General features: G+C 74.6%; 321 protein-coding genes, 4 pseudogenes and 1 riboswitch (1 of these 326 running past the window's edge). Of the genes and pseudogenes, 176 read left to right on the forward strand and 149 right to left on the reverse strand.

Annotated elements, in window-relative coordinates:
• Nucleotides 1-610, reverse strand: the start of a protein-coding gene (locus ACN20G_RS33785) for a GNAT family N-acetyltransferase (RefSeq protein WP_424217062.1). The gene continues 782 nt to the left of window position 1, outside the view; only the first 610 of its 1,392 coding nucleotides appear in the window; its start codon is at nt 608-610; its stop codon lies beyond the left edge, outside the window.
• Between the two features lie 236 nt (nt 611-846).
• Here ACN20G_RS33785 and ACN20G_RS33790 point away from each other — a divergent pair, with 236 nt between their 5' ends.
• Nucleotides 847-1,395: an anthrone oxygenase family protein gene (locus ACN20G_RS33790; protein WP_424217063.1), complete on the forward strand. Its 549-nt coding sequence runs from the start codon at nt 847-849 to the stop codon at nt 1,393-1,395.
• On the opposite strand, the gene ACN20G_RS33795 is transcribed toward ACN20G_RS33790, so the two are convergent.
• Both ACN20G_RS33795 and trpM read right to left on the reverse strand, forming a co-directional pair.
• Nucleotides 1,349-2,731, reverse strand: coding sequence for an MFS transporter (locus ACN20G_RS33795; RefSeq protein ID WP_424217064.1), 1,383 nt, complete (start codon nt 2,729-2,731; stop codon nt 1,349-1,351). The two genes, ACN20G_RS33790 and ACN20G_RS33795, sit on opposite strands and share 47 nt — an antisense overlap.
• A gap of 106 nt (nt 2,732-2,837) precedes the next feature.
• Nucleotides 2,838-2,999, reverse strand: coding sequence for a tryptophan biosynthesis modulator TrpM (gene trpM / locus ACN20G_RS33800; protein ID WP_424217065.1), 162 nt, complete (start codon nt 2,997-2,999; stop codon nt 2,838-2,840).
• A 113-nt stretch (nt 3,000-3,112) separates the two neighbouring features.
• On the opposite strand from trpM, the gene ACN20G_RS33805 reads away from it, so the two are divergent.
• Both ACN20G_RS33805 and ACN20G_RS33810 read left to right on the forward strand, forming a co-directional pair.
• Nucleotides 3,113-3,655 (forward strand): putative immunity protein, encoded by a 543-nt coding sequence (locus tag ACN20G_RS33805; protein WP_424217066.1) that lies wholly within the window; start codon nt 3,113-3,115, stop codon nt 3,653-3,655.
• 51 nt (nt 3,656-3,706) lie between these two features.
• Entirely contained in the window at nt 3,707-5,428 is a 1,722-nt protein-coding gene (locus ACN20G_RS33810) for a hydroxysqualene dehydroxylase (RefSeq protein ID WP_424217067.1), read from the forward strand.
• Here the strand turns inward: ACN20G_RS33810 and ACN20G_RS33815 are convergent.
• The 3 genes from ACN20G_RS33815 to ACN20G_RS33825 all read right to left on the reverse strand — a co-directional run bounded on the left by ACN20G_RS33815 (nt 5,415) and on the right by ACN20G_RS33825 (nt 9,192).
• On the reverse strand, nt 5,415-6,059 hold the full coding sequence (locus tag ACN20G_RS33815) for a hypothetical protein (RefSeq protein ID WP_424217068.1): 645 nt from the start codon (nt 6,057-6,059) through the stop codon (nt 5,415-5,417). The two genes, ACN20G_RS33810 and ACN20G_RS33815, sit on opposite strands and share 14 nt — an antisense overlap.
• Nucleotides 6,060-6,841: 782 nt before the next feature.
• Complete coding sequence (locus ACN20G_RS33820; RefSeq protein ID WP_424217069.1) at nt 6,842-7,966, reverse strand: polyprenyl synthetase family protein; 1,125 nt, start codon at nt 7,964-7,966, stop codon at nt 6,842-6,844.
• A gap of 65 nt (nt 7,967-8,031) precedes the next feature.
• Nucleotides 8,032-9,192, reverse strand: a complete 1,161-nt coding sequence (locus ACN20G_RS33825) for an agmatine deiminase family protein (RefSeq protein ID WP_424217070.1) — start codon at nt 9,190-9,192, stop codon at nt 8,032-8,034.
• A 451-nt stretch (nt 9,193-9,643) separates the two neighbouring features.
• On the opposite strand from ACN20G_RS33825, the gene ACN20G_RS33830 reads away from it, so the two are divergent.
• From ACN20G_RS33830 to ACN20G_RS33875, 10 genes are all read left to right on the forward strand, one after another.
• Nucleotides 9,644-11,260 carry a protein kinase domain-containing protein gene (locus ACN20G_RS33830; RefSeq protein WP_424217071.1) on the forward strand — a complete coding sequence of 539 codons (1,617 nt, stop codon included), beginning with the start codon at nt 9,644-9,646 and terminating at the stop codon, nt 11,258-11,260.
• Nucleotides 11,261-11,334: 74 nt separating this feature from the next.
• Nucleotides 11,335-11,916, forward strand: coding sequence for a TetR/AcrR family transcriptional regulator (locus tag ACN20G_RS33835; RefSeq protein ID WP_424217072.1), 582 nt, complete (start codon nt 11,335-11,337; stop codon nt 11,914-11,916).
• Between the two features lie 250 nt (nt 11,917-12,166).
• The gene (locus ACN20G_RS33840; RefSeq protein ID WP_424217073.1) at nt 12,167-13,180 is read left to right on the forward strand and encodes an agmatine deiminase family protein; all 1,014 of its coding nucleotides are present in this window, start codon (nt 12,167-12,169) and stop codon (nt 13,178-13,180) included.
• 114 nt (nt 13,181-13,294) lie between these two features.
• Nucleotides 13,295-14,941 carry an ABC transporter substrate-binding protein gene (locus ACN20G_RS33845; protein WP_424217074.1) on the forward strand — a complete coding sequence of 549 codons (1,647 nt, stop codon included), beginning with the start codon at nt 13,295-13,297 and terminating at the stop codon, nt 14,939-14,941.
• Entirely contained in the window at nt 14,938-15,906 is a 969-nt protein-coding gene (locus ACN20G_RS33850) for an ABC transporter permease (protein ID WP_424217075.1), read from the forward strand. Before ACN20G_RS33845 ends, ACN20G_RS33850 begins: the two co-directional genes overlap by 4 nt.
• Entirely contained in the window at nt 15,903-16,847 is a 945-nt protein-coding gene (locus ACN20G_RS33855) for an ABC transporter permease (protein WP_424217076.1), read from the forward strand. The genes ACN20G_RS33850 and ACN20G_RS33855 overlap by 4 nt, the downstream gene beginning before the upstream one ends.
• Nucleotides 16,844-17,854 carry an ABC transporter ATP-binding protein gene (locus tag ACN20G_RS33860; protein WP_424217077.1) on the forward strand — a complete coding sequence of 337 codons (1,011 nt, stop codon included), beginning with the start codon at nt 16,844-16,846 and terminating at the stop codon, nt 17,852-17,854. The genes ACN20G_RS33855 and ACN20G_RS33860 overlap by 4 nt, the downstream gene beginning before the upstream one ends.
• Nucleotides 17,855-17,888: 34 nt before the next feature.
• Complete coding sequence (locus tag ACN20G_RS33865) at nt 17,889-18,716, forward strand: ABC transporter ATP-binding protein (RefSeq protein ID WP_424217440.1); 828 nt, start codon at nt 17,889-17,891, stop codon at nt 18,714-18,716.
• A 110-nt stretch (nt 18,717-18,826) separates the two neighbouring features.
• A complete protein-coding gene (locus ACN20G_RS33870) occupies nt 18,827-19,996 on the forward strand; it encodes an agmatine deiminase family protein (protein ID WP_424217078.1) in 1,170 nt (389 codons plus the stop codon).
• Nucleotides 19,997-20,274: 278 nt separating this feature from the next.
• Nucleotides 20,275-21,501: a serine hydrolase domain-containing protein gene (locus ACN20G_RS33875; RefSeq protein ID WP_424217079.1), complete on the forward strand. Its 1,227-nt coding sequence runs from the start codon at nt 20,275-20,277 to the stop codon at nt 21,499-21,501.
• Between the two features lie 90 nt (nt 21,502-21,591).
• On the opposite strand, the gene ACN20G_RS33880 is transcribed toward ACN20G_RS33875, so the two are convergent.
• On the reverse strand, nt 21,592-22,332 hold the full coding sequence (locus tag ACN20G_RS33880; RefSeq protein ID WP_424217080.1) for a formylglycine-generating enzyme family protein: 741 nt from the start codon (nt 22,330-22,332) through the stop codon (nt 21,592-21,594).
• 281 nt (nt 22,333-22,613) lie between these two features.
• Here ACN20G_RS33880 and ACN20G_RS33885 point away from each other — a divergent pair, with 281 nt between their 5' ends.
• Nucleotides 22,614-23,759: an epoxide hydrolase family protein gene (locus ACN20G_RS33885; RefSeq protein WP_424217081.1), complete on the forward strand. Its 1,146-nt coding sequence runs from the start codon at nt 22,614-22,616 to the stop codon at nt 23,757-23,759.
• A gap of 25 nt (nt 23,760-23,784) precedes the next feature.
• Here ACN20G_RS33885 and ACN20G_RS33890 read toward each other — a convergent pair whose 3' ends face one another.
• The gene (locus ACN20G_RS33890; RefSeq protein WP_424217082.1) at nt 23,785-24,591 is read right to left on the reverse strand and encodes a L,D-transpeptidase; all 807 of its coding nucleotides are present in this window, start codon (nt 24,589-24,591) and stop codon (nt 23,785-23,787) included.
• 905 nt (nt 24,592-25,496) lie between these two features.
• Here ACN20G_RS33890 and ACN20G_RS33895 point away from each other — a divergent pair.
• The 3 genes from ACN20G_RS33895 to ACN20G_RS33905 all read left to right on the forward strand — a co-directional run bounded on the left by ACN20G_RS33895 (nt 25,497) and on the right by ACN20G_RS33905 (nt 29,590).
• Nucleotides 25,497-26,912, forward strand: a complete 1,416-nt coding sequence (locus ACN20G_RS33895; protein WP_424217083.1) for a family 2B encapsulin nanocompartment shell protein — start codon at nt 25,497-25,499, stop codon at nt 26,910-26,912.
• 302 nt (nt 26,913-27,214) lie between these two features.
• The gene (locus ACN20G_RS33900) at nt 27,215-28,678 is read left to right on the forward strand and encodes a family 2 encapsulin nanocompartment cargo protein terpene cyclase (protein WP_424217084.1); all 1,464 of its coding nucleotides are present in this window, start codon (nt 27,215-27,217) and stop codon (nt 28,676-28,678) included.
• Nucleotides 28,679-28,684: 6 nt separating this feature from the next.
• The gene (locus ACN20G_RS33905; RefSeq protein WP_424217085.1) at nt 28,685-29,590 is read left to right on the forward strand and encodes a geranyl diphosphate 2-C-methyltransferase; all 906 of its coding nucleotides are present in this window, start codon (nt 28,685-28,687) and stop codon (nt 29,588-29,590) included.
• Here ACN20G_RS33905 and ACN20G_RS33910 read toward each other — a convergent pair.
• Nucleotides 29,539-30,828, reverse strand: coding sequence for an MFS transporter (locus tag ACN20G_RS33910; protein WP_424217086.1), 1,290 nt, complete (start codon nt 30,826-30,828; stop codon nt 29,539-29,541). The genes ACN20G_RS33905 and ACN20G_RS33910 overlap by 52 nt on opposite strands.
• A gap of 77 nt (nt 30,829-30,905) precedes the next feature.
• On the opposite strand from ACN20G_RS33910, the gene ACN20G_RS33915 reads away from it, so the two are divergent.
• Nucleotides 30,906-31,946, forward strand: a complete 1,041-nt coding sequence (locus tag ACN20G_RS33915; RefSeq protein WP_424217087.1) for an ArsR/SmtB family transcription factor — start codon at nt 30,906-30,908, stop codon at nt 31,944-31,946.
• A gap of 3 nt (nt 31,947-31,949) precedes the next feature.
• On the opposite strand, the gene ACN20G_RS33920 is transcribed toward ACN20G_RS33915, so the two are convergent.
• From ACN20G_RS33920 to ACN20G_RS33940, 5 genes are all read right to left on the reverse strand, one after another.
• Entirely contained in the window at nt 31,950-33,059 is a 1,110-nt protein-coding gene (locus tag ACN20G_RS33920; protein ID WP_424217088.1) for an aryl-sulfate sulfotransferase, read from the reverse strand.
• 37 nt (nt 33,060-33,096) lie between these two features.
• Entirely contained in the window at nt 33,097-34,101 is a 1,005-nt protein-coding gene (locus tag ACN20G_RS33925; protein WP_424217089.1) for an ABC transporter substrate-binding protein, read from the reverse strand.
• Nucleotides 34,102-34,214: 113 nt separating this feature from the next.
• The gene (locus ACN20G_RS33930) at nt 34,215-34,940 is read right to left on the reverse strand and encodes an ABC transporter ATP-binding protein (protein ID WP_424217090.1); all 726 of its coding nucleotides are present in this window, start codon (nt 34,938-34,940) and stop codon (nt 34,215-34,217) included.
• Nucleotides 34,937-35,716, reverse strand: coding sequence for an ABC transporter permease (locus ACN20G_RS33935; RefSeq protein ID WP_424217091.1), 780 nt, complete (start codon nt 35,714-35,716; stop codon nt 34,937-34,939). The genes ACN20G_RS33930 and ACN20G_RS33935 overlap by 4 nt, the downstream gene beginning before the upstream one ends.
• Nucleotides 35,717-35,961: 245 nt before the next feature.
• On the reverse strand, nt 35,962-36,141 hold the full coding sequence (locus ACN20G_RS33940; protein WP_424217092.1) for a hypothetical protein: 180 nt from the start codon (nt 36,139-36,141) through the stop codon (nt 35,962-35,964).
• Nucleotides 36,142-36,298: 157 nt separating this feature from the next.
• Here ACN20G_RS33940 and ACN20G_RS33945 point away from each other — a divergent pair, with 157 nt between their 5' ends.
• Nucleotides 36,299-37,465 carry a histidine kinase gene (locus ACN20G_RS33945; RefSeq protein WP_424217093.1) on the forward strand — a complete coding sequence of 389 codons (1,167 nt, stop codon included), beginning with the start codon at nt 36,299-36,301 and terminating at the stop codon, nt 37,463-37,465.
• Nucleotides 37,453-38,115 (forward strand): response regulator, encoded by a 663-nt coding sequence (locus ACN20G_RS33950; protein WP_424217094.1) that lies wholly within the window; start codon nt 37,453-37,455, stop codon nt 38,113-38,115. Before ACN20G_RS33945 ends, ACN20G_RS33950 begins: the two co-directional genes overlap by 13 nt.
• Here the strand turns inward: ACN20G_RS33950 and ACN20G_RS33955 are convergent.
• Complete coding sequence (locus ACN20G_RS33955; protein ID WP_424217095.1) at nt 38,079-38,546, reverse strand: alpha/beta fold hydrolase; 468 nt, start codon at nt 38,544-38,546, stop codon at nt 38,079-38,081. The genes ACN20G_RS33950 and ACN20G_RS33955 overlap by 37 nt on opposite strands.
• Nucleotides 38,547-38,732: 186 nt before the next feature.
• On the opposite strand from ACN20G_RS33955, the gene ACN20G_RS33960 reads away from it, so the two are divergent.
• Nucleotides 38,733-39,335, forward strand: a complete 603-nt coding sequence (locus ACN20G_RS33960; protein WP_424217096.1) for a lytic polysaccharide monooxygenase auxiliary activity family 9 protein — start codon at nt 38,733-38,735, stop codon at nt 39,333-39,335.
• Nucleotides 39,336-39,416: 81 nt separating this feature from the next.
• On the opposite strand, the gene ACN20G_RS33965 is transcribed toward ACN20G_RS33960, so the two are convergent.
• Nucleotides 39,417-40,967 (reverse strand): DUF4041 domain-containing protein, encoded by a 1,551-nt coding sequence (locus tag ACN20G_RS33965; RefSeq protein ID WP_424217097.1) that lies wholly within the window; start codon nt 40,965-40,967, stop codon nt 39,417-39,419.
• A 1,010-nt stretch (nt 40,968-41,977) separates the two neighbouring features.
• Nucleotides 41,978-42,406, reverse strand: coding sequence for a nuclear transport factor 2 family protein (locus tag ACN20G_RS33970; RefSeq protein WP_424217098.1), 429 nt, complete (start codon nt 42,404-42,406; stop codon nt 41,978-41,980).
• Nucleotides 42,407-42,523: 117 nt separating this feature from the next.
• Between ACN20G_RS33970 and ACN20G_RS33975 the strand changes: the two genes are divergently transcribed.
• From ACN20G_RS33975 to ACN20G_RS33990, 4 genes are read left to right on the forward strand one after another with little or no spacing between them, the layout of a single operon-like run.
• Nucleotides 42,524-43,093 carry a PadR family transcriptional regulator gene (locus tag ACN20G_RS33975; RefSeq protein ID WP_424217099.1) on the forward strand — a complete coding sequence of 190 codons (570 nt, stop codon included), beginning with the start codon at nt 42,524-42,526 and terminating at the stop codon, nt 43,091-43,093.
• Nucleotides 43,080-43,925 (forward strand): SGNH/GDSL hydrolase family protein, encoded by an 846-nt coding sequence (locus ACN20G_RS33980; protein WP_424217100.1) that lies wholly within the window; start codon nt 43,080-43,082, stop codon nt 43,923-43,925. Before ACN20G_RS33975 ends, ACN20G_RS33980 begins: the two co-directional genes overlap by 14 nt.
• 47 nt (nt 43,926-43,972) lie before the next feature.
• A complete protein-coding gene (locus ACN20G_RS33985; protein ID WP_424217101.1) occupies nt 43,973-44,680 on the forward strand; it encodes a response regulator transcription factor in 708 nt (235 codons plus the stop codon).
• On the forward strand, nt 44,670-46,250 hold the full coding sequence (locus tag ACN20G_RS33990; protein ID WP_424217102.1) for a sensor histidine kinase: 1,581 nt from the start codon (nt 44,670-44,672) through the stop codon (nt 46,248-46,250). The genes ACN20G_RS33985 and ACN20G_RS33990 overlap by 11 nt, the downstream gene beginning before the upstream one ends.
• Before the next feature lie 17 nt (nt 46,251-46,267).
• Here ACN20G_RS33990 and ACN20G_RS33995 read toward each other — a convergent pair whose 3' ends face one another.
• The 7 genes from ACN20G_RS33995 to ACN20G_RS34025 form a co-directional block, all read right to left on the reverse strand.
• On the reverse strand, nt 46,268-46,972 hold the full coding sequence (locus ACN20G_RS33995; RefSeq protein ID WP_424217103.1) for a ferredoxin reductase: 705 nt from the start codon (nt 46,970-46,972) through the stop codon (nt 46,268-46,270).
• A gap of 82 nt (nt 46,973-47,054) precedes the next feature.
• On the reverse strand, nt 47,055-47,666 hold the full coding sequence (locus ACN20G_RS34000) for a sulfite oxidase-like oxidoreductase (protein ID WP_424217104.1): 612 nt from the start codon (nt 47,664-47,666) through the stop codon (nt 47,055-47,057).
• Nucleotides 47,663-48,424: a purine-nucleoside phosphorylase gene (locus ACN20G_RS34005; RefSeq protein WP_424217105.1), complete on the reverse strand. Its 762-nt coding sequence runs from the start codon at nt 48,422-48,424 to the stop codon at nt 47,663-47,665. The genes ACN20G_RS34000 and ACN20G_RS34005 overlap by 4 nt, the downstream gene beginning before the upstream one ends.
• Entirely contained in the window at nt 48,421-49,278 is an 858-nt protein-coding gene (locus ACN20G_RS34010) for an ABC transporter permease (protein WP_424217106.1), read from the reverse strand. Before ACN20G_RS34010 ends, ACN20G_RS34005 begins: the two co-directional genes overlap by 4 nt.
• Nucleotides 49,278-50,384, reverse strand: coding sequence for an ABC transporter permease (locus ACN20G_RS34015; protein ID WP_424217107.1), 1,107 nt, complete (start codon nt 50,382-50,384; stop codon nt 49,278-49,280). Before ACN20G_RS34015 ends, ACN20G_RS34010 begins: the two co-directional genes overlap by 1 nt.
• Nucleotide 50,385: 1 nt before the next feature.
• Nucleotides 50,386-51,996: an ABC transporter ATP-binding protein gene (locus ACN20G_RS34020; RefSeq protein ID WP_424217108.1), complete on the reverse strand. Its 1,611-nt coding sequence runs from the start codon at nt 51,994-51,996 to the stop codon at nt 50,386-50,388.
• Complete coding sequence (locus tag ACN20G_RS34025) at nt 51,977-53,035, reverse strand: BMP family ABC transporter substrate-binding protein (RefSeq protein ID WP_424217109.1); 1,059 nt, start codon at nt 53,033-53,035, stop codon at nt 51,977-51,979. The genes ACN20G_RS34020 and ACN20G_RS34025 overlap by 20 nt, the downstream gene beginning before the upstream one ends.
• 363 nt (nt 53,036-53,398) lie before the next feature.
• Between ACN20G_RS34025 and mtnA the strand changes: the two genes are divergently transcribed.
• Nucleotides 53,399-54,439, forward strand: a complete 1,041-nt coding sequence (gene mtnA / locus ACN20G_RS34030; RefSeq protein ID WP_424217110.1) for an S-methyl-5-thioribose-1-phosphate isomerase — start codon at nt 53,399-53,401, stop codon at nt 54,437-54,439.
• 106 nt (nt 54,440-54,545) lie between these two features.
• Here mtnA and mtnB read toward each other — a convergent pair whose 3' ends face one another.
• From mtnB to ACN20G_RS34050, 4 genes are all read right to left on the reverse strand, one after another.
• On the reverse strand, nt 54,546-55,175 hold the full coding sequence (mtnB, locus tag ACN20G_RS34035; RefSeq protein WP_424217111.1) for a methylthioribulose 1-phosphate dehydratase: 630 nt from the start codon (nt 55,173-55,175) through the stop codon (nt 54,546-54,548).
• The gene (gene mtnC / locus ACN20G_RS34040; protein WP_424217112.1) at nt 55,172-55,897 is read right to left on the reverse strand and encodes an acireductone synthase; all 726 of its coding nucleotides are present in this window, start codon (nt 55,895-55,897) and stop codon (nt 55,172-55,174) included. Before mtnC ends, mtnB begins: the two co-directional genes overlap by 4 nt.
• The gene (locus ACN20G_RS34045) at nt 55,894-56,478 is read right to left on the reverse strand and encodes a 1,2-dihydroxy-3-keto-5-methylthiopentene dioxygenase (protein WP_424217113.1); all 585 of its coding nucleotides are present in this window, start codon (nt 56,476-56,478) and stop codon (nt 55,894-55,896) included. Before ACN20G_RS34045 ends, mtnC begins: the two co-directional genes overlap by 4 nt.
• A gap of 346 nt (nt 56,479-56,824) precedes the next feature.
• Complete coding sequence (locus ACN20G_RS34050) at nt 56,825-60,730, reverse strand: DNA-binding protein (protein WP_424217114.1); 3,906 nt, start codon at nt 60,728-60,730, stop codon at nt 56,825-56,827.
• A 351-nt stretch (nt 60,731-61,081) separates the two neighbouring features.
• On the opposite strand from ACN20G_RS34050, the gene ACN20G_RS34055 reads away from it, so the two are divergent.
• From ACN20G_RS34055 to ACN20G_RS34065, 3 genes are all read left to right on the forward strand, one after another.
• Nucleotides 61,082-64,492 (forward strand): S8 family peptidase, encoded by a 3,411-nt coding sequence (locus tag ACN20G_RS34055; RefSeq protein ID WP_424217115.1) that lies wholly within the window; start codon nt 61,082-61,084, stop codon nt 64,490-64,492.
• Between the two features lie 228 nt (nt 64,493-64,720).
• A complete protein-coding gene (locus ACN20G_RS34060) occupies nt 64,721-65,257 on the forward strand; it encodes a hypothetical protein (protein WP_424217116.1) in 537 nt (178 codons plus the stop codon).
• A 5-nt stretch (nt 65,258-65,262) separates the two neighbouring features.
• Nucleotides 65,263-65,910: a hypothetical protein gene (locus ACN20G_RS34065; protein WP_424217117.1), complete on the forward strand. Its 648-nt coding sequence runs from the start codon at nt 65,263-65,265 to the stop codon at nt 65,908-65,910.
• 791 nt (nt 65,911-66,701) lie between these two features.
• Here ACN20G_RS34065 and ACN20G_RS34070 read toward each other — a convergent pair.
• Together ACN20G_RS34070 and ACN20G_RS34075 are read right to left on the reverse strand one after the other, a co-directional pair.
• A complete protein-coding gene (locus tag ACN20G_RS34070) occupies nt 66,702-66,872 on the reverse strand; it encodes a hypothetical protein (protein ID WP_424217118.1) in 171 nt (56 codons plus the stop codon).
• A 53-nt stretch (nt 66,873-66,925) separates the two neighbouring features.
• A complete protein-coding gene (locus ACN20G_RS34075; protein ID WP_424217119.1) occupies nt 66,926-67,348 on the reverse strand; it encodes a hypothetical protein in 423 nt (140 codons plus the stop codon).
• Nucleotides 67,349-67,888: 540 nt separating this feature from the next.
• Here ACN20G_RS34075 and ACN20G_RS34080 point away from each other — a divergent pair.
• Nucleotides 67,889-69,415, forward strand: coding sequence for a carboxylesterase/lipase family protein (locus tag ACN20G_RS34080; protein ID WP_424217120.1), 1,527 nt, complete (start codon nt 67,889-67,891; stop codon nt 69,413-69,415).
• A 141-nt stretch (nt 69,416-69,556) separates the two neighbouring features.
• On the opposite strand, the gene ACN20G_RS34085 is transcribed toward ACN20G_RS34080, so the two are convergent.
• The gene (locus tag ACN20G_RS34085) at nt 69,557-69,877 is read right to left on the reverse strand and encodes a hypothetical protein (RefSeq protein WP_424217121.1); all 321 of its coding nucleotides are present in this window, start codon (nt 69,875-69,877) and stop codon (nt 69,557-69,559) included.
• A gap of 52 nt (nt 69,878-69,929) precedes the next feature.
• Between ACN20G_RS34085 and ACN20G_RS34090 the strand changes: the two genes are divergently transcribed.
• From ACN20G_RS34090 to ACN20G_RS34170, 17 genes are all read left to right on the forward strand, one after another.
• Nucleotides 69,930-70,871 carry a hypothetical protein gene (locus ACN20G_RS34090; RefSeq protein WP_424217122.1) on the forward strand — a complete coding sequence of 314 codons (942 nt, stop codon included), beginning with the start codon at nt 69,930-69,932 and terminating at the stop codon, nt 70,869-70,871.
• A gap of 116 nt (nt 70,872-70,987) precedes the next feature.
• On the forward strand, nt 70,988-71,845 hold the full coding sequence (locus ACN20G_RS34095) for a DUF4328 domain-containing protein (protein ID WP_424217123.1): 858 nt from the start codon (nt 70,988-70,990) through the stop codon (nt 71,843-71,845).
• Nucleotides 71,846-72,018: 173 nt separating this feature from the next.
• Nucleotides 72,019-72,915 carry an ABC transporter ATP-binding protein gene (locus ACN20G_RS34100; protein WP_424217124.1) on the forward strand — a complete coding sequence of 299 codons (897 nt, stop codon included), beginning with the start codon at nt 72,019-72,021 and terminating at the stop codon, nt 72,913-72,915.
• Nucleotides 72,912-73,934, forward strand: a complete 1,023-nt coding sequence (locus ACN20G_RS34105; RefSeq protein ID WP_424217125.1) for a hypothetical protein — start codon at nt 72,912-72,914, stop codon at nt 73,932-73,934. The genes ACN20G_RS34100 and ACN20G_RS34105 overlap by 4 nt, the downstream gene beginning before the upstream one ends.
• A 257-nt stretch (nt 73,935-74,191) precedes the next feature.
• Nucleotides 74,192-75,229, forward strand: a complete 1,038-nt coding sequence (locus tag ACN20G_RS34110; protein WP_424217126.1) for a Rieske 2Fe-2S domain-containing protein — start codon at nt 74,192-74,194, stop codon at nt 75,227-75,229.
• A gap of 335 nt (nt 75,230-75,564) precedes the next feature.
• Entirely contained in the window at nt 75,565-76,641 is a 1,077-nt protein-coding gene (locus ACN20G_RS34115) for a polyprenyl synthetase family protein (RefSeq protein ID WP_424217127.1), read from the forward strand.
• Nucleotides 76,638-77,549: a terpene synthase family protein gene (locus ACN20G_RS34120; protein ID WP_424217128.1), complete on the forward strand. Its 912-nt coding sequence runs from the start codon at nt 76,638-76,640 to the stop codon at nt 77,547-77,549. The genes ACN20G_RS34115 and ACN20G_RS34120 overlap by 4 nt, the downstream gene beginning before the upstream one ends.
• Before the next feature lie 64 nt (nt 77,550-77,613).
• Nucleotides 77,614-79,053 carry an SDR family NAD(P)-dependent oxidoreductase gene (locus tag ACN20G_RS34125; protein ID WP_424217129.1) on the forward strand — a complete coding sequence of 480 codons (1,440 nt, stop codon included), beginning with the start codon at nt 77,614-77,616 and terminating at the stop codon, nt 79,051-79,053.
• The gene (locus ACN20G_RS34130; RefSeq protein WP_424217130.1) at nt 79,050-80,570 is read left to right on the forward strand and encodes a hypothetical protein; all 1,521 of its coding nucleotides are present in this window, start codon (nt 79,050-79,052) and stop codon (nt 80,568-80,570) included. Before ACN20G_RS34125 ends, ACN20G_RS34130 begins: the two co-directional genes overlap by 4 nt.
• Nucleotides 80,571-81,271: 701 nt before the next feature.
• The gene (locus tag ACN20G_RS34135; RefSeq protein ID WP_424217131.1) at nt 81,272-81,463 is read left to right on the forward strand and encodes a thiazolylpeptide-type bacteriocin; all 192 of its coding nucleotides are present in this window, start codon (nt 81,272-81,274) and stop codon (nt 81,461-81,463) included.
• A 108-nt stretch (nt 81,464-81,571) separates the two neighbouring features.
• Entirely contained in the window at nt 81,572-81,760 is a 189-nt protein-coding gene (locus ACN20G_RS34140) for a thiazolylpeptide-type bacteriocin (protein WP_424217132.1), read from the forward strand.
• Between the two features lie 113 nt (nt 81,761-81,873).
• Entirely contained in the window at nt 81,874-85,449 is a 3,576-nt protein-coding gene (locus tag ACN20G_RS34145; protein ID WP_424217133.1) for a lantibiotic dehydratase, read from the forward strand.
• An 83-nt stretch (nt 85,450-85,532) separates the two neighbouring features.
• Complete coding sequence (locus tag ACN20G_RS34150; RefSeq protein WP_424217134.1) at nt 85,533-86,756, forward strand: lantibiotic dehydratase C-terminal domain-containing protein; 1,224 nt, start codon at nt 85,533-85,535, stop codon at nt 86,754-86,756.
• Nucleotides 86,757-88,672: 1,916 nt separating this feature from the next.
• Nucleotides 88,673-91,117: a hypothetical protein gene (locus tag ACN20G_RS34155; RefSeq protein WP_424217135.1), complete on the forward strand. Its 2,445-nt coding sequence runs from the start codon at nt 88,673-88,675 to the stop codon at nt 91,115-91,117.
• A complete protein-coding gene (locus ACN20G_RS34160; RefSeq protein WP_424217136.1) occupies nt 91,114-93,078 on the forward strand; it encodes a TOMM precursor leader peptide-binding protein in 1,965 nt (654 codons plus the stop codon). Before ACN20G_RS34155 ends, ACN20G_RS34160 begins: the two co-directional genes overlap by 4 nt.
• 46 nt (nt 93,079-93,124) lie before the next feature.
• Entirely contained in the window at nt 93,125-94,879 is a 1,755-nt protein-coding gene (locus ACN20G_RS34165; protein ID WP_424217137.1) for a thiopeptide-type bacteriocin biosynthesis protein, read from the forward strand.
• 56 nt (nt 94,880-94,935) lie between these two features.
• Nucleotides 94,936-95,676 carry a TetR/AcrR family transcriptional regulator gene (locus ACN20G_RS34170; RefSeq protein ID WP_424217138.1) on the forward strand — a complete coding sequence of 247 codons (741 nt, stop codon included), beginning with the start codon at nt 94,936-94,938 and terminating at the stop codon, nt 95,674-95,676.
• A gap of 166 nt (nt 95,677-95,842) precedes the next feature.
• Here ACN20G_RS34170 and ACN20G_RS34175 read toward each other — a convergent pair whose 3' ends face one another.
• Nucleotides 95,843-99,223, reverse strand: a complete 3,381-nt coding sequence (locus ACN20G_RS34175) for a bifunctional cytochrome P450/NADPH--P450 reductase (RefSeq protein ID WP_424217139.1) — start codon at nt 99,221-99,223, stop codon at nt 95,843-95,845.
• A 382-nt stretch (nt 99,224-99,605) separates the two neighbouring features.
• Between ACN20G_RS34175 and ACN20G_RS34180 the strand changes: the two genes are divergently transcribed.
• Nucleotides 99,606-100,595, forward strand: a complete 990-nt coding sequence (locus ACN20G_RS34180) for a DUF4436 family protein (protein ID WP_424217140.1) — start codon at nt 99,606-99,608, stop codon at nt 100,593-100,595.
• A 214-nt stretch (nt 100,596-100,809) separates the two neighbouring features.
• A complete protein-coding gene (locus ACN20G_RS34185) occupies nt 100,810-101,844 on the forward strand; it encodes a hypothetical protein (protein ID WP_424217141.1) in 1,035 nt (344 codons plus the stop codon).
• Between the two features lie 30 nt (nt 101,845-101,874).
• Here ACN20G_RS34185 and ACN20G_RS34190 read toward each other — a convergent pair whose 3' ends face one another.
• Nucleotides 101,875-102,105, reverse strand: a complete 231-nt coding sequence (locus ACN20G_RS34190) for a hexameric tyrosine-coordinated heme protein (protein ID WP_424217441.1) — start codon at nt 102,103-102,105, stop codon at nt 101,875-101,877.
• Between the two features lie 362 nt (nt 102,106-102,467).
• On the opposite strand from ACN20G_RS34190, the gene ACN20G_RS34195 reads away from it, so the two are divergent.
• Nucleotides 102,468-103,928 (forward strand): MFS transporter, encoded by a 1,461-nt coding sequence (locus ACN20G_RS34195; protein ID WP_424217442.1) that lies wholly within the window; start codon nt 102,468-102,470, stop codon nt 103,926-103,928.
• Between the two features lie 18 nt (nt 103,929-103,946).
• Here the strand turns inward: ACN20G_RS34195 and ACN20G_RS34200 are convergent, their stop codons facing one another.
• On the reverse strand, nt 103,947-104,951 hold the full coding sequence (locus ACN20G_RS34200) for an NADP-dependent oxidoreductase (protein ID WP_424217142.1): 1,005 nt from the start codon (nt 104,949-104,951) through the stop codon (nt 103,947-103,949).
• A 158-nt stretch (nt 104,952-105,109) separates the two neighbouring features.
• Here ACN20G_RS34200 and ACN20G_RS34205 point away from each other — a divergent pair, with 158 nt between their 5' ends.
• Nucleotides 105,110-105,982, forward strand: coding sequence for a LysR family transcriptional regulator (locus tag ACN20G_RS34205; RefSeq protein ID WP_424217143.1), 873 nt, complete (start codon nt 105,110-105,112; stop codon nt 105,980-105,982).
• A gap of 68 nt (nt 105,983-106,050) precedes the next feature.
• Here ACN20G_RS34205 and ACN20G_RS34210 read toward each other — a convergent pair whose 3' ends face one another.
• Entirely contained in the window at nt 106,051-107,274 is a 1,224-nt protein-coding gene (locus tag ACN20G_RS34210; protein WP_424217144.1) for a cytochrome P450, read from the reverse strand.
• A 204-nt stretch (nt 107,275-107,478) separates the two neighbouring features.
• On the opposite strand from ACN20G_RS34210, the gene ACN20G_RS34215 reads away from it, so the two are divergent.
• Together ACN20G_RS34215 and ACN20G_RS34220 are read left to right on the forward strand one after the other, a co-directional pair.
• Nucleotides 107,479-108,021: a MarR family winged helix-turn-helix transcriptional regulator gene (locus ACN20G_RS34215; RefSeq protein ID WP_424217145.1), complete on the forward strand. Its 543-nt coding sequence runs from the start codon at nt 107,479-107,481 to the stop codon at nt 108,019-108,021.
• 128 nt (nt 108,022-108,149) lie between these two features.
• Nucleotides 108,150-108,719, forward strand: coding sequence for a hydrolase (locus ACN20G_RS34220; RefSeq protein ID WP_424217146.1), 570 nt, complete (start codon nt 108,150-108,152; stop codon nt 108,717-108,719).
• Between the two features lie 18 nt (nt 108,720-108,737).
• On the opposite strand, the gene ACN20G_RS34225 is transcribed toward ACN20G_RS34220, so the two are convergent.
• The gene (locus ACN20G_RS34225; protein ID WP_424217147.1) at nt 108,738-110,099 is read right to left on the reverse strand and encodes a low temperature requirement protein A; all 1,362 of its coding nucleotides are present in this window, start codon (nt 110,097-110,099) and stop codon (nt 108,738-108,740) included.
• A 525-nt stretch (nt 110,100-110,624) separates the two neighbouring features.
• Here ACN20G_RS34225 and ACN20G_RS34230 point away from each other — a divergent pair.
• Nucleotides 110,625-111,308: a TetR/AcrR family transcriptional regulator gene (locus ACN20G_RS34230; protein ID WP_424217148.1), complete on the forward strand. Its 684-nt coding sequence runs from the start codon at nt 110,625-110,627 to the stop codon at nt 111,306-111,308.
• Nucleotides 111,309-111,445: 137 nt separating this feature from the next.
• Nucleotides 111,446-111,745, forward strand: a pseudogene (locus ACN20G_RS34235) (gamma-glutamylcyclotransferase family protein); the annotation flags it as partial.
• Nucleotides 111,746-111,789: 44 nt separating this feature from the next.
• On the opposite strand, the gene ACN20G_RS34240 reads toward ACN20G_RS34235, so the two are convergent.
• Together ACN20G_RS34240 and ACN20G_RS34245 are read right to left on the reverse strand one after the other, a co-directional pair.
• Nucleotides 111,790-113,262 (reverse strand): cytosine permease, encoded by a 1,473-nt coding sequence (locus ACN20G_RS34240; protein WP_424217149.1) that lies wholly within the window; start codon nt 113,260-113,262, stop codon nt 111,790-111,792.
• Nucleotides 113,263-113,436: 174 nt separating this feature from the next.
• Nucleotides 113,437-114,888 carry an amidase gene (locus ACN20G_RS34245; protein WP_424217150.1) on the reverse strand — a complete coding sequence of 484 codons (1,452 nt, stop codon included), beginning with the start codon at nt 114,886-114,888 and terminating at the stop codon, nt 113,437-113,439.
• 128 nt (nt 114,889-115,016) lie between these two features.
• Here ACN20G_RS34245 and ACN20G_RS34250 point away from each other — a divergent pair, with 128 nt between their 5' ends.
• Nucleotides 115,017-115,661 carry a TetR/AcrR family transcriptional regulator gene (locus ACN20G_RS34250; protein ID WP_424217151.1) on the forward strand — a complete coding sequence of 215 codons (645 nt, stop codon included), beginning with the start codon at nt 115,017-115,019 and terminating at the stop codon, nt 115,659-115,661.
• Between the two features lie 10 nt (nt 115,662-115,671).
• On the opposite strand, the gene ACN20G_RS34255 is transcribed toward ACN20G_RS34250, so the two are convergent.
• The 5 genes from ACN20G_RS34255 to ACN20G_RS34275 form a co-directional block, all read right to left on the reverse strand.
• Entirely contained in the window at nt 115,672-116,001 is a 330-nt protein-coding gene (locus ACN20G_RS34255) for a rhodanese-like domain-containing protein (protein WP_424217152.1), read from the reverse strand.
• On the reverse strand, nt 115,998-116,330 hold the full coding sequence (locus tag ACN20G_RS34260; protein ID WP_424217153.1) for a DUF3817 domain-containing protein: 333 nt from the start codon (nt 116,328-116,330) through the stop codon (nt 115,998-116,000). The genes ACN20G_RS34255 and ACN20G_RS34260 overlap by 4 nt, the downstream gene beginning before the upstream one ends.
• On the reverse strand, nt 116,327-116,797 hold the full coding sequence (locus ACN20G_RS34265; RefSeq protein WP_424217154.1) for a hypothetical protein: 471 nt from the start codon (nt 116,795-116,797) through the stop codon (nt 116,327-116,329). Before ACN20G_RS34265 ends, ACN20G_RS34260 begins: the two co-directional genes overlap by 4 nt.
• 176 nt (nt 116,798-116,973) lie before the next feature.
• Entirely contained in the window at nt 116,974-117,405 is a 432-nt protein-coding gene (locus ACN20G_RS34270; RefSeq protein ID WP_424217155.1) for a MarR family winged helix-turn-helix transcriptional regulator, read from the reverse strand.
• Nucleotides 117,406-118,030: 625 nt separating this feature from the next.
• Nucleotides 118,031-118,867 (reverse strand): DeoR/GlpR family DNA-binding transcription regulator, encoded by an 837-nt coding sequence (locus ACN20G_RS34275; protein WP_424217156.1) that lies wholly within the window; start codon nt 118,865-118,867, stop codon nt 118,031-118,033.
• 388 nt (nt 118,868-119,255) lie between these two features.
• Between ACN20G_RS34275 and ACN20G_RS34280 the strand changes: the two genes are divergently transcribed.
• The 6 genes from ACN20G_RS34280 (at nt 119,256) to ACN20G_RS34305 (ending at nt 126,949) form a co-directional block, all read left to right on the forward strand.
• On the forward strand, nt 119,256-120,650 hold the full coding sequence (locus ACN20G_RS34280) for an MFS transporter (protein ID WP_424217157.1): 1,395 nt from the start codon (nt 119,256-119,258) through the stop codon (nt 120,648-120,650).
• A 3-nt stretch (nt 120,651-120,653) separates the two neighbouring features.
• Nucleotides 120,654-122,168 carry an FGGY family carbohydrate kinase gene (locus ACN20G_RS34285; protein WP_424217158.1) on the forward strand — a complete coding sequence of 505 codons (1,515 nt, stop codon included), beginning with the start codon at nt 120,654-120,656 and terminating at the stop codon, nt 122,166-122,168.
• Between the two features lie 16 nt (nt 122,169-122,184).
• Nucleotides 122,185-123,732 carry an FGGY-family carbohydrate kinase gene (locus ACN20G_RS34290; RefSeq protein ID WP_424217443.1) on the forward strand — a complete coding sequence of 516 codons (1,548 nt, stop codon included), beginning with the start codon at nt 122,185-122,187 and terminating at the stop codon, nt 123,730-123,732.
• Nucleotides 123,729-124,385 (forward strand): histidine phosphatase family protein, encoded by a 657-nt coding sequence (locus ACN20G_RS34295; protein WP_424217159.1) that lies wholly within the window; start codon nt 123,729-123,731, stop codon nt 124,383-124,385. The genes ACN20G_RS34290 and ACN20G_RS34295 overlap by 4 nt, the downstream gene beginning before the upstream one ends.
• 22 nt (nt 124,386-124,407) lie before the next feature.
• Complete coding sequence (locus tag ACN20G_RS34300) at nt 124,408-125,451, forward strand: 2-hydroxyacid dehydrogenase (protein ID WP_424217160.1); 1,044 nt, start codon at nt 124,408-124,410, stop codon at nt 125,449-125,451.
• 127 nt (nt 125,452-125,578) lie between these two features.
• On the forward strand, nt 125,579-126,949 hold the full coding sequence (locus tag ACN20G_RS34305) for a ribulose-bisphosphate carboxylase (RefSeq protein ID WP_424217161.1): 1,371 nt from the start codon (nt 125,579-125,581) through the stop codon (nt 126,947-126,949).
• Nucleotides 126,950-127,085: 136 nt separating this feature from the next.
• Here ACN20G_RS34305 and ACN20G_RS34310 read toward each other — a convergent pair whose 3' ends face one another.
• Entirely contained in the window at nt 127,086-128,285 is a 1,200-nt protein-coding gene (locus tag ACN20G_RS34310) for an MFS transporter (RefSeq protein ID WP_424217162.1), read from the reverse strand.
• A 130-nt stretch (nt 128,286-128,415) separates the two neighbouring features.
• Here ACN20G_RS34310 and ACN20G_RS34315 point away from each other — a divergent pair, with 130 nt between their 5' ends.
• The 9 genes from ACN20G_RS34315 to soxR all read left to right on the forward strand — a co-directional run bounded on the left by ACN20G_RS34315 (nt 128,416) and on the right by soxR (nt 142,018).
• Complete coding sequence (locus tag ACN20G_RS34315) at nt 128,416-129,003, forward strand: CGNR zinc finger domain-containing protein (protein ID WP_424217163.1); 588 nt, start codon at nt 128,416-128,418, stop codon at nt 129,001-129,003.
• A 1,895-nt stretch (nt 129,004-130,898) separates the two neighbouring features.
• Complete coding sequence (locus tag ACN20G_RS34320; protein ID WP_424217164.1) at nt 130,899-132,653, forward strand: putative Ig domain-containing protein; 1,755 nt, start codon at nt 130,899-130,901, stop codon at nt 132,651-132,653.
• A 617-nt stretch (nt 132,654-133,270) separates the two neighbouring features.
• The gene (locus ACN20G_RS34325) at nt 133,271-135,274 is read left to right on the forward strand and encodes an alkyl/aryl-sulfatase (RefSeq protein ID WP_424217165.1); all 2,004 of its coding nucleotides are present in this window, start codon (nt 133,271-133,273) and stop codon (nt 135,272-135,274) included.
• 946 nt (nt 135,275-136,220) lie between these two features.
• A complete protein-coding gene (locus tag ACN20G_RS34330) occupies nt 136,221-137,177 on the forward strand; it encodes a PepSY domain-containing protein (RefSeq protein WP_424217166.1) in 957 nt (318 codons plus the stop codon).
• Nucleotides 137,174-137,614 (forward strand): nuclear transport factor 2 family protein, encoded by a 441-nt coding sequence (locus ACN20G_RS34335; protein ID WP_424217167.1) that lies wholly within the window; start codon nt 137,174-137,176, stop codon nt 137,612-137,614. Before ACN20G_RS34330 ends, ACN20G_RS34335 begins: the two co-directional genes overlap by 4 nt.
• Before the next feature lie 147 nt (nt 137,615-137,761).
• Nucleotides 137,762-138,490 carry a response regulator transcription factor gene (locus ACN20G_RS34340; RefSeq protein ID WP_424217168.1) on the forward strand — a complete coding sequence of 243 codons (729 nt, stop codon included), beginning with the start codon at nt 137,762-137,764 and terminating at the stop codon, nt 138,488-138,490.
• The gene (locus ACN20G_RS34345) at nt 138,480-139,892 is read left to right on the forward strand and encodes a sensor histidine kinase (protein WP_424217169.1); all 1,413 of its coding nucleotides are present in this window, start codon (nt 138,480-138,482) and stop codon (nt 139,890-139,892) included. The genes ACN20G_RS34340 and ACN20G_RS34345 overlap by 11 nt, the downstream gene beginning before the upstream one ends.
• A gap of 49 nt (nt 139,893-139,941) precedes the next feature.
• The gene (locus tag ACN20G_RS34350) at nt 139,942-141,495 is read left to right on the forward strand and encodes an MFS transporter (RefSeq protein ID WP_424217170.1); all 1,554 of its coding nucleotides are present in this window, start codon (nt 139,942-139,944) and stop codon (nt 141,493-141,495) included.
• A gap of 40 nt (nt 141,496-141,535) precedes the next feature.
• Complete coding sequence (soxR, locus tag ACN20G_RS34355) at nt 141,536-142,018, forward strand: redox-sensitive transcriptional activator SoxR (RefSeq protein WP_424217171.1); 483 nt, start codon at nt 141,536-141,538, stop codon at nt 142,016-142,018.
• A 105-nt stretch (nt 142,019-142,123) separates the two neighbouring features.
• On the opposite strand, the gene ACN20G_RS34360 is transcribed toward soxR, so the two are convergent.
• Nucleotides 142,124-142,330, reverse strand: a complete 207-nt coding sequence (locus tag ACN20G_RS34360) for a cold-shock protein (RefSeq protein ID WP_424217172.1) — start codon at nt 142,328-142,330, stop codon at nt 142,124-142,126.
• Nucleotides 142,331-143,569: 1,239 nt separating this feature from the next.
• Between ACN20G_RS34360 and ACN20G_RS34365 the strand changes: the two genes are divergently transcribed.
• Nucleotides 143,570-144,055, forward strand: coding sequence for a GNAT family N-acetyltransferase (locus ACN20G_RS34365; RefSeq protein WP_424217173.1), 486 nt, complete (start codon nt 143,570-143,572; stop codon nt 144,053-144,055).
• On the opposite strand, the gene ACN20G_RS34370 is transcribed toward ACN20G_RS34365, so the two are convergent.
• Both ACN20G_RS34370 and ACN20G_RS34375 read right to left on the reverse strand, forming a co-directional pair.
• Nucleotides 144,045-144,884, reverse strand: a complete 840-nt coding sequence (locus ACN20G_RS34370; RefSeq protein WP_424217174.1) for an alkaline phosphatase family protein — start codon at nt 144,882-144,884, stop codon at nt 144,045-144,047. The two genes, ACN20G_RS34365 and ACN20G_RS34370, sit on opposite strands and share 11 nt — an antisense overlap.
• Nucleotides 144,885-145,037: 153 nt before the next feature.
• A complete protein-coding gene (locus ACN20G_RS34375; protein WP_424217175.1) occupies nt 145,038-146,687 on the reverse strand; it encodes a hypothetical protein in 1,650 nt (549 codons plus the stop codon).
• A 309-nt stretch (nt 146,688-146,996) separates the two neighbouring features.
• Here ACN20G_RS34375 and purB point away from each other — a divergent pair, with 309 nt between their 5' ends.
• From purB to ACN20G_RS34390, 3 genes are all read left to right on the forward strand, one after another.
• Entirely contained in the window at nt 146,997-148,283 is a 1,287-nt protein-coding gene (gene purB / locus ACN20G_RS34380) for an adenylosuccinate lyase (protein ID WP_424217176.1), read from the forward strand.
• 73 nt (nt 148,284-148,356) lie between these two features.
• Nucleotides 148,357-149,145: a GNAT family N-acetyltransferase gene (locus ACN20G_RS34385; RefSeq protein ID WP_424217444.1), complete on the forward strand. Its 789-nt coding sequence runs from the start codon at nt 148,357-148,359 to the stop codon at nt 149,143-149,145.
• A 31-nt stretch (nt 149,146-149,176) separates the two neighbouring features.
• A complete protein-coding gene (locus tag ACN20G_RS34390) occupies nt 149,177-149,362 on the forward strand; it encodes a hypothetical protein (RefSeq protein WP_424217177.1) in 186 nt (61 codons plus the stop codon).
• Nucleotides 149,363-149,389: 27 nt separating this feature from the next.
• Here the strand turns inward: ACN20G_RS34390 and ACN20G_RS34395 are convergent, their stop codons facing one another.
• Nucleotides 149,390-150,448, reverse strand: a complete 1,059-nt coding sequence (locus ACN20G_RS34395) for an oxygenase MpaB family protein (protein ID WP_424217178.1) — start codon at nt 150,446-150,448, stop codon at nt 149,390-149,392.
• Nucleotides 150,449-150,540: 92 nt separating this feature from the next.
• Here ACN20G_RS34395 and ACN20G_RS34400 point away from each other — a divergent pair, with 92 nt between their 5' ends.
• On the forward strand, nt 150,541-151,197 hold the full coding sequence (locus ACN20G_RS34400; RefSeq protein ID WP_424217179.1) for a helix-turn-helix domain-containing protein: 657 nt from the start codon (nt 150,541-150,543) through the stop codon (nt 151,195-151,197).
• Between the two features lie 275 nt (nt 151,198-151,472).
• On the opposite strand, the gene ACN20G_RS34405 is transcribed toward ACN20G_RS34400, so the two are convergent.
• Nucleotides 151,473-152,681: a hypothetical protein gene (locus ACN20G_RS34405; protein ID WP_424217180.1), complete on the reverse strand. Its 1,209-nt coding sequence runs from the start codon at nt 152,679-152,681 to the stop codon at nt 151,473-151,475.
• A gap of 235 nt (nt 152,682-152,916) precedes the next feature.
• Between ACN20G_RS34405 and ACN20G_RS34410 the strand changes: the two genes are divergently transcribed.
• Nucleotides 152,917-154,185, forward strand: a complete 1,269-nt coding sequence (locus ACN20G_RS34410; protein WP_424217181.1) for a hypothetical protein — start codon at nt 152,917-152,919, stop codon at nt 154,183-154,185.
• Nucleotides 154,186-154,374: 189 nt separating this feature from the next.
• Here ACN20G_RS34410 and ACN20G_RS34415 read toward each other — a convergent pair whose 3' ends face one another.
• The 5 genes from ACN20G_RS34415 to ACN20G_RS34435 all read right to left on the reverse strand — a co-directional run bounded on the left by ACN20G_RS34415 (nt 154,375) and on the right by ACN20G_RS34435 (nt 159,723).
• Complete coding sequence (locus ACN20G_RS34415) at nt 154,375-155,445, reverse strand: aminoglycoside phosphotransferase (protein ID WP_424217182.1); 1,071 nt, start codon at nt 155,443-155,445, stop codon at nt 154,375-154,377.
• Nucleotides 155,446-155,455: 10 nt separating this feature from the next.
• On the reverse strand, nt 155,456-156,484 hold the full coding sequence (locus ACN20G_RS34420; protein WP_424217183.1) for an iron-siderophore ABC transporter substrate-binding protein: 1,029 nt from the start codon (nt 156,482-156,484) through the stop codon (nt 155,456-155,458).
• 64 nt (nt 156,485-156,548) lie between these two features.
• Entirely contained in the window at nt 156,549-157,367 is an 819-nt protein-coding gene (locus ACN20G_RS34425; protein ID WP_424217445.1) for an ABC transporter ATP-binding protein, read from the reverse strand.
• A gap of 83 nt (nt 157,368-157,450) precedes the next feature.
• Nucleotides 157,451-158,518 (reverse strand): FecCD family ABC transporter permease, encoded by a 1,068-nt coding sequence (locus ACN20G_RS34430; protein WP_424217184.1) that lies wholly within the window; start codon nt 158,516-158,518, stop codon nt 157,451-157,453.
• Between the two features lie 83 nt (nt 158,519-158,601).
• Nucleotides 158,602-159,723 (reverse strand): FecCD family ABC transporter permease, encoded by a 1,122-nt coding sequence (locus ACN20G_RS34435; RefSeq protein ID WP_424217185.1) that lies wholly within the window; start codon nt 159,721-159,723, stop codon nt 158,602-158,604.
• Nucleotides 159,724-160,016: 293 nt separating this feature from the next.
• On the opposite strand from ACN20G_RS34435, the gene ACN20G_RS34440 reads away from it, so the two are divergent.
• The 5 genes from ACN20G_RS34440 to ACN20G_RS34460 all read left to right on the forward strand — a co-directional run bounded on the left by ACN20G_RS34440 (nt 160,017) and on the right by ACN20G_RS34460 (nt 165,155).
• Nucleotides 160,017-160,877, forward strand: coding sequence for an SDR family oxidoreductase (locus tag ACN20G_RS34440; protein ID WP_424217186.1), 861 nt, complete (start codon nt 160,017-160,019; stop codon nt 160,875-160,877).
• Nucleotides 160,878-161,661: 784 nt separating this feature from the next.
• On the forward strand, nt 161,662-162,366 hold the full coding sequence (locus tag ACN20G_RS34445; RefSeq protein ID WP_424217187.1) for a B3/B4 domain-containing protein: 705 nt from the start codon (nt 161,662-161,664) through the stop codon (nt 162,364-162,366).
• Between the two features lie 117 nt (nt 162,367-162,483).
• A complete protein-coding gene (locus ACN20G_RS34450) occupies nt 162,484-163,404 on the forward strand; it encodes a dihydrodipicolinate synthase family protein (RefSeq protein WP_424217188.1) in 921 nt (306 codons plus the stop codon).
• Entirely contained in the window at nt 163,401-164,132 is a 732-nt protein-coding gene (locus tag ACN20G_RS34455; RefSeq protein WP_424217189.1) for a class I SAM-dependent methyltransferase, read from the forward strand. Before ACN20G_RS34450 ends, ACN20G_RS34455 begins: the two co-directional genes overlap by 4 nt.
• A gap of 66 nt (nt 164,133-164,198) precedes the next feature.
• Entirely contained in the window at nt 164,199-165,155 is a 957-nt protein-coding gene (locus tag ACN20G_RS34460; RefSeq protein WP_424217190.1) for an SDR family oxidoreductase, read from the forward strand.
• On the opposite strand, the gene ACN20G_RS34465 is transcribed toward ACN20G_RS34460, so the two are convergent.
• On the reverse strand, nt 165,146-166,198 hold the full coding sequence (locus ACN20G_RS34465; protein WP_424217191.1) for a helix-turn-helix transcriptional regulator: 1,053 nt from the start codon (nt 166,196-166,198) through the stop codon (nt 165,146-165,148). The genes ACN20G_RS34460 and ACN20G_RS34465 overlap by 10 nt on opposite strands.
• Before the next feature lie 95 nt (nt 166,199-166,293).
• Between ACN20G_RS34465 and ACN20G_RS34470 the strand changes: the two genes are divergently transcribed.
• A complete protein-coding gene (locus tag ACN20G_RS34470) occupies nt 166,294-166,785 on the forward strand; it encodes a DUF2975 domain-containing protein (RefSeq protein ID WP_424217192.1) in 492 nt (163 codons plus the stop codon).
• 140 nt (nt 166,786-166,925) lie between these two features.
• Nucleotides 166,926-169,748: an AAA family ATPase gene (locus ACN20G_RS34475; RefSeq protein WP_424217193.1), complete on the forward strand. Its 2,823-nt coding sequence runs from the start codon at nt 166,926-166,928 to the stop codon at nt 169,746-169,748.
• A gap of 33 nt (nt 169,749-169,781) precedes the next feature.
• On the opposite strand, the gene ACN20G_RS34480 is transcribed toward ACN20G_RS34475, so the two are convergent.
• Both ACN20G_RS34480 and ACN20G_RS34485 read right to left on the reverse strand, forming a co-directional pair.
• Nucleotides 169,782-170,987: an anhydro-N-acetylmuramic acid kinase gene (locus tag ACN20G_RS34480; RefSeq protein ID WP_424217194.1), complete on the reverse strand. Its 1,206-nt coding sequence runs from the start codon at nt 170,985-170,987 to the stop codon at nt 169,782-169,784.
• Between the two features lie 5 nt (nt 170,988-170,992).
• Nucleotides 170,993-172,309, reverse strand: a complete 1,317-nt coding sequence (locus tag ACN20G_RS34485) for an MFS transporter (protein ID WP_424217195.1) — start codon at nt 172,307-172,309, stop codon at nt 170,993-170,995.
• Between the two features lie 129 nt (nt 172,310-172,438).
• Between ACN20G_RS34485 and ACN20G_RS34490 the strand changes: the two genes are divergently transcribed.
• Together ACN20G_RS34490 and rph are read left to right on the forward strand one after the other, a co-directional pair.
• A complete protein-coding gene (locus ACN20G_RS34490; RefSeq protein ID WP_424217196.1) occupies nt 172,439-173,725 on the forward strand; it encodes an MFS transporter in 1,287 nt (428 codons plus the stop codon).
• A gap of 209 nt (nt 173,726-173,934) precedes the next feature.
• Nucleotides 173,935-176,559, forward strand: a complete 2,625-nt coding sequence (gene rph / locus ACN20G_RS34495) for a rifamycin-inactivating phosphotransferase (RefSeq protein ID WP_424217197.1) — start codon at nt 173,935-173,937, stop codon at nt 176,557-176,559.
• 20 nt (nt 176,560-176,579) lie between these two features.
• Here the strand turns inward: rph and ACN20G_RS34500 are convergent, their stop codons facing one another.
• From ACN20G_RS34500 to ACN20G_RS34515, 4 genes are all read right to left on the reverse strand, one after another.
• Entirely contained in the window at nt 176,580-177,179 is a 600-nt protein-coding gene (locus ACN20G_RS34500) for a TIGR03086 family metal-binding protein (RefSeq protein ID WP_424217198.1), read from the reverse strand.
• Nucleotides 177,180-177,323: 144 nt separating this feature from the next.
• A complete protein-coding gene (locus ACN20G_RS34505) occupies nt 177,324-177,830 on the reverse strand; it encodes a GNAT family N-acetyltransferase (protein WP_424217199.1) in 507 nt (168 codons plus the stop codon).
• A 59-nt stretch (nt 177,831-177,889) separates the two neighbouring features.
• On the reverse strand, nt 177,890-178,828 hold the full coding sequence (locus ACN20G_RS34510) for an aminoglycoside phosphotransferase family protein (RefSeq protein ID WP_424217200.1): 939 nt from the start codon (nt 178,826-178,828) through the stop codon (nt 177,890-177,892).
• Nucleotides 178,829-178,879: 51 nt separating this feature from the next.
• Nucleotides 178,880-179,749: an LLM class flavin-dependent oxidoreductase gene (locus tag ACN20G_RS34515; RefSeq protein ID WP_424217201.1), complete on the reverse strand. Its 870-nt coding sequence runs from the start codon at nt 179,747-179,749 to the stop codon at nt 178,880-178,882.
• 499 nt (nt 179,750-180,248) lie between these two features.
• Here ACN20G_RS34515 and ACN20G_RS34520 point away from each other — a divergent pair, with 499 nt between their 5' ends.
• Entirely contained in the window at nt 180,249-181,148 is a 900-nt protein-coding gene (locus tag ACN20G_RS34520; RefSeq protein WP_424217202.1) for a beta-glucanase, read from the forward strand.
• Nucleotides 181,149-181,371: 223 nt separating this feature from the next.
• Here ACN20G_RS34520 and ACN20G_RS34525 read toward each other — a convergent pair whose 3' ends face one another.
• Together ACN20G_RS34525 and ACN20G_RS34530 are read right to left on the reverse strand one after the other, a co-directional pair.
• Entirely contained in the window at nt 181,372-181,701 is a 330-nt protein-coding gene (locus ACN20G_RS34525) for a phosphoglycerate mutase family protein (RefSeq protein WP_424217203.1), read from the reverse strand.
• 42 nt (nt 181,702-181,743) lie between these two features.
• Nucleotides 181,744-182,634: a hypothetical protein gene (locus ACN20G_RS34530; protein ID WP_424217204.1), complete on the reverse strand. Its 891-nt coding sequence runs from the start codon at nt 182,632-182,634 to the stop codon at nt 181,744-181,746.
• Between the two features lie 241 nt (nt 182,635-182,875).
• Here ACN20G_RS34530 and alc point away from each other — a divergent pair, with 241 nt between their 5' ends.
• Nucleotides 182,876-184,027, forward strand: a complete 1,152-nt coding sequence (gene alc, locus ACN20G_RS34535; protein ID WP_424217205.1) for an allantoicase — start codon at nt 182,876-182,878, stop codon at nt 184,025-184,027.
• 25 nt (nt 184,028-184,052) lie between these two features.
• Here alc and ACN20G_RS34540 read toward each other — a convergent pair whose 3' ends face one another.
• Nucleotides 184,053-184,709: a hypothetical protein gene (locus ACN20G_RS34540; protein WP_424217206.1), complete on the reverse strand. Its 657-nt coding sequence runs from the start codon at nt 184,707-184,709 to the stop codon at nt 184,053-184,055.
• Nucleotides 184,710-184,770: 61 nt separating this feature from the next.
• Nucleotides 184,771-185,517, reverse strand: coding sequence for a GntR family transcriptional regulator (locus ACN20G_RS34545; protein ID WP_424217207.1), 747 nt, complete (start codon nt 185,515-185,517; stop codon nt 184,771-184,773).
• A gap of 298 nt (nt 185,518-185,815) precedes the next feature.
• Between ACN20G_RS34545 and ACN20G_RS34550 the strand changes: the two genes are divergently transcribed.
• Both ACN20G_RS34550 and ACN20G_RS34555 read left to right on the forward strand, forming a co-directional pair.
• Complete coding sequence (locus ACN20G_RS34550) at nt 185,816-186,712, forward strand: hypothetical protein (RefSeq protein ID WP_424217208.1); 897 nt, start codon at nt 185,816-185,818, stop codon at nt 186,710-186,712.
• A gap of 84 nt (nt 186,713-186,796) precedes the next feature.
• On the forward strand, nt 186,797-188,053 hold the full coding sequence (locus ACN20G_RS34555) for a PTS transporter subunit EIIC (RefSeq protein WP_424217209.1): 1,257 nt from the start codon (nt 186,797-186,799) through the stop codon (nt 188,051-188,053).
• Nucleotides 188,054-188,162: 109 nt separating this feature from the next.
• Here ACN20G_RS34555 and ACN20G_RS34560 read toward each other — a convergent pair whose 3' ends face one another.
• From ACN20G_RS34560 to ACN20G_RS34580, 5 genes are all read right to left on the reverse strand, one after another.
• A complete protein-coding gene (locus ACN20G_RS34560) occupies nt 188,163-188,825 on the reverse strand; it encodes a pyridoxamine 5'-phosphate oxidase family protein (RefSeq protein WP_424217210.1) in 663 nt (220 codons plus the stop codon).
• 85 nt (nt 188,826-188,910) lie between these two features.
• Nucleotides 188,911-190,560 (reverse strand): bifunctional aspartate transaminase/aspartate 4-decarboxylase, encoded by a 1,650-nt coding sequence (locus ACN20G_RS34565; RefSeq protein ID WP_424217211.1) that lies wholly within the window; start codon nt 190,558-190,560, stop codon nt 188,911-188,913.
• 34 nt (nt 190,561-190,594) lie between these two features.
• The gene (gene aspT, locus ACN20G_RS34570) at nt 190,595-192,298 is read right to left on the reverse strand and encodes an aspartate-alanine antiporter (protein ID WP_424217212.1); all 1,704 of its coding nucleotides are present in this window, start codon (nt 192,296-192,298) and stop codon (nt 190,595-190,597) included.
• A gap of 25 nt (nt 192,299-192,323) precedes the next feature.
• The gene (gene aspT / locus ACN20G_RS34575) at nt 192,324-194,006 is read right to left on the reverse strand and encodes an aspartate-alanine antiporter (RefSeq protein WP_424217213.1); all 1,683 of its coding nucleotides are present in this window, start codon (nt 194,004-194,006) and stop codon (nt 192,324-192,326) included.
• A gap of 172 nt (nt 194,007-194,178) precedes the next feature.
• Entirely contained in the window at nt 194,179-194,730 is a 552-nt protein-coding gene (locus ACN20G_RS34580; protein ID WP_424217214.1) for an EF-hand domain-containing protein, read from the reverse strand.
• 211 nt (nt 194,731-194,941) lie between these two features.
• Here ACN20G_RS34580 and ACN20G_RS34585 point away from each other — a divergent pair, with 211 nt between their 5' ends.
• Together ACN20G_RS34585 and ACN20G_RS34590 are read left to right on the forward strand one after the other, a co-directional pair.
• Nucleotides 194,942-195,613 (forward strand): restriction endonuclease, encoded by a 672-nt coding sequence (locus ACN20G_RS34585; RefSeq protein ID WP_424217215.1) that lies wholly within the window; start codon nt 194,942-194,944, stop codon nt 195,611-195,613.
• A 51-nt stretch (nt 195,614-195,664) separates the two neighbouring features.
• Nucleotides 195,665-196,687 carry a YihY/virulence factor BrkB family protein gene (locus tag ACN20G_RS34590; RefSeq protein WP_424217216.1) on the forward strand — a complete coding sequence of 341 codons (1,023 nt, stop codon included), beginning with the start codon at nt 195,665-195,667 and terminating at the stop codon, nt 196,685-196,687.
• 53 nt (nt 196,688-196,740) lie between these two features.
• Here ACN20G_RS34590 and ACN20G_RS34595 read toward each other — a convergent pair whose 3' ends face one another.
• From ACN20G_RS34595 to ACN20G_RS34615, 5 genes are all read right to left on the reverse strand, one after another.
• Entirely contained in the window at nt 196,741-197,145 is a 405-nt protein-coding gene (locus tag ACN20G_RS34595) for an STAS domain-containing protein (protein ID WP_424217217.1), read from the reverse strand.
• Complete coding sequence (locus ACN20G_RS34600; RefSeq protein ID WP_424217218.1) at nt 197,142-198,230, reverse strand: cobalamin B12-binding domain-containing protein; 1,089 nt, start codon at nt 198,228-198,230, stop codon at nt 197,142-197,144. Before ACN20G_RS34600 ends, ACN20G_RS34595 begins: the two co-directional genes overlap by 4 nt.
• Nucleotides 198,227-199,804, reverse strand: a complete 1,578-nt coding sequence (locus ACN20G_RS34605) for a PP2C family protein-serine/threonine phosphatase (RefSeq protein WP_424217446.1) — start codon at nt 199,802-199,804, stop codon at nt 198,227-198,229. Before ACN20G_RS34605 ends, ACN20G_RS34600 begins: the two co-directional genes overlap by 4 nt.
• Before the next feature lie 197 nt (nt 199,805-200,001).
• Nucleotides 200,002-200,904 (reverse strand): TIGR03619 family F420-dependent LLM class oxidoreductase, encoded by a 903-nt coding sequence (locus tag ACN20G_RS34610; RefSeq protein WP_424217219.1) that lies wholly within the window; start codon nt 200,902-200,904, stop codon nt 200,002-200,004.
• Between the two features lie 71 nt (nt 200,905-200,975).
• Nucleotides 200,976-201,371, reverse strand: coding sequence for a RidA family protein (locus tag ACN20G_RS34615; protein WP_424217220.1), 396 nt, complete (start codon nt 201,369-201,371; stop codon nt 200,976-200,978).
• A gap of 163 nt (nt 201,372-201,534) precedes the next feature.
• On the opposite strand from ACN20G_RS34615, the gene ACN20G_RS34620 reads away from it, so the two are divergent.
• A complete protein-coding gene (locus ACN20G_RS34620; RefSeq protein ID WP_424217221.1) occupies nt 201,535-202,506 on the forward strand; it encodes a helix-turn-helix transcriptional regulator in 972 nt (323 codons plus the stop codon).
• 101 nt (nt 202,507-202,607) lie between these two features.
• Entirely contained in the window at nt 202,608-202,955 is a 348-nt protein-coding gene (locus ACN20G_RS34625; protein WP_424217222.1) for a VOC family protein, read from the forward strand.
• Nucleotides 202,956-203,020: 65 nt separating this feature from the next.
• Here ACN20G_RS34625 and ACN20G_RS34630 read toward each other — a convergent pair whose 3' ends face one another.
• Both ACN20G_RS34630 and ACN20G_RS34635 read right to left on the reverse strand, forming a co-directional pair.
• Entirely contained in the window at nt 203,021-204,508 is a 1,488-nt protein-coding gene (locus tag ACN20G_RS34630) for a solute carrier family 23 protein (protein WP_424217223.1), read from the reverse strand.
• Nucleotides 204,509-204,874: 366 nt separating this feature from the next.
• Entirely contained in the window at nt 204,875-205,576 is a 702-nt protein-coding gene (locus ACN20G_RS34635) for a helix-turn-helix domain-containing protein (RefSeq protein ID WP_424217224.1), read from the reverse strand.
• 459 nt (nt 205,577-206,035) lie between these two features.
• Here ACN20G_RS34635 and ACN20G_RS34640 point away from each other — a divergent pair, with 459 nt between their 5' ends.
• Complete coding sequence (locus ACN20G_RS34640; RefSeq protein WP_424217225.1) at nt 206,036-207,559, forward strand: uracil-xanthine permease family protein; 1,524 nt, start codon at nt 206,036-206,038, stop codon at nt 207,557-207,559.
• Nucleotides 207,560-207,605: 46 nt separating this feature from the next.
• On the opposite strand, the gene ACN20G_RS34645 is transcribed toward ACN20G_RS34640, so the two are convergent.
• The 3 genes from ACN20G_RS34645 to ACN20G_RS34655 all read right to left on the reverse strand — a co-directional run bounded on the left by ACN20G_RS34645 (nt 207,606) and on the right by ACN20G_RS34655 (nt 211,545).
• A complete protein-coding gene (locus ACN20G_RS34645) occupies nt 207,606-209,516 on the reverse strand; it encodes a galactose oxidase-like domain-containing protein (RefSeq protein ID WP_424217226.1) in 1,911 nt (636 codons plus the stop codon).
• Between the two features lie 64 nt (nt 209,517-209,580).
• Complete coding sequence (locus tag ACN20G_RS34650) at nt 209,581-210,345, reverse strand: hypothetical protein (RefSeq protein WP_424217227.1); 765 nt, start codon at nt 210,343-210,345, stop codon at nt 209,581-209,583.
• 201 nt (nt 210,346-210,546) lie between these two features.
• On the reverse strand, nt 210,547-211,545 hold the full coding sequence (locus ACN20G_RS34655; protein WP_424217228.1) for a hypothetical protein: 999 nt from the start codon (nt 211,543-211,545) through the stop codon (nt 210,547-210,549).
• Between the two features lie 227 nt (nt 211,546-211,772).
• On the opposite strand from ACN20G_RS34655, the gene ACN20G_RS34660 reads away from it, so the two are divergent.
• Complete coding sequence (locus ACN20G_RS34660) at nt 211,773-212,978, forward strand: hypothetical protein (RefSeq protein ID WP_424217229.1); 1,206 nt, start codon at nt 211,773-211,775, stop codon at nt 212,976-212,978.
• A 26-nt stretch (nt 212,979-213,004) separates the two neighbouring features.
• On the opposite strand, the gene ACN20G_RS34665 is transcribed toward ACN20G_RS34660, so the two are convergent.
• Nucleotides 213,005-213,523, reverse strand: a complete 519-nt coding sequence (locus tag ACN20G_RS34665; RefSeq protein ID WP_424217230.1) for an adenylate kinase — start codon at nt 213,521-213,523, stop codon at nt 213,005-213,007.
• 151 nt (nt 213,524-213,674) lie between these two features.
• Here ACN20G_RS34665 and ACN20G_RS34670 point away from each other — a divergent pair, with 151 nt between their 5' ends.
• On the forward strand, nt 213,675-213,923 hold the full coding sequence (locus tag ACN20G_RS34670; RefSeq protein WP_424217231.1) for a DUF6158 family protein: 249 nt from the start codon (nt 213,675-213,677) through the stop codon (nt 213,921-213,923).
• An 88-nt stretch (nt 213,924-214,011) separates the two neighbouring features.
• On the opposite strand, the gene ACN20G_RS34675 is transcribed toward ACN20G_RS34670, so the two are convergent.
• The gene (locus ACN20G_RS34675) at nt 214,012-214,668 is read right to left on the reverse strand and encodes a TetR/AcrR family transcriptional regulator (protein ID WP_424217232.1); all 657 of its coding nucleotides are present in this window, start codon (nt 214,666-214,668) and stop codon (nt 214,012-214,014) included.
• Nucleotides 214,669-214,803: 135 nt separating this feature from the next.
• Between ACN20G_RS34675 and ACN20G_RS34680 the strand changes: the two genes are divergently transcribed.
• Nucleotides 214,804-216,342: an MFS transporter gene (locus ACN20G_RS34680; RefSeq protein ID WP_424217233.1), complete on the forward strand. Its 1,539-nt coding sequence runs from the start codon at nt 214,804-214,806 to the stop codon at nt 216,340-216,342.
• Here the strand turns inward: ACN20G_RS34680 and ACN20G_RS34685 are convergent.
• The gene (locus tag ACN20G_RS34685) at nt 216,329-217,123 is read right to left on the reverse strand and encodes a thioesterase family protein (protein ID WP_424217234.1); all 795 of its coding nucleotides are present in this window, start codon (nt 217,121-217,123) and stop codon (nt 216,329-216,331) included. The two genes, ACN20G_RS34680 and ACN20G_RS34685, sit on opposite strands and share 14 nt — an antisense overlap.
• Before the next feature lie 107 nt (nt 217,124-217,230).
• Between ACN20G_RS34685 and ACN20G_RS34690 the strand changes: the two genes are divergently transcribed.
• Nucleotides 217,231-218,565, forward strand: coding sequence for a ClC family H(+)/Cl(-) exchange transporter (locus ACN20G_RS34690; RefSeq protein WP_424217235.1), 1,335 nt, complete (start codon nt 217,231-217,233; stop codon nt 218,563-218,565).
• On the opposite strand, the gene ACN20G_RS34695 is transcribed toward ACN20G_RS34690, so the two are convergent.
• Complete coding sequence (locus ACN20G_RS34695; RefSeq protein ID WP_424217236.1) at nt 218,562-218,840, reverse strand: sensor histidine kinase; 279 nt, start codon at nt 218,838-218,840, stop codon at nt 218,562-218,564. The genes ACN20G_RS34690 and ACN20G_RS34695 overlap by 4 nt on opposite strands.
• Nucleotides 218,841-218,981: 141 nt before the next feature.
• Between ACN20G_RS34695 and ACN20G_RS34700 the strand changes: the two genes are divergently transcribed.
• The 3 genes from ACN20G_RS34700 to ACN20G_RS34710 all read left to right on the forward strand — a co-directional run bounded on the left by ACN20G_RS34700 (nt 218,982) and on the right by ACN20G_RS34710 (nt 221,744).
• On the forward strand, nt 218,982-220,133 hold the full coding sequence (locus ACN20G_RS34700; RefSeq protein WP_424217237.1) for an FUSC family protein: 1,152 nt from the start codon (nt 218,982-218,984) through the stop codon (nt 220,131-220,133).
• 130 nt (nt 220,134-220,263) lie between these two features.
• Complete coding sequence (locus tag ACN20G_RS34705; RefSeq protein ID WP_424217238.1) at nt 220,264-221,268, forward strand: hypothetical protein; 1,005 nt, start codon at nt 220,264-220,266, stop codon at nt 221,266-221,268.
• An 8-nt stretch (nt 221,269-221,276) separates the two neighbouring features.
• Nucleotides 221,277-221,744, forward strand: a complete 468-nt coding sequence (locus ACN20G_RS34710; protein WP_424217239.1) for an SRPBCC family protein — start codon at nt 221,277-221,279, stop codon at nt 221,742-221,744.
• A 4-nt stretch (nt 221,745-221,748) separates the two neighbouring features.
• On the opposite strand, the gene ACN20G_RS34715 is transcribed toward ACN20G_RS34710, so the two are convergent.
• Complete coding sequence (locus ACN20G_RS34715) at nt 221,749-222,330, reverse strand: hypothetical protein (protein WP_424217240.1); 582 nt, start codon at nt 222,328-222,330, stop codon at nt 221,749-221,751.
• A gap of 140 nt (nt 222,331-222,470) precedes the next feature.
• Entirely contained in the window at nt 222,471-223,286 is an 816-nt protein-coding gene (locus tag ACN20G_RS34720) for a thioredoxin domain-containing protein (protein WP_424217241.1), read from the reverse strand.
• Nucleotides 223,287-223,562: 276 nt separating this feature from the next.
• On the opposite strand from ACN20G_RS34720, the gene ACN20G_RS34725 reads away from it, so the two are divergent.
• Nucleotides 223,563-224,447, forward strand: coding sequence for a CPBP family intramembrane glutamic endopeptidase (locus ACN20G_RS34725; RefSeq protein WP_424217242.1), 885 nt, complete (start codon nt 223,563-223,565; stop codon nt 224,445-224,447).
• A gap of 1 nt (nt 224,448) precedes the next feature.
• Here ACN20G_RS34725 and ACN20G_RS34730 read toward each other — a convergent pair whose 3' ends face one another.
• Nucleotides 224,449-225,096 carry a TetR/AcrR family transcriptional regulator gene (locus tag ACN20G_RS34730; RefSeq protein WP_424217447.1) on the reverse strand — a complete coding sequence of 216 codons (648 nt, stop codon included), beginning with the start codon at nt 225,094-225,096 and terminating at the stop codon, nt 224,449-224,451.
• 155 nt (nt 225,097-225,251) lie between these two features.
• Here ACN20G_RS34730 and ACN20G_RS34735 point away from each other — a divergent pair, with 155 nt between their 5' ends.
• Complete coding sequence (locus ACN20G_RS34735; protein ID WP_424217243.1) at nt 225,252-226,736, forward strand: MFS transporter; 1,485 nt, start codon at nt 225,252-225,254, stop codon at nt 226,734-226,736.
• Between the two features lie 13 nt (nt 226,737-226,749).
• On the opposite strand, the gene ACN20G_RS34740 is transcribed toward ACN20G_RS34735, so the two are convergent.
• Nucleotides 226,750-227,937, reverse strand: a complete 1,188-nt coding sequence (locus tag ACN20G_RS34740; protein WP_424217244.1) for a PucR family transcriptional regulator — start codon at nt 227,935-227,937, stop codon at nt 226,750-226,752.
• A 125-nt stretch (nt 227,938-228,062) separates the two neighbouring features.
• On the opposite strand from ACN20G_RS34740, the gene ACN20G_RS34745 reads away from it, so the two are divergent.
• Together ACN20G_RS34745 and ACN20G_RS34750 are read left to right on the forward strand one after the other, a co-directional pair.
• Entirely contained in the window at nt 228,063-229,004 is a 942-nt protein-coding gene (locus ACN20G_RS34745) for an esterase/lipase family protein (RefSeq protein ID WP_424217245.1), read from the forward strand.
• A gap of 82 nt (nt 229,005-229,086) precedes the next feature.
• Complete coding sequence (locus ACN20G_RS34750; protein WP_424217246.1) at nt 229,087-229,899, forward strand: MBL fold metallo-hydrolase; 813 nt, start codon at nt 229,087-229,089, stop codon at nt 229,897-229,899.
• Between the two features lie 28 nt (nt 229,900-229,927).
• Here ACN20G_RS34750 and ACN20G_RS34755 read toward each other — a convergent pair whose 3' ends face one another.
• On the reverse strand, nt 229,928-230,725 hold the full coding sequence (locus tag ACN20G_RS34755) for a YoaK family protein (protein WP_424217247.1): 798 nt from the start codon (nt 230,723-230,725) through the stop codon (nt 229,928-229,930).
• Between the two features lie 436 nt (nt 230,726-231,161).
• Here ACN20G_RS34755 and ACN20G_RS34760 point away from each other — a divergent pair, with 436 nt between their 5' ends.
• Complete coding sequence (locus tag ACN20G_RS34760) at nt 231,162-233,000, forward strand: serine/threonine-protein kinase (RefSeq protein ID WP_424217248.1); 1,839 nt, start codon at nt 231,162-231,164, stop codon at nt 232,998-233,000.
• Nucleotides 233,001-233,022: 22 nt separating this feature from the next.
• On the opposite strand, the gene ACN20G_RS34765 is transcribed toward ACN20G_RS34760, so the two are convergent.
• A complete protein-coding gene (locus ACN20G_RS34765; RefSeq protein ID WP_424217249.1) occupies nt 233,023-234,129 on the reverse strand; it encodes a DUF5937 family protein in 1,107 nt (368 codons plus the stop codon).
• A 174-nt stretch (nt 234,130-234,303) separates the two neighbouring features.
• Between ACN20G_RS34765 and ACN20G_RS34770 the strand changes: the two genes are divergently transcribed.
• Entirely contained in the window at nt 234,304-234,939 is a 636-nt protein-coding gene (locus ACN20G_RS34770) for a LysE family translocator (RefSeq protein WP_424217250.1), read from the forward strand.
• A 39-nt stretch (nt 234,940-234,978) separates the two neighbouring features.
• Here the strand turns inward: ACN20G_RS34770 and ACN20G_RS34775 are convergent, their stop codons facing one another.
• From ACN20G_RS34775 to ACN20G_RS34785, 3 genes are all read right to left on the reverse strand, one after another.
• A complete protein-coding gene (locus ACN20G_RS34775) occupies nt 234,979-236,400 on the reverse strand; it encodes a glutamine synthetase (RefSeq protein WP_424217251.1) in 1,422 nt (473 codons plus the stop codon).
• Nucleotides 236,401-236,545: 145 nt separating this feature from the next.
• Entirely contained in the window at nt 236,546-238,030 is a 1,485-nt protein-coding gene (locus ACN20G_RS34780) for a glycoside hydrolase family 6 protein (RefSeq protein WP_424217252.1), read from the reverse strand.
• Nucleotides 238,031-238,178: 148 nt separating this feature from the next.
• Nucleotides 238,179-239,111 carry an AraC family transcriptional regulator gene (locus tag ACN20G_RS34785; RefSeq protein WP_424217253.1) on the reverse strand — a complete coding sequence of 311 codons (933 nt, stop codon included), beginning with the start codon at nt 239,109-239,111 and terminating at the stop codon, nt 238,179-238,181.
• Between the two features lie 92 nt (nt 239,112-239,203).
• On the opposite strand from ACN20G_RS34785, the gene ACN20G_RS34790 reads away from it, so the two are divergent.
• The gene (locus ACN20G_RS34790; RefSeq protein WP_424217254.1) at nt 239,204-240,160 is read left to right on the forward strand and encodes an NADP-dependent oxidoreductase; all 957 of its coding nucleotides are present in this window, start codon (nt 239,204-239,206) and stop codon (nt 240,158-240,160) included.
• Here ACN20G_RS34790 and ACN20G_RS34795 read toward each other — a convergent pair.
• Entirely contained in the window at nt 240,147-241,001 is an 855-nt protein-coding gene (locus ACN20G_RS34795; RefSeq protein ID WP_424217255.1) for a helix-turn-helix transcriptional regulator, read from the reverse strand. The genes ACN20G_RS34790 and ACN20G_RS34795 overlap by 14 nt on opposite strands.
• A gap of 171 nt (nt 241,002-241,172) precedes the next feature.
• Here ACN20G_RS34795 and ACN20G_RS34800 point away from each other — a divergent pair, with 171 nt between their 5' ends.
• From ACN20G_RS34800 to ACN20G_RS34820, 5 genes are all read left to right on the forward strand, one after another.
• Entirely contained in the window at nt 241,173-241,952 is a 780-nt protein-coding gene (locus tag ACN20G_RS34800; RefSeq protein WP_424217256.1) for an NAD(P)H-dependent oxidoreductase, read from the forward strand.
• A gap of 108 nt (nt 241,953-242,060) precedes the next feature.
• Complete coding sequence (locus ACN20G_RS34805; RefSeq protein WP_424217257.1) at nt 242,061-242,483, forward strand: hypothetical protein; 423 nt, start codon at nt 242,061-242,063, stop codon at nt 242,481-242,483.
• Between the two features lie 35 nt (nt 242,484-242,518).
• Nucleotides 242,519-243,172 carry a DUF7691 family protein gene (locus ACN20G_RS34810; RefSeq protein ID WP_424217258.1) on the forward strand — a complete coding sequence of 218 codons (654 nt, stop codon included), beginning with the start codon at nt 242,519-242,521 and terminating at the stop codon, nt 243,170-243,172.
• Nucleotides 243,173-243,382: 210 nt separating this feature from the next.
• Nucleotides 243,383-243,712 (forward strand): WhiB family transcriptional regulator, encoded by a 330-nt coding sequence (locus ACN20G_RS34815; RefSeq protein WP_424217259.1) that lies wholly within the window; start codon nt 243,383-243,385, stop codon nt 243,710-243,712.
• A 246-nt stretch (nt 243,713-243,958) separates the two neighbouring features.
• Nucleotides 243,959-244,411, forward strand: a complete 453-nt coding sequence (locus tag ACN20G_RS34820; protein WP_424217260.1) for a hypothetical protein — start codon at nt 243,959-243,961, stop codon at nt 244,409-244,411.
• A 25-nt stretch (nt 244,412-244,436) separates the two neighbouring features.
• On the opposite strand, the gene ACN20G_RS34825 is transcribed toward ACN20G_RS34820, so the two are convergent.
• Nucleotides 244,437-245,042 carry a TetR/AcrR family transcriptional regulator gene (locus ACN20G_RS34825; protein WP_424217261.1) on the reverse strand — a complete coding sequence of 202 codons (606 nt, stop codon included), beginning with the start codon at nt 245,040-245,042 and terminating at the stop codon, nt 244,437-244,439.
• A gap of 132 nt (nt 245,043-245,174) precedes the next feature.
• On the opposite strand from ACN20G_RS34825, the gene ACN20G_RS34830 reads away from it, so the two are divergent.
• Nucleotides 245,175-245,807, forward strand: a complete 633-nt coding sequence (locus ACN20G_RS34830) for an NAD(P)H-dependent oxidoreductase (protein ID WP_424217262.1) — start codon at nt 245,175-245,177, stop codon at nt 245,805-245,807.
• A gap of 21 nt (nt 245,808-245,828) precedes the next feature.
• Here the strand turns inward: ACN20G_RS34830 and ligA are convergent, their stop codons facing one another.
• On the reverse strand, nt 245,829-247,904 hold the full coding sequence (gene ligA, locus ACN20G_RS34835) for an NAD-dependent DNA ligase LigA (RefSeq protein WP_424217263.1): 2,076 nt from the start codon (nt 247,902-247,904) through the stop codon (nt 245,829-245,831).
• Entirely contained in the window at nt 247,901-248,404 is a 504-nt protein-coding gene (locus tag ACN20G_RS34840; RefSeq protein ID WP_424217264.1) for an anthrone oxygenase family protein, read from the reverse strand. The genes ligA and ACN20G_RS34840 overlap by 4 nt, the downstream gene beginning before the upstream one ends.
• Nucleotides 248,405-248,516: 112 nt before the next feature.
• Between ACN20G_RS34840 and ACN20G_RS34845 the strand changes: the two genes are divergently transcribed.
• The gene (locus ACN20G_RS34845; protein ID WP_424217265.1) at nt 248,517-249,551 is read left to right on the forward strand and encodes a hypothetical protein; all 1,035 of its coding nucleotides are present in this window, start codon (nt 248,517-248,519) and stop codon (nt 249,549-249,551) included.
• Between the two features lie 160 nt (nt 249,552-249,711).
• Entirely contained in the window at nt 249,712-251,616 is a 1,905-nt protein-coding gene (locus ACN20G_RS34850) for a glycoside hydrolase family 5 protein (protein ID WP_424217266.1), read from the forward strand.
• Between the two features lie 78 nt (nt 251,617-251,694).
• Here the strand turns inward: ACN20G_RS34850 and ACN20G_RS34855 are convergent, their stop codons facing one another.
• The 11 genes from ACN20G_RS34855 to ACN20G_RS34905 form a co-directional block, all read right to left on the reverse strand.
• Nucleotides 251,695-253,092 carry an SH3 domain-containing protein gene (locus ACN20G_RS34855; RefSeq protein WP_424217267.1) on the reverse strand — a complete coding sequence of 466 codons (1,398 nt, stop codon included), beginning with the start codon at nt 253,090-253,092 and terminating at the stop codon, nt 251,695-251,697.
• Between the two features lie 124 nt (nt 253,093-253,216).
• Entirely contained in the window at nt 253,217-254,695 is a 1,479-nt protein-coding gene (locus ACN20G_RS34860; protein WP_424217268.1) for an NAD(P)/FAD-dependent oxidoreductase, read from the reverse strand.
• A 133-nt stretch (nt 254,696-254,828) separates the two neighbouring features.
• Nucleotides 254,829-255,185, reverse strand: coding sequence for a peptidoglycan-binding domain-containing protein (locus tag ACN20G_RS34865; RefSeq protein ID WP_424217269.1), 357 nt, complete (start codon nt 255,183-255,185; stop codon nt 254,829-254,831).
• Nucleotides 255,186-255,530: 345 nt separating this feature from the next.
• Nucleotides 255,531-256,715, reverse strand: coding sequence for an MAB_1171c family putative transporter (locus ACN20G_RS34870; RefSeq protein WP_424217270.1), 1,185 nt, complete (start codon nt 256,713-256,715; stop codon nt 255,531-255,533).
• Nucleotides 256,712-257,281: a toxin-antitoxin system, toxin component gene (locus ACN20G_RS34875; protein WP_424217271.1), complete on the reverse strand. Its 570-nt coding sequence runs from the start codon at nt 257,279-257,281 to the stop codon at nt 256,712-256,714. The genes ACN20G_RS34870 and ACN20G_RS34875 overlap by 4 nt, the downstream gene beginning before the upstream one ends.
• 232 nt (nt 257,282-257,513) lie before the next feature.
• Nucleotides 257,514-258,911 (reverse strand): FAD-dependent oxidoreductase, encoded by a 1,398-nt coding sequence (locus tag ACN20G_RS34880; protein ID WP_424217272.1) that lies wholly within the window; start codon nt 258,909-258,911, stop codon nt 257,514-257,516.
• Nucleotides 258,912-259,119: 208 nt separating this feature from the next.
• The gene (locus ACN20G_RS34885) at nt 259,120-259,743 is read right to left on the reverse strand and encodes a hypothetical protein (protein ID WP_424217273.1); all 624 of its coding nucleotides are present in this window, start codon (nt 259,741-259,743) and stop codon (nt 259,120-259,122) included.
• 361 nt (nt 259,744-260,104) lie between these two features.
• Complete coding sequence (locus tag ACN20G_RS34890; RefSeq protein WP_424217274.1) at nt 260,105-261,904, reverse strand: ricin-type beta-trefoil lectin domain protein; 1,800 nt, start codon at nt 261,902-261,904, stop codon at nt 260,105-260,107.
• Between the two features lie 106 nt (nt 261,905-262,010).
• Nucleotides 262,011-262,511: a hypothetical protein gene (locus ACN20G_RS34895; RefSeq protein ID WP_424217275.1), complete on the reverse strand. Its 501-nt coding sequence runs from the start codon at nt 262,509-262,511 to the stop codon at nt 262,011-262,013.
• A gap of 73 nt (nt 262,512-262,584) precedes the next feature.
• The gene (locus ACN20G_RS34900; protein ID WP_424217448.1) at nt 262,585-264,279 is read right to left on the reverse strand and encodes an ALF repeat-containing protein; all 1,695 of its coding nucleotides are present in this window, start codon (nt 264,277-264,279) and stop codon (nt 262,585-262,587) included.
• Nucleotides 264,177-265,925, reverse strand: coding sequence for a hypothetical protein (locus ACN20G_RS34905; protein WP_424217276.1), 1,749 nt, complete (start codon nt 265,923-265,925; stop codon nt 264,177-264,179). Before ACN20G_RS34905 ends, ACN20G_RS34900 begins: the two co-directional genes overlap by 103 nt.
• A 316-nt stretch (nt 265,926-266,241) precedes the next feature.
• Between ACN20G_RS34905 and ACN20G_RS34910 the strand changes: the two genes are divergently transcribed.
• From ACN20G_RS34910 to ACN20G_RS34925, 4 genes are all read left to right on the forward strand, one after another.
• On the forward strand, nt 266,242-267,003 hold the full coding sequence (locus ACN20G_RS34910; protein ID WP_424217277.1) for a hypothetical protein: 762 nt from the start codon (nt 266,242-266,244) through the stop codon (nt 267,001-267,003).
• A gap of 134 nt (nt 267,004-267,137) precedes the next feature.
• Nucleotides 267,138-268,742, forward strand: coding sequence for a purple acid phosphatase family protein (locus ACN20G_RS34915; protein ID WP_424217278.1), 1,605 nt, complete (start codon nt 267,138-267,140; stop codon nt 268,740-268,742).
• Between the two features lie 197 nt (nt 268,743-268,939).
• Complete coding sequence (locus ACN20G_RS34920; RefSeq protein ID WP_424217279.1) at nt 268,940-269,125, forward strand: hypothetical protein; 186 nt, start codon at nt 268,940-268,942, stop codon at nt 269,123-269,125.
• A 132-nt stretch (nt 269,126-269,257) separates the two neighbouring features.
• Nucleotides 269,258-270,019 (forward strand): metallophosphoesterase family protein, encoded by a 762-nt coding sequence (locus ACN20G_RS34925; protein ID WP_424217280.1) that lies wholly within the window; start codon nt 269,258-269,260, stop codon nt 270,017-270,019.
• A 16-nt stretch (nt 270,020-270,035) separates the two neighbouring features.
• Here ACN20G_RS34925 and ACN20G_RS34930 read toward each other — a convergent pair whose 3' ends face one another.
• Nucleotides 270,036-270,410: a winged helix-turn-helix transcriptional regulator gene (locus ACN20G_RS34930; protein WP_424217281.1), complete on the reverse strand. Its 375-nt coding sequence runs from the start codon at nt 270,408-270,410 to the stop codon at nt 270,036-270,038.
• 133 nt (nt 270,411-270,543) lie between these two features.
• Between ACN20G_RS34930 and ACN20G_RS34935 the strand changes: the two genes are divergently transcribed.
• The 4 genes from ACN20G_RS34935 to ACN20G_RS34950 all read left to right on the forward strand — a co-directional run bounded on the left by ACN20G_RS34935 (nt 270,544) and on the right by ACN20G_RS34950 (nt 275,204).
• The gene (locus tag ACN20G_RS34935; protein WP_424217282.1) at nt 270,544-271,569 is read left to right on the forward strand and encodes an NAD(P)-dependent oxidoreductase; all 1,026 of its coding nucleotides are present in this window, start codon (nt 270,544-270,546) and stop codon (nt 271,567-271,569) included.
• 63 nt (nt 271,570-271,632) lie between these two features.
• Nucleotides 271,633-272,685, forward strand: a complete 1,053-nt coding sequence (gene galT / locus ACN20G_RS34940; protein ID WP_424217283.1) for a galactose-1-phosphate uridylyltransferase — start codon at nt 271,633-271,635, stop codon at nt 272,683-272,685.
• Nucleotides 272,682-273,914 carry a galactokinase gene (gene galK, locus ACN20G_RS34945; RefSeq protein WP_424217284.1) on the forward strand — a complete coding sequence of 411 codons (1,233 nt, stop codon included), beginning with the start codon at nt 272,682-272,684 and terminating at the stop codon, nt 273,912-273,914. The genes galT and galK overlap by 4 nt, the downstream gene beginning before the upstream one ends.
• 120 nt (nt 273,915-274,034) lie before the next feature.
• The gene (locus ACN20G_RS34950) at nt 274,035-275,204 is read left to right on the forward strand and encodes a hypothetical protein (protein WP_424217285.1); all 1,170 of its coding nucleotides are present in this window, start codon (nt 274,035-274,037) and stop codon (nt 275,202-275,204) included.
• An 86-nt stretch (nt 275,205-275,290) separates the two neighbouring features.
• On the opposite strand, the gene ACN20G_RS34955 is transcribed toward ACN20G_RS34950, so the two are convergent.
• Nucleotides 275,291-275,839, reverse strand: coding sequence for a MarR family winged helix-turn-helix transcriptional regulator (locus tag ACN20G_RS34955; protein WP_424217286.1), 549 nt, complete (start codon nt 275,837-275,839; stop codon nt 275,291-275,293).
• An 81-nt stretch (nt 275,840-275,920) separates the two neighbouring features.
• Between ACN20G_RS34955 and ACN20G_RS34960 the strand changes: the two genes are divergently transcribed.
• Complete coding sequence (locus tag ACN20G_RS34960; protein WP_424217287.1) at nt 275,921-277,405, forward strand: MFS transporter; 1,485 nt, start codon at nt 275,921-275,923, stop codon at nt 277,403-277,405.
• On the opposite strand, the pseudogene ACN20G_RS34965 reads toward ACN20G_RS34960, so the two are convergent.
• Both ACN20G_RS34965 and ACN20G_RS34970 read right to left on the reverse strand, forming a co-directional pair.
• Nucleotides 277,402-278,156 (reverse strand): annotated as a pseudogene (locus ACN20G_RS34965) (IS200/IS605 family accessory protein TnpB-related protein); the annotation flags it as partial. The gene ACN20G_RS34960 and the pseudogene ACN20G_RS34965 sit on opposite strands and share 4 nt — an antisense overlap.
• 242 nt (nt 278,157-278,398) lie before the next feature.
• A pseudogene (locus tag ACN20G_RS34970) lies at nt 278,399-278,959 on the reverse strand (IS607 family transposase); the annotation flags it as partial.
• Nucleotides 278,960-278,999: 40 nt separating this feature from the next.
• On the opposite strand from ACN20G_RS34970, the gene ACN20G_RS34975 reads away from it, so the two are divergent.
• Together ACN20G_RS34975 and ACN20G_RS34980 are read left to right on the forward strand one after the other, a co-directional pair.
• Complete coding sequence (locus ACN20G_RS34975) at nt 279,000-279,173, forward strand: hypothetical protein (protein WP_424217288.1); 174 nt, start codon at nt 279,000-279,002, stop codon at nt 279,171-279,173.
• 161 nt (nt 279,174-279,334) lie between these two features.
• The gene (locus ACN20G_RS34980) at nt 279,335-279,658 is read left to right on the forward strand and encodes a DUF6247 family protein (RefSeq protein ID WP_424217289.1); all 324 of its coding nucleotides are present in this window, start codon (nt 279,335-279,337) and stop codon (nt 279,656-279,658) included.
• Between the two features lie 145 nt (nt 279,659-279,803).
• Here the strand turns inward: ACN20G_RS34980 and ACN20G_RS34985 are convergent, their stop codons facing one another.
• The 6 genes from ACN20G_RS34985 to ppk2 all read right to left on the reverse strand — a co-directional run bounded on the left by ACN20G_RS34985 (nt 279,804) and on the right by ppk2 (nt 284,402).
• On the reverse strand, nt 279,804-280,385 hold the full coding sequence (locus ACN20G_RS34985; protein ID WP_424217290.1) for a C40 family peptidase: 582 nt from the start codon (nt 280,383-280,385) through the stop codon (nt 279,804-279,806).
• A 304-nt stretch (nt 280,386-280,689) separates the two neighbouring features.
• On the reverse strand, nt 280,690-281,007 hold the full coding sequence (locus ACN20G_RS34990; protein WP_424217291.1) for a hypothetical protein: 318 nt from the start codon (nt 281,005-281,007) through the stop codon (nt 280,690-280,692).
• 266 nt (nt 281,008-281,273) lie between these two features.
• Nucleotides 281,274-281,660, reverse strand: coding sequence for a DoxX family protein (locus ACN20G_RS34995; RefSeq protein WP_424217292.1), 387 nt, complete (start codon nt 281,658-281,660; stop codon nt 281,274-281,276).
• A 90-nt stretch (nt 281,661-281,750) separates the two neighbouring features.
• Entirely contained in the window at nt 281,751-282,308 is a 558-nt protein-coding gene (locus ACN20G_RS35000; RefSeq protein WP_424217293.1) for a hypothetical protein, read from the reverse strand.
• Between the two features lie 145 nt (nt 282,309-282,453).
• Entirely contained in the window at nt 282,454-282,822 is a 369-nt protein-coding gene (locus ACN20G_RS35005) for a hypothetical protein (protein WP_424217294.1), read from the reverse strand.
• Between the two features lie 608 nt (nt 282,823-283,430).
• Nucleotides 283,431-284,402, reverse strand: a complete 972-nt coding sequence (ppk2, locus tag ACN20G_RS35010) for a polyphosphate kinase 2 (RefSeq protein WP_424217295.1) — start codon at nt 284,400-284,402, stop codon at nt 283,431-283,433.
• 451 nt (nt 284,403-284,853) lie between these two features.
• Between ppk2 and ACN20G_RS35015 the strand changes: the two genes are divergently transcribed.
• The 3 genes from ACN20G_RS35015 (at nt 284,854) to ACN20G_RS35025 (ending at nt 286,642) form a co-directional block, all read left to right on the forward strand.
• Nucleotides 284,854-285,456, forward strand: coding sequence for a matrixin family metalloprotease (locus ACN20G_RS35015; RefSeq protein ID WP_424217296.1), 603 nt, complete (start codon nt 284,854-284,856; stop codon nt 285,454-285,456).
• Nucleotides 285,453-285,914: a hypothetical protein gene (locus tag ACN20G_RS35020; protein WP_424217297.1), complete on the forward strand. Its 462-nt coding sequence runs from the start codon at nt 285,453-285,455 to the stop codon at nt 285,912-285,914. The genes ACN20G_RS35015 and ACN20G_RS35020 overlap by 4 nt, the downstream gene beginning before the upstream one ends.
• 212 nt (nt 285,915-286,126) lie before the next feature.
• A complete protein-coding gene (locus ACN20G_RS35025) occupies nt 286,127-286,642 on the forward strand; it encodes a hypothetical protein (protein WP_424217298.1) in 516 nt (171 codons plus the stop codon).
• A 23-nt stretch (nt 286,643-286,665) separates the two neighbouring features.
• Here the strand turns inward: ACN20G_RS35025 and ACN20G_RS35030 are convergent, their stop codons facing one another.
• Nucleotides 286,666-287,193 (reverse strand): GNAT family N-acetyltransferase, encoded by a 528-nt coding sequence (locus tag ACN20G_RS35030; protein ID WP_424217299.1) that lies wholly within the window; start codon nt 287,191-287,193, stop codon nt 286,666-286,668.
• A 229-nt stretch (nt 287,194-287,422) separates the two neighbouring features.
• Here ACN20G_RS35030 and ACN20G_RS35035 point away from each other — a divergent pair, with 229 nt between their 5' ends.
• Entirely contained in the window at nt 287,423-288,850 is a 1,428-nt protein-coding gene (locus tag ACN20G_RS35035) for a VanZ family protein (protein ID WP_424217300.1), read from the forward strand.
• Nucleotides 288,851-288,856: 6 nt separating this feature from the next.
• On the opposite strand, the gene ACN20G_RS35040 is transcribed toward ACN20G_RS35035, so the two are convergent.
• Nucleotides 288,857-289,027 (reverse strand): hypothetical protein, encoded by a 171-nt coding sequence (locus ACN20G_RS35040; RefSeq protein WP_424217301.1) that lies wholly within the window; start codon nt 289,025-289,027, stop codon nt 288,857-288,859.
• 172 nt (nt 289,028-289,199) lie between these two features.
• Between ACN20G_RS35040 and ACN20G_RS35045 the strand changes: the two genes are divergently transcribed.
• Nucleotides 289,200-289,625, forward strand: a complete 426-nt coding sequence (locus ACN20G_RS35045; RefSeq protein WP_424217302.1) for a hypothetical protein — start codon at nt 289,200-289,202, stop codon at nt 289,623-289,625.
• A 21-nt stretch (nt 289,626-289,646) separates the two neighbouring features.
• Complete coding sequence (locus ACN20G_RS35050) at nt 289,647-290,471, forward strand: phosphotransferase (protein WP_424217303.1); 825 nt, start codon at nt 289,647-289,649, stop codon at nt 290,469-290,471.
• Nucleotides 290,472-290,541: 70 nt separating this feature from the next.
• Here ACN20G_RS35050 and ACN20G_RS35055 read toward each other — a convergent pair whose 3' ends face one another.
• Both ACN20G_RS35055 and ACN20G_RS35060 read right to left on the reverse strand, forming a co-directional pair.
• A complete protein-coding gene (locus tag ACN20G_RS35055; RefSeq protein ID WP_424217304.1) occupies nt 290,542-291,042 on the reverse strand; it encodes a hypothetical protein in 501 nt (166 codons plus the stop codon).
• A gap of 17 nt (nt 291,043-291,059) precedes the next feature.
• Nucleotides 291,060-292,487, reverse strand: coding sequence for a threonine/serine ThrE exporter family protein (locus ACN20G_RS35060; protein ID WP_424217305.1), 1,428 nt, complete (start codon nt 292,485-292,487; stop codon nt 291,060-291,062).
• A 161-nt stretch (nt 292,488-292,648) separates the two neighbouring features.
• Here ACN20G_RS35060 and ACN20G_RS35065 point away from each other — a divergent pair, with 161 nt between their 5' ends.
• The 3 genes from ACN20G_RS35065 (at nt 292,649) to ACN20G_RS35075 (ending at nt 295,190) form a co-directional block, all read left to right on the forward strand.
• Complete coding sequence (locus ACN20G_RS35065) at nt 292,649-293,161, forward strand: hypothetical protein (protein WP_424217449.1); 513 nt, start codon at nt 292,649-292,651, stop codon at nt 293,159-293,161.
• A gap of 140 nt (nt 293,162-293,301) precedes the next feature.
• On the forward strand, nt 293,302-294,480 hold the full coding sequence (locus tag ACN20G_RS35070; RefSeq protein ID WP_424217306.1) for a threonine synthase: 1,179 nt from the start codon (nt 293,302-293,304) through the stop codon (nt 294,478-294,480).
• Complete coding sequence (locus ACN20G_RS35075; RefSeq protein ID WP_424217307.1) at nt 294,477-295,190, forward strand: helix-turn-helix transcriptional regulator; 714 nt, start codon at nt 294,477-294,479, stop codon at nt 295,188-295,190. The genes ACN20G_RS35070 and ACN20G_RS35075 overlap by 4 nt, the downstream gene beginning before the upstream one ends.
• A gap of 103 nt (nt 295,191-295,293) precedes the next feature.
• Here ACN20G_RS35075 and ACN20G_RS35080 read toward each other — a convergent pair whose 3' ends face one another.
• Nucleotides 295,294-295,875, reverse strand: coding sequence for a DUF421 domain-containing protein (locus ACN20G_RS35080; RefSeq protein WP_424217308.1), 582 nt, complete (start codon nt 295,873-295,875; stop codon nt 295,294-295,296).
• A 133-nt stretch (nt 295,876-296,008) separates the two neighbouring features.
• The gene (locus ACN20G_RS35085) at nt 296,009-296,659 is read right to left on the reverse strand and encodes a TetR/AcrR family transcriptional regulator (RefSeq protein WP_424217309.1); all 651 of its coding nucleotides are present in this window, start codon (nt 296,657-296,659) and stop codon (nt 296,009-296,011) included.
• 167 nt (nt 296,660-296,826) lie between these two features.
• On the opposite strand from ACN20G_RS35085, the gene ACN20G_RS35090 reads away from it, so the two are divergent.
• Nucleotides 296,827-297,528, forward strand: a complete 702-nt coding sequence (locus ACN20G_RS35090; protein WP_424217310.1) for a hypothetical protein — start codon at nt 296,827-296,829, stop codon at nt 297,526-297,528.
• Nucleotides 297,529-297,588: 60 nt separating this feature from the next.
• On the opposite strand, the gene ACN20G_RS35095 is transcribed toward ACN20G_RS35090, so the two are convergent.
• From ACN20G_RS35095 to thiM, 7 genes are all read right to left on the reverse strand, one after another.
• On the reverse strand, nt 297,589-298,497 hold the full coding sequence (locus ACN20G_RS35095) for an alpha/beta fold hydrolase (protein ID WP_424217311.1): 909 nt from the start codon (nt 298,495-298,497) through the stop codon (nt 297,589-297,591).
• A 63-nt stretch (nt 298,498-298,560) separates the two neighbouring features.
• A complete protein-coding gene (locus ACN20G_RS35100; protein WP_424217312.1) occupies nt 298,561-299,007 on the reverse strand; it encodes a nuclear transport factor 2 family protein in 447 nt (148 codons plus the stop codon).
• A gap of 195 nt (nt 299,008-299,202) precedes the next feature.
• On the reverse strand, nt 299,203-300,663 hold the full coding sequence (locus ACN20G_RS35105; RefSeq protein WP_424217313.1) for a purine-cytosine permease family protein: 1,461 nt from the start codon (nt 300,661-300,663) through the stop codon (nt 299,203-299,205).
• Entirely contained in the window at nt 300,660-301,352 is a 693-nt protein-coding gene (gene tenA / locus ACN20G_RS35110) for a thiaminase II (protein ID WP_424217314.1), read from the reverse strand. Before tenA ends, ACN20G_RS35105 begins: the two co-directional genes overlap by 4 nt.
• 5 nt (nt 301,353-301,357) lie before the next feature.
• The gene (gene thiD / locus ACN20G_RS35115; RefSeq protein WP_424217450.1) at nt 301,358-302,179 is read right to left on the reverse strand and encodes a bifunctional hydroxymethylpyrimidine kinase/phosphomethylpyrimidine kinase; all 822 of its coding nucleotides are present in this window, start codon (nt 302,177-302,179) and stop codon (nt 301,358-301,360) included.
• 2 nt (nt 302,180-302,181) lie between these two features.
• On the reverse strand, nt 302,182-302,820 hold the full coding sequence (gene thiE, locus ACN20G_RS35120; RefSeq protein ID WP_424217315.1) for a thiamine phosphate synthase: 639 nt from the start codon (nt 302,818-302,820) through the stop codon (nt 302,182-302,184).
• A 242-nt stretch (nt 302,821-303,062) separates the two neighbouring features.
• Nucleotides 303,063-303,839, reverse strand: coding sequence for a hydroxyethylthiazole kinase (gene thiM / locus ACN20G_RS35125; protein ID WP_424217316.1), 777 nt, complete (start codon nt 303,837-303,839; stop codon nt 303,063-303,065).
• A 47-nt stretch (nt 303,840-303,886) separates the two neighbouring features.
• Nucleotides 303,887-304,012: riboswitch (TPP riboswitch) on the reverse strand.
• Nucleotides 304,013-304,215: 203 nt separating this feature from the next.
• On the opposite strand from thiM, the gene ACN20G_RS35130 reads away from it, so the two are divergent.
• Complete coding sequence (locus ACN20G_RS35130; protein ID WP_424217317.1) at nt 304,216-304,581, forward strand: nuclear transport factor 2 family protein; 366 nt, start codon at nt 304,216-304,218, stop codon at nt 304,579-304,581.
• Nucleotides 304,582-304,617: 36 nt separating this feature from the next.
• Here ACN20G_RS35130 and ACN20G_RS35135 read toward each other — a convergent pair.
• A pseudogene (locus tag ACN20G_RS35135) lies at nt 304,618-305,642 on the reverse strand (amidohydrolase family protein); the annotation flags it as partial.
• Here ACN20G_RS35135 and ACN20G_RS35140 point away from each other — a divergent pair.
• Nucleotides 305,634-306,050 (forward strand): MarR family winged helix-turn-helix transcriptional regulator, encoded by a 417-nt coding sequence (locus ACN20G_RS35140; RefSeq protein WP_424217451.1) that lies wholly within the window; start codon nt 305,634-305,636, stop codon nt 306,048-306,050. The pseudogene ACN20G_RS35135 and the gene ACN20G_RS35140 sit on opposite strands and share 9 nt — an antisense overlap.
• A gap of 96 nt (nt 306,051-306,146) precedes the next feature.
• On the opposite strand, the gene ACN20G_RS35145 is transcribed toward ACN20G_RS35140, so the two are convergent.
• Nucleotides 306,147-306,968 (reverse strand): helix-turn-helix domain-containing protein, encoded by an 822-nt coding sequence (locus ACN20G_RS35145; protein ID WP_424217318.1) that lies wholly within the window; start codon nt 306,966-306,968, stop codon nt 306,147-306,149.
• Between the two features lie 231 nt (nt 306,969-307,199).
• Here ACN20G_RS35145 and ACN20G_RS35150 point away from each other — a divergent pair, with 231 nt between their 5' ends.
• From ACN20G_RS35150 to ACN20G_RS35200, 11 genes are read left to right on the forward strand one after another with little or no spacing between them, the layout of a single operon-like run.
• Nucleotides 307,200-308,228 (forward strand): hypothetical protein, encoded by a 1,029-nt coding sequence (locus ACN20G_RS35150; RefSeq protein WP_424217319.1) that lies wholly within the window; start codon nt 307,200-307,202, stop codon nt 308,226-308,228.
• Complete coding sequence (locus tag ACN20G_RS35155; protein WP_424217320.1) at nt 308,225-308,482, forward strand: acyl carrier protein; 258 nt, start codon at nt 308,225-308,227, stop codon at nt 308,480-308,482. Before ACN20G_RS35150 ends, ACN20G_RS35155 begins: the two co-directional genes overlap by 4 nt.
• Nucleotides 308,479-310,242, forward strand: a complete 1,764-nt coding sequence (locus tag ACN20G_RS35160) for an AMP-binding protein (protein WP_424217321.1) — start codon at nt 308,479-308,481, stop codon at nt 310,240-310,242. The genes ACN20G_RS35155 and ACN20G_RS35160 overlap by 4 nt, the downstream gene beginning before the upstream one ends.
• Entirely contained in the window at nt 310,239-311,249 is a 1,011-nt protein-coding gene (locus ACN20G_RS35165) for a hypothetical protein (protein ID WP_424217322.1), read from the forward strand. The genes ACN20G_RS35160 and ACN20G_RS35165 overlap by 4 nt, the downstream gene beginning before the upstream one ends.
• Nucleotides 311,246-311,986: a PaaI family thioesterase gene (locus ACN20G_RS35170; protein ID WP_424217323.1), complete on the forward strand. Its 741-nt coding sequence runs from the start codon at nt 311,246-311,248 to the stop codon at nt 311,984-311,986. Before ACN20G_RS35165 ends, ACN20G_RS35170 begins: the two co-directional genes overlap by 4 nt.
• Nucleotides 311,983-313,560, forward strand: coding sequence for an AMP-binding protein (locus ACN20G_RS35175; protein ID WP_424217324.1), 1,578 nt, complete (start codon nt 311,983-311,985; stop codon nt 313,558-313,560). The genes ACN20G_RS35170 and ACN20G_RS35175 overlap by 4 nt, the downstream gene beginning before the upstream one ends.
• An 11-nt stretch (nt 313,561-313,571) precedes the next feature.
• Entirely contained in the window at nt 313,572-314,798 is a 1,227-nt protein-coding gene (locus tag ACN20G_RS35180) for an aminotransferase class III-fold pyridoxal phosphate-dependent enzyme (RefSeq protein ID WP_424217325.1), read from the forward strand.
• 26 nt (nt 314,799-314,824) lie between these two features.
• A complete protein-coding gene (locus tag ACN20G_RS35185) occupies nt 314,825-315,094 on the forward strand; it encodes an acyl carrier protein (protein ID WP_424217326.1) in 270 nt (89 codons plus the stop codon).
• Entirely contained in the window at nt 315,091-315,765 is a 675-nt protein-coding gene (locus tag ACN20G_RS35190; RefSeq protein ID WP_424217327.1) for an RraA family protein, read from the forward strand. Before ACN20G_RS35185 ends, ACN20G_RS35190 begins: the two co-directional genes overlap by 4 nt.
• Nucleotides 315,766-315,768: 3 nt before the next feature.
• Nucleotides 315,769-316,866, forward strand: coding sequence for a cytochrome P450 (locus tag ACN20G_RS35195; protein ID WP_424217328.1), 1,098 nt, complete (start codon nt 315,769-315,771; stop codon nt 316,864-316,866).
• Nucleotides 316,867-316,894: 28 nt separating this feature from the next.
• A complete protein-coding gene (locus tag ACN20G_RS35200; RefSeq protein ID WP_424217329.1) occupies nt 316,895-317,473 on the forward strand; it encodes an O-methyltransferase in 579 nt (192 codons plus the stop codon).
• Between the two features lie 5 nt (nt 317,474-317,478).
• Here ACN20G_RS35200 and ACN20G_RS35205 read toward each other — a convergent pair whose 3' ends face one another.
• Entirely contained in the window at nt 317,479-318,312 is an 834-nt protein-coding gene (locus ACN20G_RS35205; protein ID WP_424217330.1) for a class I SAM-dependent methyltransferase, read from the reverse strand.
• 48 nt (nt 318,313-318,360) lie between these two features.
• Here ACN20G_RS35205 and ACN20G_RS35210 point away from each other — a divergent pair, with 48 nt between their 5' ends.
• From ACN20G_RS35210 to ACN20G_RS35225, 4 genes are all read left to right on the forward strand, one after another.
• Nucleotides 318,361-318,957, forward strand: a complete 597-nt coding sequence (locus tag ACN20G_RS35210) for a helix-turn-helix domain-containing protein (protein WP_424217331.1) — start codon at nt 318,361-318,363, stop codon at nt 318,955-318,957.
• A gap of 194 nt (nt 318,958-319,151) precedes the next feature.
• Nucleotides 319,152-320,648, forward strand: coding sequence for a pyridoxal phosphate-dependent decarboxylase family protein (locus ACN20G_RS35215; RefSeq protein WP_424217332.1), 1,497 nt, complete (start codon nt 319,152-319,154; stop codon nt 320,646-320,648).
• The gene (locus ACN20G_RS35220; protein ID WP_424217333.1) at nt 320,645-321,871 is read left to right on the forward strand and encodes a sulfotransferase family protein; all 1,227 of its coding nucleotides are present in this window, start codon (nt 320,645-320,647) and stop codon (nt 321,869-321,871) included. Before ACN20G_RS35215 ends, ACN20G_RS35220 begins: the two co-directional genes overlap by 4 nt.
• On the forward strand, nt 321,868-323,118 hold the full coding sequence (locus ACN20G_RS35225; protein ID WP_424217334.1) for a cytochrome P450: 1,251 nt from the start codon (nt 321,868-321,870) through the stop codon (nt 323,116-323,118). The genes ACN20G_RS35220 and ACN20G_RS35225 overlap by 4 nt, the downstream gene beginning before the upstream one ends.
• A gap of 15 nt (nt 323,119-323,133) precedes the next feature.
• On the opposite strand, the gene ACN20G_RS35230 is transcribed toward ACN20G_RS35225, so the two are convergent.
• Together ACN20G_RS35230 and ACN20G_RS35235 are read right to left on the reverse strand one after the other, a co-directional pair.
• Nucleotides 323,134-324,024 (reverse strand): hypothetical protein, encoded by an 891-nt coding sequence (locus ACN20G_RS35230; RefSeq protein ID WP_424217335.1) that lies wholly within the window; start codon nt 324,022-324,024, stop codon nt 323,134-323,136.
• A 295-nt stretch (nt 324,025-324,319) separates the two neighbouring features.
• The gene (locus ACN20G_RS35235; protein WP_424217336.1) at nt 324,320-324,880 is read right to left on the reverse strand and encodes a TetR/AcrR family transcriptional regulator; all 561 of its coding nucleotides are present in this window, start codon (nt 324,878-324,880) and stop codon (nt 324,320-324,322) included.
• Nucleotides 324,881-324,983: 103 nt separating this feature from the next.
• On the opposite strand from ACN20G_RS35235, the gene ACN20G_RS35240 reads away from it, so the two are divergent.
• A complete protein-coding gene (locus tag ACN20G_RS35240; protein ID WP_424217337.1) occupies nt 324,984-325,940 on the forward strand; it encodes an NmrA family NAD(P)-binding protein in 957 nt (318 codons plus the stop codon).
• Here the strand turns inward: ACN20G_RS35240 and ACN20G_RS35245 are convergent.
• The gene (locus ACN20G_RS35245; RefSeq protein ID WP_424217338.1) at nt 325,924-326,373 is read right to left on the reverse strand and encodes a spore-associated protein; all 450 of its coding nucleotides are present in this window, start codon (nt 326,371-326,373) and stop codon (nt 325,924-325,926) included. The two genes, ACN20G_RS35240 and ACN20G_RS35245, sit on opposite strands and share 17 nt — an antisense overlap.
• A 157-nt stretch (nt 326,374-326,530) precedes the next feature.
• Between ACN20G_RS35245 and ACN20G_RS35250 the strand changes: the two genes are divergently transcribed.
• Nucleotides 326,531-327,001 (forward strand): hypothetical protein, encoded by a 471-nt coding sequence (locus ACN20G_RS35250; protein ID WP_424217339.1) that lies wholly within the window; start codon nt 326,531-326,533, stop codon nt 326,999-327,001.
• 40 nt (nt 327,002-327,041) lie between these two features.
• Here ACN20G_RS35250 and ACN20G_RS35255 read toward each other — a convergent pair whose 3' ends face one another.
• The 3 genes from ACN20G_RS35255 to ACN20G_RS35265 are packed head-to-tail and all read right to left on the reverse strand — an operon-like array spanning nt 327,042 to nt 329,033.
• Nucleotides 327,042-327,212 (reverse strand): MbtH family protein, encoded by a 171-nt coding sequence (locus tag ACN20G_RS35255; RefSeq protein WP_424217340.1) that lies wholly within the window; start codon nt 327,210-327,212, stop codon nt 327,042-327,044.
• A 26-nt stretch (nt 327,213-327,238) separates the two neighbouring features.
• Nucleotides 327,239-328,075 carry an ABC transporter permease gene (locus tag ACN20G_RS35260; RefSeq protein ID WP_424217341.1) on the reverse strand — a complete coding sequence of 279 codons (837 nt, stop codon included), beginning with the start codon at nt 328,073-328,075 and terminating at the stop codon, nt 327,239-327,241.
• 46 nt (nt 328,076-328,121) lie between these two features.
• Entirely contained in the window at nt 328,122-329,033 is a 912-nt protein-coding gene (locus ACN20G_RS35265; protein ID WP_424217342.1) for an ABC transporter ATP-binding protein, read from the reverse strand.
• 323 nt (nt 329,034-329,356) lie between these two features.
• On the opposite strand from ACN20G_RS35265, the gene ACN20G_RS35270 reads away from it, so the two are divergent.
• The 3 genes from ACN20G_RS35270 to ACN20G_RS35280 all read left to right on the forward strand — a co-directional run bounded on the left by ACN20G_RS35270 (nt 329,357) and on the right by ACN20G_RS35280 (nt 339,491).
• Nucleotides 329,357-331,552 (forward strand): M20/M25/M40 family metallo-hydrolase, encoded by a 2,196-nt coding sequence (locus tag ACN20G_RS35270; RefSeq protein WP_424217343.1) that lies wholly within the window; start codon nt 329,357-329,359, stop codon nt 331,550-331,552.
• Between the two features lie 35 nt (nt 331,553-331,587).
• Entirely contained in the window at nt 331,588-332,085 is a 498-nt protein-coding gene (locus ACN20G_RS35275) for an N-acetyltransferase family protein (RefSeq protein WP_424217344.1), read from the forward strand.
• Between the two features lie 155 nt (nt 332,086-332,240).
• Nucleotides 332,241-339,491, forward strand: coding sequence for an amino acid adenylation domain-containing protein (locus ACN20G_RS35280; RefSeq protein WP_424217345.1), 7,251 nt, complete (start codon nt 332,241-332,243; stop codon nt 339,489-339,491).
• A gap of 83 nt (nt 339,492-339,574) precedes the next feature.
• Here ACN20G_RS35280 and ACN20G_RS35285 read toward each other — a convergent pair whose 3' ends face one another.
• Nucleotides 339,575-340,357 carry a thioesterase II family protein gene (locus ACN20G_RS35285; protein ID WP_424217346.1) on the reverse strand — a complete coding sequence of 261 codons (783 nt, stop codon included), beginning with the start codon at nt 340,355-340,357 and terminating at the stop codon, nt 339,575-339,577.
• 229 nt (nt 340,358-340,586) lie between these two features.
• Here ACN20G_RS35285 and asnB point away from each other — a divergent pair, with 229 nt between their 5' ends.
• From asnB to ACN20G_RS35335, 10 genes are all read left to right on the forward strand, one after another.
• Entirely contained in the window at nt 340,587-342,458 is a 1,872-nt protein-coding gene (gene asnB, locus ACN20G_RS35290) for an asparagine synthase (glutamine-hydrolyzing) (protein WP_424217347.1), read from the forward strand.
• Nucleotides 342,455-343,219, forward strand: coding sequence for an aspartate/glutamate racemase family protein (locus tag ACN20G_RS35295; RefSeq protein ID WP_424217452.1), 765 nt, complete (start codon nt 342,455-342,457; stop codon nt 343,217-343,219). The genes asnB and ACN20G_RS35295 overlap by 4 nt, the downstream gene beginning before the upstream one ends.
• On the forward strand, nt 343,216-344,946 hold the full coding sequence (locus ACN20G_RS35300) for a non-ribosomal peptide synthetase (RefSeq protein WP_424217348.1): 1,731 nt from the start codon (nt 343,216-343,218) through the stop codon (nt 344,944-344,946). The genes ACN20G_RS35295 and ACN20G_RS35300 overlap by 4 nt, the downstream gene beginning before the upstream one ends.
• Entirely contained in the window at nt 344,943-351,488 is a 6,546-nt protein-coding gene (locus ACN20G_RS35305; protein WP_424217349.1) for an amino acid adenylation domain-containing protein, read from the forward strand. The genes ACN20G_RS35300 and ACN20G_RS35305 overlap by 4 nt, the downstream gene beginning before the upstream one ends.
• Nucleotide 351,489: 1 nt before the next feature.
• The gene (locus ACN20G_RS35310) at nt 351,490-352,227 is read left to right on the forward strand and encodes an aspartyl/asparaginyl beta-hydroxylase domain-containing protein (protein WP_424217350.1); all 738 of its coding nucleotides are present in this window, start codon (nt 351,490-351,492) and stop codon (nt 352,225-352,227) included.
• Nucleotides 352,228-352,303: 76 nt separating this feature from the next.
• A complete protein-coding gene (locus tag ACN20G_RS35315; protein ID WP_424217351.1) occupies nt 352,304-356,824 on the forward strand; it encodes an SDR family NAD(P)-dependent oxidoreductase in 4,521 nt (1,506 codons plus the stop codon).
• A complete protein-coding gene (locus ACN20G_RS35320; protein WP_424217352.1) occupies nt 356,821-365,409 on the forward strand; it encodes an amino acid adenylation domain-containing protein in 8,589 nt (2,862 codons plus the stop codon). The genes ACN20G_RS35315 and ACN20G_RS35320 overlap by 4 nt, the downstream gene beginning before the upstream one ends.
• Before the next feature lie 90 nt (nt 365,410-365,499).
• Complete coding sequence (locus ACN20G_RS35325) at nt 365,500-371,085, forward strand: SDR family NAD(P)-dependent oxidoreductase (RefSeq protein ID WP_424217353.1); 5,586 nt, start codon at nt 365,500-365,502, stop codon at nt 371,083-371,085.
• Nucleotides 371,082-374,204, forward strand: coding sequence for a non-ribosomal peptide synthetase (locus ACN20G_RS35330; protein ID WP_424217354.1), 3,123 nt, complete (start codon nt 371,082-371,084; stop codon nt 374,202-374,204). The genes ACN20G_RS35325 and ACN20G_RS35330 overlap by 4 nt, the downstream gene beginning before the upstream one ends.
• A gap of 16 nt (nt 374,205-374,220) precedes the next feature.
• Complete coding sequence (locus ACN20G_RS35335; RefSeq protein WP_424217355.1) at nt 374,221-376,020, forward strand: non-ribosomal peptide synthetase; 1,800 nt, start codon at nt 374,221-374,223, stop codon at nt 376,018-376,020.
• Nucleotides 376,021-376,051: 31 nt separating this feature from the next.
• Here ACN20G_RS35335 and ACN20G_RS35340 read toward each other — a convergent pair whose 3' ends face one another.
• The 3 genes from ACN20G_RS35340 to ACN20G_RS35350 all read right to left on the reverse strand — a co-directional run bounded on the left by ACN20G_RS35340 (nt 376,052) and on the right by ACN20G_RS35350 (nt 381,144).
• Nucleotides 376,052-378,055, reverse strand: coding sequence for a hypothetical protein (locus tag ACN20G_RS35340; protein WP_424217356.1), 2,004 nt, complete (start codon nt 378,053-378,055; stop codon nt 376,052-376,054).
• Between the two features lie 474 nt (nt 378,056-378,529).
• Entirely contained in the window at nt 378,530-380,428 is a 1,899-nt protein-coding gene (locus ACN20G_RS35345; protein ID WP_424217357.1) for a trypsin-like serine protease, read from the reverse strand.
• 245 nt (nt 380,429-380,673) lie between these two features.
• A complete protein-coding gene (locus tag ACN20G_RS35350; protein WP_424217358.1) occupies nt 380,674-381,144 on the reverse strand; it encodes a hypothetical protein in 471 nt (156 codons plus the stop codon).
• Nucleotides 381,145-381,887: 743 nt separating this feature from the next.
• Here ACN20G_RS35350 and ACN20G_RS35355 point away from each other — a divergent pair.
• The 5 genes from ACN20G_RS35355 (at nt 381,888) to ACN20G_RS35375 (ending at nt 390,455) form a co-directional block, all read left to right on the forward strand.
• On the forward strand, nt 381,888-385,277 hold the full coding sequence (locus tag ACN20G_RS35355; protein WP_424217359.1) for an ALF repeat-containing protein: 3,390 nt from the start codon (nt 381,888-381,890) through the stop codon (nt 385,275-385,277).
• Between the two features lie 375 nt (nt 385,278-385,652).
• Nucleotides 385,653-387,497: a DNA/RNA non-specific endonuclease gene (locus ACN20G_RS35360; RefSeq protein WP_424217360.1), complete on the forward strand. Its 1,845-nt coding sequence runs from the start codon at nt 385,653-385,655 to the stop codon at nt 387,495-387,497.
• A 30-nt stretch (nt 387,498-387,527) separates the two neighbouring features.
• Complete coding sequence (locus tag ACN20G_RS35365; protein WP_424217361.1) at nt 387,528-388,571, forward strand: hypothetical protein; 1,044 nt, start codon at nt 387,528-387,530, stop codon at nt 388,569-388,571.
• 535 nt (nt 388,572-389,106) lie between these two features.
• Nucleotides 389,107-389,667: a non-ribosomal peptide synthetase gene (locus ACN20G_RS35370; RefSeq protein WP_424217362.1), complete on the forward strand. Its 561-nt coding sequence runs from the start codon at nt 389,107-389,109 to the stop codon at nt 389,665-389,667.
• A gap of 404 nt (nt 389,668-390,071) precedes the next feature.
• A complete protein-coding gene (locus tag ACN20G_RS35375; RefSeq protein WP_424217363.1) occupies nt 390,072-390,455 on the forward strand; it encodes a hypothetical protein in 384 nt (127 codons plus the stop codon).
• A gap of 986 nt (nt 390,456-391,441) precedes the next feature.
• On the opposite strand, the gene ACN20G_RS35380 is transcribed toward ACN20G_RS35375, so the two are convergent.
• Nucleotides 391,442-391,768, reverse strand: a complete 327-nt coding sequence (locus ACN20G_RS35380; RefSeq protein WP_424217364.1) for a hypothetical protein — start codon at nt 391,766-391,768, stop codon at nt 391,442-391,444.
• Between the two features lie 902 nt (nt 391,769-392,670).
• Between ACN20G_RS35380 and ACN20G_RS35385 the strand changes: the two genes are divergently transcribed.
• Nucleotides 392,671-393,876 carry a tetratricopeptide repeat protein gene (locus ACN20G_RS35385; protein WP_424217365.1) on the forward strand — a complete coding sequence of 402 codons (1,206 nt, stop codon included), beginning with the start codon at nt 392,671-392,673 and terminating at the stop codon, nt 393,874-393,876.
• 2,839 nt (nt 393,877-396,715) lie between these two features.
• Here ACN20G_RS35385 and ACN20G_RS35390 read toward each other — a convergent pair.
• The 4 genes from ACN20G_RS35390 to ACN20G_RS35405 all read right to left on the reverse strand — a co-directional run bounded on the left by ACN20G_RS35390 (nt 396,716) and on the right by ACN20G_RS35405 (nt 400,869).
• Nucleotides 396,716-396,916 (reverse strand): hypothetical protein, encoded by a 201-nt coding sequence (locus ACN20G_RS35390; protein WP_424217366.1) that lies wholly within the window; start codon nt 396,914-396,916, stop codon nt 396,716-396,718.
• Between the two features lie 535 nt (nt 396,917-397,451).
• A complete protein-coding gene (locus ACN20G_RS35395; protein WP_424217367.1) occupies nt 397,452-397,973 on the reverse strand; it encodes a hypothetical protein in 522 nt (173 codons plus the stop codon).
• Nucleotides 397,970-398,383 carry a hypothetical protein gene (locus ACN20G_RS35400; RefSeq protein ID WP_424217368.1) on the reverse strand — a complete coding sequence of 138 codons (414 nt, stop codon included), beginning with the start codon at nt 398,381-398,383 and terminating at the stop codon, nt 397,970-397,972. Before ACN20G_RS35400 ends, ACN20G_RS35395 begins: the two co-directional genes overlap by 4 nt.
• Entirely contained in the window at nt 398,380-400,869 is a 2,490-nt protein-coding gene (locus tag ACN20G_RS35405) for a Helicase associated domain protein (RefSeq protein WP_424217369.1), read from the reverse strand. Before ACN20G_RS35405 ends, ACN20G_RS35400 begins: the two co-directional genes overlap by 4 nt.
• Nucleotides 400,870-401,263: the final 394 nt, after the last annotated feature.

Here is a 401,263-nt window from a genome sequence, read left to right on the forward strand (position 1 = left end):
GCCACCACAGCGCGTCGACGGCGGCGGGGGACAGGGGGCGGCCGTCGGGGCCCGTGGGGGTGGGGACGGGGCGGCGCAGGTGTCGGGTGCCGTCGGGGGTGGCGTGTGTCTCGCGGAAGCCGAGGCGGGCGAAGTAGGGCGCGTGCCAGGGTGGTGCGTCGCCGGGGGTGGTGAGGGTGAGGGCCGGGAGTCCGCGCTCGGCGGCCCATCGGGAGGCGCGGGCGAGGAGGACGGCGCCGAGGCCGCGGCGGGTGTGGTCCGGGTGCACGGCGACGTGGTCGACGACGGCCTCGCCGTCGCGTTCGGACGCGAGGAGGTAGGCCAGCGGTCGGTCGGTGTGGGTGTGGGTGTCGGCGTCGGCCGCGTGCTCGGCGTCGGCTGCGAGCTTGGCTTCGGTCCTCGCTTCGGCCGGCGCCTCGGCCTCGGCGGTGGTGGGTTCCTGCTCCGCCCAGGCCCAGGCGCAGGTCCGTGCCCGGTCCGCGTGGTCGGCGGGGGTGGTTCGGGGGTGTGGTCTTGTCGTGCCGGCGGCGTCGGCACGGTCGATCTCGGCGAGGGCGGGGGCGTCCGTCGCCGTGAGTTCTCTGACGCGCGCCGTGGGCACGTGCGCCATCCGCCACTCCTTCCGTTCGGTGCTCGGGCCTCTGGCCGTCCCCGGGGCGGGGCGGTCCCGGGGTCACCGTACGGACGCGGGGGCGGTGGGTGCGCGGTGTTTTCGGTTCGCGCTCTTGTCGGACGCTCGCGTATGCCCTTGAGTGCTTCATCGATGTTCACGTCCGACCCCCGGCGGCTTTGCTGGGAGCACGGCCGCACCCGCAGCCGCAGCCTTCGACCGTCGAGAGGCCCCCCGTGACCACGTCAGCGCCGACCGCCCCGAGACCCGACCGGTGGACGACCCCGCTCCTCGCGGTGGCCGCCCTCACCGCCGGGCTGATGGCGGGCATCTTCCTGATCTTCGACATCGCGATCACACCGGGCCTCGCCGAGCTCGCCGATCCCGCCCACGCGCAGGCCATGGCGGCCTTCAACCGGTTGATCGACGGCAGCGCCCTCTTCGTGCTCGTGTTCCTGCTGCCCCTGCCGTCGGCGGCGGTGGCCGCGTTCACGGCGTGGCGGGCCGGGCGGGCCGCGACCGTGTGGTGGGCGGTCGCGGCCGGGGTGTCCTACCTCGTCGTCCTCGTGCTGACCTTCGCGGTGAACATTCCCCTCAACGACGAACTGGCCGCCCTGGGGACTCCCGCGCCCGGTGCGGACCTGTCGGTGCTGGAGCGGTTCGACTCGGTGTGGCGCCCGGCCAACACGGCCCGCACGGTGTTCTCCTTCCTCGCCGCGGCCGGGGCGCTGGTCGCCGTCACCCGGCCCGGACCGGCGTCGCGGGGCGGGTCGGCAGGGCGCTGACGGTCACGGCCAGGGCCGGCGCGGCCAGGACCAGGGCGGTGACGGGGAGGGCGGCGGGGCCGAGGGCGTGGAGGGCGAGGCCGCCGAGTGCCCCGCCGCCGGCGATGGCGGTGTTGCAGACGGTGACGAAGAGGGTCTGTCCCGCCGCTCCGGCCGCGTTGCCGACGGCGGTCTGCAACAGGGTGGCCAGGCCGCCCCAGCCCAGGCCCCACAGCAGCGTGGTCACGAGCGCCGGGCCGGCGCCGTGCAGGGGAGCGGAGGCCAGGGCGGTGGAGAGGGTGAGCAGGGCGACGGAGGTGACGGTCAGGCGCCGGGGGTGCCGGTCGACGAGGGCGCCGGTGGCGACGACGGAGAGCAGGGACGCGACGCCGAGCACGGCGAGCGCCGGGCCGCGCACGTCGGCTGCGTCCCGCACCCGCAGGAACGGGGCGATGTAGGTGTAGAGGACGTTGTGGGCGAGGACACAGGCGGCGGTCACGGTGAGGACGGCGAGGACACCGGGGCGGCGCAGGGCCGGCAGGACGGGTTCGTGCCGGCCGGGGGCGGCACCGGGTGATTCGGGCACGGACAGGCGGATCCAGCCGATCAGGGCCAGGGCTACGAGGGTGACGAGCCCGAACGTGGTCCGCCACCCCACGAGATCGCCCAGCAGGGTTCCCAGGGGCACGCCGAGGGACATGGCCAGCGGGATGCCGGTGAGGACGACAGCGGTGGCGCGGCCCCGCAGCGGGGCGGGGGCCAGGCGGCGGGCCTGGATCACGAGCTCGGACCAGACGACGGCGGCCGCGACGCCGGCGAGGACGCGGACGGTCAGGGTGAGGGGATAGGAGGAGGACAGGGCGGTGACCGTGTTGGCGACGGCGAAGGCGCCGATCGCGGACAGGAGCAGCCGGCGCCGGGGCCACCGGGCCGTCGCGCGGGCCAGGGGGAGGGCCGCGAGGCCGGTGGCGAGCGCGTACACGGTGAGGGCCTGCCCCATGGCCGGTTCGCCGACGGCGAGGGCGCGCGCCATCTCGGGCAGCATGCCGGCGGGCAGGGCCTCGGTCAGCAGGGTCAGGAACGCGGCGAGGGCGAGGGCCGCCAGGGGAGACCAGGGCAGGCCGGCACCGGTGCGGACGCCGGCGCCCGCACCGGGGCCGGAGCCCGTGCCCGCATCGGGTCGGGTACCCGTGCCCGCATCGGGTCCGGTGCGGACGTCGGTGCTCGTGCCAGTGCCAGTGCCGGTGCCGGTGCCGTTGCCGTTGCTCGTGCCCGAGCCGGAGCCCGTGCCGGAGGTGCTGCCGGTGTCGGGTTCGGGGTCGGGTGTGTGGGGGTGGGCGGGTGTCGTGGGGGACATCGGGGGCTTTCCGCGGGGCGCGGACCGTGATCGGTTCGCGGGGGACGGGCGGGGGTGCGACGGGGGCACGCGTCGTCCCGGCCCCGGGCCCGGGGTGTCGGATCCGTCAGTCGGCGGCGCGTGTCGGGCGGCGGCGCCATCGGGTGCCGTCGACCTGGCCGCGCACCCGGCCGATCACGTACCGCACCCGCCGTCCGTGCGTCCGCCGGGCGGGCGCGCGGCAGCCGCGGGGGCGGCAGCCGGGAGCGAGGCGGGAGGCGAGGGTCATGACGACCACTGTAGACGAATCACGGCACTGGTCCACATCTGGTCTCGTCGGCGTCGCGAGCCTGCGTGCGCCCGCGTGGGCCGGTGGTGCCGGCCGGCCGGCAGGATGCACGGATGGCGAACGGATCCGGTGATTTCGAACTGACGGTGGACGAGTTGCGCGTGGTCGCGCGGTACGCGGTCGACAGCGCGCTGGAGGTGCTGCCCGTGTTCGAGGCCGCGGTCCCCGGGGATCCGCGGCCTCGGGCGGCCGTGGTGGCGGCCGAGGAGTTCGTGGCCGGCGCCCCGCGCGGGCGCCTGCAACGGGTCACCGCCCTCGACGCGCACCGGGCGGCCAAGGAGGCGCGGGAGTTGGGGCGGGAGGCCGCCGGGCTCGCGGCGCGGGCGGCCGGGGACGCGGCGGCGGCCGCGTACCTGCACCCGATCGCGAAGGCCACGCAGGTCGGCCACATCCTGCGGGCCGGGGCGTGCGCGGCGCGGGTGGCGGAGCTCACGGACCCGGGGGATCCGGAGGCCGCCGCCCGCTCTCTGGAGGGGGCCCGGCGTCGGGCCGGGCCGGTGCTCGTGTCCGTGCTGCGGCGGTATCCGCCCGCGCCGGCGGGCCGGTCGCGGGTCGCCGTGTTGATGGCGGAGTTGGACGCGGCCCTGCGGCGCTGATCCGGGTGGGATGATCTTGTCCGGCACGGTCGTGAGTGAGTGGTGTGGTGCGTGACGAGGACGGGGCGCGTGGTGCGGGTGCGGGGTGGGCGGCGGGTGGTGGTCGTGGGGGCCGGGCCGGCGGGGTTGACGGCGGCGATGGAACTGGCCGAGCGCGGTTTCGAGGTGACCGTGATCGAGGCCCGGGCGGTGGGCGGCAAGGCCCGCAGCATTCCGGTACCGGGCACCGGGCGGGACGGCCGCCGGGACCTGCCGGGGGAGCACGGATTCCGGTTCTTCCCCGGCTTCTACCGCAACGTCACCGAGACCATGGCCCGGATCCCCGCGCCGGGCGGCGGCTCGGTGGCCGAGCGGCTGGTGCCGACCACGGAGGTGCTGTTCGCGCGGGACGGGGGCCGGGACGGGCTCGTGGTCGACATCGCCGGCGGCCCCGGGGTGCGGAACGTGGAGGGGACCCTGCGCGCGCTGGGCCGCGTGCTGGCCCGTACCCCGGGGCTGTCGCCCGAGGCGAGCGCCCACTTCGCCAACCGTCTGCTGGTGTGCGCGACGAGCGGGCCGGAGCGTTGGGCGGGTGAGTTCGAGGACACCTCGTGGTGGGAGTTCGCGGCCGGCGCGGGCGCCTCCGAGGACTACCGGCGCATGTGCGTGATCGGGCCCACCCGCACCCTGGTCGCGGCGAAGGCGGAGGTCGCGAGCGTGGCCTCCATCGGCCGCACCCAGGTCGAGTTCTGGCACGGCCTGTTGGGCGGCGGCGGTCACGCGGAGGCCGATCGGGTGCTGGACGCGCCGACCACCGAGGCGTGGATCGGCCCGTGGGCCGCGCACCTGGTCGGCCTCGGCGTGCGGTTCCTCGTCGGGCACCGGGTGACGCGGCTGAGCACGGCGGGCGGCGCCGTGCGGGCGGCCGTGGTGCGCACCCCGTCGGGGGCCGTGCGCGAGGTGGAGGCCGACTGGTTCGTGTGCGCGGTGCCCGCCGAGGCGGCGGTGCGGACCCTGGGGCCGGAGGTGTGCGAACTGGACGAGGGCCTGACCGGGATCGACCGGCTGGAGACGGACTGGATGACGGGCGTCCAGTTCTTCCTGCGGGAGCGCCTGGACTTGGCCCACGGGCACGTGATCCACGTGGACTCGCCGTGGGCGCTCACCTCCGTCGCGCAGGCCGGGTTCTGGTCCGGTCCCGCGTTCGCGGACCGCTACGGCGACGGCACCGTCCACGACTGCCTGTCCGTGGACGTGTCCGCGTGGGACGTGCCCGGCCCGCTGACCGGGAAACCGGCCCGGGAGTGCACGCGGGAGGAGGCGGTGCGCGAGGTGTGGCACCAACTCGCGGACTCGCTGCGCCGCGACGGCCGGCCGCTGCTCTCCCGGGACCTCGTCCACTCGTGCTTCACCGATCCCGCGATCCGCTGGCCCACCGAACCGGGCGGTCTCGCCCACAACACGGAGCCGCTGCTGATCAGCACGGCGGGTTCGCGACGGTGGCGCCCGAAACCGGCGGGGAAGGTGCCGAACCTGTTCCAGGCCGGGGACCACGTGGACGTGGACCTGAACCTGGCCACGATGGAGGCCGCCGACCAGAGCGGCAAGGCCGCCGTCAACGCGCTCCTCGCGACGGCGGGTTCCCGGGCCCCGGAGTGCGTGGTGCGCGGGTGGGAGCGGCCGGAGGAGACGGCGGCGCTGCGGCGACTGGACGACGAGCGGTACGCGGCCGGCCTGCCGAACCTCTTCGACCGCCCGGCCCCCTGGCACCGGCCGGACCTCAGCCCCCGCTGAGCGGGGAACGCCGGCGGTGGTCGTGGTGGTCGGGGTCGTCGGGGTCGTCGTGCGCGAGGTGTCCGAGCAGGTGGTCCGCGGTGGCGTGGACGGTGTCCCGGGGCGCACCGACCGCGAGCAGGGCCTCGACCACCCGCGCGCGGACGGCCGGCGGAGCCGGGTCCGGGTCCTCGACGAGCGGCAGGAGCAGCAGCAGGCGGGCCGCCGGGTCGCGTACGCCGTCGCCGGGGCCGGGCGGTCCGTCGGCGATCCGCGTCAACCCGGCCCAGGTCGGGCCGGGGCGGCGCACGGGCTCTTCCGGCAGGTACCGCGGCGGCGGGTCGGCGTCGCCGGTCGGTTGCGCGCGGACCCGTACTACGCCGCACTCGCCGTCGGCGTTGTAGTGGATCACGACGTGGGTCGGGCCGTCCGTGACGGGCACGCGCAGCACCGGCCACCGGTCGGGGTCGAAGAGGACCTCGAACATCGCGTCGGTGTCGGCCTCGTCCGCGCCGAACCGCTCCGGGTCCGGGGCGGTCGCGCACTCCGCCTCGGCGCAGAGCTCGGCCAGGTGAGCGGCCCAGAACCCGGGGCGGGTAGTCAACGCCTCGCCCGCGACCAGGGGTTCGCCGCCGTGCGTGTCGGTGAACATCCCGGCATCCTGACACAACCCGCCGGCCCGCCGGCCTGTCTGCCCGCCGGCCCGCCCGCCGGCCTGTCTGCCCGCTGGCCCGCCCGTCGCCCGCCTACCCGCTGGCCCGTCTGACCCCACCCGGTTGCCTGCCTGCCCGCCGGCCCGCTGGCCCGCCTGCTGGCCCGCTGGCCCGCCTGCCTGCCCGCTGGCCCGCCCGCCGGCCCGTCTGCCCGCCTGCCTGCCCCCGCCCGGTCGCCTGCCCGCCCGCCGGCCCGCCCACCCGCCCGCCCGCCTGCCGGTCGGGGCCGGGGCGGGTCCGGCCTTCGTCGGGTCTGCGGTGGGCCGGGGCGGGCCGCTGGCCCGCTGGCCCGCCGGCCCGCCCGGGCGCCCGCCCGCCGGCCTGTCTGCCCGCTGGCCCGCCCGTCGCCCGCCTACCCGCTGGCCCGTCTGCCCCGCCTGGTTGCCTGCCCGCCCGCCGGCCCGCCCACCCGCCCGCCCGCCTGCCGGTCGGGGCCGGGGCGGGTCCGGCCTTCGTCGGGCCTTCGTCGGGCCTGCGGTGGGCCAGGCCGGGGCGGGCCAGGCTGGGGTGGGTCCCGGTCCGGGGTGGGTCCCGGTCCGGGCTCGGGGCGGGGCCGGGTTCGGGCCGATCCGGGCTGGGGCAGGTCGGGGCCGGGGTCGGGTCGGGGCCCGGCGGGGTTGCGGCCGGTGCGGGGCAGGGGGCGGGCCGGGGTGAGGGGCGGGTAGGGGTTGAGCCGGGGCAGGGGTCGGGCTGGAGGCGAGGGTCGGTTGGGGGGCGGGTGTCAGTGGGCTCGGGAGAGGCAGAACGTGGCCAGGGTTCGCAGGTCCTCGGCCGCGTCCGGGTGTGGTGGGCGCAGGCGGGTCAGGGCCGCCGCGGCCGCGCGTTCGTGCGTGCGGGCCGCGTCCCGTGAGAGGGCCCGGGCCCCGGACGCGTCGAGCAGCCGGCGGACCTCGGCGGCCTCCGGCGCGGTCCACGGCCCGGGCCGCCCGTAGAGGGCGAGCAGCCGCCGGGCGCGGTCGCCCGTCGGACCGGGTTCGTCGGCCGGGGCCAGGGCGGCGGCCACGGGGTGGGACTTCTTGCGGGCCGTCAGGTCCGCGCCCGCCGGTTTCCCCGTCACGGCGGGGTCCCCCCAGACGCCGAGGAGGTCGTCGACGATCTGGAAGGCGAGGCCCAGGTGTTCGCCGAACGCGGCCAGGTCCGCCGCCGCCGCGCCGGGGCCGGCGCCCAGCTCGCAGGCGCACGCGAACAGCGAACCCGTCTTGTCGGCGTGTACGCGCAGGGTCGCGGCGGCCTCGGGGCGGGCCTCCTCCTCCAACGCGAGGTCCAGGGCCTGGCCCTGGGCGAGCCGCACGAGCGCGTGCCCGAGCACGCCGGCGGCGCGGGCGGGGGCGGTCGGGTCCTCGGCGGGGGTCTCGACGAGCAGGGTGACGGCGTGCGGGGTCAGTTCCCGCACGGCCCGCTCCACCGCCCCGGCCCCGAAGACCCGCCACGCGGCGGGCCGGCCGCGCCGCAGCTCGTCCCCGTCCATCACGTCGTCGTGCAGCAGGGAGAGGGTGTGCAGCAGTTCGACGGCGGCGGCCCCGGCCGCGACGAGGGGTTCGTCGGGGGAGCGGCCGGCGGCCCCGGCGGCGGCGAACACCAGGGCCGCCCGCAGGGCCTTGCCGCGCCCGGCCCCGTCCTCGCCGGCGGGCCGCCCTTCGGCGTCCCACAGGCCCCACTGGTAGCCGAGGACCCGGGCGGAGCCCCGGGGGACCCGGTCCAGCAGGGGCGCGATCACGGCGTCCGTGCGGGTCCTGGCCGCGACGAGCAGCGCGCGGGCACGGGCATCGGCGTCCGGGCGGGCGTCCGGACGGGCATCGGGACGCCCGTCCGGGCGGGTGTCCGCGGGCGCGGGGTGTGGGGTCATCCTCGGCCGCGTTCCCTTCGGTCGGGTGTGTCGCCCGCACCCTACCCGTCGTCCGCGCCGCCGGTTCAGGCGGCGGGCTTACCCGGCTGGTCGTGGGTGGAGCAGTGGATGCCGCCGCCGCCCGAGGCGATGGTGTCGATGGCCACCATCACCACGTCCCGCTTCGGGAAGTGCTCGCGCAGGATGCCCCGGGCCCGGTCGTCGGCCTTGCGGTCGCCGAACCGGGGCATGAACACGGAGTCGTTGGCCACGTAGAAGTTGGCGTACGTGGACACGAAGTCGTCGCCGCGGCCCGTGATGAGGTCCAGGTCGGGCTGGGGGAGGTCGACGATCTCCAGGCGTCGGCCGCGCGCGTCGGTGGCCTTGGAGAGCACGCCCTTGGCCTGGTCGGCGGCGCGGGACCAGGAGTCCGGCGGGGTGTTCGGGTGCGCCCGGTCCAGGAGCACGACCCCGGGTTCGGTGAAGCGGACGAGGCTGTCGACGTGGGCGTCGGTGATGTCCTGGCCGCGCACGCCCGCCAGCCAGATCACCTTCCGCACCCCGAGGCTGCTCTTCAGCTCGGCCTCGACGGTGTCGCGGGACTTCCCCTTGTTCCGGTTGTCGTTGACCATCGAGGACTCGGTGACGAGCAGGGTGCCCTCGCCGTCGGTCTCGAAGCTGCCGCCCTCGCCGACCAGCGGGGCCTGCACCCGGGGGATGCCGTACTTGGCGAGGAGGGCGGCGCCGACCTTGGCGTCGTTGCCGTGCTCCTGCTTGTTCCCCCAGCCGTTGAAGTTGAAGTCGACCCCGACGACCTTCCCGCCCTCCTCGACGAAGACGGGCACGGTGTCGCGGGCCCACAGGTCGTCGACGGCGAGGGGGATCACCTCGACGTCGTTCCCGCAGGCCCGCTGCGCGGCGGCGACCTGCGCGGGGCGGGCCATCATGACGACGGCCTCGTACTTCCCGACGGCGCGCGCGATGCGGGCGATGTCCTCGCGGACGTAGGGCAGGTCCTCCTCCCAGACCCCGGCGGCCAGCGCGGGCCAGGACATGAAGGTCCGGGTGTGGCTGTCCCACTCGGCGCCGAAGCGGCGCGCGGGGCCGGGGGAGGCCGAGCGGGCCGAGCCGGCGGGAGCGCCGGAGCGCAGGGAGGACTCTCCGGGGCCGCAGCCCACGGCCCCGAGGGCGAGGGCACCGAGGCCGGCGAGGGCCTGGAGGGCGGTGCGGCGGGAGGGGTCGGTCATGGGGGGACTCCGATCGTGTACCGGGAGGGAACGGTTCATCCGGTCGGGCCGGCGCGCCGGCGGGCCTCGGCACGAGGCCGCGGGCCCCTGGTACAAGGGTGCGCGGTGACGGTCCGGAGCGCCGATCGACGGCAGGCGGGGCGCTGCGTGTCGCCACTGTGGCACTGACCGGATTTTCAGTCAAGTGGAAGGAGGGCGTCCGAGGGGTGGGGTGGGTTCGGTGCGTGGGCTGTGACAGGGGCTTTGACCTGCCATTTCGTGTGTTCGTAGGGGTTCTGGTGGGCTTGGGGTGGGGGTGTCCGGGGTGGTGGATCGGCAGTCGCGCGAAGGGTGCGGGGCGGGTGCGGGGAGGGTTCGGGCGTGGGAGGGTGGGCGGGATCCTGTATTGACTGAGAATCTGGTCAGGGCGACGATCGCCGGGATCGCCACCGCACTCCCGAAAGAGCACCCCATGTCCGCTCACCTGCCCGGAGCACCCCCCGGCCCGGAGGCCCTGTCCCCCGACGACCCCCGCGAGATCGGCGGCTACCGCCTCCGGGCCCGCCTCGGCGCCGGCGGCATGGGGGTGGTCTACCTGGCCCACACGCCGGCCGGGCGACCCGTGGCCGTCAAGGCGATCCGCGAGGAGTTCGCCGCCGATCCCGAGTTCCGCGAGCGCTTCGCCCGCGAGGTGGCGGGCGCGGGCCGGATCAACGGCCTGTTCACGGCCCAGGTGGTGGACTTCGGCACGAGCGCCCGCCGCCCCTGGCTCGCCACCGTCTACGTGCCGGGCCCCTCGCTGCACGAGGTGGTGCGCCGGCACGGCCCGCTGCCCGTGCGCACCGTGCTGCTCCTCCTCGCGGGCATCGCCGAGGCCCTCCAGGCGGTGCACGGCGCGGGCGTCGTGCACCGCGACCTCAAGCCGGCGAACGTGCTGCTCGCCCCCGACGGTCCCCGCGTCATCGACTTCGGGATCGCGCACGCGGTCGGCGCGACCGCCCTGACCGGGGCCGGGCTGCGGATCGGCACCGCCGCGTTCATGGCGCCGGAGCAGGCCGTGGGGCGCGCCGTGACCCCCGCGACCGACGTGTTCGCGCTGGGCGCGCTCGCCGTGCACGTGGCCGGCGGAGCGCCCCCGTTCGGCGCCGGGCCCGACGCCACCACCCTCTACCGGGTCGTGCACGAGGCCCCCGACCTCGCCCGGGTGCCCGTCGAACTGCGCGGGCTGCTGGCCCGGTGCCTGGCGAAGGACCCGGGCGCGCGTCCCACGACCGCGCAGGTGATCGCCGAGGTCCGGGCCCATCCGGCGGTCGGGCCCGATCCCGGGTTCGGTGCGGGGTGGCTGCCCGAGCCGGTCCGCGCGGAGGTCGCCGGGAGCGGCCCCGGCCCGGCGCCGGACCGCCCCCTCGCGGACCGAACCGTCGCGGGCCGATCCCTCGCGGACCGACCCCTCGTGGACCGAACCGTCGCGTACGGCCCGCCCGCGGTTCCGGCCTTCGCGACGCCCCGGCCGCCGACCGTGCGGGTGCCCGTCGAGGCGCCCGTGCCCGTGCCGTCCCCGACCGTGCCTCCCGTGCCGCGTGGGGCGCGGGGGCGGCGTTCGGTGTGGGTGTCGGCGCTGTGCGCCGCGGTCCTGGCCTGCTGCGCGGGCGCGGCGTACTGGTGGTTCTCGGGGCCCGTCGCCCCGGGCGCCGACGAGGACGGGGAGCCGGCCGGGTCCGGGCACGTCGCCGTCTACCGGGACCTGACCCTGACCGCCCCCGGTCCCGGCTGGGAGTTCGACCTCGCGGCCGGGAAGGTCGTGCCCGCCGAGACGGCCGGCTGGTACCTGGCCTGGGAGGGGCGGGCCTTCGTGCCCTCCGAGGCGTCGGAGGCGCACGTGGCCGAGGGCCCGGAGCTGAGCCCGGCGGGCTGTGAACGGGGGCTGGGCACGCGGCCCGTCGACACCGTGCCCTTCGCGGCGGCGGGGGAGCGGCGGCCGTTCTGCGTCCGCGATCCCGAGGGGCGGCGGATCGCGATCGTCCGGCCGGCGGGGACGGGCGCGGACGGCGCGGTCACCGTGGTCGTCGACCAGTACACGCGCGAATGAGCGCCCCCGAGCGGGTCGCCGGCGGTGACCTTCGGCCGGTCCCCGGGGTACCGGGGCCCGGTAGGCTGTCGATCATGGCGTCGCGCAGCACTCGGATCCTCGAATCGGCCGCCCGGGTGATCGCCCGGCGCGGGGTGCGCGGGCTGCGGGTGGAGGAGATCGCGGCCGAGGCCGGGGTCTCGACCTCGCTGATCTACTACCACTTCAAGGACCGCACCGGGGTGCTGCGCCGGACCCTGGAGTTCATCAACGAGCGCGCGGACCGCTACACCGCCGACCGCGACCCCGACGACCCGCCGTTGCCGCCCCGCGAGGAGCTGGAGGCGACGCTGCTGCTGGAGTTCCAGGACACCGACGAGGTCCGGGAGAACAGCACGGCTTGGGGCGAACTGCGGGCCAGCGCCGTCTTCGACCCGCTGCTGCGCGAGGACCTGGCCCGGGCCACGCTGATCTGGGTGCAGGACGTGGCGGGGCTGCTCGGCCAGGTCGTGCCGACGGCGCCCGCCCCCGCGCACGCCGCCGCCGCCGAACGGCTCACCGCGCTGATCGAGGGGCTGAGCACGCGCCGGCTCAGCGGGGCCGTGCCGGCCGGGCACGCGCGCGAGCTGGTGCGCGGGGCCGTCGAGGTGGAAGTGGCCGCGCTCCGGCGCCACTGACCTGCCCCGCGTCCCCCGTCCCGCGTTGCCCGTGGTGGGTTCGGTTCGTCCGATCCATTGACTGAAAATTCAGTCAATGCCACAGTGAGCGCCAAGACGGCGACCTCCGAACCGCCCGGTCGGCCCCGAGCCGGCGCGTGAGCCCGTCCTGACCACCGCAGCTCCAGGCCCTGAGTCCTCTTGGCCTTCAAGATCCTGACTGAATTTTCAGTCTGTTCATCGCGACAACCGCACGAGAAACGAGACACCGATGGCCGAGTACCGCATGCCCGCCGAATGGGCCCCGCACGAGGGCTGCCTGATGGGCTGGCCCACCCGCGAGGAACTGTGGGGCGAAGTCCTGCCCGCCGCGAAGGAGGAGTACGCCGAGGTGGCCCGCGCCATCGCCGCGTTCGAACCCGTCACGATGGTCGCCCCGCCCGGGCACGGCGCCGACGCCCGCGCCCACTGCGGGGACGGGGTCACGGTGATCGAGCTGCCGATCGACGACTCCTGGTTCCGCGACAGCGCGCCCCTGTTCGTCCTCGACGCCGAGGGCCGCCGGGCCGGCGCCGACTTCCGGTTCAACGCCTGGGGCCGCAAGCACTCGCCCTGGGACGCCGACGACCGGATCAGCGCCCTGCTCCTGGACCACCTCGGGATCGAACGGCACCCCTCCGCGATGGTCCTCGAAGGCGGCGCGATCACCGTGGACGGCGAGGGCACGCTGATCACCACCGAGCAGTGCCTGCTCCACCCCAACCGCAACCCCGACCTGGGCCGCGCGGAGATCGAGGCCGAACTGCGCGCCCGACTCGGCGTCACCAAGATCATCTGGTTGCCGTACGGGGGCCTCCTCGACACCGAGACCGACGGGCACGTGGACGGGGTCTGCGCCTTCACCGCCCCCGGCACCGTGATCGTCTCCCTGCCCGCCGACCCCGACCACCCCGACCACGCCAGGATGCGCGCGAACCGCGCCGTGCTGGCCGCGTCCACCGACGCCGCCGGCCGCCCGCTGCGGATCGTCGAGGTGCCCCAGACCGCGTTCGTGGACCTCGCCGGCCAGGAGGTCGAGGTGTCCTACCTGAACCACTACCTCGCCGACGGCGCCGTCGTGGTCCCCGTGGCCGGCGTGCCCGAGGACAAGGAGGCCCTCGCCGTCATCGCCGAGGCATACCCCGGGCGGGAGGTCGTCGGCGTCCGGGCCCGCGCCCTCGCCTACGGCGGCGGCGGGGTGCACTGCATCACCCAACAGGTCCCCCGCGCCCTGCCCCGCGCCTGACCCGACCGGCCCCGGGCGCGATCCCCGCCCGGGGCCCCGCGGCCCCCGCCCGCGCCCCCGCCCCCCGCGCCCCCCGTTGCGACCCTGCCCGCTCACGAAGAAGAGAGCGCGACCGTGCCCACCTCCCCGCCCCGCACGAGCAGACCCGCCCGCCGCCGCACCACCACGGTCGCCGCGGCCCTGTCCGCCCTCGCCCTGCTGACCGCCTGCGCCGGCCCCCCGCGCGGCACGGACCCCGCCGACCTGCGGCTGAGCGTCACCACCCCCGCCGCGCGCGGCGAACTCGACTCCCTCACCTGGGCCCTGTACGCCGAACCGCCCACCCTCGACCCGACCATGGCCTTCGACTACCCGCAGAACACGGTCCTGGCCAACGTGTGCGAGTCCCTCATGACCTGGACCCCGCGCCTCACCGTCGAACCCGGCCTGGCCCGCGCCGTCTCCCACCCCGACGCCACCACCTGGGTCTACGACCTGCGCCCCGGGGTCCGCTTCCACAACGGCGGCGAGATGACCGCCGACGACGTGGTGTTCAGCCTGCGCCGCCAGATGGACCCGGCCAACGCCGCCGCCTGGGCCCAGGTGTTCCGCAACGTCGCCTCCGTCACCGCCGACGGTCCCCTGCGCGTGACCGTCCGACTCACCCGCCCCGACTCCCAGTTCCCGCAGTACATGGCCACCGCCGCCGGAGTCGTCACCTCCCGCGCCGGGGTCGAGGCCGCCGGCGAGGACTACGGCACCAGCGGCGGCCTCGCCTGCACCGGCCCCTTCGAACTCACCGCCTGGGACAAGGGCCAGTCCCTGCGCCTGACCCGCTTCGCCGGCTACCGAGGCACCCCCGCCAAGGCCCGCACCGTCACCTTCCGGGTTCTCGCCGACCCCTCCGCCCGCACCAACGCCATGCTCAGCGGCGAGGTCGACGGCAGTTTCCTCGTGCCCAGCGAGAGCCTGGCCCGACTGCGCGCCTCCGGCGCCGGCACCCTCTGGTACGGGGAGGGCCTGAGCACCGTCAACCTCGCCGTCACCGACACCTCCGGCCCCCTCGGGGACCCGCGCGTGCGCCGAGCCCTCTCCCTCGCCCTGGACCGCGACGGCTTCGTCCGTGCCGGCCTCGGCGGCGCCGGCACCGTCACCACCGCCCCCACCACCCGCGCCGCGTGGGCCGCCGCCCCCGCCGCCGCCCGCGAACGGGCCTTCGCCGGACTGCCGGCCCCCGGCCGCGACCTCGCCGAGGCCCGCCGGCTCGTCGCCGAGGCCGGCGCGAAGGGCGGCCGGATCACCGTCGCCACCAGCCCCATCGGCCAGGACGTGTCCCTGCTGGCCACCGCCGTGCAGGCCGCCGGCACCTCCATCGGACTCGACGTGCGGCTGCGGACCATCGCGCCCAACGCGTTCACCGCCCTGTTCACCGACCCGGCGGCCCGCGAGGGCATCGACATGTTCCCCCTCACCTACTACCAGTCGATCACCGACCCCCTCGACCTCCTCGGCAACTTCCGGGGCGGCGCCTACCTCAACTTCTCCGGCCACACCGACCCCGCCTACGACCGGCTCGTCGACCGGGCCGGGGCGACGGCCGACCCCGCCGAACGCGCCGGGATCGAGGCCGACCTGCACCGACGGGCCGCCCGCGACCTGCTGTGGATCCCCGTCGCCGAATGGCCCACCTCCCTCTTCCTCGGCAAGCGCGTCACCGGCGCCGCCGCCGGCATCTCCCACCTGTACCGGCCCTGGGCCGCCGACATCGGGGCCGCCCCGTGACCCCCACCCGCTTCGCGGCCTTCGCCGCCCGCCGCCTCGGCGAAACCCTCGCCACCCTCCTCTTGGCCTCCTTCCTCGTCTTCGGCGCCACCGCCCTCGCCCCCGGCGACCCCGCGAGCTTCCTCCTCGCCGGCCGCTCCGCCTCCCCCGAGGCCCTCGCCGCCGTCCGCGCCCGCCACCACCTCGACGACCCCTTCCTCGTCCGCTACGGGCACTGGCTCGGCGACGTGCTCCACGGCGACCTCGGCCGCTCGCTGACCCACCGCACCGACGTGTCCCGCCTGCTGGCCGACCGGCTGCCCACCACCCTGCTGCTCGTGGCCATGGCCCTGCTGCTGGTGCTGGCTCTCGGCCTGTTCCTCGGCCGGCTCGCCGCCGTGCGCGGCGGGGCCGTCGACACCGGCGTCCTGATCACCACCACCCTCGCCCTCGGAACCCCCTCGTTCGTGGCCGCCGTCCTGCTCCAGGGCCTGTTCGCCGTGGACCTCGGCTGGTTCCCCACCGGCGGCGCCGGCGACGGACTCCTCGACCGGCTCTGGCACCTCACCCTGCCCGCCGTCGCCCTCGCCCTCTACCTGGTCGGCATGCTGGCCCGGATCACCCGCTCCACGATGCTCGACGGCCTCGCCGCCGACCACGTCACGGTGGCCCGCGCCCGGGGCGTCCCCGAACGGCTCGTGATCCGCCGGCACGTCGTGCGCAACGCGCTCGGCACCGTGCTCACCACCGGCGGGCTCATCGTCTCCACCCTGCTGGTGTGCACCGTGCTGGTGGAGACCGCGTTCAGCGTCGGCGGCATCGGCTCCCTGCTGGAACTCGCCACCAGCACCAAGGACTTCGCCACCGTCCAGGCCGTCGCCCTGATCATCGTGGCCCTGTTCTGCCTCGTGAACCTCCTCGTCGACCTGCTGCTGCCACTGGTCGACCCCCGGGTCACCCTCGGCACCCGAGGAGCCGCCGCATGACCGCCACCGACACCCCCACCCCCGGCACCCCCACCCCCGGCACCCCCACCACCGACACCCCCGCGACCCACCCCGCCCCGGCCGGGGCCGCCCTGACCCGCCGGCCCGTGCTCTCCCGGCTCCGCGTCGGCCCCGCCGGCTCCCTCACCCACCGCCTGTGCGCCGGCCTCGTCGCCCTCGTGGTCCTCGCCGCCCTCCTCGCCCCCTGGATCGCCCCCCACGACCCCAACGCCGTCGACCTCGCCGACGCCCTCGCCGGCCCCTCCGCCCACCACCCCCTCGGCGCCGACGCCGCCGGCCGCGACACCCTCTCCCGACTCCTCATCGGCGCCCGCACCTCCCTCCTCGGCCCCCTCGGCGTGGTCCTCTTCTCCACCCTCGCCGGCGTGGCCCTGGGCACCCTCGCCGGCTGGCGCGGCGGCCTGGCCGACACCCTCGTCTCCCGGAGCACCGAACTCGTCTTCGCGTTCCCCGGCATGCTGCTCGCCATCCTCGTCGTCGCCGTGTACGGGGAGGGCCTCATCGCACCCGTCCTCGCCCTCGCCGTCGCCTACCTCCCGCACGTCAGCCGCCTCACCCGCTCCCTCGTCCTGGCCGAACGGGCCCGCCCGTACGTGGACGCCCTGCGCGTCCAGGGCCACTCCGGCACGCGCATCTGCCTGCGGCACGTACTGCCCGCCGTCGCCCCCACCGTCCTCGCCCAGTCCGCCGTCAACTTCGGCTACGCCCTCACCGACCTCGCCGGCCTGTCCTTCCTCGGCCTGGGCATCCCCGCCCTCACCCCCGACTGGGGCCGCATGGTCCTCGACGGACAGACCGCCGTCCAACAGGGCTACCCGCTCTCCGCCGTCCTGCCCTGCGTCGTCATCGTGCTCACGGTCGTCGCCTTCAACGTCGTCGGCGAACGCTGGGCCGACCGGGTCGCCGGGAGGACCCCGTGACCACACCCACCACACCCACCGCCCCCGTTCCCGTGCTGGACGTCGACGGGCTCCGCATCACCCTCCCCGGGCTCGCCCGGCCCCTCGTCGACGGCGTGCACCTCACCGTCGCCCCCGGCGAGACCGTCGCCCTCGTCGGCGAATCCGGCTCCGGCAAGAGCCTCACCTCCCGCGCCGCCCTCGGCCTGCTGCCCCCCGGCGCGAGCACGACCGGCACCGTCCGCGTCGCCGGCCGCGACGTGCTCGCCATGGCCCCCGCCGAACGCGGCCGGCTGCGCGCCGACACCGCCGCCATGGTCTTCCAGGACCCCCGCGCCGCCGTCAACCCACTGCGCCGCATCGGCGACTTCATGACCGAGTCCGTCGTCCTCACCGGCGCCATGAGCCGCGCCCACGCCCGGGCCCGCGCCGCCGAACTCCTGCGCTCCGTCGGCCTCGACGAGACCCTGCTGCGCGCCCGACCCGGCCAGGTCTCCGGCGGAATGCTGCAACGCGTCGTCATCGCCGCCGCCCTCATGGGCTCCCCCGCCCTCCTCCTCGCCGACGAACCCACCACCGCCCTCGACGCCGCCGGCCAGGCCGAGGCCATCGCCCTCCTCACCGAACTGCGCCGCGCCCACGGCACCGGCATGCTGTTCGTCACCCACGACCTGGACCTCGCCGCCGCCGTCGCCGACCGCGTGTACGTCATGTACGCCGGACGGATCGCCGAGACCGGCCCCGCCGACGCCCTGTTCCGGCGGCCCCGACACCCCTACACCGCCGCCCTCCTCGCCTGCGGCCCGCGCCTGGACGGCCCGCGCGGCCGGCTCCCCGTCATCGAGGGCCTGCCGCCAGACCCGCGCGAACCCCTGCCCGGCTGCGCGTTCGCGGCCCGCTGCGGGCACGCCACGGAGATCTGCGACACCCGCGCCCCCGACACCACCCCCGCCCCCGACCGGCCCGCGCAACGCGCCGCCTGCCACCACGCCGACCGGCTCGAAGGGAGCGCGCCCCGTGCCCACTGACCCCCAGGCACCCACTGAACCCCCGGCACCCGCCATCCCCCAAGCAGCCGCCGACCGTGCCGCCCGCGCCGCACCGCTGCTGGAGGTCCGCGCTCTGCGCCGCGCGTTCGGCGACCACCTGGCCGTCGACGGGGTGGACCTGCTGCTGCCCGAGGGCGGCTCCCTCGGCGTCGTCGGCGGCTCCGGCTCCGGCAAGACCACCCTCGCCCGCGTCGTCGTCGGCCTCGAACGGGCCGACACCGGACAGGTCCTGGTGCGCGGCCTGCCCCGCACGGCCCGGGTCCGGGGCGCCGCCGCCCGTACCGCCCGCGCTCGCGAGGTGCAGATGGTCTTCCAAGACCCCTACCACTCCCTCGACCCCCGCGCGAGCGCGACCGACGCGCTGCGCGAGGCCCTGACCCTCCACTTCCCCGACCGCGACCCGGCCCCCCGGATCCGCGAACTCCTCGACCAGGTCGGCCTCGGCCCCCGGGCCGCCGAGGCCCGCCCCCGCGAACTCTCGGGCGGCCAGTGCCAACGTGTGGCCATCGCCCGCGCCCTCGCCGTCGAACCCGCCCTCCTCGTCCTCGACGAGGCCGTCGCCGCCCTCGACGTCTCCGTCCAGGCCCAGATCCTCAACCTGCTCGCCGAGATCCGCGAACGCACCCGGATCGGCTGCCTGTTCATCACCCACGACCTCGGCGTGGTCCGGCAGGTCACGGACGAACTGGTCGTGATGCGCGACGGCGCCGTGGTGGAACGCGGACCCACCGAGCGGGTGCTCGCCGCCCCCGAACACCCCTACACCCGCCTGCTGCGCGACTGCGTCCCCCAGCCCGGCTGGGACCCGGCGGCCCTGGCCGCCGCACGCCGCGCCCTCTGACCACCACCCGCACCACATGTACCACCGCACCGCCCGCACCACCGGACCACCCGTGACACCGCGACCGCCCCGCATCCGGCGGGGCCGGCGCGGAACCGAAGGAGGACCCCGTGAACCGCTCCCCCCACCCCGAACCCGCCGCCCCGACCCCCGACCCGACGACCCCCGGCCCCTCCCGACGCCGGTTCCTCGCCGGCGCCGCCCTCACCGGCGCCGGCCTCGCCCTCGGCACCACCGGCGTCGCCCGCGCCGCCCAGGCCCGCCCGGCCGCCGCCGGCTTCCGGGTGCCCGCCGAGGACGTCCGGCACACCCGCACCTGGATGGCCTGGCCCGACAGCACCGGCATCTGGGGCGGCCGGCTCTCCGGCGTGCAGGCCGACATCGCCCTCATCGCCCGCACCATCGCCGCGTACGAACCCGTCGTGCTGTGCGCGAACCCCGGAGCCGCCGCCCGGGCCCGCTCCCTGTGCGGCCCGGCCGTCACCGTCCTCACCACCATCCCCGTCGACGACTGCTGGGCCCGCGACACCGGACCCGTGTTCCGCACCGACGGCGCCGGCCGGCTCGACGCCATCGGGCTCGGCTTCAACGGCTGGGGCGGCAAGCAGACCCACGCCAAGGACGCCCTCGTCGCCGGCCGCGTCGCCGCCTGGGCCGGGGTCCCCTTCAGCACCGCCGGCCTCGTCGGCGAGGGCGGCGCCGTCGAACAGGACGGCGCGGGCACCCTGATGGCCACCCGCAGCAGCCTCGTCAACCGCAACCGCAACCCCGGACTCTCCGAGGCCCGGATCACCGAGGCCCTGCGCACCGCCTACGGAGCCGACCGGGTCATCTGGTTCGACGGGGTCCGGGGCCAGGACATCACCGACGACCACGTCGACGCCACCTCCCGTTTCGTCACCCCCGGCCGCGCCGTGGTCCAGATGCCGCTGTCCACGGACACCGACGCGTACGCCGAGGACGCCCGCGCCCAGTACCGGACGCTGACCGGCGCCGGCGACGGACAGGGCGGCGCCATGACCGTCGAACGGCTCCAGGGCCCCGACTACGCCAAGATCCGCTCCCGCAACCCCGACTTCCTCGCCTCCTACGTCAACCACTACGTCTGCAACGGGGCGGTGATCGCCGCCCAGTTCGGCGACACCCGCGCCGACGCCGCCGCGAAGGCCGTCCTGGCCCGGCTCTACCCGGGCCGCACGGTCGTCCAGCTCGACATCGACCGCCTCGGCACCGGCGGCGGCGGGATCCACTGCGTGACCCAGCAGCAGCCCGTCCCGTAACGGGAGGGCGACACCGCCGCCCCCCTCGGCGGCCGGTGACGACCCGGGCCCCGGTGCCGCGCCCCGACGCGCGGCACCGGGGCCCTCGTGCGTTCACCCTCAGCCCATTGCAACGACCGTCGGGGTCGGCTCATTGCATTCGATGAGCACTCGTTGCAACGAACCGTCAAATGCCTTGTTTTTAAAGGCGCTATGGCGCCAAGTCTGTTGCCGAATGAGTAAACGCAATGTAGCGTCGTTCGTGTCTTCACCGATTGGCGAACGAAGGGAACATCACCATGGCACAGCACAAGGGCCTCACCGAAGCGGGACTGCGCGCCGTGCGCGGGGTGTTGGAGCGGTACGTGGACTCGGGCCGGATCCCGGGTGTCGTCGCGCTGATCGGTCGGGGCGGCGACACGCACGTGGAGGCGCTCGGCACGATGCGGCACGACGGGGGCCCGGCGATGGCCCGGGACACGATCTTCCGCATGGCGTCCACCTCCAAGCCGGTGTCCGTCGCGGCGGGCATGGTGCTGCTCGACGAGTGTCGGATCCGGCTCGACGACCCGGTGCAGGAATGGCTGCCCGAACTCGCCGACCGGAGAGTCCTCAAGGACGTGGCCGGCCCCCTCGACGACACCGTGCCCGCCGCCCGCCCGATCACCGTCCGCGACGTCCTGACCTCCACCTTCGGTCTCGGCATGGACCTGACCGCGCTCGGCACCCCCATCATGAACGCGGTGTTCGCGGGCGGCCTGACCCCCAACCTGCCCACCCCGATGCCCGAACCCGACGAGTGGCTGCGCCGGCTCGGCGAACTCCCGCTGATGCACCAGCCGGGCCGGCACTGGCAGTACCACATCGCCAGCGACCTGCTCGGTGTGCTCGTGGCCCGGGTCTCCGGCCGGTCCTACGGCGAGTTCCTGCGCGAGCGGATCTTCGAACCGCTCGGCATGAGGGACACCGGCTTCCACGTGCCCGCCGCCGACCTGCACCGGCTGCCCCCGCTGTACGCCCCCGACCCGACCACCGGCGAGTTCCACGTGTGGGACGAGGCGGAGGGCGGCCGGCACAGCGCGCCCCCGGCCTTCGAGGGCGGCGGTGGCGGCCTCAACTCCACCGCCGACGACTACCACGCCTACTTCCGGATGCTGCTGGCCGGCGGCCGGCACGGCGGCGAGCGGATCCTGTCCCGGGCCGCGGTCGAGCTGATGACCACCAACCGCCTCGACGCGGAGCAACTCGCCGCCCGCACCAAACTGGCCCGCGACAGCGTCCACGTCTCCTTCGGCCAGGGCCAGCACGGCGGTTGGGGCCTGGGCATGGCGGTGCGCACCTACCGGGGCGACTACGCGCCGGTCGGCCAGTTCGGCTGGGACGGCGGCAGCGGCACCTCCACCTACGCCGACCCGGTCACCGGCCTGACGGGCATCCTCCTCACCCAGGTCGGCAGCACCGTCCCGGCCCCGATCCGCCTCGCGCAGGACTTCTGGACCACCCTCTTCCAGGCCGTGGAGGACTGATCCCCCCGGCGGGCGCGCGGTGTCCGTGCGCGGCGTCCTGCCGGCCCCGACGCCGCCCGGTTCGGGGATGGGGGCCGAGGGCGGCGGGGCTCAGGGGGCGGCGGGTGCGGCCAGGCGGAAGCCCACGCCGATCGCGTTCAGGTCGCTCTCGTACGCGCCGTGTCGGCGGGCGCAGCGGGCCAGGTCGCGATCGTGACGGAATGCCCCGCCGCGCGTGACGTGCGGATCGGCGGCCCAGTCCTCGGTCTCGGGCACCCCGGCGGGGGCACCGGGGTACGGGGCGTAGCGGGTGGCGGTCCACTCGTCGACGTTGCCGGCCATGTCGAGCACGCCGAAGGGGCTCGCGCCCTCGGGGAAGGAGCCGACGGGGGTGGTGGTCCCGAGCCCGAGGTCCACCAGGTTGGCCAGGCCCGTGCGGTACTCCTCGCCCCACGGGAATTCGCGGCCGTCGTCGCCGCGCGCCGCGCGCTCCCACTCGTCCTCCGTGGGCAGCCGGATGCCCGGTTCTCCCAGGCGTTCGGCCGCCCAGTGGCAGTAGGCCGCGGCCGAGGCCCAGTCGACGCCGAACACCGGGTGGTCCGGCGGGCCCTGCGGCGCGGGTCTTCCCTGGGCCACCGCGAACAGGGCCCACTGGCCGACCGTGACCGGGGTGCGGGCGATCCGGAACGCCGGGACGCGCAGTTCCGCGCGCGGGGCCTCCTTGCGGTACCAGTCCTCCGGCACCCCGGTGTCGGCGAGCCGCCGGGCGACCTCGGGCACCTCCTCGGCCGGCGTCCCCCGCAGCAGCCGCCCCGCCGGCACCTCCACCCAGTCCACCGCTGTCACGTCCACGGTCTCCCCCTCCGATTCGTCCCTTCGCACGCGTCTGATCAACGGCGCTCGCGGGCGCGGAATTCCCGTGCCCGAGCAGCCGGCTTGTCGGGGAGCGCGTTCCCGGGCGACATCCGCCCGGCACGCGTACCCGTGCGAACACCGCCTCGACCGGCGGCCGAACCGGCCCGTACCGGCCACGTTTCGGGGCGGGTCGCCGGTTGGTCCGCATCGGTGATCGGCCTGTCGCGGGGTGGGACGCTTCCACCCTTCTCGACGGGTCGGTCCCTACCGTGCGGGTCATGAGCGACGAAGAGGTGCGGCCGTTCCGCATCGAGGTACCGCAGGAGCAGCTCGACGATCTGGCCCGGCGCCTGGAGGCGACCCGCCGGCCCGACGCGAGCTCAGGCGCCGGCTGGAGCCGGGGCATCCCGCCGGACTGCCTGCCGAAGCCGGGCGAACACCGGCGCACCGACTACGACTGGCGGGCGCAGGAGGAACGCCTCAACCGCCTCCCGCAGTTCCGCACCCTGATCGACGGCCACGACGTGCACTTCGTCCACGTCCGCTCCCCGCACCCGGACGCGATGCCGTTGATCCTCACCCATGGCCGGCCCGGGTCGATCGTCGAGTTCCTCGACGTGATCGGGCCGCTCACCGACCCCGTCGCCCACGGCGGCACCGCGGCCGACGCCTTCCACGTGGTCGTGCCCTCCCTGCCCGGGTTCGGGTTCTCCGGCCCCCAGCCGGCCGGCTGGTCCCAGCGGGACACCGCGAAGGCGTGGGCGGAGCTGATGCGTCGCCTGGGCCACGAGCGGTACGCCGCCCACGGCGGAGACCTCGGCAGCGCGGTCACCTACGAGCTCGCGCAACTCGACACGCGGCACGTCGTCGCCGTGCACCTGACCCAGCTGATCTTCGCCAATGCCAACGCCGGGAACATCGACCCCGACGACCCGGCCGAGAAGCGCGAACTGGAGCGGCAGCAGCAGTTCGACCGGGAACTCGGAGCCTACGCGCAGCTCCAGATGACCCGCCCGCAGTCCCTCGCCTACGCTCTCGCCGACTCGCCCGTCGGGCAGCTCGCGTGGATCGTGGAGCGCTTCCGGGACTGGACGGCCGCCAAGGACGTCCCCGAGGACGCCGTCGACCGTGACGCGATGCTCACCAACGTGATGATCTACTGGCTCAACAACACCGCCGGGTCCTCCGCCCGCGCCTACTGGGAGATGATCCGCATCGTCCCGCCCCAGCCCCCGTTCGCCCAGGTCCCCACCGCGATCGCGGTCATGCCCGACGACATCTTCCACCCCGTGCGGCGCCTCGCCGAGCCGCTCGCCAACATCGTCCGCTGGACCGGGCTGCCTCGCGGCGGACACTTCCCGGCCATGGAGCAGCCGGACCTCCTCGTCGCGGACCTCCGCGACGCACTTCGCCCGCACCGGTAGGCCCCGCCCGGTCGTGGGGAGGGGGTCACGCGGTCGCGGAGAGCTTCTTCCAGGCGGGCCAGTCCAGGCTCCAGTCGGCGTAGCCGTTGCCGGGGCCGCCGAGTGCGGTGGTGGCGTCCTCGCCCTCGACGGTGACGAGGTCGCCCAGGAGCGTCGAGTCGAAGAGCCACTTGGCGTCGGCGGGGGTCATCCCGAGGCATCCCGCACTGTGGTTGCGGACGCCGACGTACCGTTGTGCGTCGCCGGTGGCCTCGTGGAGGTAGCCGCCGGTCTCGGTGAAGCGCATGCCCCAGTTCACGGTCACGTCGTAGTCCTTGGGGCCGCCGACCGATTTCGAGGTCATGTGCACGGTGGGCTCCCGGCTGCCGATGGCGAAGGTCCCGGGTCGTGAGGCCCGGTCCTTGACGGGTTCCCCGCCCGATATCGGGATCCGTCGGACCTCGACACCGTCCCGTCGGACCACGAGGCGGTGGGTGTCGAGGTCGGCGGTCAGTTCCTGGTCCCGGCCTATGGTGAAGACGCGGTCGACGACCCGGTCGAAGTGCCCGCCCCCGGGGGCGATCCGGGTCAGGTCGCCTTTCACGGTGACGACGGTGCCGGGCTTCCAAGGGGTCCTGGGCCGCCAATCCAGGCGGTCGTGACCGCCCAGCGGGGTCCTGACCCATCCCCAGGATCCCTCGGTGGGCACGGAGGTCGTGACGTGCAGGGCGCGCTCCACGGCGGCCTTGTCGGTGATCTTGTTCTTGAATTCAAGCGAGACCGGCTGTCCGGTCCCGACGGTCTTGCCCGGTCCGGGCAGCAGATCGAAATCGATCAGAGGACCGTCCGTCACCACGGGTTTCGCCGACGTGCCGGTCCCCGCGCCGGCCGGTTTGCCCGGAGCGGGCGGGGGAGCGGTCGATGAGCCGCCGGCCGACGCGGGGGCGTCGGCACCGGCACCGCACGAGGCGATCAGCAGACACGCGGCGACGGCCACGGGAGCACGGGTGAGGACGGACTTGAAGCCGGGCACGGCGGGACGACCCTTCACGGAGACGGAACGGCGGCCGGAGAGACGGATTCGGGCGGAGCGCCGATCCCGACGCGGCACCACCGGCGGTGGATGATCGGGCGGTGTCGGTCGAAGGAGCACCACTGGCCACGGACGGTACGGAACGGCCCTTAACGAAACCTGAAGAAGGCATCGGGCTGCGAGCCGGGGCGTTGCGGCCGGCCGTCGATGTCGGGTGGAGCGCTCGGTCGCCACTCCCGCGCGCTCCACCCACAGGAATGACGCGCCCGGTATCGGAAGGGAACGCGTGTGCGGTGATCGTGCGTGTGTGCGAGGCATGGATTCGGCTTCGCGCTCGGGGCGGGGGGTGTCTCGGGGTGGGGTCGGGGGTGGGGGTCGGGGGGTGGGGGTTGGTGGTGCGGGTGGGGAAAGGGCAGGTGGGCGGGGGTTCGTGGGGTGGGGCGGGGGCGGGTGGTCGGGGCGCGCCGGGGTGGTGCGGTATCGCGTTCCCGTGTTCCGGCGTCGAAACGCGCCCCGGGCAAGATCATCGCATCGAGTTAATATCACCGGTTTCCCGGGGCCGTTCGAGTGCGCCCCCGTTACGGTTCCCCCGGACGTCGACGGATCACCGGGACGGTCGCACCACGTCCCGTCAACTCCCGTCCCGTACCTCCGTGTTCGGCGTCTCCGACGCACCTCCGACGGGCTTCGCCCGTCCCCGCCCCGCCGTAAGGAGAGCTCGCCCCATGACCGTGGACACCAGCCCGGAAGCACCGGTGACACCGGAACAGGCCGGCAGGTCCAGTCTGAGCACGGAAGCCGCCCGCAACCTCGCCACGACCACCAAGTCCGCCCCCCAGATGCAGGAGATCAGCTCCCGCTGGCTGCTGCGGGTGCTGCCCTGGGTGGAGACCAAGGGCGGTGTCTACCGGGTCAACCGGCGGCTGAGCTTCACGGTCGGCGACGGGCGCGTCGAGTTCGTCCAGGACGGCGCCCGGGTGCGCGTCATCCCCGCCGAACTCGGCGAACTGGCCCTGCTGCGCGGCTACGAGGACGAGGAGGTGCTGCGCACCCTCGCCTCCCGCTGCGTCCAACGCGACTTCGACGCCGGCGACACCCTCGCCGAACGCGGCGCGCCCGCCGGCGAGCTGCACCTCATCGCCCACGGCCGGCTCGCCCGCACCGGCGTCGGACCCTACGGCGACGAACTCGCCCTCGGGGTCCTCGGCGACGGCGACCGCTTCGGCGACGAGGCCCTCCTCGACGAGGACGCCCGCTGGCCCGCCACCGTCACCGCCGAGACCTCCGGCACCCTGCTCACCCTCTCCCGCGCCGACTTCGCCTCCGTCCTCGCGAACGCCCCCTCGCTCCGCGAGCACGTGACCGCGTTCGCCGCCCGCCCCGCCCGCCCGCAGAACAAGCACGGCGAGGCCGAGATCGCGCTCTCCGCCGGGCACGTCGGCGAGGCCACCATCCCCGGCACCTTCGTGGACTACGAACCCCACCCCCGGGAGTACGAACTGTCCGCCGCGCAGACCATCCTGCGCGTCCACAGCCGGGTCGGCGACCTCTACAACGACCCCATGAACCAGACCGAGGAGCAGCTCCGGCTGACCATCCACGCCCTGCGCGAACGCCAGGAGTGGGAACTGGTCAACAACCGCGAGTTCGGCCTCCTGCACAACGCCGACTTCAAGCAGCGCATCCAGACCCACTCCGGGCCGCCCACCCCCGACGACCTCGACGAACTCCTGTGCCGCCGACGGGGATCCAAGTACTTCCTGGCCCACCCCCGGACCATCGCCGCGATCGGCCGCGAGTTCAACTCCCGCGGCCTGTACCCGCAGCACGTGGACCTCGGCGGCCAGCAGGTCCCGGCCTGGCGCGGGGTCCCGATCCTGCCCTGCGGCAAGATCCCCATCACCAAGGAGAACACCAGCTCCATCCTGGTGATGCGCACCGGCGAGGACAACCAGGGCGTTATCGGCCTGCGCCAGACCGGACTGCCCTCCGAGTACGAACCGGGCCTGTCGGTCCGCTTCATGGGCATGAGCGAGCAGGCCATCGTCTCCTACCTGGTGACCACCTACTACTCGGCCGCCATCCTGGTCCCCGATGCCCTCGGTGTCCTGGAGAACGTCCAGATCGCCCGCCGGGCCTGACCCCGGCCGGGCCCGACCGGCCCGTCCCGAGCGGTCCGACGCCCGCCGCGTCGGGCCGCGCCCCGGGCGCCCCCCACCGCCCGCGCCCCCGCACGAGCCGGCGCGCCGTGCCGACCCGCACGGACGGGGCCTCCCGGCCCGCCCCACCCCCGCCCGCCCCGATCCGGCGCGCGGACCGCCCGCCCCCGCGCCGACGGTCCGCCCACGCCCCCGCGCGCCCCGCCGGCGGGCGACCGGGGCCGCGCCCGCAGCCCGGGCCGAGACGACCCCACCCCCCGCGCCAGCCACAGGAGCCCAGACGGATGCCAGAACCCGAGATCCTCCCGCCGCAGAGCGGACTGCCCGAGGCCGCCGCCGCGTTCGGCGCGCGCGCCCTGGCCGAACTCGCCTCCCGCGCCCAGGACCTGGTCGGCGTCCTGGGCTCCCGACCCGCACCCCCCGCACCCCCCGCGCCCACCGCCACGCCCGCGCACGCCGTCCCGGAGATCCCCGGACCCGTGCCCCCCACCCCCGTCACCGCGGCCATCGTCGCGAGCCCCGCCGCGGCCGACGCGCCGGTCGAGTCGCCGACCGCCGCCGAACGGGCCCGCCTGCTGCGCGGCCCCAGCGGACTGGGCACCTCCGCCCTCCACCTCACCCGCCCCACCACCCCCGACGCACCCGCGCCCACGACCCCGGCCGCGCCCCCCGTCGGAGCCGTCACCGTGCCCGTGATCCGGGTGCCCGAGGCGCCCGCCGCCCTCGCCGTGCCGGTCCCGGCCGAGCCGACGCCGGAGGCCGATCCGGACGGCATCCCGATCCCCGGCCTGTACTTCCACCCCATCGCCGAACCCGACCCGGCCCGGGTCGCCGAGGTCAGCCGCCGGATCAAGGACTGGGCCCTGGAGGAGATCGACCTCTACCCCGACGAGTGGGAGGACCAGTTCGACGGCTTCTCCGTCGGCCGCTACATGGTCGCCTGCCACCCCGACGCCCCCACCGTCGACCACCTCATGCTCGCGACCCGCCTCATGGTGGCCGAGAACGCGGTGGACGACTGTTACTGCGAGGACCACGGCGGCTCGCCCAAGGGCCTCGGCGCCCGACTGCTGCTCGCCCACACCGCCCTCGACCCCCTGCACACCACCGCCGAGTACCACGGCCCGTGGGCCGAGTCCCTGCACTCCGACGCCCCCCGCCGCGCCTACCGCTCCGCGATGGAGTACTTCACCGGCGCCGCCACCGCCTCCCAGGCGGACCGGTTCCGGCACGACATGGCCCGCCTGCACCTCGGCTACCTCGCCGAGGCCGCCTGGGCCGAGACCGACCACCTGCCCGAGGTGTGGGAGTACCTGGCCATGCGCCAGTTCAACAACTTCCGCCCCTGCCCCACGATCACCGACACCGTCGGCGGCTACGAACTGCCCGCGGACCTGCACGCCCAACCCGCGATGCAACGCGTGATCGCCCTGGCCGGCAACGCGACGACCATCGTCAACGACCTCTACTCGTACACGAAGGAACTCGCCGCCCCCGGCCGCCACCTGAACCTGCCCGTCGTCATCGCCGAACGCGACGGGACCTCCCACCAGGCCGGCTATCTCAAGGCCGTCGAAGTCCACAACCGGCTCATGCACGAGTTCGAGTCGGAGGCCGCCGCGCTCGCCGCGGCCTGCCCCGTCCCCAGCGTCCAGCGGTTCCTGCGCGGGGTCGCGGCCTGGGTCGACGGCAATCACCACTGGCACATGACCAACACCTACCGCTACAGCCTGCCCGACTTCTGGTAGGCGGAAATGGACACGACCGTGACCACGACCGATCACACCTCCTTCACCGCCCCCGCCCCCGGCGCCGTCCGGATCCCGTCCCCCGCCACCCCCTACCAGGGGGACATCGCCCGCTACTGGGACGGCGAGGCCCGCCCCGTCAATCTCAAGCTGGGCGACGTGGACGGGCTGTACCACCACCACTACGGCATCGGCGCCGTGGACCACGCCGCGCTCGGCGACCCCGCCGCCGCCGACTACGAGAAGCGGCTGATCGCCGAACTGCACCGGCTGGAGTCCGCCCAGGCCGAGGTCCTCCTCGACCACCTCGGCGAGATCGGCCGCGAGGACACCCTGGTGGACGCCGGCTGCGGCCGGGGCGGCAGCAGCGTCATGGCGCACCAGCGCTTCGGCTGCAATGTGGAGGGCGTCACCCTCTCCGCCAAGCAGGCCGAGTTCGGCAACGCGCGCGCCGCCGAACTCGGCATCTCCGACCACGTGCGGGCCCGGGTCTGCAACATGCTGCACACCCCCTTCGAGACCGGCTCCGTCGCCGGCTCCTGGAACAACGAGTCCAGCATGTACGTCGACCTCGACGACCTGATGGCCGAGCACTCCCGGATGCTGAAGGTCGGCGGCCGCTACGTCACGATCACCGGCTGCTGGAACCCGCGCTACGGCCAGCCCTCCAAGTGGGTCTCCCAGATCAACGCCCACTTCGAGTGCAACATCCACTCCCGCCGCGAGTACCTCAAGGCCATGGCCGACAACCGGCTGGTGCCCCAGGCCGTCATCGACCTGACCCCCGACACCCTGCCCTACTGGGAGCTGCGGGCCACGTCGAGCCTGGTCACCGGCATCGAGGAGGCGTTCATCAACTCCTACCGGGACGGATCCTTCCAGTACGTGCTGATCGCCGCCGACCGGGTCTGATCCGCCCGGCGCACGCGCCCGCGCCCGCCCCGGCCCATCCGCCGGGGCGGGCGCCCGCACGCGGGGCCGGACGCGGGCGCGGGCCGCAGGCGCGGGGCCAGGACCAGGGTCACCGCGAGCGAGGCCACCGCCAGCAGGGCCATCGCCCGGGCCGGCGAGAGCAGTTCGGCGAGGACGCCCGCGAGCAGCGCCGCCAGACCCTGACACGCGAGCAGCCCGGCGGACTGCAACCCGAGCGCCTGCCCCGCCAACTCCGTCGGCGTCAGCTCCAGCAGCCGCTCCTGGAGCAGCAGACTCGCCGAGAACCCCACCGAGGACAGCAGCACCGCCGCCACCGCGACCGCCGTCGGCAGCCCCTCCCCGAACCCGAACACCAGGTACGGGACGGCGAGCAGCAGCCGCAGCGGGGCCGTCAGTCGGGCCCGAGCCCGGGGCGACAGGAAGCGGCCGGCCGTCACGTCCCCCACCAGCATCCCCACCCCGGCCACCGCGAACAGCAGGCCCGCGTGCCGCGCGTCGTGGGCCACGAACAGGGACTCGCAGCCCACGATCAGACCGTTGGGCACCCACAGGGCCAGGTACACGGCCCGGCGCGGGGCCGCCGACCACAGACGGGCGTTGACGCGTCGGGTCGCGGCGATCGAGGGCCGCCCCAGGGCCCGGGGCGGCCGGTCGCCCAGCCCGCACCGCAGCACGAGCGCGGCGAGCGCGTACAGCCCGGCACCCACCAGCAGCGTGCCCCGGGGCGACAGGAACGGCACGAGGACCCCGCCCACGGCGTACCCGCAGATCTGCACGGTGCCGGTCGCCACCGTCAGCGCCGAACGTCCCAGCAGGAACCCGTCCGCCGGCAGGATCTCGCGCAGCAGCCCCGGCCGCGCCCCCGACCCTACCGCCCCCGCCAGGCCCTGCACGGCCAGGATCCCGAACCCGGCGGCGACGGGCAGCCCCGGCAGCGCCTGGAGCAGGGCCCCCAGCGCGCCGAACAGGGCCAGGCCGGTCAGCACGGCGCGCGGCCGCAGCCGGTCGGCGGCGGACAGCAGCGTCGTCGCGCCGACCACCTGCGCCAGCGAGGGGCCGAACAGGGCGAGGGCGGACAGCAGGGCGGAGCCGGTCGCCGCGTGCACCGCCGTGGCCAGGGCCAGGGAGGCGACGGTGCCGGCCGCGACGGACAGGGCGGAGCCCGCGAAGAACGCGGGGAACTCGGGGGTGCGAAGGAGTTCGCGGTAACTGCGCATGTCAGGGAGGATCCGAGGCACGGGTCCCGGGCCGTTATCGTTTCGCGCACACGCGAAAACGACGAAGGGGCGGGCCGATGGGACTGTGGGCGTTGGACGCGGAGACCCTCGCGCACGGCCGGTTCGCGCTCTCCCCGCTCACCGAGACGGTGGCCGCGCTCCGGGTGCTCGTGGCCGGCGCCCCCTCGCACCCCGCCGAACGGGACTGGGTGGCCGCGCACCTGCCCGCGTTCCGCGCCCGCCTGGACCGGGACCCCGGGACGGCGGCCCTGGTGCGGGCCGGCCTGCGGCGGACCTGGACCGCCGACTTCCTCACGCCCGTGCCGCCCGTCGAAGGGACCGCGGACTTCGCGGGGGAACTGGCCGTCGTCCGGGCCACCCCGCCCGAACGGGCCCGCGCCGACCTGCGCGCGGCCCGCCGGCACGACCGCCCCCGACGGCCCGCCGACGCCGAGGAGCAGGCGGGGTGGGCGGGACCGGCGGACGGGCCCGACCCGGACGCGGGCCCTGACGCGGGCCCCGAGGACCTGCCGGGGATCGCCGCCGACCTGCTGTCCTGGCTGTGGGAACGGGCCGTGGCCCCCGACTGGGACCGGCGGCGACAACTCCTCGCCGCCCACGTCGTGGCCCGCACCCGACAGGTCGCCGAGGGCGGCTGGGCCGCCGCCCTCGAATGCCTCGGCCCGGACGTCCGGTGGCTCGGCGACGGCCGGCTGCGGATCAACGCCCGCGACAACCCCGACCGCGAGATCATCGGCGCCCGCCTGCTGCTCGTCCCCGTCACCCCCCGACACGGCTGGGTGACCTGGCGGGAACCCGACCGGTACGCGCTCGTGCACCCGTGCACCGGGGTCCTCGCCGAGCCGGGGCGGCGGCCGGCGCCCCGGGCCCTGACCGCCCTGCTCGGACCGGCCCGGGCCCGCGTGCTGCTCCTGACGGTCACCCCGATGAGCACCACGCACCTGGTCGCCGCCACCGGCCTGGCCCTCGGCTCGGTCGGCCGGCACCTGCGGGTCCTCACCGACGCCGGCCTCCTCGAACGGCACCGGCAGGGACGCTCGGTCCTCTACCGGCACACCCCCGCCGCCCGCGTCCTGCTGCGGGCCGCCGGAGGCTGAGGCTCAGAGCCAGGGCAGCTCGTCGGCCGCGTAACGGTGCGCCCGGAAGACCGAGTTCTGCGCCCCGGCCGAGGACTCCAGGCCCACCCCGTCGCCGAAGGAACGGAACTGCGGGACGACGAACTCCCACACCACGTCCCCGTCGGGGGTCACCTCGAAGAGCCGGCCGAAGGAGCCCTCCGCGATGAACGTGTTGCCGTTCGGCAGCCGCTGGGCGCTGGACATGTAGGGGCTGTAGAAGTTCTGCGGCGGGTTGTCCGTGTAGGACCACACCTCCTCGCCCGTGCGCGGGTCGAGCTCCAGCACCCGCGAGTACGGCACGGAGGTGGTGTCGCGGTAGGTGCCGTTGTCGAAGACGAGCACGGTGCCGCCCGGCAGTTCGTGCGGGTGGTGCTGCTGGGCCAGGACGTCCGGGCCGATCAGCCACTGCACGGAGCCGTCCGCGCGGTCCACCGAGACCGTGGTGGAGGCGCTGCGGAAGCCGATGACCACGGAGCCGTCGGCCCGCTCGTTGACGGTGTTGGCCATGGGCCAGTGGTTGCGGGCGAAGTGCGGGTTGAGCACCACCCGCTCCGGGTCGAGGTGCTCGATCGCGGCCCAGCGCCAGACCACCTCGCCCTCCCAGGTGATCTCCAGCACCACGTCCCCGTAGATCACGCCGCCGGGGGCCTCGGAGCCGGGGATCCCGCCGCGGATCCGGGCCGCGTCGGCGGGGGAGAGGGGTTCGACGGTGCCGATCAGCAGGTTGCCGTTGCGCAGCACCGTGGCGTCGTGGTGGTGGAAGGGGTGGCGGACCTCGCGCAGCACCGTGGAATCGGGGGCCAACTCCTGGAAGATGCCGCCGTGGTAGACGTCCCAGATCGGGAACAGGGTCGGGCCCGTGGTGTCCTTCGCCGCGTAGAAGAGGTTCCCGTTCGGCAGGATCTGGGCCTGCCGGCCGGGCGGGTGCGGGGAGGTCCAGGTGTGCGAGGGACGACCCTCGATGTCCACGAGGTGGATCTCGCCGGCGCTGGTGATCGGCGTGTACAGGGTGTGCCCGCCGTAGCTGCGGGCGGGGTCGTGGGCGATCAGGCCGACGCCCCGGCGGCGCAGGGTGTTCTGGTCGACGGTCATGGGGTGCTCCTTCGAGGGGAGGGTGTGGTTGACGGGTTCAGCGGACGGTGACGGCGGCCGGGTCGGCGGCCTTCAACGGCGCCGGGTCCAGCCGGCCGAGCAGGGCCGCGCGGTCGGCGGAACCGGGGAGCTTCTGAGCGGACTTGGCCCACGCGGCCTCGGCCGTGAGCTGGTCGAGGAGGGCGGGGGAGAGGGTGGCGCCGTACTCGTAGCGGGGCTGGAAGGCGTTCACGTACCCGGCCTGCACGGCGCCCTTGGCCTGGGCGAGGACGGCCGCGCGGGCCCCGGCCGGGTCGGCGGCGATCTCCCGCTGGGCGCGCAGCAGGGCGCGGACGGCGGCGGCGGTGCCCTCGGGGTCCGCCTTCGGCCCGGCGACGAGCAGGGTGCGGGCGGTGTAGCCGGTGAAGGGGAGTTCGGCGTAGCGCGCGCCGAGGGCGGTGCGGGCCGCGTCGTAGAAGGAGGGGAAGGTGATCCCGGCGTCGATGTCGCCGCGCGCGAGGGCGGGGGTGACCTGGTTGGGCGCGAGGTTGACGATCGTCACGTCGGCGGGCTTCAGACCGGCGGAGTCCAGCATGCGGGAGAGGGCGTACTCCACGTTGGTGCCCTGCGGGACGCCCACCTTGCGGCCCTTGAGGGCGGCGAACCCGGTCACGCCCCGATCGGTGCGGGTCAGCAACCGCCAGTCGGTGAACCGGGACAGGTCGGCGACGATCCGCAGGTCCCGGCCGCCGAGGGCGGCGGTCACGGCGGGCAGGTCGCCGACCACGCCGAGCTGGGCCTGGCCGCCGAGCACCGCGTTCAGCGCGTCCCGGCCGGTGGGCTGGGTGGTGACGCTCGCGGCGATGCCCTCCTTCGCCCACAGGTCCCGTTCCTGGGCCACGTGGACGGGGGCGCCGCCGAGGTGGTCGCTGGTCGCGAGGGTGACGGTCGGACGCCCGGCCGCGGCGGGGGAGGGGCGGTCCTCGCCGGCGGAGCAGGCCGTGGCGAGGAGGGAGAGCAGGGCGGCGGCGAGGGCCGCCGTCACGAGACGGGGTCGGGGCATGGGGGGAGGGTCCTTCCGGGACGGGCGCTGGTGGGCGGTGGTGTGGGGCGGGGCGGCGTGGCGCGCGGTCGGGGTCGCGGGTGCGGTCGGGGTCGCGGGGGCGGGGGCGCGGGTCAGGCGTCGGCGGGGGTGAGCAGGTGCCCGGCGATCAGGGCCCGCAGCGCGGGGTCGACCGGACCCTCGGGCACGGGATGGTCGGCCAGCACCCGCCCGGGGGAGCCGCCGAGGACGACCACCCGCTGTGCGAGGGCCAGTGCCTCGTCGATGTCGTGGGTGACGAACAGGACCGTGGCCCCGCGCTTCGCCCACAACTCCCGCAACAGGTCCTGCATGCGGGTGCGGGTCAGGGCGTCCAGGGCCCCGAAGGGCTCGTCCATCAACAGCACCTCCGGCTCGGCCGCCAGGGCGCGGGCCAGCGCGACCCGCTGCTGCATGCCGCCGGACAGTTGCGCCGGATAGCGTTCCGCGCCCTCGGCGAGACCCACTTCGGCCAGGGCCGCCAAGGCCCGCCGGCGCCGTTCGGCCCGGGGCAGGCCGTGCCGCTTCAGCGCGAACTCGACGTTCCCGCGCGCCGTGCGCCAGGGGAAGAGGGCGTAGTGCTGGAAGACCACGCCCCGGTCGGGGCCGGAGCCGCGCACCGGCTCCGCGCCGGCCGTGACCCGGCCGGCGGCGGGGGCGACGAACCCGGCGACGGCGCCCAGGATCGTGGACTTGCCGCAGCCGCTCGGACCCAGCAGGGCCGTGAACGAACCCGCGGGCAGGTCGAGGTCCACGGGGTCGAGGACCGGGGTGGAGCCGTAGCGGACCGAGACGCCCTCCAGGCGCACGCGGCGGCTCACGAAGTGCTCCAGTGCACGAAGCGGCGGCCGACGCCCGCGAGCACGAGGTCCACGAGGACGCCGAGCAGCCCGAGCACGATCAGACCCGCGAACATCCGGTCCACGCGCAGGAACTGCCCGTCGACCTGGAGGCGGTAGGCCAGTCCGCTGTCCGCGCCGCCGAGTTCGGCCGCGACCAGGGCGAGCAGGGCCACCGAGGCCCCGTAGCGCAGGGCGGCGAGCAGGGCGGGGGCGGCGGCCGGCAACAGCACCTCGGTGAACCGCCGGTGCGCGGGGGCGCCCAGGGTGCGGGCGGCCCGCAGGTGGGTGGCGGGGATCCGCGAGACCCCGTCGTGCACGTACAGCCAGACGGCGAGGAGGACGGCGTAGGCGATGAGGAGGCGCTTGGCGGTCTCGCCGATGCCGAACCAGGCGGTGGCCAGCGGGACCAGGGCGATGGCGGGGATGGGGCGGAGGAAGGACACCAGGGGGGTGACGGCGGCGGACAGGCGCGGCAGGTAACCGGTGGCGAAGCCGAGGGCGCTGCCGACCAGGGCGCCGAGGGCGAAGCCCTGCCCGGCGCGGGCGAGGCTGGCGGCGAGGTCCTCGGCGAGGAGCCCGGTGCGGGCGGAGTCGGCGAGGGCGGCGGCGGTCTCGGTGGGGGTGGGCAGCAGTCCCGGGGCCACCGCACCGGACCAGGCGGTCAGGGACCACAGGACGAGCACGGCGGCGGCCACGCCGAGGGCGGGACCGATCCGGGCCCGGGCCCGGCCCGCCGGGGAGGGGGTGGAGTGCACGGGTCTGCTCCTCGTTCGATCGGGGTGCTGCATAAGCGAGATCAATAATTGACCACGCTTATGAAGGGAGTGTTTCAACAATGCGAAACCTCCCGACCCCGCCCGCCCAGGTCGCACGCACGCACGCCCGACCGCCCGCACCGGAACGCCGGAAGGCCGCCGAGGGGGCGTCCCCTCGGCGACCTTCCGGCGGGCGTCGGCGTCGCCCCCGCCGTCAGGCCCGGCGGGCTCGGACCCCGGCGGGCTCAGACCCCGGCGGGCCGGCGGCGGTCGCGGTACAGGCGCGCCAGGCCGGTCAGGCCGGCCAGCGAGAGCGCGCCGCTGACGACGCCCCACGCGATCTGGGCGCCGCCCTCGACGGCGAAGTTCGCGACCACGTTCGTGGCGACGCCGATGGCGACCAGGGAGCAGAACAGAGCCTTCACGACGGGGTCCTCCGAGGGGATCAGGGCCGGGGGCCCCAGCGGCCCGCGGTGGTTCCCACGATGCCCCCCGCCCCCCGCTCCCCACGAGGGGCCGAGACCCCGGACCGGGGGTGTAGCCAGGTACACCACCCCCTGGTCACGGCACTAGGCTGACCGGGTGAGGACGAGTGCGCGGCGGGCGTGGCCGGCGATGAGGTACCTGCTGCGGGCGACGGGCCTGTCCGTGGCCACGATGGCCTTCCTGCCCGTGTTGGCGTTCGCCGCCGTCGCCGGCGCGGTGTTGGTCGGCGCGGGGGCGGTGCCGGAGGCGGTGGTCCTGCTGCGGCGGATCGCCGGGTTCAAACGGGCCGAGGTCGCCCGGCGGCTCGGGACGCCCGTGCCGGAGGCGTACGCGCCGCTGGTGGGCGGCTTGCGCGCCCGGATCGGGACGGCGCTGCGGGACCCGGGCACCGTGCGCGACCTGCGCTGGCTCGGACTGCACCTGTTCCACGGCTGGTTGTTCGCGCTCGCCGGGCTCCTGCTGTGGGCGGTCGGCCTGCCGGTGGACGCGGTGTGGCGCGCCCTGTCCGGCCGGTCCGGGCCCGTGCCGGCGTGGACGCACGCGCTGGCCGATGCCGAGGCCCGACTCTCCGCCGCCCTCCTCGCACCCTCGCCCGAGGCCCTGCGCCGCCTCGAACTAACCGCGCGGGTGGCGGAGTTGACCGAGACGCGGGCGGGTGCCATCGCCGCGCACGGGGCCGAGCTGCGACGCATCGAACGGGATCTGCACGACGGGGCCCAGGCCCACCTGGTGGCCCTGTCCCTGCGCGTGGGCCTGGCCCGCCGCGCCCTGGAGCGGGACCCGGACGCCGCCCGCCGGCTGCTCGACGACGCCCAGGACCAGGCCGAGGCCGCCCTCGCCGAACTGCGCCACGTGGTGCGCGGCATCCACCCGCCGATCCTCACCGACCGCGGCCTGGTCGGCGCCGTGCGGGCCCTGGCCGCCGGCAGCACCCTGGAGGTGTCGGTGACCGCCGACGGCGTCGAGGGGGCCGCCCGGCCCCCGGCGGCGGTGGAGGCCGCCGCCTACTTCGCGGTGGCGGAGTCCCTGACGAACGCGGCCCGGCACAGCGGCGCGGACCGGGCCCGGGTGGAACTCTCCCGGGCCCCCCGCGCCCTGCTCGTGTCGGTGCGCGACGAGGGACGCGGCGGGGCCTCGGAGGCGGCCGGGACCGGCCTGCCCGGCCTGCGCCGGCGGATCGCCGCCCTCGACGGCGGTGTTCGGGTGTCGAGTCCCGTCGGGGGACCGACCGTGATCGAAGTGGAGATTCCGTGCGTGTGGTGATCGCCGAGGACAACGCCCTGCTGAGGGAGGGACTGGTGCTGTTGCTGACCTCCGCCGGGCACGAGGTGGTCGCGGTGGCGTCGACCGGACCGGAGGTGCTGCCGGCGCTGCTCGCGCACCGCCCGGACGCGGCCGTGCTCGACGTGCGGATGCCGCCCGGCTTCCGTGACGAGGGACTGCGCGCGGCGCTCGCGGCCCGTGCCGAGCGGCCCGGACTGCCGGTGCTGGTGCTCTCGCAGTACGTGGAGGAGACGTACGCGGCCGAGCTGTTGGGTGCCGGGGCCGGCGGGATCGGCTACCTGCTCAAGGACCGGGTGGGGCGCGTGGACGAGTTCCTCGACGCCCTGGAACGGGTGGCCGCCGGCGGTACCGCCCTCGATCCCGAGGTGGTCTCCGAACTGCTGGCCCGGCGCGGACCGGACCCGGTGGAATCCCTCACTCCGCGCGAGACGGAGGTGCTGCGGCTGATGGCCGAGGGCCACGACAACGCCACGATCTCGGCCCGGTTGGTGGTCGGCGAGCGGGCCGTGAGCAAACACATCGGGAACGTGTTCCTCAAGTTGGGCCTGCCGCCGAGCGACAGCGGCCACCGCCGGGTGCTCGCCGTGCTCGCCTACCTGAACCGCCGCGCTCCGGCCACCCGCCCCTGACGCCCCGTGCCCGGGCCGGGGCTCGCGCCGGGCACGGCCGCCCGTCGGGTGCCCTCCGTCAGGGCTTCGACCGGCACCGGGGCGTGCGCCCGCGCGGGGTGGGCGGCGGCGGTCGACAGGGCCGCGTTGCCGCCCATCGACTGGCCGACGAGCACGGGCTCCCGCAGGTCGAGCGAGTCGAGGACGGCGAGCACGTCGGCGACGTACGCGGCGCGGGAGCGGTCCTCGGGGCGGCGTTCGCTCGCGCCGTGCCCCCGCTGGTCGACGGCCACCACCCGGTGCCGGGCGGCCAACCGCTCGGCGACGAGGTCCCATTCGCCGGCGTGCCCCGCCAACTCGTGCGGCAGGACCACGGGTCGCCCGGGCCCGCCCCGGTCCCGGCGGGACAGGTGCGTCCCGTCCCGCCACACCACGCGTTCGCTCCATGTCACAGGCCCTCTTCCACGGTTCGTCCCGAGAATTCGGCCACGCGCCCCGACCGGCCCGCGCACCGGGTGTCGGCGATCGAGGAATCACCGGGGCGCGCGCGGGGTTGGAGCGAAGTGGGCGGGGCAGGCGTCCTCGACCGGAGACCGACCGACCAGGGCCGCGGTGCGGCAGAGGGAAGTGTGGCGATCATGAGCTTCAACGGACATGGGCGCGTCGTCAGTCCGGCGTCCCGCGCCTCGATGCACCTGCCGGAGTGGCTGGCCGGCAGCCTGGAGGCGAACAAGTTCTTCCCCGCCGCCGACATCGGCCTCACCGACCCGGCGGCCCCGCACGACGTGCCCGGCCGGGGGGACCCGTTGCGGGACGGGCGGATCGCCAGCGCCGGCTTCGGCGAGGCGCTGATCCTGGACGGGACGACGGCGCCGGACGGTTCGCCGTGGCGGGGGCACCCGGTGCGGCCGGACACGGGCCTGCCCGTCACCTGGAGCCTGCCCACCCCCCATCTGACCCGCAGGTTCGCCTACTTCGTGACCCGCCGCGACTGGAACCCCGATCTGCCGCTGACCCGCGAGCAGTTCGAGCCCGAGCCCTTCCACGTGGTGCAGTCGATGCTCGACCCGTACTGGGACCACGTGCCCGCCCTCACCCCCGCCGACCCCACCCGGCACACGGTGCCGCTCCCGGACCGCACCGGGCGGCACGTGCTGCTGGCCGTGTGGGAGATAGCCGACGGCGCGCACGCCTTCTACCAGGTCGTCGACCTCGACTTCGGCGGCGTCGTCGCGGCCTGAGCACCGTGGTGTCGGTGGCCCCTGCCGCGGCGCCCCCACACCGGTGCCGCCGGCGCGCGGACGAGCGCCCGCCGTGTCGGCTCAGGGGGGCGGGGGGCCGTCCTGCCCGGGCTCATGGGGCGGGCGGCCCGCGCGCCATTCGGGGGCCTCGGCGTCCTCGCGGAACTCCAGCAGGTGTTGGCCCGCCAGGTCCCGCAGGGCCTCGCGGACCTCGGTCGGGGTGACGTGGAAGAACTCCCGCCGCCGGTTCACGCGGTTGACGCGGCGGTCCTCGAAGGCGCGGTGCAGGGACTGCTCCAGCCCGACGGCGTCGTCGCTGAAGATCAGCGCGTGCACGTCGAAACGGAACGGCACGGAGGCGTCGCCCAGTTCGTGGACCCGGTCCATGGGCTCCAGCCGTCGGGTCATGCCGATCTTGACCATGCGGTCGCCGAAGGCCCCGATGTTGGAGATCACGTACACGTACCCGGCCCGCGCGTTGGCCTCGCGTTCCGTGACCGCCGACAGGGAACCCTCGATCTCGGCCAAGCGGGCCTCCAACTCGGCCCGCGCCGCCGGATCGGCCTCCGCGCCCTCGGCGCCCAGCCGGGCCAGGGCGCTCGCGTAGTGGCGGCGTTCCTTGTCCAGGCGGGCGCGTTCCCGTTCGATCTCCCGCGCGAGCTTCTCCTCCTCCCGCTGCCGCGCCCGCAGCTCGCGCCGCCGCTCCTTCTCCTCGGCCTCCTTGGCGAGGTGGTCGGCGGTGAGTTCGAGTTCGCGCAGCCGCAGCCGGTGGTAGGCGGGGGAGATCCGGATCTGCATGGTCGCGCCGAGCTTGGCGATGGTCTCGCGGGACTTCTCCAAGCGGTCGGTCAGGGAGGCGAGGCGGTGCGGGCGCATGGAGCGGACCGCGTTGTCGGCCTCCGCGTTGTAGGCGCGCAGCATCAGCTTGGAGAAGTCCTGGACCATCTTGCGGCCCTTGGCGAGGGACCCGTCGACGGTCCAGCCCGTGGCCCCCTGCACGGCCTCGCCGTTGCGGGTGAGGGTCTTGACGTGATCGCGGAGCTCGGCGAGCCGCGCGGTGTAGGCGACGGCGTCCTGGAGGGGGTGCCGGTAGGAGTAGATCCCGGCCTCCTGGAGCATCACCTCGTCGCGGGTGGCGACCAGGGCACGGGCTGCCTCGGCGAGGCGGGCGTCGGCGTCCGTGATGCGGCCCTCGACGTGCGCGGCCCGCGACTCGGCCTCGGCGGCGCGTCGTTCGGCCTCGGCGGTGCGTTCGGCGAGGCGAGCCGAACACGCGTCGACCTTCTCCCGCAGGCGTCGGTCGAGTGCGGTCTCCTCCTCGGCCCGACGCTCCTCCTCGCGTCGGCGGGCCGCGTCGCGGGCCTGGGCCTCGGCGGTGATCTCGGCGGGGGTGAGGCCACCGAGCCGGTGGACCTCGGCCCGGAGCCCCGCGAGTTCGGCGGCCAGGTCCCGGGCCCGGGCGTCGGCGTCCGCCGCGGCCTCCTCGGCCCGCCGGCGCCTGCCGAACAACGCGCCCCCGGCCCGCGCCGACTCCTCCGCCCGCTGCCGGGCGCCGGGCGGCGCGACCAGTAGCGAGGGCGCGGGCGAGGGCACGGGGCCGGACATGTGCGGCGCGGCGTGCGGAGCGGGCACCGGCGCGGGCGCGGGTACGTGCGGCGCGGCCGGCGACGCGAACGGTCGGGAGGGGGGCGCGGAGACAGGGGGTGCGGTCGGCGGTGCGGGCACGGGGCCGGATACGTGCGGCGCGGCGTGCGGAGCGGGCACCGGCGCGGGTGCGGGTACGTGCGGCGTGGCCGGTGACGTGAATGGTCGCGCGGGTGCGGAGACAGGGGGCGCGGTCGGCGGTGCGGGCACGGGGCCGGACATGTGCGGCGCGGCGTGCGGAGCGGGCACGGGCGCGGGCGCGGGTACGTGCGGCGCGGCCGGTGACACGAACGGTTGCGCGGGCGCGTGCACAGGCGGCGCGGCCGGTGGTGTGGGCGCGTGCGGTGTGTGCACGTGCATCGCGGCCGGCGGTGCGGGCGGGATCGTGGGCACGGGGGGTGCGTGCGGTGGGGTGGGCGGGGCCACGGGCAGCCAGAACTGCCAGCCGGGCGGGGGCGGCGGCCACGAGGGGTCCGGGGTCCAGCCCGGCGGCGGGGTCCAGCCGGGCGGGATCGGGGGCCAGGTCGGCGGAGGGTTGAAGCGGAAGGACATGGAGGTGGGGGCTCCTGGACCCGGGCGGGGCCGGTGACGGGTGGGATGGGCGACGGGTGGGACGGGGGACGGCTCGGCCGGGCCGGCCCGAGGGTCGGCCCGCGACGTCCGTGACGGCCGGGAAGGGCCGTCGGCCGGCCCGCGACGTGCCCGGAGGGCACGCCCCGTCCCTGTCTCAGCCTCGCACCGGCTCGGGTCCGGGCCCCGGGGGCGAACGTCCCCCGGGGGCCGGCCAAGGCCCCGGTCCCGTGCCGTTTCGCGTGGTCGTCCGGTGTGGGGTCAGGTGGTGACGTGGTCGTTCGTGATTCGGGCGTGCCTGGAGGGCACGTTCCGTCCCTGTGGCCGGCCTCGCGCCGGCTCGGGTCCGGGCCTCGGGGGCGAACGTCCTTCGGGGAGTCGCCAAGGGCCCGGCCCCGTGCCGTATCGCGTGGCTGCCCGGTGCGGGGTCAGGTGGTGACGTGGCCGTCCGCGGTCAGGCCGGCGAGGACCGCCTCGCCGACGGCCACCACCGCCCGCTGGGGGCGGAGCATCACGGTGATCTCGCCGATCCGGCCGTCGTCGGTCAGGTGCAGCAGGTCGATGCCGTGGACGGGCCGGCCGCCGACCGCCGTGCGGAACACGAGGACCGCCGCCGGGTCCCGGTCGGTCTCCCCGGCGTCGATCGCGGCGCCCACCTCGCCGGCGAGGCGGCCGACGTAGCGGAAGTCCTCGAACGTGCGCAGCAGCACCCGGAAGAGGGCGAGCACGGCCTCCCGGCCCTCGAAGGGCTTGGAGGTGACGGGGCTGTTGAGGCGGACGTCCTCGGTGAACAGTTCCGCCAGGGCGTCGAGGTCGGCGGCGTCGACGGCGGCGGCGAAGCGGTCTGCGGTGCTCATGGCGACTCCTGGGCTGGATCGGGTGAACGGTCATCGATGCGAATAGTCATTTTCTTGACTATCATGGCGGCGCGTTCCTGAGAAGACGTGCCCGCACCACGACCGGGAGGTGACCCGATGGCACTGCGCCACGCCGTCCTGGCGGCTCTGCTCGACGAGGAGTTGAGCGGCTACCAGCTCGCCAAGGCGTTCCGCACCGGCGTCGCCAACTTCTGGCACGCCTCGCCGCAGCAGCTCTACGCCGAACTCGCGAAACTGGAGGCGGAAGGGCTGATCACCGGCCGCGAGGTGGTGCAGGAGACCCGCCCCACCAAGCGCGTGTTCCGCGTCACCGAACCCGGCCTGGCGCTCCTGGAGAAGTTCACCGCCGCCGAGACCAGGCCCTCCGTCATCCGCGACGACCTCCTGGTCAAGGTGCAGGCCGCCGACCACGTCGACACCGCGCACCTGATCGACCGGCTCGCGGAGCGCGCGGAGTTCGCCGAGACCAAGATCCGGCTCTTCGAGTCACTGCTCCTCGGCATGCGCGGCGAACGCGCCGAGGACGAGTACCTGCGCCGGGGCGAGCGGATCGGCCCCTACCTCACCTGCCTGCGCGGCCTGGAGTTCGAACGGGCCAACCTGGCCTGGTACGAGCGGGCCACGAGAGTTCTCCACGAGAGGCGGACCACCCGTGACCACCGATGAACGAGCGCCGCTCCCGGCGTCGGGGCTGCGCTACGTGGCCCTCGGCGACAGCCAGACCGAGGGCGTCGGCGACGGCGACGACACCACCGGCCTGCGCGGCTGCGCCGACCGCCTCGCCGAACTGATCGCCGCCCACGACCCCGCGATGAGCTACGCCAACCTGGCCGTCCGGGGGCGCCTCGCCGGCCAGGTCCGCGACGGGCAACTCGCCCCCGCCCTCGCCCTGCGACCCGACCTGGCCACCGTCGTCGCCGGCGTCAACGACGCCCTGCGCCCGAGGTTCGACGCCGACGAGGTCGCCGCCGCCCTGGAGGACATGTTCGCCGCGCTCACCGCGCGGGGCGCCCGCGTCGCCACCGTCACCTTCCCCGACATCGCCCGGCTGGTGCCCCTGGCCAAGGGCGCCGCGCCCCGCGTGCACGCCCTCAACGACCGGATACGCCGAGCCGCCGACCGGCACGGTGTGGCCGTCGCCGACTTCGCCCGCCACGAGACGGCCGTCGACCCCCGCATGTGGAGCGCCGACCGCCTGCACGCCACCCCGCGCGGCCACGCCATGATCGCCGCCGGCGTCGCCCACGCCCTCGGCCTGCCCGGCAGCGACGACTCCTGGACCCGCCCCCTGGCCGACCCGCCGCCCCCCGCCCCGACCGGACTGCGCGCCGTGGCCGCCGAAGCGCGCTGGCTCGCCGGGTTCGCCGGGCCCTGGATCGGGCGCCGCCTGCGCGGCCGCTCCTCCGGCGACGGCCGCACCGCCAAACGCCCCGAACTCCTCCCGCCACGACCCGCCCCCTCGGGGACCGCCCCTTCGGGGAGCACCCCCCGAACCTGAGGACGATCTTCAGGAAACGAGACGAATCGCGTGCGAGCCTTGTCCCCATGCACGCGACGCACGAGATCCTGCTCGTCGAGGACGACCCCCAGCTCGGCCCCGCCCTGCGGGCCGGCCTGACCGCCGAGGGCTACCGCGTCGAACTCGTCACCGACGGCCGGCACGCGCTCCAGCGCGCCCTGGCCGGCGGGCACGACGTGATCGTGCTGGACCTCATGCTGCCCGGCCTGCCCGGGCAGCGGGTCCTGGCCGCCGCGCGCGCCGCCGGCCTCGCCACCCCCGTGCTCGTGCTCACCGCCATGGACGGCGAACACGACGAGGCCGAGGGCCTCGACACCGGGGCCGACGACTACCTCGTCAAACCCTTCTCCTCCGTGGTCCTCCTCGCCCGCCTGCGCGCCCTGCTGCGACGCGGGGCCCGCACCGCCGAGGACGGCACGGTGCTCCGCGCCGGCGACCTGTGGCTGGACCTCGCCGCCCGCCGCGCCGGGCGGGGCGCCGTCGAGTTCGCCCTCACCCCCAAGGAGTTCGCGATCCTCGCCTGCCTCCTGCACACCCCCGACCGCCCCGTCTCCAAGGAGGCCGTCCTCGACGAGGTCTGGGATCCGGCCTACACCGGTGGCACCGGCATCGTGGAGGTGTACGTCTCCGCGCTGCGCAAGAAGGTCGACGCCCCCTTCGGCACCCACAGCATCGAGACCGTCCGGGGCCACGGCTACCGGCTGCGCCCCGACGAGGCCCCCCGTGCCCACTGAGCCCCGACCCGCCCGGCCCCGCCCCCGGCGGTTCGCGCGCCGGTTGCCCGCCCCCGTCCGCACCGCGCTCGTCGCCGGCCTCGCCGCCCTCGTCCTGTGCGCCGGCGCCGCCTGGTGGTTCCGCGCGCACGTGTACGAGGCCGTGTACGGGGAGTCCGTCCAGCGCGCCATGGAACTCTCCCTGCGCCTGGGCGAACAGGTCACCCAGGACCTGCGCAACACCCCCCAAGGGCTGGGCGACGGGCCCTTCGTCCAGATCGACCGAACCGGCCGCGTCCTCACCGCCGCCGGCGGCGCCCTCGACCTCGCCGACCTCCCGGAACTGCTGCCCGCCCCCACCCCCGGACCACCCGCCGGCCGCGCCGTCGGTCAACCCCTGACCGCCGAGGTGCGCCTCGGCGCCGTCGACGAGACCGGCGCCGCCCGCTTCCACCTCCCCGACGGCGGCCTGCGGCCCGTCACCGGCGGACTGCCCGAGGTCGAGGGCGCGATCGTGCACGCCGAGGCCCACTACCTCGCGCACCGCACCGTCACCGCCGTCGTCCTGCCCCTGCACACCCCCGCGAACCACTGCGCCCACCCCACCGAGGCCGACGGCTCCTGCCGCTCCACCCTCTACGTCCTCGTCCCGCCCTACGTGGCCGAGTACGCGGCCGGCGCTCTCATCCGCCCCCTCGCGATCGGCGTGCCCACCGCCGCCCTGCTCCTCGCCCTCACCGCCTGGGCCGCCGCCCGCCGCTCCCTGCGCCCGGTGGAGGCGATCCGCCGGGAGGTCGCCGAGATCACCGACACCGCCCTCGACCGCCGGGTGCCCGTCCCCGAGGGCCGGGACCCGATCCGGGCCCTCGCCCTCACCACGAACGCCACCCTGGACCGGCTGGAGGACGCCGTCGAACGCCAACGGCGGTTCGTCGCCGACGCCGCCCACGAACTGCGCTCCCCGCTCGCCGCCCTGCGCTACCGCCTCGAATCGGCCCTCGACCACCCGGCCGACCCCGGCACCGACCCCGACCCCGGCACCGGCCGGGACGAGACCCTGACCGAGGCCCTCGCCGCGACCCGGCGGCTGCACGAGCTCACCGAGGACCTGCTGCTGCTGGCCCGACCCGAGGGCCCCGGCCCCGAATCCCTGGTCGACCTCGCCGGTCTCGCCCGCGAGTTCGCCCTCGAACACCGGCACCTCGGGCACCCCGTCACCGTGGCCGCCGCCCCCGAGCAGGCGCCCGTGCGCGGGGACGGGATCGGCCTGCACCGGCTGTTGCGCAACCTCCTCGACAACGCCGTCCGGCACGCCCGCACCGCCGTGGTGCTCACGGTCGTCGTGGACGGCCCGGAGACCTCGGTCAGCGTGCGCAACGACGGCACCGCGCTGACCCCCGAGGAGTGCGAGCGGGTCTTCGAACGGTTCACCCGGCTCGACGAGGCCCGCACCCGCGACGCCGGCGGCAGCGGGCTCGGCCTGGCCATCGCCCGCGACCTCGCCCACCGCCACCACGGCACGCTCACCGCTCACCCCGCCGACCCGCCGCCCGGCACCACCTTCACCCTGCGCCTGCCGACCGCCCGCTGACGCGAGCCCCGGCGCCGTCAGCCGAAGCGTTCGATGCGGATCCGGTCCACCGGCTGCCCGAGCGCGACCAGCAGCCGCGAGGCGTGCTCGGCGAACGCGTTCGAGCCGCACACGTATGCCTCCCACTCGGGGGCGCCCGCCGCGAAACAGGACGCGAGGTGATCGGCCGACAACCGCCGGCCCTCGCCCTCGCGGGTCAGCACGGCGGTGGTCTCCGCCCCGTACTCGGCCGCGTACGGCAGCTCCGCCCGGGTGCGCGCGGAGACCAGCAGCCGCAGCGGCACGTCGAGCCCGCGCACCCGCCGGTGCCGCAGCATCGACATCAGCGGCACCACCCCGGTGCCCGCCCCCAGCAGCAGCGCCGGCCGGTCCCCGGGCCAGGCGAAGAAACCGCTCAGTGGGCCCCGCACCTCGAACTCGTCGCCGACCCGGGCCACCGTGTGCAGGTGCCCGGAGACCTCCCCGCCCGCCACGTGGTCCAGGGTCAGCTCCAGGTGACCGGCGTCCTCGGGCGGAGAGGCGATCGAGTAGTGCCGCTGCGCCGTGTAGCCGTCCTCGGCGGTCAGCCGCAGCATCAGGTGCTGCCCGGGCAGGTGCTCCTGCCGGTCGGGCACGGCGAAGCGGAACGTGGACACGCGGGGGGTCTCGCGCCGGATCCCGACCAGCACCGCGCGCCGCCATTGGGCGGCGGCCCGGTTGCTCACCGCGATCCGCTCCGGCACCGCGAAAACGGAACCGGACGCGGGACCGGACCCGGACGCGGGACCCGACGCGGCCCCGACCCCGACCCCGGACCCCGAAGCCTCAGTCGCCGGCATAGCGCTGCTCCTCCCACGGGTTGCCCCGCGCGTGATAGCCGTTGCGTTCCCAGAAGCCCGGCTCGTCGTGGTCCAGCAGCCGGATCCCGGCGAGCCACTTCGCGCTCTTCCAGAAGTACAGGTGCGGCACCAACAAGCGCGCCGGACCCCCGTGTTCCGGGGTCAGCGGCGCGTCCTGGGCGGTCAGGGCCAGCCAGGCCCGGCCGCCCCGCAGGTCCGCCAACGGCAGGTTCGTGGTGTAGCCGGTGTGCGCGTACGCCACCGCGTGCGTGGCCGAGGGGTCGGGGCGCACCGCGTCGAGGAACACGTCCAGGGACACCCCGCCGAAGCGCACCCCGAACTTCGACCAGGTCGTCACGCAGTGGATGTCGCCCTCCCAGGTGGAGCCGGGCAGTTCCCGCACCTCCTCCCAGGTCCAGGTGCGGGCCTCGCTGACCAGCCCGTCGATCCGGAAGGTCCAGTCCTCGGTGGGCAGGTCGGGGGTGACCTCCGCCGAGAGCACCGGCCAGTCCGAGCGGGCGTCGTACTGGCCCGGCGGCAGTCCCGGGTTGCGGGTGCGGGAGCGGCCGACGAAGCCCCGGGTGACCAGGGCGCTCATCGCGGCCCGTCCCCGGCCAGGATCCGCAGGGCCTCCAGGGCCACCGCGCTGCCCCGGGCCACGCCCCGGGCCACGACCTCGCGGTGCGGGTCGTAGCCGCCGGTTGCCTCGGCGTCCACGAGTTCGTCGGCGTTGGCGCCGTCCACGACGAGGACCCCGCCCGCGCGCAGCCCGCGCAGCGAGGCCGTCACGTACAGGGCCGACAGCTCCATCTCGATCGCGGCGAGCCCGGCGCCGGCGTAGGAGGTCAGCGGGATCAGGCCGGGCTGGAACGCGGCCCGGGTCCACACGATGCCCCGGTGGTGCGGGGCCTCGGCCTCGCGGGCCGCGCGGGCCAGGGCGAGCACGGCCTCGGGCGCGGCCACCGCCGGGTACTCGGCGGGCACGAGCTGCTGGGTCACCCCGTCGTCGCGGACGGCGGCCTCCGCGACCACCAGGTCCCCGTCGGCGATCCCGGTGCGCATGGCGCCGGCCGTCCCGAAGCGGATCACGTCCCGTACGCCGGCGTCGGCGAGTTCCTGGAAGAGCAGGATGGCGCCCGGTCCGCCGACCCCGTGGGAGGCCACGAGGACCGGCAGGCCGCGCCACTCCCCGGTGAACACCCGGTACTCGCGGTGCGAGGACACCTCCCGGGCCCCGTCGAGGAGTTCGGCGACGGCGGCGGCGCGGGCCGGGTCGCCGACCACGAGGGCGTGCGCCGGCAGTCCGGTGCGGGGGATGCGGGTGACGGGCAGGAGGTCGGGCGCGGTGGTGGTCATGCGGGGGCTCCCGTGGTGCGTCGGCGCTTGGCCGTGGTGAGGAAGAGGGCGATCAGGGTGACGAGGTAGGGGGCCGCGTCCGTGGCCTGTTGGGGCAGGCCCAGGCCCTGGAGGCGGAATCCGGTGGCCTCGGCGAGGCCGAAGAGGAGGGCCGCGAGCAGTACGCCGAGCGGGAGGGCGCGGCCCAGCATGACGGCCACGACGGCGATCCAGCCGCGGCCGGCCGTCATGTTCTCGGAGAACAGGGTGACGTTGCCCAGCGAGAGCTGCGCGCCGGCGACCCCGCACAGCACGCCGGAGGCGAGGACGGCGGCGTATTTGTACCGCGTCGGGTTCACGCCGAGGGTGGCGGCGCTGTCCGGGGCCTCGCCGACGCCGCGCAGCCGCAGCCCCCACACGTGGCGGGACAGCAGGAGGGCGGCGACGCCGACGGCGGCCCAGGCCAGCCAGGCCAGCGGGGAGAATCCGGCGATCTCGGGCAGTCCGGCGAGGTTCGGGTCGTCGAAGGTGCCCTGCACGCCGAAGACGGTGCGCAGCAGGAACGCGGTGAGGCCGACGGCCAGCAGGTTCATGGCGACGCCCAGGACCACGGCGTCGCCCTTCATGGTGACGGCGCCGACCGCGAGGATCAGCGAGTACGCGCCACCCGCGAGGGCCGCCGTGAGCACGCCGAGCCAGGGGCTGCCGGTGAACCAGGAGGTGGCCACGGCGGTGAAGCAGCCCATGAGCATCATGCCTTCGAGGCCGATGTTGAACACGCCGGCGCGTTCGCACAGGGCGCCGCCGAGGGCGGCCAGCAGGATCGGGGTCAGCGCGCGGAGCGCGGAGAGGACCAGATCGGAGTCGAGGGACATCAGCGGGCCCGGACCTTCTGCGGGGGTGCGGTCGGGGAGCCCGGGGTCTCGGGCTCCGGGGTGGTGGGCGCGGGGCGCCGTCTGCCGCGCAGGGGCACGCGCAGTCGGGCGGCGAGGAACACGATCACGACGGCCTGGAGCACCTGCGTCAGCTCGCGCGGGACCTCCGTGGTCCGCTCCATGGACAGTCCGCCGACCTGGAGGACGGCGAAGAAGAACGCGGCCAGGGCCGTGCCCGCAGGGGCGGCGGCGGCCAGCAGCGCGGCCGTCAGCCCGGTCCAGGTGTAGCCGGGGGCGGTCAGCGCGCCGTCGAGGAAGCGGTAGGGGAAGGAGAGCACCCCGATGGCGCCGACGAGACCGGCGAGCGCGCCCGAGACGCCGAGCAGTCCCAGGGTTCGGGGCCCGGGGGCCACGCCGGAGGCGGCCGTGAAGCGGGGGCCGAGCCCGGTCATCCGGATCTCGTATCCGACCGCGGTGCGGCGGTCGACCAGGTGGTAGGCGACGGCGGCGAGGGCCACGAGGACGAGGCCGACGGTGACCGTGGAGGCCCCGAACGCGGGCAGGGCCACGCCCTCGGGCAGCGGCCGGGTCTGCGGCAGGCTCGATCCCGGTTCCTTCAGCGGATAGCGGGCCAGCCAGGAGGCGAACGAGGTCGCCGGGTAGGACAGCAGCAGGCTGCTGACCAGCAGCGGCACCCCGAAGCGGATCTCGCAGACGGCGGCGAGCGCCGCGTACAGGGCGCCCGCCGCCATCCCGGCGAGGATCGCGAGGACGGTGGTGAGCGGCGCGGGCAGCGGGCTGTACAGGCCGACGACGGCGGCGGTGATCCCGCCGAGCACGAGCTGCCCGTCGCCGCCCAGGTTGACCAGGCCGGCGCGGAGCGGGATCGCCAGGGCCAGGGCCATGCCGAGGACGCTCGTGCCGGTGGTGAGGGTGGCGCCGATGCCGTCGGCCCCGAGGGAGCCGGTGAGGACGGCGGCGTAGGCGCCCAGCGGGTCGGCGCCGGTACCGACCAGGAACAGGGCGCCGACGACGAGGGCGGCGAGCACGGAGAGGAACAGGGGGGAGCCCAGGGCGCGGGCCGTGAGGACGCGGATGGTGGTCATGTCACGCCTCCTCGGAAGCGGGTGGTGCGGGTGGTACGGGCTCTCGGGTGGGCACGGGCTCGGGTTCGGGCTTGGGTTCGGGGGTGGGTGGGGCGCCGGCCATCGCGAGGCCCAGGACCCGTTCGTGAGCCTCGTCCTTGGTGTACTCGGCCACGATCCGGCCCTCGAACATGACCAGGACCCGGTCGGCCAGGCCCCGGATCTCGCTCAGTTCCGCCGACACCAGCAGCACCGCGTGCCCCGCGTCCCGGTAGTCCACGAGGTGGTCGTGGATGGTGCGCACGGCGCCCACGTCCACGCCCCGCGTCGGCTGTTCCACCAGCAGCAGTGGGGCGCCGTGGGCGAGTTCGCGGCCGATGAGGAGCTTTTGCAGGTTGCCGCCGGACAGCGAGCGGGCGGCGACGGCCGGGGAGGCGGCCTTGACGCCGAAGCGTTCGATCAGTTCCCGGGCGTGCGCCCGGACCGCCTTGGGCGGCAGCAGTCCCCGGCGGCCCAGGGTGGTGCGGTGGTGGCCCATGGCGAGGTTCTCGGCGACGGACGCGGCGGGCGCGGTGCCCACGGCGTGCCGGTCCTCGGGCACCCAGGCCAGGCCGGCGCGGCGCCGGCGGGCGGTGGAGGCCCGGGTGAGGTCCCGGCCGGCGAGGTCGATCCGGCCGGCGGTGACGGGCCGCAATCCGGCGAGGGTCTCGATGAGTTCGCTCTGTCCGTTGCCCGCGACCCCCGCGATGCCGACGATCTCGCCGGCGCGCACGGTCAGGTCCACGTCGTGGACGCCGGCGGCCGAGAGCCCGGAGACCGTGAGGACCGCCGGGCCGGGCCGGCCGGCCGGGTGGATCCGGTCGAGTTCGACGGCGCGGCCGGTCATCGCGGCGGCGATCTCCTCCGCCGTGGTGTCGGCCGTGCGCATCCGGGCCACGACCCGGCCGTCGCGCAGCACCGTCACCCGGTCGCAGCCCTCCATGACCTCGCGGAGCTTGTGCGTCACGAGGACCACGGCGTGGCCCTCGTCGGCGAGCCGGCGCAGGACCGCGAACAGGGCGTCGGCCTCGGCGGGGGTCAGGACGGCCGTCGGCTCGTCCAGCACGAGGGTGCGGGCGCCCCGGTACAGCAGTTTGAGGATCTCGACGCGCTGGCGCACGCCCACCGGCAGGTCCGCGATGCGGGCGTCGGGGTCCACGGGCAGGCCGTGCAGGGCGGCGAGTTCGGCGACCCGGCGGCGTGCGGCGGCCCGGTCGACGAACCCGAAGCGGCGCGGTTCGGCCCGGTAGACCACGTTCTCGGCGACGGTCAGCGAGTCGAACAGCTTGAAGCTCTGGTGCACCATGCCCAGTCCGGCGGCCATGGCCTCGCCCGGGTTCGCGAAGGCGACCTCGCGGCCGTCGACGCGGACCGTGCCGGCGTCGGGGCGGAGCATGCCGTACAGGATCGACATGAGGGTCGACTTGCCGGCGCCGTTCTCGCCCATGAGGGCGTGGATCTCGCCGCGCCGGACCGTGAGGTCCACGCGGTCGTTGGCGAGGGTGCCGGGGAACTCCTTGGTGATGCCGCGGAGTTCCACGGCGGGCCCGCCGGGGGTGGCGCCGGGGGTGGGATCAGACGGCGGCGGGGTCATCGACCTTCAGCTTCCCGGCCACGATCTCGTCGCGGAGCGCCTTGATCCGCTCGACGACGTCGGGGTGCTTCGCGATCACGCACTGGGTGGACGCGAGGTTCTCGCCGAGGCCGGTGAGGGTGATGCCGCCCTCCTTCAGACCGTAGGAGACGGTCTTGCCCGCGTTGCCGGCGAGGATCCCGGCGACGCCCTTGTCCACGGCGACGTCCGTGCGCTTGACCACGTTGTCGACGACGGTGCCGGCGGCGGTCGGGCACTGGTTGACGTCGACGCCGTACGCGAACGCGCCCTTGGCCTTCGCGGCCTCGAACACGCCGTAGTTGCCGGCGGCGGCCGCGGCCATGATGTGGTCGGTGCCGTCGGCGATCAGCGAACCGGCCTGCTCCTTGGCGCGCGCCGAGTCGTCGAAGGGGGACTGGCCGCCGACGAAACGGGTGGTCGCGACGACCTTGGCGGGGTCCTTCGCCGCGTGCTTGGCGCCGGCCGCGAAGGGGTCGCTGTAGCGGCGGAACTGCGGGGTGTCGAGCACGTCCACGGCGCCGACCTTGCCGCTCGCGCTGAGCAGTCCGGCCTCCGCGCCCGCGAGGAAGACCCCCTCGTGCTCGCGGAACACCGCGCAGCTCACGTTCGGCAGCGGCTTGGCGGTGCAGGCGTCGACCATCAGGAATTGCTGCTTGGGGTGGGTCCCGGCCTGCTGGGCCACGGCGTCGGCGAACTCGAAGCCGACCAGCACGACCACCTCGGGGGCGGCGTCCACGGCGGCCTTGAGGTTCTGCTGCTGGGAGGACACGTCGGAGCTCTGGAAGACCTTGGAGGTGCCGCCCTGCGCCTTGGCCGCCGACTCGATGCCGGTGACGGCGAGCTTGAGGAACTCGTTCTGCCCCACCGGGTCGGGGGTGACCAGCGTGAACGCCTTCTTGCCGGCCGTGTCCGCGCCGGCCGGGTCCTTCTTCGCGGCGGCCGCGTTGCAGCCGGTGACCGCGAGGGCGGCGCCGGCCGCGAGGGCCGCGAGGCGGAACGTGCGTGATCTGTGGAGCATGGCGGTGCCTTCCGGGGAAACGCGGGATTCGCCGCGAGGTGACCGCGGACGCGGGGAGCGCGGCGGAGAACGGGGGAGCGGGCGGAGCGGGGTGGAGCGAACGGGGCGGCGCGGTCAGCCGCGACAGGCGTCGCTCGAACACCGGCCGTGGTCGAGGAAGCGGCGCATCGTCAGCAGCACGGTCCCTCCTCGACTTTCGTTCGGCCATCCGGTGTGTGGTGGAGCAGGTGGAGGGTAACACCGGGACCCGCACACTCGTACGATCGTCTCGAACTGTGGTTCTTCGCGGTCGTGTACGGTGACGCGCACCCTCAACAGGCCCGTCCGGGTGACCACTCCCCGGAGATCCAGGAGCACTCATCCATGTCGCAGAAACCGCAGGAATTGCGCGCCGTCGAATGGACCGGCGACTCCCTCGCCCTGATCGACCAGACCGCCCTGCCGCAGCACACCCGCACCCTCGTCGTGCGCGACGTCGACGCCCTCGTCGACGCCATCCGCCGCCTGGTCGTCCGGGGTGCGCCGGCCATCGGGGCGGCCGGCGCGTACGGGGTCGCGCTCGCGCTGCTCCAGGGCGAACGCGAGGGCTGGGACGCCGAACGGCTGCGCGCCGAGATCGCCCGGATCCGTGCGGCCCGCCCCACGGCCGTCAACCTCATGGTCAGCGTCGACCGGGTCCTGGCCCGCCTCGACGAGGGCGTGGACGCGGTCCTCGCCGAGGCCCTCGCCGTGCAGCGCGAGGACGTCGAGGCCAACCACGCCATGGGCGCGCACGGCGCTGACTGGCTGATCAAGAAGGTGGGCGTGGACCGCCCGCTGCGGATCCTGACCCACTGCAACACCGGCGCCCTCGCCACCGCCGGCTGGGGCACCGCCCTCGGCGTGATCCGCGAACTGCACGCCCGCGGCCTCGTGGAGGTCGTCTACGCCGACGAGACCCGCCCGCTGCTCCAGGGCGCGCGCCTGACCGCCTGGGAACTCGACCAGGAGGGCATCGCCCACTTCGTGCAGGCCGACGGCGCCGCCGCCGGCACCATCCTGCGCGGCGAGGTGGACGCGGCGATCGTCGGCGCCGACCGGATCGCCGCCAACGGCGACACCGCCAACAAGGTGGGCACCGTGGGCGTCGCCCTGGCCTGCGCCGACGCCGGCATCCCCTTCCTCGTGGCCGCGCCCACCAGCACCGTGGACCTGGCCACCGCCGGTGGCGACGCCATCCACATCGAGATGCGCGACGGCGCCGAGGTCCTGGAGTGGGGCGGGGTCCGCACCGCGCCCGCCGCCTCCCGCGGCCACAACCCGGCCTTCGACGTGACCCCGGGCCGGCTCGTCACCGCCCTGGTCACCGAACGCGGGGTGCTGGAGGTCTCGGCGGGCGAACTCCCCGGCGAGCACCTCGCCTGAGCGGCCGCCCGCCCGCCCGCCCGCGCGCACGGGAGAGCGGGGCGGGACGGGGGCCGACGCCCCGTTCCGCCCCGCTCCCCGTCGGGCGGGTCCGCGCCCGCCCCGATCAGCGGTCCGTCAGGGCCAGTTCCAGCAGCCACTCCACGACCTCGGTGTGGTGCCGGGCCTGGCGCGGGTCCGCGCCCCACACGTACAGCCCGTGCCCGGCCACCACCACCGCCGGCATCCGCGGATCACGCGCCGCCTCCAGCCGGTCGCCCAGCTCGCGCATGTCCTGGCTGTTGGCGATCACCGGCAGGGTCACCTCCACGCCGTGCGCGGGCTGACCGACCCCCTTGAGCATCTCCAGGTCCTTGAAGACGATGCCGCCCGGCTCCCGCCGACCCATCGCCACCGAGGCCACCGTGTGCACGTGCACCACGGCGCCCGCCCCGGTCAGGGCCGCGACCCGCGCGTGCAGCTCGGCCTCCGCCGACGGCCGGCCACCGTCCAGCGAGGCACCCTTGGCGTCGACCAACACCACGTCACCGGCGCGCAGTTCGCCCTTGTCGTGGCCGCTGGCCGTCACCGCCAGGCGCAGCGGGTCCCGGGACAGGACGCTGGAGAGGTTCCCGGAGGTCCCCCGCATCCACCCGAAGGACGCGAACCGCGCCGACTCGGCCGCGAGCACCGCCCCGGCCGCCTCCACCTCCGCACGGTCGATGCCGGCGGTCCCCGCCGCGTCGATGACGGTCACAGTGCGCTCCCTGGTTCGATCTCGATCGCGTCGAACGCCCCCGCCTCCGGGTGGTCGCCGACGCCCTGCTCGTAATACGGCTCCCCGGGCCGGCGGACCCCGACGGTGCGCCATCCGGCGGCCCGGGCGGCGTCCAGCTCGCCCGGCCGGTCGGAGAGGAACAGGATCCGCCCGGCCGGCACGCCCGTCGCCGCCGCGATCCGACGGTAGGAGGCCGGCTCCTGCTTGGGCCCCGCGTTCTCCGTGTCGTACAACCCGCCCACCAACGGCAGCAGATCGCCCTCCGGGGTGTGCGCGAACCACGCGCGCTGCGCGGCCGCCGAACCCGAGGAGTACACGTGCAGGGCGATGCCCGCCGCGTGCCAGCGCCGCAGCGCCGGCAGCACGTCCGGGTAGAAGTGCGAGACGAGGTCCCCGCGCGCGAAGCCCTCCGACCACAGGACGCCCTGGAGCGTCTTGAGCGCGGTGGCCTTGCGGTCCTCGTCGAGCCACGCGTGCAGCGCCTCCTCGACCCGGGCCACGTCCGCCGCCGGCTCCCCGATCTCCTCGCGGACCTGACGGATCGCCCGCGCCACCTCCGGCTCCTCGCCCCGCTCGGCGAGCAGGGCCCCGAACCGGGCCCGCGAGTACGGGTACAGCACGTCGACCACGAAACCGGTGGCGCTCGTGGTGCCCTCGATGTCGAGGACCACGGCGTCCACCTCGGCCACGACCGTGCTCACGCCCGGTGTCCCGCGCTGATCGTGTCGAAGTCGGGGAAGCGGTCCGAGATGCGGTCCCCGGTGAAGTTCCCGATCCAGCCGTCCTCCTCGTGGAAGAAGCGGATCGCCGTGAACGACGGGTTCGTGCCCATGTCGAACCAGTGCGTCGTGCCGCGCGGCACGCCCAGCAGGTCGCCCTGCTCGCACAGCACCGCGTGCACCTCGCCGTTCACGTGCAGGTAGAAGATGCCGGCGCCGGAGACGAAGAAGCGGATCTCGTCGTCGTCGTCATGGGTGTGCTCCTGGAGGAACCTCTCCCGCGCGGCCTTCGCCTTCGCAGGGAACTCCGGGTCCTCACTGGGGTGCAGGCCCAGCACGTCGACGGTGGAGAAGCCCTCCTGCGCGTTCAGCTTCTCGATCTCGGGCGCGTACGCCGCGAACACCGTCTCGGAGTCCGCGTCGAAGGGCACCTCGGGCCGGATCGGCCACTGCTCGTAGCGCACCCCGAGCGGGGCCAGCGCCGCCGCGATCTCGACGGGGTCGGAGGTGCGCCGCACCAGGGTCTCGGGTCCGGATTCCGGCCACGTGGTCAACAGGGTCATGGGAACTCCAGTGCGGAAGAAGGCGGATGGAAGGAGCCGCGGGGGCGCGGCGGGCGCCGGGGGAGGGGCGGGCCGCCGGACGCGACGCGCGCCGCCTCGGGGGCCGGGGCCACGCGGGGACGGCGACGCACGGGGCGCCGGGCGGCGGCGGGCGGCTTCAGCCGCGACACGCCGCGTCGGTACAGCCCGGGGCGGCGCACGTACCGCGGTTCGGCGTCACGTCGCTCCCCACTGTCCCGAGGCTGATTTTCGTTCATCGGATCGTAGCCCCGGACGGGCGCGGACGGCACGCGGGATACGGGACGTCTCACGTGCCGAGAAAACCCCCCGCCCGCGCCCGCCGCCCTCAACACAGTTCCCGACGGTGCTGGATCGGCAGGTGGTTGCGCCATTCGGCCGGCGTCAGGCTGCCGCCGGCGCGCGCGCACACCCGCGCGACCAGCCGTTCCGGGGCGACCTCGACGCGGCTCAGGCCGCTGTGCGCTCCGACGGCGCGCAGGGTGCGCCCGTCGGGGGAGTAGGAGAGCGCGAGGATCGCGTCCCCCGGAGTGGGCAGGGTGCCCAGGGCGCGGTCGAATCGGGTGTCCCAGAGCCGGAGCGTGCCCGAGGCGCCGCCCACGGCCAGGTACTGGCCGTCGGGGGAGAAGGCCAGGGCGGTGACCGCCTCCACCGCCCCCACCCGCGGGGTGTCCACGGGAGCGGCCAGGAAACGCATCCGTCGGCGCAGCTCCCCGTCCCAGATCGTGACCCCGCCCGTGGTGTCGCCGACCGCCAACCACGTTCCGTCGGAGGACCAGGCGAGCACCGCGCCGTCCTCGATGCCCAACCCCCGCTCGGCCCCCCGGCCGGCGCCCGTGGGGAACACGCGCGCGGAGGACGCCAGCGTCCGCCCACCGGGCCGGACGGCGAGCGGACCGGGCAGCTCGGGCAGCGCGCCGCCCCCTACGTCGACGCGGTCCGATCCGAGGTCCTCGGGCCGGGTCCGGCGACCGCTCGGCAGCTCGCGGACGTCCACCACGTCCACGTCCGAGCGCGTGGTGAACAGGGAGCGGCCGTCGCGCGAGACCGCCAACCCGGTGATCGGGGACCGCGCGCCGGCCGGGACGCTCGGCTGCGGGGGCAGGGGGAGGGCCCTGTCACGGCCGGTGTCCCACAGGCCCGGCTCCTGGATCGCCGGTTCGGTGGTGTCCGACGCGGCGTCGGGGCCCATCGGGGTACGGGTGTGGGCCAGGGTCCGTCCGTCGGGGCTCAGCGCGAGCAGGGAACGACAACCGTCGGTCGCGTGCCCTCCGCCGGGCAGCGGAGTGGGGGCCGGGCAGGCACCGGCGGGGGTGCGGGCCGTGCGCCGGCCGTCGGCGACGGAGTACGTCTCGAACCAGCTCTCCCCACCCCGCCGGCGGGCCACGGCGTAGGCGGTGCCGTCCGCGCTGAACACGCCCGCGGACGCCGCGTCGGGATTCCACCGGGAGGTCATCGCGGGCCCGTAGGAGATGGAGCGCACCACGCGGTCCCCGCGCCGGTGCTCCGTCAGGTACCGGATCACGCCGTCCCGCGGATCGATCCGCAACCCGGAGGCGACCTCGTTGACGAGGGGGTAGCGGAACACGGGCCGCTCCGGCGCCGCCAGACGCCACAGCAGGACCTCGTCGCCGTCGGCCCCGACCAGGAAGCGGCCGTCCGGGCTCGTCGTCACCTCGGTCAGCCCGGGGTGTGCGATCCGGACCCGTTCGCGGCCCGTGTCCGGTTCCCACAGGCTCACCCCCGTCGTGGTGCGCACGGCCAGGGCCGCGCCGTCGCCGGTGAACGCGAAGGACTCCATCGCGCAGCCCCCGGGCCGTCGGGCGGGCAACTCGCGGCCCCGGGTCACGTCGAACACCCGCAGGGGCACCTCGGCCCGCTCACGGGCGCTCAGCGGTTCCGTCTCCCGCGCGCACACGGCGAGCCGACGCCCGTCGGGGCTGACCGCCCAGACGGGCCGCCGGCCCGTCGGCACCTCCAGCAGGACCCGGTCGTCGCGCACGTCCCGCAAGGAGAGCCGGCGGTCGTCCGAGGTGTCGATGACGTCCTGCATCACGAGATTCGGCGCGTCCGTCCAGGAGACCCACTGCGCCACGGGACGGGGCACCGCGTCGACGGCCCGCCCCGAGACGAGATCCAGCCGCCGGGCACCGATCCTGTCGCCCTCGGGAACGAGCGGCTCCATGACCACGGCCGTGCGGCCGTCCGGGGAGATCCCGCCGAGCAGGTTCTGCCCGAATCTCATCGACGGCCCCAGCGCGGCCTTGCGCCGCACGTCCCAGGAACGCGCCGCGGTCGCCGTGCTCACCGTGACCACCCGGCCGTCCGCGCTCAGTTCGACGCCGATCCGGTCCGCGGGCCTCTCGGGCGGCGTCGTGTCCGGCACGTCGTACACGTCCACCTCGGCCTGCCCGGCCGCCGCCACCAACGCCGCCTCGGTCTCCGGGCCCGGGGCGAGCCGCCAGGCCGCCACGCCCAGCCGCTGCGCCAACCCCGACTCCGTGCGGCGCAGGCGCTCGGCCTTCGACACCGCCTGAAGGACGTCCAGTTCCGTCGTCCGGGCCCGGTCCAGCTTCTCCTGGAACGCGGCCTCGGCCGCCCGGGCCTCGTTGGCGCGCCCCCGGTCCCACGCCGTCGTGCCGGCCACCGTGAGCAGCACCAGCAGGACGGCGACCACGGCGGTCACCGCGTGCCGCAGGCGGCGGGTGCGGGTGCGGGCGGTCAGGCCCGCGCGCAGGAACGCGGCCTCCGGCGGGCTCAGCTCGTCGGCCGCCGGGCCGCTGCCGGGCGCGAAGGCGGTCTCGGCCTCGGCGAGTTCCCCGCCGCGCAGCAGGGTCCCGGCGTCCCGGTCGCGGGCCAGCCAGTTCTCGGTGGCCTGGGTCAGCCGCCGGTGCAGCCGCAGCCGTTCGCGGTCGCTCTCGATCCAATCGCGCAGCCGGGGCCAGGCGGTGATCAACGCCTCGTGCGCGAGGTCCACCACCTCGTGGTCCAGGGTGACGAGCCGGGCCTTGGCCAGCCGGTCCAGGACCGCCCCGGCCTCCTCGGCCGTCGCCGACCCGGGCGGCACGAGGGTGTCGCGGGGCACCGGCCGGCGGGTGTCGGCCACCCCGTCCGCGCCGGGGGTGATCAGACTCAGCAGCAACCGGCGCGCCACGGGCGCGCGGTCCTCGCCGAGCGCCGCGTACACCTCCTCCGCGGTCTGGGCCAGGGCCCCGCGCAGCCCGCCCGCCGCCTCGTGCCCCGCCAGGGTCAACAGGCGTCCGCGTCGGCGCCGCCAGGTCTCCAACAGGGCGTGCGAGAGCAGCGGCAGCCCGCCCGGCTCCCGGGTCACCTCCTCCACCAGCCGCGCGGTCAGCGCCCGCTCCACGGTGAGACCGGCCGCCGTCGCGGGCCGCACGATCGCCCCGCGCACCTCCTCCGGGGTCAACGGCCCCACCGGCAGGGACGCGACCCGGGCGGCCTCGGCGAGTTCGGGATGGGCCAGGCAGTTCGCGTAGAAGTCGGCGCGGACCCCGAGCACCACCCGGATCCGACTGTCGGGCCGGCGGGCGGCGAGCAGGGCGTCCAGGAACTCGCGGCGCTCGTCCGGGTCGGCGCACAGCGTGAACAACTCCTCGAACTGGTCCACGACCAGCCACGTGTCACCGGGCCCGGCGGCCGGCGCGAGCACCGCGCCGTGGGTGCGCGCCGGGTGCTCGCCGGGGGTGAGGATCCGCAGCGCCGAGGCGGCCGGCAGCGGGGCCGCGCCGCGCCGCAGCCGGGGGATCAGCCCGGCCCGCAGCAGGGAGGACTTGCCGCTGCCGGAGGGACCGAGGACCACCGTGACGCGATGCTCGGCCACCAGCGCCGTCAACGCCTCCGTCAACCGTTCCCGACCGAAGAACACCGCCTCGTCCTCGGGCTCGAACCGGGTCAGGCCCCGATAGGGCGGGGCCGCGCCGGCGTCGGCGCCGTCGGCCGGCAGGGCCAGGAGTTCGGCCTCGGCCGCCCGCCACCGCTCCTCCCACGCCACCGGATCACCCCCGCAGACCCCGACATAGGCCAGGGCCACGGGCAGGCTCGGCAGGCGGGCGCCGGCCGCCGCCTGGGAGAGCGCCGTCACCGAATAGCCGGCCCGCGCGGCCAGCTCCCGATAGGGCACCGAGCCCGCCGCGACCCGCAGCGCGCGCAACTCGCACGCGAACCGTTCGACCGGCCCGGCCTGCGGGTCCAGCGCCTTCTCCGGCCTGCCCACCAGGCCCCCTCCCACCCCGAATGCAAGATCGTTCCCACCCTAGGAACGCCCCGCGGCAGGTCACAAGGGGCTCTTCGGCCGGCACTGAACAATTGTTCAGCCGCCCGAACCGGGGCTGCTGAACAATTCCCGGGCCGGTGGACTACTGCCGCAGCCGGTCGCCGCCCCGCCCCGACCGACCCCGCCCCGCCACCCCCGTACCCCCCTTGTCGGGAGCCCGGCGACGGGCCCGGCCGGGACACCGGCGACCGGCTGCCCCTTCCGCGCCACACGACCGTGTCGCGCCACTCGAACCGGCACCCGCGGCCCGCCGGGCAACCGGCCGCCCGCCCGCCCACTCCGGGAGCACAGTTGTCCGCACGAACACCCGCGCCCCGACGCGCCACGGGGGCCCGCGCCCTCGCCGGCGCCGTCGTCGTCGCACTCGGCACGGGCCTGACCGCGCCCGTCGCCGCGGCCCCCGCCGCCGGCGCCCCCGCGGCCCGCGCCCAGGCCGCGCCCGTCACCGTCACCCTGATCACCGGCGACCGGGTCACGGTCAACGCCGACGGAGACGTGATCCGCTTTGAACGGGCCAAGGGCCGCGAGCGCGTCCCGGTCCGCACCCAACGCGTCGACGGCCACACCCTGGTGCTGCCCGCCGACGTCCGCGAACTGGTCGACGAGGGCACCCTCGACCGGCGCCTCTTCGACGTCACCACCCTGGCCGACCCGGCCCTGCGCGCCCTGCACGGCGACCGCCTCGGCCTGATCGTCCAGTACCGCGGCCCGGCCGCCGACGAGGCCCGCGCCCGACTGCGCGCCGCCGGCGACACCCCCGCCGCGCCCGCCGCCCGCGACCTGCCGACCCTCGACGCGGACGCCGTCGCGGCCTCCCCGGAACGGGCCGCCGCCGTTTGGGAGGCCCTCACCGACCGCCGCGCCCGGGGCGCCCGCGCCGGCGGATCCGGCATCGCCAAGGTCTGGCTGGACGGCGTCCGCAAGGCCACCCTCGACAAGAGCGTCCGGCAGATCGGCGCCGACAAGGCATGGCAGGCCGGCCTCGACGGCACCGGCGTCAAGATCGCCGTCCTCGACACCGGCGTCGACGAGACCCACCCCGACCTCAAGGGACAGGTCGTCGCCGAGAAGAACTTCACCGAATCGCCCGACACCGAGGACCGCGTCGGCCACGGCACCCACGTGGCCTCCATCGCCGCCGGCACCGGCGCCGGCGCGGGCGGCGCCTACAAGGGCGTCGCCCCCGGCGCGAAGCTCATCAGCGGCAAGGTCCTCGGCGACGGCGGCTTCGGCAGCGACTCCGAGATCCTCGCCGGCATCGAATGGGCCGCCGACCAAGGCGCCGAGGTGATCAACCTCAGCCTCGGCGGCCCCGACACCCCCGGCGTCGACGCCATGGAGGAAGCCGTCAACCGGCTGTCCGCCGACCGCGGCATCCTGTTCGCGATCGCCGCCGGCAACGAGGGCGACGGCCCCTCCACCGTGGGCTCGCCCGGCAGCGCCGACGCGGCCCTGACCGTCGGCGCCGTCGACGCCAACGACGCCCTCGCCCGGTTCTCCAGCCGGGGCCCCCGCGTCGGGGACGGCGCCGTCAAACCCGACCTCACCGCGCCCGGCGTCGCCATAGCCGCCGCCGCGGCCCCCGGCAGCGACATCGGCACCGACCCCACCCTCCCGCACCCCGCCCCCGGCCACGTGCGCATCAGCGGCACCTCCATGGCCACCCCGCACGTCGCCGGCGCCGCCGCCCTCCTGAAGCAGAAGAACCCCGGCTGGGCCGCCGCCGAGCTCAAGGGCGCCCTCACCGCGTCCACGAAGGACGGCGGGTACGCGGTCCAGCAGCAGGGGACGGGCCGGGTCCGGGTCGACCGCGCCCTGAACCAGACGGTGATCACCGAACAGCCCTCGCTGTCCCTCGGCACCGCCCGCTGGCCGCACACCGACGCCGCACCGCTCACCAAGAGCCTCGCCTACCGCAACCTCGGCACGACCGAGGTCACCCTCGACCTCGCCGTCACCGGCACCGACCCCGGGGGCAAGCCCGCCCCGACCGGGTTCTTCACCCTCGGCACCGACAAGGTGACCATCCCCGCCGGCGGCCGCGTCGAGGTCGACGTCACCGCCGACACCCGGCGCGGCGCCGTCGACGGCGCCCACCACGGCTACGTCACCGCCACCGTCGCCGGCGCGGGCGCCGACGCCGAGGGCCCGACCGTCCGCAGCGGCGTCACCGCCACCCGCGAGGGCGAGGCATACGACGTCACCTTCGAGACCCTCGACCGCGACGGCGAGCCCGCCGCGTACTTCGACCACGCCCTGACCGGCCTCACCGGAGCCGACAAGGGCCGGCGCGCCGTCCTCACCGACCGCTCCTCCTCCCGCACCCTGCGCGTGCCCAAGGGCGACTACCTCCTGGAGGGCATCGTCTTCCAGTACCTCCCCGACGTGGGCGAGAACATCGACTGGCTGACCCGACCCCGACTGACGGTCACCGGGAACACCACCGTCACCCTCGACGCCCGCACCACGAAACCCGTGAACATCACCGCCCCCGGCTCCACCGCCCCCGAATACCTCCAGACCAACTTCCGCCTGACCACCGGCGGCGCCGACCTCAGGTCCGGCTGGGGCCTCCTCGACCAGACCACCCTGCGCACCGCCCATCTCGGCCCCGCCGTCACCGACGGCTCCCTCGCCCAGACCTGGAGCGCGCACTTCCGCCAGGGCGCCGACACCTCGACCACGGTGGCCTTCGGCGGCCGCGTCGAACGCCTCGACACCGGCCGGGTCCGGCACGTGAAGGAGACCGAACTGGCCGCCCTGCGCGTCCGGTCCGGCAGCCCCGCACCCGGCAAGGCCACCTCGATCGGCGTGTACCCGGAGATCGCGGGGATCGCCGACCACATCACCAACCTCTCCGCCCCGCAGGACGCCCCCGCCACCCACACCCTCAAGGTCACCGCCGGCGACGGCGTCGTCTGGCGCACCCTCGCCCGGCAGCACGGCGCGCCCGACGCGGACGGGTACCGCGAGGTCGAGACCGAACAGTGGGCGCTCGACGCCCGCCGCGTCACGGCCGGCCGCGTCCACGAGGAGACCGTCAACACCGGCGTGTTCGGCCCGGTCCTCGGGCAGGGCCACGGCGTCGTGCGCACCGCACCCGACCCGGGCACGGGCCGGCAGACGATCCTCGGGGCCGTGCCCCTGTTCGGCGACGGCGCCGGCCGGGCGGGCTCCTCGCTCGTCACGAAGGCCGTCACGACCCTGTACCGCGACGGCGTCGAGATCGCCGAGAACGAGGACCCGCTCAGCGGCCGGATCCCCTTCACCGTCGACGCGGCCGACGCCGCGTACCGGCTGACCACCTCCGTCGAACGCCCCGCCGCCCTCTCCGCCCTCTCCACCCGCGTCGAGACGAGCTTCGCGTTCCGCTCCGGGCAGGTCGCCGCGGACACCGCCCTCCCCGTCTCCACCGTCCGCTTCCACGCCCCCGTCGACCTCGCGGGCCGGGCCCCGGCGGGCAAGCCCACGCGGATCCCCGTCACCGTGCAGGGCGCGGCCGCCGGCGGGAACCTCAAGGCGCTGACCGTGTCCGTCAGCACCGACGACGGCGCCACGTGGAGGACGGTCCCCGTCGTCGGCGACGCCTTCCACGTCCGCAACCCCGCCAAGGACCGGGGCATCTCGCTCCAGGCCACCGTCACCGACAAGCGGGGCAACGTCTCGGAGGTCACCGTCCACAACGCCTACCTCGGCGGCTGACCCCACCCGGCCACGCGCCGGCGACCGCACAGGGGTCGGTCGCCGGCCCACCCGACCCGCCCGCCGGCGAACCCGGCGGGCGGGTCCCCGCGTTCACGGGGGTGCCGGGGGCTGGTTTGCGGGCGGGGAGCGGGGGCAGGCGCCGGGACGAAGCCCGCCGGCCGGGCCACCGCCCGCCGACCCCCACCGAACCACGCGACCGGAACACCCGGTTCGAGGGGAGGAACCATGTCATCGAGCGCGCTGATCATCGTGCTGAGCGTGGTCGTCGTGGTCCTGATCGTCGCGATCGTCACCATGGTGGCCCTCGCCCGCCGCAAACGGCTGCGGGAACGATTCGGCACCGAGTACGAGCGCACGGTGCGACAGACCGGCGACCGCCGCACCGCCGAGAAGGACCTCCGCGCCCGCGAACGGCGCCACGACGACCTCGACATCCGCGAACCCGCCGAACGCGAACGACGCGCCTGGGCCGGCGAATGGAACGCCGTCCAGGAACGGTTCGTCGACCAGCCGGAGGGCGCCGTAGCCCAGGCCGACGAACTGATCACCCGCGTCATGCGGGAACTCGGCTACCCGACCCAGGGGTACGAGGACCGGGTCCGCGACCTGTCCGTGGCCCACGGCCGGACCCTGGAGCACTACCGGTCCGCGCACGAGGTGCAGGCGCGCGGCACGGCCGGCCGGGCGACGACGGAGGAACTGCGCGGGGCCATGGTCCACTACCGGGCCCTCTTCGACGAACTCATCGGGACCACGGGGTGACCGACATGACCGACCACGAACCCTTCCACCGCACCGACCGCCGGGACCCCGAGGACCCGGGCGCCGGCCGCCCGGGCACCGCGGACCTCGCCGACGCCCTCGCCCCCGCGCCCGCCGAACCCCCGGCCGCCCGCTACCCGGGCGAGGCGACGGAGATCGCCCCCGAGGACACCGGGGACATCGGGGACACCGAGGACATCGGGGAAGCCGACCCGGCCCCGGCCGCCGGCGACCCCGCGCACCCGGGCAGCGCCCCGCACGAGCACGAGCACGAGTACGAGTACGAACGGGAACCCGACCCCGGCCCGGTTCTCGCGGCCGAGACCGCCGGCGACACAAGCCTGACGACCGACCGCGACGGCCCCGCGAATGCCGAGGACGACGAGGCCCGACTGCTCGCCGAGCAGGACGCGCTCCGCTTCCGGGACGACTGGCGCGAGATCCAGACCCGGTTCGTCGACGACCCCAGGGGCGTGGTCCGCGACGCGGACCGCCTCGTGGCCGAGGTGATGCGCACCCTCGCCGAGTCCTTCGCCACCCACAAACGGGAGCTGGAGGGCGAGTGGAACGAGGGCGAGGAACCGGCCACCGAGGACCTGCGACTGGCCCTGCGCCGCTACCGCTCCTTCTTCGACCGCCTCCTCCAGACCTGACCCGCCCCACCCCCGGACCCCGCGCCCCGACCACCCCCCCGGCCGGGGCGCGGGCATGCCCCCGCACCACGACGACCCCGGGACCGGGGTGTGGCGCGGTGCGGGGCGGGGGCGCCTCAGGGGCGCCGACCCCGGGCGCCGGCGTGCCGGCGTGCCGGCGGACGGACGGGGCCGGAGCGGTACGACGCGCCCGCCCACCCCACCCGGAGGTACCGCGCCGACCCCTCCCACGACACCGCGGTCCGCCTCGCCGGCCGACTCGCGCACGGGCGCCGGCAAGAGCACCGTCACCGACCCGCCGGACGACCGGTACGGGCTCGCGCCGCACCGGGGGAACCGTGCGGAACGCGGAACGCGGATGGACAGATGGACGGAACGCCGCGATCCGCTCCGTCACCCTCGACTCGCCGCCCTCGCGGAGGCCGGGCCCGGGGCGGGGTGGCGCGAACGGACGCCGCAGGACATGTTCCGGGCCATGCCGAGCCGGTCCGGCGAGACGGTCGGGCTGCTCGTCGTGGACCTGCCGGCCCTGCCGGCCGACCGTCTCGTGCGCGTGGACCGGTTCGGCATCCTGCCCGTGCACCCGGCCCCGCTGCCGCGCCGTCCCGAACGGGCCGTGGCCCTGGTTCCCGACCACCGGATTCCGGGAGCGGGCCCGCACCGCGGAGCCACGCGGACCCGGTGCGCGCGCGGGCCAGCCGGGGCGAAGGCGACGCGACGGGCGCGCTCGCCGTACGTCTCACCCGCGACGCGCTCGGGAACGCGGCAGTGCGCCGGCGGGCCCCGGGGGTTCAGGCCCCCTTTGTGGCCGTTTCGCGCGCGGCCTTGCGTTCGCGGCGCTCCCGGAGCATGTCCCGGATGCCCTCCTGCGCGCCCATGAAGTCCAGGGTGCAGAGGTCCCAGGCCACGAAGGCCAGGCCCCCGGCGAGCCCGAACCGGCGGCCCGTCCTCTTCACCGTCATCGTCGTCCTCCTCGTGTCGTGTTCGGTCGTGTGTGTCGCGCCGGCGGTCGGGGTCATGCCCCGACGGCCTGTCGCATCCCGGTGGCCGTGACCGGGTAGTGGAGCTTCTCGATCAACCGGCCGTCCTTGAACGCGAGACGCAGGACGTTCGTTTCCGACCCGCGGGCCGTGGGGTCGGCGTACAGGTACCAGGCGCACTGGCTGCCGACGGGCGCCACCGGGCCCCGTCCGCCGCAGAGTTCGCCCGTGTCGGGGTTCTCGCGGGGGAGCTTGGAGCGGACGGACGGCTCCGTCTCGCCGACCCGGATCATCGCCTCGGTGTCCGGCGTGACGATTTCGGCGGCGGCGGAACGCGCCCACCGCGTCACGAAGTACGAGACGACCGTCCCGCCGACGAGCAGCACGGCACAGCCGATGACCAGGAACGGTGTCGCGGAACGCATCTCCCTCGGATCGCGGCGGTCGGTGTCGTCCACCAGGGCTCCCGCCACACCACAACCCTCACAAAACCCGACAATGCCGCGCTGTATCCCAAAGTCGTTCCCCCCATCGACGTTCGTCGCGCCCCAGGCCGTCTCGTTCGGATCTTGCCGCTCAAGCCCGTGTCTCCCCCCGGCCCTCGGGGGCTGGGGCCCCAGGTGCCGCGCATCGCAAGGCGGCGGGGGCACCTCCCGGCCCCCGACGGCCGGGGGCGGGGGTACGTGGGTATTGCGACAACGCGGCGTGGGGGCGCCCCCGGGCGCAGCCTGGGGGAGTGCGGTGCCGGGCGGGATGGGGGCACCTCCCGGCCCCCAAGGGCCGGGGGAGGGCCAGGCGAGATCCGGAAGAGACGGCCTGGGTCCCCGCGCCGGCTCGCCCATCGGCCCTCGCCGGCTCTCGCTTTGGCGTGCGTCGCGGCGTAGTCTGGCCCGGCGCGTCGGGTTACACGTGTCATCACATATCCCGCACCGCACCGCACCTCGCACGGCACTGCCCACCGCCCGGAACCCCGCACGAGAACCGAGGAGCCCCCGCCCATGACCTCCGTCTCCGAGCCCGCCCCCACCCGGACCGGCGTCCCGACCCCCGTCCTCGCCCCCACCACCCTCGGTCCCGTGCGCGGCCTGCGCGACGCCGACGGCGTCGCCCGGTTCCTCGGCATCCCCTACGGCCGGCCGCCCATCGGCCCGCTGCGCTTCGCCGCGCCCGTGCCCTGCGAGCCGTGGACCGAGCCGCTCGACGCGACCGCCTACGGGCCCACGGCGCAGCGCCGTCCGCTCGGCGAGGTCACGATCATCCCCGAGCCCTCCGTGCCGGGCGCCGGCGTCCTCAACCTCAACGTCTTCACCCCCCGGCTCCCCGCCGGCGCGGAGACCGCCCCGGCCGGGACCGTCCCCACCGAGGGCCTGCCCGTGCTGGTGTGGATCCACGGCGGTGGCTACGTGGCCGGCTCGGCCGCCTCCCCCTGGTACGACGGGGCCGCCTTCAACCGCGACGGGGTGATCGTCGTGAGCGTCGGCTACCGCCTGGGCGTCGAGGGCTTCCTCGCCTTGCCCGACGCCCCCGACAACCGGGCCGTCCGCGACTGGATCGCGGCCCTGACCTGGGTCCGCGACAACATCGCCGGTTTCGGCGGCGACCCGGCCCGGGTCACGATCGCCGGCCAGTCCGCGGGCGGCGGCGCCGTGCAGACCCTGCTCGCCGCGCCCGCCGCCGCCGACCTGTTCCGCTCCGCGATCTCGGTCTCCGGTGCCGTCATGGAGCCCCAGGACCGGGCCACCGCCGAACTCGTCGCGCGCCGTTTCGCCGAGCGCACCGGCGTGCCCGCGACCGCCGCCGCCCTCACCCCCCTCACCGACGACGAACTGCTCGACCTCCAGGCCGCGATCCCCGTCACCGGCCCGCTGCCCGACGCCGACGGCGTCCCCGGCATGCCGCTCGCCCCCTTCGCCGACGGCGAGGTGATCCCCGTCCCCGTCATGGACGTCCTGACCGATGGCTCCGGCCCGGTCGGCCGGGTGCCGCTCATGCTCGGGTTCACCGCCCACGAGTTCAACCTCGCCGCACCCCCCGGAGCCGACGAGGCCCTCGACCGCGCGATCCTCGGCGCCCTGGGACTCGACGCCCCCGCCCAGGCCGCGTACGCCAAGGCCCTCGGCGTGGAGGACACCGGCGCGCTGCGCGCCCAGGCCGTCACCGACGCCCTCTTCCGCGCCCCCGGCCTGCGGATCGCCGAGGGCCGCGCGGCGCACGCGGCCCCGACCTGGCTGTACGAGTTCCGCTGGGAATCCCCCGTCATGGGCAGCGCCTTCCACTGCCTGGACCTGCCCTTCGCCTTCGACCTCCTCGCCGCCCCCAACGTCACCGCCGTCGCCGGCGAACGGCCTCCGCAGGCACTGGCGGACGCGGTGCACGGCGCGTGGGTGGCCTTCGTCCGCGACGGGGCCCCCGGCCCGGACTGGCCCGCCTACTCGGCGGAGGGCCGCGAGACCCGCCTGTGGGACGAGACCGTGACCACCCCCTCCGACCCCCTGGGCGCGATCCGCGCGGTCTGGCTCGACTGAGCCCGCCCGAGCCTCCCCGTCCTGTCCGGGCGGGGGAGAGGACGGGCGGGCGCGCGCTCCGGGGGGACCGCGCGCCCGCCCCTGGCCGGTTCCCACCGGTCCGTGACGGGCCTGCGCGGGCCCGGCCTTAGGGTGGGTCGATCATCGGACGATCGCATGAAGCGAGCCGGCGCGAGGGGGAACCATGACGGCACGGGGACACGGCACGCGCGCCGACGACACCACGGGACCGCGGCGGACGGCTCCCGCGCCGACGACGATCGCCTCCGCGACGACGGTCACCCCGTCACCGACGATCGCCTCCGCGACGGGGGTGACCCCGCCACTGACGATCACCCCCGCGACGGCGGTCACTCCGCCACTGACGATCGCCTCCGCGACGGCGGTCACTCCGCCACCGACGATCGCCCCCGCGCCGACGGTCACCCCGGCATCGACGGTCACCCCGCCGCCGACGGTCACCCCCGCGACGCCCCCGGCCCGCGCCGAGGCGCCCGCGCGGGCGACGCGCGCCGTGGCACCGCTGCGCGCCTCGGCCGTCGTGGCCCTGGCCGTGGCGCTCGGCGGGTGCGCGACCGTCGGGCCCGCCCCGACCTCCGACCGTGCCCCCGCGCCCCCGGGCGCGTCCGCGTCCACGCCCGGCTCCTCCCCGAGTGCCGTCCCCCTGCCGCCGAGCGGACGCCACGGCGCCGACCCCGCGTCCTGGCGCCTCCCCCTCGACGCCTACCGCCTCGAACCCGCCGACCGGGCCCGCATCCACGCCGCGCACACCCTCGTCGCGGCCCGCTGCATGACCGAGGCCGGGTTCCCCGACACCCCGGACGTCACGTGGACACCGCCCGGTTGGCGCACGGGCGAGGCCGATACGGCGCGACGCTACGGGGTGCGCGAACCGGCCGCGGCGGCCGAGGAGGGCTACCGCCAGGCACAGGTGACGGCCGAGGCCATCGACCGCGACATCGCCGCCGAGAACGCGGGAAGCCCCGAGGAACGGGCGGCCCGGAAACGCTGCGCCAGCGACGCCTCGCTGACCGTGCCCCTGCCGTCGAACACCCCCGCCATGGAGCGCATCAACACGCACTCCTTCGAGGTCTCCCGTACCGACCCCGCCGTGCGCTCCGCCTTCACCCGCTGGTCTGCCTGCATGAAGACCAAGGGGCTCGTCTACGCGGACCCGATGGCGGCCCGTCAGGACCCGCGCTTCGCGACCCTCGCGGGACCCACCCGGGCCGAACGCGACACCGCGCGCGCCGACGCCGAATGCCGGCGCCGACACGGCGTGGACGAGGCCCGGTTCGACGCCGAGAACCGCTACCAGGCCCCGAAGGTCGCCGAGGCCCGCGCCGAACTCGACCACGCCCGCGGCATCTTCCTCGCCACCCTGGAGAAGGCCCGCGCCCTGCTCGCCGAAGCCTCGAAGAACCCCACCCGCACCCCGGACGCCGAACGCCTCTGATCCCTCGGCCTTAAGTCCCTGACCAGCGGAAACGAATGGACCCGGGGGTCGGGCCCGCGTACGTTGGCCGGGGGTCGCCACGCGCGCGGCCCCCGATCGCCCACCCTCCCGTCCTCGTGGAAGACCCCGCCATGTCCTTCGGCCCGCCCGGTCCGCCCGGCCCGCCCCCGCCGGCGACCCCGCCGCCCCCGCCCCAGCACCTGCACACCCACGTGCGCGCCCACACGGATCCGCACGCGGCCCCGCCGTACGTCCCCGGTCCGCCCGTGCCGCCGCCTCCGGGCCCGCCCGTGCCGACGCCCGGCCCCGCGCCGGTCCTGCGCTCGCCGCTCGGCCTGGCCACCGCGCTGACCGTGCTCTTCTCGCTCACCGCCGCCGTGGACCTCTTCTCCGCCGGCGTGGGCGCCTACGCCGGATCCGTGGCCCAGGCCATGATCGACGACCCGGTGCACATCGACGAGGTCGCCGCCCACACCGCCGACACCCTCACCGCGATCACCGCCGCCCTCCAACTCCTCTGCCTGATCGGCACGGCCGCCGTCTTCCTGGTCTGGTTCCACCGAGTGCGCGGCAACGGGCAGATCTTCCGCCCGAACGCCTTCACCCAGAGCCCCGGTTGGGCCATCGGCGGCTGGTTCATCCCGTTCGCGAACCTGTGGCTGCCGCTGCGGACCGCCCGCGAGATCTGGACGGCGAGCACCCGCCTCGACCCCACCGGCACCCTCGTCCGCACCTCCACCACGCCGGTGACCGCGTGGTGGTCGCTCTGGATCGCCTCGATCTTCGCCTCCCGCGTCTCCGGCACCTTCCACGACCGGGCCGACACCCCCGAGGCCCTGCAAGAGGCCGCGTACCTCGGCATCCTCACGGACCTGATCTCGGTGGCCGGCGCCGTGTGCGCCCTCCTCTTCGTCCGCAAACTCACGGCGATGCAACACACGATGGCCACCCAGGGCCCCCACGCCCGCCCCTGACCGCTCGGTCACGACGCGACGGACGCGCCCACCGACCCCGCGGTGGGCGCCGTCGCCCTCTCTTCAGCTCCTCTTCAGCCGGGCCTGCGCACGATGCGGTCGGCCGATCCGCCCCCGGATCGCCCGTCACCCGTCATGCGTCACGTATCGCACGCCGAACGAGAGAGCCCGAGATGGCAGAGCCCTGGCCCCCACCGATCGACCCGGCACCGATCGACCCGGCACCGGTCCCTCCGGTCGCCGCCCTGGAGGCCGTGGGCCTCGGACGCCGACATCGGCGCGGCTGGGCGCTGCGGGAGTGCGGCGTGCGGATCCCCGCCGGGCGGATCTGCGCGCTCGTCGGCCCGAACGGCGCCGGCAAGTCGACGTTCCTGTCCCTGGCCGGCGGACTGCTGGCCCCGACGGAGGGACGGGCGCGGATCTTCGGCCTCGACGCCCGTTCCGCTGCCGCCCGGGCCAGGACCGCGCTGCTCGGCCAGGACAAGCCCCTGTACCGGGGCTTCACCGTCACCGAGACACTGCGCACCGGCCTGGAACTGAACCCGACCTGGAGCCGGGAGACCGCCGAACGCATCGTCGACGAGGGCCGGATCCCCCTCAAGGCCAAGATCTCCTCCCTGTCCGGGGGCCAGCGCACGCGGGTCGCCCTGGCCGTGGCCTTCGCCAAACAGCCCGACCTGCTGATGCTGGACGAGCCGATGGCCGACCTCGACCCGCTGGTCCGGCACGAGGTCACCGAACTCCTGCGGGCCGAGGCCGCCGCCCGGGGCACCACCGTGATCCTGTCCTCCCACACGATCACCGAACTCGCCGCCCTGTGCGACCACACCGTGGTCATCGCCGCCGGCACGGTCCGCCTCGCGGGCGCCGTGGACGAACTCCTCGCCGCCCACCACCTCACCCCCGACGAGCACGTGGCCCCGCGCACCGCCGGCACCTCGCGGTCCGCACCCGCCCCCACCCTCGACCAACTGCTCCTCGGCTACCTGCGGGGCGACCCTGCGGCCCCCCACCTCGCCCCCGACTCCCGCCCCGACGCACGTCCCGAGACCCGCCGAGCCGCCGCATGAACACCACGCACGCCGCCCCCTCCCGGCCCTCCCACACCACCCGCACCACCGGCCGCGCCACACCGCGACGGCTCGTGCGGGGACTGCCCTGGCTGGTGCTGCGCCAACAGCGCCTCGCCATCGCCGTGACCCTGCTGCTCGCGGCCGGACTGACCTGGTACGCCGTCCACACCGCCGACGCCGCGCTCGACTGGCTGCACCGGCGCGAGATCGGCACCTGCCCGCCCGGCGAGGGCTGCCGGCTGCCGACGGAGTTCTCCCTCGCCTACCAGGTGCCGCTGCGGAACCTGACCTTCGGCCTGTCGATCCTGCCGGTCCTGGCCGGGGTGTTCCTCGGCGCGCCGCTGTTCGCGACCGAGGTGGAGGCCGGCACCCACCGGCTGATCCTGGCCCAGAGCACCACCCGCACCCGCTGGTTCCTGGCCAAGGTCCTCCCGCCGGTGCTCCTCGCCCTGCTCGCCTCCGTCCCCGTCACGTGGGCGGCGGGCCGGTGGCGCCGACTGCTTTTGGACCACGCGGGCACGTACGCCACCTGGTACGACTGGGGCTCGTTCAACGCCACCGGCCCCACGCCCGTCGCCCGTACCCTGCTGCTCGTCTCCGTCGGCATCGCCCTGGGACTGCTGCTGCGCCGCACGATCACGGCGATGGGCGCGAGCCTCCTGGTCGGGGGCGGGGTGTTCGCGGCCTGGGAGTGGGCGCGCCCGTACCTGCGGCCGGCGATCACCGCGCGCGGCGCCGCCACCGAGAACATCATCCCCGACGGGGTCTGGGTCCGGGACTACTCCCTGCTGACCTCGAACGGGGCACGCGCGCAGGTGCCGGACGCGTGCATGGTCGGCAAACAGTCCGTCTACGAGGCGTGCCTGCGGGACCACGACATCACGCGCTCGTGGGTCGAATACCACCCACAGAGCCACTTCGCGCCCCTGCAACACATCGAAACGGCGACCTGCCTGGCCCTGACGGTGGCGGCCCTCCTCTTCGCCCTCTACTGGACCCGCACCCGCCTGACCTGATTCAACCCCCGACCCACATGCTCGCCCGCCCTCGAAACCCCGGCCCGGAACGCGTTCCGCGCCGGGCGCGTCCGAGGGCCTCGGCGCGCGCCGCCCGGGCGCCGATCCGCCCGCGCGCCCTCCGTGTGGGGGACACGTGGCCTGTGGACGCGCGGGGGAGCGCTGCGCACCATGGAGGAATCCGCCCCTCCGGACCGGACCGAGAGCGGTCGGGGCGCGTATCGACCTCATCGGTGTCGGCACAGGGAGGACAGGTCGTGAACAGGTGGAACCACCCGTTGGCGGCGCGCAGAACCGAGCGGAGAGAACGGAGAGAAGCGAGGGAACAACGGGAACGGGCGTCACCGGCGATTCCGTACCCCAACGGCTGGTTCGGCCTGGCCGACGCCGGCGAGCTGCGCCCGGGCCGCGTGCTGACGCGGCGTCTGATGGACGAGGACGTCGTGCTCTACCGCACCGCCGGAGGAACCGTACGGGCGGTCCGTCCCTTCTGCCCGCACCTGGGCGCTCACCTGGGCCACGGCGGCACGGTGGTCGGCGAGACCATCCGCTGCCCCTTCCACCACTTCCGGTTCGGCCCGGACGGCACCTGCGTGGCGACCGGCTACGGAACACCACCGCCGCCGAAGGCGCGCGTGGCGCCCCTGGAGTGCCGTGAGGTCGACGGTTTCGTCATGGTCTGGTGGCACGCACGGGGTGAGGCCCCCTCGTGGGAGATCGAGCCCCTGGCGCCCGGAGAGTTCGAGCCCCCGCGGTCCCACGTGATCCACCTGAGGGACCATCCCCAGGACGTCTACGAGAACGTCTTCGACCAGGGGCATTTCGCCCCGGTGCACGGGGTCTCGGCCACCGTCACCCGGCCCGCCGTGTTCGAGGGGACACGTGCCGGGGTCTCCATGCGGTACACCCCGGGGCAAGGGGTGTTCGTGGCCACGGCCGGATTGGCCGCGGAGATGACCGTCTCCGTGCAGGGAATGGGGTTCTCCCGGACCGAGACGAGGCATCCCGTCACCGGGGTCGACTGCCACCTGTGGGGCCTCGCCACCCCGATCGGCCCCGGCCGACTCGCCCTTCGCGTCGCGGTGTCCGCGCGACCGACCGCGGGGCGTGCGGCGGCCTCGGCCGTGAACAGGCTGACCGCGAAGGCATTGCTGCGTCTGCTCGCCTGGGACATCCGCAGGGACGGCCGCATCTGGAGCAACAAGATCCACCTGGAACACCCCAAGTTGGCCGAGGGTGACGGCCCGATCCTGCAATACCGCGACTGGGCGCGGCAGTTCTACACCGAAGGCTAGGCCGCAGCCCTCCGATCGCCACGCCCCTCGCGCCGAGGGGCCTGCGAGACGCCCCGCTCCGCCCTCGGCGGGCCGCGCGCCCGAGGTCCCCTCCGGGAGATGCCTCGCGAGGCGAGCCCCGATCCCCGGCACCGGATCCGTCCGTGTCCGCGGCAGGAACAGCAGAATCGAATCTGCGCCAGGCGATGCCCCCGAGGCCCCATATTTCGTCGCCCTCCATTCGAGCACGGCACCCGCACCCGAGCCCGGGCGGCCCCCTGCCCCGAGCGACTGAACCGACCGAACGGCCGGCCCGACCTCGACAGTCCCGTACCCACCTCCTACGGAGGCGCGCCATGACCGCCCCGACCGCCCCCACCCCGATCTCACTCGTCCACATCAGGGCCCAGGTGGAGCGGACGCTCCACACCTTCCTGGCCCGACCCCACTACGCCGATCCACGTCTGACCCAGGCCGTGGCCACCCTCGGAGAGTTCGTCCTGACCGGCGGGAAACGCCTGAGACCGACGATGCTGTGCCTGGGGTACGTCGCCGTCACCGGACACCACCCCCCACCCCCGGTGGTGCGGGCCGCCGCGTCCCTGGAGCTGTTCCACGCGTTCGCCCTCGTCCACGACGACGTCATGGACGACTCCGACACCCGCAGGGGCCGGCCCACCCTCCACCGCGCCCTGGCCCCCGGCGGGCCCGACGGCCCCCGGACCGGGGCCGAGGCCCGGATCGGGGTCGGCAAGGCCGTCCTCCTGGGCGACCTGGCGATGGTCTGGTCCGACGAGATATTCCACTCCTCCGGTCTGGATCCCGCCCAACTGGCCGCCGTGCGCCCGGTCCTCGACGCGATGCGCACCGAGATCGTGGGCGGCCAGTACCTCGACGTGATGACGGCGAACGATCCCCGGGCGAGTGTGGAGACCGCCCTCGACGTCATCCGCCACAAGACCGCCAAGTACACCGTCGAACGACCCCTGCACCTCGGCGCGATGCTCGCGGGCGCAGAGCCGAGCCTGCTGGACGAACTCAGCTCCTACGCGCTGCCGTTGGGGGAGGCGTTCCAACTCCGGGACGATCTGCTCGGGGTGTTCGGCGACCCCGAGGTCACCGGCAAGTCCCGTCTCGACGACCTGCGCGAGGGCAAGCACACGGTCCTCGTCGCCCTCGCCCGGAGGGACGCGACCCCCGCGCACCGGCGGCGCCTGTCCCGACTCCTGGGCCGCCCCGACCTGGACGAGACGCTCGCCGAGGAGGTGCGCGAGATCCTCACGGCCTGCGGTGCCCGCCGCACGGTCGAGGACATGATCGACCGGCGCCGCCGGCAGGCCCTGAGCCTCCTCGACACCGGCGCCCGACTCCACCCCGCGGCCCGGGAGCTCTTGCGCGACCACGCGGACACCGCCACCCGGAGGGCCACGTGATCGATGCCCCGGGCACGACCGGCAGGCCCGGCAGGCCCACGCCCGCGCGGACGCACGAGCTGCTCGACCCGTCGGCCTCGGCCGACGCGGGAGCCATGACGCTGCGGACCGCCGCCTCCCTCGGCGATTGGGCACGCGGGCTCGGCGCCCCCTTCGACCCGAGGGCCGCACCCCTGGCCGCCATGATCCCGGCGTTCGCGGCCCCGTGGTCGCCCCCCGAGGTCTGCTTCCTCGCCGGACGCACCGCCCTGTGGGCGCTCGCCCTCGACGCCCGGACCGACGGACCCGACGCCCGACCGCACGCGGTGGAACGCGGCCTCGCTCACTTGCGCGCCGTGGCGGTGGGCTCCACACCCGGCGCGGACCCGCTCGCCCGGGCCCTCGCCGGCATCCGACACGACCTCCTGTCCGGCCCGAACGGCGCCGTCCTCGCGCCGGTGTGGGAGGACGCGGCCCTCGCCGCCCTGGACGGCACCCTCTTCGAGTTCCGTGCCGCACGACGCATGTCCCTGGGCCACCCGGCCCCCACCCTCGACGCATACCTCCACCACGCACGAGGGAGCATCGGCTTCGCCCTCGTCGTCCTGGCCCTGTGGTCCGACCCGGCCGTCGGCGAGGAGGCCGCCGGCGCCGCCGACCTGCGGCAGGCGTGCCGGGTGGCCTCGCTCGCCACGAGACTCGCCAACGACCTCAGCGGCGTCGCACGGGAACGCGACGAGGGCACCCTCAACGCGATCCTCCTCGGCCTGCCCCCGCGGACGGCACGCCGACGCGTCCACCGGCTCCTGACCGACTGCCGCGAGTCCCTCCGTCCCCGCACCGCGACGGGCTGCCCGGCGGCGCTGGCCCTGGAACGCCAACTCCTGTGGTCCGTGCGCCAGTACCGACACGGAGACCTCGGCCACTGACACCGAGGGTCCCGAACCCCTTTCGCACCCCCGCCGAATCCCGCACGGAACCAGGACCACCCCCATGCATCCACTCTTCCCGGCCCGCGAACCGGCCCGTCTCGCAGGCACGGTGTGCCTGGTGACGGGTGGGGCACAAGGCATCGGTCTCGCCGTCACCCGCGCCCTCCTGCTGCGGGGCGCACGCGTCCACGCCGTCGACATCTCCCCGCGCAACATCGCCGCCGCCCGTGACGAGCTGCGGGCCGAGACCGCCGCCGGCGCCGTGACCTTCCACGAACTCGACGTCGGCGACGGGCACGCCCTCACCCGGTGCGTCACCGCCGTCCACGCCGCGGAAGGGCGGCTGGACATCCTCGTGAACAACGCGGCCTTCACCCAGTGGCGCGACGTGGAGGACATGACCGTCGAGGACGCGGAACGCACCATGCGGACCGGATACGACGCCCTGCTCCACGGGGTGAAGGCGGCACTGCCCCTGATGCGCGCGGCGGGTGGCGGACACATCGTCACCATGGGCTCCTCCGCCGGCATCGTCTTCGTCCAGGGCCCCTCCGCCGCCTACGCGGCGATGAAGGCCGCAGTCCACGCCTACTCCCACGTCCTGGCCGAGGAACTCCACGCGTCCCCGATCCACGTCACCGTCGTGCGGCCCGGAACGGTCACGGGCACCGACTTCTTCGCCGAGCACGTCCCCTGGAGCCGGCTGCCCCGCCTCGCCGACCTCCTGCCGGCCGCCACGCCCGGACAGGTCGCCGAGGCGGTACTGGACGGCATCGTCCACCGACGGCCGGTCGTGGACGTCCCCGGATACGTGAGGTGGGTCTACCGGGCCTACGCACTGGCCCCGGGCGTCCTGACCAGAGCCGCCCGCCTCGGCGGCCCCGCCCGCGCCGCCCCGCACCCGCCCCGCCCGCATCCGCAGCCGCCGCCCCCGGGCCTCGCGCACGCCACCCCCGCACCGACCCCGACCCCCCGCCCACTCGCCCGCCTCGCCGCCCGGCTGTCCGAACGCGTGGCGGCCTCCGCCCTCGCCGGCGAGACCATGCGCCGCGTCGTCGTTCCCGTCGACCGCCTGCTCCACCACCACAGCGACGGCCGCTGGAGCCTGGTGCGCCCCCTGGGCGTGCCCACCCTCCTGCTGACGTCGACCGGCTCCCGATCGGGCCGCCCCCGCCGATCCCCGTTGATCCACGTCGTCCACCGGGACGGATACGCGGTCGTCGGATCCAACTTCGGCCGCCCCGAACACCCCGCCTGGACTACCAACCTCCTGCGCACCCCACGGGCCGGCATCACGATCGCCGGCCGCGTGATCCCGGTCATCGCCCGCCCGGTCGACGGGCCGGAACGCGAGGAGATCTGGCAGCGCTTCCTCGCCCGCTACCCCGGCTACCGGGCGTACGCCGACCGCAGCGGACGGGACCTGCGGGTCTTCCACCTCCGCGCCCGACCACCCGGGCCCGCCGCCGACCGCCCCGACCCCCCTCGGAGAACCCCATGACGCCCAACCCCGTCACGACGCCCCTCACCCGCCCCGACGAACTGACGCCCTCGACCTACGACATCGCCGTGCTGTCCCTGATCGACGGACCCCAGAGGTCCGCCCGCGTCCAATGGCTCATCGACCGGCGCACGACCCCCCTCACCTGGGGCGCGCCGCCCGGGACCAGCTGGTACGACGCCTACCTGTCGACCTACGCCGCCGCCCTCGCCCTGCACCACGCCGGCGAGCGCACCCTCGCCGAACCCGCCCTGGCCGCCCTGCCGACGCTCGTCCCCGAGACCCCCGGCGAGGCGCTGGAGACCCTGACCTTCGGCGGACTCGTCGACGCCCTGGACCGGTTCGCCCACCACACCGGCCGGCCCGTCCCCGCACATCCCGCACCCGTGCGGTCCGTCATCGCGCGAGAGCGCGAGAAATGGCGACGGATGCGTGCATGGGACCACTTCCTGGACCCCGACCGGTCCATCGCCGGCTACTGCGCCGAACGCGTCTACGGCGACGAGGCCGTCGACGCGGCCGCCTTCCTCGAAGCCTTCCAGGTACCCAACGGATCCCTCGCCAACGCCCCCGCCGCGTCCGCCCTCTTCCTCCTCCACACGGAACACTTCGAGGTCAAGGCCCCGGCCCCGCTCCTCGACCGACTGCGCGACTACCTCCACTCACGCCCGACGCTCACGCCCTACCTCGACTGGGTCCCGCACTTCACCACCGCCTGGACCACCATGTTCGAACACGAGGCACGGACCGCCCGCACCGTCACCCGAGCCGAGACCGACGCGCTCTGCACCGACCTGCGCCACCCGTCGGGCCTCCTGTGCGCCGTCGGCACCGTGGGCGGCGGACTCGCCATCCCCGGCGACAGCGACACCACGTCCTGCGCCATGCTCGCCGCCCACCACCTGGGCCGCGAGATCCCCGGCACCGAGAACCTCGACCCGCTGTACGCACCCGACCAGGGCTGCTACCGCACCTACCGCTTCGAACACGACGCCTCGATCACCACCAACATCCACGTCGCGGCCGTACTCGCCCTCGAAGAACGCCACGAACGCCTCACCGAGGTCCTCCGGTGGCTCGACCGCACCACGACCCGGGGCCGCCCCCTGTGCAAATGGCACCTCTCCCCCCACTACCCCGACGGAGAACTCGCCCGCGTCACCGCCCGCATCGACCACCCCCTCGCCCGGTCCCTCTGCCGACAGGCCACCCGGAACCTCCTGGCCACCCAGAACCCCGACGGCGGCTGGGGCCTGCACGGATCCACGGCGGAGGAGACCGGATACGCCGTCCACGGCCTGGCGACCGCGGCCCGAACCCACGCCCCCACGCCCCGGATCGACGAGGCCCTCGACCGAGCCCACACCCACCTCACCGCCCACCGACCCGAACACCGGGCACTGTGGCTCGGCAAGACCCTCTACTGTCTGCGCCCCCTGGTCCCGGTCCTCCACCACACGGCCCTCGCCCGCATCGAACGCCCCGACGGCCCCGGCCGGCCGGCACCCCGGGCCTGAACCCGCACGAGCCCCGGCGGCCGACCCGGCGTGGCCGAGAACGCACCGTTCGGGGTGGGGCTCGGGACGCAAGGGGTGTCCGGGTCGTGGGCGGGTGGGGGTGTGGTGGACGGGGCGGGGGTCGGGCGGGGGTGAGCCGGGGAGCGGGCCGGGTTTCGTTCCGGTTCGGGAGGTGCGGTGTGGGCCGTCCCGGGCGGGTGTCACGTCGTGCGGGTCGGGCGTTCCGGGGGTCGGTGGCAGGGCGTTACCACGTGGCGAACGAGGCTCTCTGGAAAGCGAGTTGTGGGGAACCGGCCGTACCGCGACTGGACCATTCGGCCGGCATGTGCCCCCTGCGGGCGGGCCCGGCGTGCGCCGGTGTGCAGGTGGGGGGCCGTGCGGGGGCGAACCCGGCTCCGGATGCCGGCCGATACCGGACGGATCACTGGATTCCGGTGTCCGAAAGTTTGGCCGAGTTGGCACTGCATCCGCCCCTGGGTGCCGGGGAAGATCGTGCTTGCCCGGCCGCGTCAACGGCCGGACGGGGTCCGAATCAAGCCGATCGACAGAGCCGTTCCCGTCGCGGGCCGGCCCGTCGGCCGCGCCCGGGTCCGACCGGACGAGGCACCACGGGCCCCCGCCCGGACCACGGCACCCGGGGGACGCGAACGCCCGGTCACGGCACCTTCCGCTTGCACCTCCACTCTTCACGGGAGACACGCATGTCCGACAGTGCACGCACCCCCGAGTTCGCCCTGCGGGACCTGGACCTCGACCTCGGCGACCTGACCGTCACGTCGATGCGCGACACGGTCGCGCTGCCCGAGGGCGGGGCCTCGTCGGGCGCCTGTTCCTGCCAGGGGTCCTCCTCCTGTACCCAGCCGCAGCTGGACGGCAGCGAACTCATCGGCTGACCGAGACCGCACCACCCGCACCACCAGTACGACCGCACCACCCGCACCACGGGGTCGCGTCGACCGGCGCGTGCCCCGAAAACCGCCTCACGATCCGAGGAGACCACCATGGACCGCACCCCTTCCCACCAGGACTTCGAGCTCGCCGACCTCGACCTCGACCTCGGTGACCTGACCGTCACCTCGATGCGCGACACCGTCGCGCTGCCCGAGGGTGGGGCCTCGTGGGGCTCCTGCTCCTGCCAGGGCTCGTCCTCCTGTGCCCAGCAGGACACCACCGGCGTCCTGAGCGTCTGACCGCTCCCCGCCGGGATCCACACCGCCACACCGTGACACCCGCGTCGACCCCCTCGCCGTGCCCCGCGCACGGCGAGGGGGCCGCGCCCCGTCACCGACAGGAGGGAACCGCCATGTCGCAGCCGCGCCGGCCGGACGAGGAACCGGACGAGGCCGGGTCCGGGACCGGGGCCGGGACCGGGGCCGGCTCCGGGGCCGGGGACGCCGCGTCGGCCGCGCACCGGGTGCGCTCCGCGCCCTACGCGCTGGTCCGCGCCACCGTCCTCGCGCACCCGGCCCAACGGCCGGCGGGCGCGAGGTTCCGGGCCCTGCTGGACCGGCTGCGCCGGATCGACGCGGACTCCGCGCGGCTGCTCGGGCCGCTGTGCGACGCCCTGTACGACAGCCGGGACGCTCACCCCGCGGCCTTCCACCGGGACGTGGTGCTGCCGCTGCGCCGGGCCCTGCACAACGGCCGCGCCCCCCGGCCCGCCCTGCTCGACCGCCTCGACGACCTGCCGGACCGCGTGCCCCTCCTGCGCGCCTGGCTCGACCTCGACGCCCAACGGGGCTCGGTTGTGGCTGAGTTGGGTTCGGTCACGGGCGAGGCGCTCGCCGGTGAGCGCGCGGATCTGGCCGCCCTGTGTCGGGAACCCGCCCTCGGGAAGGCCGTCGCCCTCGTCAGCGCCGATCTGCTGCGGGCCGTGGAACGCGCCGGCACCGGGGTCCTCGACCGCAGGACCCGCAAGGAGGAGCCCACGGTGCTGCGGTACGCGCTGCGCGCCGGCACCAAGACCAGCCCGCTGTCCTGGTTCACCGCCGTCGGCTGGGGCCCCTCAACCGCCCCGCCCACACTGGCCGCCCCGCCCACGCCGACGTCCGACCGTGCGCCGGCCGTCCCGTCCACGCCGACGTCCGATCGTGCGCCGACCACCCCGCCCACGCCGACGTCCGATCGTGCGCCGACCACCCCGCCCACGCCGACGGCCGATCGTGCGCCGACCACCCCGCCCACGCCGACGTCCGATCGTGCGCCGACCGTCCCGTCCACGCCGACGGCCGACTGTGCGCCGACTGCCCCGTCCACGCCGGCCGCCGACCGTGCGCTGGCCCCCGCGACGGGCGTCGCCGCCTGGGGTGTCGCGCCGTTCTTCCCGGGGCCCCTCCACCCCGTCGTCAAGGTCAATCGCACCCTGACCACCGCCCTCACCCACGCGCTGCTGGCCGCCCCGCACCGCCGCGCCGGCCTCCCGCACCGGATCACCAGCAGCGCCCGCGTCCACGAGGGCCGCGCCGCGTACGCGCGCGACCGCACCACCTTCGCCGGCGGCCGCTACCTCGTGGCCGAGGAGGACGAGGTCGAGCTGCCCCGCAGCGGGCCGCTGGCCCTGGTCACCGAACGCGCCGCGACCCCCGTGCCGCTGCCCGAGGTCGCCGAACTCCTCGCCGCCGCCCTGCGGGAGGGCGGCGGGGGAGAAGGGCCGGACGAGGGTCGGGCGGCCGTCGCCGACTTCCTCGACCGGCTGGGCCGGGCCGGCCTGCTGGTGCCCGGGGACCCGGTGCCGCCCCAGGACGAGGATCCGACGGCGGGCCTCGCGCGATGGCTGCGCGCCCTGGGCACGACGCACCCCGAGGACGCGGCCCGCGCCGCCGCCGTCGAGGCGATCGCCCGGGCCACGGCCGAATTCGCGGCGGCCCCGCCCACCGAACGCCCGGCCCTGCTCGCGGGCCTGTCCCGGGACTGGAAGGCGCTGCTGGCCGACGCGGGCCGGCCCGTGCCGAGCGTGTCGGCGCCCCTGAACGTGCTGTCCGAGGACGTCGTCGCCCCCGAACCGCTGCCCGTCGGCGGCTTCCTCCAGGACGCCGATCACGAGGCCCTCGCGGAGGCCGGCGCCCTCGCCGAACTCTTCGACCTGGGGCACCTGCTGCGCCGCGTCGTCCGTGACCGCTTCGTCGCCCGGCACGGGGTCGGCGGGGTCTGCCGGCACCCCTGGGAGTTCGGCGCCGAGATCGCCGAGGCGTGGGAGGAGGCCGGGCGGCTCGCGGCCCTCGCCCCCGCCGACCGGGCCGCGTTCCCCACCGGCGTCGACGCCCTCGCCGACCTCCGCGCCGAACTCGTCCGCGCGACCCACGGGCCCGAGGCCGGGGGAGGGCACGCGAGCGAGGGCGAGGGCGCGGCGGGTGGCGGGTCGGATGACGGGCCGGGCGAGGGGCCGGGCGACGGGCCGGGCGACTCGTCGGGGAGCGCCGACGAAGTCGTGCTGCCGCCCCACCTCGTCACGGGCCTGCCCGCCCGCCTGCCCGCCTGGACCCGCGAACGCCCCCTCGGCTACGCGTGGTTCCTCCAACGCGGCACCCCCGCGCCGGCCACCGGCGGCGGCCCCGGGCCGCTGTGCGTGAACCACGTGTACGGTGGCTGGGGCCGCTTCACCAGCCGTTTCCTCGACGCCCTCGACCCGCGCGCCGCCGCCGAGGTCTCCCGGGAGATCCGGCGCGGACTCGGCCCCGGCGCCCGCCCCGCGCAGATCCGCCCGGTCGGCGGCTTCAACGCCAACCTGCACCCGCTGCTCGTGCCCGACGAGATCGGCCCCACCCGCGGCCCGGGGGTCCTCGCCGAGGGCGACCTCGACCTCGTCCACGATCCGGCGACCGACCAGGTCCGCCTGCGGGCGCGCGACACCGGCGAGGACCTCGACGTGCTGTACCCGGGCTTCCTCGCCCCCCTGCTGCTGCCGCGTCGGCTCGGCGCCCACCTGGCCGACCACCCCGAGGGCGCCGTCGACTTCGGGCCGCTCGTGCCCCGCCGCGCCGTGCCCGCCCCCGGCGGGACCGTCACCCGCACCCCCCGACTGCGCCACCGACACCTGGTGCTCCGCCGCCGCCGCTGGCTGCTGCCCCCGGAGGTGCTCGCCGCCCTCCGCGCCGAACTCGCCGCCGAAACCACCCCGAACCCCGGCCCCGGCGCGAGTCCGGGCCCCGGTCCCGGCCCGGGTTCGGGCTCCGGTTCGGGCCCCGGCCCCGGTTCGGGCGCGGGCTCCGGCCCGGACCTCGGTCCCGGCCCCGGCCCGGGTTCGGGCTCCGGTTCGGACCTCGGTCCCGGTTCGGGCGCGGGTTCCGGTCCGGACCTTGGCCCCGGCCCCGGCCCGGGCTCGGACCTCGGCCCCGGCCCGGGCTCGGACCTCGGCCCCGGCCCGGGCTCGGGCCCCGGCCCCGGCCCGGGCTCCGGTTCCGGTGGGGGTGCGGGCGCCGGTCCCAGTTCGGGCCCTGCTCCCGGCCCGGGTTCGGGCTCCCGTCCCGGCCCCGGCCCCGGCCCCGACCCCGACCCCGGCCCCGGCGCGGGCTCGGGCTCCGGTGCCGGTTCCGGTTCCGGTGGGGGTGCGGGCGCCGGTGCCGACGCGTTGCCCGTCGCGACCGTCGCCCGCTGGCGCGCCCTCCTGGACCTGCCCGAACAGCTCTTCCTCCAGCCCGCCGGCGGCCCCGTCACCGGCCGGGCCGCCACCGACTTCCTGCACCGACTCAGCCGCCCCAAACCCCACCTCGTGGACCTCGGCAACGCCCTGCACCTGCGCTGCCTCGCCAAATGGCTGTCCCGGCACGCCGACACCGGCGTGGTCCTCGAAGAGGCGCTGCCCGCCCCCGGCGGCTCCGCCGACCCCACCCACGCCGTCGAACTGGTCCTGGAGATCCACCGGGCCGGGCGCCGCCGGTGAACCCGCCCCCCGGTCCGGCCCTCGGTCCGGCCTCGGACCGCCACACGACGACGACACGAGCGCCGAAAGGAAGCGTACGAGGCGTGCGAACCCCCGACACCGCTCCGCCCCGGGCCGAGGCCCCGTCACACGCCGAGACCCCGCCCCGGGCCGAAGGCCGGCCGCAGACGGACGGCACGCCGCGCGCCGGCCTGGACGTGGTCGTCTTTCACCACCACCCCGTCAAGGCCCCCCTGCTGCGCGGGGCGGTGCTCCCGCTCGCCGAGGCCCTCACCGCCGACGGCCTCCACGCCCACGTGGAACGCCACTGGCTGCACGGCCCGCACCTGCGCCTGCGGTTGACGGGCCCGCCCGCCCGGGTCCACGCCGCCGCCGAGGCCGCCGCCGTCGACCTGCGGGCCTGGCTGCGCCGGCACCCCTCGCGCTCCGACCTCACCGACGCCGAACTGCTCCGCCGCGCCGAGGCCGCCGGCCGCGCCGAGCTCCTCCCCGGCCCCCACGGGCCGATCGCCGCCGACAACACCGTCCGGATCGAACCCGCCGACCGCGACACCGCCCGCACCCTCCTCGGCGAGGACGGGACCGCCCTGCGCGAGGACCTCCTGCGCGCCGGCCTGGCCCCCCTGCGCGCCGGCGCCGAGTTCCTCGGCGAGCACGGCGACCGGGCCCAGGCCCGGGTCCAACTCGCCGTCGTCGCCCTCGCCGCGCACGCCGCCGCCCACCCCGCCGGCCTGGCCGGCGCCCACTGGTCCTACGTCTCGCACCTGGAGGACTTCCTCTTCCACGAGGACCCGGACGGCCGGTTGCGGGAACGTTTCACCAGCCAGGCCGAACCCCTCGCCGCGGCCGTCACCGACCTCGTCGGCCGGATCGTCGCCGGCGACGCGCGGGACGGGGAACGGGTGTGGGCCGAGTACGCGCGCGACACCTGGGACCTCGTGCGCGACCGGCACGCGGCGGGCGCGGACCTGCACGGCTCCCCGGACGCCTACCGGGCCCGGGCCGAGGCCACGGGAGACCGGGGCACGGCCCGCCGCTGGAACCACGAGGAACGCACCGGCTACAGCGAGTTCCACCACCTGCTGCGCCGCTCCGACCCGCAGGGCACCATGTTCGACCGCCCCGACTACCTGATCCACCGCGCCGCCACGAACGCCCTGTACCGGCTGCTGGCCATCTGCGACGTCCAGCCCCTGGAGCGGTACCTCGCTGCCCACCTGGTGATCCGCACCGTGCCCGCCCTGACCGGCACCGACTGGCACACCGCACTGACGAGGGCCGTCGCCACGGTCGAGGAAACCCCATGACCCCCACCACCCCCACCCCCAAGCCCGCCGCCAACCACCCCCCGACCGCCGGGCTCCCGGCCGACGGCCTGCCCGTCGACCACCCAACCACCGACCACCCCGCCACCGATCACCTCGCGCCCGGGCCCCTCATCGACGGCCCCGCCGGCGACCAGCCGATCGCCGACCACTTGGCTGCCGATCACCTCACCGCTGAGCCTCTGGCCGACCGTCCCGCCGCCGGCCACCCGATCGCCACCCACGCCCCCGCCGATCCCCTCGCGGCCGGGTCCGCAGCCGACGGCCTGCCCGTCGACCCCCCGACCACCGACCCCCTCGCGGCCGACCACCCTGCCACCGGTCACCTCACGGCCGGGCCTCTCGTCGACCGTCCCGCCGGCGACCAGCCGATCGCCGACCACTTGGCTGCCGATCACCTCACCGCTGAGCCTCTGGCCGACCGTTCCGCCGCCGGCCTCCCGACCGCCGATCACCCTGCCGCCGGTCCCCTCGCGGCCGGGTCCCCGGCCGTCGACCGTCCTGCCGTCGACCGTCCTGCCACCGATCACCTCGCGTCCGGGTCCGCAGCTGACTGCCCGGCCGTTGACCATCCGACCGCCGACCACTCCGCTGTCGACCACCTCACCGCTGAGCCTCTCGCCGGCCATCCGATCGCCGACTACGCCGTCGCCGGTCCCCTCGCGGCCGGGTCCCCGGTCGACGACCGCCCGGCAGCCGATCACCTTGCGGTCGGGTCCGCAGCTGACTGCCCGGCCGTTGACCAGCCGATCGCCGACCGCTCGGCTGCTGATCACCTCACCGCTGAGCCTCTGGCCGACCGTTCCGCCGCCGGCCACCCGATCGCCGATCACCCTGCCGCCGGTCACCTTGCGGCCGGGTCCCTGGTCGACGACTGCCCGGCCATCGACCGCCCGGCTGCCGATCACCTTGCGGTCGGGTCCGCAGCTGACTGCCCGGCCGTTGACCAGCCGATCGCCGACCACTCGGCTGCCGATCACCTCACCGCTGAGCCTCTCGTCGTCCGTCCCTCCGCCGGCCATCCGATCGCCGAGCGCCCGGCCGACCACCCCATCAACCAGGCCACTCCCGACCACCTCACCGCCGACCACCTCGCCGCCGGTCAATCCACCGCCGCGTCCCCAGCCGACCGCCCGACCATCGACCGCCTGACCGTCGACCGCCCTGTCGACGATCATTTCGCGGCCGGGCGTCCCGTTGACCGTCCGGCCACCGGCCACCCGGTCGCCGAGCCTTCGGCCGGCCGGCCCGCCACCAACCACGCCGCCCCCGATCACCTCACCGCCGACCATCCGATCGCCGACCACTCCGCCGCCGATCACCTCGCTGCAGGGCCCCCGGCCGACGACCTGACTGTCGACCACCCCGCCGCCCATCACCCGCCCACCCGCCACCCGGCCGCCGCGTCCTCGGTTGATCGCCCGACCGCCTACCACCCTGCCGATCGCCTCACCGCCGGGCGTGCCATCGACCGGCCCGTCGCCGTTCACCTCACCTCCGGACTCCCGGTCGACCACTCGACCGTCGACCGTCCTGCCGACCGTCCGGCCACCGACCGCCCCGCTGCCGATCACCTCGCCGCCGGGTGCCCCGTCGACCGCACGACCGCCGACGATGACGTTGCCGACCGTCCTGCCGCCGATCACCTCGCCGCTGACCGTCCCGGCGACCACCCGAGCGCCGACGGTCACGTCGCTGACCGCCCCACCCCCGACTGTCCCGTCGACCAGTCGACCGCTGACCGTCCTGCCGCCGATCACCTGACCGCCGGCCACCCCACCGATCACCTCGGCGCCGACGCCCCGACCGTAGGCCGCCTCGCAGACCACCCGGTCGGTGGCGCCGAGTTCTCGTCGGTCGCCGCCGGAGTCCGGGCTCGGCTTCGGTTGCGGCCTGGTGTGGCCGTCACTCCGTTGCGGGCCGGACTGCATCTGCGCGGGCGGCGGGAAAGCGTCACCCTGGAGGGCAGCGAGGCGCTGCCCGCGCTGTGGCGGGTCACCGAACGACCTCTGCGGGAAGGCCGGTTCGAGGAGTTCCTGGATTCCCTCGGCGCGGGTTCGGCCCCGCATCGGGCCGTCAGCACCCTCGTCGCGCGCCTCGCCGAACACGACCTGTTCCTCCCCGACGCGGGCCCGGGCACGGCCGGCGGCAGCGCCCCGGTCGCGGACTGGCTCGGCGTCACGGCGACGCGCCCCGACGCGGCCCGGTCCGCGCTCGCCGGCACCCGCGCCGAGGTGGCCTCCGGCACCCCCGACGACCCCCTCGCCGACGCCGTCGCCCGCGCCCTGACGGCGGGCGGACTGCGCGTATCCCGCGTCCACGAGCCCGAACTGCCGCCGCATCAGGTCCTGTTGTCTGCCCGTCGGGTCGGGTTCGAGGTGCGGGCCGTGGCCGTGGGTCGGCACCCCGGCGGCGGACATGTCACCGCCGTCGCGAGTCCCGCCCAGGCCCGTTCCGACGCCCACGACCTCGCGGCCCGCCTCGGCCCCGCCGACCCACCCCACGCCGACCCCGACGTCGCCCCGGAACCCGCCGCGTTCCTCCCCCTCCTCGCCGGCGCCGCCGCCCACCGGCTGCTGTGCGCCGCCGCCGGACTGCCCGACCCGGCGACCGAGGGCGACGACGACCGGCTCCTGCCCGGACTCCCGGCGGTCCTCCTCGCAGAGACCCGCCCACCGCGCGCCGAATACCTCAGCCGCCCCGGCCGTGACCGGATCGACGCCGACCGCCGCCCCCTGCCCCCGCCCGCCAGCCTGGGGGAGGCCCTGCGGCGCCTGGCTGCCCTCACCGACGTCCGCGCCGGCTCGCTGCCCGAACCGGTCCCCGCCGGCCTCCCCCAACTGCCCGTGCCACTTGCCCGCTGTCCGCTGCCCGACCCGGACCGGCCTGAACGCGTCCTGGTCACGGGCGCGCCCCGACTGGACCTGGCCCGACTCGAACTGCTCTGTCGTGCCGCCGAACTCCGGCTGGGTGAGGGCCTGTTCACCGTCGGGCTGACTCCCGCGCACGCGCTCGGACGAGCTTTGCGCGCGAGCCTCGCCGCCCGACCCCGACCCGGGTCGACGGACGGGACGCACGCCGAACCCGCCGAGTCCGCAGTGCCGGCCGACCGCTGGTCCGAGCACCCGCAGGCCCGGCACTGGTGGCACACCCTGACCGTCCGGCTCGGCGTGCCCGCCCGGATGCGGGTGGTCCGGCTCGCCCCGGACGCGGCCGCGTACCGCGCCGACGTTCTCCCGGACCGGTCGCAGGAGTCCAGCGGGCCCGAGTCCGGCGGTCCCGTGCCGCTCGGCACGGCCGTCGAGGCCACGCCGGGGGACGCCGCAGCGTTCGCCGCGCTCGCGGCGGTCGCCCGTGCGGGGGTTCCCGAGGGAGCGGACGTCGTGTTCGTGCCGGGTTCCGGCGGCGCGATCGCGCCCACGGCCGCCGCCGGGGCCGGGGTCGCCGCGTGGGAGGACACCGGATGGACCGGGCAGTGGCTCGCGGAACTCGCCGCCCGCGAGGACGCCTTCCTGCGCACGGCGGCCCGTCTGACGTCCTCACCCGAACCCCCGCCCGCCACCGGCCCCTCGCCCCGTACCGGACCTCCGCGCACTACCGAACCCGGTCGCACCACCGGGTCCTCGCTCGTTGCGGAGCCCTCGTGTACCACTGAGCCCTCGCCCACCACCCCGCCCTCGCCCGCCACGGAGCCTCGTCGCATCACCGGGTCCTCGCCCGCCACGGAGCCCTCGCAGATCGTTGGGCCCCCGTGCGCCTCAGAACCTCCGCTCGTCACCGGGCTCCCGTGTACCACCGGGCCGTCGCCCGCCACCGAGCCTCGTCGCATCACCGGGTCCTCGCCCGCTACGGAGGCCCCGCCGACCGTCGGGCCCCCGCGCGCCTCAGGACCTCCGCTCGTCACCGGGCCCCCGTGTACCACCGGGCCCTCGCCCACCACCGAGCCTCTGCCCATCACCGGCCCCTCACGCACCTCAGAGCCCTCACTCATCACCGGGACCCCGCTCCCCACCGGGCCGTCGCCCGCCGCTGGGCCCTCGCCCGCGTCAGCGCCTCGGCGCGGCACCGGATCCTTGCCCGTTACGGTGTCCTCGCTCATCACCGGGTCGTCGCCCGCCGCCGAGTCCTCGCGAGCCTCAGAACCCTCGCTCGTCACCGGGCCCCCGCGTGCTACCGGGCCCTCGCCCGCTGCGGAGCCCTCGCCCGTCACCGGGCCCTCGCTCACCACCGAGCCCCGTCGCTCCGCCGGGTCGCCGTCCGAGCCGGACCTCGGGGGCGAGTTCGGGGCGCGGTTGGTCGCGTTCGGGTTCACCGTTCTGCGTACCCCTCGGGAGACCTCGTGACCAGCGCCCCGACCACCGCCCCGACCCCGACCACAAAGCCGCCGCTCGTGGTGGACGCGGACGCCGCGCGGGTGATGCGGTCCGGGCGGGCTCTGGTCGTGCTGCCGCGTTGGACCCTCGGGCTCGCCGAGGAACTGAGCCGGCACGCCCTCGCGCACCCCGTCGAGTTCGTTCCCGTGCGTTTCGACGGGGCCCTCGCCGTGGTCGGGCCGGTGCTGCGGCCCGGCGCCGCCGCGTGCCTGTGCTGCGTCGAGTACCAGCGGCTGGCCACGACGGGCGGCCGCGTGCCGTGGACGAGTCCCACGCTCGAACTGGCCGGGGTGCCGGCGCCGGCGCTGACGGAAGCGCTGGAGGCCCTCGCGCGCGACCTCCTCGCGCCCCCGCCCACCGGCTCCGGCCCTGCCCCCGAGGCCCCCGCCCCTGATGCCACCGCCCCCGCCCCCGACCCCGACGACGGGGCGCTCGTGCACGTCGTGCACCTCGGGCGGGCCACGTGGTCCACGCACCGGGTGCGTCCCGTCGGCGGCTGCGCCGTGTGTCGGCCGCTGCCGGACGACTCCGACTCCGCCGCGCCCCCGTTGCCCGCCGCCCCCCGGCCGCTGCCCGACCCGCGCGTGCTGCGTCGCCCCAACCCGCTGACCGATCGGGCCCGGCTGCGCGCGGCCCTGTACGACGAGCGCTTCGGGCCGGTGCGCCGACTGTTCCGCTCCGAGGACTCGGCCTTCTCCCTGACCAGTGCTTTCGTCACGGACGGCCGGCGCGTCGACGACGGCGGGTACGGCCGCGCCCGCGATTTCGAGGACAGCGAACGGATCGCGCTGTTCGAGGGCGTGGAACGGTTCACGGGCATGCGCCCCACCGGCCGGCGCACCGCTCTGCGTGCCTCCTTCGTCGAGCTCGGCCCCGAGCGGGCCCTGGACCCGGCGCGGCTGGGCCTGCCCGACCCGGCCCACCACGGGCACCCCGCCTCCCCGACCGTGCCCTACGCCCCGGACCTCGTGATGCCGTGGGTGCACGGCCGTTCCGTCACCCGCGGCCGGCCGGTCCTCGTGCCCGAGCACGTGGCGTACTGGGACGTGCCGGGCCCGGACCGGCCGCGCGTGGTCTACGAGTCCTCCAACGGCTGCGGCCTCGGCAACAGTCCCGAGGAGGCCGCGCTCTACGGGCTGTTCGAGGTCGCCGAACGCGACGCGTTCCTGATGGCCTGGTACGCGGCCACCCCCCTGCCCCGGGTGCTGCTCCCCGCCGACGACCCGGACACCGCGCTGCTCGCCGACCGCGCCGCCCTGGCCGGCTACCGGCTGGTCCTCCTCGACGCGACGAACGACTTCGGGATCCCGGCCGTGGTGGCCGTCTGCCGCTACGAGGGCCCCCACCCGGACGCCCCCCGCGTGTTCCTCGCGGCCGGTGCCCACCACGATCCGCGCGCGGCGATCCGCTCCGCCGTCGCCGAGGTCGTCACCAACGTGCTGGACGCGGCCCGGCGGTCCCTCGCCGAGGGCGGGCCGCGCGACCCGGCGCGGCTGCGGCCGATGGTGGACCGTCCGGAGCTGGTGGTGTCCCTCGACGACCACGTCGGCGTCAACACGCTGCCCGAGGCGGGTCCGCGCCTGGAGTTCCTGTTCGCGGACACCCCGGTGCGCTCCGTCGCCGAGACCTGGCCCGGGGCCCCGGAGCCCGTCACCGACCTCGCCGAACTCCTGCGGGCCACCGCGGACCGGCTCGCGGGCGTCGACCTGGAGGTGATCACCGTCGTGCAGTCCGAGCCGGGCCTGCGCCGCCGGCTGGGCCTGCACGCCGTGAAGGTGCTCGTGCCCGGCGCCCTGCCCATGACCTTCGGGCACGTCAACCGCCGCGTCCGGGGCCTGACCCGGCTCCGGGACGTGCCCCACCGGCTCGGACGCACGCCCCGACCGACCGCCCCCGAGGACCTGCCCCTCCACCCGCACCCGTTCCCCTGACACAGGCCCCCGCACCCGCCTCCGCTCCCGCCCCGAGGACCCCACGATGACGACGACGCCCCCGCGGCCCGCCCCGCCGACCGCGCCCAGGGCCGTGCCCCTGACCGGGGCCGGGACCGGGAACGCCGGCTCCTGGCACGGCCACCACCTCTTCCTGCACACCACCGCCGAGCACGTCGACGCCTTCCTCCTCGACACGGCGGCCCCGCTGCTCGACGCCCTCGTGACCGCCGGGGAGGCCGACGGCTGGTTCTTCATCCGCTACGGCGAGGACGGCCCCCACCTGCGGATCCGCGTGCACGGCCCGGCCGGGGGCGCGGCGGCCCGGCTGCCGGCGGAACTGACGGCGGCCGCCCGGGCCCTGCCCGCCGTGCCCGGCCCCTGGCCCTCCGCGCACGGCGAGTCGCGCCTCGTGCCCTACGAGCCCGAGACGGACCGGTACGGCGGCCCGCGCGCCCTCCCGATCGCCGAGGACGTGTTCGTGGCCTCCACCCGGGCGGCCCTGGGGGCCCTGGGAGAGCTGCGCGGCCGGGGCGCGGCGGCCCGGCTGACCCTCGCGGCGGACCTGGCGCAGGCCACGGCCTGGGCCCTGGACCTCGACGAACCTGCCGCCGCGCGCTGGCTGCGCGGTCACGCGGCCGGCTGGCGGTGGGTGACGGAGGTGCCGCTGCTGCCGGGCGCCTCGGTGCACGCCCGGGTGAACGCCGTGTACGCCGCGCAACGCACCGCCCTGCGCGGGCGCGCGGCCGACCTGCGGCGGCGGTTGACGGAGGGCCGGGCGGCGCCGTGGCTGACGGAGTGGACCGAGCGGGTCCGCGAGGCCGACGCGCGCCTGCGCGCGGCGGACGGTCCGGGATCCACGCACGGGTGGGTGTGGGCCTCCCAACTCCACATGCTGCTCAACCGGCTCGGCGCCACCCCCGACGAGGAGCGGGCGGTGTGCCGACTGGCCGCCCGCACCCTGCTGGACGCCGAGGACGAGCCGCCCACCTACTTCCCGAGCCCCCGCACCGCCCCCGACCTGCGCTACCTGGAACGCAGCAAGTTCCAGATCGGCCGGGGCCAGGACAGCGCCCTGCGCCCGACGGCCCCGCTCGCCGACCGGCCCGCCAACCCGAACCCCTGGCAGCGGCCCGGCCCCGAACTGGCCCTGCCCACCGGCCCGTTGCCGGACGTCACCCTCCGCGAGGCCCTCGCGGCCCGGGTCTCCACCCGGGGTCCGCTCACCGGACCGGTCGACGCCGAGACCCTGGGCGCCCTGCTGTGGCACTCCCTCGCCGAGAGCGCCCGCACCGAACAACGCCTCCCCGACGGCACCGCCCGCACCCTCGTCCACCGCCCGCACCCCAGCGCGGGCGCCCTGTACACGGCCCGGGTGCGGCTGCTCGTGTTCGACGTGCCCGGGGTGCCCGCCGGCACCTGGGAGTGCGAACCGGGCACGCGCACCCTGCGCCGGATCGGCCCGGCCCCGGACCGGACGGCGGTACAGGCCCTGTCCACGTACTTCACCCGGCCCGAGACCGACCCCGACCGGATCGGCGTCGAGGAGGTGCCCGTGCTCCTGGGCGTGTACGCGGACCTCGGCACCCTGCGCCGCCGCTACGGGCTGCGCGCCCTGCGCCTGGCCCTGCTGGAGACCGGCCACCTCACGCAGACGCTGCTGCTGACCGCCGCCGCCCTCGACCTCGTCGGCACGCCCCTGGGCGGGTTCCACGACGACCTGGCGCACGAACTCCTCGGCCTCGACGACCTCGAACGCCCCCTCCAGTACCTGCTGCCCCTGGGTCGCCGGCCCCGGTGACGGGCTCGGGAACGCGTGTGCGACCCGGTCGGTCGACCAGGTCGTACGATGCGGTCATGGCTCACGTGACCGCGGCCGAACGCCGCCCCCAGTTGATCAACGCGGCGATCGAGCTGATGGCCCGGGAGGGCGTCGCCGTGGCGAGCACCCGCGCCATCGCGGCGGAACTGGGCGTGGCCCAGGCCACCGTGCACTACACCTTCGGCACGAAGGAGGAGCTGTACCGGGCGGTGCTGGAACGGCTCAGCGGCGAGTTGATCGCCCGGGTCGCGGGCGCGGAGCCGCCCGAGGCGGGTTTCGAGGAGACGGTCGCCGCGCTGGTGGCCGCGCTGTGGCGGACCGTGCGGGAGCAGCCGGACCGGCACCAGGTGCTGATGGAGCTGACCATGCTGGCCCTGCGCACCCCGTCCCTGCGCGCGACCCTCGACGCGCAGTACCGGGAGGTCGCGGCGACCACGGCCGCGATGCTGACGGCGGTGGCCGTGCGCACCGGCCACCGGCTCGCCACCCCGGCCGAGGAGATCGCGGCGTTCTTCACGGGGGCGTTCGACGGGCTGACCGTGCAGCGGTTGACCCTCACGGACCCGACCCTGGAGGCCGCCGGGCTGCGGGCGCTCGTCACGAGCGTCCTGGCCCTGGCGGGCGGCCGCCCGAACCTGCCGGAGGTCCGGGCGGTCCTGACCGCGACGGTCCCGGCGGGGGAGGCGCCGGACGGTGCCGTTTCGGGCGGGGACGTGTCCGACGCGGGCGTGCCGGGCGGAGGCGTGCCCGACACGGCGGGGCCGGCACGGGCCTGACCCCGAAGGGTCGGGTCCGTGCCGGTGCCGGTCGGGTCCGTGCCGGTGCCGGTCGGGTCCGTGCCGGTCCCGGTCGGGTCCGTGCCGGTCCCTGTCGGGTCCGTGCCGGCCCCGGCGGGTCCGGGACTGGTCCGGGCCGGCGCCCGCCCGGCGGTGGGTGTCTCGTTCAGCCCGCGAACGCGTCTTCCACGTAGCGGCCGGCGGCGATCAGCCCGTCCAGCCAGGCCGCCGCCTCCTCGGCCGTGGCTCCCGCGTGCCGCCGCCGCAGGGTCCGGAACGCCTCCCGCACGGCCGGTGCCATCCGCCGCCCGTCGCCGCACACGTGCACCCGACCGCCAGCCTCCAGCAGCGCGTGCACCTCCGCGCCCTCCCGCAGCACCCGGTCCTGCACGTACCGCACCCCGTCCACCGGCGCCTTCGAGTGCGCGGGCCGCAGGCTGACCGCCCCGGCGGCCTGCGCCGCCTCGAACTCCTCCCGGTGCAGGTAGTCCAGGTCCGGCGCGCCGTTGCCGAGGTAGCACAGCAGCGGGCCGCGCTCCCCGCTCGCCAGCCGGTCCAGGACCGCGCCCCGGAACGGGGCCACGCCCGTGCCCGCGCCGATCAGCACCGCCGGGACGGCCGGATCGTCGGCGAGTCGGAAGGCGTCGGCGCAGGGCAGCACCCGCGCGGCCACGGTGTCGCCGGGGCGCAGGCCCGCGAGGTGGTGGGAGCCCACGCCCCGGAACTCGCCCCGGCCCGAGCGGTGGGGGGCGGTCAGCGGGGAGACCATCAGCTCCACCTCGTGGGGCGTGGCCAGGGCGGAGGAGGAGATGGAGTAGGTGCGGGGGCGGAGCACGGGCAGCAGGTCGAGGTAGCGCTCGAAGGGCAGTTCGCAGGCCGGGAAGCGCTCCAGCAGGTCCAGGACGGAGAGCCCGGCGTCGGTGACCCGGGCACGGAACTCCGCGTCGGGCGCTTCGGCGAGCGCGGCCAGGGGGCGCCGCTCGGGCGGGCACGCGGTGTGCTCGACGAGCCGGGCGAGGTCGGCGCGGCCGGCCGGGGCCTGGAGTTCCACGCAGGTGGTGAGCAGGGCCCGCAGGGTGAGCGGCCGGTCCACGGGCAGGGCGGTGCGGGCCGGGCGGCGGGTGCGCAGGCGGACGGTGCGCTCCGGATCGAGGCCGAAGCGGTCCAGGACGCGTCGGACCAACGGTTCGGGGTTGTGCGGCAGGACGGCGAGGTGGTCGCCGGTGCGGTACGTCGTGCCGGCGGGCAGGGCGAGGCGCAGGTGGCGCTTGGAGCGGGCGCCGGGGGAGTCGACGGCGGCGAGCTCGCGGGCGGCGAGCACGGGCATGGGGAGCAGCCCGTGGTGGGCGGCGAGCCCGGCGTCGACGGAGGCGGGCGCGTCCTCCAGCACGTACCCGTCCCCGTACCCGTCCCCGTCCCGGTCCCCGTCCCCGGTCGCCTCCCCGGTCCCGGTCCCGGCCTCGGCGCCGGTGTTCGTGCCGTAGCGGTCCAGGAGGACGCGCCACAGGTCGGCGCCCCAGCGGTCCACGGTCCCGTCGAGGTCCCCGGCGGCGTCCGCGGCTCCCCGGTCGAGCAGGGGCACGGCGCCGGCGGCGCGCAGCCCGGCGTCGACGAGCGCGGGCACGCGCTGGTAGGTGGCGGCCCAGTTGCGGTCGCCGACGCCGAGGACGGCGTAGGGCAGCCCGGTCAGGTCCCCGGGGTTCAGGCCGTCGAGCCAGGAGACGAAGGCGGCGGCGTCGTCGGTGGGGCGGCCGTTGTACGAGGCGGCGACGATCACGAGGGGTCCGGCGTCCGGGTCGAGCCGACCCGCCCGGTCGTCGAGGGACGCCACGACGGGGTCGAACCCGAGGTCGGCGCCGGCGCCCGCGAGTTCGCGGGCGAGACCCGCGCAGGTGCCGAGGTTGGAGCCGTGCAGCAGGGTGAGGGCGGTGCCGGGAGCCCGGCGCCCGCCCGCGGCCGGGTCGCCGGCGGGGGCCGGGGCGGGAGAGGTCGGGGGAGTGCCGGCGGGCGCGGCGTGCTCGGCGGTGGCACGGTCGGCCGTGGTGCGGTGCGCGAGTCGCAGGCGCAGGCCCTCGGGCTTGAGGGTGAGGGTCTGTTGGACGGCCAGGCGGTACTCGGGGTCGTCGAGGAGCCGGTAGCGGTGCACGATCAGGCCGAGCAGCAGCGTGGCCTCGTGCAGCGCGAACTGCCGCCCGATGCAGGCTCGTTCGCCCATGCCGAAGGGCTTGAACAGGTGCGGGGAGCGGGTCTCCGAGCGCTCCGGGGCGAAGCGCTCGGGGTCGAACAGTTCGACGTTGTCGCCCCAGCCGGGATCGCGGTGCAGGGCGGGCGTGAGCACCATCAGGCTCTCGCCGCGTCGCACCGGGTACCCGCCGAGGGTGGTGTCGGCGATCGGCTCCAACGCGAACGCGGGGGCGGTGGGCCACAGCCGCAGGCTCTCGTCGAGCACCTGCCGCAGGTAGCCGAGCCGCCCGATGTCGCCGTACGCGGGCTCGGGCCGGTCGGTGTCCCCCCACAGCGCGTCGACCTCGGCGCGGGCCCGGGCGAGGACGGCCGGGTTGCGGGCGAGGTGGTGCAGAGCGAAGGCGAGGGCGCCGCTGGTGGTCTCGTGGCCGGCGATGAGGAAGGTCAGGACCTGGTGCCGGATGTTGAGGTCGTCGAGGGGCTCGCCGGTGGCCGGGTCGGGGGTGTGCAGCATCCGGCCCAGCAGGTCGTCGGTGCGGGTGTCGCCGGAGGCGCGGCGGCGCCGGATCACGTCGTCCACGAGGTCCGTCATCAGGTCCACGTCCGCGCGGAACCGGCGGGCCTCGCCGCGCCGCAGGAACCCGGTGCCGGGCAGCGCCTCGCCCTGCGCCTGGGTGTGGGCGAGGGCGCGGGACATGGCGGCGACGAAGGGGTGGGCGTCCTCGCGTTCGAAGGACCGGAAGTCGTGCCCGAAGCCGCACAGGCCGATGGTGTCGAAGGTGAGCCGGGTCATGTCCTCGGCGACGTCCACCGGCCGGCCGTCGGCGGCGGCCCGGTCCCAGGAGGAGAGCAGGGAACGGGCCACGTCGAGCATGGTGCCGTGGTAGCCGCGCATGGCGCTCAGCGAGAAGGCCGGCATCAGGATGTCGTGGGCCTTGCGCCAGTTGGGCTCGTCGGGGAACGCGGTGAACAGGCCGTCGCCGGCGAGGGCGCGGATCTCCACGAGGTCGGGGTGCACGTTCTTGCGGAACCGGGTCTCGTCGGCGAGCTCCGCCACGAGCTCGGGGCCGGCGACCATCACGGTCTCGTCGCCGAGGGCGCGGATCCGGTAGATCGGGCCGAGTTCGGTGAACTCCCGCATGAGGTGGCGCAGTCCGTCGACCCCGGAGGGCACGGAGAGGGCGTGCCCGAGCAGGGGCAGGGCGGGCCGCTCGGGAATCCGCGGGGCGACGACGGGGGCGGGGGTGGTGGGGGAGGCGTGGGTGGTGGGTGTCGCGGGGGCGGCAGGGGTGACGGGCGTGGCAGAGGTGGCAGAGGTGGCGGGCGGGGCGATGGTGGCGGCGGGCGTGGGCGCGTGGGTCATGGGCGTGCCTTCCGTTTCCGAACCGGCTGTCCTTCGTGGCACCCTCAGCGTACGAGTGACTTTGTCGGGTGACAAAGTCGTAGGACTGTGTCGATGGACACGTCCCCGGGACGGAACCCGCGCCGACTCCTCCGCGTCCACGCCCCGCTCTGTCCCGCCCCGCCACCCTCGGCCCAACCCTCGGCCCGGTGCCCGGGGTTGCCCGCCGGCGCGACGCCGGCGGGTGATCCCGGCCGACACGCCCGGGCCCCTCGCCCCGCCCGCCCGTCCCGCCGAGGAGGATCGGGGAACGCGGCCGACGCGGTCCGCGCCGGTGCCCCGTGCCCCGAGCCCGTGCCCCGAGCCGGTGCCCGTGCCCCGTCGAGCCGTTCCGAGGAGCCCCGTGCCCGAGCCCACACCCCCCGAGCCCGCGCCCTCGGACCCGGCGCCCACGCCTGCCGAACCCGCGCCCACGCGCACCGAACCCGCGCCCCCGCGCAACGGGCCGGCGGTGCCCGCGCGCCGGGCCCGCTCCGGGTACCTGCCGATCCTGCTCCCGTTGGGCCTGCTCGTCGTGGTGGCGGTGGTGGTCGGCTCCTGGTTCCAGATCTCCGAGCGGCAGACCATCGACACCGTGCACGCCGTGGGCTCCGAGGCCCGCGACCGGGTGGACGTGCGGGCCACCGTGCAACGCGTGGACGCCGGTGCCCGCGAGCTGGTGCTCCGGGTACGGGCCGAGCCGCGCGGCGCGCTCGGCGCGGACGGCGGGCTCGTGCCCGTCGGCGACCTGCTCCTCCAGACCTCCGCCGCGACCGCCGGGGACCTCTCCTTCAAGGGCGGCGAACGCCTGACCACCAAGGACGTGCGGGTCGCGCTGACCGGCGCGATCGGCGACTACCCCTTCGACCGGTACGAGGCCGACGTCGAGTTCGGGGCCGTGCTCGGCGGGGAGCCCGTGCCCGTGCGCCTGCTGTTCTCCAACAACGACGCCCTCTTCGCCGTCGACGCCGCCCCCGCCTCCGTGCCGGGGCAGGAGACCCTCGCCGTGGAACTGGTCCGCTCGGGCAGCGCGCTGGTGTTCGCGGTGTTCATGATGATCGTCATGTGGGCCCTGGCCGGATCCGTGCTGATCGGCACCTGGTACCTCACGACGCGCGGCGAGGGCATCGTCTGGCCGGCGCTGTCCTGGATGGCCGCGACCCTCTTCGCCCTCGCCGCGTTCCGCAACACCGCCCCCGGCGCGCCCCCGATCGGCTGCCTGATGGACTGGATCGCGTTCCTGTGGGCCGAGACCCTCATCGCGCTCTGCATCATCGCCGTCGTCCTCACCGGCATCCGCGGCTCCCTCCACCCCACCGAGGAACCCCGCGCCGAGGAACCCCAAGCTCCCTGAGGGGGCTCCCGATCCCCGAAGCCGCCGCCCGCTGCGCCTGCCGGGCGTGGTCCCCGCGACCGACTGACCGACCCCGCCTCCGATGAGGCGCGTACACCATCTGACCTGCGCCATTACCTCGACGGTAATCGCCCCCCGCCCCGGCGGACGGGCATGTTGCTCCCGCACGGGCGGCAACGGGCCGCATCGGGCGGGAACGAGACGGGGTACGGACATGTTCACTGGTCGGCGTGGTGCGGTGGGAATCGCGGTGGCGGCGGTGGTCGTGGGGGTGGCGACCTCTGCGGCGGCCCTGCCGGGCGGCGGGGAGGCCGCCGCCCGGGGCGACTGCCCCGAGGTGCGCGCCAAGGTCGAGCGACTGGAGGGCCGGATCACCCCGAACGCCTGCGCGTTCATGCGGCGTCAGATCGCCTTCGGCGAGCTGCCGACCGGCACCCCGCCGGCCATCGGGGACCTGAACCACCCCCGGGTGAAGACCTACCTCGACATCTTCGACGAGGACGCCACCCTCTGGGAGGCGGGCAGCGCGCCCCAGCGCGGCCACACCGTGATCGGCACCTCCATCACCGGATCCCTGCGGCTCGCACCCGGTCTGCGCTACCGGGGCACGGACGTGGTCGCCGACGGCGGTGTCATGATGTTCGGCCAGTGGAACGAGATCACGCTGAAGGGCCACAAGGTGGCCTACCCGCAGATCGCGCGCAATGTCCTGGGTGACGACGGCAAGACCCTCCAGGCCCGCCGCTACTACGACCGCTACGCCCTGTTCCGCGACACCGTCCCGGACCTGGCGCCCAAGGCCCTGTTCGACGGCGTCACGGACTCCGGCCCGGCCCCCTCCCGGGGCCGCGCGCCCGAGCGCTTGCGGGCCGCGGAGCTCCCGGACCGCCTGGCGGCATGGAACGGGGAGGACGTCGACGCCCTCCTCGCCCGGATGGGCAACGCCCGGCTGTCGGGGCCGGGATCGGACACACCGCTGCGGACGGAGGCCGGCAAGCGGGCCTACCTCCAACGGTTCTTCGACACGGCGGACGTCCGCTTCAAGACCGGCCAGGTCGCCTTCGGCGCGACCACGACCTACGTGGAGTGGCACGGCACGGTCTCCGGACCGAAGGGCAAGGACATCCCGTTCGGAATCGTGGAGCGCTTCGGCCCGGCCGGCGAGTGGGAGCTGTACTTCGACACCCTCCCGCTGATCGCCGACCGCGCGGAGATCGACACGCTCTTCCGGAAGCTGAGCAGTCCGTAACCCGCCGCCCGCCTGTGCCCCGGTGCGGGTTCAGGGGCGCCAGTAGTCGTTGGCCGCCGCGATGGTGCGGAATTCGAGGGCGACGACCTGGGCCGCCGCCATCAGGTCCTCGGGGTTGCCGGCGTACCGCGGCCGGCCGGCCTTCAGGGCGTCGAGATCGGGCTGGATGTTGTGCACGGTGTGACGGGCCAGGTCGATCGCCAGGCGACGCCCCTCTTCGGGGGTCTCCGTGATCAGGGAGCCGCCGGGGACCAGGACCATGCCGTCTTCGGGAACTCGGTTCACGCGCCGATTCTGCCGCCGGGGCCCGCCGGGCCGGCGTCGACACACCGGCCCCGACCCGGTCGGGTTTTCGCGCGGGCCGGCGTCCCACCATCGGGTGGGGTGGGCCGCGATCCGCCGAAATCGGTTGGTACGGACGGGAGTCGGGCCGTAGCTTGCTGCCGGTGACGAGCGACCCCGACGACTCCACCACCCCTTCGGGCCCCCGCCCGGATCCCGACGCGAGCCCCGCCCCCGACGCGAGCCCCGCCCCCGACGCGAGCCCTGGCCCCGGCCCCGGCCCCGGTGTGGGTTCCGAACCCGACGCGGGTCCCAGGCTGTTCTCCCGCGCGCACCTGCCGATGACCGCGAGCCTCGCCGCGATCATGTTCCTGTCCGGTTTCGCGGCCCTCGCCGTGATGCCCGTGCTGCCGTCGGCCGCGCGGGACCTCGACGGCGTGCGCCTCTACCCGCTGGTCGCGGGCGCGTTCGTGGCGGCGAGCCTGCTCGGCGGGGTGCTGGGCGGGGCGTGGGTGGACCGGGACGGGCCCCGACGTCCGCTCGTCGTCGGGATGGCCCTGACCGTCGTGACCCTGCTCGTCTCGGCTACCAGCACCACCATCTGGCAGTTGGCCCTCGGGCGGTTCACCGACGGGATCGCGGCGGGCCTGGTCGCGGTGGCCGTCAACACCGCCGTCGGACGTTCCTACCCGGAGCGCCTTCGGCCGCGCGCCCTGTCGTTCATGAGCGCGTGCTGGATCGTGCCCTCGCTGCTCGGGCCGCCGCCGGCCGGGCTGGTGGCGGCCGCCTGGTCGTGGCGGGTGGTGTTCTGGGCCGTCGCCGCGCTCGTCCTCGTCCCGGCCGTCGTCGCCGGACTGCTGCTGAGGGACCCCGTCGACCCCCCGGTTCACGCGCGAGCGCACGCCGGGCCGCCGGAGGCCGGGCCCGGGGCGACCCCGCGGCGTCCCTCCTTGGGCGTCGCCGTGACGGTGAGCGTGGCCGCCGCGCTCACCCAGTACGGGGTGTCCGCCTGGAACCTCCGGCACCTGCTGTGCACGACGATCGGCGTGACCGCGCTCCTGGCCCTCGCCCCCAGGCTGCTGCCGCCCCGCACCACCCGCGCCCACGGCGGCCTGCCCGCCACGGTGCTGCTGCGCGCGTTGATCTCGGGCACCTTCTTCACCCTGGAGTCCTTCGTCCCGCTGATGCTGAGCACGGCGCGGCCCGTGCCGGCGGTGGTCACGGGCCTGGGGTTCACGGGCGCGGCCCTGGCCTGGGCCGCCGGCTCCCTGGTGCAGGGCCGCGTGGGAGCCGGGGTGCCGCGCCACCGGCTGGTGGCCGTCGGGGCCGGTGTCATGGCGGTCGCGGTGGCGATCGCGGCGCTGTGCACCCTGCCGGTCGTGCCCCCGGCCCTGGCCGTGACCTCGATGGCGACGGCCGCCTTCGGCATGGGACTCGCCGTGCCCTCGCTCACGCTCCTCTCGCTCGCGCACAGCCCGGCCGATCGACAGGGCCACGCGAGCGGGGCGATGCAGACCGCGCAGAACCTCGGCCAGACCCTGGTCCTGGCCCTGGCCTCGGCCCTGTTCACGGCCGTCGCCACGATCCCGGGCACGACGACGGACGCGGTGACCGACGCGGTGACGGGCGTGACGACGGACGCGACGACGGGCGGGGCGACGGGCGGGTCCCCGGCGTTCGCGGCGGCGTTCGCGCTGCTGCTCCTGCCGGTCGCGGGCGCGATCCGGTGGTCTGCCCGCACCCGCCTCCCGAACCCCACCCTCCCCGACACCACCCACCCCGCCGGCCCGAAACCCGCGTAGCCCCCGCCGCCCGCGCGCTCAGAGACGGACCAGCATCTTGCCCGTGTTGTGCCCGTGCAGCATCGAGACGAATGCCTCCGTCGTGCGGTCGAAGCCGTCCATGACGGTCGTGTCCACACCGACCGCGCCCGAGCGCAGGTGCGGGACCACGAACTCCTCCAGCTCGTCCTGGAGGTCGGTGTGATTGCGCACCAACACCCCTTCCAGACGAAGGGACTTGCCCACCACGTCGAAGAGGTTGCGGGGCGCTGCCGGGGCGCCGTCGCCGTTGTACTGGGCGATGGCCCCCACCCACGCGATCCGGCCGAACTCGCGCAGCGCGTCGATCGCGGCCTCCAGGTGGTCGCCGCCCACGTTGTCCACGTACACGTCGATGCCGTCCGGGGCGGCGGCCGCGAGTTGTTCCGTGACCGGGCCGTCGTGGTAGTCGAAGGCCGCGTCGAAGCCGAGGTGTTCGGTGAGCCGGCGCACCTTCGCGGCGGAGCCCGCGCTGCCGATGATCCGGCGCGCGCCCATGAGGCGGGCCAGGTGGGCGGTGGCGGTGCCGACGCCGCCGGCCGCCGCCGACACGAACAGGTCCTCGCCGGCGCGGAACCGGGCGGTGCGGGTGAGGGCCGCGTACGCGGTGAGCCCGGTGCCGCCGAGGATGCTCAGGTACGCCTCCAACGGGATCCCGTCCCAGGCGCGCAGCCGGCGGGCACCGGCCCGGCCGGCGGTGACCAGGGCGTGGGTGCGCCAGCCCGCGCGGTGGAAGACGAGGTCGCCCTCGGCGAGCCCGGGGTCGCGGGAGGCGATCACGCGGCCCACCGAGCGGCCTTCGAGGGGGGTGTGCAGGGCGAAGCCGTCGGGGCCGCCGTCCATCAGCTCCCGGTGGTAGGGGTCCACCGACAGCAGCAGGTTCTCGACGAGGGCGGTGCCCGGGGCGGGCTCGGGGACGGGGCCCGCGACGGTGGCGAAGTCGACGGTGGTGGGGAAGCCGGTGGGGCGGGCGATCTGGTGCACGTACAGCGCGGTGTCGTTCATGGGGACGACGCTAGGCGGCGATCGGGGGCCCGGGGGAGGGGGTCGCGTTCATGCCCGGCGCGCTGCCATGAATCACGCTCATGGTAGGGATGGGGGTGACGCGAACCGGGCGTCACCCGAGGCGTGACCTGGGGCGATCGGAGATCACGGGGGGTTTCATGGCCGAGTTGGGCACACAGGAGTTGAGGGTTCTGGTGGCCGTCGCGGACAGCGGCGGGTTCTCGGCGGCGGCCGAGGTGCTGGGGGTGACGCAGTCCGCCGTCTCGCACGCGGTGCGCGGCACGGAGGGCAAGGTCGGGGTCGTGCTCTTCGAACGGGACCGGCGCGGGGCCCGACCGACCCCGGCCGGGACGCGGGCGGTGGCCCACGCCCGGCGGGCCCTGCACCTGCTCGACCTGCTGGTGACGGAGGCGCGGGCCGCCGCCCGGGGTGACGAGGAACCCGTCGGACGGCTGCGGATCGCCGCGTTCCGCAGCGCCGCCCTCCACCTGCTGCCGCCCGCGCTGGCCCGGCTGACCCGCCGTCACCCCGGCCTCGAACCCGAGGTGCGGGTGGTCCGCGAACTGGGGCCCGGCACGGCCGGGGAGGTGGCGGAGGGCCGCGCCGACCTCGGGATCGCGACCCTGGGCGGCACCACGGCACTGCCCCGGGGGCTGGTCTCCGGCCGGCTGGTGGAGGAGGCGTACGCGCTCGTGCACCCGGAGGGCCACCCCGACCCGCGCGCCCTGCCGCTCGTCGACTGGGACGAGAACTGCGGCTCCTACACGCGGGCCTGGTGGGCCCGGCAGGACTGGATCCCGCGCGCCACGGTCCGCGCCGAGGACGACGGCATGGTGCTGACCATGGTCGAACGCGGGCTCGGCATGGCCATCATGCCCGCCCTGTCGCTGGAGGGCGCCCCGCCGGCGGTGGCCGTGACCGACCTCGGCCCGCAGCGTCCCACGCGCACGGTCGGCTACGTCACCACCCCCGAACTGACCGCCTCGGGGGCGGTGCGGGCCTTGATCCGCGAACTGCGCGCGGGCCGCTGACGCCCCCGGCCCGTGCGGGCGGGCCGGGAGGCGTCGGGAGTGTCGGGGGCGTCGAGAGTGTCGGGAGGTCACCAGGACACGGGCAGGGCCAGCGGTCCCCGGATCATCGTGCGCTGCCGCCAGGGCACCTCGTCGGGGGCCACCGCCAGACGCAGGCCGGGCAACCGGTCCACGAGGGTGTCGGTGAGCAGTTCGAGCTGGAGGCGGGCCAGCACGGCGCCGGTGCAGAAGTGGGGTCCGTTGCCGAACGCCAGGTGCGGGTTGGCCGGCCGGTCGGGGTCGATGAGGTCGGGCTCGGGGAACACCACGGGGTCGCGGTTGGCCGCCAGGTAGGACACGTAGACCGGTTCGCCCGCCGCGATCCGCCGACCGGCCACCACCACCTCCTCCCGGGCGATCCGGGCCAGACCCACCGTGCTGCGGTGCGGGATCCAGCGCAGGAGCTCGTCCAGCAGGCCGGGGCGGTCCTCGGGACGCTCCCGCATCCGCGCCATCAGGTCGGGGCGGGTCAGCAGCAGCCACAGCATCTGGCCGCAGTTGTGGGTGACGGCCTCGCCCCCGATCTGCAGCGGCCCGGCCAGCCCGACGGCCTCCTCCTCGGACAGTTCACCGGCCGCGACGGCCCGCCCGAGCAGCGCGTACACGTCCTCGCCGGTGCCTTCGGCGCGCGCCCGGACCGTCTCGGTGATCCAGCCGTACAACTCCCCCTTCGCGGCCCCCGCCGCCTCCGGCCCGCCGGCCGTGGAGATGATCCGCCGGGTCCAGGAGTGCACGCGCTCCCGGTCGGCGACGGGCACCCCCATGACCTCGCTGACCACGGCCAGCGGGAACGGCTCCAGCACGTGCTCGACCAGGTCGGCGGGAGGCCCCTGGCGCAGCAGCCCGTCCACGAGCCCGTCGAGGAGCCGCTGGGCGTGGGGGCGCAGCCGGCGCATCGCGGAGACGGTGAACGCGCCCGCGAGGGGTTTGCGCAGCCGGTTGTGGTCGGGCTGGTCGGCCCAGGCCAGAGAACCGGGGCGGGGGGCGAAGTGCGGGGCGAGGCGGGTGATCTGGCGGCGGGTGACCTCGGTGCGGCCGAAGCGGTGGTCGCTGGTGATGACCCGCACGTCCTCGTGCCGGGTCGCGAGCCAGGCCCAGCCCTCGCCGTACGGGAGCCGCACCCGGGTCAACGGGGCCTCCCGCATCAGGTCGGCGAGGATCGGGTCGAAGTCCGGGCCGTGCAGGTCCGGCGGCGGCCAGTCGCGCACCGGGGGCAGCGGCTGGTGGGGGCAGTGGGCCGTGTCGTCGATCATGGCCACACTCTGGAACGACAGCCGCGCGCGGGCCCGTCGGGACGGGGCCGTTCGGCCCAATCCGGCCGACCCGTCCGGTGCGGGGTGGTGCGGTGTGGTGCGGTGTGGCGGCGTGCGGGGGGCACGGTCATGGGCCGACAAAAAGACAGCCAAGACTGTGCAGTGCGCACTGCACAGTCCGGACTGTTGATCTAGGGTGGGGACATGACCGAGTCGACCGATCCGCCGCCGGCCCGAGCTTCGGCCCGGAACGAGGCCCGGACCCAGGCCCAGGCCCCCGCCCTCGTGCCCGCCGGCGTGTCCGAGGCGGCGGCCGTCGCCGCCGGGGAGACCTGGGTGACGTTGGGCCGGCTGCGCCGCCGACTCCAGGCCCTGCACGCCCCGGACGGGGTCACGGATGGCGCCGCCGACCTGAGCGCGGCCCAGGCATCCGTGATGATCAGGCTGGTCAAACAAGGGCCCGCCACGGCCGGTGAGCTGGCCGCCGCCGAAGGGGTCCGGCCGCAGTCGGTGGCCGCGACCGTCCTCGCCCTGGAAGCGGCCGGCCTGGTGCGCCGCGACCCCGACCCCCGGGACGGCCGACGCCGGGTCGTCAGCGTCACCGAACTCGGGCACGAGACCTGGCGCGGCGAACTCCGGGCCCGCCGGGCCTGGCTCGCGCGCGCCCTCCAGGAACACGGCACCGAGGAGGAGATCCGGGCCGTGAGCACGGCCATGGCCCTCCTGGACCGCATCACCACGAGCTGAGGCGATCACCCCACCCCGGTGCCCCCCACTCCCGTTCCCCCGACCCGTATCTCCCGCCCCCGACCTCCGGACCCGATACCGCCGGAAAGCCCCTACCGCCCACCCCCCCCAGTGAAAGGCGCCCCCCCATGACCCTCACCGCCATCGACCCCACCAGCGCGCTCGTCGTCATCGACCTCCAGCACGGCATCCTGGCCATCCCCGGCAGCCCGTACCCCGGCGGCGAGGTCCTGGCCCGCAGCGTGCGGCTCGCGGACGCCTTCCGCGCCGCCGGTCGGCCCGTCGTCCTGGTCCGCGTCACCACCGCGGCCGACGGCGCCGACGCCGTCCCCGGCCGCACCGAGGCCCCCCGCCGGCAGGGCCCCCCGCCCGCCGGCTGGGACGTGCTCGCCCCCGAACTCGCCGGTCACGACGGGGACGTGCTTGTCACCAAGCGCAACTGGTCCGCGTTCTACGGCACCGACCTCGACCTGCAACTGCGCCGCCGGGGCATCACCCAGATCGTCCTCGCCGGCATCGCCACCAGCATCGGCGTGGAGTCCACGGCCCGCGCCGCCCACGAGCACGGTTACCACGTCACCCTCGCCGTGGACGCGATGACGGACATGAACGGCGACGCGCACCGCAACAGCGTCGAGCGGATCTTCCCCCGCCTCGGCGAGACCGGCACCACGGACGAGGTCCTCGCCCTCCTGTGAACCCCCGGCCCGCACGGCTCACGTGCGCGCGTCGGGCACCTCGGGCACCTTAGGCATCTCGGGCGCCTGCCGCGCGGGCCGGCCGAGATACCCCGCCACGCCCCAGGCCGGTCCCAGGAGCAGCAACCACACCACCGCGAGCGCCGACAGCCCGCCCCCGAACAGGCCGACCGCCGGCGACACCAGCAGCGCCGGCAGCAGGTGCCCGAACAGGCCCCGGCGGTCCCGCGGACCGCCCCGGGCCCGGCGCGTGACCACCGCCGCGAGGACCGCGACCGCCACGTACACGGCCAGGCTCGCGCACAGGGTCCAGCGCACGTGATCGGGCAGCGGGCCGTGCCGGTGCGCCATCGCCGCGCCCAGGCCGGCGGCCAGCGCGGTCAGGGCCCCGTTGACGACGCAGTGCGCGAGCAGCACCAGGCGCGGTGGCAGCACGCCCGCCCCGAGCGTCGGCACGCCGCCGTACCCGCGCACGAGCGACAACCGCCACAGGGCCACCAGCAGCAGGAACGCGGCGAGCCCGAACCCCCACAGGGGCCGGTCCCAGCCCTCGCCGGAGCCGGTGGTCACCAGTTGGGCCACGCCCTCGCCGAGCACGATGATCGTGAACAGGCCGAGCCGCTCGCCCAGGTGCACCGGGTCCACGTGCGCGAACGTGAGCGGCAGCCGATCCCGGGCCTCCCGCGCGTCCCGGGCCACCCGTGCGCCCGGGGCCTCCCGTGTGTCGTGGGCCCCGCGTCCGGTCCGGGGGCCGCGTCCCCCGGTCCGGGGCCCGCCCCCGCGCGGGGGCGCCGACAGGCGGGCGGTCACGCTCTCGCGGATCCGCGCCGCCGAGATCCCCAGCGTGGCCCACAGGTCGATGGCCAGGCCGGCCGCCCACAGCCAGTGCCGGGCCGGGCCGTCCACCCAGATCGACACCACCCAGGGCGTGACCCCGGCCGTGAACTGGGCCACGGGCCAGTCCACGAGCATCTCCCGGCGGCGTCGCCACACCCCGCTCGCCACGAACCGCAGCAGCACGTACGTGAGGGCGAAGGCCCGTTCGTGCTCGCCCTCGTGCACCCCGGCGACCGACGCGGCCAGCACCGCCATGCCGAGCATGCCCACGAGCAGGGTCCGTTCGCGGGCCCGGTCGCCGGCCACGTTCCCGTAGACCGTGAAGCACATCCAGACGGTCCAGAACGCCAGGTAGAGCAGGACGAACAGGCCGATGTCGGCGGCCGAGGGATCACCGTGCAGCAGGTGGGCCAACTGCGCCGTGCCGACCACGGCGATCAGGTCGAAGAACAGTTCCAGCCACGTCGCGTGCCGCTCCTCGACCGCCGTACCCGTACCCGTACCGGTATCCGGGGAGCCTTCCCCGCGCTGCGCATCCGTCACATCAGCACCCTATAGCGGGCGAACCGGGCATCGAACCGGCGCCGGACGGGGACGCGGCGCGGCCGGGACCGATCGCCCGCCGCGCGCCCCACGCGCCCCGGATCCCCAGGCGGAAGGGGTCGGCGCCCCAAGGCGCCACGCACGGCGGCGCCACACCCCACCCCGCTCCCACCGCCGCACGGTCCTTGCGCCCCGTCCCGTGCGCCTCGGCCCCCCGACCGGGTCCCGGCGCGGCGCTCCCCTCCGAGCGTCGCGCCGGGACCCGGTTCGCGCGCGGGTCTCCGTCACCGACGAAAACCCGCCGGCGAACACTGTACGCATCAGGGCACGCCGTGTGCGACAGTATCCCGTGACACCGGACGCCGGGGGTCCGGTCCGCCGGACACCCCCCGGCCGGCGCACCGCGGAGCCACCCGACCCGCTCGGGGGCGGGCCGGGCGGCTCCGCGCCCGCACGCCCGCCGGTGGCACCCAATCCGGGCTGTACTCTCGGAGCGAACACCGTGCGCACCCCAGGAGCAGCGAGATGCCGGCACCGGTCAAGCCCGTCCCCTCCGTCTGGGCGCGCCCCGCGCCCGAGCCCCGCCAGCCCGCGCTGAGCCGCGAGGTGATCGTCCGCGAGGCCATCGCGATGCTCGACGAGGCCGGGGCCGAGGCGCTCAGCATGCGCAAGCTCGGCGCCCGCCTGAACGCCGGCGCCACCTCCTTCTACCGGCACGTGGCCACCAAGCACGAGCTGATGGAACTCGCCGTGGACGAGGTGATCGGGGCCGTCCTGGTCCCCCCGGTCGACCCCCCGGACTGGCGCGCCGCCGTCACCGCCTGCGTCCGCTCGTTCCGCGAGACCGCCCTGCGGCACCCGTGGCTGTGCGCCGAACTCGGCAGGACCGCCCTGGCCTACCGGGGCCCCAACCTCTCCGCCCTCGCCGACGCGCTGGTCGAACTGTTCACCACCGCCCGCTTCCCGGTGCCGGACACGGCGATCGACGTGCTCTACTCCTACGTCGTCGGCATGAGCTCGACCGAGAGCGCGTGGCTCACCACGGTGGCCCGGTCGGGCCGCTCCGAAGGCGAGTTCATCAAGGACCTGGCCGCCGCCGAGGGTCACGAGGACCCCGGCATCCCCGACCCGGTCGCCCTGCGCGAGACGAAGTTCACCGAGGGCCTGGCGGTGGTCCTGGACGGCCTGGCCACCCGCCTCCCCCACTGACCGACCCTTCGGCGGGCGTTCCGGGATGGGGGGTGGGGGCGTACGCTCCGGGGGACGACGACCACCCGGGGGGTGTGGCCTTGGCGCCGAGCGATGAACCGACGACGAACCACCCGGCGGCCGAGCCGCCGCTGTTCGTGTACGGCAGCCTGTGCTTCGCGCCGGTGCTGCGGGTGCTGTTGGGGCGGGTTCCGCCGGCCGAGGCCGCGGCCCTGGCCGGGTGGCGGGCCGCGGCCCTGCGCGGTCGCGACTACCCGGGGCTCGTGCCCCGGGCCGGCGGCCGGACCGAGGGCCGGCTGCTGCTCGGTCTGACCGCCGGGGAACGCGCCCTTCTGGACGCCTACGAGGGCCCGCTGTACGAGGCGCGGACCGTGGTCACGGAGGCCGGGGTGGTCGCCGCCGCCTACGTGTGCGTCGATCCGTCCGCGGTCCTGGTGGGGGACTGGGACCGGGAGCGGTTCGGCCGCGAACTGCTGCCGGCCTACACGGAGGGCGTGGCCGGCTGGATGCGGGCCCGGTCCGGGGCCGCATCGAGCTCGGCCTCGACCTCGGGCGAGTCCGTGGGCCGAACCACCGGCCGGGGGCGCGCCGTGAACGAGGCGTAGAGCACGCCGCCGACCAGGCCCGAGAGGACGAAACCGCAGTCCACCCCGCCCGTGAGGGCCGTCAGCGGGCCCTCGTACACCGGGGTCGACACCGCCGTCAGCCCCACGGCCGCGCCCACCGCCCACGCGACCGTCGCGCGCGGGTTCCAGCCCCCGCGGTACCAGTACGCGCCGCCGCGCGCCCGCCGGTTGAACACCTGGAGCGCGTCGGCGTCGTAGACCCCGCGGCAGCGGACGAAACCGATCAGGGTGATCACCGCCCAGGGGGTGCCCATGGCGGTGAGCAGCAGCACGAACGAGGTCATCGCGGACTGCGCGTCCCAGCCGAAGGAGCCGAGGAACACGAAGGCGGTGGCGACGGCCGCCGCGATCACGGTGGCCCTCGTGCGGGTGGCGCGGGGCAGGAGCGCGTCGAGGTCCAGGCCCATGGAGTACAGCATCAGGCCGGCGTTGCCGACCGATCCGGCCGCCGCGACGACCAGCAGCGGCAGCAGGTACCAGAAGGGCGCGGCCGCCACGAGCGGCCCGGCGTACTCGGCGCCGGCGCGGGCGGCGAGGGCGGTGAAGGTGCCGAACAGCTGGGGGATCAGCAGGCCGATCAGCAGTCCCAGGCCCGTGGCGCGCAATACCGTGCGGGAGTCGTGGCGGCGGGGGGAGACGTAGCGGGTGTAGTCGCCGAGCAGGGTGATGAAGGCGACGGGCCCGCTCAGCCCGGCGGCGACGCAGGCCAGCAGCCACGTGGGCCAGAAGGAGCCCAGCAGGTACGCGGTGTCGGGCGGGGCGGCGGTGGTGAACTGCGGGGCGTAGGCCACGACGCCGAGCGCCAGCAGGGCCACGATCAGCAGGGACAGGGCCCGGCTCAGCCGCAGCAGGAGCCGGTAGCCGAAGACGGCGCCGACGACCGTGCACGCGGCGAGCAGCCCGTACATCGCGGCCCGGGTGGGGCCGGTGTCGGGCAGCCCGATGAGGCGGGCCAGGGCGCCGGCCATCACGTCACCCCCGATCCACAGGGTGAGCGCGGTGTAGCCGAGGGACAACAGCAACCCGACCACCGACCCCACCAGCCGCCCCCGCACGCCGAACTGCGCGCCGCTGGACGTGGACAGATTGGTCGCGGTCCGCAGCGACACCAGGGCGAGCGGTGCGGTGAACACGATCCCGACCAGCGTGCCGACCACGACGGCCGTGACGGAGGGCACGAGCCCCAGCCCGAAGGACGGGGGCAGCCAACCGAAGACGATCACGCCGAGGCAGAGGTTGGAGCCGAGCAGGATCGCGACCAGGTCCCGGGGGCCGCTGGTCCGTTCCGCTTCGGGGATGGTGTCGACACCGCGCTGTTCGATGGGCATGGGGGGACTCCCGTGGCAGGACGAGGGTGGGCGCACATCACTTTGAACGCCACTCAATGTGACCCGGATCCCATCCCGGGTCAATCCCCTGCGGCAAGCTGATCGCAATATGGAACGGCGCTCCAATTCATGCTCTCGCCGTGCGTTCGCCCGGGAGTGCCCGGGAGCGGCCGGTCAGCGTCCCGCGGGGTTCGCCGCCCACACGGCGGGCGTCCGGTTCGACCACGGCGCGGCCTGTTCGAGTTGTCCGGCCAGCCGGAAGAGCAGGTCCTCGCGGCCGTATCCGGCGGCGAACTGCATGCCGATCGGGAGCCCCGTTCCCGCGTCGGCCGTGATCGGCACCGACATGGCCGGCGTGCCCGCGACGTTGAACACCGCGCTGAACGGCGCGTGGTCGAAGAGGCGGCGCAGCCAACCGAGTCCGTCCAACGCCTCCGCGCCCGCCGCATGGGTGCCCAGGAGCGGCGGCAGGTCCGGCACGCTCGGGGTCAGCAGCGCGTCGTGGGTCCCGAAGTACCGTGCCAGGCTCCGTGAGATCCGGTTCCGGATCCCGAGGGCGGCGACGAACTGCGCTCCGGTGACGCTCTGCCCGTAGCGGTGGCTCGCGAGGGTGGGTGGCTCCAGGGTGGAGGAGTCGACGGGCCGGTCGAGGGCGGCGGCCAGGTCGTCGATGGAGGCCACGAGGTTCGCCGTCCACTGGCGGGCCGAGGCCAGGACGAACTCCTCCCAGTCGACCCCGAGGTCGACGGTGACCGCCTCCACCCGATGGCCGAGGGTTTCCAGCAGGCGCACGGTCCGGGAGAGCGAGTCCGCCACGGGCGCGCTGGTGCGGTGCCCGCCCCACGCCCGGGCCAGTACGCCGATCCGCAGCCGGCCCGGAGGGCGGCCTACCTCCGCCGCGTAGGGCCGGGACGGTTCCTCGGCGAAATAGGGGTCGCCCGGTTCCGGGCCCCGGATCAGGTCGAGCAGGGCCGCGCTGTCGCGCACGGTGCGACTGACGCCGCCGTGCACGACGAGGCCGTTGAAGAGTTCGTCGAACCAGGGCCCGACGGACACGCGGCCGCGGGTGGGTTTCAACCCGAACAGGCCGTTGTGGGCGGCGGGGACACGGATCGAGCCGGCGGCGTCCGTGGCATGCGCGATCGGGACCACGCCGGCCGCGACGGCGGCCCCGGCGCCCCCGCTGGACCCGCCGGCGCCGCGCGAGGGGTCCCAGGGATTGCGGGTCGCGCCGTACAGGACGGGTTCCGTCGTGTTGCTGTAGGCCATCTCCGGCGTCGCGGTGCGTCCGATGGTCACGAGCCCGGCACGACGCAGACGCCGCATCAGGGAGGAGTCGGCCGCGGACACGTTCCCGGCGGCGAGTCGGCTGCCCAGCTCCATCCGCTTGCCGGCCATGGCGACCGCGATGTCCTTGATCAGGAACGGGACCCCGGCCAGGGGCGTGCTGCCCGGCGCCGGCGCGTCCTCGGCCGGCCAGGTCTCCACGACGGCGTTGATCCGCGGGTTCACCACCCGCGCGGCCCCGCGCGCGGCCGCCTCCACTTCGGCGGGGGTCACCTCGCCCCGAGCCACCAGCTCCGCCAGTCCGACCGCGTCGAAGGTCACGTACTCGGCGATCCTCACCGTTCACTCCTCACGAAATGATACCGACAGGTCTCGTGCGATACTCAACGGTATCGTGCAGCACCGACTGGTACCGTGCAAGGAAAATCGAGCGGTCCCGCAGCGGACCCGGAGGTCACGGAGCGGCCATGGAAGCCGGCAGCAGACCGGGCAGGGTGGCCAAACTGCCACCTCGCGAGCGCATCCTCGACGCCGCGGAAGAACTCTTCCGGAACGAGGGGATCCGGCGCGTGGGGGTCCAGGCGATCGCCGAGCGTGCCGACACCACCAAGATGGCGATCTACCGGCATTTCGACACCAAGGACGCGCTGGTGGCGGAGTGGCTGCGGATCCTGGCCGCGGACTACCAGGCGGCCTTCGACCGGGTCGAGGCCGAGCACCCCGACCGGCCCCGGGAGCAGATCCTCGGGCTGGCCCGCTTCATCGCCGAAGGGCTGCCGGCGATCTCCTACCGGGGCTGCCCCTTCGTCAACTCCCTCGCGGAACTGCCCGACCGCGCCCACCCCGCCCGCCGGGTGATCGAGGAGCACAAGGCGCTCCAGACCCGCAGGCTGGTCGCCATGTGCACGGGGGCCGGCCTGCGCGACCCCGAGGAGGCCGCGGCCGCGATCACCTTCGTGCTGGAAGGCGCTCAGGTCAGCGCGCACAACGGGAGCGTCGACCGGGTGGGGGAGCGCCTGATGGGAGTGGTCGAGGGAATCCTGGAACGGCACGCCCGGCCCGCGCGGGACACGCGGGCACCCCATCGGACGGGCCCGCCCTCCCCCGCCTGACGGGAGCGGGTCAGGGGATGAGGGGGCCGCCCGCCGCGCGCCAGGCGATCAGGCCGCCGGTCATGTTGACGGCGGTGAAGCCGAACTCCGTCAGCAGGTTCGCGGCCCCGGCGGAGCGCAGGCCGCCCGTGCAGAACGTGACGAGGGTCCGGTCGTCCGGCAACTCCTCGCAACGGGCGGCGAGTTCGGCCAGGGGCAGGTGGACGGCCCCGGGGATGTGGACGCGGTTCCACTCGAACGCGCGCCGCACGTCGACCACGAGCGCGCCGTCCGCGACGAGCCGGACCGCCTCCTCGGCGGTGACCGCGCGCGGCCGGCGCAGGTGGTGGCGGAAACTCACGAGAGGACCCCGTCCGATGTCGACGCCGATGTCGGTGCCGGTGCCGGTGCCCCGTGGTCGCCGGCCGGTGCGCCCGCTTCGCGCCGGACGTTGAGCAGCGTGAGCGGGCCGCCGACGAGCGGCAGGGCCGCACCGATCCGGGTGCGCCGCGTCAGACCGCGCCCGAACAGCGCCGTGACGACGACGGTCAGGTACAGCGCCCCGTGCGCCGGCCCGAGCAGCCCGGCGAGGGCGGGGTCGTGGACGGTGAGCAGATTGCCCACCAGGCCCAGGACGCTGACCAGTTCGAGCAGCGAGAGCACCCCGAGGGTGCGCAGCAACGGGCTCACGACGGGCTCGATCCGGGGCGCGACACCATCAGCACCACGACGGCGGCCCACAGCAGGTTGAACACGCCGGTCATCGCGCCCAGTCGACGCAGCCGGGCCCCGTCGTCCGGGGAGTCGAGAGCCTCGCGCTGCGCCGGCGCGATCCGCAGCACGAGCAGGGCGCCGGCGACGGCGGTGAGCACCATCGCGACCACCACCCACACGTCGCCCGCACGACCCTGCACGAGGGCGAGGACGAGACCCGCGACGGGCACGGTGACGGCGAGCACGCCGTAGCGGTGGGTGATCCGGTGCAGCAGCCGGGCCGTGTCCGGCCCGCGCCCGCCCGGATCGACGCCCGGATCGGCGCCGGGGGGAGGTGGCGCGGCCAGGGGCGCGTAGCGGGGAAAGAGGCTGGTCGCGACGGCCACGGGGCCCACGAAGAGGATGCCCGCCACGATGTGGAGGGACAGCAGGAGAGGTTCCATGACCTTCAGGCTACCTGAAGGTCATGGAATGGGAAGGACCCGGCGAGGGGCGAAGGGGTCGCGCCGACCGGGTCCGTGCCGCGCGCCGTCGTGTACCGGGCCGTGCGGTGTCGCGGACCAAGCCGCGTGCCGTCGCGGACCGTGCCGCGCGCCGTCGCGGACCAAGCCGCGCGGTGTCAGCGAGAGCTCTCGCGGGGGGCCGAGGTCATGCGGGCCATCTCGGCGCGCAGGGTATCGGTCAGTTCGGGGTGCCGGGCCGCGAACTCCGCGTCCAGGCGCGTCACCGCCTCGGCGGCCCGCGCCAGCAGCGCGTCCCCCTCCGGGGTGACCCGCAGCCGCGACGCCGCGCCCGCGTGCGCGGTCATGTCGTCGACGAGACCGGCCGTGACGAAGGCCGCCACGGCGGAGTGCGCGCTCTGCACCGTGATGCGGGACCGCCGCGCGAGTTCGCTGAACGAGATCCCGGGGGTCCCGCGCACGTGACCCAGCAGCCCGTACTTGCGGGGGGTCAGCCCGAGCGGCTTCAGGGCGTCGGTGAGCGCGGCCTCCCACACGCGACTCACGGTGAGCAGCATGACGACGGGGCTGAACGGAGGGGGAGTGGACATGGGAGCAAGCTACCCAATACCCGACGCCGGCCCTCCCGCCCTCCCGCCCTCCCGGCACACCGACACCCGCCACCCGGCACACCCCCCGCTCCGTCTTGCGGCGCCCTCCCCCGGTGCCCTCGGCCGCCCCGGCCCCGTCGGCCGTCGTGGGCGGCCGGTCTCGCGCACCCCTCCGGCGCGGGACCGGCCGCCCCGAATCGACCGCACGCCGCAGGGTGCGACGTGACGTGTCCTCGGGGCCGGTCCCTGAGCCGCCGGGCGGACCGGCCCCGCCACACATGATCGCCGGCGGCGCCCCGCCGCCCGCGTCCCGCGCCCCGCTTGGCGGACTGCCGCCACCATCGCCGGCCCTCCGTCCCGGTCCCGGGAGGCCCCCGGCCGGCTGCCCGTTCGCGCACCAGAACCCGGGATTCCGGCGGCCGACCCGGCTCCGCCGGCGCCCCCTCGCGCCCCTTCGGGCACGGTCGGCCCGTGCCCCGCCCTCACCCGTCACTCCCGCGACGCCGGCGGGAAACCGTCGCGCAGGATTCCGTTTCCGGTGCGGGGGCGTGTGGGGCGAGGTCCGGAGATGGGGCGAAATGGCGGCCGATCCGGTGGAGTTGACCGATCGGCGCGCCTTCCCCGGCTATGCCCCGCGGCCGGTGCGGACGGGGGAGACGGGGGAGACGGGGGGCTGGTCGGGTTCGGCGACGCGGACCTCCGTGCCCGTGCGGCGGATCGACGTGACCTCGTGCTCCGGCAGTCCCGCGTCGGTGACCACGAGGTCGAACGCGGACAGCGGGGCCAGCGCGTACGTCCCGTCCCGCGAGAACTTCGTGTGGTCCACCACCAGCACCGTGCGCCCGGCCGCCGCCATCATGGCCCGCTTGACCTGCACGGTCTCCGGCGAGGTGTGGTAGCAGCGGCCCCGGGTGACGGCCGTCGTCGACATGAACAGCACGTCGGCCCGCAGCGCCGACACCTGGTCGGCCGTCAGCAGTCCGAGGAACGCGTCGTACGCCGGGTAGTACTCGCCGCCCAACGCCAACAGCCGCACCCCGCGTTCCCGGCTCAGCGCGGTGATCGCGGGCAGCGAGTTGGTGATGACGGTGACCGGGGTGCGGGTGGTCAGTTCGCGGGTCATCGGCAGGCAGGTGGTGCTGTCGTCGAGCAGCACCGTCTGTCCGGGGGTCACCAGCCGCGCCGCCTCCCGGGCCAGCAGTTTCTTCGTCGCGGCCATCGTGGACAGTCGGGTGGCGACGTTCCCGTGGAAGTGCGCCGAGTGCAGTCCGGTGGCCCCGCCGCGCGTCTTGCGCAGCCAGCCCTGCGCCTGGAGCAGGTCCAGATCGCGGTGCACGGTCATGAGGCTGACGCCGTGCTCGTCGGCCAGGTCCGCCGCGCGGGCGAAGCCCTCGGCGAGGACCGCCTCCCGGATGAGTCGGCGCCTGCGCTCCCTGACCTCCTCCCGGTCCTCGACCGTCACCCCGTCCCGCCTTCCCGCCGTTTTCCGGCCCTTCGCGTCCGTCCCCAGGGCCTGTGAACTTCACACCGTTCTCACACCCCGCTCTCCCCCTCACCCTCCCTGCTCCGGGCGCGGCACGGGCCGGGCCGAAAGTCCTCCTATCACGGAGAAAGCCCTTGTGGACGGGGAGTTCTCGACCGCGGTTGACGGGCCCACGGGCCTGCCTGTTCGCTCGGTGTCAACGGGGCCCGCAGCGGGGCGCCGGAGCCACCGGGACCCCTTCCCGGACGGCCCGGCCCGTCCCCCCGCGTCCCGCGTCGCCGTCGAGGCCGACGCGTGCGGCGGACCCCGTCCCGACCGATCCGCCGCCGGCGATCGCGCCCGTACCCACCCGCTCAGGGGAGATTCAATGACGAACACCCCGATTCCCGCCCCGACCCACAGCCCCCCGACCGACGGATCCCTGCTCTCCCGCATGGGCATCCCCCGCCCCCTGTCCTGGGGCTACGTCGGACTGCTGATCTTCATGTCGGGCGTCGGCATCGAGGCCGGCTACCTGTCCCCCTACCTCGCGAGCCTGGGCATATCCGGCTCCGACGTGGCCTTCATCTTCACCGTGTACGGCATCACCGGCGCGATCGCCTCCTGGTTCGCGGGGGCGCTGTCGGACCTGTGGGGCCCGCGCCGGGTCATGTGGCTGGGCCTGGGCCTGTTCGCCGTCACCCACGTCTTCTTCCTCGCCGTCGCCATCCCCAGCGAGTCCTATCCGCTGCTGCTGGTGGCCTACGCCCTGCGCGGCCTGGCCTTCCCGTTGTTCGCGTACGCCTTCCTGGTGTGGATCGCGGCCGTGGCCCCGCCCCGGCAGATGGGCAGCGCGATGGGCTGGTTCTGGTCGGCGTTCTCCGCCGGTCTGCCCACCCTCGGCTCCCTCGGCGCGAGCTTCCTGATCCCCCGGGCCGGCGAGTACGCCACCCTGTGGGTGGCCCTGGGCGTGGTCTGCGTCGGCGGTCTCGTCGCCCTGCTGCCCGTCCGCGAGCCGATCGGCGCGGCCCGTCTGGCGCCCGCCGGGGAGAGCCCGATGAAGGGGCTCGTGGGCTCGCTGACGATTCTCTACCGCAACCCCCGGGTCGGCGCCGGCGCGGCGGTCCGCATGTTCAACACGGCCTCGCAGTTCGGCTTCATGGTCATGCTGCCGGTCTGGTTCGTGGACACGGTCGGCCTGACGAACGAGCAGTGGCTGCGCCTGGTGGCCGTCATGTTCGGCACGAACATCGTCACCAACCTGATGTTCGGCGTCATCGGCGACCGGATCGGCTGGCGCAACACCGTCGCCTGGTGCGGCGGCCTCGGTTGCACGATCTCCACCCTCGTCCTCTTCCACGTCCCGGACGCCGTCGGCGGCCACTACGCCCTGTGTCTCCTGGTCGCCGTGTTCTACGGCGCGACGCTCTCCGGCTACGTGCCCCTGTCGGCCCTCATGACGGCCATCGCGCCCCGCCACAAGGGGCAGGCCATGGCCGCCCTCAACCTCGGCGCCGGCGCCTCCACCTTCCTGGGCCCGCTGACCGTCGCCCTGTTCCTCGGACCGCTCGGTGTCATGGGCGTCACCTGGATCTTCGCCGGCTACCACGCGGTCAGCGCCGTCCTCATGATCTGGCTGCGGACCCCGGCCGACCAGGCCGCCGCCGCCACGCCCGAGGCCGTCGACGCCCCCGCCCTCGACGCACCCGACGCCCCCGCCCCCGACGGGCACCGTGCCCCCGCCGCCTCCGCCCCCACCGCGTCCACCCCGAAAGGCGTCTGACCCATGTCCGTCCTCGCCATCGACGTCGGCACCACGATGATCAAATCCGTGGTCTTCGACGACCAGGGCAACGAACTGGCCGTCTCCCGACTGGCCACCGAAGTGCGCCGCCCCCGGCCCGGCTGGGCCGAGCAGGACATGGACACCGTGTGGAACACGGTCGTCTACACCGTCCGCGAGGTCCTCACCGACCTCTCCGACCCCGTCTGGCTGGTCACCTTCACCGCGCAGGGCGACGGCCTGTGGCCCGTGGACGCGAAGGGCCGGCCCACCGGGCCCGCGATCCTGTGGTCCGACGGCCGCGCCGGGGACATCCTCGGCCGCTGGGACCGCGAGGGCGTCCTGGAGACCGCGTTCCGCCGCAACGGCTCCCTCACGTGCAGCGGCATGCCGAACGCGATCCTCTCCTGGCTCGACACCAACGACCCCGGCCGCCTCGGCGACACCACGGCCGCCCTCACCGCCGCCGGCTGGCTCTTCCTGCGCCTGACGGGCCGGGTCGCCATGGACGAGTCCGACGCCTCCGCGCCCTTCCTCGACCACTCCACGGGCGACTACGACCCCGAGATCCTCTCCCTGTTCGGCCTCACCCACCACCGCGACCTGCTGCCGACCGTCGTCGGCGAGAACGAACGGATCGCGGAGATCACCCCCGAGGCCGCCGGTCAACTGGGCCTGCCCACCGGCCTGCCGGTGGTGATGGCCCCCTACGACATCGCGTCCACCGCGCGCGGCGTCGGCGTCGTCAACCCCGGCCAGGCGTGCACCATCCTCGGCACGACCCTGTGCACCGAGATCGTCCGCACCGGCGTCGACACCAGCGGCGAACCCTCCGGCATCAACATCGCCTACCGGGGCCGCGAACGCGTCCTGCGGGCCTTCCCCACCCTCAACGGCGCCGAGGTGCTCGGCTGGGCCGCCGACCTGCTGGGCCTGGACGGGCCCCCGGACCTGTCCCGACTCGCCTTCTCCGAAGCCCCCGACGACCCCTCCGGTCTCGTCTTCCTCCCCTACCTCTCGCCCGCCGGCGAACGCGCCCCCTTCCTCGACCCGCACGCCCGCGGCTGCCTGTCCGGGCTCTCCCTGGAACACAGCCGCGCCGACATCGCCCGCTCCGTCTTCCAGGGCCTGGCCCTCGTGCTCCGCGACTGCCTGGAGTCCTCCCGCACCACCGTCACCGAACTGCGGCTGTGCGGCGGCGGAGCCAACAGCGACGAGTGGTGCCAGATGATCGCCGACGCCACCGGCGTCCCCACCGCCCGCTCCGGCGACACCGAACTCGGCGCCAAGGGCGCCTTCCTGACCGGCCTGGTCCTCAGCGGCGCCGAATCCAGCATGCACAGCGCCGCCGCCAAGTACGTGCGGATGCGCACCACCTGGGAACCCGACCCGGCCCGCGCCGCCGCCCAGGACGACCTGTACAAGGCATTCCTCGACCGTCGCGAACGCGCCCGCGCCGGCGGCTGGGCCGCCGGCGCCGAACTCCCCTCCACCCGCCCCGGAGCCCTCCGTGTCTGAAGCCCCCACACCCCCCATGGGCACCCCCAGGCCCCCCTCCGACGCCGTCTGGCTCGGCCTCGACCTGGGCACCCAGTCCGCCCGCTGCGTCGCCGTCACCGACGACGGACAGGTCCTGGCCGCCGCCTCCCGGCCGCTGACCGGCACCCGCGACGGGGTCCGCCACGAACAGGACCCCGAGCAGTGGTGGACCGCGCTGGCCGGCGCCTGCCGCGAGGCCCTCGCCGAGATCGACCCCGGCCGCGTCAAGGGCCTCGCCCTCGACGCCACCTCCGGCACGATCCTCCTCACCGACGGCGCCGGCACCCCCCTCACCCCCGGCCTCATGTACGACGACGGCCGCGCCCACGAGCAGGCCGCCCGCGTCAACACCGTCGGCGCCCCCGTGTGGGAGACCCTCGGCTACCGGTCCATGCAACCCTCCTGGGCCCTGCCGAAACTCCTGTGGCTGCTGGAACACCCCACCCCCGCCATGACGGCCGCCGGCTCCGACCTGCACCTCGCCCACCAGCCCGACCTGGTGACCCGCCGTCTCGTCGGCGCCCCCGCGGCCACCGACGCCAGCCACGCCCTCAAGACCGGCTACCACCTCATCGAGGACCGCTGGCCGCTCGCCGAACTCGCCGAGCTCGGCGTCCCCCCGTTCCTCCTCCCCGAGGTCGTCACCCCCGGCACCGTCCTGGGCACCGTCTGCCCCGAGGCCGCCGAGGCCACCGGCATCCCCGTCGGCGTCGCCGTCGTCGCCGGCATGACCGACGGCTGCGCCGCCCAGATCGGCGCCGGCGCCCTCGCCCCCGGCTCCTGGAACTCCGTCCTGGGCACCACCCTCGTCCTCAAGGGCACCTCCGACCGGCTGATCCGCGACCCCGGCGGCGTCGTCTACTGCCACCGCGGCCCCGAGGACACCTGGCTGCCCGGCGGCGCCTCCAGCAGCGGCGCCGGGGTCCTCACCCGCGAATTCCCCGGCGCCGACCTCGCCGCGCTCACCGAGAAGGCCGCCGCCGCCCACGCCGACAGCACCGCCGTCGCCTACCCCCTGGTCTCCACCGGCGGCGAACGCTTCCCCTTCCGCGCCCCCGAAGCCGAACCCTTCACCCTCGGCGAACCCGCCGACGAGGCCGAACGCTTCCACGCCCACCTCCTCGGCGTGGCCTGCGTCGAACGCCTCTGCCTCGACTACCTCGACCTGCTCGGCGCCCCCGTCGACGGCCCCCTCACCCTCACCGGCGGCGGCGCCCGCAACCCCTACTGGAACCGGCTGCGCGCCGACCTCCTCGGCCGGCCCGTGCACCTGCCGACCCAGGCCGAGGGAGCCATCGGCATGGCCGTCCTCGCCGCCGGCGCCACCGGGGGCGACGGGCCGCGCGCCGCCGCCGCCCGCATGGTCGAGATCGGCTCCACCATCACCCCCGACCCGGCCCGCACCGCCCACCTCACCCCCGTCTACCTGCGCCTCCTCGAAGAACTCGTCACCCGGGGCTGGCTCGACGCCGCCGTCGCCGACCACGCCCGCACGAAGGCGGCCCACGCGGAGACGGCCCGGGCGAAGGAGGCCCGACCGTGACCGCCGCCCCCACCGAGTTCGTGCTCGTCCGACACGGCCAGACCGTCTGGCACGCCGAGAACCGCTACGCCGGCCGCGCCGACATCGCCCTCACCGACACCGGCCGCGCCCAGGCCGAGGACCTCGCCGCCTGGGCCGCGAAGGCCCCCGGCCGCCCCTTCGACGCCGTCGTCCACTCCCCGCTCTCCCGGGCCCGGCTCACCGCCGAACCCGCCGCCCGCGCCCTGGGGCTGTCCCCCCGGGTCGACGAACGGCTGCTGGAGCTGGACTTCGGACGCGGCGAGGGCCTCAACCTCACCGAGATGTCGAACCTGTTCCCCACCGAGTTCGCCGCCTACCTGCGCCGACCCGTCACCGACCACCTCCCCGACGGCGAGGACCCCCGGGCCGCCGCCGCCCGGGGCCGGGCCTGCCTGGAGGAACTCGCCGTCGAACACCCCGGCGGCCGGGTCCTGGTGGTCGCCCACAACGCGCTGTTCCGCGTGCTCCTGTGCGACCTCCTCGGCATCGACCTCGACTCCTTCCGCACCGCGCTGCCCGTCCTCGACAACAACACCCGCACCGAGATCCGCCTCGGCCCCACCGGCGTCGGACTCCTCACCTTCAACACCCCCCTCGCCGACGCCCTCGGCACCCCCCTCACCAGGCCCTGAACCGCCCGATCGGAGCACCGACATGACCACCGTCCTCGCCGCCGGCGACCACTTCGTCCTCCCGCGCCTCCTCACCGAGGCGGTCACCCTGGCCACCGACACCCCGCTGGACGTCCGCGAGATCCAACTCCCCTGGCCGCACACCCCCTTCGGCCCCGTCGCCGAGGTCATCGAGGCATCCGGCACCGAGGACGAGATCATCGCGGCCCTCCAGGGCGTCGAGGTCTGCGTCACCCAGATGGCCCCCCTCACCGAACGCGTCCTCGCCGCCTGCCCCGACCTCAAGCTCATGTGCATCAGCCGGGGCGGCCCCGTCAACGCCAACCTCGAAGCCGCCACCCGACACGGCGTCGCCGTCTGCTACGCCCCCGGCCGCAACGCCGTCGCCACCGCCGAACACACCCTCACCCTGCTGCTGGCCGCCGCCCGCGGCGTCGGCGACACCCACACCGACCTGCGGGCCGGCGTGTGGCGCGGCGACTACTACGACTACGACAACTGCGGCATCGAGATCGAGGGCGCCACCATCGGCCTGATCGGCTACGGGGCCATCGGCTCCCGCGTCGCCAGGGCCCTCAAGGCCATGGGCGCCACCCTCCTCGTCCACGACCCCTACGTGCGCCCCGAACTCCTCGACGGCATCGCCGAATGCGTGGAACTCGACGAACTCCTCACCCGCTCCCGGATCGTCTCCCTCCACGCCCGCGTCACCCCCGAGACCACCGGCATGATCGACGCCGAACGGATCGCCCTCATGCCGCGCGGCTCCGTCCTCGTCAACTGCGCCCGCGGCGCCCTCCTCGACTACGACGCCGTCTGCGACGCCCTCGACTCCGGACAACTGGCCGGCGCCGCCTTCGACGTGTACCCCGTCGAACCGGTCCCCGCCGACTCCCGGCTGCTGACCACCCCCGGCGTCGTCATGACCCCGCACATCGCGGGCGCCAGCCAGGAGGTCGCCCACAAGGCGGCCCGGATCGTGGCCGCCGAGGTCGACCGCTGGCTGCGCGGCGAACCCCTCGCCCACTGCGCCAACCCCGAGGTCCTCGCGCCCGTCGCGGCCTGACCCGCCCGGCGGCCCGATCCGCCCGCCGGCCCGATCCGCCGCGCGCCTCGCCACCGGCCCCGCCGCCCGCCTCGAAACCCCCGGTCCGGCCCGCACGCCGAACCCTCCACGCCTCAGGAGCACCACCATGGACCAGTCCTCCCGCTACGCCCGCCTCGACCTCGCCGAGGCCGACCTCCTCGCCGGCGGCCGCCACGTCCTCTGCGCGTACACCATGCGCCCCAAGGCCGGACACGGCTACCTGGAGACCGCCGCCCACTTCGCGGCCGAGTCCTCCACCGGCACCAACGTCGAGGTCTGCACCACCGACGACTTCACCAAGGGCGTCGACGCCCTCGTCTACGAGGTGGACGAGGCGACCGAACTGATGAAGATCGCCTACCCGATCGAGCTCTTCGACCGGAACATCATCGACGGCCGCGCCATGCTCGCCTCCTTCCTCACCCTGACCATCGGCAACAACCAGGGCATGGGCGACGTCGAGTACGCCAAGATGACCGACTTCCACGTCCCCCCGGCCTACCTGCGGCTCTTCGACGGCCCGACCATGAACATCGTGGACATGTGGCGGGTCCTGGACCGTCCCGTCGTCGACGGCGGCATGGTCGTCGGCACCATCATCAAGCCCAAGCTCGGCCTGCGCCCCGCCCCCTTCGCCGCCGCCTGCGAACAGTTCTGGCTCGGCGGCGACTTCATCAAGAACGACGAACCCCAGGGCAACCAGGTCTTCGCCCCGCTGAAGGAGACCATCGCCGAGGTCGCCGACGCGATGCGCCGCGCCCAGGACGCCACCGGCCAGGCCAAGCTGTTCTCCGCCAACATCACCGCCGACGACCCGGCCGAGATGATCGCGCGCGGCGAGTACATCCTGGAGACCTTCGCCGAGAACGCCTCCCACGTGGCGTTCCTCGTGGACGGCTACGTCGCCGGCCCCACCGCCGTCACCACCGCCCGCCGCAACTTCCCGGGCCAGTTCCTGCACTTCCACCGCGCCGGCCACGGGGCCGTCACCAGCCCGCAGTCCAAGCGCGGCTACACCGCCTTCGCCCACTGCAAGATGACCCGCCTCCAGGGCGCGTCCGGCATGCACACCGGCACCATGGGCCACGGCAAGATGGAGGGCGACTCCGACGACCGCGCCATCGCCTACATGCTGGAGCGCGACGTGGCCGACGGCCCCCACTACCGCCAGGACTGGCTCGGCCTGAAGGCCACCACCCCGATCGTCTCCGGCGGCATGAACGCCCTGCGCCTGCCCGGCTTCTTCGACAACCTCGGCCACTCCAACGTCATCCAGACCTCCGGCGGCGGGGCCTTCGGCCACCGGGACGGCGGCACCGCCGGCGCACTGTCGCTGCGGCAGGCCCAGGACGCCTGGCAGCAGGGCATCGGCCTGGTGGAGTACGCCAAGGACCACGAGGAACTGCGCGGCGCGTTCCACAGCTTCAGCGCCGACGCGGACCGGCTCTACCCGGAATGGCGCACGAGCCTGGGCTGAGGCCCGGGGGCATCACCGGGGCCTCGGCGGACTCGGCGGATCCCGCGGGATCCGGCGGGTCCCGGCGGGGCTCCGGCGAGGAGGGGAGGGGGCGGGGCCGGCGACGGCCCCGCCCCCGCGCGCGTGCGGGGGCGGCTCAGGTGCGCGGGGCACGGGCGGCCGGGTCGAGGCGAACGCGCGGGCCGCTCCGCAGGCGGGGACCGCTCCGCAGGCGGTGCGCGAGGGCCAGGACCAGGCAGAACGCCGCACCCGTGAGCCACAGTCCGGCCGGTCCGCCGTGGCCCAGGACCCGGGTCAGGGAGAGCGGCGCGAGGACCCCCGCCAGGCTCCAGCTCACCCCGTACACCGCGAGGTACGCGTCCGCGCCGCCGGGCGGGGCCAGGCCCGCGACCACCCCGAGGACCCGCCCCAACACGAGCACCTCGCCCAGGCTCCACACGGCGGTCGCCGCGAGCAGCCCCGGCAGCTCGTGGGAGAACGCGAGCCCGCCGAGACCCGCGCCGAGCAGCAGGTGCCCGAGGGCGAGGGCGGCGCCGTCGGGCAGCCGCGCGACGGGCGCGGCCCGCAGCAGGGGCTGCGCGGCCACGACGGTGACGGCGGACGCGGTGAACAGCAGGCCCGCGTCCGTCGGACGCAGCCCCAGCCGGCCCAGCACGAGCGGCAGGCCCATCGTGAACCACAGGTGCACGACGGCGAACAGGGTCCCGGCGAGCAGCAGGAACCGCAACGCGGGATCCCGCCACGGCCGGCCCGCGCCGGGGCGTGCGGCGCCGGTCGTGACGCGCGCGGCCCCGGCGCGGGCGGGCGCGTCGGCGGGCAGGAACAGGCGCAACAACAGGGCGCAGGCCAGACAGGTGACGGCGTCCGCGACGAACAGCCACCGCAGGTCCCAGCGGCCGAGGAGGGCGGCGAGCAGCCCGGCGCCGGTGCCGCCGACGGCGAGCGCGGCGTTGAACAGCCCGTAGGCACGCGGTCGGTCGGCGGCCGGGACGGCCTCCGCGATCAGGCCCTGACCGGGCGGTTCGTGGATCTCGAAGGCCAGCCCGAGGAGCACGGCGAGCACGGCGGCGCCGGCGACCGAGTCCACCCCGGCGAGCCCGAGTTGGGCGAGGGCGCAGCCGGTCAGGCCGAGGACGAGGGTGTGCCGGCGGCCGATGAGACGCGGCAGCCGGCCACCGAGCAGCCGGGAGGGCACGCCCGCGAGCCCGAACCCGGCGGAGATCAGGCCGGCGGTGTCGGCGCTCGCGCCGAGGTCGGTGGTGAGCAGGACGGTGAGGAAGGGGATGGAGAACGCGCCGAGGCGGTTGACGGCGCGGGCGGTGACGAGGAGCCACACGGTGCGGGGGAGTCCCGGCGGGCCCCGGCGCGGCGCGGGTCGCTCGGCGACCGCTTCTCGCGCATAACCATCGAATCGCATATCGTCAGTCACGAAGCGGTAGCCAACCATGGAGGGAGTAACCGGTCAAGTGTTGTTCGACAGTCACGTGGCTGTGGTGCTGGAAAACGCCGTCACCCTGGTCAACACGCTCACGGACGGCTCGGCGGGCGGACGCCCCTACCGGGCCCCGACCGGCGCCGAACTGCCGGCCGCCATCGAACGCGCCCTGTCGAAGGTCGGCGGCTCACTGCCGCGCGTCATCGACGAGCCCCAGGCCGCCTTCCTCGTGACCGCCGCCCGCCACATGCGCGAGGTCTTCGAAGCGGTCCGCGACGAACGCCCCGACACGGCGGCCGAAACCGTCAACACCCTGCTGCGCGAGACGGCCGCCCGCCCCCGCCTCGACCGCACCGAGGAACCCGGCAACCCCTGGCGGCTGCACTTCCACGGCCCCGACGACTCCTTCGCCGCCGCCCACGCCGCCGCCTGCGCCACCGGCCTCGCCCTGGCCGTCGGCGGCGCCCTCGCCGGCCGACTCGGGGTCTGCGAGGCCGAACGCTGCGACCGCGTCCACATGGACACCTCCCGCAACGCCACCCGCCGCTTCTGCTCCCCGGCCTGCCAAAACCGCACCAAAGCCGCAGCCTTCAGAGCCCGCAACACCCCCACCCCCTGACCCACCCCCACCCCGAACAACCCCCAGGCCGGCACCACAACACCCCCCTGCCACACCCCGGGGGGACGCCCAAGGCGACCCAAGCGGGCGCGCCCAAGCGAGCACGCCCAAGGGGGATGCCCAAGAGGAGGCGTCCAAGTGCCCCATCCACACTCGCCCCACCCCGGGGCGGGCGCACAGCTCCGTCCCCAAGCCCGGCCCTCCCCGGCCCTCACAGCCACCACCCACTTCACAGCCACCACGCACTCCACCCCCGCACACCGTCCGGCCGCGCGCTCCGCGCGCACGCATGCCCGCCGCCCCGCCCCGCAGCCCACCGGCTGGGCCGCGTGGACCCCAATCGTCCGAACCCCGCTCAGTCCGGCCCGGGCACGCACACTCAGTGCCCACGCGTGTCCGCCCCCGCCGCGCAGCCCCCGGCCGGGCCGCATGCATCCCGCCCGCGTGACCTCGCGACCGCCGCGTGCCTTGCTCGGGTCGCAGGCGCCGGGCGGCGCCCGCCCCACGCGTCCGAACCCCGCAACCGCCATGCGTTCGAACCTCGTTCAGTCCGGCCGGCACGCGCGCTCCGTGCCCTGGGGACGGCCACCCCAGGTCCTCCCAACGTGACACCCGCGCGGGTGGCGCCCGGCGGGCCTGTGCGGGACCGTGCCGTTGGGCGCCCGGCTGTGCCTCAGGCCAACACCTCCCGCCCGCACGCCACCACCGGAGTTCGGGCCCGGTCCCGCCGCCGACCTGCGGCGGATCAGGTCCACCCCACTCCGGCTCGACCCGCGCACCCCGCCAGCGCCCGCGTACGTCGTTCCCCGGACCCCGGTCCGCGCGTTGGCCGGGTCCGGGTCCGGGTCCGGGTCCGGGTCCGGGCCTGGGTCCGGGTTCGGGTTCGGGCGCCGTGCCGTGGTCAACGCGTGCCCGAGGGCGCCACTGCCGTGCTGCGACAGGGTCCCGCGCGCCGCCGGACCGCTTGCTGCGTGACGCGTCACGAGCCTGGCCCACCCCCTGCGTACCCCACCCGGCCCGCACCTCGCCAGGTCCGCCGGGCCCCGCTCGTCTCTCCGGGCCGGGCCGGCCCCGCCGGGCCGTGACCGCCCTTGGCCGCGCCCCCTGGCCGCGCCCGCCCCCCTGGCCGTGCTGCCCCCCCGAGCCCCCAGGCCGCCCCCCGGCCGGACGTAGCCGTACCCGCGTCGTACTCACCCCCTCGGCCCTGCCCGCCCCGCCCTGTTCCGGCTCGGACCGTGTCGTGTCGTCGCGTTGGGTGGACTGCCCTCGTGGATGGTGCGAACGGGCGGGGTGTCACAGGCCCGACGCCGTTACGGCCCCCCCCCCGCACCCCGTGGGGGCCCCCGCACGCCGTGGCGGCCCGCCCGGCCGGGGCGGCGGGTGCGTGGGGCCGATCGTGGACCCCGTCCCGCAGCCCCCGCCCCGGTCTGGCGGTCCGCCCCGGCTCGGCGGCTCGCCCCAGCCTGGCGGTCCGCCCCGTTCCGTAGCCCGCCGCACCCCGGCCCGCAGCCGCCAAGGCCCCGTGGCCCGCCGGGCCCGGTGGGGTGGGGTGTCGCGGGCCATCGGGGGCCGTCGTGGGCGCGTGATCCGGCCCCCGGGACCGCGCCGGTGGAACCCGGTGCGGGGACAAGGGATTTCCCCACTGTTCGGGGTCGGGGGCCGGGGCCCAGGCTGTGGCCAGTCCCGAGCGGCCCTCCGCCCGACACTCCCCGCCGGGGGCTCTGGGGACCGTACGGCCGCGACCCACGAGGTCCGCGCGCCGGCCCCGCCCGCACCCGCCCCCCACGGCGGTCGGACGACGACCGCGCCCCGGCCCGGCCACCCGTACCGGTGTCCGTCGGCGCCGTCCGCCCCCGCTTCCGCCTCCTTCTCCCGCAGTGAAGGGAACTCCCCCGATGCGCACAGCAGTCCGCCGTCGCACCCTCACCGGCCTCCTCGCCGCGACCGCCCTGATCGGCCTGGGCGCCCTGCCCGCCCCGGCCGGCGCCGCCCCCGTGCCCGCTCCGTCACCGGAGCCCGCCGCGTCCGTCCCCGCCGACGTGCGGGCGGCGATGGCCCGCGATCTGGGCCTGTCCGCCGGGCAGGTCCGCGAGCGCATAGCCGCCGAACAGGCCGCGTCGCGGACCGCGACGACGCTCCGCGCGACCGTCGGCGACCGGGTCGCCGGCCTCTGGTTCGACGCCTCCGACGGGCGTCTGCACGCCGCCGTCACCACCGCCGCCGACGCGGACGCCGTCCACCGCACCGGCGCGGTCGCCGAACGCGTCGCCCACAGCGCCGAGACCCTGAACCGCACCACCCGCCGACTGGACCAGTGGGCCCAGGGCGTGCCCGGCCTGATCTCCTGGGGCCCCGACGTGCGGGCCAACCGGGTCGAGGTCCGCTACGACCCCGCCCGCGCCACCGCCGCCACCCGCGCGTTCACCGCGAAGCTCGGGGACCTCGGCCCGGTCGTGAACCTCGTCGCGTCCTCCGACGCCCCCCGCCAGCAGGGCGGCAGCGTCGTCGGCGGCGAGAAGTGGGTGCCCGGCACGGAAAGCCCGTGCTCCATCGGCTTCCCCGTCACCCGCTCCGGCGGCGCCAAGGCGTTCCTGACGGCAGGTCACTGCACCAACGACGTGAGCCAGGCCGCGTACGGCAAGGACGGCACCCGCGTCGGCACCTCCAACAAAGGCGGCACCGGCAGCTACAACAACGCCGAGGGCGACTTCGGCATCGTCGACGTGGACCAGGCCGGCTGGGACCTCGCCCCGACCGTCGCGGGGTGGGGCAAGGGCGACGTCACGTTGACGGGCTCCGACGAGGCCGTGGTCGGCACCGCGATCTGCCGCTCCGGCCAGACCACCGGCTTCCAGTGCGGCGAGGTCACGAAGGTCAACCAGACCGTGGACTACGGGAACGTGACCATCAACGGCCTCTCCTACTCCAGCGCCTGCTCCGCCGGCGGCGACTCGGGCGGCTCCTACGTCACCGCGACCGGCGGCAAGGCCGTGGGCCTGCACTCCGGCGGCGGCAGCGCCACCTGCTCCTCCGGCAGCGGCGAGAAGTTCACCATCTTCCAGCCCGTCATCGAGGCCCTGACCAAGTTCAACGCCACCCTGGCGACCTCCACCCCCACCCCCGGTGACGTGACGGTCGCGGCGGTCTCCGCGAAGTCCGGCCCGACCGGCACCCCCGTCGAGCTGAAGAACTCCGCCGAGGGCGGCACCGCCCCCTACACCTGGACCGCGACCGGCCTGCCCGCCGGCCTCACCATCGCCGCCACCACCGGCACCGTCACCGGCACCCCCACCACCGCCGGCGCCAACAACGTGACCGTCACCGCCACCGACGCCGCCGGCAAGAAGGGCTCCACCTCCTTCACCTGGACCATCACCACCCTCGGCACCGGCGCCCCCACCCTCACCAACCCCGGCAACCAGAACCTCACCGCCGGCCGCCCCTTCACCCTGACCCTGTCGGCGACCGGCGGCACCACCCCCTACACCTGGACGGCGACCAACCTGCCCGCCGGCCTCACGATCAACGCCTCGACCGGCGTCGTCTCCGGCACCCCGAGCGGCTGGGGCTTCCGCAACGTCACCCTGACCGTCACCGACGCGGCCGGCAAGAAGTCCACCGTCACCGCGACCTTCACCGTCTGGTCCTGACTTACCCGGTCGGCCCCCGAACCACACGCCAGGCCCCGCACGCCGGGCCGTCAGGCCCACATGCCGGGTCCACATGCCAGGCCCACACGCCGGGTCCACGTGCCCGAGCCGAACGCCAGGCCCCCACACCCGACCCCGACCGGCACCACCGGGCCCACGACCCACAGCACCCGGCCCCGGCCCGGCCCCGGCCCGGCCCCGGCTCCGCCCGGCCCCCGCCCCTCCCCGGGCGGGGGCCGGGCATTTCCGGACACCCGGCCCCGACGGACCGCACACCCCCGCGAATCGGACGAACACCCGGGAACGCCGTGGCCCCGCCCCCGCCCACCCCACGCGTTCCGCAGGACGGAACCCGAGCCCGACCATGCCCCCGGAAACCACCGCCGGCACATTCCCCCAGGTGAGCCGCAGGGACGACGCCCCCCACCCGACCCACGTCCCAAGGGACGGACACCGCACCGGCCGGCCGGATCACACCCTGGCCCGGCCGCCGGCCGACTGCCATGATCGGGACCTGTCGGCCGCCGCCCCACCCAGGCGGCGGGTGCCGCCCGCCCGCGACACCACGACCGACCCGCGCCCTTCCCCCACACCCGCGTCCGTGGAAGGGAACACCCTTGAGCGACACCGACCGCACCACGCCCCGCCCGGCCACCCCGCTCACCCGCGACCTCAACGCGGCCGTCGTCGTCCCCGACCCGGCCTCCGACACCGAGGCCGCGTTCGCCGCCCACGGCCTGCTCGCCGCGCTCCCGGCTGACTTCACCGTCGACAAGGACGGCGGCGGCCCCGTCCCCGCCTGGTCCCTGACCCCGTTCTCCTTCCTCACCGGCCAGGCCCCCGACACCGTCAACCCCAGCCTGTGGCGCAACGCCGTCCTCAACATGAACGCCGGCCTCTACGAGGTCGTCGCCGACGCCGTCTACCAGGTCCGGGGCATGGACCTGTCCAACATCACCTTCCTCGAGGACCCCACCGGCGCCTCCCGCGAGATCGTCGTCGTCGACCCGCTCATCAGCGAGGAGACCGCGGCCGCCGCCCTCGCCCTGTACCGCGAGCACCGGGGCGCCGACCGCGTGATCCGCGCCGTGATCTTCACCCACTCCCACGTGGACCACTACGGCGGCGTCCTCGGCCTGTGGGAAGACCGCACCGCCCCCGCCGACGTGGAGATCATCGCCCCCGACGGCTTCCTGGAGCACGCCGTCAGCGAGAACGTCTACGCCGGCAACGCCATGCTGCGCCGCGCCCAGTTCATGTACGGCTCGCTGCTGGAACGGTCCGAACGCGGACAGGTGGACGCCGGCCTGGGCAAGAGCAACTCCCTGGGCACCTCCGGCCTGCTCGCCCCGACGTTCACCGTCACCGCCGACCAGGCCGCGCCGGGCACCGTGATCGCCTTCGGGCCCGTCAACATCGAGTTCCAGCTCACCCCCGGCACCGAGGCCCCGGCCGAGCTGAACTTCTACCTCCCCGACGTGCGCGCCCTGTGCATGGCCGAGAACGCCACGCCCACCCTGCACAACCTGTACAGCCTGCGCGGCACGCAGGTCCGGGACGCCAAGGCGTGGTCGGAGTTCCTCACCCAGTCCGCCGACTGGTACGCGGACCGCTCCGACTCCCTGTTCGCCTCCCACTTCTGGCCGCGGTGGAACACCGACGACGCCCCCGGGACCATCCGCGCGTTCCTCACCTCCCAGGCCGACCTGTACCGGTACCTCCACGACCAGTCCCTGCGCCTGGCCAACCACGGGCACACCCTGGTCGAGATCGGCGAACAACTCGACGACGCCGTCCCCGCGTCCCTGTCCGGGCAGTGGTTCAACCGCGGCTACTACGGCACCGTCAACCACGACTCCAAGGCCGTCTACCAGCGCTACCTCGGCTGGTACGACGGCAACGCCGCCCACCTGCACGCCCTGCCCCCGGAAGAGGCCGGGGCCCGGTACACGGAGGCGTTCGGCGGCGCCGACAAGGTTGTCGACATCGCCCGCACCACCTTCGACAACGCCAAGTCCCAGGCGGACTACCGCTTCGCGGCCGAACTCCTCACCCACGTGGTCTTCGCCGACCCCGCCAACACCACGGCCCGCGCCCTCCAGGCCGACGTCCTCGAACAGCTCGGGTACCAGGCCGAAAGCGGCCCGTGGCGCAACTTCTACCTCGCCGCGGCCAACGAACTGCGCGTCCGCCCCGTCGACGGCACCCCCGACCTGCCCGCGCCCGCGATCATCACCCCGCCCGTGCTGGAGGCCATGCCCCTGAGCATGCTCTTCGACTACCTCGGCATCCGCCTCAACGGTCCCCGCGCCGCCGAGAACCCGCTGTCCCTCGGCCTCACCGTCGTCGACGGCCTCGCGGACGACCCGGACACCTACACCCTGCGGATCCGCAACGGGGTCCTCGTGCAGTACCCGGGCACCCTGGAGCCCGCGAGCGTCGACGCGGTCTATCAGGTCACACGGGCCGGCCTCAACGACCTGGCCATCGCCGCCGCGACCCCCCAGGACCTGCTGACGACCGGCGTCCTCACCATCACCACCGGCACCCTGACCCCCCTCGACACCCTGAACACCCTCCTGGACACCTTCAGCTACTGGTTCGGCCTCACGACCCCCTGACCCCCCAAGCCCGCCACCGCCCCCGCCCGCGCCCCGAAACCGCCCCTGAGGGCGGACAACGGGCCGCGGGCGGCGGCGTTGGGGCGCGTTGGGGGGCGGGAACAGGCACCCTGTGGTGCCCTGATCCGCCGGGCGACGGGTCGTGGGATGGCCGAGGTGGCCGCCTGCCGGCGGCGGGCAAGTCAAAAGCTTTTCCCAGGGGCGGCGGAGGGGGGCCGGGGCCAAGGCGGTTGCCCGTCCCCCCGATCCCGTGGCAAGCCTAAGTCCCCCGCCAACAACCACCCCCGGAGCCCCGGAAGGCCGCCCCCACACGAACCCGGCCCGAACGCGCCCCACGCCCCACCACCCCCCGACCGCCTACGGAGCCTCGGCTGCTTCAACCACCTGAGGCCCCTGGGGGCGGCCCAACCCCGGTGTCCCGCCCCCAGGGGCCAGGCCGCAGCCAGCCCCGGCCGGGCCCAAGGGGCCCGGAGCACCCCCGCCCCACCCGCACCCGGCAACGCACCGAGACCCCGTACCCCTCCCCGCCGCCACCGGGAAACGCTTTTGACCTACCCGCCGCCGGCAGGCGGCCACCCCAGCCCCGATCGCTCACCCCACCGCGCAACAACCCCGACCCGCTCGGACGTACGCTCCCAAGCGCCGACAAAATCAGCGAAGATAGCCCCCAACAACCCAACCCCAAGAGGCTCCCCACCCCCAAGGCCCAGAAATGCCGGAAATGTCGCGATCCCCAATCCTTGCCAAAAACCCCACCCCGCCGCGACAAACCCGCAGGTGAAAGACTCCAGCCCCCGCGCACGCGGGGATGACCCCGAGTTCCACCTGAAGGTGAGCACTCGATCGGCCCAGCCCCCGCGCACGCGGGGATGACCCCACGGGCGAGGGGTGACCGGAGCTCCGCGTGGGAGGACGTCCGCGCGGCCCAGCCCCCGCGCACGCGGGGATGACCCCCGGGTCGGCCCCGCGCACGCGAGGCCCGGGGGCTGATTCTGAAGGGGGGTTCAGGGGGGTTCAGGAAGTCTTCAGGTGGGGGCGGCAGGGTGGTGGGTGTGCCGTGCGGAGGAAGTCGTGCGGGTCTGTCCCCCCCCAGGAGCTTGAAGTGAAGCGTTCGTTGTTGTCCGCCGGTGTGTTGGTCGCGTTGACCGTGCCGGTGCTCGTCGCCTGTAAGGGTGAGGGTGGTGCGGCGGCCGGCAAGGCCGGTGTCGTGCCGAGTGCCTCTGTTTCCGTGAGTCCCGAGGCGGTCGCGCCGAGTGCCTCGGAGGGCAAGGGGCGGGAGACCGGGGGCCCCGCGATCACGCACGTGGCCGCCGCTCGGGTCGCCGTCGAGTCGGTTCCCGGGGGGAAGGTGACCTCCGCGAAGCTGCGTGATCGTGACGGGGCCCTGGTGTGGGAGGTCGACGTGATGACGGACGAGCCGCGGGTGCACAACGTCACCGTCGACCCCGGCAGCGGGGCCCTGATCGGGTCGCGTGCGGACCGGATGCCCGATCGGGCCCGGGCGCGTCTGCGGTACCCGCTGGACGCCCTCGCCCTCGCGAAGGTCGACCGGGAGAAGGCCGCCGACCTCGCCCTCACGGCGGCCGGCGGCGGGCACGTGCGCGCTGTCTCCGTGCAGAACGACGACGGGGCCGCGCGCTGGGAGGTCGACGTGCGCAGCGGTGACACCCTGCACCGGCTCGACGTGGACGGCGCGAGCGGCGCGGTCACCGTCGGTCGGTCCCGGACCGATGCCGACAACTCCGCCCGGCGCGAGGCCGACGGCGCCACGGACACCCCCGCCCGCGACACCCGCCCCGCCGAGGGTGAGCGTGGGGGGCGGCCCGATGCCGAGACGGTTCGGGAGTTGTCCCACGACTTCGGGCGGGACCACTACGACTGGAATCGGCACGTCCCCCGGTGAGCGCGATCGTGCCCTCCGCCGCCGATGACCTCGTCGGTGCCTACCTCGGCGCCCTTGCCCGGGGTGACGTCGCCGGTGTTCTCCGGCTGTTCGCCCCCGACGCCGTCGTCCACTCGCCCCTGTACGGGCCCCGGCCGGCGCGCGAGTTCTATCCCGCGTTGTTCGCCGACACCGGCTCCTCCCGGCTGATCCCGCGCGGTACGACGGAGGGCCGCACGGTCGACGGCGGGCGACTGGTCGCGTTCTGGTTCGGTTTCGACTGGACCCTCGCCTCCGGCGCCCCGGCCCCCTTCGACGTGGTCGACCTCGCCGAACTCGACGCCGACGGTCGGATCGCGACCCTGCGCATCGTGTACGACACGGTCACCGTCCGCCCCGCCTTCGAGGCGGAGACCGGTACCTCCCACCGGGCCGACCCGGCTCGTCCCGAGGGCTGACCGGCCGGCCTGGGGCGCTACCTCAGGATGACGCGGAAACGGCACGCCGGTCGCACGCCCCGCCGGCCGGGGCGGGGGAGGATGGACGCCCGGGTGCCCGTCGACCGACCGCCGCCTCCCTCCCCACCCCCTGATCCAGGACCGCCCGTGCATCCCCAGCAGCCCGACGTGCCCGCCGACGCGCCCCGTCTCCTCCTGGTCGAGGACGAGGTGTCCCTCACCGCCGTCCTCGGGCGCGGGCTGCGGGCCGCCGGGATGCGGGTGGACGTGGCCCACACCGGCGACGAGGGGCTCCAGGCCGCACTCACCGGCGAGTACGACGCGCTGATCCTCGACGTGATGCTGCCCGGCCCGAGCGGGCTGCGGATCTGTTCGGCGGTGCGGGCGGCGGGCCTGCGGACCCCGATCCTGATGCTCACGGCCATGGACGGCGAGTACGACGAGGCCGAGGGCCTCGACCGGGGCGCCGACGACTACCTGTCCAAGCCCTTCTCCTACCTCGTGCTCCTGGCCCGCCTGCGGGCCCTGCTCCGCCGCTCCGGACCGGCGGCCGAACGCGATGTGCTGCGGGTCGGGGACCTCACGCTCGACCTGCGGGAACGCCGCTGCCGGCGCGCCGGCGTCGAGATCGCCCTCACCGACCGGGAGTTCTCCCTCCTCGACGTGCTGGCCCGCAACGCCGGGCTGACCCTCGCCAAGGACACCCTGCTCCGGGAGGCGTGGGGGATCCACCAAGGCGGGGACCCCAATCTGGTCGAGGCCCACGTCAGCTCCCTGCGCCGCAAGCTCGACCAGCCCTTCGCCGAGACCGGCGGCCGGCTCCTGCGGACCGTGCGCGGGCAGGGCTACCGGCTGGCGGCCCGCGATGCCGGTTGAGCGGCGGTCGCTGCGGCCGCCGCGGCCGTTCCGGGCCGGGCCGCAGCTGGCCTCGGTGCGGGTGCGGGTCACCGTCGGCGCGGTCCTCGTCGTGGGTCTGGTGCTCGCGGCCACCGCCGCCGGGTTCCTCGTGCTGACCCGGGCCGGCCTGGTCCGCTCCGCCGAGGAGACCGCCCTCAAACGCGCCGAGGCCGTGGCCGAACAGGCCCGCACCGGCGGCCTGTTGCCCACCCTGTCCGTGCCCGACGGGGAGAGCAACCTGCTCCAGGTCGTCGCCGACGACGGCCGGGTCCTCGCCGCCGGACACCAGCTCATCGGCCGCGGCCCCATCGCCGGATTCCGGCCCGCGCCCGGCCGTCCGCACGAGGCCCGCACCCTCACCCCGGCCGACACCAAGACTCCCGACCAGCGTTTCCGCGTGGTCGCCGTCCCCACCCGCGTCGCCCGGGGCGACACCGAGGTCCCCGCCGTCGTCTACGCCGGCACCACCCTGCGGACCGCCGACGAGGCCCGCCGCATGACCCTGGCCGCCGTGCTGCCCGGCATCCCCCTCATGCTGCTGCTCGTGGGCGCCGTCACGTGGCACAGCTGCGCCCGCGCCCTGCGCCCCGTCGCCGCGATCCGCGCCGAGCTGGCCGAGATCACGGAGCACGATCCGCGCCGCCGCGTGCCGGTGCCCGCCTCCCGTGACGAGATCGCCGACCTGGCCCGCACCGCCAACGCCACCCTCGAACGCCTCCACACCTCCCTCCAGCGCGAGCGGCGGTTCGTCGCCGACGCCTCCCACGAGCTGCGCAACCCCATCGCGGCCCTGCGCGCCCACATCGAGCTGGCCTCCCTGCACCCGGACCTGCTCTGCCTGGCCGACCTCGAACGCGACTCCGCGCGCGTCCAGCGCCTGGTCACCGATCTGCTGCTGTTGGCGCGGCTCGACGCCCGCGAGTCCACCCCGGCCCGCACGGTCGACCTCGCCGAGCTGGTCCGCACGGTGACGGCCCGCCGGGGCCCGGGGCGGGTGCCCGTGCGCACCGAGCTGCCGCCCGGCCCCGCGTGCCTGGCCGGGCGCCCCGAGCAGCTGGCCCGGGTGCTGGACAACCTGCTCGACAACGCCGACCGGCACGCCGCGACCCGCGTCGATCTCGCCCTGCGTCGCACCCCCGACGGCACGCTCGCGCTGACCGTCACCGACGACGGGGAGGGCGTGCCCGCCGAACACCGGGAGGCGATCTTCACCCGGTTCACCCGGCTCGACCCGGCCCGGGCCCGCGACACCGGCGGCACCGGCCTGGGGCTCGCCATCGCCCGCGAGATCGCGGGCGCGCACGGCGGCACCCTCACGGCCGAGCCGCCCCCCTCGGACCGGGCGGGCGGCCGGTTCCTGCTGTGCCTGCCCGCCGCCTGACGCGGGCGCGGTTTGACTTCAGGTGCGCTTGAAGTTGTTCGGTGTGCCGGTGGACATACGCGATGACTCCCCGGAAACCGCCGCCGCCCCTGCCCCCGCCCCTCCCGAGGACCGCCCGGGCGGGTGGCGCGAACTGTTCGGCCCCCGGCACCGGGCCGCGGCCTCGCTGGTCGCGGGGGTGATGGTGCTGGACGGCACCACCATGTGGGTGACGGCGAGCCTGCTGCCGACGGTGGTGGCGGACATCGGCGGGGAGCGGTTCTACGCCTGGGCCACGACCGTGTTCATGATCGCCTCGGTGGCCGGGGCGATGCTCGTCGGTTCGATCGCGGCCCGGCGCGGGGAGCGCGGCGCCTACTGGGTGGGGCTGGGGACCTTCGTGGCGGGCACGCTCGTCGCGGCGGCGGCCCCGGCGATGGAACCGCTGCTCGCGGGCCGGGTCCTCCAGGGTTTCGGCGTCGGCCTGCTGAACGGGCTGGCCTTCGTGACGGTGCGCACGGCGCTTCCGGCGCACCTGTGGGCGCGGGGCACGAGCCTGGTGTCGGCGGCCATGGCGGTCGGCTTCTTCCTCGGCCCCGCGATCGGCGGGATCTTCGCGCGGTTCGGGGCCTGGCGCTCGGCGTTCCTGCTGGTCACGGTGGGGACGGTGCCGTTCGTGGTGCTGGTGGCCCGACTGCTGCCGGCCGGGGTGCGTTCCGGGGTGCGGACCGGCGCGCGGGGCGCGGGCGGCGGCACAGGCGGCATGGGCGGCGCGGGGGCGTTGCCGGTGGTGTCGTTGGCGCTGATGACCGGGGCCGCCGTGTTGATCAGCGTGGCCGGGGTGTTCTCCCGGGTGTGGGTCACGGGCGCGGCGATCCTCGGCGCACTGGTGCTGGTGGCGGTGTTCCTGGCGGTGGAGCGGCGGGGGCGGTGCGCGCGGGTGTTCCCGGCGATGGTGCACCGGCCCGGGGCGCCGCTGCGCCGCCTGTACCTGGTGCGGGCACTGATCACGGCGGCGGCGTCGCTGGAGGCGTTCGTGGCCTTGTTCGGCGAGCGGCTGGCCGGGTTGTCGCCGCTCGCGGCCGGGTTCCTGGGGACGACGCTGTCGTTGGGCTGGTGCGGCACGCAGGTCGCGGTCTCGGGCGCGCGTCCGTCGGTCCTGGCCCGGTTGAGCCGGGTCGGGCCGTTCGTGCTGGCCGGCGCCCTGTTCCTGGCCGTGTTCACGCAGCGGGAGCACGCGGGCACGGGCACGGTCGTGCTCTGGGCGGTGGTCTACCTGGTGGCGGGCGCGGGGGTCGGCATGACCATGCCGCACCTGTCCACGTCGGTGCTGGGGGCCACGGCGGACCCGGGGGAGGCGGCGAAGGCATCCGCCGCGCTGAACACCATCGGCCAGTTCGCGTTCGCGTTCGGGTCCGCCCTGGCCGGCGCTCTGATCAACCTCGGGTCCCCCGTGATGCTCGACTCCGCCCGCGCGGCCCTGTTCGGGCTGGCGGTCCTGGCCACCCTGGCCGCCGTGGTCGGCACCCCGGGTCGGGGACGGGTCGCGGACGGGACGGGCGGCGCGGACGGGCCGGACGGGGCGGTCGAGGGGGCCGGTGTGCGTGCGTCCGCCGCCGGCTGAGGGCGCCGTGACCCGCGCCGGCGCCCGTATCGTGGAGGCCATGGACCGCCCGCGCTCTGCTCAGGAACTCACCATCGGGAAGCTCGCCGAGCGCGCCGGCGTCACCACCAGCACCCTGCGCCACTACGAGGCCATGGGCCTGATCCACAGCCGCCGCACCCCGGGGAACCAGCGCCGTTATCCGCGCTCGGCCCTGCGGCGGGTGGCCCTGATCAGGGTGGCCCAGGGGGTGGGGGTCTCCCTGCGGGAGATCGGGCGGGCCCTGGCCGCGGTGCCCGACGATCACGCGCCGACCCGGGCCGAGTGGGCGGGCCTGTCCCGCCGGTGGAGCGGGGAGCTGACCGCCCGCATCGAGCAGCTCACGCGGCTGCGGGACCTCCTGGACGACTGCACCGGCTGCGGCTGCCTGTCCCTGGACCGCTGCGCCGTGGCCAATCCGACCGACCACCTCGGTGAGCTGGGCTCCGGCCCGCACCGTCTCCTCGTGGACCGGTCCCCCCTGGTCGGGGAGCCCGGCGTCTGAGCCGCGGCGTGGTGTGTACGCGGAAACGACCGAAGGCCGGCACCCCCGAGGGGGCGCCGGCCTTCGGCGTCAGACATCGCGGACGGTGCCGCGGGGTGCCGAGGGTCAGGCGGGGAGGATGTTCTCCGCCTGGGGGCCCTTCTGGCCCTGGGTCACGTCGAAGGTGACGCGCTGGCCTTCCTGGAGCTCACGGAAGCCCTGGGTGGCGATGTTGGAGTAGTGGGCGAAGACGTCGGCGCCGCCGCCGTCCTGCTCGATGAAGCCGAAGCCCTTTTCAGCGTTGAACCACTTCACGGTACCGGTGGTCGCCATGATGTTCTCCTTCTGGAAGCGTGAACTCGGGAACCACCCGGTCGGGGGTTCCCAGCCGCTGTAATGACCCATCCGGAAAAAACACCGGAAAACAAAAAGATCCTGGGAGCCGGAGCCCTCAGGCACAAGATGGTGGGTAATGCCACAACCGCAACTGACGTCAGCCTAGCACGCCCCCCGGGCCGGGCGCTGCGAAGCGTGACGGGCGACGACGCACGGTGTGGATCCCCACCCGCCGCCGCCCGTCCGCACCCCCGCCGTCCCGAGAGCATCCCGCCGCCAACTCGGCTACCAGGGAAGCGAATTCGGTGCGTTCCCCGGCCGATGGGCCGGGCGTGGAGGGGGCCGCGACTCGTCGGTGATCCGTCGGCCCCCTGTCGGCGCGGCGCGGCGCGGCGTGGCGCGAGGGCGGGGGCGCGGGTCGTCCGCAGCGCATGACCCCCGTGACGCCGAGGACCATCAGGCGTCGAGGCGGTGCACGTCCACGTCGGAGGGAACGCGCGCGCCCGCGCCCGCATGCCCGCCGTGTAGGGAGCGACGGCCTGCCGTGCGACCCTCCCGCCGCCCCGCGTCCGCCAGGTCGGGGCCGAGAGCGCGGTGGTCGCCGTTCGGGGTGCGGTCGGCGAGGGGGTCGCGCTCGGTGCGCTGCCGTCCACCGGCGCCGGCATCATGGCCCCCGCCCCCGCCTCTCTCCGAGCTGCCCCCGGCCGGCCGTCACCTGTCACGTCACCGACGGGGCCCGGCTGCGCGAGCTCGCCCTCGGTACCGTCGACGTGCTCCTCGGGCAGCGCTACCACCACCAGCCGCCACCAGCCCGACACGACGCCCCCCGAGCGTGGGCCTCGTCCCGCTGCTCGTCGTCACCGCCCCCGACCGCGCCCCCGGCGCCCCCGGACCTGCGGGACCTGGCAGGGCGCACGCTCGCCCCGGCGCCCGCGAGCACGGACTGCGGCCGGGCCGCCCGGCCGTCCGCCCGGCCGTCCGTCCGGCATGTCTGCGGGTGGGTCTCAGCCCCGTGCCCCGGTGCGTCACCCGTCGACATCGGCGCCCAACTTGCCCTGGCGTGCGCCTGGTTGGCTACCGCGCTCGCTTCCCGCGCCGCCGTCGAGCCGGCCGCCCCGGGCTGCGCGCGGCGGTCCGTCGCACCGGGCACCCGAAGCCCACCGTGGCCGCCCTCACCGAGGCTCTGCGCGCCGCCGCCCGCCGGCGCGGGGAGGCCGGCGGGTTAGGGTGCCGGGCATGACGGGGTGGAGTATGAGGCCGGCCGGCGCGGCCGACGTGGAGCCGGTGGCGGAGTTGCGGGCCGTGGTCCTGCGCGAGGACCTGGAACGGCTGGGGCGCTATGACGATCGGTGGGTGCGGGAGCGGCTGCGCCGGAACTTCGACCCGGCCCACACCTGGGTGATCGCCGTCGACGGCGCGTTCGCCGGCTGCGTGGCCCTGCGGCCGGCCCCCGACGCGCACTGGCTGGAGCACTTCTACCTCGCGCCCGAGCGGCAGGGCACCGGCATCGGCTCCGCCGTCCTGCGCGAGCTGCTCGCCCGCTGTGACCGCGAGGGCGTCGAGGTCCGTCTCCAGGTGCTCACCGGCAGCCCGGCCCGGCGCCTCTACGACCGGCACGGGTTCACGGTGGAGTCCGAGGACCCCGTGGACACCTGGATGCGGCGTCTCCCGGCCGGCGCCGGCGCCGGGGCCGGCCCGGATCCTCGGGGCCTCAGGGGGTGAAGGGGGCGCCGTCCAGGCTCCAGTGCGAGTCGGGGGTGATGCCCAGCGCCGCGTGCACGTGGGCGGCGACGTCCACGTGACGGACGGTGCTCGGCGCCGTCCCGGGGGACAGGCCGGGGCCCCGCGCGGCGATCCACGCGGTGCGTTCGGCCGAGCTGTGCCCGCCGTGCCCGCCCTCGTCGCGGTGGCCGTGGTCGGTGACCACGACGACCGTCCACTCGCCGGCCGGGGCGGGGCGCTCCTCCACGGCCCGCAGCAGCCGTCCCAGGCGCGCGTCCGCCGCCTCGATCGCCCGCCGGTACTCGGGCCCGCAGCCCAGGTGGTGGGCGGTCTCGTCGACGGCGCCGAGGTAGACGAACGAGGCGTGCGGGGCCCGGCGCGCGCCCAGGACCCGCACCGTCTCCTCGACCACCTCCTCGTCCGCCTCCTCCCAGCCCTCGGGGGTGTTCTCGTGCGGCCCGACGAACGTCAGCCGGCTCGGCGCGGCGAACAGCGGGCCGCCGTCCCGGGTCAGGAACAGGGGGGCCCAGCAGCCGGCGGCGTAGGTCCGGCGGCCGTGGTCGACGGCCAGGCGGGTGAGGAAGTCGGGGAAGACGGTGAGCCGGTTGCCGTCGAGGCGGTTACCCCAGATGGCGTGCTTGGCGACCTTCACCCCCGTGACGACGGTGGCCCAGCAGGGGCCGGACATGGTGGGCGTGGAGTCGTCGATGCGGACGGGGGCCATGAACCCGGCGCGGGCCGTCGCGTCGAGGTGGGGGGTGCGCAGTCCCGGCAGCAGGTCGTGCCGGACGCCGTCGATGCCGACGACGAGTACGTGACGGTCGTTCATGTCGAGTTCCGTGTTTCCGAGAGGGGGCGGGTGACGGGAGCGGGCCGGGGCCTTGGGTCGAGAGTCGATCAGTGCCGAGCGGATCGCCGACAGGGGTACGACGTCCTGTGTTTCAGGGCCTGTTGACCTTCTGTCAGGTGGATGTAGGGGCGGTCAGACGGTGATTCGCAGGGGGGTCGGGTCCACCTCGGCGGTCGCCCGGTCCAGGTCCTTGCGCCGCCAGGAGTCCGATTCGCGACCCAGGGCGTGCCCGTGGAAGCGGACCTCGTACTCGCCGTGCGACAGCCCGGTCCACACGGTGCGCACGGTCGCCGGTTCGGCGTCGCGGCCGCTGCGCACGGCCCGTTCGGAGCCCGTGACCGGCAGCAACCGCCCGCCCCGGGGCCCCTGTTCGACGTGCCACAGCGTGAACTCGCCGGCGACGGTGCCCGGTACGCCCCGCCAGCGGTCCCGCGCGTACACGTCGGTGCCCGCGTGCAGCACGGCGAGGACGGTGGCGACGGGGACCACGCCGCCGGCGGGCAGGACGGTGGCGGTGAGCCGGTGCCGCACCCGCAGGGTGCGGCCGGGGGAGTGCCGGGTGCGTTCGCCGCCCACGAGTTGTCCGGTGGACGGCAGGCGCGCCGGCGGGAGTTCGGGGGCGGCCCGGGACGGGGCCCGGCCCCGGTGCACGAGGACCAGGGGCGCGCCGGCGCCGGGGTCGCCGGCGGGGCCGCTCGCCAGGGCGGGGGTGCCGCTGCCGGCGGGCAGGGGGAGGGTGACCGGCATGGTCCAGCCCCGGCCGGAGCCGATCTGGTGCACGAGGCCGGCGCCGTCGGCGTTCGGGTAGACCACGTGCAGCCGGTCGCCGTGCGAGGCGAGGGCGCAGCCGTCGCCGGACCGGGCCCCGCGCAGGGGGCGGGCGGGGCTCCAGGCGGACCCGTCGAAGACGGTGTGCAGGATCCGACCGGCGGGGACGCCGCGCCGGGCGTCGGCCCGCAGGGTGATGACGGCGTGGATCTCGCCCCGGTGGGAGCAGGCCGCGAGTCGGCGCACGGGAGGGTGCGGCCAGGGCAGGGCGGGGCCGGGGTCGGCGGGGGCCCAGGCGGCGGCCGGGGGTTCGTCCCGGTGCCCGGCCGCCCGGCCGATCGTGGCGTGCGGGGCCAGGACGTGGTGGGTGACCTCGGGGCCGTCGGCGGCGAGCAGGTGTATTCGGCCCTCGTGCGCGACCAGGCACGGGGGTGCGAGGGTCGGGATCGCGCCCGACGCCGTGCCGAAGCCCTGGTCCGTGCCCGTGCCCGTGCCCGTGGCCGTGCGCATTCCCATGCCCGAGCCCGTGCTCGTGCGGGTGCCCGGCTCGGGGTCGCGTGCCGGTCGGAACACCCCGGCGTGCCGCCACGCGGCGGTGCCCGGGGCGCGCACGTGCGTGGTGTGGGAGGGCCGGCCCCCGGCGCGCGGATCGGGGGCGGTGGTGACGCACACCTCCAGGTCCTCGCCGGCCGCGAACGCGGGCGCGCCGTGCACGGGCAGCGGCCGGCCGGTCGAGGTCCTCGGCTCCTGGTCGGGCACGGCGACCATCCGCACGGAGGGTTCGCCCGGGGCCGGGGCGAGGAGTTCGATCAGGGCGGCGCGGACCACGCCCGCCCCGCGCCGGTCGGGCTCGCGGGACAGGCACAGGAAGGCCCGGCCCATCGGGGCGAGGGTCGGATCGATGGGGGCGGGCGCGCCGACGGGCACGAGGGCGGGGCCCCAGCCGACCTTGTCGTCGTACACCGCGATCCACGGGGTGTGCCCCTCGGGGCCCGCTGTGTCCTGCGGTGTCACCTGTGCGTTCTCCTCGGTCCCTGGGGTCGGTTCTCGGAGACGATCCTAGAAATCCCGTACCAGACAAAGACCAGACGGAGTGCCCGAAAGGGCCGGTCCTTCGCGGAACCGGGCAGGGTCGAAGGTCCGCGACCACCCGCCGGGGGAGGGGTCCGGGAGGCGGCGTATGCTGACTCGTGCATTCCATCAGTGCAAAACCAGATATGCACTAGTGCAATCACGCCCGGTGTTCCCGCTCCCGCCCTCCCGACGTCCCGAAGGCGGCTCCGCGCGAGCGACCCGGGGCCACACCGGAAGGGCAGGACCGCCGTGATCCCCCGCTACACCCTCCCCGCCATGGGCACCCTCTTCGCCGACGAGACCCGCTACGCCCTGTGGGTCGAGATCGAGATCCTCGCCTCCCGGGCCCAGGCGCGCCTCGGCCACGTGCCCGAGACCGCCGTGGACGACATGCGCCGCGCCCCCGTCCCCACCCCCGCCCGGATCGCCGAGATCGAACGCGACCGCGACCACGAGGTCCTGTCCTTCCTCGCCGCGTTCTGCGAGCACCTGCCCGAGAGCTCCGCGCGCTGGGTCCACCACGGCATGACCAGCTACGACCTCGTCGACACCGCCCTGGGCACCACCCTGACCCGCGCCGCCGACCTCGTCCTCGAAGCCGCCGGCACCCTGCGCCGCACCCTCGTGGACCGCGCCCTCGAACACTGGGACACGGTGATGATCGGCCGCACCCACGGCGTGCACGCCGAACCCACCACCTTCGGCCACAAGCTCGCCGGCTTCGCGTTCGCCGTCGACCGCTGCCACACCCGCCTGAGCGCCGCCCGCGAGGCCATCGCCGTCGGCACGATCTCCGGCGCCGTCGGCACCTACTCCCTCATCGACCCCCGGGTCGAGACCGAGGTCCTGGCCGCCCTCGGCCTGAGCCCCGAACCCGTGCCCAGCCAGGTCGTCGCCCGCGACCGGCACGCCCAACTCCTCCAGGCCCTCGCCCTCCTCGGCGCCTGCGTGGAGGGACTGGCCCTGGAAGCCCGGCTGTTGCAGCGCACCGAGGTCCGCGAGATCGAGGAACGCCGCACCGGCGCCTACCAGGGCTCCAGCGCCATGCCCCACAAGCGCAACCCCACCACCAGCGAACGCCTCGCCGGCCTCGCCCGCCTCCTGCGCGGCTACGCCGACACCGCGACCGAGAACGTGGCCCTGTGGCACGAACGCGACCTCGCCCACCAGAGCGTCGAACGCGTCATCCTGCCCGACGCCCTGTGCGTGGCCCACTACCAGAGCGTCAAGGCCGCCGAACTCGTCGCGAACCTCGCCGTGTTCCCCGACCGCATGGCCGAACACGTCGAGTCCACCCACGGCCTCGTCCACTCCTCCGCAGTCCTCGCCGACCTCCTCGACGCCGGCGAGGAACGCGAACACGCCTACCGCACCGTCCAGGCCGCCGCCGCCCACACCACCGCCACCGGCGAACCCTTCGCCGACTCCCTGCGCCGCCACGGCATCACCCCCCGCCACCCCCTCACCGCCGAACGCTTCCTCGTCCACCACGACACCCTCCGCGCCCGCCTCGAAACCCTCCGGGACCGGACCTGACCCGTCCGCCCACCGGCCCGCGTGTGATGGGATGGACCCCGTGAACGAGGACGAGCCGCGGCTGTGGGACCGGGTGGAGCGCAACCTGGCGGAACACGCCTGCCACCTGCACCGACGACTGCCCGGAGCCCGGGTGTGCGCGACCCGGGACCTCCTGATCGCCGACAGCGGCCTCGCCGACGACACCTTCAACATCGTCGCCGCCGCCCGCTTCACCGAGGCCGACGCGCCCACCCGGGTCACGGAGACGCTGCGCGCCCTGCGCGACACCGGCCGGCCCTTCTCCTGGTGGGTCGGCCCCGCCTCCACCCCGTCCACCCTCCCCGCCGTCCTCGCCGACGCCGGCCTTCGACCCTCCGGGACCGAGACGGCCATGTGGCGCGACCTGACCGCCGCGCCGCCCCCGCCGCCCGAGGTCGGCCTCGACCTCGTCCGGGTCCGCACCCGCGCCCAACTCGCGGACTGGGCCGGGGTGGTGGCGGCGAACTGGGACCCGCCCGCCGACACGGTGCGCCGTTTCTTCCACGAGGCCGCCCCGGCGGCCCTGGACCCCGCGTGCCCCGCCCGCTACCTCGTCGGATACCGCGACGGCCGACCCGTCTGCACCGCCGAGGTGTTCTCGCACGCGGGCGTCGTCGGCGTGTACAACATCACAACCCGCGCCGCCGAACGCCGCCGGGGGTACGGCGGGGCCGTCACCCTGGCCGCCCTGCACACGGCGCGCGCCGACGGCGGGCGCACGGCGGTCCTCCAGGCATCCGAGGACGGCGAGCCCGTCTACCGCCGGCTGGGCTTCACCCCCTGCGGCCGCTTCACCGAGTACGCCGTCGAGCCGAGCGGGCAGCCGCCGACGCGGTACTGACAACGGCGCCGTCCCGGCGCACCATGGCCGGATGGACCTGATCGAGGTGCTCGTGAAACTCGCGATCGGCGGCGCGGTCCTCGCCATGATCGTCTACATCGTCCGCAACAGCGGCGGCGGGGACGGCCCGGGCGGAGGAGCCGGGGGAGGCGGGGGAGGCGGAGGGGGACACCAGCTCGGCCCCGGCGGATCCGGCGGCGGCCTCGGCGGCCCCTGACCCCCCGGCCGTCCGACCGCGCGCGGCTCAGGTCAGGGGGCCCAGGAGGTCCTGGGAGTCCAGGAGGCCCTGATCGTCGGGGGCGACGCCCCGGCCGAAGACGCGTTCGGCCTGCCGGGCCCGGAACTCGGCGTGGGCCTCGGACGGGCGGACGAAGCCGTGCCGCTCCCGCGCCTGCGCCGGGGTCAGGGTCTCCGGCACCCGCGCCGGCACCCCCAGTTTGACGGGGGCCACCACCGCCACCGTGGACGGGGACAGCAGCCCCAGCAGGAGGAGTTCCAGGCGCGGGCTGAGATGGGTCACCGCGAAGGACACCCGCATCACCGGCACGATCAGCGCGTCCAGGACCCGGGACTGCCGGATCCCGGCCATCTCCCGCATCCAGCGCGGCATCGTCGCGATCGTGGCGATCCGGTGCGCGCGCGCCACGACGAGGCGCGCGGGCCGCGCCCACCACGGGACCGGCGGCAGCACCAGCTCGGTGCGCAGCAGGTGGTGCATGGCCTGCCGGGCGATCGGACTGGCCGACAGGCGCGGGCGCATCCGCGCGAAGTACGCCCGCACCCCCTCGCGGTCCCGGGGCACGTCCTGCGGCGAGCAGGTCTGGAACTCGGCGGCGGTGGCGCACGCCGCCCAGTACTCGGCCTCCTCGCGCGGGGTCAGCTTGCCGGGCCCGTACTTCTCGTAGGCGTACAGGATCGAGTGCCAGCCGGTGAGTTGGATCCACAGCTGGGACTCGGGATCGTTGGCGTCGTAGGTGCCCTCCCCGTACGGCAGGTGCCCGATGGCCTTGGAGTGGACGCGGACCAGGACGTCGGCGGCCTGGCAGACCTGCCGGGTGCCCGCGAAGGCGACCATGGCGAAGTAGCGCAGGGTGCGGTCGTAGCGGGTGCGGGCGCGTTCGTAGATGCCCTGGGTGCCGTGGACCGCCGCGACCAGGGGCGGGTCCAGTTCCTCGACCACCACCGAGCGCTGGAAGCCGACGGTGGGGGCGGCCGGGTGCCCCCACACCTTCCAGACCACCGAACCGGGGCCGAAGAAGCCGTGGTCCTCGTGCGGTTCGACCGTGTCGCCTCGCCGTGTCATCAACCGCTCCTCGTGTTGGCGGGAAACCCGCCGGGCCGAATACGACAGTGCTGTCCTATTCGATTAAGACACAGCTGTCGTAAGCTGCCAAGGTGTCGACACCCGCCCCTTCCCCGGCCCCCCGCCGCACCCGCCGGCCCTACGCGCCCCGGATGCCGCTCGTCGAACGCCGCGCCCAACTCCTCGACGCCGCCCTCGCGGTGATCGTCGCCGACGGCTACCGGGCCGTCTCGGTCGACGCCGTCGCCAAACGCGCCGGCGTCGCCCGTTCCGTGGTCTACGGCGCCTACGCGGACCTCGACGCCCTCCTCGCGGCCCTCCTCGACCGCGAACAGGCCCGCGCCTTCGCCCTGTTGGCCGACGCCGCCCCCGACCCGGCCGCCCACCCCGACCCCGTCGGCTACGCCGTGGAGACCGTCCGCCGGGCCGGCGCCGCGCTGCGCTCCGACCCGGACACCTGGCGGCTGATCCTGCTCACCCCGCCCGGCACGCCCGCCGCCGTCCACGCCCGCGTCGAGGCCGACCGGCGCCGCGTCCGACGCGGCGTCACCACCTGGCTCGCCTCCCACCCCACGACCCCGGGCCGTCCCGCGCCCGACCCGGAGATCCTCGCGCACGCCCTGGTCGCGTGCGCCGAACACTTCGGCCGGCTCGCCCTCACCGACCCGGGGGCGATCGACACCGAACGCCTCGTCACCCAGGTCCGCCTACTGCTCACCGCCCTGTGGACACCCCCACCCACCCCCTGACCGCCCGCCCCTGACCGCCCGCCGGCGCCCGCGCCCCCGTCGGACCGGGGCCGTCGCCGGTGACAGCCCCGTGGGCCTGCCACCGGCAGTGGCGCGCGTGCGGGGGGCGACTCCGCCACGGCCGGCGGCGTCAGGACGTCGCCCGTCGCCGGGACACCCGCGGCCACGCCACCGCCCACCACCTCGACGACCCGACCGCCGACCATCGAGGTGCGCTTCGCCGGGAAGGCCCCGCCACGGCGGGGCCTTCGGCACAGCCGGGAGAAGGCCGCCGGTCAGCGCGCGCGGAGGGCACGCCAGGACCGCCACACCACGGACAACGCCCGCCGCCAGTCCCACCGGCGCCCTCCGCGCCAGGACACCCGACGGCCCGGGCTTCCACCCTCTGCGGGGATCACCACCGGAGCCGCGATCGGAGCCGCGATCGGGACCGACGGCGACGGTGGCGGGTTCGGCACGTCGCCCACCGGCACGTCGACCACCGGCCCGCCGGTCACCGAGTCGAAGGCGAGCTGGACCGGCATCGGATCCGCTGCGACGACCGCGACACCGGCCAGGCGCGGCCGGGCGTCGCGTTCGCGTTCCGCTGCGGCCAGGGTCGCCATGACGTGGTGCGCGGCGAGCGGCCGGAACCCCGGGCCGCCGAGCTCTCGCAGCGGCACCGGCACGAGCCCCCACCACGGGGCCCCGGTCGCCGGCCGAGGGTGGGAGATCCGCCGCTCGCGCGCGGGCTCGTCGGACCGCGACGTGCCGTGGGTGGCCGAGGTGATGCCGTAGGGGATCAGGAGGTGTTCGTCGGTGAGCCAGGCGACCTGGACACCGGCTTCGGCCAAGGCCCGTTGGTCGGGGGTGGGGCGGACCTTGTCGTGGTGGTCGGGGCCGTCGGGTATGCGTGCCGGGTGGGTTCCGGCGTGGTCGTAGTGGGGTTCGGCACGGTCGTGGATCCACCAGTGGACGAGCCCGTCGCCGTGCCGCGCCCTCGCCGCCTCGACGCGGGCCCACCGGACCTGCGAGGTCATCAGGCGGTCGGGGCGTTCCAGGACGGCGGTGTGCCGGCCGCGTCGCAGGACCACGGCGGGCGCCAGTAGCCAGGGCTCGGCGACGGCGGCCGGGTCGACCTCGATGTCCCCGCCGACACCCGGCAGGGCGCGCGTGAGGCGGTCGAGGAGATCCCGGGCGCGCGCGAGGTCGCCCTGGACGGCGGCGGCGTGGCGGGCCGGCTTCTTGCACCGGTCGGGGTCGACGCCACCGGGGCCGTGCCGGAACCGGGGTGTGAAGGACTCGACGGTGGTGGGCGCGCAGAAGACGAGCGGCTTGCCGCACGCGCAGCATCGGTAGCGGCCTCCGGCGCGGCCGCGCGGAAGGCGGGTGGCGGCGTCGGGTTCGCGGCTGAGGTCGATGATCCGACCGCGGGCGGCGAGGTCGATGGCGAACCGGGTCAACAGCAGGGGCCGGGGCAGGGGGATGGTGGTGGTGCGGGGCATCGGGGGCTCCAGACGCAGGGGGGCGCATCGAGGCGAACGGGGGGTGGCACGGTGGTGTCGAGCGTGAGGCCCTGCTGTGTGTCCGGCGATTTGTTCGTAGCCTTCGGCCGGTGAACTCCGGACAAGGGGCTCCTTGTCCGGGACGGGCCGGACAAAGCCGGGGGCGGGGATGGCGGCTGGGAAGCGTGGTCGGGGTTGGGCACCGCTGCGATCGGAGTCGCGGGAGGCCGAGGACTTGGCCCTGTATTTACGGGGGCTCGTGGACCGGTGCGGGACGACCGTGCGCGAGCTGGAGCGGGTCATGCCCTACGGGAAGTCGACGATCAGCGAGAACCTCAGCGGGAGGATCCCGCCGCGGGGCTTCGTCGACGCCCTGGTGAAGGCGACCGTCCGCGAACCCCGCCTGCGGGCCGTCGAGACCGACCAGGCCCACACCCTCTTACGCGCCGCCCGCAACCCCACCGGGCCGCTGCCCGCCGTCCGGCCCGCCGCCGGTGGGGAGGCGACGCTCGCGGTCGCCCACGAACGGACCGAGAAGCTGCTGCGGGCGCTGGAGCGGAACACCGAACTGGAGAAGGACCGCCTGGCCACCCAACAGATCGTCTTCCTCCTCGTCACCCTGATCGGCCACCTCCAGGACGAGGCCACCACCGTGCGGGCCGCCCAGTCCGGGCAGCGCGCGGAGATCACCACCCTCACCGAGTACCTGCACACCGCCCGCACCGACCTGAAGGCCGCGCGCCGGGCTCGCCACGAGGCCGAGGCCCTCGCCGCCCAGGCCCGGCGGGAAGCGGCGACCCTCCGCGAGGAACTCGCCCGGCTGCGCATCCCGGCGCCGAACGCGGAGGAGGGCGCGCCGGGCGCCGTCGGGCTCCCGCCCGAACTGGGTGAGGAGTTCTTCCTCGCCGACGTCGAACGCGCCCTCGCCACCGCCGAGAGCTTCCTCCACGAAGGCGCCGAACTTCGCGAACGCGTCGCCGACGACCTCGCCGAGACACCCGCGCCGACCACACCCGACGGTGATCCCGCCGACCCGGGCCTGATGCGGGTCCTGATCCTCCTGCTGTGCCGCACGGTGGGGATACTCCTGGTGACCGGCGGCGCCGTCCTTCAGTACGCCGTGACCACCTGGGTCTCCCCGCGCAACGGCGGCCTCGGCTCCCTGCTGATCGGCCCGGGCGTGCTCTTCATGCTCGACCCCTGGGAGGTCTACCTCCGGTGGTGGCCCGCCCTGCGTGCCCGTGTGCATCGGACGCCGAACCCGCCGCGCTGGAACATCACCCTCCGGCACGTCCTCGACCGGGCGCTGCGCCTGTGCTGGACCGCGGCCACCGCGATCGGAGCGGTCTGCGTCCTGGCCACCGTCGCCTGGTGGCCGTTGTGGTGGCTGATCCCGCTCCTGCCCACCACCCTGGCCACGACCTGCTACGCCCTCGCCGGCCACAACCACGCCGCGATCACGGCCCTCACCCGTCTCCTGCGCCGGGTGAAACCGGCCCGGTAGCCCGAGGGGTCCGTGCTCGGGTCCGTTCCGCACCGGCGACCACGTCCGAAGCGGTCTGCTCACCGACGGGCCGCCGGCGAGACGGTCGAGGACATGCCACTCACCGACCCCACCGGCCGCTTCACCGACACCGACACCGACTTCCGCCGACACCGCTCTCAGTACGCCCCCGGCGTCAAGGCCATGGCCTCACCCAAACTCGCCCTCGGCCCCGACACCCCGACGGCGATCCCCGCGCCCCGCGCGGTGGCGGAGCCAGGCCAGGCAGCCGGCGGCGGCGCGTTCCTGGTGGGTCCGCAGCGCCGGGTTCGCCAGGGCCGCCGGGCCGCGCGCGGCCGAGGCCCACAGGCCCGCGAGACCGGCGGCGAACGCGGTGAGGGCGCGCGGATCGGCCGGGCGGGGCAGGTCGGCGACGGCGCGTTCGGCCCCGGCCGGGGTGTGCCCGTCGAGGATCAGGTGGGGCACCAGCACGGCCGCGTCGATCCAGGCCGCGCCGCGCAGGCGGTAGGACCAGTCCACGAGCACGATCCCGGTGGCCGGGTCCGTCCCGCGCACCATGTTCCCCGGGTGCAGGTCCCAGTGGAGCAGGGTGTCCCCGGCGGAGGCCGGCCACCAGTCGCGTTCGATCGCCGCGAGCGCGTCGAGACGCCGGCGGGCCCACGGGCACAGGTCGGCCGGTGGGGCGGCGCGCAGCGCGGACCACCCGGTGAGCCACGGGCCGACCGCCTCGGCCACCGGCCGGGTGCCGGACACGGGCGACGGCGCCAGCAGCCGACCGGCACGGGCGACGGCGCGCACCGCGCCGGCCGTGTCGGCGGAGCCGGGGGCGAGCACGGGCCGGCCGCCCGGGACCTCGTCCAGGCACAGCCACCACCAGCCTCCGGACTCCGGGGGTTCGGCGGACCACCACACCCGGGGCGCGAGGCCGGCGGGCAGGGCGGTGGTCACCGCGATCTCGTCGGCGTACCGGTCGGCGTCGGGGTGGTCGGCGGGCGCGCCCTTGAGGAAGGCGCGCCGGCCGTCGGCCAGGCGCAGCCCGCAGGCCACGCCGCCGGTGAAACCGCCCGCGTGGGTGTGGGCCCCGACCACGCGGGAGCCGAGCCGCTCCTCGACCCGGGCCCGGACCGGGGGGTCGAGGGACTCCCACGCGGGCCGGGCGGAGCCGGAGCCGGAGTCGGAGCCGGCGCTGGGCGCGGGCACGGACGCGGGCCCGGTCATGGGCGCGGGCGCGGGAACCGGCGCGGGCGGGGTCCGGGTCACCGGCGCCGGGTCACTTCTTCAGCACCTTGGCGATCTCCGGTACCACGTGGTCCAGCGCGTAGCGGACGGAGAGCACGGAGTCGGTGGCGAAGGCCGTGCTGAGGTCGGACTTCGGGTCGAAGACGATGGTGTGGCCGGCCTGCGCGGCGGGGATCCGACGGAACAGCGGGTCGTCGTTGATCTTGTCGGCGGTCAGGCCGATCGGGGCCATCATCATCAGGTCCGCGTCGAGCATGTCGAGGTCCTCGCGGGAGACCTCCACGAAGAAGGACTTGCCGGCCTTGGCGTCGGCCTTCGGGTTGTTCTTGAACCCGAGCCGTTCGAGGAAGTCCACGCGACCGCTGCCGTGCACGTAGGCCCCGTAGCCGACGCTGGTGAGCGAACCGGCCGTGACGGTCTTGTTCTTGAACTCCGGGTGCGCGGTGACGGCGTCGGCGAACTTCTTCTCCAGGTCCTTGACGAGCTGCTCGCCCTTGGCGTGCACGCCGAGGGCGTCGGCCACCATCTTCGTCTGGGTCTCCCAGTTGGTCAGGTAGTTCTCCCCGCCCTCGGGCACGCCCACGGTGGGCGCGATCTTGCTGAGGGTGTCGTACCGCTTCTGGTCGCCGCTGGACTTCGTGTCGAGGATCAGGTCGGGCTTGAGGGCCGCGATCTTCTCGTACTCGGGCTCCAGCGTGCCGATCTTCTCGGGGCTCTTGGTGTACAGGCCCTTGGCCCAGGCGCCGACGCCGTCCCCGCCGAACGCGAGCCAGTCGCTCGCGCCGACCGGCTGCACGCCGAGCGCCAGCGCGGTCTCGGCGTCGCCCCAGCCCAGCGCCACGACCCGCTTCGGCTTCTGCTCCACCGTGACCTCGCCGAACTTGGTGGCGACACGGACGGGGAAGCCCGCGTCCGATCCGGCGGGCGCGTCGGCCTTGTCCTCGGCCGTGCCGGAGGAGCACGCGGTGAGGCCGGCGGCCAGGGCGGCGGAGGTGGCGAGGGCGACGACGGTCCGCCGGCGGGCGGTGGTGCGCGGACGGGCGGTGCTGGTGCGGGACATGCGGGACGGACCTCTGTTCGTGACGGGGGAGCGGGGGAGGGGCGTGTGGGTGGGGGCCGCGCGGTCAGGCGGGCCGGGCGAGCGGCGTGTGGTGCCGCCCGATGGGGACGATGAGGGGGGTGCCCGAGACGGGGTCGGGGACGAGGGTGCAGCGCATGCCGAACGCGCGGTGCACCAGGTCCTCCGTGACCACCTCGGCCGGCGCGCCCTCGGCCAGGACGCGGCCGTCGCGCAGGGCGATGATGTGGTCGGCGTAGCGGCACGCGAGGTTGAGGTCGTGCAGCACCACCGCGATGGTGGTGCCGTGCTCGCGGTTGAGGTCGACGAGCAGGTCCAGGACGTCGAGCTGGTGGCTGACGTCGAGGTAGGTGGTGGGCTCGTCCAGCAGCAGGATCTCGGTCCGCTGCGCCAGCGCCATCGCGATCCACACGCGCTGGCGCTGCCCGCCGGAGAGCTCGTCCACGGCGCGGTCGGCCAGTTCGAGCACGTCGGTGGCGAGCAGGGCGTCGGCGACGGCCGCGTCGTCCTCGGAGCTCCAGCGCCGGAACCAGCCCTGGTGCGGGTGCCGGCCGCGACCCACGAGGTCGGCGACGGTGATGCCCTCGGGGGCCACCGGGGTCTGCGGCAGGATCCCGAGCCGGGCCGCGACCTCACGGGTGGGCAGCGCGTGGATGTCACGGCCGTCGAGGGTCACGGTCCCGGACATCGGCGTCAGCAGCCGCGCCATGGACCGCAGCAGGGTGGACTTCCCGCACGCGTTGGGCCCCACGATCATCGTGATGCGCCCGGGCGGCACGTCCAGGGTGAGGCCGCGGACGATCTCGCGGCCGTCGTAGCCGAGGCGGATGTCACGGGTGCCCAGGAGGGGGCCGGCCGGGGGCATGGCGGGGTCCTTGTCGTACGGGTCGGGGGCGGATTCGGGGTCGAGGTCGGGGTCGGGGTCGGGGTCGGGGTCGGGGGCGGTGCTCATCCGAGGCGTCCGGTGCGGTGCGCCCGGGCCAGCAGCCACAGCAGGCAGGGCGCCCCGATCAGGCCGGTGACCACGCCGACGGGGAACTGGCTCGACCACAGCAGGTGCTGAGCCGCGAAGTCGGCGGCGGTGACGAGCAGCGCCCCGGTCAGCGCGGCGGGCACGAGCGCGGCCCCGGAGGTGGGCGCGAGCCGCCGGGCGATCGGCCCGGAGACGAAGGCCACGAACGCGATGGGCCCGGCGGCCGCCGTGGCCACCCCCGCCAGGGCGACGGCGCACCCCAGCAGGCAGAACCGGGCCCGGGCCACCGGACTGCCCAGTCCCGCCGCCGTGTCCTCCCCCAGCCGCAGGGGCTCCAGGTCCCGCGAGGCCAGGACGGTCAGCGGCAGCAGCACCACGAGCGCGGCGGCCAACGGCCACACCTGCTCCACCGTGCTGCCGTTGAGGCTGCCCGTGAGCCACACCAGCGCGTTCTGCGCCTGCGCGACCTCGGAGCGGGTCAGCAGGTACGAGGTGATGCCCGACAGGGCCGCCCCGATCCCCACGCCGACCAGCACGAACCGTGCCCCGGAGACCTGACCCCGACGCGCCAGCACGTGGATCAGGGCGGCGGCCAGCAGGGCGCCGGCGAGGGCCGCGCCGGACAGGGCGATCCCGCTGACCGCGAACCCGAGGGAGGCCAGCACGGCCGCGGCGCTCGCGCCCTGACTGATGCCGATCACGTCGGGACTGGCCAGCGGATTGCGCAACAGGGCCTGGAACAGGGACCCCGACAGCCCGAACGCGACGCCGACGAGCAGCCCGAGCACCACGCGCGGCAATCGCAGCTCCACGACCACGAAATGGGTGCCCGGATCGCCGCCGCCGGTGAGCGCGGCGAACACCTCGCCCGGCGGGATCGCCAGGTCGCCCACGCACAGGGCCGTCGTGAACACGAGGAGCAGGCCCGCGCCGAGGGCGAACGGGACCGTCCACCGGCGGACGCGGCGGGCCCGGCGCCCGGCCCGCAGGACGGCGAGGGCCTCGGCGCGGGCGGCGGCGGGACGGGTGGGGGAGTGGGGCACGGGGGAGTCCGTCGGGGAGTTCGGGACGTGCGGGGCGGAGGGCTCGGCGACCGGGAGAGGTGCCGGGGCCGGGCGCGGGGCGGTCACAGGCCGGCCGCCTTGCGGCGGCGGACCAACAGCACGAAGGGCACGGCCCCGATGACGGCCGTCACCACGCCGGCCTGCACTTCGCCCGGCCGGGCGACGGTCCGTCCGACCAGGTCGGCGACCAGCAGCAGCACGGGGGACATCAGCGCGCTGTACGGCAGCACCCACCGGTGGTCGGGGCCGACGCACAGACGGGCCGCGTGCGGCACCACCAGCCCGAGGAAGGCGATCGGCCCGGCGACGACCGTGGCCGCCCCGCACAGCAGGACCACCACGGCCGCGCACAGGGCGCGCGTGCGGCCCACGTGTTGGCCCAGCGCGCGGGCCAGGTCGTCGCCGAGGGCCAGCGCGTTGAGGCGGGAGCCCAGGGCGAGCGCGAGCACGGAGCCCACGACCACGAACGGGAGGGCCTGCCACAGCACGTCGGGCTCGCGGCCGGTCAACGAGCCCACCTGCCAGAACCGGTACTGGTCGAAGGAGGCCGCGTCGGTGAGCAGCATCGCCGTGGTCAGCGACAACAGGGCCGCGCTGGTGGCGGCGCCGGTCAGGGCCAGTTTGACGGGGGTGGCACCGCCGCGCCCGAGGGAGCCGACGCAGAACACGAGGAGGGAGGCGGCGAGCGCGCCGAGGAACCCGAACCAGATGTAGTGGGAGGGGTTCGTCATGCCGAGGACGGCGATCGCGAAGACCACGGCGGCCGAGGCCCCCGCGTTCACCCCGAGGATGCCGGGATCGGCGAGCGGATTGCGGGCGATGCCCTGCATGACCGTGCCGGCCAGGCCGAGGGCGACGCCCGCCAGCACGCCGGCGGCGGTGCGGGGGAAGCGGACCTCGCGCAGGATCAGGTGCGCCTTGTCCGCGTGATCGGGATCGAGGAGGGCGGGCAGCACGTCGGACGCGGCGACCCGTCCCGAACCGACCATCACACTGGCCCACACCGCGAGCAGCAGCACGCCGGCGAGGACGACCAGGCCGAGCACGCGAAGAGCGGCGGCCCGCCCACCGGGCCGGGCCGGTGCCGTCGGGGCCGGTGCCGTCGGGGACGCCGACGGGCCGGAGGGCGCGGGAGGGCGCGCGGAAACGGCCCCGGGACCCGGGGTCGGATGTGACGGTGTCACCGGTGCGACCTCCGGCCCACGCTGCGCACACAACCCCGTCCGACCATGCTCACCTGCTCCTTTGTGCGGGCAGGTGGTACCAAGCCCTGTGCGTTTCGAAGAGAGTAAGGCGACCCTAACAACGCCTTTCGGGCCCTCGGTCGGCCTTTCGTCCCCACTTGTGGGCCCTTGGACCCCGTCCGCGGCGGGCGCCCGTGCCCGATACTCGGGCGCCCGCCGGCGGCACTTGACCTCGACCGCGCTTGAGGGCGCAGGCTCGTGCCATCGAACGGGCGAGACAGAGGGGACGAGCGATGACACAGTCCAGGATCCTGGTGACCGGCGCGAGCGGGCAGGTCGGCGGAGCGGTGGTGCGGCGGCTGCGCGCGACGGGGGTGCCCGTGCGGGCGCTGGTACGGCGGGACACGCGATTCCCGACGGGCGTGGACGCCGTGCGCGGTGACCTCGCCGACCCCGCGTCGCTCGGCGCGGCCCTGACCGGAATCGACGCGGTCTTCCTCGTGTGGCCCTTCCTCGACGCCCGCGGCGCGGCGGAGACGATCGCCGAGATCGCCCGGCACGCCCGCCGGGTGGTCTACCTCTCCTCCGCCGGAGTGGGGGCCGACGGCGTGAACGAGGCGGGCCCCGCCGACCCGATCACCTCCTTCCACACCGAACTGGAACGACTCGTCGGGGCCTCGGGCCTGGAATGGACGGCGCTGCGCCCCACCGGGTTCGCCGGCAACACGCTGGGCTGGGCGCCGGAGATCCGCGCCGAGGGCCGGGTCCGGGCGCCGCTGCGAGCCCTGGCCCGCCCGCTGATCCACGAGGCGGACACGGCGGCGGTCGCGGCCCGCGCGCTGACCACCGACACCCTGCTCGGCGCGCGCCCCCTGCTCACCGGACCCGAACCCGTCACCCAGGAGCGGCAGGTGGAACTGATCGGCGAGGCCATCGGCCGGCCGCTGCGGTTCGAGGAGCTGACACAGGCCGAGGCGGTGGAGCGGATGAGGGCCGCGGGGTGGCCGGCGGGACTCGCCGAGACCGTGGTCCCGGCCCAGGCCCGGATGCTCGACCACCCGGAGCCGGTCACCGACACGGTGGAACGACTCACGGGCACCCCGGCCCACTCCTTCCGCCGGTGGGCCCTGGACCACGCCGCGGACTTCCGCTGACCGCTGACCACACCCGGGCGGGCGTGACGCGCCCGCGGGCGCGCAGGCCCCGCCCGCGCACGCCGGCGCGTGTCGTTCCCCCGTCCCTCCGGCGCGCACGCCGTCGCTCGTGGCGTTCGGCGGGCACGCCGGCGCGCGCCCGGCCCGGTCCGCTCCACGAGGGCCACCGCCGCCACGACGACGTGCCGGGCCGGCCGCACCCCGCCGAACGGGCCCGCCCCGACGGCCCGACCGGGCTCCCTCGCCCCGGGCACCGGGCACCGCCCGGAGGCGTTCGGTGCCGGCGCGGACCAGGGCCGGCCCTGCCCTGCCCGGAGGTCGGGGCCGGCACCGGCGGCGTCGCCCACCGGCCGGCCCACGGACGCGCCCCGTCCCCGGTCACGGCCACCGACCTCGACCTGAGCCTCGTGCGCCACCCGCTGCCCGAGAACCCGACCCTGCCGCGGCACGACGCGACCCGGGAGGAATTGCCGCCGGATCCTTCCGCCCGGTGCACGCGCGCACCGGGCTCGGCACCTCCCGGACCGCGAACGGGTCGTCGAGCGGATGCCGGGGTGGCCGGCGCCCCCGAGCCCCGGAACCCCCCGTTCGAGGGACGGTGTTTCCGGGCGGTTCCGCACTCCCGCCCCGCCCGTCCGGCGCGTTCGGTGTGACCCGGGCGCGTGGGGGCGGGGTGGGCCTGTCATCCTTCTGAGGTGGGCACGTGGGTGACGGGCCGTCCACTCGGCGCGCGTCCCTCGCCACCGGGCCCGACCCCCGGCACCCCCCTCGGAACGGACCTCCGATGACCCTCTTCCGCCTCGGCCGCCCCGTCGCCGACGCCTTCCCCGACACCCTCGTCACGGTCGTCACCGCCGGCGGGCTGCGGCCCGGGCCGTGGCCGGCGACCGTCGCCGCCCTGGCGGAACTGGAGGACCGGCTCGCCGAGGGACCGTGGCGGCCCGCCGACGAGACCGACCCCCGCGTCGAGTCCTGGCACGCCGCCTACCGCGCCTTCGGCACCAACCCGCGCCGGATTCGCCCCAGCGTGGACGCCCTGGGCCGACGCCTGCTGAAGAAGGGCTCCCTGCCGCGGATCAACCCGGCCGTGGACTCCTACAACCTCGTCTCCGTGCGGCACGGCCTGCCCGCCGGTGCCTTCGACCTCGACCACGTCACCGGCGAGGTCGAGATCCGGTTCGCCGACGGCACCGAGAGCTTCACCCCCCTCGGCGAACCCGACACCGTCGAGACCCCCAAGGCCGGCGAGGTCGTCTACAGCGACGCCGACGGGATCCTCACCCGGCACTGGAACCACCGCGACGCCCACCGCACCCGCGTCACGGAGGACTCCGCCCGCGTCGCCTTCATCCTGGAGACCGTCGCCGCCGCCCGGGACGGGCAGCTGGTCCGCGACGCCGCCGAGGAGCTGACGGCCCTGCTCGGCCCGCACTGCGAGGCCACCGCCGTGCACCACCTCGACCCGACCCACCCCACCGCGACCGTCTGACCCGGGCCCAGGCCGACCCCGACACCACCCGACACCACCCGCACCTCGGCACCGCCCGAACCTCGGCACCGCCCGAACCCCGGCACCGCCCGATCCCGCACCCCCTGGAGGCATCCCGTGTTCACCGGTCTGAGCGCTTTCCCGCTCACCCCCGTCGCCGGCGACGGCGAGGTCGACGAGAAGGCGTTCGCGGCCCTCGTCACCCGGCTCGCCCGCGCCGGCGTCGACTCGATCGGAGCCCTGGGCTCCACCGGCTCCTACGCCTACCTGAACCGCGCCGAACGGGCCCGCGTGGCCCGCCTCGCCGTCGAACACGCCGACGGGGTGCCCGTCCTCGTCGGGATCGGCGCCCTGCGCACCCGGGACGTGCTCGCCGCCGCCGAGGACGCCCAGGCCGCCGGCGCCGCCGGGGTGCTGCTGGCGCCCGTCTCCTACCAGCCGCTCACCGAGGACGACGTCTTCGGCCTGTTCGAGCAGGTCGATGCCCACCTGTCGGTGCCCCTCGTCGTCTACGACAACCCCGGCACGACCCACTTCGCGTTCACCGACGAGTTGTACGCCCGCATCGCGCGACTGCCCCGGGTCTCGTCCCTGAAGATCCCGCCGCTGCCCGCCGACCCCGAGCGGGCCCGCGCCCGGGTCGGGGAACTGCGCCGGATCCTGCCCGACACGACCACGGTGGGCATCAGCGGGGACGGGGCGGCCGCCGCCGGCCTGAACGCCGGATGCGACGCCTGGTACTCGGCCGTCGCCGGCACCTTCCCCGAACCCGCCCTCGCCCTCCTGCGCGCGGCCCGCGCCGGCCGCCCCGACGAGGCCCTCGCCGCCTCCGACCGGCTCCGGCCCCTGTGGGAGCTCTTCGCCCGACACCGCGGCTCCCTGCGCGTCCTCGCCGCGGCCGCCGCCCATCTCGGCCTGACCGCCGACCCCAACCTCCCCCTGCCCCTGCGCGGCCTCGACGCCGACGAACGCGCCGAGGTCACCGCCGTCCTGGACCGCCTCGGCCTCCACCCCACGATCGGAGCCACGACGCGATGACCACACGGGCCCGTTCCTTCGACTCCGCCGCCGCCCTCTACAACGCGAACCGCCCCGGCTACCCGCCCGCGCTCTTCGACACGATCCAGGAATTCTCCGGCCGCCCCCTGGCCGGCGCGCGCGTCGCCGACGTGGGAGCCGGCACGGGCATCGCCACCGCCCTGCTGCGCGCCCGCGGCGCCGACGTGCTGGCCGTGGAACCCGGCGACGGCATGGCCGCCGAACTCCACCGCTCCGACCCGACCGTCCCCGTCGTGCGCGGCGACGGCGACCGACTGCCCCTGGCCACGGGCGCCTTCGACCTGCTGACCTACGCCCAGTCCTGGCACTGGACCGACCCCGACCGCTCCGTGCCCGAGGCCCGCCGGGTGCTGCGCCCGGACGGCGTGCTCGCCCGCTGGTGGAACGACCTCGACGGCACCGTCCCGTGGGTCGCCGCGCAGAAGGCCCGGATCGCGGAGCACACCGCGCCCGTCGGCCGCCCGCCCCGCCACCGACAGGCGGAGGCGGAGACCGCCCCGGTGGTCCGGAGGATCCGCTGGTCGCGCCGGATCCCCCTCGACGCCCACCTCGCCAACCACGCCAGCCACTCCGCGTTCCTCCTCCTCGGCGCGGAGTCCACCGCCGAGTTCACCACGACCGAACGCCGCCGGCTGCTGTCCCTCTTCCCCGACGGCACGATCGACGAGCCCTACGTGGTCACCCTCCACCTGACCCGCTTCTCCTGACCGCTTTTCCTGACCCGCCGGAAAAGGGTGACGGGAACTGTCACCTTTGGGGGGCACCGTGGAGGGATGGACATCGACAGTTCCACCTCCGCCGCCCCCGCCCGTTCCCTCGCCGGTCGTGTCGTGCTCGTCGCCGGGGCCACCCGGGGGGCCGGGCGTGCCCTCGCCGTCGAGCTCGGGCGGGCCGGCGCCACCGTGTACGTCACCGGCCGCACCACCCGTGCCCGCGTCAGCGAGGTCGGCCGTGACACCGAGACCATCGAGGGGACGGCCGACCTGGTCACCGCCGCCGGCGGGACCGGCATCGCCGTGCCCACCGATCACCTCGACGCCGAACAGGTCCGCGCCCTCGTCGCCCGGATCGACGCGGGGCACGGCCGGCTCGACGTGCTCGTCAACGACCTGTGGGGCGGCGAACACCTCCTGACCGACTCCGTGTTCGGCAAGAAGAGCTGGGAGACGCCGCTGGAGGACGGGCTGCGGATCCTGGAACTGGGCGTGCGGTCCCACGTGATCACCGCCGCCCTGCTGCTGCCCCTGCTGATCCGCTCGGACGCGCCCCTGCACGTGGAGGTGACGGACGGCACGGCCCGCTCCAATCGGCGCTACCGCGAGAACATGTACTACGACCTGGCCAAGAACGCGCCCATCCGGATGGCCTTCGGGCTCGGGGAGGAGCTCGCGGAGTACGGGGGCACGGCCGTGGCCGTCACGCCCGGGTTCCTGCGGTCCGAGCAGATGCTCGCGGGCTTCGGGGTGACGGAGGAGAACTGGCGGGACGCGATCGAGCGGGTGCCGGACTTCGCGATCGCCGAGTCCCCCTGGTACCTCGCCCGCGCGGTGGCCGCGCTCGCCGCCGACCCCGAGCGGGCCGGGCGGTGGAACGGCCGGTCGACGTCGAGCGGGGAACTGGCCCGCGTGTACGGGATCCGGGACGTGGACGGCAGCCGGCCGGACGCGTGGGCCTGGTTCGAGGAGGTCCACCACGGCGGCAGGAAGGCGCCGGTGGAGGACTACCGCTGAGGTTCCGCGCGGCCCTCCGGGGCGTAGAGCGCGGCGAGGGCGCGGGCGTGTTCGCGAAAGCGCCCGCGCAGCTCGGGCGGGGCGAGCACCTCGACCTCCGCGCCCAGTCCGACGAGCTGCGCGAACGCGACCTCCGCCGATTCGACGGGCAGGTCGAGGACGACGCGGCCGGCGGGGTCGGGGGCGGAGGCCGAGGCGAGGGCCTCGGGCAGGCCGGCGGGGTCGGCGGCGGTGGGCAACAGCCGCAGCCCGCGTGCGGTCAGGCGGACGGTGGCCGTCTCGCGCAGCAGGGCGCGGGCGAACTCGGCGGCGCGGGCCTCCCAGTGCGCGGCGAGGTCGAAGCCGGGTTCGCGGGTGAAAACCGCGTCGGGCGCGTCGGACGGGTCGAGTTCGCGGATCGTGGTGATCCGGTCGACGCGGTAGGTGCGCCACCCGGGCCCGTCGCCCCTCGCCCCGTCGTCCGGGACGCGGCACACGACGTACCAGACGCCCGCCTTCAGCACGAGGCCGTGGGGGTGCGCGGTGCGGGTGACGGTCCGGGGCGGGGCGCCGTCGCGGGCGGGGCGGGCGTAGCCGAGGGCGAGGGCGCGGTCGCCCCAGACGGCGCGGGCGAGTTCGGGCAGCACCTCGGGGGTCGCCGGTTCCCGGAACCAGGCCGGGGCGTCGAGGTGGAAGCGCCGCTCGGAGGACTCGGCCGCGGCCCGCACGGAGGGCAGCAGGGTCGCGGAGAGCTTGAGCCGGGCGGCGCCGGCCGCGTCGGACAGGCCCAGGTCGCGCAGGGCGGTGGGCAGTCCGGAGAGATAGAGGGTCTCGGCCTCGGTGGGGTGGAGGGTGGTCAGGCGGGTGCGGTGGCCGGGTGCGAGGTGGTAGCCGCCCAGGCGTCCGCGTTCGGCCCGGATCGGGATGCCGGCGTCCTGGAGGGACTGCACGTCGCGGATCACGGTGCGTTCGGACACCTCGAACTCCCGGGCCAGGGCGGCGGCGGTCAGGCCGGGGGCGGACTGGATCAGGAGGGCCATGCGGAGCAGGCGGGTGACGCGCATCCCTCCATGATCGGCCGGCCGGATTCCGCGAGCATCTTGCCTCACCTATCGAAAATCGATAGATTCCCATCGTCAAACGATGGGAGGTAGGGCTCGTGGGAAAGCTGACCGTGGGTGCGCTGCGCGCCGTGCTCGTGATGGTGCTCGCCGGCACCCTGGCACTGCAGGTCATGATGGTGTGGACCGTGGTGACGGGCGCGGATCCGGAGGACGGGACGCTCCCGCTGACCGCGATGCGCGTGCTCACCGCGCTGGGCATGGTCGCGGTGCAGGTGGTCGCGGTCTGCGTGTGGAGACTGGTGTCGATGGTGCGGCGCGGCACGGTGTTCTCGCCCGCCGCGTTCCGCTACGTGGACGGGGTGATCGGCGCCATCACGGGGGCGTCCCTGGTGTGGTTCGCGGTGACGGCCGTCAACGCGCCGGGTCAGCGCGAGGACCCGGGGGTCACCGTCATCATGGCCGGGATCGGGGTGGCCATCCTCGGGGTCGCGCTCATCGTGCTCGTGCTGCGGATGCTGCTGGCGCAGGCCGTGGCCCGCGACGGCGAGGCGCACCGGATGCGCGCCGAACTGGACGAGGTGATCTGACCCCGACCCCCTCGCGCCGCCGCCCCGGCCCGCCTTCGCCTCGCCCGCGTCACCCGGGGCATCGGGGAGAACCCTTGTCCCCGGGGGCGGACCGGCCCCGGGGCTGTCGCGGCCGGGCCGCCGCGCCTAACGTGCCGTCCGTGGACGGAACGAGCGCACACGAACGGGCCCCGTGGCCGGCCCTGGTCCGAGCGGTGGAGGCGGCCGCACGACGCACCGGCCGCGTGGTCGTGCACGGCCCCTGGGGCGCCGGCCGCACCACCCTCCTGGAGGCGGCGGCCCCGCTGCTCGCCGCGCCGGCGGGCCGCCGGATCGTGCGCGTGCACACCCAACCCGGCGACGAGCGCCTTCCGCTGCTCTCCGTCGACCCGATCCTCCGGGACGCGGCCCACGCGGCCCAAGCCGCCCACACATCCCACGCGGCCCCGCCCGCGCCCACCGTCCCGCCCGCCCCGGGCACGGACCCCGTCCGGGCCCGCCGCGCCGCCGTCGAGTTCCTGGGCGCGGGCCCCGGCAGCGTGCTGCTCCTGGACGGCGTCCAGTGGCTCGACCCCGCCGGCGCCGAACTCCTCGGCCACTGCGCCCGCGCCCTGCCCCCGGACCGGCTCGTGATCCTGGCCGCCGAACGCACCGCCGGCCGCCCCGCGCACGCCGTCCGCGTCCTGGGCGGGCACCCGCCCGTGCTGCCGCTGCTCCCCGCCGGCCCCGAGGAGATCGCCGAGCTCCTCGCGGCGGCCGGGCTGCCGGCCCGCTGGGCACCGGCCGTCACCCGCCTCACCGGCGGCCACCGGGGACTCCTCGCGCCCTGCCTGCGCGCCCTCGCCGAGACCGCGCCCCCCGGCGGCCGGCCCGGCCCCGTGCCCCAAGCGCCCACCGCCCTCGTCGCCGCCGCCGAAGCCTGGCTGGAGGAGGTGCCCGAGGAGGTCGCCGACACCCTGCGGATCGCGGCCCTCGCCCACCGCCCGGACAGCGAACTCCTGGCCCGCGCCGGCCGCGCCGAGGCCGAGGAACACCTCGCCCGCGCCCACCGCGCCGGCCTGCTCACCCACACCGACCCGCACGAACCCACCCCCCGCGCCCCCGTCCCCGCCCGGGCCCCCGCGCCCGACGCCGTCCCCGACCCCGAGGCCGACGCGGGCCCCGACCCCGTGCGCTTCGCCGCCGAGGCCGTCCGCGCCGCCCTCCTCGCGACCACCACCGGCCACGACCGCCGCCGCGCCCACGCCGCCCTCGCCGACGCCGTCCACGACCCGGTCCGCTCCGCCTGGCACCGGGCCAAGGCCCACACCGGCACCGACCGCGCCCTCGCCGAGGACACCGCCCGGGCCGCGCCCGCCGCCCGCCGCGCCGGCGACCGCCCCACCGCCGCCCGCCTGATGGCCGAGGCCGCCCGCCTCACCCCCACCGACCGCCCCGACCTGCGCCTGGAACGGCTCACCGAGACCGCCCGCGACGCGGCCGCCGCCGGCTCCGTCGCCCTCGCCCGACGCGCCGCCGAGGCGATCGCCGAGGCCGGCGGCAGCCCCGAACAACGCGTCACCGCCCTGCTGGCCACCGCCGACGCCGCCGGCCAGGACATGTCCGACACCGACCTGCTGCTCGCCGAGGCCCGCCGCGCCGCCGACGGGGACCCCGCCCTGCTCGCCGCGATCGAACTGCGCTGCGCCGTCCGCGCCAACGTCCTCACCGGCGACGCCCCCCTCGCCCTGCGGCACGCCGACACCGCCGCCGGCCTCGCCCGCCGCACCGGCGACCCCGCCCTCGAAGCCGCCGCCCTCACCATGACCGCCCGCATGCAACGCGTCCTCGGCCGCCTCGACACCGCCCCCGCCACCCTCGCCGCCGCGCTCTCCCTCGGCGTGCCCCCGCACCGCATGGGCGTCTCCAACAGCCCCCAGTACCTCGCTGCCCGGCACGCCGTGTTCGACGGCAGACCCGCCGAGGCCCGCGCCATGCTGCGAGCCCTGCTCCCGGCCGCCCGCGCCGCCGGCGACGCCGAATCCCTCGTGGACCTGTGGCGCAGCCTCGCCGAGGTCGAGGCCGGCCTCGGGGCCTGCGCCGAGGCCCTGCACTGGGCCGACGCCGCCCTCGACCTCACCCGCACCGCCGACCTGTCGCCGGGCCCCGCCCACTACACCGCCGCCCTCGCCCACGCCCACGGCGGCTCCTTCACCACCGCCCTGCACCACGCCCGGCACGGCCTCGACGCGGCCCGCGAGGAACACGACACCCTGCACATCACCCGCAACCTGTGGCTGCTGGGCGCCGTCCACCTGCACAGCGGACGCCCCCGCGAGGCCGCCGCCGCCCTCACCGACGTGATCGCCCGCGAGGACCTCACCGGCGCCCTCGACCCGGGTGTGCTGCGCTGGCAGGCCGACGCCGCCGAGGCCCTCGCCCTCGACGGCCGCACCGGACCCGCCCGCGACCTCCTCGACCGCACCCGCGAACGGGTGGCCCCCACCCCCGCCCACACCGTGGTCCGCGCCGCCCTCACCCGCGCCGCCGCCGTCGTCCTGCACGAGACCGGGGCCGCCGACGAGGCCGCCGAACTCCTCGACGACGCCGCCCACGTCTTCGCGCGCTGCGGCTACCCCGTCGAGGAGGGCCGCACCCTGCTCACCCTGGGCCGGCTGCACCGCCGGCACCGCCGCGCCGCCGCCGCCCGCACCGCCTGGGAGGCCGCCGACGCCCTGTTCGCGGCCGCCCGCGCCGAACCCTGGCAGGCCCTCACCGCCGCCCACCTGCACGGACTCTCCGGTCGGGGCGCGGCCCCCGCCCTCACCGAACGCGAACGGCGCCTGGCCCGCCTGGTGGGGGAGGGCGCCACCAACCAGGAGGCCGCCCGCGCCCTGTTCGTCTCGGTCAAGACGGTCGAGGCCACCCTCAGCCGGATCTACCGCAAGCTCGACGTCCGGGGCCGCAACCAACTCCCGCGCGCCCTCGCCGCCGCCGGCGACTGACCCGCCCGGCCCCCGCCCCGACAGCGGGCCCGCTCAACCCGCCGCGATCCGCAGCCGGGTCACCGGCCCGCCCGCCGAACGCCACGGCACCGCGCCGCCCGCGCCCGGGGTCACCGACCCCAGCACGCTCGCCCGCCGCGCCCCCGTGCACGAGGGCACCGCCCCCGGCAGCCCGTGCGCGGTGAGCCAGCCGAGCACGGCGAACGCGTACGCCTCCTTCGCCCCCGACGGCACCCCCAACTCGTCGGAGGTCCGCACCACCACCCCCGCCCCCAGCTCCTCCCGCAGCCGCCGCATCAACTCCGGATTGCGGGTGCCGCCCCCCGAGACCACCACCTCCGACGGGGAGTACGGCCGCAGCGCGTCGGCCGCCGTCCGCGCCGTCAACCGGGTCAGGGTGGCCACCACGTCGACGAGCGGCAAGGCCCCCGCCTCCGCCCCCGCCACGGCCCGCAGATAGCCCGGGTGGAACAACTCCTTGCCCGTGGTCTTCGGCGCGGGCCGCGCGTAGTACGGCTCCGCGAGCAGCCGCGCCAACAACCGCGGGCACTCCCGACCGCGCGCCGCGAGCCGCCCACCCACGTCCATCGCCGCCCCCGCCCCCGCCCCCGCCGCCGATTCCGCCGCCGTCACGGCCGCGTCGATCAGCGCGTTCGCCGGCCCCGTGTCGAAGGCCGCCGGCTCGCCCCCCGGCCCCTCCGGCACCGTCACGTTCGCGATCCCGCCCAGGTTCAACGCCACCGGCCGCCCCGACCGCCCCCGCAACCACAACAGGTCGAAGGCCGCGACCAACGGCGCGCCCTGCCCGCCCGCCGCCACGTCCCGGGTCCGGAACCCCGACACCACCGGCCGCCCGGTCCGCTCCGCGATCCAGGCCGCCTCCCCGATCTGCAAGGTGCCCCGCACCCGCCCGTCCTCCACCCAGTGGTAGACGGTCTGCCCGTGCGAGGCGATCAGATCCGCCCGCCCCGCGCACAGCTCGCGGTCGGCGCGGGCCGCGACCTCCGCGAACGCCCGCCCGATCGACGTGTCCAACCGGCAGACCGCCGCCAGGTCCGTCCGCGCCGGCGGCAGGGCCCCCGCCAACTCCGCCCGCAGCCCCGGCTCGTAGGGCACCCCGAAGGACCCCAGCGGCGACAGGGTCACCGTGTCGCCGGCCACGTCGAGATCGGCCGCCGCCGCGTCCACCGCGTCGTGGGAGGTCCCCGACATCAACCCGATCACCCGCGTCACCGACATCCCGCTCACCACGTCCTCAGATGGTCGTCCCCGCGCAGCGTCCACAACGCGCCGGCGGACAGCAGACAGGTCCCGGCCGCGTAGTACGCGGGCACCGCAGGGTCCCCCGTGCGCGCCACCAACGCCGTCACGATCAACCCCGCGCACCCCGAGAACACCGCGTTCGACACCGCGTACGCCAGCCCCAGGCCCGTCGACCGCACCCGGGTCGGGAACATCTCGGCCAACATCGCCGGCCCCGGCCCCGCCATCAACCCCACCGCCGCGCCCGCCGCGCCCAAGGCCGCCGCCCGCGCCCACCACGGCGCCTGCGGATCCCGCGTCAACGCCGACAACGGCAGGGCCAGCACGGCCACCAGCGCCGCCCCCGCCATCATCACCGGCCGCCGCCCGATCCGGTCGCTGACCGCCCCCGCCGGCAGGATCGTCGCCGCGAACCCCAGGTTCGCGAGCACGGTGGCCACCAGGGCCTGCCGGAAGGAGGCGCCCAGGGTGTGCTGGAGGTACGAGGGCAGCACCACCAGGAACGTGTACCCGGCCGCCGACCAGCCCATCACCCGCCCCACCGCCACCACCACCGCCCGCGCCCCCACCCCGCCGCCCGGCGCGTCCCCCCGGGCGGTCCCGGCCGCGCGCGCCGCGAACACCGGCGTCTCCGGAAGGCGCAACCGCGACCACAGCGCGAACACTCCCAACGGCAGCGCCGACAGGAACGCCACCCGCCACCCCCACGCCCCGAGCTGCCCCGGCGTCAACACCGAGGCGAGCAGCGCCGCCGCCCCCGCCCCCGCCAACAGCCCGAGCGCCACCGTGAACGACTGCCAGGCCCCCCACCGGCCCCGCCGCCCCGGCGGCGCGAACTCCGTCAGCACGGCCACCGCACCCCCGAACTCCCCGCCCGCCGACAGCCCCTGCACCACCCGCAGGCCCGTCAGCAGCCACGGCGCGACCGCGCCCACCTGCGCGTACGTCGGCAACAGGCCGATCAGGGCGGTGGCCCCGCTCATCAGGCACACCACCGCCACCAACGTCGGCCGCCGCCCGATCCGGTCCCCGAGCCGGCCGAACAGCACGGCCCCCAGCGGCCGGAAGAAGAACGCGAGACCGAAGGAGGCGTACGCGCGCACCAGGGCCTCCGTGGCCCCACCGCCCTCGGGGGTGAAGAAGCGTTCGGCGAGGACGGTGGCGAAGTACCCGTAGACCCCGAACTCGTACCACTCGACGAAATTGCCGACCGCCCCCGCGACCAGCGCCCGCCGCCGCGCACCACCGGCCCCGTCGGGACCGGCGGCCACCACGGGGGCGGGCGCGGGTGCGTGCATCCCCCCAGCGTGGGGGCGCGGGCCCGCCGCGACAAGCACCGTCCCCCGTTCGCGTCACCCCCGCGCCCGGCGCGGGGACGGCGCGAATCCTCCCGCGTGGGGACCGGACCGCGCGGGAAGATCGTGATCATGACAGAGACCGTCGTGGGAACCCCCGCACCGCCCCGCAAGCCCTTACGGCAACTCCTCGCCGCCTCCGTGGGCAACGCCGTCGAATGGTACGACTGGTACGCCTACACCTTCCTCGCCGCCTACCTCGCCCGCCAGGTCTTCCCGCCCGGCGCGGACAACTCCCTGGTCCCGCTGCTCTCCACCTTCGCCGTCTTCGCCGTCGGCTTCTTCATGCGGCCCGTCGGCGGGCTGCTCATGGGCGCCGTCGCCGACCGGCGCGGCCGGCGCGCCGCCCTGACCGTCACCATCCTGCTGATGGGCGGCAGCAGCCTCTTGGTCGGCCTCACCCCGACCTACGCGGCCGTCGGCGTCCTCGCCCCGATCCTCCTCGTGGCCGCCCGACTCCTCCAAGGGCTGTCCGTGGGAGGGGAGTTCGCCGCCTCCACCACCTTCCTCGTGGAATCCGCGGGCCCCGGCCGGCGCGGCCTGTTCTCCTCCTTCCAGTACGTCTCCACCTCCCTCGGGCAGCTCGCCGCCTCCGGCCTCGCCGCCCTGCTCGTGGCCCGTCTCGACGAGGACGCCATGAACGCCTGGGGCTGGCGGGTGCCGTTCCTGCTCGGCGCCCTCCTCAGCCTCGTGGGCTTCTGGATCCGACGCGGCGCCGAGGAGACCCGCGCCGACCGGGGCCCCGACACCCCGCGCCCCGGCCTCTTCGACGCGCTGCGCCAACACCCCCGCGCCTCCCTGCTGATCTGCGGCATCACCGCCGGCGGCACCCTCGCCTACTACACGTGGACGAGCTACCTGCCGACGTACGCCGAATTGGAGACCGGCATCGCCAAGGCGGACGCCCTGCTCGCGGGCACCCTGTCGCTGGCGTTCTTCACCCTGCTCCAGCCGCTCGGCGGGCTGCTCTCGGACCGCTTCGGCCGCAAACCCGCCCTGCTCTTCTTCGGCCTCGGCTCCGCCCTGCTCGTCGTGCCCCTGCTCGGCGCCCTCGACGGCTCGTTCACCTCGCTGCTGCTCGTCCAGTGCGCGGGCATGGTGCTGCTGACCGGCTTCACGTCGATCTCGGCCGCCGTCAACGCCGAGGTCTTCCCCGCCCGGGTCCGGGCGGCGGGCATCGGCTTCCCGTACTCGCTGACCGTGGCCCTGTTCGGCGGCACCGCGCCCTACGTCGGCACCCTGCTGAAGGAACTCGGCCACTCCGCCCTGTTCCCCTGGTACGTGGTCGCGCTCTGCGCGCTCTCCTCCGTCGTCTACCTGACGCTCCCGGAGACCTCGCGCGAGCCCCTCGACCGCTGAGCGCCGCCGCAGGGACGGCCGAAGGCGAAAAGGGAGGGTTCGAGAGAGGGAGGACGGGACACTCACACCTCTCCCTGCTCAAGGTATAGCCGACCGGGGGGCTTGCGGCAAGGCCCCGGGGCCGGGGCAAGATGTCCGACCTGAGCCCCCGACCTGCGTAAACGGGTCGGGGCCGGGATCTTCATGGGCAGGCGACAGTGAGGGCGGAAATGACCGAGCGGTATGTGCTGGACCTCGACGCGACGGACGGGACGCGCGGGGACCTCGTGGGCGGCAAGGCCGCGAACCTGGGCGCCCTGACCGAGATCGAGGGGGTCCGGGTCCCGGACGGCTTCTGCGTGACCACCGAGGCGTTCCGCCTGGTCACGGCGCGCACCCCGGGACTCGACGGGCTCCTCGACGCCCTGTCCGCGACCGACCCCGAGGACCGGGCCGCGCTCGCCGCGCTCGCCGCCGCGATCCGGCACGCGATCGAGGAGACCCCGCTCCCCGACGGGCTCGCCGAGGAGATCACCGACGCCACGGCCCGCCTCGGCGCGGACGCGGCCTGCGCCGTGCGCTCCAGCGCCACGGCCGAGGACCTCCCCACGGCCTCCTTCGCCGGCCAACAGGACACCTACCTGAACGTCCTCGGGCCGGCGGAGGTGCTGCGGCACGTCGGCCGCTGCTGGGCCTCCCTGTTCACCGACCGGGCCGTCGCCTACCGGGCCCGACGCGGCATCGACCACCGGGCCGTGCGCATGGCCGTGATCGTGCAGCGCATGGTGCTGCCGCACGCCTCCGGGATCCTGTTCACCGCCGACCCCGTCACCGGCGACCGCACCGTCAGCACCGTGGACGCGGGCCTCGGGCTGGGCGAGGCCATGGTCTCCGGCCTGGTCACCCCGGACGTGTACGCCGTCCGGGACGACGAGATCCGCGACCGGAGCGTCGCCGTCAAGGAACGCGCCCTGCGCGCCCTGCCTGGCGGCGGCGTGCACGAGGTCCCCGTGGACCCCGCCCTGCGCGAGCGGCCCGCGCTCACCGACGAGCAGGTGCTGGAGCTGGTCCGGCTCGGCCGCCGGATCGAGGGGGCCTTCGGCCGGCCCCAGGACATCGAGTGGTGCCTGGACGAGCAGGGCTTCCGGATCGTCCAGGCCCGCCCGATCACCACCCTCTTCCCCGTCCCCGACACCGGTGACAAGGGCCCTCGCGTGCACGTCTCGGTCGGGCACGGGCAGATGATGACCGACGCCATGAAGCCCCTGGGCCTGTCCATGTGGCGACTGACGGCCATGGTGCCGATGGTCGAGGCCGGCAGCCGCCTCTTCGTCGACGTCACCGACCGCCTCGCCGCCCCCGGCCCCCGCGCCGCGCTCCTGGACGCCATGGGCAAGGGCGACCCCCTCGTCCGGGACGCCCTGGAGACCGTCCTCGCCCGCCCCGACTTCCTGCCCCCGCTCCCGAACGCCACCCCCGCCACGGCCCCCGCCACGCCCCCGGCGCCGGCAGGCGCCGCCCCCGAGCCGCTCCCCACCGACCCGGCCGTGGTCACCGAGCTCATCGCCCGCAGCCGGGCCTCCGTCGCCGCCCTGGAACACGAGATCCGCGACAAGAGCGGCCCGGAACTCTTCACCTTCCTCCGCACGGCCTTCGAGGAACACAAGCGGGTCCTGTCCGACCCCGTCAGCATGCGGGCCATCATGGCCGGCATGGAGGCCACCTGGTGGCTCAACGACCACCTCGGGCAGTGGCTCGGCGAGAAGAACCCGGCCGACACCCTCACCCTGTCCGCGCCCGGCAACGTCACCTCCGAGATGGGCCTGGCCCTCCTCGACGTCGCGGACGTGATCCGCCCCCACGCGCAGGTCGTCGCCCACCTGCGCACCGTCCGGGACGAGGACTTCCTCGACGACGCGGCCTTCGACACGCTCCCCGGCGGACCCGAGGCCCGCGCCGCCCTGCGCGACTACCTCGACGCGTACGGGATGCGCTGCGCCGGCGAGATCGACATCACCCGCCCCCGCTGGAGCGAACGCCCCACCACCCTCCTGCCCGCCCTCCTCGACAACGTCGACCACTTCGCCCCCGGCGCCGCCGCCCGCCGCTTCGAGGACGGGCTGCGCCGCGCCCGCGAGAAGGAACAGGAGGTCCTGGCCCGGCTGCGGGAACTCCCCGACGGCGAGGCAAAGGTCGAGGAGACCCGCCGGACCGTCGAGCGGGTCCGCACCTTCATCGGCTACCGCGAGTACCCCAAGTACGGCATCGTCAGCCGCTACCTCCTCTACAAGAAGGCCCTGCTGGCGGAGGCCCTCCGGCTCGTCGGGGCCGGCGTCCTGAGCACCCCCGAGGACGCCTTCCTCCTCACCTTCGACGAGTTCCACGAGGCGTCCCGCGACCGACGCCCGGTGGACCCGGAGCTGCTGCGCGAGCGCGCGGAGACCTTCCACGTCCACGAGACCCTCGCCCCGCCGCGCGTGCTCACCTCGGACGGCGTGGCCCTCACCGGCGCCCACCGCCGTGACGACGCCCCGCCCGGGGCCCTGCTCGGCCTCGCCGTCTCCGCCGGCGCCGTCGAGGGCCGCGCCCGCGTCGTCCTCGACATGGCCCGCGCCGACCTCGAACCGGGCGACATCCTCGTCACCCCGTTCACCGACCCGAGCTGGTCACCGCTGTTCGTCGGCATCGCCGGCCTGATCACGGAGGTCGGCGGACTCATGACCCACGGCGCCGTCATCGCCCGCGAGTACGGCCTGCCCGCCGTCGTGGCCGTGGAGGGGGCCACCCGCCTGATCCCCGACGGCGCCCGCATCCGCGTCGACGGCACCAACGGCCACGTCGAGCTCCTCGGCTGACCCGAACCGCGCGACCGGGGTCAGGGGGTCCAGTGCGGGTCGCGGCCCAGGTGCCGCAGCAGCGCCGAGGCCGTGTCGTCCCCGTCCCGGGGCGGCAGGGCCGGCCCGAACGCGAACCCCCGCAACGGCTCCACGAGCTGACGCGCCGCCGGCAACAGGTCCCCGGCCAGCGAGGGGCTCAGCGGCGAGGGCCGGCCCGTGGCCCGCGCGATGTCCCAGGCGTGCACGGCCGCGTCCAGGGCGCAGGCACGGACGCCGACCGAGGCCGACACGGTGTGCGGCGGGATCGGCACGGACACCTCGCCGGCGTCCGGCGAGACCCCCGCCCACGCCTCGGCCGCCGCCTCCAGCGCCGCCGAGACCCCCGCCCCGGGGTCGTCCGTGAGCTCTCCCGAGGGATCGAAGGGGTTCTCCGAGGGGCCGGGGCCGCCGGTGAGCACGGAGGCGTAGGCCAGCTGATCGCCGGCCGCGTGCCGGACCACCTGCGCGAGGTTCCACTCCGCGCACGGGGTCGGCGCGCCCCAGCCGTCCTCCGGCACCCCGCCGACCGCGGCCCGCAGTGCTTCGTGGGCCTCGGCGAGGACCGCCCACTCGGTGTTCGAGCTCCCGGTACCGCTCATGGTCTGCCCATCCCCGTCCGAGTCGCCTTGTCAATCCCGCACAAGGGTGATCCTAGGCGGCCCGCCGGCCGCGCGCAGCCCGTCGCGCGAACCCGCCGGCCGCGAGGAGACGGGCCGGGGCGGGGCCCGGGGCGGGGCCCACGATCAGGGCAGGGCCCGGGTGAGCCACGCGACCTCGCCGTTCTCCTCCGTCGAGACCCGGTCCCGGGTGAACCCGAGCTTCTCCAGCACCCGCAACGACGGCGTGTTCCACGTGCCGACCGTCGACCACAGACGGGTGCGGCCGGTCGCCGCGGCCGCGCCCAGCACCGCGCCGGCCGCCTCCGTCGCGTACCCGCGCCCGTGCGCGTGCCGGAACAGCTCGTACGCGATCTCCGGCTCCGCCAGGCTCGCCCGGCCGATGATCAACCCGCAGTAGCCGATGGGGTCGCCCTCGGCCCGGCGCACGATCGGCAGCAGCGCGATCCCCGTGTCCTCGGTCGCCGCCAGCAGCTCCGCGATGCCCGTCCGCACCCCCTCGACCGTGCGCTCCTTGCCGTCGCCCCGTTCGTCGAGCAGGTCCCGGAACCAGGCGGCGTCCGACAGGGCCCAGGGCCGCAGCAGGAGCCGCTCGGTGTCGAGCCGGCGGGACATCGTCGCGTGGGATGACATGTCCGCCACTGTGCCGCACGGCCCCCGACCACCCGCCACGGGGGTCGGCGCGGCCGTCCTCAGGAGGCCAGCAGATGGGCCAGGGAGTCCGCCGCCCGCGTGACCACCGCCGCGTCCAACTCCCCGCCCCGGGTGACCCGGAAACCGTGCCGCCGGCCCCAGAACGCGGCGCGCACGATGTGGAACTGCGCCCAGCGCCGAACCCGCCCGGGATCGAGCTCGGCGGTGTCGGCGAACAGGTCCAGGACCCGCCGCACACCGGCCGCGGGATCGGCGAGCGGCAGGATCGACGGCACCCGCGACTTCAGCAGCGCGCCCACGTCGTAGGCGGGATCCCCCACCAACCCCTTCGGATCCACGGCCAGCCACGGCTCCCGCTCGGCGGGCAGGATGTTCCGGCCGTGCAGATCCCCGTGCACCAGCGACTCCGGCTGCTCCCGCCCCAGCTCTCGGGCGGTGGCCACGGCCGCGTCCACGGCGTACCCGCTCATGCCGTGCGACAGCTCGGCGGCGTCCGCCCGCAGCTCCCGCTCCCACCGCGCCGCCCGCGCGGACAGCCGGGGCAGCGCCGGGCCCCCCGCCGGGACCGGAACGGCGAGCCGACGGGCGAGACCGGCGGCCACCGTGACGACGGTGTCGCCGTCCGGGTGCTCGGCGAGCGTGCCGGTACCGGCGCGCTCCAGCAGCATCGCGAACGACGCGTCGTCCCGCGCGTACAACCGCACCGCCCCGTTCCCGCGCCACGCCTCGAACGCGTCGGGCTCGTGCACGTTGCCGGGGTGCGGGAACGACACCTTCAGGACGGCCGGGGACCCGTCACCGCGCCGCACCGGCACGACGAGCCCCACCCCGCCGTGGGTGACCCCGGGCCCGGGCCGCAGCTCCCACCGGGCACACAGCTCGCCCACCAGGCCCGGCAGCCCGGACAACCACGGCGCGCCGTCCGCGCCCTCCCGCGCGAGGGTGGTCCGCTCGAAGCTCTCGGGTACGTCGATCATCCGACCACCCTACGCACACCGGACACGGCCCCCGGCAACCCCGCGGGTGCCTCAGGGGAGCACCGGCGGGCCGGCCGCCACCCGGCGCATGACCGGGGCGAACCGGTCCAGGTCCGGCCCGCCCTGCACCTGCCGCTCGTCCCACCAGTCGCCCCCGGCGTCACGGATCGGCGCCACCACCTCCCCGGCCCGCTTCGGGTCCGGGGGAGTGGCGCCGCCGAACACGAACGTGAACGGCCGCTCGATCCCCGCGCGCGCCCGCTCCTCCCGCACGAAACCCACCAGCTCCCGCACCCGCGCCGGATCCGGCACGTGCCCGTGCCGCGCCGTGTCGAACAGCGGCACCGCGCCGTCCCAACGCGCGGCCCGCCGCATGGGCGGCCGGTGCGGCCAGAACCCGCCGATCCACACGGGCGGACCCGGCCGCTGCACGGGGGTCGGCAGCAGGGTCACGTCACGGACCTCGTGATGCCGGCCGTGATGCGTCACCGGACCGCCGGACCAGAACCGCGACAACAACTCCAGCCCCTCGTCGAGCCGTTCACCCAGCACGCGCGGCTCGGAGCGGTCCCCGAAGCTCCGGTACTCGTCCTCCAGGGGCCCGCCCAGACCGGCGGCGAACACGACCCGACCCCCACTGAGCCGGTCGAGCCCGGACACGTGCCGGGCGAGCTGCTCGGGCCGGTACCGGGGGACCGGGGTCAACAGGGCGCCCAGCCGGATCCGCGAGGTCGCGAGCGCCGCCGCCGTCAACAACATCCAGGGATCGGCGAACGGCCGCCCCTGGTGCGCGCGGTGCACCACGTGGTCCCACACGAACAGCCCGTCCCACCCGGCCTCTTCGACGGCCACGGCCAAGGCCGCGACCCGCCGGGGGTCGGCGAAGTCTCCGAAATTGGGAATGTTCACCGAGAATCGCATACCCGGCAGCATGCGGGACCGCATCGCCCCCGACAACAGCCGCACGCGGGGGGCGGGTTCACGCCACCATCGCGCGGGCCCGGGGCACCGAGGACGCGGGCCGCCCGCGCCCCGACCACGCGGGGTCGGGGCGCCGGGAACGCCCCGGCCGCGCCCCGACACGCCACCGCCCCCACCGGCCCGGCGGCCGACGCCGGCATGAGGCGCCCGCCCCCCGCCGACACCCGCCGATCCCCGCCGACATCGGGGGCCGCCCGGGCGGGCCGACCCCACGATCGGCATCGGCGGTGGCCTCCCGTGTGACGGGGCGTACGCCGGTGGAACCAGGAATCCCGCTTGCGGGAGTGGCATCGGCGGGGCTCGCGGCGTGGCCGGTGTCCCCCGGGGACGCCGATCACGAGAATCCCCACACCACCCCTTTCACGCCCCTCGAAAGCCCGCCGCGCGCCCCGTCATCGCACCGCTCGTTCCCGTACCCCTCCCGACCGGAAGGCGACCGATGCACGACAGCCCTGCCCCCCGCCCGGCGCCCTCCCGACACCGACACCGATACCGACAGCACCGCCGAACGGGACGGGCGAACCGGACCGGGGCCGGCCGGAACCGGCCCCTCGCCCTCCTGATCGCGGCGACCCTCCTCCTGTGGGCGTTCACGAGCGGCCACCCGGGCGCGGCCGTCGGCGCCGCCGCGCCGCCACCCCGCCCGCCGACCGCCGGCAAGCGCCTGGTGTTCGCCGAGGACTTCACCAAGCCCGCGTGGGGCCGCCGCTGGCGGACGGACCGCTCCGGTGCCTACCGGTACGGCACGCACAACCCGGCCGACGACAAACTCGACTGGCTCGACTCCCGCGCCATCACCCTCGACAAGGGCACGGCCACACTGACCGCCACCCCGAACGGCCCCCGCCTGCGCGACGGCCGCCGCACCTGGCGCACCGCGCTGATGACCACCGAGGGCAGCCGCGAGGGCTTCCGCGTACGGGTCGGCGACTACATCGAGACGCGGGTGGTCCTGCCCGCCGACCGAGGCGCCTGGCCGGGCCTGTGGACCTGGCGCGACGGGGGCAACGAGGTCGACGTGTTCGAATACCACGCGGACGCGCCGGGCATCCTGGAGTTCGCCAACCAGGTCCGCCCCTCCGGCACCCGCCACTCCGCGCCGGCGGCCGTCGCGCCCGGCCGGCCCCTGACGGTGGGCCTGCTGCTCGGCTCACGGAGCAACACCTGGTACGTGGGCGGCAGACGGGTCTACGAGGACCGGTCCGGGGTGGGCGCGGGCTGGTCCGCGTACCTCGTCCTGAACCTCTCGGTCTCGGCCGGCCGCCACCACCCCGCCCCACGCGGCACCCGCCCCCTGCGCATGTCCGTCGCCCACGTCCACGTCTGGCGCCCACACTGACACCCCACGTCGCGCACCGAACCCCGAGCCCCACGACCCCCGACCCGGCCCGAGGACGGCAAGGGACCCGCACCCCCGCCCCCTCCCCGCCGCCACCGGGAGACGCCTTTGACCTGCCCGCCGCCGGCAGGCGGCCACCCCGGCCCCACACCCGCCCGCACCCGGCACGCTCGCGGCCGGACCCCCGACATCTCCCGCTCACCCGCCCGCCGGATGCCCGGTCTCACCCCAACGGCACAGCTCCCACACCCCACCGGACGCAACCCCGCCGGGCCCCGCCCCGGCCGAGGGCCGCCACAGCGAGACGGAAGCGTTCGGGACCGCCGTCACCTCGGGAGCAGACCACAAGGTCCACCGGCCCGTCCTCCCTCGCGAACCACCGTCCGAGCCCCCGGGCCTGTGCCACGCCGAGCTCGGACAGCGGCACGTCACGGTCGAGACCGGTCGGGACCGCCGTCGACCCGGTGCGTTCGGCCTCGGCGAAGGCCGCGTTCGCCGTGCTCTGCCCGTGCCGGACCGCCCACACCGCCACCGGCCCCCACGCCTCCCTCATACCCCCGGCACCTCCGCTCTCGGCCGTGCGGTCGAAGGGAGGTCACTCGACGAAGACCTTCACGAGGTCGGAGGCCCCTTCGTTCCGGTTGACGCCCACGAAGAACTCGCCCCCGATGTGGGTGACGTCCTCGATCTCGTCCTCCAGGTTCTTCCCCGGAATCCCGATGTCGCTCTCCACGTCACCTCCGGACCAGTTGTACTGGTACACCCAGTTCCACCCGTCGGCGGGTGTGGAGGTGTTGATGGACTTGGTGTTCCAGATGTAGTTCTCGGAGCAGTCGATGCCCTGGTCGGAACGATTGTCGTGACTCGTCAGATTGCTCTTCACCAGGGTCCATCCGCTCGTCAGCGAACCGGAACCGGGGTGGGTCCACAGACTGCCCGCGCGGCGGGCGGCGAATTTGCCGGCGCCGTCGGCCGCCGTCGCGCTGTAGCAGAAACCGCTGATGTTGCCGATGGGCAGACGGACCACCTCGGTCGCGCCGACGGATCCCGACGCGTCCAGGCGAACGACCGCCACGTTGGCGCTCGGGAAGGCCGATTGGCTTCCCTGGGTGGCGATCAGGGCGGGGCCCTCGCCCCGGTAGTCCGGGTGGTAGGCGAGGTCGTTTCCGTGGCCGAGCGCGGGTATGGAGGTCGGCGCCCCGGCGCAGGTCCAGCTGGTGCCGTCCCAGGCCGAGCCGTCCCGCGACCACGTGGACAGGACCGGCTCTTCGCCGCCCGCCTTGGTGAACACGATGTACAGCCGGCCCCCCGGCCCCGCGACCATGCCCTGCATGACGGTGCGACCGGCCCTGCACGGGCTGCTGTTCGGGATGTCGAGCCGTACCGCCCCGCTCCGGTCCGTGGCCGCGTGGGCGGACGTCGTCGCGGCGCCGGAGACCCCGGTCGCGAGCGCGAGTGTGAAAGCGAAGCTCAGCAGTTTCCTCATGCGGTTCCTCCCCCGTCGTGGACAAGGGGGGAGGCTAACACCGGGCGCGCGCGCTGCCGACGGTGTGGCGACAACTCGGCCGAAGAGCGCCGGTTGTGAGGTCTCGTCAGTTCGGCAGACCTTTCGTTTCAACTGAACGGTTCCTTCGAAAACGTTCGATGGACCTGAGGGGTGCGGGGCTGCGAGATTGATGGGGCCGGGCCGTTCGGTCCGCTCCCTTCCGTCGCGAAAGGTGCCCCGCATGTCCGTTACCCCCGCCCCCACCCCCGCCGCCGCTTCCGTCCCCGTCCCCGACGACGCCTTCGCCGCGCCCTACGTCTCCGGCGACCCCTACGCCGACTACCGGCACGGGGAGTTCGCCTTCGCCCGTCTCACCGACCTCGCCGACCGTCGGCTCGGCGGCGCCGTCCTCGCCGCCGAGGACGAGTTCTTCGGCGAGCGCGAGAACCTCCTGTCCCGCGAGCCCGCCGTCTTCGACGTCCACGCCTACGGCCACAAGGGCAAGGTCATGGACGGGTGGGAGACCCGCCGGCGGCGCGGCCGCGACGCCCGGCACCCGTTCCCCGAGGCCGGTGACCACGACTGGGCGCTGGTCCGGCTCGGGGTCCCCGGCGTCATCCGGGGGATCGTCGTGGACACCGCCCACTTCCGGGGCAACTTCCCGCAGCGGGTGAGCATCCGGGCCGCCGAGGTGGAGGGCACCCCGTCCGAGGCCGAGTTGGCCCGGGACAGCGTGCACTGGGAGGAGATCCTGCCCGAGACCCCGGTGCGCGGCCACGCCGCCAACGGCTTCGCCATCGCGTCCGGACGCCGCTGGACCCACCTGCGCGTGGCCCAGCACCCCGACGGCGGGATCGCCCGCCTGCGCGTGCACGGCGAGGTGCTGCCCGACCCCGCCTGGCTCGACCTCCTCGGCACCGTGGACGTGGTGTGCGTGATCAACGGGGGCAGCGTCGAGGACGCCTCCGACGGGTTCTACTCCTCGCCCGGCAACACGATCATGCCCGGGATCTCCCTGAAGCAGGACGACGGTTGGGAGACGCGGCGCCGACGCGACCGGGGCCACGACTGGATCGTCTACCGTCTTGCCGCGCACAGCGAGATACGGGCCGTCGAGATCGACACCGCGAACCTGAAGGGCAACGCGGCCGGCTGGGCCTCCCTCTCGGTCAAGGACGGCCCGGAGGGCCCGTGGCGCGAGGTCCTGCCGGCCGTGCCGCTGCGGCCCGACACCCTGCACCGCCTGCCCCTGCCGGCGCCGGCCACCGGCACCCACGCCCGGTTGGACGTGTTCCCGGACGGGGGCCTGGCCCGGCTGCGCCTGCACGGCTCCCTGACCCCGACCGGCCGCGCGGACCTCCTCGCCCGCACCACCGCCGCCCGCACGGCCTGAGCTCGCCGGCCGGGTCAGGGCCGGGTCAGGGGCGGCGGCCGGCGAGGGCGGTGCGGGCGCTGAGGGCGAGGGCCGCGGCCGCCGCGAGGACCGCCAGGATCCGTACGACGCCCCAGGTGTCGATGGTGAGCGCGCCGTCGAGTTCGGGGTTCCCGGGCAGGCGGACGCTCATGTCCACGACCGCCGTGAGCGGCACCGCCAGGAGCAGCAGCCGCGTGTGCGGCCGGGGGACGCGGGCGAGGGCGCCGGCCGCGCCGAGGAGCGGGCCGAAGACGAGCGCCGCGATCCACCACACCACCATGTGCCCGAGGAGGTTCCCCCAGTCGATCGGCCACGTGGACGTGTCGACCGGTCCGGGGAGCTCGGGCGAGAACCGCCGGTAGTCGCCCTGGCCGAGCTTGACGAGGTAGTACGCGGCCACCGCGACCACCAGTGAGGCCGGCGCCGCCCACGCGGCCCGGCGCCAGGAGCGGCACGCCCATCCGACGGCGAACGCGAGCGCCGCCCAGGACCAGCCGGCGCTCGTCACGAGATGCACCACGTGCCCGACCGGCCCGCCCACCGTCTCGCGTCCGCCGTCGGCCGCCTCCCTGGTCAGCAGGGGGCCCAGGACACCCAGCACCAGGCCCGCCGACAGCGCGCCGGCGAGCGTCCTCCCCGAGAGGCTCATGATCGATTTCATGGCCCGCATCCTGCCCCCGCACCCGTCCGGAGCACCACCCCCGGGCGCCGGCCGATCGGGATCAGCCGAGGCGAAGGCGCAGTTCGTACCGGTCCGCCCGGTACACCTCGCGGCTCCAGGCCAGCGGGGTCACGTCGTCGCCGAGGAAGGAGAGCCGGGTGGCCCGCAGGACGGCGGCCGGCGGGGTCAGGTCGAGCAGGGTCGCCTCGTCGGGGTCGGCGAGCGCGGCGCGGGCGGTGTACTGGGCGGCGGCGGCCGGGTGCTCGCGTTCGCGGAGCAGACCGAAGAGGGAGGCGGTCGCGAAGTCCTCGTCGACCAGCCCGGAGGCGAGTTCCTCGGGCACGAGGTCGTGGGTGACGCAGATCGGCAGCCCGTCGAGGAAGCGGACGCGGCGCAGTTCGAAGACCGGGGTGCCGGTGGGGATTCGGAGCTGTTCGGCCTCCTCCGAGTCCGAGGGGCGCACCCGCCGGGTCAGGGTGTTCGCCGTGACGGCGAAGCCCATGGCGCGGTTCACGTCGCTGAACCCGGTGCTCCCCTCGGGGGAGTGGGTGAAGGCCACGGGCCGCACCCGCCAGCCCCGGCGCGCGGAGGACTCGATGAGCCCCTGGTCCTGGAGTTCGCCCAGGGCGCGGCGCAGGGTGACGCGGCTGACGCCGAGCCGTTCGGCGAGGAAGCGTTCGGAGGGCAGCCGGCGGCCCGCCGGCAGGGCGCCGGTGGAGATCGCCCGTCCCAGGGCGTCCCTGGTCAGGATGTAGGGCGGGTGTGATCCGTCCTGGACCACGGGGGCGAGGTCGGGGGTCGCCGACACGTGAGCGGCTCCTTCGGCGGCGCGGGTGCGAGGGGGGCGGTACCAGTGTCGCGTACGGGGGAGCCTCCCGCGATCACCCGAGCGCTCACTTATCCCTTATCTGGATCGGCTCTGGTATATCTGATGGCGGACCGGGGGTGGTGGACCGCCGCGCCGACGGGTCGGCGCGGGACCTTGGTCCCGCGCGGTGGGGGCGTAGGAAACTTCTTCGATCTGGTCTGGTTCTGGTAAATCTGGTGTGTCGGGGGACAGCACCGGAAGCGACCGCCCCGCGGTCGTGATCGAAGGGACCCAGCCCGTGACCCAGCGCATCCTCGACCTCGACAGCAGTGAACTCGCCACCCTGCGCGGCCGTGAACTGACCGCCTCCGTGGCGGCGTCCGAGGGGCGCGCGGTGGTGGCGGAGGTGTGGCCCAACACGGCCATGCTCGCCTCGGCCCACGAGACCGGCGGCGTCTCGAACATGGAGCTGGTCTCCGCCTTCGGCGCCGACGTCCTCGTCCTCAACATCATCGAGAAGGTCTTCGACGGCACCTCCTGGGAGTTCCCGGTGATGGGCTGCTACCGGGACCTCGCCGCTCTCGCCGACTTCCTCGGCCGCCCCGTGGGCGTCAACCTCGAACCCGGCGACGTGCCCGCCCTGCGCGCGGCCACCGTCGAGAACGCCAAGCGCCTCGTCGACCAGGGCGTGGCCCTGATCTGCGTCACCGCCAACCCCGCGACCGGCGCCACGCTGGAGGACATCGCCCGCACCAGCGGGGAACTGCGCGCCGCGCTCGGCGAGGACGTGGCCATCTGGTCCGGGAAGATGCACATGGCCGGCCGCCCCGAGCCCCTGGACGTGGCCGGCATGACGGCGGTCGCGGAGGCGGGCGCCGACGGCGTGCTCGTCCCGCTGCCCGGCACCGTGCCCGGCGTGACCCGCGAGATCGCCGCCGAGGCCGTCCGCCGGATCCACGCCGCCGGGGCCATCGCCATGGGCACGATCGGCACCAGCCAGGAGGGCTCCCACCGCACCCTGGTGCCCCAGCTCGCGCTGAACGCCAAGGAGATCGGCGTCGACGCCCACCACATCGGCGACGCCTTCGTCGCCGGGGCCCCCGACCCCGAGTTCCTCTACGACTACTCCGTCGCCATCCGCGGTCGCCGCCACACCTGGCACCGGATGGCCCGCAACACCCGCAAGCGCGCCTGACCGGGCGCCCCCCCGTGCCCCGGGCGTCCCCCTCCCGCCCGGTGCCCGCCTTCACACACCCCCAGCACATCCATAAGGACGACCATGAGTTCCGCCACGACGGCGCCCTCGAAGAAGACCAAGAAGAAGCCAGGCGCCGGGCTCATGCAGGGCCTCCAGAAGATCGGCCGCAGCCTCCAGCTCCCCGTCGCGGTGCTGCCCGCCGCCGCGATCCTGCTGCGGCTCGGCCAGGACGACGTGTTCGGCAAGAACGGGCTCCACTGGGGCACCGTCGCCGACGTGTTCGCCACGGCCGGCAACGGCGTCTTCGCCAACCTCCCCCTGCTGTTCTGCGTCGGCGTCGCGATCGGCTACGCGAAGAAGGCCGACGGCTCCACGGCGCTGGCCGCGCTCGTCGGCTTCCTCGTCTACAAGAACGTGCTGACGGCGTTCCCCGTCGCCGGCTCCGTCACCGAGGCCCTGCCCAAGGGCACCCCCCAGGACCCGGGCGTCCTCGGCGGCATCCTCATCGGCCTGATCTCCGCGATGGTCTGGCAGCGCTTCCACAAGACCCAACTCGTGGACTGGCTGGGCTTCTTCAACGGTCGCCGCCTGGTGCCGATCCTGATGGCCTTCATCGGCACCGCCTTCGGTGTCCTCTTCGGCCTGCTGTGGGGCCCCATCGGTGACGGCCTCGGCTCCTTCTCGCACTGGCTGATCGGCCTGGGCTCGGTCGGCTCCGGCATCTACGGCGTGTTCAACCGCGGCCTGATCCCCATCGGCATGCACCAGTTCCTGAACACGTTCTTCCAGCAGCAGGTCGGCTCCTTCACCACCGCCGACGGCTCCCTGGTGCACGGCGAGATCCCGCGCTTCTTCGCGGGCGACCCGACCGCCGGTCAGTTCATGTCCGGCTTCTTCCCGATCATGATGTTCGGCCTGCCGGCCGCCGCGATCGCCATCGCCCACTGCGCCAAGCCGCACCGGCGCAAGGCCGTCCTCGGCATGATGGTCTCGCTGGCCCTGACCTCCTTCGTCACCGGCGTCACCGAGCCCATCGAGTTCACCTTCATGTTCCTGGCCCCGGCCCTGTACGGCATCCACGCCGTCCTGACCGGTCTGTCGATGGCCGTCACCTGGGGCCTGGGCGTCCACGACGGCTTCGGCTTCTCCGCCGGCCTGATCGACTACCTGCTGAACTGGAAGCTCGCCACCAACCCGTGGCTGATCATCCCGATCGGCCTGGTCTTCGCGGCCGTCTACTACGTGGTCTTCCGTTTCGCGATCATCCGCTTCAACCTGCCCACCCCGGGCCGCGAACCGGAGGACGAGGCGGCCGAGGCCGAGGCCAAGACCGGCTGAGGCCCCGACCGACCCACGGCCCGGCCGACGGCCCGACCGACGGCCCGACCGACCCGGCGCCCCCGGACCCGCGATCGCGGGTCCGGGGGCGCGGTGCGTCGTGACCCGGTCAGCGGGTGTCGGGGGCCGGGCCCCGGGGGGTCCAGTCGGGGACGGGGAAGCGGGTGCCGGTGACGGCGTCCGGGACGGGGGTGCCCGCGGTGAGGGTGAGCGGGATGTGCCCCGCCCAGGCCGCCACCGCGTCGTCCTTGGGCTCGTCCCGGGCGAACCCGGCCCGGACCTTGACCGAGAACTCCTCGATGGGCAGGGTCAGCACGGCCGTGTACTCGGCCTCGTGGGCGTCCGGGCCGCGGGCCGCGTGCGGGCCGGTGAGCCGGCCCGGCAGGACCCCCTCGACGATGTCGGCGAGGGCGGTGACCCGGTCCCGCACGTCCTCCATCGGGGTGGCCGTGCCGAAGATCATGACGGACCGGTAGGCGGCGGAGTGGTGCGAGGCGGCCCGGCCCAGGATCAGCCCGTCGATCAGGGTGGCCGTCACGCACAACGGCACCCCGGCGGACGTGGTCTTCACGAACCTCCCGAAGGTGGAGCCGTGCAGCAGCAGCTCGTCCCCGCGCCGCACGTGGAGGCAGGGCACGACGACGGGACCGTCGTCCGTGGTGAAGCCGACGTGCACGGCGAGGGCCTCGTCGAGGATCGCGTACGCGTCGTCACGGTCGTAGGTGACGCGTTCGGGATAGCGGTGGGCGGTGGTGCGTTCCGTGGGGGGCATGGCGGGGGCTGTCTCCTCGTGCGGCGTCGTCGTGCCGTCTCGCGCTGTCGTCGTGCCGTCGTGCCGTCGTGCGGGGGAGGGGCGGTCAGCCGCCCGTCTCGCTCTGCCACTCCAGCGCGTACTGGTTGAAGATCTCGCGGAGGTGGTGGCCGATCTTGAGGTAGTCGAGGTCGTCGAGGTTGGCGAGCGAGACGCGGACGGACCATTGCGGGCCGTCGAAGCCGCCGCCGTTGAGGAGGACGACGGAGGTCTGCTCGGCGAGCCGGAACAGCGGGTCCACCGGCTCGTAGTTCTTCTCCAGGTAGTCCGCGAACTCCTTGCCGTGCACCCGCTCGGCCTCCGCGAGCAGGTCGAGTTCGATGTAGTAGGCGGCCCGGCCCTCGTCCTCGCTGATCTTCATCTGGGCGCCTTCGAGGAGCAGGTCGAGGCGGCGGTGGACGATCTCGCGGAGCTTGTGCTTGTACGCCTGGCCCTCGTCGAGCATGTCGAAGAGGGAGAACAGGCTCATCATGACCTGCTGCGGCAGCGAGAGCCCGGCGGTGTGGTTGAGGGCAACGGAGCGGGAGTCGGCGACGAGGCGGTCGATGAAGCGGATCCTCTCCGGCTCCAGCGTGAGGGTCCCGTAGCGTTTGGCCAGGCGGTCCTTCTGCTCGGCGGGGAAGTTCGCGATCATCTCGTCGATGACGTTGTCGTCGTGCAGGCCGATGACGCCCAGGCGCCAGCCGGTGCAGCCGTAGTGCTTGGAGTACGAGTACACCAGCAACGTGTTGCGCGGGATGTCGGCCGCGATCGAGCGGAAGCCCGGGACGAAGGTGCCGTACACGTCGTCCGTCACCACGATCAGGTTCGGGTTCGGACCGGCCACGATCTCCTTGATCTGGTTCGCGACCCGCTCGCTCAGCGCCAACGACGGCGGATTGGACGGGTTGACCAGACACACCATCTTCACGCTCGGGTCCGCGAGCTTGGCCACCTCCTCCGTCGGGTAGCGCCACTCCCGCACGCCCGTCTCCGCGAACAGGCTCGCCTGCACGTTCACGACCTCGAACTCGAAGGTGTCGAGTTCGGGGATCTCGATGTACGGGGTGAAGACCGGGGTCATCAGGGCGATCTTGTCGCCCTTGTGCAGGATCCCGTTCTTCATCAGGGAGTCGAAGATGTAGCACATGGCGGCGGTGCCGCCCTCGGTCGCGAACAGCGACAGGTTGTCGGCCGGGGGCCGGCCGGTGAACATCTCGTCGGCCACGTAGCCGCGCACGACCTGCTCGGCGTGGACGAGCATCCGGTCCGGGACGGGGTAGTTGTCGCCGGTGATCGCGTCGGTCAGCTCGTGGATGTACGCGTCGCGGTCGAAGCCGAACCGGGACACGGCCAGGTCCACACACTTCTGGAGCAGCTCGACGCCCGGGAGTTCGGGGTGGCGGCGGGTCCAGGAGTCGAAGCGGACGGAGATGCCCTTCCTCTCCGGCATCCCGCCCAGGTTGTCCCCCGTCCACACCCGACGCGACTCGTCGAGCGCGAAATAGCCCAAGGCGTAGAAAGCCTCGCGGGGGCCGGTCGCGATCCAGTTCGGGTTTCCGCGACCGGCGTTCAGCATCGCCCGCGCCGTGGTCTCCTTCTGGCCGGGCTTGTCCTCCTGGACCGCCGTGGCGATCTGGATGAACTTGTCCTTCAGCTCGAACGGGGAGAGCTGGGCGAAGGACTGGATCTCCTCGCGGGTGAAGCTGGTCCTCATCGGGGTGTGCTCCTTCGTGTGGGTGGGGGAGGGCTCAGTGGTGCAGGAGGACGATGACCGCGCCCCAGATGGTCAGGAGCACGTTGGCGATGGCGTAGGGGACGGTGTAGCCGAGGACGGGGATGTTGCTCTTCGCCGTCTCGTTGATCGCGCCGATCGCGGCCGTGGTCGTCTGACCGCCGGCCAGCACGCCCATCAGGATCGGGAAGCGGATCTTCTGGATGTGGTGTCCGACGAGGAAACCGACGATCAGCGGGATCACCGTGGCGATGGCCCCGAAGATCAGCAGCCCCCAGCCCGCCTGCGACAGGCCCGAGGTGAACGAGGGTCCGGCGTTGATGCCGACCACGGCCACGAACAGGCACAGGCCCAGGGTGTCCATGAACCACTGCGCACCCGGCGGAACGTTTCCGTAGGTCGGGTACTTGCCGCGGATCCAGCCGAAGACCAGGCCCATGATGAGGGCGCCGCCGGAGGTGGACAGGGAGATCGGCACGCCGCCCGCCTTCAGCGCGGGGATGCCGATGCAGCCGCCGAGGAAGATGCCGAGGCCGACCCAGATCATGTCGGTCGCGAAACTCGTCGGCACGGGCTTGCCCACGGCCCGGCCCGCCGGGTCCACCAGCCGCTTCGGCCCCGTCAGCACCAGGGTGTCCCCGCGCTCGATCTCGGTGGACAGCCGGTAGGGGAACTCGGCGCCCGAGCGGTACAGCTTGTCGAGGTACACGCCGACCATGAAGGGTTCGGCGCGCAGTTCGGCGACGGTCTTGCCGAGCTGCTCCTTTTGCGAGGCCACCACGTGCAGGGTCTCGGTCTGGTAGCCGAGCAGCTCCACGTCGTCGGCCTCGGCCCCGATGTGGGTGCGGGCGTCGAACTCGACCAGGGAGCCGCGCAGCGCCGAGACCGCGACCACGTCCCCCGTCCGCAGGACGGTCTCCTGCGTGTGGTCGAGGATGGCGCCGTCGCGCCGCACCCGGGTGATGTACACGCGCCGGCCGAGGGCCTTCTGCTGCTGCTCGAAGTCCTCGATGGTGCGGCCCACCAGGTCCGGGCGGTCGATGGTGTACGCCCGCAGCACGACCTCGTAGTAGCCCTCGTGCAGGTCCGGGTTGTCCTGCCCGGCGTCCATCTCGGCGGCCAGGGCCGCCGACTCGGCCGCCATGTTCCGCCGGTACAGGCGCGGGATGATCGAGGACAGCAGGATCGCGGCGAGGATCGTGCCGAGCGGGTAGGTGACCGCGTAGCCGATGGCCACCAGGTTCGACTGCTCCTTGATCTGCCCGGCGTTCAGCCCCGGCAGGCTGGAGATCGCGTCGCCCGCGACACCGATCACGGCCGACTGGGTCAGCGCGCCGCCCAGCAGGCCCGCCGACAGGCCGGGGCCGTAGCCGAGCATCGCGGCGAAGCCCCAGCACACCAGCAGCCCGGTCACGCAGACGATCACGGCGTTGAGGACCTGCGGCAGACCGTCCTTCTTCAGGCCGCGGAAGAACTGCGGACCGACCCGGTAGCCGAGGGCGAAGAGGAACATGGTGAAGAACAGGTTCTTCACCGTGGCGTCGATCTCGATGCCGAGTTGTGAGCCGACGACCAGCCCCATGATCAGGCAGCCGGTGACGGAACCGAGGGCGATGGCCTTGTAGCGGATCTTGCCGATCAGGAAGCCCAGGGCCACGGTGAGGAAGACCAGAAGTTCGGGGTGGGGCGTGAAGATGTTCCGGTCGAGGAAATCGATCATGTGGTGACCTGTCGTGGGGGAGGGGTCAGGCGCCGAGGATGCCGACGAGGATCGGCCCGGTCAGCGGGAGCAGGAAATTGGAGAGCGCGTAGGTGATCGTGTAGCCGAGCATCGGCACCGAACTGCCGGCGCTCTGGGTGACGGCGGTGATCGCCGGGGTGGAGCACTGCTGGCCCGCGATGGCGCCGATCAGCAGCGGGGGCTCGATCTTGAGCAGGGCCCGGCCGATCAGCAGCGACAGGGTCGCGGGCACCAGCACCATGGCGATCCCCGCGACCGGCAACAGGGCCCCGTACTGCTTGAGCAGCGGCCACGCCTGCGGGCCGGCGGTCAGCCCGGTGCAGGCGATGAAGATCGCCAGACCCATGTCCTTGATGGTGCTCGCGGCCTGCGGCGGGAACGCGCCGAAGGTCTGGCTGCGGGAACGGAACCAGCCGAACAGCAGGCCCGAGACCAGACAGCCGCCGCCCGTGCCCAACGAGAGCGGGGCCCCGCCGAGCCGCACGGACACCTGCCCGATCAGCGAGCCCACCGCGATGCCCAGGCCCAGGTAGACGAAGTCGGTGGCGTCGTTGCGGGCGATCGTGCCGATCCGCTTCACCACCCGGTTCAGGCCCGAGCGCGCGCCCACCATCGTGACCACGTCTCCCCGCGCCAACACCGTGTCCGGGCTCGCCGGCAGCCGCTGGTCCCCGCGCACCACCTCGGTGACGTACACCCCGTTGTCGGCGAACTCGTGGTGCTCGCCCTGGATGTCACGGATGCTGCGCCCGACGGCCGAAGCGTCCGTCACGGCGATCTCGGCGCTCGCCAACGGGGTGTCCACGCCCGGGATTCCCGGGGTCTCCGGGCCGATCTCCCGCCCGGCCTCGATCATCAGCGAACGCCGGCCCACCAGCAGCACCAGGTCCGACAGCAGCAGCCGCAGCCCCGGCTCGGGCGGCAGGTCCTTCGAACCGCGTTTGACGGCCTCCACGGTGATCCGCCCGTCGAAGGACTCCTGGAGCTCGGCCACGGTGCGCCCGTCGGCCCGGGTCACCAGGTAGGTGCGGCCCACGAGTCCGGGCAGCGCCTCGCGTTCGTCGTCCCCCAGGGCCCCGCCGGCGTCGCCCCGCATCCGCTCCCACAGGGCGCGGGATGCCTCGCGCAGGTCGATCCGCAGCAGGGCGGGCATGATCTGACTGGTGTAGATCACGATGGTGATCAGGCCGAACAGGTAACAGACGGTGTACGCGGTGGCCACGTGCCCCTGGTACGCGCCCACCTGGTCCGCCGAGAGCCCCGGCAGCTTCCCGATGGCCTCGGTCGCGGTGCCCACCACGGCGGACTCGGTGGCGGCGCCCGCGAGGATGCCGGAGGCGGTGCCCACGTCCAGGTCGAACCACTCGGCGATCAGCCACGCCAGGCCCAGCACGGTGGCCAGCTCGATCAGGCTGAGGGTCAGGAACCGCAGGCTCCGCCGGTTGAGGTGGGCGAAGAACTGCGGTCCCGCCAGGTACCCGAGGGCGAAGATGAACAGCGCGAAGAACACCGTCTTCACGTCCGCGTCGATCTCCACGCCCGTCCACGCCCCGAACAGCAGCGAGACGATCAGCGTGCCGCAGATGCCGCCGAGCACGATCGGCCCGACGCGCACCTTGCCCACCAGATAGCCCAGGGCCAGACACAGGAACAACACCAGTTCGGCGTGGTCGCGCAGGACCCCCACTCCCACCTCACCCGGATTCGCGCGCCGTCGCGCGGCGCTGGGCCGAAACGTCGCCGTTGTACGGCGTGAGGGAGAGCATTGTTCAGTTACGGGTCATTTGCCACTGAAACACCACCATTCGGGCAGATTCCTCGAATGGGCTACACGCGCGCGACTCGCGTGCGGGCGGGGCTCAGGAGAGGGGGAAGCCGGGGACGGGGCCGCACATCAGGTTGCCCGGTTCGGCCGGGTCCTCGCTGATCCAGAACTGGGTCCACAGCGCGGCGAACTCGGCGCGGTCCAGGCGTCCGTCGCCGTCGCCGTCGAGCCGGTCGAAGACCCCCTCGGTGGCGATGGGACGCCCGTGCCAGGTGTCGATCAGGATCCGGTGCTCCTCGCGCGAGATCGCCCCGTCCCCGTTCTCGTCCACCGCGTCGAAGATCGCCTCGGCCGTGGCCTCGACGCTCTCCCGCATCGAGGGCAGCCGGTCCACCATCGCCAACAGCTCCGTCATCCCGATCCGGTCCACCCCCTCCGCGTCCCCCACCGTCGACAGGTGCCGCCACCAGCCCATGATCACCAGCCGGACCCGGGCCGCGAGCTCCGGCCCGTCCGCCACCCGGGGCAGCCGGCCCCAGCGTTCCGTCAGGGCCTCGAAGTCCCGTTCCTCCAGGACGCCGTTCCCGTCCGCGTCGAACGCGTCGAACATCGCCTGGACCTTCGCCCGCTGGAACACACCGGCCATCGTCCGCCTCCTCGTCCACCCCGCCGGCGCCGCGCCGGCGCTGTGCCGCCGTCAGACTGCCCACCCCGGCCCGCGCCCCAACGGCGCACGAGATCGCGGCGCCCGGGCGCCCCGCTCCCGCGCGCCCGTTTGAGAGCTCCCCTCGAACGGGTTTGCGGTCCCCGTTCCCGGTCACACGCCGGAGGACACACGTGTGGGCGAGGGGGACCGAGTGGACGGAACACGGGCGGCGCGGGCCGGGGCGGAGCCGATCGCGGGGTGGCGGGACCTGGTGCTCGGCGCCGGGCTCACGGCGGCGGCCGCCGGCGGGCTCGGCGTGTTGGCGAGCACCCTGTGGGACGTGCCGGTGCGCTCCGGCGGGCCCATCGTGGCCGCCCTGCTCCTGGCCTGCCTCGCGGTGGTGGCCGGGGTGCGCGGACGCCGCCGGCGCGGTCCCGCGCGTCGCCCGCCGGCGGAGCCGGTCCCGGGCCCGACCCCGGCCGAGGTGGTGCCGCGGCCGCACGGGGCCGACCCCGACGGATTCGAACACGCGGTGGCCGCGCTGTGCGCGCGCGACGGCTGCGCCCTCGTGGAGGTCAGCGGCGGGGCCGGGGACCTGGGGGCCGACGTGCTGGCCCGCACCCCCGACGGCCGCCGGCTGGTGGTGCAGTGCAAGCGCTACGCGCCCGACCGCCCCGTCGGCTCCCAGGACCTGCAACGCTTCGGCGGCACCTGCTTCGCCGTGCACGGGGCCGAGGTCGCGGTGGTGGTCACCACCTCCGCGTTCACCGAGCCCGCGCTGCGCTACGCCGCCGAGGTCGGGATCCTGTGCCTGACCGGCGCGGACCTGGACGCGTGGGCGGAGGGCGCCGCCGCGCCGCCGTGGGAGCCCGCCCGCCCCTGATCCCCCGCGCACCGGACGCATGGTCCGCCGGGGAGCGGACATCCGCCCCGCATGACCGAGACGACGACACCCGAGAACGACGACCGCCGGGGCGCCACGGCCGGTCCCTCCGCCCTGGTGGAGGAGCGCGCCCCCGACCGGCTCACCGACCTCCCCCGGGGCGCGTGGCGACGGGCCGCGCGCGGCACCCTGCGGGAGTTCCGCGACGACGAGGTGGCCGACCGGGCCGCGGCCCTCACCTACTACGGCGTACTGGCCCTCTTCCCGGCGCTGCTGGTGCTGGTGTCCCTGCTGGGCTTCGCCGGGCAGGCCGCGACCCGCGACGTGCTGGACATCGCGCGGGGGCTCGCCCCCGGCTCGGTGCGGGGCATCGTGGACGACGCCGTGCGCCAACTGGGCGGCCGGGCCGGGGTCGGCTCGGTGATGGCGGCGGTGGGCGTGCTCCTGGCGCTCTGGTCGGCCTCGGGGTACGTCGCGGCGTTCATCCGGGCCGCGAACGCGATCTGGGACCTGCCGGAGGGCCGTCCGGTGTGGAAGGTGCTGCCGCTCCGTCTGGGGCTGACGGTCTCGTTGATGCTGCTCGCCGTGGTCGGCGGGCTGATCGTGGTCCTGACGGGGGACGTGGCCGGGGAGATCGGCCGGGTGCTGGGGATCGGCGACGGCGCGTTGACCGTCTGGTCCGTGGCCAAGTGGCCGGTGCTGGTGCTGCTGGGCATCGTGATGATCGCCCTGCTGTACTGGGCCGCGCCGAACGCGAAGGACCGGGGCTTTCGCTGGATCACCCCGGGCAGCGCGGGCGCGCTGCTGATCTGGGGTGCGGCCTCGGCGGGCTTCGCGTTCTACGTGGCGAACTTCGCCTCCTACAACAAGACCTACGGCGCCCTGGCCGGGGTGGTGGTCTTCCTCGTGTGGCTGTGGATCGGCAACCTGGCCGTGCTGCTCGGGCTGGAGTTCGACGCGGAGCTCGCCCGGCAGCGGGCGGTGGCGGGCGGGCTCCCCGAGGACGAGGAACCGTACGCCCGCCCCCGCGACACCCGCGCCTGGACGGACGAGGACCGCCGCCGACTCGCCTGAGGGCCCCGCCCGCGAGGCGCCCCGCCCGCGAGGCCCGTCCGGGCGGGGGCGGGTCAGATCCGGTGCGGTCGCCGGTCCCCGGGCTCGCCCGGTGGGTCGGCGGCCCCGCCCGGCTCCGAGGCCGTCAGGTGCTCCAGGGTCCCGGTCAGGGACAGCACGCGGTCCAGGTGCGCGGGCCGGTCCTCCAGCCGGAGGCCCACCCCCGCCGCCTCCGTGCGCCGACGCACCATCAGCAGGGCCGACAGGCCCATCGAGTCGATCGCGCCGAGCTCCGCGCAGTCCAGCCGCAGGACCGGGGCCCCCGAGCCGTCCGTGAGCCGCAGGTCCACCTCCCGCAGCAGCTCGTCCGCGGTGTCCCGGTCGAGGTCACCGCTCAGCGCCACCCGGACCCCGTCCTCCGCGTCCGTCGTGGTCAACCGCAGGCCCGGCCGGTCCTCGGGGGGCGGTGGCGTGCTCACGGGCGACCACCCCCACCCGCCAGGGCCTCGCCGGCGCGCCGCAGGACGCGACCGGCACGCGGGAAGTCCCGCAGCTCCCGGGCCAGCAGCGCCAGGGCCGGCGGCAGGCTCGCCGCGGGCACGCCCCGGGCGCCGAGCACCCCCGCCGTCCACTCCACGAAGGAGACGAACAAGCGGTCGTCGTCGAGGTACAGGGCCGTGGCCAGGAACTCCACGATGTGCGCCAGGTCCTCGGCGGTCCGCTCGCGCTGCGCCGCGTCGTACCCCCGCATCGCCGGGTACGCCTCCTCCAGACCGGTGAAGACCGCCCGAACGAGTGAGGAACCGTCGCGCGCGACGGCGGTGTACTCCTGGTCGGCCAGGTGCGGCAGGTCCTCCGCGCGCGTGTGGTCGGGCCGGGGGCGGGGGATCGGGCGCCGCAGCCGGTCGGCGGCGGCGCGGGCGTCGGGGGCCCAGGCGTCCGCGCCCAACAGGTCGGCGTACCTGCCGTCGGGGCCGAAGGCCGCGCCGCCGACGAGCACCGGCACGCCGACGGCCTGGCACGCGGTGATCGTGGCGTGCGCGGTCGGCAGCCGGGTCGCCAGCGAACCGGACAGGGCCACGCAGTCGGCGCGGGTGGTGTGCAGGTGGGCGATGAGGTGGGAGGCGGGCACGTGGGCCCCGAGGTAGTCGACCCGCCGGCCGCGCAGCCGCAGCACCTCGGCCAGCAGCCGGGCCGGCAGCGCGTGCCACTCCCCGTCCACGCAGGCCACCGTGATCCGGCCGCCGGTGGGGGTGGTGCGCGCGGCGGGGTGCGCGGCCAGCGCGCCGATCACCCGTTCGTTGATCGCGGTGGCGGCGTGCTCCTGGGCGACGTTCATCCGGTTGGCCGCCCACTCCTCGCCCACCCGGCCCTGCACGACGGCGATCACGTCCAGCAGGACCGCCTCCGGATCGGTGCCCGCGTCCAGGGCGCGCAGCACCACCTCGCCGGCCGCGTACTCGTCGCCCTCGGCGACGGCGTCCCACAGCCGGCGCACGAGGTCGGCGGTGTCGGTGGTGTCGAGGGTGTCGGTGTGGGCGGTGGTGTTCGTGTGGGTGCTCATGCGGTGAACCTGCCCCGGGTGTGGCCGCCCACCGCGCTCAGGTGCCGGGTGCGGGGGGCCGAGACGACGACCACGGCCATGTCGTCGTGCCGCCGGTCGCCCAACCACTGCGCGGCGAGCATCTGGACGTGTTCGGCGATGCCCTCGGCGGGCATGCCCGAGCAGGCGGACAGAGCGCGTTTCAGGCGCTCCTCGCCGAACAGGGCGTCGCCCAGCGGGCCGCCCTTGGCCTCGGTGATGCCGTCCGTGTAGAGCACGCAGGACTCCCCGGGCGCCAGCGAGACGTTCGCCGTGCGGGTGCTGACCCGGGGCAGTACGCCCACGAGACTGCCCCGGGTGTCCACGTCCTCCACCGTGCCGTCCGCGCGCACGACCAGCGGCGCCGGATGCCCGCCGCTGGTCACGGTCAGGTCCACCGTGTTGCCCGTGCGGGTCACGGAGGCCAGGACCAGGGTCGCGAACCGCGTGTGGTGGGAGCTGAGGAGCGAGGTGTTCAACAGGGACAGCACCCGGTGGTGGTCGTCGGCCAGCGGCAGCAGCGCGTGCAGGGTGTTGCGGATCTTCCCCGTCAGCACCGCCGCCTCCAGCCCCTTGCCGCACACGTCGCCGAGCACCACCAGCGAGGCGCCGCCCTCGGCGGGGGCCGGGTGCACGTCGTAGAAGTCCCCGCCGATCCGCTCGTGATCGGCGGAGGGCCGGTAGCGGCCCGCGAAGTCCACCCCGGAGATCCGGTGCAGCACCGGCGGCAGCAGCTCCCGCATCAGCACCTCGGTGATCGCCGACTGCTCCGCGTACAGGCGCGCCGCCGACATCGCGGCCCCCGCCCGCGCCGCGAACAGGCGCGCGAACACCTCCTCGCCCTCGGTGAACGGGGCGCTCCCCTCCGCCCGCAACAGCACCAGGGCCCCGGCCGGCACCCCGTGCCCGGGCAGCGGCGTGATCACCACGGAACCCACCGGCCCGAACCCCTCCGGCACCAGCCACGGCGGCGCGGTCGCCGGATCGATCCACCGGGAGGGAACCGGCGGGAAGCCCCGCAGCGCCTCGCTCAACCCGGGCACCACGTCCGGGTCCACCCGCTCCTCGCGGGCCGCGGGCGCGCCGCCGCGCACGCAGCCCACCATCGGCAGCAGCCGGCCCCGGGCCGGGGCGATGGCCAGGGCCGCGTCCGCGAGGTTGTCGGCCGCGAGCCGCGCGGTCACGTCCATGCAGTGGTCCAGGTTCAGGGAGGCCAACAGGCTGCCCGAGGCCCGCGCCAGGAACGCGGTCCGCCGCTGTTCCTCGTGCAGCGCCTCCCGGGCCTGGTGCCGGTCGGTCTCGTCCACCAGCCACCATGCCACCGTGCCGTCCGCGCGCACGCTGGGATGGGCCTCGAACCGGCGCCCGGCGATCTCCCCGCCCACCGCGCGCGGCCCGCGTGCCCGCCCCGTCCGCGAGGACAGCGCGCGGTGGGCGGCGAACACCCAGGGCGGCACCACCTCCCGCAACGGGGTCCCGGCTCTGGCGGCCGGCAACAGGGCCCCGGCGGCGGCGTTGTGCCGCACGAGGTAGCCCCGCGGGTCGGCCACGAGCACCGGATGCGGGGCACCGGCCCAGGGGAAATCGGGTTCGACGGTCGTGGAGTTCTGAGCGCGGGTGTCGTCCAAGTCATTCGGGATCCGCAGCACGAATCCCTCACCTCACCAAGTCGAAGGAACCGTTCCTTTTCCCCGACTGTCCCTCACCCGACCTCCCCCGGGCAACCGTTGCCCATTGGTGCACATCAGTGTGGTCACCCCCGGAGGATGTCCAGGACCCTCAGGGCGCGTTCCAGGGACTCGTCCGGCCGGCGGGTGACGTGTTGGTGGTCGAGGAGGACGGAGTCCGCGCCCCAGGCCAGGGCGGCGCGGACCGCGGCGGCGGTCGTCGCGTCGTCCTCGCCCTCCGTCACGTTGTGCCGCAGGTGCCGGCGGAGCGCGTCGGGATCGCGGCCGGCCTCCCGCGCCGCCCGACGGGCCACGTCCCACAGCGGGTCCAGCACCGCCGGCGGGGCGGTGAACCCGACCCAGCCGGCGGCCCGCCGGCCGACTCGGCGCAGCGCGGCCGCGCCGAAACCACCGAGGTGGATCGGCGGCCCCAAGGCCCGGGCCGGGCGCAGACCGCTGCGGGAGAGCGGGATCTCCCAGGCCGGACCGGAATGCGAGAACTCCTCGCCCGCCCAGATCGCCTCCAGCACGTCCAGGGCCTCGTCCAACAGCGCCCCGCGCCGGTGGAAGTCCGCACCCACCGCCCGGTACTCCTCCGGCATCCACCCGATCCCGAAACCGGGTTCGAGCCGTCCCCCGCTCAGCCGGTCGATCGAGGTCAGGGACCGGGCCAGCAGCAGCGGCGGGTACCAGGGCGCGTTCAGGGTGCTCGTCCCCAACGCGACGGTCCGGGTGGCCGAGGCCGCCACCGTGAGCACCGTCAACGGGTCGAGGAAGGTCAGGAAGCCGGGCGGGAACGGGTCCTCCACCGAGCGCCCCGGGTACGGCACGGCCGGCCGCACCGGGGTCAGCACCCGGTCCGACACCCACAAGGAGGTGAACCCGGCCTCCTCGGCGGCGCGCGCGAACGGGGCGACGGTCTCGGGCAGCGCGTGCTCCCCGTACTGGGGGAGGGCGAGGCCCAGTCGGATCGCGGGATCTGAGGTCATCCCCCGATGCTCCCCCGGCCCGCGTTCGAACAGAAGACCGCCTCCCCGCCCGCCCCCGTCCCGCGCCGGGATCAGGCCACGGCCACGCCGTCCAGCTCGACGAGTTGCCCGGGGACCGCCAGGCGGGTCACGCCGAGCATGGTCGTGGTCGGCGCGACCCCCGCCGCGGCCAGCCGGCCCGCCAACACCCCGTAGTGGCGGAACAGCAGGTCGACGTCGGTGGTGTACACGTTGAGGCGGACGAGGTCGCCGAAGGACATGCCGGCCTCCGCGAGCACCGCCTCCACATTGGTCACGGCCAAGGCCAACTGGGCGCCCATGTCCCCCTCGTGCTCCGGCTTGCCCTCGCCGTTCATCGCGGTCTGACCCGAGATGTACAGGGTCCGGGTCGGTCCGCTCACCACCTCGCCCTGGTTGAAGCCCATCCCCACGGACCAGGAGACCGGGTTGATCGCGATCCGTTCCATCACCGCACCGTCCTTTCGGTTCGTCCACATCGCGGACGCCCGACCCCGCGAACCACCGGGCCGTGACCTCCGTGATCAGAAGCCTGCCGCGAATACACGACACCCTCGGTCAGGTATTCGGGGCGGATGTTCCGGGCCGGGATCCGGGACGTAGGGTGCCGGGATGCGTGCCGATCGGTTGGTGACCCTGGTGCTCCTGTTGCGTCGGCACGGGCGGATGACCGCCGACGCCCTCGCCCGGGAACTGGAGGTCTCCCCGCGCACCGTGCTGCGCGACATCGAGGCCCTGTCCTCGGCCGGGGTGCCCGTCTACGCCGAGCGCGGCCGGCACGGCGGGTTCGCGCTGCTGCCGGACTTCCGCACGCCACTCACCGGCCTGAACCACGACGAGGCCCTGGCCCTGGTCGTCGCCGGCTCCCGACGCGGAGCCCAACTCTTCGGCCTGGGCTCCGCGTTGGCCTCGGCCGTGCTCAAACTCCTCGACGCCCTCCCCGAGCACCTGCGCGACCCCGCCGCCGGCGCCGCCCGCCGGATCCTCGTGGACCCCGCGACCGATCTGCTCTCCCGCCGGGTCGCGCCCGAGGAGGTCCCCGACGCCACCGTGACCCGGATCCGGCGCGCCGTCCTCGCCGGCCGGCGCCTGCGCGTGCGCTACCGCGCGGGGGAGGCGACGCCCGCGTGGCGCACCGTCGACCCCGTCGGCCTGGTCTCCGTCCGCGAACAGGGCTACCTGCTGGCCGTGCGCGAGGGCGCCGAACGCACCTATCGGCTCTCGCGGATCCTGGACGCCGAGGAACTCGACGAACCCGCCGCCCGCCCCGAGGCCGTCGACCTCGACCACACCTGGCGGGAGCGCGGGGTCGCCTTCCGCACGGCGGGCGGGGAGCAGGTCACCGTGCGCGCCCGGGCCGAACCCGCGCACCGGGACCACCTCGTGGACACCGCCCTCGTCCTGCACGCCGAGGAGACCGACCCGGAGGGCCGCTCGCTGCTCACCCTGAGCTTTCAGGACCGGCGTCACGCCGAGTGGGCCCTGTGGCAGTACGCCCCCCACATCGAGGTCCTGGACCCGCCCTGGCTGCGCGCCGCGCTCCACGACCGGGCCGTCGCCCTCGCCGCCCGCTACGCGCCCTGAACCCGCCGCCGCCCCGAACGCACGCCGATCGGCCCCCGCCCGGGGCGCTGTGGGTGTTGACTGTCCCGCGGACGCGTTCCCTCCCGGATCAGGAGTCGTCGATGACCGTACGTCGTGTCGTGCCCAACATCCGCTCTCAAGCCCTGGACGAGAGCCGGGAGTTCTACGGCCTGCTGGGCTTCGAGGAGGTCATGGACCACGGCTGGATCGTCACCCTCGCCTCCCCGACGGCCCCCGGGGCGCAGATCAGCCTCGCCACCGGGGACCCGACCGCGCCGGTGGTCCCGGATCTGAGCGTCGAGGTGGACGACGTGGACGCGGCGTACGAGGTGGTGCGCGGCAGCGGCGCGGAGATCGTGCGCGAACCGCGGGACGAGGAGTGGGGGGTGCGCCGCTTCCTCGTGCGCGACCCCAACGGCCGGGTGGTCAACGTGCTGGGCCACCGCTGACGCCCCCGCCCGCGCGGGACGGCGCGCGGACGGGGGCGGGGCGGGGTTCGGGTGCGGGGTTCGGGTCAGGCGTGCACGGCGTGCCCGGCGACGGCGGGCCGCTCCTCCTGCGTTCCCGCGGTCCCGGCGCCGCTCCCGCGCCGCCCGAGGTGGTTGAAGGCCAGGTTCAGCAGGACGGCGGTGACGCAGCCGGTGCTGATGCCCGAGTCCAGGACGATGCGCAGGCCCTCGGGCAGCGCGTGGTAGAAGTCCGGGGCGGCCATCGGGATGATGCCGACGCCGAGCGAGATGGCGACGATCAGCACGTTGTCGCCCTTCTCCAGGGCCGCGCCGGTGAGGGTCTGCACCCCGCTCGCGGCGACCGTCCCGAACAGGGCGATGCCCACGCCGCCCAGCACGGGCTGCGGGATGAGGGCGACCACGGAGGCCAGCAGCGGGCACAGGCCGAGCAGGATCAGGATGCCGCCGGCCGCCGCGACCACGAAGCGGCTGCGGACCTTGGTGATGGCGACCAGGCCCACGTTCTGCGCGAAGGCGCTGGCGGCGAACCCGTTGAACAGCGGGCTGATGGCGGTGCCGAGGCCGTCGGCGCGCAGGGCCGCCGCGAGGGTCTTCTCGTCGGCGGGGCGTTCCACGATCTCGCCGAGCGCGAGGACGTCGGCCGTGGACTCCGTCATCGAGACGAGCATGACGATGCACATGGAGATGATCGCGGCGGCCGCGAACTGCGGGGCGCCGAAGTGGAAGGGGGTCGGGAACCCGATCAGGTCGGCGTCGCCCACGCCCGAGAAGTCGGCCAGGCCGAGAGGGAGGGCGATGAGGGTGCCGACGGCCAGGCCCAGCAGGATCGCGATCTGCTTGAGGAACCCGGTCAGGAACCGGCGCAGCACGATGGTGACGAGCAGACTCGCCGCCGCCAGGCCGATGTTGGCGAGGCTGCCGTAGTCATCGGCCTGCCGGTTGCCGCCCTGCGACCAGTTGAACGCGACGGGCAGCAGCGAGACGCCGATCAGCGTGATCACGGTGCCGGTCACCACGGGCGGGAAGAAGCGGATCAACTTGCAGAACCAGGGGGCCAGGAGGAAACCGAAGACGCCGGCGACGATGACCGCGCCGTAGATGACGGGCAGCGCGTCCTCGGGGGACTCGGCCTTCGCTATCGCGAGCATCGGGGCCACGCCCGCGAAGGAGACCCCGTTGACGAAGGGCAGTCGGGCGCCGACCTTCCAGAACCCGAGGGTCTGCAGGAGGGTGGCGATGCCCGAGGTGAACAGGCTCGCGCTCATCAGGAACGCGACCTCGGCGGTGGACAGGCCGACGCCGATGCCCACCACCAAGGGCGGGGCGACGACGCCCGCGTACATGGCGGCGACGTGCTGGAGGCCGGCCCCGAGCAGCTTCAGCGGCGGCAGGCTCCGGTCGACGGGGTGCTTCTCGGCGGGCTCGGGGGCGGATTCGGGGGCGGGCTCGTGCTCGGGTGCGTGGTCCGGTTCGGGTTCGGCGGGGGACGCGGGGGACGCGGGGGTGGATTCGGGTTCGCTGGACGCGGACATGCGGGGGCAACTCCCGGTGCGAAGGGTGGACAAGGGCGTGCGGGCAGGACGGGGCGCCGCGGGGAGACGGGTGGGGCGGTGACGCGGACGCCGACGGCGGTACCGGGCCACGGGTGGCCGACCGGGCGACGGGACGGGCGTCGCGACGGCGGCGGTGAAGGGGGTGGTGCGGAGGGTGGTGCGGAACGGGCGACCGGGAAGGCCGTCCGGGGACGTCGGGCGAGCGGCACCGACGGGGGACACGGGGCGGTGTGAGGCCGCCGCCGGTCCGGCGGACACAGTTCCTCACGCTTTCACCGGGCTGTCAAGAACCGTTCTCGGAGCGCCGGTTGCCCGGATATGACTGTTCGAAACGACTGGTTCGGATCAGGCCGGGGGCGGCAGCCGCAGCGCCTCCCACAGGTAGCCGTCCACGTGGTCCAGGAAGGTCGTGGAGCGCTGCTCGGCGAGGGCCGCGGCCTCCGGCGAGGCGCCCGCCTGCTGGTCCAGGCGCTGGTAGGCGAGGTGCAGGCGTTCCAACGCGGTCGAGATCACCTCCGGCGCCATCGGCACGATCGCCGCCACCGCCGGCACGTGCGGGGGCCACCAGCCGGTGACGGCCTCGCGCAACACCACCCGCAGGTGACCGGTCTTCCCGCAGACCGCGACCCAACAGGCGGGCGGCGGACGCAGGGCGCGCAGCAGGGCCGCGCTCCGGGCCGCGTCCCCCTGCCAGCGGTCGTGCGCCTCGACCCGTTCCCACTGGGCCCGGGTCAGGCCCACCAGGGCGGCGACCTCGCCGGTGCCGAGCCCGGCCACGGCGCGACACTGCGCCAGGGTGGTCGCGTCGCCGACGAGGTCGGCGGGTTCGCACCACAGGGCGGCGGCCAGGGCGCGGACCGTCGGGGTGTCGGGGGTGTGGGCGCCGCTCTCCCAGGCGGCGACGGCGTCGGGGTGGACGGGGCGGCCGAGGTAGGCGCCCAGCGCCCAGGCCACCTGACCGGTGGTCAGTCCGAGGGCGGCGCGGCGGGCGGCGGCACGGGCCGGTGCCAGGGGCGGCAGGTCGGGTCGTTCTTCCGTGGAGGACATGGCGGCACACCGTAGGGAACCGTCGCGATCTGGCCAAGACCCGTGTGCCACGGACGAATCGAGGACACGTGTCACCCTCCTCCCGGCCGGCGTGCCCCGAGGCCCGGACCGCCTCCCGCGCGCCGGTGGCCCACCTGCGCGGTCAGGGCGATCCGGGGCGACATCAGGGGGGAATCGGGAGGGATCACGGCAGGTCTTTGGCGGTTCCTCCGAAATCCACGCGGCATCGGCCGGGTTCCTTGGGGGTGTTGACGACGGTCCGGGATCTCCCTAGAGTCCCGTCCCGGCGCCAATGGAAAACTCTTTCCGAGATGCGAAACGAAGCTGTGGCCGAATCCCACCACCCCGAGGATCCGCCCCGCCCGCCCCACCGGTGCGACCGTCCCCGCACCGCCCCGCCCGTCCCACAGCCCGAGCCCCCGTCCGATCCGCCCGACGGACGGACTCCAAGGACCCACGATGCCGTCCCGCGCCCAGGCCGCCCCGGCCGCCGCCGCGACCCCCCACCCGGTGGACGAGAGACTTCCCGTCCGCCGACTGGTACCGGCCGCCCTCCAACACGTCGCCGGCATGTACGCCGGTCTCACCGCCCCGCCCCTGATCATCGGCGGAGCCCTCGGGCTCTCCGCCGTCCAACTCTCCACCCTCCTCGCCGCCGCCCTCCTCGTCTCCGGACTCGCCACCGTCGCGCAGACCCTCGACCTCTTCGGCATCGGCGCCCGCGCCCCCCTGACCGGAGGCGTGTCCTTCGCCGTCGTCTCCCCGGTCCTCGCCGCCGCCCCCACCGAGGGGCCCGGCACCCTGCCGGCCGTGTTCGGGGCCACCGTCGTCGCCGGCGTCCTGTGCCTGCTGCTGGCCCCCCTCTTCTCCCGCCTCGTCCGCTTCTTCCCGCCCCTGGTCAACGGCTGCGTGGTCACCCTCGTCGGGCTCTCGCTGCTGCCGGTCGCCGGCCAGTGGGTGCAGGGCGGGGACGCCGACACCCCCGGCCACGGGTCGAGCACCAACCTCGCCCTCGCCGGCGTGACCCTCGCCGTCACCCTGCTCCTGCACCGCGCCCTCTCCGGCCGCTTCCTCGGCCGGGTCGCCACCCTCCTCGGCATGATCGTCGGCACCCTGGTGGCCGTGCCCCTGGGCAAGGTCGACACCTCCACCTTCCAGGAGGCCCCCGCCTTCGCCCTGCCCACCCCCTTCGCCTTCGGCACCCCCACCCTCGTCCCGGCCGTCATCGGGACGACGATCGTGGTCATGCTCGTCTCCATGACCGAGTCCACGGCCGCCCTCATCGGCCTCGGCGCGGTCACCGACCGCCCCGCCACCCCGCGTTCCATCGCCGGCGGACTGCGCGCCCAGGGGCTGGCCACCGCGCTGGGCGGCGTGCTCGGCGGCTTCGTCACCACCTCGTACGCGCAGAACGTCGGCCTGGTGGCCCTCAGCCGCATCCACAGCCGCTACGTGGTCACCGTCTGCGGCGCGGTCCTCGCGCTGATGGGCCTGGTGCCGGTCCTGGGCTCCCTGGTGGCCGTGGTGCCGCTGCCGGTGCTCGGCGGCGCCGGCATCGTCTTCTTCGGCTCGGTGGCCGTCGCCGGCATCCGCACCCTGGCCAAGGCGGCCCTGGGCACCGGACACAACGCGATCATCGCCTCCGTCACCTTCGCCGTCGGCCTCTTCCCCATCGCCGACCCGGGGTTCTACGCGGCCCTGCCCGGCCCCCTCGCCACCGTCCTCGGCTCCGGCATCACCGCCGGCTGCCTGGTCGCCCTCGTCCTCAACCACCTGCTGAACAACCTCGGCGGCGGCAGCGCGGCCGACCCGGCAGCCCTCCCCGCCCTGGACGACGTGGCCCCCGCCCCCGCGACGCACCGCGCCGCGCACGCCCGCCCGGTCCCCGAACCGGCCTGGTCCCCCTTCGGCGACCGCCCCACCGCCGACCCCGCCGCCCCGCCCGCGCCCGGCGCCTGGCCCCCCTACGTCCAGAACCCGTGACCGGCGCGGCGGACGGGGCCTGGGCCTCGTCCGCCACGCCGGCGGGTCAGGAGAGGTCGGCCGGCTCCAGCTTCACCCACTGGGCCACGCTGGGGACGCCGTCGGCGTCCAGCAGGAACAGCATGTGGAACCCGGGCGTGGCGGCGGCCGCGTCCGGCGGGCTCTGGAGGGTGAGCCGGTCGCCCTCGCGCTTGGTGATCAGCAGCTCCACGTGCCGCTGGCTGGTGTTGACGGCGTGGGTGGCGGTCGTGGGCGCGAGCAGCACGGCCCGCTTCACGCGGTCCGCGGTCCGGCTGCCGACCTGGAACGGGCGGCCGTAGCGGATCGGCCCGGTGGGGGCGGCGCGCAGGTCGGGGCGCGGTCCCCGGTGCAGGTACGCGGGCTCGTAGATCTCGATCGACCCGTGCATGTCGTCGCGGATGTCGGGGTCGTTGGCGATCTGCTGGAGCTCGTCGCCGGTGACCATGATCCGGCCGTCGGGCATCACGACGGCGTTGCCGTGATAGCCGCGGGGCAGTCGCTGGGCCGGGCCCAGGGACCACTTGCCGTCGGCGTCCCGCAGTTCGATCTGCCGGTACTTCAGGTCGGCGTTGGGGTTGAACAGGCCGTTTCCGTAGTCGCGCACGTCGAAGGAGCCGCCGAAGGTGGCCATGCTGCCGTCGGGCAGCAGCAGCGTGTTGTCCTGGGTGCGTCCGAAGGCCCGCGAGGTGTCCTTGGTCCACCGGCCCCGCGAGAGCCGCCAGGTGGCCCCGCTGTCCCGGTCGCCGCCGATGACGAGGGCGGCCTCGGGGCCCTTGTGCCCGCCGGGCATCGGCACGGCCCCGCCGTAGAGCCGGTTGACCCCGTCGGGCCGCGCCGGCAGTTCGTCGCGGGTGTCGTCGACGGGGTCGAAGGTGAACTGTTCGGCGGGCTTGCGGCCCAGCGCGTACACCAGCCCGTCCCGCATCGAGAACAGCTGCGGGTAGTCGAGGGTGAAGGGGGCCGTCGTGCGCAGGCTCTCGACGGGCACGCCGTGCGGCCGGTCGGTGGTCAGCCAGGGCACCTTGTGGCTCTTCGCCGGGAAGCGTTCGACGAGGGTCGAGGGGGTGCCGGACCAGCCGATCTCGGTGTGCCCGGAGAAGATCAGCTGCCGGCCGTCGGCGCCCGTGACCACGGAGGGGTACCAGCGGCCGACGGCCATGTCCCCGTTGCGGTGCCAGGTCTCCGTCCACGGGTCGAAGACGAGCGAGAGCTTGGCGCCCGAACCGCCGTTGCCGCCGAGGTTGCCGCCGAAGACCCCCAGCATCCCGTTGGGGAGGAAGGAGTGCCCGGCGCAGAAGAACGGGGCCGGTCGGGGCTGGTCCAGCCCGTCGGGCATGTCCACCACGGGCGGGGTGACCTGCTTGAACGCGTCCCGGCCGGTGCCCCGCGCGGGGTCCCAGAGGAAGGCGCGTCCGGCGTTGTCCCCGCCGGGGGTGTTGGTGGGGGCCGTCTCCTTCTGCGGGTTGTCCTCCACCGGCTCGAAGGAGAACAGCAGGATCTTGCCGGTGGGCAGCTGCGCGATGTGGACGGCGTAGTCGGGGGAGGGGAAGTACTCGGCGAACCGGCCGTACACCTTGGGGCCGAAGCCGTCGTTCAGCTTGCGCTGGGACTCGGTCAGCTGCTTGAGGCGTTCGACGCGGGTGGGGTTGGGGTAGTCGCCGATGTCCCGCAGCGCGGCCCGGGTGCGGGCGTGTTCCTCGGCGTGGCTCTGGCCGAGGTTCTTCACCTCCTGCGGGTCGATCTCGCGGCGGACGGCCTCGGGCACCGGCGCCTGGCCGGCGGCGGGCGCGTTCCGGTCGCCGTGGTCGCCGTGGGCGGCGGCGGTGACGGGCAGCAGCAGGGCGCCCGCCGTGGCGAGGGAGACCACGGCGACGGCGGAGCGCAGCCGGGCGGACGCGAGCGGGCGCGGCGGGGTCGGGCGGGGGAGCGGGGGCACGGGGACTCCTCAGAGAGCGGGGCCGAGGGGACGGGGTGGACGGTGTGGGGGTGCGGGGGTGTGGTCAGATGCCGTGACTGTCGACGAAGTCCATGCGGACCAGGGCCTCTCGGAAGGCGGAGGGTTCCACGTGGATTCCGGCGTAGGCGTGGTTCAGCTGGATCACGAGCCATATCCCGTAGGCGCAGACCGCTCCGAGCGCGGCGATGGCCCAGAAGCCGCGGCGCCCGCCGGGCCAACCGATCAGCACGAGGAAGGCCAGGGCGAGGGCGGCCGCGCCCAGGGTGGTGCCGAGCATGACCGGCGGCATCCCGCCCTGTACGTCGGCGACCCGCATCCGGCGCTGCTGGAGCAGGCGCAGCGAGGCGTCCCGGGCGGCGCCGGCGGCGGCGGGCTTGGTGGCCTCGGGCATCTTGGTGGTGGACAGCAACTGGAGGCCGTAGGCCATGGCCCAGGTGTCGGTGTCCATGTGGCCGTGCTCCATCGCCGGCCACTCCTCGTCGATGACGAGGTGGGCGTAGCGGCGGGAGTGGTCGCGCAGCTCGCGGCCCACCGGCTGGGGGACGTCCCGGGCCGTGAGGTAGATGTCCATCAGCGCCCCGGCCTCCGCGTAGTTGTTCTGGCGGGCGGTGGCCAGGTTCTGGGCGGAGCTGACCATGAGGAAGGCCAGGGTGATGACGAAGAAGGAGAACACCACCCCGGCCGCGTTGCCGACGGCGGGCCCGGTGTCCGGCATCGAGCCGCTCCGGCTGATCCGCAGGCCCACCAGGGCCATGCCCACCGAGGCCGCCGCCCCGATGCCCACCGCGATCACCGCGCTCCACACCACGACCAGTCCGCCTCTCGCGTCGCCGGGGGTGTCCCGACAGCCCCGAAGCATGCTGGGCGCGGGGCGCGGGCGGCGCGAAAGGGCGCGGGAACACGCGGACATTCGATCGAACGGGTCTGCGGGCCGGCGCGATCTTGACGGAATGTCAGGTCGCGGCGGCCCGGACCCGCGCCCGCGAGCGCGCCGGGCCGAGCGCCGGGTTCAGCCGGCGGGCCGGTGGACGAACCCCGTCAGCGCGACCCGGTACTCGTCCCGGTCGGCCCGGTGGTTGATGCAGTACGAGGTCGGGTACCAGCCGGCGGTCCGCCAGGCGGCGGGCTGCTTCACCGGGAAGCACGCGTCGCGGACGGTGCCCTCGCGCAGCCCCGTGAACCACGCCTTGGTGATCATCGGTTCGAGGAAGGTGACCCGCGCGTCGTAGGTCCCGAACAGCATGGTGTGGGTGAAACCGCCGTGGTGCAGCTCGGGCGAGGTGCTGTCGACCAGGTGGTTGCCCATGGCGGGCTCGACGGCGTCCACGTCCACGTAGTCGGGCGGCAGGTGGCGCGCGGGCAGCGGCTTCTTCGCCCGCGCGTAGTCCTCGCAGTTCACGAGCGCGGGGCAGGGCCCGGGCCGGATGGCGTCGCTCTCGGCCTTGGGCCGCAGGTAGAAGTGGAAGTCGAAGTGCGGCACGTTGTAGACCCCGATCGGGATGTGCCCCTGCGGGTTCCAGTTCACCAGCCCCCAGGAGAACGGCGTGTCCACGTGCCGCCGAAAGCCCGCGGGCAGTTCCAGGACGTGCTCGTGGCCGACGGAGCACTCGGTCGCCAGGTCGAAGCGGCCGTCCTCGTTCCGGTCGAAGCAGTGCCGCCCGTCGCCGACCGCCGTGGGCAGGTCCCGCAGGGCGGCGGCCGGGAAGGTGAAGCCGAGGGCCAGCGGGCGCCCGCCCTCGCGCTGGGCGTACGCGCGCAGCGTGCCCGCGCCCAGCGGCAGGGCCGGGCCGTACTCGGCGCACGGCCCCGGGTAGGAGGGGGAGGAACGGAGCAGCGCGGCGGCGGCGCCGGCGGGCAGCCGCACCGTGCGCTCGGCGTGCGGCGGGCCGGCCGACGTCGAGCAGACGGTCTCCCACCCCCGGCCCCCCGTGCGCGGCGGGTCGGGGCTCGCGGCGACGGGGGCCGCCGCGAGGGCCAGGGCGGCGACTGCCGCGGCCGCCGTCGTCACCGGATGCCGAGGGTTCCTTCGTCCGGCGTGGGCCACGAGCACTCCTTCGACGTTCCACCCGTACCTGCTGAACATCGGATCGTGTGAGCGTCACATCAATAGGCCGAAAGAGGTCTCGATCCGAACGGACGAGTGCTGTTGGCTTCGACCCGACGCCGACGCCGACGCCGACGCCGACGCCGACGCCGACGCCGACACCCGAGACCCGATCCCGCCGAGGAGCCCCCATGAAGCCGCCGACCCCGCGCCGCACGGCCGCCCTGGCCGTGACGATGACCGCGGTCGCCGCGGCGACCCTGGGCGGCGCCCCGGCCGCGCAGGCCGCCGGCCCCGTCGAACTGCGCCTCGTCCCGCTCGGCGCCGACTACCCGGAGGCCCTCCGCGCGCAGGCCGCGTTCTGGAACCTGAACCGGCTGTCGACCGCCGCCCTCAACCCCGACGGGACCGAGGCCGTCGCCCCCGCCGCCGGCTGGGACGACTCCGCCCGACCGTGGACCGGCGAGGCCCGGATCACCCGGACCGTCGGCAAGCTCGTGATGCGGATGCGCAACGCCGACGACCCGAACGCCCCCGCCGCCTTGAGCACCTGCACCGCCACCGTCGTCAAGAGCCTCAACAAGAGCGTCGTGGTCGCCGCCGCCCACTGCCTGCGCCTCAACTGGGGCCTCAACAACCCCGACCTCAACCAGATCGCCACCAACGTCGCCTTCGTCCCCGGCTTCCGGGGCGCGGCCGTGCCCCGCGTCGCCCCCGGCACCGACCCCGCCACGGGCCCCGCGATCGGCCCCGACGTCGCCCCCTACGGGGTGTGGCCGGTCACCCGCGCCTGGTGGACCGAGGGCTGGGGTGCCCAGGCCAACTTCCTCAACAACAACGACATGGTCGCGATGGTCGTGGACAACCCGACCGAGGACCGCCCGCTGGAGGACGTGGTGGGCGAAGGACAGCCGATCGCCTTCAACCAGCCGCGCACCACACCGCGCACGACCTTCGGCTTCCCCAGCGTCAACTACAAGAGCTACAGCGGCCCCAACTTCGCCGCCGGCGGCGCGGCCGTGATCGACGGCGCCCCCAACGTCAACGGCGTCCCCGCCGACCGGCAACGCGTGTACGACGGCCGCTCCCTGCTGTTCAGCCAGGGCGCCTCCTGGATCAACCGGGAATGGTGGTGGGAGACCAACAGCGACATCACGCGGGCCCAGTTCAGCCCCGGCGCCAGCGGCGGCCCCTGGTTCAAGGACTTCGACCCGACCACCGGCCGGGGCCTCCTGGTCGGCGTGACCTCCCACTTCGCCCAGTCCGAGGCCGGCGGCCTCGACGCCGTCGCCGACATGCAGGGCCGCGCCCCCAGCCCGTACATGGCCGGCACGAACTTCGGCGACCAGGAAAAAGCCGCCTTCGAAACCGCCCAGTCCACCACCCCCGGCCCCTGACCGCCCCCGCGCCCTCCGACCGGCTGCTAGAGCGAGCGTGACCAGGCCGCGGCGGCCCGGGGGTGGTCGAAGCGGTGCACGGTCAGGGGGGCGTGCCGGGGGTCGTGGACGAGGCGGTCGATCTCGCGCCGCCGGTCCGCGTGCCGGGCCCAGGCCCACCACGCCGGGTGCTCCCGGCTCGCCCACTCCCGCCACCGCTCCCGGTTCCCGCCGAAGAGCGCCTCGCGGGTCACCGACCGTCGCAGCGACCTGCGCAGCACCCGCGGCATGACGACGCGACGCGGGTAGTCCAGCCACACCACCGTGTCCGCGCGGTCCCACAAGGGCCCGCGCACCCGGGGGTCGCCCAGGGAGTCGACGATCCAACGCGGCCGGGCCACCAGCCGCGCCACCTCCCCGACCAGGTCCTCGTTCACCGCCCAGCCGGGGCCCGTGTAGTACAGGGCGTCCATCTCGTGGTGCGGCAGCCCCAGGCGGGCGCCCAGGGCCCGCGCGAACACGGTCTTGCCCGCACCGGTCGACCCCACCACCAGTACCCGCTCCACGGCTCCCCTCCCACACGCCATCCGACCGCCCCCATCACACCACGGCCGGCCTCCGCGCATGTCGTGCCGGCCCGGACTCCCCGGCGGTCCGCACCATGGAGTCCCGGGCGCGGCCCGGACGAGGACCCCGAAAGACGAGGAGCCGACCACGATGACGGAGCCCCGAGAGGGCGGCGCGGCGCGGGAACTGGACGACGCCACCCTGCTCAAGGAACTGGAGACCATCCACCGCACCCGACACGCCACCTTCCTGCACGGTTCGGACCGGGCCCTGGAGACGCACTCGCGACGGCTGCGAGAGCTTGAGGAGGAGTACCTGAGCCGACACCCCGACCGGGCCCCCTCCGGAACCCGCACCCGCGCCGGCGCCCGGTCCCGCACCACGGCCGAGGAGGACTGACCCCCGGCGCCGGCGGATCGGGCACGCACGGGAACGGGCGGGCCGGGAGAGGGCGGGCCGGGGGCGGTGGTCCGGCCCCGGCCCCGCGTCACGCTCCGGCCGGGAGCACCGCGCCGAGTTCGGCGAACGCCGCGTCGATCCACCGGGCCAGCCCGGCCCGGCCGTCCCGGCCGCCCGCCGCCGTCCACTCCGAGGACGCCGTGCGCCAGGCCGCCACGAACACCTCAACGGTCAGCCCCCGACGGATCCGGGCCGCGGACCCGCCCGCGCCGTCGCCCGCACCGCCGTCGCCCGTCTTCTCCGGCTCGCCGCTCACGGCCTCGACCAGCGCCCGCGTGGTGTCCTGGCAGTAGCCCAGGCTGTGCGCGCGCAGCGCCGGCACCCCGTCCGCCAGGCGCCTGGTCGCCAGGAAGCGCCGTTCCCAGTCCGGATCCATCGCGGCCAGGGTGCTCTCCAGCAGCTCGCGCAGGGCCTCCAACAGCGGTCGCCCGGCGTCGAGTTCCGGGGTCCGCCCCAGGTACGCGGACCACAGATCGCTGTCGGCGGCCAGGGCCACGTCCTCCTTTGACCGGTAGGTGCGGAAGAAGGTCCGCTTGGAGACCTCCACGAGATCGCAGAGTTCGTCCAGCGTGGTCGCGTCGTAGCCGCGTTCGGTGAACAGGCGCAACGCCGTCTCGGACAGCGCGCGGCGCGTCCGCAGCTTCTTCCGTTCCCGCAGCGGCAGTTCCCGCAGGTTCTCGCTCACGCCGCCGATCCTACCCGGGGCGACCACTCGGGCGCTTTCGCCCTTTGACAGTTTCTGCCACTGAGTGGCACTGTCCTCCAAGCGGCAATCTGTCGTCACGTCACTCCGCCCTGCCCCGTGAGGAGTTCCCCCGTCATGCCCGCTCCCGGCCCCGACCCCACCCCCGACCCCGGTCCCGCGCGTCGCCCGCGTCCAGTCGCCACCCTCGTGGTGGTGCTGCTCGCGTTCGTGACCGTGCCCATGGCCATCTCCGGCTCCGCCGTGGCCCTGCCCGAGATCGGCTGCGACCTCGACGCCGCCGGCGCCCCCCTGCAATGGGTCGTGAACGCCTACAACCTGACCTTCGCCTCCCTGACCCTCGTGGCCGGCTCGGCCTCCGACCTGTGGGGCCGACGGCGGGTCTTCGCGGCGGGCGGCGCCGTCTTCGCGGCCGGCTCCCTCGCCTCCGCCCTCGCCCCGACCGTCCTCGCCCTCGACCTGGCCCGGGGCCTGGCCGGGATCGGCGCGGCCGGGGTCTTCGCGAGCGGCGGCGCGATCCTCGGCACCACCTTCGACGGCCCGGCCCGCACCCGCGCCTTCGCCGCCCTCGGCAGCGCCGCCGGACTCGGCCTGGCCGCCGGCCCCACCCTCTCCGGCCTGCTCGTCGGCACCCTGGGCTGGCGGGCCGGCTTCGGCGCGCACGCCCTCGTCCTGCTCGCCGCCCTGGCCGGCGTCGGCCTCGTCGTCGAATCCCGGGCCGCGCACCGGCCCCGCCTCGACGTCACCGGCGCCGCCCTCTTCGTCGCGGGCCTCGGCGCCCTGGTGGTCGGCTCGGCCCAGGGCCCGGAATGGGGCTGGACCAGTGGACGCACCCTGACGGCCCTGCTCGGCGGCGCGCTGCTGCTCTGCGCGTTCGGCGTCGCCCAGACCCGCTCGGCCGCCCCGCTCCTCGCGCCCGCGCTGCTGCGCGACCGCCGCTTCACGGCCCTGTGCGCCGTGCCGGTCGTGACCACCCTCGGCTTCGTGACCCTGCTGACCTACCTGCCCAGCTACCTGGTCGGCGCCGCCGGGCTCTCCGCCGGGGCCGCCGGCGGCGTGCTCTTCCTCCTGACCGCCCCGGTGCTCCTCGCACCCCCGCTCGCGGGCGCCCTCGTCAACCGGGGGGCCTCGGCCCGGGCCCTGATCACGGGCGCCCAGGCCCTGTTCGCGGTCGGCAACGCGTGGCTGACCGTCATCGAACCCGACGGCGCCGTCGGCCCCCTGATCGCCCCGCTCGCCCTGACCGGCCTCGGCGCGGGCATCGCCTTCGGCGTCGGCGACGGCCTCGCGATCGGCTCGGTCGGCCCCGAACGGGCCGGCATGGCCGCCGGATTCCTCAACACCCTGCGGATCGGCAGCGAGGCCGTCGTCATCGCCGTGTACGGCGCGGTCCTCGTCAGCCTGATCGCCGGCCGTGTCGGCTCCCACGAGGCCGCCGCCCGGGTCGCGGCCGGCGCGGGCCCGGCCGGGGGACCGCCGGCCGCCGCCTTCACCGAGGCCCTGCGGTACGGGCTGTACGGGACGGCCGCGCTGTGCGCCCTCGGCGCGGTGGCCGTGGGCCTGGCCCTGCGCACCCCGCCCCGGCCCCCCGCGACCGGGCCCACCCCCGGGCCCACCCCCGAGATCGCCGCCCGGCGCGCCCTCAGCGGGAGGTGACGAACAGGGTCTGCCCCGCCCGGCCGATCGGCCCGTCCTCGTCGTGCAACGCGATGTCCACGAGCCCCATCCCGTCCGGGTCCACCGCCGTGTCCGCCGCCACGCACACCCACGGGCCCACCGGATGCCGGTGCAGGTGCACCGTCAGGTCCCCGTTGAGGAAGAGGTGCTTGTCGATGTCGAGGACGGCCCCGACCCCGTTGCCCGAGTCGGCCGCCAACAACACCCGGTCCAGGGCCCGCAGCGGCTCCCCCGCGATCAACGGCACCCGGGGCCGCATCCAACACGCCGCCGGCCCCGGCTCCGTGAACGACCCGCGCGCGAACCGCGTCTCCATCGCCGTGTGGTAGCCCACCTCCCACGGCACGGCGAAGAACGGCACCTCCACCGACTCCGCCGGCCCCGCCTCGACCGGCCCCGGACGCACGGCCGGCACCGAGGCGGGCGCCACCCGGATCCGGGCCGCCCGCGCCAGCATCGCCGGCCCCGCCGCCCCCTCGGCCGTCAGCGTGGCCTCCACCAGCTCCGTCCCCCGCCCGGCCCGCACCACCCGCACGTCCACCTCGACCGCGCCGATCGGCACCGGCCGCAGGATCTCGAACGTGATCCGGGCCAGCCGCAGGTCCTCGCGGGCCCCCGGACGGTCCTCCACGGCCCGCCCGAGCAGGGCCGCCGGCGGCCCCGCGTGCTGCGAACCCACGTCCCACGGACCCCTGGTGTACTCCGTGGCCCGGAACCTCGTACCGTCGACCCGCTCCCAGAACGCCTCCGTCATCCCCATGCCCCGCACCCTACCCATCCCGGGGGTTGGGCCGCCGGGGGAGTGCCTTCGCGGCCGGGCGGCGTGCCCCCCGGACCGCGGCCGGGTCGGGGTCCAGGCTCGACGCCATGGCCACCACCCCACGCGCCGACCGGTTCCGGGCCGCCGCCGTCGCCGTCCTCCGCCCCGCCGAGGGCCTGCGCACCCACGTCACCGTCGCCCTCGCCGGCGCCGTGGTCGGCCTGGTGGGCGGCGGGTTCCGCTGGTGCCTGGAACACGCCGACCGGTGGCGGGTCCTGCTGCTCGACACGGCCGCCGCCCACGGCCCGGCCGCCCGCTGGGCGGTGCCCGTGCTGCTGACCGCCGTCGGCGCGGCGCTCGCCTGCGCCCTGGCCCGCCTGGCGCCGTACGCGGCGGGCAGCGGCGTCCAACACGTGGAGGCGGTGTGGCGCCAACAGGGCGAGACCCGCGCCCTGCGCCTGCTGCCCGTCAAATTCGTCGGCGGACTCATCGCGCTGGGCTCCGGCCTCGTCCTGGGCCGCGAGGGACCGACCGTGCACATGGGCGCGGCCGTCGGCGCGATCGCCGGACGACGCGCCGGCCTGGGCCCGGAGGACGCGCGGATGGCGCACACCTCCCTGGCCGGGGCGGGCCTGGCGGTCGCGTTCACCGCGCCCCTGTCCGGGCTGCTGTTCGTGTGCGAGGAGGTCACCCGCACGGTCCGGCCCCGGCTCGTGCTGCTCGCCCTCATCGGCACCGCCACCGCCGTGACCTGCGCCCGCCCCCTCGTCGGCGACGACGCCGTCTTCCCGATCCCCGATCCGGAGGTCCCGGCGATGTGGCTGCTGCCGCTGTTCGTGCTGTTCGGCGCGGCCACCGGAGCGCTCGGCGCCGCCTACAGCGCCCTCGTGGTCGCCACCCTGGCCTTCTGTGACCGGTTCACGCGGGTGCCGCTCGTGGCCCGGGCCGCCGTCATCGGCGCGGTCGTCGGCCTGCTGATGTCGGCGGACCGGTCCCTCGCGGGCGGCGGCGAATCGCTCAGCGCCCGCCTGCTGACCGGCTGGACCCCGACCGCGACCGTGCTCCTGCTGTACCTGGCGGTCCGCTTCCTGGCGGGCCCGCTCAGCTACGCGGCGGCCACCCCGGGCGGACTGTTCGCGCCGCTGCTGGCCCTGGGCGCGCTGTGGGGGGTGCTCGCGCACGTACTGCTCGCGCCCCTGCTGCCGGCGGGCGCGGGCGGGGCGGACGCGGCGGCGTTCGCGGTCCTCGGCATGGGCGCCCTGTTCGCGGGCGTGGTGCGGGCACCGATCACGGGCATCGTGCTGATCGCGGAGATGACCGGGGCCACGGCCCTGCTGGTGCCGCTGGTCGCCGCCTCCTACGCGGCGACGGTGACGGCGGACCGCCTGGAGAGCGAACCCATCTACGACACCCTCCGCCGCCGCATGCTCGAACGCCCCTAGCCGGCGGCGGGGCCGGGGGCCGCCGGGAGGTCCACCGTGACCCGCGGGCCGCCCCCCTCGCGCGGCGCGAGGGTCAGGACCCCGTCGTGGGCGCGGGTGACGGAGTCCACGACGGCCAGGCCCAGGCCGGCACCCGCGTGCTCGGCGTGCACCCGCCCGGTCGCGCGTCGGAACGGCTCGGTCAGGGTCGCGACCCGCTCGGGCCCTGGGCGCGGCCCGGGGTTCTCGACGGTCTGCACCACCCACCCGCCGCGCGTCCCCGTGCGCACCTGCACCCGGCCGGCCAACCCCCGCCGTCGCCCGTCGTGTCGCGTGCGCGGGCGCCGGGGGCGCGGGGACAGTGGAGGACCGTCGGCGTGGCCCTCGGGCCCCCGTCCGTCCCCGTCGGTCCTCTTCCGTTCGCCGGAGGCATGCGCGTGTCAGGAACCCCCACCCACCTCGGCCGGCTCGTGAACGGGTTCGGCGACGGCGTCATGGTCCTCAAGACCGTCCTGGCCGCCGCCCTGTCCTGGTGGGTCGCGGCCGACCTCCTGCACCTGGACGCCCCCGGGCTCGCGCCGGCCGGCGCCGTCCTCGTCGCCCAGGTCACCCCGTACGCGACCGCCCTGAAATCCCTGCAACGGGCCGCCGGCATCGTCGTCGGCGTGCTGCTCGGCGCGGCCGTCGCGGCGCTCGGGGGCGGCGGGCTGCTCACCGTGACCCTGGTGACCCTGATCGGGCTGTTCGCCGGCCGGCTGCTGAGACTGGGCGCGCAGGTCCACCAGATCGCCCTGACCGGCATCCTCGTCGTGGCCGGCAGCGACCACCTCGGGTACGGCACCGAACGCATCGAGGAGAACGTCCTGGGCGTCCTCGTCGGCACCGTCATCGCCCTGCTCGTGCCCTCGCCCGGGTTCACCCGGCGCGCCCGGGAGGAGACGGCCCGGCTGACCCGGGACATGGCCGCCCTGCTCGCCGAGATCGCCGACCGGGTCGGCGCGGAGGACTGGGCCGGGCACACCGGGGACTGGGTGCGGCGGGCCCGACACCTCAGCGGCCGGCTCGACGACGTGCGCTCCGCCGTGCGCCGCGCCCACGAGGCCGCCCGACGCCCCGGCGGCCGCCCCGGCCGGCGCGCCCCGTCGGTGGCCCGCCTGGCGGAGGCCGCGGCCGCCCTCGACCACGTGGGGCACCAACTCCGGGGCATCACCCGTGGCCTGTACGACCTCACCTACCGCGAGGGCCGGGCCCCCGCCCTGCACCACGAGCGGGCCGAGGACCCCGCCGGCCCCGCACCCGACGCGCGCGTGGCCCCCGGCCTGGACGCCGTGTTCGGCGCGCTCGCACGGGTGCTCGCCGAGATCGCCGACCACCGGCTCGACGACGCGCCCCCCGACACCGCGCTCGACCCGGGCCTGCGCCGGCTGCTCGGCGTGGCGGAGAGCGCCTTCCTCACGGCGGCCGGCCGGCAGTCGCCGTCCTACCTGCGCTGGCAGGTGCTGTGCACCGCCGGGATCCTGGAGGACACCCGCCGCATGCTCCACGAACTCGACCCCGACCTCGGCCCGCACCGCGCGGCCTTCCGCTGAGGCCCGCGCCCGCGCGAACCCGCCGCGCCGCCCGGCGATTCCGGCCAATCCCGGCCAATCCCGTCCCCCGCCGGGGCCGGGCCGGCCGATACTGCCAGGGCACCGGACCCGTTCGGACGAAAGGCTCCCCATGCGCGCGAAGCCCCGTACGACGACGGCCCAGAAGGGACATCCCTACGGGCGGCGGCCCACCGGCGGCGCGGCCGACCTGCTGTGGGACTGGTCGAAGTCCGGCACCCGCCAGGCGGCCCTGCACCGGCTCGTGCGCCGACTGCCCGGCGCCCGCTCCGCCGCCGCCTACCGGTTCGGACTCGTGGACCGCCCCCACTACGCCCACGGCGTGCGCCGCGCCACCGAACTCGCCGCCCGCCTGGGCCACCCCGGGGTGACCGTGATCGAGTTCGGCGTCGCCGGCGGCAACGGCCTGCTCGCCCTCGCCGCGCACGCCCGCCACTACGCCGCCGCCACCGGCGTCCGCGTCCGCGTGGTCGGCTTCGACAGCGGCGCCGGCATGCCCGCCGCCAAGGACCCGCGCGACCTGCCCCACCTCTTCGGCCCCGGCTTCTACACCATGGACCACGCCCGGCTGCGGGCCCGCCTCGGCGAAACCGACAGCGACAGCGACGCCTTGACCGACACCGAGCTCGTGCTCGGCGACCTCGCCGACACCCTCCCCGCCCACCTCGACGCGCACGCCGACGCACTGCGCGAGCACCCCGTGGGCTTCATCGCCCTGGACCTCGACACGTACTCGGCCACGGCCACCGCCCTCGACCTGTTCCGCACCCCGGGCCACGCCCACCTGCTGCCCCGGGTCACCTGCTACCTGGACGACCTGCCCGGCACCGTCGAGGGGATCGGCGAGGCCGCCGCCGTGGCCGAGTTCACCGCCGAACGCCCCGACCGCCCCATGGGGCGCGTCCTCGGCCTGCGCGCCTTCACCCCCTTCGACCCCGCGTGGGCCGACCAGATCTTCGTCCACCACCGCCTGGACCACCCCGACTACGCGCGGCTCGAACTCGGCGCCACCGGGGACCAACTCCCCCTCGAAGCCCCACCCACGAAGCTCCTGCCACGCCGACGCGCCGACCGCGCCGGCGGGTCGCCGACCGGGTCCGGGCGGCCGGGGGCATGATCGGTGCCATGGAGAACGCCCCGGCCCCCGAACCCCCTTCCGCCCACGCCTGCATGCTGATCCGCCGGCCGGCGGCCGAGGTGTTCGACGCCTTCGTCGACCCGGCCGTCACCACCCGCTTCTGGTACACCGACAGCTCCGGCCCCATGACACCGGGCGCCCACCTGCGCTGGGAGTGGCGCACCTACGGCGCCTCCGCCGAGATCCGGGTCGAGGAGGTGGACGCGCCGCGACTGCTCCGCTTCACCTGGGGCAATTACGACCAGCCCACCGCCGTCGAACTGCGCTTCACCCCGCGCCCCGGGGACACCACCTTCGTGGAGGTCGCCGAGACCGGGTTCCGCGGCTCGACCGCCGAGGCCCTGCGCTGGGTCGGGGACACCGTGGGCGGTTTCACCACGGTCCTGTGCTCCCTGAAGGCCCTCCTCGAACACGACCTGCGGCTCGACGCGGTCCCCGACCACCATCCGGCCTGAGCCCTCACCACGTGCAGCCGTGCGCCCGCAGCACGGCCTCCGTGGCCGTGTTCTCCGGCACCGGGCGCGCGCCCGTGCCGGCGTGGTCGAAGACCAGCTCCGCGGTGCGCGGCAGCCCGACCGGCCGGACCACCATCCGGTCCGCGAACCCGGGGTGCCCGGGATGCCCGGGGGTCGCGGCCTGCGCCGGAAGGTCGGCCAGCAGGGCCACGCGCACGTCGTCACCGGCGTACGCCGTCCCGGCCAGGCAACCGCCCGTGCGCCCGTACGCGCGGTCGTAGCGGCCGTGCGGATCGGCGCCCGCCCACCCGACCAGGGTCCCGGCCGACACGGCGGCGGCCACCAGCACCGCGCCCAGCCCGAGCCCCACCCGCGTCGCGCGCGAGCGCACGACCTCGGAGACCCGCCAGGCCAGCACGCCCACGGTCCCGGCGGCCACGGCCGCGCACACCAGGGCCAGGGTCCCGTAGTCCGCGAGCGCGCTCAGCCCTCCGATCATCGACCAGCGTCCGACGAGCACGGCCACCGCCGCGACCCCGAGCACCGCGAGCGCGATCTGCGCCCGCACCTGTCGAACCGATCCCACGACACACACCTCTCGACACACGCGGGCACGCGGACGCGCGCCCGCCCTCCACCGGAATACCGTTCCGGCCGGCGGCCCCGCGCCGGCCGTTGGTCACCGGTCGTGGCGGACCTTGGCCCCGCGCGGCCGGGCCGGTCGGGTCAGCGGGTGGGGAGCGCGGCGTCGACCAGGGCGGTGAACTCCTTCGCGCCGACCGCCTTGACCTCGGCGCCGCCCCCGCCGGTCAGGACCTCCAGCCGGTGCCCGTCGAGGAGGACGGCGGGGGTGCCGGGCCGGCCGGGCAGGGAGTTGTCCTGCCAGGTCTTCTCCAGGGACTTGTTGACGGTCTCGTTGTGGCGGATCGCCCACGGCACGTAGGTGCCCTTGTCCACGTCGGCCTTGAGCGCGGCCTGGTCCAGGCCGGGGGCGCGGGCGGCGAGGGCGAGCAGCTTCGCGCTGTCGGCGAACACGTCCTCGCGTTCGTCGGGCTGGTCCTTGTACAGCTCGGCGTGCAGGGCGGCGAACTGCTTCGGCCCCTGGTTCGCGGCGGCGGCCAGGGCGCTCACGGCGTTCTTCGAGCCGCTGCCGGAGGGGCCGTCGAGGAAGGAGGCGAGGTGGTAGACGATCTTGTACTTTCCGGCGTCGGCCTGCCGCTGCATCTCCTCGCCGAGCCCGCGCTCCACGATTCCGCAGAAGGGGCAGCGGGGGTCCTCGTACACGTCGAGGGTGTGCGGGGCCTTCTTGTCCCCGTAGACCAGGGCGTTGACGCCGTCGGCGAGGCCGGGCGTGACCAGGGGGCCGTCCTTGGCCTTCGCGACGCTGTTCGCGCCCGGCGAGGGGCTCGCGCCCGAGCCGCCGGAGCGCGCCGCCCAGAACCCGCCGGCCACGACGGCGGCGCCCGCGACGACCACCGCGGCGATGGCGGCGCGCCGCTTGCGCCGCGCCGCGTTCGCCTCCGCCTCGCGCCGCTCCTGCATGCGCTGTCGCGCGTTCGGGGTTCGTCCGCCCTTGTGGGATGTCGCTTTTGTCCGCATCCCTTCATCCTCGTTCCGGGCCGAGGCCCGAGGGCAGGGTCCCCGGACCGCCCCTGCCGGGCCGAACGTCCCGCGTCGCCGGCCCGCCCGTTCTCCCGCGGACGGGTCGGCGGCCGGCGCGGTCACGCGACCTCCGGCCCGGCCCAGGGGTGCGGAGGTCCCACCGATTCGGGTCGGAGATCCCTGTCGACACCCCGCGACGCGGCCCAGGATGGGCGCATGAACAGCCCCCCGCGCGGATCCGACGGTCCGTTGCCGAGCCCCTCCCCCAGGGGGCGCCGTCGTTCCGTCGCCGTCCGCGGCGTCTTCCCCCGTCCCGCGGCCTGGCAGGCCGCGGCGGTGGTCGTCTGCTACCTCGCCTGGTTCCTGGCGGTGGGCCGCGTCGTGGCCCTGCTCGCGGGCGACCGCGTCGAGGGGGACCTCCTGGCGAGTGCCGGGGGCATCCTGCTCGGTCTGGCGCTGCCGATCGGTGTCGGCGCCCTGTCCCTGCTGCTCTTCGCCCGTCGACGGGGGGTGCTCCGGGACCTGTTCGCGCGTCGTCGTGGCGGCGGTCGGCGCTGGATGTGGTGCGGTCCGATTCTCGTGCTCCTCGCCGTGGCCGGGCACCTGGGCACCGTCGACCCGCACGCCTGGTCCCTCTCGCGGGTCCTGGCCCTGGCCCTGGCGGGGCTGTGCGTGGGCGTGGCCGAGGAGTTCCTGACCCGCGGTCTCGTCGTGCGGATCCTGCGCGACGCGGGCCGCTCCGAGCGGTACACGATGCTGGTGTCCTCGCTGCTGTTCGCCCTCTTGCACACGGCGAACCTGCTTTCGGGCGTCCCCGTCGCCACCGTGGCCACGACGGTCGTCTACACCTTCGGGTTCGGCGTGTGCATGTACCTCACCCTGCGGGTCACGGGCAGTCTGTGGGCGGCGATCCTCCTGCACGCCCTGACCGATCCCACGACCATGCTGGCCACCGGCGGCATCGACCGCGCCGCCGGCGGCGCGGCGGGCGGCGCCTGGACGGCCCTGACGGGCCTGGCGACCGCGGCCATGATCGTCCTGGCCCTCGTCGCCGTGCCGCTCCTGGGGCGGCGGCGCACGGGGCGGACGGCCCCGGCGTAGCTCAGCCGCCGGCCTGGAGCCGCAGTCCGGCCAGGGTCAGGTCGAGGGCGGAGCGGAACTGGTCGGCGTCGTCGTGGCCGTCGAACTCGTCCACGATCTCGCGGACGAAGGGGAAGGCCGCCGGGTCCAGGGAGCGCCAGGTCGCGGCGTAGCGGCCGAGCAGTTCATCGCGGCCCAGTGCCCCGTCGAGCACCTCCTGCGGGGGCTCCTGTCCGAGGTCCACGGCGGAGCCGACGACGACCCCCACGATCGCGGAGACCGCGTGGAAGCGCTGCCGCGCCGTGAGGTCCAGCCGCAGGGTCTGCTGCCCGAGCAGCTCGTACACGCGCAGGGCGTTGGTCTGCACGTCGGTGTTGCGCATGAAGTACGCGCCGAGCCAGGGGCGCACCACGATCGCGTCGAAGAGGGTCAGGGCGATCGCGCGCAGGTTGTCGACGGGGTCCTCACCCTCGGGGAGCTTCTCCACGTCGGTCAGCACCCCGGCCATCACGTGGTCGGCGGCCCGGTCGAGCAGCTCGTCCTTGTTGGCCACGTACCAGTAGATGCTCGCCACCCCGCCGCCGAGGCGCTGCGCGAGCGCGCGGAACGTGAGCGCGGGCGCCCCGGCCTCGTCGAGCAGGGCCACCGCCTCGGTGAGCACGGACTCCATCGAGTGCGAGGCCCGTCGTCGTCCCGCGCCGGCGCCGTTGCGCTGCCCTGCCATGGCTTCTTCCCCTCGTGGTTGCACTCCATCGAACAGTGTTCTATCGTACCGCATCGTACGGTGTTCGATACTCGTACGGCGTTCGATCGAGAGGACCCCCCATGGCTCTGAGCCCCCCCGACACCAACCCCCCTCGCACCACCCCCCGCACCTACACCTCCCTGCGCGCGGCCTGGATCCCCATGGCCGCCCTCTGCCTCGCCTTCTTCGTCGAGATGGTCGACAACACCCTGCTGTCCATAGCGCTGCCCACCATCGGCCGCGACCTCGGCGGCGGCACCACCGCGCTCCAGTGGGTCACCGGCGCCTACTCCCTCACCTTCGGCGGCCTGCTCCTGACCGCCGGCTCCCTCGCCGACCGCCTCGGCCGCCGCCGCGTGCTGCTGATCGGACTCGCGGCCTTCGGCGCCCTGAGCCTGTGCGTCGTGTTCGTCACCGGCACCGGCGAACTCATCGCCCTGCGCGCCGCCCTCGGCATCGCCGCCGCCGCCATGGCCCCCATCACGAACTCCCTGGTCTTCCGCCTGTTCGAGGACAAGGCCCTGCGGATGCGCGCCATGACGGTGATGATCGTCGTCGGCATGTCCGGATTCGTCCTCGGCCCGCTGCTCGGCGGCACCGCCCTCGCCCACGTCGGCTGGGAATGGCTGCTGCTCGTCAACGCCCCCATCGCGCTGATCGCCTGCGTCGGCGTCCGGCTCGGCGTCCCCGCCGACCGCCCCGAGGACCTCACCCGCGACGCCCTCGACCTGCCCGGCGCGGCCCTGAGCGTCGCCGCCATCGGCTTCGCCTGCTACGCCCTGACCAGCGGCGTCGAGCACGGCTGGGCCTCCGCGATCACCCTCGCCTCGATCGCCGGCGCACTGGCCGCCGCGATCGCCTTCGTCCGCCACGAACGCCGCACCCCGGCCCCCATGCTCGACCTGAGGCTGTTCTCCCAGGGCACCGTGCGCGGCGCCGCCATCGCCCAGATCGGCACCTCCATCGCGATGGCCGCCGTCATGTTCGGCCTGATCCTGCACTTCCAGTACGCCTACGGCTGGAGCCCGGTCCGCGCCGGCCTCGCCAACCTGCCGATCATCGTCACCATGCTCACCGCGACCCCCCTGTCCGAATGGCTCGCGCGCCGCTTCGGCCACCGCGTCGCCTGCCTCGTCGGCGCCGCCTGCATGGCCGGCGCGCTGGCCGGCCTCGCCTGGGGCGTCTCGCACGGGTACGCCGTCATCGCGGCCTGCATGGTCCTCATGACCATCGGCCTGCGCACCGTCATGACGATCTGCGCGGTCGCCCTCGTCGACGCGATGCCCGCCAACCGCACCTCCGTCGGCGCCGCCCTCAACGACACCGCCCAGGAGGTCGGCTCCAGCGTCGGCACCGCCGTGATCGGCACCCTGATCGCCGTGCTGGTCACCACCCGACTGCCCGACGGCGCCTGGAGCGGCGAACTCGTCTCCTCCTTCTTCCACGGCGAACGCGTGGCCTACGGCCTGCTCGCGGTCGTCGTCGGCCTCATCGCGGCCGGCGGCGCGCTCAGCCTCACCGACTCCCACTCGGTGGAGGAACACCCCGTCGAGGAGACCGCCTGAACCCTGGGACCGCTCAGTCCGCCGGACCGCCGCCGTCCACGACGGTCAGGGCCGCCGCCAACGGCACCACCTCGGTCGGATCCCGCGGATCACGCCCCGTCAGCACCCGGATCCGGTCCAGGCGGTAGGTGAGCGTGTTGCGATGGATGCTGAGCGCCCCCGCCGCCGCGCCCCGGTCGTGGGCGAACGCGAGATAGGCGCGCAGGGCGTCGAGCAGGTGCGGGTGCGGGAGCAGCGGGTCGAGGAGGGCGCGCAGCGCCGTGCGGGCCGGACCCGGGCGGGTCAACTGCCGCTCCACCGCCAGGTCGACGAGCCGGTGCAGCCGGTTCGGGGGACGCAGCCGCCGCGCGAGCTCCAGGAGTTCGACGGCCTCGGCCCGGGCGGCCGGGATCTCCCCGTGCGAGTCGGCGCGGTGCGCGGCCGCGTACAACGGGATGCCGAGGGCCCGGGACAGTCGCTCCGGGATCGGCTCCGCCGGCCCCGGACCGCCACCCCCATCGGTCGACGCGCCGCCGGGATGGGGGAGGGGCACCAGCAGGACCGCACCCGTGTCGGTGAGACCGGCCGGCACCTCCGAATGTTCGGCGAGGGCGCCGCGCAGGGCGCGCGAGAGGGAGGTCGCGGTGGCCGGGGGCACCGGCGCCGGCAGGTGCAGCGCCACCACGTCGTGCCGTTCGGCGAGCGCCAACCCGTGCCGTTCGGCCAGGGACCGGGCCGGGCGGCCGGTCAGCAGGGCCTCGGTGAGGGCCCGGCGGGCCTCGTCGTGACCCCGCCGCAGCTCGTGCTGTTCCCGCAGGTGAGCCGAGGCCACGGCCGGCAGCACCCGGCCGAGGAAGTCGAGCAGGGCCTCGGTGAGCGCGCCCGGATCCACCGGACCGGCCGACGCGGGATCATCGGCCACCGCCTGCCAGGCGGCCCGCGCCGCGAGCGGGTACACGGCGAGCACGGTGGCCAACGGCACCTCGTCGCGGGCCCGTTCCGCACCCCAGGAGATCGGACCGGCGAGCTCGGCGTCCGTGGCCGGCCGCCCCTCCGCGGCCGTGGTCAGGAACAGGCGCAGCACCGCCTCCGTGTTGACCACCAGATCGTGGTCGCGGACCGCCGAGGGCAACGCCCGGTAGGCGGGCAACTCGGCGATCCGACGGGCCATCGCGGCGGCCATCCGGGGCACGTGCGGGAGCAGGGCGGCGGCAGGGTGCACGAGAGGCATTGTCGGCGTGCACAAACGCGGGCGGAAGGCTTCTGCGCGTCCTGCCAGGCGACGCGGCCCGCCCCGGACCGAGATGGTGTGCGTTCCGACGGAAACGAACGGAAGGGACGTGTGCCATGGGTGGACGACGACAGGCGCGCCGGCGCGGCCCGCTGCTGCGGGCACTGCTCGCGGTGGCCCTCGGCGTGGGGGTGCTCACGCCGACGGCGGTGGCCGGAGCGGCGGAACCGGACCCCGCCGCACCGACCGCGGCGGTCGCGGCGCCCGCGGGCGCGCCGGCCGCCTCGGCCGGCCGGATCAACGACTTCGACTGCCGGCCCGCGGACGGCCGGCACCCGGTGGTGCTCCTGCACGGCACCTTCGCCACCTGGTACGAGGACCTCAACTTCCTCCAGGCGGACCTCGCGGCCCGAGGCTGGTGCACCTTCTCCCTCACCTACGGCGCCCATCCCGAATTCCCGCTGGTCGGCGGCCTGAAGCCGGTCGCCGAGTCCAACGTGGAGATCAAGGAGTTCGTGCTGCGGGTGGCGGCGGCCACCGGGGCCGCGAAGGTCGACGTGGTGGGCCACTCCGAAGGCGGCCTCCAGGCCCTGTACCTGGCGAAGAAACAGGGCATCGACAACCGCCTCGGCCGGATCGTGGCCATCGCCCCGCCCACCCACGGCACGGACGCGGCCGGACTGATCCGCCTCGCCGACCGGGTCATCGGCCGCGAGACCTTCGACCGGATCGTCGCGGCGGTCGGCGTGCCGGTCCTCTCCGACGAGATGCCCGGCGGCCCGGCCGTCGTGGCCCTCAACGACGGTCCCGTGGCCCGGCCCGGCATCGAGTACACCGTGATCACCTCCCGGTACGACGAGATCGTGACCCCGCCGGAGACCTCGTTCGTCCGCGAACCCGGGGTGCGGAACCTGTACGTGCAGGACTCCTGCCCGCTGGACCCGGTCGGCCACATCGGGGAGGCGTACGACCTCAACGTCTGGCACCTGGTGCGCAACGCCCTGGACCCGACGAGGGCCCGCCCCATCCTGGTCTGCGCCGTGGGCTCCCCGGGCTGACCCCGACCCACCCCGAGATCCGAGATCCGAGATCCGAGGCCGCGGCCGCGACCTCGGATCTCGGGCTGCCTACCATGCCCGGATGCGCACCGACGAGCCGTTCGAACTCACCGTCCTGGGCAGTGCCACGCCCTACCCCGCCCCCGACAACCCCTGCTCCGGCTACCTCCTCTCCCACGCCGACACCCGGATCTGGGTCGACGCCGGCACCGGCACCCTCGGCGCCCTGCGCGCCCACGTGCCCCTCGACCGCGTCGACGCCATCTGGATCTCCCACCTCCACGCCGACCACTGCGCCGACCTCCTCACCGCCTACTACGGCGCCCTCCACGCGGACCTCCGCCTCGACGCCCCCATCCCCCTGTTCGCACCACCCGGCACCGCCGACCGGCTCGCCGACTTCCTCACCCACACCCCCCGCCGCAGCCCCGTCGAGCAGGCATTCGCCGTCGTGGAATCCACCGACGGGGCCACCGCCCGGGTCGGCTCGCTCACGCTGACCACCCGCGCCGTCGAACACGGCATGCCCGCCTTCGCCCTGCGCGCCGAAACCCCCGACGGGCGCTCCTTCGTCCACTCCGGCGACACCGCCCCCTGCCCCGCCCTCACCGCCCTCGCCCGCGACTGCGACCTGCTCCTCTGCGAGGCCGACACCGCCACCGACACACCCCCGGACCCCACCGGGCCGCCCCCGGTCCACCACACCCCCGAACAGGCCGGGCACACCGCGACCGCGGCCGGGGCCCGCGCCCTGCTCCTCACCCACCTCGGCCACCCCCTCACCCCGGCCGACGCGAAGGCCCGCGCCGCCCGCACCTACGGCGGCCCGATCGACTGGGCCGCCCCCGGCGCCGTCTTCCCCGTCACCGGCCCCGTCACCGGCCCCGTCGCCTGACGCGGTGCCCGACCCGTCCCGCGTGCGCTCAGACGCCCGCCGACGGAGGCCGCGACGGCCGGGTCCACGGGGCACGCCCGTCCCGTGAACGGCCCGCCACCCACACCACCCCCGCCAACACGAGCACGGCCCCCGCCAACGCGCCCGCCGCCGCCCCCGCGCCGATCACCAGCCCCCCGCCCGCCGCCCCCGCGAACAGGCACACCGTCGACGCGACCCGCGCCCGCACCCCCGACCACGCCGCCGGCCCCGCCCCACCGGCCCGGCGCAGGTCCGCCGCGATCCCCGTGATCGTCATGGTCAACACCGTGGTCGTCAGGTCCGGCACCCCCAACCCCCGCACCGCCGCGTTCTGCAAGCCCACCCCGAACGCCAACACCACGATCAACGCGGCCCGCCCCGCCCCCGGCCCCGGAACCCCCGCGAAGAACACCGCCAGGCCCGCCCCGCCCACCAACACCGCCTGCGCGAGCCCGGCCCGGAACACCAACCGCCCCCGGTGCCCCGTCCGCCGCGCCACCCGCCCGCCCACCAGGGCCCCGCAGAAGAAAGCGCCCAGGGCGAGGGCGGAACCCGCGGCGGACAGCCCCGGACCACCGGTCAGGGACAGCGCGAGCAGCACCACGTTCCCCGTCATGTTGGCCACGAACACGTGCCCCAACACCAGGAACCCGAACGCGTCGACCGCGCCCGCCACCACCGTCAACGCCAACAACAACCCCGGCAACGGCCCGTCCCGCTCCCGCGCCCACCCGACCCCGCCCCACCGCCCGGAGCTCCCCGACCGTCCCGCCCCGGGGACCGCGTCCCCCGCCGCGTGCGCCACCCGCGACCGCCCTTCCGTCCCACCTCACCGACGACCGACACCCACCCTCCCGCTCCCCCCACCCCCCGCCCCGCATCCCCGCCCCGTGTCGCCCCCTTCTCCCGCCGATGCCGCAGCCCCCTCGGAAGCCCGCGCCGGCATGTCGGCGGAAGCGGACCCGACCCGCCGCCTCCGCAGGTCGATTCCGCGCCGGCCCGCACCGCGGTACCGGCCATTCCGTCCCCCACACCCCGCCCGACGGCGTCGCCCGCACCGGTGCGCGTACGCGAAAGCGCAGGTCAGCGAGGTACGGACGGGGTGGGGCTGTCGATCCTCGCCCGGGTGCGGCGGACCGGCCCTTGGTAGCGTCACCCGACGCAAGATCACGGGGCTCCGGGGAGCCCCGGCACGAGGGGGGAGCACCGGGGTGGGCGAGGTCGGAAACGGGGGGCGGCCGATGAGCGACAGGGCGAGCGACACAGCGGCCCCGACGGCGTACTTCAGAGCGTTGACGGGAGAGGATCCGAGGACGGTGGCCGGATACCGCCTCGCCGCCGGACTCGGCGCGGGCGGCATGGGAAAGGTCTACCTCTCGCACACCCCCGGCGGTCGACCCGTGGCGATCAAGGTGATCCGTCCGGAACTCGCCGAGGACCCGGGATTCCGCGGCCGGTTCGCGCAGGAGGTGAGCGCCGCCCAACGGGTCCACGGCCCGTACACCGCGCCCGTGATCGACGCCGGGGCGACCGGACCGACCCCGTGGCTCGCCACGGCCTACGTGCCCGGGCCCACCCTCGCGGCGGCCGTCGCCCGACACGGCGCCCTGCCCACCCACACCGTCCTGACCCTCGTGGCGGGCATCGCCGAGGCGCTCCGGAGCATCCACGACGCGGGCGTCGTGCACCGCGACCTCAAACCGTCCAACGTGCTGCTGGCCCCCGACGGCCCCCGCGTCATCGACTTCGGCATCGCCCGGGCCGCCGACACCACCTCCCTGACGGCGAGCGGGGTCGCGATCGGCACCCCGTCCTTCATGTCACCGGAACAGGCGGCCGGCCGGCGCGTCGGACCCGCCACCGACGTGTTCGCCCTCGGCCAACTCGCCGCGTACGCGGCCCTGGCCGCGCCCGCCTACGGGGACGGGCCCTCGCACGGCGTGCTCTACCGCATCGTGCACGAGGAACCCGACCTGACGGGACTGCCCGAGGAACTGCGGCCCCTGGTCACACGCTGCCTGACCAAGGACCCGACGGAGCGGCCCACCCCGGCCCAACTCCTCGACCTGTGCCGGGCCGGCACCGGTACCGGCGCCGCCGCCGAACGACCGCGAGCGGCGCGAGACTGGCTCCCGGACGCGGTGGCCGCGGAGATCACCGCCCTGCACGACGCGATCCCGAACCCGGTCCCGGCGCCAGGGGAGTACGTGCCCACGATGACCGTGACCCCCGCCGGGGGCACCCCACCCGCACCACCGGCGCCGGCGCCCCCGATGCCCTCGGAGCCGCCCACCCGCACCGCCCCGTCGAGCCACCGCCCGGCCCCGCCCCACCCGCCCGTGCCCGTGCCGAGGGCGACGGTGCCGGGCCACCACCCCCTCCCGGGCTTCGGGCCGCCGCCGCACCCCGCGTACGCCACACCCCCGGCACCCACCCGCGTCCCGCACCCGCCGAGGCCCGTCCCGTACTTCGTCGGCCCGCCCCCGGCCCGCTCGCGCGGCAACCGCGTACTGATCGTGCTCGGCTCCATCGTCGGCGCGCTCATGCTGCTCGCCGGCGGCTGCGTGGCGGTGGGGATCACCGCGACCAAGGAGAACCGCCGCGCCGCGGCGTCCGCCGAATCCGCCGAATCCGGCACGTTCGGCGGGTCCGGCGCAGGAACGGACAACACGAGCCCCCGCCCCCGTACCGACCCCAAGCCCGCGTCCTACCCGGGCCTCGAACTGCCCTTCAACCACCGGATCGAGCTGGGCGACGACCCACTCGTACCCCGTCGAGGGCTGGGCGATGACATGTACTTGTCTTGCGGGCGTGACTGCACGTTCCGGTCGTACGACGATGCCACGTTCGTGCTCCTGGACTCCGAGGAGAAGGGCTCCCTCGAAACCTGCCGCGGCGTCACCCGCTTCACCAACTCCATCGAGAAGGAGATCCTCTCGAAGGGCGCCGAGATCTGCGTGCGGACCGACTCGGGCAACCTGGCCCTGGTCGTCTACCAGGGAACCTCCGGCCCGAAGGAGGCCGCCAGTTACGTGACGCTCGACGTCACGGTCTGGCGCGGAGCCCTCCCGCCCGAATAGCCGCGACCCGGCACGGCGCCCCTCAGGGGGCCGGGGACGTCCCGGACCCCAGGGCCACCAGCGCGCCCGCGATCTCCTCCAGCCGGGCCGCGTCGAGGGAGTACAGCACGTAGTAGCCGTCCCGCCGGGTCGTCGTCAGCCCCGCCCGGGTCAGCTGGTGCAGATGACGCGAGACCACGGACGCGGACAGCCCGAGCAACGAGGCGAGCTCCCGGGTGCTGCGGGCGTGGCCCGCCAGGTGCGCGACGATCTGCAGCCGGGGCGCCGCCGCCAGGGCCTGCAGGGCCGTCAGGGTGTCCGCGTGCCCGGCGGGCCGGGCCACGGCGGCCGGGGTGAGCGGCAGCGCCGGGAACGCGATCCGCACCGGCCACGGATCGTCGCAGGTGACGCGCACGTGGGGCCACGTGTAGTGGCCCGCCGTGAACGTGACCGGCCGCTCCCGGCTCACGTCGATGTCGTGGTCGTGCGGCCGGTCCAGCCGCAGGAGTCGGCGGCCCGGGTCGATGCGGATCTGCGGCACCAGCGTGCGCAACAGCGGGAACAGGCCCTCCCGGGCGATCCGGTCCCCCGCCCACGCGATCGACGCGTACAAGGAGGGCTCGACCCGCTCCCATTCCTCTTCGAACGCGGCCTCCCAGTAGTCCTCCAGGACGGCCAGCACCTCCTCCACGACCCCCGCCGGATCGTCCAGGACCTCGCCCAGCCGCTCCGCCCGTCCCGGGTCCCGCTCTCGCAGCTCGGCGAAGACCTCGGCCCGGACCCGGGGCTCCTCGACCACGTCCCGTCCGGTGTGCCGGGTGGTGTCCACCAGGGTCCGCACGAGTTCGGCGGCCAACACGTCCGCCGGCAGGGCGCGCACGGCCGCGACCCGGTCCGTGAAATCGGCGTCGTGGTCGTCGGCCCGGCACTCGAAGAACGCGGGCACGTAGTCGGCCACCACAAAGCTCCGCTCCCGCAACCGGCGCCGCAACCCGTCCGGCAGCCGACGGCACCGCCGCACCCACGGCACGTGCAGCGCGTGGTGCCCGGGATCGGCGAGCACGTGCCAGGAGTACGCGGCCTCCAGCAGCGGGGAGACGGAGAAGGCGATGTCCTCCTCGGCGGACTCGGTGAAACGCAGCGTGATCACGATTGCAGGATTGCACAATCAGTTGATCCCGGCCCCGCCCGTCGATGAGGCTCGACACCGGATCCGGCCCCACCCGTCTCACCCCCTTCCAGCACCGGACGCGCACCCCGCGGCCCCGCCGCGCACGCCCTCGTGCCCGCCACGCCCCCACGCCCACTTCAGGAACCCCGTCCCATGGTCACCAACGACAGCCTCCTCGCCTTCGCCGCGATGTCCCTCGTCGTCATCGCGATCCCTGGCCCCAGCGTCCTCTTCGTCGTGGGCCGCGCCCTCGCCCACGGCCGCCGCACCGCCCTCGCCACCGTCCTCGGCAACCTGCTGGGCTGCTATTGCCTCGTCCTCGCCGTCGCCCTCGGCCTGGGCGCCCTGGTGAACGCCTCGCCGACCCTCCTCACCGTCGTGAAGCTCGCCGGCGCCGCGTACCTCGTGCACCTCGGCGTGCGGGCCGTGCGACACCGTCACGACACGGGCGCCGCGCCGACCGCCGACGCGCAGGAGCGGCGCGGGGACCTGCGCACGGTCCTGGACGGGCTGCTGGTGGGGGCCACCAACCCCAAGGGGCTGATCTTCTTCGCCGCGGTCCTGCCCCAGTTCGTCGACCCCGGCGCGGGTGCCGTCCCGCTCCAGATGATGACCCTCGGCCTGATCCCGGCCGGGATCGGCCTGGTCTGTGACACGGCCTGGGGTCTGAGCGCCTCCGCCGCCCGCACTTGGTTCGCGGCCTCTCCCGGGCGGCTCGCGGGCATCGGAGCGGCCGGCGGCGTCGCCCTGATCCTCCTCGGCCTCACCCTCGCCGTCACCGGCCCCTGACCGGCCCTTCCCCCTCCCCTTCTCCCTCCCCTCCCCGAGTCAGTACCGGTGTCGGGTCGCGTCGGCGATCGCCTGGGGTTCGGCGTCGGCGAAGAGCGCGATGTCCCCCTCTCGGACGGCCAAGAGGGCCTCGGCGAGCGGCACGCCCAGGGCCGCCGGCAGCACGTCGGAGGCGCGGAACCGGGCCACGGCCTCGGCCAGGGTCACCGGCAGGGGCGGGGCGATCCGCGGGTCGGCCTCCGCCGGGTCCCCGACGACGGGGTCGGGCAGCGCCAGGCCCTCCGCCAGCCCCGCCAACCCGGCCGCGACCACGGAGCCGACCACCAGGTAGGGGCTGGCCGCCGCGTCGAAGCACTTGACCTCCACGTTGGCGGTGGCCGGCCGGCGCGGGTCGCCGGGGATGAACCGCACCGCCGCCTCCCGGTTCTCCACCCCCCAACACGCGTACGCGCCGGACCAGGTGTGCGGGCCCCGCCGCAGGTAGCCGGCCGTGCTGGGATTGCCGATCGCCGACATCGCGGGCAACTCGCTCAGCACCCCGGCGACGAAGGACTCGGCCGGTTCGCTCATGCCGACCGCACGGTCCGGCGCGTGGCACAGGTTCACGCCGTTCCGCCAGAGACTGAAGTGGACGTGCCGCCCGTTGCCCACCTCGCCGATCCGCACCACCGGACCGAAGTTGGCGACCCAGCCCTCGGCCCGGGTGACGGCCCGCACGGTCTCCTGCACCAGCACCACCAGGTCGGCCGCGTGTACCGGGTCCGTCGGGGCGGTGGAGAGCTCGAACTGCCCCGGCGAGTACTCGGGGTGGAGCTGGAGCACGTCCACGCCCTGGGAACGCAGGGCCCGCAGGATCCGGGCCGCGTACCCGCCGGCCGCCGTCAACCGCGCCATGCCGTGACCGGGGCCGTGGAAGGGGCTCGCCGAGTCCTCCTCGGAGAGCGTCACCGTCCATTCCGTCTCGAAGCCCACCCGCAGTTCCAGACCCGCCTCTCGGGCCCGTTCCGTCATCCGTCGGGCGAACAGTCGGTGGCAGCCCGCGTACGGCGCGCCGGACTGCTCGTAGCGGTCGGCCGGGGCCCAGGCCCAGCCGGGGGAGGCGGCGAGCGCGGTCAGCCGCTCCGGGTCCGCGACCATCCGCATGTCCCCGATCGGCCCGCCGATGTGCGCGCTGTTCGTGAACGAGTCGTCGACCAGGGCCACGTCGTACACCGGCGGGTAGCCGACGCCCGAGGTCACCGCGTCCGCCAGCCGGGCCACCGGCACCCCCTTCACCCGGGTGATGCCGGCGTTGTCCACGACCGTGACGGCGATGCCGTGGACCCCGCCGGCCTCCAGGTCGCGTCGGAGCGCGGTCAGGCCCGCGGGTTCGCCTTTGGTCACGCCGTCGGCGGGATCACCGGTGGCAGGGGCGGGGTCGAGGAGGACGGAGGGATCGGGTGCACAGTCGGTGGTAGACACATCACCCACCGTAACTCTGCGTGACCTTGTCCGGGTGATCTCTCACCCCAATGGGTGATTGCGTGTCAACGGACGCTGACCCCGCACACCCCCGCCGAGGGCGAGGAGGCGTGCGGGGGCGTGGGGGGCCGTCGTCGGCCTCCGGTCAGCGACCCTCGATGAGCGCGGTGGCCAGCTCGGGGGAGAAGGCCCCGGCCTTCGGCGACCCGGCCGGGCACTCGCCGGCCTTGTCGCCGTCGGAGTCGCCCGGGTGCTTGATCCACAGGTACGCCTCGGCCGCCGTCCCGTTCCCGAGCCGGGAGGGGATCCCGAGCTTGCGCTTGGTCGGGTTGCAGTAGCCCACGTGCCCGCTGCTCGGGTCGCCGGGCGTCCTCCACCCGCCGTTGCCGTTGCGGGCGCTGTCCACGACCCAGGTGGAGCGGACGCCGAAGTCGCGGAAGACCTGGTCCGTGAGCTTGCGGCCGTAGTCGTCGGAGATCGCGTCGTCGTCGAAGTTGGAGACGTTCACGGAGACGCCCTGGGCCATCGAGACGCCGGAACGGTTCAGCAGGTAGGCCATCCTGGCGAGGCCGATGCCGCCGGGGTTCGTGGTCCACCCGGCGTTGCCGGCGTCCAGGTAGGTCTTGACCAGCGGGTTCTGGGCCTTCAGGTGCTGGTTGGCGTACCACAGCATGTCGAAGCGGGCCTCCAGGCGGTCACCGGAGATGCAGGAGGCGTCGGCCGACTGGGCCACCGCGTCAGGCTCCAGGATCACCACGGCCGGCCGGTCCCCGATCCCGGCCACGAAGGCGTCGATCCACTTCTTGTAGGCGACGGCGTCCGCGCTGCCGCCGCCCGAGGAGCCGCCGCAGTCGCGGCCGGGGATGTTGTAGGCGACCAGGACCGGCACCTTCCCGGTCGCGGCGGCCCCCGTCGTGTAGGCGGAGACCTCCCCGGTGACGTCCTTGGTCCAGTCCCCGAACCACTTCACCGCGGCCTTCTCGGCGATCTCGGTGCGGATCCGCGCGGCGCGCGGGTCGCCGGGGTTCTGGGCCACCCAGGTCGCGGCGTTGTTGTTCGGGTCGACGTAGAAGCCCTCCCGGGCGGTGGAGGTGGTCAGTTCGACGTTGTCGAAGGTCACGTCCACGGCGGCGGGTCGGCCGCCGACCTGGAAGGTCACCTGCCCGGCGGGCGCGTCCACGGTGGACACGAACGAGAAGGTGAAGCGCCGGTTCGCGGTGTCGAGTTCGACCGTGCGGTCCAGCGGCGCGGTCCAGGGTGCCGCTCCGAGCTGGACCGTGGAACGGATCCGGGTGCCGGCGGCGGAGGCCCTCGCGTCGAAGGACAGGGTGTACGCGACGCCCTTGCGCAGCAGCGGCCCGTCCTGGCCCACCACGGCGTCCCAGGGGTTGGCGGTGCCCGCGGCCACCCCCACCTTCAGGGCCCCGCCCGTCGCGGCCATCGTGGTGCCCGGGCCGTTCCACCAGCCGGTGGACGAGCCGGTGAAGGAGCCGTTCACGACCAGGTCGCCGTAGGTCGGCTTGGCGGGGGCCGGCGCGGCGTCGGCGGACGGCGTCAGGGCGAGGACCAGGGCCACGACGGTCGGCGGAAGCAGCGCGCTCGTCAATCGCTTCCGGGATATTCGTGTCACGGGACAGGGGTCCTCTCGCTACCGCCACGCGGCGTCTCCGCGTGGTCCGGACCAACTCTGGGCACCGGAACCACCGCCCTGAAAGACGCTTTTCAGACAGTCCGACCGAAATAAGCCCGCATGAAGCGGAATTCGAGGACACGTCACCTCACGGGCCCGCCCGCCGGTACGCCCCCGGAGCGATCCCGTGGGCCCGTTTGAACGCGTGGGCGAACGCGAACTCGGAGGCGTAGCCCACCCGAGCGGCGACGATCCGCAACGGCGCGTCCGACGTGCGCAGCAGCCGCGCCGCCGTCGTCATCCGCCACCAGGTCAGATACGCCAGCGGCGGCCGACCGACCAACGCGGCGAAACGCCGCGCGAAGGGCGCCCGCGAGATCCCCGCCCGCGCGGCGAGCCCCGCCACCGTCCACGGCGCCGCCGGATCCCGGTGCACGGCGTGCAGGGCCGCCGAGACCACCGGATCGTTCAACGCGGCGGCCCACCCCGTGCCCGCGCCCCGCGCCGACTCCTCGCCGAACCACCCGCGCAGCACGTACAGCAACAGGGTGTCCAACAACGCCGGAACCGCCGCGTCCGTGCCCAGACCCGGGTTCTCCACCTCGGCCGCCAACAGGTCGATCGCCGCCCGCAACCGCGGATCCCGGTCGGGCCGGGCCGGCAGGTGGAGCACGTCCGGCAGGGTCAGCAGCAACGGGTGCGCGCGGGAGGGGTCGAGCCGGTAGGCCCCGCAGAGCAACGCCGTGGCCGGACCACCCCGGCCGCTCGGATCGACCCGGTCCGACACGTGCACCGGACGAGGGTCCCCGGGGCCGCAGGCGGCGGCCGTCGCCAGGCCGTCGACGTCGTCGGCCAGGGTGTGCCCACTGCCGTGCGGCAGGAACACCACGTCGCCCGCGCCCAGTCGGACCGGCTCCCCGCCCGCCGGCAGCAGCACGCAGGAACCCCGCAGGACCACCTGGAACCCCGCCGACCCGGGCACGCCGGCGAACTCCTGCCCCCACGGCGCGTGCCACACCACGTGCGCCGAGCGGGGCAGACCGGTGCGCGTCACGGCGATCACGTCGCTCAGTACGTCCATGTGGGCCGAGCGTACGGGCGCGAGACGCTCACGCATGAACCGGGGTCTTCACGCGCATGGTTCGTCTCGCCGAGCGCCCATAGGTTCAGGGCATGACGAATCAGCGGAAGAATCCCGACCCGACCATGAGGACCGCCCGCGTCCACGCCCACGGCGGCCCCGCCGTGATCCGCACCGAGGTCGTCCCCCGCCCCCGCCCGGCCCCCGGCGAGGTGCTCGTGCGGGTGGCCGCGACCTCGTTCAACCCCACCGAGGCCGCCCAGCGGGCCGGACTGCTCCGCGCCTTCCTGCCCGTGCCGCTGCCCTACGCGCCGGGCTGGGACGTGGCCGGCACCGTGGTCGCACGAGGCCCGGGCACGACGGGCCCGGCCGTCGGCGACCGGGTCGTCGGCCGGTTCGACGGCGGGGGCGCGGCCGCCGAGTACGTGTCGGTCCCCGCCGACCTGCTGGTCCCGGCACCCCGCTCCGTCCCCCTCGCGTACGCCGCCGCCCTGCCCGTGGCCGGGCTGACGGCCTGGCAGGCCGTCTTCGAGCACGGCGGGACGAGGCCCGGTCAGCGGGTCCTGGTCAACGGGGCGGGCGGCGGGGTCGGGGGCTTCGCGACCCAGCTCGCCAAACACGCCGGCGCGGAGGTCCTCGCGACGGCCGGCCCCCGGAGCGCGGCGGCGGTCCGGGAACACGGGGCGGACCGGGTGATCGACCACACCGCGGGCCCGTTGGCCGCCGCGCTCGACGCCCCCGTCGACCTCCTGCTCAACCTGGTCCCGCTGGCCCCGCCGGCCGCCGAGGCCCTGGTCCCCCTGGTGCGGCGGGGCGGACGGATCGTCTCGATCGCGACCCCGGTCGAACCGGCCGCCGACACCGGAGTGAGCGCCATGCACTTCGTGGCGCGCAACGACCGCGCGCAACTGTCGGAGCTCGTGGGACTCGTCGACGCGGGCGTCGTCCGCATCGACGTCGGCGAGGTCCGCCCGCTGACCGAGCTGGCCGAGGTGCACCGCCTGAGCGAGTCCGGCGGGATCCGCGGCAAGGTCCTCATCGTCCCCTGAGCCCGGCCGGCGCCGCGGTGCTCGCGCCCGTGTCGGGGTCCGCTTCGAGGGACGCGAGCAGGCGCAGACCGTCCTGCGCCGCGGTGCCGGGGGCGGCGGACAGCACGATCATCTCCATGCCGGGGTTGTCGGGCAGCGCGAAGTTCTCCTGATGCAGCTCCAGGAGCCCGACCATGGGGTGCCGGTACGCCTTGCGCCCGTGCGCGCGCGCCCGCACGTCCGCGCGGGCCCACAGCCGGCGGAAGCGCTCGCTGCCCATGGACAACTCCCCGATGAGGGTGGCGAGCCGGGTGTCGTCCGGGTGGGTGCCGGCCGCCAGCCGGAGGTGGCCGACCACGTCGCGGGTGCAGGACTCCCAGTCCGCGTACAGACCGCGTTCGGTCTCGTCCAGGAAGATGTGCCGCGCGGTGTTCATGCCGGGCACTGACCGGCCGAACAGGAGCCGGGCGAGGGGGTTCGCGGCCACGACGTCGAGCCGGTGGTCGATCACGAACGCGGGCGCGCCGGAGATCAGGTCCAGCACCCGGGCCACCTCCGGACGGACCCGCCCGCCGTTGGCGCGGGCACGCGGCCGGGGCTGCCGGGCGAGCCGCCCGAGGTGCTCGCGTTCGGTGGCGTCCAGCTCCAGGACCCTGCCGAGCGCGTCGAGGACCTGCTCGGAGGGCTGGTTGGCGCGCCCCTGCTCCAGGCGCACGTAGTAGTCGAAGCTCACGCCGGACAGGTGCGCGACCTCCTCGCGCCGCAGCCCGCGCACCCGACGCCGGGTGTCGAGCGGTATGCCCACGCTCGCCGGGTCGATCCGGGAGCGTCGTGTGCGAAGGAAACCCGCGAGATCGTCCATGCCCACGAGTATGCCCAAGGCACCCGCGCGCCCGGCCGGCCCTGTCGGTACCAGGAAGTCCGGTCCGAGGAAGTCACGCCCCTGAACGCCGCGCCCTCGAACCCGCAGGATCGGGACGTTCCCGACCGGCCGCCCCGGCCGACGCCCTCCCGACACCCGCAGGAGTTCCCCGTGAAGACCCTCATCGTCCACGCCCACCCGGAACCGCACTCCCTGAACGGCTCGTTGACCGAGATCGCCGTCACGACCCTGACGGAGGCGGGGCACGAGGTGCGGGTCAGCGACCTGTACCGGATGGGCTGGAAGGCCGTCGTGGACGCCGCCGACTACGGCCCGCACGCCTCCTCCCCGCTGAAGGTCGCCCGGGACTCGGGCCGGGCCTTCGACGCCGGAACCCTGACCGAGGACGTCCGGGCCGAGCAGGAGAAGCTGCTGTGGGCGGACACGATCATCTTCCAGTTCCCGCTGTGGTGGTACACGATGCCCGCGATCCTCAAGGGCTGGGTGGACCGCGTGTTCACCTTCCACTTCGCCTACGGAGTCGGCGAGCACAGCGACACCAAGTACGGGGAGCGCTTCGGCGAGGGCACCCTCGCCGGCCGGCGGGCGATGCTCTCGGTCACGGTCGGCGGCCCCGCCTCCCACTACTCCGACCGCGGCATCAACGGCCCCATCGAGGACGTCCTCTTCCCCATCCACCACGGCATCCTCTACTACCCGGGACTCGACGTGCTGCCCCCGTTCGTGCTCCACGGCACCGACCGCACCACGGAGGCCGATCACCCGGCGATCGCGGCGGCGTGGCGGGAGCGGCTCCTCGCCCTGGAGACCACCGAGCCGATCCCCTTCCGCCGGCAGAACTTCGGGGACTACGAGATCCCCTCCCTGCGCCTGAGGGAAGGACTCGAACCCGCCGGCCGCGCGGGCTTCGCCCTCCACACCCGGGGCTGACCCGGCCGCGGCAGCCGTCCCACCCCTCCCGGGAGGCGGCCCGTCCGGGTAACGTCGGGCCCCGCGCACCTCACGCCCCCGACGCCCGCCGTCCGCGAAGGAGTCCCGTTGCGTCCCCTGCCCCGTTCCTCGGCCGGTTGGACCATGGCGGTCTTCGGCTTCCTGGCCGCCGCCCTGGGGGTGGTGGGGTTGATCTCGCCCGAGGTCCTGATCCGGCTGATGGGCTTTCCCACCGCGCCGGTGGGCGGGCGCGCGGCCGGTGACCACACGGTGGTCTTCGCGACGGCCTCGTCCATGGCCGCGCTCAACATGGGGGTCTACTACCTGCTGGCCGCCGCCTCCGACTGGCGGCCCTTCTTCCGCTGGACCGTGCCGTTCCGGCTGCTCACCTGCGCCGTCTTCACCCTCGCCGTGCTCGGTGGCCGGGCCCCCGCCGGTTTCCTCGGGGTCGGCCTGTGGGAGGGGGCGGGCGCCGTCGCGACCGCCCTGGCCCTGCGGGTGGACGCCGCCCGAGGGCGCGGGGCGGTCTAGACGGCCTGTCGGAGGGGCCTGGCACCATGCGGTCCATGAGCAAAGTCGTGAACTACAGCATGGCCAACCCCGGCCGCGTCCTGCGTTTCCTGCCCGTCGTCGAGCCGACCGAGGACGAGACGCGACTCATGGGTCTGATGCGGGAGGCGGCGGCGGACCGTCAGGACGACCTGGACCGGCAGGGGGTGGACTGGGGACTGTCGGTGCCGAAGGCCCTGGAGGGCCTGTTCGCCGGTCGCGCCGAGTCGGACGCGGAGCATGCCGGATGCGCCTACCACACGGCCCTCCAGATCGTCATCGACCACAACGCGAGCGACCCGGACACCCTGGGCAGCTACCGCAGCCCGAGCACCTTCTTCGGCGTCCTCGACAAGGCCCTGGCCGAACTCGGGGTGCCCGCTGACCTGTTGCCGTACCAGTACGTGTACAGCGGATGGGCCGACGAGGTCCCGTTCCCCGTCCCGTACCCCACCGACGGCTCCCCGGAAATAGGCAGTTGGCCGCTGGCGAAGGCGGTCCCGGCGATCGAGGCGTACCGCGCGGTGCACGACGCGATCGACGCCGACCTTCGTTACGACCTGGGCCTGTTGACGGAGGCCCTGGACGGCTGGGCCTCGGAGTGGAAGGACGGCGAGGGCGCCTGGTGGTGGGCCCCCGACGGCGCGATCTTCTTCTCGATCACGGGCTGACCGCACGCCGACCCGGTGCCTGCCCGCCGCCGAGCCCCGCCCGTTCGCACCCCCGGCCGGGGCTCGGGCTCGGAATCGGACGGGTTCACCCGATCGGGTCATCTCCCGCCGTGAGACGTTTGTCCACCGATCCGCTTGTCCTATCGTCGCGACACCTGCTGTCAGAACGCACGGGGCCGTCACGAGGCCCGGGGAGAAGGGGCATCATCCATGGGGTCGTCGGAACGTCACCGGGAATGGATCGTCAGCGCCGCCTGTCGCGGCCTCGACCCCGACATCCTCTTCGTTGACGGCGCCGCCCAACACCAGGCGAAGGCGGTGTGCGCCGGCTGCCCCGTGCGCACGGAATGCCTCGCCCACGCCCTCGACCGCAGGATCGAGCACGGCGTCTGGGGCGGCATGACGGAACGCGAACGCAGGGCCCTGCTGCGCCGGCGGCCCCTCGTCACCTCCTGGCGTCGCCTGCTCGACGCCGCCCGCGAGGAACACCACCGCCACGCCACCACCCCCACCACCCACCTCGACCGAGTCGCGGGCTGACCCCGGTGCCCGTCCCACCGGCGCCCCACACACCCGCCTAGTGACCCTCCGCGGCGACCCGGCCCCGGGAATCCGCGACCGCGCCCCAGGCCCGACCCCCGTTCGAGCCCGGCGCAGGAGGCGAAAGGCACTGAAGGGCGGGACCATCGGTGCGCGCCTCGTTCCGTGCGAGGAGTAGCGTCGTTTTCGCCCCGCCGGCGACCCGTACGGCCCGTCGCACCGATCACGCCCCACCCAGAGGACCCCATGCATCCCGGCAGCACGCCCCTCCCCATCCCGCGGGACGCGCGGTTGCCGCGCGGATTGCGGGGCACGCGCACGGCGCTGTTCGCGGCCGGCGCCCTCAACGCCGTCGCGGGGGTCCTCTACATGGTGACCGCCGCCGTCGTCCACACCGGGCAGGGCCCGCACGCCACCGGCCTCCGGCCGGCCGCGCTGATCCTCAGCGGGGGCATCACCCTCGTCCTCGCCGCCGCGGGCTTCGTCCTCGCGGCCCGCTTCCGCGCCGGGGGCCGGGGCGTGCGCCTGGGGGCGGTGGTCTACGGCGCCGTCCTCGCCCTCAACGGGGCGATCGGCCTGCTCGCCGGCGACGCCGTCTCCGTCGTCGGCATCGCCCTGGGCGCCGGCATCCTCATCAAGAGTCTCGGCGCGGAGGCCGTGACCCACTTCAACCACCCCACGACCCTCACCCCCCTCTGAGCCCCACCCTCCGTGACCCCTGGCCTCAGCGGGCGATGCGTTCGATCAGGGCCTGCCAGCTGTCGGTGAGGAGGCGCTCGACCTCGCCGGCCGGCGGGCCGCTCTCCTCGCTCATCGACAGGTAGAGCACCACGGGGCCCTCCAGCGCCGCCGTGAGCTGCACGGCGAGGCCGTCGAGGTCGGGCATCGGCACCCGGGCCCGGCCGAGCAGCATGCGGATGTGCACCTGGGACACGGACACGACCGGGTGGGACGGGTTGCGGTCGATGCCGGCGCGGGCGATGGCCCGGTGTTCGAGGAGGAACGAGATCCGGGCCCGGCCGTAGGCGACGAGGCGGGCGACCGGGTCGGCGTCCGGCCCCAGGGGCGGGGGACCGGAGAGGACCTGCTGCTGGAACCGCGTCTCCACGTCGTCCAGCAGCGCCCGGAAGATCCCGGCGCGGGTCTCGAAGCGGCGGAAGACGGTGCCCTTGCCGAGCCCGGCGCGTTCGGCCAGCCCGTCCATCGTCAGGCTCTCCACGCCGTACTCCGCGATCATCTCGCGGGCGGTCTCCAGCAGGTGCACGCGATTGCGGACCGCGTCGGCGCGCTCGGCACGCGGCTTTCCGAAGGGCACGACAGAAGGGGTCACGGCTCAAATCTATCGTGCGGAATAGTAAACGGGGTGAAGTCCGTTTAGGCTGTCGAGTGGAAGGACCGAGGCCACCACGCCACCGGCCCGTTCCCCCTTTGCCACTCCCATGTCTCTCGTGAGGACCACGCCGTGAACCTGTTCCGTCTGGACGCCAGCATCCTGCCCACCACCTCCACGAGCGCCGAGATAGCCGACAAGGCCGAGGCCGAATGGCGCGCCGCGCACCCCGACGGCACCGTCACCCGGCGCCGGCTCGGCACCGAACCCCTCCCCGCCGACGCCTGGGCCCTCGCCACCACCGCCTCCTTCACCCCCGAGGAAGCGCGCACCCCGGCCCAGCTCACCGCCCTCGCCCTGGCCGCCGAACTCGCCGAGGAACTCCGCGCCGCCGACGCCGCGATCCTCGCCGTCCCCTTCTACAACTTCGGCGTCTCCCAGCACTTCAAGACCTGGGCCGATCTCGTCATCGCGGGCGCCGGCCCCACCACCCCCCTCCTCCAGGGCACCCCCACCCTGCTGGTCACCACCCTCGGCGGCGGCTACGGCCCCGGCACCCCGCGCGAGGGCTGGGACCACTCCACCCCCTACCTGGAGCGCATCCTCGCCGACGTGTGGCAGGCGGAGCTCACGCTCGTCAAGCGCGAGCTCACCCTCGCCGCCACCACCCCCGGCATGGAAGCCCTCAAGGACATCGCCGCCGAGCAGCACGCCCGCGCCCTGACCGCGGCCGGTGAGGCCGGCCGCGTCCTCGCCGGCATCTGACCCCCGCCCTCCCACACCCCTTCAGTCGCGGGGGAGGAGGTCGACGACGAGAGCGGCGAACTCCTCCGGGCCGAGCACGCGCACGCCCAACTCCTCGGCCTTGGCCCGCTTGGACCCGGCCTTCTCCCCCGCGACGAGCAGCGTGGTGCGCTTGGACACCGACGACGACGCCTTCCCTCCGGCCCGCTCGATCAGCTCGTTCATCTCGGTGCGCGAGAGGGCTGCCAGGGGGCCCGTCATCGATCCGGTCACCACCACGGCCTCGCCCGCCAACGGCCCGGCCGCCTCGCCCGCGCCGCCGGAGCCCTCCGCGCCGTCCGCCGCCTCGGGCCCGGCGCCCGAGGGGGCCCGGGGCGCGGTGACCGCCGTGCCCACCCCCTGGGCCCGGAGTCGGTCCAGGAGCGGGGCGAGTTCCACGAGTTCGGCCGCGATGACGCGGGCCTTCTCGACGCCGATGCCGTCCACCTCCGCCAGGGCCTCGGCGTCGGCGGCCCGGATGGCGTCCATCGATCCGAAGTGCGCGGCGATCCGTCGGGACATCGTGCGGCCCGTGCCGCGGACGCCGAGGGCGCAGAACACCCGGTTCAACGCGGCGGCCCGCGCGGTCTCGATCGCGGCGAGGAGGTTCGTCGCGCTGGTCTCGCCCATCCGCTCCAGCCCCAAGAGCTGCTCGCGGGTCAGCGTGAACAGATCGGCGAGGTCCTTGACCAGGCCGGCCTCCACCAACTGCACCGCCCGGGTGCCGCCCAGGCCCTCGATGTCGAGCTGGTCCCGCCCGGCCGCGTAGATCACCGAGGCCACGGCCTGGCAGTTCCGTCCGCGCACGCACCGCCAGCGCTGTTCGGAGGTGTCGATCGCGTCCCCGCAGCGCGGACAGACCTCGGGGAACACGATCGGGGTCTCGGCGCCGGTGCGTTCCTCCGTCAACGGAGCCTCGACCCGGGGGATCACGTCGCCGGCGCGCCGCACGAACACCCGGTCGCCGAGTCTGAGGTCCCGGCGGCCGATGTCGGCCGGGTTGTGCAGGGTCGCGTACGTGACCGTGACCCCGTCGATGACCACCGGCTCCAGCACGGCGCGCGGGGCGATGATGCCGGTGCGGCCGACGTTCCACTCCACCGCCACCAGCCGCGTCACCTTGTGTTCGGCCGCCAGCTTCCGTGCCACCGCCCACCGGGGGGCGCGCGAGCCGCTGCCCGCGTCCCGCTGGTCGGCGGCCGCGTCGGCCTTGACCACCACCCCGTCGATGCCGAACGGCAACTCGGCGCGCAGGGCCGCGATCGCGTCGACGCGTTCCCGCACCCGCTGCGGGCTCTCGCAGTACATCGGCGCGGCGGCCGTGCCGGCGGCCGTGTGCGCGCCCAGCGCCGCCAGGGTCTCCAGCAGGGCGGTGTGCCCGAGCTCGTCCAGGCCGATCGCGCCGTAGGCGAAGAACGTGAGTTCGATCCGGTAGGGCCGGTCCTTCGCCCGCAGCGTGCCGGCCGCCCCGCTGCGCGGATGCGCGAACGGCGTCGCCCCGTGCGCGAGCCGGATCCGATTGGCCTCCTCGAACTGGGCCGTCGTCAGCAGCACCTCGCCGCGCAGTTCGACGTCCACCGGCTCGGTGAGCACGGCCGGCAGGCCCAGCACGGCGTCGGCCGCGTGCGTGATGTCCTCACCGGCCAGCCCGTCGCCCCGGGTCAGCACCCGCGTCAGCCGCCCGCCCCGGTACCGGGCCGCGATCGCCAGCCCGTCCAGCTTGGGCTCCACGCACCAGCCGGCCACCGGACGCCCCAGCCGCCGTTCCAACCCGGCCGCCCACTCGTCGAGTTCCGCGGCGTCGAAGACGTTGTCCAACGACAACATGGGCACCGTGTGCGGCACGTCGCCCCCGACCGCGCCGCCGGCCACCTTCCCGGTCGGCGAATCGGCGCGCACCTCCTCCGGATGGGCCTCCTCGTAGGCGGCGATGGCACGCAGCAACGCGTCGTACTCGTCGTCCCCCAGCGGGGTGGTCCCGTCGCCGTAGTACGCGGCCGACGCCGCCACGGCGCCGGTGACGGCCTCGACGTAGGCGGCAGGGGTGAGCAGGGCACTGTTCTCGGTCATGGGGGTCATCCTGAGCTCCCGCACTGACAACGGGCCTCGACGCGGCCGAGGGCCGTGAGGACGAGGAGGGTGAAGGCCGCGAGGGCGGTGAGCGTCCTCAGGTCGTTGAAGAGTTCCCAGCGGCGCAGGATCTCCGCGTGGTCCGCGGGCACCGGGCCGAGGGCCCACTGTTTGATCCGGCCGTTGATCGGCACGTTCCCGAGCCGGGTGATCAGGAAGGACCCGAGGGTCAGCAGGGCCGCCGCGCCGGCCGCGAGCCGCGTACGGCCCCGGGCCAGGACCGCCAGGGCCAGGGAACCCACGGTCGACACGGCCATGGCCGCCTGCATGGTGATCCCGTTGGTCTTCATCAGCTCGGCGTGGAACGACAGACGCGTCTCCAACGGCACGGCGTTGAACGTGGGGACGAGGTTGGCCGCCCCGTAGCCGAAGGCCCCGGCGAGGAGGCCGGTGGCGAGCAGCGCGATCGCGTGGACGACGCGCAGGGTCCCGGCGGACGGTGTCTTCATGGTGGTGACCACTCCCTGGCAGGCGGGCGCCCGTCGCCCGCTCACCCCTCCTGACGAGACAACCCCCCTGGTTGTGAGCCGCGTTGTCGGTGCCCCTCCCTACCCTGACGTCATGACGATCACCGAACACACCCTCGCGGCGGCCTGGCGCGAGGCCGCCGCCGCGCACCCCCCGCTCCGCGACCTGCCGCCGCCGCTCCTGGTGCACACCGAGGACGAGGTGGACCGATGGTCCGAGCACGCCGAGACGGAGGAGGATGCTGCCCCCTGCGTGCTGCTGGAGGCGGACGGCACCGCGCGCGTCCACGACGGCCCCTGGCGGGAACTCCTCGCCACCCGCGATCTCGACCGGGCGCTGTACCTGATCGCCGAGGCCGCGCTGGGCCGGCGCGCCGCCCCCGAGGAGACGGCGCTCGCGCTGGAACGGATCGACCCGACCTGGGGCGCCCGGTTCCGCACCGGCTCCCTGGACGCGACGGAGACCCCCGCGCCCTGCGGACGCGACCCCCTGGACGGGTTCGCCTGGATCGCCCGCACCTGGCGCGAGCAACACCCGTACACGGAGCTCGTCTTCCACCGCGCCGCACCCGGACGCAGCGTCGACCCCGAATCCCTGGCCCTGCTGTACGGGGCCGACCCGGAGCAGGTCGCGAACGGCACCCGCCTCAAGGACCTGTGGGCCCCGGACGACGGCCGGACCCACCAGGACCGGCAGTGGAAGAGCTGCTGTTTCGGACAGGTCGGCGCGTGGACCTACCTGCTGCACCACGAGACCCCGCCGGGCGCCTACGCCGACAAGGAGGCGTACGCGGCGCTCGGGATCGAGGAGAGCGTCTTCCTGTCCGCGACCATGGCCAAGGCCATCTACACCGTCGACCACATACGGCACGGCCGCCGCCTCGACGACGACGAGGGCGTCTTCGAACTCATCTGGTACGACCGGGGCCGCGCCCCGCACCCGCGCACCGGCGAACTGGACTTCGTCAACCGGGCCCTGCGCCGCGCCGAGATGGACCATCCGGAGCTCACGGACGAGTTCGCCCTGTACTTCCACGCCCTGGAAGAGGCCCTGGGCATCGGCCTGCCGCGCCACGAGTTCGAGGCCGGCCTGGTCCGGACCGCCTACTGGGCCGAACCCCGGGAGTGAGCGGTGGGGGCGGGCACGCCGGGGCGGGGCGGTGGGCGGGGCGCCGGCGGAACGCTGTCGTCCGCCGCGCGCTTGCCGGTTCAATGCGTCCGACCGCTCGACAGCAGGGCCCGACGTCCACACATGTGAACACGTCGCCCCCCGGCCCGCGAAGGACCCCATGAAGAAGACCCTCCTCGGCGCGGTGCTCCTCGGCGGCCTGCTCGCCGGGACGCTCGCCGCGCCCTCCGGCGCCGCCCCCGCGCCCGACCCCGTGCCGGCCCCCGCCCCCGGCACGGCCGCCCCGGCGGCCGACTGGAAGCCCCCGCTCAGCACCCGCGGCCGGTACGTCGTGGACGCCGAGGGCAACCGCTTCAAACTCAGATCGGGCAACTGGCAGGGCGCGCAGGGATCGTGGAACGGCTCCGGGAACATCGACGACCCCGCGAACCACCACGACGCCGAGAAGGCCGACCAGATGCCCCTGGGCCTGGACCGGGCACCCGTGGCCACGATCCTCGCCGACTTCCGCCGGCTCGGCCTCAACAGCGTCCGCCTGCCCTACTCCAACGAGATGCTGCACGACACCCGTCCCGTGTCCGACGCCTCCGTCGCCGCCAACCCGCACCTGCGCGGCAAGACCCCCCTCCAGGTGCTCGACTCGGTGATCGCCGCCACGACCTCCGAGGGCTTCGCGGTGGTGCTGAACAACCACACCAACACCTCCCGCTTCTGCTGCGGACTCGACGGCAACGAACGCTGGAACACCGGCCAGAGCACCGCCCAGTGGGAGGCCGACTGGCTGATGCTGGCCAAGCGCTACAAGGACGACAAGCGGGTCGTCGGCGCCGACCTCTACAACGAGGTGCGCCGCACCGTCACCGACGACGCGAACTGGAACGGGGGCGACGACCACGACTGGTGGGCCGCCTCCCAACGCCTGGCCGACCGGATCCTCACCGAGGCCAACCCCGACCTGCTGATCATCGTCGAGGGCATCAACTGGCAGGGCATCCCCGCCGACGGCCTGCCCCACGGACGCCCCACCCTGGAACCCGTGCGCACCCTCTCGCACACCCTCGTCGCCTCCGACAAACTCGTCTACTCGGCCCACTTCTACGGCTACACCGGCCCCCGGCACACCGGGGCCACCGGCGCCGGCGAGACCCACGACTGGCGCTACCAGGAACTCTCGCGCGAGGACCTGTTCGCGACCCTGCGCGGCCAGGCCCTCTACGTGGCCGCCGACACCGGCCGGCACTACACGGCGCCCGTGTGGATCAGCGAGTTCGGCATCGGCGCGGGCGAGAACAACCCGCAGGCCCGCACCTGGTTCGGGAACTTCGTCGACTACCTCGTCGAGAACGACACGGACTTCGCCTACTGGCCCCTGGTCGGGTTCACCGGCCACGGGGACTGGAAACTCCTCGACTACGACACCGCCGGCCGCCGCTCCGGGGTCCTCGACGGGGCCGACTGGCGCGCCCCGCACTGGAACCGCCTCGTCGGCGCCCCCTCCCGCACCGGGCCGATCCCGACCACCGAGCGGTGGAACATGCTCAACCTCGACCACGCCGACGCCGTGCGGTCACGGCGCGCCCGCGCCGCCGGCGACTGGGACTCCGGCGCCCGCAAGGGCGTCTGCCCCGACGGACAACGACTCGTCGGCCTCTCCCACCGCGACGGCCGCGGCCTGTGCACCGACGCGCGGGCCCCCGGCCTCCTCGCCCCGACCGGCGCGTTCACCACCGTGAAGGACGAACGCTTCGTCCAGCAGGGCGACTGGGCGGGCGGGTACACCAAGTTCCAGTGCCCGCGCGACCAGTTCCTGATCGGCTACGCCGTCCGCACCCAACAGACCTCCGGCGTGCTGTGCGCCCCGGCCTCCCGCGCCCTGCCCACGACGGGCCGCACGGTCTGGTTCGACCGCGCCGACAACCTCCCGCCCGGCGCCCCCGGCGGCGAGTTCGCCCACGGCAACCTCAAGGGCCAGTGCGCCGAGGACGAGTACGCGGCCGGCGTCGCCTTCACCGGCGCCTGGGCCAAGGGCAAGACCCCCGACGCCCTGCTCTGCCGCCCGCTGTGACCCCACCCGGCGCGTCGGTGCGGCGCCCGCCCCAGGGCGGTGTGCCGGATCGACGCGCCGGTCGGTTCGCTGCGCGGCTCAGTGGCAGAGCGGCACGTGCTGCTTGCTCTCGGCGTAGCGGGCGCTGATCCAGCCCCGGCCGTTGGCGAGCCGGTACCAGAACTCGTTCCCGTCGACCTTCTCGCCCTTCGCCTTGCAGGTGACGTGCACGATGGTGCCCGGGGCGACCCGACCCGCGACGCCGTGCCTCGTGGACGGCCCGGTCCGGACGTCCAGGGGCCCCCGGGAGATCACCTTCACCACGCGGTGGTGCCCGGAGCACTTCGCGCAGGAACCCGCCTCGCCCTTCTCCCCACGCGGCCCCGCCGGTCCGGTCTCGCCACGCGGCCCGGTCGGCCCGGTCTCGCCGCGTTCACCTCGTGCGCCGGGCTCGCCGCGTTCGCCCCGCGCGCCCGGTTCGCCGCGTTCGCCTCGGGAACCGTTGGCGGGGGTGGCGGCCGCGAACCGGCCAGGGGCCTCGTCGAAATCGGGGCCGGGGGTCCACAGCCCGCCGTGCAGGGTGGTGCCCGCGGGCGCGTCGGCGTCCACGACGAGCCGCGCGTCGAGGGCGCTCTGCGCGTTCGCCGGCAGGGTCTCGGGCCCGCCGGTGCAGGTCAGGGTGTGCCGGTCGGCGGAGGCCCGGCAGTCCAGGGCGCCGGGGGAGCCGTTCCAGGTGTAGTCGGTCGAGGCGAAGGAGGTGTGTTCGGGGGCGGTCAGGGTGAGGGTGGAGAAGGTGGTCGCCGGCCCCCGGTTGAATGCCTGGAGGACCACCGTGCCCGTGGCCCCGGGTGCGATGACGGGCACGTAGGGCTGCTCGAACCGCACCTCCTTGCGCGCGCGGGGCGCGGCGGTGAAGGAGACGGTGGCCCGGTTGTTCTGGGGCCAGTGATCGTCGATGTCCTCGTTGACGGCCGTCAGGGCCAGCGGTCCGGCGCGGTCCACCCGCAGGGTCAGCGTCAGGTACTTCTCCTGGCGGGGGTCGAGCCGCCCGGCGGTCCAGGTGCCGTTCGCGTACGTCCCGCCGTCGGACGGGGTCGCCGACAGCACCGTCAGCCCGTCCGGCACGGTCACCTCGACCTCGGTGCCCAGGAGGTAGTCGCCGCGTGCGCGGGTCAGGAGGTTGGCCACGCCGAGCCGGACCGTGACGGTGTCGCCCACCGTCGGGGTGCTCGTGTCGGCGGCTCCCCGGACTCCGATCTCGACCGCCGGGCAGCTTTCCCAGCCCGGTTCGCACCCGCTGCCGGGGGTGGCGTCGGGCAGCGGGCCGAGCTCGGGTTCGGCCCGGGCGGCCCGGCCGGCCGGGGACTCGACCCCCGCCCCGGCGGACCCGGGCGGTCGTGGCGTCGAGGCGGCGACGGTGGGCGCGGCGAACACCAAGGTCACCCCGAGGGCGACGGCGCCCGCCGCGGCCGGGAAGGAGGAGAAGGTGGAGGACATGTGCCCGTCGTACACGTCGGGGGCGCACTCGGCGGACGGCGCGCGCCGTTGCGGGCGTCGCACGCTCCGCGCGGGTGACGGCGGACGGGCCGAACGGTCGCGTGGCCCGCCCGGCCCGGCGCCCTCAGGGCCGGGGCGGGTCGTGCGCCGGCCGGGGCGCGGTGCCGGGCTCGGCGGGGAGCCGGGCGTGGGAGAGGACCCGCAGCAGGGTGGTCGGTCGCATCAGGACCGAGGGCGGGGCGCTCAGCGAGAACACCCGGAAGAACTCGCGGCACACCTCCGGGTCCTTGTTGGCCGCCGCCATCACCCGGGTCATGTACGCCTGGGAGAACCGGGTGGCCAGGGTGGGGGCCGGGCCCGCCGTGCCGGGGTGGCGCAGGTCCTCGGTGGTGGCGATGGTCCACGCGGCGGTCGCGGCGTCGGCCACGGCGCGCTGCACGGTGTGCGCGTCCCGCCGCAGGCCGGCGGGGGTGCGTTCGTCCAGCGCCCGGGCGAGGGCCCGCACCCCGAGCGCGGCCACCGTCATGCCCTGGCCGTAGACCGGGTTGAAGCGGCAGGCGGCGTCGCCGAGCACGAGGAGGCCGGGCGGCCAGTCGGTCGTCCGCTCGTAGTGGACGCGTTCGTTGGCGGTGCCGCGGAAGCCGAACACGGGGGAGAGGAACTCGGCGTTCCGCAGGCGTTCGTACAGCAGCGGGCTGCGCAGGTCGCGGGCGTAGGGCAGATAGTCCTCCTCCCGCGCGGTGGGCGCGTCCGGGCCGAGCCCGAAGAGGGTGACCACCCAGCGGTCCCCGTCGACGGGGATGGACACGCCGGCCTTGGTGTTGCCGGTGCGCCCCTGCACGTAGACCGGCGGGGCCCCGCGGTGTTCCGGGGCGGGCCGGTAGGTGCGGGTGGCGTAGGCCAGGTGGGCGTCGTACCGGGTGACGGCCGGCGCGCTCCGGCCGATCTCGGTCAGCCACTCGGGTGCCCTGGATCCCCGTCCGGTGGCGTCGACCACGAACCCGGCCCGCAGGGTCCGCGCGTCGGCGGGAGCCTCGGGCGCCGGGTCCCCGGTCGGGCCCCGGCGGCGGATCCGGACGCCGGTGACCGCGCCGTCCCCGCCGGTGGTCAGCCCCGTCGCCTCGTGCCGCTCCAGCACGGTGACGGCCCCGTCGCGCAGCACCTCGCGGCGGATCGCCCACTCGATGACCTCACGGTCGGCCATCAGCATCCGCGCGCCCGGAAGCGGACCGAACCAGTCCACGGGGCTGAGCCAGCGGTAGTCCTTCGGGGCCTCGGCCATCCGCGCGCCGTGCTCCCACCATCCCTCCGCCACGCCCGGCAGCAGGGACTCCACGACCCGCATGCCCGCCTCCCACAGGATGTGCAGGTGACGGGAGTGCGGGACCCCGGGGCGGAACGCGGGCGCCTCCCGGGGCAGTCGGTCCCGTTCCACGAGGGTGACCGAGGAGAACCGCGAGCGCAGGGCCTTCGCGGCCAACAGCCCGGCGATGCCCGCGCCGAGCACGATCGCGTGGTCCGCGTGGTCCGCGTGGTCGTCGTGACCGGGGCCTTCGTGACCGGGGTCGTGGGACTCGCCCGCCTGGGGGCCGCTGGTGTTCATGGACGCAGCCTCGCCCCCGGACGGCCTTCGGGGACAGCCCCCGGCCAGGGCGGCACGGGGGCGGGCCGGGGGCGCGCAGGAACGCGGGACGGCGCACACGGGGTCCGCCCCCCGGCCCGCGAGCCCCGGGCGATCAGTCCAGGCACCGCCAGGTCCTGACGCCGATGATCCCGTCGGCCGTGATGTTGCACTCCCGCTGCACGGCGACGGTCGCGTTCTGCGTGGCCTGCCCGAAGACCCCGTCGATCGCGACCGGGTGCCCCCACTTGCCGAGCTTGCACTGCGCGTGCCGCACCGCGTTGCCCGTGCTGCCCCGGCTCAGGGTGGGGTGGTTCTGGCTCCAGCTCTCCGCGCAGTAGTCCGCCGCCGCCCCCGTGACCCCCGAGGGTCCGCTCGCGGCGGCGTGGGCGGCCCCGGAGGTGCCCAGGGCGGCCAGGGCGGCGAGGGACACGGCGGACAGGGCCGCGCCGAAACGTGAGGTGATGGTCAAGGTCCGCTCCCGGGATCGACGGTGAGGGCGGCGCCGGAGGAGGACCGGACGCCGACGCCCGTGGGGGTCGTGATCGAGGAGTCTGTCCGAGGCACCGCCCGTGACCGCAGGGGAGAACCGGCCGGCGGCGGGATCCGGCCCCCGGGGGTGGCGGGCCCCACCCCCGGGTGGGGCCGGGCCTCGCACATACCGACCCGGGGGGCGGACGAAGCCGGACGGAGCGGATCCGCGCCGCGCGGAACGGTGTCGACCCGGCCGTACGCCCCCGCCGGGGGAGGGGCGGGCGCCGGCCGGTTCCGATCGGCACCCGCGGCGGCTTCCCGGCGTGCCGGGCCGCGGGGCCGGTCAGGGCGTCGTGCGGCCCGCGAGCGCGCGGGCGCGGCCGGCGCGGACCAGGGGAGAGCCGGCCAGGGCCCGCGACAGCCGGACGAGGTCGTCGGTGCTCCGCGACGAACGCACCGTCCACCGCTCCTCGGGCTCCAGGGTCGGGCCGGAGCGGGCCTTGGCGACGACGGCCGCGGCGATGACGGCGGCGTCCGCCTCGACGAACGCCTCGTCCTCGGAACGCCGTGACGCGCGGGCCCGTTCCAGGACGGCCGCGCCGACCTCCCGGTCCAGATAGGGCGCCAGGCGCAGGATCGCGTCGTGGAAGTCGCGCTCCCGCTGGAGCTGCCGCAACTCGGCCGAGGCCCACCACGGCAGCGGATCGGCCCCCGGTGTCGTGATCTCCCCGCGCACCACCTGCCACAGCGGCCGCAGTTCCCGGTGTCGACGGATCGTGCGCCACGAGGCCGCCGCCCGCTGCCCGATCGGGGGGATCAGGAACCCGACGCCGAGCAGGGACGCCGCCAACGCGGCCACGCCCACGGCGAGGTCGCTGCTGAGCCGGTCCAGATCGTGCCCGGTCCACCGGGCCACCACGGCGGTGTACTTCAGCACGTCGAAACAGAGCGCGAGCACGGTCCCGGCGGAGACGGTCGCGAGCCCGAACCGCAGCCAACCGGGCACCTGCCGGGACCACCGCCAACACACCACGATCATGGTGAGCGCGGACAGCGTGTGGGTCAGCAGGTAGAGGACGATCATCTCCCGGATGAAGGGCGTCCGGGCGTAGAAGGTGTCGAAGTCGCGGCGTCGTTCGATCGGCGCGTCCCCCACCAGGAACAGGGCCCACAGCAGGGCGATCACCAGCGCGAAGGCGATCAGCAGCCGCCGGGTCGTGCGCGAGATCCGCTCCGCCTCGCCGCCCCGCCAGTGGACCAGGACGACGATGCAGGCCCCGCTGAACGCGTTGAAGATGGTGTACACGATGGGGGCCGCGATGTTGGTGACCCCCGTGACCTCGTTGAGCAGCCCCACCGTCGGCGGGGCCGCGGAGACGAGGATCAGCGAACCGACCACCATCAGCGCGCACACGGCCCGCAGCAGCGCGTCGTGCGGATTGCGGAACAGCGCCCACAGGCGGGCGAGGGCCGCGACGAACAGGATCGCCGGCGAGAGGTAGAACGCGACGAGCGTGGACGTGGTCACCGGCGGAACCCGCGGTGCACGAGGCTGGAGTGGATCCGGCCGGCGAGGCCGTCGGTGGGCGGCCGCTCGGCGTCGTTCTCCAGGTACGGGCGGAACACGGCGCCGAGGCGGAGCCCGAAGGTCTCGGCGTCCCGTTCGTCGTCCACGTCGAAGTCCGTGCGCGCCGCCGTCGCGACCTGCTCGACGGCGGACTCCAGGTCGAGGTCCCCGCCGAGCAGCCGCGCGGCGGCGCGCACGGCCGCCGGCTCGGCGCCGTGCACGTGCCCGTGACCCTCCAAGAGGTGCCAGATCTCGTGCGCCAGGATGATCAGTTGGTGGGTCTTCGTGGTGTTCGCCTCGACGATGACGATCTTGCGGGTCGTGAGGTCGAGCATCAACCCCGTCACCGTGTCCACCGGGAACTCCCTGAAATGCAGTTCGACGCGCGCCTCCTCGCCCCGGGCGCGCAACTGTCGCTCCACGCACGCGCGCAGCGACTCGAACAGGGCGTCGGGATCGGACGGAACGGGCCGGCCGACCCCCGCCACGATGGTGTTGACGTGTCGCCCCATCTTCCTTCGGTTCACGAAATGCCCCTCGGTGTGCGGCGCGCGGAGGAGGGGCGGACGTGCCCCCGTCGCGGTGGCCGGGGCACCGCCCCGGCACGACCCCGCCGTTCCTCCGCGCGGTCCAGTCGGTCTTGCGTGTCGGTGCTCGACGGTCACGGCCCCCCGGGGCACCCCACCCGGCCGGTCGGCGTGCCCGGACCCATGGGCCCGGGCCCCGGGCGAGTCTGCCGGCAAACCCGCCGCCGCGCACTCACCGGACCACGCTCTTCAACTCCGCGCTGGTCAACGGCGCCTTGCTCAGGTGCGGCCGCTTGGGCCCGAAGACCATCGGCACGAGCATGTCCGGCGAGAACAGGCGGGTCGCGGGCTTCTCCAGGCTCATCACGTCGAGCAGCGCCCCCAGCGCCCGCGGGGTCCGGGCCCCGGTCTCCACGGCCCGGTCCACGAACCGGGTCAGCAGCTTGTCGAGGGCCTTGGGCGGGGTCTCGCTGGCCCCCGGGTAGAACACGTCCTGGCCGACGGCCAGGTTCCACGCCCCGGACACCGGCCGGGCTGTCGCCCGCTGTATTCGGGCGGCCGTGTCGGGCGCCGTGATCCCCCGGGCCCGCAGCACCTCCCGCAGCGCCAGCGCGGACTGGGCGGCCACGGTGAGCCCGTGCCCGTACACCGGGTTGTAGCCGGCGACGGCGTCGCCCAGCACCGCGAACCCGGCCGGCCAGGGCTTGACGCGCTCGTAGTAGCGGCGGACGTTGGTGGTGCTGCGGGAGGTCGCCACCTCGCCCAGCGGTTCGGCGTCCTTCAGCAGCCGCCCGATGATGGGATCGCCCAGGCCCAGCGCGAACGGCAGGAACGCGTCCGCGTCCCCGGTGGGCCGGCCGCCCCGGGTACCGGACAGGGTGACGATCCACCGGCCGTTCTCGACGGGCAGCAGGATCCCGCCCCGCCCCGGGCTCTTGGCCGGATTGGCCTGCACGTTGACGATCGGGAAGTTCGCCGGGACCGTCTCGGGGGCCTTGAAGACGCGGGTGGCGTAGGCCACGCCGGCGTCGACCTCGCGGCGGGCCACCGGCGGCAGCCCGAACTCCTCCAGCCACACCGAGGCGCGCGAGCCCCGCCCGGAGGCGTCGACGACGAGGTCGGTGTCGAGGGTCTCCGTGACCTCCCCGGTGCGCACGCGGACCCCGGTGACCCGGCTCGACCCGCCCGTGAGGCCCTCGACGGCGGTGTCCTGACGGAGGGTGACGCGCGGGTCGGCGAGGACCCGCTCGCGCTGCACGTGGTCCAGCAGGTTCCGGGAGCACACGAGGTTGCGGTGGTGGGTGGAGCCGAAGCGGTTGAACCACACCTCGTTGGGGGCGCGGGAGACCATGTCCCCCATGATGTGGGCCAGCCACGCGCCCTCGGCCACGAGTTCGCCCACGAACCCGGGGAGCAGCCGCTCGAATGCCTGGACGCCGCCGCTCCAGACGAGGTGGGCGTGGCGGGCCTGGGGCACGCCCTTGCGGTTCTCGGGGCCGGTGGGCAGGGTGTCGCGTTCGATGACGGTGACGTCGGCGAACTCGGCGAGGACGGAGGCGGCGAACAGGCCGGTGGCGCCGGCGCCGATGACGACGGCACGGGCCCGGCCGGTGGGTGAGGTCTGAGGCATGGGTCGCTTTCTTTCGGGGGACTTCTCGGGGGCCGAGGGTCGGGGCGGGGCCGTGCGGGGCGGGATCCGGGGTTCGGGAGGTGCCGCCGGGACCGGCCGGTGACGCGCGCGTCGGGTCGGCCCGGGGCAGGACTCGGCCGGGTGTCGAGGGGGCCGGCGCCGGGGGCCGGCGCGGCGTGCGGGGGAGGGGGCGGGGCCGGTGGCGGGGTCAGGGGCCGTCGCCAGGCGCGGTCGCCGTCGTGCGCGTCACCGAGTGCAGCACCCCGACCAGCACCCGTTCGAGCTGCTCCGGGGTCATCGAGGCGCGCCGCAGGTCCACGGCCCGCACCCCGTGCTTGCGCATCAGGGCGAGCAGGGGCTCCTGTTCGGGGCCGGCGGGCGGGCCGGCCGACGAGCCCAGGAGCGGCAGCAGTGCCCGGTTGAGGGCCTCGTCGGCGGGGGCGGTGAAGAACGCCTCGCGGCCCTCGACCCCGAAGAAGGCCACCAGCCCCTCCAGGGTCCGCAGGCTGGGGACCTTCCGGCCGGTGCAGAGCAGACGGGCCCAGTACGCCGAGATCCCCGACCGCTGCGACACCCGGTGGGCCAGCTCGGACATGGGGCGGCCGGTGCGGGCCAGCCAGGCGTCGGACAGGGCCTTGAGCCGCGAGCGCACCCGGTCGTCCACGGAGTCGGCGGGGGCCTGCCGGCCGGCGAGGAGGTCACGGACGGTGCGCGCGTCGAGGGCGGTCCGCTCGGCGAGCGCCGCGACGTCCAACAGCTCGGACCTGACGAGACCCCGCTCGTCGATCAGCGCGTCGAGGCGCCGCAGGGTCTCGGGCAGGAGTGGTTCCACCGGGTGCGCTCCCATGGGCGGGTGTTCGATTCCAGGGAATCCGTGCACGCACCCTACGCGCGGATCGTCCAGGACTCAACGATCCTTGTCCCGGCGGACAAGCATCGTTGACGGGGCCCGGCGCAAGCGGAATCCGGAGGGCGCGCCGATCACGGTACGTACGCGCCGAGTTCGCCGTTCTCCAAGGCGACGCGCACGACCCCGTCCACGCCGGCGGCTTCGTGCCGGCCGTCCCGACCCCGCGACGCCGCGACGCTCCGGGGCGCACGCCGCGGGGCCCGGCCGCTGGCGCGGCCGGGCCCCGGACTGGTGCCGGGGGCCGGCCGGCGCGTGCGCGTCGACCGGGCCCCCGGGCACCGGGTCAGGCGATCCTGCTCCACTTCTCGTTGGCGCCGCCCCCGCAGGCCCACAGGCCCACGGCGGAACCGTTGGCGGTGGCCTCGCCGAACACGTTCACGCACTGGTCGGGCTTGACCGCGCTGGCGATGCGCACCCCGTCGTAGTTCCACTTCTGCTCGGCGCGCCCGTCACAGGTGACGGCCCGCACGCGCGAGGTCTGCGGGGCGCCGGCCTCGGCGGTCAGGCACAGGTTGCCCGGGATCCGCACTTCCTTGGCGGGCGTGTAGTCCCACTGCTGGTTCGCTCCGCCCCAGCAGTCCCAAATGGTGGCCTCGGTGCCGTTGAAGTCCAGGCAGCGGCCGGACTGGGCGCCGATCAGGCTGCTGCTGCTCCAGCGCGGGCCGCCCTCCTTCCACCGCAGGGTCAGGCTGCCGTTGGCGTCGAGGGTGCCGTACACGCCGGTGCCCCAGGTGCCGGAGGCCCACACCGCGCCGGAGCCGTTGCCGGAGTCCTTGCGGTAGAGCACGAGGTTGCCGTCGGCCTGCATGTGCAGCCAGGAGTACGGGTTCCAGGTGTACTTGCCCCACACCTCGCGGTTGGTGGCGATCTCGCGGATCAGGACGTTGCCCTGGATGTCCACGATCAGCGCGTGGGTGCCGTTGGAGATCCACTGCCCGGGCATCAGCCGCGCGTCGGAGGCGAGCTTGTCGCCACGCGGGTAGGTGTCGGTGTGCCACAGGTGCCCGCCGATGCCGTGACCGCCGGTCTTCGTGTAGATCACCAGGTTGGCGTCGCCCTGGAGTTCCAGGCGCGCGCCCGCGTTGCCGTGGGTGCCCGAGGCCCACAGGGCGCCCTGGTCGGTGGTGCCGCTGGAGCCCTTCTTGTAGACGACGAGGTTGCCGTCCTCCTGCATCCTGGCGAAGGCTCCGGCGTTGCCGCCCGTGCCCGAGGCCCACAGGACGGCGCCCTTGTCCTGGTCACCGGTGCGGTGGTAGAGCACCATGTTGCCGTCGGCCTGCATGATCAGCTTGGCGTTCTCCGAGGCCAGGACCGTGCCGGAGGCCAGGGTCCGGCCGCTCGCGATCACCACGGGCCGCTGCCGGGCGGACTGGAGCCGCGCGGCCAGCCCGTCGGCGCGGGCCGCCAGCACGTCCGTGCGGGTCTCGCTCTCGCCGAGGCAGCCGCCCTGCCAGGACCGGCTCGCCACGGCGACCAGCTCGCCCGCCGCGTTGACGAGCGGGGCCCCGGTGTCGCCCTTGCACAGGGAGTCGCCGGCGGTCTTGCCGGTGACGTTCAGGACGTCGGCGTCCTTGCCGATGACGCTGAACTCGGCGCGGTGCGAGGTCCCCGGCACCCATTCCGTCTTCGTCCGGCCGAAGCCGGTGGCGACGATCGGCGCGGCGTCGGCGGGGGCCGCCGTCGCGAGCTTGACCGGGGTGACGTCGGTGACCGAGCGGGCCAGCCGCGCCAGGACGAGGTCACGGCCCTCGTACGGCACGAGGTCGACGACGTCGAGGGTCTGACCGTTGCCCAGGGTGGCGGTGGCGGCGGTGCTCGGCGCGCCGGCCGGCACCGGGTCGCCGGGGGTGGCCGCGAAACAGCTCGCGGCGGCGGCCAGCCACTGCGGGTCGACCAGGGCGGCGGTACAGGCCCGCCCGGTGTCCTCCGAGCCGATGGCCAGCCGGGCGGCGTAACCGGCCTGCCCGGCCGGGGTCGGGGTTCCCACGGCGGCCTCGGCGGTGCCGACGGACAGCAGCGACGCGCCCAGGACGGCCGTCAGGCCGGCCGCGAGCCACGTGCGACGTGGACGAACGAATGACATGGTTCCTCTTCCGGTTCGGCAGCGGCCCCGCCCCGCCCCGTGCGGACGGGTGGGCGGGCGGCTGCCAGGGTTCGACGTGGGGGTGGGCCGGCGGTGGGGGCCGGCGTCACTGCGAGGTGCGGATCTCCACGAGGACGTGGTCGCGTCGCTGCGGGTCGACGGTCTCGCCCACGGACTTCCACTCGTTCTTCGCCACGGCGATGTTCTGCTCGGGCGCGCCCTCGGCGGTCAGCGTCACGTCGGTCTTGTGGGTGGCGTCGCCCTTGAGGCCGTACACGGTCGGGATCTCCACGCTGAGCTGCCCGGTCGGGCCGGTGGCGCGGAAGCAGACCGTGCCGACGGTCCGCGAGAAGACCTGGACCTTGCTGTCGGCGGAGGCGCAGTCCACCAGCGTGATCCGGCCGTCGCCGCGCTTGAGGACGATGCCCAGTTCGGCGCCGATCCGGGCCCCGTCGGGGTAGGAGAAGTCCTCGATCGCGTAGCCGGGTTCGGCGGCGCCGGCGGCCCGCGGAGCGGTGGTCGGCGCGGCGACGGCGGCGGTCACGGCCGCGACGGCACCGGCCAGGGCCAGCGCGCCGGCGGCGATGATCCGTCGGGTGAGCTTCATCGTTCTTCCTTGTCTGTGGAGCCTGTGGAGGCTGGGGGACGGGCCCGGGGCCCGGGAGGTGTCGGTGGTCCGCTCACCAGGTGAGGAAGCCGACGACGGAGGTCACCGCGTTGCCGATGGCGTCCGCCCCGTTCTGCATCGCCGCACCGACGGCCTTGGAGGTCTGCTCGCCGAACTTCTTGACCACTTGGCCTTTGCCGAGGAACACGGCGCCGAGCGCGAAGGCCCCGAGGGCCTGGTGGAACCGGGCGTCGTCCAGGCCGTAGCTGATGCCGCTGAGCACCGCGCTCGCGCCCTGGAGACCGAGGGAGACGGCGCCGACGACGGTCGCCGCGACACCGAGCGGCGGGAAGAACAACGCGCCGACGCACAGGGCCGCGGAAGCCGTGCCCAGGACCGAGCTCCAGTGCCCGGTGACGGTGGCCCAGTCCTTGGTGTCCTTGACGTCCTCCGGCCACATCCCCCAGTACTTGGTGTCCCCGTCGTCGTCGACGGGGCCGACCGGGCTGGTGTTCGCCTGCTGGTGCCGCTTCGCCTCCTCGGCGGCTTGCTGCGCCTGCGCCCGCAGTTCCGCGTCCCGCTTGTCGGCCGCGATGCGGTGCGCGTCACCGGCGGCGGCGGCAGCGGCCTCCGCGTCCTGACCGGCCTGCACGGCGGAGGCATGGGCCTGGGAGGCCGAGGCTTGGGCCTGGGCGGCGAAGGTCGCGGCCTGCCGAGCGGACTGCACGGCCTGGCGCATCGAGTAGTTCGCGGTCCGCGCGGCGCCCCGGGCGACCGACGCGGCGCCCTCGGCCTTCTTCGCCGAGGCCGCGGCCTCGGCCGCCGACCGGTCGGCCTCGTCCGCGCTCGTCCGCGCCTCACCGGCGGCCCGTTCGGCGTCCTGGGCGTAGCCGTCGGCCTTCAGCGCCCAGTCGGAGGCATCCTGCGCGGCCTGACGGGCCTGCGCGGCCGCCTCGGAGGCGCGGGCCGCGTCCTGGTGCGCCTTGGCGGCGACCCGCGCGCCGTGCGCGATGGAGGCGCGGATCGCGGCCACGTGCGAGGCCCGGTCGTGGTCCAGGCGCGCGATCTCGTACTGGTCGTGCATCACGAAGTGGCGCCGCATGCGGGCGCTACCCTCCAGCACGATCTGCGCGGCGGCCTTCGTGTACAGGCCGCCCGAGGCGAGGAGCCGGAACACCTCGACGTGGTCGTCCTCCTTGACGGCCTCGGCCAGCTCCACGGTGAGGAAGTGGTGCAGGGCCCGGGCGCCGCCGTTGTCGAGGGCCGCCTCGGCCTTGGCCTTGACGGCCTTGCCCGGGTTCTCGGCCAGGATCCGGAACACGGTCGCCCGATTGTCGGTGGCGGCGGCCTGGACGAGACCCGTTTCGAGGAACACGCGGGCGGCGTTCGGATCGGAACTCACCAGGGCCTGCTGAGCGGCGGCGGCCACCGCCGCCGTCGCGACCCGGGCCACGGCCAGGACGTTCTCCCGGTCGTCCTGACGCTGGGCGAGCTGCCGGTCGGTGTCGACCCAGTTGCGCACGTCGGCGTCGGCGCCGGCGAGCGCGAACTCGGCGGCCTCACGGGTCCACGTGCCATCCGAGGTGAGCAGCGCGACGGCGGCCCTGCGGCCGGCGCCCACGGCGTCGGGCGCGTTGGCGCGCAGCGCGGCCTCGGCCGCCGCGATCAGGTCCTTGGCCTCGGTCGAGGTCCGGTCGGCCAGGGTGCGGACCCTGTCGACCCGGGCCAGGTCCTCCGCTTCGGCCAGCGCCTGCGCACGGGCCTCCACGACACCGAGCTTGACGTCCTCCTCGACCCGGGCCTCCTCGGCGACGCGGGCGGCGGCCTCGACCGCACGGGCCTCCTCGATCGCCTTCGTCGCCGTGTTCGCGGCGTCCACGGCCGCCGCCGCGTAGGCGGTGGACCGCTGGGCGTACTCGATGGCCTTGCCCGCGTTGTCGGCGGCCTCCTCGGCGGCCTCGGCCGCCTTGATCGCGTGCGCGGCGGCATCGCGGGCCGCGTCCCGGGCGACGCGGGCCGCGCTCGCGGCCCGGTCGGCCAGGGTGCGGGCGGTGCCGGCGGCCCGGGTCGCGCGGGCGGCGGCGGCGTCTGCCTCGGCCGCGGCCTGCCGGGCCTTGGCGGCCTGGGCCTGCGCGGCACCCGAGGACGCGGCGGCGTCGGCGGCCGCGTTGGCGCGGCGGCGGCGCTCTGCGCGGCGCCGGCGGCGGCCGAACCGGCCGCCGACGCCTGCTGGGAGGCGATCGTGGCCTGGTCGGCGGCCTCGGCGGCGAGGGTCGCGCGCGCGGCGGCGTCCCGCGCCCCCTGGGCGGCCTTCCGCGCGTCGGCCGCCTTGCCCGCGTCCTTCGAGGCCGCGATGGCGGCGCCGTAGGCACGCGAGGCCGCGTTGCCGGCGGCAGCGGCGGCGGCCGCCGCCGCCTGCGCGGCCGAGGCGGCCCGGCCGGAAGCGGCCTGCGCCTGGCGGGAGGCGCCGATGGCGGTGGCGGCGGCGTCGGCGGCGCCCCGGGCGGCGTTCGCCGCGCTGTTCGCGGCGCCGGCCGCCTTCTCCACGTCCTGCTGGGCCGCGCGGGCCTCGTCCGCCGCCTTCAGCGCGGCGGTCTTGGCCGCCTCGGCGGCCCGCTTGGCGCCGTCGGAGGCGGCCACCGCCTGCTCCGACTCCAACTGCGCGCGCTTGCCCTCGCGTTCGACGATCGCGACGAGCTGGTCGATGGTCGACTTCTCGTCGTCGCGGGCCCGCGCGATGTGCTGGCCCGAGGCCAGGAACCGGCGCAGCGCCGGCCAGGAGCCGTCGTCCAGGGCGCGTTCGGCGTACTTCTTCAGCTCGGGGGAGTCGGAAGCGGAGGCCAGCACGGTGAAGACCGCGACCCGGTCGTCCTCCAGCTGCGCCGTGAAGCGGGTCTTGGTCAGGAAGGTGTCGTACGCGGCGGACGTGCCCTTGGTCAGGGCCTTGTTCGCCTCGCGGCGCACTCCGGGGCCGCTGTTGTTCAACACCGTGAACACGGCGGCCCGCAGGTCCGTCTCCAGCGGCTTGACCCAGCCACCGGCCAGGTAGGTCGCGACGGCCGCGTCCCCGCCGGCCAGCGCGGTCCCGGCCGACTGCTGCACCGACTTGTCCGCGTAGGACAGGGCGGAGAGGATCGAGGCCCGGTTGTCCTCCGCCCGCGCCGCCGGCAGCGTGCCGGAGAGGAACGCGGTGACGGCGCCCGAGGACCCCGCGAGGGCGACGGCGGCCCGCTCGCGGACCACCCGGCCCCCCGTCTTGTACGCCCACACGGCCCGACCCCGGTCGGTGGCCGGCAGGTCGCCGGTGTCCCCGCCCGCCGGGCCCTCGGCGGCCCGGGCCGATCCCGGGCCGCCGAGCGTGAGCGCCGAGGGCAGGACGCCGACCGCGGCGGCTCCCGCGATCGTGGTGAGCATGGTTCGCCTGCTCCAGAAAGCCGACGACAGCGTGTTCATGTTCCCCCCGTGAAGAACGGTCGCGCGGGCATGACCGGCGCGCCTCAACTGCCCTGTGAGCAGGGCTGGTTGAGACGTCCGGGAAGATCCGCGGCGTGAATGCGACACACCGTACTCGCGGGACGATCAAGGAACAATCACAGTTGATGGATAACCAACCACAGTTGACGGAACGCTCGAAGGACGCTCGGGGACCGCTCGAAACGAAAGCCGCGCACAGGAACCCTCGTTAGGGTCGCCCCACCAGGAGACCGGGCAGGGAGAGGGCGTTTCGCGCATGCACGACAACGGAAGGCCCGCGCCGGCGCCGGCGCGGACCGCGCAGGAGATCACCCGGCTCGCGACACGGATCGGCGAGGAGCCGGCGGACCTGTTACGCGTGGACGGCGACGACGGGCTGTCCCACGCGAGCGGGCTGCCACCCGAGACGGTGCGGAACCTGCTGGAGGGCCGGCCGGTGCTCGAACCCGGCACGGAGGGGCCGGACGACGCCGAAGGCCCGGACGACGCCGAGCGGCGACACCGACGCGTGGTCGACCGCATCCTCTTCCTGCGCGCGACCCGCCTGAAGCGGACCCCCGACGGACAACGCCGGGTGTACTCCCTCGCGGAGCTGGCGGCCGGGGCCGGCACCAGCGCGCAATGGCTGGACAAGCTCATCCGCACCCGCAAGGCGCCCAACCTCGACCACGCCACCCGCCTCGCCGAGTTCTTCGGGGAGGGCATCGAATTCCTCGTCGACCCGCCCCCGAACGCCCTGGACCGGGTCCTGCGCTCCGTCCACCGGGACCTGCTCCTGCGGGCCCTAGCCGACGAGGAACCCGCCCCGCGCGCCCACGACCACCCCGAGGACCCCGCCCCGCGAGCCCCCGAACCCGCCCCGCCCGCCGCCGGGAGCCTCGCGCGCGCCCTCGCCGACGTGCCGGAGGACGTGGCCCGCCCCTTGGCCGCCCTCGTCGCCTCCCTCACCCGCCGCTGCGGGGAACCGGAGCATCCGGTACCCCCCACGGGGGAACACGGCCCACAGCGCGCGAATTGACCCCGTTTCACCCCGAAGATGTGCCATGGTCTCGCACGTATCGGCGATTTCCGGGACATCTCATGGGCGGTCGGCCGCCGTCCGTTCACCTTCCCCTCGCCCGCGCGCCGCCTGACGAGAGGATGTTTCACGCCATGGACACGGACATCCCCCGTTTCGGCATCCCCGACGACCTCGCCGCGCGCATGAGCATGGCCGAGCAGCACGAGTACCTGCGCACGCGCCTCACCCGGCGCCGCGTGCTCCGCGCGAGCGCCGCCGGCGCCGGCGCGGCCGGCATCGCCACGGCCCTCGGTACCGGAGCCGCGCACGCCGCCGGCGCGCCCGCGCCGACCCCGTCACAGGCCCCCGCCCCCGCCGCCGCCCGCCGCGCGGTGGACGGCGCGCTGGTGGCCCCCTTCGGCCGGCACCTCCAGTACGGCGCCGACCCGAAGACGCAGATGCGGGTCTCCTGGCAGGTCCCGTTCGCCGTGCGCCGCCCCTACCTGCGGTTCGGCACGAGCCCGTGGGACCTGGGGCAGAAGATCGAGGCCGAGGTGCGACACCTGAGCACCCCGCTCCTGGACAACGGCCGGATCGCCGCCGCCGAACAGTTCTACCTGCACGTCCGCCTCGACCGGCTCCGCCCCGGCCGCACCTACTACTACGGCGTGGGCCACGAGGGCTTCGACCCCGCCGACCACCGCAACCTCGGCACCCTGGGCACCTTCACCACCGCCCCCGCCCGGCCCGAGAACTTCACCTTCACCGCCTTCGGCGACCAGGGCGTCAGCTACCACGCCCTCGGCAACGACGCCGTGCTTCTCGCCCAGAACCCGGCCTTCCACCTCCACGCCGGCGACATCTGCTACGCCGACTCCTCCGGCGCCGGCAGCGCCTCCGACAAGTACGACGCCCGCGCCTGGGACCAGTTCCTCGCCCAGACCGAGACCGTCGCCAAGACCGTCCCGTGGATGGTCACCACCGGCAACCACGACATGGAGGCCTGGTACGACCCGCAGGGCTACGGCGGCCAGAACGCCCGCTGGACCCTGCCCGACAACGGCCCCGACCCCGTGCGACTGCCGGGCGCCTACTCCTTCACGCACGCCAACGTCGGCGTCATCGCCCTCGACGCCAACGACGTCTCCTACGAGATCCCCGCCAACTTCGGGATCAGCGCCGGCCGCCAGACCACCTGGCTCGACCGCCGCCTGGGAGAACTGCGGGCCGACCGGAACGTCGACTTCATCGTGGTCTTCTTCCACCACTGCGCGTTCTCCACCACCAGCTCCCACGCCTCCGAGGGCGGGGTCCGCGACGAGTGGGTGCCCCTGTTCGAGAAGCACCAGGTGGACCTCGTCGTCAACGGCCACAACCACGTGTACGAGCGGACCGACGCCATCAAGGGCAACCGGGTGGGCCGCAAGGTCCCCATCGGCGAGCGCACCGACCCCACCCGCGACGGGATCGTGTACGTGACGGCGGGCGCCGCCGGCCGCTCCCTGTACAGCTTCCCCGTGCCCGACTCCTACGAGGGCCACGTGGCCGACCGCGACAGCGTCGACACCTACCGCTGGGTCAAGGGCGCCAAGAAGGCCGCCGAGACCGTCGAATGGTCCCGGGTCCGCTACACGAACTACTCCTTCCTCGCGGTGGAGGTCGAGACCGGCCGGCACCCCCGCATGAAGGTCAGCGCGCTGGCCGAGACCGGCGAACGCGTCGACCACTTCGAGATCGCCCGAGGCGAGCGCCGCTGACGGGCCACGGCCTCCTCCGCGCCCGGCCCGACCGGCACGAGCGCTGAGCGAGGCCATGGCCCCGGCCAGTGCTTCCCGGCCACAACACGGGTGGATTCCGGTCCTCGCGGGCCCGATTCACCGCATCCGGTCATGCCGACACGCCGACCGTGGGTAGCTTCCCCGTGCGCGACGCTCCACGATCACGAAGGCACCCCATGAACCAGACCGTCACCACCGCCGGCATCGTCCAACTCCCCGACCACGACTGGACGGACCCCGTCCCCACCCCCGACTGCCCCACCTGCGCCGGAGCCGCCGCGGCCCGCACGGCCGCCCACCGAACCGGCGACCGCTCCGCCGTCACCGACCACAACATCACCATCCACACCCACCCCCACTGACGCCGACGGCGGCTTCGGTACCGGCCCGTACCGTGCCCGAGGCCGCCCGAAGGCCCGGCGACGGGGCGGGTGGGCTTCGCGTTCGGCGAAAAGGGGTGACGTGCGGGCGGTGCCGTGTTCACCATGGTGGGCATGGTGAACCGGGTGGCTGTCCTGTCCGATGTCCACGGCGTCCTGCCGGCCCTGGAGGCGGTGTTGGCCGAGCCGGCCGTCGCCTCCGCCGATCGCATCGTGCTCACCGGCGACATCGCCGCGGGCCCGCAACCGACGCAGGTCCTGGACCTGCTGAGCGGCCTCGGCGACCGGGTCGCCTGGATCGCCGGCAACGCCGACCGCGAACTCCTCGAATACCGCCGGGGGAAACGCGACACGATCCCGGACCCGATCGCGCCCTGGGCCGCCGAACAGCTCCGCGAGGACCACCTCGACCTCCTCGACTCCCTGCCGCGCTCCCTCTCCCTGCCCGTCGCCGGCCTCGGAAAGACGCTGTTCTGCCACGCCACCCCGCGCGACGACGAGGAAGTGGTCCTCGTCGACTCCCGCCTCGACCGCTGGGAGGAGGTGTTGCACGGGCTCGACGCCGACACCCGCACGGTGGTGTGCGGCCACACCCACATGCCCTTCGTCCGCCTCGCCCACGGCCGCCTCGTCGTCAACCCCGGCAGCATCGGCATGCCCTACGGGCGTACCGGGGCGCACTGGGCCCTGTTGGGTCCCGGGGTCGAACTCCGCACCACCTCCTTCGACATCGGGGCCGCGGTCACCCGGCTCGGCCGGGAGTCCGCCTACCCCGACATCGAGGCGTGGGCCGACCACTACCTCCACGCCCGCACGACCGACACCGAGGCCCTCACCACCTTCGCCCCCCGCGACGGCCGCACCCCGACCGCGTAGACCGCCCGCGAGCCCCTCAGCGGGCGACCGGTGCCACCGACACCTCCACACGGTCGCCGCCGCCGAGGACGTGGTCCTTGCCCCAAGCACCCAGCGGGGCGAGGGCCGCGTTCAGGCGGGAGCCGGCTTCGGTCAGCCCGTACTCCACGCGCGGCGGCACCTCGTCGTGGGCGACCCGCCGCACGACGCCGTCCTCCTCCAACTCCCGCAGGTGGGACGCGAGGACCTTGACCGTGATGCCCGGCACCCGGCGCTGCAGCTCCCCGAACCGGATGCCCGGGTGCTCGGCGAGCGCCCAGATCAACAGCACCTTCCACTTGCCGCCGATCACGCCCAACGCGGCGTCGACCCCACAGTGGTAGGCCCCCGGCCGCAACCGCTCGCTCGTCATCCTGCCTGCCCCTCTCGGACGGTGTCGGTACGGCAAGGGCAACAACCGCGCGACCAGGATGCTTCCCTCGCGGTAACCGGTCACTTCACAGTGCGTACTTGTGGGCCCTCCGCCGCCCGACGAGGCTTGCGGCATGACGAAGAACACGTTCGACAAGACCCTGACCAGCGAGAACGCCAACACCGACAGCACCCGACCCGGAGCGGACGCAGCGGGCGCGGACCGGAGGATCGCCGTCCTCGGACTCGGCGCCATGGGCGCCGCCTTCGCCCGCGCCTGGCTCACCGCCGGCCGGGAGGTGACGGTGTGGAACCGCACGCCGGCCCGCGCCGCCGCCCTCGGCGAGGCGGGCGCGACGGTCGCCGCGACCGTCGCGGAGGCCGTCGCCGCCGCGCCGCTGATCGTGACGGTCCTCCTCGACGACGCCTCGGTGACCACCGCCCTCGACGGCGTCGACCTGACCGGCAAGGACTGGGTGGACCTGACCACCGGCACCTCCGAGTCCGCACGGGCCCGCGCGGCGTGGGCCGCCGAGCGCGGGGCGCGGTTCACGGACGGCGGGATCATGGCCGTGCCCCCGATGGTCGGCGTGCCGGAGGCCGGCGGGTACGTCTTCTACAGCGGATCCCAGAAGCTGTTCACGGCGCACCGCGACACCCTCGCCGTCCCCCTGGGAACCCGTTTCGTGGGCACCGACCCCGGGTTCGCGGCCCTGTACGACGTCGCGCTCCTGAGCGGCATGTACGGGATGTTCGCCGGCATCACCCACGCCTTCGCCCTGATCCGCGACGAACAGGGCGTCAAACCAGCCGAGTTCGCGCCACTGTTGGCGCAGTGGCTGGGCGCCATGAGCGGCACGGTCCACGAGACGGCGGCCCGCCTGGAGAGCGGCGACTTCACCACGGGCGTGGTGTCCGCCCTGGGCATGCAGGCAGCCGGCGTGCCGACCTTCGAGGCCACCGCCCGACAACAGGGCGTGAGCACCGAACTGCTCGCCCCCTTCTTCGCCCTGATGCGGCACCACGCCGAGACCGGCGGAGCCGCCGCGGACACCTCTTCCCTGGTCGACGCCCTGCGCACCCGCACCCCGGCTGCGAAGGTCACGACGGCCGCGAAGGTCACGACACGGACGGAGACCGATCACCACCCCGCGCGCTAGGGTCGGCCTCGGCGACGTTCCCACAGTCGATACGCGCCCGCGCGGCGCGCCCGGGGGTGCTGCATGCCCGTACGCAAGACCTCGACCCGGCTCGCCGACGGCCGGGAGCTGTTCTACTTCGACGCCCGCTTCACCGGCCCGCGCGACGCCGTGGACGGCCGGGTCATCGAGCCCGTCACGGTGGCCTCGCAGGCGCGCTGGGACCGGTTGCGGGGGGAGACGGTGGTCTCGGCCGCGCACCGGCAGGCGCGGACGCACCTGCCGCCGGCCGACGAGTGCCCCCTGTGCCCGTCCCGGCCGGGAGTCCGCTCGGAGATCCCCGACGAGGACTACGAGGTCGTGGTCTTCGAGAACCGTTTCCCCTCGCTGGGCGGCGAGATGGGCGGCCGCTGCGAGGTCGTCTGCTTCGGCCCCGAGCACACCGGGAGCTTCGCCGACCTCGACGAGGAACGGGCCGCCACCGTGCTCGCGGCCTGGATCGACCGCAGCGCCGCGCTGTCCGCGCTCCCCGGGGTGGAGCAGGTCTACTGCTTCGAGAACCGGGGCGCCGAGATCGGCGTAACCCTGGCCCACCCCCACGGCCAGATCTACGGCTACCCCTACGTCACCCCCCGCACCCGCCGGACGCTGGACCGGGTGGCCGCGCACCGGGCCGAGACGGGCGGCCGGAACCTCTTCGACGACGTGCTCGCCGAGGAACGGGCGGACGGCCGCCGGATCGTGACCGCCGGCGACCACTGGACCGCGTTCGTCCCCTACGCCGCGCACTGGCCCTACGAACTGCACCTCTACCCCCGCCGCCGGGTCCCGACCCTGCCCGACCTGGACGAGGCGGCGGCGGCCGAACTGCCCGCGGTCCTGCTGGACCTCACCGGCCGCTTCGACCGGATCTTCGGCCCCGGCCAGGGCCCGACCCCGTACGTCGCGGCCTGGCACCAGGCGCCCGTCCGCGACCCGCTGCGCACCGAGTTCGCCTGCCACCTGGAGCTGTTCACGATCCGCAGGGCGCCGGGCAAGCTCAAGTACCAGGCCGGCTCGGAGTCCGGCATGGACGCGTTCATCGGCGACGTGGCCCCCGAGGCCGCCGCCGCCCGCCTGCGGGAGGTCGCCCCGTGACCGAACACCCCGCGCCCCGCCCCGACGCCGCCGCGCTGCGGGCCTCGTTCGCCGCCGTGTACGGGCGCGGGCCGGCCGGGGTGTGGGCGGCGCCCGGCCGGGTCAACCTGATCGGGGAGCACACCGACCACAACGACGGCCTCGTCATGCCGATCGCGCTCCCGCACGCCGTGTACGCGGCCGCCGCCCCCCGATCCGACGGGCGGGTCCGGCTGTCGACCTCCGTCGCCGACGGCCTCGTCGAGATCCCGCTCGCCGAGCTCCTCACCCCCGAGCCGCCCCGGCACCGGGCGGCGCGGTGGGGGTGGGCGGCCTATCCGGCGGGCGCGCTGTGGGCGTTGGCCCGGGCCGGGGTGGCGCCTGGGGGAGTGGACCTGCGGTTCGACTCCACCGTGCCGGTGGGCGCCGGACTCTCCTCCTCCGCCGCCCTGGAAGTGGCCACCGTCCGTGCCCTCGCCGACCTCCGCGGCGCGGGCTCGTTGACGGGGGAGCGGGTGGCGGAGATCGCCCGCCGCGCCGAGAACGAGGTGGTCGGCGTGCCGTGCGGGGTCATGGACCAGATGGCCTCGGCCTGCTGCCGGGCCGGCCACGCCCTGCTGCTGGACACCCGCGACATGCTCTCCTCCCATGTGCCGCTGGACTTCGCGGCCTCGGGCCTCGCGCTGCTGGTGGTGGACACCGGCGTGAGCCACGACCTGGGCGACGGCGGGTACGCGGAGCGCCGCGAGCGGTGCGCGGAGGCGGCCCGGGCGCTGGGCGTGGACTCGCTGCGGGCGGTGGAACAGGCCGGTTTGCGGGCGGCCTTGGACCGGCTGGCGGCCGACCCGGCCGTCCGCCCGGAGGCGGCGCGGGCCCTGCGGCACGTGGTCACGGAGAACGAGCGGGTCCGCCGGGTCGCCGCGCTTGCGTCGGCCGGCCGCCTGGCGGAGATCGGACCCGTGCTCGTGGCGGGCCACGCCTCGCTCCGCGACGACTTCGAGGTCTCCACACCCGAACTGGACCTGGTGGTACGGGCCGCCGGGGCGGCGGGCGCGCTCGGGGCCCGGATGACGGGCGGCGGCTTCGGCGGCTCGGCGATCGTGCTGATCGGGGCGGCCGACCGGGAACGGGTCGAGCACGCGGTCCACACCGCCTTCGCCGCGGCCGGTCACGCGCCACCGCGCGTCTTTCCGGCCACCCCGGCCGCCGGGGCGGAGCGCCTGCCGGGAGGGAGAGGGGTGAAATCATGACCATCATGACAGGTCAGCGCCGTTTTTCGTAGGACGGAACGCACAGTTCGCGAGGCTTGTCCGGTCCGTTCCCCAGCTCTGAGAATCTCCCTCGTGCGTCATCCGGAGACAGGGGGAACGGTGACCGTCGATCACGAAGAGGTCATGTGGGCACGGCTGTTGCTGCTGGGGTCCCGGCAGCCGAGTTCGGACGAACTGGTCCGCGCGTACCGGGTTCTGGCCCGGGTGGGCCCTCGGGCGTACGCGCCGAAGCTCGTCGCCGCGCTGATCAAGCGGTGGTACGAGATCGGGGACCCGCGTACGACGGAGGGCCTGGCGGCCGAGGCCGTCCGGGTCGCCCGGGCCGTCGAGGGCGAGGCCCCGAAGGGGACGCGGGACCTGCACTGGGCGTTGAAGGTCCATCAGAAGTCGCTGTACGCCCTCGGGCGCCGAGCGGAGGGGCGGGCGACATGTGAGGAGTTGGCCGAGGCCGGGGACGTCCTGCCCCTGGCGGTGGTCCTGGCCGAGGAGGGCCGGTTCCGGGAGGCCGCGGCGCTGGAGGAGGAGGCGGCCCGCGATCTCGGACCGGGGCGGGTGTACCCGGGCTCGGTGCGCCTGCCCGCGAACCTGGAGGTCGCGGGGCTGCACGAGGAGGCGGCCGCCGCCTTCCGGGCCCTCCTCGAAGCGATCCGGAGCGAGGCGGACGAGGGGCGCACGGCGCGGACCGCGCTCGTCTGGGTCTCGGTGCACCTCGCGCGGATGCGGGATTCCGTCGGGGACGGCGCGGGCGCCGAGGCGGCCCGGCGGGAGGCCCTGGACGTGCTGGGGGAGCTCGCGGCCGGGGCCGGGCCGAGGCCATGGGCCGGTGATCCCGACTGGTGGAAGGCCCTGTTCCTCCTGTCGGGGCGGGCGGCCGAACCCGTCGCGAGCCCCGACTCCCCGATGCCCTCGCTCGACGCCGCGTACCCGGGATCGCACGAGGTGAAGGACGCCTTCCTCGCCGCGCTGCCGGCCCTGGAGGCGCGGGCGGCGGTCCTGCGCGAGGCGGGGCGGCTGCCGGAGCTGATCGACGTGTGGCGTCGGATCGGCGTCCGCGTGGCCTTCCGTGACGTACACCGGCGCCGGCCCTACGAGGAAGGGCTCGCGCCGTACTTCGACGAGGGCGTGGCCTTGGCCCGCGCCCTGCCCGGGGATCCGGCGCGCCTGGCCCGCGCCCTCACCGATCGCTCGATGTTCCTCGTGGCGGCCGGATCCTTCGGCCCCGCGCACGCGGACCTCGCCGAGGCCGCCGGTCTCCTCCGCGCCGACTGACCCCGCAGGCGTGGGCGGCCCCCGGCGGGCAGCCCCCGGCGGGCGGCCCCGGCGCGACGCGGGTCCGCGTGCCGCGCGTGACGGGTTCAGCCGCCGGCGGGGCGGCCGCCGGCGGGGCCGTTGCGCGGGCCGCGGGCCTGCCGTCCGCCGCTGCGTCCGGGCCCGGGGGCGGGCATCTCGCGCAGGCGTTCCACGTGCCGCAGCTGGACCTCGCGGGTGAAGGTGAGGTAGTCGGTGATCAGTTCCAGTTGCTCGGGGGAGTAGCGGCCGGCGACCTCCCGGTGCGCCTCGGCGATGAACGGCCCGATCAGGCCGTAGGCGAGTCGCGCCGCGGCCGGGGTGATGCGCACGAGGGTCTTGCGGCGGTCGTCGGGGTGCGGGCCGCGGGTGAGGTAGGCGAGCTTCTCCAGGCGGTCGAGCATGGTCGTGACGCTGCCGGTGGTCAGGCCCAGCTGCCGGCTGAGCTCGCGCGGGGTGGTCTCCTCGACCGAAAGAAGGATTTCCAGGCAGCGCAGATCGGTCTCGTTGACCCCCAGCAGGCGCGCCAGTTCCCGGTCGAAGTCGTCGACGGCCCCCTGATAGCCCTGGGTCGCCGCGCCCAGGCGGGCGGTCACGGCATCGGGTTCACTTGACATTCAAGCTATCTCCCCTCAGTGTCGTTAATGGCTTGAAAGCCAAGATACGTGAAATTCGATCGATTCCGAGGGAGTGGTGTGATGTCGCCCGACATCTCCGACACGGCCGATGCGGCCGGGATGAGGAACGCGGGCGGCCCGACCGCCGGCGACGAGGGGACGGCCCCGTACCCCAAACGGTGGGCGGCCGCGTTCGTGATGATCCTCGCGGCCCTCCTGGACATGATCGACGGCTCGATCGTGAACACCGCCCTCCCGTCCATCGGCGCGGAACTGCGCGCGACCCCGGCCGAGCTCCAGTGGACGGTGTCCGCCTACATGCTCGGCTTCGCCGCCACACTGATCATCGCCGGACACCTGGGAGACCGGTACGGCCGCAAGGCGCTGTTCATGACCGGCGTCGGCCTGTTCGCGGCGGCCAGTCTGGCCAGTGCCCTGGCCGCCACGCCCGAGGTGCTCGTCGCCTCCCGCGGCGTCCAGGGCGTCGCGGCGGCGGTGATCATGCCGCAGGTGCTCGCCTCGTTCCGGACCATGTTCGACGGCGAGGAACGCGGCCGGGCCTTCGCCCTCTACGGCGCGATCGCCGGCATCTCGACGGCGGTGGGCGTCCTGCTGGGCGGCGTGCTGACCGACTGGGACCTGTTCGGCTGGGGCTGGCGCACGATCTTCGTCGTCAACCTCCCCCTCGCCCTGATCGTCCTGGTCCTGGGCGCCCGATGGATCCCCGGCTCCAAGGACCACGCCTTCACCGGCCGCGTCGACCTCGCGGGCAACCTGGTGATGGCCGCCGGCCTCGTCGCGATCGTCCTGCCGCTGGTCCAGGGCCGCTCCAACGGCTGGCCGCTGTGGGGCTGGATCTGCCTGGCCGCGGGCGTCCTGGCCATCGTCGGCCTCACCGTCTCGGAGCGCAGGCGCGGCATCGAACACCCGCTGCTGCCGACCGGCCTGTTCCGCAAGCCCGCGTTCAGCGCCGGCCTGGCCGTCCAACTCCTCTTCTACGGCGGCATGTCCGGCTTCTTCCTGGTCTTCACCATCTGGTTGCAGTCCGGGCAGGGCTACACCCCCACCCAGGCGGGCCTGCTGATGATCGCCTTCAGCGCGGGCTCGATCCTCGCCGCCCCGGCCGTCGACCCGCTCGTCGCGAAGTTCGGCCGCACGGTCCTGATCGTCGGCGCCCTGGTCATGGCGGCGGGCCTCACCTGGGTCCGGCACGTCGCCCAGGACGCCGCCCCTACCCACACCGGCGCCTGGCCGCTGGTCCCCGGCCTGTTCCTGGCCGGGGTCGGCCTGATCCTCCTGATCATCCCGCTGGTCAACACGATCCTGAGCACGGTGCCCGGCCGGCTCGCCGGCGGCGCCTCCGGGATCCTGTCCACCGCCCAACAATTCGGCGGGGCCCTCGGCGTCGCCGTCATCGGCAACGTCTTCTTCACCCACGCTGACAAGGGCCTCACCGACGCGGTCACCCACGCCGCGCCCTGGGCGATCGGCACGTACGTCCTGTGCGCCGTCCTCTGCGCGGCCCTGCCCCGCAAGGCCGTCGGCAACCAGACCGACCGTTCCTAGTCAGCGAGCAGGGGTGAGTCTTGGACCCATTCCTGTGCACTGCGGACATCCCGAACGGTTTTGGGTGTCCTGGTCGCCCGGGTTCTCTCCACGTTCGGGTGCACGGATCGTGTCCGTGGTCCGGGTACGCGGGGCGGGTTTCCTCACGTCCTCGGGTGTCCGGTTCGGCCTGGACGGTCCGATGCCCGCCGGCATCGCTCTGGTGCCGGCGGGGCGGTGCCGTCCGTCGCCGGATCGGGTGCCCGAGGGCGCGTCGCCCGATCGCGACGCTCGCGGCGTCGTGTCGGGACATCTTGCGGCGGGGGCTGGTGAGCGGTTTGCGCCAGTGCTCGTCGCCCCACATCGAGGTGTAGGCCGGATCGACGGCGATGATCGCCATGTTCTGCTCGGCGGCCATCGAGATCAGCCGGGCCTTGAGTTTGCCGGTGGGGATGCCGGAGATGAGTTGCCGGAACCGCTTCCTGCGACCGTGCTTCTCGCGGGTCTTCTCCGCCGCGAAGTCCAGGTTCTCCAAGCCGATCGCCGTGACACCGCACCGTTTGGCCCAGTGCAGCAGTCGGGTGATGGCGTGGCGGACCTGGGCGTCGCGGTGGCCGGCGGTCCCGGTCAGGTCGTAGGGGAAGCGGCGCGGGCCGCCGATCGGGTTGCCGTGCGGGTCGAGCCGGTAGGCGGCGAAGTGGTCGGCGTTGGTGTCCACCCCGACCAAGCCCGCCGCGCGGGCGGCGGCGAGCGGGATCGTCTTGACCACGGGCTTCCGCACCGGCCGTCGGGGCGCCGGTGGTGTCGGGGCGGCGGCGTTCGTGGCCCTGGGCGCAGCGCACGGCGAGATCACGTGAGGCGAGCCGACCCAGATGCTCGCCCACCGCACGCAGTACCTGCTCGTCGCCGGACGCCGGCTCCTTGAGGCGGGTCCGTATCGCGACACCGGACGGACCCGGCGCAACGAACGGCGCGTCGATGGGGCGGAGCTGCTTTCCACTCATCGGCGGCTGCCGCCTCAAGTGCCTTGCGGGCGCGGTTCTTCGCCGACCGGCGCCCGTACAGGCGAGCACAGAACGAGGTCAGGACCTCGACCGTGTCGCGGACCAGGTCGTCCTCGACCTCGCCGTCATCGAGCACCATCAGGCGCCTGCCCGTCGCGGACAGGGCGGCCTCGACGAGCTCGACGTTCATCCGCCCGAGCCGGTCCTTGTGCTCGACCACCACGAGGGTCACCTTCGGATCCGCAAGCAGGCGACGCGCCTTCGTGCGGGCGCCGTTCATGCCCGAGGCGATCTCCGACTCGATGCGCACCACCGGCCGGCCGGTCTTCGCGGCCCACTCGGCGAGCCGGGCGACCTGACGTTCCAGGTCCGCCTTCTGATCGTGCGAGGAGACCCGGGCGTACAGGCCCACGCCTTCGGTCGGTGTTGTCGAGGAGTTCGCCTCGACGTTCACCAGGATCGTGCGCGGCCCCACCCGCGTCGCGGGCACCGGCAACGTGCCCTCACGGAACCAGCGATAGGCGGTATGCGGATGCACACCGTTCGCCTTCGCCCACTCCTTGAGATTCACACCACGAACCCAACACCAACCATCAGGCAGCTATACACACTTGAGTCAACTTGCGCCCGAACAGTTCACCACCCCGCCCACTGACCCACCCGCGCCCCCGCCCACCCGCGCAATCCGGACCCGAGGAGCACCCGCCATGGCCGAGACCACCACCCCCCGGCTCACCGACCCCGAGAAGCTCACCCCGCGGACCGCCGCCCCCGACACGGCCTGACGGCCCCACGCCCCGGCCCGAGGCCGGTCGGACCACCCCGGCCCGACCGGCCCCGCGCCGTGCGCGTCCGTCCCGCCCCGCCGAACGACCCGGCGGATTCCTCGTGTCCGGCTCGCGCGGGCGGCTAACGTGACGGTGACGACGTCGCTTGGAGGAGATCCGTGAGCGCGCACCCCGAGGAATCCTCGCCCTCATCCGCCCCACCGATCCCGCCCGCGCCGCCGGCACCCGGCGCGGCGGCCGACGTGCTCGTGCGGCTGCGCGCGGACCCCCGTGCCGACCGCTGGGTGCCGGCCTTCGAACGCGACTGGGCCAAGGCCCTGGAGGACTCCCGCCACAGCCACACCCTCACCCCGCTGCACGAGGTCGTCCGCACGTGGCAGTCGCGCGTGGCCGCGGCCTCGGCCGTGGACGAGTACCTGGGCTCGGACCGGGCCGAGACCGCCTTCGTGGACCTGGACCAGGCCCTCGGCACCCGCCCCTGACCCGAACACCGCACGCGGCCCGCGGATTCGGTCACGAGCGGTGATGAAAAACGGCCGGCCGCCACACCGGCCCGGGTGAACGGGGGCGGGTGTGGCGGCCGGCCGCGTGGGGCCCGCGTGCGGGGGACACGGACGGGGGGCGGGGTCAGAGAACCCGGCGGGCGCCATCGGGGGCGTCCCAGTCGAGAGTGCGCTTGACCACGCCGGTGCGGGAGTTCTGGGCGCCGACGTACACGCCGTCGCCGATGTAGACGGCCACGTGCGTGGCGGCGCCCGACGAACCCCAGTAGAGGAGGTCGCCGGGGCGCAGAGCGGACAGGTCGACCTCGTGACCGGAGGCGGACTGCTCCTGGGAGACGCGCGGCAGGTCGACACCGGCCTGCCGGAACGCGGCCTGCACGAGACCGGAGCAGTCGTAGGCGCCGGGGCCGGTCCCGCCCATGACGTACGCCTTGCCCACCTGCGAACGGACCCAGTCGACGACGGCGGCGGCGTCACCGGTCACGTGCTCACCGGTGGAGGAATCGGTGCCGATACCGCCGGAGTCCGGTCGGGAGGTGGCCGTGTCGCCGGCGGGGCCGGAATCGATCTGGTGGGCCGAGGCGGGCGTGGCCAGGGCGGTGAGCGCGATGGTGCCTATGGCGCCACCGAGGACCCCGGCCCGGATCGTGGCGGGTCGGGTGGAACGGGGCTTGGCGTGACGGGGACGTCGAGTGGTTTTGATCATGGGTCCAAGCCCTACCACCGCGATCGACGGGGACTCAAACAGCGTGGAATCGGCCACAATCGGCGAGCCGACGGCCTGAAGTCGGCCATTTCGTTCCCCGAGTGACCCGCAGTACGCCGCCCCTCACCCTCGTTACCTCGCCGTGACCTGGGGTTTCGCGCTCACCCCCGAACGGCCCCGCACCCCCTACCATCCCGAGCCCCGTCGAACCAGCCGGCGCCCGCGCCGACGTACCGTCACGTGGCACAGCTCACGATCAAGGTCCCACCCGAGCCGGGCCGCCCGTCGCGGAACGGACCACGTGTCAGGCGCGACCGAGGACGACGAGGAGCGCGACGCACTCGGCGAGGGCCTGGACGAGGAGCGCCACCCGTCGCACCCGCACGGCCGGCGCCGCCAGGGCGACGACCAACGCCACCGCCCCGAGCCCGACACCCCACCCGAACAACCACCCCGGCAACCCCGAGGCGCACCGCTCCCCGTACGTCACACACCGGGACCCCCGCTCGGAGGAGAGGACGAGGACCCCGGCGCCGACCACCGACGGCAGGAACAGGACGGCGATCAGCCCGGCCCGACGCCGGGTCGGGTCCCGAGGCGGCGGCGTCACGGGCACGGGCACGGGGGAAGCGGAATCGGCTGCGTTCACACCCCCAGCCAACCCGGACCACAGGCCCCGCGACAGAGTCGCCCTACTCAGACGGCGACGCCCGCGTACTCGGATCAGCGGGCGAGCGGGTCGGTCGACCGGTCCGGTCGAGGAGGCCGGCGGCCTCGGGACGGGGCAGACGGACCTTGCCCGCCCGGACATGCACCTCGCGGAGGCCCTCCGCCACGGCCGGCGGCCCACGTGACGTGGACGCCCGGGCGCGCACGGCCGCCCGGGACTCAACCGCGCGTGTCGCGCCCCGCCGCCTTGGCGGTGCGCAGGGCCCACACCACCAGCGGGACCTGCAACGGCAGCCGGGCCAGAGCCGCCGCCTTCAGCGGGGCGGGCCGCCCGCGCCAGTCCGCGGCCATCTGCACGTTCGCGGGCAGCACGGCCACGAAGAACCCAGCCGAGGCCAAGGCCGCCACGCGTCGCGTGCGCGGAACGAAGAGTCCGAGGGCGAGGGCCGCCTCGACGGCGCCGCTCGCCCGCGTCCACGTGCGCGGCCGGCCGGGCAGAGCGCGCGGCACCATCGCGTCGAAGGGCCTGGGCGCCACGGCGTGCGCGACCGCGGCCCCGGCCAACAGACCGGCGAGCGCGAGCGGGGAACGCGACGAACGTCTCACGAGTGCCTCCTGGGAAGTTCCCCCACCCTACTCGCCAGTACGAAGGGTGAACAGGCCAGGACCGGCCGTCCGTTCATTCGTCGTTCGCGCTCAGCGGTAGTCGTCGGGGTGGTCCTGCATCCAGGTGTTGATGCGGTCGCGCGTGCGGATCAGCTGCTTCTCGTGCGCGCGGAGGTTGCGAGCGCTGTGGTCCCCGCCGAGGGTGCGGTCGAGTTCCTTGATCCACCGCAGCGGTTCGGGGAAGTGACCCGGACCCTTGGGGTCGGCCCTCATGGCCTCGCCGAGTTCGCGCATCTCCCGGTCGACCCGGCTGATCCACCAGTCGCATTCGGCGGGGGTGCACGATCCGTCGAGGGTCGCCTGAAGTCCGGCGAACGCGTCACGCACCTTCTCCGGCCCGGGAGTCCCCGCGACCGCGTCCGCCCCCGACGCCCCCGCACCGTCCGGCGTCGCGGCCACCGGCGACTCGGACACCGGGGTCCCGGACGCGGGATCGGCGGCGGCCGTCGGCGTGGACGCGGCCGGCGCCCCGGACACGGACGGGGAGGACGCGGCCTTCGACCCGCCGTCAGGGGACGCGCAACCGGACAGGAGCGCCGCCGCCGTCAGGGCCGCGAACACACCGAGGGACAACGAGGACCGGGACATGGGCCTGCCTCCGCGAGACGTGATCAACCGAGAACGATCCCGGATGGCAGTCCCGGATACCCCTTCACCCTATCCGAACCCGATCTTCCCCCCACAGGGCCGCGATCGGCGCACCTGGCAGCGGAGGATGCTCTTCCGGCGGGGTCTACTCGCCGGCCCACACGGTGACGGTCATGGGAATGGGGTCGTTGCCGAATCCGTCGTACGAGTCGGGGACGCTGATGAGCGCGACCGATCCGCCGGTGGCGAACGCGCATATCGACTTGCCGGCAAGGTCCCCGATGGACACGGTCGGAACGAACGCGGACTTCGTCGAACATGTCCCGTACGCGGGGTCGTCCTTGGGGCCGAGCATCACGAACCGGGTGTCCGTCAGGCTGTCGAGCCTTCCGTAGGCCGAATTGAAGACCACGTCCCCCTTCCAATTCTTGGCGTCGGGCTTCGGGCGCAACTGCTGATCCCTGATGAGGAACCCGAGCTCCGCGGACAGGTCGAACGTCTCTTCACGGAGCACTCGACCGGGCCCTGATCGGGGTGCGCTGATCTTCGGCGAGGCGGTCGGGGGAGGCGTCGACGGGGGTGTCGACGGGGACGGTGGTGGGGGTGTCGGCGAGGATGAGACGGATGGTGTCGGAGGTGCGGTCGTGGTGCCTGTCGGGGTGTTCGCGGGCGGCGGTGCGGCACTGGGAGCTGTTCGGTTCGGGGAGAGGTACGTGAGCAGTGCGATCACGACACCGATCGCGGCCACCAGGGCCGAGACGATGGCGGTGATCTCGCCGACGCTGAATCGTCGGCGTGGAGGGGTGGGCGGGTCCGCCGGACGTGGTGGAACGGCAGGGGCGGGGTGTCCCTCCGGCGGAACTGCGTCTTCCGGCAACTCGGCCTCCAAACAAGTGAGTTCAAGCTCCACGTGTCCACATTGAACGATGCCCGCCGGGCGCCCCGAAAGACGCCCCGGAGTCTCGTTCCGAAGTTGTTGCGCGTCGTTCCGGGCCGGGACGCTCCGTCGGATCCCGAAGCGGGGAGGGCGATCGACGCTATGGCGTTCCGGAGGCTCGGGCGATCCGCTTCACGGACGCGCTTCCCGGCCCGCACTCGCTTCGGGGGGCGCGGCCCGATCCTTCATGCTCGGGCCACCACCCCTACCGGGCCCCGTGCGGGGTGCGCCAACGGTGTGGGGGAGAGGGCGGCGAGGTCCTCGCCCGGTTCCAGCAGGGTCTCGGCCCGGCCGACGATGAGGGCGTCGGGGGTTCCGACGGCGTCGTGGTCCTTGTCCGCGTAGTCGATGCCCCGGAGCAGGCTCCGCATCGCCTCCAGTCGGCCGCGACGCTTGTCGTTGGTCTTGACCACGGTCCACGGGGCGACGGCGGTGTCCGTCGCCCGGAACATGGCCACCTTCGCCTCCGTGTAGTCGTCCCACCGGTCCAGGGAGGCGAGGTCGGTCGGCGAGAGCTTCCACTGCCGCACGGGATCGACCCGGCGTATCGCGAATCGGGTGCGCTGCTCGGCGCGCGAGACGGAGAACCAGAATTTCACCAGCAGGATCCCGTCCTCGACCAGCATCTCCTCGAACGCGGGGCACTGCCGCAGGAAGAGGGAGTGCTGTTCGTCGTCGCAGAACCCCATCACCTTCTCCACCCCGGCGCGGTTGTACCAGGAGCGGTCGAAGAACACGATCTCCCCGCGCGCCGGCAGGTGGGTGACGTAACGCTGGAAGTACCACTCGCCGGCTTCGCGTTCCGTCGGCTTGTCCAGGGCGACGACGCGGGCCCCGCGCGGGTTGAGACGTTCGGTGAAGCGGCGGATCGTGCCGCCTTTGCCGGCCGCGTCCCGGCCCTCGCAGACCACGACGACGCGGGCGCCGGTGTTTTTCACCCAGCGTTGCAGCTTCAACAGCTCGATCTGCAGGATCCGCTTCGACCGTTCGTAGGTCCGCCGGGGGACCCGTCGGTCGTACGGGTGGTTCTCCCGCCACGTGTCGATGGGGTCACCCGCGCCGTCGAGCAGCACCGGTTGCTCGGGACGACTGGTGTCCAGGCTCAGTCCGGCGAGCAGGTCGCCGGAGCCGGGCAGGGCATCACGTTGCTCGTTCATGACCTCCCCTTTACCCGCGAGTCCCCGCTCCAGCCCCCTTCGCACCGCCCGCGTTCTCCCCGCCGTCAGCCGGGCGCCTTAGGCCGCTTCCGATCCGCGGTCGCCGAGGTGTTGTGGTGGATCCGGGCGAGGACGTGGTTCAAGGGGGCGTGGCTCCGGAAGACGGCGGCGGCCTCACGGTTGTGACCGGCCCCGGGAGCGACGGACCGCCGGTGGTACACGCCGGCGCCGTGCACCCGCACGGGAACACGGGCGACGCCGACGGCGCTCCACCCGGCGTCGAGCCCTCGGTGCTCCCGTGCCCGTCCGCGTCCCCGTCCCCGTGCCCGTGCCCGCGCATCGGGCTACGCCCCCGCCGCCGGCGGCGCCGCCGGACCGGCGCCTACTCCGTACGAGGGGGCCGGCCCGGCACGGTGGAGCCGGGCGCCCGCGGAACCGCTAACCTCGGCCCGTGACCCGCTTTAGCGGGCGGCCCGGGGGAGTCGTCGCAGCCTGCGCCGCCGCCACCCTCCTCGCCCTCCCCCACCCCGCGTGGCCCGCGCCGCGCACCCACGTGCTCGCCGTCGCGACCTGCACGCCCTCGGGCTCTGACTCCCGCGGGCACTCCTCCGTCGACGGAAGGGTCATCGCCTGGGAGGACGACGAGACCGTGTTCAAGGACGCCGTCGCCTACGCGAACCGACAGTGGAGCACGAACGGCTTGACCCGCGTGAAGATCCACCGGGACACCTCCACCGAGATCGCCGACCTCCAGTGGCGCGACGTCGACCGGTCCGACGGCGACTGGGCGCGGCGCGACGCCCAGTGGAAGCCCCACACAGGGGCGGACAACGTGTACCTCAACCGCCACCGGCTGGACAAGGGCGGCAGGTCCGGCACGGACCACCACCGCCGGCACGTCGCCGCCCACGAACTCGGGCACGCCCTCGGCCTGTGCCACAAGCCCTTCCCGGAGGCGTCCCTCCTGTGGCCCAACCACCGGGACATCGACGCCGAGAACATCAACGCGCCGACCGCCAAGGACCGCGCCGACTACCACTCCCTGTGGGGATGACCGCCGTGAACAAGACCCTCGCCGCCGCCGTCGGGACCACCGTCGGGGCCGCCCTCGTGCTCGGGGCCTGGTTGACCTACCGGGTGGTGCAACCGGTCGGCCAGGAGGCGTTGTACTCCTACGACGTCACCGACCCCGGGGTGGTCGCCCACCAGGCCCAGAACGTCTTCGTCGGCGACGTCGTCGCCGAGACCGGCGTGCGCACCGTCTCCGACGTGGACTCCCGCACCTACCGGGTCCGGGTCAAGGAGTCCCTCAAGGGACCGCTGCGCGGCGAGGTCACCGTCACCCAGTCCCTCGACCTCGACGGCCCCGCCCCCTACCGCGTCGGCGCCACCTACCTCTTCGCGACCAACGCCTGGTCCGATCCCGACGACGGCCACGCCCAGCTCTACAACGGTCCGGCGCACGCCGTCGACGCCGCGGCCGTCGAGCGGTGGAAGGCCGCGGCCGACTGACGGGCACCGTTTCCCGCCGGCCGACGCGGGCTCGCGGCCCCGCATGCCTAGGATGGCGTCCGAAGTGTCGCGGGTATCGGGGGGACCGCCCACTCACATCGGCTTTCCTCCGGCGTGCCCGCCCGTCCGCGTGCCCCTACGGAGGAATCACCTTGAGCCACGGCGCCACCGACACCCCCTACTTCCAGCCAGGTTACGGCGACCGGCAGAGCATGCCCTACGCCCACGCCCACGCCGCACCCCCGCCCCCGGCGCGGATGCCGGGCGGGGTGATGACGGCCCGCGTGTGCCTGTTCGTCACCGCCGTCTTCCAGGTCCTCGGCGTCCTCGTCGGCGGCGCCCTCCTCGCGCTGGCGACCGTGGCCCTCAGCAGCGGTGGCTCCCGCTCGGACGCGCCGAGCGGCGAGGACACGGCCCTCGCCCTGGGGTCCCTGTTCGCCATGGGCCTCGTCGTGCTCGGCTTCACCGTGTGGACGATCCTGACCGCCGTCAAGATGGGCAAGGGCGGCCCGAAGGTGCGGGTGTCCGGGATCGTCCTCGGCTCGACGCTGAGCGTGATCAGTGCGATCAGCTTCGTGGCCTCCCTGATCCTCCCCGGCTCCCCGCCGATGACGATCCTCGTCCTGCTGCTGAACCTGCTCTCGCTCCTCCTCGGCCTGGGTGTCCTGTTCGGCCTCGCCAACTCGGTCGCCGGCCAGTGGTTCCGCCGCCCCCGCACCCGTCACTGACCCACGTCCCGGCCGCCACGCCGTCAGTCGCCGAGGATCCGCTCCCACAACAGGCTGTCCTGCCACCGCCCGTCGAGGAGGATCGCGGATCGGGCGACGCCGTACGGCGCGAACCCGTGCCGGCGCAGCACGCGTTGTGACGGCAGGTTCTCCAGGTTGGTGGACGCCTCGGCGCGGTGCAGGCCCAGCTCGTCCGTCATGACGCGGAGCACGTGCCCCACCGCGCGGCCGGCGTGTCCCCGGTTCTGGGCGACGCCGGCGATCCAGTACCCGACCGAGCCGCGCCGCAGGTGTGGCTGCGGCAGGATGCCGCCTACGGTGACCTGGCCGATCACCCGGTCGTCGGCGAGCACCACACCCGGCCAGACGGTGCCCGCCCGGTGGCCGGCGAGCAGGCCCTCGATCCGGTCCGCCTGGCCTTCCGGGGTGAAGAACTCGGCCGGTTGCGCCGGCTCCCACCGTCGGAACGCCTCGGCGTCCCGTGTCCGGTGGGCGGCGATGGCGGCGGCGTCGGCGGGCTCGATGAGGCGGATCGCGGTACTGGCGTGCATGGACGGTTCCTCGGTGTGAGCGGGTGACGGTCGGTCGACGTGGGCGTGCTCGCGTGCTCCCGGATCCGACGAGGTCCGACCCTTGACCGGGTGAGCCTGCCCGATGCGGTTTCGGCCATGTTCCACGCGGGGCCTGGAATCCCCCGACCTCCGTTGTGGATCATCACGGTGGTGGGGACCAGGCCACGCTTCGGCGTTCGGTGTTCGGCGTTTCGGGGGGAACGGGTTCGTGATCGAGACCTTGCTGCGCGCGCATCCGGATCTCGCGGTGGCGGCCGTCCTGGCCTCCCTGCTCGCGGGCCTCGCGGGTTGGTGGACGGCCCGGCGGCTGGGACGGGGCGAACGGCGCGAACGGCTCGGACGGGGCGGACCGGGCGGGCTCCTCGGCGCCCTCACCGGCGCGGCCCTGGCCGTGGTCCTGACCGCCACCCTGTACCCCGTCGCGGCGTCCGCCCCCGCCTCGGGCACCTGTTTCGTCACCCGCGACCTCGTCTCCGGCACGTTCACCGCCCAAGGGGTGATGAACGTCCTCCTGTTCCTCCCGTTGGCCGCCTTCGGGGCGTGGACGACGCGCCGGCCGGTCCCGGTGGCCCTGGGCTGCGTGGGCCTGTCGGCCGTCATCGAGGTCGCGCAGGCCCTGACACCGGGCGTCGGGCGGGCCTGCGACAGCACCGACCTGTGGACCAACGCCCTGGGCGCGGCCCTCGGCGCCGGGCTCGCGGCGGCCGGCCCGCTCCGCCGCGCCGCGCGCGCCCGCACCGGGGTGGCGGCCGGCGGGGACGGACGGGGGATCCGGCGTTCGCTCGTGGGCTGCGCCGTCGGCATGACGGCCCTCGGCCTCACCGCCGCCGCCACCGTGACGTTCGTCCCGAGCGAGGTGGCCTGGGCCGACACCGCCGACGCCGAACAGGAGCGGGCCGCCCGCGACGCCGTCGTCGGGTTCCTCGGCGAGGACGCGCGGATCGCCACGGTGCAGTTCTTCCAGGACCGCGGACGGCTCGTGGCCGCCACCGACCGGGGCAACCTGGAACTGGCATGGCCCTCGCGCGAGGTGACCTCCGGTTTTCTGCACACCCCGGGCACCTCCCCGCCGGCCGGGCGGGCGCCCACCCCCGTCGACGACGCGACCGCCCGGGCCACGGCGGAGGGGTTCGTGCGCGAACACTTCCCCTGGGCCCTCGTCGGCCGAACGAGCGTGGCCCCGAGCGAGGAGGCCGGGCCGGCCGGGAAACGCGTCTCCTGGCGCTCGCGCAAGAACGGCGTGCTCATGCCGCTGCGCGTGGACGTCGTCGTGGGTCCCGGCCGCACGGTCGTCTCGTTCGAGGCCCGCCGCGTCCCGGACCCCGTGCTGCCCGCCGCCCGCGTCGACTGGCGGCGTGCCGAGACCCTCGCGGCCCGCGAGTTCCCCGGCGAGGTCGTACGGATCGGCGAACTGACCGCCCGGACCGACGAGAACGGCGATTGGCGCCCGTACTGGCCCCTCGACATCGGCCCGTCCGATGCCCCGAGCCCCGGCGCCGCCACCACCACCGACGACGGTGGCCCGCCCGGCGACGGCCCCGAAGCCCCGGCCGCGCCCGCACCGTCCGGGCGCCTGATGTTCCTGGACGCCCTCACCGCCGCGCTCACCCCGGCGACCGCGACCGACACGCCGTGAACGCGCCTACCACTCCCAGGGCATGCCGAACCAGAGGACGACGACCAGGACCACCCCGATGAGCAGCAGGGCGGCGGGAATGATGAGGCACCCCGAACACCCGGCACACCCGGACGCGCCCCCCGCGCCCCGCCGCCGTCGCGCGCCCGGCGTCCCGTTCTCCCGTGCGTCGTTCATGTCCCGCTGATGCCCACCACCCCCACGGAACAGTCCATTCCACCCCCACGCCCCCCGGAGCTCGACGGCGGCGTGCACTACCCTGACGGCCCCGTGATCGTGAACGAGTGGACGGAGGGGTGCCGTGGGCAGCGTTTCGCCTGATTACCGGCATGTGCGGAAGATCCTCACGGTGGGCCGGAGGCTGTCCGTCCCGGGTGCGGAACTGAAGTGGTACGACCTGTACCCGCAGGACGCGCCCCCGGACGCGGCCGCGGTCGGCGGGGCACGGGAGTTCGTCCGCGCGCGGGCCGAAGGGCTCGGCTTCGAGGACGAACTGGGCTTCGTCATCCTCCACCGCGTGGGCGGAGCGCACCTGCTGCTGGTGAGCACCTGGCGCGGCGAGAACGAGTGCTGGAAGACCGTCTACGTGGACGACGGCACGGGCTTCGTCCTGCTGCCGCACGGCGAACCGCACATCGCGACGTTCTGCGTCTGGGAACTCGGCGCCGTCCTGCACGAACAACAGGCGTGGACACGCTTCCTGGAATCCCGGCGCACCGAGGTCGACGCCGTCGCCTACCTCGACGACGTCCCCGAGACCCCGCTCCGCGTCTGATCCGGCGTCGGCGTGATTCCCATGACGGACGACGGTGACGGCGACGGTGGCGGTGAACGCGAGTCGCTGGTCGGCGGGATGGCGAACGCGGGGGCGGTCCTCCGGCGGGGGGAGCTGGTGGAGCGCCCGGCGCCGCGCCACGCGCACGCCCTCCACGCCCACCTCCGCGCCCTGAGGGCGCACGGTTTCGACGGGGCGCCCAGTCCCGTCGGGCTCACCGCGGACGGGCGCGAGCGGCTGACGTTCGTCCCCGGCGACGTGGCCTTGCCGCCGTTCCCGGACTGGGCCCTGACCTCGGCCGCCCTCGCGTCGGTGGGGCGCCTGCTGCGGCGCCTGCACGACACGAGCGCGGCCCTCCCGGTCGACACCGGCGTCGACTGGCCCGCGGACCTGGCCGACCCGGAGGGCGGCACGATGCTGGTGCACAACGACGTGTGCCCGGAGAACGTCGTCTTCCGTGACGGTCGCGCCGAGGCGCTCATCGACTTCGACTCGGCGGCCCCGGGCCGGCCCGTCTGGGATCTCGCCATGGCCGCCCGCTACTGGGTGCCCATGCTCGATCCCGAGTCCGCGTCGGCCTCGCACCCCGAGCCCCGGGACGCCCCCGCACGGCTGCGGATCCTCGTCGACGGCTACGGCCTCCCGACGGCGGACCGGGCCGAGCTGCCGCTCGTCATCGAGCGGGCCACGGAGGTCTGCCGGGCCTTCGTGGTGCGCCGCGTGGCCGACGGCGATCCCGTCTACGTCCGGGCATGGGTCGAGCGCGGTGGACGGGAGCGCTGGGACCGCGTCCAGACCTGGCTCGCGGACCACCGCGCGACATTCACGACCACCCTCCTGACCTGACCTGTCCCGACCCGACCCGTCACCCCGACCCGTCACCCCGATCCGACCCACGGCCCCGCCCCACCGAGCGTCAGCCCTCGTCGGCCTCCCCGCAGAACAGGCAGCCGTCCCACAGCGGCAGGGCCGTGAGGATCCGGTGTCGCACGCAGCAGGCGACGGCCCGCTCGTGGGCAGCGGGGAAGCACGCGGCGCGCGGGTCGCCCGGCACCGGGTCGAAGGAGTCCACCAGGGCCCGGAACCGCCGGAGATGGTCCGGGGCGAACGGGGGATCGTACGACAACTCGTCCCAGCGGTGACGGGTCAGGGCCAGGTCCACGGCCCGCAACACGAACGCCTTCGCCCGCGCGCACTCCTCGACCGTCTCGCCCCAGTCGATCTCCTCCAGATCGAAACCGACGGCGCCCCGCCCCATCGCCCGCTGGTCCTGGAGGTTGAGCAGAGCGGCGAACCGGTGGTCCCACTCCGACTCGGCGAGGTCGGACACGGCCGGCATCAGCACCTCCACGAAGACCGTGGTGCCCCCGTTGGACAGGTACAGAACACGCCCACCACCACCGAAACCGTTTCCCATCCGGCCACTGTAGGCACCTACTCCCGGACCGGGGGTGGGTCGTCGGGCGGGGGGTAGGGGGATACCTCGATCTTGGTCTGGCGCAGGAGGTTCGCGCCGACCAGGACGCCGAGGGCGATCGCGAGGACGGTGAGCACGGCCGTGATCAGCACGCCGATGTCGTTCGTCGTGCGGGTGAGGAGCAGGTCGGAGACGCCCTTGAGGCCGAGGGAGCCGGGGACGAGCATCCAGAACGAGGGCAGGAAGATCACCTGGTTCGGGATCCGCGTCCTGCGCGCGATGTACGCGGCGAGCGGTGGCAGGGTCACCCCCGCGGCGAACGCGCCGAACAGCGGGCCTTCGAGGTGCCCGGAGGCGAGTTGGACGGCGCGTTCCAGCAGGAGGGCGGCCAGGACCCAGCCGGCGGCGGCGCGGGGCGCCGAGTCGCGGATGATGAAGCCGAGGCCGAGCAGCAGCACACCCGTCCACACCGCCCACGACCCGAGCAGCGCGGGCGGGGCCCCGGTGGGCGGATGGGACCCGCCGACGGAGGTCCCGATCAGGATGCCCAGGGCCAGGAGCAGCAGCACGTTGGCGGCGCCCGCCAGCCGGGCGATTCCCGACAGCATGGCCCCGGTGGCCAGTTCGATGGCGCCCATGGTGAGGGCGGTGCCGGGCAGGAAGGCGATCAGCGGGGCGATGAGCAGGGCCGTCGGCTGTTCGTGGAGCAGCGGTCCGGCCCAGCGCACGCACGCGGCGGTCGCGCCGGCGGCGGCCACGACGGGCAGCAGGGTGGCCAGGGCGGGGTACCGCTTGGCGATCTCGCGCAGGACACCGACGCCGAGGCCCAGGACCGCGTACCCGGGGAGGGCGGGCAGGGTGGCGTGCTGGATCATGCCCAGACCGATCGTGAGGATCACGTAGCCCAGTACGCCGAACGGGGCCGAGGTCTGCCGCGGCAGCTCCCGCACCCGGCGCAGCTCGGCGTGCGCCTCGTCCAACGGCAGGGCCTCCCCGCGCATCCGCCGCACCAGGTCGTGGAGCCGCTGGACCTGGTCGAGGCGCAGGTTCTGCCCGGGCACCGGCATGAAGTCGATGACCCCGCCGTGCCCGCCGGGCCGGGTGCCCAGACGCACCAACAGCCCGGTGGGCACGATGAACGAGCGCACCTGCATGCCGTAGCGGGCCGCGACGTCGTCGATCGTGTTCGTCACCTCACCCGTGTAGGCGCCGGACCGCAGCAGCAGCTCACCCAGCCGGCACAGCACGTCGGCGAGGCTCTGCGCCCATTCGGGCTCGTCCACGACACGGGCGGGCAGCGTCACCGTGTCCGCCTGCCGTTGCCGTCTCCGCCGGAACAGCAGGGGTTCCCCGGTGAACGAGACGGGGTGGGGGGCGGGCGGCACCCGGTCCTCGCGACTCGGGCGCAGGCGCTGCCCCAGGCGGGTGATGAGTCTTCTGCGCATGGGACCCGGCTCACTGCTTCGCGGCGGACGGAGAGGATTCGACCCTACCGACCGCCCCGCCACATCCCGGGCATTGACGACCGGGGCCGGGCGCGCGGCCGCTCCGGTCGAAACGCGGTGGACGGCGGGGCGGAGGGCGGGAAGACTCGGGCGTCGTGGACATGGGGATCTCCGGCTTCGAACCGGTGTACGTGGTCGGGGCGGACGCGATCCGGCGGGAGCACGGCGCGCGCCTCGCGGCGCTGGTCGGGCGGCGGCTGACGGGTTCCGCGCTGGTGCGGTACGCGGAGGACGAGGGCGTGCTCGCGGACTGCCCGGTGGTGCTGGACTTCGAGGGCGTCCGGGTGGAGCTCTGCCACCACAGGTTCGACGAGCTCTCGATCGGCTGGAACACGATCGACACGACGGCGCCCGTCACCGGGTGGGAGTGGTTCGCATTCACCCCGCGGTGGTCCCACGGCGACGAGCGCCTCGCACCGCTCCTCGGCGAGGAACTGCGGGAGGTGGCCCTCCTCGCGTCGCGCCCCACCACGCCCGACCTCGCGGTCGACACGGTGACGGTGGAGTTCGTCTTCGCGGCCGGCTCCCTGCTGATCGTCAACGGCCTGGACGAGAACCGCGTCGAGGTCGGCGTGCCCCACCCGGACCTCGTCCGGCACCCATTGCGGCCCTGACCCCGAGCGCGCCGACACCCACCCCCCCGGTTGGATTTATCGTCCACACATGGACAGTCCGTCTATGATCGGGGGGAAGGCGCCCGCGCGCCGGAAGGCGTCGGCGGGAGCGCGTCGAGCCGCGGAAGCCGGGAAAGTCCATGAACGCAGAACCTCAGCCCCTCGTCGCCGACCTGCACGACCGGTCCGGGCGGCGCTACCCCCTGGACGAGCCCCGCTGGCGGGGCGAGGACGGCGGGCCGCTCGCGGTAAGCCCGCTGCCGGGCCTGCGCCCCGACCGCGTCGACACCGCCGAACGCTCGCTGTGGCGCTACGCGGCGGCCCTGCCCGTCCCCGCCGCCCACCGGGTCAGTCTGGGCGAGGGGTGCACGCCGATGATCCCGCTCGACTGGGCCGGCCGGCGCGTCCACTTCAAGCTGGAGTGGTTCAACCCGACCTCCAGCTTCAAGGACCGGGGCGTCTCGGTCATGATGTCCCACCTCGCGGCCCACGGGGCCACCCGCGTGCTGGAGGACAGCTCGGGCAACGGCGGATCCGCCGTCGCCGCCTACGCGGCCGCCGCCGGCATCCGTGCCAAGATCATCGTGCCCGCCGCCACCTCCGCCGCCAAGATCCTCCAGGCCCGCGCCTACGGCGCCGAGATCGAACTCGTCGGCGGCACCCGCGACGAGGTCGCGGCCGAGGCGATCCGCCAGTCGCGGGAGATCCCCTACGCCAGCCACAACTGGCACCCCATGTTCATCCAGGGCACCAAGACCGTGGCCTACGAGATGTGGGAGTCCCTCGGCTTCACCGCGCCCGACAACGTGGTCCTGGTGGCCGGGGCCGGCAGCAACGTCATCGGCTGCGACCTCGCGTTCGGCGAACTGCTCGACGCCGGTCAGATCCACCGGCGCCCGCGCCTGTTCGTCGGCCAGCCCGAGCACTGGGCGACCATCGCCGACACCTTCAACGGCCTCGACCCGGCCGCCCGCGGCGAGCGGCTGCCGACGATCGCCGAGGGCGCGTCCATCGCCCACCCCGTCCGGCTGCCCGAGGCCGTGGAGGCCATCCGTCGTTCCGGCGGCGCCGCCCACGCCGTCCCCGAAGCGGAGATCCACGCCGCCGTCCGCGCGCTGAGCGCGCGGGGCCTGTACGCCGAGCCGACCAGCAGCGTCGCCGCGGCCACCCTCGACCACTTCATCGGGACCGGACGGATCGCCGAGGGCGAGACGACCGTCGTCGTGCTCACCGGTTCGGGGCTGAAGTCCGCGGAACGGATGGCCGGCGTGTTCGCCGGACCCGGCGACGACGCCCGGGAACCGGGCGGCACCCGATGACGGCCCCCGCCACCCCGCCGGACGGGGACGAGCACCTCCTGAGGGAGGTCGAGCGCATCACCGTCGCCGTCGGGCGCATGTTCCCCGGCCTGTGCGAGGTCGTCCTGCACGATCTGCGCCGACCCGACGCCGCCGTCCGCGTCATCGAGAACAACCTGTCCGGGCGGCGGGTCGGCGACCCCGCGACCGAACTCGGCCTGCGCCGCGTCGCCGACCCCGACTACCCGGACGTGGTCCAGAACTACGACAACCGCTTCCCCGACGGACGTCCGGCCAAGAGCACCTCGATCGGCGTCAAGAACGCCGAGGGACGCTACATCGCCGCCCTGTGTCTGAACCTGGACGTCAGCACGCTGTCCCCGCTGGCCCTCTCCCTGGCCCGCCTCGTCGCCACGGACCCCGTCACGGACGCCGTCACGGACGCCGAACAGGGCGACGGGCCCCTGGAGACCCTCCGCGACCGCGGCGGCCGGGAACTCGCGGCGGCCGTCGACTCCTTCGCGGCGGAGCGCGGCGTCACCCCGCGCGCCCTCACCCGCGACCAGCGGCGCGAACTGGTGCGGGGGCTGCACCGCCAGGGCTTCTTCGAGACCAGGGGTTCCGCGCAACTCATCGCCGACCGGCTCGGCGTCGCGCGGGCGACGGTCTACAACTACACGAAGGACCCGCGCCCGACACCGCCGTCGGACCCCGACCCGCCACGCCCGTGACCGGCCCGCCCGCATCCCCGCCGCCCCCTGCGGCGGCACGGGTCGGGGGCACGCGGGTCAGTGCCGCCCGGCTCAGGGGCGCGCGGCTCAAGGGGACCCCGGGTCAGGGGCGCGCGGCGATGTCCCGGCGCAGTTCGGCGACCTCGCGGCGCAGCCGGACGAGCTCGGCGTTCAGGGCGGCCACGTCGTTCTTGTCGGCGCCTTGGTCGCCCTTGCGCAGGGTCACCAGCAGGGTCCCGTTCGGCTGGAGCGTGACCTCGTCGGCCTCGATGCCGGCGTCGCCGCCCTGCGCGCGCACGGCCACCTCCAGGTCGGTGCGGCGCAGCCGGTTGCGGCCGATGACCTCGGGCAGCCAGGTGCCGTCCCGCACCAGCGTGACCGGCCGGCCCTCGACGACGCGGCGGAAGCGCTCCGACACCATGGTGGCCTTCACCGTGAGCCCGTTGGCGAGGATCAGCACGAACGCGCCGAACGCGGCCCCAGCCACCGAGTCGTCGGAGCCGATCACCGCGTTCTGCAGGATCGTCACCAGCAGCAACATCACCACCAGGTCGAAGGTGTTGAGCTGTGCCAGGTCCCGTTTGCCCCCCAATCGCAGCAACACCAGCACCAGCACGTACACCAGGACCGTGCGGACCGCCTTCTCCAGGAGGGAGAGGTCCGGGTGCATCAGGTCGTGCCACACGCGCGTGCCCTCTCGTCCCGCCTCGCCGGCCCGGCTCCGGGCGGGCAAGCGGCAGCCTACGCGGACCGGCTCCGCGCGCCGTTCGGACACGGCCGAACGCCGCGCCGGGGGACGGGCGCGGCCGGGTGGCGGCTCAGGTCACGGGGGTGTGGCCCCGGTCGGGGGTGAGGAGGTAGGCGAGCGCCATCTCGCCGAGCTCGTCACCGTACCGGCGCCTGGCCGCCTCGCCGGTCGCGGCGTCGGGGCGCAGCGAGTCGTGGAAACAGGCGCCGAGGATCGCGCGGGCGGCGGTGTCCAGGGCCTGCCGGGGCTCGGAGCGGCGGACCTGGTCGGTGTAGGGGGCCGCCGCTTCGAGGAGCAGGCGGTGGAGTTCGGTGATGGTGCGGGCCCCGCGCTCCAGGGACCTGGTGCCGCGCGTGCGCAGCAGTTCGGGGAACAGGCCGCTGTGATCGGCGAAGGATTGGAGCAGGGCGTGCGCGTACGCGTCCATGACCCCGGCGAGTGAGGGTTCGGCGGCGCGCAGCCGCTCGGCGACGTACTCCTCGCGGCGTTCCAGCATCCGCTCGGTCAGGGCGCCGATCAGCTGTTCCTTGTCCTCGAAGCGGCGGTAGATCGTCCCGACGGCGACGCCGGCGCGTTTGGCGACACCGGCGATCGTCATCTCCTCCAGGCCGGTGGTGGAGGCGATCTCCTCGGCCGCCCGCAGCACCCGCGCCAGGGTGGCGGCGCTGCGGGCCTGCTGGGGTTCCCGGTAGGACGCCGACGGCTCCGGCTCGTTGCTCATGTCCCGCATGCTATCGGCGCAGCTCCGGCCGCCTGCCCCGGCGACCGCCCGCCCGCCAACCGATCGACCGCCCCCGCCCGCCCGCTTGACAACCGTCGAGGCCCGAGGCGTACCCTCATTATGTGAACGCGAATTCGCATTCACATAATGAGCGAGAGGTGTGACCCATGACCGCGACCGACGACCGCACCCCCGAGCCCGTGACCGTGACGCTCGCGTCCGGACCGCACAGCGGCGGGAGCATCGACGAGTTCGAGCTGTTCTACGCCCGCCGCGCGGTGGACCGCTTCCGCACGCTGCTGGGCCGCCAAGGCATCCTCGACCTGCTGGCCGAGGACATCGAGGAGGGCAACGCCGTCCTGCGCGAGCACGCCCGCACCTCCGACGGCGCCTTCAAGGGCGGCACCACCGTGCTCGCCACGCGGGGACTGACCTCGGCGGAGTTCCTGACCTGGATGGACGCGGCCTTCGCCGGCGACGAGCGGCCGCTGCTCGCGGCGCACCCCGAGCACTACGCGATGGGCACCGACGAGATCGGCGCGCGCGTGGTGGAGAACATCGGCCCGCACGTCGCCTCCTTCTACATGGGAGGCTGGGGCACCGCCGCGCTGGACTGGGCCGAGGACGCCGCCGAGCTGCTCCCGGAGTCGGAGTTCCCGCGCAAGATGTCCTCCAACCTGTTCCTCGCCGACGGCACCGTCGTCGGGCGGGCCCTGATCCAGTTCGGCGACACGGCCGACGGGTTCACCTCCAGCCTGACCGTCTACTTCCCCGTCACCTGCCCGGACGAGGTCCTGGAGCACCACCTGCGCCACTACGCCGTCGAGTTCCGCAACTGGATCGTCGCCGCCGCGGCCGCCCGCCCCTGAGCCCCGGGGCCCACACCCGGCGCCGCCCCGTCACGCCCCGGCTCGACACGCCCCGCCCCGTCACGGCCGGAGCGTGTCCCGCGGGGTTCGGCCGGTGTGGGCGACCAGGGCGTCGATCAGCGTGGGCCACAGTGCGCGGGGCCGGTCGTGGCCCATGTCGGGGATCAGCAGGAGTTCGGCGCCGGGCACCAGCTCGGCGGTGCGTTCTCCGCCGCTGGGGTCGATGAGGGTGTCGTCCAGGCCGTGGATCACCAGTGTCGGCACCCGCAGCGCGCGCAGCTCCTCCGCGCGCGATCCGGCGAGGACCATCGCGCCGAGCTGCCGCGCGATCCCCGCCGGGTGGTGGGCCCGGTCGTAGGCCGCGGCGGCCGCCTCGCGCAGCACGGCGGCGTCGCCGTGGCGCTTGGACGCCCACACCAGCTCCCGCTCCGCCGACGCGACGTACCCCTCGCGGTCCGCGGGCCTCGGCGCGAACAGCACCGCCTGGGCCTCCGGGGCGGCCCGGCCGTAATCGCTCTCGCCGGTCGAGGACATCATCGAGGTCAGCGTCAGCACCCGTTCCGGGGAGCGGACGGCCATCGTCTGGGCGATCATGCCGCCCATCGAGGAGCCGACCACGTGGGCGCGTTCGACGCCCAACGCGGTGAGCAGTCCCAGGCCGTCGTCGGCCATGTCGGCGAGCCGGTACGGGATCATCGCCAGGGCGGCCGGGATGTCTCCCGAGCTCACGGCGCCGATGAACCTCCCCAGGTCCACCGGGTGCTCGTCGAAGCGGGTGGACAGACCACAGTCACGGTTGTCGTACCGGATCACGTACCGACCGCGAGCGGCCAGCGCCCGGCAGAACTCCTCGTGCCACCCCAGCATCTGCGTCCCGAAGCCCATCACGAGCAGGACGGCCGGATCACCGGGGTCACCGAACCCCTCGTACGCGAGGGAGAGCCCGGGAGACACTTCGACGTTCGCCATGGACCCCACCCTGCCGGCTGCCACCACGAAACGCCCCTCCGTTTCCGCGTCCCCGCCGAGGTCTCAGACCCGCATGTCCGGTCCGGGGCCCTCGCCCTCGCGCCAGACCGGGTCGAGGGTGGTGGTCGAGAGCCGCCAGCCCTCGGCCGTGCGGGTCGCCGTGCCGGTGATCACGGCGCCGACGGTGAACACCTCGTCGACCCGGCTTCCGGTGGCGCTCATCAGATGGGTGATCCGCGCGTTGGCGCGGTAGTCGGCCCGACCGCCGCGCACGCCGACGATGTAGTTGGTGAATACGTGCTGGGTTCGGTCGAACGGGGCCATCACCGCGGCGAGGAAGGCGTCCAGGCCCTCGACGCCCTCGTGCGTGCCCGGCGGCAGGTTCACCGCGCAGTCCGCGGTGAACAGCGTCGGCACCACCGCGCCGAAGTCCCGCACGTCGAAGACGCGGGCGTACCGGTCGAGAAGACCACCGATCTCCGCACGGTCGAGCAGGCCCTGAACGTCCACGGCAGCCTCCACTCCCATCGGCACCGGACGGGCCGGCGCACGGGGCCGGGGTCCGATGCGCCCCGCCCGTGGTCAGCATGTCGTGACACCGCGCGGGACGGCGCCCTCGCCACGCCGCCGCGCGCGAACGCGGCCCGGGCGGGGGTGTCTCCCCCGGAGCACCCCCGCCCGAGCCGACGCCCGAGCCGACGCCCGTCAGCGCCCGGCGGGCCGCCCGGTCGAGGCGACCGGGTCCGCGCCCGCGCCCGAGCCCGCCACCGGGGCGCGGCGGCGGCCGCGACCCACCGCGAGGGTGGTGAGGGCGGCCACCGCGAAGGAGAGCAGGGAGGCGCTCATCCACGGCTGGACGGTGAGGCCCACGGCCCCCTGCAGCCAGGCCCAGAAGTCGGACCAGCCCGCGATGTTCGTCGGCGCGATCAGCTGGTACGTGGCGAAACCGAGCGCCCACGGCAGCAACATGACCCACCGGGTCGGGGCCTGCTCGGAGACGTCCCAGGTGCGGTGCCCGCCGAGCACGAAGAAGTCCACGACGAGGACGGCGAACATCGGGATGAACACCGCGCCGATCAGGTACAGGAAGCTGGCGTAGCTGTCCATGTTCACCAGCAGCGCCAGCCCCGTGGCCAGCGCGCCGCTGATCAGGCACAGCACGCGCCGGTCCGCGCGCGGCAGCAGGTTCTGGGCGGAGACGGCGGTGGAGTACACGTTGGCGAAGGACTGGTCGACCTCGCGCAGCACCAGGACGCCGAAGCAGATCACCCCGACGCTGGTCGCGGTGAACGGGTCGAAGACCTTGTACGGGTCGGTGCTGTCGAACGCGATCATGGCGAGCGCGGCCACGCCGAGCACCGAGCCCGCGACCCCGGCCAGGGTCTGGCCCACGACCAGCCCGCCGAACGCCTCCTTCTCGCTGCGCGAGTGCCGCGAATAGTCGGCGACCAGCGGCAGCCACGAGATCGAGACGGCGATCACGCTGTCCGTGGCGAACCAGAAGTCCTTCCAGGACCCGCCCTCCATCGGGATGCCCCGCCCCGCGAGGTCCCAGCCCAGGTAGAGCACGGCGAGCACGACGGCGACCGTGACGTAGCGGCGGATCAGCCGCAGGGCGCCGAGCGGCCGGAGCGTGAGGGCGGTCGTCACCACGCCCGCGACGAGCACGTACAGCCAGCCCGGGCCCGGGTCGCCGAAGACCTGCCGGGCCAGGATCTGCAGGCCGGTGGAGATGACCACCAGCTCGAACACGGCCCAGCCGACCATCTGGAGCGCGTTGAGCACCGTGGGCAGATAGGACGCCTTCGCCCCGAACAGGCCGCGCAGCAGCACCATCGACGGGGCGCCGGTGCGGGCCCCGGTGACGGCGGCCAGACCCAGCGCGAAGGTGCCGATCAGGGTGCCCACGACGGACGCGGTGACGGCGGCGGTGAACGAGAGGGTCGGACTGCCGGTGCCCAGGGGGTCCAGGACCACCAGCATCCCGCTGAAGCCGAGCAGGCTGACGCCCAGGTTCGCCCAGAAGGTGCCCTGGTCCAGGCCCGTCAGGATCTTCGGCGCGGGCTCGTCGAGCGTGAGCGGCGCCTCGTTCGCCGGCGCCGGCGTCGGCGCCGAGCTCGGGTTCGGGTTCGGTCTCGCGGCGTCGGATTCGGTGGTGGTCGTCACTTCGCGGGCTCCGAGACCTGGGCGGGAACGGCGCCGACGGGCCATGACTCGGTGCGCCAGGCGGCGTCCCAGAACATCCACTCCCAGGTGGACGCCGTGCCGAACGCCGTGAGCATCCGCGCGCGGGTCGCCGGGTCGGCCTGGTCCGCCAGCCGGTTCACGATCTGTCGGGCGTGCTCGGTCGCGGCCTCGAACTCCGGGTCGGCGTACGTGCCGATCCAGTCCCCGTACGGGTGCACGGCGAGGTCCCCGGCCTGCTCCAGGAGTACCCGGCCCACCTCGGCGTAGATCCAGAAGCAGGGCAGGACCGCGGCCGCCAGCTCGGCGTAGCCCTGGGTGTGGGCCACGGACAGCAGGTAGGAGGTGTACCCGGTGCAGGTGGGGGAGGGCGTCCAGGCGTCGACGTCGACGACGTTGCTCTCGTGCAGGGAGCTCTCCACGACGACGGCGTCGTGCGCGGACTTCGCGAAGAACGCGATGTCCTCGGGCCGGTCCGCCTTCACGGCCGCGGCGGCCAGCGCGCGGGCGTAGTCGCGCAGGTAGTGGGCGTCCTGGGCCAGGTAGTAGACGAACTTCTCCCGGTCCAGGGTGCCGTCGCCGAGGCCGGTGACGAACGGCAGCCGGTCGATGGCGGCGCGTGTCCCGGCCGTGGACGTCCACAGCTCGTCACAGAACGTCGTCGTGGTCATGGGGCTCAGCTCCAGTACTGGTGGAAGTGGTGGACGGGGCCGTGGCCGTGACCGACCCGCAGGGTGTCGGCCGCGCGCAGGGCCCCGGTGAGGTACTCCTTGGCGGCGCGGACGGCGGTCGGCCAGTCCTCGTGCCGGGGGCGGAGGGCGGCGATCGCGGCGGAGAGGGTGCAGCCGGTGCCGTGGGTGTTGCGCGTGTTCACGCGGGGCGCGGACAACTCGGTGACGACCGCGCCGTCCGCGCCCCGGGAGCCGTCGACGAGGACGTCCACGGACTCGGCGTCGTGCGTGTGGTGCCCGCCCTTGAGCAGGACGCGTCGCACGCCCGTCTTCAACAGGGCGTGCGCCTGCTCGACGGCCTCCGCGCGGTTCGCGGCGGCGGCCGTGCCGAGGAGGTCCCCGGCCTCGGGCAGGTTGGGGGTGATCAGGTCGGCCAGCGGCAGGAGGCGCTCGCGCAGCACCGCGACCGCGTCGGCCTCCAGCAGACGGTGGCCGCTGGTCGAGACCATGACGGGGTCGAGGACCACGTACAGGGGCCGGTGCCGCTCCAGGGCGTCCGCGACGGCCTCGGCGATGCCCGCGTCGGCGAGCATGCCGATCTTGACCGCCGCCGGCGGCACGTCGGCGAAGAGCGTGTCGAGCTGCTCGGTGACGAAAGCCGGCGGGACGGCGTGGATGCCGGTGACGCCCCGCGTGTTCTGAGCGGTCAGGGCGGTCAGCACCGCCATGCCGTAGGCGCCGTTGGCGGAGAACGCCTTCAGGTCGGCCTGGATCCCGGCACCCCCGGACGGGTCACTGGCGGCGATGCTGAGGACGTTGGGCGGGATGCTCACGCGGAGACCTCCTGGTGCAGGGCGTGGACGAGGGAACGGGCGGCGGCCTCGGGATCGGGGCGTCCGCAGACCGCGCTGACGACGGCGACGCCGGCCGCGCCGCGCCCCACGACCGCGGCGGCCTCCGACACGCCGATACCGCCGATGGCCACGCACGGCAGCGGGCTCTCCCGGACGATCCGGGCCAGCCCGTCCAGCCCGAGCGGGGCGTCGGCGTCGGGCTTGGTGGACTGCGGGAACACCGGGCCGACCCCGAGGTGGTCGACGGCCTCCGACACGTGCGCCAACTGCTCCGGGCGACTGACCGACAGGCCCACGAACGCGCGCGGACCGAGCAGACGGCGGGCCACCTCGGGGGCCACGTCCCGCTGCCCGAGGTGCACCCCGTCCGCGCCCAACCAGAGCGCCACGTCCAGGCGGTCGTTGACGATCAGGGGGACGCCGGTGCCCGCGAGTTCGCCCTGGATCGCCCGGCCGAGCGCGAACAACGCGCGGGCGTCGGCGTCCGGATCGCGCAACTGGACGGCGGTGACACCGCCCTTGACGGCCGCCGCCACGGTGGCGGCGACACCGCGCTCACCACAGAGCCGGGTGTCGGTCACGAGATAGAGGGACAGGTCGAGAGGAGATCGCATGGGTGGGTCCTCGGAGCGCTCCCGGCCGCGAAGGGCACGGAAAACGGATCGGAACGGTTCGGGGGACAGGCACAGGCACAGGGACAGATGGCGGGTTGCGGGCGGTGGAGAGACGACGGACCCGACGCGCGGGCCCGGCCGGACCAGGCCGGATCCGCCCCGGCCCGGATCGGCCCGTGCGCGGACACGCCGGCCGACGCGGGCAGGTCCGCCCGCGGGGCGCCGCGCGGCCCGCGCACGGTTCAGCGCAGGTCGAGGGCCTCGGCGAGCCGCTGCGGGCCGAGTTCGTACAGCGCGTCGATCAACGCGACCGCGAACGTGCCCGGGCCCGCCGAGCGGGCGGCGGCGTCCTGGGCGGCCACGGTGAGCAGCCCGGTCGCCGCGGTGGCGGCCAGCAGCGCGTCGTCGGTGACGGCCGTGCAGGCGGCCACCAGCGCGCCCAGCGCGCAGCCCGTACCCGTCACCAGCGGCAGCAGCGCGTGCCCGTTGCCCAGGCGCACCACCCGCGACCCGTCCGTGAGCACGTCCACCGGGCCGCTCACCGCCACGGCGCAACCGTGCCGCCGGGCCAGCGCGTCGGCCGCGTCCAGCGCCGCCTCGGGGGAGTCCGTGCTGTCCACGCCCCGCCCGCCGGTCCCGCCGCCCAGCGCCAGGATCTCGGAGGCGTTGCCGCGGATGACGGTCGGGGCAGCGCTCGCCAGCAGCTCGTGGGCCAGTTCGGTACGCCAGGGCAGCGGGCCGACCGCCACCGGGTCGAGCACCCACGGCCGCCCGGCCCCGGCCGCCTCCGTCACCGCGACGCGCATCGCCTCCGCCGTCACGGACGTGACCGTCCCCAGGTTGACCAGGACGCCGCCGGCCACCCGGGCCAGCGCGCCGGCCTCCTCCGCGCTGTGCACCATCGCGGGGGCGGCCCCCGCCGCGAGCAGCACGTTCGCGGTGAACTGCGACACCACGACATTGGTCAGGCAGTGCACCAGCGGAGCGGAATCCCGCAGCGACGCGATCACGTCGGCCACGGCCTCAGGGGAAACGGTCGTACCCTGCCGGGCACGCACGAGGGCAGCATCCATCGTCAACACTCTTCCTACGCCGGCATTACCCGGTCCAGGTTCATGCGGTCGACGGAAAGGGGAACAAGTCCCGTCCGTCCTCTCAGCCCGGCTGCTCCCGAGCTCCCGCGGTGGTCGTTCCGTAATGTACCCCCTCCGTCAACACCCCTCGACCCCGGGCCCGACCGAGGCCCGTCCCCCCGGTCCCGTGCGCCCACCTGGTGGAACCGTGCCCCAGGGGGTGTTCGGGAGCGTGAGCGCACGGTGTGCCGGCCCGCCGCGGTGGGCCGGCGGTGGTGCGCGGGGCGTGGTGGAGTGGGAGTCGGACGAGAGGAGGGCGCGCGTGAACGGCAGGGACACGGGGGCGGCAGCGGTGCGGCTCGTGGACGAGGTGTTCCGGTGCTACCTGGCCGGGGACCGGGCGGCGGCGGAACCCCTGTACGCGGAGGACTTCACCTTCACCAGCCCCCAGGACGACGCGATCGACCGGGCGGCCTTCTTCGACCGCTGCTTCCCGACCGCCACGCGGGTGGCCTGGCAACGGATGCTCCAGATCGTGCCGGCCGGCCCGGAGGGCGGCGGCGAACTGGTCCTGGTGCGCTACGAGTACGAGCTGCGCACCGGCGTCCGCCACCGCAACACCGAGGCGATCCTGGTCCGCGACGGCCGCATCGCGCGAACCGAGGTGTACTTCGGCGGCCACGTCTGAGCGGCAGGCCCCCGCGCTCGGCCGACGCGCGGGGGTTCAGGCGGCCAGGCGGGTGCCGCGGCGCCACACCGCGCGGGTGTTGAGCGTGTCCCCGATGTCGGTGGTGGGGTCGCCGTCGACCAGCAGCAGGTCGGCGCGCAGACCCTCGGCGATCCGGCCGCGGTCGGAGAGCCGGAAGCGGCGGGCGGGCGTGGCGGTGGCCGCCCGCAGCGCCGCCGCCGGGGCGAGGCCGGCCGCCACGAGGTGCCGCAGCTCCTGGTGCACAGCGGCACCGTGCGCGACCCCGCCCAGGAACGACATCGGCTGGGAGGCGTCGGTGCCCACCAGCAGGTCCACGCCCGCGTCGGCCAGGGCTCGCACGCTGTCCAGGACGTCCTGGAACCGGCCCTGCGGGTAGTGCCCGAAGCAGGAACGCAGCGTGGCGTCCCAGTCCTCGTCCAGCCGCGAGGCCACGCGCGGGTCGTCGGCCAGTTCGCCGCCGGTGATGCCCATCATGGACGCGTTCAACACCGTGCACGGCACGACGAAGGCCCCGGCGTCCCTGATCATGCCGATGATCTCCTCGGTGGGCGGCTCGACGAAGAGGTGCGCCAGGCCGTCGACGCCCGCCTCGATCGCCATGCGGGTGGCGTCGATGGTCAACGCGTGGGCGACGGTCAGCACGCCGTGCCGCTTCGCGGCGGCGACACCGGCGTTCAGCCTCGCCCGGTCGAGCACGGGCAGTCCCGGGTGCCCCTCGACGCTGCCGTCGTCGATCATGAACTTCACGTAGTCCGAGCCGTGCGCGATCAGGCGCGGGACGGAGGCCGCCGCGGCCTCGGGGCCGGTGGCGTCGGGGTGGTAGGGCGGCTCACCCCGGCGCCCCTCGCCCTGCCCGCCGCCCGGGGCCGCCGTCCCGGCCGCCGCCGGCGCGCCGGCCGGGGTCGAAGTCCGGGGGGGAACAGCTCGCTCGGGTGCCCGCCCGGCGGGGGCAGGGCGAACCCCGAGGAGCGCACGTCGGCCACCGCGTCGTCCTCGGCGATCGCCGCGCGCCGGTCCCGCGTGTTCGCGCCCTGCATCTCCTCGACAACGTCGGCCCCGCGCTGTCCAGGCTGCGCCGCCGCGTCGGCGCCGGCCGGGGGGACCTGACCCGCAACATCGTCCTGAACGTGGTCTCGGACGCGGCCGGCCGGATCACCGTGGGCGGGGTCGCCGAGGAGATGGGCGTCGCCCAGCCCGTCGCCAGCCGCGCCGTCGCGGCCTGCATCGCGGACGGTCTGCTCCGCCGCGTCGCCTCCCAGCACGACGGCCGCAGCAGCCTGCTCGAACTCACCGACGCCGGGGAAGCGGCCCGCCGGGGCTACGCCACCGAGCAGCGCCGCGCCTTCGAGGAGATCACCGCCCACTGGGACGACGCGGACCGCGTGCAGTTCGCGCGCTTCCTCACCCGCTACGGCCGCGACGCCGCCGCACACACCCCACCCCACTGACCCGACACACGCCCACTGCGAGACCACACCCGCCCCGCCGGCCCGGTCTCTCCGCGTTCGGCGTGACCACGCCGCTCCGGCACGGGTGCGCGGGACTCAGGCGCTCGGGGTTCCGGTGCGCAGGAGGGCCGGGGTGTGGCCCGTCATGCGTTTGACCTCGCGGGCCAGGTGGGCCTGGTCGCTGTACCCGCAGAGGGCGGCCACCTCGGCGGGGGGCCGGCCCGCGCGCAGCAGGTGCACCGTGCGGCGCAGCCGCAGGATCCGGGCCACGGTCTTCGGTGGCACGCCCACCTGGTCACGGAAACGATTCTCCAGCGCCCGCCACCCCCACTCGCTGCCCTCCACCAGCCGCCGGATCGGGATCCGACCCCCCGTGCGCTCCAACTCGCGCCACGCCCACACCACCCCCGGCGAGTACGCCGGGCCCGCCTCCGCCCACCGGGCGAGCGCGCCGTCGAGCCGCCGGAAGCACGCGGGCCAGTCCCCGGCCGCCGCCAACTCCCCGGCGAGCCCGTCGAAACGCGCGCCGAGCAGCTCCCGGGGGTGCACCACGGTGTCCGTGAGCCCGTGCATCGGCACCCCGAACACGCGGAACGCCGCCCACGGTGCGAACGCGACCTCCAGCCCGTGCACCGGGCCGCTGTACTCGCTGGTCCGGGCCCGGGTGTGCAACCCCGCCAGGGACGCGGAGGCCACCCCCGTGCACCCGTCGCCGGCGCCCGGCCGGGAGGAGACCCGCATCCCGCCCCCGAACAGCACGGTGAGCGTGACCGTGCCACCCGGCACGTGCAGCCGCTCGTACGGTCGGTGCAGCGGGATCCGGTAGCCCCGGTAGCCGCGAACACCCGGGGCCAGCCGTGAGGAAGGGGTGTCCCGCGTCCACTCGAAGGGTCCGGCGGAGCAGCTGCGATCGCGCACGGCGGGTCCTCTCCTGCGCTGCCGCGCCGGTGGTTCGGGTGCGTTCGTCGTGAACACATGCTGGGCCGCGCAAGCCCCCAGCTCACAGACGGTTGTCGGCCATTCGCTCGGCATACCGGTGCGAATTTGTTCAATACCCTTCCGGTTCCGGGCCGCATGCTCGACGGGTCTTCCCCGGGCGGGTGCCATCGAGTTCCGCCGGACCGCGACATCGCGAGAGGCGGAACACCCGTGCCCCAGCGCATCATCGAGGACCTGCCCCCGAACGCCCGCGACCCCGATCCCGACACCGACACCGACGTCCCCGAGGCCAGGGGCGCCGGCGCGCTCGACCTGTACGACCGCTGGGAACAGCACAACTGGCGGATCTCCGACCTCGACCTCGCGGGCGACCGCCCCGCCTGGGACGCCCTGCCCGCGCCCGTCCGCGACGGCCTCCTCACCGGCCTCGCCGGACTCTTCCTCGGCGAGGTCTCCGTCACCGAGACCCTCGCCCCCCTCGCCCACGGCGCACCCCGCCACGACCACCAGCTCTACCTGTGCACCCAACTCGCCGACGAGGCCCGGCACACCCTGTTCTTCCAACGCTGCCTCGACGCCCTCGTCGGCCCCGACGCCCACCGGCCGCAGGACCTGCACACCCCCGGCCGCCGCACCGAGGCGTTCGCGGACGTGGTCGAACACCGCCTCGGCGAGCTGACCTCGGCCGTCCGACCCGGCGGCGACCCGGCCCACTGGTACCGGGCGGTGACCCTCTACCACCTGATGGCCGAGGGGGTCCTGGCCATGACCCTGCTGCACTCCCTGGCCCGCACCGTCGACGCCCTGCCCGGCCTGCCCGCCCTGTCCGAGGGCCTGGCCCGGGTGGCCCGCGACGAGGCCCGGCACGCCGCGTTCGGTGTCATCGCGCTGCGCGAGGGCGTCCGCGAAGGGCACCGCGAGGTCATCGCCCGCGAGGTGTTCGACGGGATCCCCGCCGCCGCGATGGCCCTGGTCGACCCCGAACGCCGACTGATCACCCCCCTGGGCCTGCGGGCCCTGACGGTGCGTCAGGGGCGGGCCCTGGTGGAGCAGTGGGAGGCGGCGGCGGCCACGCTCCGCCGGCGCCTCGTGCGGATCGGCCTGCCCGACCTGGCGGACGAGGCCCGGCACGCCTGGTTCCGGGCCTGCGAACGGGCCGTCACCGCGTACGAGGACCGTTACGGCACCCACCCGAGCCGGTCGGCCGGTCGGCCCCCCGGCGGAGAGGCGAACGAGTGAGCCCGCAGGACACCATCACCCACGAGGTCCGCGCCATCGTCGCGCGCATCGGCGAACTCGACCCGAGCGAGGTCACCGGCGAGGCCCGACTGGCCGACGACCTCGCCTTCGACTCCCTCCAACTGATCGAACTGGCCGCGACCATCGAAGAGCGCTTCGCGATCGGCCGGGTCGACGAGACCGCCGTCCTCGACATCGTCACGGTCCACGACGTGGAATCGCTGGTCGCCCGCCTCGCCGAGGCCGCCCGGTGACCCGATTACTGGACTGGCTCCACGACCCGCCCGAGGACACCGGCATCTCCTTCCGCACCGGGAACACCTGGCGACGCCGCGACTACCACCACCTCGCCGAGGCCACGCTCCGCGTCGCCGGCGCCCTCACCGAGGCCGGCGTCCGCCCCGGGGCCGCGGTGTCCGTGGTCCTGCCCACCGGACCCGAGTTCGTCGCGGCCTTCTTCGGCGCCCTCGCCGCCGGCGCCACCCCCAACCCGCTGGCCCCGCCCGCCCTGTTCGCGGACACCGCCCGCCACACCGAGCAGACCGCACGCCGCCTGCGCACCGCCCGACCCGCCGCCGTCGTCACCGACACCGCCGGCCTGACCCACGTCGAGGCGGCCCGGGACCGGGCCGGACTCGTCGCCCCCGTCCTGACCGGTGAACGCGTCGCCCGCGCCACCCCCCTGACCGTCCCCCGCGCCCCCGCCCGCGCCGCCCTGCTCCAGTTCACCTCGGGCAGCAGCGGCGAACCCCGCGCCATCGAGGTGGGCCGCGAGAACCTGGAGAGCAACCTGGCCGGAATCGCCCGGTGGTTGGGGATGCGGCCCGGCGACCTCACCGCCACCTGGCTCCCCGTCCACCACGACATGGGCCTGATCGGCTGCCTCCTCGCCCCCGTGGTCACCGGCACCGGGATCCTCGCCCTGAGCCCCGCCGAATTCGTCCGCTCCCCCCTCCTGTGGCTGGAGTGCTTCGGCGCCCTGGGCGCGACCCTCACCGCGACCCCCGCCTTCGGACTGTCCCACGTGCTGCGGCAGGTGGAACGCCGCCCCGAGGCCCTCGACGGATGGGATTTCGGCCACTGGCGGTCGGTGATCGTGGGCGCCGAACGCGTCGATCCCGAACTCCTCGACCGGTTCGCGAGGGCCCTGCGGCCCCGGGGCTTCGCACCGGAGGCCCTGTGCCCCGCCTACGGGCTCGCCGAGAGCACCCTCGCGGTCACCGGCGTCCACCCGGGGCGGGCCGTGCGCACCGTGCTGCGCCCCGACGCCGCCCACGCCCCGGCCCCCGCCCCCACCCCCCTCACCACCCCCGACCGTCCCACGACGAGCCCCGCCACGAGCCCCGCCGTGAGCCGCTCGGCCCGGGTGGTGGGCTGCGGCCCCCCGATCGCCGGCGCCGAACTCCGGATCCTCGCCGAGGACGGCACCGAACTGCCCGAGGGACACCTCGGCACGATCGCCGTCCGCGGCCCCGGCGTCGCCCACCGCGCCCTCGGCCCCGCCGGCCCGCGCCCGATCGCCGACGCGGACGGCTGGCTGCTCACCGGCGACAGCGGACTGCTGCGCGACGGCGAACTCTTCGTCGTCGGACGTCTCGGCGACGCGCTCAAGGTACGGGGCACCACGGTGTTCGCCGAGGACGTCGAGAACGAGGTCGCCCTGCGCCTGGGCCTGCCCCCGTTCCGCGTCGTGGCCCTCCTCGGCACCGTCGGCTCCACCGACACGGTCATCGTCCTGATCGAGGGCCGAGCACCCCGCGACCCGGCCCCGGACGGCGCCGCGGGCCCCTGGGACGCCGTCGCGACCGTCGTGCGCCGGCACGTGGGCGCGGGCGTCCACCGCCGCCTCTTCCACGGGCCGACCGGCTGCGTCGAGCGCACCACCAGCGGCAAACCCCGCCGGCGCGCCATGTGGCGACGACTCACCGGACCCGACCCCACCGGCGTGACCGAATACCGCCCACGACCGCCCGTACCCCTCGGACCCGTACCCCTCGGATCGGAGGCCCCGTGACCGGCGACGAGGACCACACGAAGGGCTGGACCGACTCCCTGGCCGCCCTCGTCCCCATACCCGCCCCGCACCGCCGCGAGGACCAGGACCGGGCCGCCGCCCGCCGCACCCTGCGCTGCGACGACGCCCTCCTGGACCTCCTGGTCCGCGAGGGACTGCCGTCCGCGGGACCCACCGGCGACGAACGCTTCGACGCCCACGACCTCTACAACCTCGGCCTGTACTCCGGGTCGCTCCGGTCGCTGCCCGAGTACGCCGCCCTGTTCGTCGGCCGACTGGCCCGCGCGGACACCGCGACCTGGCTGGCGCCCATGGACTGGCGGCTGCGGCTGCGGGCCTCCTGCGGCGCCCCGGAACACTGCGGCGACGAGGACCGGTGGACGGTGGCCCGCCCCCTGCCAGAGGCATCCGGCGGCACCGTCCGGGAACTGACCGGCCGGCCCCGACCCGAACCCGCCGCCCACGAGCTGGCCGTCACCGGCGCCGACGGGCCCGTCGAGGTCACCTGGCACCTCACCACCGCCGGCGTCCGACACCGCGTCCTCGACCCACGACCGGCCGAACTGATGCGCTGGCTGACCCACGACTTCCGGTTCCAGTCCCTGCCGTTCTCCCTCGCCCGCGACACCGACCTCGTGCGCAGGACCGGCGTGGCCGACTGCGTGGCCGGCAGCCTGCTGATGGAGGAGGAGTGCCGCCGGCTCGGCATCCCCGCCCGCGCCCGCCGCACCCTGCTGCTCGGCGTCGTCGCCTTCCTCAACCACGGCCGCCTGGAGTTCACCGACGAGGACGGGGTCGAGAAGGCACTCGACCCCGGCCTGGCCGCCTTCGCCCGGATCGACGGCGGCGACACCTCGCGCTTCGAGGAGTTCTGCCACGGCTCCACCTCCAACCGCCTGGTCCCCCTGGCCGGCCCACCACGCCCCACCCTGGCCGCGCACGGCCCCCACGCCCGTTGCACGCCCGAGGTCGCCACCCTCGTCGGCAGAGAGGAACCGCCCGCGTGAGCACGGACCCGCTGGAGCACTACCCCGGCTGCTACGGCTGCGGCACGGCCAACGAACGGGGCCTGGGCCTGCGCCTGACCTGGGACGAGGAACACGGCACCGCCCGGTACACCGTCCCCGCCCACGCCGAGGGCGCCCCCGGCATCGCCCACGGCGGACACCTCGCCGCCCTCGTCGACGAGGCGATGGCGCTGATCGGCACCGCCGCCTGGGACGGCCCCACCATGACCGCCCGCCTGGAGGTCCGCTACCTGCGCCCCACTCCCGTCGGCGAGCCGCTGTTCCTGCGCGGCCGGGTCGAGGAGAGGACCGGGCGGGTCCTGCGCACCCTCGTCGAGGGCGGCGTCGCCGACGGCCCCGTCACCTTCCGGGCCTCCGGCACCCTGATCGGCGTGCCCGCCGACCGCTGGCTGGCGCCGCTGGCCGCCGTCTACCGACCGGCGGAGATCGGCGCGGGCATAGTACTGGGCCTGGAACTCCTCGACGCCTCGCCCTCGCGGTGGACGATCCGCGCGACCCCCGAGGGCATCACCGGCGACCGCGGGTCGGCCGACGCTGCCGACACCGCCGACGTGGTCTACCGGGGCCCCGCCGGTCCCTGGCACGACCTGAGCCGGCACCGGCGCGACCTGGACGAGGTGCTCGCCGAGGACGGGGTCCGGATCAGCGGGGACACCACCGCGCTGCGCCGACTCCTCGCGGCCCTCGCCTTCGACCCCCCGGAGACGACCACGTGACCGACACCCTGCCCACCGACCCCCTCACCCACGAACTGCTCCTGCGCGGACCCGCCGACCGGGACGCCGTCGACGGCCCCACCGGCACCTGGTCCTACGCCCGGCTGACCCACTACGCCCGGACCTGCGCGGCCGAGTTCCTGCGCCACGGCCTGACCGACGGCGCCCGCGTGCTCGTCGCCCTCGAACCCACCGCCGAGGCCGTCGGCGTGTTCCTCGCCTGCTCCATGGCCGGCGCCGTGTACGTGCCGGTGTCCCCCGACACCCCGGCCCCACGGGTACGCGAGATCGCCGCACACGTCGAGGCCGCGGCCTGGCTGCACGCCCCCGGCGCCCCGCCCCCACCGGCCCCGGTCGCCCACGCGGCCGAGGTCACCGCCGAAGGCCCGCGCTTCCACAGGGGAGCGCCGCGCCCCGTCCCGCACCGCCGCGCCCTCGGCACCGACCCCGCGTACATCGTGTTCACCTCCGGCACCACCGGCCGGCCCAAGGGCATCACCAACTCGCACCGCTCGCTCGTCGCCTTCTTCCGCGCCCTCACCGCACACTTCGCCCTGCCCGGCGAGGCCCGCGTGGGCAGCTTCTCCCCGCTGAGCTTCGACCTCAGCCTGCTGGACCTCGGGCTCGCCCTCGGCTCCGGCGCCACCCTGGTGCAGGTGCCCAGGATGCTCGTGCACCACCCGCGCCGCCTGCTGCGCCGGCTCGACGCGCACGGGGTGAGCCTGGTCAGCGCGGTCCCGTCGGTCTGGCGCCCGCTGCTGGCCACGGCGGGGGAGCGGATCGAGGTCCCGGCCGCCCTACGCGCCGTCCACTTCACCGGCGAACACTTCCCCGGCCCCGAGGTCCGCCGGCTCGCCCGGCTCCTGCCCGGGGTCCGACTCACGCACGGCTACGGGCAGTCGGAGTCGATCCAGTGCTCGTTCCGCGACCTGCCCGACCCGATCCCCGAGACCTGGGACGCGATGCCGATCGGCCCGGCCCACGAGGGCTGCGAACTGCTGCTGCTCGACGAGAACGGCAAGCCGGTCACCGAACCGGGCGACACCGGCGAACTCCACCTGCGCGGCACCACCCTGTTCAGCGGCTACTGGGGCGACCCCGACGCCACCGCCGCCGCCCTCGTGCCCGACCCGACCCGGCCCCTGGCCCCGGAACGGGTGCTGCGCACCGGGGACCTGGCGACCCTCACCGAGGACGGCGAATTCCGCTTCGCCGGCCGCCGCGACCACCAGGTGCAGATCCGCGGCAACCGGGTGGAACTGGAGGAGATCGAACGGGTGCTGCTGGAGCACCCCGCCGTCGCGGGCGTCGTCGCCCTGGTCACCGACCGGGGCGAGGGCGCCGAACCCACGGTGTGCGTGGTGCCCGCCGCGCCGTCCGGACCGAACGCGCCGGCCACCCCGAGCGAACGCGAACTGCGGGCCCACTGCCGCGAACGCCTGCCCGACTACATGGTGCCGCGCCGCGTCGTCCTCGTGCCCGCGCTGCCGCACTCGGTGCACGGCAAGCTCGACCGCCGCGCCGCGCACGCCCTGGCGAGCGCCGCCCACCCGCCCCGAGAAGGCACCCGTTGAGAGAAGGTCGCATGTCACGGCACACGTCACGGCGCAGTCTGCTCGACGAATCCCACGTCCTGTCCTCCCGGCACCGGCTCGTGAGCGCCCGCAACGAGGTCCTCGTGCTGTCCACCCCCGACGGCCCCGAGCGCGCCTACACGGACCTGATGAGCGCCTACGGCGCGGTGAACTTCGGGCACGCCAACCCCGACATCACCGCCTCCGCCGACGAGCCCGCCGACCTGGCCGGCTGCTTCTACCCGCCCGAGGCCGACGAGGTCGCCGACTGGCTGTGCGCCCGCCTGAACCTCCCCCGCCACCGGGTGCTGTTCCAGGTCGGCGGCAGCTTCGCGGTCTCCACGGCCCTGGCCCTGGCCCGCCGCGCCCGCGCCGGCCGGATCCTCGCCATGGAGGGCTCCTTCCACGGACTGGGCCAGGACACCCTCGCCGTCACCGGCATCCAGCACGCGCTCGCGCTCCAGGCCGGCCCGGGCGTGACCCGGCTCGGCGAGGACGTCGACTTCCTCAAACCCGGCTCCCCGCCCCCGGACTGGTCCCTCTACTCCTGCCTGCTGTTCGAACCGGTGCAGGGCGCCAACGGCTACGTCCCCCTGGAACGCGCCTGGCTGGCCGACCTGGCGGCCGGGGCCCGCGAGGCCGGCGTGATCGTCGTCGCCGACGAGGTGCAGAGCGGCTTCCACCGGCACGGACCGCTGAGCGTGGCCCGCGCATGGGGCCTGACCCCCGACGTCCTGCTGTTCGGGAAGTCCCTCACGAACGGGCTGTACCCGCTGTCGGCCGTCGTCCACGACGAGGCACTGGAAGGACCGCACACCGACCCCGGCGTCCGCCTGGCACACACCTTCCAGACCGGCGTGCCCGGCTACCGGGCCGCCGCCGCCGTGACCCGCTGGCTCGACTCGACCCCGGTCGCGGACCTGGCGGCGGGCGTGCACCGGGCCCTGCGGGACGCGGCCGACCGGCTCAGCCCGCTGCCCGAGGTCCGCGGCGTCCACCTCACCGGGCCGACCCTCTCCTTCGAAGTGCTCGGCGGACGCGGCCCGCGGGCCGTGCGCCGCGCGTTCGAGGACGGAGTCGTCGCCTTCGTCGGCGGCCCCGCCTCCGAACGCGTCCGCGTCGCCCCGCCCCTGACGATCCCACCCGCCCGACTGGAGGCGGCCCTCGCCGTCCTGGTCGCCGCCGTCAAGGCCACGACCGGCCCCACCACCGGCCCCACCACCGATCCCACCCGCTGAACACCCGGAAGGAGCACGAGAGCACCATGCTCGACCGCCCCGAGTTCACCGACGCCGTCACGGAGTTCCTGACCAAGAGCAACCCGGAGGTCACGGAAGCCTTCGGACCCGACGACAACCTCTTCACCCTCGGCCTGGTGGACTCCCTGCGCCTGGTGGAACTGATCGTCACCCTCGAACGCCTCACCGGACGGGAGATCCCGGTCGAGAACTACTCCATCAGCTCCTTCTACACGATCAACGGGCTGTACGACATGGTCGCCTCGACCCCGCCCGCCCCCGGGGAGGAGCGATGACCGGGCAGAACGAACAGGAGATCCGCCGGCTCGCGGCCCTCTTCGCCCCCCTGGGCTGCGCCCTGCTGCACGACGCCGCCCCCGACCACGCCGCCGTCGTGGACGCGCCCCTGCGCTCCCGCACCCCCGGCCTGCCCATCGCCGGCCCGGTCTTCCCCGTGCACACCGACAACGACATGCTGCCCGTGCTCCAGGCCCTGGACCAGGCACCGCCCGGCTGGGTGATCCTCGTGCGCAACACGGCGGCCCGCTCCGAGGCCCTCGCCGGGGACATCATGGCCACCGCCTGCAAACACCGGGGCCTGGCCGGGCTCATCGTCGACGGCGCCGTGCGCGACGTGGACACCCTCCCGGCCATCGGCTTCCCCGTCCACAGCACCGAGGTCACCTTCGTGTCGGCCAAGACCGCGAAGGTCCCCGCCCGGCAGGTACCGGAGACCGTCACGGTCGGCGGCCGGACCCTGCGCCCCGGCGACTGGATCTTCGCCGACGGCGACGGCGTGCTGACCGTCCCCGCCGAGACCGCCGGCCCCGTCATCCGGGCCGCCGTCCTGCTGGGACGACGCGAGGAGGAACTGCGGGCCCGACTGCGCGCCGGCGAGACCATGGGCGACCTGTGCGGACTGGCGGACTTCCTCGCCGGCCGCGCCCCGCTGCGATTCGAGGTCTGAGCGGTGCAGGCCCCGCCCGCGCCCCTCGTCCTCACCGAACACCGACTGGTGCGGGAGGTGCTGCGCCGTCCCGACTTCACCGTCGAGCACCCGTTCCGCGCGACCCGCCAACTCTTCGGCCCCACCGCCATCGACGTCGACGGACCGCGCCGACGCCGACTGCGCTCGCACGTCACCTGGTTCACCCCCGGCCGGATGCCCGACTGGCGGCGCCGGGTCATCGACCCCGCGGTCGCCGAACTGGTCGACGCGCTGCCCGAGGGCGAGCCCGTGGAGTTCATGACCCGGATCGCCGCCACCCTGCCCACCCGCGTGTTACTGCGGGTCCTGGGCCTGCCGGCGCGGGACGCACAGTGGGTGTGGGACCGGCTCGTGCCGATCACGGACCACATCGAGACCCCAGGCCCCCCGCTCGCGGCGGTCGCCGCCCGCGACGAACTCGCCGCCTGGGTCCGGGACCACCTCCGCGCCGGCCCGGAACCGGACGGCCTGCTGACCCTGCTCAAGAACTCCCTCACCAACCCCACACCCAACCCCGCGCCCGACCCCACGTCCACCCCGGCGCTCGACACCGACCTCGACACGGCCGTCCGCACGGCACTCCTGCTGCTCGCCGCCGGCACCCGCACCACGGCCGCCGCCGCCGGCAACCTCATAGTGACCCAGCTCCGCCGCCCGGACCTGTGGCGGGCCGTCCGCACCGGACGGCTCGCACCGGCGGACGTCGTCCGCGAATCCCTCAGGTGGCTCACCCCCCTGCGCCGCACCGTCCGCTTCGCCACCGCCGACACGACCCTCGACGGGACCCCGATCGCCCAGGGCGCCGTCGTCGAACTCGACCTCGCCGCCGCCAACCGCGACCCGGCCGCCTTCGACCACCCCGACGCCTTCCTCCCCGACCGAGCCGGCGGACCCCTGATGACCTTCGGCACCGGACCCCACGCCTGCGCCGGAGCGCGCCTGGCCCTCGACGAACTGGCCTCCCTGCTGGCCGCGTTGACCCACCGGTTCGCCGACGCGACCCCAGCCCCGGGCGCCGCCGTCACCACGAGCGGCGCCGTCTTCCACCAACCCCGGACCCTCTCCCTCGTCCTGCGCTGACCCAACACCCCCTCCGAAAGGACCGCCCGTGCGGGACACCCCCACCGCGCGCCCACCCGCCCTGGACGCCATCCTCGCCGACACCGAGGCCCTGGGCTTCGCGATGGCCTGCGAGGAACGCACCGGCGCCCTGCTGGCCGCGCTGGCCAGCTCCAAGCCCGGCGGCCGGCTCCTGGAACTGGGCACCGGCACCGGCGCGGGCACCTCGTGGCTGCTGCACGGCATGACCCCGGACGCCCGGCTCCTCACGATCGACGAGGACCCCGGGGTCCGGTCCGTCGCCGAGACCCACCTCGGCCACGACCGGCGCGTGCGCTTCGTCACCGCCGACGCCGACACCTGGCTCGACACACCCGACCCCGGCCCCTACGCCCTCGCGTACGCCGACTGCCCACCCGGCAAGTTCACCCGCCTCGACGACGTGCTCCGCCTCCTCGAACCCGGCGGGCTCTACGTCGTGGACGACCTGCTGCCCCAACCCTCCTGGCCCCCCGGCCACCAGAGCGCCGTCGACGCCTTCCTCACCCAGGTCACCCACCACCCCCACCTGCACCCCCTGCGCCTGACCTGGTCCACGGGCCTCCTCATCGCCACCCACACCCCCTGAACCGTTCAGGGCCGGTGAGCGGTCCAGGTGGTGCGGGTGGTGCGCACGACCAGGTCGTCGCGGTGGGCGACGGCGAGGGGGTGCGCCGGATCCAGCAGGGCGTCCAGCGCGGCCAGGTCCTCCGCCGTCAGTGCCTCGGAGGCGTGGGAGCGCAGTTTGGCCAGGAAACCGTGGGCATAGGCGTTCAGGGACGGGCCCGCCTGGGCGCCGTCGAGGCGGATGTCGACGGGCCGGCGGTCCCGGCGCACGAACCCGGCGGCCCGGAGCGCGTCGGTCCAGTCGTGGGGCGACCCGGTGTTCGTGACGGCGTGCAGCCGGCCCTCCAGACCGGGCCGGCCCACGCCGGCGTCCTCGGGCAGGAACAGGGGCACGCAGTCCATCTCCGTGACGGCGACCAGCCCACCCGGACGCAGGTTCTCGAAGATCCGCGTGAAGGCCCGGGCGGGATCGGCGACGTGGTGCAGGAACGCGGAGGCCCAGACCAGGTCGTACGGCCCGCCCCGTCCGATCCGCGTCCAGGACTCGTCCACGTTCGCCTCGACCGTGCCGATCCGGTCGCCCACCCCCCGCGCCGCGGCCCGCTCCCGCAGGCGGCGCAGCATGCGCGCGGAGAGGTCCACCGCCGTGACCCGCGCGCCGGGGAATCGGCGGGCGAGCGCGAGGCTGCCCGTGCCGGGGCCGCTGCCCAGGTCCAGGACACGGGCCGGAGGACGGTCGACGAGTTCGGCGAGCCGATCGGTGAGCCCCGCGAAATAGGGGGCCAGGACCTCGCCGTCCAACTCCAGCAGCCCCGCCAAGGCCGCTTCCGCCTCTTCGGCCCGCTCGTGATGTGTGGTCATGCCCCGACGGTAGGTCGATCACCGCCGAGGTGTCATAGGCTCTTGCCGGTGGAGCAAGAATCGACCGTGGACGCCGCCGTCAGGACCCGGATCAGGGCCCTGCGCACGGCGCGCGGCTGGTCGCAGGAGAACCTCGCGGAACGCGCCCGGATCAGCCCGTCCCAGCTCAGCCGCATCGAGACCGGTCACCGGCGGCTCAGCCTCGACCAGCTGACCGCCATCGCCGGGGCGCTCGGCACCTCCCTCGACGCGCTCGTCGCCTCACCCGAGGACTCCGGCGTGATCATCCGGCCCGACCACGACCCCCGTCGCGGGCTGACGACCTGGCTGCTCAACGAGGGCGACGGGTCCCGGGGCCCCACCGTCGGCAAGATGCGGATCACGGAGCAGGCGGGCGAGGTCGGCCCGGACGATCTCGGCGTCCACCCCGGCCGCGACCGGTTCACGGTCCTGTCCGGCACCGTCGTCCTCTACCTCGGCGACCGCGTCGTCCGCGTCGAGGCCGGACAGAGCGCGTCCTTCCCCACCACGATCCCGCACGCCCTGCGCAGCGACCGCGGGCCCGCCGAGATCCTGATCGTCCTCGACCACGCCGAAGAGCACGCCGGAGAGCGCACCGGGGACCGCGGCGACCCCGCGGGCTGAGCCCCCGTCCGTGTCGAGCCGGCCCCGGGTGAGGGCGGCGCCCGCCGCACGGAAGGACCGAACCCGGTCCGGCCCCCGCCCGACCCACCCCCCCCCGGAGCCCGTGCCGCGCCCCGAGGAGTCCGGCCCGGCCGGAAACCGGCGCCCGAAAAGGGCTCTTGCGCCGCCCGTGGGCACCGGCCCATCGTCGTTCCGTGAAGACGATCATGTACGAGGACGGGGGATCGGACCCCGACGAACGGGCCCCGGCCGCCCTGGAGCTGCCGGCGGAGGTGACACGTGCCCTGGGTCGGCGCACGTGGGAGATCGTCACCGGGCACCTGCACGACGCCCCTCCCGGTTCCCCCGTGGCCGCGCCGGACGCCCCGGCCACCGGCGCCCGGCTGCGCGCCGAGCCCCTGCCGGAGGGCCCGGCGGGCGCCCCGCTGAACGTCGTGGACGAGGTGGGGCGACTGTTGCGCGAGGGCAACGCCCACCCGGACCACCCCGATTTCCTCGCGTTCACGCCCTCCCCGGGGACCGTCACCGGAATCCTGGGCGCCACCCTCGCCACCGGCTTCGCCGTCCCGGGCGGTTGGCGGTTCACCGCACCGGTCTCCGCCGCGATCGAGTCGGCCACGGTCCGGTGGCTGGTCGAACTGCTCGGGCTGAGCCCCGGCACCTCGGGACTGTTCGTGTCCGGGGGATCCACCGCCAACCTCACGGCGCTGACCGCGGCGCGCGACGCCCGGGTGGGCACCGAGGCGCGGGCCGCCACGGCCTACTTCTCCGACCAGACGCATTTCTCCGTACCGCGGGCCCTGCACGTCCTCGGCATCGACTCCACGCGGGTCCGGATCCTGCCCGGCGACCCGCGCCGAGGGATCTGCCCGACCGACCTGGCCCGCCGCGTGGCCGAGGACCGATGGCACGGACTGCGCCCGTTCCTGGTCGTGGCCAACGCCGGGACCACCGCCACCGGCGCCGTGGACCCGCTGCCCGAACTGGCCGCGTTCTGCCGGTCGGAGGGCCTCTGGCTGCACGTGGACGGGGCCTTCGGCGCGGCCGCCGCCCTCACCGAACGGGGACGGGCGCGACTGACGGGCCTGGCCGACGCGGACTCGCTGAGCCTGGATCCGCACAAGTGGCTCTTCCAACCCGCCGAATCGGGCTGCGTGTTGCTGCGGGAACCCGAGCACCTGACCCGCGCCTTCGGCGTGGAGCTCCCGTCCTACCTGGAAGCGGGCGCGGACACCTCCGGCGATCCGCACGCCGAGCCCGACTACCTCCAGTGGGGGGTGCAGCAGACCCGGGAGTTCCGGGCGCTGCGGCTGTGGCTGTCGCTGAAGGTGTTCGGCGCGCGGGCGTTCCGGGCCGCCGTCGACCGGGGGCTCGACGCCGCCGAGGCCGTCGCCGCGCACGTGGACGCGCACCCCGGCCTGGAGCTGGTGACCGGCCCGTCCTCGGCCGTGGTCACCTTCCGCCCCCACCCCGACCGGCCCGACGAGCTCGTGGACCGGGTATGCCGGGAACTGCGGGCGGAGGGGCGCGCGATGCTGGTCGGCGTCACCGTGGCCGGTCGCCGCACGTTCCGGCTCTGCCCGATCAACCCGCGCACGGAACCGGCCCGCCTCCTCGCCCTGGTCGACCTGATCGCCGAGCGGTGCGCGGCGGCCGGCCGGGACCCGAACCCCGCGGCCGGTGACCGATGAGCGGCCGCGCCGATGACCTCGTGGACGCGGCGACGCTGCCGGCCGCGCCGCGCCTGGACGCCGAGGAGCTCCGGGCGGAGGCGGTCCGACGCACCGGTCTGCGCGCGTTCGGGCCGCCCACCCACGGGCCCGCCCTCGACGTGCTGATCGCGTCCCTGGAGTCCGAGGCCCGGCTCACCCCGGCGGGCCGCGCCGAGATCCGGGCGACCCTCCTCGGCGCGTTGTGCACGCGGCTGCGGCTGCACGCCGGTCCCGTACCGCCCCTGGAGCTCGCCCCGCCCGTGGTCCTGATCGGACTGCCCCGCACCGGCAGCACCCTCCTGCACCGGCTGCTCGCCGAGCACCCCGCGCTGCGGGCACCGCGCCTGTGGGAGCTTCTCGCGCCGCTCTCCCCGCCCGGGGTCGAGGACGCCGAGCTGGTCGCGGACGCCGAACGGCACGTGGCCGACCTCGCCCGCACCGCGCCCGACCTGGCCCGCGTGCACCCGACCGGGGCGCACGCGCCGGAGGAGTGCGAGCACCTCATGAACGTCGACTTTCGCAACAGCGTGCTCGGGTCGATCGGCTACCGGGTCCCCACGTACGCGGCCTGGCTCGCCGAACAGGACCTCACCACCGCCTACCGCCTGCACCGCGCGCAGCTCGCACACGTCCTGGCCCGGCGCCCGGCGCCCGCCGACGCCCGGCTCCTGCTCAAGAGCCCCTCCCACCTGTGGCACCTCCCGGAGCTCGACGCGGCGCATCCCGGCGCCCGGTACGTGGTCCTCGAACGGGACCTCGACGAGGCGATCGGCTCGGTGTGCGGCCTGGCCCTCGCGGCGCGCCGCAAACGCAGCGACGCCGTGGACCCCCGGGAAGTCGGCCGTCAACTCACCGCCGCCACCCACGTCGGTCTCGCGCGGATGCGGGCCTTCACCACCGACCCCGCCGTCTCCGACCGCTGTCTGACCGTCCGGTTCCGCGACCTGGCCGAGGACCCCCGCGCCACCGCCACGCGCGTGCTGGACCGGCTCGGACTCGCCACCGACGCCGCGCTGCACCGACGGTGGCGGGACCTGCTGCGCCGCGAACCCCGTCCGCCCCACACGCACCCGAGAGCCGACTGCGGCCTGCCGACCACCCCGGCCCCGACCACGCCCGCTCCGCCCACCCCGGCCCCGATCACGCCCGCCCCCAGCGGCACGGGACCGTCCGGCACCGGCCCGACGGAAGGAACCCCGTGACCCCGACCGCGCCCTCCGACCCGCACCACCCGAGCCCTTCGGGGCCCCGGCCCCCGGGCTACCCCTTCGACCGTCCGCACTGCCTGGCCCCCATGCCGCACACCGGTCTCCTGACCACTCCCGGCCTGGCCCGGATCACCCTGCCCAGCGGCCATCCCGCACACCTCGCGGTGCGGCACGCCGACGTCACTCGCGTGCTCGCCGATCGCCGGTTCAGCCGCCGGGAGATGCTCACCGCCCCGGGCGGGCCCCGCATGACCCTCGCCGACCGGGACGAGCCGAGCCTGCTCGGCCTCGACCCGCCGGACCACACCCGGGTCCGACGGCTGTGCGCCCCCGCGTTCCGCCGTGACGCCGTGGCGGCCCTCACCCCCACCGTCACCGGGCACGTGCACCGGCTCCTGGACGCCCTGCCCGCCGACGGCACGACCCCCGTCGACCTGCACGCCGCGTTCTCCCTGCCCCTCGCCGACGCCGTGCTGTGCGAGGTCCTCGGGGTGCGCCCGGAACGGCGTGCCCCACTCGCCGGGTGGGCCCGCCGCAAACTCGCGTTGACCTCCCTGCCGCCTCGGGAGGCACGGGCCGGTCACGAGGCATTGCGCCTGCACTGGGAACGCCTGCTCCTGCCGGAGAACGGGGCCGACACCCTGATCCCCGGCGGGGTGCTGCACCGGCTGCGCCGGGCCCATCTGGCCGGCGGGCTCAGCCGCGCGGAACTCCTCGCGACCACGGTGAACCTGTTCGTCGCCGGCCACGCCACCACGGCCGCCACCCTCACCAACGGGGTCCTCGCCCTGCTGAACCACCCGCCCCAGTGGCGGGCCCTCGTCGAGGACCGGACCCTGCTGACCCCGGCCGTCGAGGAGATCCTCCGCTTCGACACCATCGCCGACGTGGGCCTGCCCCGCCTCGCCGTCGCCGACGTGACGGTGGGCACGACCCTCGTCCGGGCGGGCGAGGCGGTCGTCCCCTCGCACGCGCACGCCGGCCGCGACCCCGCCGTCTTCACCCGGCCGAACGTCTTCGACATCACGCGGCCCCCCGGACCGCACCTCGCCTTCGGGCACGGCCCCCACCGGTGCATCGGGGCCGCCCTGGCCCTGCTGGAGCTGCGGACGGCGATCGGCGCGCTCGCCGACCGCGCCCCGGACCTGCGCCCGGCCGTACCGCCCCGCTCCCTGCCGTTCCCGGGCGGCTCCCTGATCGGCGGGGTCGACCGCCTGCCCGTGCTCACGAACAGAACCTGACCCGCCCCCGCTCCGTCAGCAGCGGACGGTCAGCCCGGTCCCGGCGGAGCAGTCGGCGCCGGCGGTGTCGTTGCCCGGGTCGGGGTCGATCGGACTGCTGTGGGTGCGGGTGGCGACGGCCGACAGGCGTCCGAGGGAGAGCAGGTCGAGGTGGGCGGTGAACGTCGAGCGGGCGGTGGCCCCGGCGGCGAGGTCGACGGCGGTGCAGGCCACCGCCTTGGCGGCGGCGTCGTAGGCGCAGTGGGCCGGGAGGCCGGTGACGGAGGTGGTGCGGTCGGGGAGGGTGGTGGTGACCGTGCCGGTGGCAAGGGTGCCGGGACCGGTGTTGGTGGTGGTCTGCGTGTAGGTGACGGAGCTGTTCGCCCCGTCGGCCCGCGCCGTGAGCCCCACGGCGAGATCGGCCGGTTCGAGGACCCGGAAGGGGACGGAGGCGGGGGAGAAGGCCCCGCCGGCGCCGCCGACGTTCCCGGTGGGGGTGAGGGTGTGGACGCCGGGGGCGGCGTTCGCGGCCACGGTGGTCGTGATCCGCACCCGGGCGGTGGAGTGGGCGGGGATCTTCGGCGAGGAGCCGAAGCCGTGGTTCACCTGGAAGGTCCTGCCGGGCGGTTGGACCACGCACACCCCGGCCCAGGGACCGGCGAGCGTCTCGCAGGCGAGACTGTCGGTGGGGGAGAAGATCGGATCGCTCGCGGTGAGCGTGTGCGCGGCGGTCACGGGCGCGGCGGTGTCGTTGGTGAGGGTCAGGGTGAACGTGACCGTCTCACCGGGCGAGGCCGAGGCGGTCGACAGCTCCATCGAGCTGGTCGTGTTGCCGGTGGAGACGGAGTCGGCGTGCACCGGTGAGGTGACGCCGAGCAGGACCGCGGCGAGTGCCGCGGCGGTGGCCCAGAGGGAAGGCTGTCGCATGGCGGGAGTCCTCTTTCGCGCGTGCGGGGGGACGGAACGGGGCGCGGGGCGCCGGGTGCGCGCCGCGTCGTGGCACCACCCCGTCCCCGGTGATGTGCCAACGGGACAACGACCCCGCCCCACCCCGGTGCCCACCACCACCGAAACCTGTCCGGAACCCTCCCGCCGGGCCGGATCGAGATCACCCGCCCGGACCCGGACCGGCCGCTCTCCTTCGTCGGCGCCGAACCCCACGAGGCACGGCCCCGGCAGACCGCGGCCGGTGCCGTGCACGCCGAGCCCCCGCCGGCCGCGATCACGGCCTCGGGCTGAGCCCCTCCACGGCGAGTCGGAAGAGGCGGCCGGCCTGGGCGCCGGGGTCCTCGTGGTGCTCCGTGGCCAGGGCGATGCCCACGGAGAGGGTCAGCAGGTCGTGGAAGGTGACGTGCGGCGCGACCGCCCCGTCGCGAACGGCCCGCTCCAGCAGGGGAGTTCCGGCCGCCTCGATTCTCGCGCCGCAGGAGTCGGGGGAGGCGTCCTCGGTCGGCGGCTCGTAGCTGAGGGTGTCGGCGAACCCGCGGGCCGAGACCGCGTAGTCGACGAGGGCGCGGAGCCACTCCAGTAGGGCGGTGCGGCCGTCCTCGGCCGCGCCCAGCCGGCGGGCCCGCTCGGCGAGGCCCTCGACGCGCTCGTGGAACACGGCTTCGAGAAGGGCCCGGCGGGTGGGGAAGTGGCGGCGCACGGTCGCCGATCCGACCCCCGCGATCCGGGCGATCCGCTCCTGGGAGGCATCGGCGCCGTGCGCGGCGACCTCGGCCTCGGCGACGGCGAGGATGCGCTGGTGGTTGCGTCGCGCGTCCGAGCGCTGACCGGTCATGAATCTCCTCGTTGCCAAATCGGCGGGCCCCGCCATATCTTAACGACAGGCAAAACGGCGGACCCCGCCGTTTTCGTTCCCCGGTGTGTGAGGAGCAGCGACCATGCCCGTCGACAGCGATACCGTCCTGGTCACCGGAGCCACCGGTCAACAGGGCGGGGCCACGGCCCGCGCCCTCCTGGCCGCCCGGATCCCCGTCCGCGCACTCGTCCGGGATCCGCACTCGGAGCCCGCCCGCGCCATCGAGGCGCTCGGCGCGGAGCTGGTCCGGGCGGACCTCTCCGATCGGGCCTCCCTCGGCCCGGCGGTCGAGGGGGTCCGCGCGGTGTTCTCCGTGCAGATGCCGCCCATGAGCGAGACCGGCGTCGACTTCGCGGACGAACTCGCCCAGGCCCTCAACCTGTTGGACGCGGCGAAGGCCGAGGGAGTGCGGCAGTTCGTCCAGTCCTCGACCAGCGGCGTCGGCCGGCACACCCGGGCCCCGGGCTGGGCCGAAGGCCGGTGGGCGGCGATGGCCGACTACTTCCACACCAAACAGGCGATCATGGACGCGGTACGCGGCGCGGGCTTCGCCCGTTGGACGGTGATCAAGCCCGCCTTCTTCATGGAGAACCTGCCCCTGCTGGCACCCAAGGGCCCCCAAGGCGGCCTGGCGACCGTACTGCAACCGGACACCCGGCTCGCCCTGGTGGCCGTACGGGACATCGGGAGCGCCGCCGCCCACGCCCTGTGCGACCCCGACCGATTCCACCGGGTGGAACTGGAACTGGCCGGTGACCTGCTCACGATGCGGCAGGTCGCACAGACCCTGTCCACCGCCTGGGGCGTGCCCGTCACGGCACCCGCCATGAGCCTGCGCGAGGCGCTCGACGCGGGAATGCCGACGTGGGGGGCCGGACACGACTGGAACAACGCGGTGCTCCAACCGGCCCGGCCCGCCTTCGCCCGAGAACTGGGCATCCCGCTCACGACCCTCGCCGCATGGGCCAACGAGCGCACGCGGAAGCGGGACACACCGTCACGACCCGTAGAGGGTCGTGGGATCAGCGAACCTCGGTGACCCGACGCTCCTTGAACGCACCACAGTTGGAGTTGTACACCTGCACGTGGACGTTGCTGATGCCCCCGCCCCAGTCGACGCAGTTGCCCTTGCCGTACACGTAGGCCGGACCCGCGTACGAGGTGTACCGGCCGAAGTCCTCGCCCCGCTCCCAGGTCGCGGGGACCTCGATCCACAGCGCCATGTCGACCGCCGCACCCGGGTTGTTGCGGATGGTCGCGACGCAGTTCTTGCCGTTCGAGGCGTTGTACGTCAGGTAGACGGTGCCCAGCGAGCCGATGGCGGCCGAGTTCACGGTCTTGTAGGCACTCCCGCAGACCTTCTGCGGGGTGGTGTTCGGCGCGGCGGAGGCAGGCGCCGCCAGCGCGGTCGTGGCCCCCAGGGCCAAGGCGGCACACGCGGTGGTGGTGAGGACGGAACGGGTGAGTTTCACGCTTCCCCCAACTGGTCATCGGAGTCGGTCACTCCTGCATGCTGTGACGTGCGACACGTCGCGGCGGTTGCAGTGCGGCCACGAGAAATCCGGTCGGTCGCTTGGGTGAGTACGTGTACTCATGCGCTGAGCGGGGCCGCTTGAGAGCCTCGGGGCCATGAGATGGGACAAAGGAGCGCTCACGGCCCTGCACCTGCTGACGGTCTGGGGGCTGATGACGGCCGCGGGACCGGCCCTCGGATTCACGGTGTTCGCGGCCGGCTGGGGAGGCGGCACCGGCGGCATGGCGATCGCCCTCGCCCTGGGCGTCCCGGTCGTGGTCCTCCTGCTGACCCTGGTGGCCCGATCGGCCCGAAACCTGATCCCGACCTGCGCCTCCACCGGCGGGCGCGTGCGCTGGGCGGTGGCGGTCTTCCTCCTGGGGACGTGCGGAGTCGTGGGCGGCATCGCCGCCTACTCCAAGGGAGTCGACCTGGGTAGCGCCGGCACGAGGTTCGCGCTGACCGGCCTGCCGTACACGGTGGCCGCGGCACTGTTCGTACCCGGATGGTGGGCCCGCGCAGGAGCACTGGCCGTACTGACGGCCGGGCTGCTCTACGGGGGAGCCTTCGGTCCGGTGTCGGCGTGACGCCGCGAGCACCGGAGGCCCGCTGGTGCCCTCCGCGGATTCAGACCGCTTCCGCCTCGATGTAGGCCACGCACGCCTCGCGGGATGCCTCGGTGTGCACGACGTCCCAACCCGCGGGCACGTCGATGCCCGCCGGCCACAGGGAGTGGTCGGAGCGTTCGTTGCGCAGCACGAGGTAGGGGCGGTCCGGGTTGTCGAAGGGGTTGGTCATCGTGGCTCCTGTGTCGGTCGGGAGGGTCAGTCGAGGAGTCGGCGGCTCATGCCCCGAACCGCGAGGAACCAGGCGAGCGCGGTGAAGGCGACGAGCACCAGGGCGTGCAGCCAGTCGCCCGCGTCGAGCACGCCGAAGGCGGCGTGGCGCACCAACTGCATGCAGTGGTAGATGGGGTTGACGGCGGCGGCCGTGCGGACCCACTCCGGCAGGCCGTCGAGCGGGAAGAAGACACCCGCGGCCATGACGAGCGGGGTCAGCACGCCCGAGACGACCAGCCGGAGCCAGTCGATCGCCGGCACGAGGGTGGACACCCACATCCCGCACAGGGCGAAGGCCAGCCCCGACAGCAGAGTGACGACGGGCACGAGCAGCAGAGTGGGACTCGCGGGGAGACCGATGGCGAGGGTGACCAGCAGGGGAACGGAGCTGTAGACGGACGACTTGACCGCGATCCACGAGGCCTCGGCGACGACCAGTTCCCAGACGTCCACCGGCCGGCTGAGCACCGCGTCGTACAGGTGCTGGTGGCAACGCCGATTGTAGGTCTCGAACATGCCCGCGAACGCGGAGGCGAACAGGACGGAGGTCACGACCATGCCCACGCCCACGAACTGGGGGTACGGCCGGCCTTCGGCCGATTCCACCAAGGCGCTGAATCCGAGCCCGAACCCGGCCATGTACACCAGGGGTTCGATGAGCGAGCCGAAGGTGATGGCGGGCCAGTAGCGTCGGAAGAGCAGGAGTTCCCGAAGCCACACGGCTCGCATCGTCGGCAGCAGTGTGGGCGTCGTGGCCTCTGCCTCGTCGCCGGGGACGCTCGTCGGCGTCTCGGCCTGGCGTGCCGGTGCGGCCCTCGTCATGGGGGGCGGGTCCCTTCTGATGTAGGGGTACGGCGAGATGCCGGGATCAGACGAAGAGCTCGCCGGTCAGGGCGACGAAAACGTCCTCGAGAGTGGTGGGCCGCAGCACGTCGGCGGGGCCCAGGGCCTCGCGCAGGTCGTTCGGCATGGTCTCGGCCCGCAGGACCGACACCGACAGTCCGGTACGCCGGCTCGTCAGGCCTGCGCGGGCTACGAGTTCCTCGACGGCGGTGCGACGGGCCGCGTCCCCGCGATACTCGGCGGCCTGTGCCCCGGCGTGGGCCCGCAGCAACTCCCCGGGGGTGCCCCGGGCGATCTGCCGGCCGGCGAAGACCACGGCGACCTCGTCGGCGAGGCGCTCGGCCTCCTCGATGTAGTGCGTCGACATCAACACCGTGGTGCCGGAGGCCCGTAGTGTCTCCATGACGTCCCACAGGTCCTGGCGGATCTGCGGGTCCAGGCCCACCGTCGGCTCGTCGAGGAGCAGAAGGCGGGGAGCGGTGAGGATGCCGCGGGCGAGCAGCAGCCTGCGCCGCATGCCGCCGGACAACGCCTCCACCCGGCTGTCGCCCCGGTCGGAGAGCCGCACCGCGGCCAGCGCCTGTTCGACAGCCTCCGCGTACCGGTGGGGGGGCATGGAGCTGAACCTGGCGAACACGTCGAGATTCTGGCGAACCGTCAATTCGGTGTCCAGATTGCTCTCCTGAGGCACCACGCCGAGCAGCGAGCGGACCGTGCGGGAATTCTCGGGCATGCGGTGCCCGAGGACCTCCACCGTTCCGCCGGTCGCCCGGCTCTGCCCGGTGACGAGTCGCATGGTGGTCGACTTGCCCGCGCCGTTGGGGCCCAACAACCCGAAGAACTTGCCTTGCGGCACATCGAGATCCAGCCCGTCGACGGCGTTCGTCGAACCATAGGTCTTCACGACGTCCCGAAAACGAACGGCGGGGATGCTCACCCCTGATCCCCCCATGTGAAAGTGGCTCGCGGAGCGGGGAAGCAGTGGCGTCGACCCGCTTGCATAGGCCCATACAAGCGCATGCCCCGTGTTTTGTGAAGACCTTGTTTCCTTCTGTGAAGCCCTGCTAGGTTGCCGAACGATCAAGCCCCCCACGAGGGCGCTTCGTCGAATATGGGGGATGGATGAGGCTGCGCGTACCCGCGCTTTCCGGAATTTTGCTGCTGTGTCTCGTCGCGCTCGGCTGCGTTCTTCCGGTGCGCGTTCCCCCGGCGGCGGAACCGGCGGACAGTGGGCTTTCCGGCTTCTCCGCGACGCGCGCCATGACCCACGTCGAACGCGTCGGGCGGGTTCCGCACCCCTCCGGTACCGCCCAGGCCGAGGAGGTCCGGGCCTATGTGACGGAGCGGTTGCGCGGCCTCGGGCTTTCGCCGGACCCGCAGGAGTCGACCGAGGTGTTGGCGGGGGAGGGCGGCGCGCATCTGGCGGGCCGCGTGCACAACATCACCGCCACGATCCCCGGGAGTTCCCCCACCGGCCGCGTGGTGCTCGTCGCGCACACCGACTCGGTGGCCACCGGTCCCGGCGCCTCCGACGACGGCCTCGGCGTGGGCTCCCTGTTGGAGATCGCCCGCGCCCTGCGCGAAGGCCCCGCACCGCGCAACGACGTGGTCCTGCTCTTCACCGACATGGAGGAGACGGCCCAGCTCGGCGGGCGTGCGGCGGCGCGACGACTGGCCGAGACCCGTCGAGGGCCCGATGTCGTCGTCAACCTCGAAGCGCGCGGAACCAGCGGTCGGGCCGTCATGTTCGAGACGGGCGCCCACAGTGCGGCCCTGGTGGAAGCCTTGGGGGCCGCCCCGCCGGTGGCGACCTCCCTCTCCGACGAAATATACCGACTGCTTCCGAACGACACCGATTTCACCCGGTTCCGGGCCGCCGGTGCGACCGGGCTGAATTTCGCCGTCATCGGCGGCAGCGCCCGCTACCACGGGCCCGAGGACGACCTGGCGCACGTGGACCGCGACAGCCTCCAGGACCTGGGGGGCACCTCCCTCTCGGCCGTCCGCGAACTGTCGGCCGCCGACCTCGGCGCGGTGGAGCGGGCCTCCGAGGCCACCTGGTTCAACCTCGGCCCGCTGCTGGTCCACTACCCGCAGGGCGCTGTCCTGCCCTTGGCGTCGCTCGCCGCAATCGCGCTCGCCGTCGCCGTCGGGTACGCCGCCCGGCGCCGCGCTCTGGGGCTGCGCGGGACGGTCCGGGTCGCCCTGACCCTGCCCCTGCCGCTCGTGGCCGCCGCCGCGCTCGGATGGGCCGCCTGGCAGGCCCTGCTCCTCGTCCGGCCCTCCTACGCCCTCTTCCACTTGGGCGATCCGTACCGCACGGGACCCGCCGTCGCGGGCCTGCTGGCACTCACGGCCGCAGCCGTGTGGCTGTGGCTGGTCTGGGTCGGTCGGAAGGCCGGCGCGGTGGAGACCGCCGCCGGAACGGCCATGTGGTCGGCCCTGCTGGCCATCGTCCTGGCGGTGCTGCTGCCCGGGGCCGCCTACGTGTTCACCTGGACCGCCCTGGGCGGTGCGATCGGTGTCGCGCTGGCCGCCCGCGCGGCCGAGCGTATGCTGTGGCGAACGATTGCGCTCACGGTCGCGGCCCTACCCGCGGTGGCGCTCACGGCCCCCTTGGTCGCCCTGCTGTTCCCGACCGTGGGGCTCGCGTCCGCCGCCGCCCCCCTCGCCCTGGCCGTTCCCGCCGGTGCGGCGCTGCTGCTGCCCCTCGCCCATGTGGCGCCCGCCGCCCACGTCCGTCGCGCGGTGGCGGGCGGCGTCGCGTTGGCCTTGGTCGGCGGCGCCCTGCTCGGCGTCCAGGCCGTGGTCGACACGCCGGACCGCGAGCACCCGCGCCCCGTCAGTCTCATGTACGCCCTGGACGCCGACCGGGGGAAGGCCGTGTGGGTGTCCGAGGACGCCGACCCGCACCCGTGGGTCACCCACTACACGGGCGACCGGCGGACGGACTCCCTGGAGGAGTGGTCCCCCGCACTGGCCGCACCGCCCGGGGGCCTGCTCGCCGGCCCGGCCCCCGTCGCCCCGATGTCACGCCCCGTCGTCACCCGGGTGTCCGACACCCGCGAGGGCGGCGACCGCACCCTGCGCCTGTCGGTGCGGCCCGAGGCCGGGAAGCCGACGCTGCTGGCCCTGTACGTCGACACCGCGGCGACCCCCGTCGTGGCCGCCCGGGTCGCCGGCTCGGCCCCGGACACCGGAGCCCTGAGCGGCGGCGTCAACCGCCCGCACACCGAATCCGTGTGGAAGTGGGGCCTCCTCCTCGTGGCCCCGGCCTCCGCGGGCACCGAGGTGACCCTCACCGTCAGGGACACGGGCCGCCCGGTCCGCCTCCTGGCCATGACCCAGGACGCGGGCCTGCCCGCCCGGGCCGTGGACCGACCCCGCCCCGAGGACCTCACCTGGGACCCCCACACGGCGGGCGTCTCCTTCGCCAGCCGCCTGTACGAACTCTGACACCCGACGCATCCGACAGAAGAGAGCGACCCCTCATGTCCTCGAACCCGAACAGTGCCGAGGAGAACACGGCGCCGCGCGAGCCGCGGCTGCGTGCGGCGCGAGCGGCCGACGCGGCCGAGATCACGGAGGTCTTCCTCGCCTCGCGGGCAGCCGCCATGCCGTACCTGCCCAGGATCCACACCGACGAGCAGACCCGGTACTGGATCGAGGCCATCGTCCTGCCCGGCAGCACGGTATGGGTGGCCGAGACCGGCGAAGACCCCGCGATCGTCGGCTTCGCCGCGCTCGACGGGACCGTCCTCGACCACCTCTACCTGCGGCCCGACGCCCGACGACGTGGCATCGGCTCCGCCCTCCTCGCCGCGGTCAAGGAGGCATCCCCGCACGAACTCTCGCTCCACGTCTTCCAGCGCAACGAGGAGGCCCGCTCCTTCTACGAGCACCACGGCTTCACCGCCGGGGAGTTCGACGACGGCAGCCGAAACGAGGAGAACGAGCCGGACGTGACCTACCACTGGACCGCCCGCTGAGGCCGGTGCGGCCGGGGCGACCGGACTCCGGCCGCCCCGACCGCACATCCATCGATCGACGGCCCGGGACCGCAAGGACCCCGTGCCCGCACACACCGGCAAAGAGTGGACGCGACCCCCACAGGGCGGCCGTGACACGGGGGAGGAACGAAGAAGTGCTCAGCGAAAGCAGGGTGCCGGGGGAGATCCCGCTGTCCTACGCGCAACTCGCGCTGTGGTTCAACGACCGGCTCCAGGAGGGCGACGCCTCCTACAACATGCCCGTGGCCCTGCGCCTGAGGGGTCCCCTCGACACGGAGGCCCTGCGTTCCGCCCTGGTCGACGTCATGACACGGCACGCGGCGTTGCGCACCGTCTTCCCCGACCTCGACGGCACCCCTTACCAGCGGGTCCTTTCCCCCGACGCGTTCGCGGTCCCCTTCACGGTCGTCGAGGCGACCGAGGACGATCTCCCCGAACTCATCGCCGCGACCTCCCGGGAATGCTTCGACCTGACCCGCGAACCCCCCTTGCGTCTGCGGGTGTTCGTCCTCGGTCCCCGAGACCACCTCGCCCTGATGGTCCAGCACCACATCGCCGGCGACGGCTGGTCGATGGCCCCGCTGGGCCGTGACCTGAGCGCCGCCTACACGGCCCGCTCCGCGGGCCACGCGCCCCAATGGGAGCCGCTCTCCGCCGACTTCGCCGAGTACGCGCGCGAACAACACGAGGGACTCGGCAGCCTCGACGACCCCGACAGTGGCATCAGCCGTCAGCTGGCCTACTGGCAGGAGGCGTTGGCGGACATACCGGAATGCCTGCACCTGCCCGCCGACCGGCCGCGGCCCGCCGTCATGTCCCACGAAGGCGACTACTTCCCCTGGGAGTTCCCCGCCGAGCTGCACCGCGAGCTGCTGGCCCTGGCCCGTACCTGCCGCGTCAGCCTGTTCATGGTCGTGCAGGCGGCCCTGGCGACCGTGCTGACCCGCTCCGGCGCCGGGACCGACATCCCCCTCGCCAGCCCCACCGCCGGACGCGGGGACTCCCGCTACGACGACGTGGTCGGCTACTTCGTCAACCCTCTGGTCCTGCGGGTGGACACCTCGGGTGACCCCACCTTCCGGGAACTGCTCAAGCGGGTCCGCCGGACCGACCTGCGGGGCTTCTCGCACCAGGACATGCCGATCGAACGACTGATCACGGCGCTCAACCCGCCGAGGTCCCTCGCCTGGCACCCCCTGTTCCAGGTCATGCTCGCCTTCCAGAACCTCCCCGAGGCGACGCTGTCCCTGCCCGGCGTCACCTGCGAGGTGGTGGAGGCCGACCCCGGCGGCGCCAAGTTCGACCTGTCCTTCAACGTCATGGAACGCAAGGACGCCGACGGCGGTCCCGCCGGCCTGACCTGCTTCGTCGAGTACAGCCACGACCTGTTCGAACGCGCGGGCGCCGAGGCCCTGATGCGGCGACTGACACTCCTGTTGGAGAGCGTCACCCGCGACCCCGACCAGCACGTCGGCGACATCGAACTCCTCACGGAGGACGACCGGGACCTCCTCCGCGCCCTGTCGCACGGCCCCGAACTCGAAGTCCCCGCCCAGAGCTACCACCGCGCCTTCGAGGAGCGGGCCGCCACCGACCCGGACGCGCCCGCCCTGGTCGCCGGCGACACCCGGCTCACCTTCGGAGAGCTCAACGCCCGGGCCAACCGCCTCGCCAGGGAACTGGTCCGACGGGGCGCCGCACCCGAACGCCACGTCCTCCTGCTGTCGGACCGTGAGGCCGACGCGATCGTCTCCGTCCTCGCCGTGCTCAAGTCCGGCGCCGCCGTGGTCCCCGTCGCGGCCGACGCCCCCGCCGAACGGCTCGCCGCCGTCGTCGCGGCCACCCGGCCCGTGTGCGTGCTCACCACCGGACGGACCGCCGACGGACCCCTCGGAGCCACGCCGGTCCTCGCCCTCGGCGAGCCGCGGGAGCGCGAGCGCGTCGCCGCGCACTCCCCGAACGACCTCACCGACGCCGACCGGGCCGGTGCCACAGGCCCCTCCGATCCCGCCTACGTCATCCACACCTCCGGCTCGACCGGCACGCCCAAGGGCGTGGTCGTGGAACACCAGGCCCTCGCACACCTCGCGCGGCACCACCGGGTCCGCCTGGTCCGCCGACACGCCCCGCAGGGCGGCCCCCGTGTCAACGTGGGACTGGTGGCCTCCCTCACCTTCGACACCGCCTGGGACCCCTTTTTCTGGCTGCTCGAAGGACACTGCATGCACTTCGTCGCGGACGAGGTGCGGCTGGACCCCCGGGCTCTGGTCGCCTATGTCCGTCGTGAGCGGATCGAGTTCCTCGACCTCACCCCGACCTACGCGCGGACGCTGTTGACCGCCGGGCTGCTCGACGAAGGCGACCACCATCGTCCCCGTGCGATCATGTTGGGCGGCGAAGCCGTCGGAACCGAACTGTGGGACCGCCTCGCGGGGATACCCGGAACCGCGGTCCACAATTACTACGGGCCCACCGAGTTCACGGTCGACGCGCTCGCCTGCGACCTCGACGACAGCCCCACCCCGAGCATCGGCCGCCCGCTCGACAACACCCGCGCCCACGTCCTCGACGAGCGACTGCGCCCCGCCCCCTTGGGGGTTCCCGGCGAGCTCTACCTCGCCGGCCCCCAACTGGCCCGCGGCTACCTGGGAGCCCCGGCCCTGACCGCCGAGCGGTTCGTCGCCGACCCCTACGGGCCGCCCGGGTCCCGCATGTACCGCACCGGCGACCTCGCCCGGCTCCGCCGCGACGGTCAGGTCGAGTACCTCGGCCGGGCCGACGAGCAGGTCAAGATCCGAGGCTTCCGCATCGAACTCGGCGAGATCGAGGCCGTGTTGACCCGGCACCCCGGCGTCGCGCAGGCGGCCGTGGTCGTCCGTGACGAGGACCGGGCCGAACCCTTCCTCGCGGCCTACGTCGTCCCGATCGCCGACCAGCCGGTCGACGCCGCGGCGCTCCGCGACCACCTGGCCGGACACCTGCCCGAGTACATGCTGCCCGCGGCCTTCGCCCGAATGGACCGGCTGCCGCTCACCAGCAGCGGAAAACTGGACCGGAGGGCCCTGCCCGAACCGGAGCTTCGCGTCGTCGACGCGGCGGGCCGCCGCCCGGCCGATGCCCGCGAGGCACGGTTCTGCGAGGTCTTCGCCGACGTGCTGGGGGTGCCGGAGGTGGGCCCCGACGACGACTTCTTCCGTTTGGGCGGTCACTCCCTGCTCGCCATGCGCCTGGTCAGCCGGATCAGAACGGTCATCGGGGCGGAACTGCCCATCCGGACCGTCTTCGAGGCGCGCACGCCGGCCGGCCTCGCCCGGTCGGCCGGCTCCGGCGACCGGCGACCCCCGCTGGTGGCGACCGACCGCCCCGAGGAGATCCCGCTCTCCGCCGCCCAGCGCCGCCTGTGGTTCCTCCAGCGACTGGAGACCGACAGCGCCGCCTACCACATTCCGCTGCCCCTGCGGCTCGACGGCCCGCTGGACATCGGCGCGCTCGGCGCTGCCCTGCACGACGTCGTCGTCAGGCACGAGGCGCTGCGTACGGTGTTCCCCGACCGGGAGGGCGTGCCCCACCAGCGGGTCCTGCCCCCGGAGGAACTGCCGTCCCTGCTGGACATCGTCCCCCTGAGCGGCGCCCGCGCCGAGGGCCCGGCCCTGGAGGAGGAACTGCGAGCCGCGGCCTTCGTGCCGTTCGACCTCGTGCACAGCCCGCCCCTGCGGGCCCGGTTGTACCTCCTCGGACCGGGCCGCCACGTCCTGCTCCTGACCGTCCACCACATCGCCTGCGACGGCTGGTCCCTCGGGCCGCTCGCCGCCGACCTGGGCCTGGCCTACCGGGCTCGCGCGGAGGGCCGCGAGCCCGAGTGGACGCCGCTGCCGGTCCAGTACGGCGACTACACCCTGTGGCAGGACCGGCTCCTCGGGGACGTGCGCACCCCGGGCAGCCTCGCGGCCGAGCAGTGGGCCCACTGGAGCAAGATCCTGGAGGGCCTCCCCGACGAGGTGCCCCTCCCGGTGGACCGCCGTCGCACCCCCGAGACCGGGCACGAGGGCCGCGCGGTCCCCGTCCGTGTCGACGCCGAGGTCCACCGAGCGCTCGGCGCCCTTGCCCGCGAGAGCGGCGCCGGTCTCTTCACCACCCTCCAGGCCGCCTTGGCCGCCCTGCTCACCCGGCTGGGCGCCGGAACCGACATCCCGCTGGGCACACCGGTGGCCGGTCGCACCGACGAGGGCCTGGACCACCTGGTCGGCTTCTTCGTCAACACGCTGGTCCTGCGCACCGACACGGAGGGCGATCCGACGTTCCGGGAGCTGGTGCACCGGGTCCGGGACGCCGACATCGCGGCCTATGCCCACCAGGACCTGCCCTTCGAGCAACTCGTGGACCTCGCCAACCCCGAGCGGCAGCCCGGCCGCCACCCGCTGTTCCAGGTGGCCCTGGTGGTGGACCAGGGGGCCGAGATCGCCCTGGACATCCCGGGGGTGAGGACCGAACGCCTCTCCGTCCGGCTCGCGCCGGCGAAATTCGACCTCACGCTCACCTTGACCGCCGAGCGCGCCGCCGACGGTGTCGAGGGGCCGCTCACCGGCACCATCGAGTACCGCACCGACCTGTTCGACGAGTCCACCGTCGAGGCCCTCGCCGACCGCCTGACGCGACTGCTCACCACCGTCGCGGAGGACCCCGACCGGCGCATCGGCCGGATCGAGGTCCTCTCCGACCACGAGCGGCGCCTCCTCGCCGAGTGGAACGACACCGGCCGGGACCTGGAGCCCGGCACGCTCGCCGACGCCGTCGCCGAGGGGATCGCGCGGACCCCGGACGCCACGGCGATCGTGGACGGGGAGCACGTGGTGACGTTCGCCGAGCTCGACGGGCTCGTCGGGGCCCTCGCCGGGAGGCTTGCCGCGCGTGGCGTCGGCCAGGGGGCCGTCGTGGCCGTAGCCGTGCCCCGCTCGCTCGACCTGATCGTGGCGGTGTGCGCGGTGCACCGCGCGGGTGGCGCCTACGTGCCCCTCGACCCCGACTACCCCGCCGACCGGTTGGCCTTCATGTTGGAGGACTCCCGCCCCACCGCCGTGATCGCGACCCCGGAGGAGGCGGGGAGGCTGCGTGTGCCCGAGGGCGTCAGCGTGCTCGCGCCGAGGGATTCGGCGGACACCGCCCGCGCGACCGCGGTGGGACCGGCCCCGGCCGACCCTGCCTACGTGATCTACACCTCGGGCTCCACCGGCCGGCCCAAGGGCGTGGTCGTCCCGCACAGCGCCGTGGACAACCGCCTCCGCTGGGGCCAGGAGTATCACCGGCTGACGCCCGAGGACCGGGTGCTGCACAAGACGCCGTCGAGCTTCGACGTCTCGGTGTGGGAGATCTTCTGGCCGCTCCGGGTCGGGGCCGCCATGATCGTGGCACGGCCGGAGGGACACCGGGACCCGGCGTACCTGTGCGAGCTGATCCGCCGCGAGCGGGTCACGGTCGCGCACTTCGTGCCCTCCATGCTGGACGCCTTCCTCCAGCACCCCGACGCCGGCCGGTGTGACTCACTGCGCCTGGTCGTCGTCGGAGGCGAGGCCCTGACCACGGCGACCGCGCGTCGGTTCCACCAGGTGCTGCCGGGGGTCCGCTTGGTCGACCAGTACGGTCCGACCGAGGCGGCCATCGAGGTGACCGCGTGGACCTGCCGTCCCGAGGACGACGACGGTCGGCCCGTCCCCATCGGCCGCCCGGTGTGGAACACGCGCGTCCACGTCCTCGACGGCGAACTTCGCCAGGTCCCGCCCGGTGTCGTCGGAGAGCTGTACCTGGACGGCGCACAACTGGCGTACGGGTACCTGCGGCGCCCCGGACTGACCGCCGAGCGGTTCGTGGCCAACCCCTACGGTGGGCCCGGATCGCGCATGTACCGCACGGGTGACCTGGCCCGGCTGCGTTCCGACGGGGCCGTCGAATACCTGGGCCGGGTCGACGGCCAGGTCAAGGTCCGCGGTTTCCGCATCGAGCTCGGCGAGATCGAGGCCGCGTTGGGTGAACACCCGGCCGTCGCGGCGGGAGTCGTCATGGTCCGACAGGACAAGGGCGCACCCCGGATCGTCGCCTACGCGGTGCCGGTGGCCGGCGTGACGGCTCCCACCGTCGAGGAACTCCGCGAGCACCTGCGCGGTCGGCTTCCCGAGCACATGGTGCCCACCGGCTACGTCACGCTCGACGGCCTTCCGGTCACGCCCAACGGCAAGCTGGACCGCGCCGCGCTGCCCGAGCCCACCGCCCCGATCGTCGGGGGCGCGAGGCCCCCCAGGGCGCCGGTCACCCCGTTGGAGGCGGCCCTGACCGCCCTGTTCGCGGAGGTCCTGGACCTTCCGACGGTCGGACCCGAGGACGACTTCTTCCTGTCGGGCGGACACTCGCTCATGATGGTCCGCCTCGTCGAGCGCCTGCGTGCCGACCTCGGAGTGGACCTGCCGATTCGTGCCCTCTTCGACAACCCGTCACCGAGCGCGCTCGCGGTCCGGATCGCGAGGGAGCCCGGTGTGGAGGCCCGACTCGCCCCCGGCCCGGTGCCCTGGGAGCCGCTGCTGCCGTTGCGCTCCCAAGGCGGCCGCGCGCCGCTGTTCTGCGTCCACCCGGTCGTCGGCGACGGCTTCGGCTATGTGGGGCTGCTGCGCGCCTTGGGCCCCGACCAGCCCGTGTACGCGCTCCAGGGCATCGGCCCGGCGGGCGGGCGGGCGCGGCCCGCCACGATGGGCGGACTCGCCGCCGAATACGTCTCCCGAATCCTGGAGGTGCAGCCCCGGGGCCCCTACCGGCTCCTCGGCTGGTCCTTCGGCGGCGTGCTGGTCCACGAGATGGCCGTGCAGCTCAGGGAACGCGGCGAGCGGGTCGAGCTCCTGGCGATGCTCGACAGCGTCCCGCCCAACGAGCACGACCGGCGGGCGCACGCGGACGGGGTCGACGAGGCCGACGTCCTGCGCGCCCTCCTCGACGCCGTGGGCGCGTCGCCGGCGGAGATCGCCGCCGTCGACGAGGGCCGGGTGCCCGCACCCGAGGAGTTGTTGAGCCTGCTCGCCCCGACCCTGGGGGCCTCGGCACCCGCCGACCCGGCGGCGCTGGAGGCACTGATCGACACCTGCCGCTACCACGGCGAGCTCATGGTCCGCTGGGTGCCGCGGGTGTTCGACGGAGACCTGCTCAGCTTCACGGCTGCGGCGGAGACGCGGCGGGCCGGGACGGTGGGCCGTGCGACGGCCGCCGAACTGTGGGGGCCGTACGTCAGGGGGCCGGTGGTGGACCACGCCGTCGACGCCCGACACCTCGAACTCGTCGAACCCGGGCACATCGACTTCATCGGCGAGATCGTCTCCGGTGAACTGGCCCGCCGAGGCGACCGGTGACCCCGGTCGGCCATCGGTCCGCAGTGCGCGCCGGCGACGCCTCTCCGCACGCCCCTCGGGCGTGCGGAGAGGCCGCGCCGGCCTCACCCCCCGGCCGGGGCCGCGTGCTCCCGTACCGCGTCGGCGATCTCGGTCATCACCTCGGCCGCCCGGGCGTGGAGGAAGAAGTGGTCACCGGGCAGGATCCGTCGACGGAACCCACCTGTGGTCATCGCCCGCCAGCCGGTGATCCACTCGGGCCCCGCCAGCCGGTCGTCCGATCCGCCCAAGGCCACCAGGGGGCACGGCAGCACGGTCGGCCGGACCTCCGTCATGTACCGCGCCAGCAGGCCGAGATCGGCCCGCATCACGGGCAGCAGCATCTCCAGCAGTTCCGGGTGCGCCAGTATCTCGGCCGGTGTGCCGCCCAGTTCGACGATCCCGTCCAGCAGTTCCCCGTCGTTGCGCTCGTGCAGCGGCAGGGCCACCGGGGCGCCCGGCGGACGACAGCCGGACACGACCACGGCGCGGGGCAGCGGCCGGCCGGCCCCGACCAGGCGACGCGTGGTCTCGTAGGCGATCTGCGCGCCCATGCTGTGCCCCATGAGGAGGAACGGCTCCTCCTCGGGGCGTTCGGCCAGGACCGCGAGGAGCCCGTCGACGACCTCGTCCATGGAGGAGAGCAGGGGTTCGCGCATGCGGGTCCCTCGGCCGGGAAGCTCCACGGGGACGAACCTCAGCCCCGCCGGGACCTCCTGAGAACGGGACCAGGAGAGGTACGAACCGGCCGAACCCCCGGCGTGCGGGAGGCAGTAGACGCGGGCGTCCCCCGCTCCGCCGTCCGCGTCGGGGCCGGTCTCCCAAGGCGTCCATCGGTTCCGTGTCACTGCACTCCGCCCTTCTGTTCCCAAGATGTTTCCCACGGGCCCGCGGCCCGCAGGGCGACCTTATTCGGGAATTCCCCCGGCAGCCAGCTCGGACGGGATGTCAAGGCACCGGAACTGCCCGTCCGCCGAAGATTTTTCATTGACCTCGATCTGTTTCGTGAGATAGCGTCGAACCTGCATCTGGTGTTGCGCAGATGTGAAACGGGGATTGTTCAACGTGTGTGGAATAGTGGGTGCATTCTCCCTCAGTGGAGCGCACCCGATCGACGGCAAAGTCATTTCACAAATGACTTCCGAGCTAATTCATCGAGGCCCTGACGATCAGGGAAGCCATATCGCCCACGGCATCGGGCTGGGCTTTCGCAGACTGGCCTTGAACGACCTGGAACAAGGCAATCAGCCGCATTTCTCGGAGGATCGCACCCTGGTCTCCGTCTGCAACGGCGAGATCTACAACCATCGCCGGTTGCGGGAGTCGTTGGCCGGCGCGGGCCATCGGTTTCGCACCGCGTGCGACACCGAGGTGCTCGTCCACCTCTACCGCGAGTACGGCCTCGATCTCACCGACCATCTGGACGGGCAGTTCGCCTTCGCGCTGTACGACGCCCCCGCCGGACGGCTGCTCCTGGCCCGTGACCACGCCGGGATCGTGCCCCTCTTCTACACGGTCGTGGACGGCCTGCTCCTCTTCGCCTCGGAGGTCAAGGCGCTCCTGCGCCACCCGGCGGTGCGCCCTCGCGTCGACCTGCGCGGCCTCGACCAGGTCCTCGGCCTCCCGGGGCTCGTCAGCCCCCGCACGATGTTCGAGGACATCAAGGCCCTCAGGCCGGGGGAACGACTGATCGCGGACTCCTCCGGGGTGACCCTCAGCCGTTACTGGGACCTGGACTACCCGACCGCCGACGCCCTGGAACCGGTGGCCGCCGGCGACCTCGACGCCGAACTCGCGCGCGCCGCGGGCCACACGTCGGCGCTGCTGCGGGACGCCGTGCGCGACCGACTGGTCGCCGACGTCCCCGTGGGCCTCTACCTCAGCGGCGGTCTCGACTCCAGTCTCATCGCCGCGCTCGCGGCGGACTCCCGGCCCGGCCACACCTGGCCGAGCTACTCCGCGGTCTTCCCCGACCACGATTTCGACGAGAGCCCCCACCAGCGCACGGTGGCCGCCCGGTTGGGAACCCGCCACCGCGAGGTGCCCATCCGGCACGAGGACTTCGCCGAGCACCTGACCGCCATGGTGCGCCACGCGGAGACACCCGTCCGCGAGTCGTACAACGTCTGCTCCATGCTGCTGTCCCGAGCCGTCCGGGAGGACGGCACCGTCGCCGTGCTCACGGGGGAGGGCGCCGACGAACTCTTCGGCGGCTACCCCGGGTACCGCTACGACGCGGCCGGCCTCGGCAACGGCCGGCTCAGCGGCCTCGACGCCGCGATGGAGCGGGAGATCCGACATCGGATGTGGGGTGTCGACTTCGGCTACGAGACCGATCACCTCATCGCCCGGGAGTTCCGCCGCGAGCTCTACTCCGACGATCTCGCCGACAACCTCGACGAGTTCGCCATCACCTCCCAACGCCTGGTCGACGCCGACCGACTGCGCGGCCGACACCCCCTGCACCAACGCTCCTACCTGGACTTCCACCTGCGCCTGGCCGACCACCTCCTCGGTGATCACGGCGACCGGATGGCCCTTGCCAACTCCGTCGAACTGCGCTTCCCCTTCCTGGCCCGCGGCGTCATCGACCATGCCGCATCCCTGCACCCGGCCCTGATGGTGGCCGGCGGCGCCGAGAAGGCCGTGCTGCGCCGGGTCGCCGAGGGCCGTGTGCCCGACGGGGTGCTGGCCCGCAGCAAGTTCGGCTTCCGCGGCCAGACCAGCAGCCACCTGCTCGCCGCCGGCGCCGACTGGTTCGAGGAACTGCTCTCGCCCTCCGTGGTGCGCAAACAGGGCTACTTCAACCCGGAAACCGTGACCGCGCTCGTCCGCCGCCAGCGGGACCCGGGCGGTCACGTGCACGCCCACCTCGACACGGACTACCTCATGGTGATCGCGACCTTCGCCCTCTTCGTCGAGGAGTTCGGCCTGCCGTGTCTCGGATGACCCACCCCGCCGCCCCCGACGGCCGGACCACCGTTGAGCCCCGGCCGCCGCGCGTGTCGTCGACACCCCTGCCCCTGGTGGGGATCGTCGGCGGCATGGGCCCGCTGGCCTCCACCGAACTCCTGCGAACCGTCTACCACACCGGCGACACACGATCCGAGCAGGAGACGCCCCGGGTCCTGTTGTGGTCCGACCCGGCCGTGGTCGACCGCACCGAGGCCATCGGGACGGGCGAGCTCGGACCGCTGTACCGGGCGGTCGAGACCGCCGTGCGGGGCCTGGTCACCGCCGGCGCCGAACGCGTCGTCGTCGCGTGCGTCACCGCCCACACGGTGCTCGGCGACCTGCCGCCCGACCTCCTGGGACGCTGCGTGTCCCTGGTGGACGTCATGCACGAGGAGCTCGTGCGCGTCGCCCGACCGCACCTCCTGCTGTGCACCACGGGCACGGCCAAGGCCGGCATCCTCACGTCCGGCCCGCACGCGGAACGGGCGGCGCGTCACCTCGTCATGCTCCGTCCGGAGGACCAAGAGGCACTGCACCGCGAGGTCTACCGGGTCAAACGCGGCGGGGACCCGCTGCGCACGGCCGATTTCCTCCGCGACACCCTGCCCCGCTATGGGGTGCGGCCCTTCGTCGCGGCCTGTACCGAACTCCACCTGGTCACCAAGGCCATCGCCGCCGCCGGTCGCTCGGACGAGTTCCCCGCCATCGACCCGCTGACGGTCGTGGCCCAACGGATCAAGAACGGAGAACTGTGAGTCACACCACGATCCTGGACCGCTGGGCCGACCACGTGGAGCGCGACGGCGGGGCACCGGCCGTTTCCACCCCGGACCGGCAGTGGAGCCGGGTCGAACTCGCCCGCTACGCCGCCGCCCTGAGAGCCCGGTTCGCCGAGGACGCCGGGCCGGGACCGGTGCTCATCGCCTGCGCCGAGCCCGTCCCGGTCATCGCGACCATCCTGGCCTGCGCCGCCACCGGCCGCACCTTCGCCCCCGTCGACGTCCGCCTGCCCGCGGCACGCTGGGTCCCGCTGCTGGAGGACACGAGCCCGGCCGTCGTCGTCGCCGACCGGGCCGGGGCCGCCGCCCTGGCCCCTCACCAGCTCCTCCTCGCCGGCACCCCGGTCGTCGACACCGACACCCTCGCCCCGGGCCACTGGCGTGCGACGGACTGGCGGGGACTCGACGCACCCGACGCCGGATGCGTCTACTTCACCTCCGGCACCACCGGACGCCCCAAGGGCATCAGGAGCAGCCTCCGCGCCGTCGAGCACTTCCTCGACTGGGAGACGACCGAGTTCGGCGTCACCGACGGCACCCGGGTCTCCCTGCTCACCTCGCCCGGCTTCGACGCCTTCCTGCGTGACGCGCTCGTCCCGCTGCGATCCGGCGGGAGCGTGCGCGCCGCCGGAACCGTGCCCGTCGCCGCCGCCCTCGCCGAATGGCTGGAGAAGGAAGGGGTCGAGGTGCTGCACTGCGTGCCCACCGTCTTCCGCACCCTGCGCGCCGCCGGCCTCACGCCCGGCTCACTGCCCGAGCTCAGGGCCGTCCTGCTCGCCGGCGAACCGGTCCGGTCCGCGGACGTGGCCTGGTGGCGCGGCCTGTTCGGCGACGACAAGACGCTGGTCAACCTCTACGGCCCGTCCGAGACCACCATGACCAAGGTCTTCCGGCGCCTCGGAGCCGAGGACGCCGAGGCCGAGACGGTACCCGCGGGCCTCCCCCTGCCCGACGTGGAGGTCCGGGTCCTCGCCGCGGGCACGCCCGTCACCGACACCATCGGCGAGATCGAGATCCGCACCCCCTTCCCGCTCGGCGGCTACCTCGACGGCCGGGCCGGTGGGTTCACCGGCACCGACCGCTACCGCACGGGCGACCTCGGACGGCTGCGGCCCGACGGGGTCCTGGAAGTCCTCGGCCGTCGCGACCAGCAGGTCAAGATCAACGGTGTCCGGGTCGAACTGGGCGAGGTCGAGGACACGCTGCGTCGCCACCCCGGCGTCCGCGACGTGTGCGCCGCCGCCGTGTCCGAGTCGGACGCCGACCCGGCCCTCGTGGCCTACGTCGTCGCCGACGCCTCCGTGACGGACGAGCAGTTGCGCGCCCACGCCGCGACCGACCTCGCCCCCGGCTGCCGCCCCACCCTCTACGTCCGGCTCGCCGCCGTCCCCCGCACGCTGAACGGCAAGGCCGACCGGCGGGCCCTCCCGCTGCCCTCGGCCGTACGGGCCATCGACACCGAGGACGGCCCGCGTGAGGGCACCGAGGCCGAGATCGCCGGGATCTGGTGCGAACTCCTGCACCTGTCCGCCGTCGGACGGCACGACGACTTCACCCTGCTCGGCGGGGACTCCCTCGCCATCGCCCGGCTGTTGGACCGGCTGCGCTCGGTGTTCGGCGTCGACCTCCCCTTCCGGACCTTCGTCGAGGACCCCACCGTCTCCGGCCTCGCCGCCGCCGTGACCGGCCGGAGCGACCGATGAGCGCCGGCGCCGTACCGCCCAGGCCCGCCCGCGACCGCGCCCCGCTCTCCTACGCCCAACGCTCGATCTGGCGCGCCGAACAGGTGCTCCCCGGCAGTGCCCTGCACAACGAGACCGCCGCGTTCCGTCTCGACGGCCCCCTGGACGCCGATGCCCTCGAACGGGCCCTGACCGCGCTCGGCGCCCGCCACGACGTGATGCGCTGTGGCATCGTCGCGGACGCCGACGGCGAACCCTGGCAACGGTTCGCCGACCGGGTCCGGCCCACCGTCGAGTGGACCGACCTGGCCCACCTGCCCGAGCCGCGCCGTGAGGAACACCTGGCGGAACTGGTGGCCCGGGCCGTGGCCACACCGTTCGACCTGACACGGCCGCCGTTGATGCGCACCTGCCTGTACCGGCTGGGCCGGGACCGGCACCTGCTGCTCTTCGTCGCCCACCACATCGTCGTGGACGCCTGGGGCTTCGGCCTCTTCCTCGACGAACTCGCCGCCCGGTACGCCGCCGAGACCGGCGGCCCGGCCTTCGAGGAGACGCCCTCCGGCAGCGACTTCGGGGACTACGCCGCCTGGCAGCGCACCGACCCCGCCGCCACGCACGGCCTCGACCACTGGCGCGAGAGGCTCGGCGGGGAGCTGCCGGTGTTGCGCCTGCCCACCGACGCACCCGACGCCGGCCGCCCCGTCGACGCCCTCGCCGGAGCCGTCCACCGCTTCGTCGTGCCCGCCGACCTCGTCACCCGGCTCGGCGCCATGGCCCGAACCCGGCTCGCGACCCTGCCCACCGTGATGCTCACCGCGTTCTGCGCCGTCGTCCAGCGGTACACCGGCCAGGACGACCTCGTCGTCGGCATGCCCGTCGCGACCCGCAACCGACCCGCCCTGGGCAGCGTGATCGGCCCGCTGCTCAACGTCGTGGCCCACCGGGCCGACCTCTCCGGCGACCTCGCCTTCGACGAGGCCCTGCGCCGCACCCGGCAACACCTCAAGGGGGACCTCGCGCACCGGGACACCCCGTTCGACCTGGTCGTGGAGGACCTCGCTCCGGCCGGCGGGGCCCGCTCCCCGATCTTCCAGCTCATGTACGCCTTCCACAGCGGACCGACCACCACCCTGTGCCTGCCCGGCGTCCGGACCACCGCGGCGCCGGCGCACAGCGGCACCGCCAAGTACGACCTCTCCCTCTTCCTGCGCCCCCGACCGTCCGGAGACCTCGACGCCGAGCTCGAGTACCGCACCACGCTGCTCTCCCCGCGGACGGTCCGAGGCATCGCCGACGGCCTGGTGTGCCTGCTGGAGGCGGCCGTCGCGGACCCCGACCGACTCCTGCGCGAACTGCCCGTGACGACCCCCGAGCAGACCCGACGCCTCCTGACGGAGTTCAACGCCTCCGACCGCACGCCGCCCGACCGGGCCACCGTCCCCGAGGCCCTGCGCGCCCTGGCCGCCCGCTCCGCGGACGCGCCCGCGGTCGTCCACGGCGAGGAGGTCCTCACCCGCGCTGACCTCGACGCGACCGCCGACCGCGTCGCCGCGCGCCTGGCCGCCCGCCATCACGTCCGCCCCGGCGACCGGGTCGCCCTGCTGGTCCCGCGCGACACCGGACTCGTCCCGCTCGTCGTCGGACTGTGGCGTGCCGGAGCCGTGCTCGTCCCACTCGACGAGACCATGCCGGAGGAACGCGTGCGCCACGTCCTGGCGGACAGCGGGGCCGGGCTCCTCGTCACCGGTTCGACCACCCCCACGACACCGGACCACACTGTGCCCCGCGCGAAAGCGGCCGAACTGCTGGCCGCACCCCGCGAGGACGACCCCGACGCCGGGGCACCCGTCCCCTTCCCGGACGGCCCCGCCGCCGACGCGCTCGCCTACCTGATGTACACCTCCGGCTCCACCGGTCGGCCCAAGGGTGTGGCCGTCCCCCACGACCGTGTCGCGAACCTGCTGTACAGCGTCGTCCGCGAGCCGGGCCTGGCCGAGGACGACGTCCTGGTGGCCGTCACCTCCCTCACCTTCGACATCTCGGTGCTCGAACTCCTCGCACCGCTCGTCGCCGGGGCCCGCGTCGTCATCGCGTCCCGCGCCACCGTCCGTGACCCCGACGCCCTCGGCGCCCTGCTGAACCGGTCCGGTGCCACCGTCATGCAGGCCACGCCCTCGCTGTGGCGGGCCCTGCTCGACGGAGGCTGGCCGGGCCGGGCCGGGCTGCGGGCGCTCAGCGGCGGCGAGGCCCTCGACCCCGCGCTCGCCGAACGCCTCCTGGACCGCTGTGCCGAACTGTGGAACCTGTACGGTCCCACCGAGACCACCATCTGGTCGACGGCAGGACGGGTCCTGCCGGGGGAACCGGTCACCGTCGGGCGCCCCGTGACCCGCACGTACTGCCACATCCTCGACCGGCACGACCGCCCCGTACCCCTCGGAGCGACCGGCGAACTGGTCATCGGAGGGGCGGGCGTCACCGCCGGCTACTGGAACCGCCCCGACCTGACCGCCGCCGCGTTCGTCCCCGACCCCGTCGGCGCCGATCCGCTGGGCGCCGACGGCGCCCCCGTCTACCGCACGGGTGACCTGGCGCGCTACCTGCCGGACGGCCGGATCGTCGTTCTGGGCCGGGCCGACCAGCAGGTCAAGATCCTCGGACACCGCGTCGAACTCGGCGAGATCGAGACCTTGGCCGCACGCCACCCGCGGGTACGGGCCGTCGCCGTGGTGGTCGACACGACACGCCCCGCCTCGCCCCGGCCGGTCGCGTTCGTCGTCCCCGAGGACACCGTCGAGGACGCGGCCGCCCTCGGCGCGGAACTCCGCCGCCACCTGCGCACCCTCCTCCCGCCCGCGGTCGTCCCCTCCGCCGTCGTCCCGCTCCACGAGCTCCCGCTCAACACCAGCGGCAAGGTGGACCGCCCCGCCCTGACCGCGATGGCCCGAACCCTTCCCGAGACGGGGGCCGCCGGACGGACCGCGCCCGCCGGCCCCGCCGAACTCACGGTCACCGCCCTGTGGGCCGAACTCCTGGGCACGGACCCCGCGACCACCGGCGTCACCGACGACTTCTTCCTCGCGGGCGGCAACTCCATCGTCGCCACCCGACTCCTGGGCCGCGTTCGGGAGGCACTCGGGCACGCACCCTCCCTCGCGGAGTTCTACGCGGACCCCACCCCCCGAGCGCTGGCCGCCCGACGGACCACCGACACGGACACCCCGCGACCGGCCCACACCCCGGCGCCCGCCCCCCGGGACCCCGTCCCCCTCACCGACCAACAGCGCCAGCTGTGGCTCACCCAGAGCCTCGCGCCCGAGTCCGCCGCCTACAACCTGAGCGCCGCCGTCCGGCTCGACGGCCCGGTCGACACCGAGGCCCTTGCCCGGGCCCTGGAGGACCTCGTCGCGCGGCACCCGGTGCTGGCGACCCGCTGTCACCTCGCCGACGAGGGCCCCGTCCTCGTCCGGCTGCCCGCCGGCCTCCTCCGCCCCGTCGTGCTCGACGCGCCGGAGGGGACCGCCACACAGGGCGCGGACCGGACCTGGCTCGACAAGGTCACCGCCGAGGAGGCCGCCCGCCCCTTCGACCTCGCCGAAGGCCCCATGCTGCGGGTGACCCTCCTGCGCACCCCCAGGACCCGCGTCCTGCTGTTCACCGCGCACCACATCGCTGTCGACGGGTGGTCCATCACCGTGGCAGTCCGCGAACTCGCGGCACTCCACGCCCTGCACACCGGCCGGGGAACCCCCTTGCCGCCCCTCGCCCGGGAGTTCCTCGGCCACGCCCAGGCATCGGCCGCCCCCGACGCCGTCGCGGTCCACGAGGAGCACCTCGAGTACTGGCGGGGCCGGCTCGACGGTCACCCCGGAGTCCTCGACCTGCCGACCGATCCCGACGCGGGCCCGTGTGCCCCGGGCACCGGGGACACCGTCCCCGTCGCCCTGCCGCCGGAGCTCACCGCCCGCCTGCGGGCCACCGCCGCCCGACTGCGCGTCACCCCCTTCTCCCTGCTGCTCACCGTCTACGCCTGCCTGCTGGGCCGGTACGCCGGCACCGACGACGTCCTCGTCGGAGTGCCCGCGACCAACCGGAGCACGCCGGAGCTGGAGCGTCTGGTCGGGTCCCTCGTCAACAGCCTGCCGGTCCGCGTCGACCTCGGCGGCAACCCCTCCGTCGCGGAGCTCGCCCGCCGCACGGGCCGCCTCCTCGCCGCCGACCTCGACCGGTCCCTGGTGCCGCTCGACCGGCTCGTCGATGCCCTCGGGGTGGTGCGCGACCCCGGCCGGCCCGCCCTCGCCCAGGCCACGCTCGTGCTCCAAGAGGCCCTGCCGGCCTCGATCCGGCTCGGCGAGACCACCGGCGAACTGCGGCCCGTGCCGACCCGCACCGCCAAGTACGACCTGACGCTCTCCCTGGAGGAACACCCCGACCGGATGGAAGGCGTGCTGGAGTACGCCTCCGTCCGGTTCACGCGGGAATTCGCGGGCCGTTTCGCGGGTCACCTGCGGACCCTGCTGAGCGCGGCGCTCGACGACCCGGAGGCCGAGGCCGCGCTGCTCCCGCTCGACCCGGAGGCGAGGGAGACGCCCTCCCCGCGTCCCGCCCGCCCCGCCGGCGCCGCCCGCGCGGAACACGCCACACCCGTCCACGAGCTGTTCCGCGCGCGGGCGGTGGCGCGCCCGAACGCGATCGCCGTGCGCCACGACGGACAGGAGGTCACCTACGGGGCGCTCGACGCCTGGAGCGACCGGATCGCCGCTCGGCTGCTCCACCTCGGCGCGGCACCGGGCCGTTTCGTCTCGGTCCTGCTGTCCACCGGTGCGGCGCAGACCGCCGCGATCCTGGCGGTGGCGAAGACGGGGGCGGCGTTCGCCGTCCTCGACCCCGAGAGCCCCGAACTGCGGCTGCGGGCCGTGCTCGCGGACGCCGACCCTCTGTGCGTGCTCGCCGACGAACGGTGCCTGACCGGCCTGTCCGGCCTGTGGGACCGCCGGTCCGGCCGATTCGCCGGCGTGCCCGTCGAACCCTTCCCGTCCGACGGGCCGATCCCGTCCGACGGCCCGCGGAGCGACGCGCACCCCCCGGTCCCGCACGCACCGGTCACCGGCGAGGACGCCCTCTGCCTGGTGTACACCTCCGGATCCACCGGCACCCCCAAGGGCATCGCCCTGCCGCACGCGGCCCTCGCCCAGTTCGCCGCCTGGCAGGGAGAGCGGTTCGCCATCGGCGTCCACAGTCGGATCGCCCAGTGGGCCCCGTTCACCTACGACGCCGCCTACACCGAGGTGTTCGCCGCCCTCTGTCGCGGTGCCACCCTCTGCGTGTCCCCGGACGGGACCCGCCGGGACCCGGTCGCCATGGCCCGTTGGCTCGCCGACGAGCGGATCACCCAGATCCAGACCGTGCCGGGCTTCCTCGCCGTGCTCACCGAGGCACTGGACCGGGACGGGAACACGCTGCCCCATCTCGAACACCTCCTGCTCGCCGGCGAGGTGTTGCCGCCCTCGCTCGCCGCGGCCTGGGCCGACCGCGGCGTCCGACCCCGCCTGCACAACCTCTACGGGCCCACCGAGTGCGTGCTCGCCACCCACCGCGAACTGGCACCGGGGGAGCGGTTCACCCCCTCCGTGCCCATCGGCCGGCCCTTCGCGGGCCGCGAGGCCCTCGTGCTCGACCACCGCGGCCGACCCTGCCCGGTCGGCGTCGTCGGCGAGATCCACCTGCGCAGCGACTTCCTCGCCGGTGCCTACCACCGTCGGCCCGACGAGAGCGCCAAGGCATACGTGCCCGACCCGTGGCGGCCCGGCGGCACGCTGTACCGCACCGGGGACCTCGGCCGGTTCCTGCCCGACGGCGAACTCGCCTTCACCGGACGCACCGGCAGCCTCGTGAAGATCCACGGCAATCGCGTCGAACTGGAGGAGATCGAGGCGCTCCTGCAGACCCACCCCTCGGTCCGCGAGGCCGCCGCGGCCCTGCACGGCACCCCGGCCGCGCCCCGGCTCCTCGGCTACGCGGTCGTCGACGGGAACACGACCGCCGAGGACCTGCGCGCCCACCTCGCCGCGCGCCTGCCCGCCCCCGTCGTGCCCGAGGCCGTCGTGCTGCTGGACGCGCTGCCCCGTACCCGCACCAACAAGCGGGACCGGGCCAGGCTCCCCGCCCCGCGCCCGGCGGTCCCGGACACCACGCCCCCCTCGCACGAGGGACCCGAGCGACTCGTCGCCGAGGCATGGCGCCAGGTGCTCGGCGCCGACCGGCCGGTCGGCCGCCACACCAACTTCTTCGAAGCGGGCGGCAACTCGCTGCTGGCGGCCCGCCTCCAAGTGGACCTAGGCCGCCGCCTGGGCCGCGAGGTGCGGCTCGTGGACGTCTTCGCCCGGCCCACGATCGCCGAGTTCGCCGCCGGCCTGCGCGCCGACACACCGGACGGGAGACCGTCCGCCACCGCACCCGTCGACGACATCGCCGCGCGCGCCGGTCGTCGGCGGGCCGCCGTCCGGGCCCGGACCCGTGCCCGGGCCGACCAGTTCGACGTACCGACAGGGAGAGAATGACATGGACGTGCAGAGCGTGATGACGGAATTGCGCCACGCGGTGGGCTCGGACGGGCTCGACCGGGTCGAGGAGTGCCTGGCCATCCTGGTCGGCGAACGCACCCCCGACTACCTCCACGACGACCAGGAGCCCACCCGGCTCTTCTTCCCCGAGATCAGCGCCCTGCCGTGGCACGACACCGCGGCACAGCCGTGGGTGGCCGGCGTCGAGGCCGCCTACGAGGAGATCAAGGCGGAGTTCCTCGCCCTGCGCGAGGCGTCCGCCCGGTTCGCGCCCTACGAGGACCTGTACACCAAGGAGCTCGGCTGGCAGGGCTGGGACACCTACCAGATCTACCGCGACGGCGCCTGGCGCGACGAGGCCCGCGAACGCTGCCCGAAGACCTGCGAGGTGCTCGGCACGACCCCGCACGGTCCGCGCGACGGCATGTTCACCGTTCTCAACCCCGGCGTCCACATCACACCGCACACGGGTGGCGTGAACCTGTTGCTCACCGCCCACCTGCCGCTGATCGTCCCGCCGGGCTGCGCCATCAAGGTCGCCGACGACGAACGGGGCTGGGCGGAGGGCGAGGTCATCCTCTTCGACGACAGCTTCATCCACGAGGCATGGAACCGGGGCGACCAACAGCGCGCCGTCCTGCTGTGGGACGTCTGGCACCCGGACCTGACCGCCGTCGAGGTCCGGGCCCTCGAACACCTCATGCCGCGTTTCCAGCGCTACCTGATGGCGGTCTGACCCCCGGACGGGACCACGCCGCCCCCCATCCGCCCGCCGACGCGCAGGGCCGCACGAGCCACCAACGGAGAACATCTTGAACGCACAGCAGGGACAGCCGGACCGGGACGACCGGGTCGACACCGACGGCCGGATCGCCGTCGTCGGCATGGCGGGACGGTTCCCCGGGGCCGAATCCCCCGACGGCCTGTGGGACCTGCTGGAGAGCGGGGCCGAGGCGATCTCCCGGTTCACGCCGGAGGAACTGCGCGCCTCCGGCGTGCCCGCGGCCGACGCGGCGGCCCCCGGCTACATCCCCGCCAAGGGCGTTCTGGGGGACATCGCCGGGTTCGACTCCCAACTCTTCGGGCACGGAGCCCTGGAGGCATCGGTCATCGACCCGCAGCAGCGCGTCTTCCTCGAATGCGCGTGGGCGGCGCTGGAGGACGCCGGCTGCGACCCGGACCGGTCCCCGGGGCCCGTCGCGGTCTACGCGGGCTCCCTGCTGAGCACCTACCTGATCCACAACCTGCTGCCCCGTACCGACCTGCGCGCCGCGCTCGGTGTCCCCCTCCTCTTCCAGGGGAACCAACCCGACCAGCTGGCCGGCCGCACCGCGTACAAGCTGAACCTGCGCGGACCGGCCGTCGGTGTCCAGACGGCCTGCTCCACCTCCCTCGTCGCGGTCCACCTGGCCGTGCAGAGTCTGCTCACGCAGGAGAGCGACCTCGCCCTGGCCGGCGGGGTCACGGTCACCGTGCCCCACCGCGCCGGCTACCTGCCTGTCGACGGCGGAATCGAGTCCCCCGACGGCCACTGCCGCCCCTACGGGGCCGGAGCCAACGGCACCGTCTTCGGCAACGGTGCGGGCGTCGTCGTGCTCAAGAGGCTCTCCGACGCCCTCGCCGACGGCGACCGCGTCCACGCGGTGATCCTCGGCTCGGCCGTCAACAACGACGGCGCCGCCAAGGCGGGTTACACCGCCCCCGGCGTCGCCGGCCAAGTGGCCGTGATCCGCGAGGCGCTGTCGGTCGCCGACGTGCCCGCGCGTTCCATCGGCTACGTGGAGGGACACGGAACCGGCACGGCGCTCGGTGACCCGATCGAGATCGAGGCGCTCACCAGCGCGTACCGCGCCGGCGACCCCGACACCGACCAGTCCCCCTGGTGCGCGCTCGGCTCGGTGAAGTCCCGTGTCGGGCACCTGGACACCGCGGCCGGCATCACCGGCTTCATCAGCGCGGTCCAGGCACTGCGCCACGGCCGGATCCCCGCCACCCTGCACGACGGCGACACCCCGGCCCCCGCCCTCACCTCCACGCCGTTCTTCGTACCAGACCGGCCCACGGCATGGCCGGTCGGCGAAGGCCCCCGCCGCGCGGCGGTCAGCGCCTTCGGCATCGGCGGCACCAACGCCCACGTCGTCCTGGAGGAGGCCCCGCGCCCCGCCGACCGGCCCGAGGCCGGACCCGACACGCCGCCGGGCCCCCCGGTCGCCCTGCCCCTCTCGGCCCGCACCTCCACCGCCCTCGACAGCGTCGCCGAGCGGCTCGCCGCACACCTGGAGGCGCACCCGGACGTGCCCCTCGCGGACGTCGCGCACACCCTGCGCACCGGACGGCGGCGCCTGGACCACCGTGCGGTCGTCCTCGCCCACGACACCGCCGAGGCCGTCACCGCGCTGCGCGCGGGTGGACGCCGCCGGTCGGTGCGGGCCCGCACCGACCGCGTCGACGCGCCCGTGGCGTTCCTCCTTCCCGGCCAGGGCGAGCTGCCCCCGGGCACGGCGCTGGGCCTCCACGCCACCCAGCCGGTCTTCAGGGCCGCGCTGGACCAGTGCGCCGAACTCCTACGCCCCCACCTCGGACAGGACCTGATCGCCCTGCTGGGCTCCGGCGACCGGGAACTGCTCGGACGCACCTCCCTGCGACAGCCCGCCGTCGTCGCCATCGGTCACGCGCTCTCCCGCCTGTGGGAACACCGGGGCGTACGCCCGGCGGCGCTCCTCGGCCACAGCCTCGGCGAGTTCACCGCCGCCGCACTGTCCGGGGTCTTCGAGCTGCCGGACGCCCTGCGGCTGGCCGTCGTGCGCGGACGTCTCATGGAGGACACACAACCCGGAGCGATGCTCGCGGTGCCGCTCGGCGAGGCCGACGCCGTCGAGGCGGCCGGTCGGTACGGTCTCGACCTCGCCGCGGTCAACGGCCCCGCGGCGAGCGTCCTGGCCGGCCCGCCCGCCGCCGTCGACCGGGCCCGTGCCGATCTCGAAGGACGCGGCCTGCGCCCGCTGCGGCTGCCGACCGACCGGGCCTTCCACAGCGCCCTGTGCGAGGACGCGGCCACGCGCTTCGCCGAGGAGGTCGCGGGCGTCGCGCGCCACGCGCCCGCGGTGCCGTTCGTGTCCGGGACCACCGGCGACCTGATCACCGCGGAAGAGGCCACCGATCCCGCCCACTGGGCCCGCCAGATGCGCGAACCCGTCCGCTTCGACCGCGCCCTCGACACCCTGATCGGCTTGGACGACGGCCTCGTCCTGGTCGAGAACGGCCCCGGCGGCGTCCTGACGGACCTCGTGCGCTCGGTGCGCCCCGCGGACACCGGGACGCGGCTCGCCCCGCCCCCGCTGCCCTCCCGAGGCCGGGGCGGCCCCGAGGACGAGCCCGCCTCCGCGGCGCTGTCCCTGGCGGGGCTGTGGGCCCACGGCGCCCACGTCGTGTGGGAGCCCGTCGCGCCCGGCGCCCGTGTGACCGCCCTGCCCACCTATCCCTTCGAGCACCGGCACCACTGGATCGAGCCCGGCACCGCGACCCCGCCCACGCCCGTCGCCGAGCCCACGCCGCCGGCGACGGTCGACGCCGTGCACGCCGTCCACGTCTGGCGCCCGACGACCGTCGACGACACCGCCGAACGGCTGTCCGGCCGCCGTCGGACCTGGCTCGTCCTGATGGACCCCGACGGCACGGCCCAGCCCGTCGTGGACCTGCTGACCGCACGCGGACAGATCGTCACGGTCGTTCACCCCGGCGACGGGTACCGGCGCGTCCGGCGCGGCGTCTACGAAATCGACGCGACCGACCCGACCCAGTACGCCAAGCTCCTGGCCGACCTGCGCGCACTGGTGCGCACCCCCACCGCCGTGCTCTACGCCTGGGGCCTGGGCGCCGGCCGGGACACCCCCACCACGGCCCCCGACGAGACGGCCCACTACTTCGGGCTCGTACGGCTCGCCCGCGCCATGGCCGAGGAGAGCGTCGTCAACGAGGTGCGCCTCGGCGTCCTGACCCGCGGCGCGTTCCGCACCGCGGCCGAGGAACGCCCCGACCCCGCCGCCGCCATGCTCAGCGGCCCCGTCCAGGTTCTCCCCGAGGAGTACCCGAACCTGCGCTGCTCCCAGATAGACCTGGGAGCCGACGACGCGCTGGACGCCGTCCGCGCCGAAGCCGTCCTGAACGCCGTGCTGGCCGCGCCCGCCCGACTCCTCGCCCTGCGCGGCGAGGACCTGCTCACCCGTACCGTCGAGGCCGTCGAACGACCCGTCCCCGACCTCGCCGCCCACCTCCCGGAAGCCGCCACCTGGGTCGTCACCGGTGGCGCCGGCGGCATCGGCCGGACCCTCGCCGCCCACCTGGCGCGCGTCCCCGGCACCCGCCTCGCCCTGCTGGGCCGGCGCGACCCCGACGACGGACCCGCCGCCGACCTGCTCCGTGAACTGCGCGGGTCCGGGACCGAGGTTCTCGCCCTGCGCGCCGACGTCACCGACGCGGACTCCCTGAACGCGGCCCTGGACGAGGTCCGCTCGGCCTTCGGCTCCATCCACGGTGTGGTGCACGCCGCCGGCCTGCCCGGCGGCGGCTCCGTCGCCCTGCGCGAGGACGGGGACGCGCGAGCGGTCCTCGGCCCCAAGGTGACCGGCACGGACAACCTCCTCGCGGCCCTGCGCCCGGACGAGGCCCGGGTGTTCCTCGTCTGCTCCTCCCTCGCCACCGTGCTCCCCACCTACGGCCAGGCGGACTACGCCGCCGCCAACGCCTACCTGGCCGCTGCGGCCGAGGCCGAGGCGTCCCGGGGGGTCCGACACGCCCTCGCCGTCGACTGGGACATGTGGACCGGCCTCGGGATGGCGGGCGAGGCCGAGGTGCCCACCGACCTCAAGGCGCTGCAGGAACGCATGCTCGCCGGGGCACTCACGCCCGAGCAGGGCGCACGCGCCTTCTCGGCTCTCCTGGCCGCTCCCGCCGGCCGGGCGGTGGTGGCCCGCTCCTCGGCCTCCGTCGTCGACGGCACCCTCCGGCTCGTCGACGAACCCCTCGTGGCCCGCCCCGCACCCGTCGCCCTGCCCCGCCCCGACCTGACCACCGCCTACGCGGCCCCGGCCACCCCGACGGAGGAGCGGCTCGCCGAGATCTACGGCGAGATGCTCGGTGTCGACCGGGTCGGCGTCCACGACGACTTCCTCGCCCTCGGCGGACACTCCCTCCTGGCCGCACAGGTCGTGGCCCGGCTGCGCGCCGAATTCGACGTCGACGTACCCGCCCGCGCGTTCTTCGAGGGCGGCACCGTCGCCGATCTCGCCGAGCTGATCGAGGAACACATCCTCGCCGAACTGGAGAACCAGTGACCACCAAGCCCACCGACCGGGAAGAGCGTCTCGCCCGGCTCAGCCCCGAACGGCGGGCCGCGTTCGAGGCCCGCCTGCGTGGCCGTACCGCCGACGCGACCGCCGTTGCCACCGGCGCCGGCCCGGCCGTCGACACCCCCGCCGGGGATCCGATCCGGCCCGTGGACGGCCCGGCCCCGCTCTCCTTCGGGCAGGAACGGCTGTGGTTCCTGGAACAACTCACACCGGGCCTCGGCGTCCACAACGAGTACGTCGCGCTGCTCCTGACCGGCCGCCTCGACCCGGACGCCCTCGCCACGGCGCTGACCGCGCTCGTCGACCGTCACCAGGCCCTGCGCACCGTCGTCGACCCCGCCGACGGGACCCCGGTGCAGCGCGTGCTGCCCACCCCGGACACCGTTCTGCGGGTCGTGGACACCCCCCGGGGCGACGCGACCGCGCGACCCGGCGCCGACGGCCTGCGGCCCGACGAACGAGCCCTGGCCCAAGAGGAGGCCGCGCGCGCCTTCGACCCCGAGAACGGCCCGCTGTTCCGCGCCCTGCTGATCAGGTCCGCCGTGGATCGGGCCCTGCTGGTCGTGGTCAACCACCACATGGTCGGCGACGCCTGGTCCAGAGCCGTGCTCGTGGAGGACCTGTGCGCCGAATACGGCGCCCGCGTCGAGGGCACGGAGAGCGCCGAGCGGTCACTGCCCCTGCAATACGCCGACTGGGCCGCCTGGCAACGCCGCGAGCTGACCGACGAGCACCTGGCGGACGACCTGGCCTACTGGCGGGAACACCTGGCCGACGCGCCCCCGCTGCTCGACCTCGCCACCGACCGGCCGCGCCCCGCGGTGCCCACCCACCGCGGTGGTCGCGTCCGCTTCACCCTGGACTCCGACCTCAGCGAGGCCGTCGAGAACACCGCCCGCGAGGCCAGGGCCACACCGTTCATGGTGACCCTCGCCGCCTGGCAGGCCGTCCTGACGCGCCACTCCGGACAGGAGGACGTCGTCGTCGGCGTACCCACCGCCGGCCGCGACCGACCCGAACTGGCCCCGCTGGTCGGCATGTTCGTCAACAGCCTGGTGCTGCGGGCCGACCTGTCCGACGACCCCACGTTCGGCGAACTGCTCTCGCGGGCCAGGGAGGCGTCCCTCGGAGCGCTGGCGCACGCCCGAGTCCCCTTCGAGCGTCTCGTGCGCGAGCTGAGCCCCGAACGTGCCCTCGGCCACGCCCCCCTGTACCAGGTGCAGTTCGGCTACCGCAACGTCCCCGAGCGCGCACTCGTGCTGCCCGGCGTCGAGGCACGCGTCGTCGACCTCGACAACGGGCTGTGCCGCACCGACCTCAGCCTGGAACTGGCCCGACGAGGGTCCGCCACCGAGGGCATCTGCGAGTACAGCCGGGACCTGTTCGACGAGGACACCGCGCGCACCCTCACGGACGCGCTGGAACGCGTGCTGCGCCGTGGCACGGCCGACCCGGACCTGCGCCTGTCGGACCTGCTGGCCCTCACCCCCGCCGAACAGGCGGCGCTCGACGAATCCGGTGACGGCGGGCCCCTGCCCGAGGACACCGCGGACCTCCTCACCGCCTTCGCCACGGCCGTCGGCGACCACCCGGACGCCGAGGCCGTCACCTGCGCCGGAGCCTCGCTGACCTTCCGGGAACTGCGGGACCGGGCCGCCGACATCGCCGCCCGCCTGCGAACGGCGGGCGTCCGGCCGGGTGACCGGGTCGGCGTCGGCATGCGCCGGTGCGCCGACCTGCCGGCCGCCCTGCTCGGCGTCCTCATGACGGGCGCGGCCTACCTGCCGCTCGACCCGGACTACCCGCGCCCGCGACTGCGGTACGTGTGTGAGGACGCGACGCCCACCGCGGTCCTCGTCCACACGGCGACCCGCGAGGCATTCGGCACCGGCATGGTCCCCGAGGACGTGCCCTTGGTCGATGTCGACGCGCCCGCCGCCCCGACCGACACACCGGCCGACCGGACCGTCGCACCCGCCGACCCCGACGCGCCGGCGTACGTCATCCACACCTCCGGCTCCACCGGCCGGCCGAAGGGCGTGGTGGTCCTCCACCGGAACCTCACCGCCTTCCTGACCGCGATGGACCACGTCGTGGACACCGGCGAGGCCCCGGTGACCTGGCTCGCCGTCACCAGCGTCTCCTTCGACATCTCCGTGCTCGAACTGCTGTGGACGGTCAGCCGCGGCCACCGTGTGGTCCTGGCCTCGGACGCCGGCGGTCCCGCCCACGAGCCCGCGCCCGGCCGGACCGCCACCACCTCGACCGCGCCCGAGTTCAGCCTCTTCTACTTCGCCGGCACCTCCGGCCCGACCGGACCGGACCAGTACCGGCTGCTGATGGACGGCGCCCGCTTCGGCGACGAGCACGGCTTCGGCGCGGTATGGCTTCCGGAACGACACTTCCACGCCTTCGGCGGCCCCTTCCCCGCGCCGTCCGTGCTCGCCGCCGCCGTGGCCACCGCCACCCGGCGCATCGGCATCCGCGCCGGCAGCGTCGTCATGCCGCTCCACCACCCGGTCCGGGTGGCGGAGGAGTGGTCGGTCGTCGACAACCTCTCCGGCGGCCGGGTCGGACTGTCCTTCGCCTCCGGCTGGAACATGGACGACTTCGTCCTCGCCAAGGACGCCTACGAGGACCGACAGACCCGCACCCTGGACGGCATGGACGAGGTCCGCGGGCTGTGGCGCGGCGAGAAGGCGTCCTTCGAGGGCCCCCGCGGCCGAACCGTCGAGGTCGGTGTCCTGCCCCGCCCCGTCCAGGCCGAGCTCCCCGTGTGGCTCACCTCCTCGGGGAACCCCGAGACCTGCCGCAAGGCGGGCGAGGCCGGGGCGCGACTGCTGACCCACCTGCTGGGCCAGAGCGTCGCGGAACTCACCGAGCGCATCGCGATCTACCGGGACGCGTGGCGTCGGGCCGGACACCCGGGAGAGCCCCACGTCACCCTCATGCTGCACACCTTCATCGGTGACGACGCCGAGGAGGTCCGCACCCACACCTGGCAGCCGTTCCGCGACTACCTGCGCTCCTCCGTCGGCCTGATCGAGAACGCGGCCCGCGCCCTGGGCATCGACGTCACGGCCGACGACTTCACCGAGGACGACCAGGAGGCCCTCCTCGACCACGCCTGCGCCCGCTACCTGGCGGACAGTTCACTGATCGGCACCGTCGAGGACCGGCTGCCCCTGGTGCGCCGGCTCACCGAGGCCGGTGTGGACGAGATCGCCTGTCTGGTCGACTTCGTCACCGACGCGGACGCCGCGCTCGCGGCCCTGTCCGGGCTCCGCGAGCTCAAGGAACGGGCCACCGGGAGCGGGCGCGGCGCGCCCCGCGAGGCGGTCCCGCTCACCGCACTGATCCGGGAGGCAGGCGTCAGCCACCTCCAATGCACGCCCTCACACGCCCGGGCACTCCTCGACGAGCCGGACCCCGCCGCCCTCGGCGAGCTGCGGCAACTGCTGCTCGGCGGCGAGGCCCTCGACTCCGAACTCGTCCGCGGACTCGCCGAGCACGTGCGCGGCACCATCCGCAACATGTACGGCCCGACCGAGACCACCGTGTGGTCCACCACCGACCCGGTCGATCCCGCCGAGGGGACCGTCACCATCGGACGGCCGATCGCCGGCACCACCGTCCGCGTGCTCGACCCGAACGGTCGGCGCGTTCCCGTCGGAGTCCCCGGCGAGTTGTACATCGGCGGCGCCGGCGTGACCGCCGGCTACCTGGGACGCCCGGAACTCACCACCGAACGGTTCGTCGGATCGTCCGGCGGGGCCGAACCGACCGGCCCGGCCGAACGGCTCTACCGCACGGGCGACATCGTCCGCGTACGCCGCGACGGCCGGCTCGACTACCTGTCCCGAAACGACCACCAGCTGAAGATCCGCGGTTTCCGCGTGGAGGCGGGCGAGGTCGAGAGCGCGCTCACCGACCTGCCGACGGTCCGTCAGTGCGTCGTCACGGGCCACCGGCTCGGCACCTCCGCCGCCGCCCTCGCCGCCTACGTCGTGCCGGCCGTCCCCGAGACGCCCCCGACCCCCGCCGAGCTCCGGGCCGAACTCGCCCGCCGGCTGCCGCCGTTCCTCGTCCCGTCCCACTTCGTCCTGCTCGAAGCGCTGCCCCTGACGGGCAACGGCAAGGTGGACCGCGGGGCACTGCCCGCACCCGCCCCGGGACGGGAGGCGGGCGCGGAGTACGCCGCGCCGACGACCCCGGCAGAGGAGGCCATCGCGGCCGTCTGGCGCGAGGCGCTGAAGGTCGAACGGGTCGGCATCCACGACGACTTCTTCGAACTCGGCGGCCACTCCCTCCTCGCCACCCAGGTCATCGCCGGCATCCGGCGCGCACTGGGCGTCCGGCTCCCCCTGCGCACCCTGTTCGAGGCGCCCACCGTCGCCGCCCTCGCGCGGGCCGCGCGAGGATCCGCCACCGACGCACCCGCGGAAGCGGCGCAGGCCCCCGCCCCGGCCCCCCTCGTCCCGGACCGGGAGCACCGGCACGACCCGTTCCCGCTCACCGACGTGCAGCGCGCCTACTGGATCGGCCGCAGTGGCAGCGTGGGCGGTGACGTCTCCTGTCACCTGTACGTCGAACTCGACGTCGACGACGTCGACCTGCCGCGTCTCGAAGGAGCGTGGCGGGCTCTGGTGCGCCGGCACGACGCGCTGCGCATCGTGGTCGACGAGGACGGCACGCAACGCGTGCTCGCGGAGGTCCCCGACTACCACATCGCGGTGGAGGACCTGCGCGGTCTCGACGAGGCCGGACGCGACGCCCGGCTGGAGACGACCCGCCGGACGATGTCCCACCAGGTGCTGCCCTCCGAGACCTGGCCGCTGTTCGACATCAGGGCCAGTCGCACCGGGGACGCCGACGCCCGGCTCCACCTCGGCATCGACACCCTGATCGCCGACGGCGGCAGCGTCCGGATCCTGTTGCGGGAACTGCTCGCCGCCTACCGGGGAGAGCCGGAGCCGCACCCCCTCGAACTGTCCTTCCGGGACTACGTCACGGCCGAACGGCAGCGCCGCGAGGGGCCCGAACACGAACGCGACCTGGCCTACTGGCGCGGCCGGCTCGACACCCTGCCGCCGGCGCCCCCGCTGCCGTTGGCGCGTCGCCCCGAAGAACTGACGGAAACCCGGTTCCACCGCCGTGAGGCCCACCTGCCGAAGGAGGTGTGGGATCGGCTCAGGGAACGGGCCGCCGCCGCGCGGATCACCCCCTCGGCGCTCGCCCTCTCCGCGTACTCCACGGTGCTGGGCACCTGGGCGGGCACGGACCGCTTCACCCTCAACCTCACCCTGTTCAACCGGGCCGGCGACCACCCCGACCTGCCCTCCCTCATCGGAGACTTCACCGCCCTCACCATGCTGGAGGTGGACGGAGCGGTCTCCGGATCCTTCGAGGAGCGGACCCGCCGCATTCAGGACCGGCTTTGGGAGGACCTCGACCACCGACTCGTCAGCGGGGTGTGGGTCGCGGGCGAGCTGGCCCGGCGCCGCGGCGTCACCGACGCCGCCATGCCCGTGGTCTTCACCAGCGAACTGGGCGCCGAGGACGCCGACGGCACTCCGCCGTCCGACACGGGCACCCGCGTCGCGTACACCATCACCCAGACCCCCCAGGTCTGGCTCGACCACCAGATATCCGAGGACGCCGGTCGGCTGCGACTGACCTGGGACGCCGTCGAGGCGCTGTTCCCGCCCGGCGTGCTCGACGACATGTTCGCCGCGTACACGGCACTGCTGACCGCCCTCGCCGAGGAGCCCGAGGCATGGACCGACGCGCACCGGGAGATCCTCCCGCCCGCGCAGATCCTCCGCCACGCCGAGCTCAACGCGACCGCGGGGCCGCTCCCGACCGGCCTGCTGCACGAACCCTTCCTCTCCCACGCGCGCCGGCGGCCCGACCGCGTCGCGGTCGTCTCCGCCACCGGCACGGTCACCTACGGGGAACTCGACCGGGCCTCGCTCGCCGTCGCCCGCGGCCTGCGCGAGACGGGCGTGCGGGCCGGCGAGCTCGTCGGCGTCCTGGCCGACCGAGGCTGGGAACAGGTCGCGTCCGTCATCGGAGTGCTCCGAGCCGGAGCGGTCTACCTGCCCCTGGACAGCGGCCTGCCCGCCGCACGCGTCGCCCGCTCCCTTGAACACGCGGGAGCCGTGGCGCTGCTCGCACCCGCCTCCGCCTCCACCGAGGGCCGGGCCCCGGACGGGATCACCGTCCTGCGCTTCGACGAGGTCGTGGCGACCGGCGACACCGCCGGTCCCGAATACGACCCGTTGTCCCCCACCACCCCCGGCGACCTGGCCTACGTGATCTACACCTCCGGCTCCACCGGCGAGCCCAAGGGGGTGATGATCGACCACCGGGGCGCCCTGAACACGGTCATCGACGTCAACGACCGCTTCGACGTGCGGGCCGAGGACCGGGTGTTCGCCCTGTCCTCCCTCGGCTTCGACCTCTCCGTGTACGACGTCTTCGGCACACTCGCCGCGGGCGCCGCCCTCGTCCTGCCGGGCCCGGGGGAGGAACGCGACCCGGTCCGCTGGGCCCGGCTCGTCGCCGAGCACGGCGTCACGGTGTGGAACTCGGTGCCCGCCCTGATGGAGATGCTCCTCGCGCACACCGCGGGCAACCCCGCGGCGGACGTCAAGAGCCTGCGCCTGGTCCTGCTCAGCGGAGACTGGATCCCCGTCGGCATGCCCGACCACATCCGGGCCGTCGCCCCGACCGCCGAGGTCATCAGCATGGGAGGCGCCACCGAGGCGTCGATCTGGTCCGTGCTGCACCCGGTGGGCACGGTGGACCCGGAGCGGCCGAGCATCCCCTACGGCCGTCCCATGCGAAACCAGACGATGCACGTCCTCGACGACGCCTTCCGGCTCCGCCCCACCGGCGTGCCGGGCGCCCTGTACATCGGGGGCGTGGGACTCGCCACGGGCTACCGCCACGCACCGGACCTCACGGACCGCGCCTTCCCCACGCACCCCGTCACCGGGGAGCGGCTCTACCGGACCGGAGACCTGGCCCGGCTGATGCCGGACGGCGGCCTGGAGTTCCTGGGCCGTGAGGACTCCCAGGTCAAGGTGCGCGGCATGCGCATCGAACTCGGCGAGATCGAGGCGGCGCTCGTGCGCACCGAAGGCGTCCGCGAGGCAGCCGCGCTCGTCGAGGGCTCCGGCACCTCGACGCGAATCGCGGCGTACGTCGTGCCGGAGGCCCCGGCCGCCCCGGCCGCGCCCGCCGTCGGCCTCGACGCCGAACAGGTGCGCAGGCTCCAGACGCGGCTGCGTCAACCCGGGCGGCGCGAGGACCTCGCGGGACGCGGGATCACGCCGTTCGAACTGCCGGCGGACACCCAGGCGCTGCGCGCCGCGTCGAGCACGCGCGGCGCAGCCACCGCGTTCGGCACCGGCCCGGTGCCGGCCGCCGACGTGTACGCGCTGCTGACCGTGCTGGCGCGCCAGGACGACGACGGCCTGCCCCGGTACGCGTACGGCTCGGCCGGCGGCCTCTACCCCGTCCAGACCTACCTGGCCGTCGCTCCCGACGGCATCGCGGGGATCGCGGCCGGCACCTACTACCTGGACCCGGCCGGCCCGGCCCTGGTTGCGCTGGACGGCCCGGAGGGTGCCCGGCGGGCCATGGACCCCGTCCTGTACGGGGAGTCCAACAGGCCGCTGGTCGGACGGGCCGGGTTCGCCGTCCACCTCGTCGCTCGCGACACCGCGGTGCGGCCCGTGTACGGCGAGCTCGCCGACCGCTTCGCGCTGCTGGAGGCGGGGGCCATGGCCCAGCTGCTGCGTCAGCGCGCCGCCGACCACCGCATCGGCCTCTGCCCCATCGGTGACGTGCACGCCGGCCCGCTGCACGAGGTCCTCAGCCTCGAGCGCGACCAGACGGTGCTCCACACACTGCTCGGGGGCCTTCCGGCCGGCGCGGCCACGGCCGCCGACTCCGGGGACCGGTGGGCGAACGCGGTGCGGGAGGAACTCGCCCGGCGCCTGCCGGCGTACATGGTTCCCCGCCAGGTCCGGGTCATCGACGCCCTGCCCCTGTCGGCCAACGGGAAGGTGGACCGCAAGGCGCTCGCCCGACCGGACGCGCTCCCCGCGCCGCAGGCCGCCCCGGCCACCCCGGCGGCGCGACCGGCACCGTCCGTCGTCCTCGCCGGCACCACCGTGCAACGGCTCGCGGCCCTGTGGCGGGAGGTGCTGGACGGCCGTGAGATCGACGTCGACGCGAACTTCTTCGACGCCGGTGCGACCTCCATCCACCTGGTCCGCGTCCAGCGCCGCATCACCGAGGAGTTCGGCCGGGAACTGTCGGTCGTCGAGATGTTCGACAGCCCGACCGTCCGCCGCCTCGCCGACCTTCTGGAGCGCACCGAACCCGCCGCCCCCGCACCCACCACGGCGGCCCCGGCGACCGGCACGGACACGACACCACCGGCCCCGACCACATCCCCGGCCGAGCCCGGGGACCCCGCCGCCGGCCGCCGCCGACACCACGAGCGACGGCGTGCCGCACGCCGCCCCGGCGAACCCGGCGGCCCGGCCACCGGCTGAGAGAACCCGAGCGGCGGGTCGGGGCCACGCCCCGACCCGCCCCCGGACCCCGCCCACGCGGCACGCACCGCCCCTAAGGAGACAGACCGAATGACCAGCCAGGGCACCGGGAGCACCACCGGCGCACCGGACCTCCCGGACGCCATCGCCGTGACCGGACTCGCGTGCCGCTTCCCCGGGGCACCCGACGCCGAAGCCTTCTGGGCGAACCTCGTGGCGGGCCGGGACAGCATCACCTTTCGCACCCCCGAGGAACTGGCCGCGCTCGGCGTGCCCGCCGATCGGCGGGCCGCCCCGGGATTCGTACCCGCCGGAGGAGTGCTCGACGGCATCGACGAGTTCGACGCCGAGTACTTCGGCATCACCCCGCGCGACGCCGCGCTCATGGACCCGCAACACCGGCTGTTCCTCCAATGCGTCGTCTCCGCGCTGGAGGACGCCGGCCAACCGACCCGGGGCGTGGACGGCGACATCGGCGTCTACGCGTCGGCCGGCTTCAACTCGTACCTGACCCACCACCTCCTGCCGCACGCCGCCGAACTCGCCGACCGGGCCGACGTCCAGTGGCTGGCCGCCGGTGACAAGGACTACCTGGCCACCCAGGCCTCCTACCGGCTCGGCCTCACCGGCCCCAGCCTCAGCGTGCAGACCGCCTGCTCCTCGGCACTGGTCGCCGTGCACCTGGCGGGCGAGGCACTGCTCAGCGGAGAGTGCGACGTGGCCGTCGTCGGGGCCGTCTCCGCGGGCGTCGCCCAAGGCATGGGCTACCTCCACACCGAAGGCGGCATCCTGTCGCCGGACGGCCACTGCCGGCCGTTCGACGCCGCCGCGGGCGGCACCGTCTTCGGCAGCGGCGTCGGCGCCGTCGTCCTCAAACGACTCGCCGACGCCGTCGCGGACGGCGACACCGTCCGCGCGGTCCTGCTCGGCTCCGCCGTCAACAACGACGGCGACCGCAAGGTCGGGTTCACCGCCCCCGGCCTGGAGGGACAGGTACGCGTCATCGGCGCCGCCCAGTCCGTCGCCGGCGTCGGCCCCGAGGACATCTCCTGCCTGGAGGCCCACGGCACCGGCACGGCCCTCGGCGACCGCATCGAACTCGCGGCCCTCGACCGGGTCTTCGCCGACGCCCCAGACCCCCGCCGGGTCCTGGGAGCCGTCAAGTCGAATGTGGGCCACCTGGACACCTGCGCCGGCATGGCCGGACTGATCAAGACGGTCCTCGCGCTCCAACACCGCACCCTGCTGCCCACCGCGCACTTCGAGACCCCCTCGCCCGGCCTCGACACCAGCCGCTTCCGGGTGCTGACCACCGCCGAACCCTGGACCGGTGACGACGGCACCCGCACGGCCGGCGTCAGCTCCTTCGGCATCGGCGGCACCAACGCCCACGTCATCCTCCGGGACGCCCCACCGGCGGCCCGCCGGACACCGGACGCCGCCCGGCCCGACGGGTGGCAGGTGCTGCCCCTGTCCGCCCGCGCACCGGAAGCGCTGGAAAGACTGACCGACCGGCTCCACACGACCGTGACCGACCCGGCCGCCCACGCCCTCGCCGACACCGCGCACACCCTCCAGACCGGTCGCACCGCCCACCCCTGGCGCCGCGCCGTCACGGCGGCCCCCGGCCACACGACGGCCCTCGCCGCGTCCCGCACCGCTCCCGTGCGCGCCGGCGACGCCCTCGGTGGGGTCGCCCTCCTCTACCCCGGCCAAGGCGCCGGCTCCCCGGGCGCGGCGGCACGACCGTATGCCGACGAACCGGTGTTCCGCGAGGCCCTCGACCGGTGCCTGGACGCCCTGCGCCCGTGGACGGACGCCCCCCTGCGGGACCTGCTCCTGGACCCCGGACACGAAGACCTCTTCGACCGCACGGAGGTGGCCCAACCCGCCCTGTTCGCCGTCGAGTACGCCCTCACCGAATGGTGGGCGGCCCTGGGCGTCCGCCCCGTCGCACTGGCCGGGCACAGCGTCGGCGAACTCACCGCGGCCTGCGCCGCCGGGGTGTTCACCCTCCCGGACACCGCCCGACTGGTCGCCCGCCGGGGCGCGCTCATGAGCCGGATGCCGGCCGGGGCGATGCTGGCCGTACCACTGCCCGAAGCCGAACTCCGCCGTGTCGTCGACGCCCTCGCCGCCGGCGGACAACTGCCCCTGCGGCCCGAGCTCGCCGCCGTCAACGCACCCGACCGCTGTGTGGCCACCGGCGAGCCGGCCGCCCTCGCACGACTGAGGGAAGCCCTCGACGAACGGGGCGTGTCCGCCCGCGAACTGCCCGTCCGACACGCCTTCCACAGCCGCCACGCCGACCCCCTCCTCGACGAGTTCGCCGCTCTCGTCGCCGCCACGCCGGCGCGAGCCCCGCGGATCCCCGTCGTCTCCTCCCTGACCGGCCGCCCGCTCACCCCCGAAGAAGCGACCTCCCCGGCCCACTGGGCCCGTCAACTGCGCGAGACGGTCCGCTTCTCCGACGCGCTGCGGGCCCTCCCGCCGACCGCGACACTGGTCGAGGCGGGCCCCGGCGGCGCGCTGTCCGGCTTCGCCCGCCGCACTCTCGGCACCGACCGGTCGGTGCTGGCGACACTCGGACGCCCCCACGACGACCCCGACCGGCCCCCCGCCCACCTCACCGCCGTGGCGCGCCTGTGGGAAACCGGCACCCCCGTCGACTGGACCGCCCTGGGCGAGCGGGCCGGGCGCCGCCACGTCCCCCTGCCGACCTACCCGTTCGCACGAACCCGGCACTGGTTCGAGCCCTCGTCCCCCTCCACCCGGCCCGCCGGCCGCACCGTCGACGCGGACCCGTCCACCACCCCCGCGACCACCGCGACGGACCGCCCCGAGGACTGGCTGCACGTACAGACCTGGGTCCCCTCCGTGCCACCCGCCCCGGTACCCGGCACGGACCTCGGCACGGTGCTGCTGCTCGCCGACGCCTCGGGCCTGGCCGACGAGGTCGCCGCACGACTGATCCGCGACGGCGCCCGAGTCCACCGGGTCCGCACCGACCCGCCCGGGGCACCGAGCGAAACGGACACCGGAACGGACGACCACCGCCTGGACCCCGAGCACCCGGACGCCTTCCGCGCCCTGGCGGCCGACCTCGCGGCCGCCGCCACCGTCCCGGACGCGGTGGTCTCCTGCTGGTCCGTGGACGATCCCGCCATCGACCTCGCCACCGCCGACGTCGTGGCTCGCTGCGCCCTGCGCGCCGTCACCGTACCCGCGGCCCTGGCCCACGCGCTGAGCGAACGGTTCCCCGGCCGACCCCTGAGAATGCTGCTGGTCAGCGACGCGGCCCTCGCCGCGGGCGGCCGACGCCCCCGCACCCCTCACGCCGCCGCCGCCGTCGGACCGGCCCGAGTCCTGCCCCTGGAACTCCCGGGCAGCGCGGTGCGCCTCCTGGACCTGGACCTCACCCCCGACGCACCCGGCGACCTGACCCGCGCCGCCGCCGCGGTCGTCACCGAACTCGCGGCACTCGTCCACGGCGCCGGGGCGCCCGACCCGGTGGTCGCCGTCAGAGGCCGCGCCCGACTGCTGCCGCAGGCCGCGCGCCCGGCGCTCGGGGACCCCACCCGGCCGCCCACCGAACCCCCCGCCGGCACCTGGTTGATCACCGGAGGCATGGGAGGCATCGGCACCGCCGTCGCCACCCGCCTCGCCGACCGGCCCGACCGCCGCCTCGTCCTCCTCTCCCGTCGACCTGTCCCCGACGGGCCCACCTGGGAGGTGATCAGGCCGAAGGGCGCGAAACCCGCCCCCACCTGCCCCCCGGAAACGGCGCGGACCCTGGCGGCGCTCCGCGCCAACGGCTCCGAGGTGTGCCTCGTCCAGTGCGACGTCACCGACGAGCGGAGCCTGGCCGAGGCGCTCGACCGGATCCGCGCACGACACGGACGGATCGCCGGCGTCGTGCACGCCGCCGGCCTGCCGGGCGACGGCGTGCTGGCCCTGCGCGGCCCGGAGGCCATCGCGCGCGTCCTGGCACCGAAGGTGCGGGGCACCGTACTGCTGCACCGGCTCACCGAACGGGACCGCCCGGTCCTGGTGTTGTGCTCGTCCGTACTGGCCGTGACGGGCGTGGCCGGACAGGCTGACTACACCGGAGCCAACGCCTTCCTGGACAACTTCGCGCACACCACCGACACGGCCGTCTCCATCGGCTGGGACCGCTGGTCCCAGACGGGCATGGCCGTGCGCGGCGGCACCGAGGACCGGACGGGCGAAGAGGCCGAAGCCCTGGAACACCCCCTGTTCGACACCCGGCGCGACACCTCCGACGGATGGACCGAGTTCCGCCTGCGCCGAGGCCCGCACACCACGTGGCTCTCCGACGAACACCGCCTGGCCGGGGAACCGGTCCTCCCCGGCACAGCGCTGCTCGACCTGACGATCGCCGCGCACCGGTGCCTGGCACGACCGGACGACGAGCCCGAGGACAGCGCCGCGGCCGTACCCGCACCGGTCGAGCTGGACGCGGTCTTCACCAACCCCCTGCGACTCCCCGAGACCGCGCCGCCCGAGGTCCTCGTACGGTTGCGACCGCAGGCCGGAGGCGGCCACGAGTGGGAGGTGGTGTCCTCCACGTCCCCCGGCCGCCCGCACGGCCAGGGCCGGATCCGCCCGTACGACGGCCCCACGCCCCAGGACCTCGACCTCACCGCGCCCCCCGCCGGCCCCACCCCCGTCCCGGCGCCGCCGGGCCCGGGAACGGGCGGGATCCTGACCACCGGGCCCCGCTGGCAGTGCGTCACGCGGACCTACCGGGGCTCCGGGCAGGCCCTGCTGTCCCTGCGGCTCCCCGAGCACCACCACGACGACGTGACGGTCCACCCGCTCCACCCGGCGCTCCTCGACGCCGCGACGGGCGCCATCGCGGAGAGCACCGGCCGACACCTTCCCGCCGCCTACCGCAGGCTGATCCTCCACCGCGACCCGGGCCCCGAGGGCCACGCCCGCGTCGTCCCGGTCTCGGGCGATCCGCGGAAGGGCGACACCCTGGTCGCCGACGTCACGGTAACCGACCCCCAGGGCCGTCCGACCGTCACGATCCAGGGTTTCGTGCTGCGCCCGCTGCCCGCCACCCCGGGGCAGAACCCGCCGGGCCGGTCCGACCCGGGCCAAGAGCCCGGGATCACCACCCGCGACGGCCTTCGAGCCCTCGACCTGGTCCTCGCCAATCCCCACCTGCCGCACGTCCTGGTCACTCCCCGGGGCGCCCCGCCCACCGCGACGGACAGGCCCGAGCCGGCGCCCGATCCCCAACGGGTCACGCTGGACGACCTCCCGGACGGGCTCCCGGGACGGATCGCGCGGGTGTGGGCCCGGCTGCTCGGTCTGCCCGAGGTGGGACCCGACGACAACCTCTTCGAACTGGGCGCGGACTCGCTGGCCATCGTGCAGATCGCCGCGGAGATGCGCAACGCGGGCCTGGCCGTGTCACCCGGAGACCTCTTCGCCCACCCCACCGTCGGCGCGCTCGCCGACCGCCTCGGCGCCACGACCACCACCCCCGGGACGGACACCCCCGGGACGGACGGCCCGGCCCACACGGCCCCCGCCGCCCCCGCCCCGTCCCCCGGGGCACCGGGCCACTTCCCGGACGCCGACCTCAGCAACGAGGACCTGGAACAGGTGCTGAACCTGTTCCGGTCCGGACAGGACACGCAGTGAACGACATCGAGGACATCTACCCGCTCTCGCCCGCGCAGGAGGGCATGCTCTACCACACCACCGCCTCACCCGAGCACGGCCTCTATGTCGAGACGACCACCTTCACGGTCCACGGCGCCCTCGACCTCGGAGCACTGAAGGCCGCTTGGCAGACCGTGGTCGCCCGCCACCCCGCGCTGCGCACGGCCTTCGTCCACGAACGCATCAGCGCCCCCCGCCAAGTGGTGCTGCCCGCCGCGGAAGTCCCCGTCGACTTCCGTGACCTGACCGACCTGGACGACACGGTCCGTGCCGAGACGGTCGACAAGGAGGTGGCGCGGCGGCGCGGTGAACCCTTCGACCCCACCCGCCCGCCGCTGATGCGCCTGCTGGTCCTGCGGCTGCGCGCGGACGAACACCTCATGGTGTGGACGTACCACCACATGATCCTCGACGGCTGGTCGGCCGCCCTGCTGATGGCAGAGGTCACCACCGCGCTGTCCGCCCCCGGCGCCCCCGCCCCCACCCCCCCGCCCCGCTTCCGCGACCACATCACCTGGCTGAGCCGACAGGACCCCGAGCGCGACCGCGCCTTCTGGAGCGACTACCTGGCGGACTACCGCGAGCCCGCGGTCCTCACCCTGCCCGGAATGCGTCCCGGCGCCAAGCCGTCCGGAGGGTTCCGTACCGTACGGGGCCACCTGTCCGCCGGGGTCACCGCCCGGCTGCGTGACCTGGCAGCGGCCAGATCGACCACCCTCGGCAGCGTCGTGGAGGCCGCCTGGGCGGGCACCGTCGCCCGCTACTCGGGCCGGGACGACGTGGTCGTGGGCGTCACCGTCGGCGGACGCCCGCCACTGCCCGGCGCAGAGTCCATGATCGGCATGTTCATCAACACCGTTCCCGTACGGGCATGTGTCGACCACGACCTGGCCGCCCAGGACTGGCTGTCCGCGTACGCCACCTCCCGCCACCCCGTCCTGGAACACCAGCACACACCGCTCACCGACATCCGACGCTGGGCCGGAACGGAACGCGGAACGCAGCTCTTCGACACCGTCGTCGTGTTCGAGAACTACCCGGACACCTCCCGGGCCGAACTGGCCGGCGGAGCGCTCCGCGTCACGGGCGTCCGCTACGAGACCCGCACCAACTACACCGCCACCCTCGTGGTCCGGGCCGATGCCGCACTGGCCCTCCAACTCGTCGTGGACACGGCCGTGTTCGGCGACGGCGAGGCGGAACGCCTCCTCGGGCACGTCACCACCGTCCTGGAACGGCTCGCCGACCGACCGCAGACGCGCGTCCGCGACCTCCTCGCGGTGCCCGAAGAGACCCGCGCCCTGCTCGTGGACCGCTGGAACGGCACGGACGTCGACCGCACCGCACCACGCGCACTGCTCGCCGACCTCATCGACCGGGCAGTGACCGCCCGCCCGGACCACCCGGCGGTCGTCTCGGGCGATACCACCCACACCTACCGGGAACTCGACACCCGGGCCACGACACTGGCCCGACGCCTGGTCGCCCTCGGCGTCGCCCCCGGCGACCGCGTCGGCGTGTGCCTGGGCCGCGGCGCCGACCTGGTCACCGCCCTCCTCGCCGTCGCCCGCGCCGGCGCCGCCTTCGTCCCGCTGGACCCGGCACACCCGGCGGACCGGACCGCCCACGTCCTGCTGGACTCCGAACCCGCCCTCGTGCTCACCGATTCCGCCGCGGCCCCGGCGCCGAGTCCCGGCGTCACCGTGCTGGACCTGTCGCGCGAGGAGTGGACGGCCGAACCCGCGGCCACCACCGACCTGCCGGGCGCCGACCCGGACGGACGGGCGTACGTCATCTACACCTCCGGCTCCACCGGGCGCCCCAAGGGCGTGGCCATCGGCCACCGCGCCCTCGCCAACCTCGTGGACAGCCTGGCGCTGCGGCACCCCGGCCTCGGACCGGACGACCGCTTCCTCGCCCTGACCACCCTCACCTTCGACACCTCACTGGCCGAACTCCTGGTACCGCTCGCGGTGGGGGCCACGGTCCACGTCGGCGGAGGGACGCTCGGACTGAGCGGCAAGGAGGTGGACGCCTACGTCACCCGGCACGGCGTCACCGCGCTCCAGGCCACGCCCTCGCGCTACCGGGCGCTGCTGGACTCGGGCTGGCGCGGCGCCGGCTCCCCGCGGCTGTACAGCTGCGGCGAGGCATTTCCCCCGGACCTGGCGCGACCGCTGGCCGAGCGGGGCGAAAGCGTGTGGAACATGTACGGGCCGACCGAGACCACCGTCTACTCCAGTGTCGAGGAGATCCACGCCGAGACCACCCGCGTCACGGTCGGACGCCCGATCTCGAACACCACCCTGCGCGTCCTCGACTCACACGGCGGGCTCGCGCCGATCGGTTGCGTCGGCGAGCTGTGCATCGGGGGCGACGGCGTCGCCGAAGGCTACTGGAAGCGGCCCGAACTGAACGCGGAGCGCTTCGTGCCGGATCCGTACGCCGACGGGCGCTCGCGCATGTTCCGCACCGGCGACCACGCGCGCACCCTCTCCGACGGCCGGATCGAGATCCTCGGACGCATCGACCGCCAACTCAAGCTGCGCGGCTACCGCATCGAGCCCGGCGAGATCGAACAGGTGCTGCTGGAGGAACCGCGGATCGTCGGCGCCGCCGTCGCCGTACGCGACGAACGGCTCGTGGCCTGGACCGTGCCGGCCGACCGCACCGCCCCGGCGACACCGGACGAGCTGCGCGAGCGGCTCCGGCACCGGCTGCCCTCGTACATGATCCCCGACACCCTGATCACGCTGGACGCACTGCCGCTCACCGCCGCGGGCAAGACCGACCTGCTCGCCCTGACGGTGCCGTCCGAAGCACCCCCCGTCGCCGTGACCGACCCGGCCGCGGAGCCCTCGCCCGAGGGAACGGAGGAGACGATCGCCCGCATCTTCCGTGAGGTGCTGGCCCTGCCGGAAGTGGGCCTCGACGAGGACTTCTTCGACCTCGGCGGCGACTCGCTGCGCGCCATGCGCATCGCCGCCCGCATCCAGTCGGAGCTCGACGCGGACTTCGACGTCGAGCTGCTCTTCGACTACTCGACGGTGCGCGAACTCGCCGCGGGGATCGCCCGGATCACCGCCGCGGACAACTGAACGGGAAGGCCCCAGGATGAGACCCCCCATCGACGCCGAACACCGGCTCGACACCGCCCTGCTGGCCCGCTGGGAAGAGCACCCCCACCGGACCGCGATCCTCGACGGAGACCTCGTGGTCACCGCCGGGGAGGTCAGGGACCGCGCCGTGCGGATCGCGGCCCTGCTGCGCGACCGCGGCGTACGACCGGGCGACCGGGTGGCCGTGCTCCTCGAACGGTCGGCCGACTTCGTCGTCGCGGTGGCGGCCGTGGTCCTGGCCGGCGGCGCCCACGTGGCGATCGACACCGGCAACCCGGCGGAACGCGTCGACTTCCTGCTGCGGGACTGCGCGCCGCGTCTGCTGCTGACCTCCACGGCACTGAACCCCGGCCTGGCCGCGGACTTCACCACCCCCGTGCTCACGATGGAGGAGTGTGCCGAGGCGAAGGGCCCGGCGGAGTTCAGGCCGGTCGAGGAGGGCGCGGACCGTCCCGCCGTGGTGATCTACACATCCGGGTCGACCGGCCGGCCCAAGGGATCACTCCTCAGCCACCGCGCGGTGACCGCCCGGCTGCGGTCCCTCCAGAACAGCCACCCGATCGGCGAGCAGGACCGGGTACTGCACCACACGGCCTGCACCTTCGACATGTTCCTCGTCGAGGTGTACTGGCCGCTGCTGCACGGGGCGCCGATCGTCGTGGTGGCCCCGGGCCGCCAGCGTGACCCCGCCCATCTGGCCCGGCTCATCCGGGAACACGGGGTCACCACCGTCTGGTGGGTGGTCTCGCTGCTCGAACTGTTCCTCCTGGCCCTGCCCCCGGGAGAGCGGGTCGACGGTCTGCGCCAGGTACTGACCGGTGGCGAGGCACTCGGCCCGGAACTCGTCCACCATTTCCACGGGCGCTCTCGCGGCACCCTCAGCAACCTGTACGGGCCGAGCGAGTGCACCATGTACTGCAGCGTGTGGCTGTGCCCGCGAGAGCCCGAACCGCGGACGGTCATGATCGGCTCGGCCATCGAGGACACCACCCTGTGGGTCCTCGACGAGCGGGGACGCCCGGTCCCGGACGGGCAACCGGGCGAGTTGTACATCGGCGGCGTCGGCGTCTCGCTCGGCTATCACGACCGACCCGAGCTGACGGCCGAGCGGTTCGTCCCGGACACCCTCGGCGGCACCGGCGGCCGGCTGTACCGCTCCGGGGACCTCGTGCGCGTCCATCCCTCGGGCGAACTGGAATACCTCGGCCGGGTGGACCGCCAGGTCAAGATCCGGGGATTCCGCATCGAGCCCGGCGAGATCGAGGGCACCGCGCTGCGGGTTCCCGGAGTGCGCCAGGCGGCGGTGGTTGCCGACGGCACGGGATCCGACACCAGACTGGTCGGCTTCGTCGTCATGGAACCCGGGGAGGATCCCGCCCGAGCGGCCGAGAGGGTGCGCACCGAGCTCACCACCCGGCTGCCCGCGCACTTGGTGCCGGCGACGGTCGTGCCGGTGGAGGGCTTCCCGCTCACCCCCAACGGCAAGCTGGATCACGGCACGCTCACCGGCTGGGCCGTCGAGACCCGGACCGGGCCGCTCCCCGACGACACCGGTGGGTCGGAGGTCGGCGACTTGGTCGCCCTCGTCGCGGAGGTCTGGGGGAAGGTGCTCGGAGTACCGACCGTCGACCCCCTCGACGACTTCTTCGAGCTGGGCGGAGACTCCTTCCGGGCCGTCCGCGTGGCGCGGGAACTGGAGGAACGCACCGGCCTGAAAATCCCGATGCACCTCGTCTTCGAGGTCTCCGGAGTCACGGAGTTCGCCGAGGCGGTCACCACGTCCACCGCTCGGTGAGCGGACGGCTTCGCCCCTGCCCGCTGTGTGTTCAGGCGCGGGCGGGGGCGGGGGCGGGTTGCAGGACGTGGAGGCGGAATCGGGCTTCGGTGTCGAGGGTGGCGATGACGGGCCGGCCGTGGGCGTCGTGGGCGAGGGCCGGGGTGTGCAGGTGGAGTTCGGTGGTGGCCCGGGTCCATGTGGTGTGGAAGGGGGTTCCGTCGAGGGGTTGCAGGCTGTGGGCGAGGGTGCCGTCGTCGCGTCGTTGGACGAGGACGACGGCGGTGCCGTCGGGGGTGACGGAGGCGGCGATAGGGCCTTGGCCGGGGGTGGTGTCGAGGAGTTCGGGCATCGGGTCCCAGGCGCCATCCGGAGAGGTCCGGCGATGGGCGAGGAGCCAGCCGGTGGCGGGTTGGCGGGAGAACATGATCAGGGTGCCGTCGGGTTGTTCGACGAGGGCCACGGGTCCGGCGGGGCGGGGCAGGAGGGTGGCGTAGTCGCGGGTGAAGGTGGTGTGTCCGGGGGTGCGGTGCCAGCGGAGCATGCCGGTGCGGGTGGTGGCGTAGACCTCGGTGCGGCCGTCGCGGGTGGTGATGGCGCTCGCGCCCTCCAGGCTGCCGCCGGCGAGGTCTGCCCACGGCCCGAAGGTGTCCTCGGTGAGGGAGGTGCGGGCGCTGAGGCCGGTGCCGAAGTTGCGGAGCAGGACTTGGGGGGTGCCTTCGGCGGTGGTGACGGCGACGGGCATGCCCAGGGCGCGGCGGCGGATGGCGTTGGCCCGGTCGTGGGGGCTGCCGAGGACGGTCCAGGTCCCGAAGTCGCCGTCGGGGGAGGTCTGGTGGAGGTGCAGGACCTCGCGGCGGTGGTTCTCCGGGTCGGCGTCGATGTGGTGGCGGACGGCGAACACGTGGATGCGGCCTTGGGCGTCGACGGTGGTGTCCAGGCGCGGCAGGCAGCGTCCGGGGTCGTCGGCGGGCCATGTGCCGAGGGGTTCGGGGCCGGTCCAGGTGTCACCGCCGGGGGTGTCCTGGGTCCACACCATCGGGCGGCCGCCGAGGACGGCGAAGGCGGTGAGGCGGTCGTCGCCGCGGAGGCGGAGCCAGGTGGTGGTGCCCTGCCAGCGGTGGGTGGTGCTCTGGCCGTAGTAGCGGTTGAAGGCGCGGTTGCCCAGGACGCGGTCGCCACACTCGCCGGGATCCTTGAGGCAGTCGTGCCCGTCCTCGCCGCCGTAGACGGTCAGGTAGTGGAACTTCTCGGCGGCCGCGGCAGGGCTGAGGTTCTCCGGGCGGAGCTTGTTGCAGTAGCCGACGTAGCTCTCGACGTAGGGCCGGTGGGCGGTGTCGCGTGTCTCGTGGACGCGCAGTGCGGCGAGGCCGAACAGGGCCGCCGCCGTGTGATCGGTGTTGTCGCAGGGGGTGACGGTGTCGGTCTCGGCCCGGTAGGCGGTGCGCTCGGAGTCCGGGTTCATCACCCGCACGACCGAGGGGCGCACGAGGTCGAGGAGATCGGCGAGGAAGGTGATCAGCCCGGCACGCGTCATCCTGCGTCCGTCCGCACGCGGGGGGATGGGGGAGCCGGTGGGACGCAGGGCGCGAATGTCGGGGATCGTGGCGTTCCAGAACTGGAGCATCCGCTCGTTCCTCAGCTCGGTGCAGGACCGCAGGTTGAGGAAGATCAAGGTGATCCGGCCGCGGTCGAGAGTGCTGACCTCGCCGACCACGGGAGTGCCGGTCTCAAGGGTGGCCCGCGTCCACTCCGCGCGCCGGTTTCCGGTGACCATGGAGGCGTAGGCCGCGCGGATACCGTGCTGACGGGCCGCGGAGTAGCCGGCGAAATCGGGGGTGGCGGTCTTGCGGGCCGGATCGTCGGAGGCCAGGTTCAGGCCGTCACCCTCGCCACCGGTCAGGTACACCGTGACCAGGGGAGTGCCCGCGCGCAGGGACTGGAGCAGGTCCGGGGTCATGAAGTACAGATCGTCGTCGGTGTGCGCGCAGATCTGCACGTGCGGACCACCGGACCCCGAACCCCGCACCCCGGCGAAAGCCGCCTCGAGGGTCATCGGGCGTTCGGAACGACGGAAAAGCAACCCCATGATCGGGCCAAACCTCTCGAGGATTTGCCGCATGGCGGGGCCGTCTTGACGGGACAACGGGTTGGGCCTCCCGTCCCTCACACGGGGAAGGACGGGAGGCCCAAGGCCCGCTGGCGGCGTGAACTATTGGAATGATCTTCATGCGGATCTTAACATCGTGCACTGCTCGGAATAGCTCGATCCGAGCCCAGGCACCTTGTGATTTGCGTCGCACGAACGATTTGCTGAGGGCAAATAATTTGGCGAGATCTTGAATGATGAAGTCTCAAGCCCGTAAGGGCGCCGCACTGTACGTGAGGTTCGGCGTCCCTTACGGGTCGTATGGGTTTCGTCTCTGCGTGAGCGCGGATCGGGTCCCGGTCGTGGCGATCCGTGTACGGAGGTCAAGCGGGGGCGAGGGAGGAGCGAGCGCCCGTGCCCGGCCTCACGTCTTGGGCGGTGTCATCGGATGGCGTAGTCGCTGTCCCAGGTCATGACGGGGTTGCGGAAGCCGTCACCGGTGCTGGTGAAGTTCCACAGTCCGGTGCGGTAGGTGCCGTCGAGGTTCTGTCCGTAGTCGTAGTAGACGCCGGTGTCTGCCTTGCCGTCACCGTCGAAGTCGCCGGCGCCGACCTTGGCCACGTTCCAGTTCCATCCCTTGGACTCCCACTTCTTGGCGGGGGCGCCGAAGGCGGATCCGGTGCTGGTCAGGGTCCACAGTGACGAGAAGTTGTATCCGTTGGCGTCTTGGCCGATGTTGTAGAGGAAGCCGATGTCTGCCTTGCCGTCGTTGTCGAAGTCGCCGGCCGTGGGCTTGATGCGGTCCCAGTTGTAGCCGCCGTCCTCCCAGACCTTCGAGGGCTTGTTGAAGCCGGTGGGGGTGCCCGTGAACGTCCACAGGGCCGTCACGTTCTTCCCCGCGACCTGGCCGACGTTGTACAGCACGCCGACGTCGGTCTTGCCGTCTCCGTTGAAGTCACCGGTCACCGGCTTGGAGAGCCCCCAGTTCCAAGAGCTCAGGTCGGCCGCGGTGTTGTCCCACTTCTTCACGGGTGCGGAGAATCCAGTCCCTGTGCTGGTGAGACTCCACAGCGAGCTGTGGAAGACGCCACCGGTGTCCTGGCCGTGGTTGTAGAGGAATCCGGCGTCGGTCTTGCCGTCTCCGTTGAAGTCTCCGGTAACGGGCTTTGCCCGATCCCAGTTGTAACCGCTTCCTTCCCATACCTTCATCGGCTTTTCGAACCCGAGTCCGTTGCTGATGAAAGACCAAAGGGACATCTGGTTGTTTCCGTTGGCATCTTGGCCGACGTTGTAGAAGACTCCGACATCGGTCTTTCCGTCACCGTTGAAGTCACCGGTGACAGCCTTGGAACGATTTCCGTTGAACGATCCGGTGCCGGAGGCGATGCTGTCCCACACCTTCACCGGATCGTCGGATTTTCCACCATTGCCGAACTGGGTCCACAGACCGCTCCGGTTGACGCTGCCGACGGCCCCGTAGGTGTAGAAGAGGCCCGAGTCGGTTTTCCCGTCGCCGTTGAAGTCACCCCAGAGCTCTTGGGCGGGTGCACCGCTGGACTCCTTTTCGGCGCCCCATCGGGGGCCCGTCTGCAGCTGGAGCCACTGGCTGATGTCGTCGACTCGGATGGCGCGGGCGTCGCGTCGGGTTTCGCCTTCGGGGGCGCCGAGGCAGGAGCCGAGGTAGGACCCGGTGGTGAGTGCGACCAGGGTGTGTTCACCGGCGTTCTCGCGGGTGAGGGGTCCGCCTGCGTCGCCTTGGCATACCGCGGAGTCGCCGGTGGGCTTGAGGTCGAGGGTGGGGTTTGTGCCGGTGGAGGCGGTCACGTTGAGCTGTGCGCTGTTGAGGCGGTCTGGGGCCCAGGTGGTGGTGGTGCGTCCGAAGCCGGCGGCGTGCAGGGTTTCACCGAGGACGGGGGCCTGGCCGGAGAGGGCTGCGGGTGTGACATTGGTGACCGGCTTGCTCAGCTTGAGAAGTGCGACGTTGCGTTCCGGGTGGACGATCACGTCGGTGGCGTTCACGACGGTCCCGGTGGTGTTCGCGTTCAGGTCGGTGCGTCCGACGGTGACGGTGGTCTTCTCGGGGAGCTTGCCGGTGACCGGGCGTGCGGTGGTTGCCGAGACGCAGTTGGCCGTCGTGAGGACGTAGTTTTGATGGACGAGGACGCCTGAGCAGCCCTTGAGGTAGTCACCGAAGAGGATGTGGGCGGTGTAGCCGCGACTGCTGTCGGTGATCGGCTGGCCGGAGAGTGAGGAGGCGGGCGTCGCGGACAGCAGGACCGCGGTGGCTGCCGCGATCGAGGCGGACGCGGCCCGTGAACGACGGGCACGGCGGGAAGGCATCAGGAGAGATCTTTCGCAAGTGTGTGGTCTGGTGATCGCGTGTTCGGCGACGAGGAGGTGCCGGGATCGGGAGGCGCGGGGACCTTCGGATGTGGTGCGCGGGAACCGGAGCGGGGTCACGAGGTCGGCTGTTAGATCCCCGGGGACGGGTCCGTCGCGGCAGCGGTTCAGGACCGAGTTGATGGTCTGTCGGTCGGATGTCCGCGACGCGAGCACGTAGGCCTCGTCGCACGCTTCCCGAATCCCTACCTGGTGGTCCTGATCTCGACGAGCATGTGGTCGCGGCCCTGCTCGTCCGCGCTCTCGCCGACGGGAGTGAAGGCCTCCTTGGCCACGTCGTAGGACTTTTCCTCCGATCCCACGGTCATGTCGACCTGGGCCGTCTGGGTCGCGCTGCCCCGGATTCCGTAGACGGCGGGAATCTCCATGGTCAGCCACCCGCTGTTGCCGGTGACCTTGAAACAGATCTTGGACTTGCTGCGGGCCCAGACCTCCAAGAGGCCTGATTCTCCTGCGCAGTCGGCGAGGACGATGTGGCCGTCGCCACGCTTCAGAACGATCTTCTGCTCGGCGAGAACCTTGTCGGCCGCGGGGTACGCGTAGGTCTCCTCGGCGTACCCCGGTCCCTCATCGGCAACGATCTGCGGTGCGATCGGGGCCTCATTTCCGGAGGTCACCAGAACAGCTGTCGCGGCGAGGCCGACAAGCCCGGCCATAAAAGCATGCGGGAAAAATTTCACTGAATCTCCAAGAGAACCATCCCGTCGCCTCAGGAATGCACAGAGATCTCGATTGATTGTCACGTCAAGAGAAACAGGTGTGATTTGCGGCGTGCGAGAACCGGTATGAATTTACGTAACCAAACGTGTCCACGCAGGTGCGTGACCCTGTCCGGCTACGCGAGTGATCAAGGTTGAGCTCTCTGATTAGAGCGCTGACCTGCTCTGATGTCCATCGTGATGAACTGTCATGGATCACTTATTTCGGACTTATGCAGTCAAGTTGCCCCGTGGTTCCGGCTGGGGCTGACGGACCTTCCCGGCCGATGTGATGCGTCCTGCAAAGGGTGGAGTGAAGGTTGGTCACGAATTGATACCGACTGCATGTGTTGAGAGTCACCAGGCTTTTCCTCGGCGAGGAGTCGGGGGGGGGTGTGAATGTCGAGAGCCCCTGCTTTACTCTGATGTCGATCATCTGGGGGGTGGTCGTGGCGAAGGGGATGCGTCGCAACGGAGCCGCTCCGTGCAGCGAACACGGGTCTCCTGTCGCATGAACTCGGCACGCTGTGAACACTGTTGCCCGATTCTCCTCGCGGTCGTGCGCAAGGGTGCTCACGCCGTGTGCTCGCGGCTGGTGCGCCTGCGATGTCGCTGACGGCGCAGGCGGTGCACGGAAGCCTCCCAGGACAAGCAGTCCGGCCCGCCAACTTCCTTATCAAACTGCCTTTTGAGGAATCCAGATGCAGATGACCTTCATGAGTAGACGCCGTGTCCTCGGCGTGCTGGCGGCTGCCACCGCCGCGGCTGCCGTACCGATGGCCTTCCCGGCCAGACCGGCTCGTGCCGCCGAGGTCACCGCCGGCAGTCCGCTTCCCGACACCGATCGGGCCAAGGTGCTGACGGCTTGGCTCTCGGGCGGCAGAGGCACCCGTGCTCTCGCCGCTCGGGCCCTGACCGGTACCGACACCGACGTGACCACCTTCCTCACCGAGCAGCACGCCAAGGTCGTTGCCGAGGACAACCGCGTCGCGGTTCTCGCATACATGGCGAACGCCGGGAAGGGCATGCGCCGGGAGGGCACGGCGGCCCTCCTCGGTGGCGACGAGGCGATCGCGTCGTTCATCCAGAGCGGCTACAAGCCCGCCGTGAGCGAAGACCTTGCGGTGGCCACCGCCGCCATCATGAACGTCGCCGGTCGAGCCGTACGTCGAGACGGCACAGCCGCGCTGGAGGCAGGCACCGATCAGGCGCTGGAACGATTCATCACCGAAGACCGGTGGAAGGCCGATGAGGAGGACATGCGAGTCGAAACCTCGACGATCATGTTCGGCGCCGGACCCGAGGTGACCAAATACGCCGACCGCGCTCTGAAGGGCACGGACACGGACCTGGGCTGGTTCCTGGAGGTCGGGCAACACATAGCCCGAGCCCGCGACCAGGAGAAGGCCACCATCAAGGAGCTCGTCGCAGTCGTCGAACGCGAGGGCAAGCGCGCGCAGGCGAGCACCGACCTCGCGGTCGAGGCGTCCCAACGAGCCCAGACCGCGGCCGCACGGGCCAAGGAAGCAGCAGAGAAGGCCGCCGCGGAGGCGGAGGCGGCCAAGAACGACGTGGCGAAGTCCGGAGCCGCAGCGCGCAAGGCCGCCTCCGCCGCCCAAGGGGCAGCCGACGCCGCCCGGATCGCCATCCGAGCCTCCACCACGGCAGTGGAGGCATCCCGCCGTGCTGCTCGCGCGGCCACCGGCGCGTCCCAGGCCGCCGCCGTCGCCGGCTACGCGGCCTCCACCGCCTACAACGCGGCGATCGCCGCCTCCAAGGATGCCTCAAAGGCGGACGCCGCGAAGAACGCTGCGGTCGCCGCCCGCAACGCCGCGGCCAAGGCACGCAGCGCGGCCGGGGCAGCGGACCGCGCCGCGGAGGCATCCGCAGCGGCCGCGACGGCCGGTGGCCACGCCGCATCCGCGGCCCGTGAGGCCGCAGCCGCCGCCAAGGCATCCGCCCAGGCCGCCACGGCCGCCGGTGTCGCCCAATCGGAAGCGGCCGAAGCGCAGCGCGAGGCAGCCATCGCCACCAATGCCGCCAACCAGGCAACCAACGCCGCTTCCACCGCGCAGTCCCTCGCGAACGTCGCCGCCTCTGCCGCCAGAGCGGCTCGCGACGCGGCCAACTCGGCGGCGAACCACGCCGAGAACGCCGCCGCGGCCGCCGAGGAGGCCGTCAAATACGCCGGCCAGGCCATCGACTTCGCGAACAAGTCGACCGCCCACGCAGCCGAGGCCGTCAAGGCCGCCGACACGGCCACCAAGGCCGTAGCCGACGCCGTCGCCGTGGCAGCCAAGGCCCGAGAGGCCGAGTGGGCCTCGCTCGAGGAGGACCGCAAACAAGCCCTGGAAGAAGCCAAGGAACTGGCCGCGCAGGACTCCGCCCAACGGGCCGCGGTACTGAACAAGCGAGCCCAGTCCGAACAGATCAGCCAGTCCATCAAGAACTCGATCAGCAAGGCAGAGCAGGCGCTGAAGGTCGAGGACTACGACCTGGCGGTCGCCCACGGACGCCAGGCCGCAGTGGGACTGCTGAACTCCAAGGGTACGTGGACCCGCGAAGCCGCGCAGTTCGCCCTCGCCGGCACCGACTGGGAAGTCCTCATGTGGGTCGACACCGACCGGCTGCTCGCCCAGGCCCAGGACGACCGCGAAACCATCCTGTACATAGCCCAGACCTCCGCACCGGCAGTCGCCGACGGAGCGCTCGAGGCGCTGGCCAGCGGCAGCGACCAGGCCCAAGGCGACTTCATCACCGGCGGAGTGGTCAAGCGCCGAGCCGACGACAACCGGGTCCTGATCTTCAAGATCCTCAACGGCGGGGCCGGCAAGGCGGTGCGCGAGGCCGCCGACAAGGCGCTGAAGGACAACACACCCGAACGCCTCCAGGACTTCCTCGACAAGGAACTGCCCGTCGCCGTCGAAGAGGACGCGCAAGTCGAGATCAGCTCCCTCATCTCCGTCGGAGGCCCCTACACCAGAGCCTTCGGAGAGGTGGCGCTCGCCGGGCCGGCATGGATGAAACTGCATTTCGTCCAGGTCATGCGTTTCAAGACCGCGCAGCTCGACCTCGACTCCGCCAGCCACGCCGCTGCCATCGAAGCGGTCATCTCCGCCGCCGCCAAGACCGCGCAGGAAGCGCAGCGCGATGCCGCACACGCCTCCAAGGCAGCAGCAGACGCGCGCAACGCGGCTGCCGACGCGCAGAAGTGGGCCGACAAGGCCATCAAGGCTCAAGAGCAGGCCGCGGCCTACGCCACCGAGGCCGACAAGAACGCCAACGCCGCCGAAAAGTCCGCGGCGGACGCGCAAGCCCAAGCGGACAAGGCGAAGGCCGCGGCCAGTGTGGCCCAAGGAGCGGCCAGGTCCGCGAACTACTCCGCGAACAAAGCCATCGACGCGGCACGCAGCGCCATGACCTCGGCACGATCGGCACGCGTCTCGGCGGCATCTGCTCAAGCCTCTGCCGTCGACGCCGGCAAAAGCGCGAGCGAAGCGGCCGCGGCGGCCAGCAGCGCGCGCGCCATCGCCGCCGCCAAGCGCGAGCAGGAATTGATCGAAAAGGCCCGCGAAGCTGCAAAAGAGGCACAGAAGAACAGGGACGACAAGCACGACCCCGCCAACACGCCCGAGAACGACAAGGTCAACCCCAACGGCACCAACGGGAAGGAAGAGTGGTGGGGAGACGCCGGCTGGTGGGCGGACGCCTTTGAAGTTGCCGGCGGCCTGGCAGCAGCAGGCTCGGTTCTGGCCTGGGCAGGCATGCTCGCCGGACCTGAAGCAGCACCGTTCGTCGCCGGCATCTCCAGCGCACTCAGCGCCATCTCCATCACCTCCACCGCACTCAGCGTGATCTTCAACGGCGTCGAGTACGGCTGGACCAGCAAGGAATTCATGCTCTCCGGCACTCGCTTCGCCCTCAGCCTGGTGTCACGCGGACGAGGCGGATTCCTTAACGCCCGCATGCCGGTCAAGACAGCGAGCGTCGTCACCCCAGTGGCCAAGACCATCCGAGACGCCGGATCCACGATCATCAAGGAATTCCACGATTCCCGGCTCGGCCAAGACCGCTTCGAGCTCATCAGCTAGCCCACAGCAAGACGTCTGAGCCGCAACCTTCCTCGCCGATGGATCGCCCCGCACAGCCGAACTCCAGGCACGCTCCCGTCGAACGGATCCACACCCGTATGGATCCGTTCGACGACCGCACGTGAAACCGGCACAAGAATCCAAGGCCCTGCCGCCTCAGCGCCACGCCCCGATACCGGCCGGAAGGCAGCCGACCAGCTCAGAGACAGCCAACACCGACTGGCAAATCTCCCTTTCCTTAATGCCCAGGTTCACCGACCAAGGCAACATCCAAACGAAAGGAAACCCATGAAATCGCGCGTGCGTCTCAGACGTGTTCGCCGAACTCTCCTCGCTCTCATTTTCGTCACCACGGTGGGACTCTCCACCACAGGAATGACCAGCATCGCTTCTACACCCGACGAAGGCCCGCGTGTCGTCGGCGAACTTACCTCCGCCGGCCTGCCCGCCACGCCCAGGCCGGTCGAGGCCAGCCCTCTTCCGATGAATGCGCCCGAGCGCTGCACACCGACGGCGACCGGCTCCAAGGAGCGTGAGAACGGCGCCGTCGAATCATGCGTGATCGTTCGCCCCGCGAAGGCGGCGCGGTCCTTGCAGGCGAGCCCCACCGCCGCCCCGATAGGCACCTGCGCCATAGGCATGCCAGGTTCCTACACCTACGAGCGATTCCAATACTGCGTCAGCGGTGTGGAAGTGATCTACATACTCCGTGACCAGAACGGAAACAAGATCGGTTCCGGCGCGGTCGAGACGTCGACCAGCGCAACCCTCCCCGCACAGGGAACCACTTGGAACGAACAGATCGTCACAAAAATGACGAAAGCCGAAGGTGACGTAACCTCACTGACCGTCAGACTGAAAGCATCCTGTACCACCGGCTGCACCACCCCTAAAAATGCCCCTTGGCTCAGTCAAACGCTGACCCTCGGCAAATCAACCCCTGCCGGTGCAGTTTCCTACGCTTCGTCCCCGGGAGCCGGGCAGCAGACGGAGTTCGCCACCTCCTACCAGCTTTACGTCACGATGCCGGGCGCCGCGCCCACCGACCCCAGCGCATCCTGGAGCAACCCCCGAAAAATCCGCTGCGACAACGCAGTCGGTGGTTCGTCGACCGCCGGTTGTGTCGTCCCGTCCGTCACCCCTGTCGTATCCATGAGCGCGGCGAGCTCAGACCCAGGCGCTCTTGTGGCTGCCTATGGCTGGGCCCAGAAGAACCTCAATGGCGCCTGGGGCACGACGAGCAATCCTCTGACCCGATCGACGAGTGGCGTGGCTGACCGCACCGACGTAACCTGCAGCGATTTTACTGCGCAGACGACTTTGGTCACGGCAGATTCCTGCGGAGATTTTCCCTTCGGTGAGGCGCAGGAGGGCGGGGTTTCCGGTGCTCAGTGCGTTGAGGCGATTTCCCACCCTGGAAGTGGTGGATGGTCAACTTATATTCTCAATGATGGCCACAGGCTGGATCGCACATCGCCTTGCGTGCAGGCCCATGTCGCCCCTGATGCTAAGAAGTTCGCCAATGCGCAGCTAGTCCAAGGCTTCGTGGATCAGCGAGTGATTGATGGAGACAAGTTTGAGCTGAAGGTCTCCGCGCCGGATGCCGGGCCGCAGACGGTCTGTCTGAATAACCCCAATGGTCCTCCGGGTGCGTTGCAGAACGGAAATGGCTGGTTCAAGAACACCACTGAGCCGGTTGCTCTCATCAATAAAACTGATCCGGCGGACGGGCCCGGATTCCGTCCGACGCAGGCGCAGGCGTGCATTGGGCGGGGCACCCAAGAAGGTACCGATACCAGTAACCCCGTCACCGGAATGAAGGATGCAGATGATTTCAAGAAGAAGAACGGCGTAAGTTACCAGCTGGTCCGGTGTCATCTCATCGCGAAGATTCTCGGCGGGGAAGGTACGAGTGCCATCACTCGTTACAACCTTGTTCCTTGCTGGCAGAGCGGGATGAACACCGGTACACCCAGCATGAGAACATTTGAGACCAAAGCGCAGAAACTCGTGCAAGGCTCCTTGGTAGACTTTGGGGTCGATGATGCACTCTTCTATCAGGTGACACCCGTCTACAAGGACAAGGACAGCACCATTCCGTTGGGCGTCACCATGACCGCTAGAATTGAACGGGCGGACGGTACGACTGGGGAGCTGTTCCCCGATGTCTACGTCACCAACACCTATAGGAATACGGGATCGCTCAACCTCGGTAACTGATCCCCAAATAACTCGCCAACGGGAGTCAGAATGAATTTCATTACCCCACCACGGCCGGTCGACGTTACCGCGCTCTTCCCCAGGCTGGCCCCGTTGGCCCGTACGACGACCCGGCTGCATCCGCGGCCGGGAGCGCCTGGGGTGCACGACAGCTCCGTCGGCGGGCCGCTCCTGTGGCCCGCCGACGAACCTTGGCCGCAGTGTGCACAAATGCACGACAGTGAAGCCGTGGACAGGCTTCTCTCTCCTGACGACATTCGCGTGCTACGCCGCGACCTTGCTGCCGCCACCGAACGGCTGCGGGTGAACCCAGGGGCGCCTGAGGTCACCCCTGAAGAACGAGAGAACTGGGAGCGGATCAAGCCAGGACGTCCGTGGTTCGACGGCCCGATCGACCTCATCCCTGTTGCTCAACTGTTTGCCCGGGATGCTCCCATCCCGTGTCCTCCCGGTATGGACCTCCTGCAGGTGCTGTGGTGCCCGTTCGACCACGAGGAGGAGGCCCATCCCCGAACAGTCCTCGTCTGGCGCTCCTCCACCACCATCGGTGACATCCTTGCTATACCGCCGCAGCCACCAGTGGTCCAATCTGAGTACTACCTCCCGGAGCCGTGCTTGTTCTCACCGGAACAGGTCACCGAGTTCCCGCACCCGTCGGAGCTGGACGAGGACCTAGCCGACGAACTGAACGACACGAGTCGCTGGGAGTCAGTCGACCCTGCTTTGTACAGCGGGTACGCGTACGACCCGCAAGAGCTTTACCTGAACAACCTGTGCACCGCCCCCGGGTGGAAAATCGGGGGCTGGACCCGATGGAGCTCTGGCGATCCCGTGGACCGTCCCTGCCCTGAGTGCGGTGTTGAGGAGGTTCCGCTCCTCACTATTGCTTCCTCTGAGTGGGACCGCGGCAGCAAGACATGGATTGCCGAGGAGAGGTCGATGGCCACGATGTCGCCTTCCTTGGGCAACCGTGGTGGAAATTTCACCCTGCTCGACATTACGGGCGGCAACAACCTCCAACTCCATGTCTGCCCGCACAACCCGGCCCACCCACACATCACCCTGCTTCAGTAGGGAATTTAGGAGATCGCGGTTCTGCACAGAATGTGTTGGAAGGGAATTCTTAGTGGCTCGTACCACTCCACCACGTCCGTTTGACGTCGTTGCCGCATTGCCACGGCTGGCTTCCCTGGCTCGTGTGGCGACCCGGTTGCACCCGCGGCCGGGGTTGCCCTCGATGTGGGACAGCTCGGTTGGCGGACCGCTGTTGTGGCCGTCGGGCGAACCGTGGCCGCACTGTGCGGGGCCGCATGTATGGGACCAGGTCAATGTGGCCCCATCGCCCGACAACGTTCGGGCGGGACGGATCAGTACCCGGAATGCGATCGTGAGGGCGGCCAGCGATCCTGCCGCGCTCCGGTACACGGCTGAGGAACTCGCAGACCGTCTTCGTGCCCGGGAGGGGCAGCCCTGGCCCGACGGACCGATCCCGTTGCTTCCTGTGGCCCAGATCCACCTACGCGACGTTCCGATGCTGAGTCCTCCGGACGGAGCGGATCTGCTCCAGGTGTTGTGGTGTCCCTTCGACCACCCTGCCTGTCCCAGAACCATGCTGTTCTGGCGAACTGCGGACTTGGTCGTCGACCCGCTCACCGCACCGCCGGAGCCTGTGGTGATCCAGTTCGCCGGTTATCTGCCTGAGCCGTGCCTGCTCTCTCCCGAGCAGGTCACGGAGTACCCCCATTCGATGGAACTGCCGCCAGAGTTGCGACGGGAGGTGGAGAACCAGAGGGTGTGGCTGGCGGACGAGGAGCCTGAGGAGGATCCGTACGAGGAGGCACCCACCCCGCAGGACGTCTACGACGAGTCGTTGTCCGTCTCCCCTGGCTGGAAGGTCGGTGGTTGGCCTCGGTGGGGCCTGACCGACCCGGCGCCCATCGTCTGTGCCGCCTGCGGCAGCGAAATGAACCCGCTGTTGACGATGGCGCACGCCGAATGGGGTCCGACGACCGAGACATGGATCCCTTACGAGGACCAGGCCGTCCCGGCTTCCGTGCTCAATCCCTATCCGGCAGAACCGACCAGAATCCAGGTCGCGGACATCTACGGCCTGCAGCTCTACATCTGTTCTGCGTCCCCTGAGCACCCGCAGTTCGACCTGGTGCAGTGACCCCCCGTGTCTCCGCTCAGATCCGCCGGGGCTGCGCGGAAACACGAGTACTTGGCGGGCAAGCAGTTCGCGGGCCCGCAACAGCGCTTCGGCACTGTTCATTTCGATCTTCTGGGGGTCGGTGGCTTCTCATTCTCGGGTGGCCGATGGTGTGGAGTCGGAAGTCGATGACGACGCAGGCGCCCGACACTGGCCCGTTCCCGCGCCCGCTCCCGCGCCCCGGCCTGGTGGGCTGTGTCCCCGGTCGGTGGTCGGCCGTTGGGGTGACGTGGAGGTGGTGAGCGTGCTGTTCGCCGACGAATCCGTCCCGGCCGCCCGGGCCGTCGTCCTCACTCCGGGTCCGGCCGGGCCCCGTGTGCCCCGGCCGCCGGTCCCCGCCCCGGCCGCCGGCCGCCGTCCCGGTCGTGCACGTCCTGGAGCGTCTCGCCGACGAGCTGGCGGCGGCCGCGGCCGTTCTCGCGGATCGGGCCGACGCTGCGGGTTGGACGCCGGCCGCGATCCACGACGCGGTCACGGCTGTGGAGATCCTGGCCCTGGCCCTCGTCCGTGCCGGCGCCGGTTCCGGTCTCGCCCGTGCCCTCGCGCCCCTCACCGCGCCCGCCCCGGCTGCCGCGCCCGCCCCGGCTGCCGCGCCCGCCTTGGCCGTCGGGATCGTCGCCCCGGCTGCCGGGGCGGCCGGTTCCCACGCCCAGGCCGTGCCCACGGCCCCCACGGCCGCTCCGGCCCCCGCCCTGGTGCGGGTTCGTCGGGGTCTGGGGCCGGGCTGGGTGGGCATTCGGGCTTCCTGACCCGCCCCGTGCCCGCGCTCCGGCCCCGGCCGTCGGCCGCGCCCGGAGGCTGGTCGGGCCGGACGTGCTGGTCGGCCCGGGGTGGCTGTGCGCGCCCGGGCCCGGGCCGGTCCGCGCTCCGTCTGCGTCACGTGCGGGACTTTCGGCCCGGGCCGTTTGGCGGTGGGGTGTTCGCGGGGGTGGGGGAGTCGTGGGCGCCGCGGCGGGTCCTCGGGCCCGTGCACGCCCGCCGGCAGGTCGAGGCCCCCCCGGGGGGCCCGTTCCGCCCCGTGCACGGGGCCGTCGCCCTCGACGCCCGCCCAGGGTCCGGCCCGCCCGGCGAACACCGTCCGCCGAGCCAGGAGGACACCGCTGCGCCCGTCCCCGGGGCGGCCGGCCCGCGCCTCGGGCCCCGCCGCGCCCGGCCTTTGTGCCCGTCTCCGGTCCGCGTGCTCCTGGTCGTCGCCGCTCACCATCGCCGCCGCCCTCGTGCCGGCCTGTGTCCCCGCTCCGCCCGCGCCCGAGTTCCGTGCCGGACGTCCGGGCCCGGCCTCGGGGGTCCGGGTGCCGGCCCGGGCCGCTGGGGTGCGCGCGGGGGCGGCGAGGACGTTCGGCCACGACGAGCACGACGAGCACGCGTTGCTCCCGAGCGTTCGTCCCGCCGTGCCGGTCGTGCCCCGGCCTGCTGCCCGCCGGGCTTGTCGTGTTCCTCGCCCGCGCCGCCGCCCTCACCCGCCCCGCCCCGGGCGCCGGCCCGGGCCCCGTCGTGCTCGTGTGCGCCCGGGCCGGTGTTCGCGTACAGGCCCCGAGTTTCCCCACGTCCTGGTGGTCCCCGGCGTCCTCGCCGTCCTCGGGCCGGGCCTTGGCCTCCCCGAGGTCCTGGTGGTGCCGGAGTTCCTCGCCCGGCGACCGGGCTCGCCCCCCGCCCCGGGCCCGGTGTCCGCGTCTGGACCCGGCGTCCGAGCCCGGCCGCCGGCCGCGCTCGGGCCCCGCACCGCGCCCGGGGTTCAGCCGCGGTGATACCGGGCGTGGTCGGCGATCCGTTCCCGCAGCCCACCGTCGTCGATTCGGAGTTCCTCGACCCACATGTACGGCGTCCCCCACTCCCCGGGCATCGTGCACCCCCATACCCCGGGCCCCAACTCCTCCGGCGCGCCCTTGACCAGGCGGGCCCGGTGCGCGACGCCCTCGGACCACCGGCCCCCACCGGTCCGGTGTCCGATCAGCTGCCGCACCACCGCGGGTGTGCCGTAGTAGTGGACTCGCTGCCCGCCCCGCCGGTAGGCGTTGAGGATGTTCAGCACCTGCGCCTGCGGCTTGGGGGTGAGTTCCACCTCGATGGCGGTGGTCTCCCCGTCCTGGTCCAGGGTGACCGGGTTCGGCCAGTGGCTGCGCGCACGCCGGCCCGGGCCGGTGCTGTGCGCCGTCTGCGTCGATTGCGGGACGTTTGGCCTGGGTCGTTGGGCTCGTGGGGGTTGGTTGCGGGTGTCGCGTCTCGGCCGGGTTCGGCAGTGGCCCGTGTCCGGCCGGGTGGGGGCTCTCAGGGCCCGCCTCGCCTTGGGGCTTTGTGTTCTCCTCGGGCTCGCCCGTCGTCACCCTGCCTGTCCAGGTCGTGTTCGGGTTCCCGCCCCGGCCGGGGCGTCGACGCCGATCCGGCTGGGGCGCCGATGCCGATGTCGGCTGTGCCTGGGCCCTTGGGCACGGTCCGGCCCCGTGGCCCACCCTGGGTCCGGGCCGCCCCGCCTTCGACGCCAGTCTCCACGATGCCCGCGTCCCGACGCGCTCGTGTGTGCCCGGCCCGTGTCCGCGATCGGACTCCGACGTCTTCCTCGACTCCGAAGTCCTCGTCGACGGCGCCGGGCGTCCGGGCGCGTCCGGGCGCGAGGGCAGCACGGCCGCCGGGCCCGGCCTCGGGTCCGCGCGAGTGTGCGCCGGCCGCGAGGTATCGGTCGTGCCCGGCCGGGACCGGCAGGCCCGTGCTCGGCCTTGACGCCGGTCGAGTCCGGATGCTGGTCCAGGGGTCTGAGGGTGTGTGGGTTTCGGTGCCCTCGGCGGCGATTGTCAGAGGTCCGCTTTAATGTCGCGAAACATGGATATACGGGATGTTTCGTGGGAGTGGGACGAGTCGACGGTTGTTCCGGTCGGGTTGGCGGAGGAGTTCGTGAGGGCCGGGCGGTTGGACCTGTTGGTCCGTGCGGCGTCGGAGTTCGGTGACGGACGGTGCGCGCGTGAGGCCGTGACCGCATTGCGAGCGGCGGGGGAGTACGAGCGGGCGCTGGAGGTCCTGGAGCCGTATCTGGCGTCGGGTGGCCCGGGTCCGTTGCGGGAGCGGGCGTTGGTGTGGGTGGGCCTGGGCCGGGTTGAGGAGGCGTTGGAGTCGATGCGGTCGCACGTCGAGACGGTTTTCGAGGCGGACTGGAATCCGGCGCAGCCCTGGGTGCGTCTCGCGGAGGTCGCGGCGGCGGCCGGCCGGATGGACGAGGTGATCGGCGTGCTGGCTCCCCGGGTGTCGATGCCGTGGTGCCTGTCGACACTGGTGGAGTTGACCGAGGGCCAGGGTGTGGACGAGGAAGTCCTCGGCATCGTCACGGAGGTGACCGAACGCATGCGGCATCCGCACGCCCCGGGCGCGTTCCATGGTGAGCCGTGGAACGGGCCGTCGATGTGGGCCCTGGTGCTGGAACGGATGGGTTGCATCGATGAGGCGATCACCCTGCTCAAGCCCCACGCGGCCTGGGACGGCAGTCCCATCAACGTCAATCAGGACTGTGCGGAGCTGATCCTGCGGCAGGAGTTCGTCGACGCCGACGAACTGTCCTGGATGACCTCCAACAGGGTGAGCCCCAGCTTGTGGAGAAGCTGGTCGGATTACTTCGAACGAGTCATCCGGGAGGGCCGGCAGGTCGAGGCGGAGGCCGCGCTGCGGGCCTCGGACTCCACCCTCGAACTGCTCGGTCTGCTGTCTGTTCAAGGGCGGTTCGAGGAAGCGGCCGATCTGGTCCGTAACACCGATCCCATCGACAACCACCAGGAGTGGTACCTCGTGGCCCAGGAGATGGCCGACGCCGGCCGCGCGGACTTGGCCATCCCTCTCCTGGACGAGGGCTATGCCGACTATCCCCGCAACGACCACGGTGACCCGGGAATCCCCAGTCCCGAGAGCCTCCTGTTCCTGCGGTGGTGGGCGCTGGCCAAGGCCGGGCGCGTCGAGGACGTGATCGCCCTGCGCCTTCAGGCACCGCAGTGGGTCTGGGACGACTGGAATCACCCCGACGTGATGATTGCCGAGGCTCACGCCATGAACGACCGCCTCGACGAGGCCATCACCCTCCTGTACGACAACCCCGCCGACGGTGCCCACAGCGACTTGATCAGACACCTGGTCACTGCCGGCCGAGCCGACGAGGCGTTCACCCTCCTCACCACCCGTCAACCCACCTGACACCAACCAGGCCGCTCCCGCCCCGTGCCCGAGCCGCCTCTGCCCCTGCCTCGGGCCCGCGTTCCCGGCCCCGTCCCCGGGCCGCGTGCTCCTGCTCGTCGCCACTGCTCCCGTGCCCGGCCCGCGCCACCGCGCCGCCCGCGCCCGGGCCCACGTTCCGTGCCGGACGTTCGGCCGCGGCCTCGGGAGTACGGGGGTCGGCCCGGGCCTCCGGGGTGCGTGTGTGCGTGGGGGGCGTTCCCCCACGACGAGTACTTCCTCGACCTCGGCGCCCGCCCCGCGCCCCGCCGTGCCGGTCGTGCCCGCCCGTCCTCGCCCCACGTTCTCCACCTTGCCCGGAGCTCGGGCGGGCGCGCGGCGCCGGCCCCAGGGACGTTCCCGCCCGCCGCCAGGTCGTCGACGACCCTGCCGTGGCCCCGGGCGCTTTCGGGCAGCCGGCACCCCCTTTCCTCCACACCCCCCCTTTCCCCGTTCCGTGACCATGACCGTGATCGCCGGCCGTGTCCGGGTTCCGGTCGAGCGGGTCCTCGCGCTTGCGTGCGACGACGCGCCCCGCACCGCCGGCGGGCCGGGCCGTGGCCTCGGGGCCGCGAGGCCGGGTCGGGCGCTCGGCGCGCACGAGCCCGGGCCCGCGCCCGGCAGGGCCGCGCACCCGTGGCGGCGTGGGGCGTGCGGCCACGGGTGAGCACGATCGCGACTTGGCCGCCGCCCCGCGCCCCACGCCGACCAAGAGCCGCCCCGCCCCCACGCCCGGACCCGGTTCCTGCCCGCGGTCTTCGGCGCCCCCGTGCGCGAACCCCGCCGAGTCCTCGCGCACCCACCACGCCCCGGCGGCCGCGCCCCGGCCACGTCCTGCTCCGCCCCGGCCGGGAACGTTCCGGCCCGACGCCGACCTCCGGGCCGGGCCGGCCCACGCCGCCGTCCGGGGCGCGGTGCGCGCACCCGATCCTCGCCGGGCACGCCCGAACCCGGACCGGCCCAGCCCGGGCCGGTGTCCGCGAAAAGGCCTCGGGGGTTCCCCACGCCCTGGTGGTCTCCGACGCCCTCGACGCCCAGGTGGTCCCCGGACGTTCCCTGGCCGCGCCCTGAGCTCTTCGACGCCCCCCGGGTCCGGTGTCCTCGACCCCCGACGGTCTCCGCGCACCCCCGCCCCCCCCACACCCCCCTTCCCCGCCTCGTGCCCGAGACCGCAAGACCCCGGCCCCGTTCCGGGAGCCGTCCCCGGCCGGACGGACTTCACGCCCGACCACGCCCCGAGGATGCCGCCGTCGGGCACCCGCCGTCGGCGACGGCGCGGCCGGGCACCGGTGGCACCGGGCCGGTCGGGCGCGCGGGCGGACCCCGGTCCCGGGTCCGCGCGTGCCCGCCGCGCCCGGTGCGCCGCCCGCCCGCGCCCGGCCGCTCGCCGGTCCTCGCCCCGGGGCCCGGGCCCCTGCGGGACCTTCCCGGGGCCGGCCGCGCCCAGGACGCCGCCACGCTCCGACGCCCCGGGCCTCCGCCCCGGGCCTGCGGCACGGGCCCGGCCGCCGTCGTCGGGGCGCCTCGTCGGCGACGCCCGCTCCGGGCCCTCCGGCTTTCGCCTTCCGTCCCTCCGCTCCCGCCATCCGCCGTCGTTTCTGTTTATGACTTTCCGAAAAACGGGACCCTCGGCGTCCGGCTCACACCCCCTCCCGACTGCACAGAGTCCGTTTTATCCTCAAGGTTTTGTCGGATTTGGGTTTCTGGGTCAACGACGGCTTTTCCCCCAGTTCAAGACCCCGAAAAAGCCCCGATCAGGCCCCGAATCGGCTCGTGAACTCCGGCAAAACGCCCTCCGAGCCAGCCTGCACGGCACCTGAGCCCACCCCCGTGCCACACTCCGCGCGCGGCCCGCCACGCACAGTTCCCGCACCCCCGCGTGAAACCGCCCGCACACCCTCCCCTCACCGCCCCGAACACCCGCCGCTTCGCCCCCGCGCACCGGCCCGTCCGTGCCCGACCATGCCCGAACCCGCCCCCGAAACAGCGCCCGAACGCGCCCGTTCACCCCCGCGACCGGCCCCGACGGGGCCGGTCGCGCGCCCCGAGCAGCCCTTGACCCGCCCCACGACGGCCCCGAGCAGACCCCGAATCGCCCCCTCCCGCACCTCGAACCGCTCGTCGAACCGACCCTCGACGGCCGCGTTCCCGGCACCTCACGCCCACCCGCGCCCCCGCACAACCGCCCTTCGACCCGGCCACGGGACCGGTGTCGCCGCCTTCGAACCACCGCTCCGCGCCCCCGCGCACCGCCCCGCCCGCACCCCGGCCCCCGGTAGACCCCCCGGTAGACCCCACCCCGCCGCACGACCACCCGGCCCCCGACCACCGAGACCCGCGTTCGTCCGCGCCCGTCTTCGTGCACGAGCCCCGGCCCCCGCCGACGAACACCCGCTTACACCCCGCCCCCGAACCCCGCCGACACCGACCGCGCCCGGCTGTCACACCTCGTTCAGGCACACCATGTGCATTACCTTCCACCCCGCCCCCGCCCCCGCGCCCGCCTCCGAACCGCTCCGCGAAGGCCCCGACCGCGCCCATCCGCGCGTCCCGTCGGGGCCTGCGCGACACCTCCGCCAGGCCCGTCCTCGCCGCCCGCGGCCCGCCGTGACCGCCGGGCTTCCGGCGCGTGCTGGTAGCGTCCGGAGAGGGCGGGCAGACCCCGTGCCCCACACGCCGTCGGGCACGCGCGGACACCGCCCCCGCCCCCTGGCTCGCCACCCACCCCGGTGAGCCGGCGGGGCCCCGGGGTCGGTGGGTCCCACGCCCCCGCAGGGATCCACCGACCCCCACACCCGCCCGCGTCCCGGCTCGGGCCCGTTCAGGTCCCGTCCGGGCCGCTCGTGCCGTCGCTCGTGTTCCACACCTCGGGCCCGCCACCCCGCCACTCCAGAAGAGGATCCTCGCCGTCGAGGACGGCATCGGGGTCGGCGACGCCGACCCTCCGCAGGAACTCCGCCAAGTCCTTCCGGCCGTGGGCGGTGCCGAGGATCGCGTCCTCGCCGTGGACGTGGGCGCTCACCCGCCGGCCTCCACCAGGCGCCGGCGGGTGCACCGTGATCCGCGCCCTGTCCACACCACCACCCCACACCGCCCGCCCCCACCGCGCACCCCGAGCCGGCCCGTCCGCGCACCCACCACCGGCGTTCGTCGGGCACCCGGCACACCACCGCCCGGCTCGCCCTGGTCCTCCTCGACGACATCGTCCGCGCGCTCCACCACGCCTCTCGTCCGCTCCGGACAGGCGACGTGGCGGGCCACGGCACGACACTGAAACTCGGCAGCAAGCTAGTGCAATGTGGGCCCACATTCAGACCGGGAGGTCCCCCGCGGCCCACGCCGACGCCCCGCCCGTGCCCGCCCCACAGACCGCCGGTTTCATAAATCCGACCCGGCCCAAGGCCCCCGCCCACGCACCCCCAACGCCCCCTCCACCCCGCCCGGCGGCACCGCCGGCGCCCGCACCCGCCGCCGGGTCCGGACACACCCGTGCCCCCGACAACCGCCGGTTGTCGGGGGCACGGGTGTGGGCGGCCGCGAAGATTTCGTGGGGAAAGTTAAGGGTGCCCGGGCCCCAGAACGAGCTCGCCGTCGGGGCCGACGACGAGCCGGCCGACGAGCTCCTGGAGGAGTTCGTCCTCCCGCCTCCCGGTGCGTTCCGCCACGGCGCGGACCGCGCTGGCGGCGGGTTCCGGAACGACCACGTCGACCCGCAGCGGCCCCGTCCGGAACGGGGGGATCAGGTCCGGGACGCGGCGCCGGGCGTCGGCCTTCGCCACCTCCGCCGCGTACCCCGCAGCCACCTCGTCCGCGCCCGGTTCGTACACCGCGCCCTCCCCGGCCTCGACCAGAAGCGCGTCGATGCGCTGCCACTCCTCCCACCGCACCCGCGTGATGAGCGCCCGCCGCCGGGCCGTGCGTTCCACCCGCCACGGCTCCACCGCCGGCCGTGCGGCCACCGCCGCCTCCCGCGCCTCGACGACCTTCTCCACCACCTGCTCGCGGTGCAAGCCGGCCGCCGCGACGGTGACCCCGTGCGCGACCCGCGCCGTCAGTTCCCACACCTCCGCCGGCCTCACCGCCCACCCTCCCCACCGGGTTCGACGGCCCGTTCGGCGGCCGGTTCGGCGGTCTCGACGCGCGCGTGCCGGGCGTGCCCGCGCGTCTCCTGGCGGGCCCGGTCGGCGCGGCGGGCCGCGAGTTGCAGCGCGACGTCGACCCCGGCCTCCCACCCCTCCTGCCACGGATCCGCCTCGACCCCGGCCGCGTTCCGGGGCCCGAGCGCACGGAACTCCTCGGTGAACACATAGGCCCCCGCCACCGCCCCGGCCTCCACCGCCGACACCAGCTCGTCGGCCTCCCCGGCCTCGACGCCGGCGGCGGCCAGGAGCACGTGCAAGCGCCGCCGCGCCACGGCCCCGGCCTCCGCGTACTCGTACATCCGCCGGCTCATCACCACCCCGAGCCCGTTGCCCTCGCCCCCACTCACCGCACACCCGCCCCGGCGGTCTCGGTGAGCTCGGCCGCCCACGGCAGGCCGCGTTCGGCGAGCGCGACCAGCTGCTCGGGCGCGAGCCTCTCCCGCCGGCTCTTCAAGTTCATCGTCCACACCCCGACCTTCACCTCCGTGCCGTCCGGCATGACCTCCACGGCCTTGCGCTGCGGCAGCTCCCCGGTCCGCGCGAGGTACGCGTCGAGCGCGACCAGGCCCCGCTCGAACGCGCCGGCCCGGGGTGCCCGCCGCGGCTTCGCCACGACTTCGGCGGCCGTCTCCTCGGGCACGATCCCGAGCCGGCCGAGGCGTTCGCGCTGCCCGTCGACGAGCCGCGCCCAGACCTCCGCCGTGCGCTGCCGGGCGAGCCACGCCCCGACGTCGAGCCCGTTCACCGTGACTCCGGGCCGGACGTCGACGGGACCTTCCTCGTCCTGGACGAGGAGCGCCAGGGCGGCCCAGTGGCGTTGCCAGTCGGGGTTCCAGGTCGGGTTCCAGTCCGGGTCGATGACGGCCAGGGCGGCCACGACCTCGGGCCGCCGTGCCGCGATGTGGGGCCGGCGGTGGTTGGAGATCCACTGTCCGAGCGGCTTCTCCACCACCACCGCGTCGCGCGGGACGCACAGCGTTCCGTGCTCGGCGTAGTACACCCGGGCCGCGTCGAGGTGCTCGGCGATGTCGGCCTGGGCCCGGTCCCACTCGATCCCCAGCTCCTCCAGCTTCGCGGCCCGATCTCCCCGCATGCGCCCGGCCGCGAAGGCCGTTCGCTGCTCGGACCACCAGCGCCCCAGCGGGAACGTGCCCTCCCGGTGGAGGTAGGGGATCCGCACGTGGCCCTCCCGCATCCGGAACAGGCGGGCGGCCGCGTGCCCGCGCCGCCAGTCGAGCCGTTCGGTGTCGATGACCTCGTACCGGATGAACTCCGCGATCTCCACGGGGTCCCGCCGGGTGGAGAACCGCAGCAGGTACCGCTCGTCCTCCACACCCTCCTCCGGCGCCTCCCCGAGCTCGATCGGGGCCACGTACCCGCGCCCCTCCTGCGGCATCGCGAGATGCTCCAAGGCATCCTCGTCGTGACTCCTCAGACCACGCAAAACCTGTACAAGCGGCCGGTACGCCCGCGAGGAGAGATCCGATTTCTCGCCCTCGGGCAGGAAGATCGGCACGATCAGGGAGGCCATTTTCCTTTCCCCGGGGTGCTGCCTGAGCGCTCGGCCGATGGCCTGCACGATGTCGTGCGGGGCGCCCTTCGGATCGGCGAATACCACCGAGTCCACAGCTCGAATATCGACGCCTTCCCCGAGGACCTTGCACTGGGCGATGACGGCCCGGTGCGCGGTGTGGGAGAACCCGTGCAGCACCTCCTGGCGCCGCTCGGCGGAGTGCTCCCCGGACAACCAGTCCACCCACACCGGGTCCCCGTGGGCCTCGGGGTCGGCCTTCCGGAGCTTGCGCAGGGTGCCGGGCAGGCCCTCGGCGAAGGCGCGGGCCTCCACGGTGCGGTGGTGGAACGTGATCGCGGTCTTCAGCCCGTACTCGGCCATCGTCTTCAACACGGCGGCCTGGAGCACGGCGAGCCGGTCCCCGCGCACGTCCTCCTCGCGCCGCTCCTGCCCGAACAGCCGGCGCGGCGGCAGCACGGGGTCGGTGACCTCGACCACGATCACCCGGTACTCCGCCAGGAGCCCACGCCCGACCGCCTCGGGCAGGGAGAGCTCGAAGACCCGCCTGCCGTAGACCGTCTCGTCGTCCATGCTCGCCGCCAACCAGGGCGGCAGCAGGGTCTTCCCGGCCACGCGTTCCTTCTCGGCGTGCTGCTCCCGCACCCGCTCCGACGGCGGCCGGTCCACCCACACGCGCGGGGTGGCAGTGAAGTACAGCCGGCGGTCGGCGGGCAGCAGCTCCTGGTCGTGGACGTCGGCCCACGTCTTCGCGAGCGACCCGGACGTGCGGTGCGCCTCGTCGGCGACCACCAGGTCGAACCGGCCGAGCTGCTGCCCGTAGGTCCCGGCGCACGCCTCGATGACCACGCCCATCGAGCTGTAGGTGGCGAACATGACCACCGGGCCGGCCCGGTGCCACAGCGCGAGCTGCGGCGGTGAGGTCGTCGACCGAATCCCCAGCTCCCAGAGCACCGGGTCGTCGTCCAGCGAGCACACGGCCACGGCCGTGCCCTCGTGGCCGGCAGCGCGCCAGGCCGCGGCCGTCTGGGTCAGCAACTCCAGCGTCGGCACCAGGACGAGGATCCGGCCGTGGGGGACCAGGCGCCGCGCCGACTCGGCTGCGATCAGGGTCTTCCCGGTCCCGCAGGCCGCGATCACCTGCCCCCGCAGCCCGTTCCACGGGATCCCGTCCCGGGGCACGTCCATGCCCCGCAGGATCGCGTCCACCGCCTCGACCTGATGCGGCCGCAAGCTCATCCCCACGAACTCCACCTTCCCGAGAAAGGACAGCAGGCCGAATCCGTGAGAATGCACGCGCATCAATAGCCGGATTCACCCACCCCGAAAAGCCGACCCGAATCCGAAACACACACGTGGTGAACCCCGGCAAGAAATCCGCACGAGACAGAACACGGATTCCCCGACCGGTCCGTGTGCTCCGGAGGTGGGGGGCTTGTATCCGTGATGGTACACGTGCATGATGTGATGCACAGCCGGTTCGGGACACAGCCCCTCGTGTGGGTGACGAACCGGCCTGGTCCAACCCGGCACCACCTGCGACCGCTTGACGACAGGTCACCGGCCACCCCGCTCCCGCCGTTGCCGGCCCCGCGAAGCGGGACCAGCCCGAAGGGCTGGAGGAGCAGAGCGAAGCGGCGCGACCAGAGGCCCCGAAGGGGACTCCGCCCCGCAGGGGCGCACTCTCGCGCGCAGC

This window comes from Streptomyces dryopteridis (assembly GCF_049606955.1).
GTDB lineage: Bacteria > Actinomycetota > Actinomycetes > Streptomycetales > Streptomycetaceae > Streptomyces.

Bases quoted from the DNA above. Each gene is read 5' to 3' on its own strand.
- ACN20G_RS33795 (WP_424217064.1), bottom strand. From the start codon at position 2,731: ATGTCCCCCACGACACCCGCCCACCCCCACACACCCGACCCCGAACCC.
- trpM (WP_424217065.1), bottom strand. From the start codon at position 2,999: ATGACCCTCGCCTCCCGCCTCGCTCCCGGCTGCCGCCCCCGCGGCTGC.
- ACN20G_RS33805 (WP_424217066.1), top strand. From the start codon at position 3,113: ATGGCGAACGGATCCGGTGATTTCGAACTGACGGTGGACGAGTTGCGC.
- ACN20G_RS33815 (WP_424217068.1), bottom strand. From the start codon at position 6,059: ATGTTCACCGACACGCACGGCGGCGAACCCCTGGTCGCGGGCGAGGCG.
- ACN20G_RS33820 (WP_424217069.1), bottom strand. From the start codon at position 7,966: ATGACCCCACACCCCGCGCCCGCGGACACCCGCCCGGACGGGCGTCCC.
- ACN20G_RS33825 (WP_424217070.1), bottom strand. From the start codon at position 9,192: ATGACCGACCCCTCCCGCCGCACCGCCCTCCAGGCCCTCGCCGGCCTC.
- ACN20G_RS33830 (WP_424217071.1), top strand. From the start codon at position 9,644: ATGTCCGCTCACCTGCCCGGAGCACCCCCCGGCCCGGAGGCCCTGTCC.
- ACN20G_RS33835 (WP_424217072.1), top strand. From the start codon at position 11,335: ATGGCGTCGCGCAGCACTCGGATCCTCGAATCGGCCGCCCGGGTGATC.
- ACN20G_RS33840 (WP_424217073.1), top strand. From the start codon at position 12,167: ATGGCCGAGTACCGCATGCCCGCCGAATGGGCCCCGCACGAGGGCTGC.
- ACN20G_RS33855 (WP_424217076.1), top strand. From the start codon at position 15,903: ATGACCGCCACCGACACCCCCACCCCCGGCACCCCCACCCCCGGCACC.
- ACN20G_RS33875 (WP_424217079.1), top strand. From the start codon at position 20,275: ATGGCACAGCACAAGGGCCTCACCGAAGCGGGACTGCGCGCCGTGCGC.
- ACN20G_RS33885 (WP_424217081.1), top strand. From the start codon at position 22,614: ATGAGCGACGAAGAGGTGCGGCCGTTCCGCATCGAGGTACCGCAGGAG.
- ACN20G_RS33895 (WP_424217083.1), top strand. From the start codon at position 25,497: ATGACCGTGGACACCAGCCCGGAAGCACCGGTGACACCGGAACAGGCC.
- ACN20G_RS33900 (WP_424217084.1), top strand. From the start codon at position 27,215: ATGCCAGAACCCGAGATCCTCCCGCCGCAGAGCGGACTGCCCGAGGCC.
- ACN20G_RS33905 (WP_424217085.1), top strand. From the start codon at position 28,685: ATGGACACGACCGTGACCACGACCGATCACACCTCCTTCACCGCCCCC.
- ACN20G_RS33910 (WP_424217086.1), bottom strand. From the start codon at position 30,828: ATGCGCAGTTACCGCGAACTCCTTCGCACCCCCGAGTTCCCCGCGTTC.
- ACN20G_RS33915 (WP_424217087.1), top strand. From the start codon at position 30,906: ATGGGACTGTGGGCGTTGGACGCGGAGACCCTCGCGCACGGCCGGTTC.
- ACN20G_RS33920 (WP_424217088.1), bottom strand. From the start codon at position 33,059: ATGACCGTCGACCAGAACACCCTGCGCCGCCGGGGCGTCGGCCTGATC.
- ACN20G_RS33925 (WP_424217089.1), bottom strand. From the start codon at position 34,101: ATGCCCCGACCCCGTCTCGTGACGGCGGCCCTCGCCGCCGCCCTGCTC.
- ACN20G_RS33960 (WP_424217096.1), top strand. From the start codon at position 38,733: ATGAGCTTCAACGGACATGGGCGCGTCGTCAGTCCGGCGTCCCGCGCC.
- ACN20G_RS33970 (WP_424217098.1), bottom strand. From the start codon at position 42,406: ATGAGCACCGCAGACCGCTTCGCCGCCGCCGTCGACGCCGCCGACCTC.
- ACN20G_RS33975 (WP_424217099.1), top strand. From the start codon at position 42,524: ATGGCACTGCGCCACGCCGTCCTGGCGGCTCTGCTCGACGAGGAGTTG.
- ACN20G_RS33985 (WP_424217101.1), top strand. From the start codon at position 43,973: ATGCACGCGACGCACGAGATCCTGCTCGTCGAGGACGACCCCCAGCTC.
- ACN20G_RS34000 (WP_424217104.1), bottom strand. From the start codon at position 47,666: ATGAGCGCCCTGGTCACCCGGGGCTTCGTCGGCCGCTCCCGCACCCGC.
- ACN20G_RS34005 (WP_424217105.1), bottom strand. From the start codon at position 48,424: ATGACCACCACCGCGCCCGACCTCCTGCCCGTCACCCGCATCCCCCGC.
- ACN20G_RS34010 (WP_424217106.1), bottom strand. From the start codon at position 49,278: ATGTCCCTCGACTCCGATCTGGTCCTCTCCGCGCTCCGCGCGCTGACC.
- ACN20G_RS34015 (WP_424217107.1), bottom strand. From the start codon at position 50,384: ATGACCACCATCCGCGTCCTCACGGCCCGCGCCCTGGGCTCCCCCCTG.
- ACN20G_RS34020 (WP_424217108.1), bottom strand. From the start codon at position 51,996: ATGACCCCGCCGCCGTCTGATCCCACCCCCGGCGCCACCCCCGGCGGG.
- ACN20G_RS34025 (WP_424217109.1), bottom strand. From the start codon at position 53,035: ATGCTCCACAGATCACGCACGTTCCGCCTCGCGGCCCTCGCGGCCGGC.
- mtnA (WP_424217110.1), top strand. From the start codon at position 53,399: ATGTCGCAGAAACCGCAGGAATTGCGCGCCGTCGAATGGACCGGCGAC.
- ACN20G_RS34045 (WP_424217113.1), bottom strand. From the start codon at position 56,478: ATGACCCTGTTGACCACGTGGCCGGAATCCGGACCCGAGACCCTGGTG.
- ACN20G_RS34060 (WP_424217116.1), top strand. From the start codon at position 64,721: ATGTCATCGAGCGCGCTGATCATCGTGCTGAGCGTGGTCGTCGTGGTC.
- ACN20G_RS34065 (WP_424217117.1), top strand. From the start codon at position 65,263: ATGACCGACCACGAACCCTTCCACCGCACCGACCGCCGGGACCCCGAG.
- ACN20G_RS34070 (WP_424217118.1), bottom strand. From the start codon at position 66,872: ATGACGGTGAAGAGGACGGGCCGCCGGTTCGGGCTCGCCGGGGGCCTG.
- ACN20G_RS34080 (WP_424217120.1), top strand. From the start codon at position 67,889: ATGACCTCCGTCTCCGAGCCCGCCCCCACCCGGACCGGCGTCCCGACC.
- ACN20G_RS34100 (WP_424217124.1), top strand. From the start codon at position 72,019: ATGGCAGAGCCCTGGCCCCCACCGATCGACCCGGCACCGATCGACCCG.
- ACN20G_RS34105 (WP_424217125.1), top strand. From the start codon at position 72,912: ATGAACACCACGCACGCCGCCCCCTCCCGGCCCTCCCACACCACCCGC.
- ACN20G_RS34115 (WP_424217127.1), top strand. From the start codon at position 75,565: ATGACCGCCCCGACCGCCCCCACCCCGATCTCACTCGTCCACATCAGG.
- ACN20G_RS34125 (WP_424217129.1), top strand. From the start codon at position 77,614: ATGCATCCACTCTTCCCGGCCCGCGAACCGGCCCGTCTCGCAGGCACG.
- ACN20G_RS34130 (WP_424217130.1), top strand. From the start codon at position 79,050: ATGACGCCCAACCCCGTCACGACGCCCCTCACCCGCCCCGACGAACTG.
- ACN20G_RS34135 (WP_424217131.1), top strand. From the start codon at position 81,272: ATGTCCGACAGTGCACGCACCCCCGAGTTCGCCCTGCGGGACCTGGAC.
- ACN20G_RS34140 (WP_424217132.1), top strand. From the start codon at position 81,572: ATGGACCGCACCCCTTCCCACCAGGACTTCGAGCTCGCCGACCTCGAC.
- ACN20G_RS34145 (WP_424217133.1), top strand. From the start codon at position 81,874: ATGTCGCAGCCGCGCCGGCCGGACGAGGAACCGGACGAGGCCGGGTCC.
- ACN20G_RS34165 (WP_424217137.1), top strand. From the start codon at position 93,125: ATGACGACGACGCCCCCGCGGCCCGCCCCGCCGACCGCGCCCAGGGCC.
- ACN20G_RS34170 (WP_424217138.1), top strand. From the start codon at position 94,936: ATGGCTCACGTGACCGCGGCCGAACGCCGCCCCCAGTTGATCAACGCG.
- ACN20G_RS34175 (WP_424217139.1), bottom strand. From the start codon at position 99,223: ATGACCCACGCGCCCACGCCCGCCGCCACCATCGCCCCGCCCGCCACC.
- ACN20G_RS34185 (WP_424217141.1), top strand. From the start codon at position 100,810: ATGTTCACTGGTCGGCGTGGTGCGGTGGGAATCGCGGTGGCGGCGGTG.
- ACN20G_RS34190 (WP_424217441.1), bottom strand. From the start codon at position 102,105: ATGGTCCTGGTCCCCGGCGGCTCCCTGATCACGGAGACCCCCGAAGAG.
- ACN20G_RS34195 (WP_424217442.1), top strand. From the start codon at position 102,468: ATGACCGCGAGCCTCGCCGCGATCATGTTCCTGTCCGGTTTCGCGGCC.
- ACN20G_RS34200 (WP_424217142.1), bottom strand. From the start codon at position 104,951: ATGAACGACACCGCGCTGTACGTGCACCAGATCGCCCGCCCCACCGGC.
- ACN20G_RS34205 (WP_424217143.1), top strand. From the start codon at position 105,110: ATGGCCGAGTTGGGCACACAGGAGTTGAGGGTTCTGGTGGCCGTCGCG.
- ACN20G_RS34210 (WP_424217144.1), bottom strand. From the start codon at position 107,274: ATGATCGACGACACGGCCCACTGCCCCCACCAGCCGCTGCCCCCGGTG.
- ACN20G_RS34215 (WP_424217145.1), top strand. From the start codon at position 107,479: ATGACCGAGTCGACCGATCCGCCGCCGGCCCGAGCTTCGGCCCGGAAC.
- ACN20G_RS34220 (WP_424217146.1), top strand. From the start codon at position 108,150: ATGACCCTCACCGCCATCGACCCCACCAGCGCGCTCGTCGTCATCGAC.
- ACN20G_RS34230 (WP_424217148.1), top strand. From the start codon at position 110,625: ATGCCGGCACCGGTCAAGCCCGTCCCCTCCGTCTGGGCGCGCCCCGCG.
- ACN20G_RS34240 (WP_424217149.1), bottom strand. From the start codon at position 113,262: ATGCCCATCGAACAGCGCGGTGTCGACACCATCCCCGAAGCGGAACGG.
- ACN20G_RS34250 (WP_424217151.1), top strand. From the start codon at position 115,017: ATGGAAGCCGGCAGCAGACCGGGCAGGGTGGCCAAACTGCCACCTCGC.
- ACN20G_RS34265 (WP_424217154.1), bottom strand. From the start codon at position 116,797: ATGGAACCTCTCCTGCTGTCCCTCCACATCGTGGCGGGCATCCTCTTC.
- ACN20G_RS34270 (WP_424217155.1), bottom strand. From the start codon at position 117,405: ATGTCCACTCCCCCTCCGTTCAGCCCCGTCGTCATGCTGCTCACCGTG.
- ACN20G_RS34280 (WP_424217157.1), top strand. From the start codon at position 119,256: ATGACGAACACCCCGATTCCCGCCCCGACCCACAGCCCCCCGACCGAC.
- ACN20G_RS34285 (WP_424217158.1), top strand. From the start codon at position 120,654: ATGTCCGTCCTCGCCATCGACGTCGGCACCACGATGATCAAATCCGTG.
- ACN20G_RS34290 (WP_424217443.1), top strand. From the start codon at position 122,185: ATGGGCACCCCCAGGCCCCCCTCCGACGCCGTCTGGCTCGGCCTCGAC.
- ACN20G_RS34300 (WP_424217160.1), top strand. From the start codon at position 124,408: ATGACCACCGTCCTCGCCGCCGGCGACCACTTCGTCCTCCCGCGCCTC.
- ACN20G_RS34305 (WP_424217161.1), top strand. From the start codon at position 125,579: ATGGACCAGTCCTCCCGCTACGCCCGCCTCGACCTCGCCGAGGCCGAC.
- ACN20G_RS34320 (WP_424217164.1), top strand. From the start codon at position 130,899: ATGCGCACAGCAGTCCGCCGTCGCACCCTCACCGGCCTCCTCGCCGCG.
- ACN20G_RS34330 (WP_424217166.1), top strand. From the start codon at position 136,221: ATGACCCCCGGGTCGGCCCCGCGCACGCGAGGCCCGGGGGCTGATTCT.
- ACN20G_RS34345 (WP_424217169.1), top strand. From the start codon at position 138,480: ATGCCGGTTGAGCGGCGGTCGCTGCGGCCGCCGCGGCCGTTCCGGGCC.
- soxR (WP_424217171.1), top strand. From the start codon at position 141,536: ATGGACCGCCCGCGCTCTGCTCAGGAACTCACCATCGGGAAGCTCGCC.
- ACN20G_RS34360 (WP_424217172.1), bottom strand. From the start codon at position 142,330: ATGGCGACCACCGGTACCGTGAAGTGGTTCAACGCTGAAAAGGGCTTC.
- ACN20G_RS34365 (WP_424217173.1), top strand. From the start codon at position 143,570: ATGACGGGGTGGAGTATGAGGCCGGCCGGCGCGGCCGACGTGGAGCCG.
- ACN20G_RS34370 (WP_424217174.1), bottom strand. From the start codon at position 144,884: ATGAACGACCGTCACGTACTCGTCGTCGGCATCGACGGCGTCCGGCAC.
- ACN20G_RS34390 (WP_424217177.1), top strand. From the start codon at position 149,177: ATGGACCTGATCGAGGTGCTCGTGAAACTCGCGATCGGCGGCGCGGTC.
- ACN20G_RS34395 (WP_424217178.1), bottom strand. From the start codon at position 150,448: ATGACACGGCGAGGCGACACGGTCGAACCGCACGAGGACCACGGCTTC.
- ACN20G_RS34405 (WP_424217180.1), bottom strand. From the start codon at position 152,681: ATGCCCCGCACCACCACCATCCCCCTGCCCCGGCCCCTGCTGTTGACC.
- ACN20G_RS34420 (WP_424217183.1), bottom strand. From the start codon at position 156,484: ATGTCCCGCACCAGCACCGCCCGTCCGCGCACCACCGCCCGCCGGCGG.
- ACN20G_RS34425 (WP_424217445.1), bottom strand. From the start codon at position 157,367: ATGCCCCCGGCCGGCCCCCTCCTGGGCACCCGTGACATCCGCCTCGGC.
- ACN20G_RS34440 (WP_424217186.1), top strand. From the start codon at position 160,017: ATGACACAGTCCAGGATCCTGGTGACCGGCGCGAGCGGGCAGGTCGGC.
- ACN20G_RS34445 (WP_424217187.1), top strand. From the start codon at position 161,662: ATGACCCTCTTCCGCCTCGGCCGCCCCGTCGCCGACGCCTTCCCCGAC.
- ACN20G_RS34455 (WP_424217189.1), top strand. From the start codon at position 163,401: ATGACCACACGGGCCCGTTCCTTCGACTCCGCCGCCGCCCTCTACAAC.
- ACN20G_RS34460 (WP_424217190.1), top strand. From the start codon at position 164,199: ATGGACATCGACAGTTCCACCTCCGCCGCCCCCGCCCGTTCCCTCGCC.
- ACN20G_RS34465 (WP_424217191.1), bottom strand. From the start codon at position 166,198: ATGCGCGTCACCCGCCTGCTCCGCATGGCCCTCCTGATCCAGTCCGCC.
- ACN20G_RS34480 (WP_424217194.1), bottom strand. From the start codon at position 170,987: ATGTCGGTGACGCGGGTGATCGGGTTGATGTCGGGGACCTCCCACGAC.
- ACN20G_RS34485 (WP_424217195.1), bottom strand. From the start codon at position 172,309: ATGCACGCACCCGCGCCCGCCCCCGTGGTGGCCGCCGGTCCCGACGGG.
- ACN20G_RS34490 (WP_424217196.1), top strand. From the start codon at position 172,439: ATGACAGAGACCGTCGTGGGAACCCCCGCACCGCCCCGCAAGCCCTTA.
- rph (WP_424217197.1), top strand. From the start codon at position 173,935: ATGACCGAGCGGTATGTGCTGGACCTCGACGCGACGGACGGGACGCGC.
- ACN20G_RS34500 (WP_424217198.1), bottom strand. From the start codon at position 177,179: ATGAGCGGTACCGGGAGCTCGAACACCGAGTGGGCGGTCCTCGCCGAG.
- ACN20G_RS34505 (WP_424217199.1), bottom strand. From the start codon at position 177,830: ATGTCATCCCACGCGACGATGTCCCGCCGGCTCGACACCGAGCGGCTC.
- ACN20G_RS34510 (WP_424217200.1), bottom strand. From the start codon at position 178,828: ATGATCGACGTACCCGAGAGCTTCGAGCGGACCACCCTCGCGCGGGAG.
- ACN20G_RS34515 (WP_424217201.1), bottom strand. From the start codon at position 179,749: ATGCGATTCTCGGTGAACATTCCCAATTTCGGAGACTTCGCCGACCCC.
- ACN20G_RS34520 (WP_424217202.1), top strand. From the start codon at position 180,249: ATGCACGACAGCCCTGCCCCCCGCCCGGCGCCCTCCCGACACCGACAC.
- ACN20G_RS34525 (WP_424217203.1), bottom strand. From the start codon at position 181,701: ATGAGGGAGGCGTGGGGGCCGGTGGCGGTGTGGGCGGTCCGGCACGGG.
- ACN20G_RS34530 (WP_424217204.1), bottom strand. From the start codon at position 182,634: ATGAGGAAACTGCTGAGCTTCGCTTTCACACTCGCGCTCGCGACCGGG.
- alc (WP_424217205.1), top strand. From the start codon at position 182,876: ATGTCCGTTACCCCCGCCCCCACCCCCGCCGCCGCTTCCGTCCCCGTC.
- ACN20G_RS34540 (WP_424217206.1), bottom strand. From the start codon at position 184,709: ATGAAATCGATCATGAGCCTCTCGGGGAGGACGCTCGCCGGCGCGCTG.
- ACN20G_RS34555 (WP_424217209.1), top strand. From the start codon at position 186,797: ATGAGTTCCGCCACGACGGCGCCCTCGAAGAAGACCAAGAAGAAGCCA.
- ACN20G_RS34560 (WP_424217210.1), bottom strand. From the start codon at position 188,825: ATGCCCCCCACGGAACGCACCACCGCCCACCGCTATCCCGAACGCGTC.
- ACN20G_RS34565 (WP_424217211.1), bottom strand. From the start codon at position 190,560: ATGAGGACCAGCTTCACCCGCGAGGAGATCCAGTCCTTCGCCCAGCTC.
- aspT (WP_424217212.1), bottom strand. From the start codon at position 192,298: ATGATCGATTTCCTCGACCGGAACATCTTCACGCCCCACCCCGAACTT.
- ACN20G_RS34580 (WP_424217214.1), bottom strand. From the start codon at position 194,730: ATGGCCGGTGTGTTCCAGCGGGCGAAGGTCCAGGCGATGTTCGACGCG.
- ACN20G_RS34590 (WP_424217216.1), top strand. From the start codon at position 195,665: ATGACCGAGACGACGACACCCGAGAACGACGACCGCCGGGGCGCCACG.
- ACN20G_RS34600 (WP_424217218.1), bottom strand. From the start codon at position 198,230: ATGAGCACCCACACGAACACCACCGCCCACACCGACACCCTCGACACC.
- ACN20G_RS34610 (WP_424217219.1), bottom strand. From the start codon at position 200,904: ATGACCTCAGATCCCGCGATCCGACTGGGCCTCGCCCTCCCCCAGTAC.
- ACN20G_RS34615 (WP_424217220.1), bottom strand. From the start codon at position 201,371: ATGGAACGGATCGCGATCAACCCGGTCTCCTGGTCCGTGGGGATGGGC.
- ACN20G_RS34620 (WP_424217221.1), top strand. From the start codon at position 201,535: ATGCGTGCCGATCGGTTGGTGACCCTGGTGCTCCTGTTGCGTCGGCAC.
- ACN20G_RS34625 (WP_424217222.1), top strand. From the start codon at position 202,608: ATGACCGTACGTCGTGTCGTGCCCAACATCCGCTCTCAAGCCCTGGAC.
- ACN20G_RS34630 (WP_424217223.1), bottom strand. From the start codon at position 204,508: ATGTCCGCGTCCAGCGAACCCGAATCCACCCCCGCGTCCCCCGCGTCC.
- ACN20G_RS34635 (WP_424217224.1), bottom strand. From the start codon at position 205,576: ATGTCCTCCACGGAAGAACGACCCGACCTGCCGCCCCTGGCACCGGCC.
- ACN20G_RS34640 (WP_424217225.1), top strand. From the start codon at position 206,036: ATGCCGTCCCGCGCCCAGGCCGCCCCGGCCGCCGCCGCGACCCCCCAC.
- ACN20G_RS34660 (WP_424217229.1), top strand. From the start codon at position 211,773: ATGAAGCCGCCGACCCCGCGCCGCACGGCCGCCCTGGCCGTGACGATG.
- ACN20G_RS34670 (WP_424217231.1), top strand. From the start codon at position 213,675: ATGACGGAGCCCCGAGAGGGCGGCGCGGCGCGGGAACTGGACGACGCC.
- ACN20G_RS34680 (WP_424217233.1), top strand. From the start codon at position 214,804: ATGCCCGCTCCCGGCCCCGACCCCACCCCCGACCCCGGTCCCGCGCGT.
- ACN20G_RS34685 (WP_424217234.1), bottom strand. From the start codon at position 217,123: ATGGGGATGACGGAGGCGTTCTGGGAGCGGGTCGACGGTACGAGGTTC.
- ACN20G_RS34690 (WP_424217235.1), top strand. From the start codon at position 217,231: ATGGCCACCACCCCACGCGCCGACCGGTTCCGGGCCGCCGCCGTCGCC.
- ACN20G_RS34705 (WP_424217238.1), top strand. From the start codon at position 220,264: ATGCGCGCGAAGCCCCGTACGACGACGGCCCAGAAGGGACATCCCTAC.
- ACN20G_RS34710 (WP_424217239.1), top strand. From the start codon at position 221,277: ATGGAGAACGCCCCGGCCCCCGAACCCCCTTCCGCCCACGCCTGCATG.
- ACN20G_RS34720 (WP_424217241.1), bottom strand. From the start codon at position 223,286: ATGCAGGAGCGGCGCGAGGCGGAGGCGAACGCGGCGCGGCGCAAGCGG.
- ACN20G_RS34725 (WP_424217242.1), top strand. From the start codon at position 223,563: ATGAACAGCCCCCCGCGCGGATCCGACGGTCCGTTGCCGAGCCCCTCC.
- ACN20G_RS34730 (WP_424217447.1), bottom strand. From the start codon at position 225,096: ATGGAGTCCGTGCTCACCGAGGCGGTGGCCCTGCTCGACGAGGCCGGG.
- ACN20G_RS34735 (WP_424217243.1), top strand. From the start codon at position 225,252: ATGGCTCTGAGCCCCCCCGACACCAACCCCCCTCGCACCACCCCCCGC.
- ACN20G_RS34745 (WP_424217245.1), top strand. From the start codon at position 228,063: ATGGGTGGACGACGACAGGCGCGCCGGCGCGGCCCGCTGCTGCGGGCA.
- ACN20G_RS34750 (WP_424217246.1), top strand. From the start codon at position 229,087: ATGCGCACCGACGAGCCGTTCGAACTCACCGTCCTGGGCAGTGCCACG.
- ACN20G_RS34760 (WP_424217248.1), top strand. From the start codon at position 231,162: ATGAGCGACAGGGCGAGCGACACAGCGGCCCCGACGGCGTACTTCAGA.
- ACN20G_RS34770 (WP_424217250.1), top strand. From the start codon at position 234,304: ATGGTCACCAACGACAGCCTCCTCGCCTTCGCCGCGATGTCCCTCGTC.
- ACN20G_RS34785 (WP_424217253.1), bottom strand. From the start codon at position 239,111: ATGGACGTACTGAGCGACGTGATCGCCGTGACGCGCACCGGTCTGCCC.
- ACN20G_RS34790 (WP_424217254.1), top strand. From the start codon at position 239,204: ATGACGAATCAGCGGAAGAATCCCGACCCGACCATGAGGACCGCCCGC.
- ACN20G_RS34795 (WP_424217255.1), bottom strand. From the start codon at position 241,001: ATGGACGATCTCGCGGGTTTCCTTCGCACACGACGCTCCCGGATCGAC.
- ACN20G_RS34810 (WP_424217258.1), top strand. From the start codon at position 242,519: ATGAGCAAAGTCGTGAACTACAGCATGGCCAACCCCGGCCGCGTCCTG.
- ACN20G_RS34815 (WP_424217259.1), top strand. From the start codon at position 243,383: ATGGGGTCGTCGGAACGTCACCGGGAATGGATCGTCAGCGCCGCCTGT.
- ACN20G_RS34820 (WP_424217260.1), top strand. From the start codon at position 243,959: ATGCATCCCGGCAGCACGCCCCTCCCCATCCCGCGGGACGCGCGGTTG.
- ligA (WP_424217263.1), bottom strand. From the start codon at position 247,904: ATGACCCCCATGACCGAGAACAGTGCCCTGCTCACCCCTGCCGCCTAC.
- ACN20G_RS34840 (WP_424217264.1), bottom strand. From the start codon at position 248,404: ATGAAGACACCGTCCGCCGGGACCCTGCGCGTCGTCCACGCGATCGCG.
- ACN20G_RS34845 (WP_424217265.1), top strand. From the start codon at position 248,517: ATGACGATCACCGAACACACCCTCGCGGCGGCCTGGCGCGAGGCCGCC.
- ACN20G_RS34850 (WP_424217266.1), top strand. From the start codon at position 249,712: ATGAAGAAGACCCTCCTCGGCGCGGTGCTCCTCGGCGGCCTGCTCGCC.
- ACN20G_RS34855 (WP_424217267.1), bottom strand. From the start codon at position 253,092: ATGTCCTCCACCTTCTCCTCCTTCCCGGCCGCGGCGGGCGCCGTCGCC.
- ACN20G_RS34860 (WP_424217268.1), bottom strand. From the start codon at position 254,695: ATGAACACCAGCGGCCCCCAGGCGGGCGAGTCCCACGACCCCGGTCAC.
- ACN20G_RS34880 (WP_424217272.1), bottom strand. From the start codon at position 258,911: ATGCCTCAGACCTCACCCACCGGCCGGGCCCGTGCCGTCGTCATCGGC.
- ACN20G_RS34890 (WP_424217274.1), bottom strand. From the start codon at position 261,904: ATGTCATTCGTTCGTCCACGTCGCACGTGGCTCGCGGCCGGCCTGACG.
- ACN20G_RS34895 (WP_424217275.1), bottom strand. From the start codon at position 262,511: ATGAAGCTCACCCGACGGATCATCGCCGCCGGCGCGCTGGCCCTGGCC.
- ACN20G_RS34905 (WP_424217276.1), bottom strand. From the start codon at position 265,925: ATGCTCACCACGATCGCGGGAGCCGCCGCGGTCGGCGTCCTGCCCTCG.
- ACN20G_RS34910 (WP_424217277.1), top strand. From the start codon at position 266,242: ATGCACGACAACGGAAGGCCCGCGCCGGCGCCGGCGCGGACCGCGCAG.
- ACN20G_RS34915 (WP_424217278.1), top strand. From the start codon at position 267,138: ATGGACACGGACATCCCCCGTTTCGGCATCCCCGACGACCTCGCCGCG.
- ACN20G_RS34920 (WP_424217279.1), top strand. From the start codon at position 268,940: ATGAACCAGACCGTCACCACCGCCGGCATCGTCCAACTCCCCGACCAC.
- ACN20G_RS34925 (WP_424217280.1), top strand. From the start codon at position 269,258: ATGGTGAACCGGGTGGCTGTCCTGTCCGATGTCCACGGCGTCCTGCCG.
- ACN20G_RS34930 (WP_424217281.1), bottom strand. From the start codon at position 270,410: ATGACGAGCGAGCGGTTGCGGCCGGGGGCCTACCACTGTGGGGTCGAC.
- ACN20G_RS34935 (WP_424217282.1), top strand. From the start codon at position 270,544: ATGACGAAGAACACGTTCGACAAGACCCTGACCAGCGAGAACGCCAAC.
- galT (WP_424217283.1), top strand. From the start codon at position 271,633: ATGCCCGTACGCAAGACCTCGACCCGGCTCGCCGACGGCCGGGAGCTG.
- ACN20G_RS34955 (WP_424217286.1), bottom strand. From the start codon at position 275,839: ATGTCAAGTGAACCCGATGCCGTGACCGCCCGCCTGGGCGCGGCGACC.
- ACN20G_RS34960 (WP_424217287.1), top strand. From the start codon at position 275,921: ATGTCGCCCGACATCTCCGACACGGCCGATGCGGCCGGGATGAGGAAC.
- ACN20G_RS34985 (WP_424217290.1), bottom strand. From the start codon at position 280,385: ATGATCAAAACCACTCGACGTCCCCGTCACGCCAAGCCCCGTTCCACC.
- ACN20G_RS35000 (WP_424217293.1), bottom strand. From the start codon at position 282,308: ATGTCCCGGTCCTCGTTGTCCCTCGGTGTGTTCGCGGCCCTGACGGCG.
- ppk2 (WP_424217295.1), bottom strand. From the start codon at position 284,402: ATGAACGAGCAACGTGATGCCCTGCCCGGCTCCGGCGACCTGCTCGCC.
- ACN20G_RS35020 (WP_424217297.1), top strand. From the start codon at position 285,453: ATGACCGCCGTGAACAAGACCCTCGCCGCCGCCGTCGGGACCACCGTC.
- ACN20G_RS35025 (WP_424217298.1), top strand. From the start codon at position 286,127: ATGCCCTACGCCCACGCCCACGCCGCACCCCCGCCCCCGGCGCGGATG.
- ACN20G_RS35030 (WP_424217299.1), bottom strand. From the start codon at position 287,193: ATGCACGCCAGTACCGCGATCCGCCTCATCGAGCCCGCCGACGCCGCC.
- ACN20G_RS35040 (WP_424217301.1), bottom strand. From the start codon at position 289,027: ATGAACGACGCACGGGAGAACGGGACGCCGGGCGCGCGACGGCGGCGG.
- ACN20G_RS35050 (WP_424217303.1), top strand. From the start codon at position 289,647: ATGACGGACGACGGTGACGGCGACGGTGGCGGTGAACGCGAGTCGCTG.
- ACN20G_RS35055 (WP_424217304.1), bottom strand. From the start codon at position 291,042: ATGGGAAACGGTTTCGGTGGTGGTGGGCGTGTTCTGTACCTGTCCAAC.
- ACN20G_RS35060 (WP_424217305.1), bottom strand. From the start codon at position 292,487: ATGCGCAGAAGACTCATCACCCGCCTGGGGCAGCGCCTGCGCCCGAGT.
- ACN20G_RS35065 (WP_424217449.1), top strand. From the start codon at position 292,649: ATGGGGATCTCCGGCTTCGAACCGGTGTACGTGGTCGGGGCGGACGCG.
- ACN20G_RS35070 (WP_424217306.1), top strand. From the start codon at position 293,302: ATGAACGCAGAACCTCAGCCCCTCGTCGCCGACCTGCACGACCGGTCC.
- ACN20G_RS35075 (WP_424217307.1), top strand. From the start codon at position 294,477: ATGACGGCCCCCGCCACCCCGCCGGACGGGGACGAGCACCTCCTGAGG.
- ACN20G_RS35085 (WP_424217309.1), bottom strand. From the start codon at position 296,659: ATGAGCAACGAGCCGGAGCCGTCGGCGTCCTACCGGGAACCCCAGCAG.
- ACN20G_RS35090 (WP_424217310.1), top strand. From the start codon at position 296,827: ATGACCGCGACCGACGACCGCACCCCCGAGCCCGTGACCGTGACGCTC.
- ACN20G_RS35095 (WP_424217311.1), bottom strand. From the start codon at position 298,497: ATGGCGAACGTCGAAGTGTCTCCCGGGCTCTCCCTCGCGTACGAGGGG.
- tenA (WP_424217314.1), bottom strand. From the start codon at position 301,352: ATGACCACGACGACGTTCTGTGACGAGCTGTGGACGTCCACGGCCGGG.
- thiE (WP_424217315.1), bottom strand. From the start codon at position 302,820: ATGCGATCTCCTCTCGACCTGTCCCTCTATCTCGTGACCGACACCCGG.
- ACN20G_RS35180 (WP_424217325.1), top strand. From the start codon at position 313,572: ATGTCACGGCACACGTCACGGCGCAGTCTGCTCGACGAATCCCACGTC.
- ACN20G_RS35185 (WP_424217326.1), top strand. From the start codon at position 314,825: ATGCTCGACCGCCCCGAGTTCACCGACGCCGTCACGGAGTTCCTGACC.
- ACN20G_RS35190 (WP_424217327.1), top strand. From the start codon at position 315,091: ATGACCGGGCAGAACGAACAGGAGATCCGCCGGCTCGCGGCCCTCTTC.
- ACN20G_RS35205 (WP_424217330.1), bottom strand. From the start codon at position 318,312: ATGACCACACATCACGAGCGGGCCGAAGAGGCGGAAGCGGCCTTGGCG.
- ACN20G_RS35220 (WP_424217333.1), top strand. From the start codon at position 320,645: ATGAGCGGCCGCGCCGATGACCTCGTGGACGCGGCGACGCTGCCGGCC.
- ACN20G_RS35230 (WP_424217335.1), bottom strand. From the start codon at position 324,024: ATGCGACAGCCTTCCCTCTGGGCCACCGCCGCGGCACTCGCCGCGGTC.
- ACN20G_RS35235 (WP_424217336.1), bottom strand. From the start codon at position 324,880: ATGACCGGTCAGCGCTCGGACGCGCGACGCAACCACCAGCGCATCCTC.
- ACN20G_RS35240 (WP_424217337.1), top strand. From the start codon at position 324,984: ATGCCCGTCGACAGCGATACCGTCCTGGTCACCGGAGCCACCGGTCAA.
- ACN20G_RS35250 (WP_424217339.1), top strand. From the start codon at position 326,531: ATGAGATGGGACAAAGGAGCGCTCACGGCCCTGCACCTGCTGACGGTC.
- ACN20G_RS35255 (WP_424217340.1), bottom strand. From the start codon at position 327,212: ATGACCAACCCCTTCGACAACCCGGACCGCCCCTACCTCGTGCTGCGC.
- ACN20G_RS35260 (WP_424217341.1), bottom strand. From the start codon at position 328,075: ATGACGAGGGCCGCACCGGCACGCCAGGCCGAGACGCCGACGAGCGTC.
- ACN20G_RS35270 (WP_424217343.1), top strand. From the start codon at position 329,357: ATGACCCACGTCGAACGCGTCGGGCGGGTTCCGCACCCCTCCGGTACC.
- ACN20G_RS35275 (WP_424217344.1), top strand. From the start codon at position 331,588: ATGTCCTCGAACCCGAACAGTGCCGAGGAGAACACGGCGCCGCGCGAG.
- ACN20G_RS35295 (WP_424217452.1), top strand. From the start codon at position 342,455: ATGACCCACCCCGCCGCCCCCGACGGCCGGACCACCGTTGAGCCCCGG.
- ACN20G_RS35305 (WP_424217349.1), top strand. From the start codon at position 344,943: ATGAGCGCCGGCGCCGTACCGCCCAGGCCCGCCCGCGACCGCGCCCCG.
- ACN20G_RS35310 (WP_424217350.1), top strand. From the start codon at position 351,490: ATGGACGTGCAGAGCGTGATGACGGAATTGCGCCACGCGGTGGGCTCG.
- ACN20G_RS35325 (WP_424217353.1), top strand. From the start codon at position 365,500: ATGACCAGCCAGGGCACCGGGAGCACCACCGGCGCACCGGACCTCCCG.
- ACN20G_RS35335 (WP_424217355.1), top strand. From the start codon at position 374,221: ATGAGACCCCCCATCGACGCCGAACACCGGCTCGACACCGCCCTGCTG.
- ACN20G_RS35340 (WP_424217356.1), bottom strand. From the start codon at position 378,055: ATGACCCTCGAGGCGGCTTTCGCCGGGGTGCGGGGTTCGGGGTCCGGT.
- ACN20G_RS35345 (WP_424217357.1), bottom strand. From the start codon at position 380,428: ATGCCTTCCCGCCGTGCCCGTCGTTCACGGGCCGCGTCCGCCTCGATC.
- ACN20G_RS35350 (WP_424217358.1), bottom strand. From the start codon at position 381,144: ATGGCCGGGCTTGTCGGCCTCGCCGCGACAGCTGTTCTGGTGACCTCC.
- ACN20G_RS35355 (WP_424217359.1), top strand. From the start codon at position 381,888: ATGCAGATGACCTTCATGAGTAGACGCCGTGTCCTCGGCGTGCTGGCG.
- ACN20G_RS35360 (WP_424217360.1), top strand. From the start codon at position 385,653: ATGACCAGCATCGCTTCTACACCCGACGAAGGCCCGCGTGTCGTCGGC.
- ACN20G_RS35365 (WP_424217361.1), top strand. From the start codon at position 387,528: ATGAATTTCATTACCCCACCACGGCCGGTCGACGTTACCGCGCTCTTC.
- ACN20G_RS35370 (WP_424217362.1), top strand. From the start codon at position 389,107: ATGCTGTTCTGGCGAACTGCGGACTTGGTCGTCGACCCGCTCACCGCA.
- ACN20G_RS35405 (WP_424217369.1), bottom strand. From the start codon at position 400,869: ATGCGCGTGCATTCTCACGGATTCGGCCTGCTGTCCTTTCTCGGGAAG.